The 411,903-nt window shown below is 60.2% G+C and carries 398 protein-coding genes, 30 tRNA genes, 4 pseudogenes and 1 riboswitch (2 of these 433 only partly in view); of the genes and pseudogenes, 206 read left to right on the top strand and 226 right to left on the bottom strand.

Features of this window, described 5'->3' with window-relative positions; all coding sequences use genetic code 11:
* On the bottom strand, positions 1-1,151 hold the 5' portion of the coding sequence (clcA, locus tag CK910_RS09450) for a H(+)/Cl(-) exchange transporter ClcA (protein WP_098982499.1). 259 nt of this gene lie to the left of the window's left edge; only the first 1,151 of its 1,410 coding nucleotides appear in the window; the start codon lies at positions 1,149-1,151; its stop codon lies beyond the left edge, outside the window.
* A 241-nt stretch (positions 1,152-1,392) separates the two neighbouring features.
* Between clcA and hemL the strand changes: the two genes are divergently transcribed.
* Together hemL and CK910_RS09440 are read left to right on the top strand one after the other, a co-directional pair.
* Positions 1,393-2,679 carry a glutamate-1-semialdehyde 2,1-aminomutase gene (hemL, locus tag CK910_RS09445; RefSeq protein WP_098982497.1) on the top strand — a complete coding sequence of 429 codons (1,287 nt, stop codon included), beginning with the start codon at positions 1,393-1,395 and terminating at the stop codon, positions 2,677-2,679.
* Between the two features lie 212 nt (positions 2,680-2,891).
* Complete coding sequence (locus tag CK910_RS09440) at positions 2,892-3,707, top strand: hypothetical protein (protein ID WP_098985051.1); 816 nt, start codon at positions 2,892-2,894, stop codon at positions 3,705-3,707.
* Here CK910_RS09440 and CK910_RS09435 read toward each other — a convergent pair.
* Both CK910_RS09435 and CK910_RS09430 read right to left on the bottom strand, forming a co-directional pair.
* A complete protein-coding gene (locus CK910_RS09435; RefSeq protein WP_098982494.1) occupies positions 3,622-4,524 on the bottom strand; it encodes a sulfite exporter TauE/SafE family protein in 903 nt (300 codons plus the stop codon). The two genes, CK910_RS09440 and CK910_RS09435, sit on opposite strands and share 86 nt — an antisense overlap.
* Positions 4,525-4,781: 257 nt before the next feature.
* Complete coding sequence (locus CK910_RS09430) at positions 4,782-5,495, bottom strand: phosphatase PAP2 family protein (protein ID WP_098982492.1); 714 nt, start codon at positions 5,493-5,495, stop codon at positions 4,782-4,784.
* A gap of 204 nt (positions 5,496-5,699) precedes the next feature.
* On the opposite strand from CK910_RS09430, the gene CK910_RS09425 reads away from it, so the two are divergent.
* A complete protein-coding gene (locus CK910_RS09425; RefSeq protein ID WP_043141712.1) occupies positions 5,700-6,227 on the top strand; it encodes a DUF2937 family protein in 528 nt (175 codons plus the stop codon).
* A gap of 80 nt (positions 6,228-6,307) precedes the next feature.
* On the opposite strand, the gene CK910_RS09420 is transcribed toward CK910_RS09425, so the two are convergent.
* Entirely contained in the window at positions 6,308-7,888 is a 1,581-nt protein-coding gene (locus CK910_RS09420; protein ID WP_043141709.1) for a DUF3369 domain-containing protein, read from the bottom strand.
* A gap of 125 nt (positions 7,889-8,013) precedes the next feature.
* Positions 8,014-8,895 (bottom strand): LysR family transcriptional regulator, encoded by an 882-nt coding sequence (locus tag CK910_RS09415; protein WP_043141706.1) that lies wholly within the window; start codon positions 8,893-8,895, stop codon positions 8,014-8,016.
* A gap of 157 nt (positions 8,896-9,052) precedes the next feature.
* Between CK910_RS09415 and CK910_RS09410 the strand changes: the two genes are divergently transcribed.
* Both CK910_RS09410 and CK910_RS09405 read left to right on the top strand, forming a co-directional pair.
* Positions 9,053-9,466: an SMR family transporter gene (locus CK910_RS09410; RefSeq protein WP_080741178.1), complete on the top strand. Its 414-nt coding sequence runs from the start codon at positions 9,053-9,055 to the stop codon at positions 9,464-9,466.
* Positions 9,454-9,774 (top strand): SMR family transporter, encoded by a 321-nt coding sequence (locus CK910_RS09405; protein WP_042869414.1) that lies wholly within the window; start codon positions 9,454-9,456, stop codon positions 9,772-9,774. The genes CK910_RS09410 and CK910_RS09405 overlap by 13 nt, the downstream gene beginning before the upstream one ends.
* 81 nt (positions 9,775-9,855) lie before the next feature.
* Here CK910_RS09405 and gloA2 read toward each other — a convergent pair whose 3' ends face one another.
* The 3 genes from gloA2 to hrpB form a co-directional block, all read right to left on the bottom strand.
* On the bottom strand, positions 9,856-10,257 hold the full coding sequence (gene gloA2, locus CK910_RS09400) for an SMU1112c/YaeR family gloxylase I-like metalloprotein (RefSeq protein ID WP_098982487.1): 402 nt from the start codon (positions 10,255-10,257) through the stop codon (positions 9,856-9,858).
* Between the two features lie 45 nt (positions 10,258-10,302).
* Positions 10,303-12,618 (bottom strand): penicillin-binding protein 1B, encoded by a 2,316-nt coding sequence (gene mrcB, locus CK910_RS09395; RefSeq protein ID WP_098982484.1) that lies wholly within the window; start codon positions 12,616-12,618, stop codon positions 10,303-10,305.
* Between the two features lie 147 nt (positions 12,619-12,765).
* Positions 12,766-15,225 (bottom strand): ATP-dependent helicase HrpB, encoded by a 2,460-nt coding sequence (gene hrpB, locus CK910_RS09390; protein WP_098982481.1) that lies wholly within the window; start codon positions 15,223-15,225, stop codon positions 12,766-12,768.
* Between the two features lie 157 nt (positions 15,226-15,382).
* Here hrpB and thpR point away from each other — a divergent pair, with 157 nt between their 5' ends.
* The 10 genes from thpR to CK910_RS09340 all read left to right on the top strand — a co-directional run bounded on the left by thpR (position 15,383) and on the right by CK910_RS09340 (position 24,131).
* Positions 15,383-15,910 carry an RNA 2',3'-cyclic phosphodiesterase gene (gene thpR, locus CK910_RS09385; RefSeq protein ID WP_098982479.1) on the top strand — a complete coding sequence of 176 codons (528 nt, stop codon included), beginning with the start codon at positions 15,383-15,385 and terminating at the stop codon, positions 15,908-15,910.
* 46 nt (positions 15,911-15,956) lie between these two features.
* Positions 15,957-16,700 carry a DNA/RNA nuclease SfsA gene (sfsA, locus tag CK910_RS09380; protein WP_098982476.1) on the top strand — a complete coding sequence of 248 codons (744 nt, stop codon included), beginning with the start codon at positions 15,957-15,959 and terminating at the stop codon, positions 16,698-16,700.
* A gap of 119 nt (positions 16,701-16,819) precedes the next feature.
* Complete coding sequence (dksA, locus tag CK910_RS09375; RefSeq protein ID WP_033137830.1) at positions 16,820-17,269, top strand: RNA polymerase-binding protein DksA; 450 nt, start codon at positions 16,820-16,822, stop codon at positions 17,267-17,269.
* A gap of 113 nt (positions 17,270-17,382) precedes the next feature.
* Positions 17,383-18,318 (top strand): tRNA glutamyl-Q(34) synthetase GluQRS, encoded by a 936-nt coding sequence (gluQRS, locus tag CK910_RS09370; RefSeq protein WP_172955281.1) that lies wholly within the window; start codon positions 17,383-17,385, stop codon positions 18,316-18,318.
* Between the two features lie 134 nt (positions 18,319-18,452).
* A complete protein-coding gene (pcnB, locus tag CK910_RS09365; protein ID WP_052159080.1) occupies positions 18,453-19,907 on the top strand; it encodes a polynucleotide adenylyltransferase PcnB in 1,455 nt (484 codons plus the stop codon).
* Positions 19,907-20,413 carry a 2-amino-4-hydroxy-6-hydroxymethyldihydropteridine diphosphokinase gene (gene folK, locus CK910_RS09360; protein ID WP_098982474.1) on the top strand — a complete coding sequence of 169 codons (507 nt, stop codon included), beginning with the start codon at positions 19,907-19,909 and terminating at the stop codon, positions 20,411-20,413. The genes pcnB and folK (CK910_RS09360) overlap by 1 nt, the downstream gene beginning before the upstream one ends.
* A gap of 63 nt (positions 20,414-20,476) precedes the next feature.
* Positions 20,477-21,271, top strand: coding sequence for a 3-methyl-2-oxobutanoate hydroxymethyltransferase (gene panB, locus CK910_RS09355; RefSeq protein WP_043138776.1), 795 nt, complete (start codon positions 20,477-20,479; stop codon positions 21,269-21,271).
* Between the two features lie 106 nt (positions 21,272-21,377).
* Positions 21,378-22,235: a pantoate--beta-alanine ligase gene (gene panC / locus CK910_RS09350; RefSeq protein WP_098982471.1), complete on the top strand. Its 858-nt coding sequence runs from the start codon at positions 21,378-21,380 to the stop codon at positions 22,233-22,235.
* 24 nt (positions 22,236-22,259) lie between these two features.
* Positions 22,260-22,610, top strand: a complete 351-nt coding sequence (locus CK910_RS09345) for a putative quinol monooxygenase (RefSeq protein ID WP_098982468.1) — start codon at positions 22,260-22,262, stop codon at positions 22,608-22,610.
* Positions 22,611-22,754: 144 nt separating this feature from the next.
* Entirely contained in the window at positions 22,755-24,131 is a 1,377-nt protein-coding gene (locus CK910_RS09340) for a cation:dicarboxylate symporter family transporter (RefSeq protein WP_098982466.1), read from the top strand.
* A gap of 84 nt (positions 24,132-24,215) precedes the next feature.
* Here CK910_RS09340 and CK910_RS09335 read toward each other — a convergent pair whose 3' ends face one another.
* From CK910_RS09335 to hpt, 5 genes are all read right to left on the bottom strand, one after another.
* A complete protein-coding gene (locus CK910_RS09335; RefSeq protein ID WP_098982464.1) occupies positions 24,216-24,743 on the bottom strand; it encodes a rhodanese-like domain-containing protein in 528 nt (175 codons plus the stop codon).
* A gap of 4 nt (positions 24,744-24,747) precedes the next feature.
* On the bottom strand, positions 24,748-25,167 hold the full coding sequence (locus tag CK910_RS09330) for a MauE/DoxX family redox-associated membrane protein (RefSeq protein ID WP_098982461.1): 420 nt from the start codon (positions 25,165-25,167) through the stop codon (positions 24,748-24,750).
* A 152-nt stretch (positions 25,168-25,319) separates the two neighbouring features.
* Positions 25,320-26,093: an ABC transporter permease gene (locus CK910_RS09325; protein ID WP_042869444.1), complete on the bottom strand. Its 774-nt coding sequence runs from the start codon at positions 26,091-26,093 to the stop codon at positions 25,320-25,322.
* A complete protein-coding gene (locus CK910_RS09320) occupies positions 26,090-27,007 on the bottom strand; it encodes an ABC transporter ATP-binding protein (protein ID WP_042869446.1) in 918 nt (305 codons plus the stop codon). Before CK910_RS09320 ends, CK910_RS09325 begins: the two co-directional genes overlap by 4 nt.
* Before the next feature lie 112 nt (positions 27,008-27,119).
* Positions 27,120-27,650 (bottom strand): hypoxanthine phosphoribosyltransferase, encoded by a 531-nt coding sequence (gene hpt / locus CK910_RS09315; protein WP_043138763.1) that lies wholly within the window; start codon positions 27,648-27,650, stop codon positions 27,120-27,122.
* Positions 27,651-27,850: 200 nt separating this feature from the next.
* Between hpt and CK910_RS09310 the strand changes: the two genes are divergently transcribed.
* A complete protein-coding gene (locus tag CK910_RS09310; RefSeq protein ID WP_043138760.1) occupies positions 27,851-28,465 on the top strand; it encodes a TetR/AcrR family transcriptional regulator in 615 nt (204 codons plus the stop codon).
* A gap of 120 nt (positions 28,466-28,585) precedes the next feature.
* On the opposite strand, the gene CK910_RS09305 is transcribed toward CK910_RS09310, so the two are convergent.
* The gene (locus CK910_RS09305; protein WP_098982458.1) at positions 28,586-29,197 is read right to left on the bottom strand and encodes a flavin prenyltransferase UbiX; all 612 of its coding nucleotides are present in this window, start codon (positions 29,195-29,197) and stop codon (positions 28,586-28,588) included.
* 46 nt (positions 29,198-29,243) lie between these two features.
* Positions 29,244-30,614, bottom strand: a complete 1,371-nt coding sequence (gene mpl / locus CK910_RS09300; protein ID WP_098982457.1) for a UDP-N-acetylmuramate:L-alanyl-gamma-D-glutamyl-meso-diaminopimelate ligase — start codon at positions 30,612-30,614, stop codon at positions 29,244-29,246.
* Positions 30,615-30,848: 234 nt separating this feature from the next.
* Between mpl and ppa the strand changes: the two genes are divergently transcribed.
* Positions 30,849-31,379, top strand: a complete 531-nt coding sequence (ppa, locus tag CK910_RS09295) for an inorganic diphosphatase (protein ID WP_042869457.1) — start codon at positions 30,849-30,851, stop codon at positions 31,377-31,379.
* 24 nt (positions 31,380-31,403) lie between these two features.
* Here ppa and CK910_RS09290 read toward each other — a convergent pair whose 3' ends face one another.
* Positions 31,404-31,751 carry a hypothetical protein gene (locus CK910_RS09290; protein ID WP_098982454.1) on the bottom strand — a complete coding sequence of 116 codons (348 nt, stop codon included), beginning with the start codon at positions 31,749-31,751 and terminating at the stop codon, positions 31,404-31,406.
* A gap of 139 nt (positions 31,752-31,890) precedes the next feature.
* Between CK910_RS09290 and CK910_RS09285 the strand changes: the two genes are divergently transcribed.
* The 11 genes from CK910_RS09285 (at position 31,891) to CK910_RS23670 (ending at position 41,945) form a co-directional block, all read left to right on the top strand.
* Positions 31,891-32,769, top strand: a complete 879-nt coding sequence (locus CK910_RS09285) for a hypothetical protein (protein WP_098982451.1) — start codon at positions 31,891-31,893, stop codon at positions 32,767-32,769.
* Positions 32,770-33,010: 241 nt separating this feature from the next.
* On the top strand, positions 33,011-33,553 hold the full coding sequence (locus CK910_RS09280) for a YtfJ family protein (protein WP_098982448.1): 543 nt from the start codon (positions 33,011-33,013) through the stop codon (positions 33,551-33,553).
* A gap of 44 nt (positions 33,554-33,597) precedes the next feature.
* Positions 33,598-33,888 (top strand): hypothetical protein, encoded by a 291-nt coding sequence (locus tag CK910_RS09275; protein WP_098982446.1) that lies wholly within the window; start codon positions 33,598-33,600, stop codon positions 33,886-33,888.
* A gap of 36 nt (positions 33,889-33,924) precedes the next feature.
* Complete coding sequence (locus tag CK910_RS09270; protein WP_098982443.1) at positions 33,925-34,509, top strand: DUF2796 domain-containing protein; 585 nt, start codon at positions 33,925-33,927, stop codon at positions 34,507-34,509.
* A gap of 4 nt (positions 34,510-34,513) precedes the next feature.
* Positions 34,514-35,203, top strand: coding sequence for an ABC transporter ATP-binding protein (locus CK910_RS09265; RefSeq protein WP_043138734.1), 690 nt, complete (start codon positions 34,514-34,516; stop codon positions 35,201-35,203).
* A 76-nt stretch (positions 35,204-35,279) separates the two neighbouring features.
* Positions 35,280-36,527: an ABC transporter permease gene (locus CK910_RS09260; protein WP_098982441.1), complete on the top strand. Its 1,248-nt coding sequence runs from the start codon at positions 35,280-35,282 to the stop codon at positions 36,525-36,527.
* 32 nt (positions 36,528-36,559) lie between these two features.
* Positions 36,560-37,039: a DUF3299 domain-containing protein gene (locus CK910_RS09255; protein WP_065403783.1), complete on the top strand. Its 480-nt coding sequence runs from the start codon at positions 36,560-36,562 to the stop codon at positions 37,037-37,039.
* A gap of 244 nt (positions 37,040-37,283) precedes the next feature.
* Positions 37,284-38,150, top strand: a complete 867-nt coding sequence (locus CK910_RS09250) for a TIGR03899 family protein (protein ID WP_043138726.1) — start codon at positions 37,284-37,286, stop codon at positions 38,148-38,150.
* Positions 38,151-38,423: 273 nt separating this feature from the next.
* Positions 38,424-40,052 (top strand): methyl-accepting chemotaxis protein, encoded by a 1,629-nt coding sequence (locus CK910_RS09245; protein WP_098982438.1) that lies wholly within the window; start codon positions 38,424-38,426, stop codon positions 40,050-40,052.
* Between the two features lie 511 nt (positions 40,053-40,563).
* On the top strand, positions 40,564-41,073 hold the full coding sequence (locus CK910_RS23675) for a hypothetical protein (protein ID WP_157774607.1): 510 nt from the start codon (positions 40,564-40,566) through the stop codon (positions 41,071-41,073).
* Positions 41,074-41,210: 137 nt separating this feature from the next.
* Positions 41,211-41,945: a hypothetical protein gene (locus CK910_RS23670; protein ID WP_157774606.1), complete on the top strand. Its 735-nt coding sequence runs from the start codon at positions 41,211-41,213 to the stop codon at positions 41,943-41,945.
* 509 nt (positions 41,946-42,454) lie between these two features.
* Here the strand turns inward: CK910_RS23670 and cysC are convergent.
* The 4 genes from cysC to cysG form a co-directional block, all read right to left on the bottom strand.
* Entirely contained in the window at positions 42,455-43,045 is a 591-nt protein-coding gene (gene cysC, locus CK910_RS09240) for an adenylyl-sulfate kinase (protein ID WP_098982435.1), read from the bottom strand.
* Positions 43,046-43,230: 185 nt separating this feature from the next.
* Complete coding sequence (cysN, locus tag CK910_RS09235; RefSeq protein ID WP_098982433.1) at positions 43,231-44,658, bottom strand: sulfate adenylyltransferase subunit CysN; 1,428 nt, start codon at positions 44,656-44,658, stop codon at positions 43,231-43,233.
* Positions 44,659-44,668: 10 nt separating this feature from the next.
* Positions 44,669-45,613: a sulfate adenylyltransferase subunit CysD gene (gene cysD, locus CK910_RS09230; RefSeq protein ID WP_257982474.1), complete on the bottom strand. Its 945-nt coding sequence runs from the start codon at positions 45,611-45,613 to the stop codon at positions 44,669-44,671.
* Positions 45,614-45,681: 68 nt separating this feature from the next.
* Complete coding sequence (cysG, locus tag CK910_RS09225; protein WP_098982430.1) at positions 45,682-47,118, bottom strand: siroheme synthase CysG; 1,437 nt, start codon at positions 47,116-47,118, stop codon at positions 45,682-45,684.
* 197 nt (positions 47,119-47,315) lie between these two features.
* On the opposite strand from cysG, the gene CK910_RS09220 reads away from it, so the two are divergent.
* Together CK910_RS09220 and CK910_RS09215 are read left to right on the top strand one after the other, a co-directional pair.
* Positions 47,316-48,239: an SPFH domain-containing protein gene (locus tag CK910_RS09220; protein WP_043138703.1), complete on the top strand. Its 924-nt coding sequence runs from the start codon at positions 47,316-47,318 to the stop codon at positions 48,237-48,239.
* Positions 48,236-48,691, top strand: a complete 456-nt coding sequence (locus tag CK910_RS09215; protein ID WP_042869488.1) for an NfeD family protein — start codon at positions 48,236-48,238, stop codon at positions 48,689-48,691. The genes CK910_RS09220 and CK910_RS09215 overlap by 4 nt, the downstream gene beginning before the upstream one ends.
* 85 nt (positions 48,692-48,776) lie before the next feature.
* On the opposite strand, the gene CK910_RS09210 is transcribed toward CK910_RS09215, so the two are convergent.
* The gene (locus CK910_RS09210) at positions 48,777-49,187 is read right to left on the bottom strand and encodes a CBS domain-containing protein (RefSeq protein ID WP_043138697.1); all 411 of its coding nucleotides are present in this window, start codon (positions 49,185-49,187) and stop codon (positions 48,777-48,779) included.
* Positions 49,188-49,340: 153 nt separating this feature from the next.
* Between CK910_RS09210 and CK910_RS09205 the strand changes: the two genes are divergently transcribed.
* Genes CK910_RS09205 through CK910_RS09195 form a run of 3 tightly spaced genes read left to right on the top strand, consistent with a single transcriptional unit; the run spans position 49,341 to position 52,553 of the window.
* Positions 49,341-51,251 (top strand): ABC transporter ATP-binding protein, encoded by a 1,911-nt coding sequence (locus CK910_RS09205; protein WP_098982427.1) that lies wholly within the window; start codon positions 49,341-49,343, stop codon positions 51,249-51,251.
* A complete protein-coding gene (locus CK910_RS09200; protein WP_172955280.1) occupies positions 51,244-51,705 on the top strand; it encodes a DUF2390 domain-containing protein in 462 nt (153 codons plus the stop codon). The genes CK910_RS09205 and CK910_RS09200 overlap by 8 nt, the downstream gene beginning before the upstream one ends.
* Complete coding sequence (locus CK910_RS09195; RefSeq protein WP_098982424.1) at positions 51,699-52,553, top strand: 23S rRNA (adenine(2030)-N(6))-methyltransferase RlmJ; 855 nt, start codon at positions 51,699-51,701, stop codon at positions 52,551-52,553. Before CK910_RS09200 ends, CK910_RS09195 begins: the two co-directional genes overlap by 7 nt.
* Before the next feature lie 104 nt (positions 52,554-52,657).
* Here the strand turns inward: CK910_RS09195 and CK910_RS09190 are convergent, their stop codons facing one another.
* Complete coding sequence (locus CK910_RS09190; protein WP_172955279.1) at positions 52,658-52,864, bottom strand: hypothetical protein; 207 nt, start codon at positions 52,862-52,864, stop codon at positions 52,658-52,660.
* A gap of 183 nt (positions 52,865-53,047) precedes the next feature.
* Here CK910_RS09190 and CK910_RS09185 point away from each other — a divergent pair, with 183 nt between their 5' ends.
* From CK910_RS09185 to CK910_RS09165, 5 genes are all read left to right on the top strand, one after another.
* Positions 53,048-53,410, top strand: coding sequence for a DUF2061 domain-containing protein (locus CK910_RS09185; RefSeq protein WP_098982419.1), 363 nt, complete (start codon positions 53,048-53,050; stop codon positions 53,408-53,410).
* Positions 53,411-53,533: 123 nt separating this feature from the next.
* Entirely contained in the window at positions 53,534-54,133 is a 600-nt protein-coding gene (locus CK910_RS09180; protein ID WP_098982417.1) for an MliC family protein, read from the top strand.
* Positions 54,134-54,562: 429 nt separating this feature from the next.
* Entirely contained in the window at positions 54,563-54,991 is a 429-nt protein-coding gene (locus CK910_RS09175; protein ID WP_098982414.1) for a VOC family protein, read from the top strand.
* Positions 54,992-55,256: 265 nt separating this feature from the next.
* On the top strand, positions 55,257-56,147 hold the full coding sequence (locus tag CK910_RS09170) for a hypothetical protein (RefSeq protein WP_098982411.1): 891 nt from the start codon (positions 55,257-55,259) through the stop codon (positions 56,145-56,147).
* A 145-nt stretch (positions 56,148-56,292) separates the two neighbouring features.
* The gene (locus CK910_RS09165; protein ID WP_098982409.1) at positions 56,293-56,778 is read left to right on the top strand and encodes a GNAT family N-acetyltransferase; all 486 of its coding nucleotides are present in this window, start codon (positions 56,293-56,295) and stop codon (positions 56,776-56,778) included.
* A gap of 94 nt (positions 56,779-56,872) precedes the next feature.
* Here CK910_RS09165 and CK910_RS09160 read toward each other — a convergent pair whose 3' ends face one another.
* The 11 genes and pseudogenes from CK910_RS09160 to CK910_RS09110 all read right to left on the bottom strand — a co-directional run bounded on the left by CK910_RS09160 (position 56,873) and on the right by CK910_RS09110 (position 69,907).
* Positions 56,873-58,015: a hypothetical protein gene (locus CK910_RS09160; RefSeq protein WP_172955278.1), complete on the bottom strand. Its 1,143-nt coding sequence runs from the start codon at positions 58,013-58,015 to the stop codon at positions 56,873-56,875.
* Positions 58,016-58,283: 268 nt separating this feature from the next.
* Complete coding sequence (gene putP, locus CK910_RS09155) at positions 58,284-59,801, bottom strand: sodium/proline symporter PutP (RefSeq protein ID WP_098982406.1); 1,518 nt, start codon at positions 59,799-59,801, stop codon at positions 58,284-58,286.
* 289 nt (positions 59,802-60,090) lie between these two features.
* Positions 60,091-61,017 (bottom strand): L,D-transpeptidase family protein, encoded by a 927-nt coding sequence (locus tag CK910_RS09150; RefSeq protein WP_146047139.1) that lies wholly within the window; start codon positions 61,015-61,017, stop codon positions 60,091-60,093.
* Between the two features lie 171 nt (positions 61,018-61,188).
* On the bottom strand, positions 61,189-62,445 hold the full coding sequence (locus CK910_RS09145) for a mechanosensitive ion channel family protein (RefSeq protein WP_098982401.1): 1,257 nt from the start codon (positions 62,443-62,445) through the stop codon (positions 61,189-61,191).
* Between the two features lie 134 nt (positions 62,446-62,579).
* Entirely contained in the window at positions 62,580-63,779 is a 1,200-nt protein-coding gene (locus CK910_RS09140; RefSeq protein WP_098982399.1) for an acetate kinase, read from the bottom strand.
* 175 nt (positions 63,780-63,954) lie between these two features.
* The gene (locus tag CK910_RS09135; protein ID WP_043138662.1) at positions 63,955-64,425 is read right to left on the bottom strand and encodes a YhcH/YjgK/YiaL family protein; all 471 of its coding nucleotides are present in this window, start codon (positions 64,423-64,425) and stop codon (positions 63,955-63,957) included.
* A gap of 303 nt (positions 64,426-64,728) precedes the next feature.
* Positions 64,729-65,835: a 1-acyl-sn-glycerol-3-phosphate acyltransferase gene (locus tag CK910_RS09130; RefSeq protein ID WP_043138660.1), complete on the bottom strand. Its 1,107-nt coding sequence runs from the start codon at positions 65,833-65,835 to the stop codon at positions 64,729-64,731.
* Between the two features lie 158 nt (positions 65,836-65,993).
* Positions 65,994-67,660: pseudogene (gene cueO, locus CK910_RS24585) on the bottom strand (multicopper oxidase CueO).
* A gap of 127 nt (positions 67,661-67,787) precedes the next feature.
* Positions 67,788-68,480 (bottom strand): aspartate/glutamate racemase family protein, encoded by a 693-nt coding sequence (locus CK910_RS09120; protein WP_098982396.1) that lies wholly within the window; start codon positions 68,478-68,480, stop codon positions 67,788-67,790.
* Positions 68,481-68,601: 121 nt separating this feature from the next.
* Positions 68,602-69,192, bottom strand: coding sequence for a LysE family translocator (locus tag CK910_RS09115; protein WP_098982394.1), 591 nt, complete (start codon positions 69,190-69,192; stop codon positions 68,602-68,604).
* 118 nt (positions 69,193-69,310) lie between these two features.
* The gene (locus CK910_RS09110; RefSeq protein ID WP_042865565.1) at positions 69,311-69,907 is read right to left on the bottom strand and encodes a LysE family translocator; all 597 of its coding nucleotides are present in this window, start codon (positions 69,905-69,907) and stop codon (positions 69,311-69,313) included.
* Between the two features lie 116 nt (positions 69,908-70,023).
* On the opposite strand from CK910_RS09110, the gene CK910_RS09105 reads away from it, so the two are divergent.
* The 5 genes from CK910_RS09105 to CK910_RS09085 all read left to right on the top strand — a co-directional run bounded on the left by CK910_RS09105 (position 70,024) and on the right by CK910_RS09085 (position 76,508).
* Entirely contained in the window at positions 70,024-71,400 is a 1,377-nt protein-coding gene (locus CK910_RS09105) for an aminotransferase-like domain-containing protein (RefSeq protein WP_043557395.1), read from the top strand.
* A gap of 53 nt (positions 71,401-71,453) precedes the next feature.
* A complete protein-coding gene (locus tag CK910_RS09100; protein WP_098982391.1) occupies positions 71,454-71,918 on the top strand; it encodes a hypothetical protein in 465 nt (154 codons plus the stop codon).
* Between the two features lie 97 nt (positions 71,919-72,015).
* Complete coding sequence (locus CK910_RS09095; RefSeq protein WP_098982389.1) at positions 72,016-74,076, top strand: hypothetical protein; 2,061 nt, start codon at positions 72,016-72,018, stop codon at positions 74,074-74,076.
* The gene (locus tag CK910_RS09090) at positions 74,046-74,771 is read left to right on the top strand and encodes a DUF3142 domain-containing protein (RefSeq protein ID WP_098982387.1); all 726 of its coding nucleotides are present in this window, start codon (positions 74,046-74,048) and stop codon (positions 74,769-74,771) included. Before CK910_RS09095 ends, CK910_RS09090 begins: the two co-directional genes overlap by 31 nt.
* Positions 74,772-74,882: 111 nt before the next feature.
* Positions 74,883-76,508 (top strand): hypothetical protein, encoded by a 1,626-nt coding sequence (locus tag CK910_RS09085; protein ID WP_098982384.1) that lies wholly within the window; start codon positions 74,883-74,885, stop codon positions 76,506-76,508.
* A 49-nt stretch (positions 76,509-76,557) separates the two neighbouring features.
* Here the strand turns inward: CK910_RS09085 and CK910_RS09080 are convergent, their stop codons facing one another.
* A complete protein-coding gene (locus CK910_RS09080; protein ID WP_043557400.1) occupies positions 76,558-77,871 on the bottom strand; it encodes a sodium-dependent transporter in 1,314 nt (437 codons plus the stop codon).
* 479 nt (positions 77,872-78,350) lie between these two features.
* Here CK910_RS09080 and CK910_RS09075 point away from each other — a divergent pair, with 479 nt between their 5' ends.
* Positions 78,351-79,067 carry a substrate-binding periplasmic protein gene (locus CK910_RS09075; RefSeq protein ID WP_098982382.1) on the top strand — a complete coding sequence of 239 codons (717 nt, stop codon included), beginning with the start codon at positions 78,351-78,353 and terminating at the stop codon, positions 79,065-79,067.
* A gap of 73 nt (positions 79,068-79,140) precedes the next feature.
* On the opposite strand, the gene CK910_RS09070 is transcribed toward CK910_RS09075, so the two are convergent.
* Both CK910_RS09070 and CK910_RS09065 read right to left on the bottom strand, forming a co-directional pair.
* A complete protein-coding gene (locus tag CK910_RS09070; protein WP_098982379.1) occupies positions 79,141-80,454 on the bottom strand; it encodes a sodium-dependent transporter in 1,314 nt (437 codons plus the stop codon).
* A 213-nt stretch (positions 80,455-80,667) separates the two neighbouring features.
* The gene (locus tag CK910_RS09065) at positions 80,668-81,507 is read right to left on the bottom strand and encodes an isopenicillin N synthase family dioxygenase (RefSeq protein ID WP_098982377.1); all 840 of its coding nucleotides are present in this window, start codon (positions 81,505-81,507) and stop codon (positions 80,668-80,670) included.
* Between the two features lie 205 nt (positions 81,508-81,712).
* Between CK910_RS09065 and CK910_RS09060 the strand changes: the two genes are divergently transcribed.
* Positions 81,713-82,276, top strand: coding sequence for a DUF2799 domain-containing protein (locus CK910_RS09060; RefSeq protein WP_043138627.1), 564 nt, complete (start codon positions 81,713-81,715; stop codon positions 82,274-82,276).
* A gap of 132 nt (positions 82,277-82,408) precedes the next feature.
* Here CK910_RS09060 and CK910_RS09055 read toward each other — a convergent pair whose 3' ends face one another.
* Both CK910_RS09055 and CK910_RS09050 read right to left on the bottom strand, forming a co-directional pair.
* On the bottom strand, positions 82,409-83,230 hold the full coding sequence (locus CK910_RS09055) for a Cof-type HAD-IIB family hydrolase (protein ID WP_098982375.1): 822 nt from the start codon (positions 83,228-83,230) through the stop codon (positions 82,409-82,411).
* Between the two features lie 103 nt (positions 83,231-83,333).
* Positions 83,334-84,572, bottom strand: a complete 1,239-nt coding sequence (locus CK910_RS09050; RefSeq protein WP_098982372.1) for an MFS transporter — start codon at positions 84,570-84,572, stop codon at positions 83,334-83,336.
* Positions 84,573-84,855: 283 nt separating this feature from the next.
* Here CK910_RS09050 and CK910_RS09045 point away from each other — a divergent pair, with 283 nt between their 5' ends.
* A complete protein-coding gene (locus CK910_RS09045; protein WP_098982369.1) occupies positions 84,856-85,479 on the top strand; it encodes a helix-turn-helix transcriptional regulator in 624 nt (207 codons plus the stop codon).
* On the opposite strand, the gene CK910_RS23665 is transcribed toward CK910_RS09045, so the two are convergent.
* Positions 85,452-85,670, bottom strand: coding sequence for a hypothetical protein (locus CK910_RS23665; RefSeq protein WP_157774605.1), 219 nt, complete (start codon positions 85,668-85,670; stop codon positions 85,452-85,454). The genes CK910_RS09045 and CK910_RS23665 overlap by 28 nt on opposite strands.
* A gap of 117 nt (positions 85,671-85,787) precedes the next feature.
* Between CK910_RS23665 and CK910_RS09040 the strand changes: the two genes are divergently transcribed.
* Positions 85,788-86,264 carry an Lrp/AsnC family transcriptional regulator gene (locus CK910_RS09040; protein WP_005318665.1) on the top strand — a complete coding sequence of 159 codons (477 nt, stop codon included), beginning with the start codon at positions 85,788-85,790 and terminating at the stop codon, positions 86,262-86,264.
* 114 nt (positions 86,265-86,378) lie between these two features.
* Here the strand turns inward: CK910_RS09040 and CK910_RS09035 are convergent, their stop codons facing one another.
* The 3 genes from CK910_RS09035 to CK910_RS09025 form a co-directional block, all read right to left on the bottom strand.
* A complete protein-coding gene (locus CK910_RS09035; protein WP_042865582.1) occupies positions 86,379-86,696 on the bottom strand; it encodes a hypothetical protein in 318 nt (105 codons plus the stop codon).
* 145 nt (positions 86,697-86,841) lie between these two features.
* On the bottom strand, positions 86,842-87,069 hold the full coding sequence (locus CK910_RS09030) for a hypothetical protein (protein WP_098982366.1): 228 nt from the start codon (positions 87,067-87,069) through the stop codon (positions 86,842-86,844).
* A 35-nt stretch (positions 87,070-87,104) separates the two neighbouring features.
* Positions 87,105-87,530: a MarR family winged helix-turn-helix transcriptional regulator gene (locus CK910_RS09025; protein WP_098982364.1), complete on the bottom strand. Its 426-nt coding sequence runs from the start codon at positions 87,528-87,530 to the stop codon at positions 87,105-87,107.
* A 143-nt stretch (positions 87,531-87,673) separates the two neighbouring features.
* On the opposite strand from CK910_RS09025, the gene CK910_RS09020 reads away from it, so the two are divergent.
* The 4 genes from CK910_RS09020 to chrA all read left to right on the top strand — a co-directional run bounded on the left by CK910_RS09020 (position 87,674) and on the right by chrA (position 91,167).
* The gene (locus tag CK910_RS09020) at positions 87,674-88,120 is read left to right on the top strand and encodes an organic hydroperoxide resistance protein (protein ID WP_172955277.1); all 447 of its coding nucleotides are present in this window, start codon (positions 87,674-87,676) and stop codon (positions 88,118-88,120) included.
* A gap of 82 nt (positions 88,121-88,202) precedes the next feature.
* Positions 88,203-89,207 carry an NADP-dependent oxidoreductase gene (locus tag CK910_RS09015; protein ID WP_098982358.1) on the top strand — a complete coding sequence of 335 codons (1,005 nt, stop codon included), beginning with the start codon at positions 88,203-88,205 and terminating at the stop codon, positions 89,205-89,207.
* A 239-nt stretch (positions 89,208-89,446) separates the two neighbouring features.
* A complete protein-coding gene (locus tag CK910_RS09010) occupies positions 89,447-89,893 on the top strand; it encodes a nucleotide triphosphate diphosphatase NUDT15 (protein WP_098982355.1) in 447 nt (148 codons plus the stop codon).
* Positions 89,894-90,012: 119 nt separating this feature from the next.
* A complete protein-coding gene (gene chrA / locus CK910_RS09005) occupies positions 90,013-91,167 on the top strand; it encodes a chromate efflux transporter (RefSeq protein ID WP_098982353.1) in 1,155 nt (384 codons plus the stop codon).
* Between the two features lie 71 nt (positions 91,168-91,238).
* Here chrA and msrB read toward each other — a convergent pair whose 3' ends face one another.
* From msrB to malQ, 4 genes are all read right to left on the bottom strand, one after another.
* On the bottom strand, positions 91,239-91,625 hold the full coding sequence (gene msrB, locus CK910_RS09000) for a peptide-methionine (R)-S-oxide reductase MsrB (RefSeq protein ID WP_098982350.1): 387 nt from the start codon (positions 91,623-91,625) through the stop codon (positions 91,239-91,241).
* Between the two features lie 56 nt (positions 91,626-91,681).
* A complete protein-coding gene (gene glgX / locus CK910_RS08995) occupies positions 91,682-93,823 on the bottom strand; it encodes a glycogen debranching protein GlgX (protein WP_098982347.1) in 2,142 nt (713 codons plus the stop codon).
* Complete coding sequence (gene glgB / locus CK910_RS08990) at positions 93,823-96,000, bottom strand: 1,4-alpha-glucan branching protein GlgB (protein ID WP_098982344.1); 2,178 nt, start codon at positions 95,998-96,000, stop codon at positions 93,823-93,825. The genes glgX and glgB overlap by 1 nt, the downstream gene beginning before the upstream one ends.
* A gap of 82 nt (positions 96,001-96,082) precedes the next feature.
* Positions 96,083-98,272, bottom strand: coding sequence for a 4-alpha-glucanotransferase (malQ, locus tag CK910_RS08985; RefSeq protein WP_172955276.1), 2,190 nt, complete (start codon positions 98,270-98,272; stop codon positions 96,083-96,085).
* A gap of 345 nt (positions 98,273-98,617) precedes the next feature.
* On the opposite strand from malQ, the gene gap reads away from it, so the two are divergent.
* Complete coding sequence (gene gap / locus CK910_RS08980; protein WP_043138590.1) at positions 98,618-99,613, top strand: type I glyceraldehyde-3-phosphate dehydrogenase; 996 nt, start codon at positions 98,618-98,620, stop codon at positions 99,611-99,613.
* Between the two features lie 115 nt (positions 99,614-99,728).
* Entirely contained in the window at positions 99,729-100,595 is an 867-nt protein-coding gene (locus CK910_RS08975; protein WP_098982338.1) for a D-hexose-6-phosphate mutarotase, read from the top strand.
* 69 nt (positions 100,596-100,664) lie between these two features.
* Here the strand turns inward: CK910_RS08975 and nadA are convergent, their stop codons facing one another.
* The gene (nadA, locus tag CK910_RS08970; RefSeq protein ID WP_172955275.1) at positions 100,665-101,738 is read right to left on the bottom strand and encodes a quinolinate synthase NadA; all 1,074 of its coding nucleotides are present in this window, start codon (positions 101,736-101,738) and stop codon (positions 100,665-100,667) included.
* 141 nt (positions 101,739-101,879) lie between these two features.
* Between nadA and CK910_RS08965 the strand changes: the two genes are divergently transcribed.
* Positions 101,880-103,985 carry a methyl-accepting chemotaxis protein gene (locus tag CK910_RS08965; protein WP_098982335.1) on the top strand — a complete coding sequence of 702 codons (2,106 nt, stop codon included), beginning with the start codon at positions 101,880-101,882 and terminating at the stop codon, positions 103,983-103,985.
* A gap of 48 nt (positions 103,986-104,033) precedes the next feature.
* Here CK910_RS08965 and CK910_RS08960 read toward each other — a convergent pair.
* The 28 genes and pseudogenes from CK910_RS08960 to ruvA all read right to left on the bottom strand — a co-directional run bounded on the left by CK910_RS08960 (position 104,034) and on the right by ruvA (position 117,106).
* A tRNA-Val gene (locus CK910_RS08960) sits at positions 104,034-104,109 on the bottom strand.
* 17 nt (positions 104,110-104,126) lie between these two features.
* Positions 104,127-104,202: transfer RNA gene (locus CK910_RS08955), tRNA-Lys, on the bottom strand.
* Between the two features lie 23 nt (positions 104,203-104,225).
* Positions 104,226-104,301, bottom strand: a tRNA-Val gene (locus CK910_RS08950).
* Positions 104,302-104,317: 16 nt separating this feature from the next.
* A tRNA-Lys gene (locus CK910_RS08945) sits at positions 104,318-104,393 on the bottom strand.
* Between the two features lie 23 nt (positions 104,394-104,416).
* A tRNA-Val gene (locus CK910_RS08940) sits at positions 104,417-104,492 on the bottom strand.
* Positions 104,493-104,508: 16 nt separating this feature from the next.
* A tRNA-Lys gene (locus CK910_RS08935) sits at positions 104,509-104,584 on the bottom strand.
* A gap of 21 nt (positions 104,585-104,605) precedes the next feature.
* Positions 104,606-104,681: transfer RNA gene (locus CK910_RS08930), tRNA-Val, on the bottom strand.
* A 17-nt stretch (positions 104,682-104,698) separates the two neighbouring features.
* Positions 104,699-104,774: transfer RNA gene (locus tag CK910_RS08925), tRNA-Lys, on the bottom strand.
* A gap of 21 nt (positions 104,775-104,795) precedes the next feature.
* Positions 104,796-104,871: transfer RNA gene (locus CK910_RS08920), tRNA-Val, on the bottom strand.
* A 17-nt stretch (positions 104,872-104,888) separates the two neighbouring features.
* Positions 104,889-104,964, bottom strand: a tRNA-Lys gene (locus CK910_RS08915).
* Between the two features lie 23 nt (positions 104,965-104,987).
* Positions 104,988-105,063 (bottom strand) — tRNA-Val (locus tag CK910_RS08910).
* A gap of 21 nt (positions 105,064-105,084) precedes the next feature.
* Positions 105,085-105,160, bottom strand: a tRNA-Lys gene (locus CK910_RS08905).
* Positions 105,161-105,219: 59 nt separating this feature from the next.
* A tRNA-Val gene (locus CK910_RS08900) sits at positions 105,220-105,295 on the bottom strand.
* Between the two features lie 30 nt (positions 105,296-105,325).
* A tRNA-Lys gene (locus CK910_RS08895) sits at positions 105,326-105,401 on the bottom strand.
* A 174-nt stretch (positions 105,402-105,575) separates the two neighbouring features.
* Positions 105,576-106,376, bottom strand: a complete 801-nt coding sequence (ybgF, locus tag CK910_RS08890; protein WP_043142335.1) for a tol-pal system protein YbgF — start codon at positions 106,374-106,376, stop codon at positions 105,576-105,578.
* A gap of 234 nt (positions 106,377-106,610) precedes the next feature.
* Positions 106,611-107,135: a peptidoglycan-associated lipoprotein Pal gene (gene pal, locus CK910_RS08885; protein ID WP_098982329.1), complete on the bottom strand. Its 525-nt coding sequence runs from the start codon at positions 107,133-107,135 to the stop codon at positions 106,611-106,613.
* A gap of 49 nt (positions 107,136-107,184) precedes the next feature.
* Entirely contained in the window at positions 107,185-108,510 is a 1,326-nt protein-coding gene (gene tolB / locus CK910_RS08880) for a Tol-Pal system beta propeller repeat protein TolB (protein WP_042865600.1), read from the bottom strand.
* Positions 108,511-108,592: 82 nt separating this feature from the next.
* The gene (tolA, locus tag CK910_RS08875) at positions 108,593-109,759 is read right to left on the bottom strand and encodes a cell envelope integrity protein TolA (RefSeq protein WP_043554540.1); all 1,167 of its coding nucleotides are present in this window, start codon (positions 109,757-109,759) and stop codon (positions 108,593-108,595) included.
* Positions 109,760-109,764: 5 nt separating this feature from the next.
* A pseudogene (gene tolR / locus CK910_RS08870) lies at positions 109,765-110,210 on the bottom strand (protein TolR).
* The gene (gene tolQ, locus CK910_RS08865; RefSeq protein ID WP_043554539.1) at positions 110,210-110,899 is read right to left on the bottom strand and encodes a protein TolQ; all 690 of its coding nucleotides are present in this window, start codon (positions 110,897-110,899) and stop codon (positions 110,210-110,212) included. The pseudogene tolR and the gene tolQ overlap by 1 nt, the downstream one beginning before the upstream one ends.
* The gene (gene ybgC / locus CK910_RS08860; RefSeq protein WP_043554537.1) at positions 110,889-111,296 is read right to left on the bottom strand and encodes a tol-pal system-associated acyl-CoA thioesterase; all 408 of its coding nucleotides are present in this window, start codon (positions 111,294-111,296) and stop codon (positions 110,889-110,891) included. Before ybgC ends, tolQ begins: the two co-directional genes overlap by 11 nt.
* A gap of 105 nt (positions 111,297-111,401) precedes the next feature.
* Positions 111,402-111,713 carry a cyd operon YbgE family protein gene (locus tag CK910_RS08855; RefSeq protein ID WP_043554536.1) on the bottom strand — a complete coding sequence of 104 codons (312 nt, stop codon included), beginning with the start codon at positions 111,711-111,713 and terminating at the stop codon, positions 111,402-111,404.
* Positions 111,700-111,816: a cytochrome bd-I oxidase subunit CydX gene (cydX, locus tag CK910_RS08850; RefSeq protein ID WP_043142346.1), complete on the bottom strand. Its 117-nt coding sequence runs from the start codon at positions 111,814-111,816 to the stop codon at positions 111,700-111,702. The genes CK910_RS08855 and cydX overlap by 14 nt, the downstream gene beginning before the upstream one ends.
* A 14-nt stretch (positions 111,817-111,830) precedes the next feature.
* The gene (cydB, locus tag CK910_RS08845; RefSeq protein WP_098982327.1) at positions 111,831-112,967 is read right to left on the bottom strand and encodes a cytochrome d ubiquinol oxidase subunit II; all 1,137 of its coding nucleotides are present in this window, start codon (positions 112,965-112,967) and stop codon (positions 111,831-111,833) included.
* A gap of 12 nt (positions 112,968-112,979) precedes the next feature.
* Positions 112,980-114,536 (bottom strand): cytochrome ubiquinol oxidase subunit I, encoded by a 1,557-nt coding sequence (cydA, locus tag CK910_RS08840; protein WP_042865605.1) that lies wholly within the window; start codon positions 114,534-114,536, stop codon positions 112,980-112,982.
* Between the two features lie 349 nt (positions 114,537-114,885).
* Positions 114,886-115,032, bottom strand: a complete 147-nt coding sequence (locus CK910_RS23660; RefSeq protein ID WP_157774604.1) for a hypothetical protein — start codon at positions 115,030-115,032, stop codon at positions 114,886-114,888.
* Between the two features lie 440 nt (positions 115,033-115,472).
* Positions 115,473-116,483: a Holliday junction branch migration DNA helicase RuvB gene (ruvB, locus tag CK910_RS08835; RefSeq protein ID WP_042865606.1), complete on the bottom strand. Its 1,011-nt coding sequence runs from the start codon at positions 116,481-116,483 to the stop codon at positions 115,473-115,475.
* Between the two features lie 8 nt (positions 116,484-116,491).
* The gene (gene ruvA, locus CK910_RS08830) at positions 116,492-117,106 is read right to left on the bottom strand and encodes a Holliday junction branch migration protein RuvA (protein ID WP_043142349.1); all 615 of its coding nucleotides are present in this window, start codon (positions 117,104-117,106) and stop codon (positions 116,492-116,494) included.
* Positions 117,107-117,345: 239 nt separating this feature from the next.
* Here ruvA and CK910_RS08825 point away from each other — a divergent pair, with 239 nt between their 5' ends.
* Both CK910_RS08825 and CK910_RS08820 read left to right on the top strand, forming a co-directional pair.
* The gene (locus CK910_RS08825; protein ID WP_098982325.1) at positions 117,346-119,355 is read left to right on the top strand and encodes a methyl-accepting chemotaxis protein; all 2,010 of its coding nucleotides are present in this window, start codon (positions 117,346-117,348) and stop codon (positions 119,353-119,355) included.
* A gap of 136 nt (positions 119,356-119,491) precedes the next feature.
* A complete protein-coding gene (locus CK910_RS08820) occupies positions 119,492-121,216 on the top strand; it encodes a proline--tRNA ligase (protein ID WP_098982322.1) in 1,725 nt (574 codons plus the stop codon).
* A 95-nt stretch (positions 121,217-121,311) separates the two neighbouring features.
* Here CK910_RS08820 and CK910_RS08815 read toward each other — a convergent pair whose 3' ends face one another.
* The 3 genes from CK910_RS08815 to CK910_RS08805 form a co-directional block, all read right to left on the bottom strand.
* On the bottom strand, positions 121,312-121,992 hold the full coding sequence (locus CK910_RS08815) for an SDR family oxidoreductase (protein ID WP_098982319.1): 681 nt from the start codon (positions 121,990-121,992) through the stop codon (positions 121,312-121,314).
* Between the two features lie 31 nt (positions 121,993-122,023).
* Complete coding sequence (locus tag CK910_RS08810; RefSeq protein WP_042865656.1) at positions 122,024-122,653, bottom strand: TIGR04219 family outer membrane beta-barrel protein; 630 nt, start codon at positions 122,651-122,653, stop codon at positions 122,024-122,026.
* 92 nt (positions 122,654-122,745) lie between these two features.
* Positions 122,746-123,186 carry a copper chaperone PCu(A)C gene (locus CK910_RS08805; RefSeq protein WP_098982317.1) on the bottom strand — a complete coding sequence of 147 codons (441 nt, stop codon included), beginning with the start codon at positions 123,184-123,186 and terminating at the stop codon, positions 122,746-122,748.
* A gap of 89 nt (positions 123,187-123,275) precedes the next feature.
* Here CK910_RS08805 and CK910_RS08800 point away from each other — a divergent pair, with 89 nt between their 5' ends.
* The gene (locus CK910_RS08800; protein WP_172955274.1) at positions 123,276-124,025 is read left to right on the top strand and encodes an enoyl-CoA hydratase-related protein; all 750 of its coding nucleotides are present in this window, start codon (positions 123,276-123,278) and stop codon (positions 124,023-124,025) included.
* Positions 124,026-124,028: 3 nt separating this feature from the next.
* Here CK910_RS08800 and CK910_RS08795 read toward each other — a convergent pair whose 3' ends face one another.
* Positions 124,029-124,457 carry a DUF2753 family protein gene (locus tag CK910_RS08795; RefSeq protein WP_098982311.1) on the bottom strand — a complete coding sequence of 143 codons (429 nt, stop codon included), beginning with the start codon at positions 124,455-124,457 and terminating at the stop codon, positions 124,029-124,031.
* A gap of 301 nt (positions 124,458-124,758) precedes the next feature.
* Here CK910_RS08795 and CK910_RS08790 point away from each other — a divergent pair, with 301 nt between their 5' ends.
* Positions 124,759-125,421 carry a CatB-related O-acetyltransferase gene (locus CK910_RS08790; protein WP_098982309.1) on the top strand — a complete coding sequence of 221 codons (663 nt, stop codon included), beginning with the start codon at positions 124,759-124,761 and terminating at the stop codon, positions 125,419-125,421.
* 55 nt (positions 125,422-125,476) lie between these two features.
* On the opposite strand, the gene CK910_RS08785 is transcribed toward CK910_RS08790, so the two are convergent.
* Positions 125,477-126,184 carry a ParB-like protein gene (locus CK910_RS08785; protein ID WP_098982306.1) on the bottom strand — a complete coding sequence of 236 codons (708 nt, stop codon included), beginning with the start codon at positions 126,182-126,184 and terminating at the stop codon, positions 125,477-125,479.
* 181 nt (positions 126,185-126,365) lie between these two features.
* Here CK910_RS08785 and CK910_RS08780 point away from each other — a divergent pair, with 181 nt between their 5' ends.
* Both CK910_RS08780 and CK910_RS08775 read left to right on the top strand, forming a co-directional pair.
* Complete coding sequence (locus CK910_RS08780) at positions 126,366-127,970, top strand: peptide ABC transporter substrate-binding protein (protein ID WP_043554523.1); 1,605 nt, start codon at positions 126,366-126,368, stop codon at positions 127,968-127,970.
* Between the two features lie 112 nt (positions 127,971-128,082).
* A complete protein-coding gene (locus tag CK910_RS08775) occupies positions 128,083-128,382 on the top strand; it encodes a hypothetical protein (protein WP_098982304.1) in 300 nt (99 codons plus the stop codon).
* 69 nt (positions 128,383-128,451) lie between these two features.
* On the opposite strand, the gene CK910_RS08770 is transcribed toward CK910_RS08775, so the two are convergent.
* The 5 genes from CK910_RS08770 to CK910_RS08750 all read right to left on the bottom strand — a co-directional run bounded on the left by CK910_RS08770 (position 128,452) and on the right by CK910_RS08750 (position 131,385).
* Positions 128,452-128,871, bottom strand: coding sequence for a DUF4426 domain-containing protein (locus CK910_RS08770; protein WP_098982302.1), 420 nt, complete (start codon positions 128,869-128,871; stop codon positions 128,452-128,454).
* Positions 128,872-128,889: 18 nt separating this feature from the next.
* Entirely contained in the window at positions 128,890-129,189 is a 300-nt protein-coding gene (yggU, locus tag CK910_RS08765) for a DUF167 family protein YggU (protein WP_043554521.1), read from the bottom strand.
* A complete protein-coding gene (locus CK910_RS08760) occupies positions 129,189-129,740 on the bottom strand; it encodes a YggT family protein (protein ID WP_043142388.1) in 552 nt (183 codons plus the stop codon). The genes yggU and CK910_RS08760 overlap by 1 nt, the downstream gene beginning before the upstream one ends.
* Before the next feature lie 28 nt (positions 129,741-129,768).
* Complete coding sequence (gene proC, locus CK910_RS08755) at positions 129,769-130,593, bottom strand: pyrroline-5-carboxylate reductase (protein WP_098982299.1); 825 nt, start codon at positions 130,591-130,593, stop codon at positions 129,769-129,771.
* A gap of 90 nt (positions 130,594-130,683) precedes the next feature.
* Positions 130,684-131,385, bottom strand: coding sequence for a YggS family pyridoxal phosphate-dependent enzyme (locus tag CK910_RS08750; protein WP_098982296.1), 702 nt, complete (start codon positions 131,383-131,385; stop codon positions 130,684-130,686).
* A 39-nt stretch (positions 131,386-131,424) separates the two neighbouring features.
* Between CK910_RS08750 and tapT the strand changes: the two genes are divergently transcribed.
* Genes tapT through yaaA form a run of 3 tightly spaced genes read left to right on the top strand, consistent with a single transcriptional unit; the run spans position 131,425 to position 134,402 of the window.
* Positions 131,425-132,459: a type IVa pilus ATPase TapT gene (gene tapT / locus CK910_RS08745; RefSeq protein WP_042063177.1), complete on the top strand. Its 1,035-nt coding sequence runs from the start codon at positions 131,425-131,427 to the stop codon at positions 132,457-132,459.
* A 28-nt stretch (positions 132,460-132,487) separates the two neighbouring features.
* Entirely contained in the window at positions 132,488-133,597 is a 1,110-nt protein-coding gene (gene tapU / locus CK910_RS08740) for a type IVa pilus ATPase TapU (RefSeq protein WP_043142397.1), read from the top strand.
* A 31-nt stretch (positions 133,598-133,628) separates the two neighbouring features.
* Entirely contained in the window at positions 133,629-134,402 is a 774-nt protein-coding gene (gene yaaA / locus CK910_RS08735; RefSeq protein WP_043142400.1) for a peroxide stress protein YaaA, read from the top strand.
* Between the two features lie 190 nt (positions 134,403-134,592).
* Here yaaA and srmB read toward each other — a convergent pair whose 3' ends face one another.
* The gene (gene srmB / locus CK910_RS08730; RefSeq protein ID WP_098982293.1) at positions 134,593-135,816 is read right to left on the bottom strand and encodes an ATP-dependent RNA helicase SrmB; all 1,224 of its coding nucleotides are present in this window, start codon (positions 135,814-135,816) and stop codon (positions 134,593-134,595) included.
* A gap of 128 nt (positions 135,817-135,944) precedes the next feature.
* Between srmB and CK910_RS08725 the strand changes: the two genes are divergently transcribed.
* The 3 genes from CK910_RS08725 to brnQ (CK910_RS08715) all read left to right on the top strand — a co-directional run bounded on the left by CK910_RS08725 (position 135,945) and on the right by brnQ (CK910_RS08715) (position 139,867).
* Positions 135,945-136,655 carry a tRNA1(Val) (adenine(37)-N6)-methyltransferase gene (locus CK910_RS08725; protein ID WP_098982291.1) on the top strand — a complete coding sequence of 237 codons (711 nt, stop codon included), beginning with the start codon at positions 135,945-135,947 and terminating at the stop codon, positions 136,653-136,655.
* Between the two features lie 190 nt (positions 136,656-136,845).
* Positions 136,846-138,153, top strand: coding sequence for a branched-chain amino acid transport system II carrier protein (gene brnQ / locus CK910_RS08720; protein WP_098985046.1), 1,308 nt, complete (start codon positions 136,846-136,848; stop codon positions 138,151-138,153).
* A gap of 436 nt (positions 138,154-138,589) precedes the next feature.
* On the top strand, positions 138,590-139,867 hold the full coding sequence (gene brnQ, locus CK910_RS08715; protein WP_253852849.1) for a branched-chain amino acid transport system II carrier protein: 1,278 nt from the start codon (positions 138,590-138,592) through the stop codon (positions 139,865-139,867).
* 71 nt (positions 139,868-139,938) lie between these two features.
* On the opposite strand, the gene CK910_RS08710 is transcribed toward brnQ (CK910_RS08715), so the two are convergent.
* The 3 genes from CK910_RS08710 to zur are packed head-to-tail and all read right to left on the bottom strand — an operon-like array spanning position 139,939 to position 141,083.
* Complete coding sequence (locus tag CK910_RS08710) at positions 139,939-140,169, bottom strand: hypothetical protein (RefSeq protein WP_043554511.1); 231 nt, start codon at positions 140,167-140,169, stop codon at positions 139,939-139,941.
* 4 nt (positions 140,170-140,173) lie between these two features.
* Positions 140,174-140,635 carry a chemotaxis protein CheX gene (locus CK910_RS08705; protein ID WP_016351979.1) on the bottom strand — a complete coding sequence of 154 codons (462 nt, stop codon included), beginning with the start codon at positions 140,633-140,635 and terminating at the stop codon, positions 140,174-140,176.
* Positions 140,625-141,083: a zinc uptake transcriptional repressor Zur gene (gene zur, locus CK910_RS08700; RefSeq protein WP_080741192.1), complete on the bottom strand. Its 459-nt coding sequence runs from the start codon at positions 141,081-141,083 to the stop codon at positions 140,625-140,627. The genes CK910_RS08705 and zur overlap by 11 nt, the downstream gene beginning before the upstream one ends.
* A gap of 138 nt (positions 141,084-141,221) precedes the next feature.
* Here zur and dusA point away from each other — a divergent pair, with 138 nt between their 5' ends.
* Together dusA and CK910_RS08690 are read left to right on the top strand one after the other, a co-directional pair.
* Complete coding sequence (dusA, locus tag CK910_RS08695; protein ID WP_098982288.1) at positions 141,222-142,208, top strand: tRNA dihydrouridine(20/20a) synthase DusA; 987 nt, start codon at positions 141,222-141,224, stop codon at positions 142,206-142,208.
* A gap of 2 nt (positions 142,209-142,210) precedes the next feature.
* A complete protein-coding gene (locus tag CK910_RS08690) occupies positions 142,211-142,360 on the top strand; it encodes a hypothetical protein (RefSeq protein WP_098982287.1) in 150 nt (49 codons plus the stop codon).
* A gap of 82 nt (positions 142,361-142,442) precedes the next feature.
* Here CK910_RS08690 and CK910_RS08685 read toward each other — a convergent pair whose 3' ends face one another.
* Entirely contained in the window at positions 142,443-142,868 is a 426-nt protein-coding gene (locus CK910_RS08685) for a hypothetical protein (RefSeq protein WP_005320448.1), read from the bottom strand.
* A gap of 101 nt (positions 142,869-142,969) precedes the next feature.
* Positions 142,970-143,242: a nucleoid-associated protein HU-alpha gene (gene hupA, locus CK910_RS08680; RefSeq protein WP_005305063.1), complete on the bottom strand. Its 273-nt coding sequence runs from the start codon at positions 143,240-143,242 to the stop codon at positions 142,970-142,972.
* A 341-nt stretch (positions 143,243-143,583) separates the two neighbouring features.
* On the opposite strand from hupA, the gene rsd reads away from it, so the two are divergent.
* Together rsd and CK910_RS08670 are read left to right on the top strand one after the other, a co-directional pair.
* The gene (gene rsd / locus CK910_RS08675; protein WP_098982284.1) at positions 143,584-144,066 is read left to right on the top strand and encodes a sigma D regulator; all 483 of its coding nucleotides are present in this window, start codon (positions 143,584-143,586) and stop codon (positions 144,064-144,066) included.
* A gap of 101 nt (positions 144,067-144,167) precedes the next feature.
* Positions 144,168-144,548 carry a PilZ domain-containing protein gene (locus CK910_RS08670; RefSeq protein WP_043142420.1) on the top strand — a complete coding sequence of 127 codons (381 nt, stop codon included), beginning with the start codon at positions 144,168-144,170 and terminating at the stop codon, positions 144,546-144,548.
* Between the two features lie 111 nt (positions 144,549-144,659).
* Here CK910_RS08670 and radA read toward each other — a convergent pair whose 3' ends face one another.
* Complete coding sequence (gene radA, locus CK910_RS08665; RefSeq protein WP_043142423.1) at positions 144,660-146,024, bottom strand: DNA repair protein RadA; 1,365 nt, start codon at positions 146,022-146,024, stop codon at positions 144,660-144,662.
* A gap of 100 nt (positions 146,025-146,124) precedes the next feature.
* On the opposite strand from radA, the gene CK910_RS08660 reads away from it, so the two are divergent.
* Complete coding sequence (locus tag CK910_RS08660; protein WP_098982281.1) at positions 146,125-148,503, top strand: PilZ domain-containing protein; 2,379 nt, start codon at positions 146,125-146,127, stop codon at positions 148,501-148,503.
* A gap of 150 nt (positions 148,504-148,653) precedes the next feature.
* Here the strand turns inward: CK910_RS08660 and CK910_RS08655 are convergent, their stop codons facing one another.
* Complete coding sequence (locus CK910_RS08655) at positions 148,654-149,559, bottom strand: alpha/beta hydrolase family protein (protein ID WP_098982278.1); 906 nt, start codon at positions 149,557-149,559, stop codon at positions 148,654-148,656.
* Positions 149,560-149,613: 54 nt separating this feature from the next.
* A complete protein-coding gene (gene serB, locus CK910_RS08650; RefSeq protein ID WP_098985045.1) occupies positions 149,614-150,624 on the bottom strand; it encodes a phosphoserine phosphatase SerB in 1,011 nt (336 codons plus the stop codon).
* Positions 150,625-150,744: 120 nt separating this feature from the next.
* Here serB and CK910_RS08645 point away from each other — a divergent pair, with 120 nt between their 5' ends.
* On the top strand, positions 150,745-151,362 hold the full coding sequence (locus CK910_RS08645) for an AhpA/YtjB family protein (protein ID WP_065402193.1): 618 nt from the start codon (positions 150,745-150,747) through the stop codon (positions 151,360-151,362).
* Between the two features lie 93 nt (positions 151,363-151,455).
* On the opposite strand, the gene deoD is transcribed toward CK910_RS08645, so the two are convergent.
* The 7 genes from deoD to CK910_RS08610 form a co-directional block, all read right to left on the bottom strand.
* Complete coding sequence (gene deoD, locus CK910_RS08640) at positions 151,456-152,169, bottom strand: purine-nucleoside phosphorylase (RefSeq protein WP_043139789.1); 714 nt, start codon at positions 152,167-152,169, stop codon at positions 151,456-151,458.
* A gap of 154 nt (positions 152,170-152,323) precedes the next feature.
* On the bottom strand, positions 152,324-153,532 hold the full coding sequence (locus tag CK910_RS08635) for a phosphopentomutase (RefSeq protein WP_098982276.1): 1,209 nt from the start codon (positions 153,530-153,532) through the stop codon (positions 152,324-152,326).
* A gap of 14 nt (positions 153,533-153,546) precedes the next feature.
* Positions 153,547-154,878: a thymidine phosphorylase gene (gene deoA / locus CK910_RS08630; RefSeq protein WP_098982273.1), complete on the bottom strand. Its 1,332-nt coding sequence runs from the start codon at positions 154,876-154,878 to the stop codon at positions 153,547-153,549.
* A 106-nt stretch (positions 154,879-154,984) separates the two neighbouring features.
* The gene (deoC, locus tag CK910_RS08625; RefSeq protein ID WP_098982271.1) at positions 154,985-155,758 is read right to left on the bottom strand and encodes a deoxyribose-phosphate aldolase; all 774 of its coding nucleotides are present in this window, start codon (positions 155,756-155,758) and stop codon (positions 154,985-154,987) included.
* A 392-nt stretch (positions 155,759-156,150) separates the two neighbouring features.
* Positions 156,151-156,321, bottom strand: a complete 171-nt coding sequence (locus tag CK910_RS08620) for a XapX domain-containing protein (protein ID WP_005305103.1) — start codon at positions 156,319-156,321, stop codon at positions 156,151-156,153.
* Positions 156,322-156,444: 123 nt separating this feature from the next.
* Complete coding sequence (locus CK910_RS08615) at positions 156,445-157,719, bottom strand: NupC/NupG family nucleoside CNT transporter (protein WP_043139798.1); 1,275 nt, start codon at positions 157,717-157,719, stop codon at positions 156,445-156,447.
* A gap of 213 nt (positions 157,720-157,932) precedes the next feature.
* Positions 157,933-158,721, bottom strand: coding sequence for a TatD family hydrolase (locus CK910_RS08610; RefSeq protein ID WP_065402197.1), 789 nt, complete (start codon positions 158,719-158,721; stop codon positions 157,933-157,935).
* Positions 158,722-158,761: 40 nt separating this feature from the next.
* Between CK910_RS08610 and tppF the strand changes: the two genes are divergently transcribed.
* Positions 158,762-159,379, top strand: coding sequence for a type IVa pilus pseudopilin TppF (tppF, locus tag CK910_RS08605; protein ID WP_098982268.1), 618 nt, complete (start codon positions 158,762-158,764; stop codon positions 159,377-159,379).
* A 313-nt stretch (positions 159,380-159,692) separates the two neighbouring features.
* On the opposite strand, the gene rlmD is transcribed toward tppF, so the two are convergent.
* The 3 genes and pseudogenes from rlmD to CK910_RS08585 form a co-directional block, all read right to left on the bottom strand.
* The gene (gene rlmD / locus CK910_RS08595) at positions 159,693-161,045 is read right to left on the bottom strand and encodes a 23S rRNA (uracil(1939)-C(5))-methyltransferase RlmD (protein WP_098982265.1); all 1,353 of its coding nucleotides are present in this window, start codon (positions 161,043-161,045) and stop codon (positions 159,693-159,695) included.
* Between the two features lie 188 nt (positions 161,046-161,233).
* Complete coding sequence (amt, locus tag CK910_RS08590) at positions 161,234-162,676, bottom strand: ammonium transporter (protein WP_098982263.1); 1,443 nt, start codon at positions 162,674-162,676, stop codon at positions 161,234-161,236.
* Between the two features lie 915 nt (positions 162,677-163,591).
* A pseudogene (locus CK910_RS08585) lies at positions 163,592-164,491 on the bottom strand (IS3 family transposase); the annotation flags it as partial.
* Positions 164,492-164,555: 64 nt separating this feature from the next.
* Between CK910_RS08585 and CK910_RS08575 the strand changes: the two are divergent.
* Complete coding sequence (locus CK910_RS08575; RefSeq protein ID WP_098982260.1) at positions 164,556-165,707, top strand: IS30 family transposase; 1,152 nt, start codon at positions 164,556-164,558, stop codon at positions 165,705-165,707.
* A 12-nt stretch (positions 165,708-165,719) separates the two neighbouring features.
* Here the strand turns inward: CK910_RS08575 and CK910_RS08570 are convergent.
* From CK910_RS08570 to CK910_RS08550, 5 genes and pseudogenes are all read right to left on the bottom strand, one after another.
* A pseudogene (locus CK910_RS08570) lies at positions 165,720-165,965 on the bottom strand (transposase); the annotation flags it as partial.
* A gap of 89 nt (positions 165,966-166,054) precedes the next feature.
* Positions 166,055-168,031, bottom strand: a complete 1,977-nt coding sequence (locus tag CK910_RS08565) for a pYEATS domain-containing protein (RefSeq protein ID WP_098982257.1) — start codon at positions 168,029-168,031, stop codon at positions 166,055-166,057.
* Positions 168,021-169,151, bottom strand: coding sequence for a caspase family protein (locus CK910_RS08560; RefSeq protein WP_098982255.1), 1,131 nt, complete (start codon positions 169,149-169,151; stop codon positions 168,021-168,023). Before CK910_RS08560 ends, CK910_RS08565 begins: the two co-directional genes overlap by 11 nt.
* A gap of 10 nt (positions 169,152-169,161) precedes the next feature.
* Positions 169,162-170,202: a hypothetical protein gene (locus tag CK910_RS08555; RefSeq protein WP_098982253.1), complete on the bottom strand. Its 1,041-nt coding sequence runs from the start codon at positions 170,200-170,202 to the stop codon at positions 169,162-169,164.
* Between the two features lie 99 nt (positions 170,203-170,301).
* On the bottom strand, positions 170,302-170,673 hold the full coding sequence (locus CK910_RS08550) for a hypothetical protein (protein WP_098982251.1): 372 nt from the start codon (positions 170,671-170,673) through the stop codon (positions 170,302-170,304).
* A 637-nt stretch (positions 170,674-171,310) separates the two neighbouring features.
* Between CK910_RS08550 and CK910_RS08545 the strand changes: the two genes are divergently transcribed.
* Both CK910_RS08545 and CK910_RS08540 read left to right on the top strand, forming a co-directional pair.
* The gene (locus CK910_RS08545) at positions 171,311-174,382 is read left to right on the top strand and encodes an SH3 domain-containing protein (RefSeq protein WP_098982249.1); all 3,072 of its coding nucleotides are present in this window, start codon (positions 171,311-171,313) and stop codon (positions 174,380-174,382) included.
* Positions 174,383-174,400: 18 nt separating this feature from the next.
* Positions 174,401-175,393: a DUF6402 family protein gene (locus CK910_RS08540; protein WP_098982247.1), complete on the top strand. Its 993-nt coding sequence runs from the start codon at positions 174,401-174,403 to the stop codon at positions 175,391-175,393.
* Positions 175,394-175,529: 136 nt separating this feature from the next.
* Here the strand turns inward: CK910_RS08540 and CK910_RS08535 are convergent, their stop codons facing one another.
* The 8 genes from CK910_RS08535 to CK910_RS08495 all read right to left on the bottom strand — a co-directional run bounded on the left by CK910_RS08535 (position 175,530) and on the right by CK910_RS08495 (position 188,429).
* Complete coding sequence (locus CK910_RS08535) at positions 175,530-176,084, bottom strand: recombinase family protein (RefSeq protein ID WP_098982245.1); 555 nt, start codon at positions 176,082-176,084, stop codon at positions 175,530-175,532.
* A 217-nt stretch (positions 176,085-176,301) separates the two neighbouring features.
* Positions 176,302-180,120, bottom strand: a complete 3,819-nt coding sequence (gene dsr1 / locus CK910_RS08530; RefSeq protein WP_098982243.1) for an anti-phage defense-associated sirtuin Dsr1 — start codon at positions 180,118-180,120, stop codon at positions 176,302-176,304.
* 400 nt (positions 180,121-180,520) lie between these two features.
* On the bottom strand, positions 180,521-181,036 hold the full coding sequence (locus CK910_RS08525; protein ID WP_253852848.1) for a terminase: 516 nt from the start codon (positions 181,034-181,036) through the stop codon (positions 180,521-180,523).
* A 702-nt stretch (positions 181,037-181,738) separates the two neighbouring features.
* Positions 181,739-183,559 carry a DUF3987 domain-containing protein gene (locus CK910_RS08520; protein ID WP_098982241.1) on the bottom strand — a complete coding sequence of 607 codons (1,821 nt, stop codon included), beginning with the start codon at positions 183,557-183,559 and terminating at the stop codon, positions 181,739-181,741.
* Positions 183,560-183,890: 331 nt separating this feature from the next.
* A complete protein-coding gene (locus CK910_RS08515) occupies positions 183,891-184,145 on the bottom strand; it encodes a hypothetical protein (RefSeq protein WP_098982239.1) in 255 nt (84 codons plus the stop codon).
* A gap of 1,176 nt (positions 184,146-185,321) precedes the next feature.
* Positions 185,322-186,338 (bottom strand): tyrosine-type recombinase/integrase, encoded by a 1,017-nt coding sequence (locus CK910_RS08505; RefSeq protein ID WP_098982235.1) that lies wholly within the window; start codon positions 186,336-186,338, stop codon positions 185,322-185,324.
* 236 nt (positions 186,339-186,574) lie between these two features.
* Complete coding sequence (locus CK910_RS08500) at positions 186,575-187,645, bottom strand: site-specific integrase (protein ID WP_098982233.1); 1,071 nt, start codon at positions 187,643-187,645, stop codon at positions 186,575-186,577.
* Positions 187,646-187,715: 70 nt separating this feature from the next.
* Positions 187,716-188,429 carry a LexA family transcriptional regulator gene (locus CK910_RS08495; RefSeq protein ID WP_098985042.1) on the bottom strand — a complete coding sequence of 238 codons (714 nt, stop codon included), beginning with the start codon at positions 188,427-188,429 and terminating at the stop codon, positions 187,716-187,718.
* A 142-nt stretch (positions 188,430-188,571) separates the two neighbouring features.
* On the opposite strand from CK910_RS08495, the gene CK910_RS08490 reads away from it, so the two are divergent.
* The 15 genes from CK910_RS08490 to CK910_RS08420 all read left to right on the top strand — a co-directional run bounded on the left by CK910_RS08490 (position 188,572) and on the right by CK910_RS08420 (position 195,766).
* The gene (locus CK910_RS08490) at positions 188,572-188,790 is read left to right on the top strand and encodes a hypothetical protein (protein ID WP_098982231.1); all 219 of its coding nucleotides are present in this window, start codon (positions 188,572-188,574) and stop codon (positions 188,788-188,790) included.
* A 26-nt stretch (positions 188,791-188,816) separates the two neighbouring features.
* The gene (locus CK910_RS08485) at positions 188,817-189,326 is read left to right on the top strand and encodes a phage regulatory CII family protein (RefSeq protein ID WP_098982229.1); all 510 of its coding nucleotides are present in this window, start codon (positions 188,817-188,819) and stop codon (positions 189,324-189,326) included.
* Between the two features lie 10 nt (positions 189,327-189,336).
* Positions 189,337-189,792: a hypothetical protein gene (locus CK910_RS08480; protein WP_098982227.1), complete on the top strand. Its 456-nt coding sequence runs from the start codon at positions 189,337-189,339 to the stop codon at positions 189,790-189,792.
* A 240-nt stretch (positions 189,793-190,032) separates the two neighbouring features.
* A complete protein-coding gene (locus tag CK910_RS24040; protein WP_216640187.1) occupies positions 190,033-190,206 on the top strand; it encodes a hypothetical protein in 174 nt (57 codons plus the stop codon).
* Positions 190,203-190,394: a hypothetical protein gene (locus CK910_RS08470; RefSeq protein ID WP_059112495.1), complete on the top strand. Its 192-nt coding sequence runs from the start codon at positions 190,203-190,205 to the stop codon at positions 190,392-190,394. Before CK910_RS24040 ends, CK910_RS08470 begins: the two co-directional genes overlap by 4 nt.
* Positions 190,391-190,600, top strand: a complete 210-nt coding sequence (locus tag CK910_RS08465; RefSeq protein WP_059112496.1) for a hypothetical protein — start codon at positions 190,391-190,393, stop codon at positions 190,598-190,600. Before CK910_RS08470 ends, CK910_RS08465 begins: the two co-directional genes overlap by 4 nt.
* The gene (locus CK910_RS08460) at positions 190,597-191,133 is read left to right on the top strand and encodes a hypothetical protein (protein WP_098982224.1); all 537 of its coding nucleotides are present in this window, start codon (positions 190,597-190,599) and stop codon (positions 191,131-191,133) included. The genes CK910_RS08465 and CK910_RS08460 overlap by 4 nt, the downstream gene beginning before the upstream one ends.
* Positions 191,130-191,426: a hypothetical protein gene (locus CK910_RS08455; RefSeq protein ID WP_098982221.1), complete on the top strand. Its 297-nt coding sequence runs from the start codon at positions 191,130-191,132 to the stop codon at positions 191,424-191,426. Before CK910_RS08460 ends, CK910_RS08455 begins: the two co-directional genes overlap by 4 nt.
* Entirely contained in the window at positions 191,423-191,680 is a 258-nt protein-coding gene (locus CK910_RS08450; RefSeq protein ID WP_098982219.1) for a hypothetical protein, read from the top strand. Before CK910_RS08455 ends, CK910_RS08450 begins: the two co-directional genes overlap by 4 nt.
* Complete coding sequence (locus tag CK910_RS08445; protein WP_172955273.1) at positions 191,677-194,001, top strand: replication endonuclease; 2,325 nt, start codon at positions 191,677-191,679, stop codon at positions 193,999-194,001. The genes CK910_RS08450 and CK910_RS08445 overlap by 4 nt, the downstream gene beginning before the upstream one ends.
* Positions 194,002-194,003: 2 nt before the next feature.
* Positions 194,004-194,498, top strand: a complete 495-nt coding sequence (locus tag CK910_RS08440; RefSeq protein WP_098985039.1) for a hypothetical protein — start codon at positions 194,004-194,006, stop codon at positions 194,496-194,498.
* A gap of 2 nt (positions 194,499-194,500) precedes the next feature.
* A complete protein-coding gene (locus CK910_RS08435; RefSeq protein WP_098982217.1) occupies positions 194,501-194,746 on the top strand; it encodes a DUF7415 domain-containing protein in 246 nt (81 codons plus the stop codon).
* Positions 194,743-194,973 carry a hypothetical protein gene (locus tag CK910_RS08430; RefSeq protein ID WP_098982215.1) on the top strand — a complete coding sequence of 77 codons (231 nt, stop codon included), beginning with the start codon at positions 194,743-194,745 and terminating at the stop codon, positions 194,971-194,973. The genes CK910_RS08435 and CK910_RS08430 overlap by 4 nt, the downstream gene beginning before the upstream one ends.
* On the top strand, positions 194,958-195,434 hold the full coding sequence (locus CK910_RS08425) for a DUF3850 domain-containing protein (RefSeq protein WP_098982213.1): 477 nt from the start codon (positions 194,958-194,960) through the stop codon (positions 195,432-195,434). The genes CK910_RS08430 and CK910_RS08425 overlap by 16 nt, the downstream gene beginning before the upstream one ends.
* The gene (locus CK910_RS08420) at positions 195,434-195,766 is read left to right on the top strand and encodes a hypothetical protein (protein ID WP_098982211.1); all 333 of its coding nucleotides are present in this window, start codon (positions 195,434-195,436) and stop codon (positions 195,764-195,766) included. Before CK910_RS08425 ends, CK910_RS08420 begins: the two co-directional genes overlap by 1 nt.
* A gap of 530 nt (positions 195,767-196,296) precedes the next feature.
* On the opposite strand, the gene CK910_RS08415 is transcribed toward CK910_RS08420, so the two are convergent.
* A complete protein-coding gene (locus tag CK910_RS08415) occupies positions 196,297-196,659 on the bottom strand; it encodes a transcriptional regulator (RefSeq protein WP_010636119.1) in 363 nt (120 codons plus the stop codon).
* Between the two features lie 397 nt (positions 196,660-197,056).
* Here CK910_RS08415 and CK910_RS08410 point away from each other — a divergent pair, with 397 nt between their 5' ends.
* Positions 197,057-197,488 (top strand): hypothetical protein, encoded by a 432-nt coding sequence (locus tag CK910_RS08410; RefSeq protein ID WP_098982209.1) that lies wholly within the window; start codon positions 197,057-197,059, stop codon positions 197,486-197,488.
* Positions 197,489-197,522: 34 nt separating this feature from the next.
* Here CK910_RS08410 and CK910_RS08405 read toward each other — a convergent pair whose 3' ends face one another.
* The 4 genes from CK910_RS08405 to CK910_RS08390 form a co-directional block, all read right to left on the bottom strand.
* Positions 197,523-197,774 carry an ogr/Delta-like zinc finger family protein gene (locus tag CK910_RS08405; RefSeq protein ID WP_098982207.1) on the bottom strand — a complete coding sequence of 84 codons (252 nt, stop codon included), beginning with the start codon at positions 197,772-197,774 and terminating at the stop codon, positions 197,523-197,525.
* Positions 197,775-197,839: 65 nt separating this feature from the next.
* Positions 197,840-198,853: a phage portal protein gene (locus CK910_RS08400; RefSeq protein WP_098982204.1), complete on the bottom strand. Its 1,014-nt coding sequence runs from the start codon at positions 198,851-198,853 to the stop codon at positions 197,840-197,842.
* Positions 198,850-199,623 carry a terminase large subunit domain-containing protein gene (locus CK910_RS08395; RefSeq protein WP_098982201.1) on the bottom strand — a complete coding sequence of 258 codons (774 nt, stop codon included), beginning with the start codon at positions 199,621-199,623 and terminating at the stop codon, positions 198,850-198,852. The genes CK910_RS08400 and CK910_RS08395 overlap by 4 nt, the downstream gene beginning before the upstream one ends.
* On the bottom strand, positions 199,620-201,440 hold the full coding sequence (locus CK910_RS08390) for a terminase large subunit domain-containing protein (RefSeq protein WP_098982198.1): 1,821 nt from the start codon (positions 201,438-201,440) through the stop codon (positions 199,620-199,622). Before CK910_RS08390 ends, CK910_RS08395 begins: the two co-directional genes overlap by 4 nt.
* 176 nt (positions 201,441-201,616) lie before the next feature.
* Here CK910_RS08390 and CK910_RS08385 point away from each other — a divergent pair, with 176 nt between their 5' ends.
* The 23 genes from CK910_RS08385 to CK910_RS08285 all read left to right on the top strand — a co-directional run bounded on the left by CK910_RS08385 (position 201,617) and on the right by CK910_RS08285 (position 218,628).
* Entirely contained in the window at positions 201,617-202,486 is an 870-nt protein-coding gene (locus tag CK910_RS08385) for a GPO family capsid scaffolding protein (RefSeq protein ID WP_096117862.1), read from the top strand.
* Between the two features lie 10 nt (positions 202,487-202,496).
* Positions 202,497-203,546, top strand: coding sequence for a phage major capsid protein, P2 family (locus CK910_RS08380; protein WP_098982196.1), 1,050 nt, complete (start codon positions 202,497-202,499; stop codon positions 203,544-203,546).
* Positions 203,547-203,549: 3 nt separating this feature from the next.
* Positions 203,550-204,278 carry a terminase endonuclease subunit gene (locus CK910_RS08375; protein ID WP_098982193.1) on the top strand — a complete coding sequence of 243 codons (729 nt, stop codon included), beginning with the start codon at positions 203,550-203,552 and terminating at the stop codon, positions 204,276-204,278.
* Between the two features lie 170 nt (positions 204,279-204,448).
* Positions 204,449-204,910 carry a head completion/stabilization protein gene (locus tag CK910_RS08370; protein ID WP_098982190.1) on the top strand — a complete coding sequence of 154 codons (462 nt, stop codon included), beginning with the start codon at positions 204,449-204,451 and terminating at the stop codon, positions 204,908-204,910.
* Positions 204,911-204,918: 8 nt separating this feature from the next.
* The gene (locus tag CK910_RS08365) at positions 204,919-205,431 is read left to right on the top strand and encodes a phage tail protein (RefSeq protein WP_098982187.1); all 513 of its coding nucleotides are present in this window, start codon (positions 204,919-204,921) and stop codon (positions 205,429-205,431) included.
* Positions 205,428-206,114, top strand: a complete 687-nt coding sequence (locus tag CK910_RS08360) for a phage virion morphogenesis protein (protein ID WP_098982185.1) — start codon at positions 205,428-205,430, stop codon at positions 206,112-206,114. Before CK910_RS08365 ends, CK910_RS08360 begins: the two co-directional genes overlap by 4 nt.
* A gap of 4 nt (positions 206,115-206,118) precedes the next feature.
* Positions 206,119-207,243 (top strand): DUF2586 domain-containing protein, encoded by a 1,125-nt coding sequence (locus CK910_RS08355; protein WP_098982183.1) that lies wholly within the window; start codon positions 206,119-206,121, stop codon positions 207,241-207,243.
* 3 nt (positions 207,244-207,246) lie between these two features.
* Positions 207,247-207,702 carry a phage protein gene (locus tag CK910_RS08350; RefSeq protein ID WP_098982181.1) on the top strand — a complete coding sequence of 152 codons (456 nt, stop codon included), beginning with the start codon at positions 207,247-207,249 and terminating at the stop codon, positions 207,700-207,702.
* 3 nt (positions 207,703-207,705) lie between these two features.
* A complete protein-coding gene (locus tag CK910_RS08345; RefSeq protein ID WP_005892365.1) occupies positions 207,706-207,915 on the top strand; it encodes a TraR/DksA family transcriptional regulator in 210 nt (69 codons plus the stop codon).
* Positions 207,916-207,940: 25 nt separating this feature from the next.
* On the top strand, positions 207,941-208,252 hold the full coding sequence (locus tag CK910_RS08340; protein WP_042654648.1) for a phage holin, lambda family: 312 nt from the start codon (positions 207,941-207,943) through the stop codon (positions 208,250-208,252).
* Between the two features lies 1 nt (position 208,253).
* The gene (locus CK910_RS08335; protein WP_098982178.1) at positions 208,254-208,733 is read left to right on the top strand and encodes a TIGR02594 family protein; all 480 of its coding nucleotides are present in this window, start codon (positions 208,254-208,256) and stop codon (positions 208,731-208,733) included.
* Positions 208,730-209,173 carry a hypothetical protein gene (locus CK910_RS24300; RefSeq protein WP_098982176.1) on the top strand — a complete coding sequence of 148 codons (444 nt, stop codon included), beginning with the start codon at positions 208,730-208,732 and terminating at the stop codon, positions 209,171-209,173. The genes CK910_RS08335 and CK910_RS24300 overlap by 4 nt, the downstream gene beginning before the upstream one ends.
* Positions 209,106-209,300, top strand: a complete 195-nt coding sequence (lysC, locus tag CK910_RS24165) for an Rz1-like lysis system protein LysC (RefSeq protein ID WP_253852847.1) — start codon at positions 209,106-209,108, stop codon at positions 209,298-209,300. Before CK910_RS24300 ends, lysC begins: the two co-directional genes overlap by 68 nt.
* Positions 209,297-209,557, top strand: a complete 261-nt coding sequence (locus tag CK910_RS08325; protein WP_098982173.1) for a putative phage tail assembly chaperone — start codon at positions 209,297-209,299, stop codon at positions 209,555-209,557. Before lysC ends, CK910_RS08325 begins: the two co-directional genes overlap by 4 nt.
* Positions 209,554-209,742: a DUF6890 family protein gene (locus tag CK910_RS24635; protein ID WP_373353910.1), complete on the top strand. Its 189-nt coding sequence runs from the start codon at positions 209,554-209,556 to the stop codon at positions 209,740-209,742. Before CK910_RS08325 ends, CK910_RS24635 begins: the two co-directional genes overlap by 4 nt.
* A gap of 6 nt (positions 209,743-209,748) precedes the next feature.
* Positions 209,749-211,632 (top strand): phage tail tape measure protein, encoded by a 1,884-nt coding sequence (locus tag CK910_RS08320; protein ID WP_098982171.1) that lies wholly within the window; start codon positions 209,749-209,751, stop codon positions 211,630-211,632.
* A complete protein-coding gene (locus CK910_RS08315; RefSeq protein WP_005892386.1) occupies positions 211,632-211,955 on the top strand; it encodes a DUF2590 family protein in 324 nt (107 codons plus the stop codon). The genes CK910_RS08320 and CK910_RS08315 overlap by 1 nt, the downstream gene beginning before the upstream one ends.
* Complete coding sequence (locus CK910_RS08310) at positions 211,952-213,139, top strand: baseplate J/gp47 family protein (RefSeq protein WP_098982168.1); 1,188 nt, start codon at positions 211,952-211,954, stop codon at positions 213,137-213,139. The genes CK910_RS08315 and CK910_RS08310 overlap by 4 nt, the downstream gene beginning before the upstream one ends.
* Complete coding sequence (locus CK910_RS08305; RefSeq protein WP_098982166.1) at positions 213,132-213,815, top strand: phage tail protein; 684 nt, start codon at positions 213,132-213,134, stop codon at positions 213,813-213,815. The genes CK910_RS08310 and CK910_RS08305 overlap by 8 nt, the downstream gene beginning before the upstream one ends.
* Positions 213,812-215,731: a phage tail-collar fiber domain-containing protein gene (locus CK910_RS08300; protein WP_098982164.1), complete on the top strand. Its 1,920-nt coding sequence runs from the start codon at positions 213,812-213,814 to the stop codon at positions 215,729-215,731. The genes CK910_RS08305 and CK910_RS08300 overlap by 4 nt, the downstream gene beginning before the upstream one ends.
* Before the next feature lie 4 nt (positions 215,732-215,735).
* A complete protein-coding gene (locus CK910_RS24295; protein ID WP_253852846.1) occupies positions 215,736-216,464 on the top strand; it encodes a hypothetical protein in 729 nt (242 codons plus the stop codon).
* The gene (locus CK910_RS08290) at positions 216,461-217,021 is read left to right on the top strand and encodes a baseplate complex protein (RefSeq protein WP_098982161.1); all 561 of its coding nucleotides are present in this window, start codon (positions 216,461-216,463) and stop codon (positions 217,019-217,021) included. The genes CK910_RS24295 and CK910_RS08290 overlap by 4 nt, the downstream gene beginning before the upstream one ends.
* The gene (locus CK910_RS08285) at positions 217,018-218,628 is read left to right on the top strand and encodes a hypothetical protein (RefSeq protein WP_098982158.1); all 1,611 of its coding nucleotides are present in this window, start codon (positions 217,018-217,020) and stop codon (positions 218,626-218,628) included. The genes CK910_RS08290 and CK910_RS08285 overlap by 4 nt, the downstream gene beginning before the upstream one ends.
* A gap of 754 nt (positions 218,629-219,382) precedes the next feature.
* On the opposite strand, the gene CK910_RS08280 is transcribed toward CK910_RS08285, so the two are convergent.
* Positions 219,383-219,468 (bottom strand) — tRNA-Leu (locus CK910_RS08280).
* Positions 219,469-219,611: 143 nt separating this feature from the next.
* Between CK910_RS08280 and CK910_RS08275 the strand changes: the two genes are divergently transcribed.
* Entirely contained in the window at positions 219,612-220,133 is a 522-nt protein-coding gene (locus CK910_RS08275; protein ID WP_172955271.1) for an RDD family protein, read from the top strand.
* A 67-nt stretch (positions 220,134-220,200) separates the two neighbouring features.
* On the opposite strand, the gene lptG is transcribed toward CK910_RS08275, so the two are convergent.
* Positions 220,201-221,271, bottom strand: coding sequence for an LPS export ABC transporter permease LptG (gene lptG, locus CK910_RS08270; protein ID WP_098982153.1), 1,071 nt, complete (start codon positions 221,269-221,271; stop codon positions 220,201-220,203).
* A 141-nt stretch (positions 221,272-221,412) separates the two neighbouring features.
* Positions 221,413-222,525, bottom strand: coding sequence for an LPS export ABC transporter permease LptF (gene lptF / locus CK910_RS08265; RefSeq protein WP_172955270.1), 1,113 nt, complete (start codon positions 222,523-222,525; stop codon positions 221,413-221,415).
* A 172-nt stretch (positions 222,526-222,697) separates the two neighbouring features.
* On the opposite strand from lptF, the gene pepA reads away from it, so the two are divergent.
* The 6 genes from pepA to pbpG all read left to right on the top strand — a co-directional run bounded on the left by pepA (position 222,698) and on the right by pbpG (position 230,874).
* The gene (gene pepA, locus CK910_RS08260; protein ID WP_098982150.1) at positions 222,698-224,206 is read left to right on the top strand and encodes a leucyl aminopeptidase; all 1,509 of its coding nucleotides are present in this window, start codon (positions 222,698-222,700) and stop codon (positions 224,204-224,206) included.
* A gap of 163 nt (positions 224,207-224,369) precedes the next feature.
* Positions 224,370-224,825: a DNA polymerase III subunit chi gene (locus CK910_RS08255; protein ID WP_043139863.1), complete on the top strand. Its 456-nt coding sequence runs from the start codon at positions 224,370-224,372 to the stop codon at positions 224,823-224,825.
* Between the two features lie 65 nt (positions 224,826-224,890).
* Positions 224,891-227,743, top strand: coding sequence for a valine--tRNA ligase (locus CK910_RS08250; protein ID WP_098982147.1), 2,853 nt, complete (start codon positions 224,891-224,893; stop codon positions 227,741-227,743).
* A 186-nt stretch (positions 227,744-227,929) separates the two neighbouring features.
* Positions 227,930-229,222, top strand: coding sequence for a hemolysin family protein (locus CK910_RS08245; protein ID WP_043139868.1), 1,293 nt, complete (start codon positions 227,930-227,932; stop codon positions 229,220-229,222).
* Between the two features lie 20 nt (positions 229,223-229,242).
* On the top strand, positions 229,243-229,908 hold the full coding sequence (locus tag CK910_RS08240; RefSeq protein ID WP_043139871.1) for a DedA family protein: 666 nt from the start codon (positions 229,243-229,245) through the stop codon (positions 229,906-229,908).
* 138 nt (positions 229,909-230,046) lie between these two features.
* Positions 230,047-230,874 (top strand): D-alanyl-D-alanine endopeptidase, encoded by an 828-nt coding sequence (gene pbpG / locus CK910_RS08235; protein ID WP_098982142.1) that lies wholly within the window; start codon positions 230,047-230,049, stop codon positions 230,872-230,874.
* Between the two features lie 320 nt (positions 230,875-231,194).
* Here the strand turns inward: pbpG and CK910_RS08230 are convergent.
* From CK910_RS08230 to pncC, 12 genes are all read right to left on the bottom strand, one after another.
* Positions 231,195-231,271 (bottom strand) — tRNA-Arg (locus CK910_RS08230).
* A gap of 25 nt (positions 231,272-231,296) precedes the next feature.
* Positions 231,297-231,373, bottom strand: a tRNA-Arg gene (locus CK910_RS08225).
* A gap of 26 nt (positions 231,374-231,399) precedes the next feature.
* Positions 231,400-231,476 (bottom strand) — tRNA-Arg (locus CK910_RS08220).
* Positions 231,477-231,502: 26 nt separating this feature from the next.
* Positions 231,503-231,579 (bottom strand) — tRNA-Arg (locus tag CK910_RS08215).
* Between the two features lie 100 nt (positions 231,580-231,679).
* Positions 231,680-231,756 (bottom strand) — tRNA-Arg (locus tag CK910_RS08210).
* 3 nt (positions 231,757-231,759) lie between these two features.
* A tRNA-Ser gene (locus CK910_RS08205) sits at positions 231,760-231,852 on the bottom strand.
* A gap of 212 nt (positions 231,853-232,064) precedes the next feature.
* Complete coding sequence (gene csrA / locus CK910_RS08200; protein ID WP_005315760.1) at positions 232,065-232,253, bottom strand: carbon storage regulator CsrA; 189 nt, start codon at positions 232,251-232,253, stop codon at positions 232,065-232,067.
* A gap of 93 nt (positions 232,254-232,346) precedes the next feature.
* Positions 232,347-233,594, bottom strand: coding sequence for an aspartate kinase (locus tag CK910_RS08195; protein WP_042866547.1), 1,248 nt, complete (start codon positions 233,592-233,594; stop codon positions 232,347-232,349).
* 16 nt (positions 233,595-233,610) lie between these two features.
* Positions 233,611-236,235, bottom strand: coding sequence for an alanine--tRNA ligase (alaS, locus tag CK910_RS08190; RefSeq protein ID WP_098982140.1), 2,625 nt, complete (start codon positions 236,233-236,235; stop codon positions 233,611-233,613).
* 528 nt (positions 236,236-236,763) lie between these two features.
* The gene (locus CK910_RS08185) at positions 236,764-237,264 is read right to left on the bottom strand and encodes a regulatory protein RecX (RefSeq protein ID WP_098982137.1); all 501 of its coding nucleotides are present in this window, start codon (positions 237,262-237,264) and stop codon (positions 236,764-236,766) included.
* Between the two features lie 41 nt (positions 237,265-237,305).
* Positions 237,306-238,367, bottom strand: a complete 1,062-nt coding sequence (recA, locus tag CK910_RS08180) for a recombinase RecA (protein WP_042866551.1) — start codon at positions 238,365-238,367, stop codon at positions 237,306-237,308.
* Positions 238,368-238,447: 80 nt separating this feature from the next.
* The gene (gene pncC, locus CK910_RS08175; protein WP_043554479.1) at positions 238,448-238,939 is read right to left on the bottom strand and encodes a nicotinamide-nucleotide amidase; all 492 of its coding nucleotides are present in this window, start codon (positions 238,937-238,939) and stop codon (positions 238,448-238,450) included.
* Between the two features lie 292 nt (positions 238,940-239,231).
* Between pncC and mutS the strand changes: the two genes are divergently transcribed.
* Positions 239,232-241,802, top strand: a complete 2,571-nt coding sequence (gene mutS, locus CK910_RS08170; protein ID WP_098982134.1) for a DNA mismatch repair protein MutS — start codon at positions 239,232-239,234, stop codon at positions 241,800-241,802.
* Positions 241,803-241,886: 84 nt separating this feature from the next.
* Here the strand turns inward: mutS and CK910_RS08165 are convergent, their stop codons facing one another.
* Positions 241,887-243,485 carry a BCCT family transporter gene (locus CK910_RS08165; protein ID WP_043554476.1) on the bottom strand — a complete coding sequence of 533 codons (1,599 nt, stop codon included), beginning with the start codon at positions 243,483-243,485 and terminating at the stop codon, positions 241,887-241,889.
* A 9-nt stretch (positions 243,486-243,494) separates the two neighbouring features.
* On the bottom strand, positions 243,495-244,022 hold the full coding sequence (locus tag CK910_RS08160) for a hypothetical protein (protein WP_043141064.1): 528 nt from the start codon (positions 244,020-244,022) through the stop codon (positions 243,495-243,497).
* 163 nt (positions 244,023-244,185) lie between these two features.
* On the opposite strand from CK910_RS08160, the gene CK910_RS08155 reads away from it, so the two are divergent.
* Positions 244,186-244,665 carry a MarR family winged helix-turn-helix transcriptional regulator gene (locus CK910_RS08155; RefSeq protein ID WP_042866558.1) on the top strand — a complete coding sequence of 160 codons (480 nt, stop codon included), beginning with the start codon at positions 244,186-244,188 and terminating at the stop codon, positions 244,663-244,665.
* A gap of 78 nt (positions 244,666-244,743) precedes the next feature.
* On the opposite strand, the gene CK910_RS08150 is transcribed toward CK910_RS08155, so the two are convergent.
* A complete protein-coding gene (locus CK910_RS08150; protein WP_043141062.1) occupies positions 244,744-245,325 on the bottom strand; it encodes a YjaG family protein in 582 nt (193 codons plus the stop codon).
* A 163-nt stretch (positions 245,326-245,488) separates the two neighbouring features.
* On the opposite strand from CK910_RS08150, the gene CK910_RS08145 reads away from it, so the two are divergent.
* A complete protein-coding gene (locus tag CK910_RS08145; protein ID WP_098982131.1) occupies positions 245,489-246,433 on the top strand; it encodes a D-2-hydroxyacid dehydrogenase in 945 nt (314 codons plus the stop codon).
* 72 nt (positions 246,434-246,505) lie between these two features.
* On the opposite strand, the gene mepM is transcribed toward CK910_RS08145, so the two are convergent.
* The gene (gene mepM, locus CK910_RS08140; RefSeq protein WP_098982128.1) at positions 246,506-247,843 is read right to left on the bottom strand and encodes a murein DD-endopeptidase MepM; all 1,338 of its coding nucleotides are present in this window, start codon (positions 247,841-247,843) and stop codon (positions 246,506-246,508) included.
* A gap of 260 nt (positions 247,844-248,103) precedes the next feature.
* Between mepM and CK910_RS08135 the strand changes: the two genes are divergently transcribed.
* Positions 248,104-249,402: a LapD/MoxY N-terminal periplasmic domain-containing protein gene (locus CK910_RS08135; protein WP_098982126.1), complete on the top strand. Its 1,299-nt coding sequence runs from the start codon at positions 248,104-248,106 to the stop codon at positions 249,400-249,402.
* Positions 249,399-250,340 carry a TAXI family TRAP transporter solute-binding subunit gene (locus CK910_RS08130; protein WP_098982123.1) on the top strand — a complete coding sequence of 314 codons (942 nt, stop codon included), beginning with the start codon at positions 249,399-249,401 and terminating at the stop codon, positions 250,338-250,340. The genes CK910_RS08135 and CK910_RS08130 overlap by 4 nt, the downstream gene beginning before the upstream one ends.
* Here CK910_RS08130 and CK910_RS08125 read toward each other — a convergent pair.
* Positions 250,335-251,009 (bottom strand): transglutaminase-like cysteine peptidase, encoded by a 675-nt coding sequence (locus CK910_RS08125; RefSeq protein WP_098982121.1) that lies wholly within the window; start codon positions 251,007-251,009, stop codon positions 250,335-250,337. The genes CK910_RS08130 and CK910_RS08125 overlap by 6 nt on opposite strands.
* A 76-nt stretch (positions 251,010-251,085) precedes the next feature.
* Positions 251,086-251,991, bottom strand: a complete 906-nt coding sequence (gene znuA, locus CK910_RS08120) for a zinc ABC transporter substrate-binding protein ZnuA (RefSeq protein ID WP_043554468.1) — start codon at positions 251,989-251,991, stop codon at positions 251,086-251,088.
* Between the two features lie 94 nt (positions 251,992-252,085).
* Between znuA and znuC the strand changes: the two genes are divergently transcribed.
* Both znuC and znuB read left to right on the top strand, forming a co-directional pair.
* On the top strand, positions 252,086-252,850 hold the full coding sequence (znuC, locus tag CK910_RS08115) for a zinc ABC transporter ATP-binding protein ZnuC (protein WP_042868263.1): 765 nt from the start codon (positions 252,086-252,088) through the stop codon (positions 252,848-252,850).
* Between the two features lie 20 nt (positions 252,851-252,870).
* On the top strand, positions 252,871-253,650 hold the full coding sequence (znuB, locus tag CK910_RS08110) for a zinc ABC transporter permease subunit ZnuB (RefSeq protein WP_098982118.1): 780 nt from the start codon (positions 252,871-252,873) through the stop codon (positions 253,648-253,650).
* A 12-nt stretch (positions 253,651-253,662) separates the two neighbouring features.
* On the opposite strand, the gene CK910_RS08105 is transcribed toward znuB, so the two are convergent.
* Complete coding sequence (locus tag CK910_RS08105) at positions 253,663-254,553, bottom strand: LysR substrate-binding domain-containing protein (RefSeq protein WP_098982116.1); 891 nt, start codon at positions 254,551-254,553, stop codon at positions 253,663-253,665.
* 91 nt (positions 254,554-254,644) lie between these two features.
* Between CK910_RS08105 and CK910_RS08100 the strand changes: the two genes are divergently transcribed.
* Entirely contained in the window at positions 254,645-255,502 is an 858-nt protein-coding gene (locus tag CK910_RS08100) for a DMT family transporter (RefSeq protein WP_043140389.1), read from the top strand.
* Positions 255,503-255,516: 14 nt separating this feature from the next.
* Here the strand turns inward: CK910_RS08100 and CK910_RS08095 are convergent, their stop codons facing one another.
* Positions 255,517-256,104, bottom strand: a complete 588-nt coding sequence (locus CK910_RS08095; RefSeq protein WP_043140392.1) for a uracil-DNA glycosylase family protein — start codon at positions 256,102-256,104, stop codon at positions 255,517-255,519.
* A 102-nt stretch (positions 256,105-256,206) separates the two neighbouring features.
* Here CK910_RS08095 and rarD point away from each other — a divergent pair, with 102 nt between their 5' ends.
* Positions 256,207-257,109, top strand: coding sequence for an EamA family transporter RarD (gene rarD, locus CK910_RS08090; RefSeq protein ID WP_098982113.1), 903 nt, complete (start codon positions 256,207-256,209; stop codon positions 257,107-257,109).
* On the opposite strand, the gene CK910_RS08085 is transcribed toward rarD, so the two are convergent.
* Entirely contained in the window at positions 257,091-257,822 is a 732-nt protein-coding gene (locus tag CK910_RS08085) for a substrate-binding periplasmic protein (RefSeq protein WP_098982111.1), read from the bottom strand. The genes rarD and CK910_RS08085 overlap by 19 nt on opposite strands.
* Positions 257,823-257,866: 44 nt before the next feature.
* On the opposite strand from CK910_RS08085, the gene CK910_RS08080 reads away from it, so the two are divergent.
* Positions 257,867-258,277, top strand: a complete 411-nt coding sequence (locus CK910_RS08080; protein ID WP_098982108.1) for a GIY-YIG nuclease family protein — start codon at positions 257,867-257,869, stop codon at positions 258,275-258,277.
* On the opposite strand, the gene pspG is transcribed toward CK910_RS08080, so the two are convergent.
* The 4 genes from pspG to CK910_RS08060 all read right to left on the bottom strand — a co-directional run bounded on the left by pspG (position 258,274) and on the right by CK910_RS08060 (position 260,349).
* Positions 258,274-258,492, bottom strand: a complete 219-nt coding sequence (gene pspG, locus CK910_RS08075) for an envelope stress response protein PspG (protein WP_043140399.1) — start codon at positions 258,490-258,492, stop codon at positions 258,274-258,276. The genes CK910_RS08080 and pspG overlap by 4 nt on opposite strands.
* Positions 258,493-258,538: 46 nt before the next feature.
* Positions 258,539-258,745 carry a PspC domain-containing protein gene (locus CK910_RS08070; protein ID WP_043140401.1) on the bottom strand — a complete coding sequence of 69 codons (207 nt, stop codon included), beginning with the start codon at positions 258,743-258,745 and terminating at the stop codon, positions 258,539-258,541.
* Between the two features lie 2 nt (positions 258,746-258,747).
* A complete protein-coding gene (pspA, locus tag CK910_RS08065; RefSeq protein ID WP_098982105.1) occupies positions 258,748-259,410 on the bottom strand; it encodes a phage shock protein PspA in 663 nt (220 codons plus the stop codon).
* Between the two features lie 210 nt (positions 259,411-259,620).
* On the bottom strand, positions 259,621-260,349 hold the full coding sequence (locus tag CK910_RS08060; protein WP_098982103.1) for a 1-acylglycerol-3-phosphate O-acyltransferase: 729 nt from the start codon (positions 260,347-260,349) through the stop codon (positions 259,621-259,623).
* Positions 260,350-260,524: 175 nt separating this feature from the next.
* Between CK910_RS08060 and CK910_RS08055 the strand changes: the two genes are divergently transcribed.
* The 9 genes from CK910_RS08055 (at position 260,525) to CK910_RS08015 (ending at position 269,009) form a co-directional block, all read left to right on the top strand.
* Positions 260,525-260,902, top strand: coding sequence for a hypothetical protein (locus tag CK910_RS08055; RefSeq protein WP_043554553.1), 378 nt, complete (start codon positions 260,525-260,527; stop codon positions 260,900-260,902).
* Between the two features lie 50 nt (positions 260,903-260,952).
* Positions 260,953-262,995, top strand: a complete 2,043-nt coding sequence (locus CK910_RS08050; RefSeq protein WP_098982100.1) for a protein-disulfide reductase DsbD family protein — start codon at positions 260,953-260,955, stop codon at positions 262,993-262,995.
* The gene (locus tag CK910_RS08045) at positions 262,992-263,735 is read left to right on the top strand and encodes a DsbA family protein (protein WP_098982098.1); all 744 of its coding nucleotides are present in this window, start codon (positions 262,992-262,994) and stop codon (positions 263,733-263,735) included. The genes CK910_RS08050 and CK910_RS08045 overlap by 4 nt, the downstream gene beginning before the upstream one ends.
* A 3-nt stretch (positions 263,736-263,738) precedes the next feature.
* Positions 263,739-264,263: a protein disulfide oxidoreductase gene (locus tag CK910_RS08040; protein WP_098982095.1), complete on the top strand. Its 525-nt coding sequence runs from the start codon at positions 263,739-263,741 to the stop codon at positions 264,261-264,263.
* A gap of 249 nt (positions 264,264-264,512) precedes the next feature.
* The gene (gene atcJ, locus CK910_RS08035) at positions 264,513-264,797 is read left to right on the top strand and encodes a cold adaptation protein ActJcold adaptation protein ActJ (protein ID WP_096119877.1); all 285 of its coding nucleotides are present in this window, start codon (positions 264,513-264,515) and stop codon (positions 264,795-264,797) included.
* Positions 264,798-264,803: 6 nt separating this feature from the next.
* Positions 264,804-265,334 carry a cold adaptation protein AtcA gene (atcA, locus tag CK910_RS08030; RefSeq protein WP_098982092.1) on the top strand — a complete coding sequence of 177 codons (531 nt, stop codon included), beginning with the start codon at positions 264,804-264,806 and terminating at the stop codon, positions 265,332-265,334.
* A 13-nt stretch (positions 265,335-265,347) separates the two neighbouring features.
* A complete protein-coding gene (atcB, locus tag CK910_RS08025) occupies positions 265,348-266,109 on the top strand; it encodes a cold adaptation protein AtcB (protein ID WP_098982089.1) in 762 nt (253 codons plus the stop codon).
* An 11-nt stretch (positions 266,110-266,120) separates the two neighbouring features.
* On the top strand, positions 266,121-267,026 hold the full coding sequence (gene atcC / locus CK910_RS08020) for a cold adaptation protein AtcC (protein WP_098982086.1): 906 nt from the start codon (positions 266,121-266,123) through the stop codon (positions 267,024-267,026).
* Positions 267,027-267,512: 486 nt separating this feature from the next.
* Positions 267,513-269,009, top strand: a complete 1,497-nt coding sequence (locus CK910_RS08015) for a peptide MFS transporter (protein ID WP_098982083.1) — start codon at positions 267,513-267,515, stop codon at positions 269,007-269,009.
* A gap of 190 nt (positions 269,010-269,199) precedes the next feature.
* Here CK910_RS08015 and CK910_RS08010 read toward each other — a convergent pair whose 3' ends face one another.
* Positions 269,200-270,456, bottom strand: a complete 1,257-nt coding sequence (locus tag CK910_RS08010) for an MFS transporter (protein ID WP_098982081.1) — start codon at positions 270,454-270,456, stop codon at positions 269,200-269,202.
* 87 nt (positions 270,457-270,543) lie between these two features.
* Between CK910_RS08010 and CK910_RS08005 the strand changes: the two genes are divergently transcribed.
* On the top strand, positions 270,544-271,452 hold the full coding sequence (locus tag CK910_RS08005) for a LysR family transcriptional regulator (RefSeq protein WP_098982078.1): 909 nt from the start codon (positions 270,544-270,546) through the stop codon (positions 271,450-271,452).
* A 105-nt stretch (positions 271,453-271,557) separates the two neighbouring features.
* Here the strand turns inward: CK910_RS08005 and CK910_RS08000 are convergent, their stop codons facing one another.
* From CK910_RS08000 to nudF, 12 genes are all read right to left on the bottom strand, one after another.
* Entirely contained in the window at positions 271,558-272,562 is a 1,005-nt protein-coding gene (locus CK910_RS08000; protein ID WP_253852843.1) for an alpha/beta hydrolase family protein, read from the bottom strand.
* A 122-nt stretch (positions 272,563-272,684) separates the two neighbouring features.
* Positions 272,685-274,979 (bottom strand): DNA topoisomerase IV subunit A, encoded by a 2,295-nt coding sequence (gene parC, locus CK910_RS07995; RefSeq protein WP_098982076.1) that lies wholly within the window; start codon positions 274,977-274,979, stop codon positions 272,685-272,687.
* Positions 274,980-275,057: 78 nt separating this feature from the next.
* Positions 275,058-276,953 (bottom strand): DNA topoisomerase IV subunit B, encoded by a 1,896-nt coding sequence (gene parE, locus CK910_RS07990; protein ID WP_098982074.1) that lies wholly within the window; start codon positions 276,951-276,953, stop codon positions 275,058-275,060.
* Between the two features lie 210 nt (positions 276,954-277,163).
* Positions 277,164-279,179, bottom strand: coding sequence for an FUSC family protein (locus CK910_RS07985; RefSeq protein ID WP_253852841.1), 2,016 nt, complete (start codon positions 279,177-279,179; stop codon positions 277,164-277,166).
* 1 nt (position 279,180) lies between these two features.
* Entirely contained in the window at positions 279,181-280,047 is an 867-nt protein-coding gene (locus CK910_RS07980) for an efflux RND transporter periplasmic adaptor subunit (protein ID WP_098982071.1), read from the bottom strand.
* A complete protein-coding gene (locus CK910_RS07975) occupies positions 280,040-280,282 on the bottom strand; it encodes a DUF1656 domain-containing protein (RefSeq protein WP_043137108.1) in 243 nt (80 codons plus the stop codon). The genes CK910_RS07980 and CK910_RS07975 overlap by 8 nt, the downstream gene beginning before the upstream one ends.
* Positions 280,283-280,481: 199 nt before the next feature.
* Positions 280,482-280,844 (bottom strand): GFA family protein, encoded by a 363-nt coding sequence (locus CK910_RS07970; RefSeq protein ID WP_098982068.1) that lies wholly within the window; start codon positions 280,842-280,844, stop codon positions 280,482-280,484.
* Positions 280,845-280,881: 37 nt separating this feature from the next.
* On the bottom strand, positions 280,882-281,505 hold the full coding sequence (locus CK910_RS07965; RefSeq protein ID WP_098982066.1) for an NUDIX hydrolase: 624 nt from the start codon (positions 281,503-281,505) through the stop codon (positions 280,882-280,884).
* A gap of 2 nt (positions 281,506-281,507) precedes the next feature.
* Positions 281,508-282,095, bottom strand: a complete 588-nt coding sequence (locus CK910_RS07960; RefSeq protein ID WP_098982063.1) for a YqiA/YcfP family alpha/beta fold hydrolase — start codon at positions 282,093-282,095, stop codon at positions 281,508-281,510.
* A 13-nt stretch (positions 282,096-282,108) separates the two neighbouring features.
* Complete coding sequence (gene cpdA / locus CK910_RS07955) at positions 282,109-282,927, bottom strand: 3',5'-cyclic-AMP phosphodiesterase (protein WP_098982061.1); 819 nt, start codon at positions 282,925-282,927, stop codon at positions 282,109-282,111.
* Positions 282,928-282,953: 26 nt separating this feature from the next.
* Entirely contained in the window at positions 282,954-283,355 is a 402-nt protein-coding gene (locus CK910_RS07950) for a DUF1249 domain-containing protein (protein WP_277604418.1), read from the bottom strand.
* A 46-nt stretch (positions 283,356-283,401) separates the two neighbouring features.
* Positions 283,402-284,043 carry an ADP-ribose diphosphatase gene (gene nudF, locus CK910_RS07945; protein ID WP_172955269.1) on the bottom strand — a complete coding sequence of 214 codons (642 nt, stop codon included), beginning with the start codon at positions 284,041-284,043 and terminating at the stop codon, positions 283,402-283,404.
* Between the two features lie 306 nt (positions 284,044-284,349).
* Between nudF and tolC the strand changes: the two genes are divergently transcribed.
* Positions 284,350-285,675, top strand: coding sequence for an outer membrane channel protein TolC (gene tolC, locus CK910_RS07940; protein ID WP_098982054.1), 1,326 nt, complete (start codon positions 284,350-284,352; stop codon positions 285,673-285,675).
* Positions 285,676-285,848: 173 nt separating this feature from the next.
* On the opposite strand, the gene hldE is transcribed toward tolC, so the two are convergent.
* Positions 285,849-287,276: a bifunctional D-glycero-beta-D-manno-heptose-7-phosphate kinase/D-glycero-beta-D-manno-heptose 1-phosphate adenylyltransferase HldE gene (gene hldE / locus CK910_RS07935; protein ID WP_043137127.1), complete on the bottom strand. Its 1,428-nt coding sequence runs from the start codon at positions 287,274-287,276 to the stop codon at positions 285,849-285,851.
* A 308-nt stretch (positions 287,277-287,584) separates the two neighbouring features.
* Between hldE and lpxL the strand changes: the two genes are divergently transcribed.
* Entirely contained in the window at positions 287,585-288,508 is a 924-nt protein-coding gene (lpxL, locus tag CK910_RS07930) for an LpxL/LpxP family Kdo(2)-lipid IV(A) lauroyl/palmitoleoyl acyltransferase (RefSeq protein ID WP_098982052.1), read from the top strand.
* A gap of 155 nt (positions 288,509-288,663) precedes the next feature.
* Positions 288,664-289,131: an energy transducer TonB gene (locus CK910_RS07925; protein ID WP_043137134.1), complete on the top strand. Its 468-nt coding sequence runs from the start codon at positions 288,664-288,666 to the stop codon at positions 289,129-289,131.
* 107 nt (positions 289,132-289,238) lie between these two features.
* Here the strand turns inward: CK910_RS07925 and CK910_RS07920 are convergent, their stop codons facing one another.
* Positions 289,239-290,204: a CYTH domain-containing protein gene (locus tag CK910_RS07920; RefSeq protein WP_098982049.1), complete on the bottom strand. Its 966-nt coding sequence runs from the start codon at positions 290,202-290,204 to the stop codon at positions 289,239-289,241.
* 169 nt (positions 290,205-290,373) lie between these two features.
* Here CK910_RS07920 and CK910_RS07915 point away from each other — a divergent pair, with 169 nt between their 5' ends.
* The 3 genes from CK910_RS07915 (at position 290,374) to ybaK (ending at position 293,036) form a co-directional block, all read left to right on the top strand.
* Complete coding sequence (locus CK910_RS07915; RefSeq protein ID WP_042653142.1) at positions 290,374-291,054, top strand: TIGR00153 family protein; 681 nt, start codon at positions 290,374-290,376, stop codon at positions 291,052-291,054.
* Positions 291,055-291,079: 25 nt separating this feature from the next.
* Positions 291,080-292,345: an inorganic phosphate transporter gene (locus CK910_RS07910; RefSeq protein ID WP_042868184.1), complete on the top strand. Its 1,266-nt coding sequence runs from the start codon at positions 291,080-291,082 to the stop codon at positions 292,343-292,345.
* 220 nt (positions 292,346-292,565) lie between these two features.
* On the top strand, positions 292,566-293,036 hold the full coding sequence (gene ybaK, locus CK910_RS07905; RefSeq protein ID WP_042868183.1) for a Cys-tRNA(Pro) deacylase: 471 nt from the start codon (positions 292,566-292,568) through the stop codon (positions 293,034-293,036).
* Positions 293,037-293,087: 51 nt separating this feature from the next.
* Here the strand turns inward: ybaK and CK910_RS07900 are convergent, their stop codons facing one another.
* The 3 genes from CK910_RS07900 to CK910_RS07890 all read right to left on the bottom strand — a co-directional run bounded on the left by CK910_RS07900 (position 293,088) and on the right by CK910_RS07890 (position 294,817).
* Complete coding sequence (locus CK910_RS07900; RefSeq protein ID WP_098982047.1) at positions 293,088-293,816, bottom strand: GNAT family N-acetyltransferase; 729 nt, start codon at positions 293,814-293,816, stop codon at positions 293,088-293,090.
* A complete protein-coding gene (locus CK910_RS07895; RefSeq protein ID WP_098982046.1) occupies positions 293,806-294,243 on the bottom strand; it encodes a rhodanese-like domain-containing protein in 438 nt (145 codons plus the stop codon). The genes CK910_RS07900 and CK910_RS07895 overlap by 11 nt, the downstream gene beginning before the upstream one ends.
* 91 nt (positions 294,244-294,334) lie before the next feature.
* On the bottom strand, positions 294,335-294,817 hold the full coding sequence (locus CK910_RS07890; RefSeq protein ID WP_098982043.1) for an OsmC family protein: 483 nt from the start codon (positions 294,815-294,817) through the stop codon (positions 294,335-294,337).
* A gap of 128 nt (positions 294,818-294,945) precedes the next feature.
* Here CK910_RS07890 and pdxR point away from each other — a divergent pair, with 128 nt between their 5' ends.
* From pdxR to CK910_RS07875, 3 genes are all read left to right on the top strand, one after another.
* On the top strand, positions 294,946-296,373 hold the full coding sequence (pdxR, locus tag CK910_RS07885; protein WP_098982041.1) for a MocR-like pyridoxine biosynthesis transcription factor PdxR: 1,428 nt from the start codon (positions 294,946-294,948) through the stop codon (positions 296,371-296,373).
* A gap of 99 nt (positions 296,374-296,472) precedes the next feature.
* Positions 296,473-297,357, top strand: a complete 885-nt coding sequence (locus tag CK910_RS07880; RefSeq protein WP_172955268.1) for a hypothetical protein — start codon at positions 296,473-296,475, stop codon at positions 297,355-297,357.
* 217 nt (positions 297,358-297,574) lie between these two features.
* Complete coding sequence (locus CK910_RS07875; RefSeq protein ID WP_098985033.1) at positions 297,575-298,435, top strand: hypothetical protein; 861 nt, start codon at positions 297,575-297,577, stop codon at positions 298,433-298,435.
* 6 nt (positions 298,436-298,441) lie between these two features.
* Here CK910_RS07875 and CK910_RS07870 read toward each other — a convergent pair whose 3' ends face one another.
* Positions 298,442-299,317, bottom strand: a complete 876-nt coding sequence (locus tag CK910_RS07870) for a LysR family transcriptional regulator (RefSeq protein WP_043137158.1) — start codon at positions 299,315-299,317, stop codon at positions 298,442-298,444.
* A gap of 126 nt (positions 299,318-299,443) precedes the next feature.
* Between CK910_RS07870 and CK910_RS07865 the strand changes: the two genes are divergently transcribed.
* From CK910_RS07865 to CK910_RS07850, 4 genes are all read left to right on the top strand, one after another.
* On the top strand, positions 299,444-299,845 hold the full coding sequence (locus tag CK910_RS07865) for a CidA/LrgA family protein (protein ID WP_017412989.1): 402 nt from the start codon (positions 299,444-299,446) through the stop codon (positions 299,843-299,845).
* The gene (locus CK910_RS07860) at positions 299,838-300,527 is read left to right on the top strand and encodes an LrgB family protein (protein WP_098982039.1); all 690 of its coding nucleotides are present in this window, start codon (positions 299,838-299,840) and stop codon (positions 300,525-300,527) included. Before CK910_RS07865 ends, CK910_RS07860 begins: the two co-directional genes overlap by 8 nt.
* Positions 300,528-300,627: 100 nt before the next feature.
* A complete protein-coding gene (locus CK910_RS07855; protein WP_098982037.1) occupies positions 300,628-301,566 on the top strand; it encodes a hypothetical protein in 939 nt (312 codons plus the stop codon).
* A 54-nt stretch (positions 301,567-301,620) separates the two neighbouring features.
* Complete coding sequence (locus tag CK910_RS07850; RefSeq protein WP_098982035.1) at positions 301,621-302,505, top strand: hypothetical protein; 885 nt, start codon at positions 301,621-301,623, stop codon at positions 302,503-302,505.
* A 130-nt stretch (positions 302,506-302,635) separates the two neighbouring features.
* Here CK910_RS07850 and CK910_RS07845 read toward each other — a convergent pair whose 3' ends face one another.
* Positions 302,636-303,874 (bottom strand): multifunctional CCA addition/repair protein, encoded by a 1,239-nt coding sequence (locus tag CK910_RS07845; RefSeq protein WP_098982033.1) that lies wholly within the window; start codon positions 303,872-303,874, stop codon positions 302,636-302,638.
* Between the two features lie 273 nt (positions 303,875-304,147).
* Between CK910_RS07845 and CK910_RS07840 the strand changes: the two genes are divergently transcribed.
* The 5 genes from CK910_RS07840 to mltC all read left to right on the top strand — a co-directional run bounded on the left by CK910_RS07840 (position 304,148) and on the right by mltC (position 309,184).
* Positions 304,148-305,791: an ExeA family protein gene (locus CK910_RS07840; protein WP_172955267.1), complete on the top strand. Its 1,644-nt coding sequence runs from the start codon at positions 304,148-304,150 to the stop codon at positions 305,789-305,791.
* The gene (gene exeB / locus CK910_RS07835; protein ID WP_098982031.1) at positions 305,791-306,471 is read left to right on the top strand and encodes a GspB family T2SS assembly factor variant ExeB; all 681 of its coding nucleotides are present in this window, start codon (positions 305,791-305,793) and stop codon (positions 306,469-306,471) included. The genes CK910_RS07840 and exeB overlap by 1 nt, the downstream gene beginning before the upstream one ends.
* 101 nt (positions 306,472-306,572) lie before the next feature.
* Positions 306,573-307,634 carry an A/G-specific adenine glycosylase gene (mutY, locus tag CK910_RS07830; RefSeq protein WP_098982029.1) on the top strand — a complete coding sequence of 354 codons (1,062 nt, stop codon included), beginning with the start codon at positions 306,573-306,575 and terminating at the stop codon, positions 307,632-307,634.
* An 8-nt stretch (positions 307,635-307,642) separates the two neighbouring features.
* Positions 307,643-307,915, top strand: coding sequence for an oxidative damage protection protein (locus CK910_RS07825; RefSeq protein ID WP_005313967.1), 273 nt, complete (start codon positions 307,643-307,645; stop codon positions 307,913-307,915).
* A gap of 168 nt (positions 307,916-308,083) precedes the next feature.
* Positions 308,084-309,184 carry a membrane-bound lytic murein transglycosylase MltC gene (gene mltC / locus CK910_RS07820; RefSeq protein ID WP_043137185.1) on the top strand — a complete coding sequence of 367 codons (1,101 nt, stop codon included), beginning with the start codon at positions 308,084-308,086 and terminating at the stop codon, positions 309,182-309,184.
* Positions 309,185-309,253: 69 nt separating this feature from the next.
* Here mltC and CK910_RS07815 read toward each other — a convergent pair whose 3' ends face one another.
* Positions 309,254-309,634 carry a YgiW/YdeI family stress tolerance OB fold protein gene (locus tag CK910_RS07815; RefSeq protein ID WP_043137188.1) on the bottom strand — a complete coding sequence of 127 codons (381 nt, stop codon included), beginning with the start codon at positions 309,632-309,634 and terminating at the stop codon, positions 309,254-309,256.
* A 238-nt stretch (positions 309,635-309,872) separates the two neighbouring features.
* Between CK910_RS07815 and CK910_RS07810 the strand changes: the two genes are divergently transcribed.
* Positions 309,873-310,880 (top strand): SGNH/GDSL hydrolase family protein, encoded by a 1,008-nt coding sequence (locus tag CK910_RS07810; RefSeq protein ID WP_043137347.1) that lies wholly within the window; start codon positions 309,873-309,875, stop codon positions 310,878-310,880.
* A 56-nt stretch (positions 310,881-310,936) separates the two neighbouring features.
* Here the strand turns inward: CK910_RS07810 and CK910_RS07805 are convergent, their stop codons facing one another.
* Positions 310,937-311,671 (bottom strand): substrate-binding periplasmic protein, encoded by a 735-nt coding sequence (locus CK910_RS07805; RefSeq protein WP_043137191.1) that lies wholly within the window; start codon positions 311,669-311,671, stop codon positions 310,937-310,939.
* 232 nt (positions 311,672-311,903) lie between these two features.
* Between CK910_RS07805 and ompA the strand changes: the two genes are divergently transcribed.
* On the top strand, positions 311,904-312,962 hold the full coding sequence (gene ompA / locus CK910_RS07800; RefSeq protein WP_098985030.1) for a porin OmpA: 1,059 nt from the start codon (positions 311,904-311,906) through the stop codon (positions 312,960-312,962).
* 84 nt (positions 312,963-313,046) lie between these two features.
* On the opposite strand, the gene CK910_RS07795 is transcribed toward ompA, so the two are convergent.
* The 3 genes from CK910_RS07795 to CK910_RS07785 are packed head-to-tail and all read right to left on the bottom strand — an operon-like array spanning position 313,047 to position 316,532.
* On the bottom strand, positions 313,047-313,616 hold the full coding sequence (locus tag CK910_RS07795) for a PqiC family protein (RefSeq protein ID WP_098985029.1): 570 nt from the start codon (positions 313,614-313,616) through the stop codon (positions 313,047-313,049).
* Positions 313,616-315,262: an intermembrane transport protein PqiB gene (gene pqiB, locus CK910_RS07790; protein WP_016352115.1), complete on the bottom strand. Its 1,647-nt coding sequence runs from the start codon at positions 315,260-315,262 to the stop codon at positions 313,616-313,618. Before pqiB ends, CK910_RS07795 begins: the two co-directional genes overlap by 1 nt.
* On the bottom strand, positions 315,255-316,532 hold the full coding sequence (locus tag CK910_RS07785) for a paraquat-inducible protein A (protein WP_043137196.1): 1,278 nt from the start codon (positions 316,530-316,532) through the stop codon (positions 315,255-315,257). Before CK910_RS07785 ends, pqiB begins: the two co-directional genes overlap by 8 nt.
* 177 nt (positions 316,533-316,709) lie before the next feature.
* Here CK910_RS07785 and hfq point away from each other — a divergent pair, with 177 nt between their 5' ends.
* On the top strand, positions 316,710-317,072 hold the full coding sequence (gene hfq, locus CK910_RS07780; RefSeq protein WP_011707507.1) for an RNA chaperone Hfq: 363 nt from the start codon (positions 316,710-316,712) through the stop codon (positions 317,070-317,072).
* A 139-nt stretch (positions 317,073-317,211) separates the two neighbouring features.
* On the opposite strand, the gene CK910_RS07775 is transcribed toward hfq, so the two are convergent.
* From CK910_RS07775 to dapA, 4 genes are all read right to left on the bottom strand, one after another.
* Positions 317,212-317,802, bottom strand: coding sequence for an HAD family hydrolase (locus CK910_RS07775; RefSeq protein WP_172955266.1), 591 nt, complete (start codon positions 317,800-317,802; stop codon positions 317,212-317,214).
* A 65-nt stretch (positions 317,803-317,867) separates the two neighbouring features.
* Positions 317,868-318,971, bottom strand: a complete 1,104-nt coding sequence (locus CK910_RS07770; protein WP_098982025.1) for an EAL and HDOD domain-containing protein — start codon at positions 318,969-318,971, stop codon at positions 317,868-317,870.
* 4 nt (positions 318,972-318,975) lie between these two features.
* Positions 318,976-320,616 carry a sensor domain-containing diguanylate cyclase gene (locus CK910_RS07765; protein ID WP_098982022.1) on the bottom strand — a complete coding sequence of 547 codons (1,641 nt, stop codon included), beginning with the start codon at positions 320,614-320,616 and terminating at the stop codon, positions 318,976-318,978.
* 94 nt (positions 320,617-320,710) lie between these two features.
* Entirely contained in the window at positions 320,711-321,583 is an 873-nt protein-coding gene (dapA, locus tag CK910_RS07760) for a 4-hydroxy-tetrahydrodipicolinate synthase (protein ID WP_043554405.1), read from the bottom strand.
* A 278-nt stretch (positions 321,584-321,861) separates the two neighbouring features.
* Here dapA and rsmC point away from each other — a divergent pair, with 278 nt between their 5' ends.
* The 9 genes from rsmC to CK910_RS07715 all read left to right on the top strand — a co-directional run bounded on the left by rsmC (position 321,862) and on the right by CK910_RS07715 (position 326,843).
* Positions 321,862-322,890, top strand: coding sequence for a 16S rRNA (guanine(1207)-N(2))-methyltransferase RsmC (gene rsmC / locus CK910_RS07755; protein WP_098982020.1), 1,029 nt, complete (start codon positions 321,862-321,864; stop codon positions 322,888-322,890).
* 107 nt (positions 322,891-322,997) lie between these two features.
* Positions 322,998-324,257, top strand: coding sequence for a glucose-1-phosphate adenylyltransferase (gene glgC / locus CK910_RS07750; RefSeq protein WP_274454401.1), 1,260 nt, complete (start codon positions 322,998-323,000; stop codon positions 324,255-324,257).
* Positions 324,247-325,707, top strand: coding sequence for a glycogen synthase GlgA (glgA, locus tag CK910_RS07745; RefSeq protein WP_098982017.1), 1,461 nt, complete (start codon positions 324,247-324,249; stop codon positions 325,705-325,707). The genes glgC and glgA overlap by 11 nt, the downstream gene beginning before the upstream one ends.
* Positions 325,708-325,823: 116 nt before the next feature.
* Positions 325,824-325,909, top strand: a tRNA-Leu gene (locus tag CK910_RS07740).
* A gap of 56 nt (positions 325,910-325,965) precedes the next feature.
* A tRNA-Leu gene (locus tag CK910_RS07735) sits at positions 325,966-326,050 on the top strand.
* A 44-nt stretch (positions 326,051-326,094) separates the two neighbouring features.
* Positions 326,095-326,180: transfer RNA gene (locus tag CK910_RS07730), tRNA-Leu, on the top strand.
* A 44-nt stretch (positions 326,181-326,224) separates the two neighbouring features.
* A tRNA-Leu gene (locus tag CK910_RS07725) sits at positions 326,225-326,310 on the top strand.
* 71 nt (positions 326,311-326,381) lie between these two features.
* A tRNA-Leu gene (locus CK910_RS07720) sits at positions 326,382-326,467 on the top strand.
* Positions 326,468-326,576: 109 nt separating this feature from the next.
* Positions 326,577-326,843, top strand: coding sequence for a late competence development ComFB family protein (locus CK910_RS07715; protein ID WP_043137219.1), 267 nt, complete (start codon positions 326,577-326,579; stop codon positions 326,841-326,843).
* Between the two features lie 3 nt (positions 326,844-326,846).
* Here CK910_RS07715 and CK910_RS07710 read toward each other — a convergent pair whose 3' ends face one another.
* Entirely contained in the window at positions 326,847-327,053 is a 207-nt protein-coding gene (locus CK910_RS07710) for a hypothetical protein (RefSeq protein WP_021141290.1), read from the bottom strand.
* Between the two features lie 302 nt (positions 327,054-327,355).
* On the opposite strand from CK910_RS07710, the gene nhaC reads away from it, so the two are divergent.
* The 7 genes from nhaC to CK910_RS07675 all read left to right on the top strand — a co-directional run bounded on the left by nhaC (position 327,356) and on the right by CK910_RS07675 (position 335,475).
* Positions 327,356-328,765, top strand: a complete 1,410-nt coding sequence (nhaC, locus tag CK910_RS07705; protein WP_043137222.1) for a Na+/H+ antiporter NhaC — start codon at positions 327,356-327,358, stop codon at positions 328,763-328,765.
* A gap of 105 nt (positions 328,766-328,870) precedes the next feature.
* A complete protein-coding gene (locus CK910_RS07700; RefSeq protein ID WP_043137224.1) occupies positions 328,871-329,794 on the top strand; it encodes a LysR family transcriptional regulator in 924 nt (307 codons plus the stop codon).
* 200 nt (positions 329,795-329,994) lie between these two features.
* Positions 329,995-331,140 (top strand): ABC transporter substrate-binding protein, encoded by a 1,146-nt coding sequence (locus CK910_RS07695; RefSeq protein ID WP_098982011.1) that lies wholly within the window; start codon positions 329,995-329,997, stop codon positions 331,138-331,140.
* A gap of 74 nt (positions 331,141-331,214) precedes the next feature.
* Positions 331,215-332,228 (top strand): ABC transporter ATP-binding protein, encoded by a 1,014-nt coding sequence (locus CK910_RS07690; protein WP_098982009.1) that lies wholly within the window; start codon positions 331,215-331,217, stop codon positions 332,226-332,228.
* Positions 332,225-333,193 carry an ABC transporter permease gene (locus tag CK910_RS07685; RefSeq protein WP_098982007.1) on the top strand — a complete coding sequence of 323 codons (969 nt, stop codon included), beginning with the start codon at positions 332,225-332,227 and terminating at the stop codon, positions 333,191-333,193. The genes CK910_RS07690 and CK910_RS07685 overlap by 4 nt, the downstream gene beginning before the upstream one ends.
* On the top strand, positions 333,183-334,016 hold the full coding sequence (locus tag CK910_RS07680) for an ABC transporter permease (protein WP_216640184.1): 834 nt from the start codon (positions 333,183-333,185) through the stop codon (positions 334,014-334,016). Before CK910_RS07685 ends, CK910_RS07680 begins: the two co-directional genes overlap by 11 nt.
* Positions 334,017-334,044: 28 nt before the next feature.
* Positions 334,045-335,475, top strand: coding sequence for a gamma-aminobutyraldehyde dehydrogenase (locus CK910_RS07675; RefSeq protein ID WP_098982005.1), 1,431 nt, complete (start codon positions 334,045-334,047; stop codon positions 335,473-335,475).
* A 115-nt stretch (positions 335,476-335,590) separates the two neighbouring features.
* On the opposite strand, the gene cyoE is transcribed toward CK910_RS07675, so the two are convergent.
* The 4 genes from cyoE to CK910_RS07655 are packed head-to-tail and all read right to left on the bottom strand — an operon-like array spanning position 335,591 to position 338,697.
* On the bottom strand, positions 335,591-336,496 hold the full coding sequence (gene cyoE / locus CK910_RS07670; RefSeq protein WP_098982002.1) for a heme o synthase: 906 nt from the start codon (positions 336,494-336,496) through the stop codon (positions 335,591-335,593).
* The gene (locus CK910_RS07665) at positions 336,493-337,512 is read right to left on the bottom strand and encodes a COX15/CtaA family protein (RefSeq protein WP_098981999.1); all 1,020 of its coding nucleotides are present in this window, start codon (positions 337,510-337,512) and stop codon (positions 336,493-336,495) included. Before CK910_RS07665 ends, cyoE begins: the two co-directional genes overlap by 4 nt.
* A complete protein-coding gene (locus CK910_RS07660; protein ID WP_253852839.1) occupies positions 337,509-337,988 on the bottom strand; it encodes a hypothetical protein in 480 nt (159 codons plus the stop codon). The genes CK910_RS07665 and CK910_RS07660 overlap by 4 nt, the downstream gene beginning before the upstream one ends.
* A complete protein-coding gene (locus CK910_RS07655) occupies positions 337,981-338,697 on the bottom strand; it encodes an SURF1 family protein (protein ID WP_253852837.1) in 717 nt (238 codons plus the stop codon). The genes CK910_RS07660 and CK910_RS07655 overlap by 8 nt, the downstream gene beginning before the upstream one ends.
* Positions 338,698-338,724: 27 nt before the next feature.
* On the opposite strand from CK910_RS07655, the gene CK910_RS07650 reads away from it, so the two are divergent.
* A complete protein-coding gene (locus tag CK910_RS07650; RefSeq protein ID WP_098981996.1) occupies positions 338,725-338,934 on the top strand; it encodes a DUF2909 family protein in 210 nt (69 codons plus the stop codon).
* A gap of 7 nt (positions 338,935-338,941) precedes the next feature.
* On the opposite strand, the gene CK910_RS07645 is transcribed toward CK910_RS07650, so the two are convergent.
* The 4 genes from CK910_RS07645 to coxB are packed head-to-tail and all read right to left on the bottom strand — an operon-like array spanning position 338,942 to position 343,176.
* Entirely contained in the window at positions 338,942-339,823 is an 882-nt protein-coding gene (locus CK910_RS07645; protein ID WP_098981994.1) for a cytochrome c oxidase subunit 3, read from the bottom strand.
* Between the two features lie 2 nt (positions 339,824-339,825).
* A complete protein-coding gene (locus CK910_RS07640; protein WP_098981991.1) occupies positions 339,826-340,380 on the bottom strand; it encodes a cytochrome c oxidase assembly protein in 555 nt (184 codons plus the stop codon).
* Positions 340,381-340,389: 9 nt separating this feature from the next.
* Positions 340,390-341,976, bottom strand: a complete 1,587-nt coding sequence (gene ctaD / locus CK910_RS07635) for a cytochrome c oxidase subunit I (RefSeq protein ID WP_098981988.1) — start codon at positions 341,974-341,976, stop codon at positions 340,390-340,392.
* 9 nt (positions 341,977-341,985) lie between these two features.
* Positions 341,986-343,176 carry a cytochrome c oxidase subunit II gene (coxB, locus tag CK910_RS07630; RefSeq protein WP_367582010.1) on the bottom strand — a complete coding sequence of 397 codons (1,191 nt, stop codon included), beginning with the start codon at positions 343,174-343,176 and terminating at the stop codon, positions 341,986-341,988.
* Between the two features lie 330 nt (positions 343,177-343,506).
* On the opposite strand from coxB, the gene CK910_RS07625 reads away from it, so the two are divergent.
* Positions 343,507-344,106 carry a Yip1 family protein gene (locus CK910_RS07625; RefSeq protein ID WP_098981981.1) on the top strand — a complete coding sequence of 200 codons (600 nt, stop codon included), beginning with the start codon at positions 343,507-343,509 and terminating at the stop codon, positions 344,104-344,106.
* A 203-nt stretch (positions 344,107-344,309) separates the two neighbouring features.
* Here CK910_RS07625 and CK910_RS07620 read toward each other — a convergent pair whose 3' ends face one another.
* From CK910_RS07620 to treR, 5 genes are all read right to left on the bottom strand, one after another.
* Positions 344,310-344,642, bottom strand: a complete 333-nt coding sequence (locus tag CK910_RS07620) for a hypothetical protein (protein ID WP_098981978.1) — start codon at positions 344,640-344,642, stop codon at positions 344,310-344,312.
* Positions 344,643-344,984: 342 nt separating this feature from the next.
* The gene (locus tag CK910_RS07615; RefSeq protein ID WP_301336239.1) at positions 344,985-345,608 is read right to left on the bottom strand and encodes a sugar O-acetyltransferase; all 624 of its coding nucleotides are present in this window, start codon (positions 345,606-345,608) and stop codon (positions 344,985-344,987) included.
* Between the two features lie 3 nt (positions 345,609-345,611).
* Complete coding sequence (gene treC / locus CK910_RS07610) at positions 345,612-347,273, bottom strand: alpha,alpha-phosphotrehalase (protein ID WP_098981973.1); 1,662 nt, start codon at positions 347,271-347,273, stop codon at positions 345,612-345,614.
* 67 nt (positions 347,274-347,340) lie between these two features.
* Positions 347,341-348,771: a PTS trehalose transporter subunit IIBC gene (gene treB, locus CK910_RS07605; RefSeq protein ID WP_043137250.1), complete on the bottom strand. Its 1,431-nt coding sequence runs from the start codon at positions 348,769-348,771 to the stop codon at positions 347,341-347,343.
* A gap of 191 nt (positions 348,772-348,962) precedes the next feature.
* Complete coding sequence (gene treR / locus CK910_RS07600) at positions 348,963-349,910, bottom strand: trehalose operon repressor TreR (RefSeq protein WP_098981968.1); 948 nt, start codon at positions 349,908-349,910, stop codon at positions 348,963-348,965.
* Positions 349,911-350,192: 282 nt separating this feature from the next.
* Here treR and CK910_RS07595 point away from each other — a divergent pair, with 282 nt between their 5' ends.
* From CK910_RS07595 to ansB, 3 genes are all read left to right on the top strand, one after another.
* Entirely contained in the window at positions 350,193-351,143 is a 951-nt protein-coding gene (locus tag CK910_RS07595; protein WP_098981965.1) for an AEC family transporter, read from the top strand.
* Positions 351,144-351,344: 201 nt separating this feature from the next.
* Positions 351,345-351,539 carry a heavy-metal-associated domain-containing protein gene (locus CK910_RS07590; protein ID WP_043137256.1) on the top strand — a complete coding sequence of 65 codons (195 nt, stop codon included), beginning with the start codon at positions 351,345-351,347 and terminating at the stop codon, positions 351,537-351,539.
* A 131-nt stretch (positions 351,540-351,670) separates the two neighbouring features.
* Positions 351,671-352,729, top strand: a complete 1,059-nt coding sequence (ansB, locus tag CK910_RS07585; protein WP_098981962.1) for an L-asparaginase 2 — start codon at positions 351,671-351,673, stop codon at positions 352,727-352,729.
* A 95-nt stretch (positions 352,730-352,824) separates the two neighbouring features.
* Here the strand turns inward: ansB and CK910_RS07580 are convergent, their stop codons facing one another.
* The gene (locus tag CK910_RS07580) at positions 352,825-353,811 is read right to left on the bottom strand and encodes a sodium:calcium antiporter (RefSeq protein WP_253852836.1); all 987 of its coding nucleotides are present in this window, start codon (positions 353,809-353,811) and stop codon (positions 352,825-352,827) included.
* 88 nt (positions 353,812-353,899) lie between these two features.
* Positions 353,900-354,007, bottom strand: a riboswitch (yybP-ykoY riboswitch).
* Between the two features lie 203 nt (positions 354,008-354,210).
* Between CK910_RS07580 and CK910_RS07575 the strand changes: the two genes are divergently transcribed.
* A complete protein-coding gene (locus tag CK910_RS07575; protein ID WP_098981957.1) occupies positions 354,211-354,798 on the top strand; it encodes a superinfection exclusion B family protein in 588 nt (195 codons plus the stop codon).
* Positions 354,799-355,011: 213 nt separating this feature from the next.
* Here the strand turns inward: CK910_RS07575 and CK910_RS07570 are convergent, their stop codons facing one another.
* From CK910_RS07570 to CK910_RS07555, 4 genes are all read right to left on the bottom strand, one after another.
* Positions 355,012-355,470, bottom strand: coding sequence for a methylglyoxal synthase (locus CK910_RS07570; RefSeq protein ID WP_043554384.1), 459 nt, complete (start codon positions 355,468-355,470; stop codon positions 355,012-355,014).
* Positions 355,471-355,558: 88 nt separating this feature from the next.
* Positions 355,559-357,664 carry a DUF885 domain-containing protein gene (locus CK910_RS07565; protein ID WP_098981952.1) on the bottom strand — a complete coding sequence of 702 codons (2,106 nt, stop codon included), beginning with the start codon at positions 357,662-357,664 and terminating at the stop codon, positions 355,559-355,561.
* Positions 357,665-357,867: 203 nt separating this feature from the next.
* On the bottom strand, positions 357,868-358,347 hold the full coding sequence (bfr, locus tag CK910_RS07560) for a bacterioferritin (protein WP_005314068.1): 480 nt from the start codon (positions 358,345-358,347) through the stop codon (positions 357,868-357,870).
* 145 nt (positions 358,348-358,492) lie between these two features.
* Positions 358,493-358,699 (bottom strand): bacterioferritin-associated ferredoxin, encoded by a 207-nt coding sequence (locus CK910_RS07555; RefSeq protein WP_172955265.1) that lies wholly within the window; start codon positions 358,697-358,699, stop codon positions 358,493-358,495.
* Positions 358,700-358,836: 137 nt separating this feature from the next.
* Between CK910_RS07555 and CK910_RS07550 the strand changes: the two genes are divergently transcribed.
* Both CK910_RS07550 and CK910_RS07545 read left to right on the top strand, forming a co-directional pair.
* Positions 358,837-359,151, top strand: coding sequence for an HlyU family transcriptional regulator (locus tag CK910_RS07550; protein ID WP_098981947.1), 315 nt, complete (start codon positions 358,837-358,839; stop codon positions 359,149-359,151).
* The gene (locus CK910_RS07545; protein ID WP_098981944.1) at positions 359,148-361,211 is read left to right on the top strand and encodes a tRNA(Met) cytidine acetyltransferase TmcA; all 2,064 of its coding nucleotides are present in this window, start codon (positions 359,148-359,150) and stop codon (positions 361,209-361,211) included. Before CK910_RS07550 ends, CK910_RS07545 begins: the two co-directional genes overlap by 4 nt.
* Here CK910_RS07545 and CK910_RS07540 read toward each other — a convergent pair.
* The gene (locus tag CK910_RS07540) at positions 361,198-361,917 is read right to left on the bottom strand and encodes an SDR family NAD(P)-dependent oxidoreductase (RefSeq protein WP_098981941.1); all 720 of its coding nucleotides are present in this window, start codon (positions 361,915-361,917) and stop codon (positions 361,198-361,200) included. The two genes, CK910_RS07545 and CK910_RS07540, sit on opposite strands and share 14 nt — an antisense overlap.
* Before the next feature lie 208 nt (positions 361,918-362,125).
* On the opposite strand from CK910_RS07540, the gene CK910_RS07535 reads away from it, so the two are divergent.
* Both CK910_RS07535 and CK910_RS07530 read left to right on the top strand, forming a co-directional pair.
* Positions 362,126-363,139, top strand: a complete 1,014-nt coding sequence (locus CK910_RS07535) for a chemotaxis protein (protein ID WP_043554378.1) — start codon at positions 362,126-362,128, stop codon at positions 363,137-363,139.
* Positions 363,140-363,473: 334 nt separating this feature from the next.
* On the top strand, positions 363,474-364,166 hold the full coding sequence (locus tag CK910_RS07530; RefSeq protein WP_098981938.1) for a B3/B4 domain-containing protein: 693 nt from the start codon (positions 363,474-363,476) through the stop codon (positions 364,164-364,166).
* Positions 364,167-364,263: 97 nt separating this feature from the next.
* On the opposite strand, the gene CK910_RS07525 is transcribed toward CK910_RS07530, so the two are convergent.
* Entirely contained in the window at positions 364,264-365,436 is a 1,173-nt protein-coding gene (locus tag CK910_RS07525) for a CD0519/CD1768 family membrane protein (protein ID WP_098981935.1), read from the bottom strand.
* A 345-nt stretch (positions 365,437-365,781) separates the two neighbouring features.
* Positions 365,782-366,297: a ClbS/DfsB family four-helix bundle protein gene (locus tag CK910_RS07520; protein WP_098981933.1), complete on the bottom strand. Its 516-nt coding sequence runs from the start codon at positions 366,295-366,297 to the stop codon at positions 365,782-365,784.
* A 130-nt stretch (positions 366,298-366,427) separates the two neighbouring features.
* On the opposite strand from CK910_RS07520, the gene CK910_RS07515 reads away from it, so the two are divergent.
* Positions 366,428-366,760, top strand: a complete 333-nt coding sequence (locus CK910_RS07515; protein ID WP_098981930.1) for a hypothetical protein — start codon at positions 366,428-366,430, stop codon at positions 366,758-366,760.
* A gap of 136 nt (positions 366,761-366,896) precedes the next feature.
* On the opposite strand, the gene CK910_RS07510 is transcribed toward CK910_RS07515, so the two are convergent.
* The 6 genes from CK910_RS07510 to plsY form a co-directional block, all read right to left on the bottom strand.
* Positions 366,897-368,240 carry a potassium channel family protein gene (locus CK910_RS07510; RefSeq protein WP_098981928.1) on the bottom strand — a complete coding sequence of 448 codons (1,344 nt, stop codon included), beginning with the start codon at positions 368,238-368,240 and terminating at the stop codon, positions 366,897-366,899.
* Between the two features lie 294 nt (positions 368,241-368,534).
* Positions 368,535-368,610, bottom strand: a tRNA-Asn gene (locus tag CK910_RS07505).
* Positions 368,611-368,618: 8 nt separating this feature from the next.
* A tRNA-Phe gene (locus CK910_RS07500) sits at positions 368,619-368,694 on the bottom strand.
* A gap of 10 nt (positions 368,695-368,704) precedes the next feature.
* Positions 368,705-368,780, bottom strand: a tRNA-Thr gene (locus tag CK910_RS07495).
* Between the two features lie 52 nt (positions 368,781-368,832).
* Positions 368,833-368,908: transfer RNA gene (locus CK910_RS07490), tRNA-Phe, on the bottom strand.
* Between the two features lie 47 nt (positions 368,909-368,955).
* The gene (gene plsY, locus CK910_RS07485) at positions 368,956-369,618 is read right to left on the bottom strand and encodes a glycerol-3-phosphate 1-O-acyltransferase PlsY (protein WP_157774602.1); all 663 of its coding nucleotides are present in this window, start codon (positions 369,616-369,618) and stop codon (positions 368,956-368,958) included.
* A gap of 169 nt (positions 369,619-369,787) precedes the next feature.
* Here plsY and folB point away from each other — a divergent pair, with 169 nt between their 5' ends.
* The 3 genes from folB to CK910_RS07470 all read left to right on the top strand — a co-directional run bounded on the left by folB (position 369,788) and on the right by CK910_RS07470 (position 371,281).
* A complete protein-coding gene (folB, locus tag CK910_RS07480; protein ID WP_043137290.1) occupies positions 369,788-370,159 on the top strand; it encodes a dihydroneopterin aldolase in 372 nt (123 codons plus the stop codon).
* The gene (gene folK / locus CK910_RS07475; protein ID WP_098981923.1) at positions 370,159-370,668 is read left to right on the top strand and encodes a 2-amino-4-hydroxy-6-hydroxymethyldihydropteridine diphosphokinase; all 510 of its coding nucleotides are present in this window, start codon (positions 370,159-370,161) and stop codon (positions 370,666-370,668) included. Before folB ends, folK (CK910_RS07475) begins: the two co-directional genes overlap by 1 nt.
* 124 nt (positions 370,669-370,792) lie before the next feature.
* The gene (locus tag CK910_RS07470; RefSeq protein WP_043137292.1) at positions 370,793-371,281 is read left to right on the top strand and encodes a YbaK/EbsC family protein; all 489 of its coding nucleotides are present in this window, start codon (positions 370,793-370,795) and stop codon (positions 371,279-371,281) included.
* A gap of 21 nt (positions 371,282-371,302) precedes the next feature.
* On the opposite strand, the gene mdtD is transcribed toward CK910_RS07470, so the two are convergent.
* From mdtD to CK910_RS07450, 4 genes are all read right to left on the bottom strand, one after another.
* Positions 371,303-372,691, bottom strand: coding sequence for a multidrug transporter subunit MdtD (mdtD, locus tag CK910_RS07465; RefSeq protein WP_098981920.1), 1,389 nt, complete (start codon positions 372,689-372,691; stop codon positions 371,303-371,305).
* A gap of 61 nt (positions 372,692-372,752) precedes the next feature.
* Positions 372,753-373,880, bottom strand: a complete 1,128-nt coding sequence (locus tag CK910_RS07460; protein WP_172955264.1) for a CobW family GTP-binding protein — start codon at positions 373,878-373,880, stop codon at positions 372,753-372,755.
* 71 nt (positions 373,881-373,951) lie between these two features.
* A complete protein-coding gene (locus CK910_RS07455; RefSeq protein WP_098981918.1) occupies positions 373,952-375,346 on the bottom strand; it encodes a D-arabinono-1,4-lactone oxidase in 1,395 nt (464 codons plus the stop codon).
* A 117-nt stretch (positions 375,347-375,463) separates the two neighbouring features.
* Complete coding sequence (locus CK910_RS07450; protein ID WP_098981915.1) at positions 375,464-376,081, bottom strand: LysE family transporter; 618 nt, start codon at positions 376,079-376,081, stop codon at positions 375,464-375,466.
* Positions 376,082-376,158: 77 nt separating this feature from the next.
* Between CK910_RS07450 and CK910_RS07445 the strand changes: the two genes are divergently transcribed.
* Entirely contained in the window at positions 376,159-377,067 is a 909-nt protein-coding gene (locus CK910_RS07445) for a LysR family transcriptional regulator (RefSeq protein ID WP_098981912.1), read from the top strand.
* A gap of 4 nt (positions 377,068-377,071) precedes the next feature.
* On the opposite strand, the gene CK910_RS07440 is transcribed toward CK910_RS07445, so the two are convergent.
* The 3 genes from CK910_RS07440 to CK910_RS07430 form a co-directional block, all read right to left on the bottom strand.
* Positions 377,072-378,646: an EAL domain-containing protein gene (locus tag CK910_RS07440; protein WP_098981910.1), complete on the bottom strand. Its 1,575-nt coding sequence runs from the start codon at positions 378,644-378,646 to the stop codon at positions 377,072-377,074.
* A gap of 164 nt (positions 378,647-378,810) precedes the next feature.
* Complete coding sequence (gene acnB, locus CK910_RS07435; protein ID WP_098981907.1) at positions 378,811-381,408, bottom strand: bifunctional aconitate hydratase 2/2-methylisocitrate dehydratase; 2,598 nt, start codon at positions 381,406-381,408, stop codon at positions 378,811-378,813.
* 228 nt (positions 381,409-381,636) lie between these two features.
* Complete coding sequence (locus CK910_RS07430) at positions 381,637-383,895, bottom strand: patatin-like phospholipase family protein (protein WP_098981905.1); 2,259 nt, start codon at positions 383,893-383,895, stop codon at positions 381,637-381,639.
* A gap of 250 nt (positions 383,896-384,145) precedes the next feature.
* Between CK910_RS07430 and CK910_RS07425 the strand changes: the two genes are divergently transcribed.
* The 3 genes from CK910_RS07425 (at position 384,146) to CK910_RS07415 (ending at position 388,184) form a co-directional block, all read left to right on the top strand.
* Positions 384,146-386,056: a methyl-accepting chemotaxis protein gene (locus CK910_RS07425; protein ID WP_098981902.1), complete on the top strand. Its 1,911-nt coding sequence runs from the start codon at positions 384,146-384,148 to the stop codon at positions 386,054-386,056.
* A 154-nt stretch (positions 386,057-386,210) separates the two neighbouring features.
* On the top strand, positions 386,211-387,857 hold the full coding sequence (locus tag CK910_RS07420; RefSeq protein ID WP_098981900.1) for a methyl-accepting chemotaxis protein: 1,647 nt from the start codon (positions 386,211-386,213) through the stop codon (positions 387,855-387,857).
* A gap of 144 nt (positions 387,858-388,001) precedes the next feature.
* The gene (locus CK910_RS07415) at positions 388,002-388,184 is read left to right on the top strand and encodes a hypothetical protein (protein WP_043137314.1); all 183 of its coding nucleotides are present in this window, start codon (positions 388,002-388,004) and stop codon (positions 388,182-388,184) included.
* On the opposite strand, the gene CK910_RS07410 is transcribed toward CK910_RS07415, so the two are convergent.
* The 6 genes from CK910_RS07410 to ampD all read right to left on the bottom strand — a co-directional run bounded on the left by CK910_RS07410 (position 388,181) and on the right by ampD (position 397,165).
* Positions 388,181-389,137, bottom strand: a complete 957-nt coding sequence (locus CK910_RS07410) for a GGDEF domain-containing protein (protein WP_098981898.1) — start codon at positions 389,135-389,137, stop codon at positions 388,181-388,183. The two genes, CK910_RS07415 and CK910_RS07410, sit on opposite strands and share 4 nt — an antisense overlap.
* 122 nt (positions 389,138-389,259) lie before the next feature.
* On the bottom strand, positions 389,260-390,687 hold the full coding sequence (lpdA, locus tag CK910_RS07405) for a dihydrolipoyl dehydrogenase (RefSeq protein WP_059113464.1): 1,428 nt from the start codon (positions 390,685-390,687) through the stop codon (positions 389,260-389,262).
* A 160-nt stretch (positions 390,688-390,847) separates the two neighbouring features.
* Entirely contained in the window at positions 390,848-392,737 is a 1,890-nt protein-coding gene (aceF, locus tag CK910_RS07400) for a pyruvate dehydrogenase complex dihydrolipoyllysine-residue acetyltransferase (RefSeq protein ID WP_098981895.1), read from the bottom strand.
* Positions 392,738-392,822: 85 nt separating this feature from the next.
* The gene (gene aceE, locus CK910_RS07395; RefSeq protein ID WP_098981892.1) at positions 392,823-395,483 is read right to left on the bottom strand and encodes a pyruvate dehydrogenase (acetyl-transferring), homodimeric type; all 2,661 of its coding nucleotides are present in this window, start codon (positions 395,481-395,483) and stop codon (positions 392,823-392,825) included.
* 68 nt (positions 395,484-395,551) lie between these two features.
* The gene (gene pdhR / locus CK910_RS07390) at positions 395,552-396,316 is read right to left on the bottom strand and encodes a pyruvate dehydrogenase complex transcriptional repressor PdhR (protein ID WP_098981890.1); all 765 of its coding nucleotides are present in this window, start codon (positions 396,314-396,316) and stop codon (positions 395,552-395,554) included.
* A gap of 276 nt (positions 396,317-396,592) precedes the next feature.
* Positions 396,593-397,165 carry a 1,6-anhydro-N-acetylmuramyl-L-alanine amidase AmpD gene (ampD, locus tag CK910_RS07385; protein ID WP_098981888.1) on the bottom strand — a complete coding sequence of 191 codons (573 nt, stop codon included), beginning with the start codon at positions 397,163-397,165 and terminating at the stop codon, positions 396,593-396,595.
* A 148-nt stretch (positions 397,166-397,313) separates the two neighbouring features.
* Here ampD and CK910_RS07380 point away from each other — a divergent pair, with 148 nt between their 5' ends.
* From CK910_RS07380 to yacG, 9 genes are all read left to right on the top strand, one after another.
* Complete coding sequence (locus tag CK910_RS07380; RefSeq protein WP_172955263.1) at positions 397,314-397,784, top strand: retropepsin-like aspartic protease family protein; 471 nt, start codon at positions 397,314-397,316, stop codon at positions 397,782-397,784.
* A 5-nt stretch (positions 397,785-397,789) separates the two neighbouring features.
* Positions 397,790-398,647: a carboxylating nicotinate-nucleotide diphosphorylase gene (nadC, locus tag CK910_RS07375; protein WP_098981885.1), complete on the top strand. Its 858-nt coding sequence runs from the start codon at positions 397,790-397,792 to the stop codon at positions 398,645-398,647.
* Positions 398,648-398,968: 321 nt separating this feature from the next.
* Positions 398,969-399,385 carry a type IVa pilus major pilin TapA gene (gene tapA, locus CK910_RS07365; protein ID WP_098985023.1) on the top strand — a complete coding sequence of 139 codons (417 nt, stop codon included), beginning with the start codon at positions 398,969-398,971 and terminating at the stop codon, positions 399,383-399,385.
* Positions 399,386-399,391: 6 nt separating this feature from the next.
* A complete protein-coding gene (gene tapB, locus CK910_RS07360) occupies positions 399,392-401,098 on the top strand; it encodes a PilB family type IVa pilus assembly ATPase TapB (RefSeq protein ID WP_043137334.1) in 1,707 nt (568 codons plus the stop codon).
* Between the two features lie 132 nt (positions 401,099-401,230).
* Positions 401,231-402,472, top strand: coding sequence for a type II secretion system F family protein (locus tag CK910_RS07355; RefSeq protein WP_098981882.1), 1,242 nt, complete (start codon positions 401,231-401,233; stop codon positions 402,470-402,472).
* A gap of 62 nt (positions 402,473-402,534) precedes the next feature.
* Complete coding sequence (gene tapD / locus CK910_RS07350; RefSeq protein WP_098981880.1) at positions 402,535-403,407, top strand: type IVa prepilin peptidase/methyltransferase TapD; 873 nt, start codon at positions 402,535-402,537, stop codon at positions 403,405-403,407.
* Positions 403,408-403,427: 20 nt separating this feature from the next.
* Complete coding sequence (coaE, locus tag CK910_RS07345; protein WP_098981877.1) at positions 403,428-404,042, top strand: dephospho-CoA kinase; 615 nt, start codon at positions 403,428-403,430, stop codon at positions 404,040-404,042.
* Positions 404,043-404,079: 37 nt separating this feature from the next.
* The gene (zapD, locus tag CK910_RS07340) at positions 404,080-404,802 is read left to right on the top strand and encodes a cell division protein ZapD (RefSeq protein WP_043139926.1); all 723 of its coding nucleotides are present in this window, start codon (positions 404,080-404,082) and stop codon (positions 404,800-404,802) included.
* Between the two features lie 9 nt (positions 404,803-404,811).
* Positions 404,812-405,006: a DNA gyrase inhibitor YacG gene (gene yacG, locus CK910_RS07335; protein WP_043139929.1), complete on the top strand. Its 195-nt coding sequence runs from the start codon at positions 404,812-404,814 to the stop codon at positions 405,004-405,006.
* Positions 405,007-405,095: 89 nt separating this feature from the next.
* Here the strand turns inward: yacG and mutT are convergent, their stop codons facing one another.
* From mutT to ftsA, 6 genes are all read right to left on the bottom strand, one after another.
* Positions 405,096-405,503, bottom strand: coding sequence for an 8-oxo-dGTP diphosphatase MutT (gene mutT, locus CK910_RS07330; RefSeq protein WP_098981871.1), 408 nt, complete (start codon positions 405,501-405,503; stop codon positions 405,096-405,098).
* 91 nt (positions 405,504-405,594) lie between these two features.
* A complete protein-coding gene (gene secA / locus CK910_RS07325) occupies positions 405,595-408,315 on the bottom strand; it encodes a preprotein translocase subunit SecA (protein WP_043139934.1) in 2,721 nt (906 codons plus the stop codon).
* 59 nt (positions 408,316-408,374) lie between these two features.
* Positions 408,375-409,280 (bottom strand): M23 family metallopeptidase, encoded by a 906-nt coding sequence (locus tag CK910_RS07320; RefSeq protein ID WP_042868002.1) that lies wholly within the window; start codon positions 409,278-409,280, stop codon positions 408,375-408,377.
* Positions 409,281-409,420: 140 nt separating this feature from the next.
* Positions 409,421-410,344, bottom strand: a complete 924-nt coding sequence (gene lpxC, locus CK910_RS07315) for a UDP-3-O-acyl-N-acetylglucosamine deacetylase (protein WP_043139938.1) — start codon at positions 410,342-410,344, stop codon at positions 409,421-409,423.
* Positions 410,345-410,445: 101 nt separating this feature from the next.
* Positions 410,446-411,597 (bottom strand): cell division protein FtsZ, encoded by a 1,152-nt coding sequence (gene ftsZ / locus CK910_RS07310; protein WP_005305686.1) that lies wholly within the window; start codon positions 411,595-411,597, stop codon positions 410,446-410,448.
* A 39-nt stretch (positions 411,598-411,636) separates the two neighbouring features.
* On the bottom strand, positions 411,637-411,903 hold the final stretch of the coding sequence (ftsA, locus tag CK910_RS07305) for a cell division protein FtsA (protein WP_042867998.1). Its footprint extends 993 nt past the window's final position; the window shows 267 of its 1,260 coding nt (coding positions 994-1,260); the start codon falls outside the window, past its right edge; the stop codon is at positions 411,637-411,639.

Raw genomic sequence — 411,903 nt, 5'->3', positions numbered from 1 at the left:
ATGCCAAGCTCGGGAAATGCAGCATGAAACAGATGACCAAATACGACGCCAAACAGGGTGCCGAGTGCCAGGGTGGGAGCAAACACGCCACCGGGCGCACCGGAGCAGAAACAGATCAGGGTCGCCACCAGCCGGATGGAGAAGATGAGAAACAGGGTCGCCATCGCATATTCACCGCCCATCAGATGGGGGATGAGCTCTGTCCCACCGCCGGTCACCGAGGGGGCAAACAGTGACAGCACGCCGAAGGTGCCCGCCACCAGCATGCCGATGGCGACAAAGCGGTGGCGTTTGTTCCGGTGCAGCGCCAGATAAGCATCCTGACAGGCCAGCACCAGCTTGTTGAAGACGAAGCCCAGCACCCCGAAGGTGGCCCCCATGAAGAGGAACAGCCAGAGCGCCTTCAGCGCCGGAGCCTCATAGTGCGGCAGGCTGATCACGGGCGCCTGACCCTTCATGTTCTGCAGCATCAGGGTTGCCATGATGGCAGAGATCCCCACCGCTTTGATGGCCAGGAAGGAGTAGCGAAACTGGGGGCGCATCTCCTCCATCACGAACAGGATCCCCGCCAAGGGGGCATTGAAGGCGGCGGCCAACCCACCCGCAGCCCCGGCAGCCAGCAGGGCATGGCCGTGCTCCTTCGGCAGCCTGAAGATATCCGCCACCATCTTGCCCAGGTTGCCCCCGATCTGCACCGAGGGCCCCTCCCGTCCCAGCACCATGCCTGAGCTCAGGGTGCAGATGCCGCCAAAAAACTTGACCGGCAACACCCGCCACCAGCGCACCGGACGCAGATCATCCATGGCACCCTCGATCTCGGGAATGCCTGAACCGCCCGCTTCAGGGGCAAAGCTGTGGGTGAGGAAGTAGCCGACAAAGCCCAGCAGGGCGCTGAAGCCAAACCCGAGCAGACCGAGCTGCCACCAGGGACGATCGGCCAGCAAGGCTAGCCGCAGCCCGGCCAGCCAGTGCACGCCCGATTCGAACAGGCCACACACCAGACCGGCCAGAGTGCCGACCAGGGCTGCCAGCAAGAGTACCAGCAGCGGCATCTTGTCTTGCTGAACAAGCCGCAGCAAGGCAGGACGTCGCAAGACTAAGCCAGGGGGAGAGGCGAGCGGGTCGGAGGAGGAGAGTTCTTGTTGCACCAACGTATTGCACCATTTGGAAAAACCACATTCGTCTGCAGACAGACGCGGGGATCATCCGGCATGCCGCCTGGCTGCCCAGCACAGGGCCTTTCTGCTATAGTCGGCCCGTTTCATTTAGCACGGGGCAGGCTTGGGGCCCGGATGACGAGAGCGCAAAGCATACTCCACCGCCCCCTCACTGCCGAGCCGCAATCGGCCGCCTGCGCCTGTGTGACGACCAAAATCCCATTAAGGATGATCCATGTCAAAATCAGATCAGCTGTTTGAACAGGCCCGCCAGACCATTCCGGGTGGCGTCAACTCACCGGTCCGCGCCTTCAATGGGGTCGGCGGTACACCCCGCTTCATCGATCACGCCGATGGTGCCTACCTCTATGACGTGGATGGTCAGGCCTACGTGGATTACATCGGCTCCTGGGGACCCATGCTGCTGGGGCACAATCACCCGACCATCAAGGCCGCCGTCATCAAGGCGGTGGAAAAGGGGCTGAGCTACGGCGCGCCGACCGAGATCGAAGTGCTGATGGCCGAGAAGGTGCGCCAGATAGTGCCCTCCATGGAACAGGTGCGTATGGTCAACTCCGGCACGGAGGCGACCATGAGCGCCATCCGTCTGGCCCGTGGCTACACAGGTCGTGACAAGATCGTCAAATTCGAAGGCTGCTACCACGGCCACGCCGACTCCCTGCTGGTCAAGGCAGGCTCAGGCGCCCTGACGCTGGGTCAGCCCAACAGCCCGGGCGTGCCGGCCGATTTCGCCAAGCACACCCTGACCTGCGTGTTCAACGATCTGGATTCGGTGCGCGAAGTCTTCAGCCAGTACGGCAGCGAGATCGCCTGCATCATAGTCGAGCCGGTGGCCGGCAACATGAACTGCATCCCGCCGGTGCCCGGCTTCCTGGAAGGGCTGCGCGCCATCTGTGACGAGGCCGGCGCCCTGCTGATCCTGGACGAGGTGATGACCGGCTTCCGCGTCTCCCTGCGCGGCGCCCAGGGTTACTACAATATCGACCCTGACCTCACCACCCTCGGCAAGATCATAGGGGCCGGCATGCCGGTCGGCGCCTTCGGCGGCAAGAAGAAGGTGATGCAGTACATAGCCCCGACCGGGCCGGTTTATCAGGCAGGCACTCTCTCCGGCAACCCCGTGGCCATGGCCGCCGGCCTCGCCATGCTGGACCTGCTGCTGGAACCGGGTCTGTATGACCAGCTGAACGCCAAAACAGCCCGGGTGGCCGAGGGGCTGAAAGCCGCCGCCGCCAAGCACGGCATCCCGTTTGCCATCAACTACGTGGGCGGCATGTTCGGCTTCTTCTTCACCGACGAGGCCGAGATCACCCGCTACGAGCAGGTGACCCGCTGCGACATGGAACGCTTCAAGCGCTTCTACCATCTGATGCTGGAGGAAGGTGTCTATCTGGCGCCAAGCGCCTACGAGGCAGGCTTCCTGTCGCTGGCGCACGGTGACAAGGAGATTGAACACACCCTGGCCGCCGCCGAGCGCAGCTTTGCCAAGCTGGCGGGTTAATCCCGACCCGGTTTGATGAGAGGGCCCTTCACGGGCCCTTTTTCATTGCCCCATGCCTGGCCCACCCCAGGCCCTGTCACGGTTCTGGTGCAATTCCACAGCGGCCTCCGCCTGTTTGCCACTCTCTGGTGCAACAACTCCTGCCATCTTTGTCATAAAGCGGGCCCACTATTTGCACACCATCAGCAGGAGCCCACTTGACCGAGGTGTGTATGGCAGAGATGAGCCCCATCGATGTGCTGCGGCGCTATCAGGAGTACGAAACCGAACTGAACCCCTTGTTGCTGGGGCTGCTCACCGCCCCCCTCGACTCGCTCAGGGGTTATCCCTTCATACTGGCCATAGGCCAGAGCCATGAGCCTGCGAGGATCCTGCCCCCCGTGCCGGCGCCGCAATCACAGCTGCGCCTGGTGGTGCAGGGTCATGGCCGGGAGCTGACGCTCTGCCTCAATCAGCTGATCGCCTGGCTGATGGGGGACAGAGAACGCCGCCGGGCCATGCCCTGGTTCAAGGCGGTGTACGTGGTGCTCAGCATGGCGCTGTTCCTAATCGTCGCTACCCTGATCTGGCATGGGCTGGAGCAGCTCTACCTGCTGCTGTGCGGGACGCAGCAGAACCGGCTCGGTGCCTTCAGCGCCATCATATTCCTGACCCTGGCGCTGGCGGTGTTCGATCTGGGCAAGACGATTCTGGAGGAGGAGGTGCTGCTGCATAAGGACATCTTCCGCCACAGCGCAGTTCGCCGCACCATCACCCGCTTCATCGCCGCCATCCTGATCGCTGTCTCCATCGAGGGACTCTTGCTGCTGTTCAAGGGATCCCTCGGCCAGAGCGAGCTGCTCTGGCCTGCGGTCGGGGTGATGGGGTGTGCCGTGGGACTGCTGCTGGCACTGGGGCTTTATGTGTTTCTGGGAGCCAAGGCGGAGGCGGCACTGGTGCAGGCTAGCCTGCGACGCCCGCCAGCCGGGGTTGAGGCTGACGCCGCGCCGCCCGCCAGGAGGCGTACATGGTCCAGGAGGTATAGATGACGATGAAGGCCACCAGCCACTTCAGCATCTCCATGTCCATGGATTTGACCAGCATGGCGGCCAGCACTACGCCAATGGGGCCGAAGATGGCCACCGCCAGCACCGCCTTGGCATCGAAGGCTCCCTTGCGGATGAAGGTGCCCGCCGAAAAGACGCTGAGCACGGCGGTGGAGCCCATCATGATGGGGAAGGCCGCCAGCGGATTCATGCCGAGCAGATAGACCAGCGTCATGCAGGGGGCAAACAGACCTATGCCGACGTTCATCAAGACCCCGAAGATGAAGTTGCCGAGCAGGGCAATGCCCAGCTTGTAGCCGGTCAGCCCCATGGCATCGCCGCCGAGGGGGAAGAGCCCCAGCAGGCCCGCGAAGATGAGCCCGGCCACCACCAACAGGGAGACAGCCATCACCAGCCGTATGGTCTGCCGATCAAACGACGCCACATGGCGTGCCCCCCAGGCCGCCCCCACAGCCGCCGCCACCATCATGCTGATGAGGGTGAGCGGATCCACTTTGACCACACCGATGAAGATGAGGGACTGGGTCACGGTCGGCAACACGCACTGACCGTTGAGGGTGCCGGGCAACAGGCGATCATCGATCAGCTTGAACTGCTTGTAACAGGCCGTCTTCACCGCGAAGCTGCCGACGCCCAGGGTATCGAGAAAATTGGCAACAAACCCGATGGCGGCCACGGGCCAGAACGGGGTGGATTCCAGCGACCCCTGTCGCCGTTTTTGCCACCAGGCCTGAACCAGCATGAAGATGAAAACCAGGGCACAGATGATGAATATCAGGCGCAAAAGATTAATTAACATACAGAGTTCTCCAGCAACGGGCGGCGATTCTAAGGCAGTCAAAATAAAAAATCTTGGTCGGGATCAACCATTCACCCCATGCAAACGATTATCTGGAGAAAGTCCTGGCAGGCGCGCTCGAACGGCTCTGCTAATACTTGTCTATGAGGGCCAGCAGGCCTGGGGCCATCGGTGGTAGTCATGGTCATTTCGCGACGACCACAGTCACCGATGGGAAGTAGCCAAAAAGAAGGCCGGCATGCACCGACCTTCTTTTTTTATTGCTGACCGGCCCGTTGTCCGCAATCCGTCTCGTGCAGCCACGGCAAACGGGGCGCGAGCCAGCGGATCAGCGCATCCGACAATCCTGTCAGCAACAAGAGTGGCAGGCAGAGCAGGGTCAGCGACAAGGCCCCCACATAGACGTCCGTCAGCCAGTGGGCGCCGGAGAGAATGCGGGGCGCCGAAAACAGCGGCACCATCAAGAGGGCCGTCACTTTGGCCCGGCGCGGCAGATAGCGCAGGGCGAAGCCGGCGAAGATCATCAGGAACAGGGCATGGTCGCCGGGAAAGCTGTCGCTGGAGGAGTCCTTGGTCGGGATCGCGCTGAGCTGGGTGACACGCAGCGCATCTGGCACCGTCAGAGTCGGACTGGGCCGACTGACCGGCAGCAGATGGCCAAACTGGTTGATAGCCAAGGCTCCCAGCAACATGACGATCCCCATGGCCACCAGGCGGCGGCGACCGGGTTCATGGGAGCGGAAGAAACCAGTCGCGAGGATCAGCCCCATGCAGGCCAGTACCGCCAAATCGAACAGGCGATTGTTGGTCACGGCCACCACATCGGCCCACAGCCGAGACTGGCCCAGCCAGCCGTTGACCAGATGGAAGACGGCGAGATCCCACTGATCCCAAGGACCATGGGCAGGCAGGACACTCCAGCTGATGGCGATCAGGCCCCCCACCAGATAACACGGCACAAACTTGTTCATGCAGACGCTCCTCTCCCCAAAAAAGCGCAGTATTTTAGAACATAAAAATCGTGACGTGAATCACATAAATGTAAGCGGGGGTAACAAGACAAGCCGCCGCAATGACCTCAGCTCGGCCCTGTCACGACCAGCCAGAGGGGGTGTGGTGTGCCATCTTGGCCTGAACCCGGCTTGCGGCTAGTATGAGGGCTCTTATTTAGCGAGATGATGAGGAATATGCGCAGCTACCTTCGCATTATGCTGTTTGCCCTGGGTTTGCTGGCGGGCGTTCAGATACCGGGTCTTATCGACCTCTACTACCAGCGGCTGGATGCGCGTCTGCAACAGGCCAACCTCAGCCTGGTGCCGTTTCAGGGCACGGCGGATCAGCACTTCAACGGCGATCTGACCGCGCTGGTCAACCACTATCGCACCAATCCCGACCCCGTGTTTGCACAGGATGCCGCCAGCCTGCAGCACCTGGTGAGCCAGCAGCAGACGCTGTTGCAGGAGAGTGCCTTCAAGGATCGCCCCTGGTATCAGCAGCTGACGCACCTGCTGCTGCGCGCCGATGCCCAGCTCTGGCAAGACACACTGCAAAACTACAGCTACCTGGTACCGCTCAAGCAATCGGCCATCATCTGTGGCATGTCGATAGGCTTCATCGCCGCCTTGCTGGGGGATCTGCTGCTGAGCCTGCTTCTGCTGCCGTTTCGAAAGCAACAACCGAGAACACGCCATGCCCTGCGCTAGCTGTAACGCATAAGCATCGCTACAGCGACAAAAGTAAAAGGGGCCTGATGGCCCCTTTTTTTACGCTCAGACTGACGCGTTCATACCTCGTAAGGCAATCGTGACTGCGCCACCAGCCGATCGAGCGCCTGTACCACCAGGGGATCGAACTGGCTGCCCGAGCGGGACTGTATGTATTCCATGGTCTGCGCCAGCGACCAGGGCTCCTTGTAGGGTCGCCGGCTGAGCAGGGCATCGAACACATCGACCACAGCCACTATGCGGGCCGACAGCGGGATCGCCTCCCCCGCCAGCTGCTCCGGATAGCCCTTGCCATCGAAATGCTCGTGGTGTCCACGGGCGATCTCGGCCCCCAGCGACAGATAGCTGGTGCCTTCGACCATCTCGCCCGCCTTGTAGAGGATGTTGGCGCCTATGCCCGCATGCTGCTCCATGATGAGCCGCTCATCCGGCTCGAACCGCCCCGGCTTGTGCAGTATGTGGTCAGGGGTACCGACCTTGCCGACGTCGTGCAGTATGCTGGCCATGCCGATCATGTCGACAAAACCGGGGGTCAGCTCATCGGGGTAGGCCCCTGCCTGTTGCATCTCGGCCACTATGGCATCGGACAGCTTCTGCACCCGCAGCACGTGCTCGCCGGTATCCGAGTCGCGAAACTCCGCCAGCGCGGCCAGCGCCACCACGGTCGCCTCCTGGGCGCGCAACAGCTGGTTGTAGAGATAAAGGTTGTCGTATGCAGCCGAAATCCGCTGACAGAACACATCAAGCAGATCGCATTCGAGGGGATCGAGCGGCTGGGTCGGCGTAAAATTGAGCACAAATTCACGGCCGTTCTGGGCGGCGATATAGAGCGCATCCTGCGGGTGTTCGAAGCGGTTGCGGCGGTTGGCGAGCGCACTCATCACAGAGTCGTGCAGAGCCGGAAAGGCGCTCAATGGCACCTCGTCGAGCAGGGATTCATAGTCACCAGTGGCGGCCAGGATCTCCAGCTCCTGGGTGCCCGGCCGGCGTTCGACGCAGATGGCCCCCTCCGTGCCCACATCCAGAATGGCGCTGATTTGCTTGAGCACGCCGGAAGCAAATTCCCGAAGCGAATGAAGGTGATAGAGATCCCCCGCCCCCTCCAGTATCTTGCCTAGCCCCTGCCGGCTCTTGTCGATGGCGCAGAGGGTCTCGTAGGAGCGCAACGAGGCGATCACTGTGGTGTAGAGCTTCTGCACCGTCAGTTCCGTCTTGGTCTTGTAGTCGTTGATATCGTAATCGAGGATCACCCGCTGCTCCGGGGCCTGACCGGGCTGGCCGGTGCGCAGCACTATCCGCACCAGGCTGTTGTGCATCTCGTTGCGGATCTGGTGTACCAGCCGCAGCCCCGCATCTTCCGTCTCCATCACCACATCCAGCAGGATAAGGGCGATGCGCGGGTTGGCCAGCAGCATGCGGGCCGCTTCGGCACCACTGTAGGCATTGAGGAGTTCGAGGGGACGGGATTTGTATTGAATGTTGGAAAGTGCCAGCCGGGTTGCATGATGAATATCCGGTTCATCGTCCACGATCAGTACCTGCCAGGGGTTGATCGCCTTGGTCACCACGACCTCATCATCGTCCAGCTCGATGATGTCGTCATCCAGCCAGATCTCATCCTTGTCTTGGGCACTGCTCATATCGTTCACGCCTCCAGGCGCTGCATGAGTGTATTGACAGTATGTACCATCAGGCAGCGATGGATCACAAGAAGCCGCTGCGTTCAGCCCCTCGTCAACGGCCCTGGAACGCCCGGTTTGCCTGCTTACTCGAAAGGCTCCAGATAGGCCTGAATTGCCTTCTTCAACCACGCCAGCACCTTGCCATGATAGGCGTTTTCCGACAGATAGACGCCATAATCGCGCCATTGCAGGCTGAATTTGTGTTTCAGGGTCAGCAGTTCCCCCTGCCGCAGCTGACTCTGGATCAAGGGGGAAGGGAGCACGGCCCAGCCCAGCCCGTCCAGCACAGCATCCCGCATCAACTCGAAGCTGGAGAGGCCTATGTGCTGGCCGCCGATGGGGAGCAGGCTCTTGACCGAAAATTCATCCACGTAGGAGAGAGTGACCTGGGTATGGCCGGTCAAATCCTGCTGCAACACCCGCTTCAGGCTGGCCAGCGGGTGGCTCGGCGCCACCACCATCAGGGTGCGGATCGGATTGAGCACATCTATGTTGAGGCCACTGCGCTCCTGCTCCTCTGTGATGAGGCCAAAGGCGGCATCGACAAACCCTTCCTCCACCAGGGCGGGCAGCTCGGGGGGCGAGGCCAGCACCAGCGAGATACTGGTGCCTGGAAACTGGCGGCGCAGCGCGCCCAGCAGGTCGCGCCAGACCAGCTCGGGGATGGCATCATCCCGCGCCACCCGCAACGCCACCTCGGCACCGGAGGCATAGTGCTCGCACTTGAGCTTGAGGCTGTTGGCCGCCTGCAACAGCCGCTTGCAGTCATCCAGCACCAGCTCGCCGATCTCGGTCAATCGGCTCTGGTTGGCCCCTCGTTCAAAAAGTTCGACGCCAAGCTCAACTTCCAGTGCCGCGATCGCCGTGCTGACCGCGCTGCGGCTCTTGCCAAGACGGCGCGCCGTGTTGGCGATGGAGCCGCTGCTGGCGGACTCGACAAAGAGTTGTATCTGATAAAGCTTCATGACCGGGGCCGATGACGGAGGATCCTATATTCACATTACCTCGCCCCTCCTCGGCAAGGCAAACCTTCAGCGTCTGAATAGTCGACGCTCAGCGATTGCTGCACCCGGTCTCACTGCGGCTATCATCTCCCTCGTCGCAGCCACAGAAGGAAATTTTATGTTATTCAGTCGCATGCTCTTAGCTCGCATGTTTTTGACGGGCGCTATCCTGACCGAGGTGGCAGGCACCTCCAGCATGGCCCTGATCCCGGAGAACGAGGCCGGATGGCTCAACTATCTGCCGATGTGGATCCTCATCTCTTTCTCATATCTGCTGCTGGCCAAAGCCGCCAAAACAATCTCCATTGGTATTGCGTTTGCACTGTGGGAAGGCTTGGGGATCGGCCTGATCACCCTGGTCTCCATCCTGTTTCTGGGTTACGACATAGGTACCCAGGAGCTGATAGGTCTGGTGCTGGCAATAGTGGGTATTGTTATGGTGACAATGGGTGAAACCCACGATGAGCCGGTTGCCCGCCCACGTGGCACGGCCAGCCTGAGCAAGATAAAGGAGGCCACATGCACCCGTTGATTATCGTGCTCGGCGCGGCCCTGCTGGATATAGGCGCCAACATGGCGATCAACCGCTCGGTGGGTTTCCGCTACAAGGGCTGGGGCTTCCTCGGCATCCTGCTGGTGCTGTGCGCCTTTACCCTGCTCTCGGAAGCCGTGAGCACCGGCAAGATCGACCTGGCGGTCGCCTATGCCACCTGGGGTGCCATCGGCATTCTCGGTACCGCGCTCGGGGGCCTGCTGCTGTTTGGCGAGCGCCTCAAGCCCATCGGCTGGGTCGGCATGGTGGTGATGGCCGTCGCGGTGGCGCTGCTGACCACGGCTTAACTCCCTTTTGCTCACACAATAAAAAAGCCGCCCGGTTCGCCGGGCGGCTTTTTTGCGAATGGTTACGGGCAACCAAGCGGGCTAACGGGCCGTTTCGTACAGCTCCAGCGGCAGACCATCGGGGTCGGCGAAGAAGGTGAAGCGCTTGCCGGTCAGTTCATCCACCCGCACCGGCTCCACCTCGATCTGATGGATCTGCAGATGCCGGATGACGCGGTCGAGCTCGCTGACCCGAAAGGCCAGGTGGCGCAGACCACAGGCCTCCGGCCTCGAGGGACGCGCGGGCGGCGTCGGGAAGCTGAACAGCTCCAGCTGGCTGCCATCGGGCAGGCCCAGATCCAGCTTCCAGGATTGGCGTGCCTCGCGCAGGGTCTCGGCCAGGATGGGCAGCCCCAGCACCTGGTGATAGAAGTGGCGCGAACGGTCATAGTCGCTGGCGATGATGGCCACATGATGGATGGCGTCAAACAACGGGAAAGTCATATGCACTCCAGTCAAACGGGCAGCCAGGGCTGCCCGTTTCATCTATCAGTTGAAGAAGCCGCCGAACCAGTCATCCAGCGCGCTGCGCGGTGAAGGGCTGCCACAGCTCATGGGCTCGGCCAGTCCGGCCAGTTTGGCCGGCACCTGCAGGCTGCCCGGGCAGTCGCTGACCACGCGGGATCCGCTGGCGCGGGAGAAGTTGGCCCAGCTCACCCCTTGCGGCATCTTCAGCGCCAGGCTGTTGACGCCACGCTGGCTCATGTAGCCGCTAAAGAGCTGCAAGGCACCGCTGGCCCCGGTCAGCCCGGCGGACGTGTTGTCGTCACGGCCCACCCAGATGCTGACCAGCTCGTTGTTGTCCAGCCCGGCAAACCAGGAGTCGCGCAGCTCGTTGGTGGTGCCCGTCTTGGCCGCCATGGTGGCGCCGGGGAACTTGGCATTCAATGCGCGGGCCGTGCCCTGGCTCACCGTCTTGGTCATGGCGAACAGGGTCAGCCAGCTGGCCTGCTCGTCGGTGACCCGCTTGGCGGTCTGATCATGCTGATAGAGAGTGCTGCCATCGCTGTTGACCACGGCGCGGATCGCCGACAGCGGCTGGGTCAGCCCCTGGTTGGCGATGGGCAGGTACATCTGGTTCACCTCCATGGGCGACAGGGCCACGGCCCCCAGCACCAGCGACGGATAGGGCTGGATCTCCTGCTCGACCCCCAGCTTGTGCAGGGTATCCACCACCTTGTCCAGCCCCACCTGCAGACCCAGATTGACGGTCGGCACGTTGAGGGAGCTGGCCAGCGCATCCATCAGCGGCACGCTCTGGCGGAACTTGCGATCGTAGTTCTGCGGCGTCCAGATCTGGCCATCCTTGCCACGGATGCGGATCGGCTGATCTTTCAGCGGGGTTGCCAGGGTCAGGCCGTTGGAGAGGCCGGTCAGGTAGACTGCCGGCTTGACCAGGGAGCCTATCTGGCGACGGGCATCCAGCGCCCGGTTGAAGCCGGCGTAGCGGGGATCCCGTCCCCCCACCAGCGCAACCACTTCGCCCTTGTGCCAGTCGGAGACCACCATGGCCGCCTCCAGCTTCTTCTTGCCGCGCTGCTTCTCGATGAGCGTCAGACCCGATGCCACCGCCTGTTCGGCGGCGTGCTGGGCGATGGGATCCAGGCTGGTGAAGATCTTGAGGCCGGACTGCTTGAGCAGATCGGCGCCGAAACGGCTCTGGATCTCGCGCTTGAGCAGGCCCATGAAGGCCGGGGTGCGACCATAGCTCATCTGGCCACGGGTGATGATGCCGAGCGGCTGCTTGCTGGCGAGTTCGTACTCGGCCGGTTGCAGGCTGCCGTGATCCATCAGCAGCTTGAGCACCAGGTCACGCCGGGTCTTGGCCCGCTCGGGGAAGCGCCAGGGATCGTAATAGGAAGGTCCCTTCACCAGCCCCACCAGCAACGCCACCTGATCTATGTCCAGCTCGTTGACCGGAATGCCGAAGTAGAAATAGGAGGCGAGCCCGAAACCGTACACCCCTTGCGAGAAGTTCTGCCCCAGATAGACCTCGTTGAGGTAGGCCTCCAGGATCTCGTCCTTGCTGTAGCGATAGTCGATCAGCACCGCCATGTAGGCTTCCTGCGCCTTGCGCCACAGGCTGCGCTCGCGGGTCAGGAAGAAGTTCTTGGCCAGCTGCTGAGTGAGGGTACTGCCCCCCTGCACGGTGCGACCGGCCAGCACGTTGGCCGCCATGGCGCGCAATATGGCCACCGGCGAGACGCCGCCGTGCTGGTAGAAGTCGCGATCTTCGGTGGTGAGCAGGGTCACCAGCAGGCTGTCGGGCACCTCGGCGATGCGCACCAACAGGCGATCCTCCCGATCCTCGGTGTTGAGGCGGTCGAGCAGCACAGGGTCCATCTGGGCGTAGCCGAGCTGGCGCTGGTTCTCCAGCGACTGGATCCCCTCCAGCCGCGCGCCGTTGAAGGTGAGGCGCAGGCCGCGGGCACCGTCGGCGCCATAGTGGAAGGCGAACGGGCGGCGAATAAGCTCGATGCGGTTGCCGTTGATCGCATACTCGCCCGGCGTGTGAGGCTGGCGCACCTGCTTGTAGCTCAGCATGTTGAGCTCACGCAGCATCTGGGTCTGGGAGAGGCGCTGGCTGGGGTAGAGCTCCAGCGGACGGCTGTAGACCATCACCGGCAGTTGCCACTTCTCGCCATCGAAGCGCTCGCGCACCTTGGTATCCAGGTAGATGCCAAACACCACCATGAAGGCGGCCACCACCAGGGAGAGCTTGAAGCCAAGCCAGAACAGCTTGCGCCAGATGGTGCGTTTGGGCGCCACCTTCTTGGGTGCGCGCTTGCGTCGTTGCGTTGCCATGAATCCTCTTTGCTATTCGTTATGTCGCCATCGAGGGCGTAGTCATTATCTCATTGGTCTTGGCGAGCGCCGCAGGCCGATTAACCCCGCAGCGCCCTAGTCGAACGGCCGTGATCCACAGGTTCACTCAGGCTGCGCCAATCACAGCTAGATGCCCATCTTCTTCTTGGTCACCTTGGTCGGCATCGCCTCCAGCGGATTGTCCGGCCAGTAGTGACGGGGATAACGCCCCTTCATCTCTTTTTTTACCAGCTCGTAGGAACCGGCCCAGAAGGCGGCAAGATCGGCGGTGATCTGCAGCGGCCTCTGGGCCGGCGAGAGCAGCTCCACCACCAGCGCCACCCGGCCGTCGGCCACGCAGGGGGTCGTGCCTTGCCCGAACATCTCCTGAATGCGCACCGGGATCACAGGAGCCTGACCCGGCTGATAGCGAATGCGCACCCGGCTGCCGGTCGGCGCCGTGAAGTGGCTCGGCAGCGCCTCGTCCAGCCGTCTGGGCAGCGGCCAGGGCAGGGATTGACGCAGGATGTCGTTGAGGTTGAGCCGCTTCAGCTGCTCCAGCCGGGTCATGCCGCTCAGGGCAGGCAACAACCACTCTTCCAGCCGGTCCAGCAGGCTTTCGTCGTCCATGGCGGGCCAGCCGTCATCCGGCAACCAGTCACGGGCGCAGCGCAGACGGGCCAGCAGCCCTTCGCTCTGTTCATCCCAGGGCAGCACATGCAACCCCTTGCGGCGGATCCCCTGCAGCAGGCAACGCCCCTTCTGCTCATCGGAGAGCTCGGTCAGCGGCCGCTGGCTCAGCACCAGCTCGCCGATCACCTGCTGGCGCTCGGCCCGCACCCGCTCCTCCCGTTCGTCCCAGTCGAACCACTGGCGCTCGCTCACCAGCTCCGGCAACTGACGCGCCAGCTCGTCCAGCTCCACCGGCTCGGCGATGAAGATGCGGCTGCCACGATCGTTCTGCCCCATCTCGATGGCGATCAGGGCCCCTTGTCCCTGGCATGGGTGACCTTCTACCAGATCGCAGCTCACCCCACCACTGAGTTGATAGCGGCTACCGCTGCGCAACTTGCCGATCCTGTCCGGCCAGGCGAGGGCGCACAGCAGTCCCAGCCACTGCCCCTGTGCCTGACGTTGTGACGCGCCAGACCTGACACCGAGGCGCTCGAACCAGCGGGCCGCCCCCTGCCGCAGAGCGCCAAGCCGGCGGTGAAACAGCACACAGAGGCGTTCAGATCCTCGCAGATCTTCTTCCAGCAGCGCCACCAGGAAAGCGGCATCGGCGACAATCCCTGTCAGACCCTCGGCCTCCAGCGCGCGGGCCCGCAGCAGCATGCGCGCCAGCCGGGGATGTGTGCCAAAGGCCGCCATGGCACGGCCGGCGGGGGTAAGTTGTTGCTCACCTTCGGGCGTCATGGCGCCCAGGCTGACCAGCAGCCGCTGGGCGCTGGCCACGGCGGCGGCGGGGGGCATGTCCAGCAGTGGCAAGCTCTCCACCCTGGCGCCCCACTGGGCGGCGTCCAGCAGCAGGCCGGTCAGCTCCTGGGTCAGTATGTCCGGCGGGCTCTGCTCGGCGAGACGCTCCTGCACCTCGCCGCTCCAGAGCCGGTAGCAGACGCCGGGGCCGAGCCGGCCGGCGCGGCCTGCCCGCTGGGTGGCGGAAGCCCTGGCGATCTGGCGGGTCTCCAGCCGGGTGACGCCGCTTTTCAGATCAAAGCTGGCGCGCCGCTCCAGTCCGCTGTCGATGACCATGCGTATGCCCTCTATGGTGAGGGAGGTCTCTGCCACATTGGTGGTGAGTACCAGCTTACGGCGGCCCGCAGGTGCCGGCTCGATGGCGGCCTGCTGCGCCGCCATGTCGAGACGGCCATAGAGCGGTGCGAGGCGCACGTCATCCGGCAGCAGTCCCTCCAGCCACTGGGCAAGCCGCTCTATCTCCCCCTGCCCCGGCAGGAACACCAGGGCGCTGCCGGCACCGCTGGCCAGCGCCTCCAGCACGACGGCGCCGACTTGCGGCTCCAGCCACTGCTGGCGATTGATGGGGCGATAGTGATAGTCGATGGGAAAGCCGCGCCCCTCGGAACGAATGACGGGGGCATAGGGCAACAGGCTCTCCAGCGCCATGCCATCCAGGGTGGCGGACATGATCAGCAGCTTGAGATCGTCCCGCAGCCCCTGCTGGCTCTCGATGGCAAAGGCCAGAGCGGTATCGGCGTGCAGGCTGCGCTCGTGGAACTCATCGAAGATGACGAGCGACACGCCCGCCAGCTCGGGATCCTGCTGCAGCATCCGGGTCAGCACCCCCTCGGTGACGATCTCGAGTCGGGTCCGGGCACTGGTGCGACTCTCGCCCCTTACCCGCAGGCCGATGCGCTCGCCCACTTGCTCCCCCAGCTGACGAGCCAGAAAGCCGGCTATGTTGCGCGCCGCCAGACGACGAGGCTCCAGCATGATGATGCGACCGGGCAGCCGGTTCTGGCGGACCAGTTCCAGCGGCAGCAGGGTCGACTTGCCCGCGCCGGGCGGCGCCTGCAGGATCACGCTGGCATGGCTGTCGATGGCGGCAAACAGCGCCGGCAACACGGACACTATGGGGAGTTGGGACAAAGCGACGAGCACCTTCTGTGATGACCTTAAAAACGGCGCCCATTCTGCCATAGCATCCGCCACCACCGTGAGCAGATGTCGCCAGCGAGACATGACCACCACGGCTGCCATAGAATGGGGGCCATGTCATGAGCGTAAAAAGGCACACTCCCCAGAAATGGCCAAACTCTTCTTTGCCCTGCCCCTGCACCGGCTCGCCCCCGAGCTGATCGACTGGCGTGACCAGCGCCCCTGGCCGGGCCAGCCGGTCCCCGAAGCCAACCTCCACCTGACGCTGGCCTTTCTCGGTGAAGCAGATCAGGTCACCACTGCCCGCCTGATGGCCGCCGCCGAGCGGCAGCACTGTCCGCCGCTGACCATCAGGCTGGATGAGACCGGCTGGTTCAGCCGTGCCAAGGCGGCCTGGGTGGGACCGGGTGACTGGCCGAACGAGCTGAACGTGCTGGCCAGGGCGCTGCGCCGCCACGGCGAGAAGCTGGGGCTTGGCAACGGCGAGCAGGGCTATCGCCCCCACGTCACCCTGTCGCGCAAGGCGGGCGAGGCACCCGACACCTTGCCGGCGCCGGATTTTTTGCTGCAAGCGGATCACTTCTGCCTCTATCAATCCATTGCCACCCCGGACGGGGTTCGCTATGAGCCGCTCGCCTGCTGGCCCCTACGCGCCAGAGAGAAGATGGCGTCGTGACAGTCGATCGGCCTCGCTTCCTGCCTATAAAAGAGAGAACAGCACCATGATTTTCGATCCCCCCCTGCAATCCGGGCAGCTCATCTCCCGCTACAAGCGCTTCCTGACCGACGTGCTGCTCGACAATGGCGAGCAGATCACCATCCACTGCGCCAATACCGGCGCCATGACCGGCTGCGCCGAACCGGGCACCCGGGTCTGGTACTCCACCTCCGACAACCCCAAGCGCAAGCTGCCCCACAGCTGGGAAATCGCCGAGAGCCCGGCGGGGCACTTCATCTGCGTCAACACGGCGCGCGCCAACCAGATAGCCCGCGAGCTGATCGAACAGGGAGCGCTGGCCCCGCTCGCCGGCTACGCCAGGCTGCGCACAGAAGTGAAATACGGCGAAGAGAACAGTCGCATCGACCTGCTGCTGGAGGATGACCACAGGCCCTCATGCTACATAGAGGTGAAATCCGTGACCCTGCTCGATGAGCGCGAGCAAGCCGGCATGGGCTACTTTCCCGATGCGGTCACCAGCCGAGGCGCCAAGCATTTGCGTGAATTGATGGCCATGAAGGCGGCAGGGCACAGAGCCGTGCTGCTATTTATGGTTTTGCACTCTGGAATAGTGAGAATGCGCCCTGCAGCACACATAGATCCGCACTATAGTCTGCTTATTGAGCAAGCAATTGCGGCAGGGGTTGAAATTTTATGCTATCGACCCCATGTTGGGGTGCAGAGCATGGTGGCCCAAGATTTTATCCCGTTTGAATCTTGTCACCTGCTACCCGAGGGCAGCGAATAAATGTTGGGATGGGTAACATAATTGGTACGGCTTGTTTGCCTACGCGTTACCCTTCTGCTATAGATGTCGCCCTCAATTTATGGATGGCACGGGTAGCGTGCTGAATTAGGAGACAGGGCATGCCAACAGGCGAAAACAGGAAATCTCTGGGCCCCCTGGCCATTGCGGGTGTGGCGCCTTACCAGGAAAAACCGGGTGAGGAGTACATGAATGACCAACAAAAGGCACATTTTCGCAAGATCCTGGGAGCCTGGCGCAACCAACTGATGCAGGAAGTTGACCGCACCGTTGACCACATGAAGGATGAGGCAGCCAACTTTCCGGATCCCGTGGATCGCGCCGCGCAAGAAGAAGAGTTCGCTCTCGAATTGCGTACCCGCGACCGTGAACGCAAGCTGATCAAGAAGATCGAGAAGACCTTGGTGCTGCTTGAAGACGATGACTTCGGTTACTGCGAGCATTGCGGTATCGAGATCGGTATCCGTCGTCTGGAAGCCCGTCCGACAGCCGACCTCTGTGTCGACTGCAAGACACTCGCTGAAATCAAGGAAAAACAGATGGCCGGTTGATACCGACCACTGGCATAACTGAAAAAAGGGAGCTTGCGAGCTCCCTTTTTTATTGAGCTTTTGGTCTGGGCGTCCCAGAATGCAGCCTCAATAAATCGCTTGCCCTGATTGCCATGCCCGTGAATACAGTCCCGTCACCCCAGACTCGCCCCTATACAGGTCGCTTTGCCCCCTCCCCGTCAGGCCCGCTCCATTTTGGCTCCCTGATTGCGGCGCTCGGCAGTTTCTTGCAGGCCAGGGCGCAACAGGGGCGCTGGCTGGTGCGGATCGAAGACATAGATCCGCCGCGGGAGATGGCCGGTGCCGCCCCGCTCATACTGCAGACATTGGCGGCCCATGGCCTGGAGTGGGATGGGGAAGTGATGTACCAGAGCCGGCGTCATGGTCGTTATGACGAGATCATCGGGCAGCTCTATCAGGCTGGCGATCTCTACTGGTGCCGCTGTACCCGGCGCGAGATCATGGCGGGCGGCGGCTTGTACCTCGGCCACTGTCGTGAGCTTGGTCTCGGGGCCGAGGGATGCGCCGCCCGGCTGCGCCAGCACCATCCGGTCTACCATTTCGAGGATGGGTTGCAGGGCCGCATTGCGGTTCCTGCGGCGCTGGCCGAAGAGGACTTCATCATACGCCGCCGGGATGGCCTCTACGCCTATAACCTGGCGGTGGTGGTGGACGACATGGACAGCGGCATCACAGAGATAGTGCGCGGTGCCGATCTGCTGGAGCCCACGGTGCGCCAGGTTGCCCTCTACCAGACGCTGGGGGCCAGCGTACCCGCCTGGGTGCACCTGCCACTGGCGGTGCTGGCGGATGGCCACAAGCTGTCCAAGCAGAACCATGCGCCGGCACTGGCGCTGGACGAGGTCAGGCCGGCCCTGTGGCAGGCGCTGCACTTTCTCGGCCAGTGCCCGCCCCCCGAGCTGATGGCGAGCCGCATTGACGAGATCATCGGCTGGGGCATTGCCCACTGGCGGCTCGACCGGGTTCCAGCCAGAGAGAAGATCAGCCTGGAACAGGGAACACCGGGCTTTGCATTGGGTCAGGCCTGAGCGCGCTGACATGGACAACACAGTTTTTTGGTTAGCCAAGCCTGAACTTTTTGAATGAACCACATCGTTTTTCATTTGGTCAGGCCTGAGCTATGATAGGCCGCTATTTTTTGGCCTCCCGTCAATTTGAAGTCATGAAGAGGTGTACCATTTTTTCCCAGATCGCAAACTTTTGCCGCAAGGTGCTCGGCAAGGAAGACGGCGAGCAGTCGGTGGAGTCTCCCATCCCGGCCCACGTAACCGGGCAACGCCGTACCTTAAGCCGTGACCAGCACCCCATCTCGCGCAAAGAGATCAGCGAGAATGCGCTCAAGGTGCTCTATCGCCTGAACAAGGGTGGCTATGATGCCTACCTGGTCGGCGGGGGTGTCCGGGATCTGCTGCTCGGGAAGACGCCAAAGGATTTCGACATCGCTACCAACGCGACGCCGGAGCAGATCAAGGCTCTGTTCAGCAACTGCCGCCTGATCGGCCGCCGCTTCCGCCTGGCCCACATCGTCTTTGGTCGTGACGTGATCGAAGTGGCCACCTTCCGGGGTCACCACCATCAGGTCAATACCAGCAAGCATGTGTCGGCCCAGTCTGATGAAGGCATGCTGCTGCGCGACAACGTCTACGGCACCATAGAAGAGGATGCCGAGCGTCGCGACTTCACCGTCAACGCCCTCTATTACAGTGCCAGGGATTTCACCCTGCACGATTTCGAGGGCGGCATCGAGGACCTCGCCCAGCGCAAGCTGGAGCTGATCGGCGACCCCGAGACCCGCTATCGCGAGGATCCGGTGCGCATGCTGCGCGCCGTGCGTTTCGCCGCCAAGCTGGACATGACCATAAGCCCGCGCAGCGCCGCCCCCATCAAAGAGCTGGCATCCCTGCTTCAGGACATCCCCGCCGCCCGCCTGTTTGAGGAGACCCTCAAGCTGTTCCTGGCTGGCGATGGCCTGGCGACCTACAAGCTGATGCGCGAATACGGGCTGTTCCAGCCGCTGTTCCCGCAGGTGGCCGCCCTGTTCACACCCCACGGCACCTCGCCGTTCGAGCAGTTCATCGAACTGGCGCTGCTCGATACCGACACCCGGGTACGGGCCGACAAGCGAGTCACCCCGGCCTTCCTCTACGCCACCCTGCTGTGGGGCTGTGTCGAAGCCCGCGCCCGCGTGCTGGAAAACGAGAGCGGCCTGCCCTGGCACGACGCCTTCATGCTGGCCATCAACGAGGTGCTGGACAATCAGGTGCGGATCATCGCCGTACCGCGCCGGTTCACCACGGATGTACGCGACATCTGGGCACTGCAACAGCGACTGACCCGCCGTCAGGGTCGTCACCCCGAGCGGGCCATGGAGCACCCGAAATTCCGCGCCGCCTACGACTTCCTGTTGCTGCGCAACCGGGTCGAGCGCGGCCTCGGCGAGCTCGCCAGCTGGTGGGAACGCTATGTGGAATCCAATCCGGACGTGCGCCCGCAACTGCAACGGGAAGCGACCCGGGGCGGTGAACGCGCACCTGCGACCGACGAAAAGCGCAGCGGTAACAGCAACAGCCGCAACCGTCGTCGCCCCCGTCGTCGCAAGCCGAAAGCGGCCGAGTAATGACCGAGGTCTTCGTTGCCATCGGCTCCAATCTGGCTGATCCGCTCGGCCAGGCCCGCCGCGCCGTGGTCGCACTGGCGGCGCTGCCGGAGTCCGAGTTGCAACAGGCCTCCTCGTTTTACAGCAGTCGCCCCATGGGCCCTGCGGATCAGCCGGACTACGTCAATGCCGTGGTACGGCTGGACACCCGGCTCGGCCCCCTGGCCTTGCTGGATCAACTGCAAAAAATCGAGCTGGAACAGGGACGTGTGCGCAAGGATGAACGTTGGGGCCCCAGAACCCTGGATCTCGATCTGCTGCTCTATGGCGATCGGATCATCAGGCATGAGCGCCTCGTCGTTCCCCATTACGGCATGAAGGAGCGGGAGTTCGTGCTGCTGCCCTTTGCCGAGATTGCGCCCGCTCTGGTGCTGCCCTGCGGCACCCCGCTCGCACAACTGGTTGCCCGCTGCCCGCACAATGATCTTGCCATCATTGCCCCCGTGGCAGCACTTGGGGAACCCTGATGAGCAGAGCCATCGACGCCCTTGTGATCCTCACGGACACACGCGGCGAGTAGGAGCAACGTTATGAGCAAGATCACCACCGCCAGCCTGCTGAAGATGAAGCAGGAAGGGCAACGCATCACCGCCATCACCGCCTATGATGCCAGCTTCGCCAAGCTGTTCGACGACGAGGGCGCCCACGTGCTGCTCATCGGCGATTCGCTGGGCATGGTGTTGCAAGGGGGCCAGGACACGCTGGCGGTCAGCATGGATGAGATGGTCTATCACACCCGTTGTGTGGTGCGCGGCACCACCAATGCGCTGGTGGTGACCGACATGCCGTTCATGAGCTATGCCACCCCGGATCAGACCTACCAGAACGCAGCCCGGCTGATGGCCGCCGGTGCCCGCATGGTGAAGATGGAAGGGGGCGACTGGCTGTGTGACAGCATTCGCCACCTGACTCGCAATGGCGTGCCTGTCTGTGGCCACCTCGGCCTCACCCCGCAATCCGTCCATGTGTTTGGCGGCTTCAAGGTGCAGGGGCGCGACGAGTTCCAGGCCCAGGAGATCTACCGCCAGGCGCTCTGCCTGCAGGAAGCCGGCATCCAGATGCTGGTGCTCGAGTGCGTGCCGGTCGCCCTGGCCGAGCGCATCACCAAGGCGCTGCGCATCCCGGTGATCGGCATAGGTGCCGGTCCCGCCACCGATGGCCAGATCCTGGTGATGCACGATGCCTTCGGTATCACCTCGGGTTACGTGCCCAAGTTCACCAAGAACTTCCTGGCCGAAACCGGCGACATGCATGCCGCCATCCGGCTCTATGTGCAGCAGGTGAGCGAGGGCACCTTCCCCGGCCCCGAACACTGCTTCAACTGATCCGGCGGTATGGATGAGAGCGGGGGCACAGGCCCCCGTTTCGCCATCCCTTTCCCGCCGATGCAACCCCTTTCCTCTGTTTGATATTTCCGAAGGTGAACTGCCGATGTTGGTCGTTAACAATCCTGCCGCTCTGCGTGAACAGATCGGCCAATGGCGCCGTGAAGGGCGTGCCATCGCATTCGTGCCCACCATGGGCAACCTGCATCAGGGACACCTGACCCTGGTGAAAGAGGCGCACAGCCACGCCGAGAAGGTGGTGGTCAGCATCTTCGTCAACCCCATGCAGTTCGACAAGGCGGAGGATCTCGTCAACTATCCGCGCACCCTGGAGCAGGATTGCGCCGCGCTGGAGAGCGCCGGCGTGGATCTGGTGTTCACCCCGACCCCGGAGATCATGTATCCGCAGGGGCTGGCCAGCCAGACCTTCGTCGAGGTGCCGGGTCTCTCCGGTCTGCTGGAAGGGGCGCTGCGTCCGGGCCACTTCCGCGGTGTCAGCACAGTCGTCACCAAGCTGTTCAACCTGGTGCAGCCTGACGTGGCCTGCTTCGGCCAGAAGGATTACCAGCAGCTGGCGCTCATTCGCAAGATGGTGGCCGACATGGCCATGCCCATCGAGATCGTTGGCGTGCCCACGGTGCGGGCCGAGGACGGGCTGGCGCTGTCATCGCGCAACGGCTATCTGACCGCGGCCGAGCGGGCGCTGGCCCCCGAGCTGGCAAGCACCATGAACTGGATCGCCGGAGAGATTGAAGCGGGGGATCACCACCTGCCCTCCCTGGTGGCGCAGGCCAGCCAGCGCCTCGACAACGCCGGTTTTCGCACCGATGCCATCGACATCGTCGATGCCGTGACCCTGGAATCCGCCACCGAGCAGAGCCAGCAACTGGTGATCCTGATGGCGGCCTATCTCGGCAAGGCCCGCCTCATCGACAACCGAGTGGTCACGCTTCAGCAAGCCTGAATCAGCCACAACCAGGAGAGTCTCATGTCCAAGAAGGTTTATTGCATCGCCCAGTTCCTGCCCAAGCCCGGTCAGGAACAGGCCCTGTTTCAGGTGCTGCAGGCCCTCGAGCCCAATACCCTGCGCGAAGATGGCTGTCTGCAGTATCGGGTGACCCGCCACATCGCCAGTCCGTTTGCCGAAGGGGAGAGCTTCCCCATCGTCTTCAACGAGATCTGGCAAGATATGGCCAGCTTCGAAGCCCACTGCCAGCGCGCGGAAATCAAAGCCTTCTTCGAACGTTACTGCCTGGCCGATGAGGGTCTGGCCGCCAAGTGGAACGTCTGTGTCTATAGCGACGAACCCGAGCAGTACGACGCCCCCGTAAAGAAGTAATTCCCCTGATTGCCAGCGGACGCCCCTTTGGGCGTCCGCTGCTTTTTCACGCCTGCAATCTGGCGTTTTCCCTTGCGACCCTGCTCGCACCCTCTGCTCTCTCTGTCCACAATCGGCCCTGATGGCCGCTACAGGTGTTTATTTATGTTTACCTTGTTTGCTTCGTTGCTCTTCTGTTTGCTCTGTTTCGCCCTGACCCGGCTGCCCGCCGGGGTGCCGCTGTCGCGCAAGGTGCTCGCCGGTCTGGTGCTGGGGGGGCTGTTTGGCCTCGGTCTGCAACTGGGCTGGGGCGCCGATGATGCCGGTGTCCAGCAGACCCTGGAGTGGGTCAATATCGTCGGTGGCGGCTATGTCAGCCTGCTCAAGGTGGTGATGATGCCGCTGGTATTCACCTCCATTCTCTCCGCCATCAACAAGCTGGAGCAGGCCCAGTCTCTCGGCAAGATCAGCGCCCTGCTGATTGGCGCCATGCTGACCCTGGTGATGATTGCCGGTCTGGTGGGGATGACCATCACCCACCTGAGCGGCCTCACCGCCGAGGGGTTGCTGAGCCACGGCAGCGACAGCGCAGCCCTGCAACAGAGCATGAGCACCATCGACAGCGCCCAGACCCTGCCCGCCCTGCTGCTCTCGCTGGTCCCCACCAACTTTGCCGCCGACATGGCGGGTAGCCGCGCCCTCTCTGTGATCGGGGTAGTGATCTTCACCGTGCTGGCCGGGGTTGCCCTGCTGCAGATGAAGGCGGAACACCCGCAGGCCGGTGCCCGCGCCGCCGTGGCCATAGATACCCTGCAGTTGTGGGTGATGAAGATGGTGCGGGTGGTGATTGCGCTCACCCCTTATGGCGTGATGGCGCTCATCGCCCGGGTGGTGGCCCACTATCCCCTGAGCGAGATCCTCAATCTGCTCGGCTTTATTCTGGTCTGCTACGTCGCCATTCTCGCGATGTTTGCGGTGCACATGGTGATCCTGCTGCTGATCGGCCAGAACCCGCTGCACTATCTGCGGGAAGTGTGGGGCCTGCTCACCTTCGCCTTTATCTCCCGCAGCAGCGCCGCCTCCATCCCCCTCAGCATCGAGACCCAGCAGCGCCTTGGCGTGCCCAGCAGCATAGCCAACTTTGCCGCATCGTTTGGTGCCAATCTGGGTCAGAATGGCTGTGCCGGCATCTATCCGGCCATGATGGTGGCAATGATTGCCCCCATGCTCGGCATCAATCCGTTTGATCCCCTGTTCTTGCTGACCCTGCTGCCGGTGATTGCGCTCGGCTCCATCGGGGTGGCGGGCGTCGGCGGTGGTGGCACCTTCGCCGCGCTGATCGTGCTCTCCACCCTCAACTTCCCCATCGCGCTGGTGGGGGTGATGATCGCCATAGAGCCGCTGGTGGACATGGGCCGTACCGCCCTCAACGTCAATGGCTCCATCATGGCGGCTATGATTACCAAGCGCTTGCTGGGCAAACAACAGCTGGCCAAAGTGGAGACGGTGCAGACGCGGGAACAGCCGCAGGCCGCCAGCTAACCCTGTAGACCACGCCATATGAGAGAAGCCCGCAATGGCGGGCTTCTTCTTTTCAGCGGTTCTGCCCCTGTTGGCAGGGCGCGTTTACTCGGCCGTGACGGGGTAACCGGCGCCTTTCCAGGCGAAGATGCCGCCCGGTACCCGATAGACCTGCTGATAGCCCTGGGTCACGGCCCAGGCGGCGGCGTTGTGGCTGCGGCCGCACTTGACGAAACCGCAGTAAATCACCACAGGGCGGGTCTTGTCGTCCCCCAGCAACGTCTGGAACTGTTCAGGCGTGCCGCTCCCCTCCACGATCTGGCTCCAGTTGTCGCCTGACTTGGCCTCTTTCACGAAGACGAAGTTCTTGGCCCCCGGGATGTGCTCCTTCTTGAAGGCGTCCTCATAGGGCATGGTGTCGATGATCACCAGCTCCTCCCCCTTGTCCATCCGGGTCTTCAGCTCGGCCACGGTCAACAGCTGATAACCCCCCTGCTGGGCCTCCTGGGCAAGCTGCACCGCCGCCTGCTCCAGCTTGGTCTCCTGCTCGAACTGATTGTCACCGCAGCCACTCAGGGCAAAGCTGGCGGCGATCAGCGAGGCAACCAGGGTGCGGGATCGCAATCTCATCATGTCACTACTCCTTGCTAACGATTGAAACGGGGCGGGAGCGTCGCAGCAGGGCGCCCGCGAGCGTCAGTAGCAGCAGATCCCGCACTATGGCCTGTGGCAGCGAGCCGAGATCGGCACGGCCCAGACAGCCACAAGCGATGTCGAGCCCGATGGCGACGCCATAGCCCAACACAGGAATAAACAGGGCCAGCAGCGCCATCACCAGCCAGAGCCCCCAGCGCAAGTTGGCGATCACCGCCACTCCCGCGCAGAGCTCAAGCGCGATCAGCCCCCAGGCAACTGCCGGGATCAGCGACGACCAGATCAGGCCGAAGGCACCGATCTGCTCGACGAACAACGCGGGGGATGCCAGCTTGAAAGCCGCCGAGGCCACGAAGAATCCCCCCAGGGCCAGGTTGGCCAGCATGCGCAAATACGCGGGCATGGGCTACCTCTTTATAGAGAGAGATAGATTCTAACCCTTCCCGACTGAGTCGCAATGAGTTCGACGGCGGCTCACGCCACTGTTTTCATTTTTTGCAAGGCAACGCAGAAATAAACGGGGCGCCCGCATGGACGCCCCGTTTTGAGTAGGACTCAGTGCCGCAGCCCGGTGCCGCGGGAGATGAGCCACCAGGCCAGACCGTAGAGGGCCACGATGAAGCCGATGATGATGAGGTAGGCGGTGCCGAGCGGCACGTCCGAGATGCCGAGGAAGCCGTAGCGAAACGCGTTCACCATGTAGATGATGGGGTTCACCTGGGAGACCCCCTGCCAGAAGGGGGGCAGCAGGCTGATGGAGTAGAAGACCCCGCCCAGATAGGTGAGCGGCGTCAGCACGAAGGTGGGAATGATGCTGATGTCGTCGAAGGTCTTGGCAAACACGGCGTTGATCAGGCCCCCCAGCGAGAAGAGGATGGCGGTCAGCAGCACGGTGAAGCAGACGCTGAACAGGTGGTGGATCTGCAGCGGCACGAAGAACAGCGACACCAGGGTGACAATGAGGCCAACGCAGAGGCCGCGCGCCACGCCGCCACCCACGTAACCGGCGATGATGACGTAGTTGGGCACAGGCGCCACCAGCAGCTCCTCCACGTTGCGCTGGAACTTGGCGCTGAAGAAGGAGGAGGCGACGTTGGAGTAGGAGTTGGTGATCACCGACATCATGATGAGGCCGGGCACGATGAACTCCATGTAGCTGAAGCCCCCCATGTCACCGATGCGCGAACCTATGAGGTTGCCGAAGATGACAAAATAGAGGCTCATGGTGATGGCGGGCGGCACCAGGGTCTGGATCCAGATCCGGGTGAAGCGGCTCACTTCCTTGGCCAGAATGCTCTTGAAGGCGATGTAATAAGTGGTCAGATTCATGCTTTTCTCCCCTCCTCGACCAGGCTGACGAACAACTCTTCCAGTCGATTGGCCTTGTTGCGCATGCTCAGTACCTGCACCTGCTGGCCCGACAGCTGCTCGAACAGGCTATTGAGGGACTGGCTCTTGTCCAGATCCACCTCCAGGGTGCGCTCGTCCTGCATGCGGCCGTTGAACTCGGGCACGTTCGGCACGGCGGAGCCCGGTGCCAGATCCAGCATGAAGGTCTCGCGGCTCAGCTTGCCGAGCAGCTTCTTCATGCTGGTGTTTTCAATCAGCCGACCCTTGTCGATGATGCCGATGTTGCGGCACAGCATCTCGGCCTCTTCCAGATAGTGAGTGGTGAGTATGATGGTGACCCCCTGCTCGTTGAGCTCCTTGAGGAAGGTCCACATGGAGCGGCGGATCTCGATATCCACCCCGGCGGTCGGTTCGTCCAGGATCAGCAGTCTGGGCTCGTGCATCAGGGCGCGGGCTATCATCAGCCGGCGCTTCATGCCACCGGAGAGGGTGCGGGCCGGCATGTCGCGCTTGTCCCACAGATCGAGCTGGCGCAGGTACTTCTCGGCGCGGATCTTGGCTTCGGCTCTGGGCACGCCATAGAAACCGGCCTGATGGATGACGATCTGGCTCACCTTCTCGAACTGGCTGAAGTTGAACTCCTGCGGCACCAGGCCGAGCTGGGCCTTGGCCTGCTCCAGCTGGTTGTCTATGTCGTAGCCGAACACCTTCACCTTGCCGGCGCTCTTGTTCACCAGCGAGCTGATGATGCCGATGGTGGTGGACTTGCCTGCCCCGTTGGGGCCGAGCAGGGCGAAGAAATCCCCCTGCTTGACGGTCAGATCTATGCCTTTAAGGGCTTCGACGCCCCCCTGATAGGTCTTTTTCAGGCCGCTGATTTCCAGTGCGTTCATTGCAACCCCTGTGATGGCGGATCCCATCTCGATACAGAAAAGGCGGCCGGGGCCGCCTTGCAGACAAAAAATGGCGCTCGGCCACCTCGCCCGTGATATTCCTGGACCTTGCTTACTCTTGCGGTACTACCTTGCCGATGAACGGCAGGTTGCGGTATTTCTGGGCATAGTCGATACCACAACCCACCACGAATTCGTCCGGAATGGAGAAGCCGATCCAGTCCACCGGCACCTGCACCTCGCGGCGGGACGGTTTGTCCAGCAGGGTGCAGATGGCGAGGGATTTAGGCTCGCGCAGTGACAGGATTTCACGCACCTTGTTGAGGGTGTAGCCGGTGTCGATGATGTCCTCGACGATCAGCACGTCCTTGCCCTTGATGTCGTCATCCAGATCTTTGAGGATGCGAACGTCACGGGTACTGCGCATGCCGGAGCCATAGCTGGAGGCGGTCATAAAATCCAGGGTGACGGGCAGCGGGGTCTGGCGGCACAGGTCGGCCAGGAAGACGCAGGAGCCACGCAGCAGGCCAATCATGACCACTTCGTCAGAACCCTGATAACGGGCGGTGATCTCTTCACCCAATTTGGCGATCCGGGCGGCCACGTCGGCCTCGGAGATCATCACCTCGACGGTGTGTTTCATCACTTACTCCCTCATGGCCAAAGGGGATTTGGCCGTTCATTAACGTCAAAACCGAGGATTCTACCATCCAAGCCGAGAGGCGTCAGGCATACGTGATGCTTTTATCGGCTTATTTTAATTGATAGAGTTAGCAGGCCCTCGGGCGTTATCGGTGACAATACTATAAACACCATAATCAATAACTATTAGATGAAAAAACTATGGAACCACGCGCAGAAATAAGACGTCGAACCCGGCTTTCTCCGGAAGCTCGTCGCAATCAATTGATGGAATGTGCCATCGAGGTGTTCTCCCGTCGCGGCATAGGCCGTGCGGGTCACGCCGAGATAGCAGAACAGGCCAAAGTCTCGGTAGCTACCGTGTTCAACTATTTCAACACCCGCGAAGAGCTGGTGGATGAAGTGTTGGCCGAGATCGAACGTTTCGTTCACCAGATGCTGGAACAGGCCTATACCGGCCAGGGTCCGATCAACGACAGCATTCGCCGTCACGTGAAGCTGTTTGTCGATGCCGCCTACGATCAACCCGACCACGCCAGCATCTGGCTGGAGTGGAGTTCGTCGGTGCGGGAAGAGGTCTGGCCCCGTTATGCCAAGCTGCTGGACAAGGCATTGGAGCGCATCGCGCCCCATTTGCAACGCGCCATGGATGCCGGTGAGATCCGGAGTGTGCTGTCCGCCCAGGACCTGGCCCGCTCCCTGACCGGTTTTGGTTACGTCATGATGCAGATGATCAATCAGCCACAACGCCCGTCCCGGGAAGATGTGACCGATTTTCTGTTCAAGTACGTAACGGCCCCCATCCAGGCCGCATAACCCGCCTCGTGAATGACAAGCGGCGCCGGACTGTTCAGGTCGGCGCCGCTTTTGTTTGTCCGTTTGCGGCCGGTTCAGCCTCTGTCGCGAGAGACAGCCAGCAGGGTGATGCACCACAGGTCAGGAATTGGCGTAACCCCAGCGGCTGGTCAGCGCGTGCTCGACCCCGAGGTGATCCAGGATCCGCGCCACCATGAAGTCCACCAGATCCGCGATGCTTTTCGGCTCATGATAGAAACCGGGCGCGGCCGGCATTATGGTCACGCCAAGTCTCGCCAGTTTCAGCATGTTCTCCAGATGGATGGCGGAGAAGGGGCTCTCGCGGGGCACCAGGATCAGCTGGCCGCGCTCCTTGATCACCACATCCGCCGCCCGCTCCAGCAGGTTGTCGGAGGCGCCGTTGGCGATGGCCGACACGGTTCCCATGGAGCAGGGGCAAACCACCATCTGTTTCGGCGCCGCCGACCCCGAGGCCACCGGCGAGAACCACTCCTCCTTGCCGCAGGCCACTATCTGACCCTCTTTGGCGCCGTACTGGCGACAGAGATAGGCGGATAGCTCCCTGGGTGAGCCCGGCCACTCCTGCTGCTGCTCTGTCTTGAGCACCACACGGGCGGCGGAGGAGGCCAGCAGATAGACCCGATAGTCCGCCTGCACCAGACACTCAAGCAGGCGCAGGGCGTAAGGGGCGCCGGAGGCGCCGGTCAGCGCCAGGGTGACGTGTTTATTCATGCGGGCCTCTGTGAACCTGAAAACCAAAGCGGACTCATCAAGGGCGTCATAGTTGACCGTGATAATCCTTGAGGCGAGCGATCAACTTGTCATGAATGCCGCCGAAGCCGCCGTTGCTCATGATCAGAATATGATCGCCATCGCGACACTCGGCCACCAGCCGGTTGATCAGGGTCTCCAGATCGTTGAACACCTTGGCCGGTCGGCTCATGTGAGCCGTCACCTCGCCGAGATCCCAGCCGATATTGGGCGGCTGGAAGAAGAACACCTCGTCGGCACCGTCGAAGCAGCCGGCCAGCTCTTCCTTGTGCACCCCCAGCTTCATGGTGTTGGAGCGCGGCTCCAGCACCGCCAGGATGCGGGCCTTGCCCACCTTGGCGCGCAGCCCGCCGAGGGTGGTCTCGATGGCGGTGGGGTGGTGGGCAAAGTCGTCATAGATGCTGATGCCTGCCACTTCCCCCTTGAGCTCCATCCGCCGCTTGGGGGACTTGAACTGGCAGAGGGCAGCTATGCCGTGCTCCACCATGACGCCGGCGTGACGGGCGGCGGCGATGGCCATCAGGCCGTTGTTGACGTTGTGCTCGCCGATGCACTCCCAGTGCACCTCGCCCTGCTTCTGCCCATCCAGCCACACCTCGAAGGCGGAACCGTCGTCGGCCAGCTTGACCGCCTTCCACTTGGCGTCGTCCTGACCCACCAGCTCCACCTCGCTCCAGCAGCCCATCTTGCGCACCGCGGTGAGGTTGTCATCGGCTTGCGGGAACAGCACCCGGCCGTTGCTCGGCACGGTGCGCATCAGGTGGTGGAACTGGCGCTGGATGGCGGCCAGATCCGGGAATATGTCCGCGTGGTCGAACTCCAGGTTGTTCATCACCAGGGTGCGCGGATGGTAGTGGACGAACTTGGAGCGCTTGTCGAAGAAGGCGCAGTCATACTCGTCCGCTTCGATGACGAAGAAGGGAGCGGAACCGAGACGGGCGGAAACCGGGAAGTTGCCCGGCACGCCACCGATGAGAAAACCCGGCTCCAGCTTGGCGTATTCGAGCACCCAGGCCAGCATGCTGGCGGTGGTGGTCTTGCCATGGGTGCCTGCCACGGCCAACACCCAGCGATCCTGCAGCACATGCTCCAGCAGCCACTGGGGGCCTGAGATATAGGGCAGATTGCGGTCCAGCACATATTCCACGCAGGGATTGCCACGACTCATGGCATTGCCGACCACCACCAGATCCGGCGCAGGATCGAGCTGGGACGGGTCATAGCCCTCGGTCAGCTCTATGCCCTGTTGCTCGAGCTGGGTACTCATGGGGGGATAGACGTTGGCATCCGAGCCTGTGACTCGATAACCAAGCTGTTTTGCCAACACCGCCAGACCACCCATGAAGGTGCCGCAGATCCCGAGGATGTGAATGTGCATACCGCTGCCTTTTCCAGTAAAGGGAGTGCGCATTCTAGGGTCTGTTGAGGTTTGGTCGCAAGCCGCGGGCGTGACGAGACGTCAATCGACCCAGACAAGCGGGCCGCCATTTGGCCGACCCGGGCAGCACGGCATCAGCCAAGGCGGTCACAGTGCCCTTGAAATATGGTCATTTGACGCGACATCGCTATAATATCGGCCTGCAAACTTGACTCCAACACTGAAGGAAACGTCATGAGCCTGAACCTGGTACCGGCTGGCAAGAGCCTGCCCGACGACATCTACGTCATCATCGAAATCCCGCAGAATGCCGACCCGATCAAATACGAAGTCGACAAGGACAGCGGTGCCATCTTCGTTGATCGCTTCATGTCGACCCCTATGTTCTACCCGTGCAACTACGGTTATGTGAACGCCACCCTGTCTCTGGATGGTGATCCGGTCGACGTTCTGGTTCCGACTCCCTACCCGCTGCTGGCCGGCTCCGTCATTCGCTGCCGCCCGGTCGGCGTGCTGAAGATGACCGACGAATCTGGCGAAGATGCCAAGATCGTGGCCGTGCCGCACTCCAAGCTGACCAAGCAGTACGACCACATCAAGGATGTGAACGATCTGCCCGAGCTGCTGCGCGCCCAGATCCAGCACTTCTTCGAGCGCTACAAAGAGCTGGAAGCGGGCAAGTGGGTCAAGGTGGAAGGTTGGGGCGACAAGGCTGCTGCCGAAGCCGAGATCGTTACCTCTGCCGAGCGTTACGCTGCCAAGTAAGCGTACCCTCGCAAAAAAGGCGCCTCAGGGCGCCTTTTCTATTGGCGGTTGCGGGCGCTGACCCGACGTCACACCACTGGGATCCCCCTGGATATAGATGTCACGACCATCCTGCCGATAGGGCCGGTAATAGTCGCCACCGCAGCGATAACCCCCGCCCTGCTCACTCATCAGCTCGCAGTTGACCGGCAACACCTCCAGCCACTTGATTGCCTGCTGGAAACGCAGCCACTCCTGCCATTCATGTTCCCGCGCCAGCTTGTCCCGCAGGGCAAAGGTATCCGCACTGGACATCCCCTTGTTGACGATCACCTGGCCCGCCGCCGCAGGCAAGGCGGCCAACAGCAACAACAGCAGTGGAATTCGCTTCATGACGGTTTCCTGTATGACTTATTTCCAGAATTAAATTTAAAGTCTTATCAGACTGTTACCCAGATCATCAAAACTAAGCTCATCCAAATCCGGCCGGCTCACCTAGTTGTTTATTATCACCCCGAGCAGGATGCACATCATGAAACTGGCACAAGGTCTGTTGTTGAGTCTAGTGTTTGCATCCACGGTCGGCGCCAACGAAGTCAACCTGAGCTGGCAGTGGCAGTCTGCCGACGGCCAGCAGAAGCACCTTCAGCTCAATGCGGACGAGCGCATCATGTCCGCCAGTCGCCACCAGATGACCCAGCTCGATGCCTCCCTCAACTATCCGCTGGAGACACTCTACTCCTACATAAGCCCGCGCCTTTACAGCAGCATCAACCTGATCAACCAGACCAGTCCCGAAACCGCCACCAAGTTTCGCAATCTGGAGCAGGCCTTCACCCTGCACGACGACAGCATGGAGTCGACCCTGTTCTGGCAGGCCTACCAGCAATATCAGGAAGATGCCTTCTACCAGATGCGGGTGGTGCCCTGCGTGCACCCGGCCAATCGCAAGCTGCCCTGCGTGCGCCCCAACTACTCCCAGCTGTTCTACCAGTTCAAGGGAGATCTCAGGCCGCTGGCGAAGCAGTTTTCCGCCAAGGATCTGGCCACCAGCGTCGGCCTGCTGCAGGAGTGGCTGAGCGCCATCCCCACGCCTCCCGAGCAGATGGATCACTTCGCCCCGCCCCTGCAGGCCTTGCAGGACAACAAGGCCGACAGCGACGAGAAGGCTCTGCTGATGGCAAGCCTCTTGGCCGAGCTGGCGCCGCAATACATGCTCAGCATCATATACCCCAACATCAGCATCGGCAGCGTCTCGCCAGCCTGGCTGGCCATCACGGCCGACAGCGGCCTGAAGGGCGATACCCTGATGATCGGCAATCAGCGCCACGTCTTGCTGACCGGCTCGCCCCTGCTGGCCCAGCAGATGACCATGGCCAAGATCCCGCTGATCAGCGAACCCTTGTATTGAGCCACGTCCGGTTCAACTGAAGCACACTCCTCAAACCAGTTGATAACTAATTGATTTTTATCGACTGCGTGCCATCCTAGCCGCCTTTGCCAGCCGCTGTCTGCGCTGGCGGGCAGCCCGCTCGGCTCACTCGCGAGCTTATTTAACACTTTTTAAACAGATCCGATCAGTTTAGGATGAGTTCTGCCCCATTCCCTCAAGTGAAAAATCGTTATAACATAACAAAAGGAGTGTCATCAGGATGAAACATCTCGTACTTACTCTGGCGCTGCTGCCAACACTGGCCATGGCTCACAACATCAAGGAGTCTGCCCAGGTGCCGCTGGTCAACATCAGCGACAAGGGTGAGCTGGTACTGCAAGAGAAAGCGGTCAGCTACCAACCCTGGCAAAGCAAGATACTGACTGGCAAAGTCTTTTTGATCCAGCACATCGCGGGTCGCTCCAGTGCCAAGGAGCTGAACGCCCCCATGATCGAGGCGATCAAGGCGGCCAAGCTGCCCCACGACAAGTACCAGACGGTCACCATCATCAACAGCAATGACGCCATCTGGGGCACCTCCGGCTTTGTGAAGAGCAGTGCCGAAGACAGCAAGAAAGAGTTCCCCTGGTCCGCCATGGTGCTGGATGCCAAGGGCATGGCCCGCAACGCCTGGGATCTCGCGCCGGAAAGCTCGGCCATCATACTGCTGGATAAAGAGGGCAAGGTGCTGTTTGCCAAAGATGGTCAGCTCGATGCCAACAATATTGCTACCGTGATGGGGCTCATCCAGTCCCATCTCTGAATCAGAGAGAAGGGGCGCTGATGGCGCCCCTTTCATAAGGGTCTATGGGTCGTTTCAAGCTGAAAATCTGGTTGTTGCTACTGGGCTGGTTGTGGTTGCAACCGGCGCTGGCACAACACCCGCTGGAAGCCGACCTGCCCGGTCATAGCCACACTTGCGTCCTCTGCGCCCTCCATCTCGATGGCAAGCTGGCACTGACGCCCAACGTGCCCATCCCAATCCCGCATGTGGTCATCGGCAAGCTAGCTGATACCGCCTTGCCCGCCATCGATTCCACCCCTTCAGGCCAGTGCCGCATTCGTGCCCCGCCGCACTTTCATTGCTTCTCCCACTGAACATTTCTCTTATTAATTGTTTCAAAAGGATTAACGATGAAAGCAGTCACACTGTTACTGGCGGCAGCTGCCTTTGGCGTGCAAGCAAATCACGACGAGCATGAGAGTCACGGCCACGGTGCCCACGAGCATGGCCACGGCCACCTCAACCTGGTGCTCGATGGCAACCAGTTGATGCTCGAGCTGCAGGCTCCCGCCGCCGATCTGGTGGGCTTCGAGCACGCCGCCAAGAGCGACGAGGAGAAGGCGCAATACGCCAAGGCCATGGCTCAGCTCAAGCAACCCGATGCCCTGTTTCGCTTCGACCCGGCGGCCGGCTGCAAGCTGACCCAGCAGGAACTCAATGCGGCCAAGGAAGATCACGACCATGACCATGACCATGACCATGACCATGAAAAGGCTGGCAGCAGTCATGATGACCACCACCATGATGATGCGGGTCACGCCGATGTGGGTGCCATGTACACCTACACCTGTGAGGCTCCGACCAAGCTGACCGGACTGGAAGCCACCCTGTTCAGCATCTATCCGAGCCTGGAAAAGCTGAGCGTGCAGGGCATACTGCCCACCGGCCAGACTGCGGCCGAGCTGACCCCATCCGCCAACAAGCTGAGCTGGTAACACCATGAAAAAAGCCGTGGTTGAGATCCGCGATCTGGCCTTCGCCTGGCCGGATCACGAGCCTGTACTCGATCTGCCAGCCCTCACCATCGGCGAGGGGGAGCGGGTGTTCATCAAGGGGCCATCGGGCTCCGGCAAGTCGACCCTGCTTGGCTTGCTTGCCGGGATCCAGACCGCCAACCACGGCACCCTGGACGTGCTGGGCCAGCCATTGGCCCGGCTATCCGGCCGTGCCCGCGACCACTTCCGGGCGGCCAATCTGGGTTATATCTTCCAGCAGTTCAATCTGCTGCCATTTTTATCCGTGCTGGACAACGTCACCGCCGCCCTCACCTTCTCACCCGAGAAACGGGCTCGTCTGCAGGGGAGTCCCGAGCAGGAAGCGCGCCGCCTGCTGGCGGAGCTGCAGCTGCCGGCCGAGGCGCTGCACAGACCCGTCCACGCCCTCAGCATAGGCCAGCAGCAGCGGGTGGCCGCCGCGCGGGCGCTGATAGGCTCGCCACCGCTAGTGATCGCCGACGAACCCACCTCGGCCCTGGATACCGACAACCGGGCCGCCTTCATCAAGCTGTTGTTCGAGGAGTGTGACAAGCAGGGGTCGACCCTGATCTTCGTCAGTCACGATCCCTATCTCGAGCCGCTCTTCCCGCGAGTGGAGAATCTGCAACTGCTCAACCGGAGGGCCATATGCTGAATCCCAATAGCTGTGCCATCTACCCGACCAGACCCGCACCAAAGGGTGCATCCCAGCCACAACACCGGAGGCCGGTATGCTGAAGCTCGCCCTGCAAAGTCTCTGGGCTCGTCGCCTCACCGCCGGGCTGACCCTCTTGGCGGTGGCCATCAGCGTCACCCTGCTGCTCGGGGTGGAGCGGGTGCGCACCCAGGCCCGCGAGAGTTTCTCCAACACCGTCTCGGGTACCGATCTCATCGTCGGCGCCCGCTCCGGCCAGGTGAACCTGCTGCTCTACTCGGTATTTCGCATCGGCAACCCCACCAACAACGTGGGCTGGGAGGCCTATCAGGCCATCAAGACTAAACCCGGCGTCGCCTGGACCATCCCCCTCTCCCTCGGTGATTCTCACAAGGGCTTTCGGGTGCTCGGCACCAATGGCGACTACTTCACCCACCTGAAGTACGGCCAGCAGCAGGCGCTGCAACTGCGGGAGGGGCGGCCGTTCGACACGCCGTTCGAGGCCGTGCTCGGCGCCCAGGTGGCCGAGAAGCTCGGCTACAAGCTGGATCAGTCCATCGTCATCGCCCACGGCGCCGGCAACACCTCCTTCAGCCAGCACGACAACCTGCCGTTCAAGGTAGTGGGGATACTGGCACCGACCGGCACCCCCATCGATCGTACCATCCACGTGCCGCTGGCCGGGATAGAGGCGATCCACCTGGGCTGGGACACGGGCAGACACAGCAAGAACGTGACCGCCGAACAGGCGCTGGCGCAGGATCTGACCCCTAAAACCATCACCGCCTTTATGGTGGGCCTCAGCAATCGAATACTGGCGTTCCAGCTGCAGCGCAGCGTCAACACCTATCGGGGCGAGCCGCTAATGGCGATCCTGCCGGGGGCCGCCCTGCAGGAGCTGTGGAGTCTGATGAGCGTGGCGGAAACCGCGCTCTCTGTGATCGCCGGCTTCGTGGTGGTGGCGGGCCTCATCGGCATGCTGACCACCTTGCTGGCGGGGCTCAACGAGCGGCGCCGCGAGCTGGCCATACTGCGCTCCCTGGGGGCAGGCCCCGCCCACCTGTTCCTGTTGCTGGCGCTGGAGGCGATGGCCCTCACCACCGCAGGCATAGCCCTCGGGGTGGCCGCGCTCTATCTGGGGCAGGGGCTTGCCACCCCCTGGCTGCTCAGCCACTATGGCCTGCAATTGAGCCTGGGACTGCCGAGCGCCTACGAGTGGCAGTTGCTGGGGCTGGTGTGGCTGGCGGGCATGGTGATAGGCCTGCTGCCCGCGGCAAGGGCCTACCGCTACAGCCTGAGCGATGGCATGAGCATTCGCGTCTAGCGACTCGCCTACATAAAAAGAGAGAAGGACAGATGATGAAGTGGAAAATTGTGGCGCTGCTGGCCAGCCTGCTGGCGCTGCCGGCCCTGGCCGCCGATTACAAGACCATCGACTGGGACGTGCTGATCCCGCAAGGGGAACGGCTGTTGCCACCGCCCCAGGTGAGCCACGATGGCGATTTCTCCTCGGTGCCGCAGCCGGTGGGCGGTGTCAACCAGAAGCTGGACAACCAAGACGTGCGGATCCCGGGGTTCGTGGTGCCGCTGGAGGGGGATGCCAAGAAGATCACCGCCTTCCTGCTGGTGCCCTACTTCGGCGCCTGCATCCATGTGCCGCCGCCCCCCACCAACCAGGTGGTCTATGTAAGCTACCCCAAGGGCGCCCCCGTGGATGATCTCTGGGATGCCATCTGGGTGAAGGGCAAGATGCGCACCATCAGTTCCAGCCACGAGATGGCCACCGCCTCCTACTCCATGGAAGCGGTCGAGGTCAGCGTCTACGAAGAGGAATAAGTCAGACATCATGATGCGCGTCTGATGAGCTCCAGCCACGAGATGGCCACCGCCTCCTACTCCATGGAGGCGGGCGAGGTCAGCGTCTACGAAGAGCAGTGAGCCTGCACACACGGCCTCCCGCGGGAGGCCACTTTTTTATCCCCTTGCTGGCCGAAACCGGGACCAGCCCCTGCTTGAGGGATTGCCCGCCATCCCGGTTGGAGTAACATTCAAGGCTAGACCTTGCGATCACGGAGCCAGCATGGCTGACCTGCCCCCGCCCAAGAAAGAGAGTTCCATCCTGAGCAGCCAGGAGCAAACCCTGCGCCTGGCCCGCAGCCGCGGCATAGACGGCATGCTCACCCGCAACAGCGACAGCACCTTCGAACAGCGCGCCACCTTTCGCCATCTGGCGGATCAGGCTGCCCGCCAGCGCAATCTGGAAGCCATCATGGTGATGGCCTCCCGCCACTGCGAGGAGACGGCCGCCGGCGGCGAGATGGACAGCGACTGGCTGACCCGCTTCCTGCAACTGGCGGAAGACATCAGCATGGTCCCCATGCAGCAGCTGTGGGGCCGCATCTTCGCCATCGAGATCGCCACCCCAGGCCGTTTCTCCATCCGCGCCCTCACCACCCTCAAGGAGATGACCCAGCGCGAGGCCCAGCTGTTCCAGCGGATCTGCGCCCTCGCCTGCCACTATTCGGGCAGCGATGAGCAGCGTCTGCTGCTGGGGCTGCACAAGGGCGCCAGCCTGCTCAGCCGCGCCAAGGTGACCCGGCTTGGTCTGGGCAAATACCGATTGCCCTACAATGCCCTGTTGCAGCTGTTCGAGCTCGGCCTGCTGCACAAGGGAGAGCTGGAATCCGGCCCGCTGCCTGCCGACGGGGTCGAGCTGGCATTCGGCGACCAGCGCTGGCGCCTGCATCGCAAGCAGACCAATATCACCCTGCTCTACTACCGGCTGACCCCGGTGGGCAACGAGCTCGCCCAGCTGTTGCAGGAGCCGCCGCTGGAGGAGTACCTGCAGGATCTGAAAACCGTGCTGGTGCAGGGGCTGCAGATAGAGACCATGATGCAGCCTCCCGAGTCCGAGCTGGAGAGAGTGCCACCAACTGCCGCCGTCTGAATCCCGGGGCCCCTGTTGGCCCTCTTTCTCTTCTCCCTTGTGGCACGCCAGCCGCACCATATTGCGAAATGCCCCCCTGCTCATTGCCAAATCGATTCTCGAAATGCGAATCGATCTCCTTGCCCACCTCCTCCTGATCCGGATTTGCCGCAAAATCTGACCATTTTGGTCGGATAAACACGCTACTAACAAAATCATCATCACCCATGGCACCATGGTGCATAACTTGCACTACCCATACATCTTTCCCATCACCGCGTGCAGGACCACACAATGAGAGTCAACCAACCCGTTACCCAGCGTGAGCGTCTCTACCCGGAGCACCAGAGTCTTATTTCCACCACGGACCTGGAAAGCCGCATCACCTATGCCAACGAGGAGTTCTGCAACATAGCGGGGTTTAGCCTGGACGAGCTGCAAGGTGAGCATCACAACCTGGTGCGCCATCCGGACATGCCCAAGCAGGCCTTCGCCGATCTCTGGCATCACATCAAGGACGGCAAGAGCTGGATGGGGCCGGTGAAGAACCGCTGCAAGAATGGCGATCACTACTGGGTCAGCGCCTTTGTCACTCCCATCAAGGATGCCAGCGGCAAGGTGGTGGAATACCAGTCCGTGCGCACGGCCCCCAGCGAGGAGATCAAGCAGCGGGCCGAGCGCATCTATGCCGACCTGCGCAATGACAAGGCTCCCCTGGCCCTCAGGCTGCCGACCTTCTCCCATACGCAGGCAGTCACGCTCTGCCTGCTGCTGAGTCTGGCGGCCATGGTCGCGCTGGGGTATGAGCAGGCTGCGGGCTGGCCGCTGGCACTGGCGACCGTACCGCTGCTGCTGGCAGCCATGATCACCCATGCCCTGGCCCGTCGCCTGAGCAAGCTCGACAAGATGGCCCGCAGCCGCTTCGACAACCCGCTGATGCAACTGCTCTACACCAACAAGGTCGACAACCTGGCCGCCATCGAGCTCGCCATGTTGATGAACCGGGCCGAGTTCAATGCCGTGCTGGCCCGCACCCAACAGACCTGCGCCCAGATCTTGCGGGCCGCAGAAGGGGATCTGCACAACGCCGAGTCCATCACCAGCAACCTGCAACAACAGCAGGCCGAGACCAACCTGGTCGCCACAGCCATCACCCAGATGTCAGAGTCGATCAGAGAGGTCTCTCACAGCTCCACCGCCGCCTCCGGCCTGCTGGACGAGACTTCCGAGTTGTTCAAGGAGGGCAACCGCAGCGTGCTGGACACCATAGGCGCGGTCGAGGGGATGCACGACGAGATCACCACCTCCAAGACGGTGATCCACACCCTGGCGGGGCAGTGCCGGGATATAGACGGCATTCTCGATGTGATCAACAGCATCGCCAACCAGACCAATCTACTGGCCCTCAACGCGGCCATAGAGGCGGCCCGGGCCGGTGAGGCGGGCCGTGGCTTCTCTGTGGTGGCCGACGAGATCCGATCGCTCGCCATCAAGACCCAGTCCTCCACCGGCGAGATCCAGAAAATGATCAGCCTGTTGCAAGCCAGTGCGGGCAATGCGGAGCAGGCGATGGAGAAAGGGGGGCAACTCTCGGCCAGCTGTCAGCAGAAGGCCTCAGCCACCGGCACCATATTGAAGCAGATCAACAGCATGCTGCAGCAGGTCGCCTCCGGCAGTGGCCAGATAGCCCAGGCGGTGCAGGAGCAGTCCCAGGTCACGGCCGACATCAATCGCAACGTGCTCAGCATCAAGACCCTGGCCGATGACTCAAGCCAGGGCAGCCAGCATGCCGTGCACGGCATCATCCAGCTGGTACGGCAGCTGAGCGAGCTGGATCGGCTGGTGTGCCAGTTCCAGCAGCAGCCCGCCCCCCGTCAACTCAGCGAGCAGCTCGGCAAGGGCCGGGTTGTACTCGCCCGCTGACGCCTGCCGTGCGCTAACAACAAGATGGGCCCTGTCGTCACCGACAGAGGGCCCATCAACATTGTGGGAAGAACTGACCTGACCGGATTGGTACGCCCATACCATCACTGACCCAGCCTTGATGCCCTTACCCTGGCGTCTGTGCTGCGCCTCACTCAACAGGGTGACGACCCCGGAGTTCATTCCCCCGCCCAAATGCGCTGCGAGCGTTGAGAAAGTAAGGGCGTTGAGATACCCCCACAGCCCGACCACAACCCCATGACCGTCCAATTTATTGATCTTGCCCGAGAAACCGCCCACTCCCCCTTCCCTAATAAGCTCCGTTCGGTAACATGGTCATCAGGATCACCTCTCGTCGGAGTCAGCCATGAACCAGACCGGAGCAACACTGCTGGGAAAGAGCAGCAGGCTGGAGGCTGGAATTCAGAGGCGGTAGTGTGGTTTTTGTCGGTTGGTGCAAGCCCAACATACGAAATGGTTGGTAATGCATTGATTTATAATTGACTTTTTCATGATGGTTATCATAGGTATAGCTGTGTTATATGGAAGGAAAATTTCGGAGTTTCAAATGAGTAATAAAAAAATTGTTTTTGTCGTAGGACATGAAAACTGGGGTAAATCAAAAACTCTTAAAGCTCTAACAAATAACAGCAGATATGTGAGGAACTATGAACTAGGCGGACTCACATGGTTTATACGTCGAATGTCAAATGATGACCGACCTGATGGTTACCACACTTTCATGGATAATTTGACTAGTCCGTACCTTATCGCTGCATTTTGTCCAAATTTTGATGACGAACGGATTGAAATAACAATCAACCTTCTAGACAAACTAAATGACAAAGGATATAAACTTTACTTCTGGGTCTTAAAAACTCAGTTTACTTCCGGAGTATCCATGTCTCGTGACTACATCGAAAAACTCAAAAACTTTGGAAAAGTAGAGGTTTATTCAAAAAGATCTGAAGCGAGTATAAGGGCAACTGAATTAAGAAAGTATATTGAACAAACTTCCTAAATAAATACTCAACAGTGATTCCTTTTAGGAGCATTCTACTATACACCGCGTTTAGTAGTTAAATTTAATTACAGAAGCATAGGCATTGTTTGGCTCACATGTAAATATATTAACTTTATTTTCACGAAGGAACTTAAGTGAAATCAGAAATATACAATTTCCTTGATAAAAATATAGATTTCATTGAGGCTTCTGGTGGCGGCGGAGCTTATACTCAGTTACCCGTTTTTGAACTTACACCGAGAGACTTTATATCTTTTGCTGAAAAGGATTTAGAAGGTGATTTAAGTCCTTATACATTAGTTAACGCGACATCAAATCTTAAGCGCGCAATAGACTGTCAATTAGACTATATATTAATATTTCTCAACTTAGACTCACTATATAGAAAAAAAAGGCTTGGAATAGATAGAAAACTGGGATTTCTAAGTAAGTCAGGCATTTTTTCATCTAGATCTATCGAAAAACTAAACAAACTAAGAAATAGGCTTGAACATCACTACGAAATCCCAGAAATAAAAGATGTTGATGTTTATTTTGATCTAGTGTCCGCTTTCGTTTCAATTTGTGAAAACTATGTTATATCAGTATTAAACAATAGCGAGGTTGAATTTTCTGATGAAAGATCAGAAAAAAATGAATATGGAGTCACGTCGGAAATAAATGTTGAAAAGCCGTTCATAACGATAAGCCTTGACGCCCCCTCTGACTCATACAAATTCGTAGTAAACCTAGAAGAAAAAACGAAGCCAAACCTTGATCAAATTGAAAATTTTGCATACCTACTGAAGACTCACACACTCTTGTTTCATTATTATTCCGGTGCAATAACCAAATTTAGGTTGCTACAAGAACTTAAAAGAGAGGTTTAACAAAAAAATCTAGGCCATGCCTACGCAACACCTAATTCTTATGTTATCCACAATAGTACTGGAAGAATCATGATGTTGTTAAAACCATTAGATAAAATGCTCATCCCGTATGCAGCGTATTCCGACAATCGCGAATAACCCCACCACGACATAAGCAAGGAGCGGAAAATCCCTTTGCGGGGCTGATACCGACCGCCTTGGGGTGGCTCAAGGCTCGTCGGTACCACTAATAAGCTGGATTTATGGTTTTTCCGTTAATGACCCAATTTTTGCTTATAGTGGCTGCCGCCAGCTCATAAACGCCCGTGGTGGCCAACTTAACGGCCACCGGGCGCTTGTTATAGGTTCTTCCGATCCAATGACAAGCAGGCGAGGCGAGCAAAAAGGGCCCTGTGCCCTTGCTCCCCACGCCTGCGCTCTATTTGCTGCTTACAGCTGGCTGCCAGAGTAATTACCCGGTTGCCGGGATAACAATCCGGCTCCCTTTATCAGACGGCGCCACTCAACAACTACAGGTAGTTTCCCTGCCTCAGGGCTGTCAGCAACTCCTCCACCAGCACTTCCACCGGTTTACCGGCGTTAAGTAGGTGAATTTCCGGCTGTTCCGGCGCCTCATAGGCCGAATCGATACCGGTAAAGTTGCGGATCTCCCCCGCCCTAGCTTTTTTGTAGAGCCCCTTGGGATCTCGCTCTTCGCACACGGAAAGCGGCGCATCGACAAATACCTCGACAAACTCGTCGACGCCGAGCAGATTGCGCACCAGATCCCGTTCGGCACGGAACGGCGAGATAAAGGCGGTGAGCACGATAAGTCCCGCATCCACCATGAGTTTCGCCACCTCGCCGACCCGGCGGATATTCTCCTGACGGGCGACGTCGTCGAAACCGAGATCGCCGCACAGGCCGTGGCGCACGTTGTCCCCATCCAGCAGATAGGTGTGCTTGCCCTCGGCGGCCAGCGCCTGCTCCAGCGCCCCCGCCAGGGTGGATTTTCCCGCCCCGGAGAGCCCGGTGAACCAGATCACCAACGGTTTCTGTCCCTTCAGCTCGGCCCGGCTCTGTTTGCTGACGACATGCTGGTGCCACACGATATTACTCATCCTAACTCCTCGATCACTCAGGCTCATCAACATGGGGAAGGAACCAACGAGCCCCCTCACCCTCTCCCAGAGGGAGAGGGAATATTAACCCCCTTCTCCCTCTCTTTTTTAGTCGGCGGGAGCAGGGTTGGGGATAAGGGGACGCGCTTCATCGCGCCCTCTCCTGAGGGAAAGGGCGCTTGGCTCTATTGCTTGCCGCTGTCGTTGCCGATGGCCAGCGCCTGCCAGTGCGGGAAGTGCTTGCGCACCAGGGCGTTGAGCTCAATTTCAAACTCACTGTATTGCCCTGCCACCGCCTTGGCCGCCAGCCCTTCCACTATCATGCCGGCCCCGACGGTAACGTTGCTCAACCGATCTATCAGGATGAAGCTGCCGGTGTCGCGGATCTCCCTGTATGGGTCGAACGCCACCGGATCGGTCAGGCTCAGCTCGCACAGGCCTATCTCATTGAGCTTGAGCTCATTCGCCGCCAGCTCGTCCAGCTTGTTGATCTCGATGCGATGACGGATGGCCTCCACCTGACCACGGGTCTTCTTGGTGGCCAGCTTGATGTCATAGACCCGGCCCGGTTGCAGGGACTCCTCCCCCATCCAGACGATATGGGCCAGCACGTTCTGGGTCACCTGGGGTTGCCTCGCGGCATCCACCAGCAGATCGCCGCGGCTGATGTCGATTTCATCGGCAAAGGTGACAGTGATGGCCTGACCCGGCAGGGCGTACTCCAGATCCCCGTCGAAGGTGACGATGCGGGTCACTGTGCTCTCTTTGCCGGACGGCAGCACAGCCAGCTTGTCGCCGACCCGCAGGATGCCGGCCGCGAGCGTGCCCGCGAAGCCGCGAAAGTCCAGGTTGGGGCGGTTCACGTACTGCACCGGCAGGCGCACCGGATGACGCTCCAGCTCGCGCTCCACCTCGGCATTTTCCAGCAGGGAGAGCAGGGTTTCGCCCTGATACCAGGCCAGCTTGTCGCTCGGGTTGACCACGTTGTCGCCGTCCAGCGCCGAGACAGGCACTATCTGTATGGTGTCGACGCTGAGCTTCTTGGCGAACTCGCGATAATCGGCACTGATGCGATCGAACACCTCCTGGCTGAACTCCACCAGATCCATCTTGTTGACCGCCACCACGAACTGCTTGATGCCGAGCAGGCTGGCGATAAAGCTGTGGCGACGGGTCTGATCCAGCACGCCCTTGCGGGCATCGATCAGAATGATGGCGAGATCGCAGGTAGAGGCGCCGGTGGCCATGTTGCGGGTGTACTGCTCGTGGCCCGGAGTATCCGAGATGATAAATTTGCGCTTGGCGGTGGAAAAATAGCGGTAGGCCACGTCTATGGTGATGCCCTGCTCGCGCTCGGCCTGCAGGCCATCCACCAGCAGCGCCAGATCCAGCTTTTCGCCCGTGGTGCCGAGTTTCTGGCTGTCGGACTCCAGCGCCTTGAGCTGATCTTCATAGATCTGCTGGGAGTCGTGCAGCAATCGCCCTATGAGGGTGCTCTTGCCGTCGTCCACGCTGCCGCAGGTGAGAAAGCGCAGCAGGCTCTTGTGTTGCTGGGCGTGCAGGTAGGCTTCAATGCCCTGTTCGCTGATGGCGGTCTGAATGTGGTTGTTCATTTGCGATTCCTTAGAAATATCCCTGACGCTTCTTCTGCTCCATGGAGCCTGCCTGATCATGGTCAATCAGCCGCCCTTGCCGCTCGCTCGAGGTGGTGAGCAGCATCTCCTCGATGATCTCCGGCAGCGTAGTGGCATCGGATTCGATGGCCCCGGTCAACGGGTAGCAGCCGAGGGTGCGGAAGCGCACCAGCTCCTGCTTCACTTCATCTTCCGGCCCGATAGGCATGCGCTCGTCATCCACCATGATCTTGATGCCGTTGCGCTCAACGACCGGGCGCACCGCCGCGAAGTAAAGCGGCACTATGTCGATGTTCTCGAGATAGATGTATTGCCAGATGTCGAGCTCGGTCCAGTTGGAGAGCGGGAACACCCGAATGCTCTCTCCCTTGTTGACCTGGCTGTTGTAGACGCGCCACAGCTCGGGGCGCTGGTTTTTCGGATCCCAGCGGTGGGACTTGTCGCGGAAGGAGTAGACCCGCTCCTTGGCCCGGGACTTCTCCTCGTCGCGGCGGGCACCGCCGAAGGCGGCATCGAAGCCGTGCTGGTTGAGCGCCTGCTTGAGCCCTTCGGTCTTCATGATGTCGGTGTGCTTGCCGCTGCCGTGCACGAAGGGGTTGATCCCCATGGCGAGGCCATCCGGGTTCTTGTGGACGATGAGATCCAGCCCGTACTTTTTGGCGGTCTCGTCGCGGAATTTGATCATCTCCTTGAACTTCCAGTCGGTGTCGACGTGGAGCAAGGGGAAGGGGATCTTGCCCGGATAGAAGGCCTTGCGGGCCAGGTGCAACATGACGGAGGAGTCCTTGCCGATGGAGTACATCATCACCGGGTTTTCAAATTCGGCAGCCACCTCGCGGATGATGTGGATGCTCTCGGCCTCCAGCTGCTGCAGATGTGTCAGTCTTTCACGGTCCATGTCGGGTCCTCTGGTCTGGCTAACGCGCCGGGTCAGGGCGCGATTCGGGTTCAGGTCGGTGCCGCTGTCGCCGCACCGTCAAATCGGTTCTTTGCTCTGCAGACTCACGCCAGGTGCACCAGCTTGAGATCACTGCCATTCAGGTCGCCGGAGCGACCCGCCTCATCGCCACGCGTTTCACCAAACCAGGCCAGCCGGTCGCGCAGGGCAACCACCTCGCCGATGACGATGAGCGACGGGCTCACTGCCTGCTCGGCCAGCACGGCCAGGTCAGCCAGGGTGCCGGTCAGCACGCGCTGACGGGCCGTGGTGCCCCGCTCTATGATGGCGATGGGGGTTTGGCTGCTGCGGCCATGGCTCACCAGCTGCTGCTGAATGTGCTCGGAGCGCATCAGCCCCATGTAGACGACCAGGGTCTGGTTGGTGGTGGCGAGCAGCTGCCAGTCGGGCTCCTTGCCCTCCTGCTGGCAGTGGCCGGTAATAAAGACGGCGCTCTGGGCATGGTCGCGGTGGGTGAGCGGAATACCGGCATAGGCGGTGGCACCGGCGGCGGCCGTGATGCCAGGAACGACCGAGAAGGGGATCCCCTCTGCCGCCAGCACCTCCAGCTCCTCACCGCCACGGCCGAACATGAAGGGATCGCCCCCCTTGAGCCGCACCACCCGGTTGCCTGCGCGGGCATGCTCCACCAGCAGACGATTGGTCTCCTCCTGGGGCACGCTGTGGGCACCGGCCTTCTTGCCGACCGAGACAAGAGTCGCATCGCGGCGCACCAGCTCCAGGATCTCCGGGGAGACCAGCTGGTCATAGAGCACCACTTCCGCCTGCTGAATTTGTTGCAGCGCCTTGAGGGTCAAGAGGCCAGGATCGCCGGGCCCCGCCCCCACCAGCACCACCTCGCCGACCTCGGTCTGGGCCTTGTCGAGCCCTTCGTTCAGCCAAGTCTCGGCGCTCTGCCAGTCCTGCTTTTCGATGAGGCCGGCCAGGGTATTGGAGGCAAAGGCGCGCTCCCAGAAGCGGCGGCGATCGGAAATCGAGGAAAGCACCCGCTTGGCCTTGTCGCGCACCCGGCCGGAGAGTTCGGCCAAACCGCCGAGATGGCGGGGCAGCAGGCTCTCGAGCCGCTCGCGCAACAGGCGCACCAGCACCGGGGCCTTGCCACCGCTGGAGACGGCGACCATCAGGGGAGAGCGATCTATGATGGAGGGAAAGATGAAGCTGGAGCGCTTGGGGTCATCCACCACATTGACGAACAGACCCAGCTGATTGGCGCTCTGATAGACGAGGGCGTTGACCTCGAGATCGTCGGTGGCGGCCACCACCAGGATCTGGCCGGTCAGATGAGCCGGCGTAAAACGCTCGACCAGATGGGTAAAACGGCCGGCAAATTCGGCGAATTCGGGTTCAATCTCGGGAGAAACCAGGGTCAGCTGGGCACCCGCGGCCAGCAGCAGGCGCGCCTTGCGCAGGGCCACCTCGCCCCCGCCGACCAACAACACGGGGCGGCCTTCCAACCTGGCAAACATAGGTAAATAATCCATTTCGGCCCATCCCTTGGAACACGACTAATATGGGGCGACTATAGGCAGGGCTGCTTATCCCTCAAAATAATAAAAAATGCTTTTTAATGCGTTTTAGTAATTAGCAAAGCCGTATGATGACAAAGGCGAGAGAACATCCTTGTGGTGCTCGGCGCCAGGCCATAGGCTAGTGAAAGTGTTTCATAAGGAGCTTAATAATGAATGAGTCATTGATTGTGCTGGGGATCTTCGTGTTCCTGGTGATCATCACCCTGAGTGCCGGGATCAAGATAGTGCCGCAGGGCTACAACTGGACAGTGGAGCGCTTCGGCCGCTACACCCGCACCCTCTCCCCCGGTCTCAACCTGCTGATCCCCTATGTGGACAGGGTCGGCCACAAGATCATCATGATGGAGCAGGTGCTGGACATCCCGGCGCAGGAGGTGATCTCCCGTGACAACGCCAACGTCACCATAGACGCCATCAGCTTCGTGCAGGTGGTCGATGCCCGCAAGGGGGCCTATGAGGTCAACGATCTCCCCAGCGCCATCCGCAATCTCACCATGACCAACATGCGGACCGTACTCGGCGCCATGGAGCTGGACGAGATGCTCTCCCAGCGCGACACCATCAACGAGAAGCTGCTGCGCACCATGGATGCGGCCACTGCCCCCTGGGGCATCAAGGTGACCCGGATCGAGATCAAGGATGTACGCCCGCCGCTGGCACTGGTGGAAGCCATGAACGCCCAGATGAAGGCCGAGCGCCAGAAACGGGCCGAGGTGCTGGAAGCCGAAGGGGTACGCCAGTCCAAGATACTGAAAGCCGAAGGCGAGAAGCAGTCCCAGATCCTCAAGGCCGAGGGTGAGCGTCAGGCCGCCTTCCTCGCCGCCGAAGCGCGGGAGCGGGCCGCCGAGGCGGAAGCCAAGGCGACCCATATGGTCTCAAAAGCTATAGCGGAAGGGGATATGCAGGCCATCAACTACTTTGTTGCCCAGAAATACACCGAAGCGCTGGCCCGTATCGGCGAAGGCCCCAACAGCAAGATCATCATGATGCCGCTGGAAGCGGGCAGCCTGATTGGCTCGGTCGCCGGCATGGCCGAGCTGTTCAACAAGGACGGCAAGAGTAGCAAGTCATGACAGCCCTGTTCGAGGGGCTGACCCACTGGCACTGGCTGGGGCTCGGCTTCGTGCTGCTGGCCATCGAAGTGATGAGTTCGGTGGGTTTCCTGCTCTGGACCGGCATAGCCGCGCTGGAAGTCGGCCTGATCCTGCTGCTCTGGCCCTTCGGCTGGCAAGCGCAGCTGCTGCTGTTTGCGGTGCAATCCCTGCTCACCACCTGGGCCTGGTGGCGCTGGCAGCACCGGCAGGACAGCTCGGGTCAGGATGCGGCGGCCCCCATCAATGAGCGGATGCAGAGCTATCTGGGCCGTGAGTTGACCCTGCTGGATGATGTGGTGCAGGGAACAAGCCGGGTGCATCTGGATGACACCGTCTGGACGGTGCGCAGCCCGGTGCCGCTCACCGCGGGCAGTCGGGTCAAGGTGGTGGGGGCGGATTCCCATATCCTGCTGGTGGAACCCTTGCCCTGAGGCGAGCGAGTGTCACCACGCACATCCGATAAAAAGGGCTCCACGGAGCCCTTTTTCGTTGCCTTGCCGACCTGCGCCGGCGTGCCTAGAAGGCGTCGCTGTCGAGGGCGGTGCGCAGCAGATCCTTCCAGCTGATGATGCCGACCAGGGCACCATTTTCCAGCACTGGCAGGCAGGAGACGTTCTTCTCCAGCATCATCTTGACGCCGTCGCGCACCGGCAGCTGGGGGGCTATGGTGACGGGGTGGCGACTCATGATCTGGTGGGCGCGCCGATTGAGGGTCTCGGTATCTCGGCTCATCTCGGCCTCGGAGTCGAGGTAAGGGCTGATGGCGCGAAACAGATCCCGGTCCGAGATGACTCCCACCAGCTCCTCTTCCTCCAACACCAGCAGGTGACGAAAGTGAGCCTGCTCGAAGATATCCTTGATGACAGTGAGCCTGTCGTCCATGGAAACGGTGGCGACCCGGGTCGTCATTATGTCCCTGATAAGCATGCTAACCTCCCCAACCCTGGCTGATTTCTCTGTTATGGCATGTTTTTGCCCCCCCAGCCAGTGGGAGCCCCCCACCTCAAGTGCAAATCTGCGCCATTTCACGTAAGATCCGCGCCAGTTTTTCTCCTCCATTTGAGCAAGCAGACCCCATCCATGATAGTTGCCAGTCAAATCGAACTGATCCGCGGCGGCCGCAAGCTGCTGGACAACGCCTCCGCCACCATACACCCGGGCCACAAGGTGGGCCTGGTGGGTAAAAACGGCTGTGGCAAGTCCACCTTTTTTGCACTGGTACGGGGCGAGCTGGCCATCGACAGCGGCAGCTTCAGCCTGCCCGCCGGCTGGCAGATCGCCGGCGTCGCCCAGGAGACGCCGGCCCTTGACTGCTCCGCGCTGGAGTACGTGATCGACGGCGACAAGGAGTTCCGCTCGCTGGAGGCCCAGCTGGCCCAGGCCGAGCTGGATGACAACGGCATCCTGGTGGCCGATCTGCACGGCAAGCTCGACACCATAGGCGCTTACAGCATTCGGGCCCGCGCCGCCGAGCTGCTGCACGGTCTAGGTTTCAGCGACGATCAGCTCGCGTCTCCCGTCAGGAGTTTCTCCGGTGGCTGGCGCATGCGCCTCAACCTGGCCCAGGCGCTGCTGTGCCGCTCCGATCTGCTGCTGCTCGATGAACCGACCAACCACCTGGATCTCGATGCCGTCATCTGGCTGGAGAAGTGGCTCAAGGGCTATCAAGGCACGCTGGTTCTTATCTCTCACGACCGTGACTTCCTCGATTCGGTCATCAGCCGCATCATCCACATCGAGAACGGCAAGCTGAACGAATACACAGGCGGCTACTCCGACTTCGAACTACAGCGCGCCGAACAGCTGGCCCAGCAGCAGTCCATGTACGAGAAGCAGCAGCGGGAGGTGTCCCACATGCAGGCCTATGTGGACCGCTTCCGCTACAAGGCCTCCAAGGCCCGTCAGGCCCAGAGTCGCCTCAAAGCCATGGAGCGGATGGAAAAACTCCTGCCCGCCCACGCCGACTCCGAGTTCAGCTTCGAGTTTCGCGAGCCGTCGGCCCTGCCGACCCCGCTCATCGCCATGGAGAACCTCAGCGCCGGTTACGGCGACAAGGTGATCCTGGAGAAGATCAAGATGAACCTGGTGCCGGGTTCGCGCATCGGCCTGCTCGGTCGCAACGGCGCCGGCAAGTCCACCTTCATCAAGATGCTGTCAGGCTCCAATCCCCCCCTGTCGGGCAAGCTGGAGGTGAGCGCCGGGGTCAGCATCGGCTACTTCGCCCAGCATCAGCTGGAGACACTGCGCCTCGACGATACTCCGCTCGATCACCTGGCCCGCCTCGCGCCGGACAAGTCCGAGCAGGAGCTGCGCAACTATCTGGGCAGCTTTGGCTTTCACGGTGACAAGGCGCTCGACAAGGTAGCCCCCTTCTCCGGCGGCGAGAAGGCGCGGCTGGTGCTGGCCCTCGTCACCTGGCAAAAGCCGAACCTCCTGCTGCTGGATGAACCGACCAACCACCTGGATCTGGAGATGCGCCACGCCCTGACCATGGCGCTGCAAGGCTTCGAGGGCGCCATGGTGGTGGTCTCTCACGACCGTCACCTGCTGCGCACCACCACGGATGACTTCTATCTGGTACACGGTGGCCGGGTCGAAGCCTTCGACGGCGATCTGGACGACTACCACAAGTGGCTCGGCGAGCAGGAGAAAGAGGCCAACGCCAAGCCAAGCAATGGCATCATCTCCGCCAACTCGGCGCTGGCGCGCAAGGATCAGAAGCGGCGCGAGGCGGAGTTCCGGCAAGCGACCCGCCCCCTGCGCCAGAAGCTGGAGAAGCTCGAAGCCAGCATGGAGAAACTGCAGACCCGGCTGGCCGCGGTGGAAGAGCAGCTGGCCGATCCCGCCATCTACGAAGAGAGCGCCAAGAACAAGCTCTCCGAACTGCTCAAGTCCCAGGGCCCCATCAAGGAGGAGCTGGAAGGGGTGGAGCTGGAGTGGATGAGCCTCTCAGAGGAGCTGGAAACCATGGAGCAGGCCTTCTTTGCGTGACGAACAGCTGATGGCGGCCGAGCGGGTCGCCGTGCACGAACTGCCGACGCCGCTGGGCTTCTGGCACTGGAGCGGCAAGATCTATGGCGAGCGCAGCCAGGACTGGCTGACCGTGCAGGCGCAGGGCGGCAACGTCAATCTGGCGCTCTTGCTGCACCGGCTGGATCAGACCGATATCCAGGTCGACCTGACCGATCTGCAACCTGCGCTGGTGCAGACCGAAGCGGTACTGACCCCCTGGCGCACCCTGCGCCAGAGCGCCAAGTCGCGGCTGGATGAGGAAGAGTATCAGGCCATGCTGGCCCACGAGCTGGAGCTGGAACGGCTGCAGCAGGGCGTCCTGCTGCAGACGCTGCGCAGCCTCACCCTGTTTCGGGGCAAGAGCCACAATTTGTTGAACTATCTATCGTTACTGGGGGCTCAGCAGGGCCCCCTCAGAGATCTAATATGCTGAGTTATCGCCACGCCTTTCACGCCGGCAACCACGCCGACGTGCTGAAACACGCCGTTCAGGCCCTGATCATCGAGTCCCTCAAAAAGAAGGAGAAACCCTTCATAGTGCTGGACACCCATGCCGGCGGCGGTCTCTACGACTTGCGCGGCGACTGGTCCCAGAAGAAGGCGGAATACGCCGACGGCATAGGCCGGCTGTGGGATGAACGGGCCCAGTGGTCTGCCATGGCCCCCTATCTCGGCGTTATCGAAGAGATGAATCAGAGCGGCGAGCTGCACTACTACCCAGGCTCCCCCGAGCTGTCACGCCGCCTCGCCCGCGAGCAGGACAAGCTGGCGCTGATGGAGCTGCACAACAACGAGGTGGAAGACCTGCGCGCCAACATGGGCTACGATCCTCGCGTCGCCGTCCACCACCGTGACGGTTTCGAGGGGCTGGTAGCCCTGCTGCCACCGACTCCGCGCCGTGGACTGGTACTGATCGACCCGCCCTATGAGCTGAAGGAAGATTACTTCGCCGTGGTCGATACCCTGAAAAAGGCGCAGAAGCGCTGGGCGACCGGCATCTATGCGCTCTGGTATCCGATTCTGGGTCAGGAGGCGGACAAATCCCGCGACATGCTGCGCGCCATCAAGCGGGAGAACTTCGGTAACGTCCTGGTGGCCGAGCTGGAAGTGGCCGGTCAGACCGCCGATTGGGGCATGAACGGCTCAGGCATGCTGATAGTGAGCCCCCCCTGGATGCTGGCCGAGCAGATCGAAGCCTTCTTGCAACCCTTGTGCGCCAAACTGGCCCAGGGCGCCGGTGCCCAGTACAAGGTCGAGTGGCTGAACAAGGCCGAGGATTAATCCCCGCGCCCACGCTGCAACCGAGCTTAAAAACAAAAAGCCCCATCATGGGGCTTTTTCTATTGGTGCGGCGGCCTGTGTTTGTGCGACAACCGGTGCAGCCCTTATGCGCGGGCGGACAGATCCTGTTTCAGCGCCAATATCAGCAAGGCCAATATGGCAAAGGGCGGTGCCAAGCAAAGCAGCACGCACAGGAAGGTGATGAGCACGGGATGCCGACTCTTGCGACGGGCCAGTCGCCAGGCAAGGACGCCGACGATGATCATCAGCAGCAAGATGAACTGCCCAAACAGGGTCGAGTTGATCGTCATGAAATCTCCTTTTTCATGGCAAAAGCCCAGTCTAGCTGTGTGACGGCCTTGGGCAAGGCCCCATCATGGTGGCAGATCCATCCCCCTTGATAGGTTCTCCCTATCCAACCATTAGATGAGAATAGTTTTCATTTGATGTCATTCTGGCGGATACTGCTGTCATCACCAGAGGGAGCCATCATCATGAAAAAGACCATCAGCTTTGCCGCCCTGCACTTCATCGTGGCCTTTACCCTGGCTTACCTGCTGACCGGTGAGCTGCTCACCGCCAGCCTGATCGCCCTGATCGAGCCCGCCATCAACACGGTCGCCTTCTACTTCCATGATCTCGGCTGGCACAAGTTCAAGCCCAGCCACAGCCTGCAGGCCAAGACCAGCAGCTTCGCCCTGGTGCACTTTTCCGTGGCCTTCGGGGTCGCCTACCTGCTGAGCGGCGAGCTGCTCACCGGCGGCGTGATGGCGACGATAGAGCCTGCCATCAACACAGTCGTCTTCTTCTTCCACGAGCGGCTGTGGCGCACCCGCCAGCCACTGGCGCTGGCCTAAGTCCGGGCCTGCACCGGATCCACTCCGCCAACCGGGGTCGCCAAGTGTGAAAAAGCGCTCGGCGGCCCCGTCTCATTGTGCTCTAGTAGCGGGTATCCCACTCTTTTTGCTGGAGTCTTTCCGATGAACAAGCTGCTGCTCGGCCCTCTTCTCTTTACCCCTCTGCTGGCCTGCGCCGCCACCCCTTCCTTTGATTGTGCCAAGACAGCCGGCACGGTCGAAACCCTGATCTGCAAGGATGCCGCGCTGGCGGCACTGGATAACGAACTGGCCACCCTCTATCCCAAGGCGCTCGCCAACCTTTCCCCCGAACAGCTCAAAACCGAGAAAGCCATGCAGCGCGGCTGGATCAAGGGTCGCAACGACTGCTGGAAGGCCAAGGATCTGCGCCAGTGTGTGGAGGAGAACTACCAGCAGCGGATCACCGAGTTGCAGATAAAAGGCGGCCAGCTGACGGTACCGACGCCGGTCGATTACCAGTGCGGCAAAAACCTCACCCTCTCCACCTACTTCTATAACGATGCCAAGCTGCCCGCCGCCGTGATCAATCTGAGCGAAGGGGATAGCCAGCAACAGGTGCTCGCCTATGAAGCCCCCAGCGCCAGCGGCGCCCGTTATGAAGGCCAGAACCTCAGCCTCTTCACCAAGGGCAACGAGGCCAGCCTGGAGCGTTACGGCCAGCCGACACTTGCCTGTACCGAGATCCCGACCAAGGGCAACTGACCGCAATACGGGGGCCGCCAGCAAGCAGCCCCCTTGCCGAACACCATGGCCCCCCCGCTATGCCAGAGAGCGGCCTCAGCCATCCAGAGTCACGCACTCGCCAGCACCGCCTTTCGAAAACGCCTTGCACAGCTCCCTGCCATCTATCGATCAAACCGCCTTGTTCATTAATTTGTTGATCCTGCCCAGAAATCTTCCATCTCGTCCTTCCCCTCTTCACCACGCCCGCTAACATACCCGATTGGCAACAAACGCCTCGTCGGAGTCACCCATGAGCCCTGCCAACCCTCACCTCTTGGTCAAAAGCAGCACACTGGAGGCTGAAATTCAGGGGCGGTAGCCATGCCATCGGCTTGCCAATCCCTTCTGATCACCGCAAGGGGCCGGCAAGCCGCTGACTCATCCACAACATGCAAAGCAAGGTGGTGTATGGAAACACAAACACTGCATCGCGGTCGGCTGATCGACCATCTCCAACTGGTGGTAAAGGATCTGGCCGCCAGCCAGCGCTTTTATTCCGCCATCCTGGCCACCCTCGATATTCCCATGGGTGGCACGGGTGAGGGTTACTTCTGGGCAGACGAGCTGTTTGCCACTTCAGTCGACAGCCCGGCTGCACTGGGGGTACTGACCGGCCGCCATCATCTGGCGTTTCAGGCGCAAGACAGGGCCATGGTGGATCGTTTCTATCAGGCGGCCCTCGCTCACGGCGGCCAGGACAACGGCGCCCCCGGCGAGCGCAATTATCACCCAGGCTACTACGCCGCTTTTGTCCTCGATCCAGATGGCAATAATATCGAAGCGGTTTATCACGGCGAGGCAAAGCGCAGTGTGGAGTCGGTGGAAATTCGGTTTTAGCATGCAGATGTAACCCCCATAATTGTGGCTCCTACATTATTCAACGTGAGCAACAATGCACTGCTCCAATTGGGTGGGAAAATTATGTTTTCGCTCAAGAGATTTTAACATTTTATGCAGTTGCCAGAGAACATGAGTAAAGCGGACTTAATGACTCCCCAGTACGAATATCTTTTAAAAATTTAACCACGTACATAAAACGTTCAATAACGCTGGTTCCCAGTGTGGGACGTTAAATATTTTCACATTTAATGGTATATAGGACATGTCAGAACAAAAAATAAACCCAAACCACGTTACAAAACCGATCCAGCTATTGGCTGCGTGGTTGGTCGGATTAATTTTAATTAACGGTTCATTCTTGGGTGCTGCGAGGGTATTGAGCAGTCCAGAGTGGGCACCAGGATTGCTTGTTATTGCAGCAGTTTGCAATGTTCCAATTTTTCTTGGGTTGATATTTTTCTTACAAACAAAATTTAGAGCAGAACTCCAAGAGGATACCTATTATTCTAAGCACTTGGAAAAAATCACTGGGACAGTAAAGGATAGAGTTAAAAGCAATGACTTTTTGCTAGATGAAATAAAGAAATTCCAGAATTTAAATAACGATAAGATAGAGGCAATAGAAAATAACCTAGAGAGTATTTACAATAGATTATCCAATCAGGATGTCAGCGAAATTGATGTGCAATCTGTTTTAGAAAAAATCAGTGAGACTAAGGCATCTCTTTCATCATATGAACTACAAAAGAATAAAAGCTCAACACAAATAGCTCTAAATGACCTTATACCAAATTACAAGGAAATTGCGAAAAAAATAATTATATCAGGATATTTAATTTCTGAAACATTTGGTTCAACAAGCGTAGACAAAAAACCACCTAACTGCCTTACCATCAGCTATAACCCAAGCACCCCTAAACTTGCTCTTCGTGAAGTTTATGAAATACTTAAACCCTATGGCTTTGACAGAATTGACTATGATAATATTGAAAATTTCCCTAATGATTCAGACATCTACATTGGCTCTTACATAGATGATTTCTCAAGTTCTAGAAGGTCAGTGAAAATAGATGAAACAGTTGAAGCATTGCTGTTGAATAATGATGTTTCGAGCGAACAACTCGGTTCATATATTATCCTGCAGAGAACATAGCCAGTAGATTAGATTAACGAAGCGTAATCGGAAATTCGCGATACAAATATTTAGTGATGGTTCTAGTTGCTTTCAGACACCGACTTTTACGCAGTCTCATTTTTCACTTGTATCTTAGCTGGCATAATGCCAGCCAAGGAGACTCATGAAGCCTGACTTAACCGGAACACGAATTGTGTTGCGTACCATTGGCCCGCAGGATACTGCCAATCTGTTCGAGATTTATGGCAATCCATTGACCATGGAGTTTGCCTCTGATCCCTGCTTTACCTCTCCCGCCATGGTGGCGCAGATGATGGCGAGCGTGGTGCGGCTGGAGCAAACAGGGGAGTCCCTTGAGTGGGCGATTGTCGAGCGGGAGGGCAACAAGGTGATAGGCACCTGCGGCCTGCACAGTTTCAGCGAGGCGGGCCACTGCTGCGAGGTTGGCTGCCTGCTCAATACGGCCTACTGGCGCAGAGGGTTTATGTCGGAAGCGCTACGATTGCTGTTCGCCCACGCCAGCACGCTGGGAGTAACCCGCCTCACCGCAGATATCGATGCAGATAACGTTCGCTCTATCGCCTTGTTTGAAAAGCTGGGCTTCAAGGCATATGCAGGGCGCTATCAGCGCATGATCCCGTTTGTCTGACCCGAGACCAGAGACTCAACGCCCTCGCCTCTCAGGCCGTTATGGCAAGGATCAGCCATAAAAAAACCGGAACTCAAGGGTTCCGGTTTTTTCATCAAGGCATCAGCCGCGGTAATCGCCCCGGGTGCGGCTTGATAACCGACCAGGGCAGTATGCTCCACTCGGTCAGCTCGCAGTTACGCTCGACACGGGGAAAAGAAGGATCCAGCACTATCCCCTTATCTGTCATATACCAAGAGGCATACTCCCAGACTGACGGATCTGCGTAATTGCACTCTTCCGGATCGGGAACCATCTCATTGGGGTAGAGCCGCTGAAACTCGTTTACGATCCAGGGGGCCAGATACTTCTCCCTGTACTCAGATGCTGCAGGGTCATACGACTGATTGTCGAACTTTACTGGCGTCCCACTACCAACCCAGAGCAGGTCTTCGAGTGTCAGCATCTCTCCGGTGGCAAGATTAATGTTTAATGGCGAATCACCAAAGTCAGGGTGTGCACCACCGCAAAAATAGCCGGTAAAGATACTAGCGCTGAGCAAGTTCGGACTGATGAAATGGGGCTTAACCGTCTGGTCGAATTCCCCACCCATTGGGGTGCTCATACACTGAAAATAACTGGCGACCTCGCTCCACTGACGCTCTGCCAGCACATGATTGAGTATCCCAAGCTGCTCAGCAGGTAGCCCTGACGTAATGCGAAAATGCGTGATTTTACTTTGCGACTCTTGTAGCCATTGCAAGCTATAACCCTGGAATGACTCGCGTTTGCCCGGTTTTAGTGAGAGTCCTTCAAGCCGCATGAGTTCATAAAGATCACGCTGACGCCAGCTGACAAGAGCCGGATCCTGTATATCAATGGCGCTGCTATCGACCACCTTCAATACCACAGAAATAGGCTTTTTCCCGACCCATGTTCCCTGAAGACCATTACCGGAACGCTCGAGGAGCATGGCGATCTTTTCGGGTTCACTGTTATCCCACAATTCTGAGAGCTGCAGGGTCTTACCCTCCCACTTGCCCGACAGGGGAATATCCTTTCGGTACTTGCGGTAGAAGTAACGCCCACTGACCGTACCATCTGATGACGTATCAAGGGTCATCACTACCGGCATACGTCCTACCTTGCCCTGATACACCTCACTGGCCTGCGCAACCATAGCTAGCAACAAGCAACCCAACCCCAGCCAAAACCTTGCTATCACCCTTCTCTCCTGTGTTGTGGCGATGACGTCCATCCTCACGCTGCCCACTCATTAGAGTGGGCATATTGAATTTTCTCTCGCAGAAATGGGCAATCAACAGATGAAAAAGGAACCATACGGTTCCGGCTTTCATCATGCCAACCCACACACGAGCAAGACAAGCAATTAAGCCTGGTTTTTAACTTCTTTCAGACCGCAGAAAGGATCTTTGGCATCCAGAGCGTCTTCGATACGGATCTGTCGCTTGTACTGGCAAAAAAGCCCCGCATCGCGGGGCTTTTTGCTATCGGCAGTGGCCGACTCAGTTGACGGCGACCGGCTCGCCCAGCGCGTCGGGCGGGGTCTGGAACTCACGCTCGGCTTCGTCGAAGCGATCCAGCATGGCCTTGGAGGGGGCCTTGTCCAGCAGGCTGAACACCAGGATCGCCAGGCCGGAGAAGAGGAAGCCAGGGATGATTTCATAGAGCCCCAGCCAGCCGAACTGCTTCCAGACGATGACGGTCAGGGCACCGACCAGCATGCCCGCCAAGGCGCCATTGCGGGTCATGCGCGACCAGAGTACGGAGAGCAGCACCACGGGACCGAAGGCGGCACCGAAGCCGGCCCAGGCGTAGCTCACCAGCCCCAGCACCCGGTTCTCCGGGTTCATGGCAACGGCGATGGCGATGAGCGCAATCACCAGCACCATCATGCGACCGACCCACACCAGCTCTTTCTGGGAGGCGTTCTTGCGCAGGAACGGCTTGTAGAGATCTTCCGTGATGGCGCTGGAGCAGACCAGCAGCTGGCAGCTCAGGGTACTCATCACGGCCGCCAGGATGGCGGAGAGCAACACGCCGGCGATCCAGGGGTTGAACAGTATCTTGGACAGCTCGATGAAGACCCGCTCCGGGTTGCCGGTAACGCCGGCGGCCTGCTCGGTGAAGGTGGAGAAGTAGGCCAGGCCGAAGAAGCCGATGGCCACGGCGCCGCCCAGGCACAGCACCATCCAGGTCATGCTGATGCGGCGGGCATTGGCCATTGAGTGGTGGGAGTCCGCCGCCATGAAGCGCGCCAATATGTGGGGCTGGCCGAAGTAGCCCAGGCCCCAGGCCATCAGCGAGATGATGGCGATGAAGTCCAGGTTCTTGAACATGTCGAGGTTGCTGGCGTTCTGCGCCGCCACCTGCACCATGGCGGTGTCTATGCCGCCCACCGCTATGATGACGAACACAGGGGTGAGGATCAGGGCGAAGATCATCAGGGTGGCCTGCACCGTATCGGTCCAGCTCACCGCGAGGAAGCCACCGAAGAAGGTATAGGTGATGGTGGCCGCGGCGCCGACCCAGAGGGCTGTGTTGTAATCCATGCCGAAGGTGCTCTCGAACAGGCGGGCACCGGCCACCACGCCGGAGGCGCAGTAGATGGTGAAGAACAGCAGGATCACCAGGGCGGAGAGGATGCGCAGCACCCGGCTCTTGTCCTCGAAGCGGTAGGTGAAGTAGTCCGGCAGGGTCAGGGCGTTGCGGTTCTTCTCGGTGTGAACCCGCAGCCGACCGGCGACCCAGCGCCAGTTGAGATAGGCCCCCAGGGTGAGGCCGATGGCGATCCAGCTCTCGGAGATGCCGCCGATGAAGACGGCGCCCGGCAGGCCCATCAAGAGCCAGCCGCTCATGTCGGAGGCCCCGGCGGAGAGGGCGGTGACCCAGCTCCCCATGCGGCGGCCGCCGAGTATGTAGTCATCAAAGTTGCGGGTGGCGCGATAGGCGATAAAGCCGATCAGCACCATCCCGAGGATATACACCAGAAAGGTGATAAGCATGGGTGTACTGGCTGTCATTCAAAACTCCGTTATGTGACGTGTGTACCCGTTCTGACGACGGGCTCTTCCTTAAAAAACCGCCCTAGCTTAATCAGCAGATCCCATGACCTCAACCACTTTTAACAAATAAAAAACACAATATAAACGTTTCATCTTTAACTAACGAACCACTCAAGGAGCAATCAGCCGGATTTTATCCTGATGCAGCAACCGCTTATCGGGGCGCCCTCCCCCCTGACCCAGCCCGGCATGGCGGTAAAAAAAAGCCCCGGCCAGTGGCCGAGGCTAGAGACGATTGGCGCCAGGATCAGCGATTGATCGCGATCGGCATGCCGCTGCGCTGTTCCAGCGCCTGCTTGACCAGCTGGGAATCGCTGTCGGCATGGGCGATGAAACGGGTCACGGCCGGGGTCATCGGCAGCGGCGCCGGCAGGCTGGAGTTGAACTCCTCCTGGCTGCGGGACAGCGGCTGATGCACTTCCAGATAACGGCGACCATCCGGCTCGACCGAGGCCTTGATCGGCTGGTTCACGAACTGCACTCGGGTGCCGACCGGTATCTTCTTGAACAGGTATTCGATGTCTTCGTTGCGCAGACGCACGCAACCGTGGCTCACCCGCAGACCTATGCCGAACTGGGCATTGGTGCCGTGGATGGCGTACATCTTGCCGATGTAGAGCGCAAACAGCCCCATGGGGTTGTCCGGGCCGGCGGGCCAGACTGCCGGCAGGCTCTCGCCACGGGCGGCATACTCGGCATGCATCTTGGCGGTCGGGGTCCAGGTCGGGCCCGCCTTCTTGCGCTGCACGCTGGTCACCCAGTTTTCCGGGGTGTCGGTGCCGAGCTGGCCGATGCCGATGGGCAGCACTTCCACCACCTTCTTGCCTTTCGGGTAGTAGTAGAGGCGCATCTCGGCCACGTTCAGCACTAGCCCCTCGCGCGGGGCATCCGGCAGGATCAGCTGATGCGGCACGATGAGCTTCTCGCCAGCCTGCAGCAGCAGGGGATCCGCCTTGGGGTTGGCTTCGAGCATGTTGGTCAGACCCAGCTGGAATTTGGCGGCAGCGGCTTCCAGCGGCTGGCCATTTTCCTCTGCCGGCACCACGTATTCCAGATTTTCACCCACCAGACGGCTGTTGGCCGCAGGCAGGGCATATTCAACAGCAAGCACTGGCGCGGCGGCCAAGACGAGGCTGCAGCACAGAGCGGCCGCAGTATTGTGAAGGAGCTTCATAACTTTCCTGTAATGGATGACGTGGTTCAAGACTCTGGGCTGACCCGGGATCGGCTGGGCGGTCCGGGGGCGGAGAGAAGGCCGCCATTTTTCTCCTCTCTTGGCCAAAATTCAACAAGCAAATGGGGCGGCGACGCAGGATTTTATGCCCCTGCGCGCCGCCGGGCGGTTTTAGCCGTTGCTGACGGATCCCCGTTGCCAGGTGCGCATATCGTAACCTGTGGGAGATTGGTGCAACCGCAGATGAAATTGCTCAATGATGGCAAAGATATGGTCGAAAATATCGGCCTGGATCCCTTCGTAATCGGCCCAGGCGGTGGTCGCTGTGAAGCAGTAAATCTCCAGCGGCAAACCGTCAGTAGTCGGTGCCAGCTGGCGCACCATCAGCGTCATGTCCTTGCGAATGCCGGGATGGGCCCGCAGGTAGGCGTCCAGATAGGCGCGCAGGGTACCCAGATTGGTGAGGTGACGACCGTTGATGGGGCAGCTCAAGGCATCGCTGAGTTGCTGGTTGTAGACGCTCAGCTCCTGCTCCTTGCGGCTCAGATAGGGCGCCAGCAGCTGGGCCTGCTTGAGCTGCAACTGCTCATCCGCGCTCAGAAAGCGCACGCTGGTCATGTCGATGCTGACGCTGCGCTTGATGCGGCGACCACCGGATTCGGTCATCCCCTGCCAGTTCTTGAAGGAGTCGGAGATGAGGGCATAGGTGGGAATGGTGGTGATGGTCTTGTCCCAGTTCGACACCTTGACGGTGGTGAGGCCTATGTCGGTCACCTCGCCGTCGGCGCCGTACTTGTCCATCTGCAGCCAGTCACCGACGCTCAGCATGCGGTTGGCTGAGAGCTGGATCCCCGCCACCAGGCCGAGGATGGGATCCTTGAACACCAACATCAGCACGGCTGTCATGGCCCCCAGGCCGCTGAACAGGAACAGCGGTGACTTGCCGAGCAGCAGGGCGATCATCAGGATGCCGACCAGTATGCTGCCCACCAGCTTCACCCCCTGGAAGATGCCGCGCAGGGGCAGATCCCGCCCGAGCCGGGTGTAGCGGCTCACCGACAGCATGCAGTCGAGCAGGGCGAACAGCGCCAGCAGCAGGAACAGCAGGATCCAGAACTGGGCCAGCATCTCGATCCACTGCAGGCTCTCGGATTTGCGCGGCAGCCAGATCTCGGCCTGGCCGAGCAGCACGGCCCCCTGCAGCACGAAGGCGAGCCGGTAGAACAGACGTTGTTGCAGCTGGGGCGGCAGCCACACCTGCTTGGTCTTGCCGAGGATGCCAACCAGCCGCACCAGCAGCACCCGGTGCAACAGCATGTGCAGCACCAGCGAAGTAAGGACGATAAAGCCCAGGGCGATCACCAGTGCCATCAGGCCGCTGACTTCGATCCCCATGCCGGTCAGCCAGTGAAAAAACATCTCCTTCATCCCTACCTCCAATGCGTGAAACAGTCGTCAGGGTACGTATCTGCCACCCCATGTCAAATGACAAGCCGCTCAACCAGGGGCCGGAAACGACAACGCCCGGCGCAGGCCGGGCGTTGATTCAGGGCGAGGTGGCGTTAGCCGACCAGGCTCAGGGCATCGCGGGCGATGACCAGCTCTTCGTTGGTGGGCATCACCAGCGCCAGGCGGCTGCCTTCGGCCGTGATGGGACCCTCACCACCGAGCACGGCGGCATTGTTCGCTTCTTTATCTACCTTGAAACCGAACAGGGCCAGACGACCCAGCACCATCTCGCGCACCATGGCGGCATTTTCACCGATACCGCCGGTGAACACCAGAGCGTCCAGACGACCCTCCATGGCGGCGGCATAGGCACCGACATACTTGGCCACCCGGTAGGTGAACACATCCAGCGCACGCTTGGCGCCGGCGTCGGTCGCATAGTTGGTGGTGACATAGCGGCAGTCACTGCTCACCTCGGTCAGGCCCAGCAGACCGGACTCACGAGTGAGGGTGTGGTTGATCTCATCCACGCTGTAACCGAGCTGGTCGTGCATGAAGAAGACCACAGCCGGGTCTATGTCGCCGCAACGGGTGCCCATCGCCAGCCCTTCCAGCGGGGTCAGGCCCATGGAGGTGTCGACGGACTCGCCGTTCTTGATGGCGCAGACGGAGGCACCGTTGCCCAGGTGGCAGTTGATGATGTTGAGCTCGGCCAGCGGCTTGCCCAGCGCCTTGGCGGCTTCTTCCGCGATGAAGCGGTGGGAGGTGCCGTGGGCGCCGTAACGACGGATGCCGTTCTCTTTGTAGAGCTTGTAGGGCAGCGCGTAGAGATAGGCTTCCTGCGGCAGGGTCTGGTGGAAGGCGGTGTCGAACACGGCCACGTTCTTCTCGACCAGGGCCGGGAAGACCTTGAGCGCGGCACGGATGCCGATAAGGTGCGCCGGGTTGTGCAGGGGAGCGAACGGAATGGCGGCTTCGATGCCGGCGATCACGCCATCATCGATGCGAACGGAGCGGGAGAACTGCTCGCCACCGTGCACGATGCGATGGCCGATGGCCACCAGCTGCTCGGCCAGAGAGGGATCCTGGGGCAGGATGTGACCCACTATATGGTCGAGGGCAGCCTGGTGTGCGGCGCCCGCTCCCAGCATGGCTTCGCCCTTGACCCCGTGGAGTTTCCATTTGATACGTGCATCATCCAGATTGAAGCATTCGGCCAGGCCGGACAGCATGTCCTCACCTGTTTCGGCGTCCATTACGGCAAATTTCAGGGAAGAGCTACCGCAGTTAAGGATCAATACCAACTTGCTCATGTTCTACATCTTCCTGTGCTTCGGCTTTATGCCGACAGTGTCGTGTCATCCAGAAGTGGATGGGATTCCCCTGCCGGGGGCTTATGGTCGCAGGAAAGTGCGCCCAATTTTTCAATACGTTAAGTGCAAATCCAGATGATTCCGTGCACTCATCTTGGCCAGGCTGCGCCGGTGGTTACAGGCCGGCCAGCAGATCCCTGTGCACCTTGACCACCAGCTTCTTCACCTGAGCCGGCTGGTTGGGGGTACAGAGAGGGCGATGCAGTTCTCCCGGCCAGAAGATGGCGAAGTCGCCGGGCTGCAACGCCAGATAACTGGTCTGTTCGTCGTCGACGAACCAGAGATCGGGATGGGGATGATCGGCACCCTCATTGCCATAAGCATGAGGCCCGACCCCTATCCACTCTTCACCACGCAACAGCAGCTGGATATCCAGATACTGCTGATGGAACTCGCCACGGCGATCCGCGGCCGGCTCGGTCAGCTCTTCGCTCACCAGACAGAACAGCGTGAGGCCGTCGATCTCGCGCTTGCCGAGCGGCGCATTCAGCCACTGTTCCACGCTCTTCACCACCTCGGCCATGATGCTATCCAGCGGGGCGGGCAGCGGCGTGCGCTGCAGGGTATTCAGACTGCCGGTGATCATGGCGAGCGGATCCTTAGGTGTATTCAGGCGGCATCTTTGCCGCAAAATGAAAAAGGACCCTGTTCAGGTCCTTGTGTCACACCGTCTGCAATCCGTGCAGACAGGAGTAGAGCATTTGCTCGTGCCGAGCGTGATGAGGCCACTGTTACACACTCATCCGCAGCTTGCCAAGAGGCGCAAGCGTATTCGCCCAGTGATCGTACCAGCTGAAACAATATTATTCACTACTCCATCGCCGCCGACTTTGACCAGACGCAAAAACGGGAGCATCTGCTCCCGTTTTTTTCGCACAATCGGTGTCATTCAAGCCTTGCGGGCGTTTTCCACCGGCTTGGCATACATGGCGCGCCAGATGGCCTTGTGCTCTTGTGGCACCTCTGACTGACGAGTCAGGAAGGCAGCCTGCTCTATGGTATTGGCCTTGCCGGACACATCTGCGGCCAGGTAGTTGCCCGGGAAGAGGCGATAGTTGCCCCAGATCGCCTTGTCGATCAGCGCCGCCAGTTCGTCCGGATCGCTGAAGCCCTCGGTGATGGGGGCGCCGAAGGAGACGTGTACCCGCCCTTTCTGGCCGACGATGCCGGCGACTATGCTCTCGATGTCCTCGAACTCGCCCTTCTCGTAGCTGCCGTTGACCGACTTCTCGTACAACTCGCGCGCCTTGGCCTTGTCGGTGGGATCCAGCTCGTAGCTGATGCTGACCGGCACTATGTTGAGGCTGCGCATGTAGTCGACGAAGTCGATTTTCTGCTTCTTGCCGTCCACGTAGAACATCTTGAGGATGGCCGGATCCGTCTTGTCATCGCCATTCTTGGCGCGCCCTTCTTTCTGGGCGATCCAGATGGAGTGACCCTCGTGTACCGACTGGCCTATGTAGGCAGACAGCTCGCCGAGCATTTTCATCATCTCCCGCGGCCCCTTGGCGGAGCGCTTGACGATGAAGCTCTTGTTGAGCTTCATCAGCTCGGTGGCGCAGGGTTTGCGCAGCAGGTTGTCACCGATGGCGATACGTACCGTGTCGAAGCCGTGGGTATGCAGTCCCCAGTTGACGAACGCCGGATCCATGGCGATGTCCCTGTGGTTGGAGACAAACAGGTAGCCCTGCTCCTTCTTCAGATGCTCGATCCCCGAGAAGGTCACCCCCTTGGTGGAGGTGGCGATCATGCGGGACATGTAACGGGTCACGCCCATCTGCACCTGATGGATGGTGGTCACCTTGGACCACTTGTAGCGCAGGAACTGGCGGATCAGCGGGCGTATGGCCCAGCCCAGCCAGCTCATCAGGGAGCCGAAACGATACTTGGCGATGGCGCCGACGAATTCATCATCCCGGATCAGCCGTTCTATGGCTGCCGGCACTTCTTCATCGCGGTAGGGGCGAATGTCCGCGAATCTATCTACTTCTGTCACAGTGTCTGCCTTGCATGTAAGGAGTCGCGGCCAGCGCGCGCTGGCCGGGAAATTCAGGGCGCAATTTTACACGCTTTTATGCCAAGGGGTATGCGATGTGCGTAGATAGTGAGATCTGACCAGTGAAATGAACAAATAGCCCCGTTTGGGCCATCTTTTTACTCTTCCACAGTAAACGAGATCATCATGCCGGTGTCCTCGTGCTCCAGCAGGTGACAGTGGGCCATGTAGGCCCGCTCCTTCGGCGCCGGGCGATCGAAACGCACCAGCACCTCGCTGCGCCCACCCTCCACCTTGACGATGTCCTTCCAGCCGGCACGGTGCTGTGCCACCGGCTGGCCGTTCTCGCTCAGGATCCGGAAACGGGTGCCGTGGATATGGAAGGGGTGCAGCATCATGTCCCCCTCCCCCGAGATGATCCAGCGCTCGGTCTGGCCCCGCTTGACCGCAAACTGCGGGTCATTCATGGCGAAAGGCTGGCCGTTGATCCGGTTGCCGCCGTGCAGATCCAGCGGCTTGGCACTGCCCTTGCCATCCTGCATCCCGGCCATGGTGCCGTGCTGCATCTCGCCCGCCGGCATGGCCATGGCGCCATGATCCATCCCCGCCATGTCACCGGCGTCGCCTTGCGCTCCCTTCATCTCCCCCCATTGCCATGCCAGCCATGCCCGCAGCACTGCCATGATCCATGCTCATGCCCGCCATGGCACCGTGACCATAGCGGCTCATCAGCGCCTGCATCCCCTGCCGATCCAGCTCGGGATCCATCGACAGCGTCAGGGGGCGGCTCGGCAGCCCCTGCCACGTCGGCAGCGCCGGCAAGCGGGCCAGACTGTCCGGCAGACGCCCCTTGCCCTCGATGAGAGAGGGCTGGATCCGCAGCAGCGGCAGGGCCGCATCAAACGGTGCCAGCGTCATGCCCATCTGGCGCACCGGCAGAGAGCAGATCGAACGGCTTGCCGTTGCGGGCATCCACCATCACCTCGAACCGCTCCCCCGGCAGCAACGCCAGCTCGCTTAGCGCCACCGGCTCCGCCAGCAGACCACCATCGCTGCCGATCACATAGAGTGCTCGCCCATCGCTGGCCGCCAGCGTGAGGGAGCGGGCATTGCAGCCGTTGAGCAGCCGCAACCTCAGCCAGCCGCGAGGGGCGTCGTGGGTCGGATAGACGGCGCCGTTGGTCAGCATCAGATCGCCGAACCAGCCGACCGCCGCGCTCATCACGTCCAGCTGGTAATCCAGCTGATCCTGGCCGTCCAGCCGCTTGTCCTGCAACACCAGGGGTATGTCGTCCAGCCCCCAGCGTTGTGGCAGCGGCAGTCGCAGGCTCTCCTCGTCGTCGAGAATGAAGAGCCCCGCCAGCCCCATGGCCACCTGATGACCGGTCTGACCGTGGGTATGGGGGTGATACCAGCAGGTGGCTGCGGGCTGTTCGATGCGAAATGCCGCTCGCCACTGCTTGCCGGGGGGAATGCTGGCCTGAGGGCCGCCATCTGCGCTGCCCGGCACCTCCAGCCCGTGCCAGTGTACCGTGCTGGTCTCTGCCAGCCGGTTGCTGACGCTGATCCGCACCGCCTGCCCCTGGCGGGCGCGCAGCGTGGGGCCGAGCAGGTTGCCGTTATAGCCCCAGCTGTGGGTCGGCTGGCGCCGCCAGCGCATCTGGCCGGGCTGGGCGATCAGCTGGATCACGCCGCTCTCGTCCGGTTCGAGCACGGCGGGAATGGGCAGGGCGGGCCGCTCGGCGGCGAAGACCCGGCCCCACCATGGCAGGGCACCGGCGACGCCGAGCGCGGTGGAGAATTTGAGAAAATCGCGACGCTGCATGAGTCGATCCTCGTTGGCGGAAGCTGACCTCCAGCCTAAGCAGCAACCCTATGGCAAGGTCAAGCCCTGCCAAGCAGGCGGCAGGACAATTTCTGGCCCATCCGCTTGCCGGCAGGGCGCCATGCCCTCAGGCCAGCGCCAGGGTGACCGCCGCCTCGGCATGGATGGCGGTGGTGTCGTAGAGCGGCACCGCGGCCTCGGCATCCCCCACCAGCAGCGCAATCTCGGTGCAGCCCAGGATCACCGCCTGGGCGCCCGCTTCGGCCAGCCCGGCTATGATGGCCAGGTACTCGGCTCGCGATGCGTCGCGAATGTCGCCAAGGCACAGCTCGTCATAGATGATGCGGTGCACCCGCTCCCGCTGCGCCTCGCCGGGCACCAGCACCTCCAGCCCGAACTTGTCCTGCAGCCGCCCCTTGTAGAAATCCTGCTCCATGGTGAAGCGGGTACCGAGCAGCCCGACCCTATCTATCCCGTCCGCTTGCAGACGACGGGCGGTGGCATCGGCGATATGGAGCAGCGGAATGTCGATGGCGGCCTCAATCTCGGGCGCCACCTTGTGCATGGTGTTGGTGCCGATCAGCAAGAAATCGGCGCCGCCGGCCTGGATGGCCCGCGCTTCTGCCGCCAGCAGGCGGGCGGTGGCGGGCCAGTCGCCGGCGTGTTGCAGTCGCTCTATCTCGGCAAAGTCGACGCTGCTCAGCAGCACCCGCGCCGAGTGCAGGCCGCCGAGCCGCTCGCGCACGCCCCGGTTGAGCGCCTGATAGTAGCTGACGGTTGACTCCCAGCTCATGCCACCCAGCAGACCGATACATTTCATGGGACCTCCTTGTACAAACCGAACAGAGGGCGCCGCTCACCACGTCGCCAATGGAATAAAAAAGGCCCCGCAGGGCCAACAAGACAGCCGGTAAAGGCCCGGGCTCAAGGTCTGGCCCGGACTAAATCCAGATCATCAGCACGCAGGCCGCCGTGGCGATCCCCATGCCCAGATTGAAACGACGCCAGCCACGGGCGGTGCGTATGATGCGGCGCACCTGGGCACCGAACAGCACCCAGAAGGCCCCGGTATAGAGGCCGGTCACGAAGAAGATGCCGAGCACCCAGACGGCGGAGGGCCAGTAGGCCTCTCCCGCCAGGGTGAAACCGCTGATGGCGGAGAGCGCCATCATCCAGGCCTTGGGGTTGAGCAGTTGCAGCATGGCGCCCTGATGGGCCGGGATGAGCGGCCGGTTGCCCTCGGCCGGGCCGCTGGCGGTCGCCACCTTCCAGGCCAGCCAGAGCAGGTAGGCCGAACCGATGAGCTTGAGGCCGTCGTGCAGCAGCGGCACCTTTTCAAACATGACGCCAAGTCCCAGCGCCGTGGCCAGGATCATCAGATTGATCCCCCCGACAACTCCCACCAGCAGGGGAAGGGTGCGGCGAAAGCCCTGCGCCGCCCCGGCACTGGTGAGCAGCATGTTGTTGGGGCCCGGCGTGCCGCAGGTGATGAGGGCAAAGCCCGCCAGGGGAAACAACCAGTTCAGATCCATCTCAACCTCTTGGTGATACAAACGCCGGCTCGGCGGCAAGCCTCCTAATATGCAGAGCCAGCCCCGCGGCGACAAGTCAGAAATGGCTCTTTCTTGCTGGCCGCCAGCGCGGCGCGGCTCAATACCAGAGCATGACCACACAGAGCGCCGTCAGCACACCGAGGGAGCCATTGAGGCGCCGCCAGCCCCGATCCGTGCTGATCCAGTTGCTCAGCTGATGGCCGAACAAGACCCAGACAAAGCAGACCGGCAGGGCCACCAGCACAAACATGGTCATCACGGCGAGCTGGCTCGGCCAGTAGCTGGCCCCGGTCAGGCTGAACAGACTGATGGCGGAGATGCCCATCATCCAGGCCTTGGGATTGAGAAACTGGAAGCCCAGCCCTTCCAGCAGGGTCAGCGGACGGGCGCGTCGGGCCGGATCACCGGGGGCACCGGCCACGGCGATGCGCCATGCCAGCAGCAACAGATAGAGGCTGCCGAAGATCTGCAGCCCCAGCCGCAGCAGGGGCCAGCGCTCGAACAGAGGATAGAGCCCCAGCGCCAGCACAAGTTGCAGCACGGGTTGACCCACAGCCACGCCCATCAGGTGCGGCAGGGTGCGGCGCACCCCGAAGTTGGCGCCGGAGGCGGTCAGCATGAGGTTGTTGGGGCCCGGCGTGCCACAGGTGAGCACGGCGAAGCCAAACAGGGTGGCATACCATTCTATCGTCATCATTGACTCCTGAACTGCACACATTGTATCGATACAATGTGCCATTCTTGATTGTTATTGGGTGTAAAATCACGCTATATTGCGAACAAATTTGGATCAATGGATTTATTGTCACCATGACAATCTGGACTCCGGACCTGACCCCCTTCGACGGCCCCCTCTATCTCAAGCTGGTGAAGGCCATAGAGCAGGCCATTCACGATGGCTCCCTGCCACCTCAGACCCGGCTGCCTACCCACAGGGCGCTGGCGGATCGGCTGGGGGTCACGGTCGGCACCATCACCCGCGCCTATGGGGAGGCGGAACGACGCGGCCTGCTGGCCGCCAAGGTGGGGCACGGTACCTGGGTCAAGGGCGCGGGCATGGATCCGGCCAACGAGTGGGTGATCCGCAAAGAGGAGGGGCACCGCATCGAGTTGTGGCAGAACCTGCCGGTGCAGCTGGACAGGGCCGCCATCATACGTCCCATGCTGGGGGAGCTGGCCGACGGGGATCTCAATGCCCTGCTCGGCTACGACAAGGAGGCGGGCCAGCCCGGCCAGCGCCAGCTCTTCATCGACTGGCTGGCCGAGCAGGGGGTGCACGGCAGCGAGGAGCGCCTGCTGTTCAGCCACGGCGCCCAGCACGGCATCATGCTCTCCCTGCTGGCTACCGGTTGCGTGGGAGAGACCATTTTGTGCGAAGGGCTCAGCTACCCCGGCATGCTGGGCAATGCCCGCCAGCTGAAGAATCAGGTGGTGGGACTGGCGATGGATGAGGAGGGGTTGCTGCCCGCCGCGCTGGAGGCCGCCTGCCGCACGCGGCGAGCCAAGCTGCTCTACCTCACCCCCACGCTGCAAAACCCCACCACCGCCATCATGAGCCAGGCGCGGCGCGAGGCCGTCGTAGCCATCGCCCGCCGCCACGATCTGCTGATCATCGAGGATGACGTCAACGGCCTGCTGCCCAGTATCCCGGTGGCGCCCCTGATCAACCTGGCGCCGGAGCGGGTCATCTATCTCGGCAGCCTGGCCAAGATCGCCTGCGGTGGCCTGCGGGTCGGCTTCGTGCTGGCGCCGCCCGCCCTGCGCAACGCCTTCGCCCAGGCGATGCGACTGTCGAGCTGGATGGTGAGTCCGCTCTTGATCGAGCTGGCCTGCAAGCTGGTGAGCCAGCGCCAGATCATGCCATTGGTCGAGCAGCAGCGGCAGATCCTGGCACGTCGCGGCGAGCTGCTACGCCATCTGCTGCCGGGAGCCCGCTGGCAGGCGGGATCCATGCACGCCTGGCTGCCGCTGCCGGAGCCCTGGCGCAGCCAGGCGTTCGCCGAGGCGGCCAACGCCCTTGACGTCGGGGTGGCGAGCGGGGAACACTTCGCCGCCGGCCAGTTCGCCGCGCCGCAAGGGGTACGGCTGAGCCTGAGCCAACCGGCCACGGATGCCCGCGTTGCCGAGGGGCTGGAGCGGCTGGCGCAGCTGCTGCGGGGCTCACCGCCCCCCAATCCCCTGCTATAGTCAGCCACTGTTTGGTCCAATACGCCCAGATCCGCGCGCTCGAAGGAGAGCCCATGCACCCGACCCGCGTCTCACTCCTGCTCCTCACCCTGCTGCTGGGGGGCTGCGCCTCGCCCGGTCATCACCAGCTGGGCGCGGCACTGACCGGGCTGGAAGGGGAGCTGCAGCGGCTGGAGGAGGAGCTGGCGGCCATGAACGGCCTCCATTACCAGAAGGCGATAGACGCACCGCTCAGCCTGCGCCGCGCGCTGGCCACCCCAGCCCAGACGCAAGAGGGCCTGCAGCCGGTGCAGCGCCAGCTGCAGGATGGGCCGCTGCTCAATTACCACTACCGGCTGCCGGATGGCATGGCGACCCTGCCCATCGACAACCCCTGCCTGCGTTACGAATTCGAGCTGCGCCACCTGGGTCGCCTCGGCCAGCTTGCCCTCAGCTGGCAGGGCCGCGACGGCCAGGGTTTCCGCCTGATCCGCCAGAACGACTGCCCCTTCTCCGCCAAAGGCCCGGGTCTGCAGTAGGCCAGGCGCCTGCCCCTATGGTCAGTTGAAAGGGCTGGCCACATCTTGTAGCTTGCCCCCATCCCGTTCCCCCTGCCCCTGGCCGGAGATCTCCCCCATGAAACTGACCCCCCTGTGGCTGGCGCTGTGCAGCCTGCCCGTGCTGGCCTGCGGCCCGGATGGCTGCGAAACGCCGCTCACCCTGCAACTGACCGCCGCCCAGTGCCATCTGAACGGGCTGCCGTTTCTCTCCCCCGATAACGACACCCGCACCAATCTGGCCCTGCTGCTGGCCGATGAGCAGGCCTTCTCACTGCCCGACGGGGCCCTGCCCCTGCCCTTCACGGTCGATGCGCTGATAAGCCCGGCCGTCGGCGACACTGGGCCCGCCGGGCCGGATCCCCTGCTGGCACTGGCCGCCGGTCTCGGCATCGAGGAGAGCACCACCCAGGCAGCTCTGGAGCGTGCCGCCGGCTGGAGCGAGGGGCGCTGCATCAGCAACAATCCCGTCTCTGCCGAAGCCTTCCTGCAGGCACTGGCGCAGACGCCGGCACTCACCGCCAGCGATCGCAGCCAGCTGGCAAGTCAGCGGCTGGCCATGCTGGGTCAGTGCGGTCAGCCGCAGGCTGCGGATCAGGGCACGGCTCAAGACCAAAGCAAGCCAGCGTCGCTGTCGCCCGCCGCCCAGGGTTTCGCCGACTACCTGACCGCCAGCCGGCACTTCTATCAGGGGGAGTTTGCGCAGGCCGACGCCCTGTTTGCCGCCCTCGCCGGGCAGGACCAGCCCTGGCTGAAGGAGACGGCCGATTACATGCGGATCCGGGTCGCCCTCAACCTGTCCCAGCAAAGCGCCTTCGACGACTGGGGCACTCTGGATCGCAACCAGATTGACAAGGCCGCCGTACAACGCAGCGAGCAGCTCATCGGCGACTACCGCGCCCGCTATCCAAAGGGGCGCTATCTGGATTCCGCCACCGGGCTGCTGCGTCGGCTGGCCTGGTTCAAGGGAGACAAGGAGCTGCTGGCGAGTCACTATCTGCAGGCGAGCCAACGGCAAAGCGCGCCGGATCTGGTCAACGAGATCGATCTCAAGCTGCTGATGCAGCCCGGCTTCACCGGCTCGGCGGCCATGCCCATGCTGACCCTGGTGCAGGATCTGCGCCGGCTGCGGATCCATGACAGCTGGGATGAGTGGCAGCCGCTGCAAGCCGCCGAGCTGACGCAGCAGACCTCCCAGTTTGCCAGCAACCCGGCCTGGCTCGCCTATCTGCAGCAGGCCGAGCGTTACTACCTCGCCAAGGACTATGACGCCGTGGTGGCGGCCGCCCCCGCGCTCGGCGCAGGCCCTCTGGATAACCTGGCCTTCAGTCAGCAGGTGTTGAAGGGGATGGCGCTGGCGGCCCGGCAAGCGTGGCCCGCCGCCGAACAACAGTGGCGCGCCCTGCTCGCCAACCAGCCGACCTCCTTGCAGGATCAGCTGTTGCAGCTGGCCCTGGCCATGACGCTGGAACGGGCCGGTCAGCTGGCGCAGATCTTCGCCAAGGAGAGCCCCATCAGGAGCGATCACTACCGCATTCCGCTGCTGGAATATGTGGCGCCCGCACCTCTGCTGCGCCGCATGGCCCGGGATGAACAGGCCTCCGACACCCTGCGCCAGCGCGCCAGCCATACCCTGAGCTACAAGCAGCTGACCCATGGCGACTACCGGGGCTTCCTGCAGGATCTGGCGGGCCGCCCCGCCACGGCGCCGTTCGACTGGCAAGGCAGCCAGGGTTACCAGTGCCCGGCACTGACCTCGGTGGTCACCACCCTGGCCGACAATCCCAGGTCGCCCAAGGCGCTCAACTGCCTGGGCGAGTTCTTCCTGGCACAGGGGCTGGACTGGGATCCCCTGCTGTCACGCCCCGGGGCCGATACCCTGGCGGGCAGTCCGGAGCTGTTTGCCGGCAAGCGGAGCAGCCGCCTCGACTGGTATCAGAGGGTCATTGCCAATCCCAAGGCCGCCAGGGAAGAGAAGGCCTACGCCCTCTATCGCGCCATCAACTGCTACGCCCCGAGCGGCAGCAACGGCTGTGGCAGTCAGCAGGTGTCCGTCAACCAGCGCAAGGCCTGGTTCAACACCCTCAAGCAGCAACACGGGACCAGCCAGTGGGCAAAGCAGCTCAAATATTACTGGTGATGCTGGCCCTGCTCGGCACGGATGCCGGGGCAGCCGTCGAGGCGAGCCAGTATCGGCAGTTCTGGCTGTGGGCCGGGGTCAGACCCCAGCCGGTGCTGCAACAGGCCGAGCGGCTCTATCTGCATCAGGGCGAGATAGGCCCCCTGGACTCAGCCCTGCCCCTGCGTTTTCAGGGGCAGGGCATAGCGCCGAGCAAGCTGCCCGTCGGCGAGCTGTGGCTCGCCTATCGGGTGGAGCGGCTCGACTGGGATGCCAGGCTGCTGCAGAACCTCGAAAACCAGCTGGCAGCCTGGCAGCGAAAGGGCAATGAGGTACGCGGCATCCAGATAGATTTCGATGCCCGCACCCACCGGCTGGACGATTATGGCCAGTTCCTGCGCCAGCTGCGACGCCAGCTGCCCGCCCGCTACGCCATCAGCATCACTGGCCTGCTGGACTGGACCCGTACCGGCGACATAGGGGAGCTGAACGCACTGGCCGGGGTGATCGACGAGATGGTGGTACAGACTTATCGGGGTCGCAGGACGGAACCCGGCTACGCCCGCTATCTGCAGGCACTGCACCGGCTGACCCTGCCGTTCAAGCTGGGACTGGCCCAGGGGGGAGAGTGGGATCCCGCCTGGGAAACGAGATTGGCGCAGACCCCCGCCTATGGGGGGGTTGTGGTCTTTCTCATCAATCCTCCGCTATCTTGACCGGAGGAGGGATTGACCCGGGCTCGTGGCTGGGCGATAACATTAGCTCTTTTTGAATCCGGTTGCGTGCCATACTTCCTCGTACTGTGATCCCGCAAAGGAGTGCCAAGGATGCAGATCCTGTTGATCGAAGACGATGCCATGCTCAGCTCTGCCCTCTCCAAGGGGCTGAATGAGCACGGTATTGCGCCATCCCAACTGATCCACTGCAAAGAGCTCACCACCCTGCCCACCCTGCTGCGCCAGCAGTCGTTCGATGCCGTCATCTGCCGCCAGTATCGCCATCAGGCTCGCGAAGGGATCCGCCTGCTGCAGGAGGCGCACTATCTGGGCTTGCTCGAACCGGGCTGCGTGCTGTTGTTGCTGGATGAGGATCATGATCTGCTCCAGTATCCCCCCTCGGATCTCTACTTCCCGCTGCACCTGCCCATGCCGTTCACCGCAGAGCAGCTGACGCTCTGCCTGCGCGATCTGGTGCTGCTGACCGGGCTGACCCGCCCCCTGCCCGCCCCGATGAAGCTGAGGGAGTGGCATATCGGCTGCGCCCTGTGTGAAGACCTGCTCTATCAGCAACAGAAACACAGGGAGCTGGGCCCGCTGCTGGACAGGGTCAAGGGCTACATGTTGCTGCAGCAGCAGGACCACTTCCACGCCACCCAGCACTATGCCATGTGCACCACGGAACACGACGCCTGGTGGCCGCGCAAGGGCCTGATCCACTCACTGCTGGGATTGAACAAGCTGGACAGCGCGCGCAAGGATCTGGCCCGCAATCAGGAACGGCTGCCACCCAGCATACAGCTGGAGCTGATGCTGGCCTGCCTGCTGCACGAGTCACAGTGGGAATCTGCCTGGGAGGTGCTCAATCAGTTGCTGCACAAGCAACCCTGGCAGCCCGAGTGGCGCCAGGCCGCCATCCTCTTGGCCCTGCTGCTCAAAGACGAAGGGAAGGCGCTCGAACAGGCCAACGCCCTCAGCCTGCGCTTCTTTTCCGAACACAAGTTCCGGATATCCATCGAGAATTTCATTCTGAACGCCAGTCTGGCGGTGATCTGGCACTACCCCACGGCGGCCCGGATCAGCGCGTTGCAGCAGGAGTATCAGTACCTCAGTCAGGCCGTGACCCTGCGCGCCCATGAGGATGCCTTGCTGCAGGCCCTGATGCTGAGCCTGGATTACCGCTTCGACGAGGCCCTGGTGCTGCTGGCAAGACACCCGCCGGAGGCGGCGCGGGACACACACCTCAACCAGCTGCTCGGTTTTGCCGTCAGCCAGCTCTGCGGCCTGCCCCACCATGCCCAGCGCTACCTGACGCAGCTCAGCCAGTATCAGGCCAGGGTGGCACCGTCCCCCCTGCTCCAGCAGCTGTTCAAGCAGGTGGTCACAGATCAGATGCAACAGCTGGAGCGCCGTGAACAGCGGCTGACCTATCTGCGCCAGGAGCGGCAGAGAGCGACAGTGGCCGCCCAGCATCAGCTCGCCGTACAGTACGCTCTGACCCTGCAGGAGGAGTTTCCGGCGCTGCCCGGCGATGCCTGGCAACTGCTGGAGTTGCTGCAACTGTGCTGGCCCGCCGGCATGCCGGCCCCCAAGGTGGCGCTGCTGGTTGACCGGCTGGAGCGGCGTCTGACCCACAGCGCCTCCTTCATGGAACACCATGCGGCGGCGTACCAGAAGACGCTGCTGCACATCAGGTCACACCTGAACCCCAGATTGCCCACCACGCCGCCCAACTGAGCACGACACAGGTCGGGCTTTGCTATCAGATGCCGAGGCAAAGCCCGGCTTACAACAGTCCCCGCACCAGGATACCGGCGATCAGCAGCGGCGCCACCAGACGCCAGCACCAGAGCAGGCCGAAGCGCAGCAGCGGGGAGAGGCCGGCGGGCAATATGCTGTCTCCCAGTCGCCAGCCCAGCAGCAGGGTCAGCACCAGGCCAAACAGCGGCATCATCAGGTTGGAGGTGAGGTAGTCGAGCAGATCGAAAATCGTCTTGCCAAACAGGGTCAGCTCGCTCCAGGGACCGAATGACAGGCTGACCGGGATGCCGGAGGCCATGATCAGCAAGGTCAGCACCCGGCAGGCGCCACGGCGGGACCAGCCCCACTCCTCGGTGGTGAAGCGCACCAGGTGCTCCAGCATGGAGATGGAGGAGGAGAGCGCCGCCACCAGCAGCAACAGGAAGAACACCACCCCCAGCCCCTGACCAAACGGCAGATGGCTGAACACGGCGGGCATGGTCATGAAGGTGAGCCCTGGCCCGGCGGTCGGGTCAATACCCGTGGACGCCAGCGCCGGGAAGATCATCAGCCCCGCCAGCACAGAGATGAGGCTCGCCAGCGTCACCACCCAGACCCCGGAGCGCAGCACACCCTCGCTGCTCGGCAGGTAGGCGCCATAAGTGGTGTGCACCCCCAGGCCGATGGAGAGGGAGAAGAAGGCCAGCCCCAGCGCATCCAGCACGCTCTGGCCGGTCAGCATGGAGAAGTCCGGCAGCAGCAATTGACGCACCCCGGCCATGGAGCCGGGCATGGAGAGCCCCACCGCCACCAGCAGCAACATCATGATGAAGAGGGCCGGCATCATCCAGCGCAGCGCCCGCTCCACTCCCTTCTGAATACCCCCCTGCACGAACCACCAGGTCAGCCCGGCAAACACCAGATGGGTCAGCACGGGCCACCAGGGGTCACTGACATAGCCGTTGAACAGGGCGGTCAGCGCCGAACCCTCGCTCAGGTTGAGCTTGCCCGCCACAGCCAGCGCCGCATAGCCCACGGTCCAGCCGCCGACCACGCTGTAGAAGCTGTAGATGAAGAAGCCGCACAGTATTCCCATGTAGCCCATCCAGCGCCAGTTAGGCCCCACCAGCTTGTTGAAGGCGCCGAGTACCCCGCGCTGGCTGCGGCTGCCGAGCAGGGTCTCACCCACCAGCACGGCCACCCCCAGGGTGAAGCTGAACAGCAGGAACACCAGCAGGAAGGCGCCACCACCGTTGGTGGCCGTCACATAGGGAAACTTCCAGATGGCGCCGAGGCCGATGGCCGTGCCGGCCGCCGCCAACACATGACCTAGACGGGAAGACCACTGAACCTGGCTCATACAACCTCCGGGGAAGACAACATCGAATCGATACTCCATGGCTGACAACATAATACGTAACAACAAAAAAGGCCGCCTGGTGGCGACCTTTGCAATGAACATTCAGACAAACTGCGCGTGCAAGGTCACCTCTCTTGCGAGCTAAAAAATCGGCCGGACAGCGCGAAAATGGGTGACATGGATAAGGTGACCTGAACGCCAAAAAGGAGCCACAGCCTAAACCATGGAAAGAAAAATTGACACATGGTTGATAAAAAATTTTCAATCTGGCTGAAAAATCGGCGCAGCCCGCTCTCCATGCAGGAAAAATGCGCACCGCGCCTCGCTCGGCCAATCCATTGAACGATAATAGTCTTAGCCTTTGTGGGCACATTAGCCGCCGAAACAGGGGGCAACACGCCCCTCCCCCGCGTTGCGGGCAGGCCAGTGTCCCTGATCAGCATGGATGCACAGACGTGACGCACCGGACAGGATACCGCATGAAATGGACGCTTCTCCCCTGGCTACTGCTGGGCAGCCTGACCCTGTCGGCGCAACCCGCCCTGACCCTGCTCAGCCATGAGCTGCCCCCCTTCACCCAGTCCCGTGATGGCCAGCTCGGCGGGCTGGCCGTTCGGCTGGTGCGGGAAGCCCAGCAGGAGATGGGGGTCAACTACCCCATCAAGCTCTATCCCTTGAAGCGGGCGCTGGCCCTGACCCGGGCCGAGCCGGGTTTTGCCATGTTCGTGGTGCTGCGCACGCCCCAGCGGGAAGCCCAGTTCAAGTGGGTGGGGCCGCTGTTTCTGAACCGGGTGCTGATCTACCAGGCCAGGGGCAGCCAGCCGCTGACCGACCTGGCCCAGTTGCGCCAGCTGGAGCGGGTCGGCGTCCTGCTCGGCAGTGCCGATGACGAGCGGCTGACCCATGAGGGCTATGCCAATCTGGTGCGCTACAAGACGGTCGAGGAGGCCGTCGAGCGGCTGGTGCTCGGCAAGATAGATGCCTTCCCGATGGGCGATCTGATCATGAGCGCCACCCTGGACCAGATGGGCTTCTCCCCGCGCAGCGTAGTGAGCTCAGAAGTGCTGCTGCACGAGTCCTGGCTCTACATCGCCTTCTCCAAAAGCGAGGATGACGCCGTGATCGCCCGCTGGCAGGCCGCCATCGACAAGGTCAAAGCCAGACATGGACAGGCGCAGCCGCCCGCCCAACCCTGAATCCTTTACACCAGCCCCCGCACCAGGCCCCCACTGATCCGCAGCGGTGCCAGCCAGAAGTCGCCAACCCTAGTTACACTAATCCCCGCACCAGGATGCCGCCGATCAGCAAGGGGGCCAGCCAGCGCCAGCAGCCCATCACCAGGGTGCGCCAGTGCTGTGCCAATCCACGGGGCAGCGCCTGCTGACCCAGTTTCCAGCCCAGCAACAGAGTGAGCGCCAGCCCGAACATGGGCATCATCAGGTTGGAGGTGACAAAGTCGAGCAGCTCGAAGATGTTCTTGCCAAACAGGGTCACCTCAGCCCAGGGGCCGAACGACAGGCTGACCGGGATGCCGTTCACCATCACCAGCAGAGTAATCAGGCCACAGGCCGCGCGACGCGACCAGCCAAAGCTCTCGCAGATAAAGCACTGAAGGTGCTCCAGCAGCGAGATGGCCGAGGAGAGCGCAGCCACCACCAGCAGGGAGAAGAAGATCACCGCCAGCCCCTGGCCGAACGGCAACAGCTGGAACACGGCCGGCATGGTCATGAAGGTGAGCCCCGGGCCAGCGGCGGGATCTATGCCAGTCGCCGCCAGCACAGGGAATATCATCAAGCCCGCCAGCACGGCGATCAGACTCGCCAGCAGCACCACCCAGAGGCTGGAACGGCCGACCCCGTCGCTGGAAGGCAAGTAGGCGCCATAGGTGGTGTGAATGCCCAGGCCAATGGAGAGGGAGAAGAAGGCCAGCCCCATGGCATCGAGCACCCCGGACATGCCGAGCTTGCTGAAGTCCGGCATCAGGAAGTGGCGCACCCCGGCCATGGCGTTGGGCAGAGTGAGGCCGAAGGCCACCAGCAGCAGTATCATGATGAACAGGGCCGGCATCATCCAGCGCAGGGTGCGTTCCACCCCCTGCTGCACGCCGCCCTGCACGAACCACCAGGTGAGCCCGGCAAACAACAGGTGGGTCAGCACGGGCCAGAGCGGATCGCCGACATAGTCGTTGAAACGGGCAGTCAGCGCGGCGCCATCCCCATGTTGCAGGCTACCCGCCAGCGCCATGCCGGTGTAACCCAGGGTCCAGCCCCCCACCACGCTGTAGAAGCTGAAGATGAGCAGGCTGCAGAGCAGCCCCATGGCCCCGACCCAGCGCCAGCGCTTGCCCATCAGGGCGCTAAACGCCCCCACCACACCACGGCGGCTCAGGCTGCCGAGCAGCGTCTCCCCCATCAGCACGGCCACCCCCAGGGTGAAGCTGAACAGCAAGAACACCAGCAGGAAGGCACCGCCACCGTTGGCGGCCGTCACATAGGGAAACTTCCAGATAGCGCCGAGACCGACGGCGGAGCCTGCGGCGGCCAGGATATAACCGAGCCGGGATGACCATTGGGACTGCTTCATAAGAACTCCAATACAGGTGCCCACCACCTGGGCCCGAAATGGCGCTCAGAGTACGGTCAGGGCCACGCAATCACAACGCCACTTATCTGGCTAAAAAACGATTTATTGGCATCATTGCCTAATTAAATTCGATTTAACGCGCTATCGTGCCAACAAATAAAAACCGGAGCATTTTTGCTCCGGTTCTGGCTGTCATGAGTGCGCGTTTTGGGACTAGATAACCCCCAGCTCCCGCAGCCGCTCCATCAGGTAGCTGTGGGCGGTGTGACGCTCGGAGAGCACCACGTCCGGCCGCGGGTGAAGGAACAGCGGCAAGGAGATGCGGGACTTGCTGGCACTGCCGCCGGTCGGGTTGATGACGCGGTGGGTGGTGGAGGGGTAGTAGCCGTGAGAGGCCTCCTGCAGCATGTCACCTATGTTGATGATCAGGGTGCCAAAATCGCACGGCACGTCCATCCACTCCCCGTCGGATCCCTTCACCTGCAGGCCCGGCTCGTTGGCGGCGGGCAGTAGGGTCAGCAGGTTGATGTCTTCATGGGCGGCGGCGCGGATGGCACCCGGCGCCTCTGTGCCATCGAACGGCGGATAGTGCAGCACCCGCAGCAGGGTCTTCTGGCTCTCTTCGATCATGGAGGAGAGCGGGCAGCTGTAGTGGGCGGCGATGTCGGCCGGAGTGTATTGCTCCACCCAGCCCAGCAGCTCGGCGGCGAGATCGTTGGCGAGGCGATAGTACTCCATCGCCTGCGCCTTCAGCTCTTCCGGCATCTGGCCCCAGGGATAAATATGGAAGTACTCCTTGATGTCCTTCTGGCTGTGACCCTTGGCCACCTCGGACACCGACGGCGGGAAGTAGCCATCCTGGGTCTCGCGGTTGAACAGGAAATCCTGCTTCTGTTCGCTCATGAAGAAGCGATACCAGTTGTCATAGATGGACTGCACCAGCTCTTTCGGGATGGGGTGGTGGGTCAGCACGCCAAAGCCGGTGGTACGCAGGGATTCGGTGAAGCGCTGCGCCGCATCGGGCGAGCGGTAATCGACGGTCAGGACTTTCATTATTTTTGTTACGCGCCAGTTAAAAGATGGCGCAGTTTACCTCGCCCATGACCACAAGGAAAGTGAGCCGCCCCTCCCGCCCCGGCCCGTCGCCAATAGTGACAAAAACGTCAGAAAACAGCGCCAGCCAAGACCCGCGCTCATCCCTTGTCCTGACCCGGCATCCTCACTAGAATGCCCCCATCATCCATGCTGGAGCCCGTTTATGTCCCCCAAGATCCTGTTGCTGACCCTGCCCTTCCTGCTCGCCGGTTGCAGCTCGCTGTCGGAAGAGGAGTGCCGCGCCATGAGCTGGTACAACCTGGGTTATCAGGATGGGGAGCAGGGCAAGACCCGTCAGGCGACCCGTGACTATGTGTCGACCTGTGGCGAATACGGCCTCAAGGTGGATGAAGCCGAGTGGAAGCGGGGCTATGCCAAGGGGCTGGAGCTCTACTGCATTCCCGAACTCGCCTACAGCAAGGGCAAGTCAGGCGCCGAGTATCTGGGGGTCTGCCCCAACGATGCCAGCTTCCTCACCCAGTACGATCGCGGGCGCAAGGAGTACCTGCTGGAGAAGCAGCTCAGCGAGATCAAGAGCGACATGGAGCAGACAGAGCGCGACATCGAGACACTGGAGCGGCAGATCCGCAACGAAAACGACAGCAAGCAGCGCGACTACTACCGGGCCCAGCGCGAGCGCGCCATCCGCCATTACGAGGGGCTGCGCCGCGACTATAACCGGATCCGTTTCCCGGACCGGGTGATCCAGTTCTCCTTCGGCAATTAAGACTCACCACCGAATACAACCGGAACTGCCTCCTGGGCCGGCTGACCCTCTTATCTTCCTGACATTGATGCAAAAGGGGCCACCCTGGCTATTTTACAGCCAGGGTGGCCCCTTTCCTCTGGTCACAGACCCTTACGACGGCAGCACCCAGCGCTGCAACGCCAGCGCTATGCCGTCTTCGTTGTGATCGGCGGTCACCAGGTCGGCATGAGCCTGGACATGGGTGGCGGCATTGCCCATGGCGACCGCCAGCCCTACCTGTTCGAACATGCTGATGTCGTTGTTGTTATCACCAAACGCCACCACGTTTTCCATCGCTATCCCCTCGCTCTCCGCCCACCGGGCCAGCCGGTTGCCCTTGCTGCAACCGGGTTGCACCAGCTCCACCGCATAGGGCGCCGCCCAGTCACGGGTAAAGGGCATGGCCTCGACCACCTCCCCCATGAACTGATGCAGGCGGGCGGGATCCTGGTTGAACAGCTCCAGCTTCCAGATCGGATTCTTCAGCCAGCTCGCCAGATCGTCCGCAGGCAGCAGAGATATCTTGAGATGATCCGGCTGATTGGCCGACCAGTGGCGCATCCGGGTGATGTGATCCTCACAGCCGATATAACCGATCCCTTCGCTCAGGTGGAACAGGGCGCCCATCTGCTGCGCCTCGACCTGGGCCAACAGCTCGGTGAGCGGGGCCACCGCCAGCGGATCTCCCGCCAGGATCTTCTCCTGCACCGGATCATAGAGGTAGGCACCGTTGCTGCAGATGATGGGGGTATCGAGGGCCAGCTCGTGATGGAAGGGACGGGCCGTCATGAAGTGGCGCCCCGTCACCAGCAGCACCTTGATGCCGTGGGCCCGCGCCTGGGCCAGCGCGGCCCGGGTGGCGGACGAGATCTTGTGATCCCGGGTCAGCAGGGTACCGTCCATATCTAACGCAATAGCCTGGTAACTACTCATATCACCTCCAACATCGGACACGAATACAAAGAGCCATACCGTCCCAGAGTCGGCGCCACGATGCAAGTCCGGCCCGCCATCCCGTCGCCGAACGGTGATCTCGTCAACCAGCTTCGACCTGGACGTCGAGCCGCTCCCGCCGGTCTGCCGCCCGGCGCAGGCCATAGAAGCCGACGGCACAGAGCAGGCCAGAGATCGCGGCCAGGTAGAAGGGCCACTCTGTGCCCGCCAGCAGCACCAGACTGCCCACCAGCACGGCCAGGATCTCGCTGCCCACCGCCAGGCCTCGGTAGATCCCCATCGCCTGCCCCTGCTGCTCGGCATGGCTGCGGTTGGAGACCGCCACCGAGGTCGCCAGCTCCCCCAGGCTCATGCCGATGCCGGCGGGGATGAAGGTGAGTGCCAGACCCCACCAGTGGCCCGGCAGCACGAACATCAGCATGCCCGCCGCCATCACCAGATGACCGACTATCCCCAAGCTGCTGCCCCGCCAGTGGCGGGAGAGACGGGATCCCAGCCAGGATCCCGCCATCATGGGCACGCTCACCAGCACGGCCGCCTGCGCCAGCTGGACCGGACCCCAGGCCAGCCGCTCCACCAGCCAGACGTTGAAGTAGGTGAAATAGAGCTGCACGGCCCCATAGCTGAGCAGGGTCAGCACGAAGTAGGGCAGCAGGGCCGGTTGCAGCAACAGCTGACGGGAAGAGAACGAAGGCGCCTGCTGCTGGCTGGCAACCGGCGCCTGATTGGGCAACAGCCAGAGCACCAGCAGCAGGTTGACCAGGGTCATGGCCACCGCCAGCCAGGCGGCCAGGCTGTAATCCCCCGATACCACGGCGGCATAACCGCCGATCATGGGGCCCAGCACCCAGCCCAGATTCATGCCTATGTTGATCCAGGCGAAACTGCGTGCCTTGGTCTTGGTGGTGCTCATGTCCGCCGCCATGGCCTGCACTATGGCGATGTCGCCATTGAAGAAACCCTCCACCACCCGGCTCAGCAACAGCAGTGGCAGGGATCGCCAGGCGATCCCCAGCGCCATCAGGGCATAACCGGCCAGCACGCCGACCAGACAGACCGTCAGTATCGGCTTGCGGCCGTGGCGGTCCGAGAGTCGCCCCAGCCAGGGGGCGCCCACCAGTTGAAACAGCGGATAGAGCCCCATAATGACACCCAGCCACACCTTGCGACTCCAGTCCGACGCCTGTGGCGTCAACATGCCCTGCGCCGGATCCAGCATCAGCGGCGCCAGCACGGGCGAGGGCAGGCTGAACCCCGCCACCGCCAATGTCACCGTCATCACCAATACCCAGAGGGTCGCCCGTCCCTTGATCCCATCCATGTCAGCCTCATTAAATAAAGTCATTGGTTTATTTATACTGGGCAAGGTGCATTATTAAGTAAAGTGAATTATTGATTTAAAGGAGGCCGCTATCCATAATGACCCCATGAACGCCAGCAACGACAAGCTCCCGCGCCTGCTCGAGATGCAATGGATCCCCGGATCCAACGCCTGTCGATAGCGAGAGCCACTGAATGAACGCCAGCACCGACAAGATACCGTTTCTGCTCGAGATGCGATGGATCCCCCGGATCCACCGCCTGCCGATAGCGAGAGCCGCCGAATGAACGCCAGCACCGACAAGATACTGTTTCTGCTCAAGAGCCACGGGCCCCAGAGCGCAGCCGCGCTGGGAGAGCAGTTGCAGATGACCTCCATGGGCGCCCGCCAGCATCTGATTGCGCTGGAGGCCGACGGCTGGGTGGGTTTCAGCGATGAAGCCCGCGGCCGCGGCCGTCCCGTGCGCCTGTGGCACCTGACCGAGCAGGCCTGGCAGCGCTTCCCCGATACCCACAGCGAGCTGACGCTGCAGCTTATCGACAATATCCAGCAGTTGTTTGGCGAGGTCGGCATGGAGCGGTTGATCCAGCAACGGGAGCAGCAACAGCTGGGTCGTTATCAGGCACAGCTGACCCAGCCGGCGCTGGCCGACAGGCTGACCGCCCTGAAAGAGCAGCGCACGCGAGAGGGCTATATGGCGGACATGTGCCAGGAGGAGGACGGCAGCTGGCTGTTGTGGGAGAGTCACTGCCCCATCTGCGCCGCGGCGCGGGCCTGCCGGGGCTTTTGTCGCAGCGAATTGGAGATGTTTCGCCAGTTGCTGGCGCCGGCCGGGGTGGAGCGGGAGCAATACCTGCTGGACGGGGATCACCGCTGTCTCTACCGCATCACGCCGCCGAATCCTTGATCACTGAATGCCAGAAGCAACAAAGCAGGCGCCGGGATGCCTGCTTTGTTGCCTTCGGGGAGGGGATGCTCTCGTTCCAGCCCGTCGTTTCCCGATAAGGTCGGACGGCTGATGGGGTTCTTGACCCGGTAAGGTCCTTCACCACAGAGACCGGGTTGGGTTTCTGTCTTGCCACCGGAAGATGCAACCATAGTATCCCTCCCGGCGCGGTGAGTGGTTGCGAAGTAGCATGTCTTTTCAGTTGTTTTTGCAATAGTTCACCCTTAATCTAGGAAAAGTGAATTAGTAATTGCAACGAGGAACGGAGAATGCTGAAACTTGATCGCATAGACAGGCATATTCTGGAGTTGATGCAGGAAAATGGCCGCATCAGCAACCTAGAGCTGGCCGAGCTGGTCGGGCTCTCCCCTTCCCCCTGCTCCCGCCGGGTCAAGGCGCTGGAGGATGCCGGTCTCATCGATACCCACGTCACCCTGCTCAACGCCCGCCAGCTGGGGCTCACCCTCACCGCCTACATTCATATCTCCATGGACAGACACACCCCAGAGCGGTTCGAGAATTTCGACAAGGCCATCAAGGAGCTGCCAGAGGTGCTCGAATGCGACCTCATCACCGGCAACGACGCCGACTACCAGCTCAAGGTGGTGGTGCGGGACATGGAACACTACCAGCACTTCCTGCTGGACAAGCTGACCCACATTCCGGGGGTGACCGGGGTGCGTTCCAGCTTCGTGCTGCGGCGCATCAAGCACAAGACGGCGCTGCCGCTCAATCATCTGGGGTAGGGTCTGATGGCAGAGCGGCACGCCCTCTCTGCCATCACGACAAAACCGATAACAACAAAAAGAGGAGGCCTGGGCCTCCTCTTTTTCATTTTTGCTTGCTCGATGGCGCGTCTGTCAGACCGCAACCTGACTGACATCCTGCACCTGCAAGAGCCAGCCGGCCTGCTCCTGCTGGGGCTCGCCGCTGACCCGCAGCCGCTCGCCGGTTGGCACCCACTGCCCCTGGGGCAGGGCGACCAGCAGGCTCTCGCTGCCGTTGTCGAACAGCCAGCGATCTTCGCCCAGCGACTCGATCAGATAACCTTCCATCTCCACTCTGGACTCGGCTTGCCAGGATGGCGCAACGGAATCACGGCTCTCGATGAAATCCCCCTGAACACCAAAACTGGCCAGCCCCCACAGAATGGAGAGCCCGACCAAGGATGTTTGCATCTTGTCTCTCCTCTTTTGGAACTGTGGGGCCAGTATGGGAAGAGAAAACTGAGTGCACCATGAACAAGGTGGCAAAGTGCAGGCGAGATCGCGAAAAAAACCGGCCAACTGGCCGGTTGTGTCATTTTATGGCGTCTGGATCACACTATTTGGCGGCTTCCTCTGCCATCCGCTCGGCTCTTGGCTTATTCGTCCACATGGCAACACCGCGATGATCCGCGCAGATCCCCTCTTCGACCACGGCCCTGACCCGGGTACCGTCCTTGCAGATCGCCTGCCAGGCATCGGCATCGTCGATGGCCATCGAAGGGGCATGGGAACCGGAACTGCAGGCGGTCAGCAACAGGGCAAACAGGGGCAACAGGATTTTCATGGGGTGGATCCTCAGGCTGTATGGGTCGGCTGCACTCAGCGCCCCAGTTGCGCCGAGATGCGATCGCAGAGCTGCTTGAGCTGGGCCAGTTCAGCATCGGCCAGATCCACCTGATTGCGCAAGTTGTCCGCCAGGCAGCACTCCTTGACCTCCAGTTGCAGCTGGCGCCCCGCTTCGGTCAGGCCGATGCATTTTTGCCGCTCATCCTCGCTGGAGACGGTGCGGGTCAGCCAGCCCTTGCTCTCCAGTCGCTTGACGATGGGGGTCAGGGTCCCCGCATCCAGCCCTGTCTCCTGCCCTATCTCCTTGAGACTGACCTCGTCCCGCGCCCACAGCGACAGCATCACCAGGTACTGGGTGTAGGTGAGATCCAGCTTGTCCAGCAGCGGCCGGTAGGCCCGCATCACGGCATTGGAGGCGCTGTAGAGGGCAAAACAGACCTGCTTTTTCAATTCACTCATGGGGGCACCTCGCTGACAACTGGGGCCAGTATACCTCAGGAAAATTGGGGGTCGAATAATTTGCACACAAAACAGTTGTCAGCCTCCGCTTTCGGGATTAGTCTGAATTTAACTTGCACACAAAACAAATCCGAGACCCCGACATGAAGACACTCTATCGCACTCAAGCCATCGCCCAGGCTGGCCGCAACGGTGAGGTTCACACCCTGGACAACAGCCTGCAGCTGGCACTGGCCCTGCCGACCGCCCTCGGCGGCAACGGCAAGGGCAACAACCCGGAACAACTGCTGGCCGCCGGTTATGCCGCCTGCTTCTCCAACGCGCTGATCCACGTGGCCCAAAAACTCGGCACGCTCCTCTCCAGCGCCCCCGTCACCGCCGGCGTCGAATTGCTGGTGCTGGCCGATGGTCGCTTCAACTTCGCCATCACGCTGGACGTGGCGCTCGCCGCAGCGCAGCCTGAACAGACGGCGCAGGCCGAGCAGATAGTGCGGCTGGCCCATCAGACCTGCCCCTTCTCCAACGCCATGCGGGGCAATGTCGTCACCCGGTTGCTGCTCAACGGCACCCCGCTGGATGAGACAGCGTGAACGAGTTCAGCCTCAACCCATTGGAAATAGCCATGCTGGCGACTCGCAGGTTGCCAACCCCCCTCAAACTGGAGAAAAAACCATGAATCAGCTCAGCCATCAGATCCAGCTGCTGCGTCGCCCGGTCGGTATGCCCAGCCTGGCCGACTTCACCCTGGTCGAGGTCGCCCTGCCCGAGTTGCAGGAAGGGGAGGTGCGGGTCACCAACCAGTGGCTGTCGGTGGATCCCTACATGCGCGGTCGCATGAGCGACGCCAAGAGCTATGTGCCCCCCTTCACCCTGAACGGCCCGCTCGATGGCGGCGCCATCGGCGTGGTGGAGGCCTCACGCCACCCGGACTTCACGGTGGGCGACCGGGTGAGCAGCATGCTGGGCTGGCGCGACAGCTTTGTCGCCAATGGCGCCCAGCTGACCCGCCTGCCCGACACCCGCTTGCCACCCCAACTCTTTCTCGGCGCCCTCGGCATGCCGGGCATGACCGCCTGGACCGGGCTCAACCGCATCGCCAAGCTGCAGGCCGGTGAAACCGTGCTGGTATCGGCCGCCTCCGGCGCCGTCGGCTCCATGGTGGTGCAGCTCGCCAAACGGGCGGGGGCTCGTGTCATCGGCTCCACCGGCTCGGCCGACAAGGTCGCCTATCTCAAGACGCTCGGTGCCGACGAGGTGATCAACTATCGCGAAATTCAGGATCTCGATGCCGAGCTGGCGCGGCTCGCCCCGGAAGGGATCCACGTTTACTTCGAGAACGTGGGGGGCGCAGTGCTGGACGCAGCCCTCAACAACATGGCGGTGCACGGTCGCATCGTGATGTGCGGCCTCATCGAGCAGTACAACAGCAAGGGCGAGGCGAGCGGCCCGCGCAACCTATCCCAGATGATCCGCAAGCGCCTCACCATGCAGGGGCTCATCGTATTCGAACACTGGCAGCACTACGGCGAGTTTCTGGCCGAGGTGACTCCCGCCTTCGATGCCGGTGCACTGCAGGCCGAGGAGACCGTCAGCGAGGGGCTGGCCAGCATGCCGCAGGCCTTTATCGGGCTGTTCGAGGGACGCAACACCGGCAAGATGCTGGTCAGGCTGGACTAAGTCTCTCCCCCTCATACCGGCAAGGCAGTTGGCCAAGCAGGATTCAATCCCCTGTTTGATCGCCAGTCAGCCACTTGCACAGCGGGCCCATCCGACCTAAGGTGGGCCCGTTTTTTATGGCCTGTCTCGTCTTTGCAAGGAGCTTCTATGTCTACTCCCTATCCCCGTGTCGGAGATGCTGACGTCATCTTGACCAGACAGGTCTCTCTCTCATGGTGATACCACAGCAAGGAGCTTATATGTCAACCACTCCCTATCCCCGCGTCGGTGTCGGCGTCATCTTGACCAACCGTCAGGGCCAGGTGCTGCTTGGCAAGCGCAAGGGCAGCCATGCCCCCTACTGGTCCATCGCCGGCGGCCATCTGGAACTGGGAGAGAGCTTCGAGTCGGCGGCGATCCGCGAAGTGGCCGAGGAGACGGGTTTTCGGATCAGCAATCCCAGCGTCATCGCCGTCACCAACAACCTGGAAACCTGGCGCGAGAGCGGGCTGCACTACATCTCTGTCACCCTGCTGGCCCAGGTGGAAGGAGAGCCGCAACTGCTGGAGCCGGAGAAGTGTGAAGGCTGGATCTGGTGTGACCCGCACAATCTGCCGGAGCCTCACTTCGATGCCAGTCGCCAATCGATAGCCTGCTGGCTCGCCGGTCGTTGCTATCTGCCACAACCAGGTCAGCCGATGGAGTGATCATTGCCTGCCGGCTGACAAGGTGCGGCTACCTGCCAGCAGCCCCCTGATTTGTCATAAAAAAAGTCACCGCTTTGTCATATCATCGGGGTCGATGATGACAACGAGGGGGTTACCAGGTGGGGCAGGTGTTTATTCAGTTTTTATGGTTGGGCTGTGTCAGCTTCGGCGGACCCGCCGCCCATATCGGCTATTTCCAGCGCACCTTCGTCGAGCGGCTGGGCTGGCTGACCCAGGCCGAATTTGCCCAGTTGCTGGCGCTGTGCCAGTTGCTGCCGGGCCCCGCCTCCAGCCAGCTCGGCTTCGCCATCGGCCGCCAGCGGGCCGGGCTCGGTGGGGCACTGGCCGCCTTTATCGGCTTCACCCTGCCCTCCTTCCTGCTGTTGCTGGCCGCCGCCATCGGGGTGGGGCAACTCACGGCCAACGTCTGGCTCGATGCCGCCCTGCACGGCCTCAAGCTGCTGGCCCTGGTGGTGGTCGCGGATGCGGTACTCACCATGAGCCGCCAGTTCTGCAAGACGGCGCTGGCCCAGGGGATCATGGTGGCGACCGCCGCCGCGCTCTGGTGGCAACCCGGCCTGCTGACCCAGCTCGTCATGCTGGCGGGGGCCGCCCTGCTCTGTGCTCGCGTCGGGGCGCCGCAAGTACCAGGCCCACAACCCTCGCTCGCTCAACCAATGCCTCTGCGCCAGCCCCACTGGCCCACCCTGCTGCTGTTTGCCCTGTTGTTTGTCGGCCTGCCGCTGCTGGCCACCGACACTGCCAGCCAGCTGGTCGCCGACTTCTACCGGGCGGGCAGCCTGGTGTTTGGCGGCGGCCACGTGGTGCTGCCCCTGCTGGCCGAAAGCGTGGGCCACAGCCTCAGCCAGCAGCAGTTTCTGACCGGCTACAGTCTGGCCCAGCTGGTGCCCGGCCCCATGTTCACCCTGGCGACCTATCTCGGCGCTCAGCTGCTGCCAGCCACACCGCTGGCGGGTGCCCTGCTGGCGACCCTGGCACTGTTCCTGCCCGGCTTTCTGCTGTTGTGGGCCCTGGGGCCCTGCTGGCAGAGCTGGCTGGCCCGCCCCCGGCTGGCAGGGGCCGTGACCGGCATCAACGCCGCCGTGGTGGGTCTGCTGCTGGCCGCTCTCTATCAGCCGGTCTGGCAGAGCGCGGTACAGGTGCCGACCGATCTGGCGCTGGCCGCCGTCGGCTTCTATCTGCTGCGCGTCATCAGGCTGCCCATACTGGCGCTCGCCGGACTGCTGGTAGGGGCTGCCATGCTGCTGGCCTGACGGGCCAGGCGCCATAAAAAACGGCGCCCCTGTTGGCAGGGGCGCCGTTTTTTCATGTTCAAGCTGGTTGTTCAGGCCTCGGGATCGAAATCCAGACTCAGGCTGTTGACGCAGTAACGCTGACCCGTCTCGGTCGGCCCGTCGGGAAAGACGTGACCCAGGTGGGAACCGCATTGGCTGCAGGTGATCTCCACCCGTTTCATGCCGTGACTGCCATCTTCGGTGTAGGTCACAGTGCCCTCGATGGCACGATCGAACGAAGGCCAGCCGCAGCCGGAGTCAAACTTGGCCTCTGAGTGAAACAACACGCTCTTGCAGCAGACGCAGACATAATCGCCACTCTTGCGGTTGTGGAGCAGGGCGCCGCTGTAGGGCTGCTCGGTACCCTTCTCCCAGCAGACGCGAAACTGTTCCGCACTCAGCTTGTTGCGCCACTGCTCAGGATTCTTGTTGCTCATACCGACTCCTTGCCATTTATCACGGCGCCCAGCATACCCAGTCAGGCCGCTTTGCTCTACCCCGCCAGCGGGAACTGTGATCCGGTTGGCAACACGGCAGCAACATCCGGCATGGCGACCACCCCCTCTTCGGCCAGCGCCACCGCCGTCAGGGCGACCCGCTCCAGCAACTTGAGGGAGTGGGCCCGGCCCACCGCCACCTGACGCTTGATGTCATCGGGCAGGAACGGCAGACCGTCGTTGGTGGCCGTGTCTATGGTCTGGATCCACTCCAGCCCCTCCCCCGGCGGTGGCAGGCGGAACTGGATGTCGTAGTCGCTGGCGTTGAACAGCACGTACCAGCGCTCCCCCTCGCACAACTGCATGCCGATATCCATGGCAAACGCCTGCCCCATGGGCGCGTGCCAATCCTGATCGGTGAGCTGATGACCATCCGGGTGATACCAGTTGACCTGATGGCAGCTGGTGGGCGCCCCGTTCCAGCTGTCATCGCTCAGTTGCAGATTGGCGAAGACGGTCGATTCCGCCCGCAGCGCCATCATCTGCTGGGTGAAGGCGAGCAGCCGCTCGTCTTCCGGCCGCCACTGCCAGTTGACCCAGCTTATCTGGTTGTCCTGACAGTAGGCGTTGTTGTTGCCCAGCTGGCTGCGGCCCATCTCGTCCCCGGCCAGGAAGTGCGGCGTACCCTGGGAGAGCAGCAGGGTGGCGATCAGGTTGCGCTTCTGCTGCTGGCGCAGGTTGTTCACTCTGGGATCGAGCGTCGGCCCCTCCACACCGTGGTTGTTGGAGAGGTTGTTGCCGTGGCCGTCCCGGTTGTCCTCACCATTGGCCTGATTGTGGCGCTGGTTGTAGGAGACCAGGTCCTCCAGGGTGAAGCCATCGTGATAGCAGAGGTAGTTGACGCTGGTGTGGGGCGCACGCCAGTTCTTGGGGAAGAGATCCCGCGATCCCACCAGCCGGGTGGCGAAATCCCCCATCTTGCCGGCATCACCGCGCCAGAAGGCGCGTACCGTGTCGCGATAGCGGTCGTTGATCTCCAGCCACTGGCTCGGGAACTGGCCGAGCCGATAGCCGAACGGCCCTATGTCCCAGGGCTCGGCGATGAGCTTGACCCGTGCCAGCACGGGATCCGCCATCATGGCCTTGAAGAAGGCCCCCATGGGATCGAACTCGCCTGCCTCCCGCGCCAGGGTCACCGCCAGATCGAAGCGGAAACCGTCCACCTGCATCTCGGTCACCCAGTAGCGCAGCGCATCCAGCACCAGCCGCAGGCTGTTGGGGTGATCCAGGTTGACGCTGTTGCCACAGCCGGTGACGTTGGCGTGACGACCGTAGTCGGGGCCGTGAGCACCCGCCTCGAAGGCGTAGTAACCCGCGTTGTCGAACCCCTTGAACGACAGCATGGGGCCGTCAAAACCGGATTCGGCTGTGTGGTTGTAGACCACGTCCAGTATCACCTCGAGCCCGGCCCTGTGCAGCTCGCGCACCATGGTCTTGAACTCGGTCACCGCCTCCCCCGCACCGTAGCGTGGCTCGGGGGCGAAGAAGGCGATGGGGTTGTAGCCCCAGTAGTTGGTGAGCCCCAGCTGCTCCAGCCTGGGCTCGGACATGAAGGCTGCCACCGGCATCAGCTGCACCGAGGTGATGCCGAGGGACTTCAGATGCTCGAGGATGAGCGGGTGACAGATGCCGAGGTAGGTGCCGCGCAGCTCGCTCGGCACCCCCTGATGCTGGCGGGTGAAGCCCTTGACGTGGGTTTCGTAGATGACGGTGCGCTCTGACGGGATGCCGGGCTTGCCTACCCCCTGCCAGTCGAAGGCGTCATCCACCACCACGGACTTGGCCACCATGGCCGCACTGTCCCCCTCATACAGCTTGTCGTCCCAATGGGTCGCCCGGCTGAGCGCCCTGGCATAGGGATCGATCAGCAGCTTCTGCGGATCGAACAGCATCCCCTCCTGGGGTGTGCCATGCACCCGATAGCCGTAACGCTGACCGGCCTTGATGCCGCGCACATGGCCGAAGCGATACTGGCCACGGCGGCCGGGCAGCACCAGCCGGGCCAGCTCCTGTTCCTGCTCGTCGAACAGGCAGAGCTCCACCTTGTCCGATTGCGGGGCCCAGACGCAGAAGTGACAACCCGTCTCATCGAGCAGGGCACCCAGCGGGTGGTCCTGCCCCTTTTCCATTGCAAACATCAAGACTCCTGTTTGATGAACAAGGTCGCGAGCGGCGGCAGATCCAGCACTATGCTGTGCCCCATCCCCTGCCAGGGAGTCGGCTCGGCGACGAAGACCAGACCCACATCATAGTTGCTGCCCCAGTAATGCTCGCTGTCGGTATTGAGCACCACGCGATAGCGGCCGGCGGCCGGCACGCCGAGTCGGTAGGCGATGCGCGGCACAGGGGTAAAGTTGCAGGCCACCATGACAGGATGGGCCCCCTGCTTGTCGGCCCGCAGCCAGGCAAAGACACTGTTGTCGGCGTCGTTGTGATCCAGCCAGCGGAAACCGGTCTGATCATAATCGGCCTGATACAAGGCAGGCTCATGACGATAGAGATGGTTGAGATCGCGGATCAACCGCTGCTGACCGCCGTGCTTGGGGTACTGCAGCAGGTGCCAGGGCAGCTGGGCGTCGTGATTCCACTCGTTGCTCTGGGCTATCTCTGTGCCCATGAAGTTGAGCTTCTTGCCCGGATGGGCATACATGAAGCCCATATAGGCGCGCAGATTGGCCGATTGCTGCCACTCGTCGCCGGGCATCTTGTAGAGCATGGAGTGCTTGCCGTGCACCACCTCGTCGTGGGAGAGCGACAGGATGAAGTTCTCGTCATAGTGGTACACCATGGAGAAGGTCATGTCGTTGTGGTGATAGCGGCGGTGAATAGGCTCTTTCTGCATGTAGGTGAGGGTGTCGTGCATCCAGCCCATATTCCACTTGAAGCCAAAGCCGAGGCCACCGAGGAAGGTGGGACGAGACACGCCGGCAAAGGCGGTGGACTCTTCGGCTATGGTCATGGCGTGGGGGTACTTGCCGTAGACCTCTTCGTTGGTCCACTTCAGCAGACTGATCGCCTCATAGTTGTGGTTGCCACCGTCGACGTTTGGCACCCACTCGCCGGCATTGCGCGAATAATCCAGATAGAGCATGGAGGCGACCGCATCAACCCGCAGGCCGTCGATATGGAACTTGTCGAGCCAGAACAGGGCGCTCGCCACCAGGAACTGGCGCACAGTATTGCGGCCGAAGTCATAGATGTAGGAGTTCCAGTCCGGGTGCCAGCCACGGCGCGGATCCTCGTACTCATAGAGCGGCGTGCCGTCGAAGCGGGCCAGGCCGTGGGCATCGGACGGGAAGTGAGCCGGCACCCAGTCCAGGATGACGCCTATGCCGGCCTGGTGGCACTGGTCGACGAAATATTTGAAGTCGTCGGCGCTGCCGTAACGGCTGGTGGGAGAGAACATGCCCACCGGCTGATAACCCCAGGAGCCGCTGAACGGGTGCTCCGAGACCGGCAGCAGCTCTATGTGGGTGTACTCCATCTCCTTGATGTAGGCCACCAGATCCACCGCCAGCTCACGCCAGCTCAGGCTGTCACCGTTGGGGTGGCGCTTCCAGGAGCCGACGTGCAGCTCGTAGATGGAGAGCGGCTGATCCCGCTTGTCATTCTGCTGGCTCTCGCGCCAGGCGGCATCCTGCCACTGGTACTGCTCGTGGTCGTAAACCACGGAGGCGAACGACGGATACTGCTCGCAATAGAAACCGACAGGGTCGCTCTTGTGGGGCAGCCGATGTCCGGCCGGATCTTTCAGTTCAAACTTGTAGCGATCCCCGGCCTTGAGGCCCGGCACGAACAGCACCCAGTGACCGCACTGGCTGCGCTGCATGGGGTGACGACGGCCATCCCAGAAGTTGAAATCGCCGATCAGGCTCACTGCGGTGGCGCTCGGCGCATAGACGGCAAAGCGCACCCCTTCCACCCGCACGCCAAGGTGCTCCACGCTGCGCAGTTGCGCGCCAAGCGTGTGGTAGATGTTTTCAGGCTGGGAGGTCAGTTCTGCCAGACCGGCCCAACCCGCATCCTGAAACTGGTAGGGGTCGACAAACTCGGCGTTGGCATCGGGATAGTCGGCAAGCAACTGGTAGGGAAAGGGATTCTTGCGGCGGGTGAAAACAGTTTCAAAAAGGCCCGATTCATCGGTGGGTGCCAGGGTGGCAACGACTTTGCCCGACTTGAGATCCCTGACGCGCACCTCGAGGGCATCCGGCAACCAGGCGGTCAGTTTGAGGCCAGGCCCATCCGGGTTGGCCTGCAGGCCTAAATGAGAGAAGGGATCGGCACAGCGGGCAGCAACCAAACGTTCAACGAGCATCGAGATTTCCTTTCATAGCTGAGCATCCGCTCCGGCCAGGGCCGAAGCGGATGTAAGTGAGTCACGTTTTGTCGGCAGTGGCTCAACGACTGGCCTCATCACGGGCCTGGCTCATCTTGCCTGCCAGCGCCTTGAGCGCTTCATTGGCAAAAATATCCTCCAGATCGGTGGACAGCTTGCGACGCCAGTTGGGGTATTCATAACTGGTGCCCGGCACGTTGACCGGCTTGTCCATCTCCAGCCAGTCTTCCAGCTGGGTGCTGAACAGGGCACAACTGCCGCGGGACATATGCAGTTGCAGCCCATGGTTGAGCTCGGTGTTCATGCCGACCCAGTTCACGTCATGACTGACGCTGTCAGAGATGACCCCATGAGCGTGCAGGCTGTCGAGGATCCGCTGTTTTGCCTGGTGGCGATCAGCATACAGGGTCTTGAGCACGTCTTCATCCGGATACAATCCCAGCTCGCGGCCCAGCGCCAGATCGTCGCAATGCCAGAAGCCCTTGAGGGTCGGCATGTCGTGGGTGGTCAGGGCCGACATCGCCTGCTCGGTGTAGTGAGCGGGAGAGATGAAGCCGCCGTCGGCCTTGGAGCGCTCGAAGAAGAACACCTTGTAGGAGTGGACGCCGTTCTCTTTCAGGGTCACGTCTATGCCTTCCGGCACAGTCCCCAGATCTTCACCGATCAGCAGGCACTGATTGCGGTGGGATTCGAGCGCCAGGATCCCCAGCAGATCGTTGACCGGATAATAGACGTAGGCCCCCTTGGCGGCAGACTCTCCGGGCGGCACCCACCACAGACGCAGCAAGGCCATCACGTGGTCGATGCGCAGCGCACCGCAGGAGCGCATGTTGGCGCGGAACAGATCCACCATGGGCTGGTAAGCCGCCTCAAACAGCTGGTTCGGGTTCATGGGGGGCAGACCCCAGTTCTGGCCGAGCGGGCCCAGAATATCGGGCGGCGCACCGACCGAGGCTTTCGGGCAGTAGAGATCCCGGTTGGCCCAGATCTCGGTGGAGCCTTCGGAGACGCCGACCGCCAGATCACGGTAGATCCCCATCACCATGCCGGCGGCCTTGGCGCGGGCATCGGCTTGCGCCAGCTGCTCATCGGCCAGGAACTGCAGGTAGAGATAGAAGTTCACGTCCTGCTGGTGCGCGGCGACCCAGGTGGCCACCTCGGGGTTGTGGTAATCGCGGTACGCATCGGGCCATACCGGCCAGCCCCAGGCGTTTTCGCCCTTGCCATAGAAATGGGCCTGCAGGGCATCGAAGGCCGCCTGCTGTTGCAGACTGTCGCCACCGGCCGCCACGAAGGCATCGAAGCCGGCCTGGCGCTCGGCACTGAAACTGGCCTGGTCGAACACCTGACGCAGCATGCCGATCTTGGTCTCGATGACGCCGGTGTAATCCACGTTGCTCTTGGCGCGCAGCTCGGCCAGGTGCTGCTGGAAGGCCGGATTGGCCACCTCAGCCTTGAGCCGATCGTTGGCCAGAAACTCGGGCACGATCTCCACGTTGATATAGGCCACATTGAGCCAGCGACGGGAAGAGGGGCTGTAAGGGCTGGCACTCTCGGGATTGGCCGGATAGAGGGCATGAATGGGGTTCAGGCCGACGAAGTGGGCTCCCCAGGCGGCCGCTTTCTCGACCAGCTGGCCAAGATCGCTGAAATCCCCCATGCCCCAGTTGTGGCGGCTGCGCAGGCAGTAGAGCTGCACGCTCGGGCCCCACACCTTGCGGCCTTCGGCAATCGGCGCCTGCTTGTAACAGGATTTGGGCGCGACTATGAGACGCATGCTGGCGAGCGGCTCGTCGTTGCCCTCCTCCAGCAGGGTCAGCTGGTGATAACCCAGCTCGGGCTGCGCAGCCAGCGCCACGCGATAGGCCTGGCACTCCATCTCTTCGAACTCGGCGACACCGACCAGCTCACCCTCGATGGGGGTGAGCTGGCCGGACAACACAGTCCCCTGTTCCAGCACGAGCTGCCAGGTGAGGGCGTCATTGACGAAATCGATGGGCAGACGGACTTCGAGGGTGATGGGCTCACCGCTGCGGACCACCATCACGGGATCCAGCGCGCGCAACCAGTGCTGGCGATGCTCCTGCTCCAGCTGCTGCGTCAGGGCGACCTCGTCATCGACGCGGTAACCCATGGCGCCCAGCATGGCGGCCTTGCTCTCTTCGGATACCTGGGCCGGGTGGCCCCAGGCATCAACATACTCGCTGGCGATGCCTTTGGCGGCAGCCAGCTGTTCAATCAGGGTGGTCATAGTTTGAGAATTCCCGCTGTGGATTCTATCTATACTATTTTGATTAATTTTTATGGGTGGTACTTGAACAGTGGCTTTTCGGCCATGCTAAACCGCGCACATTTTTACACATCTGTCTGGCTGGTTGTGTGACAGAACAGGCACTATTGTTGATCTCCATGACGCGAACCAGCCGATGACATTTTCGACAAAAGTTGGTAGTCAGTTACATAAACCGAAAATAAATTTCACAGTTTTTCATGATATAGCGCAATTTCAGACAGATTGTTGGTTGACTCACGGGGGAGTTCTAGTAAATTTACAAACGGAATTTTCTTTGACTACTGAACAGTTAGGTAACCAAATATGACTATCAAAGTAGGTATTAACGGTTTTGGCCGCATCGGCCGTTTCGTCTTCCGTCTGGCCGCTGAGCGTGCTGACATCGAAGTGGTTGGTATCAACGACCTGATCGACGTTGACTACATGGCTTACATGCTGAAGTACGACTCCACTCACGGCCGCTTCAAGGGCACCGTTGAAGTCAAAGACGGCAACCTGGTTGTCAACGGCAAAACCGTACGTGTTACCGCTGAGCGTGACCCGGCAAACCTGAAGTGGGATGCCATCGGTGTTGACGTTGTTGCCGAAGCCACCGGTCTGTTCCTGGACGACGCCACTGCTCGCAAGCACATCGCTGCCGGCGCCAAGAAAGTGGTTCTGACTGGCCCGTCCAAAGACGCTACCCCTATGTTCGTCATGGGTGTTAACGACGCTACCTACGCTGGCCAGGACATCGTTTCCAACGCTTCCTGCACCACCAACTGCCTGGCCCCGATCGCCAAGGTTCTGAACGATACCTTCGGTATCGAATCCGGCCTGATGACCACTGTCCACGCTACCACTGCTACCCAGAAGACCGTTGATGGTCCGTCTGCCAAAGACTGGCGCGGTGGCCGCGGTGCGGCTCAGAACATCATCCCGTCCTCTACCGGTGCTGCCAAGGCTGTTGGCGTTGTTATCCCGGAACTGAACGGCAAACTGACCGGCATGGCTTTCCGCGTACCGACTCCGGACGTGTCCGTTGTTGACCTGACCGTCAACCTGAAGAAAGCCGCTACCTACGCTGAAATCTGTGCAGCCATGAAAGCAGCCTCCGAAGGCTCCATGAAGGGCGTGCTGGGCTACACCGAAGATCAAGTGGTTTCCACTGACTTCCTGGGCGAGCGTCAGACTTCCGTGTTCGATGCCAAAGCCGGTATCGCACTGAACGACAAGTTCGTTAAAGTTGTATCCTGGTACGACAACGAAATGGGCTACTCCAGCAAAGTTCTGGACCTGATCGCTCACATCTCCAAGTAATTTGGGATGCGCAATCAAGTAGCTTGAAAAAGGCGGCCATTGGCCGCCTTTTTGTATTCTGGATCGTGGATTTTCCGACCCTCTCTTCTGAATGTGCGCGAGCACAGGAGTCCTCATGCAACCGACACGCTCTCTGACTGCCCACTGTACCCTCAGCCACAATGCGGCTGGCCAGCCCCTGCTCTCCATCGACAATGGCGATGCCAAGGCGGAGATCAGCCTGTTTGGCGCCCACGTGCTGTGCTACCAGCGCCACGGCGAACCCGCCTCGATCTGGCTCAGCGACAAGGCCGTGCTGGATGGCAGCAAGCCCATCCGCGGCGGCATTCCCGTCTGCTGGCCCTGGTTCGGCCCGGCCCCCGCCCGTGTCGGCAGCGGCAAACCGTCCCACGGCTTCGCCCGCACCAGCCTCTGGACCCTGGACGGCGTCTCCGATCATGGCGATGGCACGCTCGTCCATCTGTCTCTGCGTGACAACGAGGCGACCCGCACCCTCTGGCCTCACCCCTTCGAACTGGAACTGGATGTACTGGTCGGCAAGGAGCTCTCGCTGGTGCTGACCACCCGCAACACGGGCAAGGCCCCCATCGCCTATAGCGCAGCCCTGCACACTTATCTGCAGATTAGCGCCCCGGAAGCCGTCAGCGTGACCGGGCTGGGCGAGCCTTACGCCGACAAGCTGACCGGCCAGGATGCGCAGCAACAGGGCGCTCTGGCGCTCACAGCGGCCATTGATCGGGTCTACCACCAACCCGAGGCCATGATCCGGGTTCAGGATGGCGATCGCACCACTCAGGTGGTCAGCGGCAACCACGACAGTATCGTGGTCTGGACCCCCTGGCTGGAAGGCGCCACCGCCATGGCCGACATGAGCAACGACGGCTATCGCACCATGCTCTGCGTCGAAGCAGCCATCACGGCCGAGGCTGGTATCGTCATAGCGCCGGATGAAGAGCACAGCCTCTCTACCGTGATCCTCTGATCTGCACGGCACCCATAACGAAAGAGGGCACCCAACGGGTGCCCTCTTCACATCTCATGCCCCAATGGATCAGGCATTGCCCTGGGTCTTGAGCCTGAGCTCGGCGGCAAAGTCCAGCATGCGATCCAGCGGGATCAGCGCCTTCACCCGCAGGGCTTCATCCACCAGGATCTCGTGACGCTCGGCGCCATCGGTCAACGCCTCCTTGATCGCCACCAGGCCGTTCATCGCCATCCAGGGACAGTGGGCGCAGCTGCGGCAGGTGGCGCCATCGCCACCGGTCGGTGCCTCGACCATCTCCTTGTCCGGACAAGCCTGCTGCATCTTGTAGAAGATGCCGCGATCGGTCGCCACTATCAGCTTCTGCTGGGGCAGCTCTTTCGCCGCCTTGATCAGCTGACTGGTGGAACCCACCGCATCGGCCAGTTCGATGACGGAAGCCGGGGATTCCGGGTGCACCAGCACGGCCGCATCCGGGTTCTGCTCCTTGAGTTCGCGCAGGGCACGGGCCTTGAACTCGTCATGGACGATGCAGTGGCCCTGCCAGCGCAGCATCTGGGCTCCCGTCTTCTTCTCGATATAGGCGCCCAGGTGTCTGTCCGGGCCCCAGATGATCTTGTGACCCTGGCTGTCGAGGTGCTCGACTATCTCAAGCGCGATGCTGGAGGTCACCACCCAGTCGGCCCGCGCCTTCACCGCCGCCGAGGTATTGGCGTAGACCACCACTATGTGGTCGGGGTGGGCATCGCAGAAGGCCGAGAATTTATCGATGGGGCAGCCCAGATCGAGGGAACACTCCGCCTCCAGGGTTGACATCAGCACCCGTTTGTGAGGGCTCAGGATCTTGGAGGTCTCCCCCATGAAGCGCACCCCCGCCACTATCAGGGTCTGGGCGGCGTGATCCCGACCGAAACGGGCCATCTCGAGGGAGTCACCGACGAAACCACCGGTGGCCTCGGCCAGCGCCTGGATCTCGGGATCCGTGTAGTAGTGGGCAACCAGCACGGCCTTACGCGCTTCAAGCAGTGCCTTGATGTCTGCGATCAGGGTCGTTTTCTGCTCGGCGGTCAGCGGGGCCGGTTTGACCGGGAACGGGTAGTCCATCTCGACCACCGGAGGGATATTGCTCAGTGCATTGCTCATTGCGACTGTTCCATCAAGGCTCGGAAAGGCAAAAATTATAACCAGAAGCTGGCCACAAACCCATCAACAAATCGGGTGGTACGCAAGTGTCCGAATATACTCAAGTAATTCGTTGTCATTCTTGCCAAAAGGAGTTGTCGAATGAAACAACGCTCGCTCAAAACCAAGCTGCTGCTGCTCACCATGGGACTCTTCCTGTTCAGCGGCATCGCCATGACGCTGATACAATCCTCCTCCCTGCAATCCCTGCGCAGCAACATAATGAGCCAGACCCGCCAGGCGCTGGAACAGGAGGTCTCCCGCACCCTGCAGTTCCAGGCCGAGCGCTACGCTGTGCAGATAGCCGCCTTGCTGCAGCAGTCCTATCAGGTGCCGCTGGGAATAGCCGCCCAGCTTGAGGGCAGCATGGCCCAGCCGGATCGCATCCTCTCCCGCCCCCAGGTCGAGACCCTGCTGGGCAGCCGCTTGCAGCAGGCGAGCGGCATCAGCTCCATCTATGCCCAGTTTGAGCCCAATAGCTACGATGGCCAGGATGCCGCCTGGCCGTCCGGCGCATCCCACTCAGTCCCCAGCAAGGGCAGCCTGGAGATCTACTTCGTTCGCGATCAGGGCGGGAAAGTGTCGCAACAGCAGGTGGATGCCGCGGCCAGTGACGCCAAATACGATACCTCGGTCAATGAATTCGGCATTCGCAACAGCGAGTGGTACCTGTGTGGTCGCGATACCCGCCGCCCCTGCCTGATGGAACCCTACCTCTACGAAATCAGCCCGGGCAACAAGGTGTTGATGACCAGCCTGACGGTTCCCATCCTCAAGGAGGGCAAGTTCGTCGGGATCACGGGTGTCGATATGAATCTGCCCATCTTCCAGCAGCTGGCAGAAAGCCTGGGCAAAAGCCTGTATGACAATCAGGCCGACGTGACCCTGGTCAGCAAGCTGGGGCTCATCGTCGGCAGCAACCGTTACGCCGACAAACTGGGTCGCCCGTTGACGGAGGCAGGGCTGACCGCGCCAACCGGACAAACGCGGGATACCGACACCGATTTCATCTTGCAGCAACCGGTGCGGATCGAGGCGGCCGATACCCAGTGGTGGCTGATGATCAAGGTGCCCAAGGCGCTGGCACTAAGCCAGGCCAACACCATCAGCAACCAGCTGGGCGACCTGCTGCAAGCCGCCCAGCAGCAACAGCTGATTGCCGTCACCATCATCACCCTGCTGGCGCTAGGGCTGCTCATCTGGTTTATCCAGACCATCACGGCCCCGCTCTCGCGCATCAGCCGCCACGTCGCCCACCTTTCCAGCAACGAGGGGGATCTGACCCAGCAGATGCAGGTAGACACTCATCAGGAGCTGATCGAACTGGCCGGCCAGCTCAACGCCTTTCTTGGCAAGCTGCGCGGCATGGTGCAGGGCAGCAAGCAGATTGGACAGCAAGTGCGCCAGCAGGCACAGGGGATGAAGCAGACGGCCGATACCATGCGCACCAGCCTGGATGAACAGAGCATAGAACTGGAGAGCGTGGTCAGTGCCATGCATCAGATGAGCACCACTGCGGTCAGTGTGGCGGGTTATGCGGAGCAGGCGGCCCAGGAGTCGGAGGCCGCCACCCATCACATCAACACGGCCCAGCAGACCCTGAGCCGCGCTCGCACCGAGATCCATACCCTGGTCGAGGACATGCACCAGGCCGACAAGGCGGTGGCCCAGGTGGCCCAGCGCAGCACCAATATCAGCCGCATCCTGGATGTGATCAGGGCCATCGCCGAGCAGACCAACCTGCTGGCACTCAATGCAGCGATAGAGGCGGCGCGGGCGGGAGACATGGGACGAGGTTTTGCGGTGGTGGCAGACGAAGTACGGGCGCTCGCCACCAAGACCCGCGAGTCCACCGACGAGATAGGCCAGCTCATCGGCAGCCTGCAAACCGAGGTGAGCAGCAGCCAGCAGCTGATGAGCACAGGCATCACCCGCTCGGCCAGTACGGTCGAGGGTACGGAGCAGGCCTTCGAGGCGCTCAACCGGGTGGTCGCCCAGATCCAGCAGATCCACGATCACATCAGCCAGGTCGCCACGGCGGCCGAGCAGCAGAGTGCCGTCAGCGATACCATCAACCAGAACCTGATGCGCATCGGTGATGCCGCCACCACCCTGGGGCAGGAGGCCAGTGCCAGCCATCGCCTGAGCGAGGAGCTGGAGCAGGCCTCGGGCGCCCTGGCAACCCAACTGGATCGTTTGAGAACCTGATGAGAAACAGCCATAAAAAAAGCCCGCATCGTTGCGGGCTTTTCGATCTGGTGGTCGTTACTGGGATCGAACCAGTGACCCCCTCCTTGTAAGGGAGGTGCTCTCCCAGCTGAGCTAAACGACCTGGGATTCTTGAAATGATGGTGGGTCGTGCTGGATTCGAACCAGCGACCAATTGATTAAAAGTCAACTGCTCTACCGACTGAGCTAACGACCCATCTAAATCATTTCTTACAAACTTGGTGGTCGTTACTGGGATCGAACCAGTGACCCCCTCCTTGTAAGGGAGGTGCTCTCCCAGCTGAGCTAAACGACCTGGGATTCTGAAATGATGGTGGGTCGTGCTGGATTCGAACCAGCGACCAATTGATTAAAAGTCAACTGCTCTACCGACTGAGCTAACGACCCATCTAAATCATTTTTTACAAACTTGGTGGTCGTTACTGGGATCGAACCAGTGACCCCCTCCTTGTAAGGGAGGTGCTCTCCCAGCTGAGCTAAACGACCTGGGATTCTGAAATGATGGTGGGTCGTGCTGGATTCGAACCAGCGACCAATTGATTAAAAGTCAACTGCTCTACCGACTGAGCTAACGACCCATCTAAATCATTTTTACAAACTGGTGGTCGTTACTGGGATCGAACCAGTGACCCCCTCCTTGTAAGGGAGGTGCTCTCCCAGCTGAGCTAAACGACCTGGGATTCTTGAAATGATGGTGGGTCGTGCTGGATTCGAACCAGCGACCAATTGATTAAAAGTCAACTGCTCTACCGACTGAGCTAACGACCCATCTAAATCATTTTTACAAACTGGTGGTCGTTACTGGGATCGAACCAGTGACCCCCTCCTTGTAAGGGAGGTGCTCTCCCAGCTGAGCTAAACGACCTGGGATTCTTGAAATGATGGTGGGTCGTGCTGGATTCGAACCAGCGACCAATTGATTAAAAGTCAACTGCTCTACCGACTGAGCTAACGACCCATCTAAATCATTTTTTACAAACTTGGTGGTCGTTACTGGGATCGAACCAGTGACCCCCTCCTTGTAAGGGAGGTGCTCTCCCAGCTGAGCTAAACGACCTGGGAAACCTTGTTGCCAGATTGGTGGGTCGTGCTGGGTTCGAACCAGCGACCAATTGATTAAGAGTCAACTGCTCTACCAACTGAGCTAACGACCCCCACCTTCTGCCTGGCACTGTTCGCCTTCGGCAAACAGTTTCAACTCTACTCACAAAACTGGTGGTCGTTACTGGGATCGAACCAGTGACCCCCTCCTTGTAAGGGAGGTGCTCTCCCAGCTGAGCTAAACGACCTGGGAATTCTGTCTCCACCTGGTGGAGAAATGGTGGGTCGTGCTGGATTCGAACCAGCGACCAATTGATTAAAAGTCAACTGCTCTACCGACTGAGCTAACGACCCTCACCACGACCAGGACCGGATGCAATACTGCACCGGCTCTGACGGCGGCCTATATTACGGATTTATCATCCTGGCGCAATAGAAAATTCTCAAATTCAATCTGATTGTTCACTGCGCATACAAAGCGGGGCCGTATTTACAAGACTGTTACGAAAACAGTGACATACGGCAATGCTACAACTTGCTCAGACTCTGCTTGGCCAACTGGGCCGGCGAGGTGTTGGGATAGCCCTTGATCACCTGTTCATAGAAGGTCTTGGCTTCCGCTTTCTTGCCATCGAGCTGTGCCAGCATGCCCAGCTTCAGCAGCGCATCGGCCCGCTTGGGAGACTTGCTGAACTTGTTCGCCACGGTAGAGAACTGGGCCGCGGCACCGGTTCTGTCACCCTTGTTGAACAGCAGCTGGCCGAGCCAGTAGTGGGCATTCGGCACATAGCCCGAGCTTGGGTACTGCTTGATGAACCCTTCGAAGGCGGGAATGGCCTTGTCGTAGTTCTTGTCCTTCAGCACCATGTTCACGGCCGCGTCGTAGGCCTGATTCTCATCCAGATTGGCGGAGTAGTTGGCCGCAGCAGCCGGGGCTGCACTCGCACCGGCCGCCGGTGTGGCGGGGGCTGCGGCAGGCTGGCTGTTGGCCACCTTGTCGAGCTCCTGGTAGAGCTGGCGCTGACGCTCTTGCGACTGCTCCATCTGGTAGGTTTGCTGTTCCAGCTGGCCGCGCAGTTCGGAGACCTCCCCTTGCAGGGAATCCACCTGTTGCTGCAACTCGGCCTGCAGGCGCAGACGGGCATTCAGGGTGCGCTCCAGCAAGGCGACCCTGTCTTCCAGGCTGCCTGTGGGCATGATGGCGCCATTGTTGCCGCTGAGGGCCACGCCACCACCGCCACTGAGATCGCTCACGGGCGCAGCCGCCTGAGCGCTCAGTGCAACTAACACTGACATCACAAGAGTTGCTTGCTTGTACACAGATTTCATTCGGATCAAACCTTAGCGTTTAGTGCAAATAAAACGGCCATCGCAATAGTCGCTTGCTTATACACAAATTTCATTCGGATCAAATCGGTAGCCTCTGTGTATATAAAACGGCCATCGCAATAGTCGCTTGTTTATACACACATTTCATTCGGATCAAACCGGTAGCTTCAGTGTAAATAAAACGGCCATCGAAATGGCCGTTTGCATATACACGAACTTCATTCGGATCAAACCTTAGTAAACCAGAACCGCACGGCGGTTTTTGGCAAAGGCATCCTCGGTATGAGACATGTCCAGCGGCTTCTCTTCGCCATAGCTGACGATGGAAAGCTGCTCGGCCTGCACACCCAGGGTTTGCAGATACTTGGCTACAGCCTTGGCACGACGCTCGCCCAGCGCGATGTTGTATTCCGGAGTACCGCGCTCATCGGCGTGGCCTTCGATCAACACCTTGACGGACGGACGCTCACGCAGGTAGCTGGCGTGTGCATCCAGCAGATCAGCGTACTGACCCTGAATGTCATAACCATCAAACGGGAAGTAGATCACGTTGTCGCGTTGCAGTGCTTCGAACTTCTGACGCATCTGCTCTTCCGGGGTCAACATGCCATTTGAGCCACCGGTTTGTACACCGCCCATGCCGTCGGTCATGCCTGACTCGGCGCCAGCGGCATCGGAATCAGAAGAGGAGCTACAAGCGGCCAGGGTGAACAGTGGCAGTGCGATGGCCAAACCCTTGAGCAGTTTATTGAGTTGCATGCTATTTCCTTAAACCTTTATAACAAAACAAAAAACAATCGAATTTTTATCAATTCAAGAAGGGCGACCAAGCTGGTGCACGAATTTCACCGCTACTGGTCGGAAGCACAGCCTTGAAGCGACCATCGGTCGATACCAACGCCAGACTCTTGCGACCTTGATAGATGGTGGCATAAATGATCATGCTGCCATTGGGAGCCACACTTGGCGACTCATCCAGAGCACTCTGGGTAAGGACCAACAGGGCATTGTTTTCCATGTCCTGACGGGCAATACGGTATTGTCCCTGGACACGGGTCACCATCACCATGATTTTGCCATCAGGAGTAATGGATGCACCCTGGTTGGATTCACCTTCCCACGTCATCCGGTGAGTCATACCAGTCGCCAAATTTACGCTATAAATCTGGGGTTTGCCACCACGTTCAGAGGTGAACAACAAACTTTGCCCGTCCGGCATCCAGGAGGGTTCTGTGTCGATAACACGGCTGGTGGTGACCCTGGTCAGCTGCTTGCTTGCAACATCAATCACATAGAGGTTCGGTGAACCATCTTTGGAGAGCACGATAGCCAAGCGACGACCATCCGGAGACCACTCAGGCGCCCCGTTGATACCGCGGAAACTGGAGATCAGACTGCGCTGCTGGGTGTAGATGTCCTGCACATAGATTTCGGACTTCTGGTTCTCGAAGCTCACGTAGGCCAGCTTGCTGCCATCCGGCGACCAGGCCGGAGACATCAGCGGCTCGCGGGAGCGCAGCAGGGTCTTCTCGTTGTAACCGTCGTAATCGGCGATCCGCAGCTGGTATGGGAACTGGGTCCCCTGTTGCACTGAGACGTAGGCCAGACGGGTCAGGAAGGCACCACGCTCGCCAGTCAGACGCTCATAGACGATGTCGGAGATGCGGTGGGCAAACTGGCGCATCTGGGCACCCGGAATGGTCGCCATGCGGCTATCCAGGATGTAACCATTGCTCTCGCCGCCCTGGGTCTTGGCCAGTTGGCCCTTCAGCACGTCGACCAGCTCGAAGTTGATCTTGTAAGTGCCGTCGCCAACAGCCGAAATGGAACCCACCACCACGGCCTCAACCCCTTGGGACGCCCAGGGCGCGAAGTTGATCTCGCCACTGGAGCTCGGGGTCTGCGGCATCTGGCCACGGGCCAGCGGTTTGAACTTGCCACTGCGCATCAGATCGTTGGAGACCACTTCCGCGATGTCCTGCGGCAGTTGCCCGTTCCCTTCCCACTTGAAGGGGGCGACGGCGATGGGACGTGCACTATCAATACCGCCGGTGATGACGATGTCCAAGGCCGCCTGGGCACTCTGGCCCAGCAACAAACAGCCAACCAAAGCAAAAAATACTTTTCTGATCATGGCTTAAATACTCGGTTCCAATAAAAATGAGAGGTTAAATTCCTTTCTCAGCAAGACGCTGCCTGACCCCGTTTTATCATGCTTAGATGCTAGGTTCTAACTTGAGGTTGAACTCCTTCAACATCTCGAATGCCGCAGGATCCTTCGGCACTGGCAGTTGATTCGCCTTCAATACCGCCGCTTTGCCGGAACGGCATACCGCCGGGTCACCCTGGCCGTTATCTACCGATATGACAAAGCCTGTGCTGGCAAGACGTACGCCGATAGTACATGTTTTGCCCCGCATGGTGGGATCCAAAATCATGTAGCGCTCGACCGTGGCCTTGATCAAGGCGGCATATTTATCGACCTCGCCCTGCGCCTGCGCCGATGCGGCCTGACTGCGGGCATTGGCCTCAGCCGACAGCTGCTGCTGCATCATGTCTTCCATCTCTTTTTGCAGCTTGGCCTCCTCGGCCGCCTTGCGCTTGCGCTCCGCCGCTATCTTGGCTTTCTTGTCAGCCTCGGCCTTGGCCTTCTTCTCTGCGTCAGCTTTTGCCTTCTTGGCAGCCTCTTCCTTGGCCTCCTTGGCTTTCTTGTCCGCTTCAGCCTTGGCCTGTTTCTCGGCCTCTGCCTTGGCTTTCTTGTCCGCCTCGGCCTTGGCTTTCTTCTCAGCCTCCTGCTTGGCCTTCTTGTCGGCTTCCGCTTTCTTGGCCGCCTCCGCCTTGGCCTGCTTCTGTTCGGCCTCTTTCTTCTCTTCCTGTTCCTTTTTCTTCTTCAGCGCCAGCGCCTTGCTCTCGGCTTCTGCTGCCTTGCGCTCAGATTCCGCCTGCTTAGTCTTCTGCTCTTCCAGCTTGCGGGCTTGCTCGGCTTTCTGGGCCTTCTCTTCCGCCTGCTTCTGCTCGGCTACCTTCTTCTGCTTCTCGGCCTCTGCCTTGCGGGTCGCCTCTTCGGCTTCCTTGCGCTTGGTTTCGGCGATGCGTAGCCGCTCCTGCTGCTGGGCCAGCTCACGCTTGGCGATATCCGTGTCTTCCTTGTCCTTCTCTTTCTCTACCTTCTGAGGCTTGGGCTGAGATTTCTGCTGCTGGATCTGCTTGGCCTGCTCGTTGAGGAAGTTCTCGTCGAGCATGACGGCATTGACGATCTGCCCCTTCGACTCGGGCCGCTTCGGTTTGCTGAAGTCGACCCCGACCAGCAAAATGATGCCGATGATCAGGTGCAGCAGCAGCGACGCGATGAGATAACCGGAAATACCACGCTTCACGTCCATCTCCGTCAGTTCACCGGATCTGTCATCAGGCCAACCTGAGGCACGCCCGCATTCTTGAGGGCCACCATCAGCAGGATCACCTCTTCGTAGCGCACGGACTTGTCACCGGCCACCACCACGGGGGCATTCTGGTTGATGGCCAGATAGCCCATGGCTTTCTCGGTGATGTATTGCTGCATCGCCTCGGGCGTGCCGCTCGGCACAGGCTCATCATCGGCCTCACCGGCCTTGATGACGTACTCGCCTTCGGTGTTGACGCTGACGATGAAGGGGGCTTGGCATCTTCCGGCAACTGCTCGGATTCCGCCTGCGGCAGGTCAACCTTGACCCCTTGCGTGATCACGGGCGTCACCGCCATGAAGATGATAAGCAGCACCAGCATGACGTCGATATAGGGAACCACGTTGATCTCGCACACCTTCTTGCGCCGGATCCGCTGATAGGTTTGCATTACTGATCACCCTGCTGCTGTGCAATCTGACGGTTCAGTATGGTGGTGAACTCGTCCATGAAGTTGGCGTAGGCGTTCTCCAGCTTCTCTACCTTGTTGGTAAACCGGTTGTAGAAAATAACCGCGGGAATGGCCGCAAACAGACCCATGGCGGTGGCGATAAGCGCCTCCGCGATACCCGGTGCCACCATCTGCAGGGTGGCCTGCTGCACCTGACCCAGGGCGATAAAGGCGTTCATGATGCCCCATACGGTACCAAACAGACCGATATAGGGGCTGATGGAGCCGACGGTCGCCAGCACAGGCAGGTTGGATTCCAGCTCGTCCACCGCACGGGAAAGTGATACCCGCATGGCACGATAGGTACCGTCCATCACCGCATCCTGGCCACGAGCGCCGGCCTTGAGCAGGCGGGCATACTCCTTGAAGCCGGAATAGAAGATGTCTTCCATGCCTTCGATGTCATCGCGGCGGGAAGAGGACTCCTGGTAGAGACGGTTCAGATCGACCCCGGACCAGAATCTGTCCTCAAACTGCTCCGATGCGATATTGGCCGCCTTGATGACCTTGGAGCGCTGTATGATCAGCGCCCAGGAGACGACCGACATACCCATCAGGGTCATCATGACCAGTTTTACCAACAGGCTGGCTTGCCAAAACAGGCCAATAAACGAAATTTCAGCGTGCACTTAACAGCACTCCCTTCACATTTTCAGGTATTGCAACAGGTTTCATATGCGGATGACTGACACAGGCTATCTGTACCATGGCCTGGGTGATCAGTCGTCCATCAGCCGCCAGTATCCGTTGTGAGAAGCGCATGGAGGCGCGTTTCACTTCAGTCACTTGCGTTAACACAGTCAAAAGCTCATTAAAACGGGCCGCCGAGCGGAAATCGATCTCTGTTCGACTCACCACAAACGCGTGTCCGTCACGCAGCAGGACATCCTGTTCGATGCCACCAGCGCGCAGAAACTCGGTGCGAGCACGTTCCATAAACTTGAGATAATTGGCGTTGTAGACGATGCCCCCGGCGTCCGTGTCTTCGTAGTAGACACGCACCGGAAACTCAGAGACTTCCCCCATAACAATCTGTGATCCATTCGACAGTCAGATGGGGGGCTATCATAGCGCAGGGCTGAATAGGAAAGAAGCAGGGGGAGGCAGGGAAATCCTGCCTCCCCCCGTTTTTTATGAAAGGAAATAGCCTTGAGTCAACCAGAGCCCATATAACAAACTGGGCCAGGCGAGCCAGGGGCAAAACAGTACGCGACCGATGAGGCTGCGGGGATGGAATCCCAGCCCGTGCATCACGCCGCAACAGACCGCCCACATCAGCCAGGGAGCGAGCCAGAGGCCATGCTCACTGGTGTTGGCGGCCACCAGGTTGGGGGCCTGCAAAATAGCGACGGCCAACAGGGCCGCCGCTACCAGTATCAACCCCTGCCAGGGTTGGCGCTCCAGAGGAGCCGCCAACCGGGCGAGTCGATCACTTGTTTTCATCGATCTTGCGATCCATGTTCTCGGTGTGTTCCAGCCAGAGCGCATTGATGATGCCAAACGCACAAGCCAGCAGCAGACCCAGGATCCAGGTGAAATACCACATATCAGGGCACCTTCTTAGTAGAGCGATTGTTGGTTGTCTTCGATGTGCTTGTTGCTCACCCGGCCAAACATCTTGATGTAGGTCCAGATGGTGTAACCCAGCACAGTCGGGACAAAGATGGCCGCGACCACTGTCATCACCTTGAGGGTGTTGAAGGAGGCTGTGGCATCCCACATGGTCAGACTCTGCGATGGCTCCAGGCTGGACGGCATGATGAAGGGGAACATGGAGAAGCCCGCCGTCAATATGATGCCCGCAATGGCCAGGGAGGAGCAGAGGAATGCCAGCCAGCCCTTGCCAATCTTGGCCGCGGCAGCCGTCAGCACGCACATCGCCAGACCCAGCGCGGGAGCGATCATCATCCAGCTATAGAGGCTGTAGTTCTGCATCCAGGCACCGGCCTGCACCACGACTTCCTTGTGCAGGGGGTTGGTCACGGCATCGGTCGCGGCACCGCTGACCACCACATAACCGTCCATGCCACTGACCCAGACACCGGCCAGCGCGAAGGTGACCAGCGTCAGCAGGGAGAAGATCATGGCGGCGGTACGGGAACGAGCCAGCACCTCGCCCTCGGTCTTCATCATCAGCCAGGTAGCGCCCTGGGTCACAATCATGAACAGGCTCACCAGACCGGCCAGCAGACCGAACGGATTGAGCAGGCCGAAGAAGTTGCCGTGATAGGTCAGCATCAGGAACTGGTTGAAGCTGAACGGTACACCCTGCAGCAGGTTGCCAAAGGCGACCCCGAAGATGACGGGGGGAACGGCGCTGCCGATGAACAGGGCCCAATCCCAGTTGGTACGCCACTTGGCGTCTTCACGCAGGGAACGGTACTTGAAGCCGACCGGACGGAAGAACAGCGCCATCAGAGTCAGGATCATGGCGATGTAGAAGCCGGAAAAGGCCGCCGCATACACTATGGGCCAGGCCGCGAACAGGGCTCCGCCCGCCGTGACCAGCCATACCTGGTTGCCTTCCCAGTGCGGGCCCATGGTGTTGAGCATCACCCGACGCTCCACATCCTTCTTGCCGACAAAGGGGAGCAGTGCGCCCACCCCCATATCGAAACCGTCGGTGATGGCGAAACCGATCAGCAAGACACCGACCAGCACCCACCAGACCAGACGCAACATTTCGTAATCAAACATGGGTTACTCTCCTTATGCCTTGCTCTGTTCGAAGTGGTACTTGCCCGTCTTCAGGCTGCTTGGGCCCAGACGCGCATACTTGAACATCAGGTACATCTCTATGATGAGCAGCACCGTGTAGAACAGGCAGATCCCGATCAGGGAGAACCAGATCTCGGACGCAGGCACGTTGGATGCAGAGACCGAGGTCGGCAGCACTTCGGCTATGGTCCAGGGCTGACGGCCATATTCCGCGACGAACCAGCCACACTCGATGGCGATCCAGGGCAGCGGGATACCCCACAGCAGCGCCTTGAGCAGCCATTTGCGCTCACCGATCTTGTGGCGAGTGCTGTCATAGAAGGCCAGGCCGATCAGCAGCAGCATCAGCATGCCGCAGGCAACCATGATGCGGAAGGCGAAGAACAGCGGTGCAACCTGCGGGATGGAGTCATCCACGGCGGCCTTGATCTGTTCATCGGTCGCGTCGGTCACGTTGTTGGTGTAGCGCTTGAGCAGCAGACCGTAGCCCAGATCCTGCTTCACTTCATCGAAGCGGGCACGGGTATCGTCGGACTTGTCGCCGGATTGCAGCTTGGTCAGCAGGTCGTAGGCGGTCATGCCGTTGCGCACGCGCAGCTCATGCTCGCTCTTCAGATCCTTGAGGCCGGTCACCTGGCCATCCAGGGAACGGGTGGCGATGATGCCGAGCGCGTACGGGATCTTGATGGCGTAATCGGTGCGCATCTCTTCCTGGTTCGGGATACCGAACAGGGTAAAGGATGCCGGAGCCGGTTCTGTGTTCCACTCGGCCTCGATGGCCGCCAGTTTCACCTTCTGCACTTCACCCGTCTCGTAGCCGGACTCGTCACCGAGGATCAGCACGGAGAGGATGGAGGCCATACCGAAGGCCGCTGCGATGGCGAAAGAGCGACGGGCGAAGGCCACATCACGATTCTTCAGCAGGTAATAGGAGGAGATGCCCAGCACGAACATGGCGCCCGTGGTATAGCCGGCCGCGACCGTGTGGACGAACTTGACCTGAGCAACCGGGTTGAACACCAGTTCGGCGAAGCTCACCATCTCCATCCGCATGGACTCGAAGTTGAACTCGGCACCGACCGGGTTCTGCATCCAGCCGTTGGCCACCAGGATCCAGAGGGCGGAGAGGTTGGTCCCCAGCGCCATCAACCAGGTCGAAGCCAGATGTTGACGCTTGGTCAGGCGATCCCAACCAAAGAAGAACATGCCGACGAAGGTGGATTCCAGGAAGAAGGCCATCAAGCCTTCGATGGCCAGCGGGGCCCCGAAGATATCGCCTACATAGTGGGAGTAATAGGCCCAGTTGGTACCGAACTGAAACTCCATGGTCAGCCCTGTGGTAACCCCGAGGGCGAAGTTGATACCAAACAACTTGCCCCAGAACTTGGTCATGTCCCGGTAGACAGGGTTGTTGGTCATCACATAGACAGATTCCATGATCGCCAGAATGAAGGCCATTCCGAGCGTCAGGGGTACAAACAGGAAGTGATAAAGGGCCGTCGCAGCGAATTGGAACCGCGATAGGTCTACCACATGCTCAGCAATCATGATGTTTCCTCACCGATTATTGGCACGGCTATTTTAAGTTTTAAGGACAAAGCTTCCGTTGGAAGTCCCCGAATTATCGGTCACGCTCCAGTTTGCACTGGCGACCGGATTCGATTGCTACCAGCATTAACAACAAGGCAATACACAGGAACAAAAAAAGCTAATGTTTAACAATTACAAAACAATCAGACTTGCTTTATTCCCGCCCATAATGACCGATGTTTTATATCACCTTTATTTGATTGAAATCAATGTAAAACCATCATCAATACATGCCTTTCAAAGGCATTTTCACGTCGCGTTCCATTTAATTTGGAGAGCTGCGTCACAAAAAACACTAAATCGCAAATCATTGATTTAAATCAAATTTAATATCATCACCAATAAGTGACGCTTCTGTTAAAAAACAATGTTCAAGCGGATTTTCATAATGTTTTCCCGCCCTTGGCTGCCCGCCGGTAAATCCAATTAAAAACCAGTAAAAACGCATGTTCATGCTAATTCGACAATCCAGATAAATGATTAGTTAATCTAATCTGATATAGGTAATTTTTCTTGTTTGTCCGAGTCCGACAGAGCTCCTACAATGCGCCTCGCAGTGAGGGCATACCCTTGGATACAGGCCGGTCAATCTGGGTTCCCGGTACGTATTCGATGAACATTTCGAACCTGTCTATTGGAATTTAAGATGAAAAAGTTTGTTGCTAAAACCATCCGTTACTACAAGCTTTCGTTCGTTCAGCTCTATCAAATGAACCGACTCTGAGGCCTCGCGACGGCTCCTCTGTTTTTTTCCGGTCTGTGTCCAGACGCACTCACTGTCTGTGAACATCCATCCTGAATTGTCTTTGCCCACCGCATCCGCCGTGGGCTTTTTTTTTGCCCGGATAACAAAAAACCGCCCTTGATGGCGGTTTTTTGTTCAAACAGCTGTTTTCACCTTTCATCTGGCCGTTGCAAGCCAAAATGCGCATACGCTCTCGGTGTCGCCATCCGCCCTCTGGGTGTACGTTGCAGATAGCCCTGCTGGATCAGATAGGGCTCCAGCACATCCTCGATAGTGTCTTTCTCTTCACCTATGGCAGCCGCCAGGTTATCGAGACCCACAGGGCCCCCCAGAAACTTGTCTATCACAGCCAACAATAGCTTGCGGTCCATGAAGTCGAAACCTTCATTGTCCACGTCCAGCATGTCCATAGCTCGGGCCGCTATGGGTCCGTCTATCCGGCCATCAGACTTGACCTGGGCAAAGTCGCGCACGCGACGCAACAGACGGTTGGCAATCCGCGGGGTACCGCGGGAACGACGGGCCAATTCCAGGGCGCCGTCACTGGTCATCTCCAGCCCCAGGCAACGGGCGCTGCGGGAGACGATGTCGGTCAGATCCTTGACGTTGTAGAACTCCAGCCGCTGCACTATGCCGAAACGATCCCGCAGCGGGCTGGTCAGAGAGCCGGCCCGGGTAGTGGCGCCTATCAGGGTAAAGGGAGGCAAATCGAGCTTGATGGATCGGGCGGCGGGGCCCTCCCCTATCATGATGTCGAGCTGGTAATCCTCCATCGCCGGATAGAGCACCTCCTCCACCACAGGGCTCAGCCGGTGGATCTCGTCGATAAACAGCACGTCATTGGGTTCGAGATTGGTGAGCAGTGCCGCCAGATCGCCGGCCTTTTCCAGCACAGGGCCCGAGGTGGTCTTGATGTTGACCCCCATCTCGTTGGCCACTATGTTCGCGAGCGTGGTCTTGCCCAGACCCGGCGGGCCGAAGATCAGCAGGTGATCGAGTGCCTCGCCACGCTGGCGCGCCGCCTCGATGAAGATCTCCATCTGCTCGCAGACGGGATCCTGACCTGTGTAATCGGCCAGCATCTTTGGCCGTATGGCCCGATCGATGATCTCATCCTCACGCACGCCGGTGGCGGAGATGAGACGGTCCGCTTCAATCATTGCCTACCTCACACCAGACTACGCAGGGATTCACGGATGATATCTTCCACCGACATCCCATCGATGGCTATCTTGCTGACGATCTGGCTGGCCTGCTGCGGCTTGTAGCCCAGAGCCACCAGCGCGCTGGCCGCCTCTTCGCTCGCATCGGGTGCTCGCAGCCGGCTCTCCTTGGCCGGCAGGCTGATCTCGGCCGGCGAGAAGAGATCGTGGCTGACCCAGCCCTTGAGCCTGTCCTTCATCTCCACCACCAGCCGCTCGGCTGTCTTCTTGCCCACGCCAGGCAATTTGACCAGGGAGCTTATCTCCTCGCGCTCGACACTCAGCACGAACTGGGTGGCCGTCATGCCGGAGAGGATGGCCAGCGCCAGCTTGGGGCCGACGCCGTTGGTCTTGATCAACTCGCGAAACAGCGCCCGCTCCTGCTTGTGGTTGAATCCATACAGCAGCTGGGCATCCTCACGCACCACGAAGTGGATGTGAATGGTCGCTTCCTTGCCGATCTCGGGCAGATCATAGAAGCAGCTCATGGGCATCTGTACCTCATAGCCCACGCCCCCGACTTCCAGCAGCACCTCGGGGGGTTGTTTCTCAATGACTACGCCTCTCAAGCGACCAATCACGGCTCTCTCCTCGCCAAACCATCTATCTGTAAATTGGGTCATAGCATAAAGAATAACTGGATAAGTATCCAGCATAGGGCGGCGGAGTACGGCAGAGGATTCTCGGCACTCTGGCGCTTTCGGAGCCATGCTTGGATCGGATCTGAGCAGTAACTTTATTTTCCACCGGGAATGGCGAATGTTTGCCATTGAGAGAACACTGAATTGGGTTTGTTCGGAACCAAGGAAGGTCCTGCATCATGAAAATTGTCACTACATCGAATCTGGGACTGACGATCCTGCTCGGCTGCACGCTGGGCATGGGGGCCATCGGCTGGTATGGCAGCCAGCGGCTGGCCGATCTGCTCTCCTATGTATTGGGAGCCGCCTGGCAGACCGCCGATGGCGCCATGGAGGGATCCATAGAGCTGGGCAACCAGTCGCTCTATATCCAGAAAATGCTCAGAGGCATGCCCCTCGACGAGCCCGAGCTGCAACGGGCCAGAGCGGCCACCACAGATGCCCTGCGCCGGGTGGGTGAAGGCAGGCTCATCGACGAGACGGCGATCAGCACCATGAACCAGCGCCAGCAGGATTATCAGCAACAGCAGGACAAGCTGCTGGCGCTCTATCGCACCTATACCGGCGTCGATCAGGCGCTGCGCGCCAGTTCGGAACGCATGTCCCGCCTCTCCACCCAGCTGGAAGTGGTCGGCGATGGCGCTGTCGAGAGCCTCACCCAGTCGCCGGATCAGGCCATCAGCTGGAATGGCGGTCTGGCCACCCGCTGGCAAGCGGCCGACGGCGGCATGGAAGCCAACATCGGCTTCCTGCGCCAACTCTATGCGCTGGAGAAGATGCAGAGCGAGGGCCCGACTCCCGCCATCCAGGCCGAGTTGAAGGAGGCGACCCGCTTCTATCAGGAGGCGGTCGACGGCATGCTGGCCACGGGGCTGTTCGATATCCCGGGTGAGGGGGAGTTCGCCGGCCAGTCGCTGGCAGAGCAATACCGGGCCCTGCAGGCCGACGATCAGCGGCTGATGAGTCAGTGGATTGCAGCCCTGACCGATTACCAGAGCCAGCTGGCGCGATACGAGAGCAGTGCCGAACAGCTCAAGCAGGTACTGGTCGAAGTCGAGGCCAAGGGGGATGCCACTGTCGAGGATCAGGTAAACCAGCTCAATACCATCATCGGTCATACCAAAAACCTGATCCTGGGGGGTCTGGTGCTGAGCCTGCTGATCGTCGCGCTCTGCGGTTTCTGGCTGGTTCGCACCATAGTCAGGCCCCTGTTGCAGGTTAATCAGCGTATGCAGGACATAGCCGCCGGTGAGGGCGATCTCAACGCGCGGATCAATCTCAAGCGGGACGATGAGATAGGCTCGCTGGCGGGCAGCGTGGATCGCTTCATCGAGAAGCTGCAGAAGATGATCAGCTCCACCATGGACAACAACCAGCACATCAGCGACCACGTGCACACCTCGGTCAACCGGGTCGAGGCCATCAGCCAGAGCAGTCGCCAGACCGCCGAGCATGCCCAGGCACTGCACCACGACAGCGAGCAGATGGTGCAGGTCGCCACCTCCATCTCGGACAACTGCAGCCTGGCGGCGCAAAACGCCAACGAGGTACGCCAGCTCACCGCCGAGAGCAGTCAGTACGTGACCTCCGCCAGCAACGGCATGCAGCGGGTCGTGGTGGAGGTGGGCGAGTGCGCCAACGCCATCAACGCCCTCAAGGAGCAGGCGAGCCAGATTGGCCAGATCATCTCCACCATCAGCAGCATCTCGGAGCAGACCAACCTGCTGGCGCTCAACGCCGCCATCGAGGCGGCTAGGGCCGGCGAGATGGGCCGGGGCTTTGCCGTGGTGGCCGACGAGGTGCGCACCCTGGCCAACCGTACCGCCTCCTCCAGCGCCGAAATAACCGAGGTGATCAACAACATTCAGCAACAGACCGAGAAAGCCTATCTGATGATGCAGCGCAACCTGAAAACCGTGGAATCGGGCATGCAGGATTCCGACAACACCAAGCAGATCCTGTTCAAGGTGGAAGAAGCCATCGACCATCTGGCCGACATGGTGCAGCAGGTGGCGGATGCCACCGGCCAGCTCTCCCACACCCTGAGCCACACCTCGGACAAGGTTTCCGGCATCAGCCTGCAGGCCCAGACAGGTGAGCAGGAGGCGCAGGAGTGCCTGCAACTCGCCTCCTCCCTCCATCAAGCCAGCCTGCTGCAACAACGACTGCTGTCGCAATTTCGGGTCTGACACGGGCGGGGGCCCGGCCCCCGCTTTCTCCCGCTGCGCTAAATTTAGCCCTTGGGCCGCAGGGCCCTCCCTGTTAAAATTCCGCTCTTGAATTTATCCAGGGCCCCGCGGCCCGTCTTATCTAAGGTCACGAGCGATGCGTACCAGCCAATATCTGCTTTCCACTCTCAAGGAAACCCCGTCCGACGCCGAAGTCGTCAGCCATCAGCTGATGCTGCGCGCCGGCATGATCCGTAAACTGGCCTCAGGCATGTATGCCTGGCTGCCGTCCGGCCTGCGGGTACTGAAAAAGATCGAGAACATTGTTCGCGAAGAGATGAACAATGCTGGTGCCATCGAAGTCTCCATGCCGGTGGTACAACCCGCCGAGCTGTGGCAGGAGTCCGGCCGCTGGGATGACTACGGTCCCGAGCTGTGCCGCCTGACCGACCGCCACAACCGTCCCTTCGTGCTGGGCCCGACCCACGAAGAGGTGATCACCTCCCTGATCCGTTATGAAGTGAACAGCTACAAACAGCTGCCGCTCAACCTCTATCAGATCCAGACCAAGTTCCGCGACGAGGTCCGCCCCCGTTTCGGCGTGATGCGCGGTCGCGAGTTCCTGATGAAGGACGCCTACTCCTTCCACATCGACAAGGCCTCGCTGATCGAGACCTACGAGCGGATGCACGCCGCCTACTGCGCCGCCTTCACCCGCATGGGGCTGAACTTCCGTCCGGTACAGGCCGATACCGGCTCCATCGGCGGTACCGGCTCCCACGAATTCCAGGTGCTGGCCGAGAGCGGTGAAGACTTGATCGCCTTCTCCGACACCTCCGACTACGCCGCCAACATAGAAATGGCCGAAGCGCTGGCACCGGCCGGTGAGCGCGCCGCCGCGACCAAGGCTCTGACCAAGGTCGCCACCCCGGCCGTTCACACCATAGACGAAGTGGCCGCCTTCCTGAGCGTGGCGCCGACCGCCATCGCCAAGACCCTGCTGGTGCTGGCCGAGGCGGACGAGCACGGCAACCAGGCCGTCGTGGCCCTGGTGCTGCGTGGCGACCACGAACTGAACGAGATCAAGGCCGAGAAACTGCCGGGTGTCGCCAACCCGCTGACCTTCGCCAACGAGGAGCAGATCAAGGCTGCCGCCGGTTGTGATGCCGGCTCCATCGGCCCGGTCGGCTTTGCCGGTCGCATCATCGCCGATCGCAGCGCCGCTCATCTGGCAGACTTCGTCTGTGGCGCCAACGAGACCGGCTTCCACCTGACAGGTGCCAACTGGGATCGCGACATCGCCACTTACGAAGTGGCCGATCTGCGCAACGTGGTAGAAGGCGACCCCAGCCCGTGCGGCCAGGGCAAGCTGCTGCTCAAGCGCGGCATCGAAGTGGGCCACATCTTCCAGCTCGGTACCAAGTACTCCGAAGCCATGAAGGCGAGCGTGCTGAACGAGGGCGGCAAGTCCGTCACCATGGAGATGGGTTGCTACGGTATCGGGGTTTCCCGTCTGGTGGCCGCGGCCATCGAGCAGAACAACGACCAGTACGGCATCATCTGGCCGGACGCCATAGCCCCGTTCGAAGTGGCCATAGTGCCGATGAACATGCACAAATCCGAGCGCGTGGCCGAGCAGGCACAGCAGTTCTACGCCGAGCTGAAGGCCGCCGGTGTAGACGTGCTGTTCGATGACCGCAAAGAGCGCCCGGGCGTGATGTTCGCCGACATGGAGCTGCTGGGTGTGCCGCACGCCATCGTCATCGGCGATCGCGGTCTGGACAACGGCGTGGTGGAGTACAAGTGCCGCCGCTCCGGCGAGAAGCAGGAAGTGGCGATCGGCGAGATCGTTGCCATGCTCAAGGCCAAGCTGGGTCGTTAATTCCGCCCCCTTGCCAACATAAAAAAGCGCGCCTGATGGCGCGCTTTTTGTTTCTGCTGTACCTGACGAGAGGAAGCGGATGGCAGGGCTCTGCCTCAGCCATTGCGACCGATAAAGAGATCGGTCACATGGCAGCTGCTTCTGGCCTCCAGCGCATCCAGCATGTAGGCCGCCGCATCTTCCGGGGTCATGAAGCCGCTCGGGTCGACGTGATCCGAGTTGTCCCAGAATTCGCTGCGGATCCCGCTCGGATAGAGGTTGACCAGCCGCAGGGGCGAGCTCTTGAGCTCGGCGCGCAAGGACTCCAGAAAGCCCCGCATGCCCCACTTGGAGGCGCAGTAGAGGCTCTCGTTGGCCTTGCCCACCTGAGCGGCGGAGGAGAGCACGTTGGCCAGCACGCCGCCTTTTTCGCCGATGAGGCGCACCGTCTGCTGGGCCACCAGAATGGTGGAGATGAGGTTGCTCTCCACCACCCGGCGGATCTGCTCGGCGGTGTAGACACCGACCGGGCCGAACTCACCCACCCCGGCGCAGTGCAGCACCAGCTCGGGCAAGCCGCCCCACTCCACCGCGGCAGCAAACGCCACGTCCACTTCCTCGTGGTGCGCCAGATCGGCGGCTATGCCGATCACCGCCTTGCCGAGCAGATCTTCTTGTTCCTGCAACTTCTGATAACGACGCCCCATCATGGATACCCGATGGCCGCGTTCAACCAGACCTATGGTCAGGGCGCGACCCAGACCGGATCCCGCCCCCGTCACTATGATGTGGCCCATTACCGCTCCTCGTCGTCAGCTGACAGTCAGATTAGAAAGTGAATTCGCCGCCGATGAACCAGCCATCAACCCGCTGATCAACGCGGTCGAAGTCCATGCTCGCATCACGCCAGCCGGCACGCACCTTGAGGGGGACGGAAGCGAACTTGTAGGAGCCACCCAGACGGTAGTCATAGTTGTCGGCATCCTGCACGCGGGCATCGCCGAAGGCGGCAAAGCCGGTACCCGGGATGCGCACTTCGGCACCCGTGTAAGCCATCAGCACATCCTTGTCATAGGAGTAGTGCTGGGTGTTGAAATCGCCATCGTAACGACGACCGGTCAGACCCAGGTCGATCTGGAACAGGTCGTTGTTGAACAGGCGATAGTAGAGGCTCAGGTCGTAGGCCATCAGATCGTTGTTGAGGGCGCCGCCGCTGGTACCGAAATCGGACATCTCGAACTTGGCGTTGGGCAGCAGAATGATGCCGTGCTCCAGTTGCAGGTAGCCGCTCCAGTTGTAGTTCTCGTCATAGCTGCCGTTGGCCCCGACACCGTTGATCTGGCCGCTGCCCTGCGCGTTCCATACATCGGTACCGGCAGCGATACGCCAGTCATCAGCAGCCATGGCAGCCTGGCTGAACAGGGCCAGCACACAACCGGCAATCAAGGTCTTCTTCATCATGTCACTCTCTTATGGACTGGAAAGGCCATCATTTTACCCAGTGCGACGGGAATACACAGTGTAAAAAACTGAACAAGCGTCCATTAATGTCAGTGCTGCATGCCTGCCATGGGTTCAATTGGCTTCACTGGCAGGCTCAATTTCAGCGTCTGACCGTCATCCATGGTCAGGGTCAGCGGGAAGGGCGAGCCCTGGGACAGCTCGCGCACCTCGAACAGCATGATGTGGAAACTGCCGGGTTTGAGCGCCACTTCCCCTTTTGCCGGCACTTCTATGCTCTCGACCTGGCGCATCTTCATGACCCCGTTCTCGTGCAGATGGGTGTGCAGCTCGGCCCGACCCACCTCGGGCGAGGCGGCGGCGACCAGCTTCACCGGCGTGTCTGCGTCATTTTTGAGCACCAGAAAGGCGGCTGTATTGGGAGAGCCGGGTGGCAGCAGGCGCACATAGCCATCGACGGCCTCGACCTTGGCCAGAGCAGGCGCCGCCAGACCCAGGGCCAGCAGGGAATAAAACGCACGTTTAAACATGGTTGAAATCCTTTTATGATGTTGTTAAACGCCGTGAAGATTACCGCAGCAGTAAGCTTTTGACAGCCTGTGATAACAAGGATTTAGACATGGACCCCATTATCGTTGCCGAGCAGCAGTATGGCTTGCTCACCCTGACCCTCAATCGCCCCGACAAGCGCAACGCCCTCAATACCGAGATGTATCTCGCCCTCACCGCAGCACTACGCCAAGCGACACAAGATGACGCCGTGCATGTGTTGCTGATACAGGGTCAAAGCGATTGCTTCACCGCCGGCAATGATCTGGCCGACTTTATGGGCAAGAACACGCTGGAGGCGGACGATCCCATTTTGCAGTTCCTGCACACCCTGGCGGATTTTCCCAAACCCGTCATAGCCGCGGTCGCTGGCCCCGCCGTCGGCATAGGCACCACACTGCTGCTGCACTGCGATCTTGTCTATCTGGCGGACAACGCCCGGCTGCAACTGCCGTTCGTCGAGCTGGGGCTAGTGCCGGAGTTTGCCTCCAGTCTGCTGCTGCCCCGCGCCGTGGGCCATCTGAAGGCGGCGGAGCTGTTGCTGCTGGCCGAGGCCATCGATGCCGGTGAGGCGCTGCGTCTGGGCCTCGCCAACCGGGTGGTGGCCGCCGATGCGCTGCTGGCACTGGCCCGTGAGCAGGGTTTGAAACTGGCGGCCAAACCGCCCAAGGCGCTACAGAAGAGCAAGGCCCTGCTCAAGCAGGAGCTCAAACAGGCGGTGCACTTCGTCATCGATCTGGAGGCGCGCGCCTTCTCCCTCGCCCTGCAGGGGGAAGAGGCGCAGCAGCGGATCGCGCAAAGGCTCAAGCCCAGAGGCTGATCCTCAGTTGAGGCGAAAACGGCCGATCAGCTCGCAGCCCTGCATCTTGTCCTGCAGCTGGATCAATTTGGCGATCTCGGGATTGGGGTGACGCTTGAGGAAGGAGATGAGCGCCGCCCGGCAGCAACCCAGCTCACTGATGAGGGCTTCACACCCCAGGTTCGGGCACTGGGGCACCAGCGCAGTCACCAGCTCGGAGGCGAGCTTGAGGTAGCGCAGCTCATAAGCGGGCTCTTCCATGGCGCGCCAGAAGTCGGCAAGCCGATGGCAGGTGGCCACCCGCATGCTGGCCAGTTCGTCCAGATCTGCATCGGCCAGTTCGTACACTTCGGCAAGGGCCTGCTGATAGAGGCAGATGGCGGTGCCGAGCGCCCCGGCCCCCAATGCGTTTTCGGCCTCCAGCATGTAGCGCTGCCAGACATGATTCGTCATGACGATCTCCCTAGTCTATGGGTGGGATACTTATCATGCCCAGTCGAGAATGAATATCAACCCGATGTTTTGTGCAGGTTTTAACCAGAAAAGCCTCGCCGGGTTGGCATAGCCCTCCTCATGCCTTACCATCCGGGTCCATCATCTGGCCTCCACCGTCAGGACACCGCCTTCATGTTGCGACCCCGCTTACCCCAGGATCTGGGCTGCTCGACCCTGTGCGTGCCCCGCCTGCTGGTCTGGATCTATTAGCTGCGCTCCTCGCGCCATTCATCCTGTCCATTCAACGAGGAACACAGCCATGACACCCTGCCAACACTGGTCGCAGGTCGAATACCTGCATCTGACGGTGACCAATCCCAACATCTGCCTCAAGGGGCGGCACAGCTACTACTCGGGGGCCTGGGACGGCCTGTTCGAGCAAGAGGCCGTGCGCTACCTCTATGGCGACAGCGTTAGCCGCAGCCCGGAGACCGGCTGGGAGCCGCTCTGGCACATAGACAGGCTCCACATAGGTGACTATGTGCAAATCGCCGCTGGCGTGAAGATCATCATGGGGGGCAACCACACCCACAACCCGGCCTTCATCAGCACCTATCCGTTTGCCGATCTGGCTGCCCTCAAGCGCAGCTACCGCCCCGCCGGCGATACCCGTATCGGCAACGATGTCTGGATAGGAATGGACGCCATGATAATGCCGGGCGTGACTATCGGGGATGGCGCCATTATCGCCGCCCGCAGCCTGGTGACGCGGGACGTGCCGGCCTACTGCATGGTGGCAGGCACGCCAGCCAGGGTGATCCGCCAGCGCTTTGGCTCGGACGAGATTGCCCGGCTACGGGCGCTCGCCTGGTGGGACTGGCCCGATGAACAGGTACAAGCCCTGCTGCCGCTGATCCAGCAAGGCGAGGTGGCCTTGTTGGAACAAGCCGCCGCCCGCTGGCAACCGGCCGAGCAGGCGTGACGACACCGGAGCGGGGGGCCTGGCACCTCGCTCCGGTGACTGGTTTGGCGCTTGCTCAGCTGCCACTGCGCGACTGATTGACCCGGCACTGCTTGCCGGGATAGCCGGGCAGATCCCCCGCCTTGCTGCTGCATGCCAGCCGCTTGGCCTGATAGAGACGATCCGCCAGATTGGCGCCGTCGATCGGCAACCAGTCCATCTGCTGGCCAAGCCAGCTGGCCCAGGCGAACTCGACGAAATAGACCTGATCCCGCTTGTCGACATAGCCCGCATCCTGCAGCAAGCCCGCCACGGTCCGGTAGGGGTAATCCGGCAGCTCGCCGATATGGGCGGGCAACTGCTCAGGGGTCAGCGGCAGCCCCTTCTCGTCCTTGAGCCAGGCCCAGTGATTGCCCTGCATCTGGCTCCAGAAGCTGGACTTGTCCTGCAGGCGGCCGATCACCTTGACCCTGGCCTGCTTCACCCCCGCCTGCCACAGCGCCTTGGTGAGGTGATGCCTGTCCACCAGCCAGTAGCCGCCATCGGGGGCAATGACGATGGGGATCTCTTTCTTTTTCATCAACTTGTCGAGTTGCTTCGTACTTTTCCCTGCAAGCTCCGCCTGGGTATTGTCGACCTGGATCTGGCCGACTCCGCCCTGGGTCGGGTGCAGCTGATCTATGTTCACCTCACACCAGCTGCCGACCGGACTCCCACGCTCACAAGGCGCCAGCGCCCAGGCGCCCTGACTGATGGACAGGGCCAACAGGATCCATATTCTCATCGTTCACTCCTCTCCCCCTGACAACGGATCCGCGGGTCAACTAAGGTTCCATCGCGTCCCTGAAATCACGGGACTCATACTGGCGGTCTGACCAGCAAACGGGATATCATGATTTCCCGTCTGCCGGCGATCATTTCTCGCCGAGTTTTCTCCCCGCTTCACACTATTTGAAGGATCAACCATGAAAGGATGGAGTCCCTTGCTGGCCCTGCTGGGCTGTGCCTGTGTCCAGGCCGCCGATGTTCCGCCCGGCACTCAACTCGCTGCCGAACAGGCCGTCGTACGTCATCTGAAAGATGAACCGGCGAGCCTGAGCCCGCTCAAACTGGTCGGCCTGCCCGAACTGCAGGTATTGCGGGATCTCTACGAGGGGCTGCTGACCCAGGGGCCGGACGGCAAGGTGCTGCCAGGCGTCGCCGCCAGCTGGGACAACAAGGACAATCAGCAGTTTACCTTCCATCTGCGACCGGATGCGCGCTGGTCCAACGGTGACAAGGTCAAGGCCGCCGACTTCGTCTACGGCTGGCGCAAACTGGTTGATCCGAAAGAGGCCGCGACCTTCGCCTGGTTTGCCCAGCTGGCCCGCTTCGACAAGGTGGACGAGATAGTGGCCGGCAAGCTGGCCCCCAGCGAGCTTGGGGTCAAGGCGCTCGACGAGCACACGCTGCAGGTGACCCTCTCCCAGCCAGTGCCCTATTTCCTGAGCCTGCTGACCCACCCCAGCCTGTCACCGCTGCATCAGGCCAGCATGGAGCAATATGGCAACCAGTGGACCCAGCCCGGCAAGCTGGTCGGCAACGGCGCCTTCGTGCTGAGCCACCGGGTGGTGAACGAGAAGCTGGAGCTGACTCCCAACCCCTATTACTGGGATCGCGCCCATACAGTGCTGACCAAGGTCACCTTCGTGCCCATCAACCAGGAAACCGCCGCCACCAACCGCTACCTGGCAGGGGATCTGCACATCACCGAGTCTTTCCCCAAGGAGCAGTATCACAAGCTGATGCAGCAGATCCCGGGTGAGGTCCATACCCCGGATCAACTCGGCACCTATTACTACGCCTTCAACACCCAACAGCCGCCGCTGAACGATGTGCGGGTGCGCAAGGCGCTCTCCTACACCATCGACCGCGGCCTCATCGCCGCCAAGGTGCTGGGCACGGGCGAGAAACCCGCCTATCACTTCACCCCGGACGTGGTGGCCGGTTTCGAGCCCAAGGCCAACCTGCTCTCCAGCAGCAGCCAGCAGGCGCTGGATGAGAAGGCCAAGGCGCTGCTCAAGGAGGCCGGTTACGGCCCGGGCAAGCCACTCAAACTGACTCTGCTCTACAACACGGCGGAAATTCACAAGAAGATGGCGCTGGCCATCGCCAACCTCTGGAAGCAGAAACTGGGCGCCCAGGTCGAGCTCACCAATCAGGAGTGGAAAACCTATCTCGACAGCCGCCAGAGCGGCCAGTTCGAGGTGATCCGCTCCTCCTGGGTGGCCGATTACAACGACCCCTCCGCCTTCCTCGGTCTGTGGGGCTCCCACCACAGCGGCAACATGGCCCGCTTCGCCAACGCCGGCTACGATGCCCTGCTGACCAAGGCGGCCAGCAGCCAGGATCCCCGCGAGCGGGCCCGGCTGTTCGACCAAGCCGAAACCATATTGCAGGATGAGGCGCCGATCGCCCCCATCTATCAATACACCAACGCCCGGCTGATCAAGCCCTGGCTCAAGGGCTACCCCATCAACAACCCGGAAGACGTGGCCTATAGCCGCCAGCTCTACCTCATCAAGCACTGATCATGCCCGGGGCCGGCCATGCCGGCCCCGCTTTCCCTCTGTTCATGCTCATGTTTTCGGCCTAAAATGCCGCCCTTTCACCCTGTCCCCACCCTATCGTCGTCGGTTTGTTATGCGCTATGTATTGATGATCGCCCTGTTGATGACACTGCCCGCCCAGGCGGCCAGCGAGGCGCAGTGCCGTCAGGCATTCACGGACTGGATGCTGGCCCAGCAAAAACAGTTCAGCGATCGCAAGGCGAGCAAGATGGAACGGCGCAGCGCCGAGCGGGCCATAGATCAGGTGCGCGACGAGTTTGCCAGGCAGGAGAGCTTCTGCCAGGCCATGGAGTGGGTGGAGCACAACCAGGATCAGGATCCTCGCTTCACCCCGCGCTCGGGCGAGATCCACGACTTCGCCCCGGCCAGCTGACGCCACCCCATGAAAAAAGCCCCGAACCTGAGTTCGGGGCTTCTTCATTCGGCAAGCAGGGCAACAGCCTCAGTCGACATAGAAGGTCTGCTGGAAGGTGAGCGTCTGTTGCTGCCCCTCCCCCATGATCTTCAGGGTGAACTGGTAGGTATCCTCGTTGCGATAGGGCAGCACCGCCAGATAGTAGATAGCATCCCCCTCCCTGACCTCCTGGAAGGTCAGGCTACGCAGGGTGCCGGTGAGGTTCTTGGCCTCACCCGTGATACCCACCGCCTGCGCCACGCCCTGCTTGTTCTGTACGGCGATATTGATGATGCCGTTGTAGCGACTGCGCTCCAGACCGTAGGCCTTGGCCACGTCCGGGGTGAGGAAGCTGGAGTTGAAGGCGCTGTAGTGCACCTGCCAGGGGCCCAGCTCCTTCATCTGTTCCGCCCGCAGCGGCAAGGTCATCAGCAGTGCCAACAGGCAGCTTATCCAGGCTGTTTTCATGGTGTCATCCTTCTCGTGTTAACCCTGAGTCTCCAGCAGGGCACTGATCTCGGCAGGGATCTGCCTGGGCGCCTCGATGGCAACCGTCTTGTGCCGCCCCAGCTCCCCGCGCACTATGCGAACCTGCCCCTTGGCCACCTTGAACTGCTTGGCCAGATACTTGATCAAGTGGCTGTTGGCCTGGCCATCCACGGGCGGCGCCGTGATGGCCACTTTCACTTCCTCACCGTGCAGTCCGACGATCTGATCCCGGCTCGCCTTGGGCTGGATCATCAGATGCAATATCAGCTCATCCCCTTCCCGCAGGACGGCTGGCATCAAATCATCCACCACAGCTGGCCGAACAGATCACCCAACAGATAGTTTATGGCCTGCAGCCCGATAAAGGCGACCAGCACGGAGAGATCCAGCCCGCCCAGTGCCGGCAGGATGCGACGAATGGGGGCCAGGAAGGGCTCGGTCAGCTGGTGCATCACGTATTCGATGGGATTGCGACCCTGGCTGACCCAGCTCAGGATGGCGCGAACCAGCAGCACCCAGAAGATCATGGAGCCCGCTTTCTTCAGCACGGTCAGGGCGGCAAACAGGCTGAGGGTGAGCCAGTCGGCCAGCAGCACGTTCATGCTCTTGAGCAGCGCCAGCTTGGCGAAGGCGATGATCAGCGCCAGCAGCACCGAGGCCATGTCCAGCCCGCCGAAGCCCGGAATGACCCGGCGCAGCGGTATCACCAGCGGATTGGTCACCTTGACCACCATCTGGCTCATGGGGTTGTAGAAGTCGGCGCGGGCCCACTGCAGCCAGACGCGCAGCAGCACCACCATGAGGTAGATATCAAAAATCGTGTTAATCAGAAAATAAGCTGTGTTCATCTGAGCTCCAGCGGTAAGAGAAGAGTGTTCAGAAAAGAGTTTCCATCTCGGCGGCCCGTGCGACGGCCGCCTGCATGGCGTGAGCGGTCAGCGGCATCAGCCCCTGCGCCTGGAATGTCTTGATGGCCTCGGCGGTCGTGCCTCCCTTGCTGGTCACCTGCTCGCGCAGGGTTTGCAGCGACAAATCGGGATTCTGCTCCACCATGGCAGCGGCGCCAAGGGCGGTCTGCTGCACCAGCAGGCGCGCCTGCTCGGGCGAGAAGCCCATGGCCTGCGCCTCCTCGGCTATCGCCTGCATGAACAGGAAGAAGTAAGCCGGGGCACTGCCCGCCGCGGCGATGACGCCGTTGATGTCAGACTCCTGCGCCACCCAGAGGGTCTTGCCCACGGCCTGCATCATCTGCTCGGCGAAGTCGCGATCGGCCTGCTCGACCCCGGGGGGGGCATAGAGGCCTGTCATGCCCAATCCCAGCAAGGAGGGGGTGTTGGGCATGGTGCGGATGATGCGAGCGTGACCGCCCGCCATCTCGCCAAGGCGTGCCACCTTGATGCCGGCGGCGATGGAGATGAGCAGCTTGCCCGCCAGCGACCCCAGCTCATCGACCAGCGCAGTCAGCATGCCGGCCATCAACTGGGGCTTGACCGCCAGCACTATGACGTCAGCCTCGCGAGCCGCTTCGGCATTCTGCTGGGTGATGCGGATGCCGTAGTCGCTCGCCAGCGCGTCCAGTTTGGGACGGCTGGGATTGGCGGCTATGATACGCTCGGCCGGATAACCCGCCTGGATCAGGCCGGCAATGATACTGCGGCTCATGTTGCCTGCGCCGATAAAGGCGAGGATTCTTTGCTGCATCAAACACTCCTGTTGCTGAAATAGCTGCTGATACCGGCACGGCCTGCGCCGATGAAGGCGAGGGTTCCATATTGCATCAGGTGGTCTTGCTTATGAATAGTCACGGGCACCGAAGATGGCGGTACCGACCCGCACCATGGTGCTGCCATGGGTGATCGCCAGCTCAAGATCCTCTGTCATGCCCATCGAGAGGGTATCGACACTCGGGTATTGTCGCGCAAGCTCGGTGAACAGAGTCTGCATGCGCACCATCTGGGCGGCCAATACCGCCTCATCACTGGTATGTTCCGGGATGGCCATCAGCCCCCGCAATACCAGCCGTTCGCTGCGGGAGACCAGCTCGGCCAGCCGGAAAATCTCTTGCTCCGACGTTCCGGATTTGCTGCTCTCTCCGCTAATATTGATTTGCAGACAGACATTTAGCGGCGCCAACCCGGCAGGACGCTGGTTGTTGAGGCGCTCGATCAGCTTGTCTCTGTCCACGCTCTGTACCCAGTCGAACCGTTCGGCCACCAGCCTGGACTTGTTCGATTGCAGCGGGCCGATAAAGTGCCACTCTATGTCTGCACAGAGGGCCCGCTCGCGCAGTATATCTATCTTGGTGGCCGCTTCCTGGGCATAGGACTCACCGAAGCGGCGCTGGCCGGCAGCATAGGCCTCGCAAATGGCCTCAAGTGGCTTGGTTTTACTGACCGCAAGCAGGTGGATGTGATCGACACAACGACCCGACTGGCTCGCGGCTTGTACAATACGCTCCTTTACCTGAAGCAGGTGCTGGGCAATCTGGCTCATATTTCGTTAGTGATCTTGTGATGGGAGAATGACAAATCTATGGATATCACAGAGTTATTGGCTTTCAGTGTAAAGCATAAAGCCTCGGATCTACACCTCTCGGCCGGGGTTCCCCCGATGATCCGGGTTGATGGCGAGGTTCGCAAGATCAATTTGCCCGCCCTGGAACACAGGGAAGTGCATGCCCTCATTTACGACATCATGAACGACCACCAGCGCAAGGAGCTGGAGGAAAACTTCGAGGTCGATTTCTCGTTCGAGGTGCCCAACCTGGCCCGTTTCCGGGTCAACGCCTTCCAGCAGGCGCGCGGTTCGGGCGCCGTGTTTCGTACCATCCCCAGCACAGTGCTGAGTTTGGAAGATCTCGATGCCCCCGAGATCTTTCGCAAGATCTCCGAATACCCCCGCGGCCTGGTGCTGGTGACAGGGCCGACCGGCTCGGGCAAATCGACCACCTTGGCGGCCATGGTCAACTACATCAACGAGAACTTCCACCACCACATACTCACCATCGAAGACCCCATCGAATTCGTGCACGAGAACAAGCGCTGCCTGGTGAACCAGCGGGAAGTACACAGGGATACCAAGAGCTTCAGTAACGCCCTGCGCTCGGCACTGCGGGAAGATCCTGACATCATACTGGTAGGCGAGATGCGTGACCTCGAGACCATACGCCTGGCCATGACGGCGGCCGAGACGGGCCACCTGGTGTTTGGCACCCTGCACACCTCGTCGGCGGCCAAGACCATAGACCGTATCATCGACGTCTTCCCCGGCGCGGAAAAAGACATGGTGCGATCCATGCTCTCCGAATCGCTGCGGGCGGTCATCTCCCAGACCCTGCTCAAGCGGATCGGCGGTGGCCGGGTGGCGGCGCACGAGATCATGATGGGCATACCCGCGGTGCGCAACCTCATCCGGGAAGACAAGATCGCCCAGCTCTACTCGGTGATCCAGACCGGGATGACCCACGGCATGCAGACCATGGATCAGAGCCTCAAGCAGCTGGTCAGCCGTGGCGTGGTGGCCTCCCTGGATGCCAAGGCCAAGGCGGTCGACCCCAATAGCGTTTAAGCACAACGAATCTAAGGAAGGAGTCGTTATGAGTCTGGATGCCCTGTTGACCGAACTGGTCGCACGCAAAGGTTCGGATCTGTTCATCACGGTCGGCACGCCCCCCACCCTCAAGGTGAACGGCCATCTGCAGTCCCTGGGGGGAGAGCCGCTCGACAAGAAGAGTGCCCTGACCCTGGTCAAGGAGACATTAAGCCAGGATCACTTCGAGCGTTACATCCGCACCAAGGAAGCCAACTACGCCATCCACCGCGAGGATCTTGGCCGCTTTCGGGTCAGCGCCTTCTGGCAGCAGGATCTGCCGGGCATGGTGCTGCGCCGTATCGAGACCCGGATCCCGACCTTCGACGAGCTGACCCTGCCCCCCATCTTGCAGGAGGTGGCCATGGCCAAGCGCGGGCTTGTGCTGTTCGTCGGCGCCACTGGTGCGGGCAAGTCCACCACCCAGGCCGCCATGATAGGGTTTCGCAACCAGCACGCCGATGGCCATATCCTGACGGTGGAAGACCCGGTGGAATTCGTGCACCAGCACGGCCGCAGCCTGATCACCCAGCGGGAGGTGGGGATAGACACGGAGTCGTTCGACGTGGCGCTGAAGAGCTCGTTGCGCCAGGCACCGGACGTGATCCTCATCGGCGAGATCCGCAGCCAGGAGACCATGGAGTTTGCGCTGCAATTTGCCGAGACGGGTCACCTCTGTCTCGCCACCCTGCACGCCAACAATGCCAACCAGGCGCTGGATCGCATCCTCCACCTGGTACCGCAGGAGAAACACCGCCAGTTCCTGTTTGACCTCTCCTTCAACCTGCGCGCCATCGTCGCCCAGCAACTGCTGCCGAGCGTGGACGGTCGCCGCCGTTTTGCGGCCTTCGAGGTGCTGCTCAACACCCCGCTCATCACCGACATCATCCGCAAGGGGGAGATGCACCGGCTCAAGGAGGTGATGACCAAGTCTACCGAGCTCGGCATGCAGACCTTCGATCAGGCGCTGTTCACCCTGTTCTGTGCCGGCCAAATTGGCTACAGTGAGGCCCTTGCCCATGCCGACTCGGCCAACGACCTGCGACTGCTGATCAAGCTGTCCGGCCGTGAACAGCTGGGTGCAGGCACACTCGACAACGTCACCCTGGATGAATGAGGGGCATGTGTCACCGCTATAAAGGATCGTTATGCTGATTGTGGTTTCCCCGGCCAAGACGCTGGATTACGAGTCGCCTCTGGTGAGCTCCCGTTTCACCCAACCCGAATTGCTGGATCATTCGGCCGAGCTGATCACCCGGGCCCGCCAACTGACGCCGGATCAGATCGCCAGCCTGATGAAGATCAGCGACAAGCTGGCCGGTCTCAACGCCGCCCGCTTCGCCCAGTGGCAACCCGACTTCCATCCTGGCAATGCCCGCCAGGCACTGCTGGCGTTCAAGGGGGATGTCTACACGGGTCTGGCGGTGGAGGATTTCAGCGAAGCGGACCTCGACTTCGCCCAAGGGCACCTGCGCATGCTGTCCGGCCTCTACGGCGTGCTGCGTCCGCTCGATCTCATGATGCCGTATCGGCTGGAGATGGGGATCCGGCTCGATAACGCGCGTGGCAAGGATCTCTATCAGTTCTGGGGGGACATCATCACGGAGCGGCTCAACCAGGCGCTGGCGGCGCAGGGGGATGAGGTGCTGATCAACCTGGCCTCCGACGAGTATTTCAAGTCGGTACGACCCAAGCGCCTGCAAGGGCGGATCGTCACCCCAGTGTTCAAGGACGAGAAGAACGGCCAGTTCAAGATCATCAGCTTCTACGCCAAGAAGGCGCGCGGCATGATGGCCCGTCACATCATCAAGCACCGGTTGACCGAGGTGGAACAATTGACCGGCTTCAACGTCGATGGTTACTACTTCGTGCCAGAAGAGTCCGACGCTCAGACTCTGATGTTTAAACGCGCCGAAAATTAATTACAGAAAGAGGGAACCAAATTCAGGATCCCCGGGTCTGAATACGTGAATCCTCTGTTGTAAGCACTTTTTATCAGCCGACGTCTATGCGTCGGCTTTTTTCTGCGCGCGATCCGCGAACACAACCACATTCACCGCAGGCAGCAAGCAAAACGGCCATCCGAGGATGGCCGTTGCAGCAGGCATGAGCTTATTTCTTTTTCTTCTTAGCGCTCTTCTTCTTGCCATCCTTCGGCTTTTTCTTCTTCACCGGTACCCGCGCCTCTTTGTGCTTGGGACGCAGTTCGTCGATCACCCGGCGCTTGAGACGCTCCTCGGTGTAACGCTCTATCTTGGCGACCATGCCCATGTCGTGGGCTTCCACCAGGCTGATGGCGCAGCCACGGTTGCCGGCGCGGCCGGTCCGACCGATACGGTGCACATAGACGTCTGTGCCATAAGGCATGTCGTAGTTGATGACATGGCTGACGTTGGGCAGATCGATGCCACGGGCGGCGACGTCGGTGGCGATGAGGAAGGGCACTTCTCCCGCATGGAACTTGCGGATCGATTCGATGCGCTTGCTCTGCTCCATCTCGCCCCGGATCCAGGCGCAGGAGACGCCGGCCGCCTGCAACTGGCCGGAGAGCTCCGCCAGCCGTTCACGGGTTCTGACGAAGACGATGGCCTTCTGGGTTTCCGGATCCTTGAGGATATGCACCAGCAGGGCCAGCTTGTGGGCAGCGTCATCGGCCAGATGCACCCACTGGGTGATGGGGCGACGCTCGCTGCGGGGCGGCTCGGCATGCAGCTCCACCGGCTCGTTGAGGATCTCGTTGGCAAACTTCTCGAGACCGGCCCCTTCCAGGGTGGCGGAGAACAGCATGGTGTGCTTGCGATAGCGCGCCTCGGCCACGATACGGTTCACATCCTTGATGAAGCCCATGTCCAGCATGCGATCCGCTTCATCCAGCACCAGCACCTCGATGTCGTGGCTCTCGAACTCCTCTTTCTCTATGTACTCGAGCAGACGACCCGGGGTCGCCACCACTATGTCGGTGGTCTTGGTCAGGGCTGGCAGCTGCTCGTCGTGGCTGACGCCGCCGATGATGGTCTCGATGCTGAGGTTGGTGTGCACCGCCAGCGCCTTGGCGTGGGCGGTGACCTGCAGGGCCAGTTCGCGGGTCGGGGTCAGGATCAGCATGCGGCACGGGCCCGGCTTGCGGCGCGGGAAGTCCAGCAGATGTTGCAGGGCGGGCAGCAGGAAGGCAGCCGTCTTGCCGGTGCCGGTCGGAGCGGATGCCAGAATATCGCGGCCGTCCAGGGCTGGCTCCAGCACCATCTGCTGGATGGTGGTGGGGCGGGTGAATCCCATCTCGGCCAAGGCCCGGTTGAGGGCTGGATTCAGGTCGAAATCATCAAAGGACTGGCTCATGGCAATACTCGGTCATTAAGGAAACGGCAGATTATAGGCGATTATGTCGTCGGCTCCTATGGTGACTGTGGCTTAGTCGCTATAATCGCCGACCATTTTCTGTGTAGCCGGCATATGGTGGGGGTCAGATGGGACGAAATAGTGGTTTTACCTTCAAGCAGTTTCACGTCGAGCACGACCGCTGCGCCATGAAGGTGGGCACGGACGGCATACTGCTGGGCGCCTGGGCTCCGGTTGTCGACGCCCGCCGGGTGCTGGACATTGGCACCGGCAGCGGCCTGATCGCCCTGATGCTGGCCCAGCGCAGCCATGCCGACTGCCTCATTGACGGGGTGGAACTGGATATGGGGGCAGCGACGCAGGCGCGCGAGAACGTGGCGGCCTCCCCCTGGGCCTCACGGGTCAACATAGTGGAAAACGCCATCCAGGATTATCAGGCCCCTCCCTATGATCTCATCGTCTCCAACCCGCCCTATTTCGTGGCAGGTCAGTCATTCAGCGATCCGGCCAGGGCGCTGGCCCGCCATACGGGGGCACTCGGCAGCCGGGATCTGCTGGCTGCGTGCCACCGTTTGCTGAGCGCCACCGGACAGGTAGCCCTGGTGCTGCCAACCGCCATGGCCGATGAAATTTTAGGCATCTCGGCGGATTATGATCTGCATGGCGTTTGTTATACAGCTGTTATCACCAGGGCAGGTAAAGAGGCAAATCGTGTTTTATTGCTACTTGGCAGAGGATTAAGCAGGTGTGAGCAGGATGAGATTGTGATCCATTCTGCTGATGGAGACTATTCCAACAGATACATCCAACTGACCCACCCCTTCTATTTGAAGATGTAAATTTCGTCTTGAACTATTTTTTCACGCCATTATGCTGACTATCAAACGAGCGCCCGCTCCAGACCAGCTCAAACCACTGGTTATGATGAAAAAACAAGCGGCGCTCCTTTTTTTTACTCCTGAGAAATATTACTCAGAGATGAATAAAAACGATAACAAGCAATAGTTTACAAGACAGACGAGGTTGAACTTGACGAAATCACTCACATTATCCGATGTACTCGGATTGGGCTTCATGACCTTTGCCTTCTATCTGGGCGCCGGCAACATCATTTTCCCGCCGCTGGCCGGCTACATGGCTGGCGAGCACCTCTCCCTGGCCATGCTGGGCTTCCTGGTGACCGCCGTGGGCCTGCCCCTCATTACCATCCTCGCCGTCGCCAAGGCGGGCAACGGCTGGGCCGGCATGACCAAACTGCTGCCTGCCGGACTGGCAACCGCACTGGCGGTCGCCATCTACATCATCATAGGCCCGGCCTTCGCGGCTCCCCGAACCGGTCTGGTGGCCTACGAGATGGGCCTCAAGCCCTTCATTGGCGACCTGGGTCAGGCCGGTCTGGCTGCCTACACAGTGATCTTCTTCGGAGTCGCCGTACTGGTCTCCATGAACCAGGGCAAGCTGATGGATGCCATCGGCAAGTACCTGACCCCGGTGTTGATGCTGCTGTTGCTGACCTTGGCCGTGGGTGTGTTCATCGCGCCGCAGGGTACAATGCCAGCCGCGTCCGGTGACTATCAGAACGGCCCCTTCGTGAAAGGGATCCTGGAAGGCTATAACACCATGGACACCCTGGCGTCCCTGATGTTTGGCGCCCTGATCGTCGATCTGCTGCGTCAGAAAGGCATCCACGACTACCGTAGCCAGTTCAAGTATCTGGCCATCGCCGGCGTCATCTCCGCCATCGGCCTGTCCGTGGTCTATGTCTCCCTGTTCCAGCTGGGCAACACGGCTGCCGGCGTCGCCACCGACGTCAGCAATGGCGGTGCCATCGTCAACGCCTACGTGCTGAGCCTGTTCGGCCAGCCAGGTCAGTTCATTCTGGCGGCCATCATCACCTTGGCCTGCTTCACCACGGCCGTGGGCCTGATCTCCGCCTGCTCCGACTTCTTCCACAACCTCACGGGTGTGGCTTACAAGAAGCTGGTGCTGTTGCTGGGTGCCATCTGCGCCGTGGTCGCCAACGTGGGTCTGAGCCAGCTGATCAGCCTGTCCATTCCGGTGCTGGTCGCCATCTATCCGGTCGCCGTGGCCCTGGTGCTGGTCACCTTCCTGAAGGGTTACTTCGGTCGCCCGCGCCTGGTGTTCCGCTCCGTGTTGATGGTCGCCTTCCTGTTCGGTTGCCTGGATGGCCTGGGCGCCGCCGGCATGAAGATGGATGCCTTCGCCTTCCTGCCGCTGTTTGACAAGGGCCTCGCCTGGTTGCTGCCGACCCTGCTGGCCTGTGGCCTTGGCGTTGTGATGCGTTCCAGCGAGAAGCTGGCTGCCGAAGCCGCCTGATCCCGCTTCGCTATGCCTTCTGAAGAGCCTGCCTTGTGCAGGCTCTTTGTTTTTTGCCGCGAAGCGGGGTTGTGTTGATCCTCTCCATCTGGCGATACAGCCAGAGTCACGAGCTTGCCTAAGAGTGTAGCCGGACAGGGTTCTGACCTTCCATATCACCATTGCCGCCAGCCGACCGGTAGCAAATACCAAAATAAAGAATTGTTTCAAAATATTAATCTGATATTGGCCAATCAAATTAGTTTGTTATGCTATTAATGGGCCATTCATTGCTGCATTTGAGGAAACGGTTCCGTTGGATCATTCCCATGGCAGCAAGCAGGCCCGGAATCTGCCCAGTCGCAGGTGAAAACAAGAGACAAAAAAATAGACATGGCAGATGAGGTTAGATTTGACGAAATCACTTAAGTTGTCCGACATATTCGGATTGGGTTTTATGACGTTTGCCTTCTATCTGGGGGCAGGCAATATCATTTTTCCACCGCTGGCCGGCTTTATGGCCGGTGAGCATCTGATGGCTGCCATGGCAGGTTTCCTGCTGACGGCGGTGGGCCTGCCCCTGCTTACCCTGATTGCCGTGGCAAAGAGCTGTGCCGGGCAAGGTAGCGGTGGCTGGACGGCGATGACCCGCTATCTGCCTGCCGGAACGGCCACGGCGCTGGCCATCGCCATCTACATCATCATGGGGCCGGCCTTTGCCATTCCCCGCACCGGCCTGGTCGCCTACGAGATGGGACTCAAACCCTGGCTGGGTGCAGCCGGTCAGAGCGGCTTGCTGCTCTACACCTTGCCCTTCTTTGCCCTGGTGAGCCTGATAGCGCTGGATCGGGGCAAGCTGCTCGATGCCATCGGCAAATATCTGACCCCGGCACTGATGGTGATGTTGCTGATCCTCGCACTCGGCGTATTCATTGCACCACAGGGAGGCATGCCGGAAGCCAGCGGCGAGTATGTCGACACCCCCCTAATCAGAGGCATGCTGGAGGGGTACAACACCATGGATACCCTGGCGTCCCTGATGTTCGGCACCCTCATCATCGGCCTGTTGCGCCAGAAAGGAATCGAGGATTATCCGAGCCAGTTCAAGTACCTGACCATCGCCGGCCTGATCTCGGCGGCGGGCCTGTCGGCGGTCTACATCTCGCTCTTTCACCTCGGCAACAGTGCCGCCGGCGTGGCCGGCGATATCAGCAATGGCGGTGCCATCGTCAACGCCTATGTGTTGAGCCTGTTTGGCCTGCCAGGCCAGTTCATCCTGGCAGCCATCATTACCCTGGCCTGCTTTACCAGCGCGGTCGGCTTGCTGTGCGCCGGGGCCGACTATTTCCACGGGCTGACCGGCTGGGCATACCGCAAGTGGGTGCTGCTGCTGGGCAGCTTGTGTGCGCTGGTGGCCAACGTGGGTCTGAGCCAGCTCATCAGCCTCTCCATTCCGGTGCTGGTTGCCATCTATCCGGTCGCCGTGGCACTGGTGCTGGTCACCTTCCTGAAGGGTTGCTTCGGTCGTCCTCGTCTGGTGTTCCGCGCCGTGCTGCTGGTCGCCTTCCTGTTCGGTTGCCTGGACGGCCTGGGCGCCGCCGGCATGAAGATGGATGCCTTCGCCTTCCTGCCGCTGTTTGACAAGGGCCTCGCCTGGTTGCTGCCGACCCTGCTGGCCTGTGGCCTTGGCATGGTGACGCGTTCCAGCGAGAAGCTGGCTGCCGAAGCCGCCTGACCACTCTCAAACCAATAAAAAAGAGGCCAGCATATGCTGGCCTCTTTCATTTTCTGATGTTGTCGTCGACTTCACAGCAGAGGCTCTACCGGTTTGGGCCTGCCTTCCAGGCCATACCAGTGGGTCTCGACCCGACCGGCGTGCCACTGGAAGGTGCCCCAGGGCCTGTCTGCCTGCCAGCGTGGAAAACTCACCACCACCTTGTTGTCGTTGTACTTGTAGAGCGAGGTGTTGATCTGGATATCAGACAGTATGAGCAGCAGAGTCCAACCGATGAAGAACCATTTCAGCGCTTTCCACATAGGGTTACTCGAAGCAGATTTCGATGGTGGCCCGGCCATAATCTGACTCGAACGGCATCATGATCTTGGTGCCATCGGCCCTGTGGGTGATGGTGTGGTTGGGGCCCGAGACTATGATGGGGGTCGCCATGTCGAACTCGTAGCCTTTCTCCCCCAGCATGCGCTTGGCGCCACCGGTGACCATGTTGGTGATCTCGCCCACCATGTCGGTCACTTCTTCATTGATGGTGGCGGGGGCTTCCCCCAGCATGCGGCGCATAATCTCGAGCGCCAACCCCTTCTCGAAGCTGATGGAAAGCGAGCCACGGGTCTGCGGACCCACCATGCCGATGAGGCCTGAGACATCCCCTCGCGCCAGTTCATCCATCTTGCGCTTGGGTTTACCCGGTTTAAGCTCCAACTGTGCCATGGTGGAGAGCACATTGAGCAGGGAAAGCAGGAACGGGTTTACAAAATCAGCCTTCATGTTGATTTCCTACGGTGGGCGTACAGCGAGCACATTGGCCATGTGCCTCTATTGTCTTATTGGTAATAGTAAAACCATGCTGATGGGCCTGCTCGGAAAACGCGCTGTCGATCGCCGTGTCATGGAGTTCGACCACCTCGCCACACCGATCGCAGATCAGCAGTTGCATCGGGTGGGCATGGTCAAAGTGACAACAGAATATGAAGGCGTTGAGCGACTCCACCTTGTGGGCAAAGCCCTGTTCGAGCAGAAAATCGAGTGCCCGATAGACAGTAGGCGGCTTGGCATGAGCCTCGGTTTGCTGCAGCTGGGCTAACAAATCATAGGCGCTGATGGCGTTGCCGTGAGCAGCCAGCAGAGTGAAAACCTGGCGCCGGGTAGGGGTGAAGCGGATCCCGCGTTGTTCGCAGAGTCGTTCGGCTCGTTGTAAAAGTTGGTCTTGATTCATGATCACGCAAATACCCTTTTTATTAGCCGGATACTATCACAGGGCCCCCAGTGGCGCGGCGACAAAATTCATTTTCTGGGGCTGCCTCACGTTGTGATAAAATCCGGCCCCTTTGTTTAGCCAACCCGGATGATTTTTATGCAGGCGCAGCGTTTTTCCATCGCCCCCATGCTGGACTGGACCGATCGGCATTGCCGTTATTTCCACCGTCTGATGACCCGCCAGACCTTGCTCTATACCGAGATGGTAACCACGGGCGCCATCATCCATGGCAAAGGGGATTATCTGGGCTACAGCGAGCAGGAGCATCCCATCTCGCTGCAGCTGGGTGGCAGCAATCCGGCCGATCTCGCGCGCTGCGCCAAACTGGCCGAAGAGCGCGGCTATGACGAGGTGAACATCAACGTCGGCTGCCCCTCTGATCGGGTGCAAAACGGTCGCTTCGGTGCCTGCCTGATGGGCGAACCCGCGCTGGTGGCCGACTGCGTCAAGGCGATGCGCGATGTGGTGGACATCCCGGTCACCGTCAAGACCCGGATCGGCATCGACGAGCAGGACTCTTACGAATTCTTGCAGGCCTTCATCGAGCAGGTGCGCGATGCCGGTTGCGATACCTTCATCGTACACGCCCGCAAGGCCTGGCTCAGCGGCCTGAGCCCGCGGGAGAACCGCGAGATACCGCCGCTCGACTATCCGCGGGTCTATCGGGTCAAGCAGGATTATCCTGAACTGACCATAGCCCTCAACGGCGGTGTCACCTCCATCGAGCAGACCCTGGAGCACCTGCAGCAGGTGGACGGGGTCATGATGGGGCGCGAAGCCTATCAGAATCCCTATCTCCTGGCGCAAGTGGACAATCTGGTGTTCGGCCAGAACAACGCTGTGCCGAGCCGTCACGAGGTGGTGCGGATGATGCTGCCCTACATGGAGCAGGAGCTGGCCAAGGACAACTACCTATCCCACATGACCCGCCACATGCTGGGCCTGTTCCAGAACATGCAGGGTGCCCGCGCCTGGCGTCGTCACCTGAGCGAGAACGCCTGCAAGCCGGGCGCCGGCATTCAGGTCGTGCTGGATGCCATGGCCAAGGTGCCGGAATTCGCCAGCGCCGAGTCGGTGGAGTAATCATGTATCGCTTCACTGGTTCATGGCTGCACAAGGCGCTGGTCCGGCTCTGCGCCGGCCTGCTCGCCATCCTCGGCCTCAAGCTCAGCGCCTTCTACTTTCTCGGGTTGCTGATCGTGCTGGGCCTGCACAGGGAGCAGTTGCTGGGCTGATCCTCATCGCCTTCAGCACCAATGAAAAAGCCGGTAACACCAGGTGTTGCCGGCTTTTCTATGCGTGGCCATCGCGCTGACGCTATTCCCCCTTGTCCACAAACTGCAGTTCGGGTGCAAATGACGTCAGCACATCGGCACAGTAGTCCCAGGTCGAGATGCGATAATGCTGCAGATCCTCGTCCAGATGAAGCCCCTCCGATTCCTGATGGAACCAGCTGGCAAAACGGGACGGGGTGATGAGCTGGATCTGCTCCTCGATGGCATGGCTCTCCTTGCCTTCCGACAGATCGCAATCTTCCATGACCCGCACGGCGAAGATATGACGAAAGTAGACCCGGCACAGGATCTGTGGCGGCAGATCTATGCTGCGCGCCCGACCCAGCATGACGGTCAGGGAGTCACTCCAGATATCCTGATGAAGTTCGGCCACAACCAGGCCTGGGGGGAGTTGGCGGGACGGAGCCCAAGGTACGGCAACCTGCCGAATGGCATTTTTCTGTTCCATCATCCACCTCACTACGGCGCACGCCATATCTTGAGTGTATCTGAAACAAATTCCGCTGACGATGGCAATAAAAAACCCGGCTGGCGCCGGGTTTTACACGATTACTTGACGGCGTCTTTGAGCGCCTTGCCTGCCACAAAGGACGGCACATTCGCGGCTGCAATCTGGATTTCTTTACCAGTTTGCGGGTTACGGCCGGTACGGCCCGCGCGATGGTTCACCTTGAAGGTACCAAAACCCACCAACTGCACAGCATCGCCTTCTTTCAGGCTCTGGGTAATACCATTGATGATCTCTTCCAGAGCAACTTTGGCCTGAGCTTTGCTCAGATCGGCTTTGGCGGCAATTGCATCGACAAGTTGAGCTTTGTTCATAACATTTCCTTTATGATCGGGCATTTAGCACCGGGCCACTCTATTCAAAAAAAAACACTCAGGCAAAGGCTTTATCAGCCAGATTGGCTTGAATGCTGGGGTTTTCATCAAGATCTGCGGAAATAGTCACATATCTCGCCCCTTCGTTATCGCGATGGATTGGAAGAGGAGAGCAAATGATGGGGTCTTGTAGCCAAAACACCATCTGATGTAACAATATCCCCATGCACCTATTGACGGTCAACAGGATTTTCCCTAGTTATAGGGAGTGTCGTCAGTCAATAAGAAAGGCCGGAGGCCTGTAGCGATAGCACTCCATGCCTATGCCCCACGGAGGGATTATGTTAACTGAACTGGAACAAACCAAGCGCGCATTGGCAGGAAAACACCGGGCTATCGATGACTGGCTGGATGCCAGGCAGGCTCTGCTGGTCGAATACATGCGGCTCGCCGGGCTGACGCCCGCCCGCACCAAGCAACGCTCACTCCCTGGCCATGTCGAGCTGCAGCGTTTCTGTGAACAGCTGGTCGATTACGTCAGCGCCGGTCACTTCGAGATCTACAACCATGTGGTCACCGCCTTCGAAAAAGCCAGCGGCGACAAACTCGAGCTCGCCAAACGCATCTACCCCAATATTCGGGCATGCACCGAATTCGCACTGGAATTCAACGACAAGTACAGCAACGCAGATGAGGCTCAGTTGCTGCTGCTGGACGAAGACCTGAATCAACTCGGCCCGGTGCTGGAGGATCGCTTCAAACAGGAGGACCGGCTGGTCAAGGCGTTGCAAGTGGTAGAGTCACTCAGCACCCAACAGGTTTGATATCCAATTTCGGAGCCAGTTCAAGATCCTGATGCGCAAGGTGCATTACACTCTATGTCATGACCTTTAGCGCCAAACCCTATTGCTGACAGGAGATGAGAATGTCCGAGCGTCGCCGTTTTTCACGGATCCTTTACTTGACCATGGCCGACCTCGTCCAGGGCGATAAGAAATGGCGGACCCAGCTGGTGGATATATCCCTGCAGGGCGCGCTCTTGATCCGGCCCGATGACTGGGAAAGCCACGACAACAAAGAGTATTCACTCAGCTTCGTGCTGAGCGGCAGCGACATCGAGATCAAGATGCAGGTCGAGCTAACCCATGAGGCCAGCAAGAAGCTGGGATTCTACTGCCACCATATCGACATCGACAGCGCGACCCACCTCAAGCGGATGGTAGAGCTCAACGTCGGAGATGAAGAGCTGCTCCACCGTGAACTGGAGCAACTGCTGAACGAGCATCTGGAACACCCCCACCCCTGAGGGGCCCTCCAGAGGCAATAAAAAAGAGCGCCGATGGCGCTCTTTTTTATTGCCGAGATTTATTGCCGAGATCGGTTAAATCCAGGTTTTGGAACGCCGCTGCGTCAATGACTACAAGGCTTCCAGCGCGTCGGCCAGCTTTTTCACCGGCACCACTTCCATTCCCTCTATGGGGTGCTTGGGCGCATTGGCGTGAGGTACTATGGCGCGGCGGAAGCCATGCTTGGCCGCCTCCTGCAATCGTTCCTGACCGGACGGCACGGGCCGGATCTCACCGGAGAGGCCCACTTCACCAAACACCACCAGATCCTTGGGCAGGGCCTGATCTCTGAAGCTGGAAACCATGGCCAGCAACAGAGCCAGGTCCGCACTGGTCTCTTCAACCTTGACGCCCCCCACAACGTTGATGAAGACATCCTGATCCGCCATCTGCAAGCCGCCGTGACGATGCAATACCGCCAGCAGCATGGCGAGGCGGTTGTGGTCCATCCCCACGGCCACCCGACGCGGGTTGGAGAGCTGGGAGTAGTCCACCAGCGCCTGCAGCTCCACCAGCAGCGGCCGGGTGCCCTCCCAGATCACCATGACGATGGAGCCGGGAGCCTGTTCCTCACCCCGACTGAGGAAGATGGCGGAGGGGTTGCTCACCTCTCGCATGCCTTGCCCCGTCATGGCGAACACGCCGAGTTCGTTGACGGCACCGAAGCGGTTCTTGTGGGAGCGCAGGGTGCGAAAACGCGAATCATTGGCCCCATCCAGCAATACCGAGCAGTCGACACAGTGCTCCAGCACCTTGGGACCCGCCAGGGTGCCATCCTTGGTCACATGGCCCACCATGAAGATGGCGACGTGATTCTGCTTGGCGTAACGGGTCAACAGGGCCGCGGCCTCCCGCACCTGGGAGACGGAACCGGGAGATGACTGCACATCCGCCACATGCATCACCTGGATGGAGTCGATGACCATGATCTGCGGCTGCTCCTGCTGCGCTATGATGCAGATCTGCTCGACACTGGTCTCCGACAGCATGCGCAGCTTGTCGGTAGGCAGCCCCAGCCGGCCGGCACGCATCGCCACCTGCTGCAGCGACTCTTCCCCCGTGACATAGAGGGTCTTCATCCGCTCGGCCAGACCACACATGGTCTGCAGCAGCAGGGTAGACTTGCCCGCCCCCGGATTGCCGCCAATCAGAATGGCCGAACCCGGCACAACACCGCCGCCGAGCACCCGATCCAGCTCCTTGAAGCCGGAGGAAAAGCGCGGGATCTCTGTGGTGGCGATCTCCGCCAGCGTCTGGACCTGACTGCCGATGGCGCCGGCGTAGCCGGTGTAGCGGGCATTTTTGCCCGGCGTCACCGAGCCAAGACGCACCTCGGTGATGGTGTTCCACTCCTTGCATTCGCCGCACTGGCCTTGCCAGCGTGTGAAGTCGGCACCACATTCGGTACAAACATAGGCAGTTTTATTTTTGGCCATGGATAACTCGGGGACAGGATGAATTCCTGCTTGATATACTTGTTTGCGACCGACAGATCAAACCCAGAATCGGAAAAGTGACTTTCCGTGGCAGGAACACATGGATTCAGAACAACAACAGCACCTGATTGAACAGCTCATTCCTCTGCTCAGAGAAAAAGATTTTGATGACATCTTCAATCGCCTGACGCAGGACGAAAACAGCAACAGCCGTTTCCTGATCAAGATGGAGATAAAACGCAAATGCACCCCCTGCCGGCGGGTCATCGACATGCGCGACGAGCTGGGCGAGGAGTGCCAGGTCCATGAGTTTGAAGGGGTCACCCACTTCATGCCGGCCGAGGCCATAGGTCTGTTCCAGTCCCAGTGCTATCTGTACCGGGATGTCTACACCCTGGGTGTCAACGAAGCGCTACAATATTGGCAGAAACACCACCAGAGCAAGGGTGATGGTCCCTTGTTGCCCCCTGCCAGCCCGTTTCGCCAATACGATGTCAATCCCATTCCCTTCGCCAGCTACTATGGCCGGCGTCAGGAGCGGATGCACTTCAGCTCTCCCGTTCTCATCAAATTTGCCGACGGCGACAAACTGTTTGCCAAGAGCTCGGATCTCTCCCTCGGCGGGATCCGGGTCTCGGTTCCCTATCTGCCCAACTATCAGACGGGTGCCCAGGTCGAAGTCTTCTTTACCGGGCTGGAGCGGGACCATCCCAACCCCATATTGCACCACTCGGTCAGCTATCAGATCCTGGGTGAGGAGAGCAAGGAGGGAAAGTACTGGCTGCGACTGATCAAAACCGGCGAGCACACCAGCTTTGACCGCTTCCTGGCCGAGTTCATCGAGAACAACAAGAACCGCTATCGGGTCAGCGTCGACTATCTGCTGTCTGCCGCCATCATCAAGGGCTACGAGCAGTTCTACCTGCCACGCATGACCGGCATGCCGCTGTTCTTCGGCTCGGGAGACAGCCCCAGCCTGGAGATAGCCCTGCGTACCGAGAACAATCAGCACATCCTCGAATACTGGCGCGATGCCAAGAACCGAGACATGCTCGCCAGCCTGTTCTCGGCGGCCCGTATGCAATCCCTGCTGCCGGCCCCGGGCACCCTGCGGGAGACCCTGATCTACTGCTTCACTCATTCGGTGCGCAGCCACCTCTACTTTTTCTCCGCCACCCGGGAAGAGTTGCAACAGAGCGGCCTGATGTCTCTCTTCTTCCAGGTCGGTGCCCGCCGCCCCAGCTGGCGCGTATACAAGTTCAGCCTGGAGCGCTGCGATCTGCACGAGGCCGATCTCGCCAGCCAGCAGAGCCAGGACAGCCCCCAGTTGCAAGACATGCTGCTGCAGGAGCGGCTCCGGCAGATAAACTACGTCGGCCTGCTGCAAGATATCGGCCTCGACAGCCAGCGGGAAGAGTTTCACTACGACGCCAGCGTGCAGCACAATGCCAACGATCTGCAACGCTTCGGCCATGATCTCGGGGCTGCGCCCTTCGAGATAGAGACGCTGCATTATGTGCAGTTGCGCAAAGAGGCACGCTACATCCACAAGACGGCCGTGGCCATCAAACACAACGGGCGGGCTTGGCTTGGCTGGACCCGCGACATCTCGGCCCACGGCATGCAAATAGAGCTGGAAGAGGCGTTCGAGGGAGAGAAGGATGACATAGTCACCCTGGCCCTGCCCCGCCTGCAGGAGCTCTCCAAGAGCATGGATCTGCAACGCCTCCCCTACCGGCTGGTCAGCATCAACCTGACCCGGACCGTACTGCATCTGTGTATCGAGGGGGATCCTGAGCGCCACACCGGCCGCCAGTTCTTCAGCCTGCTGATCGAGAGCAACCAGAACAAGCTCAAGGCGGCGCAGGAGCAGCGTCGTTATCGCGGCATGGCCAGGGCACTGCGCAACATCTACACCCACCATATCTTCAGCACTCCCGTCTACATCAACAAGCTGAAGGGCGCGCCCAAGCCGGCTTCGGTCGGCCATGCCCCGCAGGATCGCAGCCTGTCACGCCTGTTGCGGGCCTGCGCCGAGCAGGGGAATCAGGACAACCTCTATCCCCTGTTCCATGGGGATCTGCTCAAGCAGCTGATCATGAATCCACTGCGCGCCATCGAACGGGAAGACAAGCCGCAGGAGGAAGAGGTCTACATCGCCAGTCTGCACACGCCGGCCGGCCTGCCCGTCTTCTCCAGCCGGCTGGCCAGCAGTTTCCAGGACATGGCGGAAAAGCGCAGCTTCATCGAGCTGGCACTGCGTCAGGGGGAGTTTTATTCGGTACTGGTCGGCATCTCTCGCACCGGCCGACCCGATACCAACTTCATCGCCAACGAGCTGGATTACATCGCCAAGTTCGCCATCCACAAGGCCAAGAAGCTGGAGGAGGAGCTGTGGAGCGTGGTAGGGGTGGGCGAGCTGACCGATACCAGTCAGGCCACCCTGTTCCGGCTCGGCATCACCCCGCCCATCAACTGAGCGGCGACTCATACCAACGCTCCTGCTCAAGCGCGGATGACGGCCTGGCAAATCAGCAAGAAAATAATGGCGGGCCACGGGCCCGCCATTATTTTTATCCCTATATCAGCACATCAGGATAACGACCAGCTCCCGCCAGCCTTGTCTCCATCACGCCGCCTGCGGGTCGAGCAGCCACGCGAGGATCTGCGGGAAATGATCCTCCTGTGCCTGTGGCGCCGTCAGCATGTTGATGTGATCGTAATCGAGCCGGTTGCCGTTGTCCTTGCCAAGCCGGGTGTGACGTGTGGCGGACCCCATCTCGGCACTGAAGCGGCGCACGTCGGTCGGGTGCCCCAACACCTTGTCAGCCTTGGCTGAAATCATCCAGAGCGGCGGCCAGTTGACCCGCGCCGCGGCTTCGTCATAGGAAAAGCCGTCGTACGGGTCCTTCCAGGGACCGCATTTGACCCAGGGAATCGTCTCCTGCAAGTAGCGCAGCGGTTCGTCATCCGCCCCCATCTTCAGACGGCGGGCCGCCAGAAAACCGCTGCGACGGGCCAGCCAGGGCGCCAGTCGATTCCAGATGAGGTCCACCTTCAACCAGCGCTCGGGGTTTTGTACCGATACCCCGCGCTTGGTGCCAAAAAACACCAGGCTGGCGATCTGCTCGATCAGCTCAGGAAAACGCACCAGAGTCGAGGCCATGATGACGCCACCCCAGGAGTGGGCCATCCAGTGCAGCTTGAAACCGCTGTGACGCGCCGCAATCCAGCGGTGCAAAGCGGGCAGATCCTCGGTGATCAACTCATGCTGGCCATGCTCCGACTGCTCGGCGATGGCCGGGGTGCTCAAGCCCCGCCCCCGCAGATCGGCCACATAGACCTGATAACCGTGGTGTGCCAGAAAGCAGGCCAGTCCCTTGCCCGATTCGGTATAAAAGATGCGGCCATTCTCGATGGCGCCGTGCACCATCAGGATTGGCTCGCCATGTACCGCCACCCGCGGCTGTATGTGACGCACATGCAGTTGATGTGCGCCACAGGGGATAAACAGGGATTGCTGTAACAGTTCCATCTCGATGTGACGTCCTCCGTGACGTGGGGTCAGTTGTGCGCGGCTAATCAGGGATCAGTTGCGATCCCAGCGGCGATCGCGACAGGCAAGAGCCCCCAGCAGGCAGATCACCCCTTCCAGGTCATGATGGTTTAGGGTGGCCGCAGCCTGGGCCCGCACCAGCGGTTTGGCGTGAATGGCGATACCGAGTCCGGCCACCCCCATCATCTTGAGATCATTGGCGCCATCGCCAATGGCCACTGTCTGGGCAGGACGAATACCGAACTCTGTCGCCAGCTGTTGCAGCACTTCTGCCTTGACGCTGGCATCGACTATGCGCCCGCTCACCTGACCGGTCAGCTGTGCCCCCTCGATTGCCAGCTCGTTGGCGAAGATGGCATCCAGCCCGAGTGCCTGCTGCAACTCACCGGCGAAACGGGTGAAACCGCCCGAGGCGATCGCCACCTTCCAGCCCGACTGCTTGAGGGTATCGACCATCAATTGCAGGCCCGGCATCCAGGGCATCTGGGCCGCCACCTCGTCGAGAATGGTGACCGGCGCCCCCGCCAGCAGGGCGACCCGATTGCGCAGGCTGTCGGAAAACTCCAGCTTGCCCTGCATGGCCGCGGCCGTCACGGCGGCCACCTGCTCGCCCACACCCGCCAGGCGGGCGATCTCATCGATGCACTCGATCTGGATGGCAGTGGAGTCCATGTCCATCACCAGCAAGCCGGGCTCGCTCAGGGTCGGCAGCGCGGATAGATGACAGATGTCGATGTCCCACTCCTCGGCCTTGAGCAACTGCACCAGCTCGGGGGAGAACCTGTCCGTTCCCAACAACAGCAAGGGTACCCCGGCCGGGCTGCTCGGCGGATAGAGCTGGGCCTGCATATCCTGCGCGGCCAGCGACTCGGCCAGGCGCGCCAGATGGCAGGCGGCAAGGGGCTTGCCAAACAGCACCAGCCAGGCGCCGTCCAGCGGTTTGGCGACGGGCAGCAGCGCCTGCGGCGTCAATTGCCACCAGGGGGCACTGGGCAGGCACTCTGGCCACTCGGACAAGGCAGCGGGTAATTGGGACAACAGCATAGAGATAGAGCCTTCCTTGGTGATCATGGGGTTAACAAAGCTGGCCCAGAGTAGCGTATTGCTTTTTGTACAGGCAAGCGCCAAGATCCCGCCACCGCTCGTCGTCAGGAGGTTCAACGCTTGCGTCATCTTCCCATCAAACGTGTTCTCAGTCTGGGTGCCGGCATCTTGCTCGGCCTCTGGGTGCTCGGAGTGCTCATCCATATGCAGGGCGAGAGCCAGGCCTCGCTGCACAGCGAGGCGCGCAACCGTGCCCAGGCGCTGGTCGCCTATGCCGCCCGCGACATGAAGCGCTGGATCAAGGAGGACAAGAACAGTGAGCTGGAACGGCTGGCCCAGGATCTGGCCGCCGAGCCCGAGATCCTCGATGCGACCCTCTACGATGCCCGTGGCATCCCCCTCGCCCAATCGGATGCCGCCGTACCACTGGACAGCCTGCTGCCCATCGGCGACAACAATAAATCGGTACCAGAGCAGGGCAAGGGCCGCATCCAGTTTGTGCAGGAGATCCTGGATGGGGAGCAAACCATTGGCTACCTGCGCATCACCCTGGAAGAGCAGCAACTGCTGGCGGACAAGGACACCCGACTCAAGGTGATACAGGAGAAACAGCGGCTGATGCTGCTGGTGGCGCTGCTGGCCGGTCTGCTTATCTCCTATGGTGTACGCCGCAACTACATGCGGGTGCGCAAACACAAGAAGAAGAGTCCGCCCTCATCGGGTGCACCGAGCGCCTGATCCCATAGGCTTCAAGGCCCGGCGCTACGGCCACGAACCATAAAAAAACGGCGACCCTGGGGTCGCCGTTTTGCATGGAGTCTAGGCTGCGGATCAGTCGCCCAGCAGCACGGAATCCAGTGCGATTTCGATCATGTCGTTGAAGGTCAGCTGACGCTCTTCGGAGGTGGTCTGCTCACCGGTACGGATATGGTCGGAGACGGTGCAGATGGTCAGTGCCTTGGCACCGTACTCTGCGGCCACGCCGTAGATACCGGCGGCTTCCATCTCGACACCCAGGATGCCGTACTTTTCCATGACGTCGAACATGGAAGGGTCCGGGGTGTAGAACAGGTCGGCGGAGAAGATGTTGCCGACGCGCACGGCAACGCCCTTGTTCTTGGCGGCTTGCACGGCATTGGCAACCAGGCCGAAGTCGGCGATGGCGGCGAAGTCGTGATCCTTGAAGCGCAGACGGTTGACCTTGGAATCGGTGCAGGCACCCATGCCGATCACCACGTCGCGCAGTTTCACGTCTTCACGCACGGCGCCACAGGAGCCCACGCGGATCAGGGTCTTCACACCGTAATCGGTGATCAGCTCTTTGGCATAGATGGAGCAGGACGGGATGCCCATGCCGTGACCCATGACGGAGATGCGACGGCCCTTGTAGGTACCGGTGAAGCCGAGCATGCTGCGCACGTCGCACACCTGCTCGACGTTCTCCAGGAAGGTTTCGGCGATGTACTTGGCGCGCAGGGGGTCGCCCGGCATCAGCACTGTATCAGCAAAGGCGCCATCTTTCGCATTGATATGAGGAGTTGCCATTCTCTTGATTCCTTCACACTAGGTTGAGTTTTATTGTCTTTATTGGTTGCCCGCCACCGAGGTGACGGGCGGGTAAATTACAGGAGGCGAGTGCCGCACTGCAACCTGGGCAGGCCCTGCAGCATAGACCGCAAGGCGCCACCCAAAATCGGCCTTACAGGAAGCTGGTACCGTATTGCAGCTTGGGCAGACCGTGGTACGCCGCTATGCTCTGGCCTATGTCGGCAAAGGTCTCGCGACGACCGACGGAACCGGCCTTGACCGGCTTGCCGAAGAACAGCACCGGAATATATTCACGGGTGTGATCGGTACCGTTCCAGGTCGGATCGCAGCCGTGGTCGGCGGTCAGCACCACCACATCGCCATCTTGCAGTATCTCGAACAGCTCCGGCAGACGGGAGTCGAAATACTCCAGTGCATCGGCGTAGCCTTTCACGTCACGACGGTGACCGTAGGAGGAGTCGAAGTCCACGAAGTTGGTGAAGACGATGGTGTTGTCACCGGCTGCTTTCACCTCTTCCAGGGTGCGATCCCACAGCTCGGTCAGGCCGGTGCCCTTCACCTGCTTGGTGATGCCCTGGTTGGCATAGATGTCGGCGATCTTGCCGATGGAGACCACCTGGCCACCCGCTTCTTTCATGTAATCCAGCACGGTCGGTGCCGGCGGCAGCACGGAGTAGTCGTGACGGTTGCCGGTACGCTTGAAGTTGCCCTTGCCGCTGCCCACGAACGGACGGGCGATGACCCGGCCTATGTTGTAGGGCTCCAGCAGCTCGCGCACTATGTGGCACAGCTCATAGAGTTTCTCGAGACCGTAGGTCTCTTCGTGACAGGCGATCTGGAACACTGAGTCGGCAGAGGTGTAGAGGATCGGCTTGCCGGTACGCATGTGCTCTTCGCCCAGATCATCCAGCACCTGGGTGCCGGAGGCGTGGCAGTTGCCGAGGTAACCAGACAGACCCGCCTTCTCGACGATGGAGTTCAGCAGCTCTTGCGGGAAGCTGTTGTGGTGATCGGTGAAGTAACCCCACTCGAACAGCACGGGCACGCCTGCGATCTCCCAGTGGCCGGACGGGGTGTCCTTGCCGGAGGAGAGCTCCTGGGCGAAACCGTAGGCACCGACCACCTCGATATCCTTCTTCAAGCCTGCCGGGAAGTAGCCGGAGGCCAGCTCACCGGCATGGCCCAAACCCAGCTTGTTCAGGTTTGGCAGATTGAGGGCGCCACGGCCTTCAATCTCACCGGCGGCACAGGCCTTGGCGATATGGCCAAGGGTGTTGGCGCCCACATCTCCGAACTTGTCGGCATCGGCGGCGGCGCCAATACCGAAAGAGTCCATCATCAGAATAAAGGTACGTTTCATGGGACTTCCCCTTGTTACAAATCAGCCAGACCGATGCGACGGTAGACCTCAGGCAGGGCCTGGGGTTGAGTGTCACCGATCTTGACAGCCGCCTGCACCATGCTGGCAGCCTGAGCAAATTGCTCTTCGGTTTGAGCGTGGATCAGGGCAATCGGCTTGTCAGCATCGACGCTCTGGCCCAGGCGGATAAAGTCGGTCAGACCGACGGCGTAATCGAGTTTGTCACCGGCTGCGCGACGACCGCCACCCATGGCGACCACGGCCAGACCCAGCTCCCGGGTATCCATGGCCGTCACGAAGCCGGCATTGGCCGCATACACGGGGCGCACAATAGCAGCCTTGGGCAGATGACTATCATAACGTTCCATGAAGTCGGACGGACCGCCGAGGCCGGTCACCATGCGACCGAAGATCTCGGCCGCCTTGCCGTTGTCGAGCACGGCCTGCAGCTTGCGACGGGCATCGGCATCGTCGCTGGCCAGATGGGCGGAGATCAGCATCTCGGCGCACAGGGCCATGGTAACTTCGTGAATGCGCGGGTTGCGGTATTCACCTGTCAGGTAGCGCACGGCTTCGCGTACTTCCACGGCGTTGCCAGCGCTGGAGGCCAGCACCTGGTTCATGTCGGTCAGCAGGGCCGAGGTGCGGCAACCGGCACCGTTGGCCACGGCGACTATGCTCTTCGCCAGTTCCTCAGATGCCTCAAACGTCGGCATAAAGGCGCCCGAACCGACTTTCACATCCATCACCAGGGCTTCCAGCCCGGAGGCGAGTTTCTTGGAGAGGATGGAGCCGGTGATCATGGCGATGGATTCGACGGTGGCCGTGATGTCGCGCACCGCATAGATGCGCTTGTCGGCCGGGGCGAGATCACCGGTCTGGCCTATGATGGCGACACCCGCCTCTTTCACCACTTTCAGGAAAAGATCGTTGTCGACCGAGGTCTGGTAGCCGGGGATGGCATCCAGCTTGTCCAGGGTGCCGCCGGTGTGACCCAGGCCACGACCGGAGATCATGGGCACGAAGCCACCGCAGGCGGCGACCATGGGGCCCAGCATCAGGGAGACTACGTCACCCACGCCACCGGTGGAGTGCTTGTCGACGATGGGGCCACCCAGATTGAGGTGATCCCAGTTCAATACCATGCCGGAGTCGCGCATGGCGCAGGTCAGGGCAACCCGCTCATCCATGGTCATGTCTTTGAAGTAGACCGCCATCGCCAGTGCCGCAATCTGGCCCTCGCCTATGGTGTTGTTGGTAATGCCCTGAACGAAGAATTGAATCTCTTGGGTACTGAGCGCTTCACCGTTGCGCTTCTTTCGAATAATTTCTTGAGGCAAAAACATCTTTCATTCCCTCCGCCATTGCTGGCGTCACATAAGCCGTTATCCCTGCCCGCGCGCCGTCTGGCGGGGGCATAACAGGGCGAGCCACGCTCGCCCTCTCATCAACTTAGTAACCGCTGGTGTTGGCAGGCTTGTCGCCATGCCCCAGCGTGGCCAGCAGGCTGGCCAACAGGCTGGATGCACCAAAGCGGAAGGTGCGGGCGGATACCCAGTCCTTGCCCAGGATCTCTTCGGCCATGGCCAGGTACTGACCCGCCACGGCGGCATCTTTCACGCCACCGGCCGGCTTGAAGCCGACTTTCGGGTTCTTGGCCTTGATCACTTCCATCATGATGCGGGCCGCTTCCGGGGTCGCATTGACCGGCACCTTGCCGGTGGAGGTCTTGATGAAATCGGCACCGGCGTCGATGGAGATCTCGGAGGCGCGACGGATCAGCGCCTCTTCTTTCAGTTCACCTGTCTCGATGATCACTTTCAGCAGCGCCTTGTCACCACAGGCCTCCTTACAAGCTTTGACCAAGCTGAAGCCAACCTGTTCATTGCCAGCCATGAAGGCGCGGTACGGGAACACCACGTCCACTTCGTCGGCGCCGTAAGCCACGGCGGCACGGGTCTCGGCCACGGCGATCTCGATGTCGTCGTTGCCATGGGGGAAGTTGGTCACGGTGGCGATGCGCACGTCGGCGGCGCCGATCTCACGCAGTGTCTTGCGCGCTATGGGGATGAAACGGGGATAGATGCAGACGGCAGCGGTCAGGCCGGCCGGAGACTTGGCCTTGCGGCACAGGTCGATGACCTTCTGATCGGTGTCATCATCATTCAGGGTGGTCAGGTCCATCAGGTTCAGGGCGCGTTGGGCGGCCAGTTTCAGATCAGTCATTCTGTTCTCCAAAGTCTCGATTTGATCCTGCTTCCAGGGGCGAGCGCCTGCTTGTCGCAACGCAACCAGCAAGACACGACTCCCAAGGATACGGGAATGGAATTACAGCGCGCATGCACAGGCAATATGGCTGTAAATAAGGCAAGAGCCCTGTCACTTTCTTACAAAAGTGCGGACTTGGTTCCATGAAGACTTGAGAAAGGCCGACAACTGCTGACCCGACTTCCCAATCAATTCCATTTGACCGCCAACACCCGATTTGATCGGGCATTAGTCAATGCCAGCACCCTGCTGGCAATGCCTATTTCAGCCGAGATACCCCGTGTTTGCAAGCCGGATTTGCCAATTTCAGAGGTACCTCACATCTGGCAAATCCGGTACTGAAAAGTGCGTTAAGAGAAGAAGCGTGTGAGTATCCAGGAGTACGCCAGCCCCCCCAGATAGACCCCGACTATCCCCATTACCCCGGACAGTACGGGTGGGGCCGGGATCGGCAATTTGAGGAAAGAAAACAACAAGCCAACGATAAAGCCGGCCGCCATCGCCAGTAGCACTTCATTCATATAACCTCCGATTTGACTCATTTTATTATTAGTTTAGAAAGGAAAACGGTTGTCACCGCTCCAAACGCGAACGCCACAGCTTTTCGCTGTGGCGTTCGTCTTTACCTGAGTATCAGGCAAATATTACATGGCTGTCAGTGCCAGGAAGAAGCCTGCGATGGTGGCAGACATCAGGTTGGACAGAGAGCCGGCCAGTACGGCCTTCAAACCAAATTTGGCAATGGTGCCGCGACGGTTTGGTGCCATCGAGCCCAGACCACCCAGCAGGATGGCAACGGAGGACAGGTTGGCAAAGCCGCACAGGGCGAAGGAGATGATGGCCTTGGTGTGCTCGGACATGGCCACGCCGTTGATCAGCACTTCATCCTTCAGATAAGGGGCAAAGTTCAGGTAAGCCACGAACTCGTTCACCACCAGCTTCTGGCCGATGAAGGAACCGGCCACCACGGCCTCGCTCCAGGGTACACCGATCAGGAAGGCCAGCGGGGAGAACAACCAGCCCAGCAGCAGTTCCAGGGAGAGCTGCGGATAACCGAACCAGCCACCCACACCGGCGAAGATGCCGTTGATCATGGCGATCAGGCCGATGAAGGCCAGCAGCATGGCACCCACGTTCAGGGCCAGTTGCAGACCGGCGGAGGCACCGGCGGCGGCGGCATCGATCACGTTGGCAGGCTTGTCTTCCAGATCGCCATCGGCATTGTTTTCGTCATAGTTGGGGGTCTCGGTTTCCGGTACCAGCAACTTGGCGAACAACAGACCACCCGGGGCAGCCATGAAGGAGGCGGCGATCAGGTATTCCATCTTGACGCCCATGGAGGCATAACCGGCCAGCACGGAACCGGCGACGGAAGCCAGACCACCACACATGACGGCGAACAGCTCGGAGTCAGTCATCTTGGAGATGAAGGGACGCACCACCAGCGGGGCTTCGGTCTGACCGACGAAGATGTTGGCCGTGGCAGAGAGGGATTCGGTACGGGACGTGCCCAGTACTTTTTGCAGGCCACCACCCAGCAGCTTGATTACCCACTGCATGATGCCCAGATAATAGAGAACCGCGATCAGAGAGGAGAAGAAGATGATGACGGGCAGAACGCGGAAGGCAAAAATAAAGCCGCCGCCGCCGAACACTTCAAACATCTTGTTGCTGACCAGACCACCGAACAGGAATTCGATACCGTTTTGACCATAACCGATGACGCTGGAAACGGCATCGGATACACCCACCAGAATATCTCGGCCAACCGGGACGTACAGCACGAATGCACCCAGTCCAGCTTGAATTGCAAAGGCACCGGCTACGGTGCGAATTTTTATTGCTTTGCGATTACTGGAGAACAGCACCGCGATAAGGATGAGTGTTGCCATCCCTACCAGACCCATAATCAAATTCATTATTAACACTTCCTCTTTAGTAGCACCTTCCAGCTTGTTAACAACTTGTATCTCAAAGCCATCAATCAAGGGTGCGCATTATACTAATTACGGTGCGACAAAGTAGAATGCTGGTCACATTTTATAAGCATGAAATACGCTAGAGGTCGTCAAATTAGACCGCAAACGATTTTTACTCGCCCCATTTTTTATCATGATGCTATCAAGAGTTAATCAGGTGTTAATTTCAGAGTGTCCGAGCGGGAAAGTGTGAAAAGTAGATTCATGTAACACCGCGACAACATGACTCAAGGGCTGTTGCCGCAATTCGGCCAAGAGTTGCGCAATCTTCGGCAAGTTGGCGGGGGTATTCGGAATGCCCTGCTGACCCTGCAACGGCATGTCGGGCGCATCCGTTTCCAGCAGCAGAGCCTCCAGCGGCATGTCGCGGATCGCCTCCCGGGTCTTGTTGGCCCGCTCATAGCTGATGACGCCACCGATCCCCAGCCGAAACCCAAGCTGCCAGAACGCCCGCGCCTGTTGCAACGAACCGCTGAAGGCGTGGATGACGCCCCCCTTTGCCGGTTTGAAGCGGCGCAGGATTTTGGCAACCGTGTCGTTGGCCCGCACCGAATGGACTATCAGTGGCAGCTCATGCTCCATGGCCAGTCTGATCTGCGCCTCGAACCAGGCAAGCTGTCCCTCCTGCGGCACCTGGCTGCGCAGATCCAGCCCGCACTCCCCGACCGCCACCAAGCCACGGGGCCGGGCAGCCAATAACGCCTGCAATCGCGTCAGTGTTCCCTGGGTCTGGGTGCCCACATACCAGGGGTGAATGCCTAGCCCGTAGGTGATTCCCGGGTACTGCTCCGCCAGCGCCATCACGCGAGTCCAGTTTTCCTCTCCCACGGCGGGGATGATATACTCGCCCACCCCCAACTGCCGGCACTCGGCCAGCAGCGCCGCCCGGTCTGGATCGAAGACGGGAAAATCGAGATGGCAATGGGTGTCGATCAGTTGCATGTCGCTTTCACCTGTTTGTCGTACTTGATGGGTCTACTCAATAATGAAACGCTCAAATCATGGCTTTACCCTGATAGAACTGGTGATGGTCATCATAGTGCTGGGGATTCTGGCCGTAACGGCAATGCCCCGCTTCATCAATATCAAGGATGATGCCCTCAAGAGCACGGTTGCCACCACCGCCGGCAGCTTCGCCAGCGCGGTGCAGCTTGCCCATGCTGGCTGGGCGGTCAAGGCGCAGGATCAGGCACTCTACAATCTGGGCAGCATGGGTCAACGCAACCTCGACATCAACCGTTATGGCTGGCCCGCCGGCACAGACGAGGATCAGGGCCGCAAGGGGATCAATGAGCCCTATGTTCCGGGTCAGGGAGACTACATCTCGGTCAGTAACCAGTCAGACTGCCGCCTGCTGTTTCAGGGGCTGCTGGACAGCAGCTATACCGTCGCCTCGGTCGATCAGGATCCCGAGATCCAGGCCGGAGCCGACTACCTGTCCAGTGAGCAACCCGGCAGCCATATAGATGAAGATGGCGAGCCTCACAGCAACTGCCGCTATACCCTGCGCGACTCCATCGCCCGCTTCCCGGCCAACCCGGATGGATTGAGCTTTGACTACAACAGCGTTACCGGGGCCGTGACGCGCAATTTTGATTGAGTGACGTGGCGTCACCCTCCGACGTCGGCTCTTCCTGCTCATCTTCGTCATAACGCACCGGCGCGCAGCAGCGCCGGTTCTCCGGTGTGAGTCCCCACTCCTGACACCAGCCATCGTAGCGAGCCAACCAGCGTAACAAGATACCTTTCATGGTCTGCACCTCATCCTGTCGTCCCCTTCTATTTCCTACCCCGCTCTCCAAGTCCGATGCCATGGCTCGGCACCTGAATGGCAGGCATAAAAAACGACTCCATTTGGAGTCGTTTTTAACAGAGCCATCTGGCTAATTCAATCGCTGCGGCGCGAGTACCTGTCAGCCCTTTGCAGGCAGGCTCAGGCGGGCGACCGCCTCCACATGCATGGAGTGCGGGAACATGTCGACCGGCTGCACCTCATCCAGCACGAAGCCCTGCTTGACCAGCCAAGCGAGATCGCGGGCCAGAGTCTGCGGGTTGCAGGAGACATAGACCAGACGGCGCGGCGCCATGGCGACCAGGGTCTGCAGCACCGCCTTGTCACAGCCCTTGCGGGGCGGATCCAGCACCACCACGTCGGCGGTCACGCCCTGGGAGTGCAGCTCGGGCATCAGCAGCTCGGCCTTGCCCACGTGGAATTCGGTGTGCTCTATGCCGTTGAGGGCGGCGTTGCGACGGGCATCGCTGATGGCGCTCTCCACCGATTCGATCCCTACCACCTTGGCGGCCTTGCCAGCCAGGAACAGGGAGATGGTGCCGATACCGCAATAGATGTCGAACACAGTCTCGTTGCCGGTCAGCTCGGCATACTCGAGGGCGCTGGAGTAGAGCACATCGGTCTGGGTCGGGTTGTTCTGGAAGAAGGAGAGCGGCGAGATCTCGAACGCGAGTTCGTGGATCTTGTCGCGGATCACCCCTTCCCCCAGCAGCACCCGGTTGGTAGCCCCCAGAATGCGGTTGGTGCGCTCATCGTTGATGTTCTGCACCAGGGTGGTGATGGGCAGATCGCTCAAGCTCGCCAGCAGCTCGGCTTCGAACGGCAGCGTTTCACCCAGGGTCACCAGCACCACCATCAGCTCGCCGCTCTTGAAGCCCTTGCGGGTCATCAGGTTGCGCACACAGCCGGTGTGATCCACTTCGTCATAGGCGGCGATGTCATGCTCGCGCATCCAGTTGCGCACCCGGGCGTTCAGTTCCACATGCAGTGGATCCTGCACGGCACAATCGTCCGCGGTGATGAGATCGTGGGAGTGCTTGCGATAAAAACCAATCTCGGCAGCGGCCTCACAGCCACGCACCGCATATTGCGCCTTGTTGCGATAGGCGAACGGGCTCTCCATGCCGAGGATCGGGTTGACCTTAGTATCACCCAGCCCGACCTGTTCCAGTGCGCTCTGCACCAGTGCCTGCTTGAGCTTGAGCTGGGCCGGGTAGGCCAGCGGGCGCACCTGACAGCCGCCGCACTCTGTGTTGGGGCAGAAATCGGCGACCCGATCGGCAGACGGCTGGAGCAGCTCGGTCACCTTGCCATGCAGATAGTTTGGCTTGACCTCGGTCAGCTCCACCAACGCCTGCTCACCGGGCAGCAGACCCTCGACAAACAGGGGGCGATCGAACAGGCGTCCCTTGCCATCCCCTTTGTCGGTCAGTTCCAGGATCTCGATCTGGTGTTGATGTCCCACTAACGGCATGAGCGGCTCCAAAGGCGTAGAAAATGATGGGGAAAATGGGGCAAGCCCATTAAGGGTGGCAGAGTTTAGCGGAGATCCTGTCAAATTGCAGGCATAAAAGGTGGGGCAAGGCGCACTCCACTTTTGCAGACATAAAAAAGCCGCCGGCATAACCGGCGGCGATCCTGTCAGCAAGTAACCCTACGCTGTTACAGGCTATAGGCTTTTTCACCGTGGGTGGTGACATCCAGCCCTTCCCGCTCCGCATCTTCCTTCACTCGCAGGCCGATGAGCAGATCCACCAGCTTGTAGGCCACGACCGAGACAATCCCGGACCAGAGGATGGTGACCCCGACCCCGATGGCCTGGATCTTGATCTGGGCCAGGATGGAGTAGCCTTCCGCAACCTGGTTGGTGACATAGTCCCACACTCCGGTGCCGCCCAGATCCGGGCTGGCAAAGACGCCGGTCAGCAGGGCACCGAGAATGCCGCACACCCCATGCACGCCAAACACATCCAGGCTGTCATCCGCTCCCAGCAGGCGCTTGAGACCGTGAACCCCCCACAAACCGGCCACGCCGCTGATGAGGCCCATCACCAGGCCACCGCCAACCCCGACGAAACCGGCTGCCGGGGTAATCACCACCAGACCGGAGACGGCGCCGGAGGCAGCACCCAGCAGGGAAGGACGACCCTTCATCACCCACTCGGCCAAGGTCCAGGAGAGCGCAGCCGCCGCCGGTGCCACCCAGGTGTTGATAAAGGCCAGTGCGGCTATGCCGTTGGCTTCCAGTGCGGAGCCGGCGTTGAAACCGAACCAGCCGAACCAGAGCAGGGAGGCCCCTATCATGGTCATGGTGAGACTGTGCGGTGTCATGGGATCACGCCCATAACCCAGACGCTTGCCTACCAGATAGGCCCCCACCAGACCCGCCACGGCGGCATTGATGTGCACCACTGTGCCGCCCGCAAAATCCAGTGCACCATGCTGGAACAGATAACCGGCCGTCGCCGTCGCGGTCGCCGCCGCCTCGGCCGTGGTGTAGGCATCCGGACCCGCCCAGTACCACACCATGTGGGCCAGCGGTATATAGGCGAAGGTGAACCAGATCACCGAGAACAGCAGCACGGCGGCGAACTTGATGCGCTCGGCGAAGGCGCCCACTATCAGGCCGCAGGTGATGGCCGCAAAGGCCCCCTGGAACACCACGTAGATGAACTCGCTGATGCCGACTCCCTTGCTGAAGGTCGCCGCAATGGAGTCAGGAGTGACCCCCTTGAGCAGCGCCTTGCTGAAGGAACCATAGACACTGTTGCCCTCGGTGAAGGCAAGCGAATAACCGTAGAGGATCCACAGCACGCAGATGAGCGAGAACAGGGTGAACACCTGCATCAACACGCTCAGCATGTTCTTGCTGCGCACCAGGCCGCCATAGAACAGGGCCAGTCCCGGAATGGACATCAGGATCACCAGTGCCGCAGACAGCAGCATCCAGCTGTTGTCCCCCTTGTTGATGGTCACAGCGGCAGCGACTGGCGCCGCGGCCTGCACAACGTCGGCCGATGCGGCCACCACCTCTTCAGCCCAGCTGGGGGCGGCCAGCAAGGCGGCAAGCGCCAACAGGCCAGTCATCACGAGTCTCTTGAGCATACAGCCATCTCCTTCCCTGTCGTCCCGGCACCTGTCCGGGTCCATTTCCTGATATGAACATCGAATCCGACAATCCACACAAACTCACACTCAGCACACACTTGCCACTGCCCTGGTCATGCTTCCTTCATCGGGCAGCATCATGGCGACATGATTGCTTTAAAGCATAAAGCGAGCCAACTAAATAAATTGCTTATAATCAATATCTTAATATCAAGTAGGCTGACCAATGCACCAGATTGGATCACAAGGTGCGCCAACCTGAGCAAGCGCGCACCTCTGCTGTGCAGCGCAACCAGCACGCACCGAAATAGAGCAGATCATAAGCCGGAACAGATTGCAGAGCGGTGACGGACACACAGCCGAATGTGGCAGAAACAAGCCACCCAGCATACGAACGATGAGAGTGCTCATGGACAAAGGGATAAAGGGATAAAGGGATAAAGAAGGGAACACCAGGAGGCAGAAAAACAAAAGGCCATCATTGCTGATGGCCTTTTGTCACTTAATCTGATGGTGCCCGGGGTCGGACTCGAACCGACACGATTATTCATCGGCGGATTTTGAATCACAGCAAAGCAGTTACAGGCAAATATTGGCAGTTTTAAACCATTGAATCAAGCGGGTTTGGTCGTCACTGGTTAGTCTTGGTTGCGGTAGGTTTTCGCTAAATTTCGCGCCATAAGGGCTTATCAACAATTGCAAAATGACTAGTGTAGCAAGCTAGGTTTGCACGAAATGTCCTATACCGCCGGATGCCATCCGGCCCTTTTCATCTTAAGGCGCAGGTGTGTTGCCGCAGCGCCTCGCAGCAGGGGCAAGATGCGATCCAGCTCGGGCAATTTCAGCCAGATCCGCCCGTCTTCACCAACCACTAGATGACTCTCACGGTCGATCTGAATCGCCCCGGCTTCTCTAGACACTTTTGAGCCGTTCGAAATATTGCTTTTCACACTCTACTGGCGATAGCCCATTGTTGAAACTGTGCCGACGCTTGGGGTTGTAAAACATTTCAATGTAATCGAACACATCCTGCCGGGTCTCCTCGCGATCCGCATAGGTTTGACGTCGGATTCGCTCGCGTTTGAGGAGCTGGAAGAAACTCTCCGCCACCGCGTTATCATGGCAATTGCCGCGCCTGCTCATGCTGGCCTTGAGCTGGTTTTCCCGCAAAAAATCCTGCCAGTCATAGCTGCTAAACTGGCTCCCTTGGTCGGAATGAACCAGCACTTCTTGTTCGGGTCGCCGTCGCCACACCGCCATCAGTAACGCACTGATGGCCAGCTCTCGGTCGATCCGCGGCCCCATCGACCAACCAATGACGTGTCGTGAGAACAAATCCAATACCACAGCCAGATAGAGCCAGCCTTCATGCGTGCGAATGTAGGTGATGTCCGTTACCCAGACCTTATTGGGCTCGGTCACATCGAACTGGCGTTCCAAATGATTCGGTGCAACCACCGTTGGCCGGCCACCATAATGGCCTGGACGGTGGTGATAGCCGGTTTGTGAACGTAACCCTTCATGTCGCATTAATCGCGCCACCCGGTGCTTGCCACAGGTCTCGCCCATTTCTCGCAGGTCATCCCGGATCTTGCGATAACCATAGACGCCCCCGCTTTCTAGCCAACATTGCTTGATCTGGCCCAGGAGGCGTTGATCCTCCTGTGCTCGGGTAGATAAGGGCTGTCGCTGCCAAGCGTAATAACCGCTCGGGTGGACATTCATCATCCGGCACAGTCTGCGGACAGGATGCGTGGACTCGTGTTCCCGGATGAAGGCGTACCTTAACCTGACAGCTTGGCAAAGTACGCGGCTGTAGATTCAATTGATCAACGCAACAACCATGTGAAAACATGCAGTTGCGGAGGATTGTTGAATGAAACGAACATTTACAGCAAAGGAAAAAGCGTTTGTTTTTGATCTGTGGAAGCGCGGTACTGGCTTCAGTGATATAGCAAAAATCCTGGATTCAAAACCCGGTACAATTTTCACCATGCTGAGGGACACGGGAGGAATCAAACCGACCGAGCGTCGCCGAGCAGTAGCTCACCTGACGCTATCCGAACGTGAGGAGATTCGAGCCGGTCTTTCTTCAAAGATGAGTATCCGTGATATAGCGCGGGCCCTTAACCGCTCTCCATCAACAATATCTCGAGAAGTTCAACGCAACCGTGGCAGGCGCTATTACAAAGCTGTTGATGCCAACAATCGCGCTAACCGCATGGCCAAAAGACCCAAGGCATGCCTTCTGGAACGGAACCCGCGGCTGCGAAAACTGGTGCTGGAAAAACTCGAGTTGAAATGGTCTCCAGAGCAGATATCGGGGTGGGTCAGAAGAACGATGCCCCGCCAAAAAGCGATGCAGATCTCTGCCGAAACAATCTATAAAACGCTGTATTTTCGCAGTCGGAGTGCGCTGCACCACCTGCTTGTCAAACATCTGCGTCGCTCCCACAGCCTGCGCCATGGAAAACGCCATACCCGTAAGGGAGAGAGAGGCACCATCAATATCGTGAACGGCATTTCAATTCATGAGCGCTCCAGGCACATCGATAACCGACGCTCTTTCGGTCACTGGGAAGGGGATTTGGTTTCCGGTACCAAGAACTCTCACATAGCCACACTTGTAGATAGAAAATCGCGCTATACCCTTATTCTCAAGCTAAGTGGAAAAGATGCAGGTTCTGTGAATCAAGCACTTACAGACAAATTCCAAGAGCTTCCACCAACGCTCAGGCAGTCACTGACATGGGATCGCGGCATGGAACTGGCCAAGCATTTGGAGTTTACCGCCAGCACAGGAGTTCAGGTTTACTTCTGCGACCCTCAGAGCCCCTGGCAACGGGGCACGAATGAGAATACCAATGGCCTGATCCGACAGTACTTCCCCAAAAAGACATGTCTTGCCCAGTATACCCAGCAGGAACTGGATCAGATTGCAGCCCAACTAAACAACAGACCGAGGAAAACTCTGAGATTTAAAACGCCAACGGAGATCCTTGAAAAGGGTGTTGCGTTGACAAGTTGAATCTACAGCGGCCTTTTTTAAGATATCTCGCTCATCGGTGACGCGGCGCAATTCGGCCTTGAGGCGGCGGATCTCGGCTTGCTGGCTGGACTCATACTGCTGCACGTCGGGCTGGCTATAGCGTTTGATCCAGGCGTAAAGACTATGGCTGGAAACACCAAGTCGCTCGGCGACCTCTGCCACTGGGTAATGGCGCTCAGTCACCTGCTTGACGGCGGCCAGTTTAAATTCTTCCGTGTAACGTTGCTGCTTGCTCATAACACCTCCTGAATGACCTCAGTTTGAGGCTCTTGAGGTGTCTAGGAAAGTAGGGGCGATTCAGTCCAAATTCATTGAACCACTACAAGTCAGCGTTCGCGAATGATTTGAGGCGCCGCTTTGAGCTTTGCGAGATTCAGCTCTAGTTCGACTTTGCGTACAGGAATCCAAATGCCAACAGTGAAGCCACCCCATGCTGAAACCACGAGTTGGGCGGCACCTTTCTTGAAGCGGCGTGTGACCGTCGACGGTTTGAAGCTGTCGTGAAGGTGGAACTCTACTTCCTCACCATCTTTGCTCGGTCCCTTCACGTGCAGCTTTATGCGAACCCAGTTTTTTGAGCTGCCCTCTTCGAACTCGGCAGAAACCTTGAAACCAGCACGGCCAGCCATACCGCCAAAACGGCCGTTCTGCAAATCGTCCCTGTGCTCCACACGTCGCAGTAGCCCTGGGGCTGTTTCATTGCGCTTGGAGATACCAAGTTCATCTTGGGCTGCGTCTGATACTGATGTTGCTGCTGTGTCGAGTATTTTGCTGATCCTATCCAGCCGACTGCGGAGCTGCTGGGCCGGCAGACCGAGAGAAACCGCCAAGTCGGTGATACCGCCGGTATCGATCGGCCGCCCACCGGAACTCATGATCTGAAGTACCCGCAGCGCCGTTGCCTGAATTTCGGGGCTCAAGACTTTTAGCTTACTTGCAATACCTCGCCCCATGCTTCTGGGGCCGCTCACCGCTTCAAGCTTCTCTATGACCTGAGCGGCGAGCAATGGCAAACCCTCAGTCGTAGGGCTCCGGCGCGACCTAGCTTTGCTGGCAGAAAGCCGCCAGCACAACCACGGCGCAGTCCCTCCTGACGAGCGGGTGGCCGCGGCTACAAGCGCAGTCCCTCGGATGGCGTCGGGCCGGACAATACTTTCCTCGATTGCCCAGAGCCAAGCGCACTCAAGCATTGGAGGAGTTTCGATTCGCGTAGGCAAGGCCGTGTTTCCGTCTTTGCTGATTTTTCCAGGGGCAGCTCGTGCCAGCTCCCAATGGGCTGCGAGAGCATCCGTTGGGAGGCCCGGCTGACCCGGGTTTGGAATCCAGTCGCAAATTCGAGCGACCCAGGGTTGCAAGGATCCAGCGGCCGTTCGTACAGAAGCGATTTCATCAAACGCTCCCAGATCCTCGCCGCGCTTGTAAGCAGAGAGCGCGGCCAGTGCGCCATAAAGCCGGACAAGAGGATCGGTTTTAATGTCATCAAGCACCGAGACGACATCACGGGAAAGCGAATTTGTCCCGTTGGAAAGGTCGTAAAGAAGCAGGCCAGCAAGGCGGACTCTCTCGCGCACGCGATAGGTTTCTTCATCGCCGCGGACGGTCACGATGGTCGTCTTAACTGGGTCAATTCCTACACTACTCTCCTCAACAAACTGCCCGTCGTCTGGAACGATCAACTTGGTGCGAGTGACCGTCAAAAAGACCAGCGTTTGGCGACCAGCAAGCGCTGGGACGGCTAGGCCGAGCCGCTCATTGAGGACGGACTGGAAACCGATGTGGAAGCGACCGGGTTTGACGCGGTAAGCATAAGCTTGCTCGTTGGAGCCAAGGTCAAGATTGATAGCATGGCCAGAGTCCCTTCTCATTGCAGTATCGTTCCGATCAAACAGGCGTAGACGAAGATCGGGTACCTCCTTAAGGATCTCGGCATCGCCAGTAACGATCAGTACAATGGCGGATTCTTGGATCCGTCCAGAGGACTTCAATGTGTCGCTGATTGTATCTATCAATGCAAGGTCAATGCGATCGCTACCGGAATGCGTTGTACTAGATTCCATATCACTGGGATCAAACCTAAGCTCCATTACCTTCTGGCTGCCGTCGACGCGCGCCATCGTCGTTGACTGATGCCCTGCGGAACTCCATTGCACCAAATACAGTCCCTCGGGTTGCTCGGTTTCGAGTTCACCAGAGCCGCGCGTGATCTCCTTCAGGTTGGAATCAAGTAGTCTGATTGCGATGCCGGGCCGTGTGCGCAGCGATAACTTGAATAGCGGCCGAGGCGCGGTGATGTCATGGGACACGGACGTTCTCCGGAGTGGGTTGCACGAACATCGTGTAACGGCCACTACCGTCGGCAATCTCGATCAGATAGAGACCGACTGCGAGTGGCGGCAACTGTAAGGTCGGCCCCGTGACCGTGAACGGTGCCATACCCGGAACTGGCTTGTTGTCGCCACCGTTTAGGATAAGTTTGGTGCCATTTGCCAATGCAGAAACGTCGACGAGAGGACCGTTGGGATGGTTCCGTCCTCCTGCCTGGCTGCCAGTCACAATCAAGGGACCATCGGGATCAGGCCGATACAAAAGATTGGGCACCTGACCACTATTGGTATAACTTTTAATATTAGTAACGACGAAGTCTCGAAGCAGTGCTGCGTGTAACTCACCACCGGGCCCTGGCCGATAAGTTCGCAAGCCGTGCATCAAGGCACTTGAGAACGCCCCTCGGACCGGCGGCGTCTGTGTCTCATAGGCTGGCTCACCATCCTGCGCAGCAAACGCCATGCCCCACGTTGCAATTGGATCGCCGCTGTAGTCGGAGACCGGCTGCGCTTTCAGTGTCAGTCGAGCTGTTTCTGATCGACAGCAGTCAGTGAACAGAATCGCTTCGTCAAAACGGTTGTGCAGCAGAGCCTTGCGAAAGCTCTCGCAGGGCACCAGGCCTGCAGCCAAGTTTGAGGAGAGCGGACGGAAGTCGCCTGCCAAAAAGCAAGTCTCCTCATTGCGGTCAAATGTCTGAGCACGAATGCCATGACCGGCAAGAAATACATAGATTCGCCGTATCTCGGTATCGCCGTCGTCCAGCGCCGTTGAATTGGCTGTACGCCCTACTTGCTCAATCGTGGACGTAATGTCCATCGCCTTAGGCGCACACGTCGAGTCGGGAGGTTGCCAGCCGTCATCATGGCTGAACCACAACGGCAGTTCTCCACTGAGATAAGTACCTAGTCGTCCTGGCAGTGGCGGCTCAGGCCAGGGATACGTCCAGAAGAAGAGCCGCTCCGGAGCCACATTGCCACCCTGTGGGTCCAGAATCCAATCGGCGAAGTCGCAGGCATCTGCAACCGCCCCCCTCAACGGCCGCTGTCCAGCTTGCTGTGGATAGTCGTTGATGCCTACAACAATTGCCCAACTCTTCATTGGTGCCTGCTCAGAACAGACTGCGAGCTGTCGCCAGCGTCAAAGGTTCGTCGTCAAACGCCCCATGGCTATTGGCCATTGACACCTCTGTGGGCGAAGAGATGATGTCGCAGTCAGCCTGTTCAAAGAATGCTGCGATGCGATTTTCTATTTCAGCCTCGGCGATCGTTAAGCCTGACAGTGTCGCGAATCGCTGCATACCCAAGAGGGGGGCATCAATATAAGGCCCGTTCGCTTGCTCTTCGAAGAGGCCGGAGACCAAGTAAAGCAGGGAGCTCGGATAGATATAACTCTTGTCGTGTCCAAGCACGGCGTCCCGGCGTTCGAACTCATCGGTCATGGTAATCATGCGACAACGGGAAATAAGATCGCCGGAACTATCAAGCATGGCCGCGAAGACATCTTTGCGCACTGCAGGAGCAAGCAAGAAAAGCTTGACTCCCCCCGGCAATTGTTCGGCCTTCATGTGCTGAAGCAAATGAGATGCCCAGATCGACCCAGCACTATGTGCGGTGACCACAAAGTTATCAGGTGCCCCCGCTTTCAGCATACTTACCAGCGTGCTTCCGAACCTCCCAGCGCCGAAGTGATCAGCAGCGTCTTTGACCATCATCCCCCATACCTTCGCACCAATGAGATCACCGTAAAACTCCCGGCAGATCTCCTCGACCACAGTTGCGTGCAAACCGTGATCTCGACCGCTCCGAAATCTCTTAAAGCAACTGAGCGCTATATTGCGTGCGTGTTTGAGCAATAAAGCTGATATAGAGACAATGCCGCGATGGTGGCCCGCTACAATTGGTGGGGGCTCTAGTTCTCGTTTGATACTTTCGTTCAGCCGATCCAGCATCCTCTCGCCGGCTGGCTGGTTTGCACCTGCCGAGGCCACACGGGCACCACTTGGTACATTGACTGCCTCATCGATATCGCTGGTGACGTTTTGAAAATCCGCATCGGCTCTGAGCTCATCCTTAAATTCGATGGCGAAATCACCGTCGGATTGCCCGCCAAAGATTGTCGCGCGTTCACCTGCTGGTCGATCGGAAGCCAATTTGGCATCTAGGGCATCAAAGGGACGTGGCCCAGCCTGACCTGTCAAGCGACGCTGAATATCGGCTTCGGAAACTGCAAGCGTTTGCGCACCTCGCCCCTAGGGGGGGGGGGGGGACATTGGCTCGCCAAGCTTTCGTGCGACAAAGGTGATCAACTTCCGCAGGATGGTCTGATAGAGGCGATCATCGCGGACGAGCTCAGTCCAGTTGGTTTGGATCGTTTCGAGCGCACCAGTTCGCCATACGACGTAGACCTGTGTCCAGTCACTCTCAAGCTTCCAGCTGTCTGGTCCGGCACCCGAGAGTCGCTTGGCAGTGGCTATTGCCGTAGATTCATCATTCAATCCGCCGTGAAGATGCAACAGCAGCTTCGCATTCGGTTTCTTGAGATCCTCGGCTAGATTGGCAAGTAACTGTTCCTGTCCCTCGTCCGCGATACCGTCCCTCGTCAAGATCGTGTAGGTAGCCATTGCCTCTCCTTCCCTGCCACTCGAATAGTACTGCCAACATTTATCAGAACTTGATTGACTAAAAACAATAGTAGACACATGACGTGCTTTCTATGTGGCAGACCTGCTTATGTTGCTATAGGCAGGGGGTTACTAATAAAGCAGCGGTACTAAGGCTGGAGGCAGGTCAGAATGAAGGCAGTTTCATGTGAAATGGCTTAGTCATTTCCATGCCATGAAGTGCATCGTTCGGCCTCCCATGGTCGCTAGACGAACCAAATGGTCATTGCCTTTCAAATTTGTGTGCGGAGACGATCTGTGCCGATCGACTGAGACTATTCCTTCAAGCGAATGGCCGGAATTTACCCTGCCTCTCACTCTCTCCACGCGGGTTGGTGGGAGAGTCTGGGCCCCGGTCGGCCGGTGACGTATTGAAAGTAACGCACGATGGGTTAGCCGGTGAGGCCACGCGCATCCCGCTCCCCTATCTGCCCGTATTGCCTGGCCCGTCAAGGTCGACCGACTCTGACTCTGGGGTCGAGCCCTGAAGTCAGGGTGAAGGTCAGCATGGACTCGAATGGTGGATTTGGACTGCTTGGCTACTATTGACGAACGAGGATGGCGATAGCCAATTGCATGGCTACAGGAGACAAAAGGGATGGCACAGATTCAGTTCACGTCGACATCAGTCAATTTGAGGTCCTCTCCTCAAGATCTTGGCGACGATAACATTCTCAACGTTCTGCCAGCAGGCCATCCCGTAGAGGTCTTTTCCCAAGTCAACAGGGACTGGGTAAGCATTCGAACAGCACATCGTAACTCCATATGGCGCGGATTCATTGGCATCGACCTGCTACGAAAGGGTGGCGGCTGGGAAGTGCCAGATAGTCAGAGGTCGGGTATGCCGATCCGTGGAGAGTTACTGCTTGATGAGGAGTCCACCAAACTAGGTTCGTACCTGGGAGTCTCTCCACCAGACACAAAAGCTCGTGGTGCTGAAGCGTTAAATATGCACAGATCCAGAATTCTGGATATAGACTGGAACTACCTACTAAGCGCCGATTTGGCTAAAGATTACAAAGCCGGAATAGGTCCCGTATTTAGTGAGGGAAAGGACCTTATTTATTTTGTTAGGTACTTTGCGAATCTGTGGGGGCTCGACGATCTGAGTAGCGCTGAGGAAGTGTTTAATAAAAATATTAATCGCATGATCTCTAAAAAACGTATTTGTGTCCCACGTCTGAGGTACGAGCAGCTCAAAATCGGAAAATTCGGATTTGGAATAAGTATTAGGCACGCTGAATGGGATGCTGCAGTGGAGGCTTGGGTTCTGGCGCATCCGACTGCGGATCGTCTATTTCGAATTGTGTCAAAGGAAGATCAAGTGATCGAAGCCGATGACTTAGTCGACGTTGATACTTTCCTAAAGACACTGAAATTTAAGGTAGAGAGCTTCGAGCAATGCGTGCTCGAAAGCGAAACAGGCACAGGGAATATCTATCCGAACTCAGAGCTTTTGTTGACGGATGTCGAGCAGGTCGACTTAGGGCCTGCGCTTATTCTTCGCCAAAATAGCGAACTAGATGCACTAGTTCCTTTCACTAACGACCTTGCACAAGCTGCCGATAAATTTGGTATCGGCTCGGCCACAGGCCTGATGGATGAGTCCCAGGTGAATGCCCTGGTGCGTGCCGTGCTCACCATGAAAGCTCCCCAGCTCGACGGGAAGCTTCGAAAGAATGAGTTGAAGGATAAGGCTGCAGCGCTCGGTTACATCATCGCAGACAAGACCGAGGAGTGGGCATTCGAGGACGGCTCCAAAGACCAAGTCGAACAGGGGCGGCTGTACAGACCTTACAAGGAGGTGATCACTTGGCGGACAGCTCATACTAGAACGGGCTCGCGTTCTAGTTCAGGTTTCTTTGGGATCGGGGCAAGCAGTAGCACATACGAATGGACAGAGTATGTACGTCATGACAAATGGGTAACCAAACACTCGGAAATTGCCGTTGACCTAGACCCTTGGAGCCAGCGTGAACGACAGCTTTCGGCTGCAGGCTTCACATCATTTAGGTTCGAAAGGGTGGGATCGAACTATCTCACTGCCGAGGGGGAGCCACTGGAAACAGTCATGCTCAGGTGCGAAAACGATGAGAGATTTCGACGCTGTTGTGCCATTTGGCTGCCCATATATGAGCAGAAGATAAGTAAGAGCATGATGCTGACACGCTATGTAATTGTGAAGCGGCCGCAAATGGGAATAAAGCCTGTGCGCTTTCCTCGCATGTATGTAGAAGAGAACCTAAGCTACCGGACGCAATGGAATAATTCCGAACTTGGCGAGCTGGTCTACACCATCAACCTAGCTCCAGGTGAAGAAAGGACCGTCACTGTTGAGCAGAAATCGAGCCGAACTGTTGATGAGACCAGATCCACCGTTTCGGTTTTGGACCTCACGGAGACGTCGCAGAACGACTTGAACTCTGAGATCGAAAAGGAAGCACGCTCTACATCGGAACACAGCAACAGTAATTCGTGGTCGGCCTCGGCTTCCGGAACCATCAAAGGCATCACCGGATCCCTTTCAAGTTCTGGAAACTCAACGATGTCGTCGTCTCGCTTCGCCCGCTCATTCGAACGGATTGCGCGCAAAGCAGCATCCAGCATAGCTCGCAACACTAAGCAGGAAGTTCGTTCCTCGGTGAGTGTGAAGACCGAATCGTCGCGCTCGGAGGCGACTACAATTCGCATTAGGAACATCAATGAGGGCCGCACTCTCAACTTACTGTTCTATCGCCTATACAATGTTTTAGCTACAAAGCTTTGCATCGATGAAATGTCGATCGTGGTGGAATCTGGCGTGGAGTTAGTGGCGGGAAGCGGCATCACCATCCCTCGTACGCTGACAATGGAGGATCTGCCACGAGCTTTAGCCATATTCTCGTGGCAACAGCTTCCATTTAGCTGTGCTTTTGAAGAAGACACTCCTGAGTATAAGGCGGCCCACTGGGCCTATTGGTCACAGGTACTCGGCTCGTTTATTGATCTCTTCAAAAGTGAGTATTTTCGCCATGAGCAGCCGGAGGAGGGGAAGTTCAATCCTCCGCTACCCTACGATAACGATTTTGTGGAGTTGAAAAAGCGCATCGGTAAAAATGCATTTAATCAAAACTCGACTCTTGAACAACAATCTGAGGAACTGTCTAGGGTCATCCAAAAGATGACTGAGCAACTCGAGAAGTTACTAGACGACTCGGCTATGGGTGCGCACGTTTTGAAGGAGGATCAGCTACGGGTAGCATCTCCCGGGTTGTATGTGGACTCTTTAGTTGGCATGCGCCCCGCGACTGAGCCGTACGCAGAAGAAATGCGGGCTCAAACTGTTGCGCTAAAGGCTGCTGAAACCGCTAAGGAAAGAGGGCTAGCTCGCTACTATGCAAGTTTGGGAGGTGAAAAAGACTCTGACCCTGTTACTCCGCATGTGGTTGCGACCGTGAAGGACGGGGCGCTGCTTCTAAACTTTCCAAGTGGTGTGGTGCCTGGCTCTTGGGCGATCAAGGTGGACGGCAAGCGCGAGGGGTCGGTGAGTATCTTGAAAAACCAGTCTAGCGTGCGGATAGATTACTCAGAACTTCCGTCCTGGACAAAAAATCCAGAGAAACACGCCGTGCTGCTGCAGCATGACGATAGCGCTAACGTCTTGTTTTTAGTACTGACTCCCAGTCCCTGAAAGAGGAGAAAATATCGTATGCCGGGGACACTGAATGTGCCGCTCGAATTTGCGAAGCGAGCAGCACTTGAAATGACTGCTATCAGATGGAATAAGACCGATCCTGCTGTGGATTTAGAACTTCCGTTAGAGCTTCGTACTGATCGAAAACTCATGCTGATCTACTGTCTTCCAAAGATTCTGGCCGGGAACCAAATGGATCTTGCATCGAAGCTCGCTTGGCTATGGCAATATGGTAAGAAGAAAGACTTCGCCGAGGGTGGAGGATTCAAGCACGATCGTGTGTGGCGGATCCAAGTAAAGCACTTCTCGGACCGGAGTGAGACAGTAAGATTCGCGATAGATACAGCCCTTAGCGATACCGAAACAATGCTAAAAACCATCGCGACTAAGGAAGCTTACTTCTCTGAAGAATTCGCTGGGGTGCGAAAATTTATTGATGCATGCATCAAGAATAACTCACAAAAATCGAATTGGTCGGTTGAAGTCCCCCTTCAAAATTACTCATCCAACCCGGAAATATTCATTAAGTCAAGTCAAATCAATACATTTGACTACTTACAGCAGGGCGAGTATCCAACTATCTCAGATGCCTATGCCGCCATCGGGCCATTTGGAATTCGAAAGTACGTCATTGGTACACTATACAAAGCCGAAAAAAACAACGCAGTTTGGTTGCGCCCCTCCGCTGTGGCAGTCCGATTGGTTGACGACTACGATTTTAGTGACGATGGAAGCGCCACTAATTTGGCAGCAAGAATTGCTGGTTGGTTTTTGACTGGTCAACTCTCTCAGTACCTTGGGGCTTGGGCAGAGAAAGGGGGGAGTGAATTGACGACTCTCAGTAACGCAGATTTTCAACGTTATGCCAGTGAGTTTGCACCAAAGTACAACGCCTGGTTGGATAATTGCTCGTTTGGACGAAGCAGGCTGGAGTGTGTTGATTTCTCTTCTGTCTCTGACTTTGTAACCAGGAAGGTCAAAGAAATTGATTACCAGATTCCATTATAAGTTACTGTTATGATTGCGGTTTGGCTTCGCAAGTGAGGTATAGATGGGCTTGCTGCTACGAACCAAGAGATATGGGCCGGGCTGTTGAAGTAGAAGCTCCTCGTAGGGGTGATTCAGTCAATAGACCAGCCAGACCTTAAGGCCTACAAGCGCGTTTCACGCTGGCGGGCGAGATCCCGAAGTGTTCAGCAGTCAATTTAATGCTCGCTGTGTTCTCTATACGCCAGATGGCGACGGCAGCATCGTCAATTGTCTTTTCACGTCCGAGCGCCTTGCCCTCTGCCTTCGCCTTGGCAATCCCGGACATCTGACGGGTTTTAATGTTCGATCGCTCCAGCTCTGCAACAGCAGCCAACATGGTGAGCATAGCTTTGCCAATGGGTGTGGACAGGTCGAACCCCTCTCGCAAACTGATGATTGAAACGCCCTTGCCTTGCAGTGCCTCAACCGTATTCAACACATCGATGGTATTGCGCCCAAGACGGTCGACAGCGGGAACGATCAGTGTGTCCCCCTTGCGTATGAACTTGAACAATTCGGCGAACCCTGGACGTTGTAGTGCCTTTACGGCACCCGAAACGCCCTCGTCAGCAAACCAAGTCTCTACTCTGTGAGCTTGCTCAATGCTATGCCGCTGAGCCTCTACGCTCTGCTCGCCCGTGCTTACCCTGAGATACCCGATCACCGCCATGAGATGCTCCTTTCACTGGCTCATAATCTATGGCTCTAAGGATAGGGGGGGCTCATAGAAATAACAACAGCTTTGAGCTAGTGGTTTGGGAAGGGGTTCTGGATGGGCCAAAAGGTACACGTTATGGTCCACTTCAATTGGGTGGATAGCATAGAGGAGATGGGGTTTACCATAAGCCCCCATTCATTCGGGACGTACTAGATGCCGTTTTTATAGTTCACATCCGCGAATATTCTTCGAGTCGTAGGTAACTGGCATCTTGCAATAGCCGTGGATCGACGCTCACAATCTCGCCCAAGCATTGACTAAACTCCTCACTCCCCCATGGCTGTTTGGAAATCACCGCATTCAGCAGCAGCAATACTTCAGCTGGGAACCGTTTACACAAGCCTGATTCGTGCAGCTCATACAGAACGTAGTGCGGATGTTCAATCGGTGTCAGCCAGTCCTTTACAGCGCTCAAGGCTGCGGGGAACTCGCCTCGCGCAGCAATAACCAGTCGTACTAAGGATTCGGCGATTCTAGGGGTTGCCAAGTCTCGAGATTTTGGCCAGATATCTTGCCAAAACGGCTTGACGCGGTTCGTCCAGTAATCTTCTCTCTGGTCGGCGGCACCTTCCAGCGCCTGGGATAGTACCTGTGCTGCTTCCTCCAACCCTTCTAGCGGCAGTACGCTAATCGCAGTGCGAAACTCTTGCACTGTATACCCCTCCGTTGGCCCCAGTGCGGCGTACGTCAGAAATGCTGCAAATTGCTGGCGATGCTCACCAAGTTCGGTGTAATAATTTGCGCTTTCTAAAAACTGTGCCTTGAAGGCAGTCAACAAGGGTTGGTATAGACGGGGGGACCAGAGAAAGCCTTCCCAAACAGCTCTTGCCTCCACTGGATCGTTCCAACTAAACAGTGGAAGAAGGTATTGTTCGGTCCAAGGCCTGTCCACCCGAAAAAATGTGATTAGGCGTGAACCCAGTATCACCCGGCCATGTCGGAACCGACTAACCCGCACATCGCAAATTTGCGTAAACAGGGGTTCGATGTCAGCAGGAAGCAAATCATTGTCGTTCTGATTTTGCTGGAACCACAAGTTGATCAGCGCTTGCGTGACGTGTCCTACGGGATGGTTAATTGCCTCTGTAACAGGTTGGTCAATCGGCTCACCATTGACCGTCATTTCGGTGCCAGCTTTCAATGGCAGCGCCAACACTCGTCTGCAAAGGCTCAGCAGAATACTTTCGTGAATGTTGATCGACTTGGATGCTGATTGCATCCACCACGTCAACGCATGGCTGATGTCTTGGATGACGGCATCGGGCAATTTTTGTACATACGGGGCTGCAATACGCCACAAACGCTGAACTCTCCTCCCACTGCTCCAAGCATTCAGTGCATCCCCCCAACGCTCGGTAAGCCAATGTCCCTGTTCAACTAGGTCGACAAGGGAAAACAAGCTATTTAGTGGATGTTTCAGGCAAACATAGCGCCATGTATCTTCATAAAGTGGCCTCTGATCCAGCTGTAGAGGTTTAATCAACCACGGTACAAGATCTTGCCGCTTGCTAGGCGCAATATCGATATCACGGCTCTCCTCATAGTCTGGATCACCGGTACCACTCATCCAGATTGAGAACTCGTCACGCTCATTATCCGCCAGCTTCCATTGTGGGAAAGAAGCAGACAACTCAGTTAATTGAGCCTCAGCGGTAGCCCCCAAAGTAAGACCAGATAATTTAAGTTTGGCAAGATGTAACCAAATAGAGCGGGAAACTTTACCTTGCCACTGCTCTGGTTCGAAAGTGTCTGGATACATTTCGCGTAAAGGCCCAGCCATGATGGCCGCCTCCAAACGTTCCTGCTGTATCCCTGCCAAGTTATACCCCTGCAAAACGAACAGCCTGAGTACTTCTCGCCTCGTTTCAATTGCCCACAACCACCAAGCATCATCGGCCAGTAACCAATCTACCCAGTGTTCGGGGGAGATACAGCCATCTTTGCAGGCTCCAAATAAGGCCATTCGTTTGAAGGTTGGATAGGGCAAATCGAACCAAGAATGAGCAATCTGTGTCGCTCGTTGACTGTTACTGTTGTAAACCGACTGCCAAGCATCGCGCAGCAATTCAATCAAGCTTACCCAATCGCGGAACTTTCGGTTTTGACGATGTGGCAGGATGGACGGTAGATCCCAAGGTGACCGGTCGTGGCGATCATCGGCTTCACCGAGCTCTCGCAGTAGGTCTAGGGCATCGAGCAACAATTGCTGTAAGTCATCAAGCAATGCTGGCAAAGCAGATTTCCAGTGCTCACCAGTAAAGTAATAGGAGGTAGATCGCACATGATCGGTAGCCAGCACCAGTTCCCAGTCCACCAACTGCTTGAGACGGACAGGCTTACCTGTACTTGTATTGCCATCCTCCCGGTGAAGCGGCCTCTTCAAAGTCACCAAGGGAGCGAGTAGTTCACGCAATTCCAAGCGTAATGTGGTTGTCACCCCCTCCCATTTCAGCCGCTTTATCCAACGATAAAGATCGGGGCCATGGTAGTTTGATTTCACTTTTTCGCTAAGCAGTAGCCGCCACAAGGTACGCATCAGGGGACTTGGGATAGCGTTAGGGGATTGCTGGCGTATTTCATCTAACTCAGCAGTCTTGCCCTCCTGCTCTAGGGAAGCAAAGCGTTCCAGTTCTTGTTCGATCAGTAACGACCAGCTGTCGTGCAACTTCCCACCGTGTTCTGCAATCCAAATAACCAACTTTGGGTCATCCAGATGGCGCGTGAGCCAGCGGGCCAGATGGAACATCACATCATCCCATTTGCTGCCGATAATCCTTCCGGATGCCAGCAGCATCTGCGGGGCTAGGTCATAGTGGGCAGGCCGACGGATAAGGCTAAAGCTCAACTTGTCGTCTACCTCTTCGTGAGGAGCCACCTGGAAGCGGGTTAGATCAATGTGCCTGAAACGCTCGTCCGCCAAGGCCTCCAACAGCCAATCCAGTGATGGAGTGGGATTGAATTCGGCAAAGCGCTTAGCCGGCAGACCGGATTTGTCCGACAAGGCCCACAGCATCCGGCCTACGAAGTCGTCTTGTGTTGTGCTGCCTTGCGGTCGTGCCCTAGCATATTTAGCTACTATAGCTTCTTTGCCTTGCACACCATCGCGATAAGTGTTGGCCCAAGCCAGAAGAGCCTGATGCAAAGCTGAATGATCGTAGCTGCCGGGTTGTACATTGTAGAGGATGGGTGTGACGCCTTTGGCCTCCCACTCGATGGTTTTACGGTGCTCCTGCCCCGGCTCACAATCACCCAGTGCCCAGACCTGCGGCGTGCTTTCACCTAGCATTCGGTCGGCAGCCAGCGCATCCATCATGTAACGCAGCACCGGGTCGTTGATACTGTAGCCCACGAAGCAAACCACATAGTTGCGGAACAATTCGCTCACGAATCGAGCCGCCCAGCGCTCAGTGAGGTAGGCCAAACCGAAATCACCGCTGGTGATGACTAGCCGGTTCAGAGCTGTGTCGTCTTCTTTCTCGGGTAGCAGGCCGTGCAGAAAGACCAATCCATCCAAGCGGCTGTTCTTCGGAATAGGCAGCATTGGAGCTGCATAGGTCTGGAATGTTTGACCTGAGCGCTTAGCCGCCACATGAAACACTCGGTCAAAGTTGGTGGTAACTAGCCGCATAGCACCCTCGCGGCTTCGCGCGAGCCGCAGCAGTGCAGCCTGCGTATCGGTGGCTCCCTTAAGGTGAAGATTGGGTTGCAGCACCTTTGCCAGTGCGCGTCGGACTGCCAGACGCTGGCCTGGTAGGCGTCGTTCCAGTAGATCAAGCGTGGCGTCGAATCGCCCAGATTCAAAAACCTCACGCTCAATTTCAGAGAGGTCTGTACCATTTTGCTGATAGATCTGCTCGACCAACCCTTTGAAGCCAGGGAGGCCTGCGGGGTAGGAGATACCCGCGCCACAGAAAAACACCACTCGTCCCTCCTCCTGCGCCTGTAATAGCGCATCAGGAATATCGGGACCATTGGGAACAAATTGCATACTGTTTTCCTATCCAATGCACTTTCGCAAACTTATTTGCTAATGGGTTACATGGGGCTCTCCCTGGCAAGAGAGGACTCAGCCAGATGTTCTCATGGATATAGGTTTGTTCGGGAGAGGGATGATTCCAAAACTTGAGCTGGACCGGTTCTATTGCACAGGCACTGAGGAAGGAAGCAGTCCGGGGTAAGCCACTTAAGATGAGCCTTAGATGAAGGACGAGAAAAGGAGTATCGAAAAAAATGCCCCACAAAACCGGGACGCCGGAAAAGCACAAGGGCCTAGCCGAAGCTAAGCCATTGTTGAATTTGGTCGGTGTGAGAGGATTCGAACCTCCGACCCCTTCGTCCCGGACGAGATTGCAACGATAGCTTTGGAGCTTTCATCCAATTTTACAAAATCAGTCATCCTTATAAACCTCGCCATCTTCGTTCCAGTTGGGTGGATTTACAAACGTGACAGTCGATTTCACCTGTATGTTCCCGCTGTTAACGCCAGAGTTTTCTCGTCGCCCCACATCACCATACTTCTTGGGAGCCAGCTTTGAGGCCAACCATTTACGAGCATCGATCTGCAGGCGGGCACGAGCAATCACATCGTAGTTAACTTTTACGTTCCCGTTGGCGTCGAGGAAGGTGTCATTGCTGCCGTCATCGGCAATCTGGAGGATCTCGTCGGCCAATTTATCGGCCTGATCCTCGCGCGCGCACGCGTACTGGTCCCTAAATTCAATGTAGCGCTCATCAGCCAGCCAGCGCATCACCATGGATTTGGACGGCATGCCCGGACGTGCAAGCACTGCACGTAAACTCATCCCATCAGCAATGGCGCTGCATATAGCCTCACCCAACTCGTTCGTGAATGCGCTCCGGCGGCCTCTAGGTAGCGGCTTGGAGTCCGACGTATTGGTTTCCATAGTGGAAACCTGAGAAGTGAAAACTGGGATCAAAACCTGAGTTGTTGAATTTACATGTTCGGCTCCAGGCATAGGAGCCTTTGGCATATCTGAAGATGAGGAAACGTTACCTAGTGTTGCGACTCTGAACCATTTGCGCGTCTTAGCCCGCTTGTTGATGGCGGTATGCGAAACACCGTACTCTATCGCTATTTGCCGCACACTCTGGCGACCAGCACAGTACGCCAGTTCGATACTGTGCCAGTCTGGGGAATCTGTTTCGGGCATGAGGGAGTTGGTCATAGGCTACCAGTATTTGCGAGGGGGCAGGTTGGCATCCAGCCCCACAGGGGGAGGCCGATAATAGTCGCCCGGATGTGTGGCGATAAACCAATCCACCTCCCCTGTCAGTTTCACGCGCTTCTCCACCCTTTGAGCATGTGTGCTGGTAAGGCACAAAGCACACAGAAAACATCAATAAACCGGCCATGGCGCAGGGTTTGGCTTGTGCCCGCATACACAGGGACGCACTAATCACACAAAATACAGCACGACCATACTAACAACTCTGTGTTGTTCGAGTGTACATGTGTGTATCAAGCACACAGACGACAAGCCTTACTACAACTGGTATTCGAGCCTTTTCTGTGTGTTTTGTGCCATTACTGAGCTTTTAGATATGAAAAAGGGAGGCCATTGCCTCTCCAGTTGATAGTGTTGAGTTCAAAGCAGCCTGACAATCTTACGCCCTGTGGTGCTGGTTTCTATTGCCACAATCCTGGCAGCAGCTAGCTTTTCAATTGCGGCACTTATCTGCTTGGTACTTCGGCCTTTGAATACGGACCTTGATCTCAGGCTGTTTTTTGCCTGCTCCAGATCCTTACCTCCTGAGAACCGTTCCAGGTATCCAATCACGGCGTCAGCTTCGGCACCAAAGCCAATGATCCGCTTGTTAACAAGTACCTGCCTGTACCGCTCCAAGAGCTCGCAGCAGATATTGAGTGCGATCTCAAAGTCAGCTGCGCCGATGTTTAGTGGTACAGGCTTTCCTTCGCACAAATGGCGACTGATGTGAAGGATTGAAGCAACCTTCATTATCTGGAGCTCCAGCTTACCAGCGGCCCCTCGGACGGCATCATTGCCAAAGCGGCCATCGTCATCAAGCTCAACCTCGATTTGCTGTTTGACCTTGCCCAGTTCATCCATCAAGATGGCGGGAATTGCCAGCGGAACCAGTTTATCCAGCGAAGGGCGGCAAGGGATCTGCTTAACGACCTCATCACAGAGGAGTTTGAATGGCTCGCTGTTCGGCTTGCTACGTTGCTTCAAATGGTCACGTTTCCCCAGCTGATGCTTGTCACTCAACCAGAGGAAGCGCTCGGCTAGGCCAGTCCCACCACTTGCCTGAATGATCGCCTCAATGCTACCCGGCTGGGCAAAGCAGATGATTGAACCGTGAACCTCGCCATCAAAGCCCCGTCGGGTTGTCCGGACGCAAGCATATGAACCACCATCAAAGCCCTTCAATGCTGCATCCATGTTGACAGCCACCCCCTTGCCGTATGACAGACCAAACACGCTATTCAACAGCCCACGTTCATCAGATGCGAGCATGAAGAAGCCCCCATTCGGTGCAATTGCGTCCTTTTCCAATCCTTCCGGCGTCGCGTTGTTGATCCAGCCCCTTACCGGTTGCGGCATGAATGCAAGCTGTTCACTTAGCTCACCCTTAACTGCTGGTTCTTCAGCCGCGTCTATCTGTGCCTCCAGTGCCCCCAACTCTCGGTTACGGCCGTCATTCATCCGGCGAAGAGCGACCCGGTATGGCTGCTGAAACGCATTCATCACACCAGTTTTACCGGTCCCTGGAGGTTGCTCTGCTGCCACATAGAGTCCAAGTGGCAAATCAGCGCCCCACTGAGTCTTAACGCAATAGACTGAACCTACCACGGCAGATGTCAGGCCCAGGCCAATCATGAAGGTAGAATCACGGCTAATCTGGATTGAGTCGGCAACCTCGCTAGCGAACACAGCAATCGGGTGTTCTCCTGCCATGCTCAGCAGCGAGACGACATTAGACTTTGACTCATCGTTGAGGCTGGACGCCACCTCGGCGGCCCGCACGAGTTCCTCCTCAACAAAATCAACAAATTGCCACGGTTCCGCATTCTGGCCCATCACGCCCCGGCAGATCTCGGCTTCGGGAGCTTGGCGGAGCAGCTCTATGACAAGCCGCTTCATTTTCTCAGGGGCCAAGTTACCGATCTGATGCACGATAATCTTACGGGTGCTGTCCTTGTCGGCCATTTTGTAGAGCTTTACCGGGCTATCAAGCTGCCACGGATAGACGACCAGTGTTTGACGTGGCTCCTCCTCTGGGTCGATAGGGTTCTCACCGCAGATCGCTTGGTTGTGGGACTGTTGGAAGATGGCACGGACAGTTGCACATTTGGCGGCACCCTCGCCGGTATGGATAACAACCGTCCTAAGATCTGACAAATCGGAGAATTTGATAAAAATAGGAGCGGTATCAATTGTGTTCATTCCGCCACCTCATAGTTCCAAAACCAGACACCTCCTGCGTTGTGTTTGATTCCACCTTAAGATTCTGTGCCTGCGTAGCTTGCTTAGTCTCCTTCCTTGCAGCATCCACATCGCGATCTGTTGAGGCTTGCTGACCCCTCATTGATGATTTGGCATCACGCATGAGCTATGATTCCTTTTGTCTTCGACTGGCTCGCGGTCGCCAAACTCTTGAGCCAGTCTCTAGATATCAATGCCTCTGGATTAACCTTCAGAGGCGTTTTTTTGGTTATTTTCGCGGTGGAATTCGCCGCACAATCCAAAGCCCTCCATTCCTACGGCTTGTGCCGGTTTAAACATCCGTCGTTTCATTTTTCTGTTGCTCCGGCAACACACCCGCCATCCACATGCCAAACAGCTTGGTATTGATGTAAAGCTTGCTCCCCACCATGCGAGCACAACGATTCAATCCCGGTTTTTCTTCCCGTTTCCACATCAAAGTCTTGATGGTCGATGCAGAGAATTGCGGAAAATGCTTCGGGAACTCTTGCATCGGTTGCCAGTTGTTAACATCTTGAGCTACTGCGATCAGGTTCAGTTCTTCCATCGTTAAAATCCTCGGTCTGCTCTCACTGCGGTCATTCTGGTTTGGTCGCAGTTACGCTAACAAAGAACTAATCAAACAGGGGAATTACAAGTGGTACATTCTGGATATTTCCCCTACGGCTGCTCGGATAACTGACTAGTACGCAGCTATCGTTATATCGACACCAACCAACGACAGCTGTGTTACGCCCATGTAACCCGCAATGTCACAGCCATCACAGAGAGTAGTGAGCAGGTTAATCAATCCACACATCAGCACCCACTTGGTCTAGTTGATGGATGCTGTGTTACAAACTAGGTACCGCTGGAAGTGCGGTCAGTTGAGTAGGCAGAAGTGCCTGCGTAGGCTAGGCCGTTACCGGTAAAGCTGGCGCAGTCAACTTGAGTTTTTTTGGGGGGGGGCGGAGCGTTACATCCAAATGAAGCCATACGCATTATCAACTGCGACTGAGGGAGGACAAGATGCTGTGATGGCTTATAACTGACAGCTAGGTCTCGTTGATGAACAACGAGGCCTAGCTGTCGTTGCGTGGCTATGTTGCTCTGTTACAAGAGCAGCTACGGAGTTTGGTCTCACCAAGGCGGACTGGTTCACCGACTCATCCTATCAATGATAAAGACCGTCAAGCGACGAGGTCGTTGCCTACACGAATCGCGGTAAGCTGTGAAACACCTGCATCGAGAAGATGCAATTATTCCGCCCCCAGGCGAAGTGAATTCATTCAGCACTATCCTTCTAAAAGAAGAAATGCTTGCAGAATGCGCAGAGAATCGTGTTTGGTGTCAGGAAGTGATGCCGCTATATGTGAAGCGATTACCTGCTTTTTCGCATTTCCCTGAGCCCGGTGCACCTGCTTCTTGACACCTTCCACTGTTATGCCAAGCATCCTAGCGATGAGCTTTCTGTTTCTGGGGAATTTACTATCTATGGCAATCACGACGACTTTATAGAAACCGCTAGGCACTCTCCAAGGTGCGCTTCTCACCCAACGTTCGACGTGCATAAAAAAATGAAATTTCATGCCTATGAACCCTTTCATTTCAGGCAACAGCGACCTGCCTGTTCGCATCTTCGTGGATGGGCAATCCTCCCGAGAAGCTGAGATGCTCATAAGTTGAGTTTTCCCGTGTGTTGACCACTGACGGGATTGGCTAGTTGAGAACCAAGCGTCAAAGTTCATAGCGTTATGGCCCCAAACACGCGATCAGTTAACGATTGCTTATGACCATTACATAGATGGGCGTAGCGCTGGGTCGAGGTGATCGACTTATGTCCAAGCACCTGGGCAATTTCCAACAGGCTGGCCCCGTTTTTGGCCAGCAAGCTGGCGCACGTATGGCGCAGATCGTGAAAGTGAAAATCGGTGATCCCCGCTTCATTACGACAGGCTTGCCAGAAGCAGTCGAAGTGCTCAAAGGGAGAATCCAACTTGCTGGAATGGGGAAACAAGTAAGCATTGCCAACTTGCCTGAACTTCATCATTTCTTGGACAAGTGCGGGTGGCAGGGTAAGAACTCGCTCAGTGCCATTCTTTGTATGATGCAGGTGAGCTGTACGGGCATTGAGATCAATATGAGACCATTTCAGACCGATCAGCTCAGAACGACGAGCCCCAGTGAAAATAGCCATGCTGACTAACAGGTGCAGGCGTTCCCACTTGCTGGCCTTGGCTGCGGTCAGCAGCCAAGGCAACTCATCATCAGACAAGAAGCGGGTACGGGCGTTGTCCTCGGGCTTCTGGCGTACTTCTTGTGCGGGGTTGTGCTTAATGTCGTGCTGGTCGTTCATGTAGACAAACACGCTTGAGAGGGCGGCCTTGTAACGGTTGAGAGTAGCGGGCGCTTTGCCTTCACTCTCCAATGTGTTCAGGGCAGCTTTGACGTGCTGGCGGGTCACTTTGCCTAAGGGTTTGTCATCCAGGCGATCAGCCCACCAGTTAAGGCGCTGAATTGCAGAATCGTCTCGGCCAGTGTACTGATCAAGATATTCGCGAATTGCTTGTTTGATTGTGGTGCCGGTCAGGGTGACGTGAGTCAGGGTATCGGCCAGATCATCAGAAACGATGAGTTGAGCCAAGAACTGCTCTGCGTCTTTTTTGCGTGGGAATGAGCGATCGACACGATTACCGTTTCGCATGAATTGCACGCGATAGGTAGTGCCTTTTTTGCCGGTCACTTTTCGGATTTTTGCCATCTGGTTAAAACCTCTTTCGCGTAATTTCGCGTCGTGTGAGTGTTTTAACCGCAGTGCTGTGAGCAGTAGCGCCGTTAGTGCGCTGTAACCTGTTGACCAAACAGGAGAAAATAATGGTGCCCGGGGTCGGACTCGAACCGACACGTCTTGCAACGGCGGATTTTGAAACCGACGGAGGCCCTTACAAATCAATAAGTTACTGATAATTAAGGGCGCTAAAATCTCAATATGGGTAGTTATGGGGCAATATGGGGCAAATCAATGGACTGTCTATGTACACTTTTCAGCGCTGTGATGGGGTTGAGGCGCACCGCATCTTCCAGGTGATCTGGTGCAAAGTGCGAATAGCGCATCGTCATCTTGATGTCTGTGTGGCCAAGGATGCGCTGTAGCACCAAGATGTTGCCGCCGTTCATCATGAAGTGGCTTGCAAAGGTATGCCGCAGAACGTGGGTGCTCTGCCCTGCTGGCAATTTGATGTTGGCTCGCCTGATGGCTTTCTCGAACTCGGCATAGCAATCATCGAACAATCTGCCAGTGCGCTTGGGCAACATGGCCAGCAACCAGGGGGCCACCGGCACAGTCCGGTTTCGCTTCCCCTTGGTCTTGGTGAAGGTGATCCGCCCCATGCCTATCTGAGCCCTGCTGACCTTCTCAATCTCTGACCACCGGGCACCCGTCGAAAGGCAGAGCATCACGACCAGCCACAGATCCCGCTGCTCCTTGCAGGCATCGAGCAGTTGCTCGATCTCATCTTGGGACAGATAGGCCAGCTCGCTCTCCTGCACTTTGTACTGGCGAAGGTCAGAAAGCGGGTTTCCGCCGTGCCAGACCCCGAGGCGGGCCAGCTCATTGAACACCGCTTGCAGATACAACTGCTCGCGGTTGATGGTAGTGGGGGTGACCTGCTTGCGCTGCCCTGGTACATAGAGCTCACCCGCCAAGCGCCGCTCACGGTATGCCGAGAAGTGTTCGGAGGTGAACTCGGTTGCAATGGGGTTCTCAAGCGCTTCACATAACCAGACGAGTTTATCCCGCCGCCGATCACCATCCGCCAGAGTCTGACCATGCCGGCCAAACCAGAGGTGCACAAGATCCAGTAGGCGGCGCTGCTCCTGCGGTTCGGGTTGCTCGGCCTTTTGCTCCTGCGTCTGCTCCCATGGTTTATGGGTTAGCTGATGCCGTTCCCATGCCAGCGCCTCCCCTTTCGTCATGAAGCTCTTTCGTATTCTTCGGCCTCCATCACCATCCGGACGGAGGTCTGCTAACCAAGGCTTGGCCTTGCCATCAACTTTTTTAACGACCACAACACACCGTCAGCGCTTGTTTGTTGGATGCAACTACCAAGGCAGCCATGATTAAAAGCATATTTACTCCTCAGAACTTCTTGCCAGCCCACACCACACGGCCAACCAGGTCCATCTCAGCCATTTCAGCCTTGCTCAGTTCAAGAGATTGATAGAGAGAGTTATCAGAAATAATGCGAACACCTCTCAGATCGAATTGCAGCCGCTTTACAAAAAGGCCGCCATCGAGGCGCAACACATAGAGTCCATCACGGGGAGATTCGCCATTGGTGAGCCTTACAAGTATGACGTCACCGTCATTGATAGTCGGCTCCATGGAGTCACCTTTGGCGCGGATGACCGCCATCTTGGCCGGGTCGAACCCCTCACGGCGCAGCCAGTCGGTGCGAAACGCCATCGGTTCGGCCAGCGGTTCGTCAGTAATCTGTGAACCGTGTCCTGCGCTTGCCTCTACTTGATAGGCAGGAATAGTAGTGAACTCATCAGGCTGGTAAGCGTAAGCGCCTCGAACGTCTGATACTGCATCGTGTGACTTCTGAGGGTTAACGCCATCTCCAACGCCAAACACCAGCCAATCGAAAGTTGTACCTCCCGCAATCGCTAGCTTGAGCGCCCTATCTATAGGTGGGATTGTGCCATCAAAAAGGTACCGCTTAAGACCTGTGTCACTCATATCAGCCCTGCGAGCAAAAGATCTCATAGATTCTTTTCCTATGAGCCTCTCAAGTCTCAAAACAAAAGCCTCCCTATCGAAGCAACTCTTTTGATTTGAATCAAAAGACATATAGCACCCCTGCAAAATCATATGAGCCAACTCAAACTGATCATTGACACCAAATGATGCCACCAGTAGAGTTAACCGTGTTGACTGAGGCTATATCTACCCATATAGCCGCATATTGATACTCAATCAAAGGATTCCAATCATGTCAGAGATTGCACTCAAGATCGACACACCGGTTAAAACCATCGAGCGCTATAGCGCAGATACCGGCATACCTGTTGGCACAGTGAGAAAGATGGTCGCCAGCGGTGAACTGCAGATCATGCCGAAGGCAGGGCCTAAGCACAGGGTTCTGATCAATATGGTCGCGCTCTACCAACAGGCCGCCGCAGCATCATATGCGCCCGCAACCTCCCGGTAACTATGGCACTCAATGGAGCGAGAACCATGTTTATCGGTGGCGACTGCAAACATCCACACTTCGAATCTGCATGCAGCAGATTTACTTCAACCTATGTGATCAGCGCGATCGCCAAGGCTGCTGGCATTGATGCTCAGGTACTGAGAAACAAACTCAACCCTGACCAGCCGCACCAGCTGACCGTAGCCGATCTCATCGCGCTGTATCACGCCACCGAAGGGGACGAAACCCTGTTCGACGGCATGCTGATGGAATGCAAGCTCACCGCCATCGCCATTCCAAACGCTGAACGCGCGCCATCCCTTCCCCATCAAGCGATCGACCTCAATGCCAAGGTGGCCAGCATCGGCCAACGGGCGCTGGAACTGGCCGAGCGGGGGCGTGTATCCCGCACCGAACGCAACACCATCGTCAGTGTGGCCACCTCTGCAATGGGGTCGCTGGCACTGCTCATCCACGACATCGAGGCCCGCTTTCAGGCCGTACCGACCGTCGCCTGCGCATCAGACATCCTGATGCAAACCATGACCATGTAAGGGGGAACCCATGCAAAAACACATCGACTCAGAGCAACGCAATTTGGCTGGCCTGACGCCAGACGAACAGGCCGCGATGAACACCGCAGGATTAATGCTGGTGCGCGAGATGTTCGGCAAAACCCGCAGCCGCCTGGACACCGACTGGCTGGCCATCAGTTCAGCCAAGAAGGCCGCCATCTGCACCATCGCCCGTCAGTCACGCGGCCAGCTGATGACAGCAACCCTTTCCACTCTGCCTCATGCGCAGCGCGAGGCGCTCCGTCTGGCAGTGCAGGAACTGGATTATCAAGGGGAGTTTTTCGGCGGCTGTGACAGCAAAGTGTGGCATCCGGCACCAGTCACCAAACCTATCGGAGATATCGAGAGAGAGAAGAAGGAGAGAGCCGCAAAGCTTCGCATAAAACGGGCCGTTCTGGCCGCCAGCGAAATGAGCAGGCAAGGCCCGCAAGCAATCGGGCAATAAAAAACCCCGCAAAGGTGGTGGAACACCGCGGGGCTTTCATTCGTCAACTAGGAAAATCGACATGCCAACTTTAGCCATTCGTGACCAATTGCGCAACCTGCGCATTCAAAACCGAAAGCTGGCCCACCGCGGCCAGCGTTACAGCAGCAATCATGACCTGATCCATTCTCTGGAGCGTCCAGCCGCCATGGCTTGGCGAGCGGTATGGTCATGCGTCAACTGCCGAGGGGAGATCTGATCATGGCAGCCGTTATCACTCGCCACACTGAACCCACTATCAAGGCCGCCAGTGCCTATCTGGTTAGCCGCGGTTACATCAACTGCGGCACCACCTGGTTGAAAGGCCAACGCGGATACGCCCGCATGGAGCGCCTTACCTCAGGCTCAATCCGGATTGTTGAGGGGGTCGCATGAAAAAGTTGTTCCACCCCATCACCAGGCAGGAAGCCCTGGCCGATTTGGCCGAGCTGCCGCACCGCATCAAGGCCAAGACCTACACCACCAAGCGGGGCCCCGAGGGCCGCAATCTGCGTGAGCAAGCCCGCCAGCAACTGCGCTGGCTCAAGGTGTTCCGCTCAATGAACGGGAGGATTGGCGCATGAGCATCGATGCCATTCATATCGCCAAGCGGGCAGAACGCGCCGTGCTGCCTCTGCTGACCGAACTACTGGCCAGCAACGAGCAGGTCAACCGCATTGCCCTGGGGGAGCTCTACTCGGGAGATCAATACATCCAGGTGCAGCTGGTCGTGACCAGCAAGCAGGAAGACCTGATGGATGACGACTCAGTGATGGGGGACGAGGCATGAGTCAAGACCTGATGTTCCTTCGCTTGTTCAACGAGTTCGCCGCAGCCAACCCACAGGCTGCGGATGAATGGCTGTTCATAGAGGGAAGAAGCGCTTTTACGTGGGATCTCGAAGAAGAGCGGCTGGTATTCCAGCCGCAAGACGATGCCGCTCAGGAGCCGGTTGATGACCTGCCGTTTATGGATGACCCGTTCTTCATTGGCGCTGATATGGCCTCTGGCCCTGATGCAACCGTGATACGCCAACCCATTGCGAAAGCGGTCCACCTCTACCCGAATCGCCTGAGCATGATCCGCATCAGCTTCTTTGTGCTGTGCCAAGGCTGTCTGCGCACCTCGATCTGCTCCAAGGAAAAGCAATACGGGATGGAGTCCTGCCAATGCGGCGGCCAGTGGTGCGGCTGTGCTAACTGTCACGAGACTATCAGCGCGCTGCTGAGCGGCGAGCGTGATCAAAACAAGCTGGGCCTGCAAGTGCCCATCTCAAGCTGGTCACCGGTGGACGGGTGCACGGTAGTAGGGGGTGCAGCATGAGCGACCTGTTTGAACTTGAGCCGCCTATCGATGAGTTGGCTGAAACAGAGTCTGGCCCCGCTCACCTGCGGGCGCCTGAGCCTGTTAGCCAGCTGGCTAAGCACTTTGCTTTTTCTGTGGATGCGATAAAGCGCGCAGACGAATTCAGCCAGGAGGAAACGCTGTTGATGGGAGGAATCCGTACTCTGTATTGGCTGGCACTGGGTCAAGGCGCCACCGCGCTGGCCCGCGATATTGGTGATTGGTGGTTTGAGAACGCGCAAAAGTACGGAATGGGGGAGATCATTGCATGAGCCTTCGACTGATCTCCGACCTGCAAACCCGTGTGGATAGATGGTTCGACACCATGATGGGCGACGAGGCCCGCCTGCGCAGCTACCAGCGCGACCTGCTGGCAATGCGTCGGCTATCCCCCCGCCCACGCTGCACGGTCTCCCTGACCCTGCGCCAATGTGCCGCAGCCAGAAAGATGGCGGGGCATGCCCGTCGCACCCTGGACTACTTCCGGAACAACATCAAAGAGCTGTCGGGTAGCAATCACCAATGACTAACCAACAAAAAACAGGGCCAGCCGCCGAGGCTGGCCAATTTGGTTTTTCCATCAGCCGCCTGCCGACGCCAAAACGGAACCAGCTACCGCTGTCGAAAAAGACCCTCAAGGCCCGCATCGACGCCCTCGCCAACACCATGCCGGGCACCAAGCTCGAAGCCGCCTTTGTGGGCGCCCCTGGTGAATCCGATCTGGTCTGGGCAGTGCAACTGCTCGATGGCCTCTCCATGCAGTTCACCCAGGTGCTGTTCAAGCAGTACGTGCGCCGCCGCAAAGATGGCACCACCCGCAACTGCCGCAGCGCAAACATCTGGCTGCGGGAACGGGTGAAGTGGGTCCGCTCCCTGGTGATGGCCCTGCCGGTCGATGCCCAGCACCTGCGCGACGACGACGGCCGCAAGCGGGTCGCCCACCAGTTCGCCAACCAGACCGCCGCCATCTGGAAGAACATCGAGCAGAACACCCACGCCGGTGAGCTGGATCTGATGGAAACATGGGAGGTAATCAAACAGCCCGCAGACCAGTGGGGATTCGTCGTCAAGATGCCGGACTTCAAAACCAAAGAGGCGCGGGATAACTGGATCCTGAGCGTGATGGTGCGTCTGCTATCTGCCAAGTGGTGGGAGAGGCGCATCAACCGCTGCTGGGACAGGCTACAAGAGCACATCGCTATCCTGCTGGGCAAGGTGCGTAAGGGCGTCTCCGCCTACGTCTCGAACGCCACCATGAAAGTGGTGCGCGAGCGCAAGCGGGCCATGATGCGCTGGCTAGCCGAGTCGGAAGTGATGAACGGCCAACATGACCTGGTGATCTCGATGAAAGATTGCTGGGAGGCCAGCGTCTCCAACCCGGTCAACCGCCGCAATGAGATGATGACTCGCATGCGGGGGTTCGAGGACTATGCCGAGGAGCAGGGCCATGTGGGGGTCTTCTTCACCTGGACAGCCCCGAGCCGCTTCCACGCCTGGAAGACGGGCCGCAACGGCAAGACCATCGAAAACGACAAGTACCAGGGCGCCACCCCGCGTGACACCTGCGCCTATCTGGGCCAGCTGTGGAGCCGGGCCCGTTCATACCTGAAACGCTGGGGCATGCCTATCTATGGCTTCCGGGTTTGCGAACCGCACCACGATGGCACGCCGCACTGGCACATGCTGCTGTTTATGCGAAAACGCGACCGGAATGGGGTGATCGACACTCTGCAGCGTTATGCCCTGACAGATGATCGGCAGGAGCTGGAGCGCAGCAATCAGGGCACCCCCTTTACTGACTTTACCCCGCGCTTCGACTGGAAAGAGATCGACCCGTCCAAGGGGGATGCCACTGGTTACATCGCGGCATACATCGCCAAAAACATCGATGGCGAGCACGTAGATGGCGATGACGAAGCGGACACCCAGGCTGACCAGGGCGCCCAGCACGCCTGCGCCTGGGCCAGTTGGTGGGGGATCCGTACCTTTCAGCAGATCGGCGGCGCCCCTGTAGGCATCTGGCGCGAGCTGCGCCGTATCAGCAACGCCAAGAAGAACGGCGATCTGGTCGGCCCGCCCAAGCCGCTACTGCAAGACCCACGTTTTGAGGCCGCCCGCTATGCCGCCGATAACGGCATATTCCGCTGCTACCTACACGCTATGGGCGGGGCCCTCTCTACCCGTGCCGATCACCCCATCAAGCTGGCCCACCTCATCGAAGAACAAGCCAACAGCTACGGCGAGGACATCAAGCGCCTGATGGGGCTGCACACCGCTCGCCTGGGTATCAAGACCCGCCTGCAAGGGTGGGAAGTGGTACCAGCAGGCACCTATGAGGCCGCCAAGGCCGCCGGGGGTTGGGGTGTGGGTGTTCAGTCGGGCGACAGCCCGGCTCCTTGGAGCTCTGACAATAACTGTACGCAGCCGGATCCTGAGGCGTTCGCGGATCAGTTGATGGCAGAGCAATGGGGTTTGTCACCCTTCTCTATCGGGCGTTTGCGCTCAGGCGCCAGCGTTCGCGCAGACGGTTTCACCCTCTGGCTTGAGAACGGCCAGGTGCAATCGAGCCGAGCGGTACCAAGCGAGCCGGACTGGGTGCCAGATGGCAAGTCGCCAGCCGAGCCGAACCAACCGGATGAGTACGCGGTACCGGAAGGCGATCAGGACTGGCCGATGCTGGTTGAGCTTTGCGGCAAGGTCTACCAGGCACAGGGCCATACCGGTACCCGCAGCTGGATAGAGATGCTGCCGGAGCCCTATCAGTCAGAGATGTGGCGGGTACTGGAGGGGCTGGATGTGCCGGAGTGGATGCAAGAAGAGAACGACTACAGCGAGGAGTGGGCATGAACATGAACAGCAAACAGACCGTCAGCCGGGAAGAGTACCGCAGCCTGGATAATCGGGTGACCTGCATCCTGCAGCAGCGCTGGCCAGCCAAGGAAATCAGCCAGTGGGTGGGGATGCTCAAGGGCAAACAGCAGTCCGTGGCCTGCGCCATCCTGCGCCGCCGGCACCCTCGTCCAACATCGCTGGCCCTGCCGGCCATCGCCGCCGAGGTACCGAACCCGTTTCAGGCCAGAGCCAACCGCGCCACCGTGCCGGTGCTGACCGCAGATGGCCGATCTGTTGGCCGCCGCCATATCGTGGACGGGCTCACCCCTGTGGCCATCGACCAGAGCGGCACAATCCGGTGCGCCGTCACCGGCCACACCCTCTTTATCGCACCGGGCAGCCCAATCGACCGAGCCAACCCCGGCGCCGCCGCCAAGCTCAACCCAACATACCAGCCAACCCTGCACCAGGTAGTGGCTGATCATCGCCAACATGTAGAAGCCGGGGAGTAACCATGAAGCATATCAACTGGAATCAGGTCAGCGAACTGGGCCTTATCGTTCGCATCAACCGCGAGATTTTGCACCCATTGGGTCTGGCCATGACCAGAAATCCGGAGAACGGGGTATCGGAAATGCTGATGGTGAGTCCAGATGGGATCTGGGAGTACGACCAACAGCTGATGACCAATGCACCAATAGTCAGCGAAGAAGAAGCACGGGCAAAAATTGCAGCGTGGACGAAGGAGCAACAGGCATGAGAGACCCCCGCAAAAATCCGGTGCCGGGTGACGTCATCACCCGATTAGGCACTACCAGGGAAGTGAAGGCCACCAAGCTGAACGATCGCGGCACAGTCACCCATGTGGTGTATGGCCATCCAACAGTTGACCTGCCAGAGACCGAGACCACTATCGCCAGCTGGCGGGCATGGGCCAAGCTGGATGCCATGGTAGTAAGGGAGGGCGCGGCATGCACCACGAACTGAAAATTATGACGGCCTACTTCCATCGGGTATTGGATGGCTCAAAGCCGTTCGAAATCCGCTACAACGACCGAAACTTTCAAGAGGGTGACACCGTCACCCTCAACGAGTGGGACGGCGAACATTACACCAGCCGCAGCGCCAAACGCCGGATCACCGTTGTCACCGACTACGCACAGAAGCCAGGATTTGTGGTGTTCGGGATGAAGCCGGTTCATGAGACTGACGAAGACTCTCTCAAGCGACCATACACTGTCTACTTTATGGCTGGATGGCGAGAGACTAAGACTGGGGGACAGGAATTTTCATGGATGACAAAGGCATACCCAGACAGCGTGAGTGCACCAGAGGTTATGGATGACATGAGGGGTAGTTTGATACCTAGCAGATCAGATTATCCAGTTGTCGTGACGGCCTTCAATGAAGTGAAAAGCTATCCTGCCATGCAGGAGGATGCGACCTGATGAAGGATGCAAAGCAACGCAAGCAGGAACAGAGGGCCAGGCGGGCAGCGCTGGGCATAAAGCGGGTCGAGGTGGCGCTCTCAGAACGGGAGCGCCAGCAGCTGGATCACCTTTGCATTGCCAGGGCAGGGAGCGGAGATCCATATAGTGCAGACGAATTCATCAGCACCCTGATCCGGCGGGACTGGGAACGCTGGCTGGAGCAGGAGGCCAATCTGAGCACCTCCATCTGCCAGCACTGTGGCAACAAACTACCGGTGGGCTGTCGCGGAACCTACAGGGGCGAGTCGGCCTGCTGGCTCACATCAGGAGAAAAAGACATCGCGTTATAACGGAACCAAAGGAGCCTCAAAAAATTGAGGCTCTATTTATTTAAAAAAGCACAATTTCAGATAATGCAGAAAAACGTAACCTACGTTATGCGCTTCAAACTGAACTCCAGTTGATGCGTTTCATCCCAAAATGAACTCTGGTTTATATTTAACGCCCCAAACTGCATTGTGTTATCTACAAAACGGGGTTTATTTGGCATTCACTATCTCAAAACTAGATTTAAGTTTGTCCCGCCAGCGAAATATATTTCACCACAATCGTTAGGATGTCCAACGTTGCGTAATGCATTGAGTAAGCTTTATTTTTCTTAAAAATAAGTGCTATGAGCAAACGAGGGAAACTCGATTTAAAAGCCTGATAGAAATATATTGACCAGAAAGTGGCAGCATGGATACCATGCCGCCACGTCAATCCCTCAAGCAAAAAATCCAGCCATGCTGGAGGGGGTTTTATTACCAAATTACTGGCAGCCTATGTGACCGGCTTGCTCAGTGACTTAACCACCAGGCTACCAGGAGCACCGATAACATCAGCGATAACAGGCCATGGCACCGGCCCGAACGGCGAGCAACCAATCAATCTCATCCTCGCTCAGGGCCATCAATTGATCCCGCTGCGGGCTCTGGTGGTGTCCAATCAGCCAGTCACCAGGGGGAAGCAGGTGAGAGACAGGGATCCCGAGATGGATACAGATAGCGGCAGCGTGCTCAAGATCGAAAAAGGCGCGGGTCTGGTCATCCAGCCAGCGGCCAACAGTAGCCGGCGCCACATCAATGATCTTGCCTGTGGCACTGTTCGTGAGGCCATGCCTTTTCAGCACGGCTTTGGTGGTGCTTTTTGCGCGAACCACATAGGCCCGGGCGGACCGGGCAGGATTTGTTTTTCTTTTCATGGGGCGCCTCCGGCAGGTGCCCGTGCTCGGGGTCATGGTGACTGTCAGATCTGACAGGTGTTTATGCATACATATGAAAAATCTAGTCGGCGATCGTCGAGATATGCAATCCGGTTATAGATAAAATCATCAGGTCTAACCAGTAGTAGGAGGCAGTGTGCAGACGGGGATTCAAACAGAGATTTACAGTTCAATCAGGGATATAGCACGGATAACACCTGATTTGGAAATCGAGGATAGAGAAGGAATGTGCCGTGCTATCGCCACACTATGCGAATTGGGAATTCGCTTAGAAGAACAAGAGAAAAAGCCTGTTAACTGAATAGTGACCGGTCACGCGCCAAGGAAGGCGCTGATTTGGTAGCATACCGCTTCAATCCCAAACGAGAACAATGATATGAAGCGAGTTGTCGCGGTCAGTATGATGTTGCTGACCTCATCGGTAATGGCAATCAGTGATACAGAAAAGGCCGCCGTCATTGAACGCTGTAAAGGTCAGATGAACCAATACGGCGCCACTATGGTGAAAGCCTGTGTGGATCAGGATATGGAGGCATATGAACAGCTACAAGCCAACTATCGGCCACATGAAAAGATCGTCAAGTCTTGCATCAAAACAACAAAACAATTTGGCTGGAATATGGTTAAAGCCTGCTCAGACCAAAATATAGAGGCGCGACAAGCCATAGTAAGTAATCCAGAAAAATACCTGAAGCACGAGAAGATACTGAACTCCTGCGCCAATCGGGTGGGTAAGTTCGGTTGGAACATGGTCAAGGCATGCGCCGATCAGGACATCGAGGCAGAAAAAGCCTTGTCACAATACTAACCACCGCTGGCAAACCCCTAAAAACTAAGGGGCGCTATTGCGCCCCCAGTCCTTCCAGTACCAACTGCCGCCCCTCTGGCGTCAGCGACCCCATCAAGCTGAGCACCAGCTGATTTGTCGTCTTGGCTGAGGGGCTCAGGGTATGAGCAAACGACAGACAGGCCACCCAGGAATGGCCACACTCTGCATCAGTACACTGGCAATAGAGATCTGATACATCATCGCTCAGCCGATTGGTCTTGGTAATGCGGCCCCGCTGGCCACACACTTTGCAATAAACCCGCATCACCCCTCCCGACAAGTCTAAGGTTAAACCAATAGATTGCATCTTACCTCAAAAGGACTGTTTTTTTATACAGCAGAACCTATCGTTTCCCGAAAATCGACCCACAAAGCCCGTGGTAAACCAGCCCCATTGATGGAATCCCGCAGCAGCTCACACAGCGGCAGCACCTCATTGCGGGCGTAGGTGGCATCGTACTTCTCGGGATCCCCCAGGCCTCCGCCGCCATTCGTCGGGATGATGCCGGCCAGCGCCGCCGGAAAGCGGTGGCTAGTCAGTACATCCTGTGCGGTGATCCCTTTGATGGCTGCGAACTCGTCCTTGGTCGCAATGTCCCCCACCGGGATCAGCTTGATGCCATCGGGCTTGCCTTCCGGGATATTGACGAACATGGAACGGAAGTTACCTACCCCCTTACTGTTGGCGATCATCTCCTTCATCTCTTTTTCAGTGTCATCGTCCATGTTCGGGTCGGTGGCATAGAAGATGAACCCCATGTGGGCGCCGTTGAGGAAGTATTTGCGGCGGAACAGGGTGGCGTCCTGGTTGAGCAGGGCCGACTGCAAGCCCCCCAGGTAATCAGGCATGCCATAGACCTGCTGCTCAGGGTCGTACTGGGCAAGCCAGATCACATCCTCCGGCCGGTAAATCAGGTTCTGCTTGCCCAGCTGCAGGTAGACAAAGCAGCCATCCTCGCGCCGGCGCAGATAGACGCTCGAGAGCGGGTGCAGCCCGACCACCTGGCCGAAGGCGTTGCGCAGCTTGAGCAGGCCCGCATCCCCGAACTGCAGGTAGTTGTGAGCAAAGGCGGTGACGGTGCTGCGCTGATTGGTAAAACGGCCCGCCACCATATTGCGCCGCGCCATCAGAATGGCCCCGTGGTGGGCATTGGCCCGCGCCACCTTGGCCAACCCCTTGCGGTCGATGGGCGGCTGGTAATACTCGCCATAGGGGTTGTAGAACACCCCGGTGTAATCGGTCATCCATGCAGTGGGGTCGATGGCCTCCGGCATGCTGAACGCTACCGTTCCGGGCTTGGTTGGAGTGGCCACCTCGGCCGGTTGCTGCTGTTGTTTGGTCATGCGAGGGAACTCTCCTGGGAGTCTTTGAATTGGCACATGAAGAGGAAATTGAACGCCTCCTGCGAGTACTCGTCTTTGAGCTCATCAATGTCCATAAGGTTGCAACCGAGTCGAACGGCATCCTCAATGGTGATGACATAGCGCCACTGCCGATCGGGACAAAGCTGGCCGCCATCGCGCAACGATGATTCACCAGGGAAAGTGATCGAATCTCGGCCTGGGGATAGGTTCTTCCAGTGATCCCCGCTCCAGAAGTTACGCGCCATACCGCGGCGCTCAGAGAGCGTTGAACAGTAGGTCTTGCGCCAACGCTTGTGCATAGCCAGAGCGCCGGCCAAGTGCAGCGCTTTTCCGAAATCAGGAATCCAGAAATACTCATCGACGTATACGTGGCCAGATTTTCCAGCAAAGGTCAGGTCATCAAGAGAAAGAAAATGAATCTCCGCGCCGTTCGACAGGACGATGGGGCAGCCGGTAAGGGTGACGCCGAGGAACCTCTTTGCAATCAAGCTGACATAGGTCCGGTAGACATCGGCCATCTCTGGGGTTTCTGCCAAGAAAATCTGATTGTCGCCAGTCAATACGGCATCTTCAAAAGCCTCTCCGGCGAAGTAATAAGACATGCCGACCTGATGAGCCTTCAAAACGTTGCGGATGGGCGCGAGTGCCGGGTCTAGCTTGGCTTCACGGCAGCGCAGCTGGTAGCCAAACAGGGTGCAGATCCATTCGTGAAAGTGTTCCTCGGTCAACTGACTGATATCGTTCTTCATGCTGCCTTCTTAACTTCGCTGGTTGTCCAGGTGGATTTACGTTTGCGGTTGGTATCGAGCGGCTCATTGGCCACGGCGTGGGCGATGGCAAAAAATACGTCTGCGTGTCCGGTCACATTGTCTCGGGCAGCCCTGAACGTCATCTGGCCGCCGCCGGTGGTGCTGCGCTTGATGGCCAGGAACGCCAGCGGGATATCCCGATCCGAGCTGTCCCACTCGATGCGGTTGGCCTCCACCACATCGATCATCTTGAGTACCAGCCGCGACTTGCTCTCGATGCTGTAGTTGATGGGGTGGCACACCCCTTTGAACACGGGTTTTAACAGGTCATAGACCCCGGCGCCGATGCCGGACACATCGACCCCGAGATACGTGACCCGAAACTTCTTGGCGATCCGCTCGATCTCCTGCGCCTGATATTGGAAGTTGAGCCCGCGCCAGTAGTGCTTTTCCAGCACCCGGAACCGCTCGCCAGCAACGGTGGGCGGGGCCACCACCACCAGGGTGGCATTGTCGCGGGTGCGGCTCGGGTCATAGCCCATCCACACTTCGCGCCGGCCAAACGGGTCGGGGCGCCCGGGCTTGTAGTCCTCCCACCGGGTCGGGTCCACCCCTGCCCGCTCCATATCCTGGAACTTGAACACCGACAGCGCATCGTCGATAAAGCGGCACAGATAGAGGCGATCGAACACCTCCTCCGGGTACTCGTCCTTGAGCTCCTCGATGTCGATGAGGTTGCAACCCAGGCGTATGGCATCCTCGATGGTGATGACATAGCGCCACTGACGGTCTTGGCAGACCCGCCCGCCATCGCGCATCTCATCTTCACCAGGGAAGTCGATGGCCACCCGGCTCGGGCGCTGACCCTTCCAGCGGTCCCCGGTCCAGAACCGGTAGGCCTCGTGCACCTTGCTGGATGGGGTCGAGAAGTAGGTTTTGCGCCAGCGGCTCTGGGTGGCCATGGCGCTGGCCACGTCAGACAACTTCTCGAAGTTGGGGATCCAGAAATACTCGTCGATGTAGACGTTGCCCGAGCGAGACTGGGCGCTGTTGGAGTTGGTAGAGCAGAAGTGCAGCTCAGCCCCGTTCGACAAGACGATGGGGTTACCGGTCAGGGTGACGCCGAGGAAGGTCTGGGCAATCTTGCAGATATAGGAGCGAAACACCTCCGCCTGGGCGCGGGTGGCGGACAGGAAGATCTGGTTGCCACCGGTCAGAATGGCATCTTCCAGCGCCTCGCCGGCGAAGTAGTAGGTCATGCCGATCTGGCGCGACTTCAAAATATTGCGGGTGCGCGGCAAGGCCGGGTCGTTCTTGGCCTCCCGGCAGCGCAGCTGATAGCCAAACAGGGTACCCAGCCACTCGGCAAAGTCATCGGCTGTCAGGTGGCCGACCTCGTTCTTGGCCTTCTTACCGCCCTTGCCCTTGCTGCTGCCACTATCCTGGCCACCTCGGCCACGGCGCGGCCGTTCGGCGGCCGGTTCATCGCCACTATCTCGGCGGGTGGCTAGTGCCTGCTGCCGCTCGGCCCACTTGAGGGCCTTCTCTTTCAGGCTGACATGGTGGTCGACCAGCCTGTCGATCTCGTCCATCTCGGCGCTGGTTTTTTTCTCACGTCCCAACAGGGAGTGCAGGCGCCGGGCAATGGCATCCTCTACCGCTTCATCTGTGAGCAGCTCCCGCCAGCCGAGCTTTTCGGCCCAGTAGTAGACAATACGGCAGGAGTTCAGCCCCAGTTCGTCCTTGATCTCCTGGGGGGTCCATCGCTTAAGGTAGAGTCCCCGCGCAGCATTGCGGATCTCTTCGGGATACGCCACGGCGCCTCCATCGATATGAATGATGGCGCCATCATAGCCAGCCCACTATCCCCACTTATCCCACTGATGTTCTGAGCAATTCGGATATACCGCTGGATCCGAATCCCCCAGAACACAACCGGATGAATACCCCTTCCCGACCCGATAGCCTGAGCCCGTATCAATTGGGAGCAGGCATGAACGAATCAACCTTGAGAACTGGCTGGGTCTGTATCGCCACCGAAGGAAAAGCGGTGGACGGGCGGGATATCTCCCGCGAATGGCTCACCGACATGGCCGAGACCTACGACCCGACCTATTACACCGCAGTCATTTGGCCTGATCACGATCGCTGGTCAAGCTATGGCACGGTGCAAGCACTCAAGACCGAAGAGGTAGACGGCAAGTTCAAGCTGTTCGCCATCCTCTGCCCTAATCGGGATCTCATCTACTGGAACCAGAGCGGCCAGTATCAGTTCTGCTCCATCGAGCCATTCGAGCAATTCGCCGATCTGGGTCGCACCTACCTGATTGGGCTGGGCGTTACCGACCAGCCAGCCAGCACCGGCACCACCTACCTCAAGTTCAGCAAGAGCAGCAAGGGGCAGGCTGTCGGCACCAGCGAACCGCTGGATCTCTCCATGCTCAAGCTGCCAAAGCACGAAAAGCCGGATGGCTTTATGGCCAAGCTTTTCGGCCTGATGGCCAGCCATGGCGAACCAGCCAAACAACCCACGCCCAGCCCCACCGAGGATGAGGAAATGAACAAAGAACAGTTCGAACTGCTGAACGGGACTCTGACCAGTCTTAGTGAACAGTTCGCCAGCATCAGCGCCAAGCTGGATGCCAAACCGGACGCCAAGCCTGATCCGGCTCCTGAAGTGAAAACCGAAGGCGACAAGACCAACGGCACTGACGACCAGTTCAACAAGCTGAACGAGACCATCACCGGTCTGGCAGCCACCGTCGGCGAGCTGAAAGGCCAGATCGACAAGTTCTCCGCTGAAGTGGATGGCCAGCGCCCGAGTCCACTGGGCGGTGACGACACCACCTATCAAATTTGCTAAGGAGCATTCAGTGAGCCAAACCCTGACCGTTCAGGCCGAACAGCGCCTGAGCAAGTACTGCGATGCTCTGGCCAAGGCCTACGGCATCGACATTACCAAGCTGCCCAAACAATTCAGTGTCACTGGTCCGGTAGAAACGACCTTGCGCTCTGCTCTGCTCGCCTCCGTCGAGTTCCTGGGCATGATTACCTGTCTGGACGTAGACCAGATTACTGGGCAAGTGGTGCAAGTGGGCGTGGGCCAGCTCTACACCGGCCGCAAGAAAGGCGGTCGCTTCAAGGGTGAAGTGGGTGTAGATGGAAATAACTACGTTCTGAAAGAAACCGACTCCTGCGCCTCCCTGTCATGGGCCACTCTCTGCACCTGGGCGAACGCAGGCAGCGAGGGCGAGTTCATCCGTTTGGTTGGCGAGTTCGTCAACACGGCATTCGCCCTCGATATGATGCGAGTCGGCTGGAACGGCGTAGAAGCCGCAGAAACCACCGATCCGACCGAGAAACCGCTGGGTGAAGACGTCAACAAGGGTTGGCATCAGATTGCCCGCGAGTGGAAAGGGGGCAGCCAGATCATCAAGGCTGAGGCTGGCAAGAAGATCTACTTCGACCCGGACGGCAAGGGCGATTACAAAACCTTGGATGAGATGGCCTCTGACCTCATCAACAGCACCATCGATCCCCTGTTCCGCCAGGACCCTCGCTTGGTTGTGCTGGTCGGTACCGACCTAGTCTCCGCTTCCCAAGCCAAGCTCTACAGCGAAGCCACCAAGCCGAGCGAGCAGATCGCCGCTCAGCAGCTGGAGAAGACCATCGCCGGTCGCAAGTCCTACATCCCGCCCTTCTTCCCGGGCAAGCGGATGGTGGTCACCACCCTGGACAACCTGCACTGCTACACCCAGCGCGGCACCCGCAAGCGCAAGGCCGACGATAACCAGGACAGCAAGAGCTTCGATAACCAGTACTGGCGTATGGAAGGCTACGCCCTGGGCGAACACAAGGCCTATGGCGGCTTTGAAGAGGCCGACATCGTCATCGGTGCCAAGCCAGAAGAAGTCGGCGGTTAATTCATGAGCTCACCCGGTCAACGTCACAAGCAGCGCGTTCAAGCCATGCAGGGGGCCGAGCAGGCCGCCTGCTCTGGCATGGCCACCGGTGCAGTGGCTGACAGCCTGCACCTGCAACTGGTTGCCCTGGAACAGGACATTGTCCGGCTGCGCAAACTGGCTCGCATCGGTGACCGGGTGAATATGAAACGCGATGAGCTGATGCCCAAGTACCGCCCCTATGTGGAGCGCTATCTGGCTGCTGTCGCTGAGTCGGGCCAGCCCTACCAGAACGAGCTGTTTCAGCGCCTCATCATTTGGGCCTTTGACGTTGGCGATTTCGACGCTGGCATTGCCTGGGCGGAGCTCGCCATTGCCCAGGGGCAGCGCACCCCGAACAACATCAAGCGCGACTGGGCCCACTTCGTGGCCGACACCGTGCTGGAGTGGGCCGAGAAACAAGCCGCCGAAGGCCATGCGGTCGAGCCCTGGTTCTCCCGGGTGTTCGACAAGGTGCGCAATGACTGGCGCCTCAACGAGCGGTTGACCGCCAAATGGTTCAAGGCGGCGGGTTGCCTGCTGCTACGTGACCACGACGGCCAGCCCCGCCCGAGCGCCGTGGGCGACAGCGCCACCCTGGAACAAGCCGATCACTGGCTGGCCCAGGCCGACAAGCTGCACGGCAAGGTGGGCGTCGGCACCTTGCGCCAAAAGATTGCCATGCGCCTGCGGGCGCTGAATCCGGAGCAATAAGACTCTCCGCGCCACCGCACCCCGGCGGGGAGGATAGGCCAGCCGCAAGGCTCGCGCCGAATCCTGTGATCCGTGGCTACAGGGGTGCACCTTTTCTCGCCGCGCCATCGGCGACCCGAGCAACCGGGGCAGTGGTGTTCACATTGGCAAGCATCAACAGGGGTCCAGACATGTTTACAGGCAAGGACATCGACTACAGCACCGCCACTATCCGCAATGACGGGTTCTGGCCGGATGTGGCCGTCGCCGATTTTGAGCGCCGCCGCGCCCTGCCTGCCGATCTGGATACCCAGACCACCGGCGCAGCCCTGCTGGCCGCCGTCTCTGAAATCAACCTGCAGCTGGCGAGCCATCAGGCCACGCTGCTGGGCAAGGGCTACACCACCGCCGCCGAGGTACCCGGGCCCAGCCTGGAAGGCGGCACCAATGCCCTGACCGAGCAGTACCTGGCCGCCGTCTTTGCCCGTGCCAAGTCCGCGCTGCTACCCGAGTTCGCCAGCGTCACCGAGCGGGCGACCGCCAACAACCAGGTAGAGCGTTCGCCAGACCAACGCGCCCAACTGCTGGCAGAGAGTCAGCAGCTGGTACGCAGCATCAAGGGCAAGCGCCGTGCTGGGGTCTCGCTGATATGAGTAACGACATGAACGAGCAACAGGCCCAGGGCTACTTCCTGCATGCGCTCCACGCCGAGCTGTTGCGTGTGTTGCCGGCCAAATCCCACAAGACGCTCGATAGCTGGATGGAGAACGGCACCATCCGGCTGGAGCCCAAGAACATGGGCCCCACCGGAGTGGACGTGGCATGGCTCACCTATCAGGCGGTGTTCACCATCGAGCAGCTGCCGTTTCGCGAACTGGATCCGACCATTGTGCTGGCCGCTGTCGCCTCTTGGGTGCAGGAGAACGACCCATTCCGCGAGAAATTCGCGCTGGACGATCCCGAGTACGCCGTCACCCCGAACGATGAGAAGACAGCCGATCTCGAGATCCAGCTCGCCTTTACCGAGCCGCTTCGCCTTATCGAGCATCCGCAAGGCCGGATCAACTGGGTGGGCAAACGCTGGGAAGTGGGTCCGTATGAAATCTGGGTGGCTGACCATATCGACCTGAACGTGGGTGATACCGGCCATCACCAGATCGGTGACCCGTCATGATCAGCATCACGCTGGATACCCGTCGTGGCAAAGACCAGCTCAACCTGCTGGCCCTGCCGCCCAAGAAGCGCAAGCGCCTGGTATGGCGAGCGGCCAATGAGATGAAGAAGCTGGCAGCCCGTAACGTGCGCCAGCAACAAGACCCCAACGGCCAGCCGTGGGCGCCGCGCAAGCGGGGCAAACGCAAGATGTTGCGTGGCCTGCCCAAGCTGCTGCTGATCCGCGAGCCCCGCCAGGACGTGGCAGAACTGGGCTTCACCAAGGGCACCATGAGCGCCCACGCCGGGGTGATCGCCAATACCCACCAGAAGGGGCACACCTACAAGGTGACGGCAATCAGCCGGCGCCGCATTGCCCCCAGCGATGGCGGCAAGAACAAGCAAGCCAGCAAGGCACAAGCCCGCAAGTTGCGGGAATTGGGGTTCAGGCGCCCTGGCAAACGCAAGCGGGCATACCGCTCGGCCTCGCTGGGCTGGATAACGGGCAACCTCAACTACGCCCAGGCAGGGTTGCTGATCAAGAAGCTCAAGGATGAACCGGTCAAAGAGAGCTGGGAGATCCAGCTGCCAGCCCGCCCGTTCCTGGGCGCCAACACCAAGCAACGCGAACAGGCCTTTGCCCGAGCGCTGCAAAGCATCAACTACGGCTGGGACGTCAACAAGCAAGGCATGAAGGGGAAATAACGCCATGTGGCCTTATGTACAGATCAACAACTTGAACCAGATGCAGGGGCCAGTGACGGAAGTCGAGCGTCACCTGCTGTTCATCGGCAGTGCGCCGACCAACACCAACAAGCTGCTCTCGCTCAATACCCAGTCTGACTTTGACACGCTGCTGGGCGAGGCTGACAGCGAACTGAAAACCAACCTGCTGGCCGCCCGAGACAACGCCGGCCAGAACTGGACGGCCGCCGCCTTCGTGCTACCGACCGACATGGATTGGAAGGATGCCGTTCGCACCGCCCAGAAAACCCAGTCATTCGAGGCAGTCGTGGTGCTGGGGCAGGAGTGGGACGCGCCCAAAATCAACGCCGCCCACGCCCTCAATCAGGAGTTGATCGCCAAGTGGGGTCGCTGGCAAGCCATGCTGCTGGCGGTGCCGGGCATTGTCTCCACCACCGAGGGCGGTCAGGACTGGAGCGAATACGAAGCAGAACTGGCCGCCCTGCAGAATGGCATCGCGGCTGAATCGGTCTCCCTGATCCCGCAGCTGTGGCCAAACCTCATCGGGGCTTACGCCGGCCGCCTGTGCAACCGGGCAGTGAGCATCGCTGATAGCCCTTGCCGGGTGAAAACCGGCGCCGTGGTCGGCCTTGGCGCTACCCCCAAGGACAAGGACGGCACCGAACTGCCGCTGGCCACCCTGCAGACCCTGGAACAAAGCCGCTACTCGGTGCCGATGTGGTACCCGGACTATGACGGTGTCTATTGGGCCGATGGCCGCACCCTGGACGCCGAGGGTGGCGACTACCAGGTGATCGAAAACCTGCGTGTGGCCTACAAGGTCGCCCGCCGGATGCGCCTGCGCGCCATCGCCCGCATCGGTGACCGCTCGTTCAACTCCACCCCGGGCAGCACCGCCGCCGCCGTTATGTTCTTCGGCAAGGACCTGCGTCAGATGGCCAGCGCTACCACCATCAACGGCCAGCCGTTCCCGGGCGACATCGCCTCCCCCAAGGATGGCGACATCACCATCAAGTGGACCGCCAAGAACCTGGTCTCCATCTATGTGGTGGTGCGCACCGTCGATTGTCCGAAGGGGATCACCGTCAACATCATGCTCGATTTGAGCCTCAACAACGGGGAGGGCTAACCCATGACCCGCCGTATTTCAGGCCAGTCCTTCGACACCACCCTGATGGGCACCATGGTGCACATCGAGAAGGCCAGCCTTTCCATCACCGACAACAGCGCCGTGGCGCAAACCCGTGGCATCCCTGATGGATATGTCGATGGGGATGTGGCCGCAGAGCTGGAGTTCGAGGTCGACGCCAAGAACTTCACCCTGCTGGGCGATGCGGCCAAGCGGGCCGGTAGCTGGCGCGGTATGAAGCCGGACGATGTGCTGTTCTACGCCGACACCGGCGACGAGATCATGAAAGTGGAAGCCTTCGGCGTAAAGCTGACGATCTCTGATCTGCTCGATGTCGATCCCAAGGGCGGCAGCAAGGGGGTGCACAAGGTCAAGGGGTTCGTCACCTCCCCCGACTTCGTGCACATCAACGGCGTGCCGTACCTGTCGGATGACGATACCCGTCACCTCAAGGGCTAACGGATGGATCTGATCGACCGCGCCACCCAACACGCCGAGCGGATGCTGGCGGCCCAGTTGGATAACCAGCTTGGCCGCAGCCACTACCAGGGCGAGAGCTTGCACCTTTGCGAAGCGTGCGACGACCCGATCCCGGAGGAACGCCGCCAGCGAGTACCAGGGGTACGCAAGTGTGTGCCCTGCCAGAGCCGCGCAGAGCGTCGCGGCCAATAAGCATCGAGAACGGGATATGAACCCTATGCCAAACAAAGACCCCACCCTCTGGGCCGCCCTGCTGGCTTGGTTGATGGACAACTGGCCCGCAGTTTCCGGGGCGCTGCTGGCGCTGAGCATTTCGTTTATGCGCATCACCTATGACGGCGGCGGCGGGCGCCGCCGCCTGATCGAATCGACCATGTGCGGCCTGATCACCTTGGCCGCAGCCTCCGGTACCACCCTGCTGGGCGTCCCGTATGAGGCATCCCCCTTTATCGGCGGCATGGTGGGGCTACTCGGCATGGACTTTATCCGCGATCGGGCAAAGACGGTTTTCAACAAGAAGGAGGGCTGACATGGCGCTGCGCTGGATTGAAGAGGCTCGCAAGTACTTGGGCCTCAGAGAGATTAAAGGGCCCAAACATGCCCAGGCCATTCTGGACATGTGGAAAGCGATCAAACGGGGCGGCATCAAAGACGATGAAACCCCGTGGTGCGCCGCCTTCGTGGGCGCTTGCCTGGAACGGGTAGGCATCCAATCGACCCGCTTTGAGAGTGCAAAGAGTTACCTGGGCTGGGGCGAAAAACTTGATCGCCCAGTACTTGGCTGCGTGGTGGTGTTCACCCGTGACGGTGGCGGCCATGTGGGATTCGTGGTCGGCAAGTCACCCTCCGGCAACCTGCTGGTGCTGGGTGGCAACCAGGGGGATGAGGTGAACATCCGTGAATTCCCGCTGACCCGCGTCACCGGATACCGCTGGCCACTGAATGAGCCCTTGTCGGTAGGTGATCTGCCTGTCGGTACGCCTGCCCAGTTGTCGATGGGGGAAGCATGAACCCACTCAAGGAGCTGTTCTCCAACGTGTTGCTTGGCTTGGTACTGGTCATGGGTACCGCCCTGTTCCTGGGCGGTCGCATGCTGGATAGCCGTGGCAAGGAACTGGCCTCGGCCACGGAAACCATCGGCACCTTGCAGACGGCCAACGACCAGCAGGCCATCCAGATCGAAACACTGAAACGGGACGAAATCGGGCTGCGCAAGTTGCTGGGTACCCAGAACGCCGCCTTGGCCGAGCTCGACAACCAGAACAGGAAAACCGCCGATGAACTGCAACAAGCCTTGGCCACGCCACCGGCAGGTCGCCCGGACTGCGCTCGCGAGCCTTTGCCTGCTGGCGCTCTGCGCCTGCTCAAGCCAGCCCACCACAGTGGTGAAAACCCAAGTAGTGAAGCGGCTACCACCGCCGGGGCTGGTGCCCCACTGCCCGGAGCCTGACTTTACGGGGACCACCTACGGCGACGCCGTGAGGTTTATCCCAACCCTGCAGACGGCGCTGCGCCGCTGCCAGACCCAACTAAACACCCTGAACGACTGGATAACCCAAGAGGAAACCACCCCATGAGCAAGAAGATCACCCTGACCATCGCCGGTACCGACATCAGCTTTGAACCGACCATGACCGCCTACAACGGCTTCCTCAACGACATGATGCCCGACGACAAGGTGGCGCCAGCTCACAACTACCTCAAGAAGATCGTCTGCACCGAGAGCAAAGAGGCGCTCGATGAGCTGCTCAAGCGTCCCGGTGCCGCGCTGCAGCTGGCGGGCGCGATCAACAAAGAGTTCGCCCCTGATCTGGAAATCACCGTAAAAAACTGACCGCGCGTGCCGAGGCAATCGAGCGCAACCAACTGGAGCAAGTACTGGCACTGAGGCGCCACTACTTGCCCCATGAGGATGACGACCTCGACAGCCTGGCTCGCGCCATTTGGTTAGACAAACACAACCAAGAGTCCAACGCCGCCGCCGTGGCCGAGGGCATTGCCAAAGCATTGAACGGATAACGACTGATGGCCTGGATGGAAAAATTGATGATGCAAGTGGCCTTGGTAGATCAGGTCACCAAGCCCCTGCAGGGCATCAACAGCCAGATCGACAAGGTCAGCAAGGCCGGTCGTCAGGGCTGGAGCAACATGGCCATGGGTGCAACCACCTTGGCCGCCGGCGGCATGGCCATCCAGTCAGCCCTTGGCCCTGCCATCGAGATGGACAGGGCGCTCGGAGAAGTCGCCTCCCTCGATGTGAAAAAGGATGTACTCGGTGCACTGGGACGCGAGGCGCTCGCGCTCTCGGTCAAGTATGGCCAGTCAGCCACAGAGATTGTCCGCTCCTCCTACGATATCCAGTCTGCGATCGCCGGGCTGGAGGGGAACGAGCTGCCCGCCTTTACCCGCGCATCGACCACCTTGGCCAAGGCCACCAAGGCCGACACCGCCACCATCACCAACTACATGGGCACCATGTACGGCATCTTCGAGCAGCAGGCCAAGATGATGGGCAAGGCCAACTGGGTGGAAGATTTGGCAGGCAAAACCGCCACTGCCGTGCAGATGTTCAAGACCACCGGCCAGGGCATGGCTGATGCTTTCGGGGCGATTGGTGCCAACGCCACTGCCGCCGGCATCTCGATGGATGAGCAGTTCGCTGTACTCGGCCAACTGCAAGCCACCATGAGCGGGGGCGAGGCCGGTACCAAGTTCAAGTCGTTCCTTGCTGGTGTCGGTGGCGCTCAGAAGGCGCTCGGCATGCAGTTCACCGACTCGGCAGGCAACATGCTGCCGGTGCTGACCGTGCTGGACAAACTCAAGTTGCGCTATGGCGAGACCCTGAGCGTGGCCGAGGGGGACGAGCTCAAGAAGGCGTTCGGTTCGGATGAAGCTGTGGCCATGATCAAGCTGCTGATGACCAACACCAAGGCCCTCTCCACCAACATCAACGCGCTGGCCAACACCCATGGCATGGGTAAGGCCGAACAGATGGCCGCTTCCATGACAGACCAGTGGCAGCGGGTGGAACAAGGCTGGTTCGCCATCCGTGCCGCCGCCTTTGGCGTGGTGCTGCCCGCCATCAATGCAGTGGTCGGCGCCTTTGCTGATGGCGCCAATGATGTGCTGCGCTGGACTCACCTCTTCCCGAACCTCACCAAGGTGATCAGCTATGCCGCTCTGGCTTTTATCGGTCTGGGAGTGGTTACCGGCGCTTGGTTGCTGCTCGTCGGAATGGCTCAGTTGGCCGTCGTGGGTCTGGGTATCGTATTCGGGGCTCTAGCGTGGCCCATTCTGGCAGTAGTCGCTGCCATTGCAGCTCTTGTGATGTGGTGGGAACCCATCAAAGCATTTTTCAGCGGCCTCATCTCTGCCATGGCCCCAGCTATATCAACCGTATTCGAGCCTTGGGCCGCCATTTTGCCGGTGATCTGGGATGGCGTATCCAGTCTGATCGGCATCATCGCCCAGTGGCTTGGAACAACCAATGAAGCCTCAGGCGCCTTCACCAACATGATCGCACTCGGGGAGGCAGCTGGAACCATTCTAGGAACAGTCTTCAAGCTGTTGCTATCGCCTATCTGGGCCGTGGGTAAAGCCATCCAATGGGTACTGGAAAAACTCAATGTATTGCCAGGGGTTGACCTGGATATCAGCTCTGCAATGCCTGACCTCAACCTGCCGAACCCCGAGAACATCAATGCCCCGCTCGCCCGTTATCGCCAGGGAGGCCAGAGCAGCATCCCATCCGGTGGCATTGGCCAGCAGCTGATCCAGGCCAATGCGGCCGCGACGACCGCCAACCAGAAGCCGACCAAGGCCATTCACATCGGCGAAGTGCACATGACCAGCCAGAACCCGATGACGCCGGAGCAGATGGCCGAGAACGCTTGGTTGGAGACGCCGTGATGAGCGATCCCAAATACATCGACATCCTGGTCATAGACGGTGCATGGCAGCTCGATGCCGGCGGCCAGCCGCGCATGACGCAAGACCGCCACAGCATCGGCCAGGACATCAAGCACCGCATCATGGAGTCCGGGCTGGCCCGCAAGCTCATCGGCGAGCGCAGCCCTACCCTGCGCGCCGACGTGATGACCGAGATTGAGCTGCTGGTCGAGAACGACGAGCGCCTGATCCCGGGCACCATCGTTATCAGCGAAGAGGCACCAGACCGGATCCTGGTCACCGCCCGCACCTATGAATTTGGCGATCTGGAGGTAACCCTGTGAACCTGCGCCCAACCGTGGATTTTGTGGCCCTGCTGGCGAAAAGCGGGGTACCGACAACCGAGCAGGCCATGGAGGTCGAGCTCAAGAAGGAGGTTGAGGCCGCCGGCTCCCTCATCACCAACGACAGCGATGTTTCACCGTTCTGGCGTCTGGTGCGCGGCGTGGTCATCACCCCGGCGCTGTGGCTGATCCGCACCCTGCTGGCGGGCCATGTGCTGCCAGCCAGCTTTGCCGCCACCGCCAATGATGCCTATCTCGACCTCAAGGCGTGGGATGTGGACCTCACCCGCAAGGCCGCCCAGAAGACCCGGGGCCTGGTCAACTTCATCAAGGTCAACCCGAGCGAGGCCGTCACCATCCCGGCCGATGTCTGGATCACCACCGAGCGCATCAACGGCACCATCTACCGTCTGAAACCGCTGCAAGAGGTGGTGAGCCCCGCCAGTGAAGCTGTGGCCAAGGTAGTCTGTGAGGCTGAGTTCGCCGGCGGCGCTTGGAATCTGGCCCCAGGCTATTACAACCTGCTGAGCAAACCAGTGACCGGCATCCTGTCAGCTCGCAACGCTGACCGGGATTGGATCACCACCCAGGGTGCCGATGCCGAGAGCAATGACGCCCTTGGCCTGCGCATTCAGAACCAGTTCTCGGCGGTGGGTCGCTATCACATCGACGCCATCTATCGCTCCATGCTCGCCAGCGTGGCAGGGATCCGCGCCGACCACATCTTCTTCGAGCACGACGCACCGCGGGGCCCGGGTACCGCCAATGCATTCATCCTGCTGGAAGTGGGTACCACCCCCGCCAGCTTGATCGAAAAGCTCAACGACTATGTGACCACCCAGGGCAACCACGGCCACGGCGATGACCTGCAGGTGATGGCCATGCCAGAAACCGAGCACTCGCTGCACCTGGAGCTGTGGCCGGCCGAGAACATGACCGCCGAACAGCGGCTGACGCTCAAACGTGAGGTGGAGCTGATGGTGAAGGCGGCCTTTCGTCAGTCAGCGGACTATCCCTCCGTGACCCGGGCATGGCCGCAGTCTCGCTTTTCACTGAGCCAGCTTGGCCGCGAGCTTCATCAGGCATTCACCGAGATAAAGAGCCTGCATTTCACCGAGCAGGATATCGTCTCTGGCCTCGCCATCCCGCGCCTGAGTGCGCTGGAGGTGTTCCTCCATGACTAAGACCACCGAACTCAACCACCAGGACAAGGCCCCGCAGTTGCCAGACAGCACGGCCCCCTGGTGGGAAGACGGCAAGACCATCGCCGAGGGAGTGCAAGAGCCAGCATTCCTGGCCAAAGGCATCATGGCCTTCTGGCGCCGCCTGCGCGGCTGGCTGCTGCAACCGCTGACCCAGCAAGACCCTATGACCTGCTCGGAGGCCATGCTGGCGCTGATCGCCTGGGAGCGGGACATCACCCGCTTCAAGGGGGAGCCGCTTGACCTGTTCCGCAAGCGGGTGAAGTACGCCTTCATCAACGCCCAGGACTCCGGCGAAGTGGCCGGTTTCAAGCGCATCTTTGAGCGCCTGGGCATCGGCTGGTGTGAGCTGCATGAACGCCAGGAAGGCGCCCCCTGGGACGTCATCACCATCGAGGTGGCCGACAGCACCCTCGCTGACAACCAGCGACTCGTCGAGACCCTCATCCAGCACTACGGCCGCACCTGTCGTCGTTACCGTTTTCAGGTCGTCTATCCGGTGGCAGGTGTACTGCGCCCGGGCGAGTTCTCGATGAACCAGCAGGTGTTCGCCGCCACCCTCATTCCCTACAAGGCCAAAGGCCAGGTAAGCCAAGGACAAATTCACATGATCCAGCACGTCTATGGAGCCAAGCTCCAGCATAAGGAGAGCCTATGAGCCAAGTCATCACTAACGCATTTGAAACCTACTGGCAGGGTTGCTTAACCGACCAGTCTCCCGTCGTGCTCGATGAAGTGGTGCTGGCAGATATTCCCGATCTCGACATCACCGTCCCTATCAACCCTGACACCGGCTTGCCGGCGCCGGGATATATCGTTCATCGACACCCGGTCGATCAACGTGGCCGGGTCAACAACAACGCCGTGGCCTACACCATCGTGATGGACACCACAGTGGGGGACTTCTCGTTTAATGCCATGTACCTCATCAACAAGGCGACGGGCATCGTCGGCATGATTGTTTTCAAGGGCCGGGAGGAAAAAGTAAAAACCGACGCCTCGACCAACACCACGGGTAACTCCATGGTCAAGTCGATGCTGATGGAATACGACCGCGCGGCAGACGCCACCATGACGAACGTGGCTGCCGGGACGTGGCAGATTGACTATTCGGCGCGGCTCAATGGCATGGAAGAGGAGCAGCGCCAGCATGCCCTGCAGCTTTTCGGCCATCACAGCTTCATTGACGATGGGTTCCAACTGATCGAGCAATCCGGCATCTACAAGGTGATGCCAGGCAAGGCCATTGTGGGCGGACTCTATCTTCACCTGGAAAAGGCGCAGACCGTTTACCCGGGGGCAAAGCCGGTCGGTGTCTGGGTGGATGCATTCCGTGCCGGCACATTACTGAGTGCCTGGGAGAACCGTTTCTCTCTCGTCACCAGTGTCAGCGATCTGAATGACTATCAGGACCAGTCGGGGTATCTGCACTCTGTTGCCAAGATTGCCACCATCGGGGCTGACGGTCGCATCACAGATCACCGCCGCAAGGAAACACACAGCCACCAATGGGCAGACATGCGAGAGGTGCCGGATGATATCGGGAAGCTCAAAGAGCAGCTCAATGAAAACACCGGAGCAGAGCAGGTCAGAACATCCACCGGTAAGACCGTGGAAGACATGCTGCTCAAAGGTGGGCTGCCTTTTGGCAATGACGGGGTCAAATATGCGCTGAGCGCGGCCGCTTTCCGGCGAGATAAAGCCGTTGCAGGTGACTGGTTCGTCATCAGCGACACCGCGCACATTCCGGTCAACAGCCGGGGCATCGAGGGCGGCGTCAACCCGAAGATAAAGTACGTGGGGAAGAGGATTGGCGCCCTGATCCTGTCACCTGATGAAACCCTGGCGATGGACGGTGTCAGTGTCGGAGGCTCAGTCGGTTCTGACTTTGCCGTGATGTCCATGGGGGCACCGTGCTCGTTCAGCGTGGATCTGGCCACGGGCGAGTTTGACTTTGACACCCACTACTTCGACAAACTTCGCTTTAAATTGGTCATCAGCGCCCAGGGCGTCGTCACACTGACGCATCCTGGAATGCGCTTGATGCGGGAGGCGATTGTGCGCTATGTCGCCCCCAGTTCAACGGACAAGAACCTGCAGATCCATTACCAACAGACCCCTAACCCGGGCCTGACCTCCCTGTTTTTGCTGGGTGATGTGGAGGGTACCATTTCATACAACGGCACAGAGTGGGTTGTAGGAAGTTCGGATCAGTGGGACACCCGTGATTTGAAATTCACCTGGGATGAAGAGAATGGCGCGCTCCTGGTGGAGCATCAGCTGCTGGTCGGCAGCCCGACCTTGACGGTCACAATGCTCGATCTCGGAGCGAACGTGTATACCGCCGCCTCGCAAGCTGGCTCCAACAGCTTCAAGGTGAAATTCAGAAAGCACGATGGCTCCATCCCCTCTCTCTCCACTGCCTTGGGCTTCTATTTCTATCGAGGTGAGTCCGGGATCCGCAAACAGCCAAAAGGAAAACTCCTGGTCCATCTGGGGCAAGTGCAGGTGAACTGCGACCACTTCAGCCACCCTCAGGGGAATGTGTGGTCACTCGGTCTGATGGAAAACTGATCTGATGGCATGGAGTGGCACTGATATCACGGCCATGAGCCTGCTCAAGGTGGAGCAGGAGAGCGGTCATGCGCTGGCGGTGACGCCGTTTCAGCATACCGTGGGACAGACACAAGGCGGGAAATGTACGTTGGCTGCTCCCAACGCCATCAAAGCCATGGCCGCCAAGCTGCAAGACGGGGCAGATACCCATCTTCCTGTCGGTCAGCTCCATGCGGTGGTCTGGCTGGTTACCGGTACCAGCGAGCAGGAACTAGCCACCAAGCTGGCGCAGGTATGCGCCGTGCTGCCGCTGCCGGAGTGGTGCGCCACACTGCGCCGCCTGACGGCCAACAACGACACCATGGCCCAGCCAACGGCGGCCATGGTGCCGCGCTGGAAAGCCGACGAGCCGCTGATCTGGGATCCGCTGCGCAGCCGCTTGGTGCTGACGGCAGCCAACAATGCCTTGCAGGAGAGCGAGGGGAACTCGCCGGCACCGGTGGCCACCCGCGCCAAGCTGGCTGCTCTTACCGCCAAGCGCGCCGCCAGGGTTGCCGAACTGGATGAGGCATTGGCCAACAAGCCCAGCCTTGCCGGAATGCTGTGGAGCTGGCACGGCTATGGCGATCCAGCCAGCCTCGCCGCGCAGCTGCTCGACAGTGGCCACCCTGACCACAGTCACAGCATGACCGTTGGCGCCCTGCTGCTCTCCCCTTCCCCCCTCACCTTCTGGCAGGAGTTAACCCAATGAGTAGAACGGCCATGCTCACCCTGGACGGTGAGCCCATTGTGATGAAGTCGATGCGGATCTCCGCATCGATGCAGTTTCAGGACAAAGACAGCAGCGGCCAGACCAGCAGCACCAGTAGCTCGGAGCAAGGCGAGAAGGCCAAGGAGCTGGATGTGTCAGGGCTGGTACCGTTCAACGATGACCAGACCCTGAGCCGTCTGTTTGAGTTGGCTGATGCCAAGGGTGAAGGCGGCAAGCGCCATGTCTACCGGGTCGGGTCGCTGCTCGCCAAGTCGGTGAAGGTGCGCCAGGCCAAGTTTGCCGGCCGCATCACCGCCAGCGAACAGGAAGGCCTGCTGGCGTGGCAGGTGCAGTTCACCCTGCGCGAGCACAACTCGGTACCGGAGAAGCGCGAGCAGCGCCTCCCCAAGGCTGCTGCCACCGTGGGGCAAGGCACCGCCAATGCCACGCCGGCGAAAACAGACAGCAGCGCAGCAGCGTCTGAGCAGGAGCAGCTCAGTTCCTGGGAGAAAGTGATGAAGGGGCTGGATGACAAGCTGGGAGACGTAATGGCGTGAAACTATCGACCAATCTGACCTTAGGGGGTAAACCGGCCCACCTGGTTGACCATGACATCGTGCTCGACCTCTCTGCCGGTGGCCGTGCCTCCCTGACCATCGACGGGACTGCGACCAAGGGGCAGACCCTGACTCTGGATACCGGCTACAACGGTGAACTGCGCCGCTGGTTCACCGGTTATGTCTATGACGTACAACCCGCCGCCAACGGTGCCAGCAAGCTGCTATGCCGTGAGCTGGCCGGGATCCTGGGCAGCAAGTTCCCTGTCAGTATCCAGCATGCCACCCTGCGCAGCCTGCTGGCCTGGCTGACTGACCAGACCCAGCTCACCTTCTTGCTGCCAGACGGGGCAGACTACACCGACACCCCGATACCCAACTTCACCAGCGCCGGCACCGGCTATCAGCTGCTCGATAATGCGGGCCGCGCCTTCTTGGTACCGGACTTCATCTGGCATCAACAACCAGATGGCGCCATCTTCGTGGGCAGTCATGCCCATAGCCGCTGGGCAGATAAGGCGGTGGAGCTGGACTCGGCCTTCTCGGCCCGCCAAGCGGGTAACACCATCACCCTGGCCCCGATCCCGGCCATGCGCCCGGGGGCCATCGTCAACGGCAAGCGGGTGGAGCGGGTACGGCTCAAGGGTGACGAAATGACCCTGACCACGGCCACACCAGGTAAACCGGTGAAGTCGCCGGAGCGGCGCAAGATGGAGGGGGAATTCCCAGAGCTAGCCGACAAGATGCACCTGCCCAAGTTCGGCAGGGTCGAGGCCATCAGCGACCAGGCCGCCGCCGGTCAGCTCAATGACCCATTCCGTCCTCGCTATGCGGTCGATGTCCAGCTGTTCAATGAGGATGGCGAGCCAGATGAAGGGACACCGCTCTATCGGGCTGTGCCGCTGCCGGTCATGCTTGGCGGGCCAGAGCAGGGGCTGATGCAGTTCCCCATCGAGGGGACTATAGTCGAGCTGGGGTTTGCCTTTGGTCGAGCAGACCGGCCGTTCATCCGCACCATCCTGGGCACTGGCTGGCCTCTGCCGGATATCGCCCCGGGCGAGCAGTTGCAGCAGCAACGGGCCGAGGTGTTCAGCCGTACCGATACCGTGGGCAACCAGTCACGCCATACTGACCGCCGCCAGCACGACAAAGCCATGCAAATGATCCGCGAGGCGGACGAGTACCTGGGCGAGTTCGGCCAGCACCGGATGAGCGTCTTGGCCAGTAGCGTGGAAGATATCGGGGGCATGAAGCGCATCGAGGCGCTCGGGGATGTCGAGCTGCTAACCGCCGAAGACATGATCCTGGGCAGCGCCGGTAACATGAGCCAGACAGCGGGCGGTAACCTGGATGAAGATATCGCCCTGGTTCGCCGGGCGCTGGCCGGCGAACTGCAGCACTTCGCGTCACCTAAGTCGTGGATGGGTAGCGATGGGGTGAACATCTTCCGCCTGCTCAACCAGCTGATGAGCGTGGTGGAGCAGTTGGCCGCCACCGCAGCCAGCCATAACCACGGCGGCCCACCGCCAACCAATGCAGATACCTTCGCCGGCCAGAGCCAGCAGGCCGGCCAACTGGCAAGCACCCTCTCCCCCATCATCGAGTAACCCACCAAGCGAAGAAGGCCCCACACCGTGGGGCCTTCTTCTATCTGCCTGACAGCGCCTGAGCATGGCCAGGGAATGGCGCCGCATGAAGAGGCACCATCGGGCAGGGCTGCATCATACGTGAAGCCTGAGCACGCACACAGCCTCCGAGCACATGGCGGCGACGCCCACCGCCGCGTCTGCGCCACGGAAACCGCGCTCTTCCGCTCCCGCCTGCGCGGCGCCTCAATAAAATTTTTTGCAAAAGTGGATTACCGCAAAACCATAGGCCCAGCCCGCGTCAGATAAAGGATCTGCGGCCCATTGAGGATCTGAAAGGATCGAAAGAAATTGCAGGGTTTTACAGTTCGGCGGGGCTCTGGATAACGAAAGTGAAAACGTAACTCGTTGAATGTATTGAGGTGGTCGTGCTTTCCGTGAGGATTTGAATGATTGGGAAGGATCCGGTTTGCCGCGAGGGAACAGCTAGAAGGCGTTTTGTTTCAGCCGGTTAGGTCCAATGAGGGCCGACTTGATAACTGAAATTTTGAAAGGGAGCTGCAGCCTGGGTGCGCTGGCTGGCCTGCCCCACGGAAAATAGGTTTTCTGTGAAATGTGTCCGGTCACACAAGATGGGAACCACAACCAGGCGGACTCTGGCACGAGCCAATCACCAAAACATTAATGTACTCTTTATGTACTCTCGGCCATTTTCAGGGGCCAGAAAAACTTAAGGCCACCCGCTTGGGTGGCCTTAAGTCATTGAATTAGTTGATGGTGCCCGGGGTCGGACTCGAACCGACACGATTATTCATCGGCGGATTTTGAATCCGCTGCGTCTACCGATTTCGCCACCCGGGCAACTGCGAGGGATTATACGAATGGCGCGATGCCATGCAAGGTGTTTTTCGCGTGCGCACACTCGTTTGCTCATTTATTCAACGCCTTGCCGATGCGGGGTCAGTTACATAGAATGCCCGCATCATATTAATGGAATAAGAACGATGGCCAAGCGTAAACCAGTCCAACCCACATCCACCTCTCCCACCGCCCCCCACTACCCTTCGGCGGGCCTGTTGCGCCGACTCGGCGCCCTGCTCTATGACTATCTGGTAGTCATCTCCTTGCTGATCATCGCCGGCTTCATCGGTATGGGGGTGGCACACTTGCTGCTGGCAACCGGCGCCGCCACTCTTCCCGAAGGCAAAGATGCCTCCTGGCTGCTGACCAGCCCGATTTACAGTGCCTGGCTCGCCTTCATCATCTGTGGTTTTTACACCTGGTTCTGGACCCGTGCCGGTCAGACCATAGGCATGCGCGCCTGGCGCCTGCGCATCCAAAATGCAGATGGCAGCAACATCCGCATCACTCAGGCCCTGATCCGGCTGGCGACGGCGGCCTTCGGCCTCGGCAACCTGATGTGCCTGTTCAACCGCAAGGCACCGCGCGCCTTTCAGGACATCTGGTCCGAATGTGAAGTCGTGGTGCTCGGCAAACAGGAAAATCTGGAGATGCTGAACAAGTAATTGCAGGTCAATGCAGCAACGAAAAAGGGCACCAACAGGTGCCCTTTTTGCTGTCCAACGTACGGCGCTACTGCTTGCGACTGAGGATATAGAAAGAGATACCGCCAAACAGCAGGCTGGGGGCGATGGCGGCAAGGATGGGCGGCACCGCGTACACCAGGCTGATGGGGCCGAACACCCGATCGCTCACATAGACGGCAAAGCCGGTCATGATCCCCATCAGCATCCGCGCGCCCATGCTCACCGAACGCAGCGGGCCGAAGATGAAGGAGGAGGCCAGCAGTATCATGGCCACCACGGAGAGCGGCGACAGCAGCTTGCGCCACATCTCCAGCTTGTACCGCCCGGCATCCTGCTTGTTGGCATCCAGATAGCCGATGTAGTCGAGCAGCCCGGCCACCGGCAGGTTTTCAGGATCGATACTCACCACCCCCAGCTGCTTGGGGGTGAGCTCAGAGGTCCACTCCATCTGGGCCTGCGTCTCGCTCTGGATCTGCTTGGGATCGTCGAAGCGGGTCACCTGCACCTGCTTGAGCAGCCAGTGGTGCTGTTCAAACACCCCCTCCTGCGCCTGGAGGATATCGATCAGTTTGCGCTCCGGGGTGAAGCGATAGAGGGTGATGCCGGTCAGGGCGCCGTCGTTGCGCACCCCGTTGATGTTGACGAAGTTGTTGCCATCGCGCGCCCAGACCCCGTAAGCCGAGACCGTCAGCCGTCCTTCCGACAGGGCCCCCGCCTTGACGTCATCCGCCATCCGCTTGGCGATGGGCGCCACATACTCACCCATCAGGCCCACCAGTATCATCAAGGGGATGGCCGTCTTGAGCGCTGCCATGACGATGCTGATCTTGGAGCGACCCGCCGCCTGCATTACCACCAGCTCCGAGCTGGTCGCCAGCTGGCCCAGCCCTATGAGCCCGCCCAGCAGGGCTGCCAGCGGGAAGAACTGAACCGCCTCCTTGGGCATGGAGAGCAGGACGTAATAGAGCGCATTGATCATGTCGTAGTTGCCTTCCCCCACGGACCTGAGCTGCTCAACATACTTGATGAGCGCAGCCAGCCCGACCAGGGTCAGTTCGCACAACAGGACCGACATGAAAATAACCCGGCCGATATATCTATCGAGAATGCCAAACATCAGCAGAAACTCCCCGGTTGCAGCATCATGCTGATTTTTTCCTCAAATACAGACGTATAGAGAGGAAGCGACATCAAAATGATCCGGTCGCCATGTCTATCGAGAATGCCAAACATCAGTAGAGACTCCCAGATGGCAACATCATGCCGATTTTCTCTTGAAATAGAGGGTCTTGATCCCGTTCCACCAGCTGGTGCCCTGCAGGTTGAGCGGCAGACCGATCAACAGCAGATAGGCCAGCGGCACCAGAAACATCCCCGGCCAGTGGGGCAGGCGTCCGCTGTCGATGGCCGAGCGCGCCGCGCTGAGCAACAGGAAGTAGGAAAGATAGAGCAAGATGGCCGGCAGCAGCTTGGCATAACGTCCCTGGCGGGGGTTGACCCTGGCCAGCGGCACCACCAGGAAAGTGAGCACCAGTATGGAGAGCGGCAACGACAGGCGCCACTGCAACTCGGCCATCATGCCGTTGTCCTTCGTTCCCAGCAGCTCCAGAGTCGGCTTGGCGGCCGCCTTGCGGCTGGAGCGCTCCATCTCCTGCTGGCGGATCACCAGGCTGTACTCGTCAAATTCAGAGATCTGGAACTGCTTGCTGCTGAAGTGGCCCTCGTAACGGGAGCCATCCTTCAGGGTCAGCCACTGCAGGCCGTTCTCATCGACCGTCACCACCCCATCCGTCGCCACCACCACTGAGGGCGGCTTGCCCTCCTGGGAGCGTTGCAGCACGAAGATCTTCTGCAGCCGGGAGCCCTTGTCGTTCAGCTCCTGGATGTAGGCAACGAGGCGCCCCTTGTCGAGCTCCATGAAACGGCCGGCCTGCATAAAGGAGATACCCGGATCGGCCTTGAACTCGTCGATCACCTGATACTCGCGCTCCTTGGCCTGCGGGGCGATCCAGCCGGTATTGAAGGCGGCGACGGCCGCGGTCAGCAAGGCCAGCACCATGGCGCTGCGCATCACGAAGCGGTGGCTGAAGCCCACCGCATGCATCACAGTCATCTCACTTTCGGCATACAGGCGACCGTGAGCAAACAAGATGGCTAAAAACAGGCTGATAGGCAGCATCAACAGCGCCATATTGGGCAGGTTGAGCAGCAACAGGGTGGAAACCAGACGCGTCGGCACCTCGCCATCGGCGGCATCACCGATGATCTGGATAAATTGTTGGCTGACAAAGATAAGCAGCAGCACGAACAACACTGCCAGCTGGGTTTTCAGGGTTTCCCTGAATAAATATCGGAAAACGATCACAGTCATTCCCAAGTAAACTTGTGTTTTTAGTCGAATGCCTGAAAAATAGGGCCGTATATTGGATTTTTACCAGTTTGAACTGCGGAGCCTATGGCTGTTCGCTCCGCCTCTGATACCCCAACAAGCACCGCATTATTCAATAAAAGGTGCCTTTTGTCTTTAGGATGTAGGAGATTCCATGGAGTTCAGTGTAAAGAGTGGCAGTCCTGAGAAGCAACGCAGTGCCTGCGTCGTGGTCGGCGTATTCGAGCCGCGTCGCCTCTCTCCGGTTGCCGAACAACTGGACAAGATCAGCGATGGCTATATCAGTTCGCTGCTGCGCCGTGGCGACCTGGAAGGGAAACCAGGTCAGATGCTGTTGCTGCATCAAGTACCGGGCGTGCTCAGCGAGCGCGTATTGCTGGTCGGTTGCGGCAAGGAGCGGGAACTCGACGAACGCCAGTACAAGCAGATCATCAACAAGACCATCACCACCCTCAACGAGACGGGTTCCATGGAAGCGGTCTGCTTCCTGACCGAACTGCACGTCAAGGGTCGGGATACCTATTGGAAGGTGCGCCAGGCGGTGGAAACCACCAAGGCGGGCCTCTACAGCTTCGATCAGTTCAAGACCAACAAAGCCGAGCCGCGCCGTCCGCTGCGCAAGCTGGTGTTCAACGTGCCGACGCGTCGGGAACTGACCATTGGTGAGAAAGCCATCTCCCACGGTCTGGCCGTGGCGAAAGGGGTGCGGGTCTGTCGCGACGTGGCCAACATGCCGCCCAACGTCTGCAACCCGGCCTATCTGGCCTCCCAGGCTCGTCGTCTGGCCGATGCCTTCGACAACATCACCACCAAGGTGATCGGTGAGCAGGAGATGGCCGAGCTCAGCATGAACTCCTATCTGGCGGTGGCCCGCGGCTCCGAGAATGAAGCCATGATGGCCATCATCGAATACAAGGGCAACGCCGATGCCAAGCCCATAGTGCTGGTCGGCAAGGGTCTGACCTTCGACTCCGGCGGCATCTCCATCAAGCCGGCCGAAGGCATGGACGAGATGAAGTACGACATGGGTGGCGCCGCCTCCGTGCTCGGCACCATGCACGCCCTTGCCCAGTTGCAGCTGCCCATCAACGTCATAGGCGTGCTGGCCGGTTGCGAGAACATGCCGGGTGGCAACGCCTATCGCCCGGGTGACATCCTCACCTCCATGTCCGGCCAGACCATCGAAGTGCTGAACACGGATGCGGAAGGCCGCCTGGTGCTGTGCGATGCCCTCACCTACGTGGATCGCTATGATCCCGAGACCGTCATCGACGTGGCGACCCTGACCGGTGCCTGCATCATAGCGCTGGGCCACCACACCACGGGGCTGCTGGCCAACCACAACCCGCTGGCCCACGAGCTGCTCAACGCCTCCGAACAGGCCGGCGATCGCGCCTGGCGCCTGCCGCTGTTCGACGAGTATCAGGAACAGCTGGAGAGCCCGTTCGCCGACATGACTAACTTGGGGGGCCGTCCAGCCGGTACCATTACCGCTGCCGCCTTCCTGTCACGCTTCACCAAGAAGTACAACTGGGCCCACCTGGATATCGCCGGGACCGCTTGGAAGAGTGGCAAGGATAAAGGCTCCACCGGTCGTCCGGTGCCCCTGCTGACCCAGTTCCTGCTCAACCGGGCCGGCGTGGATATCGAAGAGAAGGAGTAACTCCCCTGCCCCTTCCGGTGAATGCACCGGAAGCGCGGGAGTTGCCCAGTACCACAAGGAAGAGGCCCGCCTCTTCCTTGTTTCATTGAGTGCTGGCAGGAAAACCCCCCTGCCGACCCTCACTGGCGGTCAATAGTCCGTCACCGCAAACGGGATCAACCTGATGAGCCAAGTGACCTTTTACCTGATGAGCGAGCCGGATGACGCGCAGGCCACCGCCGTCGAGCGGCTCGCCTGCCAGCTCGTAGCCGATGGCTGGAGTGCGGGCCATCTCTACCTGCTGTGCGATGACGAGGCCCAGGCCATGCGCCTGGACGAGCTGTTGTGGCAATTGCCACCTGAGCGTTTCGTGCCGCACCAGCTGCAGGGCGAGAGCGGTCAGGCGCCGGTGGAGATAGGCCATCAGCCGCCGAAGCGGCGCTATGCCCGCCTCATCAATCTGGCCAGACAGACACCTTTGTTTGCAGGACACTTCGCTCAAGTGGTAGATTTTGTCCCCACTGACGAAACGCAAAAGCAGCAAGCCCGCGAGCGCTACAAGCACTATCGCCAGGCAGGCCATGCCCTCGAGATGAGGGATCAGCCCGTCCTTGCCGCACCGGATCCGGCGCAGCCCTGACTGCACCACCCTCGATCCACGACGAATCAACACCAGACTCCATCCATCCAGAATACGGCGAGACCATGGAAAAGACTTTTAATCACAACGCCATCGAACAGGCGCTCTATCAGCACTGGGAAGCCCAGGGTTACTTCAAGCCCCACGGCGACACCAGCAAAGACTCCTTCTGCATCATGATCCCGCCGCCGAACGTCACCGGCAGCCTGCACATGGGTCACGCCTTCCAGCAAACCCTGATGGATACCCTGATCCGCTACAACCGCATGCAGGGCAAGAACACCCTGTGGCAGGCGGGCACAGACCACGCCGGTATCGCCACCCAGATGGTGGTGGAGCGCAAGATCGCCGCCGAAGAGGGCAAGACCCGTCACGACTACGGCCGTGATGCCTTCATCGACAAGATCTGGCAGTGGAAGGAAGAGTCCGGCGGCACCATCACCCGTCAGATGCGTCGTCTGGGCGACTCGGTGGACTGGGAGCGCGAGCGCTTCACCATGGATGAGGGTCTCTCGAGCGCCGTGCAGGAAGTGTTCGTCCGTCTCTACGAAGATGGCCTGATGTACCGCGGCAAGCGTCTGGTGAACTGGGATCCCAAGCTCAACACCGCCATCTCCGATCTGGAAGTGGAAAACCGCGAGATCAAGGGCCACATGTGGCACCTTCGCTACCCGCTGGCCAACGGAGCCAAGACCGCTGAAGGTCAGGATCACCTGATCGTCGCCACCACTCGTCCGGAAACCATGCTGGGCGATACCGCCGTGGCAGTGAACCCGGAAGATCCCCGTTACAAGGCGCTGATCGGCCAGCATATCATGCTGCCGCTGGTGAACCGTCTGATCCCCATAGTCGCCGACGAGCACGCCGACATGGAGAAGGGCACCGGTTGCGTGAAGATTACCCCGGCCCACGACTTCAACGATAACGAAGTGGGCAAGCGCCACAACCTGCCGATGATCAACATCTTCACCCTGGACGCCCACGTGCGCGCCGAGGCCGAAGTGGTCGACACCAACGGCAACCCCAGCACAGCCTACGACGCCGCCCTGCCGAGCGAGTTCGCCGGTATGGAGCGCTTCGCCGCCCGCAAGGCCATCGTGGCCAAGCTGGACGAGCTGGGCCTCTTGGCCGAAATCAAGGATCACGTGCTGCAGCAGCCCTACGGCGATCGCGGTGGCGTGCCCATCGAGCCCATGCTGACCGACCAGTGGTACGTGCGCGTGGCGCCCATGGCCAAGACCGCCATCGAGGCAGTGGAAGATGGCCGCATCCAGTTCGTGCCCAAGCAGTACGAGAACATGTACTTCTCCTGGATGCGCGACATTCAGGACTGGTGCGTCTCCCGTCAGCTGTGGTGGGGTCACCGCATCCCGGCCTGGTATGACGATGCCGGCAATGTCTACGTGGGTCGTGACGAGGCGGAAGTGCGTGCCAAGCACAGCATACCGTCCGTGACCGTGCTGCGTCAGGACGAAGACGTGCTCGACACCTGGTTCAGCTCCGCCCTGTGGACCTTCTCCACCCTCGGCTGGCCGAACAACACAGAGGCGCTCAAGACCTTCCACCCGACCGACGTGCTGATGAGCGGCTTCGACATCATCTTCTTCTGGATCGCCCGGATGATCATGATGACCATGCACTTCATCAAGGACGAAAACGGCCAGCCGCAAGTCCCGTTCAAGACCGTCTACATCACGGGTCTCATCCGTGACGAAGAAGGCCAGAAGATGTCCAAGTCCAAGGGCAACGTGCTGGATCCGCTCGACATGATCGACGGTATCTCGCTGGAAGACCTGATGGAGAAGCGCACCGGCAACATGATGCAGCCGCAGATGGCCGAGAAGATCGGCAAGCGTACCGCCAAGCAGTTCCCGGAAGGGATCGAGGCCCATGGCACCGACGCCCTGCGCTTCACCCTGGCGGCGCTGGCCTCTACCGGCCGTGACATCAACTGGGACATGAAGCGACTGGATGGCTACAACAACTTCTGCAACAAGTTGTGGAACGCCTCCCGCTACGTGCTGATGAACACTGAAGATCAGGATTGCGGCTTTGGCGGTGGCGAGATGGCGTTCAGCCTGGCGGATCGCTGGATCCAGTCCCAGCTGCAAGTTGCCATCCGCGACTTCCGCACCGCGCTCGATACCTACCGCTTCGACATCGCGGCCGGCGTGCTGTACGAGTTTATCTGGAACCAGTTCTGCGACTGGTATCTGGAGCTGACCAAGCCGGTGCTGGGCAAGGGTTCCGAAGCCGAGCAGCGTGCCACCCGTCACACGCTCGTCAGCGTCCTTGAAACCCTGCTGCGTCTGGCGCACCCCATCATCCCCTTCATCACCGAAACCATCTGGAAATCGGTGGCGCCGCTGACCGGTGTGCACGCCGACACCATCATGCTGCAAGCCTTCCCTGAGTTCGATGCCGCCAAGGTAGACGAGGCCGCCATGGCGGATCAGGAGTGGGTGAAGGAGTTCATCGTCGGCATTCGCAACATCCGCGCCGAGATGAACGTGGCGCCGAGCGTGGGCTTGAACGTACTGCTGAAATGCGATGCCAAGGACGCCCGCCGCGCCGGTGACAACGAGGCCTTCCTCAAGTCGCTGGCCCGTCTGGAATCCATCCGCGTGCTGGCGGACGGCGAAGTGGCCCCCCTGTCGGTGAAGAAACTGATCGGTGCCACCGAGCTGATGATCCCGATGGCCGGTCTCATCGACAAGGATGCCGAACTGGCCCGTCTGGCCAAGGAAGTAGCCAAGCTGGTCGGCGAGTGTGGCCGCATCGAAGGCAAGCTCGGCAACGAGGCCTTCGTGGCCAAGGCGCCGGAAGCCGTCATCGCCAAGGAGCGCGAGAAGCTGGAAGAGTATCGCGCCCAGCTGGTGACCCTCGAGACCCAGCAGGCCGAAATCGCCGCCCTGTAAGGCAGTTTCACGCCTGAAAAAGCCCCCTCCCGCAGGGGGCTTTTTGTTGCCATAAATCCCTTCTCACGGCCTTTCTTCGCCCCTCTGTACAAAATTAGCGAGCCAAATCACCTGCTTTCACAAGCGCATCGCCCCCAAATTCATTACACTGCCAGCGATCTTTTCTACTCGGAGTGCTGTTGCAGTATGGAAATATTGATCCTGTTTGGATTGATTTTGCTTAATGGCGTCTTTGCCATGTCGGAAATCGCCATCGTTACCGCACGCAAGGCTCGCCTCAGCAAGATGGCGAGCGAAGGCAGCCGCTCAGCCGCCATTGCCCTCAAACTGAGCGAAGATCCGACCCATTTCCTCTCCGCCGTCCAGATCGGCATCACCAGTATCGGTCTGCTCAACGGTATCTACGGCGAATCCCTGCTGGCCCAACCGCTGGCCCTCTGGCTGCAGGAGTGGGGCATGGCCGCCAAGAGCAGCAGCCTGCTCGCCACCGTGCTGGTCATAGTCGTGGTCACCTACCTCTCCATCGTCGTCGGCGAACTGGTGCCCAAGCGCCTCGGCCAGCTCAGCGCCGAGCGCATCGCCTGTCTGGTGGCCCGCCCCATGCTGTGGTTGGCGGCCATCACCCGCCCCTTCGTCTGGCTGTTGTCAGCCTCCACCAAGGCCAGCCTGCGCATCCTGCGCGTCAGGCAGGATGGCGGGGCCAACGTGACCCAGGAGGAGATCCACGCCATGCTGGTGGAGGGCTCCGAAGCCGGGATCATCGAAGACCACGAACACACTATGTTACGGAATGTGTTCCGGCTCGACGAGCGCAGCCTCTCCTCACTGATGGTGCCACGCAGCGACATCCGCTATCTGGATCTCGCCCTGCCGCTGGAGGTGAACCTGCAACGGCTGGTGGAGTATCGCCACAGCTTCTTCCCGGTTTGCGATGGCAGCCTCTCGGATCTGGTGGGCATACTCAACGTCAACAAGGTGCTGCACGCCTACATCAAGGGGGAACCCATCGATCTGGCGGCCCTGACCCAGGATGGCAGCCTGTTGCCGGAGACCCTCAATGGCCTGGAGCTGCTCAATCACTTCCGCGCCCACTCCGAGCACATGGTGCTGGTGGTGGACGAATACGGCGAGCTGCAGGGACTGGTCACCCAGCAGGATCTGCTGGAGACGCTGGCGGGTGACTTCCAGCAGGATAACAGCGATGACAACTGGGCCTTCCAGCGCACCGACGGCAGCTGGCTGCTCGACGGCCTCATTCCGCTGCCGGAGTTGAAGGACTGCCTGGGACTGGTTCGGCTACCGGAAGAAGAAAAACATCACTATCACACCCTCGGAGGGCTTATCATGCTGCTCCTTGGCCGTGTTCCTCAGACCGGAGATCTGGTGACTCTGGAGCAGTGGCAACTGGAAATTGTCGACATGGATGGTCTGCGCATCGACAAGGTGCTTGCCATGCCCTTGATCGATCAACCCAGCTAATTTAAGCGGAGCTTGTGAGTATGGAGCAGTTTTACCAACTGGCTCACGCCTTTATGCATCAGGATCTGGCGATGCTGTCGGATCCCAAGATGGCCTTCATGGTCTGCGGCGTGTTGCTAACTTTTCTTGTGCTGGAGAACGGGTTCATCCCCACCGCCTTCCTGCCCGGCGATAGCCTGCTCATCCTGACGGGTGTGCTCATCTATCAGGACGTGCTCCCCCTTGGCATAGTGCCACTGCTGATCCTGGCCACCTTCGTCGGTACCTGGTTCGGCTATATGCAGGGGCGCTTCCTGGGTCATACCCGCATGTACCATCGCCTGATGTCCCACATGGACGACAAGCACAAGGAGAAGGTGTTCTACCTGCTCAACAAGTACGGCATCCTGACCCTGATCACCGCCCGCTACATCGCCTTCGTGCGCACCGTCTATCCCTACATAGTCGGGGCGACCGAGATCCCGCAGGGGCGCTTCCTCATCGTCAATCTGGTCAGCTCCATCATGTGGGTCACCCCGCTGGTGAGCCTGGGTTACTACCTGAGCCACACCAAGCTGGCGGCCCAGTACGAATCACAGTTCCTCAGCATCATTCTCTACCTGCCACTGGTGCTGCTGGTCGGTGGTGTTGTCGCCCTCATCTGGCGCTGGCTGAGCAAACGCAAAGCCGTCACCCCACGGGATTGAGACAAATGGAAAGGGCCATCGCAGGATGGCCCTTTTTTTATCGAAATAATGGCGAATTACTCTCTGGTGCTCTTGTAAAGCAGGGGTAAAAATGAGTGAATCTAGCGCCTTTTTTTCGACGTGAACGGAGTCGGTAGTATGCGGTGTCGGGTTAGCGCAATGGCGCTGGTATATGCATTGGTTGGACTGCTGGGCTTGCCAGCAGCATTGGCTGCCCCCAACCCGGCCAAACTGCAGTTGCAATCGAGCAGCGCCCTGGTGATGGACGTCAATACGGGCAAGACCCTGTATCAAAAGAATGCCACCCGGGTCCGACCGATCGCCTCGATCACCAAGCTGATGACGGCACTGGTGGTGCTGGATGCTCGCCAGGATCTCAAGCAGACCCTGACCATAGATCAGAATGACAGGGATGCCATCAAGCACACCTATTCCCGGGTGCGCATGGGCACGAAAGTAACACGTCGCGATGCGCTGCACCTGGCACTGATGTCCTCCGAGAACCGGATGGCCTCGGCCCTGGCGCGCCACTATCCCGGTGGACGCCCCGCCTTCGTACGCGCCATGAACAACAAGGCCAAGCAACTTGGCATGCGCAACAGCCGTTTCTACGACTCCACCGGCCTGTCGACGCGCAACGTCTCCACCGCCCAGGATCTGGCCAGGCTCATCTCTGCCGCCTATCGCCAGCCGCTGATCCGTGAGTTCACCCAGGACACCAACAAGGAGATGCGTTTCAGCACCCCCGCCTACAGCCTGATGTTCAACAACACCAACCCGCTGGTGAAGAACCCGGACTGGGATGTGCGCCTCTCCAAGACGGGTTTCACCGACGAGGCGGGCCGTTGCCTGCTGATGCGCGCCAAGCCGGACAGCCGCGAGCTGGCCATAGTGCTGCTCAACTCGGTGGGCAAGCGCACCCCGATCGGCGATGCCAACCGCATTCGCAAGTGGCTGAAAAGCTGAGTCTCCAACCCGGAATTGAAAAAGGATGCTGCGGCATCCTTTTTTATTGCCCGCAGATCCACACCTCGTCTCCACCCTCCTCACCATGTGCCCTCAGCGCCCCTCAGGACGCAGCAGGGAACCTGAACTTACCGGGATTGCTGCCGGGCAAAGGAACGCCGCATGGCGCGATAGGGCAAGGAATTCAGAGGGATAGCGGGAGAAGAACAAAGGGATAAGGGAAGCAATACCTGACGGAGCCCTGCGGCGACGTATTGACCTTCACCCGCCGGATCCGGCCCATAAAAAAACAGCCCCGACCTGAGTCGAGGCTGTCTGTATGGTGCGCCCGGGAGGATTCGAACCTCCGACCACCTGGTTCGTAGCCAGGTACTCTATCCAGCTGAGCTACGGGCGCTCATCAACTTTTGGTACTGCTAAAATGGTGCGCCCGGGAGGATTCGAACCTCCGACCACCTGGTTCGTAGCCAGGTACTCTATCCAGCTGAGCTACGGGCGCTCACAAACTTTTGGTACTGCTCAAAATGGTGCGCCCGGGAGGATTCGAACCTCCGACCACCTGGTTCGTAGCCAGGTACTCTATCCAGCTGAGCTACGGGCGCTCATAAACTTGTATTGTTGCTTTAAATGGTGCGCCCGGGAGGATTCGAACCTCCGACCACCTGGTTCGTAGCCAGGTACTCTATCCAGCTGAGCTACGGGCGCCCTGATTTAAAACGATAAAAAAAGCTTACTTATCAGTAAGCCTTTTCCAAAGTGTCGACTTGCTGATGGTCAACACATGACTCTTGCTTGAGTCGTAATATGGTGCGCCCGGGAGGATTCGAACCTCCGACCACCTGGTTCGTAGCCAGGTACTCTATCCAGCTGAGCTACGGGCGCAAATGGCGGAGAAGGGGGGATTCGAACCCCCGATGCGGGTATAAGCCGCATACTCCCTTAGCAGGGGAGCGCCTTCAGCCTCTCGGCCACCTCTCCGTTTGCGGGGCTGATAATACTTCACAGGGATTTTTAGTCAAACACTTTTTTGGAGAAAAAAGCGTGTTCGCTCAGCATTTGGTCAAAGCGTGGAATATTCAAACAATATCGGTACTTATCCCGCAGTTTAGTGCCTTGCAGGGCGATTTCCGGGGCACGGAAAAACAAAAGGCGACACAGAGGTGTCGCCTTCAAGCAGCTATCGATGCGGCTTAGAAATTCGGTTGGCCCGGAACTTTCTCGGCCTGTATCCGCATGTAGATCTCTTCGCGGTGCACGGAGACCTCTTTCGGTGCGTTCACACCGATACGAACCTGATTGCCTTTAACGCCCAGTACGGTGACAGTCACTTCGTCACCAATCATCAGGGTTTCCCCTACACGACGAGTCAAAATAAGCATTCGCTTGCTCCTGTATCCTGTTTTGTATTTATATCGATATGCGACATTATCTTACAAAGATACCGATATGGTAAATGGTTGAAACTAAATCAATCAGGGATTGTTCCCCAAGGGCTGCTCATGAGGCTCATTATCCAGCCCGAAAGCGGCGTGCAACGCGCGCACCGCCAGCTCCAGGTACTTCTCGTCAATCACCACGGATATTTTGATTTCAGAGGTGGAAATCAACTGCATGTTGATCCCCTCCTCGCCCAATACCTTGAACATGGTGCGGGCGACGCCAGGATGATTCCACATGCCGACGCCGACGATGGACACCTTGGCTATCTCGCCGTTGCCCTGCACGCAGGCGGCCCCCAGCTCGCTGGCAGTCTCCTCCAGCAGGGCGCGCGCCCGGCGATAGTCATCGCGATTCACCGTGAAGGTGAAATCGGCGGTGCCATCGCCCAGGGTGTTCTGCACTATCATGTCGACATCAATGTTGGCATCGCTGATCGGATTCAGGATCTGCGCCGCCACCGTGGGCCGGTCCGGCACACCCAGAATAGTCAGGCTGGCCTCGTTGCGATTGAACGCAATCCCGGATACCAGGGGAGCTTCCATCCTCTCACCTCCATATGTGATTAAGGTTCCCTCTCCATCGACAAAGCTCGACAGCACCCTTAGTGGCACGCGGTACTTGCCCGCGAACTCCACCGAACGGATCTGCAACACCTTGGCCCCCAGGCTCGCCATCTCCAGCATCTCCTCGAAGGTGATGGTGGAGAGACGACGGGCCTTGGGCTCGATGCGCGGATCCGTGGTATAGACCCCATCCACATCGGTAAAGATCTGGCATTCATCGGCCTTGATGGCAGCCGCCACCGCCACTGCCGTGGTATCCGACCCACCGCGCCCCAGCGTTGTGATGGCGTTGTGCGCATCACGGCCCTGGAATCCGGCGATCACCACCACCTTGCCCGCGCCCAGTTCAGCCTGAACCTGCTCGGTGTCTATGTGGCTGATGCGCGCCTTGCCATAGGCGGAGTCGGTATGAATGCGTACCTGATCGCCGGTCATCGAGACTGCGGGACAACCGCGTTTGTTCAACGCGATCGCCAGCAGCGCTATGGTGACCTGCTCACCGGTGGAAACCAGCACATCCATCTCGCGCCGGTTGGCATCCGGATCCAGCTGCTGGGCCATGCCCAGCAACCGGTTGGTTTCGCCCGACATGGCGGAGACAACCACCACCACATCGTGTCCCTGGGCGCGGGTCAGTTGAACCCGCTCAGCCACCGCCTCGATCCGCTCCAGCGTGCCGACCGAGGTGCCGCCGTACTTCTGTACATAGAGTGCCACAGATCACCTCGCCCGATTACAGGCGCTCTTCCAGCCAGGAGTGAACAGATTGCAGCGCCGCAGGCACGGCTTCCGGCTGGGTACCACCCGCCTGCGCCATGTCGGGACGACCACCGCCCTTGCCGCCCACCTGCTGGGCCACCAGATTGACCAGCTCACCGGCCTTGACCTTGCCGGTCAAATCGCTGGTCACACCGGCGATCAGGTTGACCTTGTCATCGCTGCTGGTTGCCAGCAGCACGACACCGGACTTCATCTGGTTCTTCAGCTCGTCCAGCATGCCGCGCAGTGACTTGGGATCGGCCCCTTCCAGCGCCGCGATCAGCACCTTCCGGCCATTGATCTCGATCACCTGACTCAGCAGGTCGCTGCCGGCCTGAGCCGCGAGCTTGGCCTTGAGCTGCTCCAGCTCACGCTCCATCATCTTGGACTTGTCCAGCATCTGGCGCACTTTGTCGGCGATGGAGAACTGATCCCCCTTCACCAGAGCCGCAGCCTCTTCGATCTGCTCACCCAGCTGGTGCATGAAATCGATGGCACCCTTACCGGTCACGGCTTCGATACGACGCACGCCGGCGGCAATGCCGCTCTCGGCGATGATCTTGAAGAAGCCGATGTCACCGGTGCGCTTGGCGTGAGTACCGCCACACAGCTCGGTGGAGTAGTCGCCCATGCGCACCACGCGCACGTCGTCTTCGTATTTTTCGCCAAACAGCGCCATGGCACCGGCCGACTTGGCCGTTTCCAGATCCATCACCTGGGTGTTGACGTCATGGTTGGCACGGATCTGGGCATTGACCAGCTCTTCGACCCGGCGAATGGTCGCCATGGTCAGGCCTTCGAAGTGGGAGAAGTCAAAGCGCATGCGCTCGGCGCCCACCAGAGACCCTTTCTGGGTCACGTGATCACCCAGCGCCTGACGCAGGGCGGCGTGCAGCAGGTGAGTCACCGAGTGGTTCAGAGCCACGGCCTGACGGCGCTCGCCATCGACCACGGCTTCGACCTCGGCGCCCTTCTCCAGGGTGCCCAGCTCCAGATATCCCTTGTGAATGATGGCCTTGCCCGCTTTCTGGGTATCGGTCACGGCAAAGATGCCGTCATCCACCTTGAGGATGCCGCTGTCACCCACCTGACCGCCGGACTCGGCGTAGAAGGGGGTTTCGGCCAGCACGACCACGGCTTCTTCACCTGAGATGAGGCCGTTCACTTCGACGCCATCCTTGTAGATGCCGACGACGGTCGTCTTCTGACTCAGCTGCTTGTACCCGGTGAACGGAGTCTCGAAGTCGAGCTTGAGCACCTCGTTGTAGTTCACACCGAAGCTGGAGGCCTCTTTCGCGCGGGCGCGCTGCTTCTCCATCTCGGCATTGAAGCCCTCTTCGTCGATACCGATCTCGCGCTCGCGCACCACATCGGCGGTGAGATCTGCCGGGAAGCCATAGGTGTCATACAGCTTGAACACCACCTCGCCCGGGATGATCTTGGCATCGCCCAGATTGGTCAGCACGTCTTCCAGCAGCAGCAGGCCGCGATCCAGGGTACGGACGAACTGCTCCTCCTCGATGCGCAGCACGCGCTCGACCAGCGGCAGCTGGGCGATCAGCTCGGCCGCCACGTCTTTCATCTGCACGGCCAGTTCGGCGGCCAGCTTGTAGAAGAAGACGTCGGTGGCACCCAGCTTGCGACCGTGGCGCACGGCGCGTCGAATGATGCGACGCAGCACATAGCCACGCCCTTCGTTGGATGGCATGACGCCGTCCGCCACCAGGAAGGCGCAGGAGCGAATGTGATCGGCGATGACCCGCAGGGACTGGTTGTTCAGATCCGTGGTGCCGACTATCTCGGCCGCTTTCTTGATCAACGCCTGGAAGATGTCGATTTCATAGTTGGAGTGCACACCCTGCATGATGGCGGAGATACGCTCCAGCCCCATGCCGGTATCCACGGACGGACGGGGCAGCGGTTCCATGGTGCCGTCGACCTGACGGTTGAACTGCATGAAGACCACGTTCCAGATCTCGATGAAACGGTCACCATCCTCTTCCGGTGAACCGGGAGGGCCACCCCAGAGGTGATCGCCGTGGTCATAGAAGATCTCGGTGCAGGGGCCGCACGGACCTGTATCACCCATCTGCCAGAAGTTATCGGAAGCAAACGGAGCGCCCTTGTTGTCGCCGATGCGCACTATGCGCTCGACCGGCACACCCATTTCCTTTGCCCAGATGTCGAAGGCTTCATCATCCGTTTCATACACGGTTACCAGCAAGCGCTCTTTGGGCAGCTTGAGGGTCCCGGTCAGGAATTCCCAGGCAAAACGGATGGCGTCCTGCTTGAAGTAGTCACCGAAGCTGAAGTTGCCCAGCATCTCGAAGAAGGTGTGGTGACGCGCGGTATAGCCGACGTTTTCCAGGTCATTGTGCTTGCCGCCAGCCCGCACGCAACGCTGGGCCGTGGTGGCGCGGTTGTAGGCACGCTTGTCGGCGCCAAGGAATACATCCTTGAACTGGTTCATGCCTGCGTTGGTGAACAACAGGGTCGGGTCGTTATGCGGCACCAGCGAGCTGGAGGAGACAACCTGGTGCCCCTGGGAGCGGAAATACTCGAGGAACGCTGAGCGTAACTCTGACGTGGACATATACATGGAAAATCCTGCTTGATTCGAATACGGACTTTTAACCGCATTAATGTAAGTTTTCTGCGGGGTAAAGTAAAACGTACCAGCCCGTGACGGGTGAAAAAGCGCGCATAACGCCGTGTTGGCAGACAAGGGAGACAAACCTGCCGTTTTTAGCGGGGAAATGCGGTCAGCAGCGGGAGAATTTTCAGGCTTAAATCCGAGGGGCTATCACCCGACGGCATGTCGGCGATTCGGCCAGCCATGGCTGAATCGCGAACCGATGACGCTAGGCGGCACGGCCGATGGCATTCATGGCCCCTGCGGGCCAGATCGCTGGCAAGGAGCCAGTGCAATGCAAACCCAGTAAAAGAAAAAGCGCTCACCTGGGGGCGTTCAGGAGAAGCGCTGGGCGGCAAAGGCCATGGGGCGGCAATCCTCTCCACCGCCAGAGGGGTGAAGCCAGGCGCGATGACCATGACAAAGAGCCGCTCAGACCCCCTCTTCAAGCCGTTTCCCTGGCAACCCATTCAACCGTCAGTGGCAAACGCCACGCTAGGCACTCTGCTCCATCATGGCTGCGATGGCATAACGAGCCTGATCCTGGGTGAATCCGCGACCCAGCAGATACTTGATCCACTTCATCCGCAGTTTGAAATCCCCCAGATCACTGACCCTGGCCCGTCGTTGCAGCAACGCAAATGCCAGCTCGAACCAGTCCAGCTCGGGCTGCTCGAAGGCGGCCTCTATCTGTGCATCACTCAGTCCCTTGCGGCGCAGATCGAAGCGGATCTTGATGGGCCCCTGCCCCTTGGTCGCACCGGCTCGTACCGCCATGGCGCCATAACGCTCGTCATCGACCCAGTTGTAGCCGCGACAGTAGTCGAGCACCGCCTCGATCACCTCATCATTGAAACCCTGCTTGCGCAGCCGGTTGGCCAGCTCGGACTCGGCGCTCTCGCGGCGGGCCAGGCTGCGCATGGCGAAGGCTCGGGCCGCCGCCAGCTGCTCTTCAAAGGTGAGTTCGACAGACTCGTCAGCAGATTCATCAAGCATAAATAACAAGGCCGGGTATCAACCCGGCCTTCCTTTGTTCCTTATTCGAACTCTTGTTCGCTTTCGGCTTCGAGCTCGTCAGCGTCAGCCGCCACCGGCTTCTCGGCTGGCGCATCACCGGAGAGCAGCAGCTCACGCAGTCTGGCTTCGACCTCGGCCGCCATCGCCTTGTTCTCGGAGAAGAGCTTCATCACGTTGGCCTTGCCCTGACCGATCTTCTCGCCGTTGTAGCTGTACCAGGCACCGGCCTTGTCGATCAGCTTGTGCTTGACACCCAGATCCACCAGCTCGCCCTCCTTGGAGATACCGACACCGTAGAAGATCTGGAATTCAGCCTGCTTGAAGGGAGGGGCAACCTTGTTCTTGACCACCTTGACGCGGGTCTCGTTACCGACCACTTCGTCACCTTCCTTGATGGCGCCGATGCGACGGATATCCAGACGCACGGAGGCGTAGAACTTGAGCGCGTTACCACCGGTAGTGGTTTCCGGGCTGCCGAACATGACGCCGATCTTCATCCGGATCTGGTTGATGAAGATGCAGAGGCAGTTGGCGTTCTTGATGTTGGCGGTCAGTTTGCGCAGTGCCTGGGACATCAGACGAGCCTGCAGGCCGACGTGGGAATCCCCCATCTCGCCTTCGATTTCCGCTTTCGGGGTCAGGGCCGCCACCGAGTCGACTATGATGACGTCAACCGCGTTGGAGCGCACCAGCATGTCGCAGATTTCCAGCGCCTGCTCACCCGTATCCGGCTGGGAGATCAGCAGGTCGTCAACGTTGACGCCCAGCTTGGCCGCATAGATGGGGTCGAGGGCGTGTTCCGCATCGATGAAGGCACAGACCTTGCCTTTCTTCTGGGCTTCCGCAATCACCTGCAAGGTGAGGGTGGTTTTACCGGAAGATTCCGGGCCGTAGATCTCGACGATACGACCACACGGCAGGCCGCCGATGCCCAGCGCCACGTCCAGAGAGAGGGAACCGGTAGAGATGGCTTCGATATCCATGGTCTTGCTGTCGCCCAGACGCATGATGGAACCTTTGCCGAACTGCTTTTCAATCTGACCCAGCGCAGCCGCCAGTGCCTTCTGTTTGTTCTGATCCATGCCAATCTCCGCTGGAAATCGTGAGTAAGAAGTGAAGTTGGGCTAAGTATACTGTCTATTCATACAGTATCAAGCCCAATTTATCTGAGCAGGGCCAACAGACCGGCCAGGGCCTGCCTGACCGCCTGCTGGCGTACCTGTCGCCGGTCCCCGTCGAAACGGGCCAGCAGGGAGTGATGACGACCACTGCGATCCGCCCAGGCGAACCAGACGGTGCCGACCGGTTTGTCCTCTGTGGCGCCGCCGGGGCCCGCGATGCCGCTGATGGCCACGCTGATGGCGGCCGACGAGTTCGCCAGCGCGCCACGGGCCATCTCCAGCACCACGGCCTCGCTCACGGCGCCCTGTTCCCGCAGGCTCTGATCGCTCACCCCCAGCATCTGCTGCTTGGCCTCATTGGTGTAGGTGACAAAGCCGCGATCGAACCAGCCGGAGCTGCCGGCTATGTCGGTGATGGCCGTGGCCACCCCGCCACCGGTACAGGATTCGGCGGTGGCCGCCAGCCAGCCACGCTGGCTCAGGGCCAGGCCCAGCTCGGTGGCGAGCTGCTCTATTTCGGCATCCAGTTTCATCCCGGCTCCTTCTGATCCGCTCAAGAGGCACATTATGCGATCCCGATCCTGTCGCCCGCAACCGCAGCAGGGCAGAACCCGACCGCCCCCGTCGCGGCACTGATGTGCGGCTCTGGGGCCCAATGGTGCAGGCGCCGCCTGCCAGGGCTTGCCGACTGGACCCGGGCCCGGCCGACAGCACCATGGAAGCCATGCCTCCACTGCGGCGGCGCTTATGTGTAGAATGGCCTCCATTCGTTCAGAGCTCATCACCGCAGACCCAGGCCCGCAGAGGCCCCTTCTGGAATAGAACATGACAGCACAATACCAAGCCAGCGGCGCCAATCTGAGCGCCCACACGCCCATGATGCAGCAGTACCTTGGCCTCAAGGCCGAGAACCCGGAGATACTGCTGTTCTACCGGATGGGCGACTTCTACGAGCTGTTCTACGACGATGCCCGCAAGGCCTCCCAGCTGCTCGACATCTCCCTGACCAAGCGCGGCCAGTCGGCTGGCAACCCCATTCCCATGGCGGGGGTGCCCTATCACGCCATCGAGGGCTATCTGGCCAAGCTGATACAGCTCGGTGAATCCGCCGCCATCTGCGAACAGGTGGGGGATCCCGCCACCAGCAAGGGGCCGGTGGAGCGCAAGGTCATTCGCATCATCACCCCGGGTACCGTCTCCGACGAGGCGCTGCTCTCGGAGCGCCAGGACAACCTGATCGCCGCCGTCTATCACGATGGCCGCCGTTTCGGCTACGGCACCATGGACATAGGTTCGGGCCGCTTCTTCATCAACCAGTTCGACAAGGAAGAGACGCTGCTGGCGGAGCTGCAACGCACCAACCCGGCCGAGCTGCTCTATCCCGAATCCTTCGCGTTTTTGCAGCACGTCGAGGGTCGCCGCGGCCTGCGTCGTCGCCCCGAGTGGGAGTTCGAGATCGCTACAGCCCGCACCCTCTTGTGCCAGCAGTTTGGTACTCAGGATCTGGTGGGCTTTGGGGTCGACCAGAGCGAAACAGCCCTGTGCGCCGCCGGTTGCCTGATGCAGTACGTCAAGGACACCCAGCGTACCGCCCTGCCCCACATCCGCAGCGTGCGCCTCGAACAGCCCGATCACGCCGTCATCATGGATGCCGCCACCCGCCGCAACCTGGAGCTCACCCAGAATCTGGCTGGCGGCCATGAGAATACTCTGAGCGATGTGCTGGATCGCACCGCCACCCCCATGGGCAGCCGGCTGCTCAAGCGCTGGATCCACCAGCCGATCCGCGATCGGGTGATCCTCAAGGGTCGCCAGAGCACCATCAAGGAGTTGATCGAGCAGAACCTCTACGACGAGCTGGGCAACCTGCTGCGTCAGGTAGGCGACGTGGAACGCGTCTTGGCTCGCCTCGCTCTGCGTTCCGCCCGCCCGCGCGACCTCACCCGGCTGCGGCAGGCATTCGCCCAGCTGCCGGAGTTGCAGCGCCTGCTGGCGGATAACCAGCACGAGGCGGTGCAGCGACTGGCCGAGCGCGCCAGCACCTTCCCCGAATTGCTGAGCCTGCTGGAGCGTGCCGTGATGGAGGTGCCGCCTGTACTGATCCGCGATGGCGGCGTCATCCGTGACGGCTTCAACCAGGAGCTGGACGAGTTGCGGGATCTGGCCAACGGCGCCACCGCCAGCCTGGCCCGCATCGAGGAGCGCGAGAAGGCGCTGACCGGCATCAACACCCTCAAGGTGGGCTACAACAGGGTGCACGGCTTCTATATCGAGGTGAGCCGGGCCAACAGCCATCTGGTACCGGCCCACTACATACGCCGCCAGACCCTCAAGAACAACGAACGCTACATCATAGACGAGCTGAAAAAGTACGAGGACAAGGTGCTCACGGCCCAGGCTCAGGCGCTGGCGCTGGAGAAACGGCTCTACGAAGAGCTGCTCGACACCCTGCTGCCCCACCTCGGCGATCTGCAGGAGTCGGCGTCCGCGCTGGCGGAGCTGGACGTGCTGGCCAACCTGGCGGAGCGGGCCGAGACCCTGGACTACCGTTGCCCGCGACTTATCGACGAGGATCAGATCCTGATCGAAGGGGGCCGCCACCCCGTGGTGGAACAGGTGATGAGCGATCCCTTTATCGCCAACCCCATCCGGCTTGAGCGGGAGCGCCGGATGCTGATCATCACGGGTCCCAACATGGGCGGTAAATCCACCTATATGCGCCAGACCGCGCTGATCGTGCTGCTGGCCCATATCGGTGCCTTCGTGCCCGCCGACAGCGCCCGCATCGGCCCCATAGACCGCATCTTCACCCGTATCGGGGCGTCGGATGATCTCGCCTCCGGCCGTTCCACCTTTATGGTGGAGATGACAGAGACCGCCAATATCCTCAACAACGCCACCGCCCGCAGTCTGGTGCTGATGGACGAGATTGGCCGCGGCACCAGCACCTACGACGGCCTCTCTCTGGCCTGGGCCTGCGCCGAACAGCTGGCGAGCAAGATTGGCGCCTACACCCTGTTCGCCACCCACTACTTCGAGCTGACCCGGCTGCCGGAGCTGATCGAGGGGCTGGCCAACGTCCATCTGGACGCGGTCGAGCACGGCGACACCATCGCCTTCATGCACGCTGTGCAGGAGGGGGCGGCCAGCCGCTCCTACGGCCTGCAGGTCGCGGCGCTGGCGGGAGTGCCGAAATCGGTGATCCATCAGGCCCGTCACAAGCTGGCGGAGCTCGAAAGCGCCACGCCTCCAGCCGCAGGTGAAACACGCCCGACGCCGGTGACGCTGGCGCCCCAGTCCCATCCTGTGGTGGATGAGCTGGAGGCGGTGCGCCCGGACGAGCTGACCCCCCGTCAGGCGCTGGATCTGCTCTATCGCCTCAAACAGATGCTGTGATCGGCCGCTGAGCACAGGAAATAACAATGAAAAAGGGGAACCTCGCGGTTCCCCTTTTGTTTTGCTCTATTTGCCACTGCGTGGTCAGGCCGGGCCTATGCGATCCAGCAGGCTCAGGTTGACCGAGCCGGGATGACGCTTGAGCTTCTGCCGGTACTCGAACTGGTGCTGGCTCTCCTGCTTGAGCCCCAGCATCAGCGAGTAGCACATGGCCAGCATGATCAGCGAGAAGGGCAGCGCGGCTATGATGCTGGCCGCCTGCAAGGCCGCCAGTCCGCCGGAGACCAGCAGGATGGCCGCCACCAGCCCCTGCCCCAGACCCCAGATGGCGCGGTGCAGCACCGGAGGATCCTGATCGCCGATGGAGAGCAGAGTCGTGATGACGAGCGTGCCCGAATCGCTGGAGGTGATGAAGTAGGTACAGATCAGCAGGGTCAGCACCCCCTTGGCAATCCAGCCGAAGGTCTCCCAGTGCAGCAGTTCCACCGTCTGGTAGAGCGCCAGAGTCACATCTTTATTGACCGCCGCCACCACACCGCCGCCGCCGAACAGCTCCAGATTCATGGCCGTACCGCCGAACACGGTCAGCCAGAACATGCCGAGCAGGGAGGGCACCAGCAGCACGCCGAGCACGAACTCACGTATGGTGCGCCCCTTGGAGATGCGGGCGATGAACATGCCGACAAACGGTGCCCAGGCGATCCACCAACCCCAGTAAAACGCCGTCCAGCTCGACTGCCAGGCCGAGGTGCCGTTGGCCTCGGTGTTGGTCCAGAAGCTGAGTTTGACGATGTTTTGCAGGTAGTCGCCTATGTTCTGCACATAGGCGTTGAGGATATAGGTGGTCGGCCCCAGCACCAGGAAGAGGCCGAGCACGAACACGCTCAGCCAGATGTTGAGCTCGGAGAGCAGCTTGACCCCGCGCCCCACGCCTGAGACCGCCGACAGGGTCGCGATCAGGCTGATGCCGCCGATGAGCCAGAGCTGATTGGACTGAGACACCGCCATGCCGAACATCTGGTTGAGGCCGGTATTCATCTGGGAGACGCCGAGGCCGAGAGAGGTCGCCACCCCGAACACGGTACCGAACACCGCCAGCACGTCGGCGGCATGGCCCCAGAAGCCGTAGATCCGCTCGCCGAGAATGGGATAGAGCACGGAGCGAATGGCCAGTGGCAGCTTGCGACGATAACTGAAGAAAGCCAGCGACAGGCCGACGATCACATAGATGGCCCAGGGGTGCAGGCCCCAATGGAAGAAGGTGAGACGCATGGCGATCTGGGCCGCCTCCGGGGTCATGCCTTCGGTGATGAAGGGATTGCCCTGCAGGTGGTTCATGGGCTCGGCTATGCTCCAGAACACCAGCCCTATGCCCATGCCGGCGCTGAACAGCATGGAGAACCAGGCAAAGTAGCCGAACTCCGGTACCTGGTCGTCGTCACCCAGCCGTATGCTGCCGAAACGGCTGAACATCAGATAGACGGCGAAGAACAGGAACAGGGCGACCACCAGAATGTAGTACCACTTGAACCCGGCGATGATCTGATCCTTGGCGCCGACGAACCAGGCGGCGGCCGTTTCGGGCACGAATACGCCGAACAGCAGGAACAGGGTGATGACGGTGAGCGCCGTCATGGCCATGGTCGGGTTGAGGCCTTTCAATAGCCCTTTGGTTGCTCTCATCGGGCCTCCTTAGTCGTTGTTGAAAAAGTCTTCGCCCACATGCTCACCGGCACCACCGATGGCGCGATAGACCATGCGACCCGCGGCCAGTTCACGATGGTCCACCAGGGTGACGGAAGGCTGGCCATTCACGGCGTGGCGCTTGCCGAGGAAGATGGCCATGGGCACGCCCAGATTGGAGATGCCGCTGGTGATCCAGAGCCGGTTGAAGTCATAGGAACCGCCGATGAACTCCAGCTGGGCCAGGCCGGTATCCAGACCGGTCAGGTAGAAGTTCATGGCGCTCTCGTCCGGGAAGAGGTGGACCAGCACATAGGCATAACGTAATTCGTTCACCAACTCCTTTAGGTTGAAAGCACCAGTCTCGCTGCAGGAGAGGGGAAGCTCACCATCATAGTGGTGCACCTTGAGGGTGTTGGGGTCTTCGTCATAGGCGGGCTGATAACGCACGAAAGCCGAGGTGTCAGGCAGCTCGTAACGCACTCTGACCACCCGTAGCTCGGCAACCAGAGACTTGATGTCCAGATCGTTATTCATCATCTCGCTCCTCAAATATCGGGTTAAAATCCGGAAAACGGCGGACAACCTAACACAAAAACCATTAGAGCAGAAATCATTAGACCAAAAACCATATTGACCTGATGAGGAATTAGGCGGAGAATTTTGCGCCTCTCAACAGCCCCCCAATGACTCAGATCCCATGGAAAAACATGATGAAGTGCTGGTCGCACTGCGCCAGATTATTCGTGCCATCGATATGCACTCCAAGCGCTTGATCAAGGAAGCCGGGCTGACATCGCCGCAGCTCTTGCTGCTCAAGGGGATCAACGAGCTGGGGCAGATCTCCATGCGTCAGCTGGCGGATCACACCAACATGAGCCAGGCTACCGCGACCACCATCATGGACCGTCTCGAGAGCCGCCAGCTGGTGCAGCGTATTCGCAGTGAAACCGACAAGCGCAAGGTCCACGCGACACTCACTGACGCAGGCCGTGCCCTGCTGGCCCAGGCGCCGACCCCGCTGCAAGAGAGCTTCATCCAGCGTTTTCAGGCGCTGGAAATCTGGGAGCAAGGCCTGTTGCTCTCCTCCCTGCAGCGTATCTCGGCCATGATGAATGCCGATGGCATAGATGCCGCCCCCGTGCTGAGCGTCAGACCGCTCACCGAAGAACGGGCATGAGAAGGGAGCGGGTATAAAAAAAGCTCCCGCCGGGAGCTTTTTTCTATGGGGACGTTTTCGACAGATCCCGTGGCGATGTCACTCGTCCAGGCTGATGCCTATGTTGGAAACACCGTCCTGGGCCGCAAATGCCCTGATCGCCAGGATGCGGTCGCTGTCACGCTCGTGGGCCACCCGCTTGAGCAGCTCGACCTGAAACTCCAGCTCGGCCTCGATGTACTCGTGCTCGTAGAGTTCCTCTTCGGTCATGTCGCGCTCTTCCAGCATCTCGATGAAACCGGCCACGGTTCCCACTGAGGCATGGCTGGCGTCTTCGGCTTCTTCGCCGACCCGGCAGATCACCGAGTTGTAGGCACAACCCAGCGCCACGCAGGCGTCCAGCGCCGGATAGGCACCGTAGGATTCAAACTTGCCTGGCTCCGGAATGTAGACTTCAAACGCCTCCAGGATGGCCCCCAGATTGACGCGGGATCCCTTTACCGTCAGGTAGTTCCACATCTGATCCAGCGCGTTGCGAAACGCCTTGGCATCGCCGAAGCCGGATGCCTGGGCAAACAGCGCATAGTTGGGGTACATGCGCTCCGCCAGCGCCAGGGTGTAGACGGTCTGTTGCCAAGGCTGTAGCTCGGCCAGTCGCTTATAAAACTTGTCACCAAACACTGGAGTCGGATCCTTTGCAAAATGTGGGGCAGATTGTAGCCCACGAGGGGCCGCGCGAAAACGAATAAAGCGGCCCGGTCGACTATCTTGCCCGATCAACTCGGGTAAGATAAACACAGAGCGGCCTCTCTCCCGCGCCGCAAATCTGATAAGGAACAAGAGTATGAGTCAACGTACCCTTCTTTTGCTCAGCCAGGACAACGCGCACTACGAGCGCCTGCTCAAGGCGGCCCATCTCCCCCATTTGCGCATTCTGAGAGCCGACAACCAGAGCGATGCCGAGAAACTGATCGGAGAGGCTCACATACTGATGGCCGAGCCGGCGCGGGCCAAGCCGCTGCTGGCCAGGGCCAACAAGCTGAGCTGGTTCCAGTCCACCTATGCCGGCGTCGACGTGCTGCTGGATGCCAGCTGCCGCCGCGATTATCAACTTACCAATGTGCGCGGCATCTTCGGCCCGCTGATGAGCGAGTACGTGTTCGGCCACCTGCTCAGCCTGATGCGCCAGCTGCCGCTATACCGGGAGCAGCAGAAGCAGCGGCTGTGGCAGAGCCACCCGTATCAGGGGCTAAAGGGGCGCACCCTGCTGATCCTGGGGACCGGCAGCATAGGCCAGCACCTGGCCCACACCGGCAAGCATTTTGGCATGAAGGTGCTCGGCGTCAGTCGCAGCGGCCGTGAGCGGGCCGGTTTCGATCAGGTGTATCAGCTGCCGGCGCTGAACAAGATGCTGGCCCAGGCCGACGTCATCGTCAGCGTCCTGCCCGCCACCCGCGAGACCCATCATCTGTTTACCGCCTCCCGTTTCGAACATTGCAAGCCGGGCGCCATCCTGTTCAACGTCGGTCGCGGCAATGCCATCAACGAAGGCGATCTGCTGACCGCCCTGCGTACCGGCAAGCTGGGCATGGCGGTGCTGGACGTGTTCGAGCAGGAACCTCTGCCCGCCGACAGTCCGCTCTGGGGCCAGCCCAACCTCATCATCACCCCGCACAACAGCGCCTACAGCTTCCCCGATGATGTGGCCCAGATCTTCGTGCGCAACTACATCCGCTTCATCGACGGTCAGCCGCTGGACGGCAAGATAGACTTCGACAAGGGTTACTGATCCGCCCATGGCGCCAACGAAAAGGCCCCGCCAATGCGGCGGGGCCTTTTTCTATTCGGCTGGAAACCGGCCTCAGCCTGCCTCCATCTCCTTGCGATAGCTCTTCACCTTGGCGAGGAACTGGCGCTTGGCCTTGCCGGAGAGCGGCTCCGCCATCGGCAGCTTGACCTTCATGGCATCGACCGGGCGGTTGTTGATCCGCACCTCGTAGTGCAGGTGAGCACCGGTGGAACGGCCCGTGTTGCCGGAGAGCGCAATCTTGTCGCCCATCTTCACCTTCTGGCCGGTTTTCACCAGCAACTTGCTCAGGTGCAGATAACGGGTCATCAGGGTACGACCGTGCTTGATCACCACATAGGTACCGGCCAGCGGGTGACTGGTGGCCTTGAGCACAACACCGTCACCGGTAGCCAATACAGGCGTGCCCACCGGCAGGGCAAAGTCGGTGCCCTCGTGAGGGCGAACCTGACCTGTGATCGGGTGGCGACGATTCGGGTTGAAGCTGGAGCTGACCCGATAACGGCTGTGAGTCGGATAGCGGCGGAAGCCGCGCTCCAGACTGTTGCCCTGGCCGTCATAGTAGTTGCCATCTTCCGACAACCAGGCCGAGACGCCCTTCCCCTGATTGAACACCTCGACCCCCAGCAACTGGGTGTTGCCCGTGCTCTTGCCCTCGACCGTCTCCTGACGGACCAGCACCTTGAACTTGTCGCCCTTTTTCAGATCCTTGGCGAAATTCAACCGCCACTGGAACAGATTGGCAATCTTCTGGATGTGGTTGGCCGGGATCCCCGCATTGCGGGCACTGACATAGAAGCTGCCGTTGATGACGCCGTCATAGCTCTTCTGCTGCCACTGCACCTCTTCATTGAGCATGCTGGCGCTGTAGGTGTCATCCGTGCGCTCCAGGATCAGGGTCTGCTTGATGTTCAGACGAATCTTCATCTGTTGCAGTATGTTGTCCTGATCGATCAGCAACTCTATGGTCTGACCGGGTTTGAGGCGGGCCAGATTGTTTTTGCCATCCGCATCCAGCACCTTGTAGAGGGTGGTGGTCGAGAGCCCCAGGTTGTTGAAGATGGTGGTCAGGTTTTCACCGTTGCGCACCCTGTAGTCCTGCCACTGGGGAGTGGCATCGGTCGGGATGTCATCTTCCGGGGTCGCGGCTTCCACCAGCTCATGATCCGGGATGTCGTTAAAATCCGTATTGTCTTCGTTGGTTGCCGTGCCGTTGGTGGCAATGGGCAACTCCAGACGCAATGGCCGCTCCAGGATGTCACCTGGTGCCGGCAATATGGCTACCGCTGACAGCGTCATGGCCGTGAGCAGTAACATGGCGTAAAAATGCTTGCGGGGAACCGGGGGTTCCCAATTGGCAGCCTGTGCTACCAAGGGACGGAGACGTTTCATCCGCTATCCTGTCATTAGATCCAAGGGTGTTAGTGGTCAGTCTGTTTGCTATAGAACCGTATAAAACTGATTGTTTGACCTAAATACTCACAATTAGTTCATAGCAATCTGCATGAACCTCACATTTTATGCATAACATTCCGCTATGGGCAGAAATGATCGTCTTTTTTAACCATTTTTTTCCTATTTTTAAGAACCGGGTCCGATTGTGTTTGACCCAAGGTTTCATGATGTTGCGATAACTTTTCCATGGAGTGGATATGTCGTTAGCAAAACTGTTAAACCGAATCATCCTGATCCTGTTCGTTATCGGTGCCGCCCTGTTGTTCATGCTGGAGGTCACCACGGTACGTCAGTCCATCCTCGACCAGATGTCGGCCAACCTGGAAACGGCCATCACGGCCCTCGGCCTGGTGCTGCAAGGCACCCTGCTCAATGATGACAAGGTGCTGGCCGAAACCATAGTCAACGCCATGTTCGATGGCGGCTTCGTCAGCTCGGTCACCCTGCTGGACCCCGACGGTCAACTGCTGTTCCAGAAGGTCTTTCACACAGCGCAGCAGAATGTGCCGAGCTGGCTCCCTTTCGTTATCGACATGCCGCCGGTCAAGATTGAGCAGGAGTTGACCGATGGCTGGCGCATGCTGGGCACCCTCACGCTCGAGGGACACAAAGGCTACGCCTATCAGCACCTGTGGAATGCCATCAGCCGTACCGGCCTGGCCCTGCTCGCCGGCCTGCTGGTGTTCACTCTGGTGATCTCCTGGGTATGCGGCCGCCTGCTGCGCCCCCTCGAACTCATCAACCAGCAACTGGTCAGGATCCGCAAACGCCAGTTCAGCGGCAATCTGGATTCTCCCTGGCTGCAGGATCTCAAGGAGCTGGTCATCTCGGTCAACCAGCTGGTCTCGGAGCGCAAGCGGGATCTGCTGCAACAGCGGCTCAAGATCACCCAGCTCGGCAAGCAGCAGGCGGCGACAGCACCTCAGCCCCTGCTGGGCTTGACCGAGGGGGGAGACGGCCTGCAACAACAGCATTTCTTCTCCACCCAGGGCAGCATCCGCCTCTACAGCCGCCTCATCCCCACCCTATCTCCCTCGCAGGAGAGCTCGCCGGACGAGATCCAGCATCTGCTCGACCTCTGGCTGCACCATCCGGTGGAGGGGCTGCAACTGCCCCTCAGCCTGCTCAATCATGCTGACTGGGCGCAATTCGCCCCGCTGCTGGCCAAGGGCAGAGGCAAGACCCTCGACTGGCGCTGGGATCTGGCAAGCTTCCCGCCCCTCGGGGCAGAACGGCTCGCCACCTTGCAGGAGCAGGGCGTCGAGATGGCGTTCAGCGCCATTCCCATGACCAACGACACCTTCAATCAGCTCGACCCCATCAATCCCGTCTTCATCAGCTGCCAGCCAACCCAGGCTCCTCTTTACTGGAATCTGGTGGCCCAATGCCTGCACAGTGCGGGCTACACCCTGCTGGCAGAAGCCGGCGAGATCCAGGATATCGACACCCTGCGCAGCTGGGGCATAGACGGTTACGCCAGCAAGGAGATCTCATGAACAGACTCGGGTCGTTGCTCGCCCTGCTGTGGCCGCTGCCGCTGCTGGCCAGTCCCATGATCATCGCCACCGGCGGTGAGCAGGGGATCTATCATCAGGTCGCCAAAGAGTTCTGCCGGCTGGCCAACAAGAGTGACCCCGAGCTGCAATGCAAGCTGCAGGCCACCTCAGGTTCCATCGAGAATCTGCGCCAGTTGCAGGCAGGGCAGATACCCTATGCCCTGGTGCAATCGGACTGGCTCTATCAGGCCAGCCGAGGCCTGGGGCCTTATGCCAGCCAGCCGCAACCCGAACTGAGAGCCCTATTCGCCACCCACGCCGAGCCTTTCACCATAGTGGTGCGGGCGGATGGCGACATCACTACGCTGGCGCAGCTCAAGCTGGCGCCCATCGACATGGGGCTGAAGAGCTCGGGCACTCGCCAGACGGCCCTGGCCCTGTTCAACCTGTTGGGAGCAAGGGAGCAGGATCTCGATCTGAAGAGCGCAGGCAATCTGGCGGAGGCACTCTGCAGCAAGCAGATAGATGCCTACGGTCTGGTGATGGGACACCCGAACCGGATCGTGCTCGATACCACCAAGCGCTGCGCCATCCGCTTTCTGCCCATCGAGGGAGAGATTCGGGACCAAGTGCTCAAGGGGGTCAAGTACTACCAGCGCAGCCAGGTACCTGCCCGCATCTATCCCGGCAATCTGAAGGCGACCCCCACCTTTGCCATCGCGGCCACCCTGGTGACCAATGCCGCCACGCCGGAGGCGGACGTCTACCGACTGACCCGGGCCATGTTGACCCAGCAGACCAGCTTCAACGAGCAGACCTATGGTTACGCCAACCTGTTTCACAAGGCGCGCAACAAAACAGGCCCGGTGCTTAGCATCGAACAGCATCCGGGCGCGGCAAAATATTTCGCGGAGTTGAAAGCGGCGGGAAAACTATAGCTGGCGACGGGGGGAGCGCAGTTGCTCGCTGGAGAAACGGGTCTTCATCGATGTCCACTGCGCCAACCGATCGGCACTGCCCGCCAGTGTGCCTTCACGGCGCGACTTCATGATCCAGATGCTCTTGGCATCAAAGCTGTAGACGGGGATGAGATCGGTTCGCTGGCTGCCGGGCAGGATCCGGCTGTTGATGTTGTCGAGCACCAGCGGATCGGATTTGGGCGTTGGAAAATAAAGCGTCACCATATGAAACTGGTTGTATTTCACCGCCTTGACGTAAGCCAGCCGCAGCTTTTTCTCATCCACCCCCAGCTCCATCAGGGTGTAGTACTTGGAGATGCTGTAATCCTCGCAATCCCCCCCCCGGGCACCGATAAATTCCAGCGGATTGGCCCAATAGTCCTCATCCCCCCACAGTCTGGGATCATCGCTGTAGGTCAGGTTGTTGAAGTAGCTGTTCACCAGCGTGATCTTCTGCTGATCCGTGGTGCCCGCCCGGGGCGTAAGCAGGCGGGAAAACGCCTCGGCCCGCTGGATCGCCCTGCCGCCATAGACCTCCTGCAACTTGGCCCTCAACTCGGGACTGGCGATGTATTCGGAGAGGCGGGAGGCCTGCACGCTGGCACAGAGCAGTGCCAGCGTGCAGGTGGGAACGAGCAGCCATTTCATACTTAACCCTCCATGTCAGATGCTGGAGGTCAGTATAGTTGGCGCGGGCAACCCCATGGGATGAGCCAGGGGTGGCTCAGCGGCACTGGGCGAAGGCGTCGGCCAGCTGTTGCATGAACTGGGGATAGCCATCCGGTCCGAGCGGCACCTGTTCACCCACCTCGTCCAGCAGCAATACCTTGGCGCCGGTGTTGCGGGCCACCGACTCAATCACGGCAGGGGAGAATTGCGGCTCGGCATAGATGCAGCTCGCCTGTTTCTCCTGCAGCGCCTTGCGGATCTCCACCAGCGTCTTGGCGCCGGGACGGCGTTCCGGGCTCACGGTAAAGTGCCCCTTGGAGCTCATGCCGTAGTGACGTTCCCAGTAGCCATAAGCCTCGTGGAACACGAAGTAGCCCTTCTGGTTCACCGCCTTCATCTGTTCGGCGATGAGCTTGTCCTTGGCATCCACCTTGGCCTTGAAGGTCAGCAGGTTGGCGCGATAACGTTCGGCATTGGCGGGATCCTGGGCACTCAGCGTCTCGCTCAGCGCATTGGCGATGACCAGTGCCTGGGTCGGCCCCAGCCAGATGTGCGGATCCACCCCTTCGTGATGATGCCCCTCGTGTCCATCGTGATCATGACCCTCATCGGCATGCTCTTCGTGCCCTTCCTGCTTGGCATAGTCGAACAGCGGCATCCCCTCAACCCGGGTAAGCGTCAGCACATGTGGATGCTTGGCCAGCGGCTTGGCCATGAAGCCTTCCAGCTCGGGACCGACCCATACCACCAGGTCGGCATCCTGGATACTGCGAATATCAGAGGGGCGCAGGGAGAAGTCGTGGGGAGAGGCGCCGGTCGGCAGCAATACCTTGGGTTCACTCACGCCATCGGTGATCGCGGCCGCGATAAAGCCGAGGGGCTTGATGGTAGTCAGCACCTCGAGGGCACGGACAGGCAGGCTCACTGCCAGCAGGGCAGTGATCAGTGTAAGAATTCGCATAGAGATCTCGTCAGGAAGTGAGTGTGTGATAATATAACAAACCAACGCTGTTGTTATATTATAACTCTCACAGGCTGTAAACCCCGGAGCTGTCATGACCCAACTGGTGGAGCTGAAAGAGGTCTGTCTTTCGTTCGACGGACGACTCGTGCTCGACAAGGTCTCCTTTACCCTGAATAAAGGCAAAATCACTACCCTGGTCGGCCCCAACGGGGCGGGCAAGAGCACCCTGAGCAAGCTGGTGCTGGGCCTGCTCACCCCGGATACCGGCGAGATCCTGCGCCGTCGCGATCTGCGGGTCGGCTATGTGCCGCAACGCCTCTATCTGGATCCCACCCTGCCACTGACGGTGCGCCGTTTCCTGCAGCTCGGCAAGAATGGCCGTCTCTCCATCGAGGAGGCGCTCAACCGGGTCGGCGCCCAGGGGCTGCTGGACAACCGGATGCAGAAGCTCTCCGGCGGCGAGATGCAGCGAGTGCTGCTGGCCCGCGCCCTGCTGGTCAAGCCCGAGCTGCTGGTGCTGGACGAGCCGGTGCAGGGGGTGGACATCAATGGCCAGATCGAGCTCTATGCCCTCATCAGCAAGCTGGCGGCCGAGTTCAACTGCGCCGTGCTGATGGTCTCCCACGATCTGCACCTGGTGATGGCCAGCACCCACGAGGTGATCTGCCTCAATCGTCACGTCTGCTGTCACGGCGAGCCGGAAAGCGTGGCACGCCATCCCGAATTTGCCCGCCTGTTCGGGCGCCCCGAGCAGGAGGTGCTGGCGGTCTATACCCACCATCATCACTGCGACGGCGAACACCATCATCACGATGAGCAGGCCCCCGTCATCCGCCTGCCGTCTCGCAATCAATAAGCGCAGCTAAGGACATTCAAGTGGACAGCTTTCTGTTATATGCCCTCGCGGCCGGCCTCGGCATCGCCCTGCTGGCCGGGCCCCTCGGCAGCTTCGTGGTGTGGCGCAAGATGGCCTATTTTGGCGACACCCTCTCCCATGCCTGCCTGTTCGGCATAGCGCTGGGGATACTGCTGCAGGTGGATCTCACCCTGGCGGTGGTGGTCTGCTGCCTCGCCATGGCCATGCTGCTGGTGATCATGAGCCGCAACCAGCAGGTGGCGACCGATACCCTGCTCGGCATCCTGGCCCACAGCGCCCTGTCGCTCGGCCTGGTCACCTTGAGCTTCATGGATAACGTGCGGGTGGATCTGATGGCCTACCTGTTCGGTGACCTGCTCTCGGTCCAACCGGTGGATCTGCTCTGGATCTACGGCGGCGGCGCTCTGGTGCTGCTCACCCTGTGGCGCCTGTGGGATCCCCTGCTCTCCATGACCATCTCGGAAGAGCTGGCACGGGTGGAAGGGATCCGGGTCGATGTGCTGCGCTGTGTGCTGATGCTGCTGATCGGGCTGGTGATCGCCGTGGCCATGAAGTTTGTCGGGGCGCTGATCATCACCTCCTTGCTGATCATTCCGGCCGCCACTGCCCGCCGCTTTAGCCAGACGCCGGAGCAGATGGCCGGCTTTGCCGCGCTGATCGGCTGTCTGGCGGTATTGGGCGGGCTCAGCCTCTCCTGGTATCAAGACACGCCGGCCGGCCCTTCCGTGGTGGTCTGTGCCACCAGCCTGTTTATCCTGAGCCAGTTCAAGAAAGCCTGATAGCCCAAGCGGTTATAGTGCCATGCTCTGGCGCGTCTCCATCATCAGCCATTGACGCAACCGGCTGATGGCGGGCTCATGGGCCCGGGAGCGCTTGCAGGTAAAGTAGAAGGCATCCCCCGTCTCCAGCTGGTGTACCGGCAAGGCCACCAGCTGGGGATCATCCGGCCGCAGCATGTAGTCGTTCACAAACGCCACCCCCTGATCCCAGGCCGCCGCCTCCATCGCCAGCAGCACATGACTGAAGTGGTGCATCCGCGCCTCGTCCGGAATGACCAGGCCGCCCGCCTTGGCCCAGCGCAGCCAATCCTCCCCCCGCGCCTTGTAGATGGACTGCACCGACAGTAGCGGCAGTTGCCAGATGGCCTGCGGCCACTCCCCCTCCAGCTGTTGCAGCAGCCGCCTACTGCAGACCGGGAACAGCCGCTCCCGGTAGATGAGATCGTGGCAATAACCGCGGCCGTGGGGCGAGACTGTGATGAAACAGTCAGCCACCCGATCGGAGAGCTCGGGATCTTCCGCCACCATCTCCAGGCTCAAATCCAGCTCGGGATAGAGCTGACGCAGCCCCGCCAGACGCGGGATCAGCCACTTCACCGCGAACGAGCTGTAGACCGCGAGCCGCAGCCGCATCTCGCCACCGCCGCGCAGCTGTTCGCTGCTCTGGGCGATCTGGCCGAGCCCGGCCGCTATGCCTTCGAAGTAGACCTCCCCCTGGGCGGTCAATGACAACAGCCGCCCCTGGCGCAGCAGCAAGCGCTCACCCAGAAAATCTTCCAGCAGGCGGATCTGGTGGCTGACCGCACTCTGGCTGACGTTCAGCTCGAGGGCCGCACGGGAAAAGCTGAGCAGGCGGGCGACCGCTTCGAAATATTGAACGGCGCGCAGGGGAGGCAACTTCATTATCCAAAATTCTCATAGATGGTGATTTTTTATCATTTTACTGGATAACTGACCCCGCGCTACCCTGCCCTCATCTGATATGGGAGGTGATATGAATGCAGTCGGGATCGGTATCCTCTATCTGGTGCTGGGCAACATGGTGGCGGTCTTTTCCGATGCGCTGGTCAAGGTGCTGGAGCCGAGCCAGCCCGTGTTCCAGTTTGTCTTCTTCCGCCAGCTCTCCGCCGCCCTCTTGCTGATGCCCTGGTTGCTCTGGTCCTGGCGTCGCAACCCGCCGGTGGCGCTCAAGTGGCATCTGCTGCGGGCCCACATCTGGGCGGTAGGCGTCTGCCTGATGGTCATTGCCCTCACCCGCTTGCCGCTCGCCACCGCCAACGCCCTCTTCTATGCTGCCCCGCTGATGATGGTGCCGCTGGCGGTATGGATGGCGGGGGAAGCCATCTCCCGCCAGAAGGTGCTGACCGCGCTCATCGGTTTTATCGGGGTACTGATCGTGCTGCGGCCGACCGAGGTGAACTGGGCCGCGCTGGCGGCGCTCGGGGTGGCGCTCTCCATGGCGCTCAACAACTTGCTGATCAAGCGGATCCCGCTCAAGCAGCCCATAGCACAGACCCTGTTCTTCACCAACGTGCTGAGCATGCCCTTCATACTGGCGCTGGCCTGGTGGGAAGGGGGAGACTGGCAGTGGCAGATGTGGTGGCCCGCCTTCGGTTCATCGGCGCTGATCATGGTCTATGCCGGGCTGTGCGTGGTGGCCTATCGCAAGGCGGAGGCGAGCAAGATCGCCTCGGCGGAATACACGGGTCTCTTGATGGCGGTCGCCATCGGGGTCTGGCTGTTTGACGAGCAGCCGGGTCTGCCGCTGCTGCTGGGCTGCCTGTGCATCATAATCCCGCTGCTTGCCATGGCCCGCAGCAAACCCAAACCACTGACGGAACCTGCGGTCTGACGCAGAGGCCAGTATTAGGGTCGCACCAGCAAGGGGGCGACCCTCTGCTGCAGATGGGGGAGCACATCCTGCTCGAACCAGGGATTCTTCTTGAGCCAGAAGGTGTTGCGCGGGGACGGGTGCGGCAACGGCAGCCAGGCGGGACCATAGTCGGCCCAGCTGCGCACCGTCTCGGTGAGCGAGCCTTTGCTGGCCTTGCCCAGATAGTACTGTTGAGAATACTGGCCGATGAGCAGGGTCAGCTCGATATTGGGCAGCAGCATCAACACCTTGTCGTGCCAGGTGGGCGCACATTCGGGTCTGGGTGGCAGATCCCCCGACTTGCCCTTGCCGGGGTAGCAGAGCCCCATCGGCATGATGGCGATGCGGGACTCGTCGTAGAAGGTCGTTTTATCCACGCCGAGCCAGTGACGCAGCCGATCGCCGGAGGGGTCATCCCAGGGAATGCCGCTGGCATGCACGCGAGTACCGGGCGCCTGGCCGATGATCAGCAAGCGGGCGCTTTCGGCGCCACGGATCACCGGGCGTGGTCCCAGCGGCAAATGAGCCTCGCATAACCGGCAGGCCCGGATCTGTTCAAACAGCGTATCGAGTCGGTTCATGGACCCGATAGTAACAGAATTTCCCCCTCCATCCTGCTTGTGAAAGCGTCAGCGGGTACTTATCATGCGACCACAAATGTTTAATTTAATAAACGGAGAGAGATGAAGAACTGGATGGGCACCGGCAGCGCGGCCCTCTCATTCGTGCTGTGGGGCATGCTGCCCCTCTATTACCAGTTCATGCCGGAGGTCAACATGTGGGAGCTGCTCTCCCATCGCGTCCTCTGGTCGGCGGTACTGCTGGGCACCCTCTTCGCCCTGCTCGGCTACCGGGTGCCCTGGGCGCGCCTGCGCAGTGAACCCCGTCAGCTTTGCCTCATACTGCTGGCGGGCCCCGTCATGTCCATCAGCTGGTGCATGTTCACCTGGTGCCTGACCACGGGGCAGGTGCTGGCCACCAGCCTCGCCTTCTTCATGACACCGCTGTTCAATATCGTGTTCGCCGTGCTCTTCCTCAAGGAGCGACTCACCCCGCAAAAGCATCTGGCGGTCGCCCTGGCGCTGGCGGGGCTGGCCTACATGCTGTTCTCCTACGGCCAGCTGCCCTGGTTCTCCCTCATCATGGGAGCCAACTTCGCCTTCTACGGCCTGCTCAAGAAGAAGGTGCACTACGACGCCGGCGTCAGCCTCTATCTCGAGGCCCTGGTCCAGCTGCCGGTCGCTTTGCTGATCATCGGCGCTCTGGCCCTGAGCGGCATGAGCCAGTTCATGGCCGGTGACTGGGCCGATCGGTTGCTGCTGATGGGCAGCGCCCCCGCCACCCTGCTGCCGGTGGGCCTGTTCTGCTACGCCGTGGCGCGCACCCGCATGAGCACAGTGGGGTTGCTGCAATATATAGAACCCAGCCTCGCCTTCCTGCTCGCCCTCTTCTGGTTTGGCGAGACGGCGGATCCGGTAAAGTCGGTGGGATTTGCCTTTGTCTGGGCGGGTCTGCTGGTGAGCCTGCTGCCGCTGCACAAACTCAGGCGCGGGGCCGACAACCCTGCTCAGGGTCTGCCACGATAGGATTCCAGGATGGCGTGCCACGCGGGATCCTGGTCCATCTGCTCGGCGATGTCGTTCAGCCGGGCATGCAGCTCGCTGCGGGATCTCGGCAGCAAGAGGTGGCGGGTATAGCTGGACTGGGGAAAGGGCGAGACGAACAGCTTGCCCTCATAGGCATCATGAATGAAGAAGGAGAGTGCAGAGCCCGGCACCAGCGTCACATCGATGCGGCCCCGCATCAGCAGGCTGAAATTGGTTTTGACCTTCTTGGCATCGTGGCGCACCAGCTCGCCCCGGGCCACAGCATCATCGATCCCCTGATAGCGATAGCCCTCTATGCCACCGAAGATCAGCCCCTTGAGTGAATCCGGGCCGCGATAGGTGATGGGTCTGACCGCGCTGGAGATGAGCTCGTTGGTGTCACGCATGATGGGAAAGGTCCACAGATAGCGCTCGCGCTGGGGATCCCCCACCCAGGCGGGATTGACCCAGGCCACCAGGCCGTCGAAGCCGGGATCCGACATCTCCAGCGCCAATCTGGCCCGATTGACCAGCCAGAGCTCAAGCCTGGGTTCTCCGCCAAGCCTTTCATTGAGATACTTGACAAGATCCCGGCTCAGCCCCGTCTTCTCCCCTGTCATGAAAGGAGGGTGCTGATGGTAATCATAAACACGGATCGTCTCCCCCAGAGCCGGGACCGACAACAGGCACCACAACCAGAACCAGACTCGCATCGCACCTCCTTGGACTGCTCTTGAGTTTGGCACAGACAGATCGAATGAGAAAAGCAGCGATGGACACAGAACCGACCAGCTCACCCCCAACCAGCCAGTGGTCCCTCTATCTGGTACGCACCGCGACCGGCCTGCTCTATACGGGGATCAGCACGGATCCGATAAGGCGGTTGCGCCAGCACCAGAGCGGCAAGGGATCCCGCGCCCTGCGCGGCAAGGGACCGCTCACGCTGGTCTGGCAGCAGACGGTGGGCGACAAGGGGGCGGCGCTGCGACTCGAATACCGCCTCAAGCAGCAGAGCAAGGCCTTCAAGGAGCGCCTGGTGCGGGAGCCGGATGGCTGGGTCGACTGGAGCCAGCCCTGGCTGGCAGCTGTCGAGCAGGCGATGAAGAGGCCACAAAAAAGGCCACTGCGAGCAGTGGCCAAGGCAGGATCCGATAGCAGGGAGGCTTAACGGTAGGTATTGGATTGCTTGCGCCGGTTGCTGATGAGCCAGCACACCACCAGCAGCACCAGCAACCAGGGCGCCAGCTTGATGATCAGAGCGAACATGCCGGCCAGGGCCCCAAACAGCACGAAGAGGCCGCTCACCAGCAGCATGGCCAGCACGGTAAACCCCGCCAGCGCCATGGCCACCAACACCAGCATCAAGACGATAAATTCCAGCATGTTCTGCTCCTTACAGGCTTCTCTTGCCGGCTGAAGGACCCTGGGGTCAGTCCAGCCAGCGCTTCAATTCACGACGGGGCGGCATGATCAGCACCGCCAGCAGATAGGCGGCCAGGGTCAGTGGCGGCATCAGGATCAGGGCGATCAGCGCCACTATCCGTACCGTCACCCTGGAGAGCCCCAGCCCGTTGGCGATGCCGGCGCAGACCCCGGTCAACTTGCGATGGGCAAGGTCCTTCGGCCAGGGCGTCATCTTTATGCCTCCACCTTCTGACCCTTCAGCCGGGCCAGTTCGCGCTCAATCTCGTCGTTCAGCTCCAGCTCGCGGAACTGGGCCTCCAGCGAGGGATTCTGCCCCAGAGTCGCCGCCTCCAGCTGGGCTTCCAGCTGATCGACCCGCCCCTGAAAGCCGTCGAAACGGGCCATCAGCTCGTGCATGCGCTGGTTGTCGACCTGGGCGCGGGCACGGATGCGGCTGTGGGCGGTCTGCTCGCGCAGGGTCAGCATCTTCTGCTTCTCGCGGGCTTCGGTCAGCTTGGCGGCCAGCCGCTCGCTGTCGGCGGTGAGCTGGGCCAGCACCTCGGCCACCCGGGCCTTGTCCTGCTCCAGCTGTTCGCATTTTTTGGCCTCGGCCAGCTTCTCGGTGAGGGCGGCACGGGCCAGATCCTCACGCCCCTTCTGGATGGCGAGCTCGGCCTTGGCCGACCACTCCAGGATCTGGTGTTGCAGCGCCTGCTGGTGGCGTTCCAGCTGCTTCTGCTCGGCGATGACGCGGGCGGCCTGGGTTCTCATCTCGACCTGGACCTGCTCCATCTCCTCGATCATCAGGCGCAGCATCTTCTCCGGCTCTTCGCTCTTGTCGAGCAGGCTGTGCAGGTTGGCATTGATCACGTCGGTCAGGCGGCTAAATACGCTCATGGTCTGGTTCCTTGTTCATGGGGATGGCTATCTCTTCCCATAGCATTACAAGAGCCATGCCAAGATAATTTATTGTTGCTTTACAAATAGATGGGGATTCATTCACAAGATACAAGCCGGATTTATTGGTTAGAATTGCCAACAAGGTGGTGATTTTAACCAATAAAAAAGGGAGCCAGCGGCTCCCTCTATGTCGTCTTTCGTTCAGACTCAGGCGGCCTGATGGCGACCCAGCTTGCTGTCCAGCTCGGCCAGCTTGGCTTCCATCCGGGCACGGCAGTTGTCAGACAACTCGCGAATGCCGGCGGCGCCGTGCTCCTTGCTGCAGACAGGTGCCATGACTTCCAGCAGCACTTCGCCATTGTCCCAGCGGTTCAGGTCGATCTGGCCGAAGTAGCTGGAGCAGACGATGGGCACCACGGGCACCTCGGCCTGCACGGCGGTGTGGAAGGCGCCGGCCTTGAACGGCAGCAGGCCGCGCCCCTTGGAGCGGGTCCCTTCCGGGAACATCCAGATGGAGGTGCCGTGATGCTTGATGCGATCCACCACCTGGCCTATGGTGCCGATGGCACGGGAGCGGTTGGAGCGGTCGATCAGCACGTTGCCTGAGAGCCAGAAGAGGAGGCCGAAGAAGGGCAGCCACAGCAGGCTCTTCTTGCCCACCGCCACCACGCCGGGCATGACGGCACCTGTCACTGTGAAGATGTCGAAATTGCTCTGGTGGTTGCAGACGTAAACCGCCGGGCCGACCGACTTTACCTCGTCCGGTATGATGACCTTGACCTTGAGGCCGAGCAGCGGGCAGATCGCATGGTACATGCGGGCGAAGACAAAGACGTTGTTGGGATGACGCGGACGCACCAGACAGAGCAACAGACCAAACACGAACCAGAAAACGAGCAGCAGGGTAAGCAGCAGCACACGGGCAAGTTTGAGCATCGAACACCTCGGATTTTAACTCGGCGCAGTATACTGGTCCCCCTTTTAGCGAACAAGCGTTCGCCAAACAGAACCGACCACCCCGATGTTGCATATGGTCGCATCGAATCCTGCTGACTTGCTCCTGTCATTATTGATCGATAGGATATGCACCATTCAACAGGGTAGGGCTAGCATGATTTTGCGACAACGCGTGGCGACAAGACTCCTGCTGCTGGTCTGCATTCTGGTGCTCAACTGCGCGGCCCAGCCGCTGGCCCGGCTGGCTCAGCTCGATCAGGCCCTCAGTTGCCAGGTACAGCTCCTCCCCTCTTCCAGCGCCGATGCCGACGATGCACAGCCAGCGACGCCCCAGCCGAGCAGTTGCCAGCTCAACGGCAAATGGCTCAGTGCCGCCAGCCTGCTCTGCGTCGAACAGATCTTCTTTGCCATCGCCTTCGTGATTGCCCTGCTGGCGCCGCTGTCGCGCCGCTCACCCGCTTTGCCTCCCCCTCGCAACATATCTCCGCCTGAACGGCGGCTTCACCTCACTTTATGTGTCTGGCGAGAATGAGTTAGCCGCGGTTTACACCACCCTGACTTCCATTTTCAAGAGACAAAAACATGTCAAACATGATCAAGACTGCCCTGTTGATGGGCGGCCTGCTGTGGCAATCCATGGGATTGGCCAGCGATACCGGCTGGCTTGTCAGCCCCCAGAACGATCACGCAAAAGTGCGGCTGCAAGCCGACGCCCGCGATCCCGCCCAAACTCGCGTGCTGCTCAGCCTGGCGCTCGAGTCCGGCTGGAAGACCTATTGGCAGAACCCGGGGGAAGGCGGCATTGCCCCTGAAATATTCTGGGATGCCCCTCAAGCCGCCCAGCAGTGGCATTGGCCCGTGCCGGAGCGATTTGACGTCAGTGGCATCTCGACCCAGGGCTATCAGAAAACCGTCAGCCTCCCCATCACGCTTGCCCACAGCCGCCGCGATGCACTGACGGGCACGCTGCGCCTTTCGACCTGCAGCAACGTCTGCATACTGACCGACTACCCCTTTACCCTGGCGCTGGATGGCACTGCGCCGGAAGGGTTCGACTTTGCCTACGCCCAGGCGATGAGCAAGCTGCCACAAGCCATGCCTGGCACCGTCACCCTCAAGGCCGGCTACCGGCAAAACCAGTTGCAGCTGACCGCCGACAACCCGCAGGGCTGGCAGGATCCGCAGATTTTCCTCCAGCGGCTGGAGGGCGCCGAATTTGGCAAACCCGAGCTGGAGGTGCAAGGCAACACCCTGATCGCCCGCATTCCGGTCAGCGATGGCTGGCAGGGCGATGCGCCCGACATACGTCGCCAGCAACTCGGGTTTGTACTGGCCAACGGTGAACAGGCCTGGCAGAGCGAGTTCCAGATAGGTGAGCCGCTGACCCTGCCGAGTCAGGGCCACTCGCTGCTCTGGCTGCTGGGCGCTGCCCTGCTGGGTGGCCTTATCCTCAACCTGATGCCCTGCGTACTGCCGGTGCTGGCCCTCAAGCTGGGGTCGGTACTGCAACTGGAAACCCGTGAGCGCCGCCCGGTTCGTTTGCAATTCCTGGCGGCCAGCGCCGGCATCCTGGTCTCCTTCTGGGCGCTGGCACTGATGAGCACGCTGCTGCGCGCCAGCCAGGGGGCGGTCGGCTGGGGCATCCAGTTCCAGAGCGTCTGGTTTATCGGCTTCATGGTGGTGGTGACGGCGCTGTTCTGCGCCAACTTGCTGGGGCTGTTCGAAATCAGGCTGCCGAGCAACCTCAATACCCGCCTCGCCACCACGGGCGGCAACAGCCTGGGCGGTCACTTCCTGCAGGGGTGTTTTGCCACCCTGCTGGCCACCCCCTGCTCGGCCCCCTTCCTCGGCACCGCGGTCGCCTTTGCGCTCGGGGCTCCGCTCGGTCAGCTCTGGCTCATCTTCACCGCGCTTGGCCTCGGCATGAGCCTGCCCTGGCTGCTGATCGCCGCCTTCCCCCGCCTCGCGCTCTGGCTGCCGAAGCCGGGCCGCTGGATGGGGCGCCTGCGCATTCTGCTCGGCCTGATGATGCTGGGCTCCAGCCTCTGGTTGCTCAGCCTGCTCGGCAACCATGTCGGCCAATTCTGGATGCTGATCCTGATGGCGCTGATGCTGGCCGCCCTGCTGCTGGCCGTGGTGTGGCGCCACGGCATGCGGGGCGTGACTCTGGGGCTGGCTCTCACCTGTCTACTGGGCGGGGCCCTGCTGCTGGGCGGCGCCTTCACCATGGAGGGCAAGCCCCAGCGGGACGGCGTCAACTGGCAGCCGCTCTCGGAGCAAGCCATCCAGGACGCGCTGGCGCAGAACAAGCGGGTCTTTGTCGATGTCACCGCCGACTGGTGCATTACCTGCAAAGCCAACAAATTCAACGTACTGCTGCGAGATGACGTGCAAAAAGCGCTGAGCGCCCCCGATGTGGTGGCCCTGCGCGGGGACTGGAGCCGCCCCTCTGCCAGCATCGCCGACTTCTTGCGCCAACGCGGCAGCGTGGCCATTCCCTTCAACCAGATCTACGGGCCCGGCCTGCAGGGTGGCGAGATCCTCTCGCCCCTGCTGGACCGTCCGACCCTGCTTGCCACCCTGGCGCAAGCAGGCATTGCCACTTCTCAAGGAGACACTAAATGAAACCGACCCTGCGCACCCTGACACTGCTGGCCTCCCTCTCTGCCGCCATGCTGGCCCCAGCCCTGCACGCCGCCCCCTTCACCCCGGAGCAGGAGGCCCGCATCAAGGAGCTGATCCGCGAAACCCTGGTGGCCAACCCCAAGATCCTCGACGAGGCGGCCGAATCCTGGGAGAAGCAGAACGCGGCGGATCAGGCCAGCCAGCTTGGCAACTTCATCAAGGGCAATCAGGATGTGCTGTTCAACAGCCCCACCAGCCCGCGTCTGGGTGCCAAGAACCCCAAGCTGACCCTGGTGTCCTTCACCGACTACAACTGCCCCTACTGCAAGCAGTTCGACCCTCATCTGGCCAGGTTGCTGAAGGCCTATCCAAATGATGTCGGGCTGGTGATCAAGCTGCTGCCGTTCAAGGGGCAGAGCTCCGCCAAGGCGGCCCAGTACAGCCTGACCCTGTGGCAGCAGGATCCCGCCCGCTTCCTCACCCTGCACGACAAGCTGATGAGCAAGCAGGGCATGCTGACCGAGGCGGACATCAACAAGGCGCTGGCGGCCACCGACAACCTGGCCCTCAAGCCTGCGGCCAAGGCCACCGAGGAGCTGCGCAACAGCCTGCGCATCGGCACCTTGCTCGGCGTGCAGGGCACACCGGCCACCTTGATCGGCAACCAGCTGGTCTCCGGCGCCGTGCCCTATGAGGAGCTGGAGCAAATCGTCAAAGCCGAACTGGCCAAACAGGGATAAACCATGACAGAGACTATCACCACCCAACCCCGCTGGCGGCGCTGGGGCAAGGAGGCGCTCTGGCTGCTGCTGTTTGGCGTTGTCATCTCGACGGCGCTGGACCTCTGGCGCAGCCCGGCACTGCCAGAAGACGGCCCTCTGCCCACCCTCACCCTGCAAGATGGCACCACCGCCGACCTGCAGGCCATGAGCCGGGACAAGCCGCTGCTGGTCTACTACTGGGCCAGCTGGTGTGCCGTCTGCCGCTTCACCACACCGACGGTGGAGCAGCTCTGGCAGGACGGTGAAAACGTGCTGACGGTGGCACTGCGCTCCGGCAACGCCCAGCAGTTGAGCAAGGGGATGGGCAAGAAGGGGTTGACCTTCCCGACCCATAACGATGAGCGGGGGGATCTCGCCGCCCGCTGGCAGGTGAGCGTTACTCCCAGCTTCCTCATCGTCAAGGACGGCAAGGTGGTGAGTACCACCACAGGCTGGAGTTCGGGTCTGGGGCTGAAACTGCGTCTGGCCTGGGCCCGCCTCCAATAACCGACAACGCCCGGCCTGCCGGGCGTTTTTTCAACATCCATCACACATACCCCTCCCTCTTGTTGCCAAAATGGCAGCGATTGGAGCTTTTTCGCTATTGGCAACTTGCTTGCCATATCGCCTCCTATTCATGGCGGAGCTGGCCTGTTTCCGTTAAAATGACGGGTTTTTGCCGTGCCTGGTTTCTCAAGCTCCACCATCAGGCGCCCGCAGTGTGAATTCCAAGATGCCAGTGATGCAGGATCTGCCATGAACAACTACTTTCGGGTGCTGGGCGTCAAGTCCAACGCCAACGAAAATGACATCAAAAAAGCCTATCGCCGGCTGTCTAACCAGTACCACCCCGATAAGCTGTTAGGGGCGAGCGAAGAAGAGCGAGAGCTGGCAGCCATCAAGCTGCACCAGGTAAAGCAGGCCTATGAAGTGCTGTCAGACCCGAAACAGCGGGCCGCTTTCATCAAGGATTTCAACAACGTCATCGTGACCGATCCCGCTTCTGCCATGCAGGAGATGTGGGACCAATTCTACCCCTGAGGCGCTATGCAGAAAAAATGGGACCAGGCGCGGATCAAAGCGCTGATGAGTGATGCCAGCGAGAACATCGAATCCTACCGGGATCAGGACCAGCCCAAGGCACTTGAGCAGTTCACCGGCAAGATGAAGACACTGCTGCTGGCCGACATGAGCATGCTGGAGTTCATGCCCGAGTACCTGCCGCTGGCCCTCTATGGCCGGGTGCAGTTCCCGGCCAAGGCCAAACCCGAGTGGATCAAGTGGCTCGGCAGCGGCGTACAACCCTCATGGGACGAGTTCAAGGTGTCGGTGGCGTTCAACAATGCCGACCTGCCGCTGGTGAAAGCGGTACGGGCCCAGAGCGAAGATCAGCTGATCGAAGCCTGCGCCGTGCTGTTCCAGCTGGACAACCCGCTGCCGCGCGGTGGCCGCCGTGCCGATGACGACTACGAGCTGCGTGACGACGACGATGAAGACGGGGAAAACGCTGACGCCGACTACAACGGTGATGGTGACGACGACGGCGATCAAGACATGTACGACGAAGTACGTTTCTAACTTGAGGCAAAGCATGCACAGTCTGATAGAAATTACCGCCATCGAGATCAAAGAGCTGGCCGTGATCGAGCCGAAACAGGCCAGCGAAAAGTTCGAACTGATCGCCAAGACAATGTCCGACGACCAGTTGGCCGAAGTCATTGAACAGATTGATATCGTCACCCTGACCCAGATCAACGGCCAGCACGACATGTCGTTCCCGTCCATCATCTCCGAGCTGATGACCCCGGAGCGGATCCGCGACATCGTCTGCCAGCAGCCCCTCTACTGGGAAGAGGCGATCAAGAACAACGCCGAAGAGCTGCAGCAGCACACCTTCGACTTCCTCAACTACCTGATCCGCACCCAGGACAGCGATGCCAAGCAGGCGGAGATCCTGGAGTGCATCGCCGAGGATCCGGCCGGTCTCTTCTACCTCGCCATCCCCTTCATCGAGTTCTATCGCGGTGAACGCTTCGAGGATGACGAGGGCTTCCACGACACGCTGCACGCCGAAGAGGAAGATCTGGAAGAGGCACTCTCCTACAGCGACCGCCAGCAGAGTGAAAATGCCCACGACTACCCGCTGGATGACCCGCGCAGCCTCTTGATGCTGATCCGCGAGCTGACCCCCGAGGTGGAGAAAGCCATCAAGGCACTGCTGCGCAATGAGCACTCCTCTTGGGAGGGGATCATCAGCAAGTTCGCCAGCGAGCTGGTGATGCAGGCCAAAGAGAAGAACGACGCCTCCGACGAGTACGCCGAAGTCGACGACATGTTCAGCTTCCTGGATTGAGGAGCCCCGTCATGCAACTAGCCATACGCGATGTCAATCAGGGCCCCTTTCTCACCCAGGTGCTGCGCTTTGGCCGCGAGAGCGAACACTTGAGCGATCAGCAGCTTGGCCAGATCAAGGGCAAGGCGGTGCTGATGAGCCTGAAGTTCGCCGACAAGTACTACAACAAGTACAAGATGCACCTGCTGGAACAGGCCGCCCACGACGTCATCGGCGTGGTCAGCCTGGGGCTGCTGGAGCTGTCGCAACGAGATACCGCCAAGGCTCTCGCCCTGCTGCAGGCGCCGGAGGGGCCCATCAAGCCGTTCCAGAAGGGCTGGTCCATGCTTATCTCGGTCAGCGCCAAGCAGCCCGGTGGCAACAGCCTCTATGGCGACGTGGATGCGCGGCTCTTGGACAAGATCTCCAGCCCGCCGGACGTGGAAGAGTGGCAAGGCTGGCAGGAGTACGAGAAGGCGCTGGTGGAGCACAACAAGGCCCGCCTGATGAGCCTGATCGATCAGCACTTCTTCGCCTGCGAGAACGACCACCCCACCATGGAAGACAAGCTGGCCGAGGCCCTGCTCTATCGCATCCTCTGCGGCAATGGCAGCGGCGCGGCCCCCTTGAAGGTGAAGCAGGATCTCAAACGCCGTCTGGCACGAGACATAGTGCTGCAGGAAGCCTGGTACGACACCGACTATCTGGCCGCCCAGCTTGAACGCCTACTCGCCGAGCTGCCCCTCGACATGGCCAGCGCCCTGCGTCAGGAGCTGAGCCCGGGCTTCGTGCCCAACCTGCTGCATACCCTGGGCTTTGTGCGCCAGTACCAGCTGCTGCAACAAGAGAACGCCTCGCCGGAGAAGCTCGATAACGTCGAGATGCGGGCCGGTCTCAAGCACCCCCTGCTCGGCTGGCCGCTCTACCACGACTTCTAGGGCGCGTTTTCGCCGCCCGCTCAGTCGCACCACAACGCCCGGCCCGCCGGGCGTTGTTATATCTGGCGCTAAGCCCATCCCCGCACCTCCCCGATATTTATTCACTCAACGCCATAAGATGAATAAATGACCGGCTACGCGACCGTCGGGTTGCAGCGGCGCTACTGGGTAAAAAAACGGGATATGGATCGCACTACAGAGCCAAAATAGGCACAAAATGTGCCGAGCTGATCACATGAGGCGTACCGCAACAGCGTGGCAAATCAGGCTAAAACCACGACTATGCGCGCATAAAAAGGCGGAATAGATCAATAAAAAGCAATTAATCGTGCCAGATTAAATTTAAGATCTGGCAATTTGATCGGGCTGGTCGCTAAATGACAGACCAGCCTTGAAACCCGCATGGAAGCGCCAAAGGCTAGCCGGCAGCAGACCGGTACGCTCTCAGGATGAGTTGTGATTTTCTCTTCTCACAGGAGACAAACCGTGAGCGCTTCGACACCACACCCTCATCACGCCGCCGTCCCACCCGGCTCAGGCGCCCTGTTCTTTATCCAGACCTTCGCCACCCTGGGCTTTGCCGTCCTCTACTCCACCCTGGTGCTCTACGCCACCAAGCGGCTGGGCTTCAGCGAATCCCAGGCCAACGCCATGATGGGGATCTTCGGTGCCTTCAACTACGGCCTGCACCTGTTTGGTGGTTACCTCGGCGGGCGCTACCTCAGCAACCGCAACCTGTTCGTCATGGGTATGGTATTGCAGGTGATCGGCTGCTACCTCATCGCCGAGATGGGGGTCAGCGGTCTCTACTGGGGGCTCGCCATGTTCCTCACCGGCAGTGGCCTCAACGTCACCTGCCTCAACATGATGCTGACCCAACGCTTCGTCCCGGACGATCACCGCCGCGAGAGCGCCTTCCTGTGGAACTACGCCGGCATGAACCTGGGCTTCTTCATCGGCTTCTCGGTGGCGGGCTACTTCCAGCTGACCGAGGATTACCGCACCCTGTTCCTGTTCGCCACCCTGGGCAACGTGCTGGCCATCATCGCCACCCTCTGCTTCTGGCCCATTCTGGCGGATATCAACACCCCCCTGCGCCATATCAAGGGGCGCGGCTTCTACCTGCGGATGCTCGGCGGCCTCGCCATCCTGGCCCTGCTGGTGCCGGCCCTGCGCCTGCTGCTGACCCACGCCAGCTTCAGCGGCAGCTTCGTGCTGTTGCTGGGCGCCCTGGTGCTGGTGCTGCTCTGCGTGATGACCGCCCGCCACCCGGACGCCGCCGAGCGCAGCCGCATGGTGGCCTACATGATCCTCGCCTTGGGCTCGCTGATATTCTGGTCGCTCTACCAGCTGGCACCCATGGGGCTGATGCTCTTCTCCGAGCACAACATCAACCTCAATGTATTCGGGCTGCGGGTTGCCCCACAGTGGATCCAGAACATCAACACCCTGGTCATCGTCATCGGCGGCCCGCTGATGGCGCTGCTGTTCAAGCACCTGCGCGAGCAGGGCTGGCGCATCGACATCCCCTCCCAGTTTGCCGCCTCCCTGTTCTGCATGGGGCTGGGGATGCTGGTACTGCCGATCGGCATCCACCTGGCGGGGGCGGACGGCCTGGTCGCCTTCAAGTGGATAGCCATCAGCTATGTGCTGCAGAGCCTGGGGGAGCTGCTCATCTCCCCCATCGGCTACGCCATGATCGGCAAGCTGGCCCCCGCCAGCCTGCAAGGCTTGATGATGGGCTGCTGGATGATGGTGACCGGCGTCGCCTCCGTGCTGGCGGGCTATGTCTCCGCCGCCATGCCGCAAAACAGCGGCAGCACTCCGATCGCCACCAACCCGGGCTACGGCTCGGTATTCAATATGCTGGGCTGGGGATCCCTCGCGGGCGGCGTTGTGTTGCTGCTGCTGGTGCCCCGCCTGCGCCTGCTGATCGCCTCCAAGATCACCCCGCCCCCGGCAGGCGCTGCCATCCCCGTCTGATCGGGTTTGGGCCAGCCATTTAACTGGCCCTTGTCAGAGCGAACGGTTGAATCAGCGACTCGGGCGATAACACAGAGGGCCCCGCCATCATGGATGGCGGGGCCCTCTCTATTTGGCGGAATTGATGGCCCGTTTTTGGTTGGCGAATCCTTGTTTAGGCTCCACGAATCAAGCCTACAGATATCGTTGATCAAACATTCGGTTCTTTGAACACCAAATATAAACGCTTGAGCAACTGATATAGAAAGAGTGGTTGAATAATCGTCAGGGCTATGGTCAACCAAGCCACGGTAGCCATATTGCCCAGGTGACCATCGACATCCGTCAACAGCATCGAAGAGACTACGGCGGCTGAACCGCTGAATATATGCTGGAAAACATTCTGCAATGACATGAATCCAGCTCGTTCCCCGGGCTCTGCGACCTGACTATTAACAGCAGCAGCAGTGATCGTCCGCGTCGACGTCACTACCATGAACAAGGTAAAAATGGTCATGGTCGGCAACAAGGGGGAACCCAAGAAACCATCCCAAACAATGGCGATAATCAATCCCCCCACCCACATAGTGATGCGCATTGCGCCAAAACGGTCAATCAAATAGCCACCCAACTGCATCGCGAGCAAGCTGAAAACGCCACCCATGATATAGTACTGACTCATATCGCCGCGAGGCACACCGAGATTGAACTGAAAATAGGTTGCCATGTTCGGAACAATGAGGAAGGTACTAAAAATTGCCAACCCGATTGCCATAAAAGCATTCCACACTACAGGTCGTTTCAACATTTCAATGGATGAAAAAACCTTCCGGTCTTGCCCCAAGTGGGAAGTCATATTCGGCAGCCTCATAAATACCGCCACGCTGACGCACAATCCCAATCCACCAACGACATAAAAAGGTGCACTCCACCCTTTCAACATGGCCAGCTCCAGTCCCAACGGGACACCGGCAATGGCTGATAACGAGAAGGCCCCCATCACTATCGCCATCGCTCGACCACGTTGTGGTACTGGCGTGGCATCCACGACTATCGTCATCGCTATCGACGTTGCCGGACCGGAAAATATGCCTGCCAGCAAACGGGTAAAGAACAAACTTTCCATATTCCATGCTAAAGCGCACGCCCAGGTGGATAGCGTGACGCCCAGCAATGAGATCAGTGCAACGTATTTTCTATCAAATCGATCTATGTATCTGGCACATAATAAAGATGATAATGCGGCGGCCAGTGCATATCCTCCCCCCAAATATCCTATATAGGTTGGGCTGATATCGAGTGCACGAGATAAATCAGGCCCAAGCGGCATAATCATCATAAAGTCCAGTGTACTCACCAATTGGATAAAGGCCGCCAGCCAGACGCTACCCACATCCATCACCGCGCTATTAAAATGAGGTTTCTTACCTACCTTGTTTTGATCTGACATCATAGTGTTTGCGCTCAATATTTAGAGGCAGACAGCATACCCACTACCATCATTTATTTTTATCCTTTAGAATGGCATAGACTGTTATCATATTAGGGATAATCGATGCGCACAGGCTTGGACTTTACTTCATCAAGGATCTTTATTGCCGTGGTTGAACAAGGCAGTTTTGTCGGCGCATCTAAAACCCTTCAAATCCCCACGTCAAATGTGAGCCGCAGTATCTCTCAATTGGAAGAAGCCTTGAACCTTCAACTGATTGAGCGCACTACCCGCCATATGAAGCTCACCCAGGCGGGGCAACTGCTCTATACCAGGGTGAAACCATTGCTGGAATCACTGGAGCAAACCGAGGCTGAATTGACATCACAACAGATTCAGCTGAAAGGGCCACTGCGCATCTGTATCCCCAATGAAGCCGGGCCCAGGCTGCTCGGTACAGCCATCGCTGACTTTGCCTGTCAACATCCCGAAATAAAGATCAGCTGTATTACCAATTTGTCCGGACTTGAATCCTTAAGAGAGGATCTGGACATGGCAATCATCATTCACAGAGGCAAGCTGGATGACAGCGATTATATTGCCAGCCATCTGACCACCATTCCCTGTACCGTTGTTGGCTCCCCTTCTCTTATTCAGCGATGTGGGCTTCCCAACCACACGGCGCAGCTAAAAGATCTCCCCTGCATTACTACGGTTAGCGCCCTGAAAGGCATGCCTTGGCAGTTCACTCGTACAAACAGTACGTTTTCCACCATTCAGGTGAATGAACACTACCGGGTCAATAGTGGTGAGCTGGCGCTCAAAGCCGCGATCGCCGGTGTCGGATTTGCCATTCTAGCCAAGGTATCTTGCCAGGCGTTTATTGATGATGGCAGCTTGGTCGAAATTGAACTTGAGTTACCCGCCGCCCCATTGCAGTTGTTTGCTGTTTATGCAAACCGCCAATATCTACCGGCTAAAACACGCGTATTTATTGATTTTATACGGGAAAACATTATGAATTATCAGTAACTAAATCCAATAAAGCCTCAACAGATTGCGTTGACTTCTCAAGATACCAAAATCCGGCTGCTATCGTTTTCGAACGCTGATTACGCTTCGCCATCAGACACGTTGTTATTTCAATTTAAGCCACACTCGGCTGAGAAATTCAGAAATTTTACCATTAATTACCGCATGTATATGCTCTCTGTTTATTCCTGATGCATCATTACAAATAGCCGGGGCCATTTTATTTAATTGAGCAGAGCACGGTGAGAGAAAAACAAAATGACCGGCATTGTGTATTACCTGAAATTCATTTTCTGCAGCCAACATTTTGGCCAGATCTCTCGAGTTTTCCTCCCAAGAAAGCTCTTCATCCTGATCACCAGTAAAAATAAGGGTAGGTTCAATCACTCTTTTTAGTGAGTGGGGAGACAGTGCCATACTCACCGGAGCCATAAAAACCCATGCCTGGATTCTCGAGTCGGGGCGCACAACTAAACCAGAATGATCATTGATGATGATCCCTTTGGTCGAACATATAGCTTTCATTTCATATTTACGACAATAATTTGCATAGCGTCCTGAATCAATTTCCCCTCCTCTTAACAACAATCCTGTTGCACCGCCGGCAGAGAAACCAATAAATGCTATTTTATCTACATCAACATATGCAGCTAGCTCTGCATTATTAGTTACTGCTGTAATGGCGGCAGAAATTTGTAATGGGCGGCCATACCATGAACTAATGGCTCCCGCCCCAGTCTGATCCTTGTAGTTGTCACCAGGGTGAGTGAGGGTAACAACAATATTGCCCTGCCGAGCCAGAGTTGTGGCAAGGTCATGATGACTCCACAAACTACCGGCGTTGCCATGTGAGATAACTATGACTGGATAGCGGCCTGGTACTATATCCAGCGCCTTTTTTGCCGCTATTTGATAAGGGCCTATCGTAGTTGGTGTGTTTTCTGCAGCCACACCGGGGTAGAAATATACGGCATCCATCGGCTTTCCGCCTACAGGATCTGTCACTATGAGACGCTTAAACCCTGTATATTCAGCCGATACGACGAAGGATGACAAGGCACTGCACGTACATATTGCACAAAGTAAAAAATAACGGAAAAAAAGCCTCATCAGATATCCTTTCTGATCCAATCGACATTGGGACGACACGCTACCACTATCGCCATGAGGAGTCATTTTTAACAAAAAAATGGGAGCGAATAATTCGCTCCCATCTTGTATAGATCCGTTGACTACCCTTCCTGACTTTCCTCAGCGGCCGGCTCTGCACCGGCCACGGCTTCAATCTCGATGCGATCGACGCGCTGCAAACCGCGGGGCAGCTTGGCGCCACGGCGGCCGCGCTCGCCGCGGTAGTAGTCGAGATCAGATGGCTTAAGAGTGAGCTTGCGCTTGCCGGCGAACAGGGTGACATATTGCCCCTGCGGTATGATGGCGGCCATCACCATAAACTCCTCCCGCGCCTTGACCCGCGCCGACGGAATGCTGATCAGCTTGTTGCCCTTGCCCTTGCCAAGCACCGGCAGAGTGCTGAGCGGGAACAGCAGCATGCGCCCCTCGTTGGAGATGGCCATGCAGAGATCGGTTTCTGGCGAGCCAATCTTCTGGGGTGCCATCACCAGGCCCCCTTCCGGCACCGTCAGCAGCGCCTTGCCGTTCTTGTTCTTGCCAATCAGGTCGTCATATTTGCAGACGAAGCCGTAACCGGCGTCACTCGCGATGAGATAAGGCTCGCCCTCGTTGCCCATCACCAGATGGCGTACCTCTTCCCCCGCCCCCAGGGCGAAGCGACCGGTGAGCGGCTCCCCCTGACTGCGGGCGGAAGGCAGGGTGTGCGCCTCAAGCGAATAAGTGCGCCCCAGGCTGGAGAGGAAGACTGCCTGCTGGTTGCTGCGCCCGCAGGCGTGGGCCAGATAGCCATCCCCCGCCTTGTAGGATAGGCCTTCCACGTCCACGTCGTGGCCCTTGGCGGCCCGTACCCAGCCCGCGCCCGACAGGATGACGGTCACTGGCTCACTCGGGGTCAGCTCTTTCTCGGTCAGCGCGACGGCTGTGGCACGCTCCACCAGCGGGGTGCGGCGATCGTCGCCGTACTTCTCGGCATCCGCCAGCAGCTCTTTCTTGAGCAGGGTATTGAGGCGACGCTCGGAGCCCAGAATGAGTTCGAGCTTGTCGCGCTCCAGCGCCAGCTCTTCCTGCTCGGCGCGCAGCTTGAACTCTTCGAGCTTGGCCAGATGGCGCAGTTTGAGCTCGAGGATGGCCTCGGCCTGGGTCTCGCTGATGTTGAAGCGCTCCACCATCACCTTGCCCGGCTCATCCTCGGTGCGGATGATCTCGATCACCTCGTCGATGTTGAGATAGGCGACCAGCAAGCCTTCGAGGATGTGCAGGCGAGCCAGCACCTTGTCGAGGCGATATTGCAGGCGGCGACGCACCGTCTCGCGACGGAAGACGATCCACTCGGCGAGGATCATCTTGAGGGTCTTCACCTGGGGTCTGTTGTCCAGCCCCAGTATGTTGAGGTTGACGCGATAGTTCTTCTCCAGATCCGTGGTGGCGAACAGGTGGGCCATCAGCCCCTCCACATCCACCCGGTTGGAGCGGGGAATGATCACCAGACGGGTCGGGTTCTCGTGGTCCGATTCATCGCGCAGATCACTGACCATTGGCAGCTTTTTGGCCACCATCTGGGCGGCGATCTGCTCCATGATCTTGGCGCCGGAAGCCTGATGGGGCAGCGCCGTGATGACGATGTCGCCATCCTCCTCGCTCCACACAGCCCGCTGCTTGATGGAGCCCTTGCCGGTCTCGTAGATTTTGCGGATGTCATCGCGGGGCGTGATGATCTCGGCGCTGGTCGGGTAGTCCGGCCCCTGAATGTGCGCCATCAGCGCATCCAGCCCCGCATTGGGGTTGTCCAGCAGCTCGGCACAGGCAAGAGCCACTTCCCGCGCGTTGTGGGGCGGGATGTCGGTCGCCATGCCCACCGCTATGCCGGTCACCCCGTTGAGCAGTATGTGGGGCAGGCGGGCGGGCAGCACCACGGGTTCCTTCATGGTGCCGTCGAAGTTCGGCGTCCACTCCACGGTGCCCTGGCCCAGCTCGGAGAGCAGCAGCTCGGAGAAGCGCGACAGCCGCGCCTCGGTGTAACGCATGGCGGCGAAGGATTTGGGATCGTCCGGCGCACCCCAGTTGCCCTGACCGTCCACCAGCGGGTAGCGGTAGGAGAAGGGCTGGGCCATCAGCACCATGGCTTCATAACAGGCGCTGTCGCCGTGGGGATGGTACTTACCCAGCACGTCACCCACGGTACGGGCCGACTTCTTGTGCTTGGAGAGCGCGGAGAGCCCCAGCTCGCTCATGGCGTAGATGATGCGCCGCTGCACGGGCTTGAGGCCATCGCCGATATGGGGCAAAGCCCGATCCATGATGACGTACATGGAGTAGTTCAAGTAAGCCTGTTCGGTGAAGGCGCGCATGGGCTGGCGCTCGACCCCGTCCAGACTGAGCTCGATAGCATCACTCATAAGGTTGTTCTCTTGCTAGGGTGCGCCACTGGGCGGCGCACCTGAAAGTCGGGTCGGCTGATGACAGAGGCCATTGGCTTAGATGATCGCAAGGTTGCCCTTCTCCTCAAGCCACTCGCGGCGATCCGGGGCACGCTTCTTGGCCAGCAGCATGTCCATCAGTTGCAGGGTCTCGTCCCCCTCCTCCAGCTCGCCCATGGTGAGCTGCACCAGCCGGCGGGTGTTGGGATCCATGGTGGTTTCCCGCAGCTGTTTCGGGTTCATCTCACCCAGGCCCTTGAATCGGGTCACCATCACCTTGCCCTTCTTCTTCTCGGCCTCGACCCGTTGCAGCACGCCGTTCTTCTCATCCTCGTCCAGGGCATAGAAGACCTCCTTGCCGATGTCGATCCGGTAGAGCGGCGGCATGGCCACATAGACGTGGCCCTTGTTGACCAGGGTTCTGAAATGCTTAACAAAGAGAGCGCACAGCAGGGTGGCGATATGCAGACCGTCCGAGTCCGCATCCGCGAGTATGCACACCTTGCCGTAGCGCAGGCCGGAGAGATCCTCCGAGTCCGGATCCAGGCCTATGGCCACAGAGATGTCGTGCACTTCCTGGGAGGCGAGCACTTGACCGGCCTCCACCTCCCAGGTGTTCAGTATCTTGCCGCGAAGGGGCATGATGGCCTGGAATTCACGGTCCCGCGCCTGCTTGGCGCTGCCGCCCGCGGAGTCACCCTCCACCAGGAACAATTCGCCTTGCATGGGGTCGGCGCAGTTGCAGTCGGTGAGCTTGCCGGGCAGGGCCGGGCCCTGGGTAATCTTCTTGCGCACCACCGTCTTGGCGGCGCGCATCCGGCGCTGGGCGCTGCTGATGCAGATCTCGGCTATCTGCTCCGCCAGCTCGGTGTTGCTGTTGAGGTAGAGGCTGAAGGCATCCTTCACCACCCCGGAGACGAAGGCCGAGCTCTGGCGGGACGACAGCCGCTCCTTGGTCTGACCTGCGAACTGGGGATCCTGCATCTTGACCGAGAGGATGTAGGCGCAGCGATCCCAGATGTCTTCTGGAGTCAGCTTGACCCCGCGCGGCAACAGGTTGCGGAACTCGCAGAACTCGCGCATGGCGTCGAGCAGGCCCTGACGCAGGCCGTTGACATGGGTGCCGCCGAGCGCAGTGGGGATCAGGTTCACATAGGATTCGGCGAGGCACTCACCCCCCTCCGGCAACCAGCACAGGGCCCAGTCCACCGCAGACTGCTCGGTGCTGAAGGCGCCGACGAAGGGCTGCTCCGGCAGGCAGGTGAACTGCTTGACCGCATCAACGAGGTAATCCTTGAGGCCATCCTCGTAGCACCACTCCAGCTTGATGCCGGTGTTCTTGTCGAGGAACTTGATGGTGAGGCCGGGGCAGAGCACGGCCTTGGCCTTGAGCAGATGCTCGAGCTTGGAGACCGAGAAGCGCGGCGAGTCGAAGTAGCGCGCCTCTGGCCAGAAGCGCACCCGGGTGCCGGTGTTGCGGCGCCCGCAGGTGCCTGTGATGGTCAGCTCCTGCACCTTGTCGCCGCGCTCGAAGGCGATGTCATAGACCTGGCCGTCCCGGCGCACCGTCACCTCGACCCGATCGGAAAGGGCATTCACCACAGAGATGCCCACCCCGTGCAGACCGCCGGAGAACTGGTAGTTCTTGTTGGAGAACTTGCCCCCCGCGTGCAGCTTGCAGAGGATCAGCTCCACACCGGAAACGCCCTCTTCCGGGTGAATGTCGACCGGCATGCCACGGCCGTCATCGATCACCTCGAGAGACTGGTCCTCGTGCAGGATCACCTCCAGGGTGCGGGCATGGCCCGCCAGCGCCTCATCGACGCTGTTGTCGATGACCTCCTGGCCGAGGTGATTGGGCCTGGTGGTGTCTGTGTACATGCCGGGGCGGCGACGCACCGGTTCGAGGCCATTGAGGACCTCAATGGCATCCGCATTGTATTGAGTGGACATGGAGGGCCTTGCGAATTGACGTTTGGAGGGAATCTTACTCGCTGGGAGGGTCTTGGACAAATAGGGCGGTGGCAAAGGGTGATCCAGAGAGGCTATGGCCCCGCAGGATCAGGCGGGTGTCAGTGCCTTGGGTTTCGCCAGCAACAAGGACGAGAGGGATCAGGCGGGCGCCAGGGCCGAAGGCTGCGCCTGCCACAAGGACGAGAGGGATCAGGCTGGCGCCAGTGACGAAGGCTGCGCCTGCAACAGGGGGGAGAGGGAGCAATGGAGTCGCCATACCAGGCCCGCCAGCTCCCGGGCCGAGGGCTCGGGGTGATCGGCCAGGCCAAGGCTGATGCGATCCAGCTCGGCCAGGGTCTGATGGAGGGAGCCATGTTGCACCCCCTGCTCGGTGAGGATCCCCTCAAGACAGCGCACGCAGGCGTCCCGCACCAGATAGAGTGCCGGCTCCCTGCCCCGCCACTGGCGCAGTTGCCAGACGATGTGGCTGCAGTTGAGCAGCACCACGCCCCAGCGCAGCACCCAGAGCCGGGCCGTCTGATCCTGGCTCTGGCTGAGCTGGCTGATGCCGTGATAGATGCGCGATTCGAACTGGCTCTCACTCTGCTGTGGCCTGGGCGCCAGCTGATCCATGAAGTCGTGGCGCAGGATGCGCATGATGCGGCGACTCTTGCGCCGATCCGAGCTCGGCCGCAGGATCTGGAACGCCAGCCCGGCCGCCATCACCCCCAGCACCTGGCTGATGCTGGTATTGATGAACAACGAGTAGTCGTAGCTCGGCGGGTTGGTGATGGAGAGAAAGGAACCGAGCAGCACTATGAGCTGACCCCACAGCACCGCCATCCTGGGCTTTTGCAGCTTGAACATCTGCATGGTGACCAGCACGGGAAACAGCAGGGCGCAGAACTGCCAGAAGTCGTCGATGCGGATCATCAGGCCGAACTTGACCGCGAAACAGACCAGGCTCAGCAGCAGAATAGCCTGCAGCATGGTGTTGACTCCCTTGACCGGCGCCGGCGTCGCCGAGTAGAGCACGCAGCAGATAGAGAGCATGGTCAGCGCCGTGCCCCCCAGATCCCACTGACTGTGGATCCAGAAGGCGCAACCCAGCAGCACGCAGAGGAAGGTGCGGCCACCGTTGTAGGCCGCCTCATAGCTGTCGGTGTGGCTGGTGAGCGAGGTGTGTCGCGGCGGGGCCGGCCACTCCCGATCGTCATACTGTTCCAGCCGGCTCAGCCAGCGCTGGCACTCCAGATAGCTCCAGCAGAAGTGACGCAGCCGCAGCCAGAAGGTGCGGTGCCGATAATCGCACCCCGCAGTCGGCGCGAACGGAGCCAGCAGACGGGCGATGCGATACTTGTCGCACGCCGGCTTGCCCAGCTCGGTCAGCAGGCTGGCCAGCAGCGTCTGAATGCCTGCCGGTTGCTCCGGCCAGTTGTGCAGCATGCGGCGCTGGCTGGAGATGAGGCTGATGATCCGCAGCTGGCGGTGCAGCAGGAAGTTGAGCAGCTTGTTGTGGCGGCGCAGCCGGTGGTGGCTCCACACCGCCTGAATGCGCAGCACGTTCATGGTGAGGATCTGGCCGATCAGCCCCTCGTGGGCACTGCGCACATCCGGGTTGGCCTCCCCCAGCCAGAGCAGCTGGGCATGTTCCAGCAGGCGGCTCTGGCTCTTGCGCAGCGATTGCAGCAGGGTCTCGCTGTCGGAGGTGCTGGGCAGGATCATCATCATCAGGCCACCGCAGAGGATGCCGATGATCACCTCGCTCACCCGGGCCTGGGCTATGTCGAAGATATGATGCGGATCGACCACGTTGACGCAGGAGAAGGCGATGATGGCGGCCGTGTAGCCCGCCAGGGCAAAGGCGTAGGAGACGTTGTTCTGATAGTGGTTGGAGATGTAGGTGCAGAGTCCGAGCCAGAGGGCGATGAGAAAGCTGAACAACCAGGGATCGCTGATGCCAAGGCCGGTGATCACCACGGCCGCCATGGCGCCGATCAGACTGCCGACCACCCGCCCCAGGCTCTTGCTGATGACCCCGCCGACGGTGGGAAAGCTCACCACGGCGGCCGAGGTCATGGCCCAGTAAGGGGCATCCAGCTGCAAGACAAACGCCAGCCAGAGCGACAGGCACATGGCCAGGCTGTTGCGCAGGGCATAACGCCACTGGCCACCGCTGGCCTTGCCCCAGGGGGTCCGGCGCCAGAGCGACCCGATTGCACTCACCTCATTCCCCTATGGTGATGGTGCAGGTGGTGCCCGCGATCAGGGCCAGCTCGGGCGGCACATCCAGCAGGCGGATCCGCACCGGCACCCGCTGGGCCAGCCGCACCCAGGGCACGTTCGGTTTGACGTCGAGCAGCAGGCTGCTGCCACCGTCCACGCTCTGATCGTGAATCGCGCGCCCTATGCTTTCCACCTCGCCGCGCAGGGTCTGATCCCCGCTGTATAGCACCACCTCGGCCGGCTTGCCCGGCGCTATGCGCCTGAGCTTGGTCTCTTCGAAATAACCCTGCACATAGAAGGAGTGGATATCCACCAGTGCCACCAGCGGCACCCCGGCGCTGGCATAGTTGCCGACCCGGGTCTGCAGGTTGGTGATGTAACCGTCGCTCGCGGCATGCACCTGGGTCTTGGCTAGGGACCACTGCGCCTGCTCCAGATTGGCCTGGGCCACCTGATAGGCCGCCTTCATCGCCTGGGCATTGAGCCGTGCCTCGTCCCCGGCCTCCGCCGAGATGACGTTATTCGACAAGCCACGGCGACGCGTCGCCTCGTGCTCGGCCTTGTCGAGATCCGATTTGGCCTTGGCGAGCGCCGCGCTGGCGTTGTCGAGGGCGATCCGGTAGGGCTCGGGGTCCAGGGTGAAGACCAGCTCTCCCGTCTTCACCTGCTGGTTGTCCTTGACCGCTATCTTGATGATCTTGCCCGATACCTCGGGGGTGATGCTGACCAGTTCGGCCCGCACCTTGCCATCCCGGGTCCAGGGACCCTGCATGTAGTAGTTCCACAGCCACCAGCCCGCCGCCAGCGCCAGGACGCACACCAGCAGGGTGGAGAAGTATTTGAGGGTCGCGAGGGGTGATTTAGCCATGTAACAGGATCCAGAAAGCGCCACTGACGGCGAGGATAAACAGGGAGAGATCCATCAGCAGGGGATGCCAGACATCCCCGCCATAGAGCCAGTCACGCAGCAGATGATGCACAGGCAACCAGCCAAGCAGACCGAACAGCACGGCCTTGAACAGGGGTGGAAAGTAGAGAGAAGCGCCCAGTATCAGATCCGGCAGCGCTGAAGGGGTCGTCACAAGCGTGCTCCCTGTTGGCAGAGAAGGGCAAAAAAGTCGGCCAGGGTCTGCACCAGAGCAGACCCGCCAAGGTTAACACAGCCATTTCCAGTGCTACAGGAGCAGATGGCTCCCTTGCGGTCAGACCACTCGGCCGGGTGGTAAACCCAGTCGCGCAGCGGCACTTCACCGGCTCGAACGGGTTGATCCTTCAGAGGCAGGCGAGGTTGTCATCCTGTTCTCAACGGGTTGGGCGATCCGCAGGGTGATGCACCCCCTCGAGACAGGCGAGGTTGTAGCCATACTCGGCCGGGTTGGAGCGACGCTGGTGATGGGTGTAGATGCCGCAGACGCTGCAGAAGTAATACTTCGCGGTGCGGGTGTTGAACTGGTAGCAGCGCAGCACCGCCTCTCCCTGCAGGATGCGGATGCCCGAGAGCGGCACCGAGGCGACGATGGCGCCACGCCGCCGGCAGAGGGAACAGTCACAGCGGCGCGGATCCACCACCCCATCCGGCAAGCTGAGTTCCAGCACCACGGCCCCGCAGTGACAGCTGGCCTTGTGTTTCTCTTCAATGGGGGTGTTGCCGATGCGTTTTATCATGCAGCCTCCTTGCCGCCGGGCACTGGGCCCTGTCGTCTCAATCGAACAGCGTCTCGCGCCGCCCCTGCTGCAGATGAGCATGCAGGGTACGCAGCTGGGATACCAACACCCTGTGCAGGGAGAGCGGCGGCAGGGCATCGAGGGCGAAGTAGGCAGCGCCCCGGGTTTCGTCGGTCTCGGTGAGCAGTTGGCCCCCCGTCACCTCGCACAGGAAGAAGGCCTTGTGGGCGTGGGGCAACTGGGGCGGATGGGGGTGTTTGAGCTTGTCGAACAGCGCCAGCAACTGCACGGCCCGGCAGGCGAGCCCCGTCTCCTCGGCCACCTCGCGCACCACGGCACCGGCCGGCGAATCACCTATGTCACACCAGCCGCCCGGCAGGGTCCAGCAGCCGTCGCTGCGCTCCTGCACCAGCAGGATATGGCCGTCATCGTTTTGAATAAACGCCCGCACATCCAGCTTGGGGGTGGGATAGCCGCTATCGAGGGCGATCCATGCTGAAATGGCGGCGGGATCCAGCTCGCTCTGACTGGCAATCAGGGCGACCGTGGCCGCTCTGAGTGCCTCGCAACGGCCGATGTCGAAGGGGTCTTTGGAGTAGGTGAGGCCGGCCTGCGCCGTGGCCAGCACCTGTTCCAGAAAAGCGGCCAACGGCGGTTGCATGGCTAGAGCCCGAGGAAACGAATGATCTGGGCCGGGTAGCGCTCGAACCCGGTGAAGGCGTGATTGCCACCGCACTCCAGCGAGAGACGGGCAAAGCGGTATTCGGTCAGCGCCTTGCGATAGTCGAGCACCTCATCCTCCTGCTGTTGCAGGATCCAGAGCCGTTCGGGGGCCGTTACCGGCACCGCCAGCGCCTTCAGCTCGTCCATGTGGGCCGGCAGCAGCTCGTAGCGCTCGTCGGTATAGGGATTGGTCTGGGGGCCCAGATAGTCGCAGAGCAGCTCGTGAGGGCGCACCGCCGGGTTGATCAGGGCCGCACGGCAGCCATACAACTCACTGACTCTCGTTGCCATAAAACCGCCGAGTGAGCTGCCCACGGCGCCAAGCTTGAGGCGGTCACAGTGACGGGCGCTGGCCGCTTCAATGGTCTGCGCTATGGCCGCCCAGGCCGCCGCCGGCGTATTGGGCTGGGCCGGGATGATCACCTCGATGTCGGGCCTGTGCGCCGCTACCCAGGCAGCCATCTGCTGCGCCTTGGCCGAGCCGGGTGATGAATTGAAACCGTGCAGATAAAGCAAAACGGAGGTCATGGAAGCGGCCTCCTCAATAACCGGTGGCATCGGGGTCGGGCACAAACTGCCCCACCGGCAGACGCCACACCTGGCTCGCGACCCGGCCATCCGGATGCAGGGTGAGATAGCGCCAGCCCGGACCTGACTCGTCCAGCGCGAAACCATCGCTGAGCGGCTTGAACTGGATGCAGGTGGAGGGACTGGCAATCAGCCGCACCCCGCGATGCGTCTCGTCAAACTCCTGATGGACATGGCCAAACAAGATGGTTTTCTGCTGGGGATGACGGGCCAGCACGGCGAACAGGTCGTCGGCATTCTTGAGATTGTGCTGATCCAGCCAGGCGCAACCCACAGGCACCGCCTGATGGTGCAGGGCTATGAGGGCATGGCGCTCGGGGTGCTGGCGCAGTGCGCTGTCCAGCGCCGCCAGCTGGTGATCGCCGAGCACGCCGTGGGGTTTGCCGCGTACCTGGGTATCCAGCATTATCACCTGCCAGTGCTCGCCCACCAGCTGCTTGGCCTCGCTGATGCCGGCCGCATGCAGGTATTCGGTCATCAGGGGAGCGTCGTCATGGTTGCCGGGCAGCCAGTAGATGGGGCGTGCCAGCGGGGCCATCATGCTGGCAAAGCGCTGGTAGGATTCCGGACTGTGATCCTGCGACAGATCGCCGGTCGCCAGGATCAGATCAAACGGATGATCGTTGGCCTGCACCCGCTCCAGCACGGCAGCCAGGCTCTCCGCGGTGCGCACGGCCAATAGCCGCCCCTCGGCACTCGCGAAGAGGTGGGTGTCGGTAATTTGTAACAGGCGCACACTGCCGTCCTGCGCCTGGGGTAGCTCTGTTTCCAAAATCACGCTTCTTTTTATAAGTTCAACTAGAGGATGTTTATCAGGCTGGTACCATGTCTGAGACAAAATTTTAGCCAATCGGCCAGGAACAGATTTACCTGCTCCTTTTCATCCCGCTGGTGCATTTTTTTATTGGGATAATCATAACGTGGTTGCAACCTCGAAATCTGTTGCGCCGCACACACTTCCGCCATCCGCACATCATGATACAAACGAATCTCGATGCGAGCCTGCAAGTAGCTCGGCAATTCCGGGTTGTGCTGGGCCAGGATCACCTGGCTGGTGAAGCGGCTCTCCTCGCTGACGGTGAGCTGGAACTGCAGGCCGTTGCCCACCTGATAACGGCGCTCGGCCCCGACTGTGCCACCCGGCGGCAACAGTTTCATCAAGGCCATATAATTCACCTCGCAGGTACGCTGCAAGGACATCAAATCAGGCACATAACGCTTGGCCTGGGTGTGAACGAGCGCCACCTTAGCGCCCCGCCAGCCAGCGAGCCCGCAGCTCGCCGTGATTGAGGGCCAGCCACTGCAGCGCTATGACGGAGGCCGCGTTGTCGATGCGTCCCTCTTTGAGCCAGGCATAGGCCTGCTCGCGGCTCACCACGTGCACCCGGATATCCTCGCCCTCCTCCGCCAGACCGTGGGTCCCCTCGGCCTTGCTGGCATCCACCTCGCCCACATAGACCTCGATCCGCTCCGTGCTGCCACCCGGGCTCACCAGATAGCTGATGGCATGCTCACAGCGACCCACCTCGATCCCGGCCTCTTCCACCGCCTCGCGGCGCACCACGGCTTCGGCGGTTTCCCCTTCATCTATGATGCCGGCCACCAGCTCCAGCAGCCAGGGAGTGGGACTGGTCTCGATGGCGCCAATGCGGAACTGCTCCACCAGCACTATCTGGTCGCGCACAGGATCATAGGGCAGCAGGGCGCCGGCATGGCCGCGCTCGAACAGCTCGCGCACTATGGGTTCATTCCAGCCTCCCGCAAATAACCTGTGCTGCAGGCGATAGACGTTCACTTTGAAGAAGCCGTTATATCCCGATGATTTATCGATGATTTTTACATCATCGGCAGAATAGTGACGGGTTTGGGGCAAGGCTTGCTGCGACATACGAGACTCCCGCCAGCTTGACTTGGCTCGGTTTGACCATAAAATCCGAGAACATGAATGAACATTCATTCACTCGTTCCCGACGGAGATGAGGGATGGATTTTAGCAGCCACAGGGCATTTGGCTAGGCACGAGGGGGAGAAAACTCCCCCTCGTGCTTGACGTTCCTGTCGCTGGAAAAGAGACAGTTATCATAAAATTTTGCTTATAGTAGAGTGATTAAGCTGAAATCAAGCTTGCTCAGTAACAATACCCCTCCTTCATCCAGCGACAGCTTTGGGTTAATACATAAGGTTAAAACGATCTATGAAAAGAACACTCTTGTCAGCCATGGTGTTGCTGGGCGTCAGCGCCGGCGCCCATGCCGAAAACCTGCTCGATATTTACCAACAGGCTCAGATCAAGGACACCCAACTGCTGGAATCCAAGGCCAAGCGTGATCAGGCTTTCGAGAAGATCAACGAATCCCGCGCAGCCCTCTTGCCCCAAATCAATCTGGGTGCCGGTCTGAACTACCTGCAGAACAAGGGTGATACCCAGACCAACAGCAACGCCACCGGCTCCCTCTCGCTGGATCAGTCCATCTACCGCCGCAGCAACTGGGTCAACCTGGATCTGACCGAGAAGAGCGCCACCCAGTCTGACGTGGCCTATAACCTCGAAGTCCAGAACCTGATGCTGCGTACCTCCCAGGCCTATTTCGACGTGCTCAAGGCGATGGACACCCTGGAGTTCGTCCGCGCCAACAAGGCCGCAGTGGAACGCCAGCTGGAACAGACCCAGCAGCGCTTCGAAGTGGGCCTGACCGCCATCACGGACGTGCATGAGGCCGAGGCCGAGCGCGACCAGGCGCTGGCGGACGAGATCAATGCCGAAAACACCCTGGACAACAGCTACGAGAGCCTGCGTGAACTGACCGGCATCGACCACCGTCAGCTGGACGTGCTCAACACAGAGCGCTTCACCCCACAGAAGACACCGTTCAACTCTGACAAGTGGCTGGAGCTGGCGCTGGACAAGAACCTGCAACTGCACAGCGCCCGCATCGGCAAGGACATCGCCAAGGAGCAGATCGATCTGGCCAAGACGGGTCATGAGCCGACCGTGGATCTGGGCGCCGGTCTCTCCACCAGCTACAACGACTACAAGGACGAGATCCGCAACCCCGAGAGCAACAGCAATCAGGGCAACATAGGCCTGAACTTCAAGCTGCCGCTCTACACGGGTGGGGCGACTACCTCCCAGGTCAAGCAGTCACAGTTCAACTACGTGGCCGCCAGCGAGCAGCTGGAGCGCAGCTTCCGCTCGGTGCAGAGCACGGTTCGCTCCTCCTACAACAACGTGAACGCCAGCATAGGTTCGGTACGCGCCTACGGCCAGTCCGTCATCTCCGCCGACAGCGCCTTGAAGGCGACCGAGGCCGGTTATGAGGTCGGTACCCGCACCATAGTCGACGTGCTGGACTCCACCCGCAAGCTGTACCAGGCCAAGCAGAAGCTCTCCGAAGCCCGCTACAACTACATCCTCAGCATCCTCTCCCTCAAGCAGGCCGCCGGCACCCTTGAGCAGAAGGATCTGGAAGAAGTGAACCAGGGGCTGATGCCTGCCGCCAAGGTCACCAAGAAGTCCTGAGCCCCGCAGCTCATGTCATGAAAAAGGCGACCTCAGGGTCGCCTTTTCGTTATCTGCGCTTGCTGTTGCCCGCACCGGCCGGTTGCTTTGCCGCAGGCTGGTGCCGCTAGGTGCCACTTCCGCGCTCTGGCGCGCGCCAGACATAAAAAACCCGGCCTGAGCCGGGTTTTGACTCATCCGCGTTCGCGGATGGTCTTGATGATGTCGCTGGTGGAGCAGCCATCCTCGAAGTTGAGTACGCGCACCTCGCCACCGTTGGCGGTCACCTCGTCGTAACCGGCGATATCCTTCGGCTTGTAGTCACCGCCCTTGACCAGCAGGTCGGGCAGCACTTCGGCGATCAGCCGCTGGGGCGTATCTTCGGCGAAGGGCACCACCCAGTCCACTGCGCCCAGCGCGGCCAGCACGGCCATGCGACGGTCGGTCGAATTGACCGGGCGACCCGGCCCCTTCAGGCGGCGGACCGAGTCATCGGTATTGACCGCCACTATCAGGCGATCCCCCAGCTTGCCGGCATTGGCGAGGTAGGAGACGTGGCCGGCGTGCAGTATGTCGAAGCAGCCGTTGGTCATCACCACCTTCTCGCCACGCAGGCGGGCAGCCTGAACGGCAACCTTGAGCTGAGCCTCGGACATGACGCCAAAACCGGTCTCCTGCTCGGTGTAGAGGGCATTGGCCAGCTCGACCGGGCTGACGGTGGAGGTACCCAGCTTGCCGACGACTATACCGGCCGCCGTGTTGGCCAGGGCACAGGCCTCGTCCAGGCTCATGCCGGCGGCCAGAGAGGTGGCCAGGGTGGAGATGACGGTATCACCGGCACCTGTCACGTCGTAAACCTCGTGGGCCTGGGCCGGCAGGTGCAGCTCTGGCTGACCTTCACGGATCAGGGTCATGCCGTTTTCGGAACGGGTGACCAGCAGGGCCTCCAGCTCGAAACGCTTGACCAGCTCGAGTCCCTTGGCGACCAGATCCTCTTCACCCTTCACCTTGCCCACCACGGCCTCGAACTCGGACATGTTGGGGGTCAGCAGAGTAGCGCCGCGATACTTCTCAAACTCGGTCCCCTTGGGGTCGACCAGTACGGGAATGCCGGCGGCGCGGGCACGCTGGATCATGCCGGGTACGTCGTTGAGGGCACCCTTGCCGTAGTCGGAGAGGATCATCACGTCGCTGTTCGGCAGCGCCAGCTCCACCTTGTTCATCAGCAGAGTGGCATCGACATCGTGGAACGCTTCCTCGAAGTCCAGACGCAGCAACTGCTGGTTGCGGGACAACACCCGCAGCTTGGTGATGGTCGGATAGTCGGCCAGACGAACGAAATCACAGGCGACCTTGACGCCAGCCATCTGGCCAGCCAGCGCATCGGCGGCCTCATCCTGACCGGTCAGGCCCAGCAGCACGGCGTGGGCGCCCAGGGCGGCAGAGTTGAGGGCCACGTTGGCGGCGCCACCCGGGCGCTCCTCAATGTGCTCAACCTTGACCACGGGCACCGGGGCCTCGGGCGAGATCCGGCCGGTGGGGCCATGCCAATAGCGGTCCAACATGACATCGCCAACGACCAGAACGCGGGCTTTTTCAAACTCGGGCAGGGTGATCTTCATCTGTATCGACTCTCAAAACCTGAAAAATTCAGTCCCGGATTTTATCACACTCTTTTCTACGGTGTAGAAAAAGCAAACCTGTGGTTTCCATTTAAGGAAACTCATAGTTACAGTCCGCGCCACGCGGATCAGAGGCAAGCAGCCCCTCTGACCAGCACATAGCCATTCGCCCCCGACCCCGCTTTTCGGCTAGAATCCCCCGATTGCGAGTAAAACTATCCGCTCAGGATACCCACGTGCCTTTATCGCCTCCCCTTATTCGACCGGGCTTGCCCCGGTGCATGGCGATTGCGAACAAGAGACTTTTCATGGCCCACGATAATGCTCCCCGCCTCGACCCCCATCTGTTCCACCCCCGCTACTGGGGCAGCTGGTTCGGCCTCAGTTTGCTCTGGCTGCTGGTGCTGCTGCCCTGGCGCAGCCAGATGTGGCTGGGCCGCCAGCTCGGCAGCCTGGCCCGCAAGCTGCTGAAATCCCGAGTCAAGATTGCCCGCCGCAATCTGGAACTGGCGATGCCCGAGCTGACCAAGGATGAGCGGGAGAAGCTGCTCAAGGCCAACTTCGAGAGCGTCGGCTGCGCCATCTTCGAGGTGGGCATGGCCTGGTTCTGGCCGGATTGGCGGATGCGCAACCTGATGAAGGTGGAAGGGGAAGAACACGTCATCGCCGCCATGGAGAAGAGGCAGGGCATGCTGCTGCTCTCCTGCCACTTCCTGACGCTGGAGCTGAACGCCCGCTGCTTCGGCCTGGTGCGCCCCGGGGTCGGCGTCTACCGCCCCAACACCAATCCGGTGCTGGAATATGCCCAGTACCACGGTCGCTGCGCCTCTAACAAGTATCTGGTGGACCGCATGGACGTGAAGGGGATGATCAAGGCGCTGCGCAACGGTGACGCCCTCTGGTACGCGCCGGATCACGACTACGGTGCCCACGCCAGCGTGTTCGTGCCCTACTTCGCGGTCGAACAGGCCGCCACCATCACGGGCACAGCCACCCTGGCGCGGGTGAAAAATACTGTCACCCTGCCCTGCTACAACATCCGCACCAGCGAGGGTTACACCCTGCATATCGGGGCACCGCTGGCCGATTACCCCAGTGGTGACGACCTGGCCGACGCCACCCGCGCCAACAGGGAGATAGAAGCGGCGGTTCGCAAGGCCCCCGAGCAGTACATGTGGCTGCACCGTCGCTTCAAGACCCGGCCCAATCCGGATGACGCTGGCTACTACTGAGTCAGAAAGGGATGAAAAAACCGCCGCGAGGCGGTTTTTTATGGCCTGCAGCCCGGAAAGGGTTTTCATTCGTGGCTGGATATTTTATTAATGGCAGTGCCGAGCGGCGGGCCGGGCCCCGCCAGGAACAATAAAACGAACGAAGGGAAGCGAACATGAAAGCCACTCTTTTAGTGGGCGCCCTGTGCGCATTGACAGGTTGCAGTCACCAGACCCAGAGCGTGCACCTCACCTCTCTCCCCCTGAGCAAGATCACGGATGTGAATGCCCAGTGGAGCCCTCTCAGCAGGAACGAATCCCGCTACCCCAAGGAGGCCATACTGGCCGAGAAGATGGGGTGTACCTCGCTCGAGTACGTGATCAATGAAGCGGGTCGGGCCGAGCAGATCCGCGTGCTGGCACGCAGTGACGACACATTCAGCGAGGCCGCCATGGAGACGCTGCAGCAGTGGCAATGGCAGGCAACCGCTGCCAATCCGGGCCATCTTCCCGTCAAGTCCCAGACCCGGTTCGAATTCTGTATCGAGCATAACGGCCAGCCCTGTGACACCAGCGGGCTGGCGCAGCTCTGCCAGGGGGAGGACATGGTTCGCAGCACGGGGCAGGTCTACACCCAGGTCTGAGCACAGCCCCGCCTGGCTAGGCATCCCACATGAAAAAGGTGAGCCCAGGCTCACCTTTTTCGTTATCACAGTGGTTCATCGCCGCCGCGCCCTGCAAGGCATGGATGTCATGTCCCAGCGTGCAGCCAGGCGGCGATGGCCAGTTGCAGCCGCACATAGTCGGCGCGATGGAACAGCATCGACAGGGTCGCTTGCCACCCGGCGTCGGCCGAAGCCTGGGCCAACAAGGCCAGATGAGTCGACAAATCGGTCAGCGCCGCCAGCCACACTGGCGCCCGCGGAGCGGCAGCATCAACGATGAGCGCAACCCCTTGCCGGATCTCTTGCAACGCCAGGCGTCGCTGTTCGGGGTCCACCTGCTCCAGCCAGTACTGCTCGTGATGTTGCCAATGTTGCAGGCCCGCGGTGATGCGCATGGCGGCGTCGGTCCCATTGATCGCCGGCAAGGATTGCAGCGCCAGCGGCTTGCCGAGCCCCGCCAGCCGATAGCCGCGCTGCGCCTTGGATTGCGCCCCCAGCCTGACCCCGCCGAGCCTGGCCAGCTGCTCCGCCAACCCGAACAGGGCGCGGGCGTCGCCGGACTTGAGTTCCAGCTCCAGCTCATCGATGGCGACCTTGCCCAGCGAACCGACGATCTCGCCCTGATCCCAGGCCAGCTCGATCTCGGCCCCCTCGAAGGCGACCAGCCAGTGACGGCGCAGGAAGTCGGTCCTGAACTGGGCAACCAGCCTGGCCTGGATTTCGTCGCGCACCACCAGACTCGGCCAAAGCTCGGCTGGAAAAGCCGCAAGCAGGGGCACATCGCCATGTACGGGGGCATTATATTCGGGCCTGGCATGCAATCCCCCCACCACCTGGCCCCGACATTTAATCGTCTGCTCGGCAAAATCATCGCTGCGACGAATCCGCAATCCCATTTCCAGCCGACGTAAATCCAGGGCCGGCGTATCAAAATAGACATTGCCGAGTTCGACCTGGGAGCTTGATATAATTTCAAGTGAATTCAGAAGCTTGGATAGTGGCTGTTGGATATCTTGTGAGACAAAAAACTTTATCTCGATCTCAGTTTGCATAGTCATTCCGGGCTGGCAGGCAACTTTGGGGGGCGTGATGTGGAGCGCGAGGATATAATGCCTGCGATACATCAGGATTAATTCACGGTTTTATTGATGGCGCAGTTCGGTTACCATGCGCCCCTCATAAAATCGTATCGAGTGTTTTTTCACCGACACAGGTTTGGCCATGCCAGTAAATACTATTTTGGGGCTTTTTGCCAAGTCCCCCATCAAGCCGCTGCAGAAGCATATCGTCAAGGTTCACGTGTGCTGCGAGCAGCTCATTCCCTTCTTTGACGCCGTTGCCGAAGACCGTTGGGAAGATGCCGAGAAGATCCGGCAGCAGATAGCCCAGCTGGAAAAAGAGGCGGACATCCTCAAGCGTGAAATTCGTCTGAAACTGCCTCGCGGCCTGTTCCTGCCGGTCGCCCGTACCGACCTGCTGGAGCTGCTGACCCAGCAAGACAAGATTGCCAACCGTGCCAAGGATATCTCCGGCCGCATGCTTGGTCGTCGAATGGAATTCCCTGCCGAGATGCGTGCCGATTTCATGGCCTATCTCAAACGTTGTATCGATGCGACCGCCCAAGCCGAAAAAGCCATCGGAGAACTCGATGAGCTGCTCGAAACCGGCTTCAAAGGACGTGAAGTTGAAATGGTTGCCGAGATGATCCATCAGCTGGATCTTATCGAGGACGATACTGACACCATGCAGATCGGGCTGCGCCAACAGCTGCAAGCCGTTGAGCAGAAATACAATCCGATCGACGTTATGTTCCTCTACAAGATCCTCGAATGGGTAGGTGACCTGGCAGATCAGGCCGAGCGCGTTGGCGCCCGTCTGGAACTGATGCTGGCTCGTTCGTAATCGACTGACTGGGTAAACACTATTAATGGACATTATCGCGAATTACGGCACTACTCTGGTGCTCGTGGCGGCCTTGTTCGGCTTTTTGATGGCCTGGGGGATAGGCGCGAATGACGTGGCCAACGCCATGGGCACATCGGTCGGCACCAAATCCCTGACCATACGTCAGGCGATCATCATCGCCATGATCTTCGAATTTGCCGGTGCCTATCTGGCCGGCGGCGAAGTGACAGCCACCATACGCAACGGCATCATAGATACCAACGCCTTTGCCGACACCCCGGATCTGCTGGTGCTCGGCATGATCGCCTCCCTGCTGGCGGCTGGCGCCTGGTTGATCCTGGCCTCCTACTTCGGCTGGCCCGTCTCCACCACCCACTCCATCATAGGTGCCATCGTCGGCTTCGCCGTGGTGAGCATAGGCCCGGAAGCTGTGCAGTGGAGCAAGTTCGGCGGCATAGTCGGTTCCTGGATCATCACCCCGGCCATCTCGGGCATCATCGCCTACTTCATGTTCATCAGCGTGCAGAAGCTCATCTTCAACACAGATGATCCCCTGGCCAATGCCAAGCGTTACGTGCCTTTCTACATGTTCCTGACCGCCCTGGTGATCTGCCTGGTGACCATCAAGAAGGGGCTGACCCACGTCGGTCTGCACCTGAGCGACGGCGAAGGGATCCTGCTCTCCATCGTCATCTCCATCGCGGTGGCATTTGCCGGCTGGCTCTATATTCGCGGCCAGCAATACAACCCGCAGGATGACAGCAAGATGCACTTCGCCAACGTGGAGAAGGTATTCGGCATCCTGATGGTGATCACCGCCTGTGCCATGGCCTTTGCCCACGGCTCCAACGACGTGGCCAACGCCATAGGCCCGCTCTCCGCCGTGGTCTCCATCGTCGACAGCGCCGGTCAGATCGCCGGTCAGTCCACCATCGCCTGGTGGATCCTGCCGCTCGGCGGCATCGGCATAGTCATCGGCCTCGCCACCATGGGCGAGAAAGTGATGGCCACCGTCGGTACCGGCATCACCCATCTAACCCCGAGCCGTGGCTTCGCCGCCCAGCTGGCCACCGCCGCGACCGTGGTGATCGCCTCCGGCACGGGTCTGCCCATCTCCACCACCCAAACCCTGGTGGGTGCTGTGATGGGTGTCGGTCTGGCCCGTGGCATAGCCGCCCTGAACCTGGGCGTGCTGCGCAACATAGTGGTCTCCTGGATCATCACCCTGCCCGCAGGTGCCATCCTGGCCATCGCCATCTTCTACGTGCTGCAAGCCTGTTTCTCCTGATACGCGCAGCAGCAAAAAGCCCGGGTCACTGACCCGGGCTTTTTTATACCTGGCGCATGGGAAGCAAGGGTTCGGCGGCGGTCAACACGGCCCTGCCACTGTCTCTATTCACAATGTCGGGCGTGCCACCTCCTGCCGCTGCAACCGGCTTGCATCCCCTGCCTGGCAGGCGCAGACTGTTTGGCCTTGTTTTTATGCGATTCGATTCAAGGCAACCATCATGACTCCTGCCATCAACCTGCTGAAAAAGCTCAAGATCCCCCACAAGCTCTATCCCTACGAGTGTGAAGCTCACGACGATTTCGGCAAACATGCCGCGACCCAGCTCGGCCTGCCGGAGGCCCAGGTGTTCAAGACCCTGGTCGCCCATCACGACAAGCAGGCGGTGGTCGCCATAGTGCCCTCGTCGGGCATGTGCAGCCTCAAGCAGCTGGCCAAGGCCACAGGCTTGAAGAAGGTGGAGATGATGAAACCGGCCGAGGCCGAGAAGCTGACCGGCTACAAGGTCGGCGGCATCAGCCCGCTGGCCCAGAAGAAACTGCTGCCCACAGTGCTCGACGACTCGGCCATGGCGTTTGACGAGATACTGGTGAGCGGCGGCAAGCGCGGCCTCTCGGTCGGGGTGGCGCCACAGGACATGCTGACCCTGCTCAAGTGGATCGCCGCTCCCATCGGCGAGCACCATGAGTAACGCCTGAAACGACAGAGGCCCCGCTGACGGGGCCTCTGTTATGTTGCCGGGTCAGTCGTTATTGGCTCGACAAGCGGCGGTCAGCTCGGATAGCCGCAACCGCTGCCTGCCGGCCTCATCGAAGTTCTCCTCCGCCAGCCAGCGCGCAAAGCAGGCCTGCAACGCCGGCCACTCGCCGTCGATCACCGAGAACCAGGCGGTATCCCGTGCCAGCCCCTTGTCCACCCGGCTCTGGCGAAAGGTTCCCTCGTAGCTGAAACCGAGCCGCAGCGCCGCCTGCCAGGAGGGTCGGTTGAAGGCATTGCACTTCCATTCGTAACGCCGGTAGCCGAGGGCAAAGGCGTTGGCCATCATCAGCGCCATGGCCGCCGTCGCCAGCCGCGAGCGCTGCAGGGCCGGCGAGAAGTGCAGCCAGCCCACCTCTATGCTGCCCGCCAGGGGATCGATGCGCAGGTAGCTAGCCAGCCCCAGCGGCTGTTCACCATGCTCATCGAAGATGGTGTAGAACTGGGGATCTGTCTTGGCGGCGCACTCTCGCAGCCAGGCCAGCATATCCGCTTCCTCTGCGTAGGGACCCGTGGTCAGGTAGGTCCACATGGCCCCGCTGTCGGCGCTGAAGGCCTGCCACAGGCCGGGGCCGTGACGCTCGGGATCCAGCGGTTCCAGCCGGCAGCCCCAGCCGCTGAGAGGGCGGCGGGGCGGAAACTCGGCACCCCGCCAATCGGGCAGCGGCGCACCGACCGGCTGGCCGAACTCGTTCAGATGGATATCAGCAGCCACAGGCGATCCCTCCCGTTTGCTGCACGCCCGCTTCGTTGCCGGTGGCGATGGCAAAGCCGTCCTGGCGCCACCAGTGCAGGCCGCCGATCAGCTCCTTGACCTGAAACCCCAGCGCCGCCAACTTGCAGGCGCCGCGGGTCGAGCCGTTGCAGCCGATGCCGTCGCAATAGCAGACATAGACCTTGTCCCGTGCCAATGCGGCCGTGGTCGCCGGGTTCATGGTGGCGTGGGGGAAGCTGATGGCACCGGGAATGTGTCCCTCGGCATAGTGGCCGGCGGAGCGGGTGTCGATGACGACGATGCGCGCCTCGCCCGCCAGCAGATCCGCAGCCAGATCGGCCGGGTCGGTGCGATAGGCCAGCTGGGCCTCGAAGAAAGCGCTGGCCTCTGCCGCACTGGCCAGCCCGCTGCTCAATACCTGACTCATGATAAACCTCCTTGTGACCAGACCCGAGTCCGGGTGGTGACGACTGTGTTGACCGGACTGACCAAGCCGGTACCCAATACATGGCTCATTGCTAAGCCTCCCGTGACCACTGCACGATTTTGGTGATCACTGTGGTCCTGACCGAGTTGGCGATGAAGCACTCCTCATGGGCCTGATGGTGCAGTTGCTCCAGCTCGGCCAGGGTGGGTTGCCGCTCGCCGGCAAACTGCACCAGCGGCTGCAATGTGACCCGGGTGATGGACTGGCGACCCCTGTCGTCCGCCTCCATGATGCCCACCGCCTCGTCCCGGTAGCTCTCCACCCGATAACCCGCCCTGGCCACCAGCCAGAGGAAGGTGAGCATGTGGCAACTGGAGAGGGCCGCGACGAAGGCCTCCTCCGGATCGACGTGCTCGGCCACCGACCAAGGCAAGGGCACCACGTGTGGGGAGGAGGAGGCGGGCACCCTGACGCCGCCATCAAACTCCCACCAGTGGGCCCGACTGTAGCGCTGATCGACGAAGGGCTCGCCGGCCCCGCACTGCCAGCTGATGGTGGCGCCGTATTCCGACATGCAGACTCCTTTCATTGCCAATATCTGTTGATCCCGAACCTTGAGCCTCAATGTAGCGACATAATGGCCTTGCCACGCCGACCAATTTTGCCAATATGGGCAGACCAATTGTCTGCCTGGAAATAACCATGCCCGCCCTGCCAACCCTGTTCGCCACTCAGCAACCCAGCGAGCTGCCGCTGCACGAACAGCTGGTGCGCATGTTGCGAGGCGCCATTCTGGCCGGCCATCTGCCCCAGCACAGCCGGCTGCCCGCAAGTCGCATGCTGGCCGGCGATCTCGGCATCTCCCGCAGCACGGTAGAGCTGGCCTATGGCCGGCTGGAGGCGGAGGGCTATCTGGTGCGCAAGGTGGGGGCCGGCAGCTTCGTGGCGCTGGCGGCCGTGTGCCCGGCGCCACGTCAGCCCCAGTCGGCGGCCGGACTCTCCCGCCGTGGCCAGGAGATGGCGGCGGGGGGCGCCTGTCACGACACGCCGCACGTCGGCGCCTCCTTTGCCTCCAGCCAGCCTGATCCCCGCCTCTTCCCCCACGGGCTCTGGGGCCGGCTGATGCAGCAACAGTGGCGCCAGCAGGGGGAGCGCTGGATGAACTACGGCGACCCGCAGGGGTTGCCCGAGCTGCGCAGCGCCATCAGCAGTTATCTGGTGCAGTCCCGCGGCGTGGTGTGCGAGCCGGACCAGATCCTGATCCTCACCAGCTCCCAGCAGGGGATACTGCTGGCGACCCAGCTGCTCATCGATGCCGGCGACACCGTCTGGGTGGAAGATCCCGGCTATCCTGGGGCCCGCACCGCCATGGAGAGCGCCGGTGCCAGGGTCCACCCCGTGCCCGTGGATGGGGAAGGGCTCAACCCGCAAGGTGATCACCCGGCGCCGCGCCTCATCTACACCACGCCGGCCCACCAGTATCCCCTGGGCGTGCCCATGAGCCTGCCTCGCCGGATGGCACTGCTGAGCGAGGCCGAGCGTCACGGTGCCTGGATCCTGGAGGACGATTACGACGGTGAGTATCAGTACGATCAGCGGCCGCTCCCCGCTCTGCAGGGGCTGGATGGCCAGGGGCGGGTCATCTATGTGGGCACCTTCAGCAAGGTGCTGTTCGGTTCGCTTCGACTCGCCTATCTGGTACTGCCAAGGCCGCTGATGGATGCCTTCTGCCGGGCCAGGGCAGCCTTCGATGGCCACAGCAACCAGCTGCAGCAGGCGGTCACCGCAGATTTCATCCGCGCAGGTCACTTCGCCACCCACCTGCGCCAGAGCCGGCTCATCTACCAGAGCCGGCGCGACCTGCTGCTGAGCGAGCTCGCCAGTCACTGCCCGCTGCTCACCCCGGTTCACAGCGGCGCCGGTTTGCAGTGCGCCGTGCTGCTGCCCGCCGGCGGCGAGGCGCGCTGGACCAAGAGTGCCAATGACATGGGTATTGGCCTGCGCCCCCTCGGCCAGTTCCAGCTAGGCGAGCCGGAGCTGGAGGGTTGGCTGCTCGGCTTTGGCGCCCTCGACAACCAGACCCTGCGCCGGCTCTGTCGCCAGCTGGGCAGCCTGATGGCGTCGTCCTGACGGGATCATTCTGGTAGGGAGGCAAGCCAGCCCGGGGCAGGGCGCAGCCCCGGGCGCCGGACTATAATGGATGGACCAAAGTCGTAGAGCCTAGCCGAGATGTATAGACTCCTGTTGCTGATCCTCTGCCTTTCCCTCTCCTCCCCCCCGATGGCGGCCACCCGCTTTACCCTGCTCAGCCCCGAAAACGGGCAGGATGCGCGGATGCGCTACTACCGGGAGGTGATGCAACTGGCGCTGGAGAAGACCCGCCCCGACTATGGCGACTATGAGCTGCTCGACTCGCTGCCGATGAACAAGGCACGGATGCGGATCGAGGTGCAGGAACCCGGGGCCAACGCTCTCTTCATCATCGACAGCTGGCCCCTGCAGTCCCCCGGCGATCGCGTCACTGCCATTCCCTTCCCCATCGATCTCGGCATTCTCGGTTATCGGGTCTGCTTCGTCGGCGCTTCCCGGGCGGATGCGCTGGCCAGGGTCGGCACACTGGCCCAGTTGCAAGGTTTCAACCAGGGCACGGGCAGCGGCTGGCAGGATGCCGATATCTTGCGCCACAACGGCTTTCAGGTGCAGGAGGTGGAAAAGTACGAGTCGCTGTTTCGCATGGTGGCCCGTGGCCGCGTCGCACTCTTCTGCCGCGGTGCCAACGAGATACTCCCCGAGTGGAAAACCCATCAAGCCGGACTGCCCGGGCTGGTGGTCGATCGCCATGTCGCGCTCTTCTATCCGCTGATCCATGTGATCTACAGCCACGCCCAATACAGCAAGGAGCGGCAACGCATCGAGCGCGGCCTGCAACTGGCCTGGCAGGATGGTTCGCTGAAACGGCTCTGGCGCCACCACTTTCAAGCCTCCCTGGTGTTTGCCAATCTGGGGCCGCGCCAGATTTTCAGGCTGACCAACCCCTTGCTGCCCAAGGAGGGGTTCGACTATCGGCCCTATCTTTATGACCCGGTACGCGATGACTTTGGCATTGACCCCTGATGGGGCTCACAGGCCGCCGGCATGGCCAGGCGCGGCGCCGAGCCGTAGCGTCACTCGCCCCCCTGGCGGGCAGCCCGTGATGCACGCCCTGTTTTCCTGGCGTGGACGCCAGCTGCGACCCGCCAATGACCAGACGGCGCAGCCAGTGCGTGCAGGCAACCTGCTTCTCCCCCTTGTCGCCCTCATGAAGATCAGCAGACAGGCGACTCTGCTGGTCATGACGCTGCTGTGTCTCCTGTCGATGGGGGCCCAGGCGGCCACCCGCTTCACCTACATCAGTCCGGAGAGCGAACGGGATCCGCGCATGACCTATGACAGGGAGCTGCTGCGTCTCGCCCTCGACAAGACCCGCGACACCTTCGGCGACTATGAGCTGGTGCCCGCCCCGGCCATGACCAAGGCCCGGGTGCGGCTCAGCCTGCAACTCAACAGTTTCACCAACCTGTTTGCCATGGACAGCTACAGCAGCACGCGCGATGGCAAAGGGCTGGCGTATGTCCGCTTCCCCATTCATCTCGGCATCGTCAGCTATCGCATCTGCTTCGTCAGCCCCCAACGACAGGCAGCTATGGCGGAGGTGCATGATCTGGCAGGATTGCGCCGTTTCACGTTCGGCCAGGGCAAGGGCTGGCTGGATGTGGAGATACTGCGCCACGCCGGTCTCAAGGTGGTGGAGGTGGATGGCTACGAGATGCTGTTCAAGATGGTGGCGCGCGGCCGGTTCGATCTCTTGTGCCGCGGGGCGAGCGAACTGCGCAGCGAGCTGCTGACCCACAAGGACATAGGGGGTCTGAAGATGGATCCCTACCTGCTGCTCTACTACCCGCTGCCCAGGGTCTTCTATACCAATGTGGCAAACGGCGAGGCCCTGAAACGGGTGGAGACGGGGCTGCGGCAAGCCTGGCAGGACGGTTCGCTGCAGGCCTTGTGGCGCCACAGCTTCGGCCCCGCCATCGCCTTTGCCGGGCTCAAGCAGAGGCGCATGCTGCGACTGGATAACCCCTTCCTCGAGGGCATCAACTTCGACTACCGCCCCTACTTCTACAACCCCATGACGGATCGCTTCGGCGAGCCCTGATGAGGCTCAGCCCTGTTCGCGGCAGAGCGCCAGCCAGGCCTCTGCGGTGCGGGAAAGATAGCGTTCGCTCGGCCAGATCACCCCGAGTCGCCAGCTGAGCTCGGGCAGGAGCGGCCGCAACACCAGCCCGTCCGGGGTCAGCCGACGGCAGATGGGCTCAGGCAGAAAGGCGACCCCCATGCCGCTGCGCACCATGGCGGTGAGAAAGTCCCACTGGCTGCTGCGAGCCGCCACCTGGGGCACGAAGCCCGCCTGCTGGCACGCCTGTTCCAGCCGCTCGCTCAGGGTGAAGGCCTGGGTGTAGAGCAGGAAGGGCTCATCGCGCAGATCCTCCAGCCGGATCTCGCGGCACGCGCGCCAGCGCGGCAAGTCAGGCAACACCACCTGGATGGGATACTGATCCAGCTCCAGCGCACTCAGGGCGCCCCCCTCTTTGGTCGGCAGCATGGTGATGGCGAGATCCAGCTCCCCTTCCAATACCGCCTGCTCGATGCGCCGGCCGCCGTACTCGACGATGGAGAGCTCCACCCTGGGATAGCGGCTGCGATAGGTGCGGATGAGATCCGCATAGACGTGGCCCACCATGGGCGGTATGCCGAGGGCCAACCGGCCAAATTGCAGGCTCTGCAGATCGGCGAGTTCCGCCTCCAGCTGCTGCATCTCGGCCAATATGGTCTGGGCCCGGTTGAACAGCACCTGGCCGCTGTCGGTCAGGGTGAAGCGGCGCCCCTCCCGGTTGAGCAGCGGCTGACCCAGCTCCTCCTCCATGTTGCGGATCATCTTGCTGATGGTGGGCTGGGTGACGAACAGCTTCTCGGAGGCGCGGGTGAAGCTCTGCTCCCGCACCAGTTCGACAAAGTAACGCAGGGCTCGGATATCCATGGTGCTCTCTCACGGGCGGCAAGCCTTAATCATGCCTCTTTGGCATGAATTTGATAATTTAAATTCATTTTTTGCAGGTTTTGCTTGTCTCTATACTGTGAGCCAGTTCACAGAAAGACACCCATCATGAAAGCCCTCTGCATTCGCTGGTTCCAGACCCCCTTCCAAATCGCCCTGCTGGCCGCCATCTGGCTGCTGGCCGATGCGGCGGTACGCACCTTCCATCTGCCGCTGCCCGCCAACCTCACCGGCATGCTGGCGCTGCTGGTCCTGATCCTGCTCGGCGTGGTCAAGACCCAGTGGTTCAGCGCCGGCGCCCGCTGGCTGCTGGCCGAAATGCTGCTGTTCTTCGTGCCGGCCGTGGTGGCCGTGGTCAACTATCAGGATCTGCTGTTGCAGGAGGGGTGGCGCATCATGCTGGTCCTGCTGATCAGCACCACCCTGGTGCTGGGTACCACGGCGCTGGTGGTGGACAGGGTCTATCGCCTCGAGCTGAAGCTGGCCCGCCGGAGTCGCCGTCATGTCTGATACCCTGCTTGGCCTGCTCTGCTTCGCCCTGACCCTGCTGTTCTACTACGCCAGCAAGTGGCTCTATGGCCGCAAGCGCATACTGCCCCTGATGCCGCTGCTGCTGGCACCCACCCTGCTGGTGGCCGTGGTGCTGCTGCTTCACATCCCCTATCAGGACTACATGGCCCAGTCCCACTGGCTGCTCTGGCTGCTGGGCCCGGCCACCGTCGCCTTCGCCGTGCCCGTCTATGAGAACCGCCAGCTGATCCACCGTCACTGGCTCTCCCTCTCGGTCGGGGTCGTCGCCTCCGTCATCATGGCGGTGGGCAGCACTGTGCTGCTGGCGCGCTGGCTGCACCTCTCCGACATGTTGCAGCGCAGCCTGGCGATGCGCTCCATCACCACACCGTTCGCGGTGGAGGCGACCCGCGCCATCGGCGGCCAGACAGATCTCACCGCCCTGTTTGTGGTGCTGACCGGGGTGATCGGCATGGCGGTGGGGGAGAGCGTGCTCACCCTGCTCGCCATCCGCAGCCGCCTCGGCAAGGGGGCCGGTTTCGGCGCCTCGGCCCATGGCGCCGGCACCGCCAAGGCGTACCAGATGGGGAACGAGGAGGGCGTCGTCTCCAGCATGGTGATGATGATCGCCGGCATGGTGACAGTGCTGCTCGCCCCCCTGCTCGGCCAGATGTTCTGGTAATCCGGCCTGCCGCCAGGCGAGGTCAATTTCCCCCTGCCATGGACGGCAAGCCTCCCCCGCCAGCCGCTACACTGAACTCAATGTGATGGCAGTGAGCGGTATGATGAACCACAGAGTGATCCCCCTCGGGTTGCTGATATGCAGCCTGCTCTTCTCCCCCCTCTTGCAGGCCGTGGACATAGTGACCCACGTCAGCCCGGAAAGTGATCGGGATCTGCGCACCCTCTACGGCCAGCAACTGCTGCAACTGGCGCTGGAGAAGACCCGCGACAGCTTCGGCGATTACGAGCTGCGTCCGGCCCCGCCCATGAGCCGGACACGGCTGCGCCAGGTGCTGCAATACAACCTCTACCCCAACCTGCTCGCCATCGACAGCTTTCCGCCCCCTGGAGACCCTCATGATCTGGATTATGTCCGTTTCCCGGTGGATCTCGGCATCCTGGGGTATCGCATCTGCTTCGTCAGCCCGGCGCGGCAGCAGGCGGTGGCACAGGTGCGCACCCTGGCCGATCTGCAGCAATTCAGCCATGGTCAGGGCCGTGGCTGGCAGGATGTCGACATCTTGCGCCATGCCGGCTTCAAGGTGCAGGAGGTGGAAGGGTACGAACGGCTGTTCAAGCTGGTGGCCAGGGGCCGGCTGGACCTGTTCTGCCGGGGAGCCAACGAGCTGCTTGCCGAACTGGAAACCCACCGGGATCTGGCCCGGCTCACGGTCGATCAGCACCTGGCTCTCTACTACCCCTTCATCCACCTCTTCTACAGCCACAAGGATAATCAGCACGCCCTGCACCGCATACGCGCCGGCCTGCAACTGGCCTGGCAGGACGGTTCGCTGCAGGCGCTCTGGCTCAAGACCTTCAAGCCCGCACTCGACTTTGCCAGACTGGACCAGCGCCTGCTGTTCAGGCTGGATAACCCCCTGCTCCGGCAGATCGATTTTGACTATCGCCCCTATCTCTACGACCCCCTCAGCCACAGCTTCGGGCCCGGCGAAGCCGTGAGTCATGAACAGCAGCGCGAGGGGAGCCCGACCCACTAGCAAGGGCGCAGCCACTACACTCATGGGAGTCTCTTTCTCCGACAGGAGGTCACGATGCGCTGGATCCCACTGCTTGCCTTGTTTCTCGCCCTGCCCGTGCTGGCAGCTGCCCCGACTGTGTTCACCTACATGAGCCCGGAGAGCGAACACGATCCCAGAGTCACCTATGACCGTGAGCTGCTGCGGCTGGCGCTGGAGAAAACTCGCGCCAGCCATGGCGACTATCGGCTGCAAGCCGCCCCGCCCATGACATTGGCCAGGATGTGGATCAGCCTGCGCTTCGATCACTATCCCAACCTGTTTGCCATGGACAGCTACCACTCGGGCCGTGATATGACGGGTATCGACTATGTGCGCTTTCCTATCTATCTCGGCATCGTCAGCTACCGCATCTGCTTCGTCAGCCCCCAGCAGAAGGAGGCCGTCGCCAGGGTCACCAGCCTGGAGCAACTGAAACAATTCGACCTGGGCCAGGGCAAAGGCTGGCTCGATGTGAAGATCCTGCAGCAAGCCGGGTTCAGGGTGCAGGAGATAGAGGGTTACGAACAGTTGTTCAAGATGGTGGCGCGTGGTCGTTTCGATCTCTTCTGCCGCGGGATCAACGAGTTGCCTCAGGAGAAGCTGAACCACAAGGAGGTAAAGGGCCTGGTCATGGATGAGAACATAGCCCTCTACTACCCCCTGCCCCGCGTCTTCTTCACCCACAATGCCAACCGGCAGGCGATCCAGCGGGTACAGGCCGGGCTCAAGGCCGCCTGGCGAGACGGCTCGCTGCAGGCGCACTGGCTCAAGACCTTCAAGCCCTCCCTCACCTTTGCCCACCTCAACACCCGCCGCCTGTTCCGGCTGGAGAATCCCTTCATCAAGGACATTGATTTCGACTACCAGGCCTATTTCTACGACCCCGTCCACGGCCGTTTCGGCCCGGGCGAACCCTGAACGGACTTTGCCCGGGCAGCGACATCCTCGGCCGATAGCCCCAGCCTGCGCCTCTTGGAACACACCACAGCAAAAAGCCCGGGTCAGTGACCCGGGCTTTTTCATGGCGGACAGCTGGCAGAAGCCGTGCCTACTCCTCGATGAAGGTCCACTCGTCCCGCACCCGGCTGATGGCATCGAGCCGGCGCTTGGCAAGCTGCTCGCGAATGGCTTCGCCCTTGAAACCGGCTGCCACTATATCCTTCACGGGCACAGCCTGGGCTGCGCCGAGCGCCTGGGCCACATAATCGGGCTCGGCATAGACCCGCTCCTCGAAGCCGGTACGGCCGTGGAAATCGGCACGGCAGGCGTCCAGCAGCTGGGCGAAACGCTCGGGTCTGCGCCAGGCATCCGCCTTGTCGAACACCTTGAGCAGGGTCGCGGGCTTGAGTTCGAAGGCGATGTGGATATGAGTGTGCAGATCGCTCACCAGCAGGGCCAGATCGCGGCAGTCGTTCGGCACCCGAAAACGCTCGCAGAAGTCGCGGATCAGCGGCAGTCCCTTCTGGCCGTGACCGTGGTGGCTCGGCCAGAAGGCGGGCGGAGTCAGTCCCTTGCCAAAGTCGTGGCACAGGGCGGCGAAGCGCACCGCCAGCTCGGGGGAAAGACGACACGCCTGCCCCAGCACCATGAGAGTGTGGATGCCGGTGTCGATCTCCGGGTGCCACTTGGCGGGTGCCGGCACACCGAACAGGGCATCCAGCTCCGGGAACAGCGCCTTGAGGGCGCCACATTCGCGCAGCACCTCGAAGAAGATCTGGGGAGTCTCTCCCAGCAGCACCTTCTCCAGCTCCTTCCAGACCCGCTCCGGGGTCAGGTGGGCCAGCTCGCCGGCGTCGGTCATCTCGCGCATCAGCGCCAGCGTCTCGGGGGCCACCACGAAGCCCTGGGCGTGGAAACGGGCGGCGAAGCGGGCAACCCGCAGAATGCGCAGCGGATCCTCGGCAAAGGCCGGGGAGACATGGCGCAGCACCCGTCGTTCCAGATCCTGAATGCCGCCGTAGGGATCGTGCAGCCGACCCTCTTCATCCTCGGCGATGGCATTGACGGTGAGATCCCTGCGCAGCAGATCCTGCTCCAGCGTCACCTCGGGGGAGGCGTGGCAGACAAACCCGGTGTAACCACGGCCCTGCTTGCGTTCGGTGCGGGCCAGTGCGTACTCCTGCTGGGTCTTGGGATGGAGAAACACGGGAAAGTCGCGGCCCACCTGGGTGAACCCCAGCGCCAGCATCTGCTCCACGGTCGCCCCCACCACCAGGTGATCTCGATCCCCTTGCGGCAATCCCAGCAGGCGATCCCGCACCGCGCCCCCAACCAGATAAGTCTGCAATCTCTGTCTCCCTTGATAAACCTGCCTCGATTATACCGGTTTTGCCTGACGGGCACGATGGCGCCGCCACTCCCCTGCGATCAGGCAGCCGTGATCGCCCGGCCGGTTTGGCCCGACAGCCACTCTGACCTACCCCCACCACAACCAGGCCACATTCGATAAAAACAGCGGTTTTGGTCGCCAGACGCGCCAGCCCCCCTTATGGCATCCGGGTCTTTGACATCCCGGTGGGGAGGCTTTAACCTGCCGCCCATAACAATGGAATGGATCCTTATGTACACACAGTTCTTCGGTCTGTCGGAGCCCCCGTTCTCCATCTCGCCCAACCCCAAATACCTCTATATGAGTGAACGTCACGGGGAGGCCCTCGCCCACCTCAACTACGGGTTGCAGGATGGGGGAGGCTTCGTGTTGCTGACCGGGGAAGTGGGAACCGGCAAAACCACCGTCTCCCGCTGCCTGTTGCAGCAGTTGCCGGCCGAGACCGAGATCGCCTACATCCTCAATCCATCCCTGACCGAGCGTGACCTGCTGGCGGCCATCTGCGACGAGTTCCAGCTGCCGTACGACAAGGATGCCGGTCTCAAGCTGCTGTTCGATCTCATTCGCGACCACCTGCTTGCCAACCTGGCGGCAGGCAAGCGCAGCGTGGTGCTGGTGGATGAAGCCCAGCATCTGCTGCCCGGTGTGCTGGAGCAACTGCGCCTGCTCACCAACCTGGAAACCGATGAGAAGAAACTGCTGCAAGTGGTGCTCATCGGTCAGCCCGAGCTGCAACAGATGCTGCGCCAGCCCCTGCTGCGCCAGCTGGCCCAGCGCATCACGGCCCGTTATCACCTGCTGCCGCTTTCGCATCAGGACGTGGATGCCTATGTGCGCTTCCGGCTGCAGGTCGCGGGTTGCGTCCAGCCCATTTTTACCCCCAAGGCGCTCCAGACCCTGCACCGCCTCTCCGGCGGCATTCCCCGCCTCATCAACCTCATCTGCGATCGCGCCCTGATCGCCGCCTTCGCCCGTGGCAGCCACAAGATAGTTCACGGCGACATCAGCCTGGCGGCCTATGAGGTGAGCGGCATTCGCGACGAAGGCACCTGGCAGTCCGGCCTCATGGTCGCCCTGGCGGGGGCCTTGCTGGTCGCCACCGGCTGGTGGGGCTGGCAGTTCTTCGGCTTCTTCCCCGAGCGCCCCGTGATCAAGGTGGAGGTGCCGGTCAAGGTGGACGACACCCCGGAGCAGCAGGAGCAGCTGACCCGCGCCATCAATCAGGCGCTGGAGCCGGATAGCGCCATGCAGAATCTCTACAAGGTGTGGGGCTACCAGACAGATCTGGAGGAGGCGACCTGCGACAACGCACCGCGCGCCGGCTTGCGCTGCCAGGAGGGTGACGCTTCGCTGGCGGAGCTGCAGGCCCTGCAGCACCCGGCCCTCATCAGCCTGACCGACGAGACGGGCGGCATCTATTACGCAACTTTGGTGAATCTCGGGCCGGACAAGGCCAACCTGCTCATTGGCAATCAGAGCTGGCAGGTGGACAGGCAATGGCTGTCCGACTTCTGGGGCGGCAGCTACACCCTGCTGTGGCGCATGCCCAAGGGCGGCGTCGCCCTGATCGGCAACAATGCCGGGGCGACCCAGGTGCAGTGGCTGGACAACGCCCTCAGCCGTGCCCTGCAACAGCCGGATCGCAAGGTGCGTCGCTTCGACGCCGAGCTCAAGAACAAGTTGCAGCAGTTCCAGCGCGAGCAGGGGCTGAACCCGGACGGCATCGCCGGCAGCAATACCCTGTTGCGCCTCAACGTGATGGCCGGTGAACCTATGCCGAAGCTGGAAGATGAGTCCCAACGCGCCAGTACACCGGCCACGCCGGATACCATGAACGATGAGCCCATGGTCACATTGTCGGAGGAGGCTTCCTGATGTCTACCCTGCTCAAGGCACTGCGCCGGGCCGAACAGCCCCAGTTTACCCCGCATATTCCGGCGATGGGGCTGCCCGTCACCCAAGAAGAGGAGCAGAACCGGCGCTGGATCTGGTGGCTGCTGGCCCCGCTTGCCCTGCTGATGGGGGCCGGCGCCAACTATGGCTGGCACCTGCTCAACAACCGCCCCATCGAGAAGACGGTGGAGGTGAAAGAGGTGGTCACGCCGCCGTTCGTGCGGGTCGAACCCAGACCCATGATCACCCGCCCGCTGCCCCCGCCGCTGCCGGAACCCGTGGTGCGCCCCAGAGTCACCCCCAATGACAGTGCCCCTGCCACCAACAGCAGCCAGGGGCTGGCCGAGCGCATCATGAATGCACTCAACAGCACGCCGCTGATGGAGGAGACGGCGCCCCAGGCCCAGAGCGAGTCTCAGGCCATGCCGATCAGCGCTCTGCCGCTGGAGCTGAAGCAGCGGGTGCCGCCCCTGGCCTACGGCTCCCACGTCTTCTCGTCCAACCCGGCCAAGCGGGCCGTGATGCTGAACGGCCGTGAGTTTCGTGAGGGCAGCGAGGTCGCCCCCGGCGTTACCCTGATCGCCATCGCCCAGGATTACATCATCCTGCAGGTGGCGGGCCAGAACGTCAGTCTCAAGGCGCTGCAGGACTGGCGCGGCTGATCCCGTCACGACCACAACGCCGGCTCAGCCCCGCTGAGCCGGCGTCCATTTCAAGAGGGAGCCTGAGAGCTCCCCTTTTTAATCAATAACATGAGAGCCATGTGAGCAATTCAGACAACACCACCTTCGCCACCAGGATCCTGGACTGGTACCAGATCCACGGCCGCAAGACCCTACCCTGGCAGCAGGACAAGACGCCCTATCGGGTCTGGGTCTCCGAGATCATGCTGCAGCAGACTCAGGTCGCCACCGTGATCCCGTATTATCAACGCTTCATGACCCGCTTCCCCGACGTGCAGGCCCTGGCACAGGCCCCCATAGATGAGGTGCTGCACCACTGGACCGGGCTCGGCTATTACGCCCGCGCCCGCAACCTGCACAAGGCGGCCCAGCAGATCTGCGAACTGCACGGCGGCCTGTTCCCGGAGCGGCTGGAAGAGGTGATGGCCCTGCCTGGCATAGGCCGCTCCACCGCGGGCGCCGTGCTCTCCCTCTCCCTTGGCCAGCCCCACGCCATTCTGGACGGCAACGTGAAGCGGGTGCTCACCCGCTGGCTGGCACTGCCGGGCTGGCCCGGCCAGAAACAGGTGGAGAACGATCTGTGGGAGCTCGCCATCCGCCTCACGCCCAAGCTCGGCGTGGCCCACTACAACCAGGCCATGATGGACATGGGAGCCACCGTCTGCACCCGCAGCAAACCCGCCTGCGAGCGCTGCCCGGTGCAGGCCGATTGCCAGGGGCTGTCGCAGGGCAAGCCCACCGCCTACCCCAACAGCAAGCCCAAGAAGAGCATTCCGGCCCGCGCCGGCATCATGCTGCTCATTCGTCACGGCGACCAGCTGTTGCTGGAGAAGCGGCCGCCACAGGGGATCTGGGGCGGGCTCTACTGCTTCCCGCAGGTGGAGTCGCTGACGGAGGTCGAGGGGCTGATGCAGCGACTCGGACTGAGCGGCCATGATTATCGGGAACTGAGCGGATTTCGGCATACATTCAGCCACTTCCATCTCGATATTCAGCCTTTCCTGATTGAAATCGATGCGCCACCGGCCCCCCAGCTCATGGAAGCGGATAACCGACTCTGGTATAACTTACGCCATCCTGCAGAGGTGGGTCTGGCGGCCGCCACGGCCCGCCTGCTCGCCTACCCGGACTTACAACCATAGAGGTCAACATGAGCCGTACTGTATTTTGCCAACGCCTGAAAAAAGAGGGCCCGGGCCTGGATTTCCAACTCTATCCCGGTGAACTCGGCAAGCGGATTTTTGACAACATCAGCAAGGAAGCCTGGACCGAATGGCAGAAGAAGCAGGTGATGCTGATCAACGAGAAGAAGCTGAACATGATGAACCTGGAGCATCGTCAGCTGCTGGAAAAAGAGATGGTGAGCTACCTGTTTGAAGCGGGTGAAGTGGCCATAGACGGTTATACCCCTCCCAGCCAATGAGCCGATGAGTTGTACTTGTGAGCCAGCGACGGCGATCCAGCTCCCGGTTCACAGCCAGTGACCGGCCTATGAACCAATGAGTTGTACCTGTGAGCCAGTGACGGCTATACCTCTCTCTGTTCACAGCCATGCATGACGGGCGGCCCCGCCGCCCAGTTTGAGGATCCTATGGGCCGAATTTTTTGGCTGCTTTGCACCCTGCTGTTTCTCTCTGCCTGCTCATCCTCCCCCAAGCCCAGCGGGAGTGAGGATGACGATCTGGTCAACGGCAAGGACATTCGCGGTTTCGAACACATGATCAGCGCGCTCTCCCATAACGTGAACGAGATATGGGGGCGTGAGGCGCTGTTCGCGGGCAAATTTGACTACGTCAAATACACGGATCAGTACAAGAGCCGGGCTCACATCGACTTCTCCAGCGGCCACATCATGGTGGAAACCGTCTCCGGGCTTGACCCTCGTGCCCACCTGCGCCGCGCCATCATAGAGACCCTGCTGACCCCGGACGACCCGGCGGAAGTGGATCTGTACTCCGACCGTGAAATTCTGCCCGGTGGCGAGCCCTTCCTCTATGGTCAGGTGCTGGACAACCTGGGCCAGCCGATCCGCTTCGACTGGCGTGCCGAGCGTTACGCCGATTACCTGCTCAGCACGGCGATGAAGAAGCGCACCCTGGGGATCCGCACCATCTTCTTCGTCGACATCCCCATGGTGGCCAACCACGAAGACAGGCGGGGTTACAAGTATGCCGGCATCATACGGGAAGCCTCCCGCAAGTACGGTGTCGCCGAAAGCCTCATCTACGCGGTGATCAAGACAGAGAGCAGCTTCAACCCCTATGCGGTCAGCCACGCCAACGCCTATGGCCTGATGCAGGTGATCCCGGCCACCGCCGGACGGGACGTCTACGTGCGGGTCAAGGGCAGGAACGGCCAGCCGACCCGGGAGGATCTGTTCAATCCGGCCTACAACATAGACGTGGGCACCGCCTACCTGCACCTGTTGCAGACCGTCTATCTGGTGGACATCCAGGATCCGCTCTCCCGCCGCTATGCCGTCATCTCGGCCTACAACGGCGGTGCCGGCGGCGTGCTGAACACCTTCTCCAGCGACCGCAAGGCGGCGCCCGGCATGATCAACCAGCTCTCCCCCGAGGCTGTGTACCAGATCCTGACCGAGCAGCACCCCAAGGCGGAAGCCAGACGCTATCTCTACAAGGTCAACCAGGCCGAGAAGGGATTCAAGCGCACGCTGGCCCGCACCGGCTAAGCAGACCAACAGCAAAAGGGCGCCTCCATGGAGGCGCCCTTGTTACGTCCGGCGTGCGGCTATCCTGCCTTACTTGGCGACAAACCCGCCCTTGCTCTGCGGAGCGGCGCCCACCTTCTCCAGGCTCTCCACCTCCACCTCTGTCTTGTTCCAGCTGTGGTCCACTTCGCCACGGATGCGGATCAGATCGTCCGGGCCCACCTCGGTGCCGCGCCACACATCCTGATCCACTTCGACTTCCACCTCGCCACTGGCGTCACGGAACATGTAGTTCTCGCCGCCCAGGTGCTTGACCAGCTTCCCTTCCAGGGTGGCCCAGCTGTCATCGGCCAGATCCTTCAACTGCGCGACGGACACCTTGTTCTGCTCCTGCGGGCCTGTATAGGCCGCCATGGCGAAAGAAGAGATGGACATCAGGGTCAACAGACCGATTACGCTTGCCTTGTTCATTTCATGCTCCTGTCATTGGGTACGGGAGCAGTGTGCAAGCCGGGGCGTGAAACAAACGTGAAGCCTCCCCATCTGGGTGAAGGGGATGTGACCGTAATCGATTTAATCAGCACCGCCTGCTGCGAAATTTAATTCGGCTGGATACCCTGCAAAATGGCAAAACAGCTTCCCAGCACCTTTGCCTATCGAGGAAAAGCCTGCAGGCACCACCTGCTTTCAAAGCAACGAGAACAACAAGATGAAAAAATGGTTTGTGTGTTTATTGGGATTGGTCGCGCTGACAGTTCAGGCAGCCGACAGCCGTCCCGCCTTCTCCCGGATCGTGATGTTTGGCGACAGCCTCTCCGATACCGGCAAGATGTACAGCAAGATGCGCGGTTACCTCCCCTCCAGCCCCCCCTACTATGAGGGCCGCTTCTCCAACGGGCCCGTCTGGCTGGAGCAGTTGACCAAGCAGTTCCCGGGCCTGACCATAGCCAACGAGGCGGAAGGCGGTGCCACCGCCGTGGCTTACAACAAGATCTCCTGGAATCCCAAGTATCAGGTCATCAACAACCTGGACTACGAGGTCACCCAGTTCCTGCAAAAAGACAGCTTCAAGCCGGACGATCTGGTGATCCTCTGGGTCGGCGCCAACGACTATCTGGCCTATGGCTGGAACACAGAGCAGGATGCCAAACGGGTGCGCGACGCCATCAGCGATGCGGCCAACCGCATGGTATTGAACGGCGCCAAGCAGATACTGCTGTTCAACCTGCCGGATCTGGGCCAGAACCCCTCGGCCCGCAGCCAGAAGGTGGTCGAGGCGGCCAGCCATGTCTCCGCCTACCACAACCAGCTGCTGCTGAACCTGGCACGCCAGCTGGCTCCCACCGGCATGGTGAAGCTGTTCGAGATCGACAAGCAGTTTGCCGAGATGCTGCGTGATCCGCAGAACTTCGGCCTGAGCGACACGGAGAACGCCTGCTATGGTGGCAGCTATGTATGGAAGCCGTTTGCCTCCCGCAGCGCCAGCACCGACAGCCAGCTCTCCGCCTTCAACCCGCAGGAGCGCCTCGCCATCGCCGGCAACCCGCTGCTGGCACAGGCCGTCGCCAGCCCCATGGCCCGCCGCAGCGCCAGCACCCTCAACTGTGAGGGCAAGATGTTCTGGGATCAGGTCCACCCCACCACTGTCGTGCACGCCGCCCTGAGCGAGCGCGCCGCCACCTTCATCGAGAGCCAGTACGAGTTCCTCGCCCACTGATGACAAGGGGCCGACACTCGGTCGGCCCCTCTTTTGCCTCGTCACGACACCATCAATCAGCGATAGCGCTTCACTATGCCGTCATAGATGCCGTTCTGCCGGATGGTGGCCAGCGCCTCCTGCAGCCGCTTGATCACCTCAGGCGCCGTCTTCAGGCTCGCCGCCACGTAGAGCTCTCCCCCGGTAAAGTCTTCGATGTCGTGCACTATCTTGAGGGTGTCTGGCCCATAGCCCGCCTGCCGCACATAGTAGTTCGCCGCCTCCTGCGACACGGGCCAGAGATCGATGCGCCCCATCAACAATTTGAGCATGTTGGCCTCGTTGCTGTTGTTGCGCTGCAGGTTGGAGAAGTTGAGACCGATCAGATACTGCTCCAGCGCATCGTTGCGCACTGTGCCGATGGACCAGGCCCGCGCCTGTGACAGCTGGCTGAACGGCTTGATATCGTCGCGTTTGGCCAGGGCAAACACATGAAAGTTGATGCGGGCTATCACCCCGATCCACTGGAACTGCGCCTCGCGCTCGGGGAAGCGGCTGATGCTGTAGATGAGCACGTTGGGGCGGCTGCGGGCCAGCGAGATGGCCCTCGCCCAAGGATAGATGTCGAGGTCGTACTCGAATCCCGCCTCCTCCAACATGGCCTCCACCACTTCGGTGCCCAGCCCCTTGATCTCGGCCTCTTCCAGATAGTTGTAGGGGGCATAGTCTTCTGTCACCACCTGCAGCGAGTCAGCAGCCCAGACCGGCGCCAGCCACAGCGACCAGCACAGCCATATCCATTTGTTTTTCATGCCCACCCCGGTGCGATCCTGCCTCGGTTAACTATTGCCGCCCCGTCCCAGAGATCAAATCACACAGCTCAACTGCGGCAATAATAATCACAATATGTTTTATATCAGTTGCTTGAGAACCCATGGAAAGCGACTACCTTTAATCTGTTGTGGCTGTGCTATAAGCCCCGACCCATAAGGAGAGGCGACATAGAAAAACCTCCCCCCCAATATGAAATTGCAGAGGCTCAACATGAATAAAACACTGATTACCTTACTGGTTTCAGGCTTGCTTGCGGCCAACGCCCAGGCTGCCGGACAAGACAACACCTGGTATGGCGGCGCCAAGCTGGGTTGGTCCAACTTCTATGGTGTCGATCACAACCAGAGCATCAAGGACAACTTCACCATCGGCGAAGAGGACAAGAACGACGTCGGCGCCGGCGCTTTCCTCGGCTACCAGATCAACCAGAACCTCGGCGTCGAGCTCGGTTATGACTGGCTCGGCAAATACAAGTACACAGCAACCGACCTGCTGACGCCCACCGACATCAGCCAGGACGAGATCAAGGCCCAGCTGGCCCAGCTCACCATGAAGATAGGTCTGCCGGTGAGCGACAGCCTGGATCTCTACACTCGCCTCGGTGGTGCCTACGCCTGGACCGACAGCAAGCAGTTCGACAATGACAACGGGGCCGCCTTCGTCGGCGCACTGGGGGCCGAATACGCCTTCAACCGCGACTGGGCCGCCCGCCTCGAATACCAGTACACAACCCCGCTCGGTGACAAGGCGCTCGACAAGACGGGGGCCGAGCTCGACAACGGCCTGCTGGCGGTCGCCGTGGTCTACCGCTTCGGTCAGGTTGCTCCCGTGGTCGCAGCCCCGGTTCCGGCCCCCGCGCCTGAGCCCGTGGTGGTCGAGAAGCAGTTCACACTGAGCTCGGACGTGCTGTTTGACTTCAACAAGGCGACCCTCAAAGCGGAAGGCGGACAGGCGCTGGATAACCTATACGGCCAGATTGAGCAAGCCAGACCCAAGGATGGCGTCGCCACAGTGATCGGCTATACCGACCGCATCGGCTCGGATGCCTACAACCAGAAGCTCTCCGAGCAGCGTGCCCACACAGTCGCCGATTACCTGGTCGGCAAGGGCCTGCCGGCAGGCAAGGTCAATGTGGAAGGGCGTGGCAAGGGTTCCCCTGTCACCGGCGACAGCTGCACCAGCAAATCCAAGCGTGAGCTGATCGTCTGCCTGGCCCCGGATCGCCGGGTCGAGGTCAAGGTGGAAGGGGTATCCGACGTTCAGCAGTAAGTTCCACCTCCTTGGCACCGGGTCTGTGGTGCCGGGATAAAAAAACGGGAGGCCTCTGGCCTCCCGTTTTCATTCTCGGCGGTTTCAGGCGCCCTTGCGCACCTCTGCCGCAATCTGGTCGAGCAGCTGTTGCCAGCCCTGTCCCAGTTCGCTGACCAGGGAGCCGTAGCCATCCTCCGGCAACACCCGCACCTGCTGGAAGGGAACGTCGCGCAGGACTGTGCCCTCTTCCGTCAGCAGTCGCCAGCGGCCACTCAGCACGGCGCGCCCGTCGTGGCGCCCCTGGAAGCGCTCGACCGAGATGGTCAGCACTGGCCCCTTGCGAGCACCGTCCTGACGCACCACCCAACCGGGCAGCCGGCTGGAGAGACCGTTCAGGGTCAGCTGATCGAGCTGGGCATCGAGCGACCCCGCCCAGCGATGGTACTCGGCGAAGTGCAACTCCCTGCCCTCCAGCTGATAGACCAGGCTCATCCTGTCCAGCTGGCCGGACAGGGAGACAGGTTTGAGCACCAGCTGGTGCTGCGGTTGTGCCGTCATAGTGGTCGGCTGCTGCGCCTCGGCATCGAGGGAGTAGTAGTGCAGCGCCGTCGGCGCCGAACTGCAACCCGCCAGCAGGCCCAGCAAGGCCAGCGTCATCATCTGTTTTTTCATCATTGGCCTCGCTTGGGCTCGGGATCACGGGGACGGGCGCGATCGAAGATCAACGAACTCGGCTGCTCGTTGAGCGAATGCACCAGTGGCTGCAACTCACGCATCAGCTGATTGAGCGACTGTACCGACTGACGCAGATCCTGATTGGTCTGGGAGTTGGCATCGTACTCTTGCAGCGTGCTCTGCAACTGCTTCAGGCTGTCGTTCAGGGACGCCGGCAACTGCTGGGTCGCACTCTGGCCGGTAAACTTGTCCAGATTGGCGCTCACCGCGCTGACGTTCTTGAGGGTCTGGTCCAGGGTGACCAGGGTGTGATTCACCTGGTTCAGCGTCTTGGCCGTGTCCATGTCGACGAACTTGTCGAGGATCTGGTTCACCTTGCGCTCGATCTGGTCCAGCCCGGCCTGCACGGTCGGGAATACCTGATAACCGGCCAGCTTGATGGCCTGATACTTGGGGGCATCCGGATAGAAGTTCAGATCCACCACCTTGCCCCCGGTCAACAGGCTGGAGGTCTTGAGCGTCGCCCGCAACCCCTCCTTGAACTGCTTGCCGAACAGGGCGCGCCACTGCTCCTTCTCCGCGTTGGCGTAGCGGTGGGAGAGGCGCTGCACCTCGATGCGCGCCAGTACCGGGATCTGCCGGTTCTGGAATATCTGCACCCCTTTCTCGTCGATGAGATAGGGCGCCGAGATGACGGTGCCGACCCGGATGCCGCGATACTCCACCGCCGCACCGGGGTGCAGACCACCGACGCTGTCTTCAAACAGGAACACGTAGTCGATGAACTGATCCAGGCTACCGGCCAGCACGCTGGCCTGATCCTGGAACAGGGTGAAATCGTCCATCTGCTTGGCCGGCTCACCCGGTGCCCAGCCAGGGGGCAGACCCATGGTGATGCCGCCGTCGAGCAGGCTCTCCAGCGAGTCCATCTTCACCTTCATCCCCTCGCTGCTCATGGAGACCTCGAAACCCGGGGTCATCCAGAAGCGGGAGTTGCCGCTCACCAGCACGTCATAAGGGGCGTTGATGAAGATCTGGTACTGCATCTCGCTCTTCTCGGGCAGGAACTTGGCCTCCTCCACCTGGCCTATGGTGAAGCCCTGGTAGTTGATGGGCGAGCCCACCCCGAGCGCCCGGGTATCCCGGCTGCTCAGGGAAAGCCGCAGCCCCTTGGCGTCCTGGGAGGCCAGCGGCGGCTTGTCCAGCATGGCGTATTCGTCCAGCGGCCTGCCCTTCTTGCCGGGGGCCAGCTCGATGTAGGCGCCGGAGAGCAGGGTGCCGAGGCCCGAGACCCCTTCCCGGCCGACCCTGGGCTTGACCACCCAGAACTGGCTGTCTTTCTTGAGCATGCCGGCGGCGGCATTGGTCAGGCGAGCCTTCAGCACCGCATGGCTGTAGTCCTCGCTGAGCTCCACCGCCTCGATGCGGCCCACTTCCACCTCGCGGGAGCGGATCACCGTCTTGCCCGCCACTATGCCTTCAGCGGTGGCGACAGTCAGGGTGAAGCTGGGACCTTGCGAATACCAGTGCTGGAACAACATCCAGATGCCGATGAACAGCGCCAGCAGTGGCACCATCCAGATTGCGGCGGCCGAGCTCAGAAAATCAGAGCCGGGTTTCCACCTTTTCTTACGCTCACTCACGTTCGCGTTCTCCTTGTTGTAAATCCCAGATCAGGCGGGAATCGAAACTCATGGCTGCCACCATGGTAATCAGCACCACACCCGCAAATGCGACGGCCGCGGGGCCGGGGTAGATGGTCATCAGGTTGTCGAGCCGGATCAGGCCCGCCAGGATGGCCACCACGAAGACGTCGATCATCGACCAGCGTCCCACGAATTCAGTCATGCGATAGAGCTTGAGCTTGCCAAGGGGCGAGGCGCCGTGGCCGCGCTGTACCATATAGCAAAGCCACAGCAGCGCCAGGATTTTCACCAGCGGCACCACCACGCTGGCGATGAAGATCACCGCGGCTATGGGGTAGGAACCCATGGCCCACAGCAAGACCACGCCGCCCAAGATGGTGGAAGGGCTGTCGTCCCCCAGGAAGACTGTGTCCATGATGGGATAGAGGTTGGCGGGCACATAGAGGATCACCGAGGTGAAGAGCAGGGCCCAGGTCCGGTTCAGGCCGCCCGGCTTGCGGCTGTGCAGCTTGCCGCCGCAGCGCGGGCAGCTGTGCTCGCCCGCCTCGCTCAGGGCGCCGCAGATGTGACAGCCCACCAGCCCGGACGCCATGGCAGCGGCTTCGCCATCCGCATCCAGCTCGCGGGCTTCGGTCGGGCCGAACAGCCGTTGCCACAGCCACATCCGGTCCAGCGACGAGATCATCTTGATCAGCAGCACCGTATAGCCGACGAAGGCCCAGAACGACAGGCCCATCTTGATGTCGGCCATCCCCATCAGCTTGACCAGCGAGATGAGCACCCCGATCAGGAACACATCCACCATCAGCCAGGGCTTGATCCGGCACAGCAGGCGACCGAGGGAGCGCAGGGCATTGCTGTGCAAGTCCTTGTCGACCCGCCACAGCACCAGCATGATGGAGCCGATGTAGACCAGCGGCAGGCCGATCAGGGTCAGGCTCAGCACGGCGCCCAGAAACAGATAGCCCTGATCCACCAGCGTGGTGATGCACTGCAGAAACGTCATCTCCTGCCCCACCCCCTTGGCCGAGAACGACATGAAGGTAAAGGCGTTGGAGAGCACGAACATGATGAGGGCCGCAAAGCCGTAAGCGATGGGCCTGCGCTCCTGCTCCGGCAAATGACGGCTCAGGGTATGGCCGCAACGCGGACAGCTGCTCGTCTCCCCGACGGCCAGCGCGGTGGCCGGCACCAGCAGGTCACACTCTTCGCACGCGGTCGCGTCATGGGTATAGGTGGGTAGGTGTTGGTGTGAAACCGGATGCAAGATGAAACCCCAGCATGAGGCCCGCCACGGGGCCAGAGCCGCCAATTATTACAGCAGCGGCCCCTGCCGACCAGCACTGTCGTTGCACCATCCGGGCTGGGAGCGAGAATGACTTTGACAAGCCAGTGACCATTTAGCACAATCAAACGCCACTTTTTTTCCGCGGGACAATAATTTATGACAACTGAATCCCCAAGCTACTCCACGATCGAGCAAGCCTTCTCCCTCGGGAACGGGCAAGATTCTGCCCTCAACTGGTTGCGCAAGAATCGCAGTCAGGTCGCCATCTTCCTGGTGAGCGGCATCAAGCTGGAGGGGACCATCAGCGGTTTCGACCAGTACAGCGTGCTGTTGACCGATGCCCATGGCAACCAGCAGCTGGTCTACAAGGCCAAGATCTCCACCATCGCCATGCACTCCGGCCGTCCCCAGGTCAGCATACAGCGCGCCCGCAAGCCGCGCGTCTCCATGGCGCCGCGTCCCCATGGCGCCCCCGGTCGTTACGATGACAACCAGGGCGGCGGTAGCAGCGAGCAGTAATGCGCTTGCCTGAATCACCCCCACGCCATTGCTGCGTCAAAGGGTGACCGAGTCCATTCTCATTTATCATGTCTGTCCCGTATGAGAATGGACTCCACTCTTCCTCCGAGTGGATCCACCTGTTTCACCGCCCTTCACTTCAATACTGCAAGTCGACCGGTCTGCCATCCCTGACCATGCAGGTCTGCATGCCCGCAGCCTGACCGGCCTGTACGCCAATTCCCGTATCCTCGAACACCAGACAGGTCGCCGGCTCGACCCCCAGCCGACGTGCAACCAGCAGAAACGTATCTGGATGGGGCTTATGCAGATCCACATCGTCGGCGGTCACCACCACGGGGAAGTAACGATCCAGCCCGGTATTGCGCAGCACTGCCTCGGCATTGATGCGGGGCGAGCCTGTGCCTATCCCCATGGGAATGAGACCGTGATGGCGCTGAACCAGTTCCAGCATGGCCGGAAAGACGGTGACCTTGTGCAGGTTGGCCACGTAGTGATCCGTCTTGCAGCGGGTCACCACCAGCGGATCCAGGACGATCTGCTGCTGCTCGGCGACCAGCAGGGCGATTTTGCGGCTCGGCATGCCACCGAGTTCATAGAACCAGTCGGCATCGAAGTGAAAGCCAAACTCCCGGGCCGTGTGCGCCCAGGCGGCAAGGTGCAGTGGCATTGAGTCCACCAGGGTGCCATCGAGGTCAAATACCAGGCCTTGAAATCCGGAGAGGGTCATGGTGCGGGATCTGTGTCTGAAAATGGGTCCCCATTCTAGCCAGAGCCACACCCCGTCGCCATGACCTAGGTGGCGAGAAACGCTTGCCCCCACATTTGTGCCTGAAAATAGATGGGGGTCAGCTTGGCGGGATCCAGCTGATAGTTAGGTGCCAGCTGGGCAAGCAGCGGCCAGTTCCCCTGCTCATAGGTCTTCACCAGCTGGAACAGATGAAAGAGCGGCCCCTCACTGGACTCGAGCGCCCGTTTCACATCCTTGGGCAGATGGGCCTTGAGCTGCTCGGAGAGCAGCGAGCCATCCAGCACCAGCCCCACCAGAAACGCCCAGCTGGCGACGGCCTTGCCGAGCGCGGTCACGGCGATCAGCTCGCAGAAACGGCCACGGGCGATGGCCATGCGGGTACAGGCCTCCGGCATGTGCTGACTGACCCGCGCCAGCCCGTAGATGAGCACGAACTTGCGGATCTCCTGCTCCCCCAGATAGGAGAGCGCCCGTGTGACCGAGACGATGGGGCTGGCGTGATCGAAGCCGGGGGCGTTGACATAGGTCATCAGCTGGCCCGGCAGCCAGGCGTCCTGCTCCAGCAGGCTGGCGACCCTGGCAAAGGAGAACTCCTCATGGCAGATGATTTGCAGTATCTCCTGCACCAGCTTCATGTCCGGCTGGGCGGCGCGCTGATTCACCAGCTCGGGACGCGCGAGGAAACCGCCGGCGAAGAAGTCCACCCCCGCCTCCTTGAGCGGCAGAAAATCGCCCCAGGTCTCGATGTCGAGCGCCATCCGCTTGTGCTCGGTCGGCTGACTGATCCCCTCCTCCCCCATCCAGAACACCAGCAGCCGGGAGGCGTTGAACCAGCGGGGCTCGCGCTGGGCGCCGTGCACGGCCAGGCGGCGTCGATAATCGCGCCACTGGGCCAGTACGGGAAACGAGGCGGGCAACCGCTCGGCCGAGGCCTCGACCAGTGGGATAGTGTCCTGATCGAACAGCAGAGGGCGTTGCTCATCGAGCTGTTCATGGCTGAAGGGCAGCAAGTATTGGCGCCCCTGGGCCAGCAGACGGCATTGCGTCGCGAGAAGAGTCCATTCGGCGGGGTCGGCAAGCTGATAGTCCATACCATAGGCAACGAGGGCGAGACGACGATTGAAGATGGGATAGCGACGTAACAACATGGGCTCACCGATAGGCTAGCGTACACGCCCTCCCCTGCGACTTGGCATGATAGAGCGCCTGATCGGCCTGTTCGGTCAAGCTCTGCCATGTTCCATCCAGCGAGGGAACCAGATAGCTAAAGCCTATGCTAACCGTAATGAAATCAGCAACTCGGGAAGCCGGATGTGGGATCTTTAATTCACTGAGCCCCTCGTGAATCCGCTCCGCCAACCGCTCGGCCTCTTCGGGTTGCGGGCCGCACAGCAGGATCACGAACTCCTCCCCGCCGTAGCGGGCCACCAGGTTGGTGCGTCGCCGCTCCGCCTCCTGCAGCAAACTGGCCACCTGTTGCAGACACAGATCCCCCTTGGCATGGCCGAAGTGATCGTTGTAGGACTTGAACTCGTCCACGTCGATCATCAGCACCGCCAGCAGGCCCTGGTGACGACGGGCCCACTCCCACTCCCGCTGCATGGTGAGATCCCAGTGGCGACGGTTGGCGATGCCGGTCAGGGGATCCTCCAGCGACAGCAGCGACAGCCGCTTGTTGGCCTCCTCCAGCGCCCGGTTGGTCTCCGCCAATTGCATAGTGCGCTCGCTGACCCTCAGCTCCAGCTCCCGGTTGAAGCGCTCCAGCGCGGCCTGGGTGCGCTGACGGATCAACAGCTGGGAGAGCATGGCCGCATACTGCTTGAAGATCTCGCTCTGGTACGCCTTGAGCGGCCGCCGCCACAGCAGGTTGTCGGCGGCGATCCAGCCGATGGGTGTGGCGCCGTCCCACAGCGAGACCATGGCATTCCAGCCGCGCCCCACCTCCTGCTTCTCGTAGTAGAGCGGCGCATCTTCCAGCACCAGCACATAGTCCTTGCGGCGCAGGGCCTCCTGCACCGTGGGGTGCTCCGGAATGGGGCTGATGAAGTGGTGCTCGTCGATGAGTTCGCCCGCCTCGTTGGTGCCCCAGGTGCCATGCATTGTCTTGAACTCGGCGTCGACCAGGAAGATGGCGATGCGGTCGAACTGCAGATCCTGACGGGCCAGCGCCACCGCATCGTGCAGCAGTTGATGCTCGCTGTCGCAGCGGGAGAGTTTGACCCCCACCTGATGCAGCGCCTGCAACATGCTGAGGAAAGAGTCTTGCAGCGCCTGGCTGCGGATGAGATCGGCCTGGGTGTGCCTGCGCTGATCCCGCTCCTGATCGATCTGGCTGGCGAGCAACCGGCTCTCCAGCTCGGCGGCCAGGTAGTGCATCAGCAACTGGATGCTCTGCTGCTGGCGTCGGGAGAGGCGATCGAGGCGACGGCGGGTTTCCAGATAGACCACGGCCTTGAGCCCCTTCTGGCGTTTGAGCGGGAAGCAGGCACGCAGGCGTGGAATTTCGGGTTCGACCGTCTCCCAGACATCGGTCGTCGGGGCTATCTGCTCCACCACCAGCTGGCCCTTGTCGAAGGCATGCTCGATGAAGATGACGGGGAGCTTGAGGGGGGCGGCAATGTCCGCATTCAGGCAGATCAGCCCCTGATCGAGCTGAAAGCTGTAAAGTTGGGACTCGGGAGCCCGCAACCAGAGGTAAATTTGTTCGGCTTCTGTCTTTTCCCTGACCGCTGCCAGCGTCACTTCACAGAGATGTTCAAAACTGGTGAAGTGCTCTGGATCCCATTCCTGCATGCCTGCCATCCTTGGTTGTATCCAAGCGAGTATATCGGCAAACCTTGCACATTAATTGACTAGGCAGTCAAAAGCGCGATCCAGAGCCCAATTTTTATAACAAATTCAATGCCTGCATCGCGCTGCGGATGCGCTCGCGGGTCGCCTCGGACAGCGGCATCACCGGCAGGCGACACTCTTCGCTGCAAAAGCCCAGCAGGGAGACCGCATACTTGGCGCCCGCCGGGCTCGGCTCGGCGAACATGGCCTGATGCAGCGGAATGAGCGTGTCCTGCAACTCACGGGCGGCCTGCCACTCACCGGCCAGCGTCAGATTCTGCACCTCGGCCACCAGCTTGGGGGCCACGTTGGCCGTCACCGAGATGCAGCCCTGGCCGCCACCTATGTTGTAGGCCACCGCGGTGGCATCTTCGCCGGAGAGCCAGGCGAACGGCTTCTTGATCAGCTGGCGCTCGGTCCAGGGGCGGGCCAGGTCGCCGGTGGCATCCTTCACGCCAGCGATGCGTGGCAGTTCGGCCAGGCGGGCCAGGGTCGCCGGTTGCACGTCCACGATGGCGCGCGGCGGAATGTTGTAGACGATGATGGGCTTGGTCGTCGCATCGTGCACCGCCTTGAAGTGGTGGTAGAGCCCCTCCTGATTGGGACGGTTGTAGTAACCGGCCACATGCAGGGTCGCGTCGGCCCCCGCCTGCTCGGCGTGGCGGGTGTATTCGATGGCTTCGACCGGGTTGTTGGAGCCAGCGCCGGCGATCACGGGAATGCGCCCCGCCACCTGCTTGACCACCAGTTCCACCACCCGGCAATGCTCGTCGTGGGTCAGGGTCGGGCTCTCACCCGTGGTACCGACCGGCACTATGCCGTGGGTCCCCTGCGCTATGTGCCACTCCACCAGACGGGCCAGTGCGGCCTCATCCAGCTGGCCCTGTCGAAATGGGGTGATCAGGGCAACTATCGAACCTTGAAACATGGGATTTCCTTCTCCGTTGACTCGCATATGGCAATAAAAAACCCCGGTACGGGCTGCGCAACCGGGGTTTGAATCTTCTCAGGGATGAGAGGTTACGCGCGAACGTCGGCAGGCCCGAATGTCAGGCTTTTCTTGTGCTTTCGTTTCAACCCGTTGAACCGCATTTCATCATCTCTGGTCAAAAAATGGTGTCTGGGCATATTTCGGGAACACGGCATAAATGTCAAGGCGAAAGGGGCTATGTATAATGGCCGCCCAAAATTGTGTGGAGAGACCCGATGAGCAGCCCTGTCAGTGCCGTCAGCCAGATGCTGGAACGAAACCAAACCCTCTTTGTCGGCAAGCGGCTACTTGTCTGCGGGACGCTGGAGGATGACTATCCCCGCCAGCTGGCCGAGCTGGCCCGCTCCCTGACAGTATTCACCACGGACTATTGCTACTACCGCAGTCAACAGGCCGCACTGGGGGACGCCATCCAGTTCGATCACCAGCTCGGCGGCGCCCCCCGTTTCGATGCTTTGCTGCTGCTGATGCCCAAGGCCAAGGCCGAGGCGCAATACCTGCTGGCCATGATGACCCCCCTGCTGGAGGCTGGCGCCGATCTGTTTCTGGCCGGTGAGAATCGCGGCGGCATCAACGGCGCCGACAAGCTGCTGGCCCCTTACGGCGACAAGCCCATCAAGCGCGACTCGGCGCGCCGCTGCTCCCTCTATCACGGTGAGCTGAGCAAACCGGTAGCACCATTCGAACTGGACGCCTGGTTCAGCCGGTATGAATGCAAGGCGGGTGAGACGGAATTGACCGTGCTGGCGCTGCCGGGGGTATTCAGTGCCGACGAGCTGGATCTGGGCAGCCAGATGTTGCTGGCCAGCCTGCCGCCGATGCGGGGCAAGCTGCTCGATTTTGGTTGCGGCGCCGGTGTCATAGGGTCAATGCTGGCCAAACGTAATCCGGATCTGGCGGTCAGCATGGTGGATATCAGCGCGCTGGCGCTGGAATCGAGCCGCCGCACCCTGGCCGTCAATGGCTTGCAGGGGAAGGTTCATGCCTCTGACGTTTACTCCGACATTGCTGAAAAGTTTCAACATATCGTCTCGAACCCTCCCTTCCACGCCGGGCTCAAGACCTTCTATGCGGCCACCGAAACCTTCCTCGCCAAGGCACCGGAATACCTGTCGGCGAATGGCGGTCTGACCATAGTCGCCAACGCCTTTCTGCGATATCAGCCTATACTGGATACGCACTTCAAACGGACCGAAGTGGTCAACAGCGACAGCAAATTCAAGGTGTATCTGAGCAAAGTGTAAATAAGTGTAACCGGTGTAATAAAACAAGTAGAGGGCCCCATCCGGGATCTGATAAGGTAATTGTCAATCGTTTAACCACCCCTTTAGGGGTGTTTTTTTGCAGTGAGCTGAAAACCTTTTCATATCATAAATTCAGGGAGAGAAATACGATGGCAGGCATACTCACCATGATACTGGCAGGCGGCGAAGGAACCCGTCTCCAGCCGCTTACCACCACTCGCAGCAAGCCCTCTGTCCCGTTCGGCGGCAGCTATCGACTGATCGACTTCGTCCTCAACAACTTCGTCAACGCAGACTTCCTGCGCATCTACGTATTGACCCAATTCAAGTCCCAGTCCCTCTATCTGCACATGAAGAAGGGCTGGAACATAGTCGGCATCACGGACCGCTTCATCGACCCCATTCCTGCCCAGATGCGGATGGGCAAACGCTGGTATGACGGCACGGCCGATGCCATCTACCAGAACCTGCGCTTCATCGAGATCTCCGACCCCGAGCACGTCTGCATCTTCGGCTCCGACCACATCTACAAGATGGATGTGAGCCAGATGGTGACCTTCCACAAACAGAAGGCCGCCGCCCTGACCGTCGCCGCCCTGCGCATGCCCATCGAGGAGGCGAGCGCCTTCGGGGTGATCGAGGTGGATCAGGAAGGGCGCATGATAGGTTTCGAAGAAAAACCCAAACATCCGAAGCACATCCCGGGGGATCCCACCCAGGCACTGGTCTCGATGGGAAACTATATCTTCGAAACCGAAGCGCTCTACCGCGAGCTCAAACGCGATGCCGCCGAGGAGAACTCCAGCCACGATTTTGGCAAGGACATCATCCCCAGCCTGTTCCCGCGCGCCCCCGTCTATGTCTACGACTACAGTACCAACGTGATCCCGGGCGAGAAGCCCAACGTCTACTGGCGCGACGTGGGCACCCTCGACTCCTATTGGCAGGCGCACATGGATCTGGTGGCGGACGACGCCCCCTTCTCCCTCTACAACCGCAAGTGGCCGCTGCACACTCACTATCCGCCCCTGCCGCCAGCCACCTTCGTCGATACCGATGACTGCAAGGTCAAGATTGCCAACTCCCTGATCTCCGGCGGCTGCTTCATTCAGGGCAGCCAAATCCAGCGCTCCATCCTGGGTTTTCGCTGCAACATAGGCCCCTGCAGCCACATCAGCGAGTCGGTGTTGCTCGGGGATGTGAAGATTGGCGAAGGCTGTTCCATTCGGCGCGCCATCATTGACAAGAACGTTGAAATTGCACCCGGCACCGTGATCGGTGAAAATCTGGACCATGACAGAGAGAGATTTACCGTATCCGAAGGCGGTATCGTCGTGGTACCTAAGGGAGCAAGAGTTGGCTATTAACCCACTGAAAATCCTGTTTGTTGCCTCGGAAGTTGAGGGGCTTGTGAAGACCGGGGGCCTGGCGGACGTGGCCAGAGCCCTGCCGCTGTATCTGGCCCAGAAGGGCCATGACGTCAGGATCATCTTGCCCTTCTACAAGACGATCAAACGCCGTGATGAGGCCAGACTGATCGCCTCGCGCTGGTTGCCAACCCATCCGGGACTGCCGGATATCGGCTATCGCATCTATCAGATGGCGCTGGAAGGAGTCTGTGTCTACCTGCTCGACTGCCCGCAATATTTCGATCGACCCCAGCTCTACGCCGAGAACAACCAGGCCTATGGCGACAATGGTGAACGCTTCGCCTTCTTCTCGGCCGCGGCCCTGCATGCTTGCGAACAGCTCAACTTTGCCCCCGACATAGTGCACTGCAACGACTGGCATACCGGTCTGCTGCCGCTGCTGCTCAAGTCCCGTCATGCCCATAACCCCTTCTTCCAGCACACCCGCAGCGTGATCAGCATTCACAACGCGGCCTTCCAGGGGGTGTTCGGTCGGGAGCAGTTCTGGGCCATGCCCGAGATTGCCGAGTATGAACAGCGCATCAGCTACGACTACGGTCACATCAACCTGCTCAAGTGCGGGGTGCTCTATGCCGACAAGATCAACGCGGTCAGTCCCAACTACGCCAGCGAGCTGCTGACTCACCTGGGCGCCCACGGCATGGCCAGCATCTTCCAGCAGCGGGCAGCCGACCTACGCGGCATTCTCAATGGCTGCGACTATCAGGACTGGGATCCGGCCTTCGACGACTTCCTGCCCGCCACCTATGACGTCGACAACCTCGCCGGCAAGCGGGTCTGCAAGCAGACGCTGCAACAGGAAACCGGCCTGCCGGTGGCGGATCTGCCCATCTACGGCATGGTGTGCCGGCTGACCGAGCAGAAAGGGGTGCACCTATTGCTGCCGGTGCTGGACAAGTTCCTGCATCACAAGGTGCAGGTGGTGATAGTGGGCTCGGGGGATCCCTCCCTCGCCGCCCAGTTGCAGGCCATGGCTCAGCAGTACCCGGACAAGTTTGCCTTCATCAACACCTATGACGATAGGCTGGCCCACCTGGTGGAAGCGGGCGCCGACTTCTTCCTGATGCCATCCCTGTTCGAACCCTGCGGTCTCAACCAGATGTACAGCCTGGCCTACGGCACCTTGCCGCTGGTGCGGGCCGTCGGTGGCCTGAAAGATACGGTAGTGGACTGGGATGCCGATCCCGAGCATGCCACCGGCTTCTGCTTCAACGATCCGACCGCCAACATACTGCTCGATGCCATGCGCCGCAGCCTGCTCTATTACCTGCAGGATCCCGAACGATTTGCCAGAGTGCAGCGCAACGCCATGAACACCCGCTTCAACTGGCCGGACTCGGTCACCCAGTATGAGCAGATGTATCGGGACGCCCTGGCGCGTCAATGACGCTAATTGCTGAAGTTTTGTGCCCTTAGCACTGCTTTGAACGTCAACAGCGAAAAAAGTCCCCTTTGGCTGTTGACGCTCTTCCAAAACTCTATAGAATCCCCCACCGCAGTGATGCGAAGGTGGCGGAATTGGTAGACGCGCTAGCTTCAGGTGTTAGTGTCCCACGGATGTGAGGGTTCGAGTCCCTCTCTTCGCACCATACTGCAACATGCTTTTATCAGACAGCATGTCAATCCAGACTGATAACCCGAATGTGCGAAGGTGGCGGAATTGGTAGACGCGCTAGCTTCAGGTGTTAGTGCCCCCGGGTGTGAGGGTTCGAGTCCCTCTCTTCGCACCATGCTTCTCCAGACAGCATGTAAATCAAAACTGGTAACACAATGTGCGAAGGTGGCGGAATTGGTAGACGCGCTAGCTTCAGGTGTTAGTGTCCCACGGATGTGAGGGTTCGAGTCCCTCTCTTCGCACCATGCTTCTCCAGACAGCATGTAAATCAAAACTGGTAACACAATGTGCGAAGGTGGCGGAATTGGTAGACGCGCTAGCTTCAGGTGTTAGTGCCCCCCGGGTGTGAGGGTTCGAGTCCCTCTCTTCGCACCATGATTCTGACATGTAAAAACAGAGCAATGCGCTCCAACCGCATTTAAAAACCAGCTGGAGAAAATCAGTGTGCGAAGGTGGCGGAATTGGTAGACGCGCTAGCTTCAGGTGTTAGTGTCCCACGGATGTGAGGGTTCGAGTCCCTCTCTTCGCACCATTCATTACATAAAAAGCCCATCACGCAAGTGATGGGCTTTTTGTTTTTACTCCTTGTTATGACTATGCTTTTGACGACTTACCGCCCATCGTCATGCCAAGGAACGCATATGATACTGGATACCGACATTCACAACTTCTACGAGCATCTGGTGCTCAAGGAGATTGAGAGACAGGGTCTGAACCTGACGCTGAACGCCAACCAGATGGCCGATCTCTGCTGCCTGACCCTCAACCAGCTGCCCTCCCACTACATACGTCACGACGTCGACATGATCTACTTCCTGACCGATGCCAAGCGTACCGAGATGGAGAAAAACGTCATTGAGTCGCTCAAGCTGGCACAGGAGAAGGTCCAGAGCGCCCCCATCCCCTGATCCTCACCAAGGCTGCTGCCAGATCAGAGCCGCTATGCCGGTCATCCCGGCCACCGGCAGCAGAATAAGGGCAGGCCTCAGCCTGGGTTCCAGCATGACCCAGGCGGCCAGCACAAAGCCAAGACTCCAGATGCCGTACTCCTTCTCCTGACCCCAGCCCAGCACGGCCAGCAGCCCGACCAACAGCATGACTCTCACAATCCAGATCATGGTGATGTCTCCTCCCGCATTATTTGATAACGATTATCATTTGTATTTTAGGAGTATGCAATCGGACTTTTCTATCAGAGTCGAATGTCCCATAGGGGCAAACAGAGCACTCAAAAACGGGTTATGAGATCAACTAATTTGTAAGTTTTTCAATCAAAACTGCATTTTTGCTAAATCTGTTGGGATTTGCCCCCCCAGGTTTGTGGTAGATTGCGGCCTCTTTTTGGGTTGGCCCCTCGGGATACGTGTATCCACAGGACGAGAGGGACTGACCTTGGCGAGCAAGAGTTTAGGAAGTATCTATGCAAAACCAACAAAACCACATCCGACTACCGGGCATGTCGCAGGTGTTTGCCTGCCTGGCCATTTTCCTGGCCCTGGCCTTCTCGTTTACCAGCGTGCTCGACCTGCCAATCCAGTTGGCGCTGTTCATCGCCTGGTTCGTCATCATGGGGCTCGGCATCAAGCTAGGCCATGATTACAAGTCCCTGGAGCAGGCCGCCGTCGATGGCGTCTCCAAGGGGATGGGGGCCATCCTGATCCTGGTCTCCGTCGGTGCCCTGGTCGGCACCTGGATCGCCGGCGGCATAGTGCCCAGCATCATCTACTTCGGCCTCAAGGTGATACACCCCTCCATCTTCCTGCTGGCGACCCTGATCATCTGCTCCCTCACCTCCCTGGCCACCGGTACCTCCTGGGGCTCTGCCGCCACCGCCGGCATCGCCATGATGGGCATTGGCCACAGCCTGGGCGTCCCCGCCCCCCTGGTGGCCGGCGCAGTGCTCTCCGGTGTCTATTTCGGTGACAAGCTCTCCCCGCTCTCCGACTCCGTGGTGCTGGCATCGACCATGTCCAACGTCGATGTGGTGGAACACATCAAGGGGATGCTGCCCATCAGCCTAGTCTCCTATGTCATCACGGCCGTGCTGTTCACCCTGGTCGGCATGCAGTACTCCGGCAATGTCAGCCTGGAGCAGGTCAATCTGGTGATGGAGGCGCTCGACAAGCAGTTCAACATCACGCCGCTGGCCATAGTCCCCGTGGTGCTGGTGCTGGGCCTCTTGGCCAACCGCAAACCCGCCTTCCCGGTGATCAGCTTCGGCGCCCTGCTGGGCCTGATCTGGGCCATCGCATTTCAGGACATGGATCCGGTCAAGGCGATGCACTCCGCCTACAGCCCCTTCCCCATCATCTCCGGCATCGACTTCATCGACAACATCCTGGGTCGCGGCGGCATGGAGTCCATGCTGGGCTCGGTGGCCGTGATCATCTTCGGTCTGGGCTTTGGCGGCCTGCTGGAGAAGGTCGGTATTCTGGAAGTGATTGCCGGCGCCTTCGAGAAGCGCATCAACAGCGTCGGCAGCCTGACCAGCCACACCATAGGCACCGCCTTCCTGGCCAACGTGTTCGGCTCGGCCATGTATGTGTCGCTGATCCTGACCCCCAAGATCATGGCCAAGAACTACGACCGGCTGGGGCTGGCACGCAAGAACCTCTCCCGCAACGCCGAGTTCGGCGGCACCCTCACCTGCGGCATGGTGCCCTGGAGCGACAACGGCATCTTCATGGCCGGGGTGCTCGGGGTCGCCACCCTCGACTACCTGCCCTACATGTGGCTCAGCTTCACCTGCATCATAGTGACCATCACCCTCGCCTACCTGGGCAAGGCGGTGAACCGGGTTCCGCTGGTGGCCGCTGCCAGCTCCCGCTAATCGTTGCGAGATCAATGACAAAGGCGCCATCACGGCGCCTTTTGTTTGAGCGGGATTCGAGGTTAAGCTGGCAGCCACCCCAGTCGCGAGTGGCAGGATGCCCAGATGAATTTTACCTTTCGCCAGATCCGCTATTTCGTCGCCGTAGCCGACAGTTTCTCGGTCAGCCGCGCCGCCGCCGAGCTGCACATCTCCCAGTCGGCGGTCACCAGCGCCATTCGCGAGCTGGAAACCGAGCTGGGCGCCGCCCTGTTCGAGCGCAATCCGCGCGGGGTCAGCCTCACCACCCAGGGCCACCAGTTTCTGCTGCACGCACGCCGCATCCTCGGCGCCATGACGGAGGCAGGCCAGTCCCTCAAGGCGGTGGCCCAGCAGGATCAGGGCCAGCTCACCATAGGGGTCACTACCCTGGTGGCCGGTTACTACCTGTCGGAGGCGCTCGGCCGCTTTCGCCGCGCCTTTCCGGCGGTGCGGATCGAGGTGAAGGAGGATGAACAACCCTATCTCGAGCACCAGATAGTCAACGGCGAGGTGGACGTGGGGATCCTGATGACCAACCGCACCATCCGCCAGGAGGCGTTCGATACCGAGCTGCTGACCCGTTCACCGCTGCGGGTCTGGCTCGCTGCCAACCACCCGCTCTGCGCCGAATCGACCCTCTCCCTCAAGGCACTCGGCGAAGAGCCCATGATCTCGCTGACCGCCGATCAGCTGGACCAGATCATCGGCGGCGGCCTGCGCCGCTACGGCATAGCGCCGCGTATCGTGCTGCGCACCGCCTCGGTGGAGGCGGTGCGCAGCCTGGTAGCCAGCCAGCTCGGGGTTGCCCTGTTGCCGGACTTTGCCTATCGCCCCTGGTCACTGGAGCAGGAGCGGGTCGAGGCCCGCACCATCAAGGAGCCCATTCCCGCCATCGACATAGGGCTGGTGTGGCGGCGCGGCTCGCGGCTGGATTGGACTGCCCGCGAATTCATCGACATAGTGCGGGATCAGAGCCGCTTGCGGGCCCGCCAGCAGGTTTCTCGCTAACCGTTCCCGGAGACCTGACGACCGCATTTGCCACAGAAATTCAGATTCATCTGCACTCGATATCGATTTAGCAGATACCTCTGGCGTTAAAAATTGAAATTCTCATTACCACCGTCTTCTCCTACGCTCATGACTGGTTAACAGGATGTTAATTGCCATTGCGGTATCGCCATGGTTTCCGATCATGCAAGGAGAGCAAGATGAAACTGACCCCCCTGACCCTGGCCCTGATCCCCGCCCTGCTGGCAGGCCAGACCCAGGCTGCCCCCACCGAGCTCGGCAAGGGTGAAGGCCAACTCAATATCGTGGCCTGGGCCGGCTACATAGAGCGTGGCGAGACCGACAAGAACTACGACTGGGTGACCGGCTTCGAGAAGGAGACAGGCTGCAAGGTCAGCGTCAAGACGGCGGCGACCTCGGACGAAATGGTGGCGCTGATGAACGAGGGGGGCTTCGATCTGGTGACCGCCTCCGGCGACGCCAGCCTGCGCCTCATCGCAGGGGGCAAGGTACAGGCGCTCAACCTGGCGCTCATCCCGAGCTACAGCAAGATAGATCCCCGCCTGCAGAGTGCTCCCTGGCACACTGTAGACAGCAAGCACTACGGCGTGCCCTACCAGTGGGGCGGCAACATACTGATGTACAACACCAAGGTGTTCCCCAAGGCCCCCGACTCCTGGAGCCTGGTGTTCGAGGAGCAGACACTGCCGGACGGCAAGTCCAACAAGGGACGGGTACAGGCCTTCGACGGCCCCATTCACATCGCCGATGCAGCCCTCTATCTGATGACCCACCAGCCGGCGCTCGGCATCAAAGACCCTTACGAGCTGAACGAGGATCAGTACAAGGCCTCCCTCGAGCTGCTGCGCAAGCAGCGCCAGCTGGTGGGCCGCTACTGGCACGATGCCTTCGTCCAGATCGATGACTTCAAGAACGAGGGAGTAGTGGCCTCCGACTCCTGGCCCTTCCAGGCCAACACCCTGATCGCCGACAAGCAGCCTATCGCCACCACTGTGCCCAAGGAAGGGGTCACCGGCTGGGCCGACACCAGCATGGTACACAGCGAGGCCAAGAACCTGACCTGCGCCTACCAGTGGCTGGAGCACTCCCTCAACAACAAGCTGCAGGGGGATCTCGCCTCCTGGTTCGGCTCAGTGCCCGTGGTGCCCGCCGCCTGTGAGGGCAACGCCCTGCTGGGGAAAGAGGGCTGCAAGACCAACGGCATCGACAACTTCGATCGGGTGCACTTCTGGCGTACCCCCGTCTCCCAGTGCAAGAGCCAGGGGACTTGCGTGCCCTACTATCGCTGGGTCTCCGACTATATCGCCATCCTGGGTGGTCGCTGAGCTTGAGCTGACTACGCGCAACCCAGCGGGCCGGACAGGAGTCCGGCCCATCCCTGCACAGACAAGGACGCTCCATGAACGCCGTACAATTTGACCGCATCAGCCGCCACTATGGCGAGGTGAAGGCGGTCGACGACATCTCCTTCCAGATCCCTTCCGGCGAGTTTTTTACCCTGCTTGGCCCGAGCGGTTCCGGCAAGACCACCTGCCTGCGGATGATCGCCGGCTTCGAATACCCGAGCGAGGGGGAGATCCGCCTGTTCGGTGAGCCCTGCTCCCGGGTGCCGCCCTACGATCGCAACCTCAACACCGTATTCCAGGACTATGCCCTCTTCCCCAACATGGATGTGCGCGACAACATCGGCTACGGCCTGATGCTCAAGGGGGTGGCCAAGGGGGAGCGTTACCGCAAGGTGGACGAGATGCTGGAGCTGGTACGCCTGCCCGGCGTCGGCAGCCGCAAACCGGGCCAGCTCTCCGGCGGCCAGCGCCAGCGCATCGCCATCGCCCGGGCGCTGATCAACCAGCCGCGCATCCTGCTGCTGGACGAGCCGCTGGGGGCGCTCGATCTCAAGCTGCGCGAGCAGATGCAGCTCGAACTGAAGGCATTGCAGCGCCAACTCGGCATCACCTTCATCTTTGTCACCCACGATCAGCAGGAGGCGCTCTCCATGAGCGACCGCATCTGCATCTTCAATCAGGGCAAGATAGAGCAGATAGCCGCACCGGATACCATCTACGACGCCCCCGCCACTCCCTTCGTCGCCCGCTTCGTCGGCACCGTCAACCTGTTCGAGGGGGAGCTGGCCAGACGGCTGTGCGGTGACGAGCGCCAGATGATGGTGCGCCCTGAGCGGATCCGGCTCAGTGAGGCCGGCAGCCCCGGCTGGTCGGGCGAGATCCGCGAGGTGGAATACCTGGGTCCCTTCGTACGCTACCGGGTCGATCTGGGTGAGCGGCTCGAGCTTATCGTCAACCACCCCAACGAGGGGCAGGCCCGTCTGGCCCATGGCAGCCGGGTCAGCCTCAGCTGGCCGGAACAGGCCATTCATCGTCTGAATGGCTCCGAGTCCGGGGCTCAGCCATGAGCCTCCCCCACAGTGCGAGCCTTGCCATGAGCCACATCACAGAACCTGCACGCTTGCGGCCATTGCGGCGCCTCTCCACCCTGCTCTACGGCCGACCCGGCCTGTTGCTGGGGATACTGCTCGGCCCACCCCTGATCTGGCTCGGCGTCATCTACGTGGGCTCCCTGCTGATGCTGCTCTCCAACGCCTTCTTCGGGCTGGACGAGTTCAGCGGTCAGGTGCGCCACGAACTGGGACTGCAAAACTTCGTCGCCCTGCTGCGGGCGGAGAACCTCGACGTCATAGGCCGCACCGTCGGCATGTCGCTGCTGGTGACCCTGGCCTGCGCTCTGCTCGGCTTCCCCATCGCCTACTACATGGCGCGTTACACCAGCGGCAAGGCCCGGGCCCTGTTCTACGTGGGCATCATGCTGCCGCTCTGGTCCAGCTACCTGGTGCGGGTCTACGCCTGGAAGCTGATCCTGGCCAAGGAGGGGGTCATCAGCTGGCTGGCAGACAGTCTGGGACTGGACTGGCTGCTGGATGGCATCCTCTCCCTGCCGGTGATAGGCGGCCCCTCGCTGTCGTTCTCACGGCTCGGCACCTTCATCGTCTTCGTCTACGTCTGGCTGCCCTTCATGATCCTGCCCATCCAGGCGGCGGTGGAGCGGATCCCACGCTCCCTCATCGAGGCGAGCAGCGACCTGGGGGCAACGCCGGCCCAGACCTTTCGCACCCTGATACTGCCGCTGGCATTGCCGGGCGTGGTGGCGGGATCCATCTTCACCTTCTCCCTGACCCTGGGGGACTACATCATCCCCGGCATCATAGGCAACTCGACCATGTATATAGGCCAGGTGGTCTACATGCAGCAGGGCACGGCGGGCAACCTGCCCTTCGCCGCCGCCTTCTCGCTGGTACCGATCCTGATCATCGCCATCTATCTCACCATAGCGAAACGTTTAGGAGCCTTCGATGCGCTCTAATCCCTCTATCAATCAGGACCATGGCCAGCGCCCATCCGGTCTGCTCAAGTACGCCGCCATCGGTGGGCTGCTGTTCCTGCACATCCCGATCCTGTTCATCTTCCTCTACGCCTTCACCAGCGAGAGCAAGAGCTACCAGTTTCCGCCCCCCGGCCTGACCCTGAAGTGGTTCGAGGTGACCCTGAACAGACCCGATGTGTGGCGCGCCATCCAGCTGTCGCTGGAGGTGGCGGGACTGGCCACCTTGGCGGCCATGGTGCTCGGCACCCTGGCGGCAGGCGCCATTGCCCGCAGCCGCTTCTTCGGCCAGGAGGTGGTGTCGCTGCTGCTGGTGCTGCCCATTGCCCTGCCCGGCATAGTCACCGGCATAGCGCTGCGATCCGCCTACGGCCTGCTGGAGATCCCGTTCAGCTTCTGGACCATAGTCATAGGCCACGCCACCTTCTGCGTGGTAGTGGTCTACAACAATGCGCTGGCGCGTTTTCGCCGCACCAACCAGTCGCTGATCGAGGCGTCCATGGATCTTGGCGCCGATGGCTTCCAGACCCTGCGCTACGTGATCCTGCCCAATCTCGCCACGGCGCTGCTGGCGGGGGGCATGCTGGCGTTTGCGCTGAGCTTTGATGAGGTAATCGTCACCACCTTCACCGCGGGCCAGCAGACCACGCTGCCCATCTGGATGTATCAGGAGCTGATCCGCCCCCGGGATAGACCCGTCACCAACGTGGTGGCCCTCATCATAGTGGCCTTCACCACTATCCCCATTCTGCTTGCCTACTACCTCACCCGCGACGGCCAGGATGTCGCCGGCAGTGGCAAGTAACAACTCAACGCCCGTGCAAGGATGCAACATGAAGCTATCAACCCAACTCTTGATCGACGGCCAGTTTGTCACCGGAGACGGCCCGGCCGAGCCCATCCTCAACCCGGCCACCGGTGAGCTGCTCGCCTCCGTGCCCGAAGCCTCGTTCGAGCAGGTGAACCGCGCGGTGAACGGCGCCCAGCGCGCCTTCACCCAGTGGAGCCGCACCACCCCGGCCCAGCGCAGCAACCTGCTGCTGCGCCTCGCCGATGCCATAGAGCGCCATGCCGAGGAGTTCGCGGCGCTCGAATCCCTCAACTGCGGCAAGCCCTATCTGGCGGTGCTCAATGACGAGCTGCCGGCGGTGGTGGACTGCTTCCGCTTCTTCGCCGGGGCGGCCCGCTGCCTGCAGGGGCCGCTGGCGGGGGAGTACATAGAAGGACACACCAGCATGATCCGCCGTGATCCCATAGGTGTGGTGGGCAGCATAGCACCCTGGAACTACCCGCTGATGATGGCGGCCTGGAAGATGGCCCCCGTGCTCGCCGCCGGCAATACGGTAGTGCTCAAGCCCTCAGAGCAGACTCCGCTCACCGCCCTGCGCCTGGCCGAGCTCGCCAGCGAGCTCTTCCCCCGCGGCGTCATCAACATCGTCTGCGGCCGGGGCGAGAGCGTGGGGGCGCCGCTGGTGGAGCACCCGCTGGTGCGCATGGTGTCCCTGACCGGCGATATCGCCACCGGCCAGAAGATACTGCAGAGCGCCGCCCGTACCATGAAGCGCACCCACCTTGAGCTGGGGGGCAAGGCGCCGGTCATCATCTTCGACGACGCGGATCTGGAAGCCGTGGTGGCAGGCATTCGCACCTTCGGCTTCTACAACGCGGGGCAAGATTGCACCGCAGCCTGCCGCATCTACGCCCAGGGCAAGATCTACGACAACTTTGTCGCCGCCATGACGGATGCGGTGGCTTCCATCAAGGTCGGTAGTCAACGCGAGGAGGGGGTGGAGATGGGGCCGCTCATCTCGGACCGGCAACGCAACAGAGTAGCCAGCTTCGTGGAACGGGCCCAGAGCAGCGGCCACGTGGAGGTGACGGCGGGAGGCAAGATCCGCCCCGGCAACGGCTTCTTCTTCGAGCCGACCCTGATCGTTGGCGCCCGCCAGGAGGATGAGATAGTCCGGCGCGAGGTGTTCGGCCCGGTGGTGTCGGTGACCCGCTTCAACGACGCCGAACAGGTGGTGCAGTGGGCCAACGACTCGGACTACGGCCTCGCCTCGTCAGTCTGGACCCGGGATTTGAGCCTCGCCAGCAAGGTAGCCAGCCACCTGCAATATGGCTGCACCTGGATCAACACCCACTTCATGCTCACCTCGGAGATGCCCCACGGCGGCATGAAGATGTCCGGTTATGGCAAGGATCTCTCCCTCTACGCGCTGGAGGATTACACTGTGCCGCGCCACATCATGGTCAAGCTCTGAAAACGACAAGGCTGGCCCTGGGCCAGCCTTGTCACTTGAGCCGTATCCCTCGCACTGCGCCCCTGAATTGTCCCCATCCCAAGCCCCTGAAACTCAAAGGCAGATGGCTTTCCCCCTAGGACAGCCGCCACAGCCAATGGTGATCCAGGATCAGCAGACCAAACAGCAGCATCAGGTGGTAGATGGAGAAACGGAAAGTCCGCATCGCCTGACCGGGCCGCTCCGAGTACTTCAGCAACCAGCCGTGCCAGCAGAACAAGAGGTTCAACATCAGGCTGCCAATCAGGTAGAGCAGGCCCGACATGCCGATCAGATAGGGCAGCAGGCAGATCAGGGTCAGCATCAGCAAATAGAGCAGGATCGCCGTCTTGGTAAATGCAATGCCATGGGTGACCGGCAGCATGGGGATCTTGGCGCTGGCATACTCATCACGCCTGTGGATCGCCAGCGCCCAGAAATGCGGGGGCGTCCAGGCGAAGATGATCATCACCAGCAACCAGGGCTCGGCCGAGAGCTGCCCCGTGATGCTGGTCCAGCCAAGCAGCGGCGGCATGGCTCCCGCCAGCCCGCCGATGACTATGTTCTGTGGTGTGGCCCGCTTCAGCAGCAGGGTGTAGACGACCGCATAGCCAAACAGGCTGGCCAGGGTCAACCAGGCGGTCAGGGGATTCACGCCCCAATAAAGCAAGGCAAACCCCAGCAGGGCCAGCCAGAGCGCAAACGCCATCGCCGGTTTGGTGCCGATCCGCCCAGTGGCGACCGGTCGCCAGCGCGTTCTGCGCATCTGTGCATCGATGCCACGGTCCAGAATATGGTTCATGGCCGCCGCCGCCGCCGCTAACAACCCTATCCCCACCAGCCCGGAGACCATGTTGTCCAGCGAGGCCACCGTCGGCTCGACCAGCAACATGCCGACCCAGGCCGTCAGCAGGAGCAGTGCCACCACCTTGGGTTTGGTCAGCTGGTAATAGTCCCGCAGCAACCGGATGTCTATGATGCGGGCCAATGACTTGCTGTTCATGTCTGACTCCTGATCGCCCCGGGCGACAGCAAGGGGGAAAGATGGGGGCGAGAGAGCCGCCCACGGGCCAGTACACAACACACCAGCAGGTGTGCCGCCACCAGGTTGTGCGCGAGAGCATTTACCAGTGGCAGGGCCAGATGGACGTTCGCCAGCCCCAGGGCTATCTGCACGAGCAACAAGGCCAGCAACAATACTCCCAGGGGGCGCATGAGGTGCCCCTGGCGGATCAGCCCGAGCGCGAAGGCTCCGACCAGCAAGACAGTGCCCAGAGCTCCGAGGCGGTGAGCTATGTGGATCGTCTGACGCGCCTCCTTGCCCAGCACACCAAACTCATAGCTGCCATGCCCCAGGGGCAGATGAAAAGCCTCTCCCCACACCAGCTGGTTTTGCCAGCCATCCTGGCAGACCGGCAGTTCGACGCAGGCCATGGCGGCATAATTGGCCGAAGTCCAGCCACCCAAGGCAATCTGCACCAGCAGCACGGCGCACGCCAGATTGCCCAGCCAGGGCAAACCCTGACCGCAGATGACAGGGCTTGCCCTGGCGGGGTCGGTCGTCATGTCGACCCGATACAACCACAGCAGGGTCAGGATGGCGAATCCACCCAGCAGATGAGCCATCACGACCAGAGGATGCAGGGCCAGCGTCACAGTCCACATGCCCAGCATGGCCTGACCCAGCACCAGGATGAGCAGCGCGCTGGCGATGCGGCGCAGGCGTTGTTTGCAACGCCAGCTCAGCATGAACAGGCTCCCGATGATGCAACCCAATGCACCGGCGAAATAGCGATGCACCATCTCACTGCGCGCCTTGTGGGGCTCCAGCGTGCTCTCCGGGTAAAGCAGGGCGGCTCGCTCGATATGCGCAGATTGAGGGACAGCCAGCGAGCCGTAACAACCCGGCCAGTCGGGACACGCGAGTCCGGCATCGGTCAGCCGGGTATAGGCGCCGAGCAGTATGACCAGCGTCGCCAGGGCGATCGCGATCGACGCCAGCATCTTCTGACTCTTCATTCAGGGCCTCGCTGATATTTGAGCAACTGTTGCACATCCGACAGCACTGCCTTGCCAAACAGCGGCCACTGCGCCGTGTTGGCAGGCACCTCGTAACGCAGTATGGCCAACCCCTGTGAGTCCACCAGCATGATGTCCCCCGTTTTGATCTCTGCGCCTGTCTCGGGCGCTGGCTCATCAACCAGTTGCACCAGCGCCAGCTTGTCCAGGTTGCGGCCCAATGCGCTCCGGATCCGCTGCATCAGCATCGGCACCTGCTGACATACAGCCTCACACTGCCTGGCCTCCAGATAAACCAGCCGCCATTTGGTCTGGCTCGACGGGAGTGGTTGCAGCAGATAGACGTCTTTGCTCAGCCATTGTCCCTTGTTGCGAGTGCCGGGTTCATACCAGCCCTGTCGCAACGTCAGTGCGGCCAGCACCACAGGCAACAGGATCACCAGCGCGAATGCGACAGGCACCTTCCACTTATCCATCGGACCTCCTGCTCAACACCCAACCGCCGCACAGTGCTACCAGCGCCAGTCCCAACCACTGCACCGCATAAGCTCTGTGCTTCTCTGGCGGCATCACATGCTGTTGATAGTGGTAGATAAAGGGAGACGTCTGCTGGTAAAAAACGGCATCGACGAGGGACAAGCCACTGATCCGGTTCAGGCTATCCACCCTGATGGTTTGCAGCCGGTTCGGATAGGGACCCGCTTCTATGTTCTGTCCCAGCAAGACGCCGCCGGGCTTGATCCGCAGCAGGCCGTTAAGCTCGAACCTTGCCGGAATGACAGGGAGTGGCAACTGCTGGCGCTGCGCAGGGGCAGGAAGCCAGCCCAGATTCACCAGCAATGGAGGGGAGTGGCTGTCGGCACGCACCGGGATGAGCACATCATATCCGGCCTCATGCGCGACCAGCTGATTGTCCAGCAGCCAGATATAGGGGGCCACCCACTCCACCTTTCCCCGCAATGGTGCACCGTCCAGACGCTCAGCCTGCCGCCAGTCGATCTCGGTCAGCGTCAATGGCACCGCCTGCTGCAGGGTGACCACATGGGCCAGCCACTCCTCCTTTTCGGCCGCGCGCTGCCATTGCCAGAGTGCCAGCTTGCACAAACCGGCAGACACACCCAGAGTGAATATCAGCAGGATCCAGCGCCTGTGGTGGAATGGTCGCTGCTTATGCCACGTCGCCATGTCGCGCATCTTTTGGAGGGCCCTAACATGTTGATCAAGATAGTGCTGGTGCTCATGTTGCTGCTCATCATAGGGCAGCTGTTCCATGCTCTCTGGCTGATGTTGAGCACGGGTCAGCCCGCTCGGAAGATGTCGGTTCCACTGGGTCGCCGCGTCCTGTTCTCTCTGCTGGTGGTCGCCATCTTGCTGCTCTCGCTGGCAATGGGCTGGATTGAACCCAATCCACGCCCCTACTAGACGAATATCAGAGCAGATACACAAAGACAAAGAGGCATAGCCAGACAACGTCAACGAAATGCCAGTACCAGGCGGCGGCCTGAAAGGCGAAGTGCCGCTCGGCGGTAAAATGATCCTTCAGCACGATGCGCAGCCAGATGATCAGGAGGAATACAGTCCCCAGGGTGACATGCAAGCCATGGAAGCCGGTCAATATAAAGAAGGTATTGCCATATATTCCGGAGTCCAGCCGCAAACCCAGCTCTCGGTATGCATGCATGTATTCGTAGCCTTGCAGCCACAAGAAGGTCAGGCCAAGCAACACTGTGCTCAGCAGCATCCATTTGAGCCGTTCTCTTTTACCCTGCTCCAACCCTGTATGAGCAAACAGCAGCGTCACGGAGGAGCTCAGCAACACCAGAGTGTTGACGAGCGGGATCCCATGCCAGGGCATGGCCTGGGTTTGGGTGCCTCCCGGGGTCTTGAGCATGGGCCAGTGCGCGGAAAAGTCCGGCCACAACAGCTGCGCCGTCATTGCCTTGTTTCCTGCACCATCCAGCCATGGCATGGCGAGTTGTCTGGCATAAAACAGCACACCAAAAAATGCCAGGAAGAACATCACCTCGGAAAAAATGAACCAGACCATACCTTGCCTGAAGGAGCGATCCATCTGGGGGCTGTACAACCCCGTCATGGACTCATGGATAATATGGCGGAACCAGCCAAACAACATGAACACCAGCAATATGACGCCCGCCATCATCAGATAGCGGCCAATGCCTGATTGTTTGTTTGCTATTTCATTCACCAGATGGCCCGCACCGAAGGCCAGGAGAAACAGTGCCAGGGCGCCGATAATGGGCCAATGACTCTGCTCAGGGACGTAATAATGCGAGTTCACCTTGGCCATGATTATTTCCTCTGCGCCAACGCATCGGCTGGCTTGGACTGCGTAATGTCATAGAGCGAATAAGAGAGCGTGATGGTGTTGATGTCGGAGGGCAGGGCGGGATCGACATAGAACTTGAGTGGCATCAGCTTGCTTTCCCCTGCCCGCAATTCCTGACGATGGAAGCAGAAACATTCCACCTTCTTTAAATAGGCGGCGGCGGGTCCGGGGGAGACTGATGGGACAGCCTGGCCAATCATGGTGCGATCCGTCGGATTGAATACCCGGTAATTGACCAGTTTCATTTCGCCAGGCCGTATCGATAGCCGCTCTGTCTCCTGAGTAAACTGCCATGGCATCTGGGTGTCCGCATGAGCAAGAAACTCCATCTGTATGGTACGTTTGCTGTCGATCACGGCGCGATCCGTGCTGGCCGGCTGCTCGGCGGTCTTGCCGTTGAGGCCTGTGATCCGGCAAAGAACGTCATACAGCGGCACCAACGCAAATGCAAAACCAAACATGACGGTGATGACCAGGATCAGCTTTTTCAGCAAAGGCCCATGATTGATTTGTGTCATATGCGCCTCCTACTTGATATCTGGTGGTGACTGGAAACTGTGATAAGGGGGCGGAGAGGGCAAGGTCCATTCCAGCCCTTCCGCACCTTCCCACACCTGTGCCGTAGCCTTATTGCCGCCACGGATGCATTTGATGACACCCCAGACGAACAACAGCTGTGACAACCCGAAAGCAAAACCACCAACGCTGATCAGCGCATTAAAGTCTGCGAATTGCAGTGCATAGTCGGGTATCCGGCGAGGCATGCCCGCCAGACCGACGAAATGCATCGGAAAGAACAGCACATTGACCGAAATAAGTGAGCACCAGAAATGCCATTGTCCCAGTCGCTCGTCATACATATGGCCGGTCCATTTTGGTAGCCAGTAATAGGCCGCAGCGAGAATGGAAAATACCGCCCCGGTAACCAACACATAATGAAAATGGGCCACGACAAAATAGGTATCGTGATATTGGAAGTCGGCCGGGATCATGGCCAGCATCAACCCCGAGAAACCGCCTATGGTAAACAGGGTAATAAAGGCGATGGCAAACATCATGGGGGTCTCGAACGTCAAGGAACCTCGCCACATGGTCGCCACCCAGTTAAATACCTTCACACCGGTCGGCACCGCGATCAACATGGTGGCGTACATGAAGAACAGCTCGGCGACCACGGGCAGCCCCGTCGTAAACATGTGATGAGCCCAGACCAGAAAAGACAATATCGCTATGCTGCTGGTGGCATAAACCATGGAGCGATAGCCAAAGAGTTTCTTGCGAGAGAAGGTAGGAATAATGCTGGATACTATGCCAAAGGCGGGCAGTATCATGATGTACACCTCAGGGTGACCAAAGAACCAGAATATATGCTGGAACATCACAGGATCTCCCCCTCCTGCGGCATCGAAGAAACTGGTACCAAAATACTTGTCCGTCAATACCATGGTGACGGCCGCTGCCAATACCGGCATCACAGCAATCAACAGAAAGGCCGTTATCAACCAGGTCCATACAAATAGCGGCATCTTCATCCAGGTCATGCCTGGTGCCCGTAAATTGAAGATGGTGACGATGACATTGATGGCTCCCATGATGGATGAGATGCCCATGATATGGATTGCGAAGACAAACAACGCCGTACTGTTGCCGCTGTATTTGGTCGACAAGGGGGCATAGAAGGTCCAACCCGAACTTGGGCCACCACCATCCATGAACAGACTCGACAGCAGGATCAAGAAGGCAAACGGCAGGATCCAGAAACTCCAGTTGTTCATCCTGGGCAGGGCCATGTCAGGGGCCCCAATCATCATGGGGATCAACCAGTTGGCCAGGCCGGTGAACGCCGGCATCACGGCGCCAAAGACCATGACCAGACCATGCACTGTGGTCATCTGGTTGAAGAACAGGGGCTCGACCAGCTGTAACCCGGGCTGAAACAGTTCGGCCCGGATCACCATGGCCATGGTGCCACCGGTAAAGAACATGGTCAGGGCGAAGAGCAGATAGAGGGTGCCAATATCTTTATGGTTAGTGGTATATAACCAGCGCCTCAGGCCTGCTGCCGGTCCATGGGAGTGGCCTGCGTGCAGGGTCTCGATGATGCCATCGCTCATGCCGACTCCTTATTTGTCATTTTTCAGAATGGACTGCACATCCGCAGCCTGAATGACATCGCCCGTGTTGTTACCCCAGGCATTGCGCTCATAAGTCACCACGGCGGCAAGTTCCTGAACCGTGAGCTGCTTGCCGAATGCCTGCATGGCGGTCCCGCTCTTGCCATGCAGGACCAGGTTCAGGTGCTTGGCACGATTCTCCGCCAAGGTAGTGATCTTGCTGCCCTGCAACGCGGGGAAGATCCCGGGCAATCCGGTTCCTCCTGGCTGATGGCAGGCCGAGCAATGACCCAAAAAGATTTTCTCTCCCAACGCCATGGCCTGCGGCAGGGTCATGATAGTACTGGCCTGCTCCTGCTGCTGAGCCTTGGCAGCGGCCTGGGCTTCCGCCGCTCTGGCAATCCAGCCATCAAACTCCTCGGCGGTTTTGGCGACCACCACTATGGGCATGAAGCCATGATCCTTGCCGCATAGCTCGGCACACTGCCCTCGATAGGTGCCGGGCCTGTCTATCCTGGTCCAGGACTCATTAATGTAGCCGGGATTGGCATCTTTCTTTACCGCGAAGGCGGGCACCCACCAGGAGTGAATGACATCATCCGATGTCATCAAGAAGCGAATTTTCTTGCCCACAGGCAGCACCAGCGGCTGATCGACCTCCCGTAAATAGGTGTCACTCTTGGGCTGATCGCCGGAGATCTGCTTCTTGCTGGTCGCCAGCAAGGAGTAAAACGCCACCGGATGCTCCAGGTATTTGTAGTGCCATTTCCATTGCGATCCCGTGATGAGCACGGTCAGATCGGCTTTGGAAGTATCTTCCATCTTCAATAGCGTCGACGTGGCCGGCGTGGCCATCGCCACCAGGATCAGCACAGGAATGGCTGTCCACAACAATTCAATCCGGGTGCTCTCATGAAACTGAGCGGCCTGGGCGCCACGTGATTTTCGATGATGGATAATGGACCAGAGCATGGCGCCAAAGACGAGCAGACCGATCAGGCAGCAGATATAGAAGATGGTCATATGCAGGTCATAGACCTGCTGGCTGATGGCCGTCGCCCCCCGCGTCATGTTGAATGTTATCTCGCTGGCAAAAACGCTCTTGCCAGCAAGGCACATCATCCACACGCCATGCCTGATCGCATTTTTTCCCACTTTGCACTCCCTGTGCACGCTGGAAAGGACCGCAAACCTCGCCAAGTAAAGCATCTAACCATATGAAAATAATGAATTTATTAAAATCACTCTCACAAACAAGTATTAGTCCATATTTTGAAAAAGCCACCATGATGTCGCTGATCCTGGACTCATCAGAGCAGTTTGTATCAATTCATGGCTCACGGGATGGCAAGAAGCACCAACAGCAGGGATTGGAGGTGGGAACCTTGACGTAGGGGGGCTGGGACAGCTTTATTTAAAACTGTCAGTGGCGGCTGCATATGAATGGCTCACCCGGTGATGCCAACCCGATACAGAGGAGAAAAACGGGATACGACGCTCCACAAACTCAAGTAGAGAAGGAATAACGCTATGATATTAAATCACTTATGGGGATTGTATGCCCATCCTCACACCGAATGGCATACCATAGACGAAGGTCACGACAGCTTCAGAAACAGTCTGACCCATATTCTTGTCGTGGCCCTTATCCCCTCGGTCTGTGCCTACTACTCCGCCGTTTACATCGGCTGGAGTATCGGTGTGGGTGATCCCATTACCCTGACCGCAGAGAGTGCATTCATGCTATCGGTAGCCATGTATATCGCGCTCATCGCTGGCGTGTTTGCACTGGCCTATCTGGCCCACTGGATGGGGCACACCTTTGGCTCTGATCCCAGCTATACGACGGCGCTCGAGCTGGCGGCCTATACCTCTACCCCCCTGTTTATGGTTGGCTTCTCGGCCTTTTTCCCGCACCTCTGGTTTGTCATGATCATTGGCCTGATAGGGCTGAGCTATTCCATCTACCTGCTCTACGTCGGCGTGCCAATACTGATGCACATCCCCAAGGAGCAAGGGTTCATCTATGCCAGCTCTGTGGTGACGGTCGGATTGGTGCTGCTGGTCTGCGTGCTGGCAACCACGGCCATTCTGTGGGGTTCAGGTTTTGGCCCCGTCTTTACGCAATAGCACCCTGGCCACAGCAGCATCCGCTCTATGGTCAGCCATCACCAGAAATGACAAGGGCGCCGCTATGGCGCCTTTGTTATTGGGCTGAATTGCATCACTCGCCTCGGCATTGACTGCGACAGAGCTACGAGCAACCTCAAACAACCCAAACATTGTCTCACCCCAATGACCTTGCTGATCAGCCACCGGGTGGATAACGACAATTAGCGCTGTTTGCCGCTGCCGATACCAAACGGGATGCGGTAGTCGCTGCTCTGCTCACCCAGGCTGACGGTCAGGTTGCCCTGAGCGCGGCTTGGAATGCGAACCTGCTGGGTACCCACCAGATTGGCGTGAACTGAGGCCACGACATCGCCAGACTCGTCACGCACCTCCAGCATGGGATTGGCCTTGCCATCCACGGCGGCGGTCGCATGCCAGTTTACAAACAGCACGCCCGGCGCGGCGTTGAAGTCAGCGGGGACGGAAGCCTGAGCGAAACCGGCGGCCATCAGGCCTGCAACGGCCAGCATCTTGATTATGTTTTTCATGTTCATTCACTCTCTTGGTTTTTATGTCATTGCCAAGGCCGTTTCGGCCTGAATCAATGCATCCGTGCAAGAGGTTATTCAAATAGTATGTTGTTCTTTCACCGACATCCGACACCCTGTTTGATGGTGTCACAGCCTGGAACGACCTGTTATTTGGCCGCTTGGCGTTCCTGCCTAAGCGTTGAGTGAATATTAAACACCTCTGCCCACCTTTGTTAGCGAGATAAACTGGCCTAGATGTTCAAAAAATCTGAAGTGGATGTACATCCCGAGTTCAGCGAATGGCGGCCAAGAAAAAGGGCAGGAGAGCCTGCCCTTGGTGTTGGAAAGTACGCGCTGGCGGAAGCACTAGCAGCCCGCCAGCTCATCTGCCGTCATGGGCCGCAGCACCTTGCAGGGGTTGCCGGCCGCCACCACGCCCGCCGGCACATCCTTGGTCACCACAGAGCCCGCACCTATGACGCTGTTGTCCCCTATGGTGACGCCCGGGCAGATGACTGTGCTGCCACCGATCCAGACGTTGTGGCCGATGCGCACCGGCTTGCCGAACTCGACCCCGGCCACCCGCGGCACTACAGCCACCGGGTGGGCTGCGGTGTAGATCTGCACCCCGGGCGCCAGCAGCACGTTGTCACCGATGTGTACCTCGCAAACATCAAGGATGGTGCAGTTGACATTGGCGTAGAAATTCTCCCCCACGAAGATGTTGGCGCCATAGTCGCAGAAGAAGGGCGGGTTGATGACACAGGAAGCGCCGCGGCTGCCGAGCAGTTCCCGCAGCAGGGCGTCCCGCGCCGGTTTCTCCTGCCAGCTGGTGTTGAAGCTGTGATAGAGCCGGCGACAGCGCTCGCGCGCCGCCTTGAGCTCGGGGTCGCCCGCATCATAGGGCTGACCCGCCACCATCTTCTGCCACTCGGGGCCAGGTACGGCTTGCCGAGCCTCTGTTGCCGCCATGGGAGTTGCCTGTGTCATCGTCTATTCCACCAGCCAGATAAGGGATTCATAAGGGCGCAGCATACAGGACTGCGGCCGAGCCGGGCTATCGGGGTAGTTGCCAAGCAGCAGACGCCCCTCGCCAGCCAGCCTCTGCGCAGGTAGCACGAACTCCGTCGGCTCGCCGTAGCAGTTACTCACCACCAGCAGAGTCTGGCCGTTGGCACTGCGGGTATAGGCCCAGATCCGCTGATGACCTGCCAGCAGCTCCTGATAATCTCCCTGCGTGAAGATGAGATGGCTCTTGCGAAGGGCAATCAAATCACGGTAGTGCCAGAACACCGAGTTCTGGTCGGCCAGCGCGGCCTCGGCATTGATCTCGGGGTAGTTGGTGGCAGGCTTGAGCCAGGGCGTCCCGCTGGTGAAACCGGCATTGGGGGCGGCGCTCCACTGCATGGGGGTACGGGAGTTGTCGCGGGACTTGGCGCCGAGAATGGCGAGGATCTCGGCCTCCGCCATGCCTTCCGCCTGCTTGATGGCGAAGATGTTGCGGCTCTCCACATCCTGATAGTCGTCGATGCACTGATAGCCGGGATTGGTCATGCCGATCTCCTCCCCCTGATAGATGTAGGGAGTGCCCTGCAACCCGTGCAGCGTGCTGGCCAGCATCTTGGCGGCGCGCACCCTATGTTCGCCCTCGTCGCCGAAGCGGGAGACGATGCGCGGCTGATCGTGGTTGCACCAGAACAGCGCCGACCAGCCCTTGCCGTGCATGCCGCTCTGCCAGTGGTTGAAGATACGCTTGAGTTCGAGGAAATCGAACGGCGCCTTGGTCCACTTGTCACCCTTGGGGTAATCCACCTTCAGATGGTGGAAGTTGAACACCATGGAGAGCTCGGAGCCATCGAGGGCGCCGTAGCGCTGGCAATGTTCCAGACTGGTCGATGACATCTCCCCCACCGTCATGGCCCCCACGGGGGCAAAGACATCGCGGCTCACATCCTGCAAAAATTCGTGGATGCGCGGCCCGTCTGTGTAGAAACGGCGGCCATCGCCCACCTCGTCGTTCGGGAACGCCTGATCCTTGGAGATGAGGTTGATGACGTCGAGGCGGAAACCGTCTACCCCCTTCTGCGCCCAGAAGTGAATGATGTTTTTCACCTCGGCGCGCACCGCCGGGTTTTCCCAGTTCAGATCCGCCTGCTCGCGGGCAAACAGGTGCAGGTAGTACTGACCGGTGGCCTGATCCAGCTCCCAGGCGCTGCCGCCAAACTTGGACTGCCAGTTGTTGGGCACGCTGCCGTCCACCGGATCGCGCCAGATGTAGTAGTCGCGGTAGGGGCTGTTTTTATCCCCCAGCGCCGACTTGAACCAGGCGTGCTCGGTGGAGGTGTGGTTCACTACGATATCCATCACGATGCGGATGTCGCGCGCGTGGGCGGCAGCCAGCAACGCTTCGAAATCGGCCATGGTGCCGTAGGCGGGATCGATGGCAAGGTAGTCGGCGATGTCGTAGCCGTTGTCTACCTGCGGGGAGACGTAAACCGGAGTCAGCCAGAGGGCATCGACCCCCAGGGTCTTGAGATAGTCGAGGCGGGCCATGATCCCCTTGAGATCGCCGGTGCCACGGGCAGCGGAATCCTGAAAGCTCTTGGGATAGATCTGGTAAATCACGGCGCTCTGCCACCAGGGTGTTTGGCTCATGGGTCTTGCTCTTGTCTCGAATGAAAAGGGAGAGGGCGACCCCTGCGGGTCGCCCTGATGCGTGGAGTCAGGCGCTGGCCTGGGCCAGCTTGCCGGCCGCCTGCTGGCGCTTGTAGACCAGCAGAGTCAGCACCACTGGCACTACTATGGCCACCAGCATGGCGACTGAGTAAACGGCCCAATACTGGGGCTGGATGGAGAGGATGCCCGGCAGGCCACCCACCCCTATGCCGTTGGCCATCACACCGGCGAAGCCGCAGATAAGCGCCGCCAGGCTGGAACCCACCATGGCGCACAGCATGGGGAACTTGTATTTGAGGTTGATGCCGTACATGGCCGGTTCGGTCACGCCCAGGTAGGCGGAGATGGCGGCAGGCACGGAAATCTCCCGCTCGTTCTCCTTGCGGCTAATCAGAATGATGCCGACGACCGCAGAAGCCTGGGCGATGTTGGAGAGTGCGATCAGCGGCCAGATCGGGGTGCCACCCATGCTCTGCATCAACTGCAGATCCACAGCGTTGGTGGTGTGGTGGATACCCGTGATGACCAGGGGCGCATAGAAGAAGCCGAACAGGGCGGCACCGATGGGGGCAAACGAACCTGTCATGGCCGCCTTGGCAGCGAAGCCGACGCCTTCACCAATCCAGCGACCGAACGGGCCGATAAAGGCGTGGGCCACTATCACCGCCAACAGTAGCGAGACAAACGGCACTATCACCAGATAGAGATAGGCCGGAATGATGCGCTTGAGGTTGGTCTCCACCCAGGCGAGGAATACCCCCGCCAGCAGGGCCGGAATGACCTGCGCCTGATAGCCCACCTTCTGAATGACGAACAGGCCGAAGTCCCACACCTCTGGGGTCTGCTGACCAATGCCATAGGCGTTCATCAGTTGCGGCGACACCAGCGTGATACCCAGTACTATCCCGAGGATCTCGGAGCCGCCCATCTTCTTCACCGCAGACCAGCAGACGCCGACCGGCAGGAAGTGGAAGATGGCCTCGCCCAGCAGCCAGAGGAAGGCGTGGACCTGAGCCCAGAACTGGCTGATCTCGGTGAGGGTATGAGTGCCATCGTCGAACATCTTGATGTCGCCGATGACGTTGCGAAAGCCCAGGATCAGGCCGCCGGTGATGATGGCGGGCAACAGGGGCACGAAGATCTCCGCCAGGTGGGAGATGCCGCGCTCCAGCGGATTCATGTTCTGACGGGCAGCCAGTTTGGCGGCATCCTTGCTGCCACCGCTGACACCTATCTCCTCGGTGAGCGCCTTGTACCACTGCTCCACCTCGTTGCCGATCACCACCTGGAACTGGCCGCCCTGAGTGAAGCTCCCCTTCACCGCAGGTATGGTTTCGATGGCCTTGCTGTCGGCTTTGGCCGGATCGTTCAGGACGAAGCGCAATCGGGTCAGGCAGTGACTGACGGTGGCGATGTTCTCCTTGCCGCCGATCTTGTCGATCAGGGTGGCAAGCTGCTGTGCGTTGATCTTGGACATGAGTCTTCCCTCTGTGACTCCATTGATATTGGTCTGCATCGCCCTTTTGAACCAGTCTGCTGGTCTGAGCGTTTTTGGTATCGTTCCCATTTAGCATGCAGTCAATTTGAACAGATCGAAATGGGAACGTTCCCATTTCGTGGTCAACATCACAAAAAGCGCGTTTTTTGTGCAGGGCTAAGTGATGGGGCTCACAGTGTGTGGCTGGGTGCTATGGTCGCCAGCGGGCGGTGATCCTGCTCGATCTGGCCGAGCAGCTGGCGGGCCGCCTGCTCCCCCGCCCCCTTGTAGCCAAGATCCAGGCTGAGGGCGTTGGGAAAGAGGAAACTGAGCATGGGGTTGTTGCCAAGGCCTGTTACCAGCACCTCGCTACGCCCTTGTTCCTGAAGGTATTTTGCAGCACCTATGGCGAGGGTGTCACTGGCGCAGACCAGCGCCTGGGTGGCAGGGGTGAGCAACTCGGCCGCCAGCCGGTAGCCGCTCTGCAGGCTGAGATCGCCGAGGGCACTGCGCGCCGTCAATCCCTGTTCGACGCAGTAGCCGAGATAGGCATCAAGCCGGCGCTGACCCGTAGTGAGATCCGAGGTATCCACCCCCAGATAGGCAATGTCGCCGACTCCGCGGGTCGTCAGCTCAGCCAGCATGGTGCGCACAGCCCCGGCATCGTCGAAGCAGACCGAAGAGAAGCCGGGATGGTCGCGGGCCACCAGCACAAGCTTCTCTTTCAGCGGCACCATGGCGTCGTAGTCCAGATCGTTGAAGGCAAACAGTATGATGCCATCCACCCCGCGCCGCTCCAGCACAGCCAGATGCTCCTGCACCTTGGCGGGGGAGAACTTGCTCTCCATCAGCACGGCGTCATAGCCACGCTGATAGAGGGTCTCCAGCATGCCCCGCACCGCCTGATTCTCCGAGCTGGAGTCGAGCCGGGAGACTATGATCCCCACCACCTGCTGGCTCTGGCTGCGCATGGCCCGCGCCGACTTGCTCGGCACGAAGCCGTGTTCGGCGATGACCTGCTCCACCCGCTCGCGGGTCGCCTGTTTCACCTTGGGATCCTGATTGAGCACCCGGGAGACGGTCGACTTGCCGACGCCCGAGAGGCGGGCGATATCGAGGATGGTCAGTTTCTTGTCCATGAATTGGCTCACAGGAGGCTCGGCGGTGGAATTGCCCACATTGTTGTGATTAAGCCCTGTGAATACAAGCCCATGGCGTTAGAATGCCTTTTTTGCCCCGGCGAACGTAGTGCCGCTCGCCATCGCACAGGACGCGCATCATGGGTCTGTTGGTCAGTCTGCTTCTATCCCTCTCCGTCACGGGCCCCGTCTATCGCACAGGACATCCATCATGAGTCTGCTGGCCAGTCTGATCTTCCTCCTCTCCATCACCGGCCCCGTCTATCGCACAGGACATCCATCATGAGTCTGCTGGCCAGTCTGCACTTCTCCCTCTCCATCACGGGCCCCATCTGCGTGGTGCTGCTGCTCGGCATCTGGCTCAAGCAACTGGGCCTGCTGCCCGACAGCTTCGTCGAATCCGCCTCCCGCCTGGTGTTTCAGGTCACACTGCCGGCCCTCTTGTTCCTCAGCATGGTACGCACCGATTTTTCCACCATGCCGAGCCCCTGGCTCATCGTCTACGGCTTGCTCGGCACCCTCGCCGGCTTTCTGATCCTTGAGGCACTGGCGGCCCGCTTCATCCCGGAGCGGCATCAGCGCGGCATCTTCGTGCAGGGCAGCTTTCGCGGCAACATGGGGATCATGGGGCTGGCCTACGTGCAAAACGCCTATGGCGCCGAGGGGATAGGCGCCGCCGCCCTGCTGGTGGGCTCGGTGACCGTTCTCTACAACATACTCGCCGTGATCACCCTGACCCGCAGTCTGGGAGGCAGCAAGGGGATCAAGCCGATCCTCAAGGGGATCGCCAAAAACCCGCTGATCATCGCCATTCTTTCCGCCCTGCCGTTCGGCCTGCTCGGTATCGAGCTGCCCCAGCTGGTGATCACAACGGGCAACTATTTCGCCAACATGACGCTGCCGCTGGCCCTGCTCTGCACCGGCGCCAGCCTCAACCTCAAGGCCCTGCGCGGCGGCGCCATGCTGACCGGCTGGGCCACCGCCAACCGGCTGTTCTTTATCCCTGTGCTGCTGGTGACGGGGGCCTGGGCGCTCGGCTTCAGCCCGCAGGCCCTCGGCATACTGTTTCTCATCAGCTCCACCCCCACGGCCGCCGCCAGCTATGTGATGACCCGCGCCATGGGCGGCGACAGCGTGCTGGCCGCCAACATCATAGCCACCACCACGCTGGGCTCATTGATCAGTACCAGCCTGGGTGCCGCCCTGATGAACTACCTGGGGTTGATGGGCTAGTGCTGGCCGTCCACACTCTCATCGCCACCACCACATTGGGCTCATTGATCAGTACCAGCCTGGGCGCCGCCCTGATGAACTAGCTCGGGTTGATGGGATAGCCAGCAGAAAACGTGCTGCCTCTCATCCCCTCATCACCCCCTTGACCTTGCCGCGGGCGGCAGCTTTAGGCTGACAACACATCAACAGAGGAGATATCCCATGACCATCGAACTCACTGTGTCCGGCATGTCCTGTGGTGGCTGCGCCGCCAGCCTGCAAAAAGCCCTGCTGGCCCAGAGTGCAGTAACCCAGGCCCAGGTGGATTTTGCCAGCAGCAAGGCCGTCATCGAGAGCGAGCTGAGCAAGGCGGAGCTGATCGCCCTGATCGAAGCCAAGGGCTTCTCGGCAAGTTAAATTATCTCTATAGAGGTATAAAACAGGTTAAGGTTCTGTATCCAGCTGTTTTTTGGTGAGAGTCATCACAGACCCCCTCAACAGAAAGCGCAAACTTGCTGCAATTTTTATCACTCAGAAGGATTTGCAGCATGACTCTCCCTATCCGCAAGACACTGCTCTCCGCCGTCGTTGGCCTGACCCTCTCCCCCTTGGCCATGGCCCTGCCGCAGGTTCATATCCTGGCGACCGGTGGCACCATAGCCGGTGCGGGACAGTCCGCCACCCAATCCAACTATGAAGCGGGCAAGGTGGCCATCGAGACCCTGATCGCCGCCGTGCCCGAGATGAAGAACGTGGCCGACGTGCAGGGGGAGCAGGTGGTCAAGATCGGCTCCCAGGACATGAACGACGAGGTGTGGCTCAAGCTGGCCAAGCGGGTCAACGAGCTGCTGGCCAAGGATGACGTGGACGGCATCGTCATCACCCACGGCACCGACACCATGGAAGAGACCGCCTACTTCCTCAACCTGACCGTCAAGAGCGACAAGCCCGTGGTGCTGGTCGGCGCCATGCGCCCCTCCACCGCCATGAGTGCCGATGGCCCGCTGAATCTCTACAACGCCGTGGTTACCGCCTCCGACCCCGGCTCCAAGGGCCGTGGCGTCATGGTCGCCATGAACGACACCGTGCTGGATGCCCGCGACGTCACCAAGACCAACACCACAGGGGTGCAGACCTTCGCCGCCCCCAACTTCGGCCCGCTGGGTTACATCCACAACGGCAAGATCGACTACCAGCGCAGCCCGGCCCGCCTGCATACCAGCAAGACTCCATTCGACGTGAGCAAGCTCGACAAGCTGCCGCAAGTGGGCATCGTCTACAACTATGCCAACGCCACCGATCTGCCGGCCAAGGCCATGGTGGATGCCAAGTTTGACGGCATCGTCAGCGCCGGGGTGGGCAACGGCAACCTCTACCACACCCTGTTCGACACCCTGGCCAAGGCGAGCAAGGATGGCATCCGCGTGGTGCGCTCCGCCCGCGTGCCGACCGGCGCCACCACCCTGGATGCCGAGATCGACGACGCCAAGTACGGCTTCGTGGCCGCCGGCACCCTGAACCCGCAGAAGGCGCGCATCCTGCTGATGCTCTCCCTGACCCAGAGCAAGGATCCGGCCCAGATCCAGCGCTGGTTCCAGCAGTTCTGATCCCGGGGCTCAGCCCGTTAACGTAAACCCATGAAAAAAGGGCAGGATCGGATCCTGCCCTTGCTCATGGCGTCATCTTCACATAGCGCGCGCCGTCAGCTCACCATCAGCCAGCCGCAGAAACCCAGGTACACCAGTCCCACGCAGGCCAGCCTGCCCGCCGTCATCCGCCCACGGCTGAAGCCCCACCACAGCAGTACCACCGCCAGCAGGGTCACCAGCGAGGAGACCATCATGGTGCTGTCGAGCAACCAGGGGGTGAACAGCAGGCAGAATGCCTTGGGTATGGTGCCCTGGATCATCATGGCACCGGAGATGTTGGCCAGCGCCAGCCGGTTCTTGCCCTGACGCACCCAGATCAGCACGTTCATCAGCTCCGGCATCTCGGTCGCCACCGGGCTCAGCAGCAGGGCCGCCAGCACGGGAGAGAGGCCGAACAGCTCGCCCATGCTCTCCAGCTGATGAACGAACAGCTGCGCCGCCAGCGCGACCACCACCAATGCCACCAGAGTCTGCAGCAGCACCTTGCCGAGCGCCGGGATCTCGGCCTTGGGATCCAGCTTGAGGGGCTCTGGCAACTCGACCTCGTGGCTGTCGGTCTGTTTCAGCTCGCGCCGCACATAGACCAGATAAACCAGCACGAACAGCGGGGCCAGCCAGATTTTGCCGGTGAAGGCCACCATGCCGAGGGCCACCGCCACCAGGAAGATACCGACAAACCAGGCCTGATCCCGGCCTATCTCGCGCTGCACCTCGCCATCTATGACCCTGTGCTCACGGCTCATGCACAGCAGCAGGGTCACGCCGACGGCGGCATAGCCTATGGTGGATAGCACCAGGGGGCCACCGAGGGCGGCGCCTATCCCTATCTGTTGCTGGGCGGGGGCATCCCCCATCAGCAGTGCGGTCAGGGTAACTATGCATTCGGGCAAGGCAGTGCCGAGGGCCGCCAGCAGGGAGCCGGTGGCACTCTGGGAGAACTTGAAGTGATGGCCGGTCCATTCGATACCGTTGACGAAATATTCGCAGGCCAGGTAGATGGTGACGGCAGAGAGCAGAAATAACAGCAGGGTGATCAACATAATAGGCAACCGCCAGGCGAGCAGAACAACCGATGGACCCGATACGGCTCGCCCGGCTGGCTTGCGTATCGAGGCCAAAGGTCTTGCAGAGCGATAGATGCTATCGCCGCTCATGCCATGGATCTGAAGATCCAAGAATGTTGACATGAGCCCTGCCCGGATCACGGGCGGGTTGCTACTCCCCAATGACAGTGCGGGCTTTTTACCAAGTTGACCGCAGCCTCACAAGGCAAATTAATGATCATCCACTCAATAAGTTGTAAGAGAATGTAACGCCCCCTCGGTCAACGCCCCCGGTTTCTCCGTCCGGATCCCAACTCTTTCCCCCGGCATCCACGCCTTGGCACAACGATTGCTATGAGTTGTCTACTGTCCACAATAGTTTGGGAAGGATGAACGATGAAACGGTGGATCCAACATTTCTATCAACTGAACCGCCTCAACTGGCTCATGGTCTGGTTGCTACTCTGCTGCAGCATCATATTGCTGTTTCCGGCCGGCCTGATGAAGGGAGCCGTCAGCCAGTGGGCCACGGCCCACGCCGCCTGGCTCGGGGTCGGCATGCTGATCGCCATCTCCTACTTCTGCAGCCAGGGCTTCCTGATCGCCTGGGAGTGGGCCTGTGACGAATGGCAATCCCGCCGCCAGCAGGATCAGCTGGCCCAGATGATCGCCTTCCTCGATTTCAACGAGAAGGCGGTGCTGCGCGAGTTCGTGCTGCAACGCAAAAGCGTCATAAACTTGCCGATCACCGAGCCGGCCGTCAAAAACCTGATGGACGCCGGCGTACTCACCTACGCCTACGGCAAGCCGGTGCGGGAGAAAGAGGACGAGAACCAGATCCGGGCGCTGATGATAGCGCTGCCCGCGCGACCGCTGCTCACCTACAAGGTGCTGGGCCTCTCCCGTGGCAAGATGAGCGACGAACAGGTGGAGCAGATCATGAGCGCCAGACCCAAGTTCGCCCAGAAGGGCTTCCAGCGCTAACTTGCTGCCATCCTTCAAATAAAAGAGCCGGACTGTGTCCGGCCCTTTGCTATCTGGCTGTTTTTATTCAGTTCTGCCCTTGAGACAACCGGTACAGACCGGCGGATCTGCCGTTAGTCGGTTCTGGCTTTCAAATAACCGGCGCAGATTGGCGGATCTGCCCTTATTCGGTTCTGGCCTTCAAATAGCCGGCGCAGACTGGCGGATCTGCCCTTATTCGGTTCTGGCCTTCAAATAGCCGGCATAATCCGGGATCTGCACGCTGAACGCCTGCTGCATGTGAGGGCTGTCCATGATGAAGTCCGCGGTGGCCTCGTTGGTGGCAACCGGTATGTTCCACACGGCCGCCAGGCGCAGCAGCGCCTTCACGTCCGGATCGTGGGGCACCGCATTGAGGGGATCCCAGAAGAAGATCAGCACGTCTATCTTGCCTTCGGCAATCAGGGCTCCGAGCTGCTGGTCACCCCCCATGGGGCCGGAGAAGAGGCAGGTGATGGGCAGTTGCGCCTTCTTGCCGAGCATGGTGCCTGTGGTGCCGGTCGCGTAGAGATGGTGGAGCTTGAGCTCCTCCTTGCGGCGCATCACCCAGTTCAGCAGAGGGGTCTTCATGTTGTCGTGAGCCACCAGCGCCACCCGCTTGTGGGGCGCCATCTCACGTGCAATCAGTTCCATGGAATTCATCCGTAGCATTGTGATGGGAAGAGAGCCGTATCCTAATCGAAAGCGGCGCCCGCTGCCTTGCCGGGCGCCGTAACTGTGATCACTTCGACTGTTCAATCCACTGCTGGTTCTTCTGCTCCAGCACAGAGATGGGCAACATGCCGTATTCCAGCACATGGTGGTGGAACGCCTTGAGGTCAAACCGGCCGCCAAGGGCCTGCTCGGCAGACTCCCGCATCCGGATCAGCGCCAGCTGGCCCGCCTTATAGGAGGTTGCCTGACCGGTATAGGCCATGTAGCGCGGCACCTCGGAGCTGATGTCCCCCGCCCCCAGTGCCGAGTTCTCCTTCATGTAGCCGACGGCCCTGTCGTGGCTCCAGCCGTACCAGTGAATGCCGGTATCCACCACCAGCCGCATGGCCCTGAGCATCTCCTCGTTGAGACGGCCAAAGTACTGCAGCTGGTTGTTGAAGGCGGACGAGCCCTCGACCTTCACATCCCCCACGGCGGGATCATAGAGGCCGCGCCCCTGATAGAGCCCCATGTCGTGATCCGCCAGGTATTCGGTGTAGAGCGCCCAGCCCTCCGCATAGGCGGTATAGGAAGCGTTCGCCACGTACTGCGGGAAGTCGGGATCCTTGGCCGCCAGCTCCTGGGCTATGGTGATCTGGAAGTGGTGGCCCGGCGCCGCCTCGTGGGCCAGCAAGGTGCTGATGTTCCAGCTCTGCAGGCCATAGGGGTAGTAGGTGTTGAGGACGAACTGCCCCTTGCGGCCGGTCTGCGGGTTGCCGTCCTGATACCAGGCGACCCCGCCATAAGGCGCCTCGTCATAGGAGACGGGCACCACCTCGTAATCCAGCTTGGGAATGGTGCGCTCAGCATCGAAGAAGTCCGGCAACACCAGTGCCGCCTTGCTCTTGAAGCCGTTGTACTCCCGCAACGCCCGCTCATGCTCGGCCAGCGCCTGCTGTTGCGGCTCGCTCAGGGCCGCGCCGGCCGCATTGCCTGGGTTGAGATTGGCGGACCAGACAGCCAGCGGATTCTGGTAGAAGAAGGCCGGCTCGTTCAGATAGCGGAAGAAGTCATAGATCTGGCCGCTCTGCTTGCTCTGGGCCACCTCATCGCTGTCGCACTTGCCGACGGTATGGCACACCTTGACCATGGCACCGAAGATCCGCTCCACCTCGCTCAGCCCCAGCTCATGCACCTGCTCCGGCGTCATATTGGTGGTGGTGTGCTTCTTCAGCAGCCAGCGATACCAGTCGCGGCCATTGGTCATGCCGCAGAAACCGTCGTCACACTCGCCGCTGCCAAGGCGCACCGCGTAGGCGCCGCCATGCTGGTAATCCAGATAGTCCCGCAGTGCCAGATAGCGGCCGTTGATGCTGTCCAGCACCCCCTTGTACTCGGTGCGCAACGCCTCGTCGGCCTCTCCCGGCAACTGCTGCCAGCCGAGGTAAGCCCCGGCGATCGCCTCGCCATCCAGCTTGCTGTTGAGCTGGGCCAGCAGCCGGTCCACCAGCTCGTCCGGCAAGGTGTTGCCCTGGGCGCTGCCCAGCTCGAACTGGTGCTTCACCTCGGCCAGGTAGCCATCATAGGCCTTGAGCCAGACAAGGTGTTCCTGATACCAGGCCAGCGGGGCCGTCGTTGCCCTGGCCTGAGTGGCCAGCGCCGGAGCCTTGGCCGGGCGGTCGAGATCCCGCCGCCAGGCGGCATCCCCAGGCGCGACCCGCTCGGCCGAGCTCTGCTCGAAGTAATCGAAGCCGCTGCTGACGGTGCGGGCGGCCTTGCCGCTGGCGGGCGCAGCCCCCACGTCATCGGCCAGATCCACCACCCGGTTGCGGAAGTGGTGGATAGGGATCTGGGACTGGGGCAGCTCGTAGCCCGCCAGATTGATCTGCAGATCCCAGCGGATCATGTCGTAGAACAACCGGTCCCGCTCGCTCAACACGCTCGGGTCCAGGGCATCCAGCCGGCTGAGCAGCGCACTGTCGAGCGCCTTGCGTTTGGCAATGCTGGACGCATCGATGGCAAAACCGTAGGGATCCAGCGCCTGACTCTCGCGCAGGGCCTCGTCCATGGTTTGCATCAGGGAGGCCTTGGTCGCGGCGGGATCCGCCGGCGCGTTGGAGCTGTTGTCGTTGCAGGCAGCGAGGGAGAGTGCGATGGCGCAGGCAAGCGCCAGCTTGTTGGGCAAGAAGTGCATGGTGTAGTCCTTTAACCTGTTGTTATTGTGTGCCCCCGATCAGGGGCTCCAATAGTGCATCTCTCCCGCCCGCATTTTTGCGACCTGATTAACAAAAATAAGCTTGTTTTTCATACAGATGACAGCGATGAAAAGCTATGCAGCCGGACATGAAAAAACCCGCATGAGCGGGTTTTTGAATCGGCTTTTCATGCCATAACTATTCAGGATGAGCCGTGATGCAGCTGGGACTGCTGGTAGTTCTCCAGCCCGATGCGATCGATGAGATCGAGCTGGGTCTCCAGCCAGTCCACGTGCTCCTCTTCATCTTCCAGAATGTCCTGGAACAGGTCGCGGCTGATGTAGTCCTGCACCGACTCTGCGTAGGCGATGGCTACTTTCAGGTCCGGGATGGCATCCATCTCCAGCGACAGATCGCAGCGCAGCATCTCCTCCACCGTTTCACCGATGCGCAGCTTGCCCAAGTCCTGCAAGTTGGGTAGCCCCTCCAGAAACAGCACCCGCTTGACCAGTTCGTCGGCGTGTTTCATCTCATCGATGGACTCGTGATACTCCTTGTGCCCGAGCGCCTTGAGGCCCCAGTCATCGTAGATGCGGGCGTGCAGGAAGTATTGGTTGATGGCAATCAGCTCATTGGCCAGCACCTTGTTGAGGTGGGCAATGATCTTGGGATCTCCTTTCATCGACAGTGCTCCTTGGTTCGTGCCTGAGGCCTCGATCGTTAGAGCTTAGTCCAGAAAAGTGACAACAAGAGGTCTGGCGAGCCAGCTCGCCTGAGAGGAAGAGTGACCCTGTTGGCGGGTCGAGTCAGAAAAAGATCGGTTCGGGTCAGGCCACCTCGTAGTAGAGCGGGGCCTGTTCCAGCTCGACCTTGTCGAGTTCGGCGGCGATGATCTCCATGGTCATGCGCACACACTTGCCACACTGGGCCCCCACCTCCAGCGACTGCTTGAGCTGACGAAACTCGGTCTTGCCTGCCTGTACCGCCTTGCGGATCTGGGTATCTGTGATGCCGCGGCACAAACAGACGTACATAGTGTTTACCTCATGCTGGAATGCCATGAAATCTAAATGAGAATGGTTCGTAGTGCAAATAACAATTAGTAATAAGATCCCCTGCTTGCCAGCCATCAACCCCTTGGTGACAATGTCCCGTCACAGAGGAAAACATCATGCTCAAGAAACTGTTCACAACCCTGTTCGCAAGCAAGCCCGCCCCTGTCGTTGAGGTGACTCCCACCGAGTACGCCGGTTACCTCATCTACCCCGAGCCCATGGCGGAAGGGAGCCAGTACCGGTTGGCGGGTCGCATCACCAAAGAGATGGATGGCACGCTGCAGACCCACATCTTCATCCGCTCCGATCTGTTCGCCAATCCGGCCGATGCGGAGCGTTTCATGGTGCAGAAGGCGCACACCTTCATCGATCAGATGGGGGATCGCATGTTTGAACCCCGCGTCAAAGCGGGCGACAGTTCAGCCTCATGAGCCCTGCCGAGGTGAAAGCCCTGCGCCAGGCCCTGACCCAGGCAGGTGAACGGCGTCTGGTCTGGCTGGAAGGGGACGAGGCCGATTGCATCGCCCGTGCCGAAGCACTGCTGGGCGGCGTCATCTATTGGCTAGGAGAAGGTCCGGCCTGCCATGGGCCAATTCCTGCCGCCAAGGCACTGCAACGGCTCGGTCAAGAGTGCGACACCCTTGTCTTCAACGCTTTCAGCGGCTTTCATCCCGACGCCTTCGGCGCGCTGGCGGGCACACTGCGGGCGGGCGGCCTGCTGCTGCTGCTGACTCCCCCCAGAGCGCAATGGCCCGAATATCCGGATCCGGACAGGGTGCGGCTGGTAGCCCAGCCAGAAGAGGCTGATCGGGCCGGCCACGGCTTCATCGCCCGACTGGTGCACCTGCTGGCGGGGGATCCTGCGCTCTCCCTGCTCCCGCCCATCAGCCCAGAGCCCTGGCAGCCGATCGGTGAGCAGCGGCGGCTGAGCCATGATCAGGCCGGCGCCCTGCCCGCCATTGACAGGGTGTTGCACGGCCATCGTCGCCGCCCCCTGGTGCTGAGCGCCGATCGGGGACGCGGCAAGAGCAGTCTGCTGGGCCTCGCCGCCGCCGAGCTGCTGCACCAGCAACCCGACCTCAAGATAGTGGTGACGGCCCCCTCCCAGGCCACGGTTGCCACCCTGTTTGCCCACGCGGCACAGTCGCTGGGTACAGAGGTGGAACAACTGGCTGGCCTCGAGTTCTGCTCACCGGCCCGGCTGGTGCAGGAAGCCCTGCAACCTGATCTGTTGCTGGTGGACGAAGCCGCCGCCATCCCCACGCCGCTGCTGGAGGCCATGCTGGCCCGCCACAGCCGTATCGTCTTCGCCACCACGGAGCACGGCTACGAGGGCACGGGGCGCGGTTTTCACCTGCGTTTCAAGCGAGTGCTGGACCGTCAGACGCCGGATTGGCAGGAGATCCACCTGGCCGAGCCGATCCGCTGGAGCCCTGGCGATCCGCTGGAGCCGCTGGTATTCCGGCTGCTTGGCCTCAATGCCGAGGTGGATCCGCCCCTGCCACCGACCAGCCCGGGCTGGCGGCTGATCGGGCAGGATGCACTGGTGAACGACGAGGGGCTGCTCAGTCAGCTGTTCGGCCTGCTGGTGCTGGCGCACTACCAGACCACGCCGAGCGATCTCAGGTCTTTGCTGGAGAGCCCGGATCTCGACATCCACCTGCTGGAGCAGGAGCAGAGCCTGCTCGGGGTGGCGCTGGTGGCACGGGAGGGCAACATAGCTCCCGAGCTGGCCGAGCAGATCTGGGCGGGCCGACGGCGCCCGCGCGGCCATCTGCTGCCCCAGTCCCTGCTGGCCCACGCCGGTTTCAAGACGGCAGGGGCGCGCAGCTACGCCCGGGTGATGCGCATCGCCATCCACCCGGCGCTGCATCGCCACGGACTCGGCTCGCGACTGCTCGGCCAGCTGGAGGACTACTACCGGGAGGAAGGGCTCGACTATCTGGGCTCGGCCTTCTCGGCCAGCGCCGATCTGCTGCCCTTCTGGCGCAGGGCCGGGCTGCGGGTGCTGCGCATCGGCCTGCAACGGGATGCCGCCAGCGGCAGCCATGCCGCCCTGCTGCTCAAGGCGCTGAAACCCGAGTGGGAAGCAGAGCTGGCCCGGTGGCACCAGCGCTTCGCGTGCCAGCTGCCAACCCTGCTGGCAGGTGAGTTGAAAGAGCTGGAACCCGAACTGGTGTGGCAATCTCTGGAGGGGAGCCCTGCCCTGCCGATGCAGGATGAGTTTGAGCGCGATGAGCTGGTGTGCTTCGCTCACCACCACAAGCCGTTCGAGCTGTGCCAAGCCAGCCTGCAGCGTTGGCTGGCCGGCAATCTGCCACGACTGGCCGCCCTGACCCCCGCCGAGCGTCAGCTGCTGATCGCCACCATCTGGCAATATGCGGACTGGGGGCATCTGGCCAATCGGCTGCAACTGGCGGGCAAGCCGGCCATCATCAAGGCGCTGCGCACCCTGCTGGCTCGCCTGCTGGATACCCCTACCACTCGATAGGCTCGCCTCGCCAGTCGAGATAGCTGAGTTCGCCGTCTGGCATCAGCCGCGCCATCAGACTCACCAGCTGACGGGCTACCTGCTCTGGCGTCTGCAAGCTGCCGGCCGGCAGATTGGCGTGAAACGGGCGCGAGAGCTGGGTATCTACTGTGCCCGGATGAAACGCCAGCAGCTTGACGCCCGGGGCTCGCCGGGCAAGCTCGATGGCGGCGCACTTGAGCAGCATGTTGAGGGCCGCCTTGGAGGCGCGATAGCCATACCAGCCCCCCGCCCGATTGTCGCCTATGCTGCCGACCCGGGCACTGAGCACCGCCAGGGTACAGGGGCTCGACCCCAGCAGGGGCAGCAGCTGGCTGATCCAGCGCAGCGGCAGCAAGGCATTGATCTGGTAGAGGTGGGTCATGGCTTCGACATCGAGTGCTTCCAGCCGCTTTTCCGGCTTGATCTCCCCCTGATGCAGGATGCCATTGCAGATCACCAGCCGCTGCGGTCTCGGGGCCAGAGTGGCGATACGGGCCACCACGTCAGCCATCTGCTGATCGCTGTAATCACAAGCCAGCCAATGCAGCCGGGGATCCTCACACCCGACTGGGGCCGGCTGCCTGCTGACCGCCATGACGGAACCGGCCCCAGTCGCCAGCCAGTGGGCCACCAGCGCCTGACCTATAGCGCCCCCGGCTCCTATCACTACCATGCCCTCGTTCATGCTCGGCTCCTGTTTGCGGTGAGTGTGATGCCCTTCTCCATCACCTCTTTTTTTCCCTGTTAAGCTGTTACGCGCCTTCCTGTCTGCCGGATCAAGCAGTTATGAGGGCCATCTTGTGTGGATCTCCCCGGTGTGGGCGGATCCATTCCTATACTGAGGGAAAACCGCAGCCGGTGCTGCCAGCGCAACCAGAAGCACGAGAGTCGCCATGATGTCCAAAGACGGGGAAGAGCGTAAATCCATCCTGACCGAGAGCGGTACCAACGAGCTCGAGATCATCGAATTTCACCTCAAGAAGCAGCTACCCGATGGCAGGGAAAAGATCGCCTATTACGGCATCAACGTCGCCAAGGTGCGCGAGGTGATCCGGGTACCTGACACCACAGACTACCCCAACGCCCAGCGCCACATGGTGGGTGTCTTCTCCCTGCGCGAGCGGCTGATCCCGCTGGTGGATCTCGCGGGTTGGCTTGGCATCAAGACCAACCCGGACCCCAACAACAAGGTGGTCATAGTCACCGACTTCAACAAGATGGCGAACGGCTTCCTCATCGACAGCGTCAGCAGGATCCACCGGGTATCCTGGGAGGATGTGGAGTCCCCCAGCCAGTTTCTGGAGGCGGGCGAGAATGACTGTGTGGTGGCCGTGGTCAGGCGCGATGGCAACCTCATCATGATCCTCGACTTCGAGAAGATCATCGCCGACATCAACCCAGAGCTGAGCATGGAGAAGTACGATGTGACCCAGGATCGCAAGGTCCTCATAGACGATCGCATGATGGCACTGCGCCAGGCCAAGACGGTGCTGGTGGTCGACGACTCCGCCTTCATCCGCAAGATGATAGAGACCACGCTGCGCACCGCGGGCTACAACGTGGTGACCGCCAAGGATGGGGGCGACGGGCTGGAGATGCTGATGGAGTTCGACCGCCTGTCGCAGGAGGAGAAGATCCCGGTAGCCGAGTTTGTCAGCGGCATCATCACAGACGTCGAGATGCCCCGCATGGACGGCATGCACCTGCTCAAACGGCTGCGGGATACCCCTGCCTTCAAGACCACCCCCATCGTCATGTTTTCGTCGCTGATGAGTGACGACAACCGCCAAAAGGCGCTGCAGCTGGGGGCCAACGACACCATCACCAAACCCGAGCTGGGACGCATGGTCGGCATGATGGACAACTTCCTGCTCGGCATCCCCATCCCCAAACCGGGCAATCTGTAATGCCGTCAGCCTGACACTCAAGCAAACGGGCGCCTCGGCGCCCTTGTTGTTGATGTTTTTCAGCAGCATCAGAGATAGCGCTCCTGAGCCGTTCATCCCATTTCGCGAGAGAGCAACGAAAAGGCAGAGCTGCTTTCTGGATCGAGCTCCCATGCCAATCCTTCACTGACAGGCGGCTTGTCATTCCAAATCCTTATTGGCCTTAAGATTTTGTAAATTTTCTTATTATCATCGCCCAAGCAAGATGGCTCTCAAATTGAGTTTGATGTGGCTGATGCCATGCGCTATCGAGACATCAAATGTCGTCTCTATCAATGAATTTCCTGGAGTCGCTATGCCGTTGTTCAAGCCGTTAATCACCCCTGAAGTAACCGATATGGCTCCCGGATTCCGAGCCTTGAGCATCACTGTCCAGGCGGCTGCCATTGCAGACCCCACAGTGGGGATGCGGGCCCTGGAACAAGCAGCCCTTGCCATGGCCAGAGAAGATGCACCCTGGGCCGATGCACACCTCTCCGCCTGGGCGGACCTCTTTAGAAAATTTGGCGCCAAACCACAGCGCACTCCCTGCTCCGCCGAAGCCCTGCGAAAACGGGTTGCCCGTGATGGCCACCTGCCGAGTATCGATCCTGTCGTTGACCTCTATAACGCCATCAGCATTGAGTACGCCATACCGGTAGGGGGCGAAAACCTGACCACCTATGAAGGGACGCCGAGGTTGGTGGTTGCCGATGGCAGCGAGCTATTCGACACAATGAAGGGCGGCGAAGTGGCTCATGAATCGCCAGAACCCGGTGAAGTGGTATGGCGGGATGACAAGGGGGTGACATGTCGACGCTGGAACTGGAGACAGGGAGTCAGGACCAGGCTCAATGTGGAATCGAGCATGATGTGGTTCATTCTGGAGAGCTTGCCCGAAATGCCCCTGGAAGCTTTGCAAGCAGCCGGGAACAAGCTGATTGAAGGCATACAGCAGATGATGCCCGGAGCCGTGATAGAACAAACCGTCATTGGCCATGTCGAGTGACCACAACGCCGGACTGGCCGTCTCTATGCTGTCCGCGTGATCGCAACGAGCAATGCAAAGAGGCTCCGAAGAGCCTCTTTTGTTATCAGAACCCGACTCAGCCCAGCAGCAGGTAGAGCTGATGGGCCGCCACCCCGGCGCACAGGCCACCTATGGTGTGAGCCACTATGGCGCGGGAGGTGAGATGGCGATAGCCGAGCGCATCCAGCATGGCGGTATGGGTGCTGAGAAAACCGCTCCAGCACATGCCCATGGCGGTGAATACCGCGACCTCGTTGCCGGTGATCCAGCCCTTGCCGATGAAGGGCGGCACCAGCGACATGGCCGCCCCGACCGCCCCCAGCGAGGTCACCGGGAAAGCCACCAGCTCGGCATGGGTGAAGCCGAACAGCAGCTCGAACAACCAGCCCACCTTGGCCGCCAGCACGGGCAGCAGCGCCACCCCCTGAAAGGCCTCGCCACTGTAACCCTGCTCGCCCGGGCCGAAGGTCAGCAGCATCACGAAGGTACTGATGATGAGCACCCCCGGGATCACCGCCATCCCCAGCTCCACCCCGGACTTGCCGCCATCGAGCAGGGCATTGAGCACACGCAGCCAGGTGGGAGCCGCTTCCTGACTCAGACCCGGCTTGGCGCCCATGCTCACGACCTCGTCATCAATCAGGGTTTCCCCCACCAGCGGGCGGATCATGCGCTGCATCAGCCGAGTCGAGACCACTGAGCCGATGAGGGCGCCGAGCAGGCCGATCAGTGCCGCACTGGCGGTCGATTCGCCGCTCGGCAGTTGCAGGGTGGCCATGAAGGTCACCACTATCAGCCCCATGCCGAAGGCAGTGCCGAAGTTGGTGAGCGAGACCAGCTGCCAGGGGGTGAAGCCCTTGCGAAAACGGCTGTCCTTGGCGAGGCTGATCACCGCCGGATTGTCGGAGAAGAAGGTCATCAGGGCCGCCAGGGCGGTGCGCCCGGGCAGGCGGAAGATGGGCTTCATCAAGGGTGCCAGCAGCACCTCCAGCAGGCGGATCACCCCGAACTCGCTGAGCAGCTGGCTCAGCGCCCCTGACAACACAGTAATCCCCATGATGAAGAGCACTGTATTGAGCAGCAGCTGATGGGCGGTGTTGAACAGGGTATTGACCAGGGCGGAGAGCCCCATCTGGCTGCCGAGGTAGCCGAACAGGCTGCCCAGAATGGCCAGCACCAGTACCGGCTCCAGCCAGCTGCGAAGGGAGGTGATACCCTGGTGAGAATCTTTAACTACTTGATTTTCCATACCAATCCTGAAGTCTGTCGCTGTGTGGTGAGTATTGTTGTTATGGCACCCATAAAGCAGGAGCCCTTGTCTCGCGACAAGGGCTCCTTGAATGGCTCCTCCTGCTGGGCTCGAACCCGTGGCATACGGATTGACGGGCCGCCGTTCTGTCGGCTGAAGCTGGGAGGAAAAAATGGGTTGCCGGACGATCCTGCCCAGTCTGCCTGTCTCGCGCCAGCGCACCGGCCCACGGCCTGCCCGGCGAGAGGACGGGGCGGCAGTATAACAACTGGGGCTTGTCAGTGAAACAATGCGGGTCGGCCTGACCCATAGGCCAGACGCGCCATCGGCGCTCAAAGGCGGGAGCTACGGCTTCACCCCCGCGCCCTTCAACCACTTGCGCAGCCGGCCGTTGGCATTGTGGTAGGGAGAGGCCGTGTTGAACTGGATCATCCGCCCCAGAGTCCACTGCTCATACCAGGGGTGACCATACAGCTCATCGTCGCTGCGCTCCGCGATCAGCTCGACGATGCGGCTCCTGGCCGCCATCAGCCGGGCCAACAGTACCGGATAAGCCAGCCCCTCATGATCCCGATAGAACGTTTGGGCCAGCCTGCCCAGCTCGTTCCACTTAAAGCCAGTCTCGGGAAAATCCACCGGCAGGCCCGCCGCGTCCCGCTCGATCCACTTGATCACCAGCTCATTCCAGCCGATGAGATAGGCCACCAGATTGGCCACGCTCATGCGGGTGCCCTTGCTGTGCCCCTCCATACCCAACTCCTGTACCCGGCTCTCGGGTACCGCCTGCAAGGCCTTGAACAACTTGCCAAAATGCGTGTCGATGGCGAGCAGCAGCTCGGCCTTGTTGCTGGGGATCCCCATCACTGTCCTCCTTCATGCCTGCCACCCTGCCACCCGCTCGGGATTGCCGCCAGCGGCGCCGAGCGCTAAGCTCGCGACATCTGCGGCCGGTGCCCAAACGCCGCCGCCCCCATCACAAGCAAGCACGGCGATGAATCAGCTCATTACCTATATCAAGGCCATCCATCGGCAACCTGGGCCGGCGACCATCACACGCCAGCAGAGTGAACACTATAGCGAGCATGACGAGAGTGGCACCCTGATCCAGCACCAGCAAACCCGCTATTGGTTCGCCAATGGGGTCGTCATCTGTCATCAGAGAGAGCAGGACCAGGTCTCCTCGCCGCAGCTGTGCGCCGAATGCTGGATAAGCTATCGGGTCGACACCAGCCCCATCCCCATCACACCGCCACGCAAGCTGTTCCACAACCCCTGTCAGGAGGCGTTCTGGCTGAAGATGCAGGGCATCACGCCGGCAAGATGACAAGAGACTGACCTGGGGGGTGGGGCCGATACGGGGCGATTGCGGCGGCTTGCTCGGCAAGATCCAGCCCTCTGAGGTGCTGCTGAGGGAGCACCGCCTGTCGGAGCTTGGCAGCACCGACAGGTCGGCAGCGTCATCAATACTGCTTGGTTTTAGACGCAAAACCCGCGAGGAACAGACCGGTCAGAAACATGCCGCTGAAGGCTTCGATGGCCGATAGCAGCTGCAGTGGGGAAGAGGTCTGGGAAATATCCCCATAACCGAGCGTCACGAAGGTCACGATGCTGAAGTAGAGCGAACGCCCCAGATGGTGATAGGTGACCGAGGCGGGCGCCAGAAAATAGGTCAGGGTCGCCAGCAGTATGACCCCCATCGACATCAGCAGGCTTCTTATGGGCCGCTCGCCAAAGCCCCAGGTGATGAAGCTGACAAACTTGGAGGCGCACTTCAAATAGCAGAGCAGGGAGAGCCACCCCTTTCTCAGCGGGCCGCTGCGCAGCCAGCGCTCCTTGAACAGCTCCCTCGGGCTGGCCAGGGACTTCATCTCATGCAGCTTCTCCAGGTAATAGCACTCACCGGCATCGACGGTATCCCCCACGCTGGAGAAGAGGCGCTTGGCGTTGCGGTAGAACTTGCTGGCCTCGCTGTGATCGATCCGGCCGTTCTCGTTATAGGCCACCTGCACCTTGTCCAGATTGGTGTGCTCCATGGTGGCGTCGAAGTTCTTGGCGCGCACGTTGAAGTTTTTCAGCACGGCCCGGGAGGAGTGAAAACGGATCTCCTCGCACTCTATGGTGAAGTCCTGAAACACCCCGTCCTCCAGCGCCAGCTCCCGCTTCTTGGCCCAGGCCCTGTGATCCCACAACAGGGAATCGAACAGATCGAGCCCGATCACGCCGCCATTGACCCGCACCCCCTTGGCCGAGCAGTGCCACAGATAGACCTTGGAGTTGTTGACGGCGCCATCCAGCGAGAGCTCGTCGAGGCAGGTGAAATCGAGCAACCGACCGGAGATGATGGGGCTCTTCAGCTCGACGCCGCCGATGTTGAGCAGGCGATGCTTGCCCAGCACCTGTGCCTCCCCCTTGTTGTTCTCGGAGACCGAGAGCAGGCTCTGCACCCGCTTCACCTCGTCTTTGCCATGCCTGCCGGCCAGCCACATGCAGTAGGGTTCAAAACGCGTCTCCGAGCGGATGAGGCCGCTCTTGCGCAGGGACTCCAGCGCGTTCGAGGCGGTTTCATACAGCCTTGTCTTGTCGTCGCTCATGTAGACGCAGAGGCTGAGCACGGATCGCGAGCTGATGAAACGGGCGATGCCGATCTGGAAGATGACGCTTTTCTCTATTTTCTGCTCCGTCATCCAGTCGCCGAAATAGGGCAGCGAGGCCACCAGCAGCTCCCAAATCAGGGGATAGTCATTCTCCCGGCGCCATTCGTTGAACTGCTCGGGAGAAAGCTGCCAAAGCTCGGTTGCATTCATACATTACCTCGATCACAAAGATGTCCCGCCCGCCCTCGCCAGATAGAGAGTCATGGTGCACAAAGCCCTGGCGGATACGGCGGGTCAGACGCAGGAAAAGCGGCGCGGCAAAACACCCGTCACGTCACCATACTAGGCGAGAAACAGAAGGCAAGTCACTGACAGGGAAGGAATAAGGGGGATGGATGCGACAGCTTGCCCCTCAGGCGCACACTTATTGCGCAACGCTTGGGTGGCAATGGCCGTGGCAAACAGGCAAAGAAAAAGCCCAGCATTGCTGCTGGGCTTTTGTGTTGGCTCCTCCTGCTGGACTTGAACCAGCGACATACGGATTAACAGTCCGCCGTTCTACCGACTGAACTAAGGAGGAATTGTACTTGGTGCCCAGAGACGGAATCGAACCGCCGACACGGGGATTTTCAATCCCCTGCTCTACCGACTGAGCTATCTGGGCAATATATAAATGGTGCCGGCTACCGGAATCGAACTGGTGACCTACTGATTACAAGTCAGTTGCTCTACCTACTGAGCTAAGCCGGCACACTTTAAACCTTTGTGCATGAACACATTTTTATTTCATGGCACCAAATTTTGGTGCCCAGAGACGGAATCGAACCGCCGACACGGGGATTTTCAATCCCCTGCTCTACCGACTGAGCTATCTGGGCGTGGGCGCTATTAAACGGATTTTAAGGCAGGTGGTCAACGGGAAATTTCACTTTTTGTCTCGTTCGTCTCTTTTTTGCGCAACATCATCCATTTCCCCTACTTCTTCCTGGCCGGGCTGCGCCGGGCGGCCCCAGACTCTGGGCTCCTCCCCTTTCAGCAGGCGGGCAATGTTCTCATGATGGCGGATCAGAATGAGGCAGGAGAGCAACGAGACCGGCAGCGTGTATTCGGGTTTGAGCAGGTAGGTAAAAAGCGGCGTCAACAGCACGGTAATGATGGAGGCCAGCGACGAGTAGCCGCTCACCAGCAGCACGACCAGCCAGGTGCCGATGACGGCCCCGCCCATGGTGAAACCGATGGGCATCATGGTGCCGAGCGCCGTCGCCACCCCCTTGCCGCCCCGGAAGTGGAAGAAGATGGGGTACATGTGGCCGAGGCAGGCTGCCACCCCGATGAAGCCGAGGTAGACGGGTTTGATTTGCAGATACCAGGCGAGATAGACGGGGGCCGTGCCCTTGAGCACGTCGAGCAGCAACACCACAACGGCAGCCACACGGCCACCGAGGCGCAACACATTGGTCGCACCCGGATTGTGGGAGCCATGATCGCGAGGATCCGGCAGACCCGTGATGCGGGAAACCAGCACGGCACTGGACAGCGAGCCGCCCAGGTAGGCCAGAATAATCATCAAAATCGTCAGGGCCGTCATCTTGGTCGTTTTTACCACGATATGAATGGGGTATGATGCGGGCCACATTCTCTGGCTTGGCGTTGCCCAAAAGCGTGTCGTCCAAACCGACCGCGCGGCAAACTGGTTGCCAGGCCTGCATCCCTGCGCTGTTATCACAGCCCATCAAGAGTAAAGAAGAAGTACTGTCATGGACAAGGTGTTTATTCGCGGACTCGAGGTTTTGACCACTATTGGTGTCTATGAGTGGGAGAAAGGCATTCGCCAGAAGCTCTGTTTCGACCTCGAAATGGGCTTTGACAACCGTCCCGCCGCAGCAACCGACGATATCAATCTGGCACTGGATTACGCCACCCTCTCGCGCAAGATTTGTGATCACGCCTCCAGCAAGGTGGTGGAGCTGGTCGAAACCATGGCCGAGCAGGTCGCCATGCTGGTGCTGGCCGACGAGCGGGTGCAATGGGTCAAGGTCACCCTGACCAAACCGGGCGCCGTGCCCAATGCCGCCGGCGTCGGGGTCGAGATCCTGCGCCACCGGACTCCGGCCACGAGCGCCAACTGATGACCCGTATCTATATCAGCCTGGGCTCGAACATAGAGCGGGAGCTCCATATCCGCGCCGGCCTCGATGCCCTGCAGGCGGAGTTTGGCGAGCTGGCTGTCTCCCGGGTATTCGAGAGCGAGGCGGTGGGCTTCAACGGCCGCCCCTTCTACAACCTGGTGGTCGGTGCCGACACAGACCTGCCGCTGGCAACCCTGTGCCAACGGCTGCGTGCCATGGAGTTCGCCCACGGCCGCGAGCCGGACGCCAAGAAGTTCGCTCCGCGCACTCTGGATCTGGATCTGCTGCTCTATGGCGATCTGGTCTGCGAGACGCCGGTCGCTCTGCCCCGCGGCGAGATCCTCACCAACGCCTTCGTGCTCTGGCCACTGGCCGAACTGGCACCTAGCCTGCGCCACCCGCTCGATGGTCGCACGCTGGGCCAGCTGTGGCAGGGTTACGACAAGGCCTCCCAGCGACTCAGCCCCATCCCCTTTCACTGGGAAGCGTGCGAGCTGCAACATCACTGAATCAACAAGGGCACCCGAGGGTGCCCTTGTTGCATCTTGCAAGGCGGCTTATCCGCCATCAGAAAGTGTGATTGGGCCAGGCCCGCCATGACTGGCAGGATAAGGCTCGCCACAGGAGACCCCCATGCCGCTCGATACCATTCACGACTTCAACTGCCGGCTGCTGGCCGGGCTGCCCCATCAGCGCTACCAGCATGAACCCATTCTGGATTACGCCACCGACGAACAGGTGAAAGCCCGCCTCGGCTGGCAGGCCGAATTCAGCAAGACACTCTTCCTCAAGTTCAAGGATGGCCGCTTCGCCCTGCTGCTGACCCACAGGGACGGGCGGTTGGACAACAAGGCGGTCAAGGCCGCACTCGGTGCCAAGCCCTCCATCTGCACCGCCGAGGAGATGCAGGCCGAGATCGGCTGCCTGCCGGGCGCCGTCTGCCCCTTCCTGCCCCGCGCCGATATCCCGTTGCTGGTAGACCCTCAACTGATGGGTCATCACGCCTTCACCTGGACGCCGGGCCACCCGGAGCAGACCTTTCTGCTGGAAACAGCCCACCTTGCCCGGGTGCTGGAGCAACTGCCCTGTCAGGTCAGCTACCTGCCTGCGCCATCAGCCTGACTGCCGACGGCACAACCCCGCTCACCCCTTGTCCCGCGCCAACTGGGCAAAGATCAGCGCCGCCAGCATGGACATGAGACCGATGCAGAGATAGGTGAGGTGGAAACCTCCCAGCCACTGCCCATCCGCCGCCGATGAACCGGCCGAGAAGAGCCCCAGCAGGCTGGCGGCGATGGCGACCCCCAGGCTCATGGAGAGTTGCATCACCACCGACAGCAATCCGTTGCCGCTGCTGGCATGCTCGGCGCTCAAGTCTTGCAGCGTGAGCGTGTTCATGGCGGAGAACTGCAGCGAGTTGATGGCGCCAAACACCATCAGCCAGCCCAGCAGCACCCCGTAGGGCAGCTGGTTGTCGATGAAGTAGAAGCTGGCGATCATGGCCCCCAGCGCCAGGGTATTGCCGATCAGAATGCGCCGATAACCCACCTTCGGAATGAGCTTGTTCACCAGCGTCTTGGTCAGCATGGCGCCGAGCACTGTGGGGATCATGGTCATACCCGCCTTGCTCGGCGAGAAGCCGAGCCCCAACTGGAGGAAGAGCGGGGTGAGGAAGGGCATGGCACCGCTGCCGAGGCGGGCAAACAGGTTGCCCCAGACGCCGATGGCGAAGGTACTGGTCTTGAACAGCGCCAGACTGAACAGCGGCTCCTCGGCATTGGCGGCATAGAGCCAATAACTCGCCATGGCGGCCAGCCCGAACAGCAGGGCAAACAGTGCCCAGCCGGTGGAGATGCTGTGCTCGCCCAGCCCCTGCAAGCCCACCGACACCAGCACCATGCCGGCGCTGAACATCACGAAACCCTGCCAGTCGAACTTGGCCGTGCCCTGCCGCAGGTCGGGCATGAAGTGCCAGCTGGCGATAAAGCCGAGTATGCCCACCGGCAGATTGATGAGAAACACCCAGTGCCAGCTCGCCACCTCCACCAGCCAGCCGCCCAATGCCGGGCCGATCAAGGGCCCCACCAGGCCGGGGATGGTGACGAACGACATCACCCGCAACAGCTCGTGCTTGCTGTAGACCCTCAGCACGGCGAGGCGCCCCACCGGCATCAGCAGGGCGCCGCCTATGCCTTGCAGCACCCGGGCCGCCACCAGCATGGAGAGGGAGTTGGAGGCTGCGCAGGCCAGCGATCCCAGGGTGAACAGCAGTATGGCGGCCAGATAGATGCGGCGGGTGCCGAATCGGTCCGCCAGCCAGCCGGAGGCGGGAATGAGCAGTGCCACCGTCAGCATGTAGGCGATGATCACCGACTGCATCTGCAGCGGACTCTCCCCCAGGGTCTCGGCCATGCTGGGCAGGGCGGTGTTGAGTATGGTGCCATCCAGGGTCTGCATGAAGAAGCCGACCGCCGTCAGCGGCGGCAGCCACCTGCGCTGGGCAGGCGTAACCATGTGTGTGCTATCGGGCATGAGCAGCCACCTCCTCTTCAGATAAAAAAAGACCCGCACAAGCGCGGGTCATCTCATTACATCAAGCATCAGGCTGGCCGAGCATGGCTCTGAGCTGCTCTTCCAGACTGGGCTCGGGGGCCTTGAGCGTATCCAGGAACAGCCGCTCTATCCCCGCCTTGTCCTGACTTTTCACGATAAACACCAGCCGGGACTGGGCCTTGCCCTCCGGCCAATCCCCCAATGCCTGCAACGGATAGAGCTGGCCGTGTACGCCGTGGATCACCACGGGCTGGCTCTCCCCCTCCAGTTGCAAGATCCCCTTGAGCCGCAGCAGGGCATCGCCGTATTGGACCTGCACCGCATCGATGGCGGCCAGCAGGCGAGACGGCTTGAGCGGCTCGCCGATGCGCAGGGAGAAACTTTCGATATTGCCGTGCTCGAAATGAGTCGGCGTGGCCGTGCCCACCTTGGCGGCGAACGGCTTCATCTTCGGCTGCATCGGCGAGGCCAGCCCCTGCTTGGGGGATTCGGTGCGCAGCCAGGCCAACAGCTGGCGCACGTCGCGCCCGGCCGCCTCGTTGTAGGCGCCGAGCTTATCCAGCACCGCAGGCGACAGCTCGCCGTTGCAGACCCGCTCGATGGGGGCCGCCGGATTGAGGGCCGCCAGCTGGGCCTCGACCCGCTCCAGCTGCTCGCCATCCACCAGATCCCCCTTGCTCACCACCAGCAGATCCGCCAGCGCCACCTGTTTCACCGCTTCATACTGAGCCGCCAGCTGCTGCTCGATATGGCCGGCATCCACTACTGTGACTGTGCCGTCGAAGCGGTAACGCTGGGCGATAAAGCCCTCTTCGCGCAGGGTAAACAGCACGGGGGCCGGATCGGCCAGACCTGTGGTTTCGATAATCAACCGCTTGAACGGTTTGATCTTGCGCTGAATGGCCTTCATAAACAGCCCCTGCAGCGCCTCCACCAGGGAGCCCTGCACCGAGCAGCAGATGCAGCCGGAATCGAGCAGCACCACCTGCTCGTCTACCTGCTGCACCAGATGGTGATCCAGCCCCACAGAGCCGAACTCGTTGATCAGCACGGCGCACTCGCCAAGCTCCGGCTGCTTGACCCAGTGGTTGAGCAAGGTGGTCTTGCCGCTGCCGAGGAAGCCGGTCAGCAGGGTCACGGGAATTCGGGTGTCTTGCATGTCTGTCATATGGATGACTCCCCTCTGGTCGGCAGGGTGATGGGTACGCGGGTATCTTGCATATGGGTCATGTTCAATCCTTACCGGTTGGCGAACAGATCGCTGAGCCAGCGGTTCTCGAAGCGGCCATGGGGATCGAGCTCGCCCTTGAGGGCCAGGAAGTCATTCCAGCGCGGCAGCAGGGCCGGGAAGTCGTAGAGATCCATCGCCAGGTGCTTGCCGAAATGGGGAATGCCGCCGAGCGGCACCAGCAGTTGCTGCAGCTCGCGCATCTGCTCCATGGAGCCGTTGACGAAGGTGCCGTCCACCGCCAGATAGACCAGGAAACCGACCCAGCAGACCGACTGATCATAGGCGGCGCTGAGCCAGGCCTCGGAGGGGCCGGTGCAGCGCAGGATGAAGGGGTAGTGCAGCACGCCGGGGTTGGCCTGCTGCCAGGCCTGCAGGATCGCCAGCGCCTCGTTCATGCGATGCAGCGGCACCGCCACCTCGCAGTTTATCTGGGGTGCAGGTATCCCCTTGCAGAGGATCTGGTAGACGTTGCCCACCAGATCGGAGGCATCCTTGAAACGGCGCACCGTCTCGAAGTGCTCCCCGGCCAGCGCCTCGTCCTTGGTGTCCTTCGCCATCTTCTGCAGGGTGGCATCTATGGTGGCGTTCATGCGGGCATCTATATCCCCCTCCAGCAGCAGCGGCTCGCTGCCGGCGGCGCGGTAGCGGGCCACCTCCTCCTCGGAGGCGGGATCCACCAGCCAGATGTGGCTCTCGCCGGTCCAGGCGAACCACCAGCTCTTCACGAAGCCGTGCTCGCGGTTGAGCCGCTCGTTGTGTGCCAGCAGGAAGGGGTAGTCGGTGGTGAACTTGGTGCAGCGCATGATGCGGTTGGGCACAGTGCGCAGGGTGACGTCGAGCAGGATACCGAGCATGCCCATGCCCATCACGAAGGCGCCGAAGCGCGGATCGGCGCGATCCACCCGGATGATGTCGCCATTGGCCAGCATGACGGTCATGGCTTCCACCGCATCGCACAGGGCGGACTGGTGCAGCCCCTGTCCGTGGGTGCCTGTGCTGAGCGCACCGCCCAGGGTCTGGATGCCGATGACGCCGGGGGATGCCGGCAGCATCCGCTCCATGGCGACGAGATCGGCGTAGACGGTATCGAGCGGCGTGCCCGCCTGATAGGTGACGGTATCGGCGGTTTTCGCCAGCTGACCGCGCAGGTGGTACAGGTCCACCAGCAGCGCCTGACTGCCCTCGGCATAGACGCTGTGGATGGGTTCGAAGGAGAGGCCTGAGCCGATCAGCCGCAGCTTGCGCTCGGGGTGTTCACGCAGCAGCGCCTGCAGCTCGTCGCTATGGGTCGGGCGCCACACCTGATCCAGGGCGCCGAGGGGGTTGGTCCTGGACCAGTTGAACAGCACCTCCCGATTGTTGATCGCCTTGATGCTGTGAAATGCCTGGAACTTGACCGTCATACCGCGCCTCATCTGACTTCAAAATGAGCGGCAATTCTACCGAAAAGCGGACCACAAGGCATGAAAAACAAGCCCCTACAGTCGGGGGTGGATAAGGGGGATGACTCCCCCACTCCCTCAGCGCGATTGCTGGGTCAGTGCCAGCAGCATGCCGAATCCCACCAGCAGACCGCCAAACACCCGGTCGATCCAGTGGCGCACCGCCAGGAGGCGGGCCCGTACCGACGCGGTGGAGAAGAAGATCGCCACAGCGCTGAACCAGAGGGCGTGGGCCAGCACTATGAAGGCGCCATAGCCGAGCTGGACCGCCAGCGGCGTCTGCGGCTGTACCACCTGCATGAAGAGGCTGACGATGAAGATGGTGGTCTTGGGGTTGAGCACATTGGTCAGAAACCCGGTGCGCAGCGCCCCCAGGCTGGAGAGGGTTGGCTGGCTGACCGCCTCCTCATGGGTCACAGGCCTGGCGCGCAGCATCTTGATACCGAGGAAGATGAGGTAGGCGGCCCCCGCCAGCTTGATGAGGTTGAACAGCCAGAGCGACTGCTGGATCAACAGGCCGACCCCCAGCAGGGTGTAGGTCACATGGACGCAGACCCCGGCCGCTATGCCGAGCGCCGTCAGCACGCCGGTGCGACGGGAGAGCAGCAGGCTGTTGCGCGACACCATGGCAAAATCGGGCCCCGGGCTGATGACGGCAAAGAAGGTAATGGCCACTACGGCTAACAGTTCAGTCATGAAAAAGAGTCCTGATGCAGAGAGATATCGGCTATTTTATTTGGCATCCGCACCAATAACGAACGATAACTTCTGACATGAATGGTGATAATAATTCACAGAAAGACCTCTCCCTCCCCTCCCTGACGGCCCTGCGCTGTTTCGAGGTGGCTGCCCGCACCGAAAACTTCAGCCGCGCCGCCGATGAGCTGCACCTCACCCATGGCGCCATCAGCCGGGCGGTGCGCCTGCTGGAGGAGGATCTGGGGATCCCGCTGTTCGAACGCCGCCAGCGCCGGGTCTTTCTGACCGAGGCGGGCAGCAAGCTCCATGAGGCCGTCAGGGAAGGGCTGGGCAGGATCCGGCTGACGGCGCAGGCGCTGCGTCAGCAGAGCAAGCCCCAGTCGCTGGTCATCTCCTGCGAGCCCACCCTGCTGATGCGCTGGCTGATCCCGCGCTGGCCCGCCTTCCAGGCCCTGCATCCCGAGCTGGACGTCCATTTGATGGCGGGCGGCGGCGCCCTCAGCTTTGGCAACGGCATAGATCTCGCCATTCGGCGCAACGACTTTCACTGGCCTGATGACCTTTACAGCCAGCTGCTGTTCGAGGAGCTGACCGGGCCCGTCTGTCAGCCGGGCAAGGTGACGCAGTTTTTCGAGCCAGGAGGAGAGCTGCCGGCTCTGCGCGCCTCGGCCCCCCGCCTGCACACCAGGACCCGTCCCGCCGCCTGGCAAAGCTGGCAGGCGCAGGCCGGACAGAGTGCGAGCGACGAGGCGCCGACCCAGACCTTCGAGCACTTCTACTTCAGCCTGCAGGCCGCCGTGGCGGGCCTTGGCGTCGCCATAGGCCCCTACCGGCTGGTGTGCGACGATGTCGCCGCCGGCCTGCTGGCCGCCCCGCTCGGTTTCGTTCCGGATGGCACAGGTTACTACCTGCTCGCCCCCGCGCCGCCGATTCCCGGTAGTGCCCACGCCAGGCTGGCGGAGTGGCTGCAATCCCTCACCTGATGGCTCAGGCCGAGACCGCCAACGTCGCGGGCTCGGCCTGCGGCTGGCCCAACGCAGCCTGAAAGTCGCGCAGCGGCAGCGGACGGCCAAACAGATAGCCCTGCAGGTAGTCGACGCCTTTGCTTTTCAGGTAGTCGGCCTGCTGGCGCGTCTCCACCCCCTCGGCAACCAGCGCGAGGCCGAGCCGGGTCCCCAGATCGATCACGTTGTCGACTATGTGCTCGGACAGGGATTCGGTGCCGATCTTGCCGATAAACGACTGATCTATCTTGAGATAGTCCACATGGAACTGCTGCAGGTAGTGCAGACTGGAGTGGCCGGTGCCAAAATCGTCCATGGCCAACCTGACCCCCATTTCGTCGAGCTGGCGAAACAGCGCCAGGGTCTGGGGATCCGCCACCAGCAGCTCCCGTTCGGTCAGCTCCAGCACCAGTACCACCTGGCCCGGCGCGAAGTGATCGAGGAAGCGCCGGCACTCGGCAAGCAGCGCCATATCGCGGCAGTGGGCGGCACTGATGTTGAAGCTGATGTGAAACCCGTCGGGCACCAGATCGCGCTCCATGCTCAGCTCGCGGGCCACCTCTTCCATCAGCAGGGTGGTCATCGGCACGATCAGACCGCTCGCTTCCGCCTGAGGAATAAAGAGATCGGGGCGGATCAGCCCGGCCGTCGGGTGCTGCCAGCGCATCAACACCTCGGCCCCCATCACCCGCTCGCTCCCCGCCGCCACCAGTGGTTGCAAATAGGGCACAAACTCCCGATTGCGCAGGGCGCGGGCCAGCTCCACCACGGGAGAGCGGGGCCGTCCCAGCAACCACCAGATGAGCAGGGCAAAGCCGAAGCAGAGCCCAAACAGCACCATAATGGCCCACTGCCGGGCCTGCCACAGGGAGGACCAGAGCGAGGGGATCTCGTGTCCGGCATATATCGAGAGCGGGTAGCGGTCGGAACGGACCTCATGACTGGCCAGAGTTGGCAACGGCTGCCCCCCTTCGCTCAGTACGCCCCGTTCATCCAGCCACTGCTTGCCCACGTGCAGCAGCAGGGTACAGGGCCGCCCGCTCAGCACCAGCATGAAGCGCAGATAATCGCCGTCTATGGTGCTGAAGGCGGCCCCCCTGCCCTCGCTATCACGCAGCGCCAGCAGGGGGTGATCGGCCCGCACCTGATTGCCCGCCAGCAGCCGCAGCCGTCCGTCGCTGTAACTTTCGGCCCGATCCGGCCACTGGATGGCGCCAAACAGCGAGTTGCAGTAGATCCCCTGCTCCCCCACCAGGTTGACGGTACGCACGAAGGGCACCAGCGCCACCTGCTGACGCAGGGTGAACAGGGCCTGTTCGCACGGCTGTTCGACGAAGGGCAACAAGGTACGGTTGGCGCTCTCGGCGTGGGCCAGCATGGTCTCCATCAGGGTGACCGCCTGCCGGGCCGAACGCTCTGACTGACGATCCAGCATCTGCAGGTGGCCGTTGTAGAGCACCCACAGCCCGAGTGCGAGGGGCAGCGTGAACAGCAGCAGGGTACACCCCAGACGCAGCCAGGGACGGGAGAAATCCAGGTTGGGCAGTGACATCGACATAGCGGGACCAGACAGCAAACATGGCCGCCCACCTTAACAGCCGATGCTGAATCGGGCCCTAATGAGAGCAAAAAACGAGCAACAGCTGATGGGAATGCAAACAAAAGCCCCGGCATGAGCCGGGGCTTTTTAGTAGACTGTCTGCGCCATACCGGCGCCAATCCTTATACCGCTTGCTGCAGGATCACCGCATCGGCCTTCTTGGTGTAGGAGGCGATCTCGTTGAAGTTGAGGTAGCGATAGGTGTCGGCTGCAGTGGCGTCCAGCGTCTTGGCGTACTGCAGGTACTCGGCCACGGTCGGGATCTTGCCTATGATGGCGGCAACCGCAGCCAGCTCGGCAGAGGCCAGATAGACGTTGGCACCCTTGCCCAGACGGTTCGGGAAGTTGCGGGTGGAGGTGGAGACCACCGAGGCCCCTTCCGCCACGCGCGCCTGGTTGCCCATGCACAGGGAACAACCCGGGATTTCGATGCGGGCACCGACCCGACCGAAGATGCCGTAGTAGCCCTCTTCGGTCAGCTGATCCTTGTCCATCTTGGTGGGCGGGGCTATCCACATGCGGGTCGGCAGCTCGCCCTGGAACTTCTCGAGCAGTTTGCCGGCGGCGCGGAAGTGGCCGATGTTGGTCATGCAGGAACCGAGGAACACCTCGTCGATCTTGTCACCCGCCACAGTGCTGAGCAGACGGGCATCGTCCGGATCGTTCGGCGCACACAGGATGGGCTCCTTGATGGTGGCCAGATCGATCTCGATGATTTCGGCGTACTCGGCATCCTTGTCCGCTTCCATCAGCACAGGGTTGGCCAGCCACTCTTCCATCCCCTTGATGCGACGGGTGATGGTGCGCGGGTCGCCGTAGCCTTCGGACAGCATCCATTTCAGCATGACGATGTTGGACTTGAGATACTCGATGATCGGCGCCTGATCCAGCTTGATGGTGCAACCGGCGGCGGAGCGCTCTGCGCTGGCATCGGCCAGTTCGAACGCCTGCTCCACCTTCAGGGTCGGCAGACCTTCGATCTCGAGGATACGGCCGGAGAAGATGTTCTTCTTACCCGCTTTCTCGACGGTCAGCAGCCCTTTCTGGATGGCGGCGTAGGGGATAGCATGGACCAGGTCACGCAATGTGATGCCCGGCTGCAGCTCGCCCTTGAAGCGCACCAGCACGGATTCCGGCATGTCCAGCGGCATCACGCCGGTGGCGGCGGCGAAGGCCACCAGACCGGAGCCCGCCGGGAAGGAGATGCCGATGGGGAAGCGGGTGTGGGAGTCACCACCGGTACCCACTGTATCCGGCAGCAACATGCGGTTCAGCCAGGAGTGGATGACGCCGTCACCCGGACGCAGGGAGACGCCACCGCGGTTCATGATGAAGTCCGGCAGGGTGTGGTGAGTCTGCACGTCTATGGGCTTGGGATAGGCCGCTGTGTGGCAGAAGGACTGCATGGTCAGATCGGCGGAGAAGCCGAGGCAGGCCAGGTCTTTCAGCTCGTCGCGGGTCATGGGGCCCGTGGTGTCCTGGGAGCCGACCGTGGTCATCTTGGGCTCGCAGTAGGTGCCGGGACGAATGCCCTTCACGCCGCACGCCTTGCCGACCATCTTCTGGGCCAGGGTGTAACCCTTGCCGGTATCGGCCACGGGCACAGGACGGCGGAACACGGTGGAGAACGGCAGACCCATGACTTCCCGCGCCTTGTCGGTCAGGCCACGGCCTATGATCAGCGGAATACGGCCACCGGCACGCACCTCGTCGATCAGCACCTCTGTCTTGAGTTCAAACTGGGCCAGCACCTGCTCGGTGCCGTGCTTGCAGATCTTGCCGGCATAGGGGTAGATGTCGATCACATCGCCCATCGCAAGCGCAGAGACATCCACTTCGATGGGCAGGGCGCCGGCATCTTCCATGGTGTTGAAGAAGATGGGGGCAATCTTGCCGCCGAGGCAGACACCGCCGGCGCGCTTGTTCGGCACGAACGGAATGTCGTCGCCCATGAACCAGAGCACAGAGTTGGTGGCGGATTTGCGGGAAGAGCCGGTACCGACCACGTCGCCCACATAGGCCAGCGGGAAGCCTTTCTCTTTCAGGGCATCTATGGTCTTGATGGGACCTATGGTGCCGTCATTGTCCGGGGTGATGCCGGGACGGGCGTTTTTCAGCATGGCCAGGGCATGCAGCGGAATGTCGGGACGGGACCAGGCATCCGGCGCCGGTGACAAATCATCCGTGTTGGTTTCGCCGGTCACCTTGAACACGGTAACCGTGATCTTCTCGGCCAGCTCGGGACGGGAGAGGAACCACTCGGCATCGGCCCAGGATTGCATCACCCGCTTGGCGTGAGCATTGCCCGCCTTGGCCTTCTCTTCCACGTCGTGGAAGGAGTCAAACATCAGCAGGGTGTGGGAGAGGCCCTTGGCGGCAAGAGGGGCCAGGGTGCCGTGGTCCAGCAGGTCGATCAGCGGCTGAATGTTGTAACCACCCTGCATGGTGCCCAGCAGCTCAACAGCTTCGGCAGCGGTCAGGATGGGAGAGTGGGCTTCGCCCTTGGCGATGGCGGTGAGGAAACCGGCTTTGACATAGGCCGCTTCATCAACACCAGGGGGAATACGGGAGGACAACAGCTCTTTCAGAAAGTCTTGTTCGCCAGCGGGCGGGTTCTTGAGAAGCTCAACCAGGGCGGCGACCTGCTCTGCATCCAGAGGTTTGGCGACCACGCCCTCGGCGGCACGTTCTGCGACGTGTTTACGGTATGTTTCAAGCACGACTAATTCCTCTTTGGTCTTTTTTTGGGGTTCGCCCACGCTCGCGGCGATCGTCCTTGCGGGACACCCGTAGGGTGCCCCCCACTATATAAGTTTTAACGACTAATTAAAATCCAAACCCTGTACACATATTCATCAAAACAACATAACCATTTAAACTTGCTCAGGTTTTGCCAGAAGATAAAAGACGCACCAGAAATAAGTTAACAAAAAGGCATCATTTGACCGTTATTCAAATGTGGTGCCCAATTGCAGATAGAACATGTTGTTGCCCCCCTCCGCCATGCCGTAACCGAGGAAGATGGGGCCGAGGAAGCTCTCCACCCCCACGTAGACGGAGCCGGCGGTGAAGGAGCTCTCCATGTTGATCTCCTCCCCCTTGTCCCATACCCCGCCCTGCTCCAGGGAGCCCCCCAGGTAGAGCGGGGCCCGCAGTGCGCCAAAGTCGTTGTCCGCCACCCGGTAGATGTAGCGCAGGCCGCCAAACAGGCTGTAGCGACCGCTGAGCTGGTAGTGCTGGAAGCCGGACAGCCGGAACAAGCCACCCAGATCCTGCACGAACAGCGGGTACTCTTCCTGCGAGGTGGAGCCGCCCCCTTCCAGCATCAGGTTCAGGCTGTGCCTGTCCCAGGACCAGGGCTTGATCATCGTCAGGTGGTAGTTGACCCCCTCGGTGTTCTCCGTCGGCTCGCCGGTCGGCTCTATCTTGACGTGGGAGTAGCCGCTCTTGACGTCCCAGTAGACCCCCTGATAGGGGAAGTAGCGACTGTCCAGGGTGTCGTGCTCGAAGCGGACATAAGGGCCCCAGGAGGAGGCATCCACCTTGGCATCCGCCACGTTGCGAATGTCGATGGCGCCCACTTTTCCCTCCAGCCCCAGCGAGAGGCGGCTCCAGGGCTGGCGATTCCAGCCCACTGCCAAGTCGGCGCTGGTGAAGCTGTATTCGGAATCGATATAGCTCACCCCATCTTCCGTCCTCGTCGCCTCGGGAGTGAAGATGCGGCGCTGGGTCTTGTCATAGGCCAGACTCGCCTCGCCGTAGAAGGTCTGGGAAGGCTCCAGCGGCGTGTAGAAATCGGTCTTGAGGTGTTTAGCTGTTCCGAGCGAGGCCTCTGTCAGCCACTCGGCCCCCCAGTCATTGACGTTGGTGAGGGTGTAGGACATGCCGACGTTGTAGTTGGAGCTGCTCTCGAAATCGTCGGAGAAGCCGAACTGGAAGTTGAGGTATCCCGGTCCCCAGTTCTTCTCGCTGGCATCCACTACCAGCACGTTCTCGCCTTCACGCTCCTCCACCTCATAGGTGATGCGATCGAACGACTCCAGCGCGTAGAGACGGCGAATGCCCGCCTCCAGGCTCTCGTTGGTCTGCACCTTGTCCGGTCGCACCTTCAGCATGGCGCGCACCGTCTCGTCGGAGAGGCGTGACTTGTTGAGGATCTCCACCTTGTCGATGTAGTAGGCGGGCTGACCGCTGCGCTCGGCGCGCCGGCTCAGCTTCTGATTGCGATAGGCGGTGTAGGCGGCGGGCGAGAGGGAGAGCCCGTCGAGCTGGGCGGAGGCGCGATTGGCCACCGCTTCCCCCCGCTTGATCCCTTCCGGCATCAGGGCAAAATCGGCTATGCCCATGCCGCCGAATTCAGGGGTGAGCAGTATGTCTTTCGGCCCCAGCAGCGCCTTCTGCTTGTCGGTACCGACCTGGGTCATGTAGGTGGTGAGCTGATCTATCATGGCGAGGCCGGACTTGAGGGATTCCCTGGTACGCAGCTTGGCGCTGATATCCACCGCGATCACCACGTCGGCCCCCATCGCCTTGGCCACGTCCACCGGCATGTTGTTGACTGTGCCGCCGTCGGCCAGGATATGCCCCTCCCACTCCACCGGCTTGAGGGCGCCAGGAATGGACATGGAGGCCTGCATCGCCTTGGCGAGGCTGCCGCTATCCAGCACGAAGGGGGTCACTGTCTCCATGTCGGTCGCCACGGCGCGATAGGGAATAGGCAGGTCGTCGAAGCTCTTCTGCGCCGGCAGGTTGGAAGTGGCGTGGCGCAACAGGCTGGCCATGGACTGCCCCTGGAAGAAACCATCCGGGAACTGGACCGAGTCACCGTTGATGCCAATATCGGTGCGCAGCTGGTACTTCTCGCTCTGCTGCTTCTTGCGCAGGGAGAGCTCGTCACGACCGACCTTGTCCTGATAGCCCTTGTTCCAGTCGATGGCGAGCGTGGTGCGCTCCACTTCCTCGGCGCTGAGCCCCATGGCGTACATGCCCGCCACGTAGGAGCCCATGCTGGTGCCCACTATGATGTCGACCGGAATGCGCTTCTCCTCCAGCACCTTGAGGATGCCGATATGGGCCGCCCCCTTGGCGCCGCCGCCACTCAGTACCAGAGCAATCCTGGGCCGATCGGACTGGGCCGCCGCCATGAACGGCAGGCAAGCCAGCAAAACCAGAAGCAGGTGGGTCCATCCCCGACGAAAGATGCGCATATGATTTTCCATTGAATCCAGTGCGAGCCAAGTGAGCAATGAAGCCTACTATAAGGTGCGAAAAAGGAACCGCAACCGCCACGACAGCGATATGGCGCACTCGCCGAGCCGCCAATGAGGCTGAACAATCCGGCACAGCCCTGTGAGCGCAAACGCAATCTGCCAATAAAACCGGCAAGCCTCTCAAGGGCACCCCGGCGCTGCCGCTAATATGGGCTCAATCCCGTGTCCACACTCCTGAGTCACTCCTATGCTTGCAAGCCTGACACTCAAACAGAAAATTCTGGCCACAGTCACCCTGGCCGTGGTGCTCTCCTGCCTGCTGGTAGGCTATTTCAGCCAGCGCTCGGCGCAGCAGTTGATCGAAACCCGCATGTTCGAGCAGGAGCTGCCCAACCTGACCCAGCGCATCGGCAAGGAGATCGAGAAGGATCTCACCTCGGTCGCGAGCGCCGCCAGGCAGCTGGCCAATGATCGCTTCGTGCTGGACTGGGTCGCCCGCGGCATGCCCAAGGAGCAGGAGTCCATCCTCATCGATCAGCTCAAGGACATGACGGCCCAGTACGGGCTGGTCACCGCCTCCTTCGCCGACCGGCAGAGTGCCGCCTACTACAACCAGGACGGCTTCCTGCGCAACCTGACCCCGGAGCAGGATGCCTGGTTCTACGGCTATACCAAGAGCCAGCAAGACTTGATGCTCAGCATCTTTCGCGAGACCAACGGCGAGGTGAAGCTGTTCGTCAACTTCCAGCAGCTCAACGGCCGTGGGTTGGCGGGGCTCGCCAAGTCCCTCGACAGCATGGTCAGCATGCTCGCCAACTTCCGCATCGGCGACAGCGGCTTCGTATTCATGACGGATGGCAGCGGCAAGGTGAAGCTGCACCCGGATGCCGCCCGCATAGACCGGGACAACCTGGCCCAGCTGGCCAGCGGCAGCAGCACCAATCTGCTGAGCAAGCAGGCGTTCGCCGCCACCCACGCCGAGGTCGATGGCCAGGCCGTGGTGCTGGCCACCAGCTACATCCCCCTGCTCGACTGGTATCTGGTGGCCCAGGTGCCGGAAGCCGAGATCTATGCCGAGCTGGACAAAGCGCGGCTGCACATACTGCTGGTCAGTCTGGCCATCGCCGCCGGCATGGGGCTGCTCGGCATGCTGCTGGCAGGCTCGGTCAGCCGCCCGCTCAACGAACTGGCCCGCCTGTTCCGTGAACTGGGCAGTGGCGACGGGGATCTGACCCAGCGTCTCAAGGTGGAAGGTCGCGATGAACTGACCCAGGTCGCCACCGGTTTCAACAACTTCGTCGCCAAGATCCACGCCTCCATCGAGCAGGTCGCCAGCAACTCCCGCCAGCTGGCCGCCACCGCCAACGAGGTGGCCAGCAAGGCGCAGCTGACCCAGCACAACTGTACCGCCCAGCGCGACCGCACAGTGCAGGTGGCGACCGCCATCCACGAGATGGGGGCCACAGTCGGCGAGATAGCCGGCAACGCCTCGCTGGCGGCCGACGTGGCCAGGCAGGCCAACGATCAGGCCGATGCCGGCGCCCTGGTGGTAGCCCAGGCGCGCCACGGCATAGTCGGGCTCTCCGGCGAAATAGAGCAGGTGGCGGGCGTTATCGAGTCGCTGGCCAGCCAGACCGACTCCATCGGCAGCATACTCGACACCATTCGCAGCATCTCGGAGCAGACCAACCTGCTGGCACTGAACGCCGCCATCGAGGCCGCCCGCGCCGGTGAACAGGGCCGCGGCTTCGCCGTGGTGGCCGACGAGGTGCGCAACCTGGCGAGCCGATCCGCAGCCTCCACCGCCGAGATCCAGGGCATGATCAACCGCTTGCAGGAGCAGAGCGCCCGTGCCGTCAGCGCCATGGCCCAGGGCCGCAGCCAGAGTCTGGAAGTGGTGGCTCAGGCTGACAAGGCCAATGCCGCCCTCGGCCATATCACGGCCCACATCACCCAGATCAGCGACATGAACATCCAGGTCGCCACCGCCACCGAGGAGCAATCCAGCGTGGTAGGCGAGATCAACCGCAACGTGGAGGACATCAACCAGCTCACCATGGAAACGGCCGACATAGCCCACCAGCTGACCGAGTCCAGCCGCAGCCTGCAGCAGCTCTCCGGCGAGCTCGACAAGCTGGTCGGCAACTTCCGGCTGTAACCCATCGGCAGCCATCAACAAGGGAGCGCCATGGCGCTCCCTTTTGCTATCCGCTCTGCCGTTGTGCCCTTTGCCAGGGAGTCGGCCAATTCATATCTATACTGGCAACAAACCATCTGGACCACATCATGGCCAGCCATGAAGGAGCACTCCCTTGCTAGAAGGTAAACTGACGCTCAAATTGCAGCTGATCCTGGCTGTCACAGTACCCTGCCTCGCCCTCTTGCTTGTGGGGGGTGCCAGCCTGCGAAGCATGGGCTCCATCCAGCAGCAATCCACCGAGCTCTACCAGAACACGGCCACCCCCATGCGCGCCATGGCGGAGGTGGTGTCGCGCATTCCCCGCATGCGGGTCGGCATCGACATGATGCTGTTGCAGGATACCTCCCTCAAGGATGCGAAAGGGGTGATCACCCGGGTCAAGGAGAGTCGGGAGGAGGACATACCCGAGATGCGCCAGGCCATGCAGCAGGCGGTGACCGCCCAGACGGATCCGGCGGCCAGGGCCAATGCCCAGCAACTGCTGAGCCAGTTCGAGGGTATGGCGAGCAACGAGCTGGCTCCCATGCTGCAGGCGCTGGAGCAGGGGGACATGGAAGCGGCCAGAGGTATCTATCGGGATCGCTACACAGTCACCTATGGCACCATGCGCAAGGATGCCAACGCCCTGCTCGACGGCCTGATCCAGCAAGCCCAGCAGCGCCACCAGCTGGGTGAGCAGAGCTATGCCAGCGGGCGGATGCAGATGATCACCATCATCAGTGGCGCCATCCTCATCTCGCTGCTGGTCTCGGTACTCATTCTGATGAACCTCAAGCGTCGGGTCGGTTTCCTGCAGCAATACATAGGCTATGCCGCCGAGCATCTGGCACTGGACTCCCGTGCCCAGCTGAGCGGCAACGACGAACTGGCGGAGATCACCGTGAGCTTCAATCACTTCGTCGGCAAGATCCACAGCGCCATCGAGCAGGTGGCCCGCAACTCCCACCAGCTGGCGGCCACCGCCGACGAGGTCGCCAGCAAGGCCCAGCTGACCCAGCAAAACTGCACAGCCCAGCGCGATCGTACCGTGCAGGTGGCCACCGCCATCCACGAGATGGGGGCAACGGTGAGCGAGATTGCAGGCAATGCCTCGCAGGCGGCCGAAGTAGCCAGGCAGGCCAACGATCAGGCCGAAACGGGCGCCGGCGTGGTGGCTCAGGCCCGCCACGGCATAGTCGGGCTTTCCGACGAGATCGCGCAGGTAGCCGGGGTAATCGAGTCGCTGGCCACCCAGACCGACTCCATCGGCAGCATTCTGGAGACCATCCGCAGCATCTCGGAGCAGACCAATCTGCTGGCGCTCAACGCCGCCATCGAGGCGGCCCGCGCCGGTGAACAGGGCCGCGGCTTCGCCGTGGTGGCCGACGAGGTGCGCAACCTCGCCAACCGCTCCGCCGCCTCCACCGCCGAGATCCAGGGCATGATCCATCGGCTGCAGGAGCAGAGCGCCCGCGCGGTCAGCGCCATGACCCAGGGCCGCAGCCAGAGTCTGGCGGTGGTGACCCAGGCCGATGAGGCCAACGGTGCGCTCGGCCAGATCACCGCCTACATCACCCAGATCAACGACATGAATATCCAGGTCGCCACCGCCACCGAGGAGCAGTCCAGCGTGGTGGGCGAGCTCAATCGCAACGTGGAGGACATCAACCAGCTCACCATGGAGACGGCCGACATAGCCCACCAGCTGACCGATGCCAGTCGCGGCCTGCAACAGCTCTCCGGCGAGCTCGACAAGCTGGTCGGCCATTTCCGTCTGTAACCCTTTCCAGCCCCTTATCCCCCAACTCAGGGAGCGCAGCCGCGCTCCCTGTCATATCAGCGGCAAGCCGTGACGCATACTCGCAAACTCGCCTCCGCCCCAGCCTGGAAATGCCCCATAATCAGGGAAATAACAGGAGGCATTATGGGCAAGCTGGTTGTGACTATGTTGCTGGGGAGTCTGCTCTGCGCCTGCAGCAGCGGGCCTGTGCGAGTGCACGGGGCCGATGTCAGCGTGGACGATACCCGGATCCGGGTCAGTGATGGCGATCGCGGAGGGTATGGCACCTTCTGTCCGCCGGGACAAGCCAAGAAAGGGCGCTGCTAGCGCCCTTTTTTACAATCGTACATCTGCTTGTCCGCCTGTTGCAGCAGCAGATCCAGCGCCGGTGGCGAAAGCGCATCATAGTGCCCCACCCCGGTCGAGCAGGTCAGCCGATAGGGTTTTCCGCTCTCCCGGTTGAACCCGGCCAGGGCCTCATCGAGCCGTGCCAGCACCCGTGGCACCTCTGCCGGTCCCGTGCCAGGCAGCAATACCGCAAACTCATCCCCACCCAGTCGGGCAAAGATGTCTGCATCCCGAAAGACGCCACACATCAGGCACGCCATCTGTTGCAGGGCATCGTCACCGACGTCGTGCCCCAGCCGGTCGTTGATCTCCTTGAACCGGTTGAGGTCGAGAAACAACAGGGTGGCCGCTCGCCCCTGACGATGAGCGAGTTGTAGGCACTTGTGTGCCAGCAGCATGAAACCGCGCCGGTTGGTGATGCCGGTCAGCTCATCCATGGTAGCCAGCTGGATCGCCGCCAGTTCGCGCTCCACCATGCCGGCCAGATCCGTCAGCAAGTCCCGCTGCCGTTCATCCAGCAGGCGCGGCTTGCGATCTATGATGCACAGGGTCCCCAGCTTGTACCCCTCCGCAATCTGCAGCGGGCTGCCCGCATAGAAGCGTATATGGGGATCCCCGGATACCAGCGGGTTGTCGGCGAAGCGCAGATCCCGGGTCGCATCTTCCACCACGAAGAGGCCATCGCCAAGAATGGCATGACCGCAGAAGGAGATGTCCCGCGGCGTCTCCAGCACGGGCAAACCACAGCAGGATTTGAACCACTGCCGATCCTTATCCACCAGCGACACCAGCGAAATGGGCACATCGAACATGTTGCGGGCCATGCGGGTGATCCGGTCGAATCTTTCTTCGGCAGAGGTATCCAGAATGGTGATGCGGCGCAGCGCATCGAGGCGCAGGTGCTCGTTGTCAGGGGTGGCCGGTGTTTGCATGGCTGACTCCAGCAAGTGACATGGAAGTCATTAGCATAGCAACCAGCTCCGAACAAATCTCAGCTATATACAAAAAGCCGCTCGAGTGAGCGGCTTTTTCAATGCTGGCTGCGAGAAGAGGATTATTTCTTCTTCTTGGCCTTGGCGTTCGGCAGGTCGGTGATGGAGCCTTCGAACACTTCGGCAGCCAGACCCACGGACTCGTGCAGAGTCGGGTGAGCGTGTATGGTCAGCGCGATATCTTCGGCGTCGGCACCCATCTCGATGGCCAGACCGATTTCACCCAGCAGTTCACCACCGTTGGTACCCACGATGGCACCACCGATGACGCGGCCGCTCTCCTTGTCGAAGATCAGCTTGGTCATGCCGTCGGAGCAATCGGAGGCGATGGCACGGCCGGAAGCCGCCCACGGGAAGGTGGCGACTTCGAAGTTCAGCCCTTGTTGCTTGGCCTCCTTCTCGGTCAGACCAACCCAGGCCATCTCCGGCTCGGTGTAGGCGATGGACGGGATCACTTTCGGGTCGAAGTAGTGCTTCTTGCCGGCGATCACTTCGGCCGCGACGTGGCCTTCGTGGACACCCTTGTGGGCCAGCATAGGCTGACCGACTATGTCACCGATGGCGTGGATGTGAGCCACGTTGGTACGCAGCTGCTTGTCCACCTCGATGAAACCGCGCTCGGTCACGGCAACGCCGGCCTTCTCGGCATCCATCAGCTTGCCGTTTGGCACACGACCTACCGCCACCAGCACGTTGTCGTAACGTACCGGCTCGGCCGGGGCGTGCTTGCCTTCGTAGGAGACGTACAGGCCGTCTGCACGGGCTTCAACTGCGGTGACCTTGGTCTCCAGCATGATGTTGAATTTCTTGGCAACGCGCTTGGTGTAGATCTTGACGATGTCTTTGTCGGCAGCCGGTACCAGCTGGTCGGCAAATTCCACCACGTCGATCTCGGAACCCAGGGAGGAGTACACTGTACCCATCTCCAGACCTATGATGCCACCACCGATGACCAGCAGCTTGCCCGGCACGGAAGTCAGTTCCAGCGCATCGGTTGAATCCCATACGCGCGGGTCATCATGGGGGATGAAGGGCAGTTTCACCGGACGGGAGCCGGCCGCTATGATGGCGTTGTCGAAGGTCACGGTCGTCTTGCCGTCGGCACCTTCCACTTCCAGCGTGTTCGGGCCGGTAAACTTGCCAAAGCCGTTCACAACCTGAACCTTGCGCATCTTGGCCATGCCGGCCAGACCGCCGGTCAGCTGGTTGATGACCTTCTCTTTCCACAGGCGCACCTTGTCGATGTCGGTCTGCGGGGCGCCGAAGATGATGCCGTGTTCGGACAGCGCCTTGGCTTCTTCAATGACTTTGGCGACGTGCAGCAGTGCCTTGGACGGGATACAACCCACGTTCAGGCAGACGCCACCCAGGGTGGAGTAACGCTCGACGATAATGGTATCCAGACCCAGATCGGCGGCACGGAAAGCAGCGGAATAACCGGCAGGGCCAGCACCCAGTACTACGACCTGAGTTTTGATTTCTTTACTCATCATGACCTCTTTGTCGTTCTTATATATCCCCGGACGGCGCAGTCTTATGCCAACTCAATGCCAAACAAGGCGGCTGCAACCGTGAAAAAACGGGGCAAGTTTACAATCCTGTTAATGAAATGAGAAGTAAAAAGGGCAGGCTCTGGGCCCGCCCTCTCACTTACAGGACCAGTCGACGAATGTCGGACAGCACGCCACTCATGGTGGTGATGAAGCGGGCTCCATCGGCACCATCGATGACGCGGTGGTCATAGCTCAGGGCCAGCGGCAGCATCAGGCGCGGCACGAACTCCTTGCCATTCCACTTCGGCTTCATCTCGGACTTGGATACGCCCAGGATGGCCACTTCCGGCGCGTTGACGATCGGGGTAAAGCTGGTACCGCCGATGCCACCCAGGCTGGAGATGGTGAAGCAACCGCCCTGCATGTCGGCAGCGGTCAGCTTGCCGGCACGGGCCTTCTTGGAGATCTCGGCCAGATCGCGAGACAGCTCGTAGATGCCCTTCTTGTTGACGTCACGCACCACAGGCACTACCAGACCCCCCGGGGTGTCTACCGCCACACCGATATGGATGTACTTCTTCATGATCAGCTTGCTGCCGTCTTCGGACAGGGCGCTACAGAAGCGTGGGTGGGCTTCCAGGGCCTTGGCGGCGGCTTTCAGGATGAACACCAGCGGGGTGATCTTCACATCCAGCTTCTGCTTCTCGGCCAGCAGGTTCTGCTCTTTGCGGAACGCTTCCAGATCCGTGGTATCGGCTTCGTCGAACTGGGTAACGTGCGGGATCATGGCCCAGTTGCGATGCAGGGCAGGACCGGAGATCTTCTGGATCCGGGTCAGTTCCAGCTCTTCGACAGGGCCGAACTTGCTGAAGTCAACCTTGGGCCACGGCAGGACACTCATGCCGTTGCCAGTACCTTGACCTGCAGCCGGGGCGGACTCGGCACGCTTGACCGCATCCTTCACATAGGCCTGCACGTCTTCTTTGACGATGCGACCCTTGCGACCTGAGGCTTTCACCTTGGCCAAGTTGATACCGAACTCACGGGCCAGGCGACGTACGGCCGGGGCGGCGTGTACGTAGGCGTCGTTGGCAACGAAGTCGGAGGAGGCAGCAGCCTGGGCAACCGGAGCCGGAGTCGCGGCAACAGGTGCAGCAGCGACCGGGGCGGCGGCCTGAGCAACCGGAGCGGCAGCGGCTGGAGCGGCGCCAGCCACTTCGAATACCATGATCAGGGAACCGGTGGAGACCTTGTCACCCGCCTTCACCTTGATCTCTTTGACGATGCCGGCGAACGGTGCAGGCACTTCCATGGAGGCCTTGTCGCCTTCCACCGCGATCAGGGACTGGTCGGCATCGACCTTGTCACCCACGGCGACCATGATTTCGGTCACTTCGACTTCGTCACCGCCGATGTCGGGTACATTGACTTCTTTGGCGGCGGCAACGGCAGGTGCAGCAGCCACGGGAGCGGCAGCCTGAACCGGCGCGGCAACGGCTGCAGGCCCGGCACCGGCCACTTCAAATACCATCACCAGGGAACCGGTCGCAACCTTGGCGCCGGCGGCAACCTTGATCTCGACCACGCGGCCCGCGAACGGCGCCGGTACTTCCATGGAGGCCTTGTCACCTTCCACGGCGATGATGGACTGGTCGGCTTCAACCATGTCGCCCACGGCAACCATGATCTCGGTCACATCCACTTCGTCGTCACCTATGTCAGGGACATGGACGTCTTTGCGAGCGGCGGCCACAGGGGCAGCGGGAGCAGCGGCAACCGGGGCGGCAGCCTGAACCGGCGCCGGCGCGGCAGCGCCTTCCGCTTCGAAGATCATGATCTGGGAACCGGTGGCAACCTTGTCGCCCACCTTGATCAGGATCTCTTTGACGATACCGGCAGCCGGAGCCGGGACTTCCATGGAGGCTTTGTCACCTTCCACTGCGATCAGGGACTGGTCGAGCTCGACCTTGTCACCCACGGCCACCATGATCTCGGTGACTTCAACTTCATCGGCGCCGATATCCGGAACCATAATCTGTTTGGACATAGTGCTTTATCCTCTTACGCGTCTGTCGCGTTAACCTTTGCAAGGCAGTGCCGGGCAATGTGTCCCGGCACTGCACTCGATCCTCTTACGCGTACAGCGGGTTGACCTTGTCGGCATCGATGCCGTACTTGGTGATGGCATCGGCCACAACCTGCTTGTCGATCTCGCCGCGCTTGGCCAGTTCGGTCAGGGCAGCAACCACCACGTAGAATTCGTTCACTTCGAAGTGACGACGCAGGTTGGCACGGCTGTCGGAACGGCCGTAACCGTCGGTACCCAGCACGCGGTAGTTCTTGGTCGGTACGAAGGCGCGCACCTGATCGGCGAAGGACTTCATGTAGTCGGTCGCGGCTATGGTGGCATCGGAACCCAGTACGGTGGCGATGTAAGGCACGCGAGCCTCAGCAGTCGGGTGCAGCATGTTCCAGCGATCCACGTCCTGACCGTCACGGGCCAGTTCGTTGAAGGAGGTGACGCTGAACACGTCGGAACCCACGCCGTATTCGCTGGCCAGGATCTGGGCGGCGGTGCGCACATGACCCAGGATGGAACCACAACCCAGCAGCTGTACCTTGGCCTTGTTGCCGGCCACGGTTTCCAGCTTGTAGATACCCTTGCGGATACCTTCCTCGGCGCCTTGCGGCATGGCCGGCATGGCGTAGTTCTCGTTCAGGGTAGTGATGTAGTAGAAGACGTTCTCCGGCTTCTCACCGTACATGCGACGCAGACCGTCCTGCACGATCACTGCCACTTCATAGGCATAGGACGGGTCATAGGAGACGCAGTTCGGGATGGTGTTCGCCAGGATATGGCTGTGACCATCTTCGTGCTGCAGACCTTCGCCGTTCAGGGTGGTACGACCCGAGGTCGCGCCCAGCAGGAAGCCACGGGCTTGCTGGTCACCGGCTGCCCACGCCATGTCGCCGACTCGCTGGAAGCCGAACATGGAGTAGTAGATGTAGAACGGGATCATCGGGCAGTCGTTGGTGCTGTAAGAGGTCGCAGCAGCCAGCCAGGAGGACATGGCACCCAGCTCGTTGATACCGTCTTGCAGAACCTGACCCTGCTTGTCTTCCTTGTAGTAGGAGACGATGTCGCGGTCTTGCGGGGTGTACTGCTGACCGTGCGGGCTGTAGATGCCGATCTGGCGGAACAGGCCTTCCATACCGAAGGTACGGGCTTCGTCAGCCAGGATCGGTACTATGCGCTTGCCGATGGACTTGTCTTTCAGCAGCACATTCAGGGAACGCACGAACGCCATTGTGGTGGAGATCTCGCGAGCCTGCTCGCCCAGCAGGGGACCAAAGGTCTCCAGCGCCGGGATTTCCAGCTGAGTGGTGGTCTCACGCAGACGGGTCGGTACATAGCCTTTGAGCGCGGCACGACGGGCGTGCAGGTACTTGTGCTCTTCGGTACCCTCTTCGATCTTCAGGTACGGCAGCGCTTCCAGCTGCTCGTCGGTGACCGGCAGGTTGAAACGATCGCGCAGGTGACGCACCGAGCCCAGATCCATCTTCTTGACCTGGTGAGCAATGTTCTTGCCTTCGGCCGCTTCGCCCATGCCGTAACCCTTGATGGTCTTGGCCAGGATGACAGTCGGCTTGCCCTTGGTCGCTGCGGCTTTGGAGAAGGCGGCGAACAGTTTACGGGGGTCGTGACCACCACGGTTCAGGGCGAAGATCTCCTCGTCGGTCATGTCTTTGACCAGCGCGGCGGTTTCCGGGTAACGGTTGAAGAAGTGCTCACGCACGTAGCCGCCATCGCGGGACTTCATGGTCTGATAGTCGCCGTCCACGGTTTCGTTCATCAGCTGGATCAGCTTGCCGGAAGTGTCTTTCTTCAGCAGCTCATCCCACTTGCGACCCCAGATAACCTTGGTGACATCCCAGCCGGCGCCTGCAAACAGACCTTCCAGCTCGTTGATGACCTTGCCGTTACCCACGACCGGACCGTCCAGACGCTGCAGGTTGCAGTTGACCACGAACACCAGGTTGTCGAGCTTTTCACGCACGGCAACGGTCAGGGCGCCCTTGGCTTCCGGCTCGTCCATCTCGCCGTCACCCAGGAAGGCGTAAACGGTCTGCTCGGAGCAATCCTTGATGCCACGGTCGGTCAGGTACTTCAGGAAGCGAGCCTGATAGATGGCGGCTATGGGGCCCAGACCCATGGAGACGGTCGGGAACTGCCAGAAGTCCGGCATCAGTTTCGGGTGCGGATAGGAAGGGATACCCTTGCCGTCCACTTCCTGACGGAAGTTGTCCAGCTGATCTGCGGTCAGACGACCTTCAGCGAACGCACGGGCATAGATGCCCGGAGAGATGTGACCCTGGAAGTAGACCAGATCACCACCATCCTTCTCGCTGCGAGCGCGGAAGAAGTGGTTGTAGCAGACTTCGTAGATGGTCGCGGAAGAAGCGAAGGAAGACATGTGACCGCCGAGGTCCAGGTCTTTCTTGGAGGCGCGCAGCACTATCATCATGGCGTTCCAGCGGATGATGGCGCGGATGCGACGTTCCATCTCCAGATCGCCCGGGTAAGCCGGTTCGTCACTGGACGGGATGGTGTTGATGTAGTCGCGATTCGCCTTGGCAGCCACGTCCACGCCGCTTACGCGGGCTTTTTCGGCAAGCTGTTCAAGAATGAACTGAGCGCGTTGTGGACCCTCTTCACGCAGCAGGGATTCCAGAGAGGCAAGCCACTCCAGCGTTTCTATCGGGTCCACATCGTTCTTCAGGATATCAGACATGGCTGGTTCCTATTGTTATTGCACGGCGGTTAAGATGCGCAAGAATTCGACAATAAAGCCTTGTGGGATTAGTTTTCCTGCTGACGGATCCGACGCATGGATCGCTGGATCCGGCTGTCTTCCCTCTGCATATCCAACAAGGTGTCCTCGATAAAGGCCAGGTGCTCATGACAAGCAGTCCTGGCCCGCTCCGGAGCCCCCGACAGGATAGCCTCGATCAGATGCGCACGATGACGACGGATCTTGGCTACCACTCCCGGACGGCGATTCAAAATTTCGTTATTGCGTAAAATGTTCTGCTCGAGCATGGGGCCCATGGCCCGCAACAGGTGCAGCAGCACCACGTTGTGGGACGCTTCGGCCACCGCCAGATAGAACTGGGTCACGGCGGCGGATTCGGTGACCAGCGAACCTTGCTGGCCGGCTTCCTCGATGGCGGACTGCGCCTGACGAATACGCTCGGCATCGGCTTCCGTCCCCCGCAACGCAGCATAGTAGGCACAGATGCCTTCCAGCGCGTGACGAAACTCCAGCAGGTCATACTGGGCTTCGGGGTGGGTGCTGAGCAGCTCGAACAGGGGATCTGCGATCCCCTTGCTCAAGGCATTTTGTACGTAAGTGCCACCGCCCTGACGGCGATACAAGAGTCCTCTGGCTTCCAGGCGCTGGATGGCTTCGCGCAGGGAGGGGCGCGATACCTGAAACTGGATGGCGAGTTCCCGCTCGGGCGGCAACTTCTGGCCCGGCTGCAAACTGCCTTCCAGAATCATGCTTTCCAGCTCGGCGACGATGGCGTCGGCCAGCTTGGGTTGAGTTATCTTGAGATAGGGCATGAGGCTACTTTGTTAAATTGGTATTACCAATTTCATGAATGGGGCGAAAATTAGCAGAGGAGTTGGGAAAAGTCCACCCAAAAGATGATCTGAATCAAGGTTCAGCCTTGCCACTAAAGGGGTAAAGAGAGGGATTTATGATTTAGCTCATAGAAATTGGTCTGACCAATATTTTTGAGCTGGCTCACAGGCAACATTTGATCAACAGCAGGAAAAAATGGCCTGCCATAAAGGCAAGCCATTGATTTTAAAAACACTAACTTATCTTTAGAATATTTACTTAAAGTTGAGCGCTTTTCGATATCGCTGCCATTCGAAGCTGCCACCCGGATCCGTCTTGCGCCCTGGCGCTATATCACAATGGCCGACAATTCGTTGTGCCGTAATGGCAGGGTAATGGCTGGATATGGTTCGGCTGAGCCCCACCAGCACCTCATATTGTGCATCGCTGTAGGGCAGCTCATCGGCTCCCTCCAGCTCGATGCCGATGGAAAAATCGTTGCAGGCCTCCCTCCCCTCCCAGCTCGATATCCCGGCATGCCAGGCACGTGCGCCAAACGGCACGTATTGCACCAGCTCGCCGTCCCGCCGGATAAGGCAGTGGGCCGAGACCCGCAACTGATGAATGCCGGTGAAATAAGGGTGCGCCTCGGGGTCCAGCCGTCCCATGAAGAGATCGTCGATCCAGGGCCCGCCAAACTCCCCCGGCGGCAGGCTGATGCCGTGTACCACCAGCAGGGAGATATCGTCCAAACTGGCTCGCTCGTTGTGGTGCGGTGACGGCACCTTGCGGGCCTGCTCACACCAACCGTCTGAATCAATGGAAAAAACTGTTTTAGGCTGGGTCATCATCTACTCGATCTGCAATGGAATGACGCATGAGATAAAGCCGGATGGGCAACCAAGCGATCCACCTCTCAGGCTAATCGCAATCGTCTCAATCCACCCTGGCAACTGTGATAGGCTGGACCATCTTCTGCTCAACTCTGGAAAGGATATGCACCCGATGGCGCGCCGCTTCTGGTTGCTGGCCTGGCTCTCTCTGATGGGGCTGCTGACCCTCTATTTTCACGCCCGCTCGCAACCCACAGTCACCGCCAGCGGCGAACTGCTGCTCAAGGCCGATGCCAGCGGCCACTATCGACTGGAGGGTGCCATCAACGGCCAACCGGTGCAACTGCTGCTGGACACTGGGGCAACCCGGGTCACTGTGCCACGTCAGGTGGCCGAGCGCATCGGGCTGAGCCCCAACGGCAACAGCCTGGTCAACACGGCAGCAGGCACTATCCAGGTGCAGACCGGCCAGATTGAAACGCTGGCGATGGGTCCGCTGACCTTGTACGATTTGCCCATCTATATCAATCCGGCGGCCGACGGGGACGAGATCCTGGTGGGCATGAATGCCCTGGGCCGGCTGGAATTGCGCCAGAAAGACAGACAGTTGCTTCTCAGACCCTTGCAGGAATAACAGGCATGTTACAACAGGACATCCGCCGCGCCGTGCGCGCCGCACTACTCGAAGACTTAGGTCAAGCCCTCACCACGCTGGACCAGCCGGATGCCAGCGCCGATATCACGGCCCAGCTGATCCCGGCGGATCGCCTGGCCAGCGCCCGGGTCATCACCCGCGAGGCTGGCGTATTCTGTGGCCAGCCCTGGGTGGATGAGGTGTTCGTCCAGCTCGGTGGCGAGGTAAAAGTGGATTGGTTGGTACAGGATGGCGAACTGCTCTCCCCCAATCAGGAGCTGTTTCGCCTGCATGGCCCGGCCCGCGTGCTGCTGACCGGCGAGCGCAACGCACTGAACTTCGTACAGACGCTCTCAGGCGTCGCCACCCTAACCGCCCGCTACGTGGCCGAGCTGGCGGGCACCGACTGCCGCCTGCTCGATACCCGCAAGACCCTGCCGGGGCTGCGCAACGCCCAGAAATATGCCGTGACCTGCGGCGGTGGCAAGAACCACAGAATCGGCCTGTTCGATGCCTATCTCATCAAGGAGAACCATATCCTCGCCTGCGGCGGCATAAGCGAGGCCATCAGCGCAGCGCGCCGCCTCAATCCGGGCAAACCGGTCGAGGTGGAGGTGGAATCCCTGGCCGAGCTGGAACAGGCGCTGCTGGCTGGCGCCGACATAGTGATGCTGGACAACTTCGATGTGCCCATGATGCACGACGCCGTGGCCCTCAATCAGGGCCGTGCCAAGCTGGAGGTATCCGGCAATGTCACCCTGGACACGCTTGCAGATTATGCCGCCACCGGCGTCGATTTCATCTCGGTCGGGGCGCTGACCAAGCATGTGCGGGCACTGGATCTCTCGATGCGCTTTGTCTAGTCGGGGAGGTGTCACAATCGCAGGATGACGCCGGTGACATATAACAAGATGAAGGACTTGCAAAAGGCGCCACGGGCGCCTTTTCTTTATGCAGGATCCCTCAGCAAAGGAGTGTGATGATGGACCCAGTCCCGCCAGTTAAAAAGAGTCGATAGAGACTCTTTGTCTATGATTTATATCAAGTTATCAGTAAATGACAGAAAAGTGGTTAACAAAGGCCACAACCTCTGTTGCCAAGCCGGACAGCTCGGATAAGATATTGACGTGTGGATAGTTTTCCACCGGCACTTCCCAGGAACCAAGGACAAAAGGATATTTGACATGAAGAAACAATCAGGCTTTACCCTTATCGAATTGATGATCGTGGTCGCGATCGTCGCCATCCTGGCGGCCATTGCACTGCCGGCGTATCAGACTTACACCCAAAAAGCGAAGTTTACTGAGGTTGTATCCGCGACAGGTGCTTTCAAAACCGCAATTGAAGTGTGCTACCAGACTGGTGGAGATATGTCTTTATGTGACCAAAATAGCGGTGGTGGAGTGCCATCCGCTGCAGGAGCAAGTGGATTTGTAACTAGTGTCACGGTAGGAGCGGGTGCAGCTAGTGCCGCCCGAATTACAGCAACAGGGGCTGCGCCGGTGGCCTTTACATATATCCTCGATGGCAGCGGTACTAATGGTCAGGTGACATGGGCAGTGGTCAGTAGTTCAACCTGTATTGCTGCTGGTGTTTGCTAATTTAGCATGACATCTAGCCCCAATAGCGGCCTGGCATTAAGCCTGGCCGCGTCTTCCCTGCTCAGTGAGTCCGACTCGCAGCGCTATCTGAGCCAAGCCAAGGCCCAGCGCAAACCCTTTGTGACCTTTCTGATAGAGAACGAGATCCTCGACAGCAAGGCGCTGGCGGATTTCTGCGAGCTGGAGTATGGGGTACCTCTGCTGGATCTTGCCGCCTTCGACCTGGCCGAGATCCCGCAGAAATACCTCAATCAGAAGCTGATTGAGAAACACCATGTGCTGCCCATCTATACCCAGGGCCATACCCTCTATATCGCCATGTCGGATCCGACCAACGTCTCGGCACTGGAGGATTTCGGCTTCAGCTTCGGACTGCATACCGAGGCGCTGCTGGTCGAAGAGAACAAGCTGACGACCGCCATCGGCAAACTGCTGGAGAGCGATCAGGATGCCCTCGGCATGGAGGACATCGACGAATCAGAGATCTCCGAGCTGGAAGTTTCGGACGAAAACTCGCGACTCGATGAGAGCGTCAACACCGCCGACGACGATGCTCCCATCGTCAAATACATCAACAAAATCATGATGGATGCCATCAAGCGTGGCGCATCCGACCTGCACTTCGAACCCTATGAGACCAAATATCGCATCCGCTTTCGGATCGACGGCATCTTGCACGAAATCGCGACACCACCGGTCAATCTGGCCAACCGCTTCTCCGCCCGCCTCAAGGTCATGGCACGGCTCGACATCGCCGAACGGCGGCTGCCACAGGATGGCCGCATCAAGCTGAAGCTGTCCCGCAACAAGTCCATGGACATGCGGGTCAACACCCTGCCCACCATGTGGGGAGAGAAGATCGTCATCCGCTTGCTGGACTCCTCGGCAGCGCGGCTCAACATAGAGCAACTCGGCTTCGACGACCGGCAGAAGGCCCAATATCTGCGCGCCCTCTCCAAGCCACAGGGGATGATACTGGTAACAGGCCCCACCGGCTCGGGCAAGACAGTCTCCCTCTATACCGGTCTCAATATTCTCAACACCACGGAGGTGAACATCTCCACCGCCGAAGATCCGGTGGAGATCAACCTGCCAGGTGTCAATCAGGTACAGGTCAACCCCAAGGCGGGGCTGACCTTCGCCAGCGCCCTTCGCTCCTTTCTTCGCCAAGATCCCGACGTGGTCATGGTGGGGGAGATCCGGGATCTGGAAACCGCCGAGATCGCCATCAAGGCCGCCCAAACAGGCCACCTGGTGCTCTCAACTCTGCATACCAACTCGGCTGCCGAAACCCTGACACGCATGATGAACATGGGGGTACCCGCCTTCAACATTGCCTCCTCGGTGACCCTGATCATGGCCCAGCGGCTCGCCCGCAAGCTGTGCGATCACTGCAAGGCACCCGAGGTGGTACCCGAAGCCGAACTGCTGGAGCTGGGATTCACCCAGCAGCAGCTGGCCGCCGGACTGCGCCTGTTCAAACCCGTGGGGTGCAAGGATTGCTCTGGCGGCTACAAAGGGCGGGTCGGTATCTACGAAATCATGCTAATGTCTGAAAACATTGCAAAATTGATCATGCAAGGTGCCAACTCTCTACAAATTGCGGCCATTGCTCAAAAAGAGGGGATGCGCACTCTGCGTATATCCGGTCTTGAGAAGGCTCGTATTGGAGTGACCAGCCTGGCAGAAATCAATCGGGTGACCACCAACTGACAGTGCATATCGATCGAGCTGATTCATCCAGGTGTCGCCAAGCCGGCGCCCCTGAGGATTTCCATCAGGCCAAGGCAACCCGCATAGCAAAGTATTGAGCGGGATACCAGAGCCCAATTGCAGGACGCAGTGATGGCAACGCTAACGCAGAAACAGAATGCCCCCAAGAAAGTCTTCGCCTTCCGCTGGAGCGGTGTGAACCGCAAGGGTCAAAAGGTCTCCGGTGAATTGCAGGCCGACAGTATCAACACGGTCAAGGCTGAACTGCGCAAGCAGGGTGTCAACGTCACCAAGGTGAGCAAGAAGAGCCAGGGGTTATTCTCCAAGGGCGGCGCCAAGATCAAGCCGATGGACATTGCCATCGTCTCCCGTCAAATCACCACCATGCTCTCCGCTGGCGTCCCCCTGGTGCAGAGCCTGCAGATCATAGCCCGCAGCCACGAAAAAGCCTCGATGCGTGAGCTCATGGGGCAGATCGCCGCCGACGTGGAAACCGGCACCCCCATGTCCGAGGCGCTGCGCCGCCATCCCCGCCACTTTGATGCGCTCTATTGTGATTTGGTTGAGGCGGGGGAGCAATCCGGTGCGCTGGAGACCATCTATGACCGCATCGCCACCTATCGGGAAAAGTCGGAAGCGCTCAAGTCCAAGATCAAGAAAGCGATGTTCTATCCCGCCATGGTCATCCTGGTCGCCATCGTCGTCACCTCCATACTGCTGCTGTTCGTCATCCCGCAGTTTGAGGATATCTTCAAGAGCTTCGGCGCCGAGCTGCCCATCTTCACCCAGTTTGTCATCGGCATCTCCCGCTTCATGCAGCATTGGTGGTATGTCATCTTTGGCGGCACAGCGTTCGCCATTTTCCTCTATGTACGGGCATGGCGCGCGTCCCAGAAGGTCAAAGACAATACCGACAAGTTCATCCTCACCATACCCGTGGTCGGCATGATACTGCACAAGGCGGCCATGGCCCGCTTCGCCCGCACCCTCTCCACTACCTTCTCCGCCGGTATCCCACTGGTTGATGCACTGATCTCGGCCGCCGGTGCCTCCGGCAACTATGTCTATCGCACCGCCGTCATGGCCATTCGCAACGAGGTGGTCGCCGGCATGCAGATCAACGTGGCCATGCGCACCGTGGACCTCTTCCCCGACATGGTGATCCAGATGGTGATGATCGGCGAGGAGTCAGGCGCCATCGATGATATGCTCTCCAAGGTCGCGACCATCTTCGAACAAGAGGTTGATGACTTGGTCGACGGCCTCACCAGCTTGCTCGAGCCCCTCATCATGGTAGTGCTGGGGGTACTGGTTGGTGGCATGGTCGTGGCCATGTACTTGCCCATCTTCAAGCTGGGAGACGTAGTAGGCTGATTCACGAGGGTATGCGCTCACAACGCATGCCCTTCCCTCCATTTCATGACAGACGGTTGGTTATGGCACTTCTCCTCGAGCTGGCACACGGCTTGCCCTGGCTCTATTTCTCGCTGGTATTTCTCTTTTCCCTGATGATCGGCAGTTTTCTCAACGTGGTGATCCATCGCCTGCCCATCATGCTGGAACGGGAGTGGCAGGCCGAATATCGCAGCTACTTCAACCCTGATGACGAGGGGGTCGACGAGCCGCCCTACAACCTGATGGTACCGCGATCCTGCTGCCCCCACTGCAATCACCCCATCACGGCACTGGAAAACATCCCCCTGCTGAGCTGGCTCTGGCTCAGGGGTCGCTGCCGAGGCTGCCAGGCTCCCATATCGGCCCGCTATCCGCTGGTCGAGCTGCTGACGGCGCTGCTCTCGGTAGCCGTTGCCATGACACTCGCACCGGGCTGGGGCACGTTGGCGGCCCTGCTGCTGACCTGGGTACTGGTGGCACTCACCTTCATCGATCTCGACAAGATGCTGCTGCCGGACCAGCTCACCCTGCCCCTGCTGTGGGGCGGGCTGTTGTTCAATTTGCTGGGCGGTTTTGTATCGCTTGGCGATGCGGTGATCGGCGCCATGGCCGGTTATCTGGTGCTATGGAGCCTCTATTGGGCCTTCAAGTTGCTCACCGGCAAGGAGGGCATGGGCTATGGCGACTTCAAGCTGCTGGCCGCGCTGGGCGCCTGGCTGGGCTGGCAGGCGCTGCCCATAGTGCTGCTGCTCTCCTCCCTGGTTGGCGCCTTCATGGGCATAGGCCTGATCCTGCTGCGCAATCACCATCAGAGCAAACCCATTCCCTTTGGCCCCTATCTCGCCATCGCGGGCTGGATTGCGCTGCTGTGGGGCAATAGCATCACCCGCTGGTACCTCACAAATTTCCTCTGAGAAAAAGGGTGTTCTGAGCCATGTATGTAGTTGCAATCACAGGTGGCATCGGCAGCGGTAAAACCACCATAGCCAATCAATTTGCCGAGCTGGGCATAGACGTAGTGGATGCGGACGTCATCGCTCGCGAAGTCGTGGAACCCGGCGCCCCCGCCCTTGCCGCCATCGCGGCCCATTTTGGCCCGGATGTCATCACCGCTGATGGCCAGCTCGATCGACGCAGCCTGCGGGAGCGGGTATTCAGCGACCCAGACGCCAAGGCTTGGCTCAATGCCCTGCTCCACCCCCTGATCCGCCAGGAGATGCTGCGCCAGTGCGCCGCCGCACGCTCCCCCTATTGCCTGCTGGTGGTGCCGCTGCTGGTGGAGAACAAGCTCACCGGCCTTGCCAACCGAGTGCTGGTGATCGACGTGGACGAGGCGACCCAGATTGAGCGAACCTGCCGTCGGGACGGCGTGAGCCGAGAGCAGGCGCAGGCCATTCTGGCTGCCCAGGCGAGTCGTGCGGAACGGCTCGCAGCAGCCGATGACGTGCTGGATAACAAAAATGGCGCACCCGAGACCATAAAGCCGCGTATTTTAGCGCTGCACGAGACATATATGGCATTTGCCTCTCAACAAGCCAGCCAAGTGTGAGTACACTAGGCCGGTTTATGGCTGGCCAGGATTAGGCATGATTTACGATTTCCCCCTCAATGAAAAAAGCCGGACCTATCTTCGTCTGGAGTCCCTGTTTTCCCAGATCCGCGACAATCTGGAGAGTGACCAGTCCTGGGCACACATCGCCTTCTTCAAGGGGTTGTTCGATCTGCAGGAGCTGCTGGAACGTGGCGATCTGCGTGCCGATCTCATCAAGGATCTGGAACGTCTAGGCCAGCGTCTGAGCCACTGGGCCAGCCTGCCGGATGTCGACCTGGAGCAGATCAAGCAGATGCAGCAGGAGAGCACCCAGCTCTCTCGCAACCTGCTCAGTGCCCCGCGTCCCGGTGCCAGACTGAAAGAAGATCGGCTGCTCGGCTCCATCCGCCAGCGCTTCTCCATCCCTGGCGGTCTGTGCGCCTTCGATGTGCCGCAGCTGCACCACTGGCTCGGCACCCCAGCTGTCGCTCGCCATCAGCAGATGCAGCTGTGGCTCAGCGACATCAACCTGCTGATGAATGCCATCTCCCTGCTGCTGCGGCTGTGGCGCGAATCCGGCAACTTCAGCGATCAGATCGCCACCAACGGTTTCTTCCAGGATACCGCCGAGAGTGCCGAACTGATCCGGATCCGCCTGCCAGGCGCCCAGCAGTGCTATCCGACGCTGAGCGGCCACAAGAACCGTTTCGCCCTGCGCTTCCTGCCAACCACGGAGCAGCAGATTGGCGATGTCCCCTTCCAGCTCGCCTGCTGCTAAGGAGCAAGAATGGTCACCAAGATAAAATGCCCAACCTGTAAAACCGAGCTGGAGTGGGGCCCCCAGAGCCCGTTTCGGCCCTTCTGTTGCAAACGCTGCCAGCTGATCGATCTGGGAGAGTGGGCCAATGAGGAGAAACGCATCCCGGGCCCCATCAATCCGGAGCTGCTACCTTACCCGGAAGAGGGTGAGCAGTGGCAATGAGCCGCGCACAAAAAAGGGCCCGCAAGGCCCTTTTTTAATTTATATGCCATATCCACGCAAATGATTCAGCGACGGATATCAAATCCGCATCAGGCGGTCAGAGAGGCTTGCAGCCGCGCCACGATAGGACCGTTGGCATCCGGGAACCGGTATTCATGCAGCGACGCCAGCGGCACCCACAGACACTCCTGCCCCTCCTTGCCGAACGGCTCACCGCTGAAACGGGTCACCTTCCAGATATCCAGCAACACCTGCTTCTCGGGGTAGTCGTGGTGCAGCTCCATGAAGGGGGCGCAATCCAGCACCCGGATGCCAATCTCTTCCCACAGCTCCCTGTCCAGCGCGGTGAGCAGGTCTTCCCCCGCCTCCACCTTGCCACCCGGGAACTCCCAGCGATCGCCCTGATGGCGGTCTGAAGAGCGCTTGGCGATGAAGATGTCGCCTCGTTCATTCTCGATGACGCCAACCGCCACCCAGAGCCGTTTTTTCTGTTCCATCTCAATTACCTTTGTCACTTGCTGCCACGGTATTCATCGCCACTAATAACAAAGCGGGCACTGGGCCCGCCTTGTGATGGCATCGGATCGATCAGGTCAACTGACCGTGGCAGTGCTTGTATTTCTTGCCGGAGCCGCAGGGGCAGGGATCGTTGCGCCCGACCTTCTGCTCGTCTCGCACGAAGGTGGTGTGACCCTCTTCGGCAGCGGCCTCTTCATCGGCCAGCTGGCTCTCTGCGGCGGCATGGGTATAAGTGTGGGGAGCGGCTTCCGCCTGTTGACGCTGCTGTTCTTCCAGCGCCTCCACATCACGTCCCTGCACCTGTACCCGGCTCAGTATGCTGACCACGTCGCGCTTGAGGGTTTCCAGCATCTGGGTGAACAGATCGAAGGATTCGCGCTTGTACTCCTGCTTGGGGTTCTTCTGGGCGTAACCGCGCAGATGGATGCCCTGACGCAGGTGATCCATGGCCGCCAGATGCTCCTTCCACAGGCCATCCAGGGTTTGCAGCATCACGGCTTTCTCGAAATTGCGCAGCACATCGATACCGACCATCTCCTGCTTGTGGGCATAGAGCTTGGTGGCCTCTTCCAGAATGCGCTCGCGCAGCTTCTCTTCATACAACTTGTCATCTTCCGCCAGCCACTGCTGCAGCGGCAGATCCAGCGCGAAGTCGGCCTTCAGGCGCGCTTCCAGACCCGGTACATCCCACATCTCTTCCAGAGACTGGGGCGGAATGTACTCGTCGATCACGGCGCCGTAGACGTCGTCACGGATGACGTGAATGGTGTCGGAGATGTCGTTGGTGTCCAGCAGCTCGTTGCGCTGCTCATAGACCACCTTGCGCTGGTCATTGGCCACGTCATCAAACTCGAGCAGGCTCTTGCGGATGTCGAAGTTGCGACCCTCCACCTTGCGCTGGGCGTTTTCGATGGCCTTGGTCACCCAGGGGTGCTCGATGGCTTCGCCCTCTTCCATGCCCAGCTTCTTCATCATGCCGGTCACGCGATCGGAGGCGAAGATCCGCATCAGGGTATCTTCCATGGAGAGATAGAAGCGGGAGGAACCCGGGTCACCCTGACGACCGGAACGACCGCGCAACTGGTTGTCGATGCGACGGGATTCGTGGCGCTCGGTACCTATGATGTGCAAGCCACCGGCAGCCAGCACGGCATCGTGGCGGATCTGCCAGGCAGCCTTGATTTCGCTGATCTGCTCGTCACTCGGATTCTCCAACTGGGCAATCTCCGCCTGCCAGTTGCCACCCAGCACTATGTCGGTACCACGACCGGCCATGTTGGTCGCTATGGTGACGGCGCCGAGTTGACCCGCCTGAGCGACTATCTCAGCTTCCATGGCGTGGAACTTGGCGTTCAGCACCTTGTGCGGGATCTCTTCCTTGGTCAGGATGCCGGAGAGCAGCTCCGAGTTCTCGATGGAGACGGTACCGACCAGTACCGGCTGGCCCTTGGCCACGCACTGACGGATATCTTCGATGATGGCGGCGTATTTCTCATTGGCGGTCAGATAGACCAGATCGCCCATGTCTTTGCGCACCATCGGCTTGTTGGTCGGGATAACGACTGTATCCAGGCCATAAATCTGCTGGAATTCAAAGGCTTCGGTATCCGCAGTACCCGTCATGCCCGCCAGCTTGTCATAGAGACGGAAGTAGTTCTGGAAGGTGATGGAGGCCAGGGTCTGGTTCTCGTTCTGGATCTTGACCCCTTCCTTCGCCTCGACGGCCTGGTGCAGACCATCGGACCAGCGACGGCCCGGCATGGTACGGCCGGTGTGCTCGTCGACGATGACGATCTCGTCTTTTTGCACTATGTAGTCGACGTTGCGCTCAAACAGGGTGTGAGCACGCAGACCGGCATTGACGTGGTGCAGCAGGCTGATGTTGGTGGCGGAGAACAGGGAGTCCTCTTCTGCCAGCAGCCCCTCTCGCTTGAGCAGCTCTTCCACGAAGATCTGGCCGTTTTCGGTCAACAGGGCCTGACGGTTCTTCTCGTCCACCGTGTAGTGACCTTCACCCGTGTACTCCTCTGTGTCTTCCTTGTCCTGCTTGATCAGCTCAGGGATCAGCTTGTTGACCTGGATATAGAGGGCTGAGCTGTCTTCGGCCGGACCGGAGATGATGAGCGGGGTACGGGCTTCATCGATGAGCACGGAATCCACCTCATCCACCAGCGCGTAGTTGAGCGGACGCTGCACGCGCTGTTCCGGCGAAAACGCCATGTTGTCGCGCAGGTAATCGAAACCGAATTCGTTGTTGGTACCGTAGGTGATGTCGGCGGCGTAGGCGTCACGCTTCTGGGACGCATCCATGCCGGGCACGTTGCAGTCGACCGTCATGCCGAGGAAGGTGAACAGGGGGCGGTTCGCCTCGGCATCACGCTTGGCCAGATAGTCGTTCACCGTCACCACGTGCACGCCACGACCGCTCAGGGCGTTCAGGTAGGCCGGCAGGGTCGCGGTGAGGGTCTTGCCTTCACCAGTCTTCATCTCGGCGATGCGGTTGGAGTTCAGCACCATGCCACCGATCAGCTGCACGTCGAAGTGACGCATGCCAAACACCCGGCGGGAGGCTTCACGCACGGTGGCGAATGCTTCCGGCAGCAACTGCTCCAGCGTCTCACCCTGCTCCAGACGCTGACGATATTCAGCTGTCTTGGCCTGCAACTCCTGATCGGACAGGGCCTCGAACTGAGGCTCCATCGCATTGATCTGTTTTACAATTTTGCGCAAAGCCTTGAGCGTTCTGTCGTTCCGGCTGCCGATAATCTTGGTGAGCAGTGTGCTAATCATGGGTACCAACTATTTCTGGTTATATAAGTGTTCCGTCACTGGAACCTGGAGAAAAAAACCTAACCCCGTCTGGCGTTAAGAAAGCGTGCGGGGTTGACCTGACGACCGTCTTTCAACACTTCGTAATGCAAATGGACCCCGGTCGCGCGACCGGTGCGTCCCATCAAGGCAATCTTCTGGCCCTCATCGACCAGGGTGCCCACTTCGACCAGCAACTTGGAGTTGTGGGCATAGCGGGTCACCAAACCATTGCCATGGTTGATCTCCACCATGTTGCCAAATTCCGGATGGCGGCCCGCCCAGCTGACGATGCCCGGGCCCGTGGCCAGGATGGGAGTGCCGGGCTTGCCACGGAAATCCACCCCTTTATGCATCTTGGCGCGACCGTTGAACGGATCGACCCGACCACCGAAGCCAGAGGAGACCCAAACTCGCTCCTGCTTGACCGGCGAACCGGAAATAAAACCGGCATCGGTTATATGGTGATTCATGATGAAAGATTCAAGTACCGACAGCTGCTCTTCACGACTGCTGAGCTGCTGGCTGAGATGCTTCATGGAATCCTGCAGCTCGTTGAGGCTGACTTCCAGATCCGCATCATAGGAAGGGCCGCCCATGGGGGGCAACTCCTTGAAATTGAACTCCTCGGGATCGAGGTCTGCCTTCTCGGTCAGCCGCTCGCCGAGCGCATTGAGGCGACCCAGCTGCCCCTGCATGGTGCCCACCTGGGCAGCCAGCATGGCAAGCTGTTCGCGGGCCTCATCGGCCCCTTGCGTGGATTTTTGCTGTTCGGCCATGGCCAGCGCGACTTCCAGCGCCTCCATTTTCTGGTGCCAGCTCTGCCAGAGCCAACCACCACCCAGGGCCAATACAGTGAAGAGGATACCGCCGACCCAGGCCAGACGTTGTTTGGGTAAGTGCAACTTGCGTCGCTGCTTGCCGTTGAGGATCAGGGTAATGCTCATAGAAATCAGTCTGCTCGGTCAGGTGAGGCCAGGAGCCAGCACGGGGAATAAAACCGGGAGATAATCGGTATTAAAGGATGGAGTAAACAAATGACGGAACGTCGGTGCGGAGAGAGGACCGACGTTCCGTTGCACAGCTATCAGGCCAGAACCAGACCGTTATCGTAGTAAGCGATGGGCGCTTTGTCGCCCTCACCCTCGAAGGTCACCAGTTCCCAGGCCTCCTGCTTGGCCAGCAAGGCACGCAGCAGCTTGTTGTTCAGGGCATGACCCGTCTTGTAGGCACGGAATTCGCCAATGATGCTGCGGTTACACATGTACAGGTCACCGATCGCATCCAACATCTTGTGTTTGACGAATTCGTCTTCATAACGCAGACCATCTTCGTTCAGTACCCGATAGTCATCCAGCACCACGGCGTTTTCCAAGCTTCCGCCCAGCGCCAGGTTCTGGGAACGCAGGTACTCGATATCACGCATGAAACCGAAAGTACGGGCACGACTGATCTCTTTCACGAAAGAAGCACCGGAGAAATCCAGCACGCAACGCTGATTGCGTCCTTCAAATACCGGATGCTGGAAATCGATCTCGAGATCCATTTTGAAGCCATTGCGATAGGGGTGGAATTCCGCCCACTTGTCGCCGTCTTCAACCCGGATGCTCTGCTTGATCCGCACAAACTGCTTGGCTGCATTTTGCTCACGGATACCGACTTCTTGCAGCAGGTAGATAAAGGGGTGCGCACTGCCGTCCATCACCGGGATCTCGGGTGCGTCAACCTCGACATAGAGGTTGTCGATCCCCATCCCGGCCAGCGCGGCAGAGAGGTGCTCAATGGTAGAGACACGGACACCTGCTTCGTTGACCAGAGCGGTACAAAGCACGGTATCACGCACCTGATCGGCATTGGCTGGCAGCGCTACCACAGGATCAAGATCGGTACGCAAGTAAACGATCCCTGTGTTAACAGGCGCCGGACGGAACGTCATTGTGACTTTCCGGCCCGAATGCAGGCCCACACCGGTGGCCTGGACACTCGTTTTCAAGGTTCTTTGTCTAATCATGGGCGTATCCGCTTAACAGCTCATATTCCGGACCAGATGGTCGTTGGCAGGCCATCTTAGCACATTCCTTAAGCAACAAACAAACTAGTGCCATTAGAGGCTTAGTCAGCTTGCTTGCGCAGGAACGCAGGAATATCGAGATAATCCGGTTCGCGACGAGCTTGCGGCTCGGCGTTGACCACCTTGGCCGGGGCCTCTTCCATCACGCGAGACTGCAGGGCTTCGCTGATCAGGGGCTGACGGGCCGGACGCTCTTGTACCATGTTGTTCTTCACCAGCGTGATGTCGGGCTTGCGCTCGGCACCGATACCGGTGGCAACCACGGTCACACGCAGTTCGTCGTGCATTTCCGGGTCGATTACGGTACCCACCACCACGGTGGCGTTCTCGGAGGCGAAGGCCTTGACCGCGTTACCCACGGTTTCGAACTCTTCGATGGTCATGTCCATGCCGGCGGTGATGTTGACCAGGATGCCACGGGCACCGGCCAGATCCACGTCTTCCAGCAGCGGGCTGGAGATGGCCTTCTCGGCCGCTTCTTCGGCACGATCATCACCGGAGGCGGAACCTGTACCCATCATGGCGGTACCCATTTCACGCATCACGGTACGCACGTCCGCGAAGTCGACGTTGATCAAGCCCGGACGGGTGATCAGCTCGGCAATGCCCTGTACCGCACCCAGCAGCACATCGTTGGCCGCCTTGAAGGCGTCCAGCAGAGAGATGCCACGACCCAGCACCTTCAGCAACTTGTCGTTGGGGATGGTGATCAGGGAGTCGACGTTCTTGGACAGCTCTTCGATGCCGTGGGCGGCGAAGCCCATCCGCTTCTTCCCTTCGAAGGAGAACGGCTTGGTTACGACAGCAACTGTCAGTATGCCCATCTCGCGGGCCACTTCGGCCACGATAGGCGCAGCACCTGTACCCGTACCACCACCCATGCCGGCGGCGATGAACACCATGTCGGAACCGGTCAGCAGCTCACGCAGCGCTTCCCTGTCTTCCATGGCCGCATCACGACCCACTTCCGGATTGGCTCCGGCACCCAGACCCTTGGTGATGCCACCGCCGATCTGCAGGGTTGTGTTGGCGCTGGAGTTACGCAGAGCCTGGGCGTCGGTGTTGACGGTAATGAACTCGACACCTTCGATGTTTTGACGAACCATGTGCTCGACCGCGTTACCGCCGCCGCCACCCACACCAATCACTTTAATGACGGCTTCGTCAGTGTGGCTATCCATAAATTCAAACATGTTGTCTCTCCGCTTTATTTGCCTGACTCAGCAAAATTCTTAGAACTCGCCACGCAGCCAGTTGCTAACCCGTTTGACCAGGCCACCGACGCTTGCCTTGGCGGCATATTCTTTGTTGCTACCAGTGGCTTGATGGGTGCGGCCATACTGCAGCAACCCGACCGCAGTCGAGTACACAGGCGCCTGCACGTAATCACTCAAACCACGTATGTTCATGGGCTCTCCTACCCGGACCTGGCTCTGGAATATCTGCTCTGCGCACTCCACAATGCCTTCGATCTGGGCAGCGCCGCCGGTCAAGACCAC

The organism is Aeromonas sp. CA23 (assembly GCF_002587065.1).
GTDB lineage: Bacteria > Pseudomonadota > Gammaproteobacteria > Enterobacterales > Aeromonadaceae > Aeromonas > Aeromonas bestiarum.
Note: the sequence above shows the minus strand (reverse complement) of the source record. Positions and strands in the feature narration are given on the sequence as shown.

What these genes read in the sequence shown, in the direction of transcription:
- pdxR (WP_098982041.1), top strand. Translation starts at nt 294,946, where the DNA reads ATGCCCGCCCTGCCAACCCTGTTCGCCACTCAGCAACCCAGCGAGCTG.
- CK910_RS08405 (WP_098982207.1), bottom strand. Translation starts at nt 197,774, where the DNA reads ATGCGGGTTTATTGCAAAGTGTGTGGCCAGCGGGGCCGCATTACCAAG.
- CK910_RS07895 (WP_098982046.1), bottom strand. Translation starts at nt 294,243, where the DNA reads ATGAGTCAGGTATTGAGCAGCGGGCTGGCCAGTGCGGCAGAGGCCAGC.
- CK910_RS07530 (WP_098981938.1), top strand. Translation starts at nt 363,474, where the DNA reads ATGCCGTTGTTCAAGCCGTTAATCACCCCTGAAGTAACCGATATGGCT.
- CK910_RS07710 (WP_021141290.1), bottom strand. Translation starts at nt 327,053, where the DNA reads ATGATCTGGATTGTGAGAGTCATGCTGTTGGTCGGGCTGCTGGCCGTG.
- ctaD (WP_098981988.1), bottom strand. Translation starts at nt 341,976, where the DNA reads ATGAGCGATGGCATCATCGAGACCCTGCACGCAGGCCACTCCCATGGA.
- znuC (WP_042868263.1), top strand. Translation starts at nt 252,086, where the DNA reads ATGACCCAACTGGTGGAGCTGAAAGAGGTCTGTCTTTCGTTCGACGGA.
- CK910_RS08400 (WP_098982204.1), bottom strand. Translation starts at nt 198,853, where the DNA reads ATGACCAAACAACAGCAGCAACCGGCCGAGGTGGCCACTCCAACCAAG.
- sfsA (WP_098982476.1), top strand. Translation starts at nt 15,957, where the DNA reads ATGATTTTCGATCCCCCCCTGCAATCCGGGCAGCTCATCTCCCGCTAC.
- CK910_RS07960 (WP_098982063.1), bottom strand. Translation starts at nt 282,095, where the DNA reads ATGACCTCCGTTTTGCTTTATCTGCACGGTTTCAATTCATCACCCGGC.
- CK910_RS09015 (WP_098982358.1), top strand. Translation starts at nt 88,203, where the DNA reads ATGAATCAGCTCAGCCATCAGATCCAGCTGCTGCGTCGCCCGGTCGGT.
- CK910_RS07700 (WP_043137224.1), top strand. Translation starts at nt 328,871, where the DNA reads ATGAATTTTACCTTTCGCCAGATCCGCTATTTCGTCGCCGTAGCCGAC.
- CK910_RS07915 (WP_042653142.1), top strand. Translation starts at nt 290,374, where the DNA reads ATGCCAGTAAATACTATTTTGGGGCTTTTTGCCAAGTCCCCCATCAAG.
- CK910_RS08335 (WP_098982178.1), top strand. Translation starts at nt 208,254, where the DNA reads ATGGCGCTGCGCTGGATTGAAGAGGCTCGCAAGTACTTGGGCCTCAGA.
- CK910_RS09265 (WP_043138734.1), top strand. Translation starts at nt 34,514, where the DNA reads ATGAAAAAAGCCGTGGTTGAGATCCGCGATCTGGCCTTCGCCTGGCCG.
- CK910_RS08785 (WP_098982306.1), bottom strand. Translation starts at nt 126,184, where the DNA reads ATGAGAATATGGATCCTGTTGGCCCTGTCCATCAGTCAGGGCGCCTGG.
- CK910_RS07690 (WP_098982009.1), top strand. Translation starts at nt 331,215, where the DNA reads ATGAACGCCGTACAATTTGACCGCATCAGCCGCCACTATGGCGAGGTG.
- CK910_RS07320 (WP_042868002.1), bottom strand. Translation starts at nt 409,280, where the DNA reads ATGAGCATTACCCTGATCCTCAACGGCAAGCAGCGACGCAAGTTGCAC.
- cydA (WP_042865605.1), bottom strand. Translation starts at nt 114,536, where the DNA reads ATGATTGCTGAGCATGTGGTAGACCTATCGCGGTTCCAATTCGCTGCG.
- CK910_RS08465 (WP_059112496.1), top strand. Translation starts at nt 190,391, where the DNA reads ATGAGCATCGATGCCATTCATATCGCCAAGCGGGCAGAACGCGCCGTG.
- CK910_RS08360 (WP_098982185.1), top strand. Translation starts at nt 205,428, where the DNA reads ATGATCAGCATCACGCTGGATACCCGTCGTGGCAAAGACCAGCTCAAC.
- CK910_RS08540 (WP_098982247.1), top strand. Translation starts at nt 174,401, where the DNA reads ATGCCGGGGACACTGAATGTGCCGCTCGAATTTGCGAAGCGAGCAGCA.
- CK910_RS08080 (WP_098982108.1), top strand. Translation starts at nt 257,867, where the DNA reads ATGAGAAAAGCAGCGATGGACACAGAACCGACCAGCTCACCCCCAACC.
- CK910_RS09100 (WP_098982391.1), top strand. Translation starts at nt 71,454, where the DNA reads ATGCACCCGACCCGCGTCTCACTCCTGCTCCTCACCCTGCTGCTGGGG.
- CK910_RS08005 (WP_098982078.1), top strand. Translation starts at nt 270,544, where the DNA reads ATGCGCACAGGCTTGGACTTTACTTCATCAAGGATCTTTATTGCCGTG.
- CK910_RS07460 (WP_172955264.1), bottom strand. Translation starts at nt 373,880, where the DNA reads ATGACAGACATGCAAGACACCCGAATTCCCGTGACCCTGCTGACCGGC.
- CK910_RS08815 (WP_098982319.1), bottom strand. Translation starts at nt 121,992, where the DNA reads ATGGGCCACATCATAGTGACGGGGGCGGGATCCGGTCTGGGTCGCGCC.
- CK910_RS23660 (WP_157774604.1), bottom strand. Translation starts at nt 115,032, where the DNA reads ATGAACATGCGTTTTTACTGGTTTTTAATTGGATTTACCGGCGGGCAG.
- CK910_RS08040 (WP_098982095.1), top strand. Translation starts at nt 263,739, where the DNA reads ATGACAGAGACTATCACCACCCAACCCCGCTGGCGGCGCTGGGGCAAG.
- CK910_RS08415 (WP_010636119.1), bottom strand. Translation starts at nt 196,659, where the DNA reads ATGAAAAGAAAAACAAATCCTGCCCGGTCCGCCCGGGCCTATGTGGTT.
- parE (WP_098982074.1), bottom strand. Translation starts at nt 276,953, where the DNA reads ATGTCCACTCAATACAATGCGGATGCCATTGAGGTCCTCAATGGCCTC.
- folK (WP_098981923.1), top strand. Translation starts at nt 370,159, where the DNA reads ATGACCCGTATCTATATCAGCCTGGGCTCGAACATAGAGCGGGAGCTC.
- yaaA (WP_043142400.1), top strand. Translation starts at nt 133,629, where the DNA reads ATGCTGATTGTGGTTTCCCCGGCCAAGACGCTGGATTACGAGTCGCCT.
- CK910_RS09060 (WP_043138627.1), top strand. Translation starts at nt 81,713, where the DNA reads ATGTCCCCCAAGATCCTGTTGCTGACCCTGCCCTTCCTGCTCGCCGGT.
- CK910_RS08975 (WP_098982338.1), top strand. Translation starts at nt 99,729, where the DNA reads ATGCAACCGACACGCTCTCTGACTGCCCACTGTACCCTCAGCCACAAT.
- CK910_RS09175 (WP_098982414.1), top strand. Translation starts at nt 54,563, where the DNA reads ATGGAAACACAAACACTGCATCGCGGTCGGCTGATCGACCATCTCCAA.
- CK910_RS07565 (WP_098981952.1), bottom strand. Translation starts at nt 357,664, where the DNA reads ATGCACTTCTTGCCCAACAAGCTGGCGCTTGCCTGCGCCATCGCACTC.
- atcC (WP_098982086.1), top strand. Translation starts at nt 266,121, where the DNA reads ATGCAACTAGCCATACGCGATGTCAATCAGGGCCCCTTTCTCACCCAG.
- dsr1 (WP_098982243.1), bottom strand. Translation starts at nt 180,120, where the DNA reads ATGCAATTTGTTCCCAATGGTCCCGATATTCCTGATGCGCTATTACAG.
- CK910_RS08820 (WP_098982322.1), top strand. Translation starts at nt 119,492, where the DNA reads ATGCGTACCAGCCAATATCTGCTTTCCACTCTCAAGGAAACCCCGTCC.
- CK910_RS09165 (WP_098982409.1), top strand. Translation starts at nt 56,293, where the DNA reads ATGAAGCCTGACTTAACCGGAACACGAATTGTGTTGCGTACCATTGGC.
- CK910_RS08340 (WP_042654648.1), top strand. Translation starts at nt 207,941, where the DNA reads ATGCCAAACAAAGACCCCACCCTCTGGGCCGCCCTGCTGGCTTGGTTG.
- ppa (WP_042869457.1), top strand. Translation starts at nt 30,849, where the DNA reads ATGAGCCTGAACCTGGTACCGGCTGGCAAGAGCCTGCCCGACGACATC.
- CK910_RS08395 (WP_098982201.1), bottom strand. Translation starts at nt 199,623, where the DNA reads ATGAAGAACGATATCAGTCAGTTGACCGAGGAACACTTTCACGAATGG.
- CK910_RS08355 (WP_098982183.1), top strand. Translation starts at nt 206,119, where the DNA reads ATGTGGCCTTATGTACAGATCAACAACTTGAACCAGATGCAGGGGCCA.
- CK910_RS08125 (WP_098982121.1), bottom strand. Translation starts at nt 251,009, where the DNA reads ATGAAATGGCTGCTCGTTCCCACCTGCACGCTGGCACTGCTCTGTGCC.
- CK910_RS08420 (WP_098982211.1), top strand. Translation starts at nt 195,434, where the DNA reads ATGAAGGATGCAAAGCAACGCAAGCAGGAACAGAGGGCCAGGCGGGCA.
- CK910_RS09050 (WP_098982372.1), bottom strand. Translation starts at nt 84,572, where the DNA reads ATGGATGGGATCAAGGGACGGGCGACCCTCTGGGTATTGGTGATGACG.
- coaE (WP_098981877.1), top strand. Translation starts at nt 403,428, where the DNA reads ATGTATGTAGTTGCAATCACAGGTGGCATCGGCAGCGGTAAAACCACC.
- CK910_RS09105 (WP_043557395.1), top strand. Translation starts at nt 70,024, where the DNA reads ATGACAATCTGGACTCCGGACCTGACCCCCTTCGACGGCCCCCTCTAT.
- CK910_RS09405 (WP_042869414.1), top strand. Translation starts at nt 9,454, where the DNA reads ATGCACCCGTTGATTATCGTGCTCGGCGCGGCCCTGCTGGATATAGGC.
- CK910_RS08780 (WP_043554523.1), top strand. Translation starts at nt 126,366, where the DNA reads ATGAAAGGATGGAGTCCCTTGCTGGCCCTGCTGGGCTGTGCCTGTGTC.
- CK910_RS09150 (WP_146047139.1), bottom strand. Translation starts at nt 61,017, where the DNA reads ATGAAGCTCCTTCACAATACTGCGGCCGCTCTGTGCTGCAGCCTCGTC.
- CK910_RS09410 (WP_080741178.1), top strand. Translation starts at nt 9,053, where the DNA reads ATGTTATTCAGTCGCATGCTCTTAGCTCGCATGTTTTTGACGGGCGCT.
- CK910_RS08050 (WP_098982100.1), top strand. Translation starts at nt 260,953, where the DNA reads ATGTCAAACATGATCAAGACTGCCCTGTTGATGGGCGGCCTGCTGTGG.
- CK910_RS07645 (WP_098981994.1), bottom strand. Translation starts at nt 339,823, where the DNA reads ATGGCCAAGGTGAACTCGCATTATTACGTCCCTGAGCAGAGTCATTGG.
- CK910_RS09190 (WP_172955279.1), bottom strand. Translation starts at nt 52,864, where the DNA reads ATGACGATCAACTCGACCCTGTTTGGGCAGTTCATCTTGCTGCTGATG.
- hemL (WP_098982497.1), top strand. Translation starts at nt 1,393, where the DNA reads ATGTCAAAATCAGATCAGCTGTTTGAACAGGCCCGCCAGACCATTCCG.
- mdtD (WP_098981920.1), bottom strand. Translation starts at nt 372,691, where the DNA reads ATGCCCGATAGCACACACATGGTTACGCCTGCCCAGCGCAGGTGGCTG.
- CK910_RS07680 (WP_216640184.1), top strand. Translation starts at nt 333,183, where the DNA reads ATGCGCTCTAATCCCTCTATCAATCAGGACCATGGCCAGCGCCCATCC.
- nhaC (WP_043137222.1), top strand. Translation starts at nt 327,356, where the DNA reads ATGCAAAACCAACAAAACCACATCCGACTACCGGGCATGTCGCAGGTG.
- CK910_RS08430 (WP_098982215.1), top strand. Translation starts at nt 194,743, where the DNA reads ATGAGAGACCCCCGCAAAAATCCGGTGCCGGGTGACGTCATCACCCGA.
- CK910_RS09255 (WP_065403783.1), top strand. Translation starts at nt 36,560, where the DNA reads ATGATGAAGTGGAAAATTGTGGCGCTGCTGGCCAGCCTGCTGGCGCTG.
- CK910_RS07655 (WP_253852837.1), bottom strand. Translation starts at nt 338,697, where the DNA reads ATGGCGACGTGGCATAAGCAGCGACCATTCCACCACAGGCGCTGGATC.
- CK910_RS08825 (WP_098982325.1), top strand. Translation starts at nt 117,346, where the DNA reads ATGAAAATTGTCACTACATCGAATCTGGGACTGACGATCCTGCTCGGC.
- CK910_RS07810 (WP_043137347.1), top strand. Translation starts at nt 309,873, where the DNA reads ATGAAAAAATGGTTTGTGTGTTTATTGGGATTGGTCGCGCTGACAGTT.
- dapA (WP_043554405.1), bottom strand. Translation starts at nt 321,583, where the DNA reads ATGTTTCAAGGTTCGATAGTTGCCCTGATCACCCCATTTCGACAGGGC.
- CK910_RS08300 (WP_098982164.1), top strand. Translation starts at nt 213,812, where the DNA reads ATGAGCCAAGTCATCACTAACGCATTTGAAACCTACTGGCAGGGTTGC.
- CK910_RS09260 (WP_098982441.1), top strand. Translation starts at nt 35,280, where the DNA reads ATGCTGAAGCTCGCCCTGCAAAGTCTCTGGGCTCGTCGCCTCACCGCC.
- glgX (WP_098982347.1), bottom strand. Translation starts at nt 93,823, where the DNA reads ATGTTTGCAATGGAAAAGGGGCAGGACCACCCGCTGGGTGCCCTGCTC.
- plsY (WP_157774602.1), bottom strand. Translation starts at nt 369,618, where the DNA reads ATGACGGCCCTGACGATTTTGATGATTATTCTGGCCTACCTGGGCGGC.
- hupA (WP_005305063.1), bottom strand. Translation starts at nt 143,242, where the DNA reads ATGAACAAAGCTCAACTTGTCGATGCAATTGCCGCCAAAGCCGATCTG.
- CK910_RS08135 (WP_098982126.1), top strand. Translation starts at nt 248,104, where the DNA reads ATGTCGTTAGCAAAACTGTTAAACCGAATCATCCTGATCCTGTTCGTT.
- CK910_RS08660 (WP_098982281.1), top strand. Translation starts at nt 146,125, where the DNA reads ATGGATTCAGAACAACAACAGCACCTGATTGAACAGCTCATTCCTCTG.
- CK910_RS09290 (WP_098982454.1), bottom strand. Translation starts at nt 31,751, where the DNA reads ATGAAGCGAATTCCACTGCTGTTGTTGCTGTTGGCCGCCTTGCCTGCG.
- CK910_RS09205 (WP_098982427.1), top strand. Translation starts at nt 49,341, where the DNA reads ATGATAGTTGCCAGTCAAATCGAACTGATCCGCGGCGGCCGCAAGCTG.
- CK910_RS08130 (WP_098982123.1), top strand. Translation starts at nt 249,399, where the DNA reads ATGAACAGACTCGGGTCGTTGCTCGCCCTGCTGTGGCCGCTGCCGCTG.
- lptF (WP_172955270.1), bottom strand. Translation starts at nt 222,525, where the DNA reads ATGACTGTGATCGTTTTCCGATATTTATTCAGGGAAACCCTGAAAACC.
- cysG (WP_098982430.1), bottom strand. Translation starts at nt 47,118, where the DNA reads ATGGATTATTTACCTATGTTTGCCAGGTTGGAAGGCCGCCCCGTGTTG.
- CK910_RS09140 (WP_098982399.1), bottom strand. Translation starts at nt 63,779, where the DNA reads ATGAGCAAGTTGGTATTGATCCTTAACTGCGGTAGCTCTTCCCTGAAA.
- CK910_RS07770 (WP_098982025.1), bottom strand. Translation starts at nt 318,971, where the DNA reads ATGTTGTTACGTCGCTATCCCATCTTCAATCGTCGTCTCGCCCTCGTT.
- CK910_RS09170 (WP_098982411.1), top strand. Translation starts at nt 55,257, where the DNA reads ATGTCAGAACAAAAAATAAACCCAAACCACGTTACAAAACCGATCCAG.
- CK910_RS07515 (WP_098981930.1), top strand. Translation starts at nt 366,428, where the DNA reads ATGAATCAGCTCATTACCTATATCAAGGCCATCCATCGGCAACCTGGG.
- CK910_RS08800 (WP_172955274.1), top strand. Translation starts at nt 123,276, where the DNA reads ATGGACCCCATTATCGTTGCCGAGCAGCAGTATGGCTTGCTCACCCTG.
- CK910_RS08725 (WP_098982291.1), top strand. Translation starts at nt 135,945, where the DNA reads ATGGGACGAAATAGTGGTTTTACCTTCAAGCAGTTTCACGTCGAGCAC.
- CK910_RS08325 (WP_098982173.1), top strand. Translation starts at nt 209,297, where the DNA reads ATGAGCAAGAAGATCACCCTGACCATCGCCGGTACCGACATCAGCTTT.
- CK910_RS08440 (WP_098985039.1), top strand. Translation starts at nt 194,004, where the DNA reads ATGAACAGCAAACAGACCGTCAGCCGGGAAGAGTACCGCAGCCTGGAT.
- CK910_RS07650 (WP_098981996.1), top strand. Translation starts at nt 338,725, where the DNA reads ATGTTGATCAAGATAGTGCTGGTGCTCATGTTGCTGCTCATCATAGGG.
- CK910_RS09095 (WP_098982389.1), top strand. Translation starts at nt 72,016, where the DNA reads ATGAAACTGACCCCCCTGTGGCTGGCGCTGTGCAGCCTGCCCGTGCTG.
- CK910_RS08445 (WP_172955273.1), top strand. Translation starts at nt 191,677, where the DNA reads ATGACTAACCAACAAAAAACAGGGCCAGCCGCCGAGGCTGGCCAATTT.
- yacG (WP_043139929.1), top strand. Translation starts at nt 404,812, where the DNA reads ATGGTCACCAAGATAAAATGCCCAACCTGTAAAACCGAGCTGGAGTGG.
- CK910_RS09025 (WP_098982364.1), bottom strand. Translation starts at nt 87,530, where the DNA reads ATGAGTGAATTGAAAAAGCAGGTCTGTTTTGCCCTCTACAGCGCCTCC.
- CK910_RS07535 (WP_043554378.1), top strand. Translation starts at nt 362,126, where the DNA reads ATGATGTCCAAAGACGGGGAAGAGCGTAAATCCATCCTGACCGAGAGC.
- CK910_RS09220 (WP_043138703.1), top strand. Translation starts at nt 47,316, where the DNA reads ATGAATGAGTCATTGATTGTGCTGGGGATCTTCGTGTTCCTGGTGATC.
- glgB (WP_098982344.1), bottom strand. Translation starts at nt 96,000, where the DNA reads ATGCTCGTTGAACGTTTGGTTGCTGCCCGCTGTGCCGATCCCTTCTCT.
- CK910_RS08145 (WP_098982131.1), top strand. Translation starts at nt 245,489, where the DNA reads ATGAGTCAACGTACCCTTCTTTTGCTCAGCCAGGACAACGCGCACTAC.
- folK (WP_098982474.1), top strand. Translation starts at nt 19,907, where the DNA reads ATGACCGAGGTCTTCGTTGCCATCGGCTCCAATCTGGCTGATCCGCTC.
- CK910_RS09435 (WP_098982494.1), bottom strand. Translation starts at nt 4,524, where the DNA reads ATGTTAATTAATCTTTTGCGCCTGATATTCATCATCTGTGCCCTGGTT.
- CK910_RS08070 (WP_043140401.1), bottom strand. Translation starts at nt 258,745, where the DNA reads ATGACGCCCTGGCCGAAGGACCTTGCCCATCGCAAGTTGACCGGGGTC.
- CK910_RS08520 (WP_098982241.1), bottom strand. Translation starts at nt 183,559, where the DNA reads ATGAACACAATTGATACCGCTCCTATTTTTATCAAATTCTCCGATTTG.
- CK910_RS07715 (WP_043137219.1), top strand. Translation starts at nt 326,577, where the DNA reads ATGATACTGGATACCGACATTCACAACTTCTACGAGCATCTGGTGCTC.
- CK910_RS07815 (WP_043137188.1), bottom strand. Translation starts at nt 309,634, where the DNA reads ATGAACAAGGCAAGCGTAATCGGTCTGTTGACCCTGATGTCCATCTCT.
- CK910_RS08105 (WP_098982116.1), bottom strand. Translation starts at nt 254,553, where the DNA reads ATGAAGTTGCCTCCCCTGCGCGCCGTTCAATATTTCGAAGCGGTCGCC.
- CK910_RS09270 (WP_098982443.1), top strand. Translation starts at nt 33,925, where the DNA reads ATGAAAGCAGTCACACTGTTACTGGCGGCAGCTGCCTTTGGCGTGCAA.
- CK910_RS07555 (WP_172955265.1), bottom strand. Translation starts at nt 358,699, where the DNA reads ATGTACGTCTGTTTGTGCCGCGGCATCACAGATACCCAGATCCGCAAG.
- CK910_RS07805 (WP_043137191.1), bottom strand. Translation starts at nt 311,671, where the DNA reads ATGAAAAACAAATGGATATGGCTGTGCTGGTCGCTGTGGCTGGCGCCG.
- CK910_RS08615 (WP_043139798.1), bottom strand. Translation starts at nt 157,719, where the DNA reads ATGAATTTGATTATGGGTCTGGTAGGGATGGCAACACTCATCCTTATC.
- CK910_RS07355 (WP_098981882.1), top strand. Translation starts at nt 401,231, where the DNA reads ATGGCAACGCTAACGCAGAAACAGAATGCCCCCAAGAAAGTCTTCGCC.
- CK910_RS09250 (WP_043138726.1), top strand. Translation starts at nt 37,284, where the DNA reads ATGGCTGACCTGCCCCCGCCCAAGAAAGAGAGTTCCATCCTGAGCAGC.
- recA (WP_042866551.1), bottom strand. Translation starts at nt 238,367, where the DNA reads ATGGATCAGAACAAACAGAAGGCACTGGCGGCTGCGCTGGGTCAGATT.
- CK910_RS07880 (WP_172955268.1), top strand. Translation starts at nt 296,473, where the DNA reads ATGTATAGACTCCTGTTGCTGATCCTCTGCCTTTCCCTCTCCTCCCCC.
- CK910_RS07765 (WP_098982022.1), bottom strand. Translation starts at nt 320,616, where the DNA reads ATGCAGGAATGGGATCCAGAGCACTTCACCAGTTTTGAACATCTCTGT.
- pdhR (WP_098981890.1), bottom strand. Translation starts at nt 396,316, where the DNA reads ATGCCCTATCTCAAGATAACTCAACCCAAGCTGGCCGACGCCATCGTC.
- CK910_RS08155 (WP_042866558.1), top strand. Translation starts at nt 244,186, where the DNA reads ATGGAAAAACATGATGAAGTGCTGGTCGCACTGCGCCAGATTATTCGT.
- CK910_RS09285 (WP_098982451.1), top strand. Translation starts at nt 31,891, where the DNA reads ATGAAACTGGCACAAGGTCTGTTGTTGAGTCTAGTGTTTGCATCCACG.
- radA (WP_043142423.1), bottom strand. Translation starts at nt 146,024, where the DNA reads ATGGCCAAAAATAAAACTGCCTATGTTTGTACCGAATGTGGTGCCGAC.
- CK910_RS09010 (WP_098982355.1), top strand. Translation starts at nt 89,447, where the DNA reads ATGTCAACCACTCCCTATCCCCGCGTCGGTGTCGGCGTCATCTTGACC.
- CK910_RS07620 (WP_098981978.1), bottom strand. Translation starts at nt 344,642, where the DNA reads ATGAACATGAAAAACATAATCAAGATGCTGGCCGTTGCAGGCCTGATG.
- msrB (WP_098982350.1), bottom strand. Translation starts at nt 91,625, where the DNA reads ATGAGCAACAAGAATCCTGAGCAGTGGCGCAACAAGCTGAGTGCGGAA.
- CK910_RS08385 (WP_096117862.1), top strand. Translation starts at nt 201,617, where the DNA reads ATGAACGAATCAACCTTGAGAACTGGCTGGGTCTGTATCGCCACCGAA.
- tolC (WP_098982054.1), top strand. Translation starts at nt 284,350, where the DNA reads ATGAAAAGAACACTCTTGTCAGCCATGGTGTTGCTGGGCGTCAGCGCC.
- lpxC (WP_043139938.1), bottom strand. Translation starts at nt 410,344, where the DNA reads ATGATTAGACAAAGAACCTTGAAAACGAGTGTCCAGGCCACCGGTGTG.
- panB (WP_043138776.1), top strand. Translation starts at nt 20,477, where the DNA reads ATGAGCAAGATCACCACCGCCAGCCTGCTGAAGATGAAGCAGGAAGGG.
- CK910_RS09425 (WP_043141712.1), top strand. Translation starts at nt 5,700, where the DNA reads ATGATGAGGAATATGCGCAGCTACCTTCGCATTATGCTGTTTGCCCTG.
- CK910_RS08515 (WP_098982239.1), bottom strand. Translation starts at nt 184,145, where the DNA reads ATGGAAGAACTGAACCTGATCGCAGTAGCTCAAGATGTTAACAACTGG.
- ybaK (WP_042868183.1), top strand. Translation starts at nt 292,566, where the DNA reads ATGACTCCTGCCATCAACCTGCTGAAAAAGCTCAAGATCCCCCACAAG.
- CK910_RS08495 (WP_098985042.1), bottom strand. Translation starts at nt 188,429, where the DNA reads ATGTCTTTTGATTCAAATCAAAAGAGTTGCTTCGATAGGGAGGCTTTT.
- CK910_RS07925 (WP_043137134.1), top strand. Translation starts at nt 288,664, where the DNA reads ATGAAAGCCACTCTTTTAGTGGGCGCCCTGTGCGCATTGACAGGTTGC.
- hfq (WP_011707507.1), top strand. Translation starts at nt 316,710, where the DNA reads ATGACAACTGAATCCCCAAGCTACTCCACGATCGAGCAAGCCTTCTCC.
- gluQRS (WP_172955281.1), top strand. Translation starts at nt 17,383, where the DNA reads ATGCCCGTGAATACAGTCCCGTCACCCCAGACTCGCCCCTATACAGGT.
- CK910_RS07595 (WP_098981965.1), top strand. Translation starts at nt 350,193, where the DNA reads ATGAGTCTGCTGGCCAGTCTGCACTTCTCCCTCTCCATCACGGGCCCC.
- atcJ (WP_096119877.1), top strand. Translation starts at nt 264,513, where the DNA reads ATGAACAACTACTTTCGGGTGCTGGGCGTCAAGTCCAACGCCAACGAA.
- CK910_RS09195 (WP_098982424.1), top strand. Translation starts at nt 51,699, where the DNA reads ATGCTGAGTTATCGCCACGCCTTTCACGCCGGCAACCACGCCGACGTG.
- CK910_RS08490 (WP_098982231.1), top strand. Translation starts at nt 188,572, where the DNA reads ATGTCAGAGATTGCACTCAAGATCGACACACCGGTTAAAACCATCGAG.
- CK910_RS08670 (WP_043142420.1), top strand. Translation starts at nt 144,168, where the DNA reads ATGTCCGAGCGTCGCCGTTTTTCACGGATCCTTTACTTGACCATGGCC.
- mepM (WP_098982128.1), bottom strand. Translation starts at nt 247,843, where the DNA reads ATGAAACGTCTCCGTCCCTTGGTAGCACAGGCTGCCAATTGGGAACCC.
- nadC (WP_098981885.1), top strand. Translation starts at nt 397,790, where the DNA reads ATGTTACAACAGGACATCCGCCGCGCCGTGCGCGCCGCACTACTCGAA.
- mpl (WP_098982457.1), bottom strand. Translation starts at nt 30,614, where the DNA reads ATGCACATTCACATCCTCGGGATCTGCGGCACCTTCATGGGTGGTCTG.
- CK910_RS24300 (WP_098982176.1), top strand. Translation starts at nt 208,730, where the DNA reads ATGAACCCACTCAAGGAGCTGTTCTCCAACGTGTTGCTTGGCTTGGTA.
- CK910_RS08685 (WP_005320448.1), bottom strand. Translation starts at nt 142,868, where the DNA reads ATGGAACAGAAAAATGCCATTCGGCAGGTTGCCGTACCTTGGGCTCCG.
- CK910_RS08435 (WP_098982217.1), top strand. Translation starts at nt 194,501, where the DNA reads ATGAAGCATATCAACTGGAATCAGGTCAGCGAACTGGGCCTTATCGTT.
- hldE (WP_043137127.1), bottom strand. Translation starts at nt 287,276, where the DNA reads ATGAAGATCACCCTGCCCGAGTTTGAAAAAGCCCGCGTTCTGGTCGTT.
- CK910_RS07890 (WP_098982043.1), bottom strand. Translation starts at nt 294,817, where the DNA reads ATGTCGGAATACGGCGCCACCATCAGCTGGCAGTGCGGGGCCGGCGAG.
- CK910_RS07410 (WP_098981898.1), bottom strand. Translation starts at nt 389,137, where the DNA reads ATGCAAACACCGGCCACCCCTGACAACGAGCACCTGCGCCTCGATGCG.
- CK910_RS08350 (WP_098982181.1), top strand. Translation starts at nt 207,247, where the DNA reads ATGACCCGCCGTATTTCAGGCCAGTCCTTCGACACCACCCTGATGGGC.
- mutS (WP_098982134.1), top strand. Translation starts at nt 239,232, where the DNA reads ATGACAGCACAATACCAAGCCAGCGGCGCCAATCTGAGCGCCCACACG.
- mutT (WP_098981871.1), bottom strand. Translation starts at nt 405,503, where the DNA reads ATGGAACAGAAAAAACGGCTCTGGGTGGCGGTTGGCGTCATCGAGAAT.
- lpdA (WP_059113464.1), bottom strand. Translation starts at nt 390,687, where the DNA reads ATGAGTAAAGAAATCAAAACTCAGGTCGTAGTACTGGGTGCTGGCCCT.
- alaS (WP_098982140.1), bottom strand. Translation starts at nt 236,235, where the DNA reads ATGTATATGTCCACGTCAGAGTTACGCTCAGCGTTCCTCGAGTATTTC.
- CK910_RS09030 (WP_098982366.1), bottom strand. Translation starts at nt 87,069, where the DNA reads ATGAAAATCCTGTTGCCCCTGTTTGCCCTGTTGCTGACCGCCTGCAGT.
- atcA (WP_098982092.1), top strand. Translation starts at nt 264,804, where the DNA reads ATGCAGAAAAAATGGGACCAGGCGCGGATCAAAGCGCTGATGAGTGAT.
- CK910_RS08240 (WP_043139871.1), top strand. Translation starts at nt 229,243, where the DNA reads ATGGAGCAGTTTTACCAACTGGCTCACGCCTTTATGCATCAGGATCTG.
- CK910_RS08375 (WP_098982193.1), top strand. Translation starts at nt 203,550, where the DNA reads ATGAGCTCACCCGGTCAACGTCACAAGCAGCGCGTTCAAGCCATGCAG.
- CK910_RS07540 (WP_098981941.1), bottom strand. Translation starts at nt 361,917, where the DNA reads ATGAACGAGGGCATGGTAGTGATAGGAGCCGGGGGCGCTATAGGTCAG.
- CK910_RS07445 (WP_098981912.1), top strand. Translation starts at nt 376,159, where the DNA reads ATGAATGGTGATAATAATTCACAGAAAGACCTCTCCCTCCCCTCCCTG.
- CK910_RS07425 (WP_098981902.1), top strand. Translation starts at nt 384,146, where the DNA reads ATGCTTGCAAGCCTGACACTCAAACAGAAAATTCTGGCCACAGTCACC.
- atcB (WP_098982089.1), top strand. Translation starts at nt 265,348, where the DNA reads ATGCACAGTCTGATAGAAATTACCGCCATCGAGATCAAAGAGCTGGCC.
- tapU (WP_043142397.1), top strand. Translation starts at nt 132,488, where the DNA reads ATGAGTCTGGATGCCCTGTTGACCGAACTGGTCGCACGCAAAGGTTCG.
- CK910_RS08245 (WP_043139868.1), top strand. Translation starts at nt 227,930, where the DNA reads ATGGAAATATTGATCCTGTTTGGATTGATTTTGCTTAATGGCGTCTTT.
- CK910_RS07510 (WP_098981928.1), bottom strand. Translation starts at nt 368,240, where the DNA reads ATGAATGCAACCGAGCTTTGGCAGCTTTCTCCCGAGCAGTTCAACGAA.
- CK910_RS08750 (WP_098982296.1), bottom strand. Translation starts at nt 131,385, where the DNA reads ATGAGCCAGATTGCCCAGCACCTGCTTCAGGTAAAGGAGCGTATTGTA.
- CK910_RS08255 (WP_043139863.1), top strand. Translation starts at nt 224,370, where the DNA reads ATGAGCCAAGTGACCTTTTACCTGATGAGCGAGCCGGATGACGCGCAG.
- CK910_RS08805 (WP_098982317.1), bottom strand. Translation starts at nt 123,186, where the DNA reads ATGTTTAAACGTGCGTTTTATTCCCTGCTGGCCCTGGGTCTGGCGGCG.
- CK910_RS09020 (WP_172955277.1), top strand. Translation starts at nt 87,674, where the DNA reads ATGAAGACACTCTATCGCACTCAAGCCATCGCCCAGGCTGGCCGCAAC.
- CK910_RS07455 (WP_098981918.1), bottom strand. Translation starts at nt 375,346, where the DNA reads ATGACGGTCAAGTTCCAGGCATTTCACAGCATCAAGGCGATCAACAAT.
- csrA (WP_005315760.1), bottom strand. Translation starts at nt 232,253, where the DNA reads ATGCTTATTTTGACTCGTCGTGTAGGGGAAACCCTGATGATTGGTGAC.
- CK910_RS07850 (WP_098982035.1), top strand. Translation starts at nt 301,621, where the DNA reads ATGCGCTGGATCCCACTGCTTGCCTTGTTTCTCGCCCTGCCCGTGCTG.
- CK910_RS07615 (WP_301336239.1), bottom strand. Translation starts at nt 345,608, where the DNA reads ATGACACAGGCAACTCCCATGGCGGCAACAGAGGCTCGGCAAGCCGTA.
- deoD (WP_043139789.1), bottom strand. Translation starts at nt 152,169, where the DNA reads ATGGCAACTCCTCATATCAATGCGAAAGATGGCGCCTTTGCTGATACA.
- CK910_RS09045 (WP_098982369.1), top strand. Translation starts at nt 84,856, where the DNA reads ATGAACGCCAGCACCGACAAGATACTGTTTCTGCTCAAGAGCCACGGG.
- CK910_RS08305 (WP_098982166.1), top strand. Translation starts at nt 213,132, where the DNA reads ATGACTAAGACCACCGAACTCAACCACCAGGACAAGGCCCCGCAGTTG.
- CK910_RS08290 (WP_098982161.1), top strand. Translation starts at nt 216,461, where the DNA reads ATGAGTAGAACGGCCATGCTCACCCTGGACGGTGAGCCCATTGTGATG.
- cyoE (WP_098982002.1), bottom strand. Translation starts at nt 336,496, where the DNA reads ATGAACAGCAAGTCATTGGCCCGCATCATAGACATCCGGTTGCTGCGG.
- brnQ (WP_253852849.1), top strand. Translation starts at nt 138,590, where the DNA reads ATGACGTTTGCCTTCTATCTGGGGGCAGGCAATATCATTTTTCCACCG.
- aceF (WP_098981895.1), bottom strand. Translation starts at nt 392,737, where the DNA reads ATGTCCAAACAGATTATGGTTCCGGATATCGGCGCCGATGAAGTTGAA.
- CK910_RS08535 (WP_098982245.1), bottom strand. Translation starts at nt 176,084, where the DNA reads ATGGCGGTGATCGGGTATCTCAGGGTAAGCACGGGCGAGCAGAGCGTA.
- CK910_RS08370 (WP_098982190.1), top strand. Translation starts at nt 204,449, where the DNA reads ATGTTTACAGGCAAGGACATCGACTACAGCACCGCCACTATCCGCAAT.
- CK910_RS08705 (WP_016351979.1), bottom strand. Translation starts at nt 140,635, where the DNA reads ATGAAGGCTGATTTTGTAAACCCGTTCCTGCTTTCCCTGCTCAATGTG.
- CK910_RS07430 (WP_098981905.1), bottom strand. Translation starts at nt 383,895, where the DNA reads ATGCGCATCTTTCGTCGGGGATGGACCCACCTGCTTCTGGTTTTGCTG.
- rlmD (WP_098982265.1), bottom strand. Translation starts at nt 161,045, where the DNA reads ATGCCGTTAGTGGGACATCAACACCAGATCGAGATCCTGGAACTGACC.
- tapT (WP_042063177.1), top strand. Translation starts at nt 131,425, where the DNA reads ATGGATATCACAGAGTTATTGGCTTTCAGTGTAAAGCATAAAGCCTCG.
- CK910_RS09440 (WP_098985051.1), top strand. Translation starts at nt 2,892, where the DNA reads ATGGCAGAGATGAGCCCCATCGATGTGCTGCGGCGCTATCAGGAGTAC.
- CK910_RS08095 (WP_043140392.1), bottom strand. Translation starts at nt 256,104, where the DNA reads ATGAACCGACTCGATACGCTGTTTGAACAGATCCGGGCCTGCCGGTTA.
- lpxL (WP_098982052.1), top strand. Translation starts at nt 287,585, where the DNA reads ATGGCCCACGATAATGCTCCCCGCCTCGACCCCCATCTGTTCCACCCC.
- CK910_RS08760 (WP_043142388.1), bottom strand. Translation starts at nt 129,740, where the DNA reads ATGAACACAGCTTATTTTCTGATTAACACGATTTTTGATATCTACCTC.
- CK910_RS09180 (WP_098982417.1), top strand. Translation starts at nt 53,534, where the DNA reads ATGAACAAGCTGCTGCTCGGCCCTCTTCTCTTTACCCCTCTGCTGGCC.
- CK910_RS09415 (WP_043141706.1), bottom strand. Translation starts at nt 8,895, where the DNA reads ATGAAGCTTTATCAGATACAACTCTTTGTCGAGTCCGCCAGCAGCGGC.
- cysN (WP_098982433.1), bottom strand. Translation starts at nt 44,658, where the DNA reads ATGAACAACCACATTCAGACCGCCATCAGCGAACAGGGCATTGAAGCC.
- CK910_RS07825 (WP_005313967.1), top strand. Translation starts at nt 307,643, where the DNA reads ATGAGCCGTACTGTATTTTGCCAACGCCTGAAAAAAGAGGGCCCGGGC.
- CK910_RS08000 (WP_253852843.1), bottom strand. Translation starts at nt 272,562, where the DNA reads ATGAGGCTTTTTTTCCGTTATTTTTTACTTTGTGCAATATGTACGTGC.
- CK910_RS07470 (WP_043137292.1), top strand. Translation starts at nt 370,793, where the DNA reads ATGCCGCTCGATACCATTCACGACTTCAACTGCCGGCTGCTGGCCGGG.
- CK910_RS07920 (WP_098982049.1), bottom strand. Translation starts at nt 290,204, where the DNA reads ATGCAAACTGAGATCGAGATAAAGTTTTTTGTCTCACAAGATATCCAA.
- CK910_RS07855 (WP_098982037.1), top strand. Translation starts at nt 300,628, where the DNA reads ATGATGAACCACAGAGTGATCCCCCTCGGGTTGCTGATATGCAGCCTG.
- CK910_RS08365 (WP_098982187.1), top strand. Translation starts at nt 204,919, where the DNA reads ATGAACGAGCAACAGGCCCAGGGCTACTTCCTGCATGCGCTCCACGCC.
- CK910_RS09430 (WP_098982492.1), bottom strand. Translation starts at nt 5,495, where the DNA reads ATGAACAAGTTTGTGCCGTGTTATCTGGTGGGGGGCCTGATCGCCATC.
- CK910_RS09070 (WP_098982379.1), bottom strand. Translation starts at nt 80,454, where the DNA reads ATGAAGCAGTCCCAATGGTCATCCCGGCTCGGTTATATCCTGGCCGCC.
- CK910_RS08055 (WP_043554553.1), top strand. Translation starts at nt 260,525, where the DNA reads ATGATTTTGCGACAACGCGTGGCGACAAGACTCCTGCTGCTGGTCTGC.
- CK910_RS08560 (WP_098982255.1), bottom strand. Translation starts at nt 169,151, where the DNA reads ATGAAGAGTTGGGCAATTGTTGTAGGCATCAACGACTATCCACAGCAA.
- CK910_RS09245 (WP_098982438.1), top strand. Translation starts at nt 38,424, where the DNA reads ATGAGAGTCAACCAACCCGTTACCCAGCGTGAGCGTCTCTACCCGGAG.
- CK910_RS09185 (WP_098982419.1), top strand. Translation starts at nt 53,048, where the DNA reads ATGAAAAAGACCATCAGCTTTGCCGCCCTGCACTTCATCGTGGCCTTT.
- dusA (WP_098982288.1), top strand. Translation starts at nt 141,222, where the DNA reads ATGCAGGCGCAGCGTTTTTCCATCGCCCCCATGCTGGACTGGACCGAT.
- CK910_RS09120 (WP_098982396.1), bottom strand. Translation starts at nt 68,480, where the DNA reads ATGAAATGTATCGGTCTGCTGGGTGGCATGAGCTGGGAGTCAACCGTC.
- lptG (WP_098982153.1), bottom strand. Translation starts at nt 221,271, where the DNA reads ATGTTTGGCATTCTCGATAGATATATCGGCCGGGTTATTTTCATGTCG.
- CK910_RS09280 (WP_098982448.1), top strand. Translation starts at nt 33,011, where the DNA reads ATGAAACATCTCGTACTTACTCTGGCGCTGCTGCCAACACTGGCCATG.
- CK910_RS08250 (WP_098982147.1), top strand. Translation starts at nt 224,891, where the DNA reads ATGGAAAAGACTTTTAATCACAACGCCATCGAACAGGCGCTCTATCAG.
- CK910_RS08710 (WP_043554511.1), bottom strand. Translation starts at nt 140,169, where the DNA reads ATGTGGAAAGCGCTGAAATGGTTCTTCATCGGTTGGACTCTGCTGCTC.
- thpR (WP_098982479.1), top strand. Translation starts at nt 15,383, where the DNA reads ATGGCCAAACTCTTCTTTGCCCTGCCCCTGCACCGGCTCGCCCCCGAG.
- CK910_RS08470 (WP_059112495.1), top strand. Translation starts at nt 190,203, where the DNA reads ATGAAAAAGTTGTTCCACCCCATCACCAGGCAGGAAGCCCTGGCCGAT.
- CK910_RS08810 (WP_042865656.1), bottom strand. Translation starts at nt 122,653, where the DNA reads ATGAAGAAGACCTTGATTGCCGGTTGTGTGCTGGCCCTGTTCAGCCAG.
- serB (WP_098985045.1), bottom strand. Translation starts at nt 150,624, where the DNA reads ATGCTGTTGTCCCAATTACCCGCTGCCTTGTCCGAGTGGCCAGAGTGC.
- CK910_RS08480 (WP_098982227.1), top strand. Translation starts at nt 189,337, where the DNA reads ATGCAAAAACACATCGACTCAGAGCAACGCAATTTGGCTGGCCTGACG.
- rsmC (WP_098982020.1), top strand. Translation starts at nt 321,862, where the DNA reads ATGAGCAGCCCTGTCAGTGCCGTCAGCCAGATGCTGGAACGAAACCAA.
- CK910_RS07860 (WP_098982039.1), top strand. Translation starts at nt 299,838, where the DNA reads ATGTCTGATACCCTGCTTGGCCTGCTCTGCTTCGCCCTGACCCTGCTG.
- CK910_RS08690 (WP_098982287.1), top strand. Translation starts at nt 142,211, where the DNA reads ATGTATCGCTTCACTGGTTCATGGCTGCACAAGGCGCTGGTCCGGCTC.
- ompA (WP_098985030.1), top strand. Translation starts at nt 311,904, where the DNA reads ATGAATAAAACACTGATTACCTTACTGGTTTCAGGCTTGCTTGCGGCC.
- CK910_RS09345 (WP_098982468.1), top strand. Translation starts at nt 22,260, where the DNA reads ATGTCCAAGAAGGTTTATTGCATCGCCCAGTTCCTGCCCAAGCCCGGT.
- deoC (WP_098982271.1), bottom strand. Translation starts at nt 155,758, where the DNA reads ATGACTGATCTGAAACTGGCCGCCCAACGCGCCCTGAACCTGATGGAC.
- CK910_RS07675 (WP_098982005.1), top strand. Translation starts at nt 334,045, where the DNA reads ATGAAGCTATCAACCCAACTCTTGATCGACGGCCAGTTTGTCACCGGA.
- CK910_RS08790 (WP_098982309.1), top strand. Translation starts at nt 124,759, where the DNA reads ATGACACCCTGCCAACACTGGTCGCAGGTCGAATACCTGCATCTGACG.
- CK910_RS07910 (WP_042868184.1), top strand. Translation starts at nt 291,080, where the DNA reads ATGGACATTATCGCGAATTACGGCACTACTCTGGTGCTCGTGGCGGCC.
- CK910_RS07520 (WP_098981933.1), bottom strand. Translation starts at nt 366,297, where the DNA reads ATGGGGATCCCCAGCAACAAGGCCGAGCTGCTGCTCGCCATCGACACG.
- CK910_RS08450 (WP_098982219.1), top strand. Translation starts at nt 191,423, where the DNA reads ATGAGCCTTCGACTGATCTCCGACCTGCAAACCCGTGTGGATAGATGG.
- CK910_RS09420 (WP_043141709.1), bottom strand. Translation starts at nt 7,888, where the DNA reads ATGAGCAGTGCCCAAGACAAGGATGAGATCTGGCTGGATGACGACATC.
- nadA (WP_172955275.1), bottom strand. Translation starts at nt 101,738, where the DNA reads ATGAGCAATGCACTGAGCAATATCCCTCCGGTGGTCGAGATGGACTAC.
- CK910_RS08045 (WP_098982098.1), top strand. Translation starts at nt 262,992, where the DNA reads ATGAAACCGACCCTGCGCACCCTGACACTGCTGGCCTCCCTCTCTGCC.
- CK910_RS09035 (WP_042865582.1), bottom strand. Translation starts at nt 86,696, where the DNA reads ATGCAAACATCCTTGGTCGGGCTCTCCATTCTGTGGGGGCTGGCCAGT.
- ybgC (WP_043554537.1), bottom strand. Translation starts at nt 111,296, where the DNA reads ATGGGGGAAGTCTCTGAGTTTCCGGTGCGTGTCTACTACGAAGACACG.
- treC (WP_098981973.1), bottom strand. Translation starts at nt 347,273, where the DNA reads ATGAGCCAAACACCCTGGTGGCAGAGCGCCGTGATTTACCAGATCTAT.
- CK910_RS07965 (WP_098982066.1), bottom strand. Translation starts at nt 281,505, where the DNA reads ATGCAACCGCCGTTGGCCGCTTTTCTGGAACAGGTGCTGGCCACGGCG.
- zapD (WP_043139926.1), top strand. Translation starts at nt 404,080, where the DNA reads ATGATTTACGATTTCCCCCTCAATGAAAAAAGCCGGACCTATCTTCGT.
- CK910_RS09275 (WP_098982446.1), top strand. Translation starts at nt 33,598, where the DNA reads ATGGGTCGTTTCAAGCTGAAAATCTGGTTGTTGCTACTGGGCTGGTTG.
- CK910_RS08770 (WP_098982302.1), bottom strand. Translation starts at nt 128,871, where the DNA reads ATGAAAACAGCCTGGATAAGCTGCCTGTTGGCACTGCTGATGACCTTG.
- pcnB (WP_052159080.1), top strand. Translation starts at nt 18,453, where the DNA reads ATGAAGAGGTGTACCATTTTTTCCCAGATCGCAAACTTTTGCCGCAAG.
- gap (WP_043138590.1), top strand. Translation starts at nt 98,618, where the DNA reads ATGACTATCAAAGTAGGTATTAACGGTTTTGGCCGCATCGGCCGTTTC.
- CK910_RS07580 (WP_253852836.1), bottom strand. Translation starts at nt 353,811, where the DNA reads ATGTTGATCACCCTGCTGTTATTTCTGCTCTCTGCCGTCACCATCTAC.
- aceE (WP_098981892.1), bottom strand. Translation starts at nt 395,483, where the DNA reads ATGTCTGATATCCTGAAGAACGATGTGGACCCGATAGAAACGCTGGAG.
- CK910_RS09110 (WP_042865565.1), bottom strand. Translation starts at nt 69,907, where the DNA reads ATGACGATAGAATGGTATGCCACCCTGTTTGGCTTCGCCGTGCTCACC.
- CK910_RS08085 (WP_098982111.1), bottom strand. Translation starts at nt 257,822, where the DNA reads ATGCGAGTCTGGTTCTGGTTGTGGTGCCTGTTGTCGGTCCCGGCTCTG.
- CK910_RS07660 (WP_253852839.1), bottom strand. Translation starts at nt 337,988, where the DNA reads ATGGATAAGTGGAAGGTGCCTGTCGCATTCGCGCTGGTGATCCTGTTG.
- panC (WP_098982471.1), top strand. Translation starts at nt 21,378, where the DNA reads ATGTTGGTCGTTAACAATCCTGCCGCTCTGCGTGAACAGATCGGCCAA.
- pal (WP_098982329.1), bottom strand. Translation starts at nt 107,135, where the DNA reads ATGCAACTCAATAAACTGCTCAAGGGTTTGGCCATCGCACTGCCACTG.
- ansB (WP_098981962.1), top strand. Translation starts at nt 351,671, where the DNA reads ATGACTCTCCCTATCCGCAAGACACTGCTCTCCGCCGTCGTTGGCCTG.
- CK910_RS07640 (WP_098981991.1), bottom strand. Translation starts at nt 340,380, where the DNA reads ATGACACAAATCAATCATGGGCCTTTGCTGAAAAAGCTGATCCTGGTC.
- CK910_RS08165 (WP_043554476.1), bottom strand. Translation starts at nt 243,485, where the DNA reads ATGAGAGCAACCAAAGGGCTATTGAAAGGCCTCAACCCGACCATGGCC.
- CK910_RS08610 (WP_065402197.1), bottom strand. Translation starts at nt 158,721, where the DNA reads ATGCAACTGATCGACACCCATTGCCATCTCGATTTTCCCGTCTTCGAT.
- CK910_RS08485 (WP_098982229.1), top strand. Translation starts at nt 188,817, where the DNA reads ATGTTTATCGGTGGCGACTGCAAACATCCACACTTCGAATCTGCATGC.
- nudF (WP_172955269.1), bottom strand. Translation starts at nt 284,043, where the DNA reads ATGTCGCAGCAAGCCTTGCCCCAAACCCGTCACTATTCTGCCGATGAT.
- CK910_RS09310 (WP_043138760.1), top strand. Translation starts at nt 27,851, where the DNA reads ATGGAACCACGCGCAGAAATAAGACGTCGAACCCGGCTTTCTCCGGAA.
- exeB (WP_098982031.1), top strand. Translation starts at nt 305,791, where the DNA reads ATGTCTACCCTGCTCAAGGCACTGCGCCGGGCCGAACAGCCCCAGTTT.
- ruvB (WP_042865606.1), bottom strand. Translation starts at nt 116,483, where the DNA reads ATGATTGAAGCGGACCGTCTCATCTCCGCCACCGGCGTGCGTGAGGAT.
- CK910_RS09160 (WP_172955278.1), bottom strand. Translation starts at nt 58,015, where the DNA reads ATGGACGTCATCGCCACAACACAGGAGAGAAGGGTGATAGCAAGGTTT.
- yggU (WP_043554521.1), bottom strand. Translation starts at nt 129,189, where the DNA reads ATGCCAGCCGTCCTGCGGGAAGGGGATGAGCTGATATTGCATCTGATG.
- pspG (WP_043140399.1), bottom strand. Translation starts at nt 258,492, where the DNA reads ATGCTGGAATTTATCGTCTTGATGCTGGTGTTGGTGGCCATGGCGCTG.
- CK910_RS07950 (WP_277604418.1), bottom strand. Translation starts at nt 283,355, where the DNA reads ATGTCCTTGCAGCGTACCTGCGAGGTGAATTATATGGCCTTGATGAAA.
- CK910_RS09040 (WP_005318665.1), top strand. Translation starts at nt 85,788, where the DNA reads ATGCTGAAACTTGATCGCATAGACAGGCATATTCTGGAGTTGATGCAG.
- bfr (WP_005314068.1), bottom strand. Translation starts at nt 358,347, where the DNA reads ATGAAAGGAGATCCCAAGATCATTGCCCACCTCAACAAGGTGCTGGCC.
- CK910_RS09080 (WP_043557400.1), bottom strand. Translation starts at nt 77,871, where the DNA reads ATGAGCCAGGTTCAGTGGTCTTCCCGTCTAGGTCATGTGTTGGCGGCG.
- CK910_RS08410 (WP_098982209.1), top strand. Translation starts at nt 197,057, where the DNA reads ATGAAGCGAGTTGTCGCGGTCAGTATGATGTTGCTGACCTCATCGGTA.
- CK910_RS07865 (WP_017412989.1), top strand. Translation starts at nt 299,444, where the DNA reads ATGAAAGCCCTCTGCATTCGCTGGTTCCAGACCCCCTTCCAAATCGCC.
- CK910_RS07415 (WP_043137314.1), top strand. Translation starts at nt 388,002, where the DNA reads ATGGGCAAGCTGGTTGTGACTATGTTGCTGGGGAGTCTGCTCTGCGCC.
- mltC (WP_043137185.1), top strand. Translation starts at nt 308,084, where the DNA reads ATGGGCCGAATTTTTTGGCTGCTTTGCACCCTGCTGTTTCTCTCTGCC.
- CK910_RS08545 (WP_098982249.1), top strand. Translation starts at nt 171,311, where the DNA reads ATGGCACAGATTCAGTTCACGTCGACATCAGTCAATTTGAGGTCCTCT.
- CK910_RS07695 (WP_098982011.1), top strand. Translation starts at nt 329,995, where the DNA reads ATGAAACTGACCCCCCTGACCCTGGCCCTGATCCCCGCCCTGCTGGCA.
- ybgF (WP_043142335.1), bottom strand. Translation starts at nt 106,376, where the DNA reads ATGAAATCTGTGTACAAGCAAGCAACTCTTGTGATGTCAGTGTTAGTT.
- CK910_RS24295 (WP_253852846.1), top strand. Translation starts at nt 215,736, where the DNA reads ATGGCATGGAGTGGCACTGATATCACGGCCATGAGCCTGCTCAAGGTG.
- CK910_RS09335 (WP_098982464.1), bottom strand. Translation starts at nt 24,743, where the DNA reads ATGATGAGATTGCGATCCCGCACCCTGGTTGCCTCGCTGATCGCCGCC.
- CK910_RS09065 (WP_098982377.1), bottom strand. Translation starts at nt 81,507, where the DNA reads ATGAAAGTCCTGACCGTCGATTACCGCTCGCCCGATGCGGCGCAGCGC.
- CK910_RS07550 (WP_098981947.1), top strand. Translation starts at nt 358,837, where the DNA reads ATGCTCAAGAAACTGTTCACAACCCTGTTCGCAAGCAAGCCCGCCCCT.
- CK910_RS09145 (WP_098982401.1), bottom strand. Translation starts at nt 62,445, where the DNA reads ATGAAGGAGATGTTTTTTCACTGGCTGACCGGCATGGGGATCGAAGTC.
- CK910_RS08775 (WP_098982304.1), top strand. Translation starts at nt 128,083, where the DNA reads ATGCGCTATGTATTGATGATCGCCCTGTTGATGACACTGCCCGCCCAG.
- CK910_RS08275 (WP_172955271.1), top strand. Translation starts at nt 219,612, where the DNA reads ATGGCCAAGCGTAAACCAGTCCAACCCACATCCACCTCTCCCACCGCC.
- CK910_RS07590 (WP_043137256.1), top strand. Translation starts at nt 351,345, where the DNA reads ATGACCATCGAACTCACTGTGTCCGGCATGTCCTGTGGTGGCTGCGCC.
- CK910_RS07570 (WP_043554384.1), bottom strand. Translation starts at nt 355,470, where the DNA reads ATGGAACTGATTGCACGTGAGATGGCGCCCCACAAGCGGGTGGCGCTG.
- CK910_RS08100 (WP_043140389.1), top strand. Translation starts at nt 254,645, where the DNA reads ATGAATGCAGTCGGGATCGGTATCCTCTATCTGGTGCTGGGCAACATG.
- CK910_RS08505 (WP_098982235.1), bottom strand. Translation starts at nt 186,338, where the DNA reads ATGGCAAAAATCCGAAAAGTGACCGGCAAAAAAGGCACTACCTATCGC.
- ftsZ (WP_005305686.1), bottom strand. Translation starts at nt 411,597, where the DNA reads ATGTTTGAATTTATGGATAGCCACACTGACGAAGCCGTCATTAAAGTG.
- CK910_RS09305 (WP_098982458.1), bottom strand. Translation starts at nt 29,197, where the DNA reads ATGAATAAACACGTCACCCTGGCGCTGACCGGCGCCTCCGGCGCCCCT.
- CK910_RS09215 (WP_042869488.1), top strand. Translation starts at nt 48,236, where the DNA reads ATGACAGCCCTGTTCGAGGGGCTGACCCACTGGCACTGGCTGGGGCTC.
- CK910_RS07795 (WP_098985029.1), bottom strand. Translation starts at nt 313,616, where the DNA reads ATGAAAAAACAGATGATGACGCTGGCCTTGCTGGGCCTGCTGGCGGGT.
- CK910_RS09085 (WP_098982384.1), top strand. Translation starts at nt 74,883, where the DNA reads ATGCAGATCCTGTTGATCGAAGACGATGCCATGCTCAGCTCTGCCCTC.
- CK910_RS09330 (WP_098982461.1), bottom strand. Translation starts at nt 25,167, where the DNA reads ATGCCCGCGTATTTGCGCATGCTGGCCAACCTGGCCCTGGGGGGATTC.
- srmB (WP_098982293.1), bottom strand. Translation starts at nt 135,816, where the DNA reads ATGAGCCAGTCCTTTGATGATTTCGACCTGAATCCAGCCCTCAACCGG.
- CK910_RS07625 (WP_098981981.1), top strand. Translation starts at nt 343,507, where the DNA reads ATGATATTAAATCACTTATGGGGATTGTATGCCCATCCTCACACCGAA.
- CK910_RS09340 (WP_098982466.1), top strand. Translation starts at nt 22,755, where the DNA reads ATGTTTACCTTGTTTGCTTCGTTGCTCTTCTGTTTGCTCTGTTTCGCC.
- CK910_RS24040 (WP_216640187.1), top strand. Translation starts at nt 190,033, where the DNA reads ATGGCAGCCGTTATCACTCGCCACACTGAACCCACTATCAAGGCCGCC.
- CK910_RS23675 (WP_157774607.1), top strand. Translation starts at nt 40,564, where the DNA reads ATGATGGTTATCATAGGTATAGCTGTGTTATATGGAAGGAAAATTTCG.
- ampD (WP_098981888.1), bottom strand. Translation starts at nt 397,165, where the DNA reads ATGACCCAGCCTAAAACAGTTTTTTCCATTGATTCAGACGGTTGGTGT.
- CK910_RS08160 (WP_043141064.1), bottom strand. Translation starts at nt 244,022, where the DNA reads ATGAATAACGATCTGGACATCAAGTCTCTGGTTGCCGAGCTACGGGTG.
- treB (WP_043137250.1), bottom strand. Translation starts at nt 348,771, where the DNA reads ATGTCCAAGATCAACGCACAGCAGCTTGCCACCCTGATCGACAAGATC.
- CK910_RS08635 (WP_098982276.1), bottom strand. Translation starts at nt 153,532, where the DNA reads ATGAAACGTACCTTTATTCTGATGATGGACTCTTTCGGTATTGGCGCC.
- tolA (WP_043554540.1), bottom strand. Translation starts at nt 109,759, where the DNA reads ATGGACGTGAAGCGTGGTATTTCCGGTTATCTCATCGCGTCGCTGCTG.
- cydX (WP_043142346.1), bottom strand. Translation starts at nt 111,816, where the DNA reads ATGTGGTATTTCACCTGGATCCTGGGTCTGCTGCTGGCTTGTGCGTTT.
- znuA (WP_043554468.1), bottom strand. Translation starts at nt 251,991, where the DNA reads ATGCGAATTCTTACACTGATCACTGCCCTGCTGGCAGTGAGCCTGCCT.
- CK910_RS08550 (WP_098982251.1), bottom strand. Translation starts at nt 170,673, where the DNA reads ATGGCTACCTACACGATCTTGACGAGGGACGGTATCGCGGACGAGGGA.
- CK910_RS07970 (WP_098982068.1), bottom strand. Translation starts at nt 280,844, where the DNA reads ATGATAAAACGCATCGGCAACACCCCCATTGAAGAGAAACACAAGGCC.
- proC (WP_098982299.1), bottom strand. Translation starts at nt 130,593, where the DNA reads ATGCAGCAAAGAATCCTCGCCTTTATCGGCGCAGGCAACATGAGCCGC.
- CK910_RS08455 (WP_098982221.1), top strand. Translation starts at nt 191,130, where the DNA reads ATGAGCGACCTGTTTGAACTTGAGCCGCCTATCGATGAGTTGGCTGAA.
- CK910_RS08060 (WP_098982103.1), bottom strand. Translation starts at nt 260,349, where the DNA reads ATGCTCAAACTTGCCCGTGTGCTGCTGCTTACCCTGCTGCTCGTTTTC.
- mrcB (WP_098982484.1), bottom strand. Translation starts at nt 12,618, where the DNA reads ATGGCAACGCAACGACGCAAGCGCGCACCCAAGAAGGTGGCGCCCAAA.
- CK910_RS08525 (WP_253852848.1), bottom strand. Translation starts at nt 181,036, where the DNA reads ATGGAAACCAATACGTCGGACTCCAAGCCGCTACCTAGAGGCCGCCGG.
- deoA (WP_098982273.1), bottom strand. Translation starts at nt 154,878, where the DNA reads ATGTTTTTGCCTCAAGAAATTATTCGAAAGAAGCGCAACGGTGAAGCG.
- cydB (WP_098982327.1), bottom strand. Translation starts at nt 112,967, where the DNA reads ATGTTTGATTACGAAATGTTGCGTCTGGTCTGGTGGGTGCTGGTCGGT.
- CK910_RS09115 (WP_098982394.1), bottom strand. Translation starts at nt 69,192, where the DNA reads ATGGATCTGAACTGGTTGTTTCCCCTGGCGGGCTTTGCCCTCATCACC.
- CK910_RS07575 (WP_098981957.1), top strand. Translation starts at nt 354,211, where the DNA reads ATGAAACGGTGGATCCAACATTTCTATCAACTGAACCGCCTCAACTGG.
- CK910_RS07545 (WP_098981944.1), top strand. Translation starts at nt 359,148, where the DNA reads ATGAGCCCTGCCGAGGTGAAAGCCCTGCGCCAGGCCCTGACCCAGGCA.
- pncC (WP_043554479.1), bottom strand. Translation starts at nt 238,939, where the DNA reads ATGAAACTGGATGCCGAAATAGAGCAGCTCGCCACCGAGCTGGGCCTG.
- CK910_RS08185 (WP_098982137.1), bottom strand. Translation starts at nt 237,264, where the DNA reads ATGCTTGATGAATCTGCTGACGAGTCTGTCGAACTCACCTTTGAAGAG.
- CK910_RS09210 (WP_043138697.1), bottom strand. Translation starts at nt 49,187, where the DNA reads ATGCTTATCAGGGACATAATGACGACCCGGGTCGCCACCGTTTCCATG.
- pbpG (WP_098982142.1), top strand. Translation starts at nt 230,047, where the DNA reads ATGCGGTGTCGGGTTAGCGCAATGGCGCTGGTATATGCATTGGTTGGA.
- cysC (WP_098982435.1), bottom strand. Translation starts at nt 43,045, where the DNA reads ATGAGTAATATCGTGTGGCACCAGCATGTCGTCAGCAAACAGAGCCGG.
- gloA2 (WP_098982487.1), bottom strand. Translation starts at nt 10,257, where the DNA reads ATGACTTTCCCGTTGTTTGACGCCATCCATCATGTGGCCATCATCGCC.
- CK910_RS07525 (WP_098981935.1), bottom strand. Translation starts at nt 365,436, where the DNA reads ATGGAAAATCAAGTAGTTAAAGATTCTCACCAGGGTATCACCTCCCTT.
- CK910_RS08425 (WP_098982213.1), top strand. Translation starts at nt 194,958, where the DNA reads ATGCACCACGAACTGAAAATTATGACGGCCTACTTCCATCGGGTATTG.
- folB (WP_043137290.1), top strand. Translation starts at nt 369,788, where the DNA reads ATGGACAAGGTGTTTATTCGCGGACTCGAGGTTTTGACCACTATTGGT.
- CK910_RS08655 (WP_098982278.1), bottom strand. Translation starts at nt 149,559, where the DNA reads ATGGAACTGTTACAGCAATCCCTGTTTATCCCCTGTGGCGCACATCAA.
- CK910_RS07665 (WP_098981999.1), bottom strand. Translation starts at nt 337,512, where the DNA reads ATGAAGAGTCAGAAGATGCTGGCGTCGATCGCGATCGCCCTGGCGACG.
- CK910_RS09135 (WP_043138662.1), bottom strand. Translation starts at nt 64,425, where the DNA reads ATGATCACCGGCAGTCTGAATACCCTGCAGCGCACGCCGCTGCCCGCC.
- dksA (WP_033137830.1), top strand. Translation starts at nt 16,820, where the DNA reads ATGCCAACAGGCGAAAACAGGAAATCTCTGGGCCCCCTGGCCATTGCG.
- treR (WP_098981968.1), bottom strand. Translation starts at nt 349,910, where the DNA reads ATGGACAAGAAACTGACCATCCTCGATATCGCCCGCCTCTCGGGCGTC.
- CK910_RS07775 (WP_172955266.1), bottom strand. Translation starts at nt 317,802, where the DNA reads ATGACCCTCTCCGGATTTCAAGGCCTGGTATTTGACCTCGATGGCACC.
- CK910_RS08460 (WP_098982224.1), top strand. Translation starts at nt 190,597, where the DNA reads ATGAGTCAAGACCTGATGTTCCTTCGCTTGTTCAACGAGTTCGCCGCA.
- CK910_RS07440 (WP_098981910.1), bottom strand. Translation starts at nt 378,646, where the DNA reads ATGTCGATGTCACTGCCCAACCTGGATTTCTCCCGTCCCTGGCTGCGT.
- CK910_RS07380 (WP_172955263.1), top strand. Translation starts at nt 397,314, where the DNA reads ATGCACCCGATGGCGCGCCGCTTCTGGTTGCTGGCCTGGCTCTCTCTG.
- rsd (WP_098982284.1), top strand. Translation starts at nt 143,584, where the DNA reads ATGTTAACTGAACTGGAACAAACCAAGCGCGCATTGGCAGGAAAACAC.
- tapB (WP_043137334.1), top strand. Translation starts at nt 399,392, where the DNA reads ATGACATCTAGCCCCAATAGCGGCCTGGCATTAAGCCTGGCCGCGTCT.
- CK910_RS08320 (WP_098982171.1), top strand. Translation starts at nt 209,749, where the DNA reads ATGGCCTGGATGGAAAAATTGATGATGCAAGTGGCCTTGGTAGATCAG.
- CK910_RS07685 (WP_098982007.1), top strand. Translation starts at nt 332,225, where the DNA reads ATGAGCCTCCCCCACAGTGCGAGCCTTGCCATGAGCCACATCACAGAA.
- CK910_RS09325 (WP_042869444.1), bottom strand. Translation starts at nt 26,093, where the DNA reads ATGAATCTGACCACTTATTACATCGCCTTCAAGAGCATTCTGGCCAAG.
- CK910_RS09075 (WP_098982382.1), top strand. Translation starts at nt 78,351, where the DNA reads ATGAAATGGACGCTTCTCCCCTGGCTACTGCTGGGCAGCCTGACCCTG.
- tapD (WP_098981880.1), top strand. Translation starts at nt 402,535, where the DNA reads ATGGCACTTCTCCTCGAGCTGGCACACGGCTTGCCCTGGCTCTATTTC.
- putP (WP_098982406.1), bottom strand. Translation starts at nt 59,801, where the DNA reads ATGACAGCCAGTACACCCATGCTTATCACCTTTCTGGTGTATATCCTC.
- CK910_RS07875 (WP_098985033.1), top strand. Translation starts at nt 297,575, where the DNA reads ATGACGCTGCTGTGTCTCCTGTCGATGGGGGCCCAGGCGGCCACCCGC.
- rarD (WP_098982113.1), top strand. Translation starts at nt 256,207, where the DNA reads ATGAAGAACTGGATGGGCACCGGCAGCGCGGCCCTCTCATTCGTGCTG.
- CK910_RS08345 (WP_005892365.1), top strand. Translation starts at nt 207,706, where the DNA reads ATGGATCTGATCGACCGCGCCACCCAACACGCCGAGCGGATGCTGGCG.
- pepA (WP_098982150.1), top strand. Translation starts at nt 222,698, where the DNA reads ATGGAGTTCAGTGTAAAGAGTGGCAGTCCTGAGAAGCAACGCAGTGCC.
- CK910_RS08620 (WP_005305103.1), bottom strand. Translation starts at nt 156,321, where the DNA reads ATGAATGAAGTGCTACTGGCGATGGCGGCCGGCTTTATCGTTGGCTTG.
- CK910_RS07840 (WP_172955267.1), top strand. Translation starts at nt 304,148, where the DNA reads ATGTACACACAGTTCTTCGGTCTGTCGGAGCCCCCGTTCTCCATCTCG.
- zur (WP_080741192.1), bottom strand. Translation starts at nt 141,083, where the DNA reads ATGAATCAAGACCAACTTTTACAACGAGCCGAACGACTCTGCGAACAA.
- pspA (WP_098982105.1), bottom strand. Translation starts at nt 259,410, where the DNA reads ATGAGCGTATTTAGCCGCCTGACCGACGTGATCAATGCCAACCTGCAC.
- amt (WP_098982263.1), bottom strand. Translation starts at nt 162,676, where the DNA reads ATGCTCAAGAGACTCGTGATGACTGGCCTGTTGGCGCTTGCCGCCTTG.
- CK910_RS08795 (WP_098982311.1), bottom strand. Translation starts at nt 124,457, where the DNA reads ATGACGAATCATGTCTGGCAGCGCTACATGCTGGAGGCCGAAAACGCA.
- malQ (WP_172955276.1), bottom strand. Translation starts at nt 98,272, where the DNA reads ATGACCACCCTGATTGAACAGCTGGCTGCCGCCAAAGGCATCGCCAGC.
- CK910_RS07450 (WP_098981915.1), bottom strand. Translation starts at nt 376,081, where the DNA reads ATGACTGAACTGTTAGCCGTAGTGGCCATTACCTTCTTTGCCGTCATC.
- CK910_RS23665 (WP_157774605.1), bottom strand. Translation starts at nt 85,670, where the DNA reads ATGGTTGCATCTTCCGGTGGCAAGACAGAAACCCAACCCGGTCTCTGT.
- CK910_RS08315 (WP_005892386.1), top strand. Translation starts at nt 211,632, where the DNA reads ATGAGCGATCCCAAATACATCGACATCCTGGTCATAGACGGTGCATGG.
- CK910_RS08965 (WP_098982335.1), top strand. Translation starts at nt 101,880, where the DNA reads ATGAAACAACGCTCGCTCAAAACCAAGCTGCTGCTGCTCACCATGGGA.
- tolB (WP_042865600.1), bottom strand. Translation starts at nt 108,510, where the DNA reads ATGATCAGAAAAGTATTTTTTGCTTTGGTTGGCTGTTTGTTGCTGGGC.
- CK910_RS08855 (WP_043554536.1), bottom strand. Translation starts at nt 111,713, where the DNA reads ATGAAAACAAGTGATCGACTCGCCCGGTTGGCGGCTCCTCTGGAGCGC.
- hpt (WP_043138763.1), bottom strand. Translation starts at nt 27,650, where the DNA reads ATGAAACACACCGTCGAGGTGATGATCTCCGAGGCCGACGTGGCCGCC.
- CK910_RS09055 (WP_098982375.1), bottom strand. Translation starts at nt 83,230, where the DNA reads ATGAGTAGTTACCAGGCTATTGCGTTAGATATGGACGGTACCCTGCTG.
- CK910_RS07980 (WP_098982071.1), bottom strand. Translation starts at nt 280,047, where the DNA reads ATGGCTAAATCACCCCTCGCGACCCTCAAATACTTCTCCACCCTGCTG.
- CK910_RS07870 (WP_043137158.1), bottom strand. Translation starts at nt 299,317, where the DNA reads ATGGATATCCGAGCCCTGCGTTACTTTGTCGAACTGGTGCGGGAGCAG.
- secA (WP_043139934.1), bottom strand. Translation starts at nt 408,315, where the DNA reads ATGATTAGCACACTGCTCACCAAGATTATCGGCAGCCGGAACGACAGA.
- CK910_RS09320 (WP_042869446.1), bottom strand. Translation starts at nt 27,007, where the DNA reads ATGAACGCACTGGAAATCAGCGGCCTGAAAAAGACCTATCAGGGGGGC.
- CK910_RS08575 (WP_098982260.1), top strand. Translation starts at nt 164,556, where the DNA reads ATGAAACGAACATTTACAGCAAAGGAAAAAGCGTTTGTTTTTGATCTG.
- tapA (WP_098985023.1), top strand. Translation starts at nt 398,969, where the DNA reads ATGAAGAAACAATCAGGCTTTACCCTTATCGAATTGATGATCGTGGTC.
- parC (WP_098982076.1), bottom strand. Translation starts at nt 274,979, where the DNA reads ATGAGTGATGCTATCGAGCTCAGTCTGGACGGGGTCGAGCGCCAGCCC.